The 451,291-nt window shown below is 60.2% G+C and carries 436 protein-coding genes, 3 tRNA genes, 1 other RNA gene, 3 pseudogenes and 1 other annotated feature (1 of these 444 cut by a window edge); of the genes and pseudogenes, 216 read left to right on the plus strand and 227 right to left on the minus strand.

The genetic code is table 11. The features are described from left to right. Nucleotides 1-91: 91 nt before the first annotated feature. Nucleotides 92-1,531, minus strand: coding sequence for a serralysin family metalloprotease (locus ACMGF9_RS11800; protein ID WP_021504590.1), 1,440 nt, complete (start codon nucleotides 1,529-1,531; stop codon nucleotides 92-94). 948 nt (nucleotides 1,532-2,479) lie between these two features. Between ACMGF9_RS11800 and ACMGF9_RS11805 the strand changes: the two genes are divergently transcribed. The 7 genes from ACMGF9_RS11805 (at nucleotide 2,480) to ACMGF9_RS11835 (ending at nucleotide 11,857) form a co-directional block, all read left to right on the plus strand. Continuing rightward, entirely contained in the window at nucleotides 2,480-4,585 is a 2,106-nt protein-coding gene (locus ACMGF9_RS11805; RefSeq protein WP_414160250.1) for a putative bifunctional diguanylate cyclase/phosphodiesterase, read from the plus strand. Nucleotides 4,586-4,888: 303 nt separating this feature from the next. After that, nucleotides 4,889-6,238 (plus strand): glycosyltransferase, encoded by a 1,350-nt coding sequence (locus tag ACMGF9_RS11810; protein ID WP_226882959.1) that lies wholly within the window; start codon nucleotides 4,889-4,891, stop codon nucleotides 6,236-6,238. A 76-nt stretch (nucleotides 6,239-6,314) separates the two neighbouring features. After that, nucleotides 6,315-7,592: a glycosyltransferase family 2 protein gene (locus tag ACMGF9_RS11815; RefSeq protein ID WP_031299974.1), complete on the plus strand. Its 1,278-nt coding sequence runs from the start codon at nucleotides 6,315-6,317 to the stop codon at nucleotides 7,590-7,592. Further along, on the plus strand, nucleotides 7,592-9,040 hold the full coding sequence (locus ACMGF9_RS11820) for a radical SAM protein (RefSeq protein WP_044031246.1): 1,449 nt from the start codon (nucleotides 7,592-7,594) through the stop codon (nucleotides 9,038-9,040). The genes ACMGF9_RS11815 and ACMGF9_RS11820 overlap by 1 nt, the downstream gene beginning before the upstream one ends. Before the next feature lie 3 nt (nucleotides 9,041-9,043). Further along, nucleotides 9,044-9,853: a hypothetical protein gene (locus ACMGF9_RS11825; protein ID WP_049188829.1), complete on the plus strand. Its 810-nt coding sequence runs from the start codon at nucleotides 9,044-9,046 to the stop codon at nucleotides 9,851-9,853. Further along, nucleotides 9,850-11,022: an MFS transporter gene (locus tag ACMGF9_RS11830; protein ID WP_414160251.1), complete on the plus strand. Its 1,173-nt coding sequence runs from the start codon at nucleotides 9,850-9,852 to the stop codon at nucleotides 11,020-11,022. The genes ACMGF9_RS11825 and ACMGF9_RS11830 overlap by 4 nt, the downstream gene beginning before the upstream one ends. A gap of 22 nt (nucleotides 11,023-11,044) precedes the next feature. Next, nucleotides 11,045-11,857: a hypothetical protein gene (locus tag ACMGF9_RS11835; protein ID WP_069100349.1), complete on the plus strand. Its 813-nt coding sequence runs from the start codon at nucleotides 11,045-11,047 to the stop codon at nucleotides 11,855-11,857. Between the two features lie 30 nt (nucleotides 11,858-11,887). Here the strand turns inward: ACMGF9_RS11835 and ACMGF9_RS11840 are convergent, their stop codons facing one another. Further along, nucleotides 11,888-13,081, minus strand: coding sequence for an MFS transporter (locus ACMGF9_RS11840; protein ID WP_118892048.1), 1,194 nt, complete (start codon nucleotides 13,079-13,081; stop codon nucleotides 11,888-11,890). A gap of 149 nt (nucleotides 13,082-13,230) precedes the next feature. On the opposite strand from ACMGF9_RS11840, the gene ACMGF9_RS11845 reads away from it, so the two are divergent. Next, a complete protein-coding gene (locus tag ACMGF9_RS11845) occupies nucleotides 13,231-14,148 on the plus strand; it encodes an ABC transporter substrate-binding protein (protein ID WP_021504584.1) in 918 nt (305 codons plus the stop codon). A gap of 53 nt (nucleotides 14,149-14,201) precedes the next feature. Here the strand turns inward: ACMGF9_RS11845 and ACMGF9_RS11850 are convergent, their stop codons facing one another. Then, complete coding sequence (locus ACMGF9_RS11850) at nucleotides 14,202-15,977, minus strand: sigma-54-dependent Fis family transcriptional regulator (RefSeq protein WP_414160252.1); 1,776 nt, start codon at nucleotides 15,975-15,977, stop codon at nucleotides 14,202-14,204. Between the two features lie 276 nt (nucleotides 15,978-16,253). Here ACMGF9_RS11850 and ACMGF9_RS11855 point away from each other — a divergent pair, with 276 nt between their 5' ends. After that, nucleotides 16,254-17,774 (plus strand): aldehyde dehydrogenase family protein, encoded by a 1,521-nt coding sequence (locus ACMGF9_RS11855; protein WP_015377854.1) that lies wholly within the window; start codon nucleotides 16,254-16,256, stop codon nucleotides 17,772-17,774. Nucleotides 17,775-17,829: 55 nt separating this feature from the next. Here ACMGF9_RS11855 and adhP read toward each other — a convergent pair whose 3' ends face one another. From adhP to ACMGF9_RS11870, 3 genes are all read right to left on the minus strand, one after another. Next, nucleotides 17,830-18,846, minus strand: a complete 1,017-nt coding sequence (gene adhP / locus ACMGF9_RS11860) for an alcohol dehydrogenase AdhP (protein ID WP_118892049.1) — start codon at nucleotides 18,844-18,846, stop codon at nucleotides 17,830-17,832. Nucleotides 18,847-19,043: 197 nt separating this feature from the next. Next, nucleotides 19,044-20,333, minus strand: a complete 1,290-nt coding sequence (blh, locus tag ACMGF9_RS11865) for a bifunctional sulfur transferase/dioxygenase Blh (protein WP_414160253.1) — start codon at nucleotides 20,331-20,333, stop codon at nucleotides 19,044-19,046. A gap of 16 nt (nucleotides 20,334-20,349) precedes the next feature. After that, the gene (locus tag ACMGF9_RS11870; protein ID WP_075685354.1) at nucleotides 20,350-21,135 is read right to left on the minus strand and encodes a sulfite exporter TauE/SafE family protein; all 786 of its coding nucleotides are present in this window, start codon (nucleotides 21,133-21,135) and stop codon (nucleotides 20,350-20,352) included. A gap of 191 nt (nucleotides 21,136-21,326) precedes the next feature. Here ACMGF9_RS11870 and ACMGF9_RS11875 point away from each other — a divergent pair, with 191 nt between their 5' ends. Next, complete coding sequence (locus ACMGF9_RS11875; protein ID WP_351006947.1) at nucleotides 21,327-22,565, plus strand: FAD/NAD(P)-binding oxidoreductase; 1,239 nt, start codon at nucleotides 21,327-21,329, stop codon at nucleotides 22,563-22,565. A gap of 127 nt (nucleotides 22,566-22,692) precedes the next feature. Further along, nucleotides 22,693-22,986: a SelT/SelW/SelH family protein gene (locus ACMGF9_RS11880; protein ID WP_004928553.1), complete on the plus strand. Its 294-nt coding sequence runs from the start codon at nucleotides 22,693-22,695 to the stop codon at nucleotides 22,984-22,986. 6 nt (nucleotides 22,987-22,992) lie between these two features. On the opposite strand, the gene ACMGF9_RS11885 is transcribed toward ACMGF9_RS11880, so the two are convergent. Next, nucleotides 22,993-23,934, minus strand: a complete 942-nt coding sequence (locus ACMGF9_RS11885) for a LysR family transcriptional regulator (protein WP_015377850.1) — start codon at nucleotides 23,932-23,934, stop codon at nucleotides 22,993-22,995. A 97-nt stretch (nucleotides 23,935-24,031) separates the two neighbouring features. Between ACMGF9_RS11885 and ACMGF9_RS11890 the strand changes: the two genes are divergently transcribed. The 7 genes from ACMGF9_RS11890 (at nucleotide 24,032) to ACMGF9_RS11920 (ending at nucleotide 28,644) form a co-directional block, all read left to right on the plus strand. After that, nucleotides 24,032-25,231 carry an MFS transporter gene (locus tag ACMGF9_RS11890; protein ID WP_414160254.1) on the plus strand — a complete coding sequence of 400 codons (1,200 nt, stop codon included), beginning with the start codon at nucleotides 24,032-24,034 and terminating at the stop codon, nucleotides 25,229-25,231. A gap of 94 nt (nucleotides 25,232-25,325) precedes the next feature. After that, nucleotides 25,326-25,820 carry a TIGR00645 family protein gene (locus ACMGF9_RS11895; protein WP_004928561.1) on the plus strand — a complete coding sequence of 165 codons (495 nt, stop codon included), beginning with the start codon at nucleotides 25,326-25,328 and terminating at the stop codon, nucleotides 25,818-25,820. A gap of 188 nt (nucleotides 25,821-26,008) precedes the next feature. After that, complete coding sequence (gene fabZ, locus ACMGF9_RS11900) at nucleotides 26,009-26,464, plus strand: 3-hydroxyacyl-ACP dehydratase FabZ (RefSeq protein ID WP_004928563.1); 456 nt, start codon at nucleotides 26,009-26,011, stop codon at nucleotides 26,462-26,464. Nucleotides 26,465-26,494: 30 nt separating this feature from the next. Next, on the plus strand, nucleotides 26,495-27,283 hold the full coding sequence (locus ACMGF9_RS11905) for a spermidine synthase (RefSeq protein WP_004928565.1): 789 nt from the start codon (nucleotides 26,495-26,497) through the stop codon (nucleotides 27,281-27,283). 80 nt (nucleotides 27,284-27,363) lie between these two features. After that, on the plus strand, nucleotides 27,364-27,558 hold the full coding sequence (locus ACMGF9_RS11910) for a ribbon-helix-helix protein, CopG family (RefSeq protein ID WP_004928567.1): 195 nt from the start codon (nucleotides 27,364-27,366) through the stop codon (nucleotides 27,556-27,558). Between the two features lie 145 nt (nucleotides 27,559-27,703). Further along, the gene (locus ACMGF9_RS11915; protein WP_015377846.1) at nucleotides 27,704-28,105 is read left to right on the plus strand and encodes a VOC family protein; all 402 of its coding nucleotides are present in this window, start codon (nucleotides 27,704-27,706) and stop codon (nucleotides 28,103-28,105) included. Next, a complete protein-coding gene (locus ACMGF9_RS11920; RefSeq protein ID WP_021504579.1) occupies nucleotides 28,105-28,644 on the plus strand; it encodes a dihydrofolate reductase family protein in 540 nt (179 codons plus the stop codon). The genes ACMGF9_RS11915 and ACMGF9_RS11920 overlap by 1 nt, the downstream gene beginning before the upstream one ends. Here the strand turns inward: ACMGF9_RS11920 and ACMGF9_RS11925 are convergent. The 3 genes from ACMGF9_RS11925 to ACMGF9_RS11935 form a co-directional block, all read right to left on the minus strand. Next, a complete protein-coding gene (locus ACMGF9_RS11925) occupies nucleotides 28,629-30,023 on the minus strand; it encodes an MFS transporter (protein ID WP_414160255.1) in 1,395 nt (464 codons plus the stop codon). The genes ACMGF9_RS11920 and ACMGF9_RS11925 overlap by 16 nt on opposite strands. Nucleotides 30,024-30,136: 113 nt before the next feature. Next, nucleotides 30,137-31,204, minus strand: coding sequence for an oxidoreductase (locus tag ACMGF9_RS11930; RefSeq protein WP_414160256.1), 1,068 nt, complete (start codon nucleotides 31,202-31,204; stop codon nucleotides 30,137-30,139). 12 nt (nucleotides 31,205-31,216) lie between these two features. Beyond that, nucleotides 31,217-31,966, minus strand: a complete 750-nt coding sequence (locus ACMGF9_RS11935; RefSeq protein WP_171403618.1) for a DeoR/GlpR family DNA-binding transcription regulator — start codon at nucleotides 31,964-31,966, stop codon at nucleotides 31,217-31,219. A gap of 142 nt (nucleotides 31,967-32,108) precedes the next feature. Here ACMGF9_RS11935 and ACMGF9_RS11940 point away from each other — a divergent pair, with 142 nt between their 5' ends. Continuing rightward, complete coding sequence (locus tag ACMGF9_RS11940) at nucleotides 32,109-32,984, plus strand: alpha/beta hydrolase (RefSeq protein ID WP_015377841.1); 876 nt, start codon at nucleotides 32,109-32,111, stop codon at nucleotides 32,982-32,984. Here the strand turns inward: ACMGF9_RS11940 and ACMGF9_RS11945 are convergent. Together ACMGF9_RS11945 and ACMGF9_RS11950 are read right to left on the minus strand one after the other, a co-directional pair. Beyond that, the gene (locus ACMGF9_RS11945) at nucleotides 32,911-34,128 is read right to left on the minus strand and encodes an MFS transporter (RefSeq protein ID WP_414160257.1); all 1,218 of its coding nucleotides are present in this window, start codon (nucleotides 34,126-34,128) and stop codon (nucleotides 32,911-32,913) included. The two genes, ACMGF9_RS11940 and ACMGF9_RS11945, sit on opposite strands and share 74 nt — an antisense overlap. Next, a complete protein-coding gene (locus ACMGF9_RS11950) occupies nucleotides 34,119-35,285 on the minus strand; it encodes a serine hydrolase domain-containing protein (protein WP_414160258.1) in 1,167 nt (388 codons plus the stop codon). The genes ACMGF9_RS11945 and ACMGF9_RS11950 overlap by 10 nt, the downstream gene beginning before the upstream one ends. 121 nt (nucleotides 35,286-35,406) lie before the next feature. On the opposite strand from ACMGF9_RS11950, the gene ACMGF9_RS11955 reads away from it, so the two are divergent. The 6 genes from ACMGF9_RS11955 to ACMGF9_RS11980 all read left to right on the plus strand — a co-directional run bounded on the left by ACMGF9_RS11955 (nucleotide 35,407) and on the right by ACMGF9_RS11980 (nucleotide 41,784). Further along, a complete protein-coding gene (locus ACMGF9_RS11955) occupies nucleotides 35,407-36,294 on the plus strand; it encodes a LysR family transcriptional regulator (RefSeq protein ID WP_021504572.1) in 888 nt (295 codons plus the stop codon). A 236-nt stretch (nucleotides 36,295-36,530) separates the two neighbouring features. After that, nucleotides 36,531-37,835: an MmgE/PrpD family protein gene (locus ACMGF9_RS11960; RefSeq protein WP_076740228.1), complete on the plus strand. Its 1,305-nt coding sequence runs from the start codon at nucleotides 36,531-36,533 to the stop codon at nucleotides 37,833-37,835. Between the two features lie 19 nt (nucleotides 37,836-37,854). Then, complete coding sequence (locus ACMGF9_RS11965; RefSeq protein ID WP_021504570.1) at nucleotides 37,855-39,192, plus strand: LLM class flavin-dependent oxidoreductase; 1,338 nt, start codon at nucleotides 37,855-37,857, stop codon at nucleotides 39,190-39,192. A 17-nt stretch (nucleotides 39,193-39,209) separates the two neighbouring features. Further along, nucleotides 39,210-40,124 carry an ABC transporter substrate-binding protein gene (locus ACMGF9_RS11970; protein WP_414160638.1) on the plus strand — a complete coding sequence of 305 codons (915 nt, stop codon included), beginning with the start codon at nucleotides 39,210-39,212 and terminating at the stop codon, nucleotides 40,122-40,124. Continuing rightward, nucleotides 40,121-41,026 carry an amino acid ABC transporter permease gene (locus tag ACMGF9_RS11975; protein WP_414160259.1) on the plus strand — a complete coding sequence of 302 codons (906 nt, stop codon included), beginning with the start codon at nucleotides 40,121-40,123 and terminating at the stop codon, nucleotides 41,024-41,026. Before ACMGF9_RS11970 ends, ACMGF9_RS11975 begins: the two co-directional genes overlap by 4 nt. Continuing rightward, nucleotides 41,023-41,784, plus strand: coding sequence for an amino acid ABC transporter ATP-binding protein (locus ACMGF9_RS11980; protein ID WP_004940693.1), 762 nt, complete (start codon nucleotides 41,023-41,025; stop codon nucleotides 41,782-41,784). The genes ACMGF9_RS11975 and ACMGF9_RS11980 overlap by 4 nt, the downstream gene beginning before the upstream one ends. Nucleotides 41,785-41,823: 39 nt before the next feature. Here the strand turns inward: ACMGF9_RS11980 and ACMGF9_RS11985 are convergent, their stop codons facing one another. The 3 genes from ACMGF9_RS11985 to ACMGF9_RS11995 all read right to left on the minus strand — a co-directional run bounded on the left by ACMGF9_RS11985 (nucleotide 41,824) and on the right by ACMGF9_RS11995 (nucleotide 43,152). Next, nucleotides 41,824-41,961, minus strand: coding sequence for an AcrZ family multidrug efflux pump-associated protein (locus tag ACMGF9_RS11985; protein WP_004940695.1), 138 nt, complete (start codon nucleotides 41,959-41,961; stop codon nucleotides 41,824-41,826). Nucleotides 41,962-42,154: 193 nt separating this feature from the next. Continuing rightward, nucleotides 42,155-42,625, minus strand: a complete 471-nt coding sequence (locus tag ACMGF9_RS11990; RefSeq protein ID WP_004940698.1) for an Rrf2 family transcriptional regulator — start codon at nucleotides 42,623-42,625, stop codon at nucleotides 42,155-42,157. 131 nt (nucleotides 42,626-42,756) lie between these two features. Continuing rightward, nucleotides 42,757-43,152, minus strand: a complete 396-nt coding sequence (locus ACMGF9_RS11995; protein ID WP_049241054.1) for a DUF427 domain-containing protein — start codon at nucleotides 43,150-43,152, stop codon at nucleotides 42,757-42,759. A 230-nt stretch (nucleotides 43,153-43,382) separates the two neighbouring features. Here ACMGF9_RS11995 and osmB point away from each other — a divergent pair, with 230 nt between their 5' ends. Then, a complete protein-coding gene (gene osmB / locus ACMGF9_RS12000; RefSeq protein WP_004940700.1) occupies nucleotides 43,383-43,595 on the plus strand; it encodes an osmotically-inducible lipoprotein OsmB in 213 nt (70 codons plus the stop codon). Nucleotides 43,596-43,748: 153 nt separating this feature from the next. Here the strand turns inward: osmB and ACMGF9_RS12005 are convergent, their stop codons facing one another. Then, a complete protein-coding gene (locus ACMGF9_RS12005) occupies nucleotides 43,749-45,296 on the minus strand; it encodes a methyl-accepting chemotaxis protein (RefSeq protein ID WP_172575154.1) in 1,548 nt (515 codons plus the stop codon). A gap of 413 nt (nucleotides 45,297-45,709) precedes the next feature. Here ACMGF9_RS12005 and ACMGF9_RS12010 point away from each other — a divergent pair, with 413 nt between their 5' ends. Both ACMGF9_RS12010 and ACMGF9_RS12015 read left to right on the plus strand, forming a co-directional pair. Beyond that, nucleotides 45,710-46,948 carry a hypothetical protein gene (locus ACMGF9_RS12010; RefSeq protein WP_160125455.1) on the plus strand — a complete coding sequence of 413 codons (1,239 nt, stop codon included), beginning with the start codon at nucleotides 45,710-45,712 and terminating at the stop codon, nucleotides 46,946-46,948. A gap of 46 nt (nucleotides 46,949-46,994) precedes the next feature. Further along, nucleotides 46,995-47,393 (plus strand): hypothetical protein, encoded by a 399-nt coding sequence (locus tag ACMGF9_RS12015; protein ID WP_015377830.1) that lies wholly within the window; start codon nucleotides 46,995-46,997, stop codon nucleotides 47,391-47,393. Nucleotides 47,394-47,399: 6 nt separating this feature from the next. Here ACMGF9_RS12015 and ACMGF9_RS12020 read toward each other — a convergent pair whose 3' ends face one another. Continuing rightward, nucleotides 47,400-49,118, minus strand: a complete 1,719-nt coding sequence (locus tag ACMGF9_RS12020) for a penicillin-binding transpeptidase domain-containing protein (RefSeq protein ID WP_021504563.1) — start codon at nucleotides 49,116-49,118, stop codon at nucleotides 47,400-47,402. A 107-nt stretch (nucleotides 49,119-49,225) separates the two neighbouring features. Beyond that, nucleotides 49,226-51,151: a penicillin-binding protein 2 gene (gene mrdA, locus ACMGF9_RS12025; protein WP_131164221.1), complete on the minus strand. Its 1,926-nt coding sequence runs from the start codon at nucleotides 51,149-51,151 to the stop codon at nucleotides 49,226-49,228. 294 nt (nucleotides 51,152-51,445) lie between these two features. Between mrdA and ACMGF9_RS12030 the strand changes: the two genes are divergently transcribed. Then, nucleotides 51,446-51,727, plus strand: coding sequence for a YjcB family protein (locus ACMGF9_RS12030; protein WP_004940713.1), 282 nt, complete (start codon nucleotides 51,446-51,448; stop codon nucleotides 51,725-51,727). A gap of 37 nt (nucleotides 51,728-51,764) precedes the next feature. Here the strand turns inward: ACMGF9_RS12030 and ACMGF9_RS12035 are convergent, their stop codons facing one another. From ACMGF9_RS12035 to ACMGF9_RS12045, 3 genes are all read right to left on the minus strand, one after another. Beyond that, nucleotides 51,765-52,214, minus strand: coding sequence for a MarR family winged helix-turn-helix transcriptional regulator (locus ACMGF9_RS12035; RefSeq protein ID WP_015377827.1), 450 nt, complete (start codon nucleotides 52,212-52,214; stop codon nucleotides 51,765-51,767). Nucleotides 52,215-52,306: 92 nt separating this feature from the next. Beyond that, a complete protein-coding gene (locus tag ACMGF9_RS12040) occupies nucleotides 52,307-53,323 on the minus strand; it encodes an FUSC family protein (protein ID WP_021504561.1) in 1,017 nt (338 codons plus the stop codon). Next, the gene (locus ACMGF9_RS12045) at nucleotides 53,320-53,892 is read right to left on the minus strand and encodes an isochorismatase family cysteine hydrolase (RefSeq protein ID WP_033633093.1); all 573 of its coding nucleotides are present in this window, start codon (nucleotides 53,890-53,892) and stop codon (nucleotides 53,320-53,322) included. Before ACMGF9_RS12045 ends, ACMGF9_RS12040 begins: the two co-directional genes overlap by 4 nt. A gap of 255 nt (nucleotides 53,893-54,147) precedes the next feature. Between ACMGF9_RS12045 and ACMGF9_RS12050 the strand changes: the two genes are divergently transcribed. Continuing rightward, nucleotides 54,148-55,347 (plus strand): multidrug efflux MFS transporter, encoded by a 1,200-nt coding sequence (locus tag ACMGF9_RS12050; protein ID WP_021504559.1) that lies wholly within the window; start codon nucleotides 54,148-54,150, stop codon nucleotides 55,345-55,347. Nucleotides 55,348-55,518: 171 nt separating this feature from the next. Here ACMGF9_RS12050 and ACMGF9_RS12055 read toward each other — a convergent pair whose 3' ends face one another. The 4 genes from ACMGF9_RS12055 to ACMGF9_RS12070 form a co-directional block, all read right to left on the minus strand. Then, nucleotides 55,519-56,010, minus strand: coding sequence for an ester cyclase (locus ACMGF9_RS12055; RefSeq protein WP_021504558.1), 492 nt, complete (start codon nucleotides 56,008-56,010; stop codon nucleotides 55,519-55,521). A 9-nt stretch (nucleotides 56,011-56,019) separates the two neighbouring features. After that, on the minus strand, nucleotides 56,020-56,472 hold the full coding sequence (locus ACMGF9_RS12060) for a MoaF-related domain-containing protein (protein WP_015377823.1): 453 nt from the start codon (nucleotides 56,470-56,472) through the stop codon (nucleotides 56,020-56,022). A gap of 311 nt (nucleotides 56,473-56,783) precedes the next feature. After that, on the minus strand, nucleotides 56,784-57,218 hold the full coding sequence (locus ACMGF9_RS12065) for a glyoxalase/bleomycin resistance/dioxygenase family protein (protein WP_021504557.1): 435 nt from the start codon (nucleotides 57,216-57,218) through the stop codon (nucleotides 56,784-56,786). Between the two features lie 18 nt (nucleotides 57,219-57,236). Further along, complete coding sequence (locus tag ACMGF9_RS12070) at nucleotides 57,237-58,106, minus strand: helix-turn-helix domain-containing protein (protein ID WP_242141703.1); 870 nt, start codon at nucleotides 58,104-58,106, stop codon at nucleotides 57,237-57,239. Nucleotides 58,107-58,284: 178 nt separating this feature from the next. Between ACMGF9_RS12070 and ACMGF9_RS12075 the strand changes: the two genes are divergently transcribed. Next, nucleotides 58,285-59,202 carry a DMT family transporter gene (locus ACMGF9_RS12075; RefSeq protein WP_414160260.1) on the plus strand — a complete coding sequence of 306 codons (918 nt, stop codon included), beginning with the start codon at nucleotides 58,285-58,287 and terminating at the stop codon, nucleotides 59,200-59,202. Between the two features lie 54 nt (nucleotides 59,203-59,256). Beyond that, entirely contained in the window at nucleotides 59,257-60,153 is an 897-nt protein-coding gene (locus tag ACMGF9_RS12080) for a PhzF family phenazine biosynthesis protein (protein ID WP_261438260.1), read from the plus strand. A 157-nt stretch (nucleotides 60,154-60,310) separates the two neighbouring features. Here the strand turns inward: ACMGF9_RS12080 and ACMGF9_RS12085 are convergent, their stop codons facing one another. The 8 genes and pseudogenes from ACMGF9_RS12085 to ACMGF9_RS12120 all read right to left on the minus strand — a co-directional run bounded on the left by ACMGF9_RS12085 (nucleotide 60,311) and on the right by ACMGF9_RS12120 (nucleotide 68,239). Further along, nucleotides 60,311-60,643 (minus strand): hypothetical protein, encoded by a 333-nt coding sequence (locus ACMGF9_RS12085; RefSeq protein ID WP_033633098.1) that lies wholly within the window; start codon nucleotides 60,641-60,643, stop codon nucleotides 60,311-60,313. Continuing rightward, the gene (locus ACMGF9_RS12090; protein WP_118892062.1) at nucleotides 60,630-60,968 is read right to left on the minus strand and encodes a hypothetical protein; all 339 of its coding nucleotides are present in this window, start codon (nucleotides 60,966-60,968) and stop codon (nucleotides 60,630-60,632) included. The genes ACMGF9_RS12085 and ACMGF9_RS12090 overlap by 14 nt, the downstream gene beginning before the upstream one ends. Before the next feature lie 52 nt (nucleotides 60,969-61,020). Beyond that, complete coding sequence (locus tag ACMGF9_RS12095; protein ID WP_118892691.1) at nucleotides 61,021-61,455, minus strand: hypothetical protein; 435 nt, start codon at nucleotides 61,453-61,455, stop codon at nucleotides 61,021-61,023. Nucleotides 61,456-61,717: 262 nt separating this feature from the next. Next, nucleotides 61,718-62,017: a hypothetical protein gene (locus tag ACMGF9_RS12100; RefSeq protein WP_033633099.1), complete on the minus strand. Its 300-nt coding sequence runs from the start codon at nucleotides 62,015-62,017 to the stop codon at nucleotides 61,718-61,720. Between the two features lie 333 nt (nucleotides 62,018-62,350). After that, nucleotides 62,351-62,858 (minus strand): annotated as a pseudogene (locus tag ACMGF9_RS12105) (RHS repeat-associated core domain-containing protein); the annotation flags it as partial. 116 nt (nucleotides 62,859-62,974) lie between these two features. Then, a complete protein-coding gene (locus ACMGF9_RS12110) occupies nucleotides 62,975-63,520 on the minus strand; it encodes an SMI1/KNR4 family protein (protein ID WP_082997665.1) in 546 nt (181 codons plus the stop codon). Next, entirely contained in the window at nucleotides 63,514-67,776 is a 4,263-nt protein-coding gene (locus tag ACMGF9_RS12115) for an RHS repeat-associated core domain-containing protein (protein WP_414160261.1), read from the minus strand. The genes ACMGF9_RS12110 and ACMGF9_RS12115 overlap by 7 nt, the downstream gene beginning before the upstream one ends. A gap of 31 nt (nucleotides 67,777-67,807) precedes the next feature. Further along, on the minus strand, nucleotides 67,808-68,239 hold the full coding sequence (locus ACMGF9_RS12120; protein WP_049207056.1) for a DcrB-related protein: 432 nt from the start codon (nucleotides 68,237-68,239) through the stop codon (nucleotides 67,808-67,810). Nucleotides 68,240-68,473: 234 nt separating this feature from the next. Between ACMGF9_RS12120 and ACMGF9_RS12125 the strand changes: the two genes are divergently transcribed. Beyond that, a complete protein-coding gene (locus ACMGF9_RS12125; protein WP_004940744.1) occupies nucleotides 68,474-69,478 on the plus strand; it encodes an alpha/beta fold hydrolase in 1,005 nt (334 codons plus the stop codon). Nucleotides 69,479-69,547: 69 nt separating this feature from the next. Next, nucleotides 69,548-70,198, plus strand: coding sequence for a dihydrofolate reductase family protein (locus tag ACMGF9_RS12130; RefSeq protein ID WP_004940746.1), 651 nt, complete (start codon nucleotides 69,548-69,550; stop codon nucleotides 70,196-70,198). Nucleotides 70,199-70,240: 42 nt separating this feature from the next. On the opposite strand, the gene ACMGF9_RS12135 is transcribed toward ACMGF9_RS12130, so the two are convergent. Next, on the minus strand, nucleotides 70,241-71,857 hold the full coding sequence (locus ACMGF9_RS12135; protein ID WP_015377813.1) for a serralysin family metalloprotease: 1,617 nt from the start codon (nucleotides 71,855-71,857) through the stop codon (nucleotides 70,241-70,243). A 411-nt stretch (nucleotides 71,858-72,268) separates the two neighbouring features. Here ACMGF9_RS12135 and ACMGF9_RS12140 point away from each other — a divergent pair, with 411 nt between their 5' ends. Continuing rightward, nucleotides 72,269-72,622, plus strand: a complete 354-nt coding sequence (locus ACMGF9_RS12140; protein ID WP_004940750.1) for an AprI/Inh family metalloprotease inhibitor — start codon at nucleotides 72,269-72,271, stop codon at nucleotides 72,620-72,622. 4 nt (nucleotides 72,623-72,626) lie between these two features. Here ACMGF9_RS12140 and ACMGF9_RS12145 read toward each other — a convergent pair whose 3' ends face one another. Together ACMGF9_RS12145 and ACMGF9_RS12150 are read right to left on the minus strand one after the other, a co-directional pair. Further along, nucleotides 72,627-73,148: a chromate transporter gene (locus ACMGF9_RS12145; protein ID WP_041922337.1), complete on the minus strand. Its 522-nt coding sequence runs from the start codon at nucleotides 73,146-73,148 to the stop codon at nucleotides 72,627-72,629. After that, the gene (locus ACMGF9_RS12150; protein WP_015377810.1) at nucleotides 73,145-73,711 is read right to left on the minus strand and encodes a chromate transporter; all 567 of its coding nucleotides are present in this window, start codon (nucleotides 73,709-73,711) and stop codon (nucleotides 73,145-73,147) included. Before ACMGF9_RS12150 ends, ACMGF9_RS12145 begins: the two co-directional genes overlap by 4 nt. A gap of 103 nt (nucleotides 73,712-73,814) precedes the next feature. On the opposite strand from ACMGF9_RS12150, the gene ACMGF9_RS12155 reads away from it, so the two are divergent. Together ACMGF9_RS12155 and ACMGF9_RS12160 are read left to right on the plus strand one after the other, a co-directional pair. After that, a complete protein-coding gene (locus ACMGF9_RS12155; RefSeq protein WP_021504542.1) occupies nucleotides 73,815-74,726 on the plus strand; it encodes a LysR family transcriptional regulator in 912 nt (303 codons plus the stop codon). Nucleotides 74,727-75,017: 291 nt separating this feature from the next. After that, complete coding sequence (locus ACMGF9_RS12160) at nucleotides 75,018-76,187, plus strand: cupin domain-containing protein (protein WP_063919420.1); 1,170 nt, start codon at nucleotides 75,018-75,020, stop codon at nucleotides 76,185-76,187. Between the two features lie 42 nt (nucleotides 76,188-76,229). Here the strand turns inward: ACMGF9_RS12160 and ACMGF9_RS12165 are convergent, their stop codons facing one another. Continuing rightward, nucleotides 76,230-77,150 (minus strand): alpha/beta hydrolase, encoded by a 921-nt coding sequence (locus ACMGF9_RS12165; RefSeq protein WP_004940758.1) that lies wholly within the window; start codon nucleotides 77,148-77,150, stop codon nucleotides 76,230-76,232. Between the two features lie 150 nt (nucleotides 77,151-77,300). Here ACMGF9_RS12165 and ACMGF9_RS12170 point away from each other — a divergent pair, with 150 nt between their 5' ends. Then, on the plus strand, nucleotides 77,301-78,212 hold the full coding sequence (locus ACMGF9_RS12170) for a LysR family transcriptional regulator (RefSeq protein WP_004940760.1): 912 nt from the start codon (nucleotides 77,301-77,303) through the stop codon (nucleotides 78,210-78,212). Between the two features lie 21 nt (nucleotides 78,213-78,233). On the opposite strand, the gene ACMGF9_RS12175 is transcribed toward ACMGF9_RS12170, so the two are convergent. From ACMGF9_RS12175 to ACMGF9_RS12215, 9 genes and pseudogenes are all read right to left on the minus strand, one after another. Continuing rightward, nucleotides 78,234-79,538 (minus strand): c-type cytochrome, encoded by a 1,305-nt coding sequence (locus ACMGF9_RS12175; RefSeq protein WP_414160262.1) that lies wholly within the window; start codon nucleotides 79,536-79,538, stop codon nucleotides 78,234-78,236. Nucleotides 79,539-79,549: 11 nt separating this feature from the next. After that, nucleotides 79,550-80,008 (minus strand): (2Fe-2S)-binding protein, encoded by a 459-nt coding sequence (locus tag ACMGF9_RS12180; protein ID WP_015377806.1) that lies wholly within the window; start codon nucleotides 80,006-80,008, stop codon nucleotides 79,550-79,552. Continuing rightward, nucleotides 80,008-82,230, minus strand: coding sequence for a xanthine dehydrogenase family protein molybdopterin-binding subunit (locus tag ACMGF9_RS12185; protein WP_015377805.1), 2,223 nt, complete (start codon nucleotides 82,228-82,230; stop codon nucleotides 80,008-80,010). The genes ACMGF9_RS12180 and ACMGF9_RS12185 overlap by 1 nt, the downstream gene beginning before the upstream one ends. Before the next feature lie 201 nt (nucleotides 82,231-82,431). Next, entirely contained in the window at nucleotides 82,432-83,256 is an 825-nt protein-coding gene (locus ACMGF9_RS12190) for a M55 family metallopeptidase (RefSeq protein ID WP_015377804.1), read from the minus strand. 16 nt (nucleotides 83,257-83,272) lie between these two features. Further along, nucleotides 83,273-84,328: a P1 family peptidase gene (locus tag ACMGF9_RS12195; protein ID WP_021504539.1), complete on the minus strand. Its 1,056-nt coding sequence runs from the start codon at nucleotides 84,326-84,328 to the stop codon at nucleotides 83,273-83,275. Nucleotides 84,329-84,497: 169 nt separating this feature from the next. Further along, complete coding sequence (locus tag ACMGF9_RS12200) at nucleotides 84,498-86,597, minus strand: peptidase domain-containing ABC transporter (protein ID WP_118892067.1); 2,100 nt, start codon at nucleotides 86,595-86,597, stop codon at nucleotides 84,498-84,500. Beyond that, nucleotides 86,590-87,864 (minus strand): annotated as a pseudogene (locus ACMGF9_RS12205) (HlyD family secretion protein). The gene ACMGF9_RS12200 and the pseudogene ACMGF9_RS12205 overlap by 8 nt, the downstream one beginning before the upstream one ends. Nucleotides 87,865-88,125: 261 nt before the next feature. Continuing rightward, entirely contained in the window at nucleotides 88,126-88,449 is a 324-nt protein-coding gene (locus tag ACMGF9_RS12210; protein WP_099981881.1) for a hypothetical protein, read from the minus strand. Between the two features lie 269 nt (nucleotides 88,450-88,718). Beyond that, entirely contained in the window at nucleotides 88,719-89,462 is a 744-nt protein-coding gene (locus ACMGF9_RS12215) for a sulfite exporter TauE/SafE family protein (RefSeq protein ID WP_118892069.1), read from the minus strand. Between the two features lie 107 nt (nucleotides 89,463-89,569). Between ACMGF9_RS12215 and ACMGF9_RS12220 the strand changes: the two genes are divergently transcribed. Continuing rightward, nucleotides 89,570-90,451, plus strand: coding sequence for a LysR substrate-binding domain-containing protein (locus tag ACMGF9_RS12220; protein WP_004940783.1), 882 nt, complete (start codon nucleotides 89,570-89,572; stop codon nucleotides 90,449-90,451). Nucleotides 90,452-90,457: 6 nt separating this feature from the next. On the opposite strand, the gene ACMGF9_RS12225 is transcribed toward ACMGF9_RS12220, so the two are convergent. The 4 genes from ACMGF9_RS12225 to ACMGF9_RS12240 form a co-directional block, all read right to left on the minus strand. Beyond that, on the minus strand, nucleotides 90,458-94,030 hold the full coding sequence (locus ACMGF9_RS12225; protein ID WP_414160263.1) for a molybdopterin cofactor-binding domain-containing protein: 3,573 nt from the start codon (nucleotides 94,028-94,030) through the stop codon (nucleotides 90,458-90,460). Then, the gene (locus tag ACMGF9_RS12230) at nucleotides 94,023-94,565 is read right to left on the minus strand and encodes a (2Fe-2S)-binding protein (RefSeq protein ID WP_004938615.1); all 543 of its coding nucleotides are present in this window, start codon (nucleotides 94,563-94,565) and stop codon (nucleotides 94,023-94,025) included. The genes ACMGF9_RS12225 and ACMGF9_RS12230 overlap by 8 nt, the downstream gene beginning before the upstream one ends. A gap of 85 nt (nucleotides 94,566-94,650) precedes the next feature. Then, the gene (locus ACMGF9_RS12235) at nucleotides 94,651-95,124 is read right to left on the minus strand and encodes a MarR family winged helix-turn-helix transcriptional regulator (RefSeq protein ID WP_004938613.1); all 474 of its coding nucleotides are present in this window, start codon (nucleotides 95,122-95,124) and stop codon (nucleotides 94,651-94,653) included. Nucleotides 95,125-95,190: 66 nt separating this feature from the next. Continuing rightward, a complete protein-coding gene (locus ACMGF9_RS12240; RefSeq protein ID WP_015377796.1) occupies nucleotides 95,191-96,249 on the minus strand; it encodes a 2,5-dihydroxypyridine 5,6-dioxygenase in 1,059 nt (352 codons plus the stop codon). 326 nt (nucleotides 96,250-96,575) lie between these two features. Between ACMGF9_RS12240 and ACMGF9_RS12245 the strand changes: the two genes are divergently transcribed. From ACMGF9_RS12245 to ACMGF9_RS12265, 5 genes are all read left to right on the plus strand, one after another. Further along, entirely contained in the window at nucleotides 96,576-97,727 is a 1,152-nt protein-coding gene (locus ACMGF9_RS12245) for an FAD-dependent monooxygenase (protein ID WP_033634195.1), read from the plus strand. Next, the gene (locus tag ACMGF9_RS12250; RefSeq protein WP_021505248.1) at nucleotides 97,724-98,518 is read left to right on the plus strand and encodes an alpha/beta hydrolase; all 795 of its coding nucleotides are present in this window, start codon (nucleotides 97,724-97,726) and stop codon (nucleotides 98,516-98,518) included. Before ACMGF9_RS12245 ends, ACMGF9_RS12250 begins: the two co-directional genes overlap by 4 nt. 15 nt (nucleotides 98,519-98,533) lie before the next feature. After that, entirely contained in the window at nucleotides 98,534-99,286 is a 753-nt protein-coding gene (locus ACMGF9_RS12255) for a maleate cis-trans isomerase (RefSeq protein ID WP_015377793.1), read from the plus strand. A gap of 9 nt (nucleotides 99,287-99,295) precedes the next feature. Continuing rightward, entirely contained in the window at nucleotides 99,296-99,925 is a 630-nt protein-coding gene (locus ACMGF9_RS12260; RefSeq protein ID WP_015377792.1) for an N-carbamoylsarcosine amidohydrolase, read from the plus strand. Nucleotides 99,926-100,067: 142 nt separating this feature from the next. Further along, a complete protein-coding gene (locus ACMGF9_RS12265; RefSeq protein ID WP_004938595.1) occupies nucleotides 100,068-101,378 on the plus strand; it encodes an MFS transporter in 1,311 nt (436 codons plus the stop codon). A gap of 71 nt (nucleotides 101,379-101,449) precedes the next feature. Here ACMGF9_RS12265 and dcp read toward each other — a convergent pair whose 3' ends face one another. The 3 genes from dcp to guaD all read right to left on the minus strand — a co-directional run bounded on the left by dcp (nucleotide 101,450) and on the right by guaD (nucleotide 106,054). Continuing rightward, nucleotides 101,450-103,651, minus strand: coding sequence for a peptidyl-dipeptidase Dcp (gene dcp / locus ACMGF9_RS12270; protein WP_049188144.1), 2,202 nt, complete (start codon nucleotides 103,649-103,651; stop codon nucleotides 101,450-101,452). Between the two features lie 166 nt (nucleotides 103,652-103,817). Continuing rightward, the gene (locus ACMGF9_RS12275) at nucleotides 103,818-104,546 is read right to left on the minus strand and encodes a hypothetical protein (protein WP_126181037.1); all 729 of its coding nucleotides are present in this window, start codon (nucleotides 104,544-104,546) and stop codon (nucleotides 103,818-103,820) included. A 191-nt stretch (nucleotides 104,547-104,737) separates the two neighbouring features. Further along, a complete protein-coding gene (gene guaD, locus ACMGF9_RS12280) occupies nucleotides 104,738-106,054 on the minus strand; it encodes a guanine deaminase (protein WP_015377789.1) in 1,317 nt (438 codons plus the stop codon). A 426-nt stretch (nucleotides 106,055-106,480) separates the two neighbouring features. Between guaD and fecI the strand changes: the two genes are divergently transcribed. From fecI to ydfG, 5 genes are all read left to right on the plus strand, one after another. Continuing rightward, entirely contained in the window at nucleotides 106,481-107,005 is a 525-nt protein-coding gene (gene fecI / locus ACMGF9_RS12285) for a ferric citrate uptake sigma factor FecI (RefSeq protein WP_015377788.1), read from the plus strand. After that, entirely contained in the window at nucleotides 107,002-107,958 is a 957-nt protein-coding gene (gene fecR, locus ACMGF9_RS12290; protein WP_118892071.1) for a ferric citrate uptake sigma factor regulator FecR, read from the plus strand. The genes fecI and fecR overlap by 4 nt, the downstream gene beginning before the upstream one ends. A gap of 113 nt (nucleotides 107,959-108,071) precedes the next feature. Continuing rightward, complete coding sequence (gene fecA, locus ACMGF9_RS12295) at nucleotides 108,072-110,423, plus strand: TonB-dependent Fe(3+) dicitrate receptor FecA (protein ID WP_414160264.1); 2,352 nt, start codon at nucleotides 108,072-108,074, stop codon at nucleotides 110,421-110,423. Between the two features lie 201 nt (nucleotides 110,424-110,624). Beyond that, complete coding sequence (locus ACMGF9_RS12300) at nucleotides 110,625-111,146, plus strand: GNAT family N-acetyltransferase (protein ID WP_049240126.1); 522 nt, start codon at nucleotides 110,625-110,627, stop codon at nucleotides 111,144-111,146. 125 nt (nucleotides 111,147-111,271) lie between these two features. After that, on the plus strand, nucleotides 111,272-112,021 hold the full coding sequence (ydfG, locus tag ACMGF9_RS12305; protein ID WP_004938567.1) for a bifunctional NADP-dependent 3-hydroxy acid dehydrogenase/3-hydroxypropionate dehydrogenase YdfG: 750 nt from the start codon (nucleotides 111,272-111,274) through the stop codon (nucleotides 112,019-112,021). 36 nt (nucleotides 112,022-112,057) lie between these two features. Here ydfG and ACMGF9_RS12310 read toward each other — a convergent pair whose 3' ends face one another. Continuing rightward, nucleotides 112,058-112,384 carry a YnfA family protein gene (locus tag ACMGF9_RS12310; RefSeq protein WP_004938563.1) on the minus strand — a complete coding sequence of 109 codons (327 nt, stop codon included), beginning with the start codon at nucleotides 112,382-112,384 and terminating at the stop codon, nucleotides 112,058-112,060. A 148-nt stretch (nucleotides 112,385-112,532) separates the two neighbouring features. On the opposite strand from ACMGF9_RS12310, the gene ACMGF9_RS12315 reads away from it, so the two are divergent. Both ACMGF9_RS12315 and ACMGF9_RS12320 read left to right on the plus strand, forming a co-directional pair. After that, nucleotides 112,533-112,901, plus strand: coding sequence for a DUF1283 family protein (locus ACMGF9_RS12315; protein WP_004938560.1), 369 nt, complete (start codon nucleotides 112,533-112,535; stop codon nucleotides 112,899-112,901). Between the two features lie 89 nt (nucleotides 112,902-112,990). Continuing rightward, on the plus strand, nucleotides 112,991-113,290 hold the full coding sequence (locus tag ACMGF9_RS12320; protein WP_004938557.1) for a DUF1161 domain-containing protein: 300 nt from the start codon (nucleotides 112,991-112,993) through the stop codon (nucleotides 113,288-113,290). A gap of 50 nt (nucleotides 113,291-113,340) precedes the next feature. On the opposite strand, the gene ACMGF9_RS12325 is transcribed toward ACMGF9_RS12320, so the two are convergent. After that, complete coding sequence (locus ACMGF9_RS12325; RefSeq protein WP_015377784.1) at nucleotides 113,341-114,828, minus strand: MDR family MFS transporter; 1,488 nt, start codon at nucleotides 114,826-114,828, stop codon at nucleotides 113,341-113,343. Nucleotides 114,829-115,337: 509 nt separating this feature from the next. Between ACMGF9_RS12325 and ACMGF9_RS12330 the strand changes: the two genes are divergently transcribed. From ACMGF9_RS12330 to clcB, 5 genes are all read left to right on the plus strand, one after another. Further along, nucleotides 115,338-116,054: an ABC transporter permease gene (locus ACMGF9_RS12330; RefSeq protein WP_004938551.1), complete on the plus strand. Its 717-nt coding sequence runs from the start codon at nucleotides 115,338-115,340 to the stop codon at nucleotides 116,052-116,054. 64 nt (nucleotides 116,055-116,118) lie between these two features. Then, nucleotides 116,119-116,976, plus strand: coding sequence for a glycine betaine ABC transporter substrate-binding protein (locus ACMGF9_RS12335; RefSeq protein WP_226883020.1), 858 nt, complete (start codon nucleotides 116,119-116,121; stop codon nucleotides 116,974-116,976). A gap of 8 nt (nucleotides 116,977-116,984) precedes the next feature. Next, the gene (osmW, locus tag ACMGF9_RS12340; RefSeq protein ID WP_015377782.1) at nucleotides 116,985-117,635 is read left to right on the plus strand and encodes an osmoprotectant ABC transporter permease OsmW; all 651 of its coding nucleotides are present in this window, start codon (nucleotides 116,985-116,987) and stop codon (nucleotides 117,633-117,635) included. Beyond that, a complete protein-coding gene (osmV, locus tag ACMGF9_RS12345; protein WP_015377781.1) occupies nucleotides 117,632-118,771 on the plus strand; it encodes an osmoprotectant ABC transporter ATP-binding protein OsmV in 1,140 nt (379 codons plus the stop codon). Before osmW ends, osmV begins: the two co-directional genes overlap by 4 nt. 125 nt (nucleotides 118,772-118,896) lie before the next feature. Beyond that, nucleotides 118,897-120,198 carry a voltage-gated ClC-type chloride channel ClcB gene (gene clcB / locus ACMGF9_RS12350; RefSeq protein WP_033633138.1) on the plus strand — a complete coding sequence of 434 codons (1,302 nt, stop codon included), beginning with the start codon at nucleotides 118,897-118,899 and terminating at the stop codon, nucleotides 120,196-120,198. On the opposite strand, the gene ACMGF9_RS12355 is transcribed toward clcB, so the two are convergent. Then, nucleotides 120,195-120,587 (minus strand): helix-turn-helix domain-containing protein, encoded by a 393-nt coding sequence (locus tag ACMGF9_RS12355; RefSeq protein WP_015377779.1) that lies wholly within the window; start codon nucleotides 120,585-120,587, stop codon nucleotides 120,195-120,197. The genes clcB and ACMGF9_RS12355 overlap by 4 nt on opposite strands. A gap of 70 nt (nucleotides 120,588-120,657) precedes the next feature. On the opposite strand from ACMGF9_RS12355, the gene ACMGF9_RS12360 reads away from it, so the two are divergent. Beyond that, nucleotides 120,658-121,152, plus strand: coding sequence for a DUF2938 domain-containing protein (locus ACMGF9_RS12360; protein ID WP_015377778.1), 495 nt, complete (start codon nucleotides 120,658-120,660; stop codon nucleotides 121,150-121,152). 5 nt (nucleotides 121,153-121,157) lie between these two features. Here the strand turns inward: ACMGF9_RS12360 and bioD are convergent, their stop codons facing one another. From bioD to ACMGF9_RS12375, 3 genes are all read right to left on the minus strand, one after another. Next, complete coding sequence (gene bioD / locus ACMGF9_RS12365; protein WP_004938529.1) at nucleotides 121,158-121,826, minus strand: dethiobiotin synthase; 669 nt, start codon at nucleotides 121,824-121,826, stop codon at nucleotides 121,158-121,160. Nucleotides 121,827-121,970: 144 nt separating this feature from the next. Further along, nucleotides 121,971-123,188, minus strand: coding sequence for an ROK family transcriptional regulator (locus ACMGF9_RS12370; RefSeq protein WP_004938526.1), 1,218 nt, complete (start codon nucleotides 123,186-123,188; stop codon nucleotides 121,971-121,973). Nucleotides 123,189-123,347: 159 nt separating this feature from the next. After that, entirely contained in the window at nucleotides 123,348-124,238 is an 891-nt protein-coding gene (locus tag ACMGF9_RS12375) for a LysR family transcriptional regulator (RefSeq protein ID WP_044031312.1), read from the minus strand. Nucleotides 124,239-124,385: 147 nt separating this feature from the next. Between ACMGF9_RS12375 and ACMGF9_RS12380 the strand changes: the two genes are divergently transcribed. After that, entirely contained in the window at nucleotides 124,386-125,654 is a 1,269-nt protein-coding gene (locus ACMGF9_RS12380) for an MFS transporter (RefSeq protein ID WP_031300458.1), read from the plus strand. A 51-nt stretch (nucleotides 125,655-125,705) separates the two neighbouring features. On the opposite strand, the gene ACMGF9_RS12385 is transcribed toward ACMGF9_RS12380, so the two are convergent. After that, nucleotides 125,706-126,992 carry a glycoside hydrolase family 10 protein gene (locus ACMGF9_RS12385; RefSeq protein ID WP_370531164.1) on the minus strand — a complete coding sequence of 429 codons (1,287 nt, stop codon included), beginning with the start codon at nucleotides 126,990-126,992 and terminating at the stop codon, nucleotides 125,706-125,708. Nucleotides 126,993-127,118: 126 nt separating this feature from the next. After that, nucleotides 127,119-128,915, minus strand: a complete 1,797-nt coding sequence (locus ACMGF9_RS12390) for a glycoside hydrolase family 3 protein (protein WP_118892073.1) — start codon at nucleotides 128,913-128,915, stop codon at nucleotides 127,119-127,121. Between the two features lie 330 nt (nucleotides 128,916-129,245). Between ACMGF9_RS12390 and tus the strand changes: the two genes are divergently transcribed. Beyond that, nucleotides 129,246-130,184 (plus strand): DNA replication terminus site-binding protein, encoded by a 939-nt coding sequence (gene tus / locus ACMGF9_RS12395; RefSeq protein WP_015377774.1) that lies wholly within the window; start codon nucleotides 129,246-129,248, stop codon nucleotides 130,182-130,184. Here the strand turns inward: tus and ACMGF9_RS12400 are convergent. The 3 genes from ACMGF9_RS12400 to ACMGF9_RS12410 form a co-directional block, all read right to left on the minus strand. Continuing rightward, entirely contained in the window at nucleotides 130,174-130,542 is a 369-nt protein-coding gene (locus ACMGF9_RS12400; RefSeq protein WP_004938508.1) for a VOC family protein, read from the minus strand. The genes tus and ACMGF9_RS12400 overlap by 11 nt on opposite strands. Before the next feature lie 90 nt (nucleotides 130,543-130,632). Beyond that, entirely contained in the window at nucleotides 130,633-131,322 is a 690-nt protein-coding gene (locus ACMGF9_RS12405) for a helix-turn-helix transcriptional regulator (protein WP_015377773.1), read from the minus strand. 1 nt (nucleotide 131,323) lies between these two features. After that, nucleotides 131,324-132,214, minus strand: coding sequence for a LysR family transcriptional regulator (locus ACMGF9_RS12410; RefSeq protein ID WP_015377772.1), 891 nt, complete (start codon nucleotides 132,212-132,214; stop codon nucleotides 131,324-131,326). A 103-nt stretch (nucleotides 132,215-132,317) separates the two neighbouring features. Here ACMGF9_RS12410 and ACMGF9_RS12415 point away from each other — a divergent pair, with 103 nt between their 5' ends. Then, nucleotides 132,318-132,983 (plus strand): peroxiredoxin-like family protein, encoded by a 666-nt coding sequence (locus ACMGF9_RS12415; protein WP_076740259.1) that lies wholly within the window; start codon nucleotides 132,318-132,320, stop codon nucleotides 132,981-132,983. Nucleotides 132,984-133,024: 41 nt separating this feature from the next. Here ACMGF9_RS12415 and fumC read toward each other — a convergent pair whose 3' ends face one another. Further along, nucleotides 133,025-134,422 carry a class II fumarate hydratase gene (gene fumC, locus ACMGF9_RS12420; RefSeq protein WP_004938497.1) on the minus strand — a complete coding sequence of 466 codons (1,398 nt, stop codon included), beginning with the start codon at nucleotides 134,420-134,422 and terminating at the stop codon, nucleotides 133,025-133,027. A 232-nt stretch (nucleotides 134,423-134,654) separates the two neighbouring features. Further along, nucleotides 134,655-134,987 carry a hypothetical protein gene (locus ACMGF9_RS12425; protein WP_118892074.1) on the minus strand — a complete coding sequence of 111 codons (333 nt, stop codon included), beginning with the start codon at nucleotides 134,985-134,987 and terminating at the stop codon, nucleotides 134,655-134,657. A gap of 478 nt (nucleotides 134,988-135,465) precedes the next feature. On the opposite strand from ACMGF9_RS12425, the gene manA reads away from it, so the two are divergent. Beyond that, nucleotides 135,466-136,644: a mannose-6-phosphate isomerase gene (manA, locus tag ACMGF9_RS12430; RefSeq protein WP_015377769.1), complete on the plus strand. Its 1,179-nt coding sequence runs from the start codon at nucleotides 135,466-135,468 to the stop codon at nucleotides 136,642-136,644. Nucleotides 136,645-136,785: 141 nt separating this feature from the next. Beyond that, nucleotides 136,786-138,318, plus strand: coding sequence for a YdgA family protein (locus ACMGF9_RS12435; protein ID WP_118911589.1), 1,533 nt, complete (start codon nucleotides 136,786-136,788; stop codon nucleotides 138,316-138,318). 44 nt (nucleotides 138,319-138,362) lie between these two features. Here ACMGF9_RS12435 and ACMGF9_RS12440 read toward each other — a convergent pair whose 3' ends face one another. Next, on the minus strand, nucleotides 138,363-139,517 hold the full coding sequence (locus ACMGF9_RS12440) for a serine hydrolase domain-containing protein (protein WP_118892076.1): 1,155 nt from the start codon (nucleotides 139,515-139,517) through the stop codon (nucleotides 138,363-138,365). A 102-nt stretch (nucleotides 139,518-139,619) separates the two neighbouring features. On the opposite strand from ACMGF9_RS12440, the gene ACMGF9_RS12445 reads away from it, so the two are divergent. Beyond that, a complete protein-coding gene (locus tag ACMGF9_RS12445; protein ID WP_021505436.1) occupies nucleotides 139,620-140,528 on the plus strand; it encodes a LysR family transcriptional regulator in 909 nt (302 codons plus the stop codon). A gap of 26 nt (nucleotides 140,529-140,554) precedes the next feature. Here ACMGF9_RS12445 and blaSRT read toward each other — a convergent pair whose 3' ends face one another. Continuing rightward, nucleotides 140,555-141,691, minus strand: coding sequence for an SRT/SST family class C beta-lactamase (gene blaSRT, locus ACMGF9_RS12450; protein ID WP_118892693.1), 1,137 nt, complete (start codon nucleotides 141,689-141,691; stop codon nucleotides 140,555-140,557). 206 nt (nucleotides 141,692-141,897) lie between these two features. On the opposite strand from blaSRT, the gene ACMGF9_RS12455 reads away from it, so the two are divergent. Next, nucleotides 141,898-142,779, plus strand: a complete 882-nt coding sequence (locus ACMGF9_RS12455) for a LysR family transcriptional regulator (RefSeq protein ID WP_021505437.1) — start codon at nucleotides 141,898-141,900, stop codon at nucleotides 142,777-142,779. Here ACMGF9_RS12455 and ACMGF9_RS12460 read toward each other — a convergent pair. Continuing rightward, nucleotides 142,776-143,807, minus strand: coding sequence for a Mal regulon transcriptional regulator MalI (locus tag ACMGF9_RS12460; protein WP_015377763.1), 1,032 nt, complete (start codon nucleotides 143,805-143,807; stop codon nucleotides 142,776-142,778). The two genes, ACMGF9_RS12455 and ACMGF9_RS12460, sit on opposite strands and share 4 nt — an antisense overlap. A gap of 223 nt (nucleotides 143,808-144,030) precedes the next feature. Here ACMGF9_RS12460 and malX point away from each other — a divergent pair, with 223 nt between their 5' ends. Together malX and ACMGF9_RS12470 are read left to right on the plus strand one after the other, a co-directional pair. After that, nucleotides 144,031-145,650, plus strand: coding sequence for a maltose/glucose-specific PTS transporter subunit IIBC (gene malX, locus ACMGF9_RS12465; RefSeq protein WP_021505438.1), 1,620 nt, complete (start codon nucleotides 144,031-144,033; stop codon nucleotides 145,648-145,650). Continuing rightward, a complete protein-coding gene (locus ACMGF9_RS12470) occupies nucleotides 145,643-146,824 on the plus strand; it encodes a MalY/PatB family protein (protein ID WP_015377761.1) in 1,182 nt (393 codons plus the stop codon). The genes malX and ACMGF9_RS12470 overlap by 8 nt, the downstream gene beginning before the upstream one ends. Before the next feature lie 32 nt (nucleotides 146,825-146,856). Here ACMGF9_RS12470 and ACMGF9_RS12475 read toward each other — a convergent pair whose 3' ends face one another. Together ACMGF9_RS12475 and ACMGF9_RS12480 are read right to left on the minus strand one after the other, a co-directional pair. Continuing rightward, nucleotides 146,857-147,225, minus strand: coding sequence for a hypothetical protein (locus tag ACMGF9_RS12475; protein ID WP_015377760.1), 369 nt, complete (start codon nucleotides 147,223-147,225; stop codon nucleotides 146,857-146,859). After that, nucleotides 147,222-147,818, minus strand: coding sequence for an NUDIX domain-containing protein (locus ACMGF9_RS12480; RefSeq protein WP_076740264.1), 597 nt, complete (start codon nucleotides 147,816-147,818; stop codon nucleotides 147,222-147,224). The genes ACMGF9_RS12475 and ACMGF9_RS12480 overlap by 4 nt, the downstream gene beginning before the upstream one ends. A 97-nt stretch (nucleotides 147,819-147,915) precedes the next feature. Here ACMGF9_RS12480 and ACMGF9_RS12485 point away from each other — a divergent pair, with 97 nt between their 5' ends. The 3 genes from ACMGF9_RS12485 to ACMGF9_RS12495 all read left to right on the plus strand — a co-directional run bounded on the left by ACMGF9_RS12485 (nucleotide 147,916) and on the right by ACMGF9_RS12495 (nucleotide 150,461). After that, complete coding sequence (locus ACMGF9_RS12485) at nucleotides 147,916-148,671, plus strand: DeoR/GlpR family DNA-binding transcription regulator (protein WP_049241210.1); 756 nt, start codon at nucleotides 147,916-147,918, stop codon at nucleotides 148,669-148,671. A 136-nt stretch (nucleotides 148,672-148,807) separates the two neighbouring features. Next, the gene (gene add / locus ACMGF9_RS12490) at nucleotides 148,808-149,806 is read left to right on the plus strand and encodes an adenosine deaminase (RefSeq protein ID WP_118892078.1); all 999 of its coding nucleotides are present in this window, start codon (nucleotides 148,808-148,810) and stop codon (nucleotides 149,804-149,806) included. Between the two features lie 109 nt (nucleotides 149,807-149,915). Beyond that, nucleotides 149,916-150,461 carry an AAA family ATPase gene (locus tag ACMGF9_RS12495; protein ID WP_021505442.1) on the plus strand — a complete coding sequence of 182 codons (546 nt, stop codon included), beginning with the start codon at nucleotides 149,916-149,918 and terminating at the stop codon, nucleotides 150,459-150,461. Between the two features lie 11 nt (nucleotides 150,462-150,472). Here the strand turns inward: ACMGF9_RS12495 and ACMGF9_RS12500 are convergent, their stop codons facing one another. Continuing rightward, nucleotides 150,473-151,477 carry a bile acid:sodium symporter family protein gene (locus ACMGF9_RS12500; RefSeq protein ID WP_004938453.1) on the minus strand — a complete coding sequence of 335 codons (1,005 nt, stop codon included), beginning with the start codon at nucleotides 151,475-151,477 and terminating at the stop codon, nucleotides 150,473-150,475. A 72-nt stretch (nucleotides 151,478-151,549) separates the two neighbouring features. After that, nucleotides 151,550-152,590: an oxidoreductase gene (locus tag ACMGF9_RS12505; RefSeq protein ID WP_118892079.1), complete on the minus strand. Its 1,041-nt coding sequence runs from the start codon at nucleotides 152,588-152,590 to the stop codon at nucleotides 151,550-151,552. 224 nt (nucleotides 152,591-152,814) lie between these two features. Between ACMGF9_RS12505 and ACMGF9_RS12510 the strand changes: the two genes are divergently transcribed. The 4 genes from ACMGF9_RS12510 (at nucleotide 152,815) to rsxC (ending at nucleotide 156,852) form a co-directional block, all read left to right on the plus strand. Then, the gene (locus tag ACMGF9_RS12510) at nucleotides 152,815-153,255 is read left to right on the plus strand and encodes a DUF2569 domain-containing protein (protein WP_004938446.1); all 441 of its coding nucleotides are present in this window, start codon (nucleotides 152,815-152,817) and stop codon (nucleotides 153,253-153,255) included. A 135-nt stretch (nucleotides 153,256-153,390) separates the two neighbouring features. Further along, nucleotides 153,391-153,972 carry an electron transport complex subunit RsxA gene (gene rsxA / locus ACMGF9_RS12515; RefSeq protein ID WP_004938443.1) on the plus strand — a complete coding sequence of 194 codons (582 nt, stop codon included), beginning with the start codon at nucleotides 153,391-153,393 and terminating at the stop codon, nucleotides 153,970-153,972. Next, complete coding sequence (rsxB, locus tag ACMGF9_RS12520; protein ID WP_004938428.1) at nucleotides 153,972-154,544, plus strand: electron transport complex subunit RsxB; 573 nt, start codon at nucleotides 153,972-153,974, stop codon at nucleotides 154,542-154,544. Before rsxA ends, rsxB begins: the two co-directional genes overlap by 1 nt. Then, entirely contained in the window at nucleotides 154,537-156,852 is a 2,316-nt protein-coding gene (rsxC, locus tag ACMGF9_RS12525; protein ID WP_118911588.1) for an electron transport complex subunit RsxC, read from the plus strand. Before rsxB ends, rsxC begins: the two co-directional genes overlap by 8 nt. A gap of 33 nt (nucleotides 156,853-156,885) precedes the next feature. Here rsxC and ACMGF9_RS12530 read toward each other — a convergent pair whose 3' ends face one another. Continuing rightward, complete coding sequence (locus ACMGF9_RS12530) at nucleotides 156,886-157,779, minus strand: helix-turn-helix domain-containing protein (protein ID WP_004938420.1); 894 nt, start codon at nucleotides 157,777-157,779, stop codon at nucleotides 156,886-156,888. A gap of 365 nt (nucleotides 157,780-158,144) precedes the next feature. Here ACMGF9_RS12530 and rsxD point away from each other — a divergent pair, with 365 nt between their 5' ends. The 5 genes from rsxD (at nucleotide 158,145) to dtpA (ending at nucleotide 163,324) form a co-directional block, all read left to right on the plus strand. Then, nucleotides 158,145-159,230, plus strand: coding sequence for an electron transport complex subunit RsxD (rsxD, locus tag ACMGF9_RS12535; RefSeq protein WP_414160266.1), 1,086 nt, complete (start codon nucleotides 158,145-158,147; stop codon nucleotides 159,228-159,230). A 9-nt stretch (nucleotides 159,231-159,239) separates the two neighbouring features. Continuing rightward, a complete protein-coding gene (rsxG, locus tag ACMGF9_RS12540; RefSeq protein ID WP_015377750.1) occupies nucleotides 159,240-159,869 on the plus strand; it encodes an electron transport complex subunit RsxG in 630 nt (209 codons plus the stop codon). After that, nucleotides 159,866-160,564: an electron transport complex subunit E gene (locus ACMGF9_RS12545; protein ID WP_004938409.1), complete on the plus strand. Its 699-nt coding sequence runs from the start codon at nucleotides 159,866-159,868 to the stop codon at nucleotides 160,562-160,564. The genes rsxG and ACMGF9_RS12545 overlap by 4 nt, the downstream gene beginning before the upstream one ends. Beyond that, nucleotides 160,564-161,205, plus strand: coding sequence for an endonuclease III (gene nth / locus ACMGF9_RS12550; protein WP_004938407.1), 642 nt, complete (start codon nucleotides 160,564-160,566; stop codon nucleotides 161,203-161,205). Before ACMGF9_RS12545 ends, nth begins: the two co-directional genes overlap by 1 nt. Before the next feature lie 604 nt (nucleotides 161,206-161,809). After that, complete coding sequence (gene dtpA / locus ACMGF9_RS12555) at nucleotides 161,810-163,324, plus strand: dipeptide/tripeptide permease DtpA (protein ID WP_021505447.1); 1,515 nt, start codon at nucleotides 161,810-161,812, stop codon at nucleotides 163,322-163,324. Nucleotides 163,325-163,399: 75 nt separating this feature from the next. Here dtpA and ACMGF9_RS12560 read toward each other — a convergent pair whose 3' ends face one another. Beyond that, nucleotides 163,400-165,493 (minus strand): prolyl oligopeptidase family serine peptidase, encoded by a 2,094-nt coding sequence (locus ACMGF9_RS12560; protein ID WP_088381534.1) that lies wholly within the window; start codon nucleotides 165,491-165,493, stop codon nucleotides 163,400-163,402. Nucleotides 165,494-165,687: 194 nt separating this feature from the next. Further along, a complete protein-coding gene (locus tag ACMGF9_RS12565; RefSeq protein WP_015377747.1) occupies nucleotides 165,688-166,251 on the minus strand; it encodes a helix-turn-helix domain-containing protein in 564 nt (187 codons plus the stop codon). Nucleotides 166,252-166,366: 115 nt separating this feature from the next. Between ACMGF9_RS12565 and ACMGF9_RS12570 the strand changes: the two genes are divergently transcribed. Together ACMGF9_RS12570 and ACMGF9_RS12575 are read left to right on the plus strand one after the other, a co-directional pair. Next, the gene (locus ACMGF9_RS12570; RefSeq protein WP_118911586.1) at nucleotides 166,367-167,554 is read left to right on the plus strand and encodes a benzoate/H(+) symporter BenE family transporter; all 1,188 of its coding nucleotides are present in this window, start codon (nucleotides 166,367-166,369) and stop codon (nucleotides 167,552-167,554) included. A 100-nt stretch (nucleotides 167,555-167,654) separates the two neighbouring features. Beyond that, on the plus strand, nucleotides 167,655-168,158 hold the full coding sequence (locus ACMGF9_RS12575; RefSeq protein WP_004938395.1) for a cupin domain-containing protein: 504 nt from the start codon (nucleotides 167,655-167,657) through the stop codon (nucleotides 168,156-168,158). Here the strand turns inward: ACMGF9_RS12575 and ACMGF9_RS12580 are convergent. After that, the gene (locus tag ACMGF9_RS12580) at nucleotides 168,123-168,968 is read right to left on the minus strand and encodes an aminoglycoside phosphotransferase family protein (RefSeq protein WP_370456260.1); all 846 of its coding nucleotides are present in this window, start codon (nucleotides 168,966-168,968) and stop codon (nucleotides 168,123-168,125) included. The genes ACMGF9_RS12575 and ACMGF9_RS12580 overlap by 36 nt on opposite strands. A 190-nt stretch (nucleotides 168,969-169,158) precedes the next feature. Here ACMGF9_RS12580 and ACMGF9_RS12585 point away from each other — a divergent pair, with 190 nt between their 5' ends. Further along, the gene (locus ACMGF9_RS12585) at nucleotides 169,159-169,539 is read left to right on the plus strand and encodes a RidA family protein (RefSeq protein ID WP_015377745.1); all 381 of its coding nucleotides are present in this window, start codon (nucleotides 169,159-169,161) and stop codon (nucleotides 169,537-169,539) included. 7 nt (nucleotides 169,540-169,546) lie between these two features. Here the strand turns inward: ACMGF9_RS12585 and ACMGF9_RS12590 are convergent, their stop codons facing one another. Continuing rightward, a complete protein-coding gene (locus ACMGF9_RS12590; RefSeq protein WP_015377744.1) occupies nucleotides 169,547-169,927 on the minus strand; it encodes a nuclear transport factor 2 family protein in 381 nt (126 codons plus the stop codon). Between the two features lie 276 nt (nucleotides 169,928-170,203). On the opposite strand from ACMGF9_RS12590, the gene ACMGF9_RS12595 reads away from it, so the two are divergent. Beyond that, complete coding sequence (locus tag ACMGF9_RS12595) at nucleotides 170,204-170,473, plus strand: hypothetical protein (RefSeq protein ID WP_004938382.1); 270 nt, start codon at nucleotides 170,204-170,206, stop codon at nucleotides 170,471-170,473. On the opposite strand, the gene ACMGF9_RS12600 is transcribed toward ACMGF9_RS12595, so the two are convergent. Continuing rightward, on the minus strand, nucleotides 170,470-170,862 hold the full coding sequence (locus ACMGF9_RS12600) for a nuclear transport factor 2 family protein (protein ID WP_004938379.1): 393 nt from the start codon (nucleotides 170,860-170,862) through the stop codon (nucleotides 170,470-170,472). The two genes, ACMGF9_RS12595 and ACMGF9_RS12600, sit on opposite strands and share 4 nt — an antisense overlap. Nucleotides 170,863-171,063: 201 nt before the next feature. On the opposite strand from ACMGF9_RS12600, the gene ACMGF9_RS12605 reads away from it, so the two are divergent. From ACMGF9_RS12605 to gstA, 4 genes are all read left to right on the plus strand, one after another. Further along, on the plus strand, nucleotides 171,064-171,759 hold the full coding sequence (locus tag ACMGF9_RS12605) for an HD domain-containing protein (RefSeq protein ID WP_021505451.1): 696 nt from the start codon (nucleotides 171,064-171,066) through the stop codon (nucleotides 171,757-171,759). 95 nt (nucleotides 171,760-171,854) lie between these two features. Continuing rightward, nucleotides 171,855-172,118 (plus strand): DUF3811 domain-containing protein, encoded by a 264-nt coding sequence (locus ACMGF9_RS12610; protein ID WP_004938373.1) that lies wholly within the window; start codon nucleotides 171,855-171,857, stop codon nucleotides 172,116-172,118. Nucleotides 172,119-172,474: 356 nt separating this feature from the next. After that, nucleotides 172,475-173,359: a 4-hydroxy-tetrahydrodipicolinate synthase gene (gene dapA / locus ACMGF9_RS12615; RefSeq protein ID WP_021505452.1), complete on the plus strand. Its 885-nt coding sequence runs from the start codon at nucleotides 172,475-172,477 to the stop codon at nucleotides 173,357-173,359. 92 nt (nucleotides 173,360-173,451) lie between these two features. Next, entirely contained in the window at nucleotides 173,452-174,057 is a 606-nt protein-coding gene (gene gstA, locus ACMGF9_RS12620; protein ID WP_004938367.1) for a glutathione transferase GstA, read from the plus strand. Nucleotides 174,058-174,096: 39 nt separating this feature from the next. Here the strand turns inward: gstA and pdxY are convergent, their stop codons facing one another. The 5 genes from pdxY to anmK all read right to left on the minus strand — a co-directional run bounded on the left by pdxY (nucleotide 174,097) and on the right by anmK (nucleotide 178,667). Further along, complete coding sequence (gene pdxY, locus ACMGF9_RS12625; RefSeq protein ID WP_021505453.1) at nucleotides 174,097-174,957, minus strand: pyridoxal kinase PdxY; 861 nt, start codon at nucleotides 174,955-174,957, stop codon at nucleotides 174,097-174,099. A gap of 84 nt (nucleotides 174,958-175,041) precedes the next feature. After that, the gene (gene tyrS, locus ACMGF9_RS12630; protein ID WP_021505454.1) at nucleotides 175,042-176,316 is read right to left on the minus strand and encodes a tyrosine--tRNA ligase; all 1,275 of its coding nucleotides are present in this window, start codon (nucleotides 176,314-176,316) and stop codon (nucleotides 175,042-175,044) included. Nucleotides 176,317-176,455: 139 nt separating this feature from the next. Next, complete coding sequence (pdxH, locus tag ACMGF9_RS12635) at nucleotides 176,456-177,109, minus strand: pyridoxamine 5'-phosphate oxidase (RefSeq protein ID WP_021505455.1); 654 nt, start codon at nucleotides 177,107-177,109, stop codon at nucleotides 176,456-176,458. Between the two features lie 88 nt (nucleotides 177,110-177,197). After that, entirely contained in the window at nucleotides 177,198-177,500 is a 303-nt protein-coding gene (locus tag ACMGF9_RS12640) for an MliC family protein (RefSeq protein WP_004931294.1), read from the minus strand. A 45-nt stretch (nucleotides 177,501-177,545) separates the two neighbouring features. Next, nucleotides 177,546-178,667, minus strand: a complete 1,122-nt coding sequence (gene anmK / locus ACMGF9_RS12645) for an anhydro-N-acetylmuramic acid kinase (RefSeq protein ID WP_021505456.1) — start codon at nucleotides 178,665-178,667, stop codon at nucleotides 177,546-177,548. Between the two features lie 351 nt (nucleotides 178,668-179,018). Here anmK and ACMGF9_RS12650 point away from each other — a divergent pair, with 351 nt between their 5' ends. Continuing rightward, nucleotides 179,019-179,483: a glycine zipper 2TM domain-containing protein gene (locus tag ACMGF9_RS12650; RefSeq protein ID WP_025159710.1), complete on the plus strand. Its 465-nt coding sequence runs from the start codon at nucleotides 179,019-179,021 to the stop codon at nucleotides 179,481-179,483. A gap of 93 nt (nucleotides 179,484-179,576) precedes the next feature. Here ACMGF9_RS12650 and slyA read toward each other — a convergent pair whose 3' ends face one another. Then, a complete protein-coding gene (slyA, locus tag ACMGF9_RS12655) occupies nucleotides 179,577-180,008 on the minus strand; it encodes a transcriptional regulator SlyA (protein WP_004931301.1) in 432 nt (143 codons plus the stop codon). A gap of 180 nt (nucleotides 180,009-180,188) precedes the next feature. Here slyA and ACMGF9_RS12660 point away from each other — a divergent pair, with 180 nt between their 5' ends. Genes ACMGF9_RS12660 through ACMGF9_RS12670 form a run of 3 tightly spaced genes read left to right on the plus strand, consistent with a single transcriptional unit; the run spans nucleotide 180,189 to nucleotide 183,326 of the window. After that, nucleotides 180,189-180,425, plus strand: coding sequence for a DUF1656 domain-containing protein (locus ACMGF9_RS12660; RefSeq protein ID WP_004931303.1), 237 nt, complete (start codon nucleotides 180,189-180,191; stop codon nucleotides 180,423-180,425). 3 nt (nucleotides 180,426-180,428) lie between these two features. Next, nucleotides 180,429-181,292 carry an HlyD family secretion protein gene (locus ACMGF9_RS12665; RefSeq protein WP_015377735.1) on the plus strand — a complete coding sequence of 288 codons (864 nt, stop codon included), beginning with the start codon at nucleotides 180,429-180,431 and terminating at the stop codon, nucleotides 181,290-181,292. A 3-nt stretch (nucleotides 181,293-181,295) separates the two neighbouring features. Continuing rightward, a complete protein-coding gene (locus ACMGF9_RS12670; RefSeq protein WP_021505458.1) occupies nucleotides 181,296-183,326 on the plus strand; it encodes an FUSC family protein in 2,031 nt (676 codons plus the stop codon). Here the strand turns inward: ACMGF9_RS12670 and sodC are convergent, their stop codons facing one another. Then, nucleotides 183,327-183,848, minus strand: coding sequence for a superoxide dismutase family protein (sodC, locus tag ACMGF9_RS12675; RefSeq protein WP_015377733.1), 522 nt, complete (start codon nucleotides 183,846-183,848; stop codon nucleotides 183,327-183,329). A 241-nt stretch (nucleotides 183,849-184,089) separates the two neighbouring features. On the opposite strand from sodC, the gene ACMGF9_RS12680 reads away from it, so the two are divergent. Beyond that, nucleotides 184,090-185,934: a polyurethanase gene (locus ACMGF9_RS12680; RefSeq protein ID WP_103085603.1), complete on the plus strand. Its 1,845-nt coding sequence runs from the start codon at nucleotides 184,090-184,092 to the stop codon at nucleotides 185,932-185,934. Nucleotides 185,935-185,993: 59 nt separating this feature from the next. Here the strand turns inward: ACMGF9_RS12680 and ACMGF9_RS12685 are convergent, their stop codons facing one another. From ACMGF9_RS12685 to ACMGF9_RS12695, 3 genes are all read right to left on the minus strand, one after another. Further along, the gene (locus tag ACMGF9_RS12685) at nucleotides 185,994-186,890 is read right to left on the minus strand and encodes an aldo/keto reductase (protein ID WP_004931312.1); all 897 of its coding nucleotides are present in this window, start codon (nucleotides 186,888-186,890) and stop codon (nucleotides 185,994-185,996) included. A 99-nt stretch (nucleotides 186,891-186,989) separates the two neighbouring features. Then, nucleotides 186,990-187,229, minus strand: a complete 240-nt coding sequence (locus tag ACMGF9_RS12690) for a DUF1289 domain-containing protein (protein ID WP_015377731.1) — start codon at nucleotides 187,227-187,229, stop codon at nucleotides 186,990-186,992. 23 nt (nucleotides 187,230-187,252) lie between these two features. Continuing rightward, nucleotides 187,253-188,182: a LysR substrate-binding domain-containing protein gene (locus ACMGF9_RS12695; RefSeq protein WP_193152098.1), complete on the minus strand. Its 930-nt coding sequence runs from the start codon at nucleotides 188,180-188,182 to the stop codon at nucleotides 187,253-187,255. Nucleotides 188,183-188,321: 139 nt separating this feature from the next. On the opposite strand from ACMGF9_RS12695, the gene ACMGF9_RS12700 reads away from it, so the two are divergent. The 6 genes from ACMGF9_RS12700 (at nucleotide 188,322) to rnt (ending at nucleotide 194,169) form a co-directional block, all read left to right on the plus strand. Further along, nucleotides 188,322-188,963: an NAD(P)-dependent oxidoreductase gene (locus ACMGF9_RS12700; protein ID WP_004931317.1), complete on the plus strand. Its 642-nt coding sequence runs from the start codon at nucleotides 188,322-188,324 to the stop codon at nucleotides 188,961-188,963. A 138-nt stretch (nucleotides 188,964-189,101) separates the two neighbouring features. Further along, the gene (gene eptA / locus ACMGF9_RS12705) at nucleotides 189,102-190,739 is read left to right on the plus strand and encodes a phosphoethanolamine transferase EptA (RefSeq protein WP_049240185.1); all 1,638 of its coding nucleotides are present in this window, start codon (nucleotides 189,102-189,104) and stop codon (nucleotides 190,737-190,739) included. Nucleotides 190,740-190,841: 102 nt separating this feature from the next. Continuing rightward, complete coding sequence (locus ACMGF9_RS12710; protein ID WP_021505463.1) at nucleotides 190,842-191,462, plus strand: TetR/AcrR family transcriptional regulator; 621 nt, start codon at nucleotides 190,842-190,844, stop codon at nucleotides 191,460-191,462. A 91-nt stretch (nucleotides 191,463-191,553) separates the two neighbouring features. Next, complete coding sequence (locus ACMGF9_RS12715) at nucleotides 191,554-192,657, plus strand: alkene reductase (protein WP_118892084.1); 1,104 nt, start codon at nucleotides 191,554-191,556, stop codon at nucleotides 192,655-192,657. Between the two features lie 341 nt (nucleotides 192,658-192,998). Continuing rightward, complete coding sequence (gloA, locus tag ACMGF9_RS12720; RefSeq protein WP_004931325.1) at nucleotides 192,999-193,406, plus strand: lactoylglutathione lyase; 408 nt, start codon at nucleotides 192,999-193,001, stop codon at nucleotides 193,404-193,406. A gap of 79 nt (nucleotides 193,407-193,485) precedes the next feature. Then, nucleotides 193,486-194,169, plus strand: coding sequence for a ribonuclease T (gene rnt, locus ACMGF9_RS12725; protein ID WP_016927925.1), 684 nt, complete (start codon nucleotides 193,486-193,488; stop codon nucleotides 194,167-194,169). 67 nt (nucleotides 194,170-194,236) lie between these two features. Here rnt and ACMGF9_RS12730 read toward each other — a convergent pair whose 3' ends face one another. Then, on the minus strand, nucleotides 194,237-194,584 hold the full coding sequence (locus tag ACMGF9_RS12730) for a Grx4 family monothiol glutaredoxin (protein WP_004931329.1): 348 nt from the start codon (nucleotides 194,582-194,584) through the stop codon (nucleotides 194,237-194,239). Between the two features lie 416 nt (nucleotides 194,585-195,000). Here ACMGF9_RS12730 and ACMGF9_RS12735 point away from each other — a divergent pair, with 416 nt between their 5' ends. Together ACMGF9_RS12735 and sodB are read left to right on the plus strand one after the other, a co-directional pair. After that, nucleotides 195,001-195,819, plus strand: coding sequence for a C40 family peptidase (locus tag ACMGF9_RS12735; RefSeq protein WP_004931330.1), 819 nt, complete (start codon nucleotides 195,001-195,003; stop codon nucleotides 195,817-195,819). Nucleotides 195,820-196,018: 199 nt separating this feature from the next. Continuing rightward, a complete protein-coding gene (gene sodB, locus ACMGF9_RS12740) occupies nucleotides 196,019-196,597 on the plus strand; it encodes a superoxide dismutase [Fe] (RefSeq protein ID WP_021505464.1) in 579 nt (192 codons plus the stop codon). Nucleotides 196,598-196,661: 64 nt separating this feature from the next. Here sodB and ACMGF9_RS12745 read toward each other — a convergent pair whose 3' ends face one another. After that, on the minus strand, nucleotides 196,662-196,751 hold the full coding sequence (locus tag ACMGF9_RS12745) for a YnhF family membrane protein (protein WP_004931335.1): 90 nt from the start codon (nucleotides 196,749-196,751) through the stop codon (nucleotides 196,662-196,664). A 324-nt stretch (nucleotides 196,752-197,075) separates the two neighbouring features. On the opposite strand from ACMGF9_RS12745, the gene purR reads away from it, so the two are divergent. Beyond that, the gene (gene purR, locus ACMGF9_RS12750; protein WP_004931336.1) at nucleotides 197,076-198,101 is read left to right on the plus strand and encodes an HTH-type transcriptional repressor PurR; all 1,026 of its coding nucleotides are present in this window, start codon (nucleotides 197,076-197,078) and stop codon (nucleotides 198,099-198,101) included. Here purR and punR read toward each other — a convergent pair. Continuing rightward, a complete protein-coding gene (gene punR / locus ACMGF9_RS12755; protein ID WP_004931338.1) occupies nucleotides 198,098-199,042 on the minus strand; it encodes a DNA-binding transcriptional activator PunR in 945 nt (314 codons plus the stop codon). The genes purR and punR overlap by 4 nt on opposite strands. Before the next feature lie 123 nt (nucleotides 199,043-199,165). On the opposite strand from punR, the gene punC reads away from it, so the two are divergent. Further along, nucleotides 199,166-200,377, plus strand: a complete 1,212-nt coding sequence (punC, locus tag ACMGF9_RS12760; protein WP_015377723.1) for a purine nucleoside transporter PunC — start codon at nucleotides 199,166-199,168, stop codon at nucleotides 200,375-200,377. Between the two features lie 344 nt (nucleotides 200,378-200,721). Then, nucleotides 200,722-201,873, plus strand: coding sequence for a cyclopropane fatty acyl phospholipid synthase (cfa, locus tag ACMGF9_RS12765; RefSeq protein WP_004931341.1), 1,152 nt, complete (start codon nucleotides 200,722-200,724; stop codon nucleotides 201,871-201,873). Nucleotides 201,874-201,946: 73 nt separating this feature from the next. On the opposite strand, the gene ACMGF9_RS12770 is transcribed toward cfa, so the two are convergent. Next, entirely contained in the window at nucleotides 201,947-202,240 is a 294-nt protein-coding gene (locus ACMGF9_RS12770; protein ID WP_004931344.1) for an I78 family peptidase inhibitor, read from the minus strand. Between the two features lie 54 nt (nucleotides 202,241-202,294). Beyond that, nucleotides 202,295-202,945 carry a riboflavin synthase gene (locus ACMGF9_RS12775; protein WP_004931347.1) on the minus strand — a complete coding sequence of 217 codons (651 nt, stop codon included), beginning with the start codon at nucleotides 202,943-202,945 and terminating at the stop codon, nucleotides 202,295-202,297. A 239-nt stretch (nucleotides 202,946-203,184) separates the two neighbouring features. Between ACMGF9_RS12775 and ACMGF9_RS12780 the strand changes: the two genes are divergently transcribed. The 7 genes from ACMGF9_RS12780 (at nucleotide 203,185) to ACMGF9_RS12810 (ending at nucleotide 207,791) form a co-directional block, all read left to right on the plus strand. Continuing rightward, complete coding sequence (locus tag ACMGF9_RS12780) at nucleotides 203,185-204,561, plus strand: MATE family efflux transporter (RefSeq protein WP_015377722.1); 1,377 nt, start codon at nucleotides 203,185-203,187, stop codon at nucleotides 204,559-204,561. A 182-nt stretch (nucleotides 204,562-204,743) separates the two neighbouring features. Next, nucleotides 204,744-204,820 (plus strand) — tRNA-Val (locus tag ACMGF9_RS12785). A 20-nt stretch (nucleotides 204,821-204,840) separates the two neighbouring features. Then, nucleotides 204,841-204,917 (plus strand) — tRNA-Val (locus tag ACMGF9_RS12790). Between the two features lie 20 nt (nucleotides 204,918-204,937). Further along, nucleotides 204,938-205,014, plus strand: a tRNA-Val gene (locus ACMGF9_RS12795). Nucleotides 205,015-205,133: 119 nt separating this feature from the next. Further along, nucleotides 205,134-205,439, plus strand: coding sequence for a cupin (locus tag ACMGF9_RS12800; protein WP_075684723.1), 306 nt, complete (start codon nucleotides 205,134-205,136; stop codon nucleotides 205,437-205,439). Between the two features lie 394 nt (nucleotides 205,440-205,833). Then, the gene (pykF, locus tag ACMGF9_RS12805) at nucleotides 205,834-207,246 is read left to right on the plus strand and encodes a pyruvate kinase PykF (RefSeq protein WP_004931353.1); all 1,413 of its coding nucleotides are present in this window, start codon (nucleotides 205,834-205,836) and stop codon (nucleotides 207,244-207,246) included. Nucleotides 207,247-207,554: 308 nt separating this feature from the next. After that, the gene (locus tag ACMGF9_RS12810) at nucleotides 207,555-207,791 is read left to right on the plus strand and encodes a major outer membrane lipoprotein (RefSeq protein ID WP_004931354.1); all 237 of its coding nucleotides are present in this window, start codon (nucleotides 207,555-207,557) and stop codon (nucleotides 207,789-207,791) included. A 141-nt stretch (nucleotides 207,792-207,932) separates the two neighbouring features. On the opposite strand, the gene ACMGF9_RS12815 is transcribed toward ACMGF9_RS12810, so the two are convergent. From ACMGF9_RS12815 to sufA, 7 genes are all read right to left on the minus strand, one after another. Beyond that, complete coding sequence (locus ACMGF9_RS12815; RefSeq protein ID WP_004931356.1) at nucleotides 207,933-208,946, minus strand: L,D-transpeptidase family protein; 1,014 nt, start codon at nucleotides 208,944-208,946, stop codon at nucleotides 207,933-207,935. Nucleotides 208,947-209,242: 296 nt separating this feature from the next. Next, entirely contained in the window at nucleotides 209,243-209,659 is a 417-nt protein-coding gene (gene sufE / locus ACMGF9_RS12820; protein ID WP_015377720.1) for a cysteine desulfuration protein SufE, read from the minus strand. A gap of 36 nt (nucleotides 209,660-209,695) precedes the next feature. Then, the gene (sufS, locus tag ACMGF9_RS12825; RefSeq protein ID WP_015377719.1) at nucleotides 209,696-210,922 is read right to left on the minus strand and encodes a cysteine desulfurase SufS; all 1,227 of its coding nucleotides are present in this window, start codon (nucleotides 210,920-210,922) and stop codon (nucleotides 209,696-209,698) included. Further along, complete coding sequence (sufD, locus tag ACMGF9_RS12830) at nucleotides 210,919-212,205, minus strand: Fe-S cluster assembly protein SufD (RefSeq protein WP_414160268.1); 1,287 nt, start codon at nucleotides 212,203-212,205, stop codon at nucleotides 210,919-210,921. Before sufD ends, sufS begins: the two co-directional genes overlap by 4 nt. Further along, nucleotides 212,180-212,926 carry a Fe-S cluster assembly ATPase SufC gene (sufC, locus tag ACMGF9_RS12835; RefSeq protein WP_016927936.1) on the minus strand — a complete coding sequence of 249 codons (747 nt, stop codon included), beginning with the start codon at nucleotides 212,924-212,926 and terminating at the stop codon, nucleotides 212,180-212,182. The genes sufD and sufC overlap by 26 nt, the downstream gene beginning before the upstream one ends. Before the next feature lie 43 nt (nucleotides 212,927-212,969). Further along, entirely contained in the window at nucleotides 212,970-214,466 is a 1,497-nt protein-coding gene (sufB, locus tag ACMGF9_RS12840; RefSeq protein WP_004931367.1) for a Fe-S cluster assembly protein SufB, read from the minus strand. A gap of 14 nt (nucleotides 214,467-214,480) precedes the next feature. After that, nucleotides 214,481-214,852: a Fe-S cluster assembly scaffold SufA gene (gene sufA, locus ACMGF9_RS12845; protein ID WP_004931368.1), complete on the minus strand. Its 372-nt coding sequence runs from the start codon at nucleotides 214,850-214,852 to the stop codon at nucleotides 214,481-214,483. A 526-nt stretch (nucleotides 214,853-215,378) separates the two neighbouring features. Here sufA and ACMGF9_RS12850 point away from each other — a divergent pair. Next, nucleotides 215,379-215,783 (plus strand): hypothetical protein, encoded by a 405-nt coding sequence (locus ACMGF9_RS12850; RefSeq protein ID WP_004931369.1) that lies wholly within the window; start codon nucleotides 215,379-215,381, stop codon nucleotides 215,781-215,783. Between the two features lie 45 nt (nucleotides 215,784-215,828). On the opposite strand, the gene menI is transcribed toward ACMGF9_RS12850, so the two are convergent. Together menI and ACMGF9_RS12860 are read right to left on the minus strand one after the other, a co-directional pair. Continuing rightward, entirely contained in the window at nucleotides 215,829-216,245 is a 417-nt protein-coding gene (gene menI / locus ACMGF9_RS12855) for a 1,4-dihydroxy-2-naphthoyl-CoA hydrolase (protein ID WP_004931370.1), read from the minus strand. Next, nucleotides 216,242-219,298, minus strand: a complete 3,057-nt coding sequence (locus ACMGF9_RS12860; RefSeq protein WP_164123383.1) for an FAD-binding and (Fe-S)-binding domain-containing protein — start codon at nucleotides 219,296-219,298, stop codon at nucleotides 216,242-216,244. Before ACMGF9_RS12860 ends, menI begins: the two co-directional genes overlap by 4 nt. 245 nt (nucleotides 219,299-219,543) lie before the next feature. On the opposite strand from ACMGF9_RS12860, the gene ydiK reads away from it, so the two are divergent. After that, the gene (ydiK, locus tag ACMGF9_RS12865) at nucleotides 219,544-220,644 is read left to right on the plus strand and encodes an AI-2E family transporter YdiK (RefSeq protein WP_004931374.1); all 1,101 of its coding nucleotides are present in this window, start codon (nucleotides 219,544-219,546) and stop codon (nucleotides 220,642-220,644) included. Between the two features lie 255 nt (nucleotides 220,645-220,899). Beyond that, nucleotides 220,900-221,011, plus strand: an RNA gene (gene rprA, locus ACMGF9_RS12870) — antisense sRNA RprA. 109 nt (nucleotides 221,012-221,120) lie between these two features. Here the strand turns inward: rprA and ppsA are convergent. Beyond that, entirely contained in the window at nucleotides 221,121-223,499 is a 2,379-nt protein-coding gene (gene ppsA / locus ACMGF9_RS12875; RefSeq protein WP_031300475.1) for a phosphoenolpyruvate synthase, read from the minus strand. 459 nt (nucleotides 223,500-223,958) lie between these two features. Here ppsA and ACMGF9_RS12880 point away from each other — a divergent pair, with 459 nt between their 5' ends. From ACMGF9_RS12880 to ACMGF9_RS12920, 9 genes are all read left to right on the plus strand, one after another. Beyond that, nucleotides 223,959-224,819, plus strand: coding sequence for a pyruvate, water dikinase regulatory protein (locus ACMGF9_RS12880; protein ID WP_049239973.1), 861 nt, complete (start codon nucleotides 223,959-223,961; stop codon nucleotides 224,817-224,819). Nucleotides 224,820-225,016: 197 nt separating this feature from the next. Beyond that, a complete protein-coding gene (locus ACMGF9_RS12885; RefSeq protein ID WP_015377715.1) occupies nucleotides 225,017-226,063 on the plus strand; it encodes a 3-deoxy-7-phosphoheptulonate synthase in 1,047 nt (348 codons plus the stop codon). A gap of 105 nt (nucleotides 226,064-226,168) precedes the next feature. Beyond that, a complete protein-coding gene (locus ACMGF9_RS12890) occupies nucleotides 226,169-226,654 on the plus strand; it encodes a glutathione peroxidase (protein WP_015377714.1) in 486 nt (161 codons plus the stop codon). A 171-nt stretch (nucleotides 226,655-226,825) separates the two neighbouring features. Then, on the plus strand, nucleotides 226,826-227,008 hold the full coding sequence (hemP, locus tag ACMGF9_RS12895; RefSeq protein WP_016927944.1) for a hemin uptake protein HemP: 183 nt from the start codon (nucleotides 226,826-226,828) through the stop codon (nucleotides 227,006-227,008). A gap of 94 nt (nucleotides 227,009-227,102) precedes the next feature. Continuing rightward, nucleotides 227,103-229,175, plus strand: coding sequence for a TonB-dependent hemoglobin/transferrin/lactoferrin family receptor (locus ACMGF9_RS12900; protein WP_015377712.1), 2,073 nt, complete (start codon nucleotides 227,103-227,105; stop codon nucleotides 229,173-229,175). A 66-nt stretch (nucleotides 229,176-229,241) separates the two neighbouring features. Continuing rightward, the gene (locus tag ACMGF9_RS12905) at nucleotides 229,242-230,279 is read left to right on the plus strand and encodes a hemin-degrading factor (protein WP_015377711.1); all 1,038 of its coding nucleotides are present in this window, start codon (nucleotides 229,242-229,244) and stop codon (nucleotides 230,277-230,279) included. Beyond that, nucleotides 230,276-231,106, plus strand: a complete 831-nt coding sequence (locus ACMGF9_RS12910; RefSeq protein ID WP_015377710.1) for a heme/hemin ABC transporter substrate-binding protein — start codon at nucleotides 230,276-230,278, stop codon at nucleotides 231,104-231,106. Before ACMGF9_RS12905 ends, ACMGF9_RS12910 begins: the two co-directional genes overlap by 4 nt. Continuing rightward, nucleotides 231,106-232,110 carry a FecCD family ABC transporter permease gene (locus ACMGF9_RS12915; protein ID WP_016927948.1) on the plus strand — a complete coding sequence of 335 codons (1,005 nt, stop codon included), beginning with the start codon at nucleotides 231,106-231,108 and terminating at the stop codon, nucleotides 232,108-232,110. Before ACMGF9_RS12910 ends, ACMGF9_RS12915 begins: the two co-directional genes overlap by 1 nt. Further along, complete coding sequence (locus ACMGF9_RS12920) at nucleotides 232,103-232,888, plus strand: heme ABC transporter ATP-binding protein (protein ID WP_099982168.1); 786 nt, start codon at nucleotides 232,103-232,105, stop codon at nucleotides 232,886-232,888. Before ACMGF9_RS12915 ends, ACMGF9_RS12920 begins: the two co-directional genes overlap by 8 nt. A gap of 33 nt (nucleotides 232,889-232,921) precedes the next feature. Here ACMGF9_RS12920 and ACMGF9_RS12925 read toward each other — a convergent pair whose 3' ends face one another. The 15 genes from ACMGF9_RS12925 to ACMGF9_RS12995 all read right to left on the minus strand — a co-directional run bounded on the left by ACMGF9_RS12925 (nucleotide 232,922) and on the right by ACMGF9_RS12995 (nucleotide 248,319). Then, nucleotides 232,922-234,364 carry a protein adenylyltransferase SelO gene (locus ACMGF9_RS12925; RefSeq protein WP_099982167.1) on the minus strand — a complete coding sequence of 481 codons (1,443 nt, stop codon included), beginning with the start codon at nucleotides 234,362-234,364 and terminating at the stop codon, nucleotides 232,922-232,924. A 245-nt stretch (nucleotides 234,365-234,609) separates the two neighbouring features. After that, entirely contained in the window at nucleotides 234,610-235,341 is a 732-nt protein-coding gene (locus ACMGF9_RS12930; protein WP_075684728.1) for an EAL domain-containing protein, read from the minus strand. Nucleotides 235,342-235,851: 510 nt separating this feature from the next. Continuing rightward, nucleotides 235,852-236,865 (minus strand): lipoate--protein ligase A, encoded by a 1,014-nt coding sequence (locus tag ACMGF9_RS12935; protein ID WP_088381525.1) that lies wholly within the window; start codon nucleotides 236,863-236,865, stop codon nucleotides 235,852-235,854. A gap of 59 nt (nucleotides 236,866-236,924) precedes the next feature. Then, nucleotides 236,925-237,389, minus strand: coding sequence for an NlpC/P60 family protein (locus tag ACMGF9_RS12940; RefSeq protein ID WP_016927954.1), 465 nt, complete (start codon nucleotides 237,387-237,389; stop codon nucleotides 236,925-236,927). A gap of 176 nt (nucleotides 237,390-237,565) precedes the next feature. Further along, nucleotides 237,566-237,958, minus strand: a complete 393-nt coding sequence (gene arnF, locus ACMGF9_RS12945; protein WP_044031356.1) for a 4-amino-4-deoxy-L-arabinose-phosphoundecaprenol flippase subunit ArnF — start codon at nucleotides 237,956-237,958, stop codon at nucleotides 237,566-237,568. Beyond that, nucleotides 237,955-238,299, minus strand: coding sequence for a 4-amino-4-deoxy-L-arabinose-phosphoundecaprenol flippase subunit ArnE (arnE, locus tag ACMGF9_RS12950; RefSeq protein WP_004931404.1), 345 nt, complete (start codon nucleotides 238,297-238,299; stop codon nucleotides 237,955-237,957). Before arnE ends, arnF begins: the two co-directional genes overlap by 4 nt. Beyond that, nucleotides 238,296-239,960 carry a lipid IV(A) 4-amino-4-deoxy-L-arabinosyltransferase gene (gene arnT, locus ACMGF9_RS12955; protein WP_021505478.1) on the minus strand — a complete coding sequence of 555 codons (1,665 nt, stop codon included), beginning with the start codon at nucleotides 239,958-239,960 and terminating at the stop codon, nucleotides 238,296-238,298. Before arnT ends, arnE begins: the two co-directional genes overlap by 4 nt. Then, on the minus strand, nucleotides 239,957-240,862 hold the full coding sequence (arnD, locus tag ACMGF9_RS12960) for a 4-deoxy-4-formamido-L-arabinose-phosphoundecaprenol deformylase (protein ID WP_004931406.1): 906 nt from the start codon (nucleotides 240,860-240,862) through the stop codon (nucleotides 239,957-239,959). Before arnD ends, arnT begins: the two co-directional genes overlap by 4 nt. Further along, complete coding sequence (gene arnA / locus ACMGF9_RS12965) at nucleotides 240,859-242,841, minus strand: bifunctional UDP-4-amino-4-deoxy-L-arabinose formyltransferase/UDP-glucuronic acid oxidase ArnA (protein WP_031300477.1); 1,983 nt, start codon at nucleotides 242,839-242,841, stop codon at nucleotides 240,859-240,861. Before arnA ends, arnD begins: the two co-directional genes overlap by 4 nt. Beyond that, complete coding sequence (arnC, locus tag ACMGF9_RS12970; protein ID WP_015377702.1) at nucleotides 242,841-243,821, minus strand: undecaprenyl-phosphate 4-deoxy-4-formamido-L-arabinose transferase; 981 nt, start codon at nucleotides 243,819-243,821, stop codon at nucleotides 242,841-242,843. The genes arnA and arnC overlap by 1 nt, the downstream gene beginning before the upstream one ends. After that, a complete protein-coding gene (gene arnB / locus ACMGF9_RS12975; protein WP_021505481.1) occupies nucleotides 243,808-244,962 on the minus strand; it encodes a UDP-4-amino-4-deoxy-L-arabinose aminotransferase in 1,155 nt (384 codons plus the stop codon). The genes arnC and arnB overlap by 14 nt, the downstream gene beginning before the upstream one ends. 396 nt (nucleotides 244,963-245,358) lie before the next feature. Continuing rightward, nucleotides 245,359-246,114 carry a vitamin B12 ABC transporter ATP-binding protein BtuD gene (gene btuD, locus ACMGF9_RS12980; protein ID WP_414160270.1) on the minus strand — a complete coding sequence of 252 codons (756 nt, stop codon included), beginning with the start codon at nucleotides 246,112-246,114 and terminating at the stop codon, nucleotides 245,359-245,361. A gap of 5 nt (nucleotides 246,115-246,119) precedes the next feature. Continuing rightward, entirely contained in the window at nucleotides 246,120-246,671 is a 552-nt protein-coding gene (locus ACMGF9_RS12985; RefSeq protein ID WP_004931411.1) for a glutathione peroxidase, read from the minus strand. Nucleotides 246,672-246,716: 45 nt separating this feature from the next. Further along, nucleotides 246,717-247,724, minus strand: coding sequence for a vitamin B12 ABC transporter permease BtuC (gene btuC, locus ACMGF9_RS12990; protein ID WP_033633209.1), 1,008 nt, complete (start codon nucleotides 247,722-247,724; stop codon nucleotides 246,717-246,719). 178 nt (nucleotides 247,725-247,902) lie between these two features. Beyond that, complete coding sequence (locus ACMGF9_RS12995; protein WP_015377699.1) at nucleotides 247,903-248,319, minus strand: DUF2502 domain-containing protein; 417 nt, start codon at nucleotides 248,317-248,319, stop codon at nucleotides 247,903-247,905. Nucleotides 248,320-248,550: 231 nt separating this feature from the next. Here ACMGF9_RS12995 and ACMGF9_RS13000 point away from each other — a divergent pair, with 231 nt between their 5' ends. Further along, nucleotides 248,551-248,682, plus strand: a complete 132-nt coding sequence (locus tag ACMGF9_RS13000; protein WP_015377698.1) for a hypothetical protein — start codon at nucleotides 248,551-248,553, stop codon at nucleotides 248,680-248,682. A 189-nt stretch (nucleotides 248,683-248,871) separates the two neighbouring features. Here the strand turns inward: ACMGF9_RS13000 and ihfA are convergent, their stop codons facing one another. The 9 genes from ihfA to ACMGF9_RS13045 all read right to left on the minus strand — a co-directional run bounded on the left by ihfA (nucleotide 248,872) and on the right by ACMGF9_RS13045 (nucleotide 257,002). Next, nucleotides 248,872-249,168, minus strand: coding sequence for an integration host factor subunit alpha (gene ihfA, locus ACMGF9_RS13005; RefSeq protein WP_004931414.1), 297 nt, complete (start codon nucleotides 249,166-249,168; stop codon nucleotides 248,872-248,874). 4 nt (nucleotides 249,169-249,172) lie between these two features. After that, complete coding sequence (gene pheT, locus ACMGF9_RS13010; protein ID WP_015377697.1) at nucleotides 249,173-251,560, minus strand: phenylalanine--tRNA ligase subunit beta; 2,388 nt, start codon at nucleotides 251,558-251,560, stop codon at nucleotides 249,173-249,175. A gap of 14 nt (nucleotides 251,561-251,574) precedes the next feature. Continuing rightward, the gene (gene pheS, locus ACMGF9_RS13015; protein WP_004931416.1) at nucleotides 251,575-252,558 is read right to left on the minus strand and encodes a phenylalanine--tRNA ligase subunit alpha; all 984 of its coding nucleotides are present in this window, start codon (nucleotides 252,556-252,558) and stop codon (nucleotides 251,575-251,577) included. Nucleotides 252,559-252,744: 186 nt separating this feature from the next. Beyond that, nucleotides 252,745-252,867 (minus strand) — a sequence feature (Phe leader region). Next, nucleotides 252,819-252,863 (minus strand): pheST operon leader peptide PheM, encoded by a 45-nt coding sequence (gene pheM / locus ACMGF9_RS13020; RefSeq protein ID WP_139074214.1) that lies wholly within the window; start codon nucleotides 252,861-252,863, stop codon nucleotides 252,819-252,821. (Overlaps the previous feature by 45 nt.) A 113-nt stretch (nucleotides 252,868-252,980) precedes the next feature. Next, nucleotides 252,981-253,337, minus strand: coding sequence for a 50S ribosomal protein L20 (gene rplT / locus ACMGF9_RS13025; protein ID WP_004931417.1), 357 nt, complete (start codon nucleotides 253,335-253,337; stop codon nucleotides 252,981-252,983). 43 nt (nucleotides 253,338-253,380) lie between these two features. Beyond that, complete coding sequence (gene rpmI / locus ACMGF9_RS13030) at nucleotides 253,381-253,578, minus strand: 50S ribosomal protein L35 (protein ID WP_004931418.1); 198 nt, start codon at nucleotides 253,576-253,578, stop codon at nucleotides 253,381-253,383. Nucleotides 253,579-253,676: 98 nt separating this feature from the next. After that, entirely contained in the window at nucleotides 253,677-254,228 is a 552-nt protein-coding gene (gene infC / locus ACMGF9_RS13035; RefSeq protein ID WP_048233542.1) for a translation initiation factor IF-3, read from the minus strand. A 3-nt stretch (nucleotides 254,229-254,231) separates the two neighbouring features. Further along, complete coding sequence (thrS, locus tag ACMGF9_RS13040; protein WP_414160271.1) at nucleotides 254,232-256,160, minus strand: threonine--tRNA ligase; 1,929 nt, start codon at nucleotides 256,158-256,160, stop codon at nucleotides 254,232-254,234. 218 nt (nucleotides 256,161-256,378) lie between these two features. Next, nucleotides 256,379-257,002 (minus strand): hypothetical protein, encoded by a 624-nt coding sequence (locus ACMGF9_RS13045; RefSeq protein WP_021505486.1) that lies wholly within the window; start codon nucleotides 257,000-257,002, stop codon nucleotides 256,379-256,381. Between the two features lie 442 nt (nucleotides 257,003-257,444). On the opposite strand from ACMGF9_RS13045, the gene ACMGF9_RS13050 reads away from it, so the two are divergent. Next, nucleotides 257,445-258,131: a MarC family NAAT transporter gene (locus ACMGF9_RS13050; RefSeq protein ID WP_004931428.1), complete on the plus strand. Its 687-nt coding sequence runs from the start codon at nucleotides 257,445-257,447 to the stop codon at nucleotides 258,129-258,131. A gap of 37 nt (nucleotides 258,132-258,168) precedes the next feature. Here the strand turns inward: ACMGF9_RS13050 and ACMGF9_RS13055 are convergent, their stop codons facing one another. From ACMGF9_RS13055 to ACMGF9_RS13080, 6 genes are all read right to left on the minus strand, one after another. After that, nucleotides 258,169-259,302: an ABC transporter substrate-binding protein gene (locus ACMGF9_RS13055; protein ID WP_118892093.1), complete on the minus strand. Its 1,134-nt coding sequence runs from the start codon at nucleotides 259,300-259,302 to the stop codon at nucleotides 258,169-258,171. A 150-nt stretch (nucleotides 259,303-259,452) separates the two neighbouring features. Next, nucleotides 259,453-260,736 (minus strand): serine transporter, encoded by a 1,284-nt coding sequence (locus ACMGF9_RS13060; protein WP_004931430.1) that lies wholly within the window; start codon nucleotides 260,734-260,736, stop codon nucleotides 259,453-259,455. A 257-nt stretch (nucleotides 260,737-260,993) separates the two neighbouring features. Then, nucleotides 260,994-262,331, minus strand: coding sequence for a c-type cytochrome (locus ACMGF9_RS13065; protein WP_004931431.1), 1,338 nt, complete (start codon nucleotides 262,329-262,331; stop codon nucleotides 260,994-260,996). Nucleotides 262,332-262,343: 12 nt separating this feature from the next. Continuing rightward, nucleotides 262,344-264,125 (minus strand): GMC family oxidoreductase, encoded by a 1,782-nt coding sequence (locus ACMGF9_RS13070; protein WP_004931432.1) that lies wholly within the window; start codon nucleotides 264,123-264,125, stop codon nucleotides 262,344-262,346. A 2-nt stretch (nucleotides 264,126-264,127) separates the two neighbouring features. Then, a complete protein-coding gene (locus tag ACMGF9_RS13075; RefSeq protein WP_015377689.1) occupies nucleotides 264,128-264,853 on the minus strand; it encodes a gluconate 2-dehydrogenase subunit 3 family protein in 726 nt (241 codons plus the stop codon). 307 nt (nucleotides 264,854-265,160) lie between these two features. Further along, nucleotides 265,161-265,826 carry a transglycosylase SLT domain-containing protein gene (locus tag ACMGF9_RS13080; RefSeq protein ID WP_004931439.1) on the minus strand — a complete coding sequence of 222 codons (666 nt, stop codon included), beginning with the start codon at nucleotides 265,824-265,826 and terminating at the stop codon, nucleotides 265,161-265,163. Between the two features lie 109 nt (nucleotides 265,827-265,935). Between ACMGF9_RS13080 and ghoS the strand changes: the two genes are divergently transcribed. The 6 genes from ghoS to ACMGF9_RS13110 all read left to right on the plus strand — a co-directional run bounded on the left by ghoS (nucleotide 265,936) and on the right by ACMGF9_RS13110 (nucleotide 271,021). Then, nucleotides 265,936-266,235, plus strand: coding sequence for a type V toxin-antitoxin system endoribonuclease antitoxin GhoS (gene ghoS, locus ACMGF9_RS13085; protein ID WP_015377688.1), 300 nt, complete (start codon nucleotides 265,936-265,938; stop codon nucleotides 266,233-266,235). 131 nt (nucleotides 266,236-266,366) lie between these two features. Beyond that, on the plus strand, nucleotides 266,367-267,311 hold the full coding sequence (locus tag ACMGF9_RS13090; protein WP_031300483.1) for a metal ABC transporter substrate-binding protein: 945 nt from the start codon (nucleotides 266,367-266,369) through the stop codon (nucleotides 267,309-267,311). Continuing rightward, nucleotides 267,308-268,198 carry a manganese/iron ABC transporter ATP-binding protein gene (locus tag ACMGF9_RS13095; RefSeq protein ID WP_076740286.1) on the plus strand — a complete coding sequence of 297 codons (891 nt, stop codon included), beginning with the start codon at nucleotides 267,308-267,310 and terminating at the stop codon, nucleotides 268,196-268,198. Before ACMGF9_RS13090 ends, ACMGF9_RS13095 begins: the two co-directional genes overlap by 4 nt. Continuing rightward, complete coding sequence (gene yfeC, locus ACMGF9_RS13100; protein WP_015377686.1) at nucleotides 268,198-269,058, plus strand: iron/manganese ABC transporter permease subunit YfeC; 861 nt, start codon at nucleotides 268,198-268,200, stop codon at nucleotides 269,056-269,058. Before ACMGF9_RS13095 ends, yfeC begins: the two co-directional genes overlap by 1 nt. After that, on the plus strand, nucleotides 269,058-269,912 hold the full coding sequence (locus ACMGF9_RS13105; RefSeq protein WP_118892094.1) for a metal ABC transporter permease: 855 nt from the start codon (nucleotides 269,058-269,060) through the stop codon (nucleotides 269,910-269,912). Before yfeC ends, ACMGF9_RS13105 begins: the two co-directional genes overlap by 1 nt. Before the next feature lie 239 nt (nucleotides 269,913-270,151). Beyond that, nucleotides 270,152-271,021 carry a fructosamine kinase family protein gene (locus ACMGF9_RS13110; protein ID WP_004931452.1) on the plus strand — a complete coding sequence of 290 codons (870 nt, stop codon included), beginning with the start codon at nucleotides 270,152-270,154 and terminating at the stop codon, nucleotides 271,019-271,021. A 35-nt stretch (nucleotides 271,022-271,056) separates the two neighbouring features. On the opposite strand, the gene ACMGF9_RS13115 is transcribed toward ACMGF9_RS13110, so the two are convergent. Continuing rightward, entirely contained in the window at nucleotides 271,057-271,617 is a 561-nt protein-coding gene (locus ACMGF9_RS13115; RefSeq protein WP_004931453.1) for a YniB family protein, read from the minus strand. A 185-nt stretch (nucleotides 271,618-271,802) separates the two neighbouring features. On the opposite strand from ACMGF9_RS13115, the gene ACMGF9_RS13120 reads away from it, so the two are divergent. From ACMGF9_RS13120 to ACMGF9_RS13135, 4 genes are all read left to right on the plus strand, one after another. Beyond that, complete coding sequence (locus ACMGF9_RS13120; protein WP_099981813.1) at nucleotides 271,803-273,083, plus strand: HdeD family acid-resistance protein; 1,281 nt, start codon at nucleotides 271,803-271,805, stop codon at nucleotides 273,081-273,083. A gap of 64 nt (nucleotides 273,084-273,147) precedes the next feature. Further along, nucleotides 273,148-273,813 carry a hexitol phosphatase HxpB gene (hxpB, locus tag ACMGF9_RS13125; protein ID WP_004931455.1) on the plus strand — a complete coding sequence of 222 codons (666 nt, stop codon included), beginning with the start codon at nucleotides 273,148-273,150 and terminating at the stop codon, nucleotides 273,811-273,813. Between the two features lie 408 nt (nucleotides 273,814-274,221). After that, a complete protein-coding gene (locus ACMGF9_RS13130) occupies nucleotides 274,222-274,770 on the plus strand; it encodes a metal-dependent hydrolase (RefSeq protein ID WP_004931456.1) in 549 nt (182 codons plus the stop codon). 181 nt (nucleotides 274,771-274,951) lie between these two features. Next, the gene (locus ACMGF9_RS13135; protein ID WP_162895227.1) at nucleotides 274,952-276,343 is read left to right on the plus strand and encodes an L-cystine transporter; all 1,392 of its coding nucleotides are present in this window, start codon (nucleotides 274,952-274,954) and stop codon (nucleotides 276,341-276,343) included. 63 nt (nucleotides 276,344-276,406) lie between these two features. On the opposite strand, the gene phnX is transcribed toward ACMGF9_RS13135, so the two are convergent. Both phnX and phnW read right to left on the minus strand, forming a co-directional pair. Continuing rightward, complete coding sequence (phnX, locus tag ACMGF9_RS13140) at nucleotides 276,407-277,216, minus strand: phosphonoacetaldehyde hydrolase (RefSeq protein WP_021505494.1); 810 nt, start codon at nucleotides 277,214-277,216, stop codon at nucleotides 276,407-276,409. A 9-nt stretch (nucleotides 277,217-277,225) separates the two neighbouring features. Beyond that, a complete protein-coding gene (gene phnW / locus ACMGF9_RS13145) occupies nucleotides 277,226-278,329 on the minus strand; it encodes a 2-aminoethylphosphonate--pyruvate transaminase (protein ID WP_015377681.1) in 1,104 nt (367 codons plus the stop codon). A gap of 154 nt (nucleotides 278,330-278,483) precedes the next feature. On the opposite strand from phnW, the gene phnR reads away from it, so the two are divergent. The 5 genes from phnR (at nucleotide 278,484) to ACMGF9_RS13170 (ending at nucleotide 283,195) form a co-directional block, all read left to right on the plus strand. Further along, nucleotides 278,484-279,203 carry a phosphonate utilization transcriptional regulator PhnR gene (gene phnR / locus ACMGF9_RS13150; protein ID WP_004931465.1) on the plus strand — a complete coding sequence of 240 codons (720 nt, stop codon included), beginning with the start codon at nucleotides 278,484-278,486 and terminating at the stop codon, nucleotides 279,201-279,203. A 177-nt stretch (nucleotides 279,204-279,380) separates the two neighbouring features. Further along, the gene (locus ACMGF9_RS13155; RefSeq protein ID WP_004931467.1) at nucleotides 279,381-280,391 is read left to right on the plus strand and encodes a 2-aminoethylphosphonate ABC transporter substrate-binding protein; all 1,011 of its coding nucleotides are present in this window, start codon (nucleotides 279,381-279,383) and stop codon (nucleotides 280,389-280,391) included. 2 nt (nucleotides 280,392-280,393) lie between these two features. After that, the gene (gene phnT / locus ACMGF9_RS13160) at nucleotides 280,394-281,524 is read left to right on the plus strand and encodes a 2-aminoethylphosphonate ABC transport system ATP-binding subunit PhnT (RefSeq protein WP_041922334.1); all 1,131 of its coding nucleotides are present in this window, start codon (nucleotides 280,394-280,396) and stop codon (nucleotides 281,522-281,524) included. A gap of 1 nt (nucleotide 281,525) precedes the next feature. Further along, nucleotides 281,526-282,389: a 2-aminoethylphosphonate ABC transporter permease subunit gene (gene phnU / locus ACMGF9_RS13165; RefSeq protein WP_021505496.1), complete on the plus strand. Its 864-nt coding sequence runs from the start codon at nucleotides 281,526-281,528 to the stop codon at nucleotides 282,387-282,389. A gap of 2 nt (nucleotides 282,390-282,391) precedes the next feature. Further along, nucleotides 282,392-283,195, plus strand: a complete 804-nt coding sequence (locus ACMGF9_RS13170) for an ABC transporter permease (RefSeq protein WP_118892097.1) — start codon at nucleotides 282,392-282,394, stop codon at nucleotides 283,193-283,195. Between the two features lie 45 nt (nucleotides 283,196-283,240). On the opposite strand, the gene kdgR is transcribed toward ACMGF9_RS13170, so the two are convergent. After that, nucleotides 283,241-284,032, minus strand: coding sequence for a DNA-binding transcriptional regulator KdgR (gene kdgR / locus ACMGF9_RS13175; protein WP_015377677.1), 792 nt, complete (start codon nucleotides 284,030-284,032; stop codon nucleotides 283,241-283,243). Between the two features lie 230 nt (nucleotides 284,033-284,262). Between kdgR and ACMGF9_RS13180 the strand changes: the two genes are divergently transcribed. Further along, nucleotides 284,263-285,657: an MFS transporter gene (locus ACMGF9_RS13180; RefSeq protein WP_118892098.1), complete on the plus strand. Its 1,395-nt coding sequence runs from the start codon at nucleotides 284,263-284,265 to the stop codon at nucleotides 285,655-285,657. A 79-nt stretch (nucleotides 285,658-285,736) separates the two neighbouring features. Here the strand turns inward: ACMGF9_RS13180 and ACMGF9_RS13185 are convergent, their stop codons facing one another. After that, nucleotides 285,737-286,444, minus strand: coding sequence for a hypothetical protein (locus tag ACMGF9_RS13185; protein ID WP_118892099.1), 708 nt, complete (start codon nucleotides 286,442-286,444; stop codon nucleotides 285,737-285,739). 283 nt (nucleotides 286,445-286,727) lie between these two features. Continuing rightward, on the minus strand, nucleotides 286,728-287,612 hold the full coding sequence (gene htpX, locus ACMGF9_RS13190) for a protease HtpX (RefSeq protein WP_004931482.1): 885 nt from the start codon (nucleotides 287,610-287,612) through the stop codon (nucleotides 286,728-286,730). A 368-nt stretch (nucleotides 287,613-287,980) separates the two neighbouring features. Here htpX and ACMGF9_RS13195 point away from each other — a divergent pair, with 368 nt between their 5' ends. From ACMGF9_RS13195 to ACMGF9_RS13220, 6 genes are read left to right on the plus strand one after another with little or no spacing between them, the layout of a single operon-like run. Continuing rightward, nucleotides 287,981-289,072: an ABC transporter substrate-binding protein gene (locus tag ACMGF9_RS13195; RefSeq protein WP_118892100.1), complete on the plus strand. Its 1,092-nt coding sequence runs from the start codon at nucleotides 287,981-287,983 to the stop codon at nucleotides 289,070-289,072. 2 nt (nucleotides 289,073-289,074) lie between these two features. Then, nucleotides 289,075-290,115: a FecCD family ABC transporter permease gene (locus ACMGF9_RS13200; RefSeq protein ID WP_046898534.1), complete on the plus strand. Its 1,041-nt coding sequence runs from the start codon at nucleotides 289,075-289,077 to the stop codon at nucleotides 290,113-290,115. After that, the gene (locus ACMGF9_RS13205; RefSeq protein ID WP_015377673.1) at nucleotides 290,112-290,897 is read left to right on the plus strand and encodes an ABC transporter ATP-binding protein; all 786 of its coding nucleotides are present in this window, start codon (nucleotides 290,112-290,114) and stop codon (nucleotides 290,895-290,897) included. The genes ACMGF9_RS13200 and ACMGF9_RS13205 overlap by 4 nt, the downstream gene beginning before the upstream one ends. Further along, nucleotides 290,885-291,682 carry a nicotianamine synthase family protein gene (locus tag ACMGF9_RS13210; RefSeq protein WP_004931490.1) on the plus strand — a complete coding sequence of 266 codons (798 nt, stop codon included), beginning with the start codon at nucleotides 290,885-290,887 and terminating at the stop codon, nucleotides 291,680-291,682. Before ACMGF9_RS13205 ends, ACMGF9_RS13210 begins: the two co-directional genes overlap by 13 nt. Then, nucleotides 291,675-292,982, plus strand: coding sequence for an opine metallophore biosynthesis dehydrogenase (locus tag ACMGF9_RS13215; protein WP_118892101.1), 1,308 nt, complete (start codon nucleotides 291,675-291,677; stop codon nucleotides 292,980-292,982). Before ACMGF9_RS13210 ends, ACMGF9_RS13215 begins: the two co-directional genes overlap by 8 nt. Beyond that, nucleotides 292,979-293,824: a DMT family transporter gene (locus ACMGF9_RS13220; protein WP_004931494.1), complete on the plus strand. Its 846-nt coding sequence runs from the start codon at nucleotides 292,979-292,981 to the stop codon at nucleotides 293,822-293,824. Before ACMGF9_RS13215 ends, ACMGF9_RS13220 begins: the two co-directional genes overlap by 4 nt. A gap of 67 nt (nucleotides 293,825-293,891) precedes the next feature. On the opposite strand, the gene prc is transcribed toward ACMGF9_RS13220, so the two are convergent. From prc to ACMGF9_RS13235, 3 genes are all read right to left on the minus strand, one after another. Continuing rightward, entirely contained in the window at nucleotides 293,892-295,940 is a 2,049-nt protein-coding gene (gene prc / locus ACMGF9_RS13225) for a carboxy terminal-processing peptidase (RefSeq protein ID WP_021505504.1), read from the minus strand. Nucleotides 295,941-295,959: 19 nt separating this feature from the next. Beyond that, nucleotides 295,960-296,670 carry an RNA chaperone ProQ gene (proQ, locus tag ACMGF9_RS13230; protein ID WP_004931497.1) on the minus strand — a complete coding sequence of 237 codons (711 nt, stop codon included), beginning with the start codon at nucleotides 296,668-296,670 and terminating at the stop codon, nucleotides 295,960-295,962. A gap of 96 nt (nucleotides 296,671-296,766) precedes the next feature. Beyond that, nucleotides 296,767-297,264 (minus strand): GAF domain-containing protein, encoded by a 498-nt coding sequence (locus ACMGF9_RS13235; protein ID WP_015377669.1) that lies wholly within the window; start codon nucleotides 297,262-297,264, stop codon nucleotides 296,767-296,769. 255 nt (nucleotides 297,265-297,519) lie between these two features. Here ACMGF9_RS13235 and yebS point away from each other — a divergent pair, with 255 nt between their 5' ends. The 10 genes from yebS (at nucleotide 297,520) to ACMGF9_RS13285 (ending at nucleotide 309,384) form a co-directional block, all read left to right on the plus strand. Further along, the gene (yebS, locus tag ACMGF9_RS13240; RefSeq protein ID WP_031300492.1) at nucleotides 297,520-298,767 is read left to right on the plus strand and encodes a membrane integrity lipid transport subunit YebS; all 1,248 of its coding nucleotides are present in this window, start codon (nucleotides 297,520-297,522) and stop codon (nucleotides 298,765-298,767) included. After that, nucleotides 298,736-301,366: a PqiB family protein gene (locus ACMGF9_RS13245; protein WP_118892694.1), complete on the plus strand. Its 2,631-nt coding sequence runs from the start codon at nucleotides 298,736-298,738 to the stop codon at nucleotides 301,364-301,366. Before yebS ends, ACMGF9_RS13245 begins: the two co-directional genes overlap by 32 nt. A 102-nt stretch (nucleotides 301,367-301,468) precedes the next feature. Next, nucleotides 301,469-302,905, plus strand: a complete 1,437-nt coding sequence (gene rsmF / locus ACMGF9_RS13250) for a 16S rRNA (cytosine(1407)-C(5))-methyltransferase RsmF (RefSeq protein WP_080497488.1) — start codon at nucleotides 301,469-301,471, stop codon at nucleotides 302,903-302,905. Nucleotides 302,906-303,179: 274 nt separating this feature from the next. After that, nucleotides 303,180-303,719 (plus strand): spore coat U domain-containing protein, encoded by a 540-nt coding sequence (locus ACMGF9_RS13255; protein ID WP_015377665.1) that lies wholly within the window; start codon nucleotides 303,180-303,182, stop codon nucleotides 303,717-303,719. A gap of 2 nt (nucleotides 303,720-303,721) precedes the next feature. Beyond that, entirely contained in the window at nucleotides 303,722-304,225 is a 504-nt protein-coding gene (locus ACMGF9_RS13260) for a spore coat U domain-containing protein (RefSeq protein WP_048323104.1), read from the plus strand. Continuing rightward, nucleotides 304,225-304,779 carry a spore coat U domain-containing protein gene (locus ACMGF9_RS13265; protein ID WP_131164292.1) on the plus strand — a complete coding sequence of 185 codons (555 nt, stop codon included), beginning with the start codon at nucleotides 304,225-304,227 and terminating at the stop codon, nucleotides 304,777-304,779. Before ACMGF9_RS13260 ends, ACMGF9_RS13265 begins: the two co-directional genes overlap by 1 nt. A gap of 24 nt (nucleotides 304,780-304,803) precedes the next feature. Then, complete coding sequence (locus ACMGF9_RS13270; protein ID WP_031300493.1) at nucleotides 304,804-305,568, plus strand: molecular chaperone; 765 nt, start codon at nucleotides 304,804-304,806, stop codon at nucleotides 305,566-305,568. A 67-nt stretch (nucleotides 305,569-305,635) separates the two neighbouring features. Next, a complete protein-coding gene (locus ACMGF9_RS13275) occupies nucleotides 305,636-308,056 on the plus strand; it encodes a fimbria/pilus outer membrane usher protein (protein WP_021505509.1) in 2,421 nt (806 codons plus the stop codon). A gap of 20 nt (nucleotides 308,057-308,076) precedes the next feature. Continuing rightward, nucleotides 308,077-309,009, plus strand: a complete 933-nt coding sequence (locus ACMGF9_RS13280) for a spore coat protein U domain-containing protein (RefSeq protein WP_004931514.1) — start codon at nucleotides 308,077-308,079, stop codon at nucleotides 309,007-309,009. A gap of 135 nt (nucleotides 309,010-309,144) precedes the next feature. Next, nucleotides 309,145-309,384 (plus strand): DUF1480 family protein, encoded by a 240-nt coding sequence (locus ACMGF9_RS13285; RefSeq protein ID WP_004931517.1) that lies wholly within the window; start codon nucleotides 309,145-309,147, stop codon nucleotides 309,382-309,384. A gap of 55 nt (nucleotides 309,385-309,439) precedes the next feature. Here ACMGF9_RS13285 and ACMGF9_RS13290 read toward each other — a convergent pair whose 3' ends face one another. Beyond that, nucleotides 309,440-310,039 carry a C39 family peptidase gene (locus ACMGF9_RS13290; protein WP_021505511.1) on the minus strand — a complete coding sequence of 200 codons (600 nt, stop codon included), beginning with the start codon at nucleotides 310,037-310,039 and terminating at the stop codon, nucleotides 309,440-309,442. 4 nt (nucleotides 310,040-310,043) lie between these two features. Continuing rightward, the gene (locus ACMGF9_RS13295) at nucleotides 310,044-310,436 is read right to left on the minus strand and encodes an ASCH domain-containing protein (protein WP_044031382.1); all 393 of its coding nucleotides are present in this window, start codon (nucleotides 310,434-310,436) and stop codon (nucleotides 310,044-310,046) included. Nucleotides 310,437-310,775: 339 nt separating this feature from the next. On the opposite strand from ACMGF9_RS13295, the gene yniD reads away from it, so the two are divergent. Next, a complete protein-coding gene (gene yniD / locus ACMGF9_RS13300) occupies nucleotides 310,776-310,868 on the plus strand; it encodes a small membrane protein YniD (protein WP_021505513.1) in 93 nt (30 codons plus the stop codon). 36 nt (nucleotides 310,869-310,904) lie between these two features. Here the strand turns inward: yniD and ACMGF9_RS13305 are convergent, their stop codons facing one another. Continuing rightward, nucleotides 310,905-311,057 (minus strand): hypothetical protein, encoded by a 153-nt coding sequence (locus ACMGF9_RS13305; RefSeq protein WP_004931524.1) that lies wholly within the window; start codon nucleotides 311,055-311,057, stop codon nucleotides 310,905-310,907. Nucleotides 311,058-311,214: 157 nt separating this feature from the next. On the opposite strand from ACMGF9_RS13305, the gene ACMGF9_RS13310 reads away from it, so the two are divergent. Next, entirely contained in the window at nucleotides 311,215-311,424 is a 210-nt protein-coding gene (locus ACMGF9_RS13310; protein ID WP_004931526.1) for a hypothetical protein, read from the plus strand. A 147-nt stretch (nucleotides 311,425-311,571) separates the two neighbouring features. Here the strand turns inward: ACMGF9_RS13310 and ACMGF9_RS13315 are convergent, their stop codons facing one another. Further along, the gene (locus ACMGF9_RS13315) at nucleotides 311,572-312,990 is read right to left on the minus strand and encodes a serralysin family metalloprotease (protein ID WP_118911582.1); all 1,419 of its coding nucleotides are present in this window, start codon (nucleotides 312,988-312,990) and stop codon (nucleotides 311,572-311,574) included. Nucleotides 312,991-313,323: 333 nt separating this feature from the next. Beyond that, nucleotides 313,324-314,667: a 2-hydroxycarboxylate transporter family protein gene (locus ACMGF9_RS13320; RefSeq protein ID WP_015377657.1), complete on the minus strand. Its 1,344-nt coding sequence runs from the start codon at nucleotides 314,665-314,667 to the stop codon at nucleotides 313,324-313,326. 432 nt (nucleotides 314,668-315,099) lie between these two features. On the opposite strand from ACMGF9_RS13320, the gene pckA reads away from it, so the two are divergent. Continuing rightward, complete coding sequence (gene pckA, locus ACMGF9_RS13325) at nucleotides 315,100-316,719, plus strand: phosphoenolpyruvate carboxykinase (ATP) (protein ID WP_015377656.1); 1,620 nt, start codon at nucleotides 315,100-315,102, stop codon at nucleotides 316,717-316,719. A gap of 64 nt (nucleotides 316,720-316,783) precedes the next feature. Here pckA and ACMGF9_RS13330 read toward each other — a convergent pair whose 3' ends face one another. Further along, nucleotides 316,784-317,806: an alcohol dehydrogenase catalytic domain-containing protein gene (locus tag ACMGF9_RS13330; RefSeq protein WP_414160274.1), complete on the minus strand. Its 1,023-nt coding sequence runs from the start codon at nucleotides 317,804-317,806 to the stop codon at nucleotides 316,784-316,786. 167 nt (nucleotides 317,807-317,973) lie between these two features. Further along, on the minus strand, nucleotides 317,974-318,885 hold the full coding sequence (locus tag ACMGF9_RS13335) for a LysR family transcriptional regulator (protein WP_004941330.1): 912 nt from the start codon (nucleotides 318,883-318,885) through the stop codon (nucleotides 317,974-317,976). Between the two features lie 222 nt (nucleotides 318,886-319,107). Between ACMGF9_RS13335 and ACMGF9_RS13340 the strand changes: the two genes are divergently transcribed. After that, nucleotides 319,108-320,412 carry an MFS transporter gene (locus ACMGF9_RS13340; RefSeq protein WP_275095792.1) on the plus strand — a complete coding sequence of 435 codons (1,305 nt, stop codon included), beginning with the start codon at nucleotides 319,108-319,110 and terminating at the stop codon, nucleotides 320,410-320,412. A gap of 29 nt (nucleotides 320,413-320,441) precedes the next feature. Here the strand turns inward: ACMGF9_RS13340 and ACMGF9_RS13345 are convergent, their stop codons facing one another. Continuing rightward, nucleotides 320,442-321,653, minus strand: a complete 1,212-nt coding sequence (locus ACMGF9_RS13345; protein ID WP_076740299.1) for an MFS transporter — start codon at nucleotides 321,651-321,653, stop codon at nucleotides 320,442-320,444. Nucleotides 321,654-321,760: 107 nt separating this feature from the next. Between ACMGF9_RS13345 and ACMGF9_RS13350 the strand changes: the two genes are divergently transcribed. From ACMGF9_RS13350 to ACMGF9_RS13360, 3 genes are all read left to right on the plus strand, one after another. Then, on the plus strand, nucleotides 321,761-322,702 hold the full coding sequence (locus tag ACMGF9_RS13350; RefSeq protein WP_075684873.1) for a LysR family transcriptional regulator: 942 nt from the start codon (nucleotides 321,761-321,763) through the stop codon (nucleotides 322,700-322,702). Nucleotides 322,703-322,863: 161 nt separating this feature from the next. Beyond that, a complete protein-coding gene (locus ACMGF9_RS13355; protein ID WP_414160275.1) occupies nucleotides 322,864-324,123 on the plus strand; it encodes an MFS transporter in 1,260 nt (419 codons plus the stop codon). Further along, nucleotides 324,120-325,562: a glycoside hydrolase family 32 protein gene (locus tag ACMGF9_RS13360; RefSeq protein ID WP_414160276.1), complete on the plus strand. Its 1,443-nt coding sequence runs from the start codon at nucleotides 324,120-324,122 to the stop codon at nucleotides 325,560-325,562. Before ACMGF9_RS13355 ends, ACMGF9_RS13360 begins: the two co-directional genes overlap by 4 nt. Nucleotides 325,563-325,603: 41 nt before the next feature. Here ACMGF9_RS13360 and ACMGF9_RS13365 read toward each other — a convergent pair whose 3' ends face one another. The 3 genes from ACMGF9_RS13365 to ACMGF9_RS13375 form a co-directional block, all read right to left on the minus strand. Next, nucleotides 325,604-326,605 (minus strand): LacI family DNA-binding transcriptional regulator, encoded by a 1,002-nt coding sequence (locus ACMGF9_RS13365; protein ID WP_414160277.1) that lies wholly within the window; start codon nucleotides 326,603-326,605, stop codon nucleotides 325,604-325,606. A 69-nt stretch (nucleotides 326,606-326,674) separates the two neighbouring features. After that, complete coding sequence (locus tag ACMGF9_RS13370) at nucleotides 326,675-327,238, minus strand: HutD family protein (protein ID WP_156865560.1); 564 nt, start codon at nucleotides 327,236-327,238, stop codon at nucleotides 326,675-326,677. Further along, nucleotides 327,238-328,608, minus strand: coding sequence for a formimidoylglutamate deiminase (locus ACMGF9_RS13375; RefSeq protein ID WP_411749122.1), 1,371 nt, complete (start codon nucleotides 328,606-328,608; stop codon nucleotides 327,238-327,240). The genes ACMGF9_RS13370 and ACMGF9_RS13375 overlap by 1 nt, the downstream gene beginning before the upstream one ends. Nucleotides 328,609-328,789: 181 nt before the next feature. Between ACMGF9_RS13375 and hutC the strand changes: the two genes are divergently transcribed. The 4 genes from hutC (at nucleotide 328,790) to ACMGF9_RS13395 (ending at nucleotide 333,499) form a co-directional block, all read left to right on the plus strand. Further along, entirely contained in the window at nucleotides 328,790-329,545 is a 756-nt protein-coding gene (gene hutC / locus ACMGF9_RS13380; RefSeq protein WP_015377644.1) for a histidine utilization repressor, read from the plus strand. Between the two features lie 157 nt (nucleotides 329,546-329,702). Continuing rightward, nucleotides 329,703-330,926 carry an imidazolonepropionase gene (gene hutI / locus ACMGF9_RS13385; protein ID WP_004941304.1) on the plus strand — a complete coding sequence of 408 codons (1,224 nt, stop codon included), beginning with the start codon at nucleotides 329,703-329,705 and terminating at the stop codon, nucleotides 330,924-330,926. Beyond that, nucleotides 330,923-331,726: an N-formylglutamate deformylase gene (hutG, locus tag ACMGF9_RS13390; RefSeq protein WP_004941302.1), complete on the plus strand. Its 804-nt coding sequence runs from the start codon at nucleotides 330,923-330,925 to the stop codon at nucleotides 331,724-331,726. The genes hutI and hutG overlap by 4 nt, the downstream gene beginning before the upstream one ends. 237 nt (nucleotides 331,727-331,963) lie before the next feature. After that, nucleotides 331,964-333,499, plus strand: coding sequence for a serine hydrolase domain-containing protein (locus ACMGF9_RS13395; protein WP_099982221.1), 1,536 nt, complete (start codon nucleotides 331,964-331,966; stop codon nucleotides 333,497-333,499). Nucleotides 333,500-333,502: 3 nt separating this feature from the next. On the opposite strand, the gene ACMGF9_RS13400 is transcribed toward ACMGF9_RS13395, so the two are convergent. After that, nucleotides 333,503-334,033 carry a chorismate mutase gene (locus ACMGF9_RS13400; RefSeq protein ID WP_031300507.1) on the minus strand — a complete coding sequence of 177 codons (531 nt, stop codon included), beginning with the start codon at nucleotides 334,031-334,033 and terminating at the stop codon, nucleotides 333,503-333,505. A 114-nt stretch (nucleotides 334,034-334,147) separates the two neighbouring features. Then, nucleotides 334,148-334,651 carry an anti-virulence regulator CigR family protein gene (locus ACMGF9_RS13405; RefSeq protein ID WP_004941297.1) on the minus strand — a complete coding sequence of 168 codons (504 nt, stop codon included), beginning with the start codon at nucleotides 334,649-334,651 and terminating at the stop codon, nucleotides 334,148-334,150. 442 nt (nucleotides 334,652-335,093) lie between these two features. Between ACMGF9_RS13405 and ACMGF9_RS13410 the strand changes: the two genes are divergently transcribed. Then, the gene (locus ACMGF9_RS13410; RefSeq protein ID WP_031300509.1) at nucleotides 335,094-335,273 is read left to right on the plus strand and encodes a hypothetical protein; all 180 of its coding nucleotides are present in this window, start codon (nucleotides 335,094-335,096) and stop codon (nucleotides 335,271-335,273) included. A gap of 55 nt (nucleotides 335,274-335,328) precedes the next feature. Here the strand turns inward: ACMGF9_RS13410 and ACMGF9_RS13415 are convergent, their stop codons facing one another. The 5 genes from ACMGF9_RS13415 to ACMGF9_RS13435 all read right to left on the minus strand — a co-directional run bounded on the left by ACMGF9_RS13415 (nucleotide 335,329) and on the right by ACMGF9_RS13435 (nucleotide 340,998). Continuing rightward, nucleotides 335,329-336,207 (minus strand): nucleoside-specific channel-forming protein Tsx, encoded by an 879-nt coding sequence (locus ACMGF9_RS13415; protein ID WP_031300510.1) that lies wholly within the window; start codon nucleotides 336,205-336,207, stop codon nucleotides 335,329-335,331. Nucleotides 336,208-336,569: 362 nt separating this feature from the next. Further along, nucleotides 336,570-336,842 carry a hypothetical protein gene (locus ACMGF9_RS13420; RefSeq protein ID WP_004941292.1) on the minus strand — a complete coding sequence of 91 codons (273 nt, stop codon included), beginning with the start codon at nucleotides 336,840-336,842 and terminating at the stop codon, nucleotides 336,570-336,572. Nucleotides 336,843-336,915: 73 nt separating this feature from the next. Next, nucleotides 336,916-337,809: an aromatic amino acid DMT transporter YddG gene (gene yddG, locus ACMGF9_RS13425; protein WP_048323071.1), complete on the minus strand. Its 894-nt coding sequence runs from the start codon at nucleotides 337,807-337,809 to the stop codon at nucleotides 336,916-336,918. Between the two features lie 91 nt (nucleotides 337,810-337,900). Further along, entirely contained in the window at nucleotides 337,901-339,271 is a 1,371-nt protein-coding gene (locus ACMGF9_RS13430) for an APC family permease (protein WP_015377638.1), read from the minus strand. A gap of 308 nt (nucleotides 339,272-339,579) precedes the next feature. Beyond that, the gene (locus ACMGF9_RS13435) at nucleotides 339,580-340,998 is read right to left on the minus strand and encodes a glutamine synthetase family protein (RefSeq protein WP_015377637.1); all 1,419 of its coding nucleotides are present in this window, start codon (nucleotides 340,996-340,998) and stop codon (nucleotides 339,580-339,582) included. Between the two features lie 219 nt (nucleotides 340,999-341,217). On the opposite strand from ACMGF9_RS13435, the gene puuD reads away from it, so the two are divergent. Genes puuD through ACMGF9_RS13455 form a run of 4 tightly spaced genes read left to right on the plus strand, consistent with a single transcriptional unit; the run spans nucleotide 341,218 to nucleotide 345,337 of the window. After that, nucleotides 341,218-341,979 carry a gamma-glutamyl-gamma-aminobutyrate hydrolase gene (gene puuD / locus ACMGF9_RS13440; protein WP_004941285.1) on the plus strand — a complete coding sequence of 254 codons (762 nt, stop codon included), beginning with the start codon at nucleotides 341,218-341,220 and terminating at the stop codon, nucleotides 341,977-341,979. Beyond that, nucleotides 341,976-342,533 carry an HTH-type transcriptional regulator PuuR gene (gene puuR / locus ACMGF9_RS13445; RefSeq protein ID WP_414160279.1) on the plus strand — a complete coding sequence of 186 codons (558 nt, stop codon included), beginning with the start codon at nucleotides 341,976-341,978 and terminating at the stop codon, nucleotides 342,531-342,533. The genes puuD and puuR overlap by 4 nt, the downstream gene beginning before the upstream one ends. Nucleotides 342,534-342,548: 15 nt before the next feature. Beyond that, a complete protein-coding gene (puuC, locus tag ACMGF9_RS13450) occupies nucleotides 342,549-344,045 on the plus strand; it encodes an aldehyde dehydrogenase PuuC (RefSeq protein ID WP_015377635.1) in 1,497 nt (498 codons plus the stop codon). Between the two features lie 11 nt (nucleotides 344,046-344,056). Continuing rightward, nucleotides 344,057-345,337 (plus strand): NAD(P)/FAD-dependent oxidoreductase, encoded by a 1,281-nt coding sequence (locus ACMGF9_RS13455; RefSeq protein ID WP_004941279.1) that lies wholly within the window; start codon nucleotides 344,057-344,059, stop codon nucleotides 345,335-345,337. Nucleotides 345,338-345,380: 43 nt separating this feature from the next. Here ACMGF9_RS13455 and ACMGF9_RS13460 read toward each other — a convergent pair whose 3' ends face one another. Together ACMGF9_RS13460 and ACMGF9_RS13465 are read right to left on the minus strand one after the other, a co-directional pair. Further along, complete coding sequence (locus ACMGF9_RS13460) at nucleotides 345,381-346,136, minus strand: SDR family NAD(P)-dependent oxidoreductase (protein WP_015377633.1); 756 nt, start codon at nucleotides 346,134-346,136, stop codon at nucleotides 345,381-345,383. 315 nt (nucleotides 346,137-346,451) lie between these two features. Further along, nucleotides 346,452-346,880 carry a universal stress protein gene (locus ACMGF9_RS13465; protein WP_033633267.1) on the minus strand — a complete coding sequence of 143 codons (429 nt, stop codon included), beginning with the start codon at nucleotides 346,878-346,880 and terminating at the stop codon, nucleotides 346,452-346,454. A 279-nt stretch (nucleotides 346,881-347,159) separates the two neighbouring features. Between ACMGF9_RS13465 and ACMGF9_RS13470 the strand changes: the two genes are divergently transcribed. Further along, nucleotides 347,160-347,777, plus strand: coding sequence for a LysE family translocator (locus ACMGF9_RS13470; protein ID WP_015377631.1), 618 nt, complete (start codon nucleotides 347,160-347,162; stop codon nucleotides 347,775-347,777). Here the strand turns inward: ACMGF9_RS13470 and ACMGF9_RS13475 are convergent. The 3 genes from ACMGF9_RS13475 to ACMGF9_RS13485 all read right to left on the minus strand — a co-directional run bounded on the left by ACMGF9_RS13475 (nucleotide 347,767) and on the right by ACMGF9_RS13485 (nucleotide 349,922). Continuing rightward, nucleotides 347,767-348,411 (minus strand): Qnr family pentapeptide repeat protein, encoded by a 645-nt coding sequence (locus ACMGF9_RS13475; protein ID WP_015377630.1) that lies wholly within the window; start codon nucleotides 348,409-348,411, stop codon nucleotides 347,767-347,769. The two genes, ACMGF9_RS13470 and ACMGF9_RS13475, sit on opposite strands and share 11 nt — an antisense overlap. 26 nt (nucleotides 348,412-348,437) lie before the next feature. Further along, complete coding sequence (locus tag ACMGF9_RS13480; RefSeq protein WP_414160280.1) at nucleotides 348,438-349,559, minus strand: SMP-30/gluconolactonase/LRE family protein; 1,122 nt, start codon at nucleotides 349,557-349,559, stop codon at nucleotides 348,438-348,440. 153 nt (nucleotides 349,560-349,712) lie between these two features. Beyond that, on the minus strand, nucleotides 349,713-349,922 hold the full coding sequence (locus ACMGF9_RS13485; protein WP_004941260.1) for a hypothetical protein: 210 nt from the start codon (nucleotides 349,920-349,922) through the stop codon (nucleotides 349,713-349,715). 141 nt (nucleotides 349,923-350,063) lie between these two features. Here ACMGF9_RS13485 and ACMGF9_RS13490 point away from each other — a divergent pair, with 141 nt between their 5' ends. Next, nucleotides 350,064-350,384: a GFA family protein gene (locus ACMGF9_RS13490; protein WP_414160281.1), complete on the plus strand. Its 321-nt coding sequence runs from the start codon at nucleotides 350,064-350,066 to the stop codon at nucleotides 350,382-350,384. A gap of 65 nt (nucleotides 350,385-350,449) precedes the next feature. Here the strand turns inward: ACMGF9_RS13490 and ACMGF9_RS13495 are convergent, their stop codons facing one another. From ACMGF9_RS13495 to ACMGF9_RS13515, 5 genes are all read right to left on the minus strand, one after another. Continuing rightward, entirely contained in the window at nucleotides 350,450-351,622 is a 1,173-nt protein-coding gene (locus tag ACMGF9_RS13495; RefSeq protein ID WP_414160283.1) for a Gfo/Idh/MocA family protein, read from the minus strand. 14 nt (nucleotides 351,623-351,636) lie between these two features. Continuing rightward, nucleotides 351,637-352,560 (minus strand): TIM barrel protein, encoded by a 924-nt coding sequence (locus ACMGF9_RS13500; protein ID WP_021505535.1) that lies wholly within the window; start codon nucleotides 352,558-352,560, stop codon nucleotides 351,637-351,639. A gap of 180 nt (nucleotides 352,561-352,740) precedes the next feature. Next, on the minus strand, nucleotides 352,741-353,772 hold the full coding sequence (locus tag ACMGF9_RS13505; protein ID WP_015377625.1) for a LacI family DNA-binding transcriptional regulator: 1,032 nt from the start codon (nucleotides 353,770-353,772) through the stop codon (nucleotides 352,741-352,743). Between the two features lie 72 nt (nucleotides 353,773-353,844). Further along, on the minus strand, nucleotides 353,845-354,261 hold the full coding sequence (locus ACMGF9_RS13510; RefSeq protein WP_004941246.1) for a DUF2000 domain-containing protein: 417 nt from the start codon (nucleotides 354,259-354,261) through the stop codon (nucleotides 353,845-353,847). A 98-nt stretch (nucleotides 354,262-354,359) separates the two neighbouring features. Next, a complete protein-coding gene (locus ACMGF9_RS13515) occupies nucleotides 354,360-354,818 on the minus strand; it encodes a hypothetical protein (RefSeq protein ID WP_414160284.1) in 459 nt (152 codons plus the stop codon). Nucleotides 354,819-355,046: 228 nt separating this feature from the next. On the opposite strand from ACMGF9_RS13515, the gene ACMGF9_RS13520 reads away from it, so the two are divergent. Then, nucleotides 355,047-356,255, plus strand: a complete 1,209-nt coding sequence (locus ACMGF9_RS13520) for a CynX/NimT family MFS transporter (RefSeq protein ID WP_350981527.1) — start codon at nucleotides 355,047-355,049, stop codon at nucleotides 356,253-356,255. Here ACMGF9_RS13520 and ACMGF9_RS13525 read toward each other — a convergent pair. Further along, on the minus strand, nucleotides 356,230-357,132 hold the full coding sequence (locus tag ACMGF9_RS13525; RefSeq protein WP_015377622.1) for a LysR family transcriptional regulator: 903 nt from the start codon (nucleotides 357,130-357,132) through the stop codon (nucleotides 356,230-356,232). The two genes, ACMGF9_RS13520 and ACMGF9_RS13525, sit on opposite strands and share 26 nt — an antisense overlap. A gap of 122 nt (nucleotides 357,133-357,254) precedes the next feature. Here ACMGF9_RS13525 and ACMGF9_RS13530 point away from each other — a divergent pair, with 122 nt between their 5' ends. Both ACMGF9_RS13530 and ACMGF9_RS13535 read left to right on the plus strand, forming a co-directional pair. Further along, nucleotides 357,255-357,995, plus strand: coding sequence for an SDR family NAD(P)-dependent oxidoreductase (locus ACMGF9_RS13530; RefSeq protein ID WP_015377621.1), 741 nt, complete (start codon nucleotides 357,255-357,257; stop codon nucleotides 357,993-357,995). Between the two features lie 17 nt (nucleotides 357,996-358,012). After that, on the plus strand, nucleotides 358,013-358,222 hold the full coding sequence (locus ACMGF9_RS13535) for a tautomerase family protein (protein ID WP_015377620.1): 210 nt from the start codon (nucleotides 358,013-358,015) through the stop codon (nucleotides 358,220-358,222). 84 nt (nucleotides 358,223-358,306) lie between these two features. On the opposite strand, the gene ACMGF9_RS13540 is transcribed toward ACMGF9_RS13535, so the two are convergent. Next, nucleotides 358,307-358,444: a hypothetical protein gene (locus ACMGF9_RS13540; RefSeq protein WP_004941229.1), complete on the minus strand. Its 138-nt coding sequence runs from the start codon at nucleotides 358,442-358,444 to the stop codon at nucleotides 358,307-358,309. 294 nt (nucleotides 358,445-358,738) lie between these two features. Here ACMGF9_RS13540 and ACMGF9_RS13545 point away from each other — a divergent pair, with 294 nt between their 5' ends. Together ACMGF9_RS13545 and ACMGF9_RS13550 are read left to right on the plus strand one after the other, a co-directional pair. Further along, nucleotides 358,739-359,854: an AI-2E family transporter gene (locus ACMGF9_RS13545; protein WP_015377619.1), complete on the plus strand. Its 1,116-nt coding sequence runs from the start codon at nucleotides 358,739-358,741 to the stop codon at nucleotides 359,852-359,854. Between the two features lie 92 nt (nucleotides 359,855-359,946). Continuing rightward, nucleotides 359,947-360,159 carry a hypothetical protein gene (locus ACMGF9_RS13550; RefSeq protein ID WP_075684882.1) on the plus strand — a complete coding sequence of 71 codons (213 nt, stop codon included), beginning with the start codon at nucleotides 359,947-359,949 and terminating at the stop codon, nucleotides 360,157-360,159. Here the strand turns inward: ACMGF9_RS13550 and ACMGF9_RS13555 are convergent. After that, nucleotides 360,156-360,575, minus strand: a complete 420-nt coding sequence (locus ACMGF9_RS13555) for a GNAT family N-acetyltransferase (RefSeq protein ID WP_099981932.1) — start codon at nucleotides 360,573-360,575, stop codon at nucleotides 360,156-360,158. The genes ACMGF9_RS13550 and ACMGF9_RS13555 overlap by 4 nt on opposite strands. Before the next feature lie 146 nt (nucleotides 360,576-360,721). On the opposite strand from ACMGF9_RS13555, the gene ACMGF9_RS13560 reads away from it, so the two are divergent. After that, the gene (locus ACMGF9_RS13560; RefSeq protein ID WP_414160285.1) at nucleotides 360,722-361,012 is read left to right on the plus strand and encodes a hypothetical protein; all 291 of its coding nucleotides are present in this window, start codon (nucleotides 360,722-360,724) and stop codon (nucleotides 361,010-361,012) included. 30 nt (nucleotides 361,013-361,042) lie between these two features. On the opposite strand, the gene ACMGF9_RS13565 is transcribed toward ACMGF9_RS13560, so the two are convergent. The 3 genes from ACMGF9_RS13565 to ACMGF9_RS13575 form a co-directional block, all read right to left on the minus strand. Then, a complete protein-coding gene (locus tag ACMGF9_RS13565) occupies nucleotides 361,043-361,945 on the minus strand; it encodes an HNH endonuclease (protein ID WP_015377615.1) in 903 nt (300 codons plus the stop codon). 148 nt (nucleotides 361,946-362,093) lie between these two features. Beyond that, nucleotides 362,094-362,483, minus strand: a complete 390-nt coding sequence (tolA, locus tag ACMGF9_RS13570; protein ID WP_226988551.1) for a cell envelope integrity protein TolA — start codon at nucleotides 362,481-362,483, stop codon at nucleotides 362,094-362,096. Nucleotides 362,484-362,805: 322 nt separating this feature from the next. Beyond that, a complete protein-coding gene (locus ACMGF9_RS13575) occupies nucleotides 362,806-363,405 on the minus strand; it encodes a hypothetical protein (protein ID WP_015377613.1) in 600 nt (199 codons plus the stop codon). A gap of 828 nt (nucleotides 363,406-364,233) precedes the next feature. Here ACMGF9_RS13575 and uspF point away from each other — a divergent pair. Beyond that, nucleotides 364,234-364,689, plus strand: a complete 456-nt coding sequence (gene uspF / locus ACMGF9_RS13580; RefSeq protein WP_118892114.1) for a universal stress protein UspF — start codon at nucleotides 364,234-364,236, stop codon at nucleotides 364,687-364,689. 85 nt (nucleotides 364,690-364,774) lie between these two features. On the opposite strand, the gene icd is transcribed toward uspF, so the two are convergent. Continuing rightward, entirely contained in the window at nucleotides 364,775-366,028 is a 1,254-nt protein-coding gene (gene icd / locus ACMGF9_RS13585) for an NADP-dependent isocitrate dehydrogenase (RefSeq protein ID WP_015377612.1), read from the minus strand. A 131-nt stretch (nucleotides 366,029-366,159) separates the two neighbouring features. Here icd and rluE point away from each other — a divergent pair, with 131 nt between their 5' ends. The 4 genes from rluE (at nucleotide 366,160) to mnmA (ending at nucleotide 368,810) form a co-directional block, all read left to right on the plus strand. Next, entirely contained in the window at nucleotides 366,160-366,786 is a 627-nt protein-coding gene (rluE, locus tag ACMGF9_RS13590; protein WP_021505540.1) for a 23S rRNA pseudouridine(2457) synthase RluE, read from the plus strand. A gap of 22 nt (nucleotides 366,787-366,808) precedes the next feature. Then, entirely contained in the window at nucleotides 366,809-367,147 is a 339-nt protein-coding gene (locus ACMGF9_RS13595; protein ID WP_015377610.1) for a lysozyme inhibitor LprI family protein, read from the plus strand. Nucleotides 367,148-367,156: 9 nt separating this feature from the next. Beyond that, a complete protein-coding gene (locus tag ACMGF9_RS13600) occupies nucleotides 367,157-367,603 on the plus strand; it encodes an NUDIX hydrolase (protein ID WP_015377609.1) in 447 nt (148 codons plus the stop codon). Nucleotides 367,604-367,709: 106 nt separating this feature from the next. Next, complete coding sequence (mnmA, locus tag ACMGF9_RS13605; protein WP_015377608.1) at nucleotides 367,710-368,810, plus strand: tRNA 2-thiouridine(34) synthase MnmA; 1,101 nt, start codon at nucleotides 367,710-367,712, stop codon at nucleotides 368,808-368,810. Nucleotides 368,811-368,857: 47 nt separating this feature from the next. Here the strand turns inward: mnmA and kup are convergent, their stop codons facing one another. Further along, a complete protein-coding gene (gene kup, locus ACMGF9_RS13610) occupies nucleotides 368,858-370,726 on the minus strand; it encodes a low affinity potassium transporter Kup (RefSeq protein WP_015377607.1) in 1,869 nt (622 codons plus the stop codon). A gap of 338 nt (nucleotides 370,727-371,064) precedes the next feature. On the opposite strand from kup, the gene hflD reads away from it, so the two are divergent. Both hflD and purB read left to right on the plus strand, forming a co-directional pair. Further along, the gene (hflD, locus tag ACMGF9_RS13615) at nucleotides 371,065-371,691 is read left to right on the plus strand and encodes a high frequency lysogenization protein HflD (protein WP_004941196.1); all 627 of its coding nucleotides are present in this window, start codon (nucleotides 371,065-371,067) and stop codon (nucleotides 371,689-371,691) included. 22 nt (nucleotides 371,692-371,713) lie between these two features. Then, the gene (gene purB / locus ACMGF9_RS13620) at nucleotides 371,714-373,084 is read left to right on the plus strand and encodes an adenylosuccinate lyase (protein WP_004941193.1); all 1,371 of its coding nucleotides are present in this window, start codon (nucleotides 371,714-371,716) and stop codon (nucleotides 373,082-373,084) included. A gap of 51 nt (nucleotides 373,085-373,135) precedes the next feature. Here purB and ACMGF9_RS13625 read toward each other — a convergent pair whose 3' ends face one another. From ACMGF9_RS13625 to ACMGF9_RS13635, 3 genes are all read right to left on the minus strand, one after another. Beyond that, nucleotides 373,136-373,840 carry a GNAT family N-acetyltransferase gene (locus ACMGF9_RS13625; protein ID WP_015377606.1) on the minus strand — a complete coding sequence of 235 codons (705 nt, stop codon included), beginning with the start codon at nucleotides 373,838-373,840 and terminating at the stop codon, nucleotides 373,136-373,138. Between the two features lie 15 nt (nucleotides 373,841-373,855). Further along, nucleotides 373,856-374,308 carry a GNAT family N-acetyltransferase gene (locus ACMGF9_RS13630; RefSeq protein ID WP_015377605.1) on the minus strand — a complete coding sequence of 151 codons (453 nt, stop codon included), beginning with the start codon at nucleotides 374,306-374,308 and terminating at the stop codon, nucleotides 373,856-373,858. 116 nt (nucleotides 374,309-374,424) lie between these two features. Continuing rightward, nucleotides 374,425-375,939 (minus strand): PLP-dependent aminotransferase family protein, encoded by a 1,515-nt coding sequence (locus ACMGF9_RS13635; protein ID WP_021505542.1) that lies wholly within the window; start codon nucleotides 375,937-375,939, stop codon nucleotides 374,425-374,427. A 139-nt stretch (nucleotides 375,940-376,078) separates the two neighbouring features. On the opposite strand from ACMGF9_RS13635, the gene ACMGF9_RS13640 reads away from it, so the two are divergent. Further along, nucleotides 376,079-376,843 (plus strand): GntR family transcriptional regulator, encoded by a 765-nt coding sequence (locus ACMGF9_RS13640; protein ID WP_021505543.1) that lies wholly within the window; start codon nucleotides 376,079-376,081, stop codon nucleotides 376,841-376,843. A gap of 4 nt (nucleotides 376,844-376,847) precedes the next feature. Here the strand turns inward: ACMGF9_RS13640 and ACMGF9_RS13645 are convergent, their stop codons facing one another. Further along, a complete protein-coding gene (locus ACMGF9_RS13645; protein WP_076740310.1) occupies nucleotides 376,848-377,867 on the minus strand; it encodes an ADP-ribosylglycohydrolase family protein in 1,020 nt (339 codons plus the stop codon). 379 nt (nucleotides 377,868-378,246) lie between these two features. On the opposite strand from ACMGF9_RS13645, the gene phoP reads away from it, so the two are divergent. The 3 genes from phoP to ACMGF9_RS13660 all read left to right on the plus strand — a co-directional run bounded on the left by phoP (nucleotide 378,247) and on the right by ACMGF9_RS13660 (nucleotide 381,587). After that, nucleotides 378,247-378,918, plus strand: a complete 672-nt coding sequence (gene phoP / locus ACMGF9_RS13650) for a two-component system response regulator PhoP (RefSeq protein ID WP_004941169.1) — start codon at nucleotides 378,247-378,249, stop codon at nucleotides 378,916-378,918. A gap of 5 nt (nucleotides 378,919-378,923) precedes the next feature. Beyond that, entirely contained in the window at nucleotides 378,924-380,381 is a 1,458-nt protein-coding gene (phoQ, locus tag ACMGF9_RS13655) for a two-component system sensor histidine kinase PhoQ (RefSeq protein WP_004941164.1), read from the plus strand. An 84-nt stretch (nucleotides 380,382-380,465) separates the two neighbouring features. Beyond that, on the plus strand, nucleotides 380,466-381,587 hold the full coding sequence (locus tag ACMGF9_RS13660; RefSeq protein ID WP_004941161.1) for a cupin domain-containing protein: 1,122 nt from the start codon (nucleotides 380,466-380,468) through the stop codon (nucleotides 381,585-381,587). Between the two features lie 41 nt (nucleotides 381,588-381,628). Here ACMGF9_RS13660 and ACMGF9_RS13665 read toward each other — a convergent pair whose 3' ends face one another. The 15 genes and pseudogenes from ACMGF9_RS13665 to pepT form a co-directional block, all read right to left on the minus strand. Further along, the gene (locus ACMGF9_RS13665) at nucleotides 381,629-382,717 is read right to left on the minus strand and encodes a malate/lactate/ureidoglycolate dehydrogenase (RefSeq protein WP_414160639.1); all 1,089 of its coding nucleotides are present in this window, start codon (nucleotides 382,715-382,717) and stop codon (nucleotides 381,629-381,631) included. A gap of 263 nt (nucleotides 382,718-382,980) precedes the next feature. Next, a complete protein-coding gene (locus tag ACMGF9_RS13670) occupies nucleotides 382,981-383,253 on the minus strand; it encodes a hypothetical protein (protein WP_015377598.1) in 273 nt (90 codons plus the stop codon). Next, nucleotides 383,250-383,804 carry an S-type pyocin domain-containing protein gene (locus ACMGF9_RS13675; protein ID WP_015377597.1) on the minus strand — a complete coding sequence of 185 codons (555 nt, stop codon included), beginning with the start codon at nucleotides 383,802-383,804 and terminating at the stop codon, nucleotides 383,250-383,252. The genes ACMGF9_RS13670 and ACMGF9_RS13675 overlap by 4 nt, the downstream gene beginning before the upstream one ends. 235 nt (nucleotides 383,805-384,039) lie before the next feature. Continuing rightward, nucleotides 384,040-384,297: a colicin immunity domain-containing protein gene (locus ACMGF9_RS13680; protein ID WP_226882954.1), complete on the minus strand. Its 258-nt coding sequence runs from the start codon at nucleotides 384,295-384,297 to the stop codon at nucleotides 384,040-384,042. 5 nt (nucleotides 384,298-384,302) lie between these two features. Further along, entirely contained in the window at nucleotides 384,303-384,776 is a 474-nt protein-coding gene (locus tag ACMGF9_RS13685; RefSeq protein WP_076740313.1) for a colicin D domain-containing protein, read from the minus strand. A gap of 138 nt (nucleotides 384,777-384,914) precedes the next feature. Further along, complete coding sequence (locus ACMGF9_RS13690; RefSeq protein WP_021505415.1) at nucleotides 384,915-385,181, minus strand: colicin immunity domain-containing protein; 267 nt, start codon at nucleotides 385,179-385,181, stop codon at nucleotides 384,915-384,917. 122 nt (nucleotides 385,182-385,303) lie between these two features. Next, nucleotides 385,304-385,579: a colicin immunity domain-containing protein gene (locus ACMGF9_RS13695; RefSeq protein ID WP_230199829.1), complete on the minus strand. Its 276-nt coding sequence runs from the start codon at nucleotides 385,577-385,579 to the stop codon at nucleotides 385,304-385,306. Then, on the minus strand, nucleotides 385,576-386,100 hold the full coding sequence (locus ACMGF9_RS13700; protein WP_021505413.1) for a colicin D domain-containing protein: 525 nt from the start codon (nucleotides 386,098-386,100) through the stop codon (nucleotides 385,576-385,578). The genes ACMGF9_RS13695 and ACMGF9_RS13700 overlap by 4 nt, the downstream gene beginning before the upstream one ends. Before the next feature lie 144 nt (nucleotides 386,101-386,244). Next, nucleotides 386,245-386,502, minus strand: coding sequence for a bacteriocin immunity protein (locus ACMGF9_RS13705; RefSeq protein WP_021505412.1), 258 nt, complete (start codon nucleotides 386,500-386,502; stop codon nucleotides 386,245-386,247). A gap of 1 nt (nucleotide 386,503) precedes the next feature. Continuing rightward, a pseudogene (locus tag ACMGF9_RS13710) lies at nucleotides 386,504-386,799 on the minus strand (HNH endonuclease signature motif containing protein). Beyond that, nucleotides 386,709-387,017 carry an S-type pyocin domain-containing protein gene (locus tag ACMGF9_RS13715; protein ID WP_370456264.1) on the minus strand — a complete coding sequence of 103 codons (309 nt, stop codon included), beginning with the start codon at nucleotides 387,015-387,017 and terminating at the stop codon, nucleotides 386,709-386,711. The pseudogene ACMGF9_RS13710 and the gene ACMGF9_RS13715 overlap by 91 nt, the downstream one beginning before the upstream one ends. A 128-nt stretch (nucleotides 387,018-387,145) precedes the next feature. Beyond that, a complete protein-coding gene (locus ACMGF9_RS13720) occupies nucleotides 387,146-387,403 on the minus strand; it encodes a hypothetical protein (protein WP_015377593.1) in 258 nt (85 codons plus the stop codon). Then, a complete protein-coding gene (locus ACMGF9_RS13725) occupies nucleotides 387,403-389,526 on the minus strand; it encodes an S-type pyocin domain-containing protein (protein ID WP_414160286.1) in 2,124 nt (707 codons plus the stop codon). The genes ACMGF9_RS13720 and ACMGF9_RS13725 overlap by 1 nt, the downstream gene beginning before the upstream one ends. 206 nt (nucleotides 389,527-389,732) lie before the next feature. After that, nucleotides 389,733-390,863 carry a tail fiber domain-containing protein gene (locus ACMGF9_RS13730; protein WP_044031421.1) on the minus strand — a complete coding sequence of 377 codons (1,131 nt, stop codon included), beginning with the start codon at nucleotides 390,861-390,863 and terminating at the stop codon, nucleotides 389,733-389,735. A 317-nt stretch (nucleotides 390,864-391,180) separates the two neighbouring features. Next, nucleotides 391,181-392,410 (minus strand): peptidase T, encoded by a 1,230-nt coding sequence (pepT, locus tag ACMGF9_RS13735; protein WP_004941154.1) that lies wholly within the window; start codon nucleotides 392,408-392,410, stop codon nucleotides 391,181-391,183. A gap of 57 nt (nucleotides 392,411-392,467) precedes the next feature. Here pepT and ACMGF9_RS13740 point away from each other — a divergent pair, with 57 nt between their 5' ends. The 6 genes from ACMGF9_RS13740 to ACMGF9_RS13765 all read left to right on the plus strand — a co-directional run bounded on the left by ACMGF9_RS13740 (nucleotide 392,468) and on the right by ACMGF9_RS13765 (nucleotide 398,693). Then, nucleotides 392,468-392,740: a hypothetical protein gene (locus ACMGF9_RS13740; protein WP_126180994.1), complete on the plus strand. Its 273-nt coding sequence runs from the start codon at nucleotides 392,468-392,470 to the stop codon at nucleotides 392,738-392,740. A 25-nt stretch (nucleotides 392,741-392,765) separates the two neighbouring features. After that, nucleotides 392,766-393,881, plus strand: coding sequence for a spermidine/putrescine ABC transporter ATP-binding protein PotA (potA, locus tag ACMGF9_RS13745; protein ID WP_004941151.1), 1,116 nt, complete (start codon nucleotides 392,766-392,768; stop codon nucleotides 393,879-393,881). Then, nucleotides 393,865-394,725 (plus strand): spermidine/putrescine ABC transporter permease PotB, encoded by an 861-nt coding sequence (gene potB, locus ACMGF9_RS13750; RefSeq protein WP_004941149.1) that lies wholly within the window; start codon nucleotides 393,865-393,867, stop codon nucleotides 394,723-394,725. Before potA ends, potB begins: the two co-directional genes overlap by 17 nt. After that, nucleotides 394,722-395,504: a spermidine/putrescine ABC transporter permease PotC gene (gene potC, locus ACMGF9_RS13755; protein WP_021504822.1), complete on the plus strand. Its 783-nt coding sequence runs from the start codon at nucleotides 394,722-394,724 to the stop codon at nucleotides 395,502-395,504. The genes potB and potC overlap by 4 nt, the downstream gene beginning before the upstream one ends. 219 nt (nucleotides 395,505-395,723) lie before the next feature. Next, nucleotides 395,724-397,283, plus strand: coding sequence for a PTS transporter subunit EIIC (locus ACMGF9_RS13760; protein WP_099981849.1), 1,560 nt, complete (start codon nucleotides 395,724-395,726; stop codon nucleotides 397,281-397,283). Between the two features lie 24 nt (nucleotides 397,284-397,307). Then, nucleotides 397,308-398,693: a glycoside hydrolase gene (locus tag ACMGF9_RS13765; protein ID WP_118892117.1), complete on the plus strand. Its 1,386-nt coding sequence runs from the start codon at nucleotides 397,308-397,310 to the stop codon at nucleotides 398,691-398,693. A 12-nt stretch (nucleotides 398,694-398,705) separates the two neighbouring features. Here the strand turns inward: ACMGF9_RS13765 and ACMGF9_RS13770 are convergent, their stop codons facing one another. Continuing rightward, entirely contained in the window at nucleotides 398,706-399,416 is a 711-nt protein-coding gene (locus ACMGF9_RS13770; RefSeq protein ID WP_044031424.1) for a MurR/RpiR family transcriptional regulator, read from the minus strand. A gap of 236 nt (nucleotides 399,417-399,652) precedes the next feature. On the opposite strand from ACMGF9_RS13770, the gene potD reads away from it, so the two are divergent. Beyond that, complete coding sequence (potD, locus tag ACMGF9_RS13775) at nucleotides 399,653-400,696, plus strand: spermidine/putrescine ABC transporter substrate-binding protein PotD (protein WP_015377584.1); 1,044 nt, start codon at nucleotides 399,653-399,655, stop codon at nucleotides 400,694-400,696. Nucleotides 400,697-400,741: 45 nt separating this feature from the next. Here potD and cobB read toward each other — a convergent pair whose 3' ends face one another. The 5 genes from cobB to lolC are packed head-to-tail and all read right to left on the minus strand — an operon-like array spanning nucleotide 400,742 to nucleotide 405,710. Then, nucleotides 400,742-401,578: a Sir2 family NAD+-dependent deacetylase gene (cobB, locus tag ACMGF9_RS13780; protein WP_015377583.1), complete on the minus strand. Its 837-nt coding sequence runs from the start codon at nucleotides 401,576-401,578 to the stop codon at nucleotides 400,742-400,744. A gap of 11 nt (nucleotides 401,579-401,589) precedes the next feature. Next, entirely contained in the window at nucleotides 401,590-402,510 is a 921-nt protein-coding gene (nagK, locus tag ACMGF9_RS13785; protein ID WP_015377582.1) for an N-acetylglucosamine kinase, read from the minus strand. A 53-nt stretch (nucleotides 402,511-402,563) separates the two neighbouring features. Next, on the minus strand, nucleotides 402,564-403,811 hold the full coding sequence (gene lolE, locus ACMGF9_RS13790) for a lipoprotein-releasing ABC transporter permease subunit LolE (protein WP_118892118.1): 1,248 nt from the start codon (nucleotides 403,809-403,811) through the stop codon (nucleotides 402,564-402,566). Continuing rightward, nucleotides 403,811-404,515 carry a lipoprotein-releasing ABC transporter ATP-binding protein LolD gene (gene lolD / locus ACMGF9_RS13795; protein WP_004941120.1) on the minus strand — a complete coding sequence of 235 codons (705 nt, stop codon included), beginning with the start codon at nucleotides 404,513-404,515 and terminating at the stop codon, nucleotides 403,811-403,813. Before lolD ends, lolE begins: the two co-directional genes overlap by 1 nt. Next, nucleotides 404,508-405,710: a lipoprotein-releasing ABC transporter permease subunit LolC gene (lolC, locus tag ACMGF9_RS13800; protein ID WP_004941116.1), complete on the minus strand. Its 1,203-nt coding sequence runs from the start codon at nucleotides 405,708-405,710 to the stop codon at nucleotides 404,508-404,510. The genes lolD and lolC overlap by 8 nt, the downstream gene beginning before the upstream one ends. 309 nt (nucleotides 405,711-406,019) lie before the next feature. Between lolC and mfd the strand changes: the two genes are divergently transcribed. Then, nucleotides 406,020-409,493: a transcription-repair coupling factor gene (gene mfd / locus ACMGF9_RS13805; RefSeq protein WP_021504825.1), complete on the plus strand. Its 3,474-nt coding sequence runs from the start codon at nucleotides 406,020-406,022 to the stop codon at nucleotides 409,491-409,493. Between the two features lie 32 nt (nucleotides 409,494-409,525). On the opposite strand, the gene ACMGF9_RS13810 is transcribed toward mfd, so the two are convergent. Further along, nucleotides 409,526-410,626, minus strand: a complete 1,101-nt coding sequence (locus tag ACMGF9_RS13810; RefSeq protein ID WP_015377579.1) for a GGDEF domain-containing protein — start codon at nucleotides 410,624-410,626, stop codon at nucleotides 409,526-409,528. 200 nt (nucleotides 410,627-410,826) lie between these two features. Between ACMGF9_RS13810 and ACMGF9_RS13815 the strand changes: the two genes are divergently transcribed. Together ACMGF9_RS13815 and dauA are read left to right on the plus strand one after the other, a co-directional pair. Next, nucleotides 410,827-411,312 (plus strand): heme-degrading domain-containing protein, encoded by a 486-nt coding sequence (locus ACMGF9_RS13815; protein WP_004941092.1) that lies wholly within the window; start codon nucleotides 410,827-410,829, stop codon nucleotides 411,310-411,312. A gap of 232 nt (nucleotides 411,313-411,544) precedes the next feature. Next, on the plus strand, nucleotides 411,545-413,233 hold the full coding sequence (dauA, locus tag ACMGF9_RS13820; protein WP_015377577.1) for a C4-dicarboxylic acid transporter DauA: 1,689 nt from the start codon (nucleotides 411,545-411,547) through the stop codon (nucleotides 413,231-413,233). A 46-nt stretch (nucleotides 413,234-413,279) separates the two neighbouring features. Here dauA and kdsA read toward each other — a convergent pair whose 3' ends face one another. The 6 genes from kdsA to hemA are packed head-to-tail and all read right to left on the minus strand — an operon-like array spanning nucleotide 413,280 to nucleotide 418,653. Continuing rightward, nucleotides 413,280-414,134: a 3-deoxy-8-phosphooctulonate synthase gene (gene kdsA, locus ACMGF9_RS13825; RefSeq protein WP_004941087.1), complete on the minus strand. Its 855-nt coding sequence runs from the start codon at nucleotides 414,132-414,134 to the stop codon at nucleotides 413,280-413,282. A gap of 58 nt (nucleotides 414,135-414,192) precedes the next feature. Continuing rightward, nucleotides 414,193-415,002, minus strand: coding sequence for an invasion regulator SirB1 (gene sirB1, locus ACMGF9_RS13830; protein ID WP_015377575.1), 810 nt, complete (start codon nucleotides 415,000-415,002; stop codon nucleotides 414,193-414,195). Next, the gene (locus tag ACMGF9_RS13835; protein ID WP_171455054.1) at nucleotides 414,999-415,400 is read right to left on the minus strand and encodes a SirB2 family protein; all 402 of its coding nucleotides are present in this window, start codon (nucleotides 415,398-415,400) and stop codon (nucleotides 414,999-415,001) included. Before ACMGF9_RS13835 ends, sirB1 begins: the two co-directional genes overlap by 4 nt. Before the next feature lie 40 nt (nucleotides 415,401-415,440). After that, nucleotides 415,441-416,274, minus strand: a complete 834-nt coding sequence (prmC, locus tag ACMGF9_RS13840) for a peptide chain release factor N(5)-glutamine methyltransferase (protein ID WP_414160287.1) — start codon at nucleotides 416,272-416,274, stop codon at nucleotides 415,441-415,443. Further along, nucleotides 416,274-417,359, minus strand: coding sequence for a peptide chain release factor 1 (prfA, locus tag ACMGF9_RS13845; RefSeq protein ID WP_015377573.1), 1,086 nt, complete (start codon nucleotides 417,357-417,359; stop codon nucleotides 416,274-416,276). Before prfA ends, prmC begins: the two co-directional genes overlap by 1 nt. A 31-nt stretch (nucleotides 417,360-417,390) precedes the next feature. Continuing rightward, on the minus strand, nucleotides 417,391-418,653 hold the full coding sequence (gene hemA / locus ACMGF9_RS13850; protein WP_019454778.1) for a glutamyl-tRNA reductase: 1,263 nt from the start codon (nucleotides 418,651-418,653) through the stop codon (nucleotides 417,391-417,393). Between the two features lie 467 nt (nucleotides 418,654-419,120). On the opposite strand from hemA, the gene lolB reads away from it, so the two are divergent. The 3 genes from lolB (at nucleotide 419,121) to prs (ending at nucleotide 421,729) form a co-directional block, all read left to right on the plus strand. Then, nucleotides 419,121-419,744, plus strand: a complete 624-nt coding sequence (lolB, locus tag ACMGF9_RS13855; RefSeq protein ID WP_004941069.1) for a lipoprotein insertase outer membrane protein LolB — start codon at nucleotides 419,121-419,123, stop codon at nucleotides 419,742-419,744. Beyond that, complete coding sequence (ispE, locus tag ACMGF9_RS13860) at nucleotides 419,741-420,607, plus strand: 4-(cytidine 5'-diphospho)-2-C-methyl-D-erythritol kinase (protein WP_015377571.1); 867 nt, start codon at nucleotides 419,741-419,743, stop codon at nucleotides 420,605-420,607. The genes lolB and ispE overlap by 4 nt, the downstream gene beginning before the upstream one ends. 174 nt (nucleotides 420,608-420,781) lie before the next feature. Then, nucleotides 420,782-421,729, plus strand: coding sequence for a ribose-phosphate diphosphokinase (gene prs, locus ACMGF9_RS13865; RefSeq protein ID WP_004941061.1), 948 nt, complete (start codon nucleotides 420,782-420,784; stop codon nucleotides 421,727-421,729). Nucleotides 421,730-421,914: 185 nt separating this feature from the next. Here the strand turns inward: prs and ychH are convergent, their stop codons facing one another. Continuing rightward, on the minus strand, nucleotides 421,915-422,193 hold the full coding sequence (gene ychH / locus ACMGF9_RS13870; protein ID WP_004941056.1) for a stress-induced protein YchH: 279 nt from the start codon (nucleotides 422,191-422,193) through the stop codon (nucleotides 421,915-421,917). Nucleotides 422,194-422,494: 301 nt separating this feature from the next. On the opposite strand from ychH, the gene pth reads away from it, so the two are divergent. Beyond that, nucleotides 422,495-423,085 carry an aminoacyl-tRNA hydrolase gene (pth, locus tag ACMGF9_RS13875; RefSeq protein WP_021504829.1) on the plus strand — a complete coding sequence of 197 codons (591 nt, stop codon included), beginning with the start codon at nucleotides 422,495-422,497 and terminating at the stop codon, nucleotides 423,083-423,085. Nucleotides 423,086-423,122: 37 nt separating this feature from the next. Here the strand turns inward: pth and ACMGF9_RS13880 are convergent, their stop codons facing one another. Next, entirely contained in the window at nucleotides 423,123-424,652 is a 1,530-nt protein-coding gene (locus ACMGF9_RS13880; RefSeq protein WP_118892121.1) for a SulP family inorganic anion transporter, read from the minus strand. Nucleotides 424,653-424,986: 334 nt separating this feature from the next. On the opposite strand from ACMGF9_RS13880, the gene ychF reads away from it, so the two are divergent. Both ychF and ACMGF9_RS13890 read left to right on the plus strand, forming a co-directional pair. Continuing rightward, nucleotides 424,987-426,078: a redox-regulated ATPase YchF gene (ychF, locus tag ACMGF9_RS13885; protein ID WP_004941048.1), complete on the plus strand. Its 1,092-nt coding sequence runs from the start codon at nucleotides 424,987-424,989 to the stop codon at nucleotides 426,076-426,078. Nucleotides 426,079-426,360: 282 nt separating this feature from the next. Then, the gene (locus tag ACMGF9_RS13890; RefSeq protein ID WP_015377568.1) at nucleotides 426,361-426,891 is read left to right on the plus strand and encodes a hypothetical protein; all 531 of its coding nucleotides are present in this window, start codon (nucleotides 426,361-426,363) and stop codon (nucleotides 426,889-426,891) included. An 84-nt stretch (nucleotides 426,892-426,975) separates the two neighbouring features. Here the strand turns inward: ACMGF9_RS13890 and ACMGF9_RS13895 are convergent, their stop codons facing one another. Continuing rightward, nucleotides 426,976-427,197 (minus strand): hypothetical protein, encoded by a 222-nt coding sequence (locus tag ACMGF9_RS13895; protein ID WP_015377567.1) that lies wholly within the window; start codon nucleotides 427,195-427,197, stop codon nucleotides 426,976-426,978. Between the two features lie 135 nt (nucleotides 427,198-427,332). Further along, nucleotides 427,333-427,779, minus strand: a complete 447-nt coding sequence (locus ACMGF9_RS13900; protein WP_021504831.1) for a tautomerase family protein — start codon at nucleotides 427,777-427,779, stop codon at nucleotides 427,333-427,335. A gap of 155 nt (nucleotides 427,780-427,934) precedes the next feature. Between ACMGF9_RS13900 and ACMGF9_RS13905 the strand changes: the two genes are divergently transcribed. Next, nucleotides 427,935-428,429: a winged helix-turn-helix transcriptional regulator gene (locus ACMGF9_RS13905; RefSeq protein ID WP_414160289.1), complete on the plus strand. Its 495-nt coding sequence runs from the start codon at nucleotides 427,935-427,937 to the stop codon at nucleotides 428,427-428,429. Nucleotides 428,430-428,436: 7 nt separating this feature from the next. On the opposite strand, the gene ACMGF9_RS13910 is transcribed toward ACMGF9_RS13905, so the two are convergent. Continuing rightward, nucleotides 428,437-429,012 carry a helix-turn-helix transcriptional regulator gene (locus tag ACMGF9_RS13910; RefSeq protein ID WP_031300100.1) on the minus strand — a complete coding sequence of 192 codons (576 nt, stop codon included), beginning with the start codon at nucleotides 429,010-429,012 and terminating at the stop codon, nucleotides 428,437-428,439. A 480-nt stretch (nucleotides 429,013-429,492) separates the two neighbouring features. Between ACMGF9_RS13910 and ACMGF9_RS13915 the strand changes: the two genes are divergently transcribed. The 6 genes from ACMGF9_RS13915 (at nucleotide 429,493) to ACMGF9_RS13940 (ending at nucleotide 436,416) form a co-directional block, all read left to right on the plus strand. Further along, complete coding sequence (locus ACMGF9_RS13915) at nucleotides 429,493-430,026, plus strand: fimbrial protein (RefSeq protein WP_118892123.1); 534 nt, start codon at nucleotides 429,493-429,495, stop codon at nucleotides 430,024-430,026. An 88-nt stretch (nucleotides 430,027-430,114) separates the two neighbouring features. Continuing rightward, a complete protein-coding gene (locus tag ACMGF9_RS13920; protein ID WP_118892124.1) occupies nucleotides 430,115-430,837 on the plus strand; it encodes a molecular chaperone in 723 nt (240 codons plus the stop codon). A gap of 20 nt (nucleotides 430,838-430,857) precedes the next feature. Then, a complete protein-coding gene (locus tag ACMGF9_RS13925; RefSeq protein WP_118892125.1) occupies nucleotides 430,858-433,389 on the plus strand; it encodes a fimbria/pilus outer membrane usher protein in 2,532 nt (843 codons plus the stop codon). 27 nt (nucleotides 433,390-433,416) lie between these two features. After that, complete coding sequence (locus tag ACMGF9_RS13930; RefSeq protein ID WP_015377559.1) at nucleotides 433,417-434,757, plus strand: fimbrial protein; 1,341 nt, start codon at nucleotides 433,417-433,419, stop codon at nucleotides 434,755-434,757. Beyond that, nucleotides 434,754-435,506 (plus strand): molecular chaperone, encoded by a 753-nt coding sequence (locus tag ACMGF9_RS13935; RefSeq protein ID WP_240644377.1) that lies wholly within the window; start codon nucleotides 434,754-434,756, stop codon nucleotides 435,504-435,506. Before ACMGF9_RS13930 ends, ACMGF9_RS13935 begins: the two co-directional genes overlap by 4 nt. A gap of 43 nt (nucleotides 435,507-435,549) precedes the next feature. Then, nucleotides 435,550-436,416, plus strand: a complete 867-nt coding sequence (locus ACMGF9_RS13940; RefSeq protein WP_015377557.1) for a hypothetical protein — start codon at nucleotides 435,550-435,552, stop codon at nucleotides 436,414-436,416. 5 nt (nucleotides 436,417-436,421) lie between these two features. On the opposite strand, the gene ACMGF9_RS13945 is transcribed toward ACMGF9_RS13940, so the two are convergent. The 7 genes from ACMGF9_RS13945 to ebgR all read right to left on the minus strand — a co-directional run bounded on the left by ACMGF9_RS13945 (nucleotide 436,422) and on the right by ebgR (nucleotide 444,051). Next, nucleotides 436,422-437,015 carry an ATP-dependent Clp protease proteolytic subunit gene (locus ACMGF9_RS13945; protein WP_015377556.1) on the minus strand — a complete coding sequence of 198 codons (594 nt, stop codon included), beginning with the start codon at nucleotides 437,013-437,015 and terminating at the stop codon, nucleotides 436,422-436,424. 45 nt (nucleotides 437,016-437,060) lie between these two features. Then, complete coding sequence (locus ACMGF9_RS13950; protein ID WP_021504837.1) at nucleotides 437,061-437,390, minus strand: SRPBCC family protein; 330 nt, start codon at nucleotides 437,388-437,390, stop codon at nucleotides 437,061-437,063. Continuing rightward, the gene (locus tag ACMGF9_RS13955) at nucleotides 437,387-437,701 is read right to left on the minus strand and encodes an ArsR/SmtB family transcription factor (protein WP_004941008.1); all 315 of its coding nucleotides are present in this window, start codon (nucleotides 437,699-437,701) and stop codon (nucleotides 437,387-437,389) included. Before ACMGF9_RS13955 ends, ACMGF9_RS13950 begins: the two co-directional genes overlap by 4 nt. 102 nt (nucleotides 437,702-437,803) lie before the next feature. After that, complete coding sequence (locus ACMGF9_RS13960) at nucleotides 437,804-439,306, minus strand: amino acid permease (RefSeq protein ID WP_004941005.1); 1,503 nt, start codon at nucleotides 439,304-439,306, stop codon at nucleotides 437,804-437,806. Between the two features lie 58 nt (nucleotides 439,307-439,364). After that, nucleotides 439,365-439,817 carry a beta-galactosidase subunit beta gene (locus tag ACMGF9_RS13965; protein ID WP_414160290.1) on the minus strand — a complete coding sequence of 151 codons (453 nt, stop codon included), beginning with the start codon at nucleotides 439,815-439,817 and terminating at the stop codon, nucleotides 439,365-439,367. Beyond that, on the minus strand, nucleotides 439,814-442,903 hold the full coding sequence (gene ebgA, locus ACMGF9_RS13970; protein ID WP_118892127.1) for a beta-galactosidase subunit alpha: 3,090 nt from the start codon (nucleotides 442,901-442,903) through the stop codon (nucleotides 439,814-439,816). The genes ACMGF9_RS13965 and ebgA overlap by 4 nt, the downstream gene beginning before the upstream one ends. Nucleotides 442,904-443,070: 167 nt before the next feature. Further along, nucleotides 443,071-444,051 (minus strand): transcriptional regulator EbgR, encoded by a 981-nt coding sequence (gene ebgR / locus ACMGF9_RS13975; RefSeq protein ID WP_118911577.1) that lies wholly within the window; start codon nucleotides 444,049-444,051, stop codon nucleotides 443,071-443,073. A gap of 336 nt (nucleotides 444,052-444,387) precedes the next feature. Between ebgR and ygjJ the strand changes: the two genes are divergently transcribed. Both ygjJ and ygjK read left to right on the plus strand, forming a co-directional pair. Further along, entirely contained in the window at nucleotides 444,388-445,458 is a 1,071-nt protein-coding gene (ygjJ, locus tag ACMGF9_RS13980; RefSeq protein WP_021504841.1) for a protein YgjJ, read from the plus strand. A gap of 17 nt (nucleotides 445,459-445,475) precedes the next feature. Further along, complete coding sequence (gene ygjK, locus ACMGF9_RS13985) at nucleotides 445,476-447,845, plus strand: alpha-glucosidase (RefSeq protein ID WP_118892129.1); 2,370 nt, start codon at nucleotides 445,476-445,478, stop codon at nucleotides 447,843-447,845. Nucleotides 447,846-447,888: 43 nt separating this feature from the next. Here the strand turns inward: ygjK and ACMGF9_RS13990 are convergent, their stop codons facing one another. Further along, on the minus strand, nucleotides 447,889-448,314 hold the full coding sequence (locus ACMGF9_RS13990) for a universal stress protein (protein ID WP_015377548.1): 426 nt from the start codon (nucleotides 448,312-448,314) through the stop codon (nucleotides 447,889-447,891). Between the two features lie 148 nt (nucleotides 448,315-448,462). Next, complete coding sequence (locus ACMGF9_RS13995; protein ID WP_004940990.1) at nucleotides 448,463-448,981, minus strand: hypothetical protein; 519 nt, start codon at nucleotides 448,979-448,981, stop codon at nucleotides 448,463-448,465. 236 nt (nucleotides 448,982-449,217) lie between these two features. On the opposite strand from ACMGF9_RS13995, the gene metQ reads away from it, so the two are divergent. Further along, nucleotides 449,218-450,033: a methionine ABC transporter substrate-binding lipoprotein MetQ gene (gene metQ, locus ACMGF9_RS14000; protein WP_015377546.1), complete on the plus strand. Its 816-nt coding sequence runs from the start codon at nucleotides 449,218-449,220 to the stop codon at nucleotides 450,031-450,033. 46 nt (nucleotides 450,034-450,079) lie between these two features. Here the strand turns inward: metQ and ACMGF9_RS14005 are convergent, their stop codons facing one another. Both ACMGF9_RS14005 and ACMGF9_RS14010 read right to left on the minus strand, forming a co-directional pair. Next, on the minus strand, nucleotides 450,080-450,844 hold the full coding sequence (locus tag ACMGF9_RS14005) for an SDR family oxidoreductase (protein ID WP_004940984.1): 765 nt from the start codon (nucleotides 450,842-450,844) through the stop codon (nucleotides 450,080-450,082). 138 nt (nucleotides 450,845-450,982) lie between these two features. Further along, nucleotides 450,983-451,291: the final stretch of a sugar ABC transporter substrate-binding protein gene (locus ACMGF9_RS14010; RefSeq protein ID WP_004940980.1), read on the minus strand. The gene runs 612 nt beyond the window's last position; 309 of the gene's 921 nt are visible here — the last part of the coding sequence; its start codon lies off the right edge, out of view; it ends in the stop codon at nucleotides 450,983-450,985.

A 451,291-nucleotide genomic window follows, 5' to 3' on the forward strand; every position in this document is an offset into this window, starting at 1 on the left:
CCTGAAAACAAGAATATTATTCCGACAAGAATAAATTTATACATAGGTGGCCCATGTGAAACGGTGGGCATCATCGCCCACCGTTGCCATTTTAAACGATAAAATCAACAGCGACGTCAGCCTGTCCAACGATGTGCACCAGGAAGTCTGGATTTGCACCGCCCTGGATGTTGAAGGCCAGTTCACTCAGATTGTTCTGGCTATCATAGGACAATAGCGCCTCACCGGCCTGCCCGCTGAAATGATCGACGAACTGAATGAAATCACTGCCTTTATCGCCTTGGTTGAAGAAGGACAGATCGATCTTGTCCTTGCCTGACTCAAAGTCCCAAATTGTATCAGGTGCCTGAACAGGCGAGTCATTAAGATCAGAGAAGACAAAAATGTCATTACCGTCTCCTCCCCATAATTGATCCTGACCAGCCCCGCCGTAAATAACATCATTGCCGGCGCCGCCTTTGAGCGTATTGTCTGCGTGATTCCCAACGATGATGTCATTACCTGAGCCCCCTATCGCGTTTTCGATGGTGACACCGGCAGCGATGGAAACATTCCCTTTTAATCCCCCGACGTCGGAGAAAGCGCCTTCGTTCAAGTTGATACGTTGATTTTGGCTATACCCCGAGAAATCAAGGGTATCATTACCACCTGCATCCCAGACAGACATCACCAGCTTGTCGTGGCTGCCCTTGAGTGTATAGAAGTCTCGGTCTGTATTTGAATTAAACCCGTAAACGGTGTCGCCGGTTCGGGTGGTCATGTTGGCACCGTAAAGATGTTGGATGGCCGCGATATCATCAACCAGCGGTGCAGCGGCATAGTAGTGGCCATGATCCGCATCGGTAATGGATTCATTCCAGTAACTCATTACGCTAAACTGCCGGGTATCTTCGGCGTAAACTGCCTTGGTATAATTTGGGCTTCCTTGCCCCGCATTATACGTTCCCGGATGATCTAACCCGAGAGTATGGCCAACTTCGTGGGTAATGGTTAAACGGCCGTAATTACCCAGCTCAGGATGCAAGTTTTCAGAATGGTTCTTAATATTATACCAACTTTGCCCATCAGAATTGTATCCTCTGTAGTCATTGCCATTATATGAGAATGGTTTCAAGGCATACGCTTGCCCTTTCCCCTCATAATTCCCAAAAGTAATATTGGAAGGTTGATCCGATGCCACTTCGACAAACTTTAGGTTGGCAACATCGGCCCAGGATTGCAAAGATAACTTCGCCTGTTCTTGTTGATGTTGCGTGAACGCACTTAGCCCCGTATCGCGTTCTGAGGAGCGGTGGCCCAGGTTCAGTTCGTTATATTCCCAATCCGGGAAGGAATAGGTCACCGTCGCATCTTTGCCCGTGACGTGAACGCCATTCCAGGTTTTATCGCTGCGCGCTATCTGCAACCCCGCATCATTTATGTCATAGGACGGTTTATTATTGATCGTCAAACCATTCCCGCGCTCATGGTAGTGAATAAGATCGTTAACACTGTCCCAACCTGTTTTGTTTCCATTCATGGTATTACCCATAGCTTTCTCCACAAAGAAGCTAGTATTAATATGACATCCGAAATGTCTCTTGGGGTTAATCAAAGTCCTGAGAATAGCGGTAACCCGATACGCCCCATTCTTTTTGCCAATTCCTTTACACCCAGAGAGTAAATTTAATTTTAACCGCCCGAGGCCTCCTTACCCATGATTGAGAACGTATGCAACTCCGTGAGATCGCGATATATCCGCGAAAAATGCGTGGAAATAATAGACCGCCTTGATCCGGCCATGGCTTAATACTGAGATCTGCTGGTTGAGGCTAAGTGAAGATGCCGCCCAAGAGGCCTGATGACAACTGCCGTTCGATACATTGTCTCGTTGCCAGAGACCACAGCAGACGTGGTCTCGTGTGATGAACGTTGCCTATCATCCGAACCGCTACCTGGGGATCATTACGTGAATGCATTTGCGACACCATCCAGTTTTGCTAATGATTATCATTCGCGAGGCTATCTCACACGTCAGCAAAGTGTCAACAGATGAAACAAAACATTTCTTGATTTATATCATCACTTTTCTCGTCATCGCCCGGGAACCGTGCTTTGGCGCCTGTTGAAACGTGCATAAAATGGTGAGCATCACCGCCATAAGCGAGGATTTCTTCAGTATTGGTGCATAGCGCAAGCAAAATGCCGAGCGCAACAACAGCATGGCAGCTAAACATTTCGCCACATTGAAACATCAATATTGATTACTTTTTCAGACAGTAAAACATCGTGGTCGGAGCACTTATTTTTCGATGCAATATAAGAGGGGCTTATAAATAACAGGAGTATTCCTAATGCGTTCTTGCGTAATCTATTTCATGCTACCAGGCTGGTTCTTAGCCGCGCCCGCTGGCTATTCCCATTTTCATTGGCAATGACTATATTGAAAGAGGCTCTGCTATAGAGCAAGAATATGGGTAATTTTCCGAGGAAATACCGCATGACCCTGTTGCCCAAGCAGAGTAATAACAAAAATCCGATTGATCTCTATAGCGAAATCGTAGACGACTTGCCGGGTCTGATTTGCTTCGGCAACCGCCTTGGCGGTTACTTCAATAAGCAGTGGCGCGACTATACCGGCGCCATCGCCGGTGAGCACGCCGCCGCAGACTGGCTCGATGCACTGCATCCCGACGATCGCGATCGCCTGGCCGCGCAATGGCGCCAGGCGATCGTTGCCCTCTCCTCGTTCGCCGGCGAAGCCCGTCTGCGCGAGCGCAGCGGCGCCTACCGGTGGTTTATGCTGGCGTTTAACGCCCGTCAGGACGGCATGGCGCAGGAGCCCAGCTGGTACCTCACCGCCACCGACATCCATCCGCAAATGCTGCAACGCCAGCAAAACGTTCAGGCGCTCTCTATCCAGCAAGACATGCTGGACGCCAGCGTCGACTGCATCAAAGTGATCAATCACGACGGCACGCTGCGCCACATGAATCGCTCCGGCAGCCTGGCGCTCGGTCTTGATCCGGCGCAAAAAGAGTTTGGCATGCCCTGGCTGGGGCTGCTGTCCCCCGAGATCCGTCGCCGCGGCAGCAAGGCGCTGCGCAACGTCAGAGCCGGAAAAAATGCGCGCTTCACCGGATTGAGCGTGACGCCGCAGGGTAAAAAACAGCACTGGGACAACATTCTCACACCGGTCAGCGATGAACACGGCGCCGTGGCCGAGATCTTGTGCGTCTCGCGCGACGTGACGTCGCAACGCGTGATGGAACAACGTCTGTTGCTCGCCAGCGAATATGACGAATTGACCGGCCTGCCCAACCGGCGCTTATTCAAGAAAAAGCTGAAGCAAGAGATGAAGCGCGCCCTGCACGGCAAAAAGTCGCTTGGGCTGATGCTGCTGGATCTTGACCACTTCAAGCTGGTGAACGACACGCTGGGCCACGCGGCGGGCGACCATCTGCTGCGGATCTTGGGTAAAAGGCTCAGCGCCTGCATGAATGCGCATTCGTTCGTCTCCCGCCTCGGCGGCGACGAGTTCGCCGTGGTGATCAGCGATGTCGAAAACGAGCAGGATATTTTCCGCATCGCCAACAAGTTTCTGCTGCAGTTGGAGACGCCGATCACCCACGGCGGCAAGACGCTGCATTGCGGCATGAGCATCGGCGGCGCCATCTATCCCAAAGACGCTCGCGACGCTTCGGAGCTGATGAAATGCGCCGATACCGCGTTGTATGAACTGAAAGACGGCGGCCGCGGCGGCGTCTACATGTTCGATCGCAAGATGATGGACAAAGCGCGCGCCCGCGCCAGCCAGCTCAACTACGCGCGCCAGATCGTACGCGACAACTGCATCCGCCCCAGCTACCAACCGAAAGTCTGCCTGATCGACGGCAGCATCGTCGGCTTTGAAGCGCTGCTGCGCTGGCACTGCCCGCAAAACGGCGTACAGCTGCCGGCGACGGTAAGCGAGGCGTTCAACGACTACGAATTGGCAACCAAGATCAGCGAAGCCATGCAGCTGAAAGTCTTCGCCGATATCGCCCGTTGGCGCGCGGCCGGCGTGGCGGTGCGGCCTATTTCGCTGAATGTGTCGCCGATCGAGTTTTTACGCGACAACTACGCCGAAACCTTCCTGCAACGTCTGCTGAAGTTCCGCATTCCCCATCACCTGATCGAACTGGAAGTGACCGAACACGCGTTCAACAAGCACGGTTCGAAATACGTACTGCGCGCGCTGCAAATGCTCAAAGAGATGGGTATCCGCATCGCGCTGGACGACTTTGGCACCGGCCACTCCTCATTCAGCCATATCATGGATTACCCGCTGGACTGCATTAAGCTGGACTGCGACTTTATTCAACGCATGAACACCGAACCGGCGATCCTGGCGATCGTGGAAAGCATCGGCATTCTCGGTCAAAAACTGTCGATCGATATCATCGCCGAAGGCGTGGAAACCGAGCAGCAGCGCCAAACGCTGTGCGAAGCCGGTTTCCATATCGGCCAGGGTTTTCTGTTCAGCCGGGCGGTGGAGTCCCAGCAGGTGCCCGAGTTGCTGCAGGCGATACTTCAGCCTGCCGAAGGCGGCATGGCGAATCGTTAAATCGGCATCGCATGCCCCACATTCGGGGGGTTGATCCCCCCTCTTTTCCTCTGCTTGTTTCACGCCTCCCGCACCGGAATATTTGTGAGAGCCCTCACAAAGCATAAACGTATCTTTACATTTTTGAACGGTTAAGCTTCCGTTCTGTCAGATTTGAGTGTATTCCAGAGCGTCAAAACGATTCTTTTTCCACTCAATTGGGAACGTTACCGGAGACTTGTTAAGAAATAGTTAATTTAAATCAATGCACTACAAATAATAGCAGGAGGTACTGCGATGCACGAAAGGCAAGAGAAGAATGCAATGTTCATTTCGTTCGATGCCGTCTCGGTCTCGGGGATCACGGTGGAAGCAATGAAGATTGCCAAACGACTGCAAGCCTGTGGATTTCGCTCTTATCTTGATCTGGGATACGACATCAAGATTGATAAGGGAAACTTTAATAAACCCTATCAGCATGAGCATGACATCTACCGCGATGTCTTTACGCTGGTCCGCCTGGACGACATCACGTCGATTCCAGATTACCACCCCGCCTTTCTCGACTACGCACACGCGGCGTTGATCGGCCAGAAAACGCCCATTGACGAGCAAGAAAAAGCCGCTTTGTTGCATACCATCGCGTTGACGGCGCGGCAGCTGGCGGATCGCCTCGTCGCCCAATGGGAAGCGCTCGCAGTCAGCCATGTGGTGGTGGAAAACGGCACGCTGCCGGAAAACATCATCTATACCAAAGCGCTGTATCTGGCGATCGAAGATTATGGCCGACGTTATCGACTGACGCGTTTCGTCATCTGGCGCGATCATGACCTGATGTGGAACAGCGAAAAAAAGGTGCTCAAATACGGCCCGCCACCTTATTCTCACGCCATCAAACCTATCCCTTCAAAATACATTACCTATGTCACGCTCAATCACGATCTGAAGCAAAAGCTGGAGGCCTGGTGCAATCATGATGTCCATGTCGAGGTAAAGAAAAATACCTATGACTTCTCGGACAGTCACGAAATAACGAATGTCAGAAAGCAGATGAATATTCGCGATAATGATCTTCTCATTGCCAGAACCACCCGCATCATCCCTCAGAAAAGATTGGACCGCGATATTATGCTGATCAGCCGGCTTAATGATTTATTTATCCGCGACCACAACACTCGACGCGCCTATTTGGCGATCGCCGGCAATGAATATGAAAACCCGTCATGTTATCTGCAACTCGCCAAATTGGCGCAGGAACTGAATGTTCTCCCCTATGTCAAATTCGTCGGCATGCTTCCCCATGTCGATATGCGCTCGGAAAACGACGCGTTTTGCATAGAGGACCTCTATCACTCTTGCGACCTGGTCTCTTTTCTCACCTCGTATGATTATGATAGCTATGGCAATCCTATCGGTGAAGCGATCAGTTGCCGCCGTTGCTATATCACCACTCGCTACGAATATTATCACGAAGTCTACGGCCGGCATGGGTTTGAAGCGCCCGTCATGCCGATCTCCGAGTTACAGGATGGGCCGCCGAACGACGAATTCATCCAGGAAGTCTACCGATTCATTAATAACAAGGAGCAGATGAAGCGCGTGGCGGAAAAGAATTACGCGCTGGGCAAGCGAATTTTATCCAACAACGTCATGGAGTTCTTAAATATCAGCTAATCATCGAATAACGTGACATTTCATTTTCAGACAAGCCATTTCTAACTGTGGACTTTCATTAGCCCTTGGAGGATCTATGCGTGATACTGTTTTTGTGTCTGTCGTACTGCCCGTTTATAATGAAAGCGACCGTATTGAGGCGGTTTTACTTTCGCTGTTCAATCAGCACACCAAGAATGAATTAATCACCCACGACACTTACGAACTGATTGTCGTTGATAACAACTCCACCGATGATTCCGTCGCTAAAATAAACGCGTTTAGTGAAAGGCATCCGGCTATGGCCATTCATGTTATCGCCGAAACGGTGCAGGGTGTCTCCTCGGCCAGAAAACGCGGCATGGACTATGCGTCGCTGCGTTCTAAAGCCCGCGACAGCCGGCTGGGAAATAAACGCAAGCACTATATCGTTTCCGCCGATGCCGATTGCACCGTGGATGCATTTTGGCTTTACGAGCTGGTGAATACCATGATCGAGCAACAAGGCGACCTGGGCACCTGCAACTATTACTACCCTCCCGCAGAGTTTGAGCACCGCCCCAACCTGTTCCGCGAGATCCAAAAAACGCTGCGTCTGCGCGAATTTTCGTTCTCCCTGTTCGGCGGCTTCCCCGACGGCAAAGGGTTCGGGGTGGAGCGCAGCCTGTATGACGCGGTAGGCGGCATCGAAATCTTCTACCAGCTCAACCATGGCCGCTTTGTCGAACACCTGTCCGACGACTGGGACTTCGGCATTAAGGTCATCGCCTACGGCGGCAAGCCGGTTTACGCTCGCCATGCTTACGTTGAGATCAACAGCCGCCGGGTGGACACCATTCTCGATGAGGTGATCAACGGCATCGCCTACGGTAAGGACGGCATCATTATCATGAAGGACGTCCGGCCGGACGTTGAGCGGCAGAAAACCGCGCTGGCGGACGCCACGCCGGCGGAGGCGAAACTGGCCTGGGACTACTCGGTCAAGGACTACACGCCAAAGAATATCTTACTGCCGGTGCTGCTCAATCCGTATCTGCTGTTGGAAAACAGCGAAGTGCGCGATTTCTTCTCCGGTTCGCTGGCCGACAGCCTCTACCGCCGCATTCACGAGCTGAAACACGAGATGCGCATCATCGATTTCAAACCGATCCATGCCTACAAAACCCCCGCCTATCGGCTCTACCTCGAATTTCGCGATGCGCTGTTTGCCGCCATGCGGCGCGCCGTCGGTGACGATATCGGCTTCCCGCCCGCATTGCCGGCCTGCTTCGATACGATCAAAGACGAGGATTTCACCCGCTTTGTTTATTACTTCTGTGAAGACCGCGAGTCCGGCGAAGCCCACAACTATTTCGGCAACGGAGGGGTATTCTGATGAACGACGAAGCCTTGCACTCATTGCTGGATATCGATGAAAACTATCCCACGCCGCGGGTGAACGCGTTCCTGGCGCAACCGGAAAACCGGGCCTTTCTGGAGTACGTCCATAAGGATCCGTTCGGCTGTCACGTGTTCCCCGGCGATCTCGTCGACTACCCGCTGGCCGCGTTTTTTGCCGATATGGAGGCCGACATTCGCCAGGCGGGCAAAATCCACCTCTGGGCCTATATCCCGACCTGCCGCTATCGCTGCCATTTTTGTCAGTACCCCACGGTGATCCTCAATCCCAAGGCGCCCGCCTCTCAGGCGGTATTTCGCGATTTGGTCGATTTCAACATCAAGGAGGCGCAAATGTGGCTGGCGCGCGTGCCCAGCCTGGCCGAAGTGGAGATCGGCGAATTCAACGTCTTTGGCGGCACGCCGTCCTTGCTGCCGGAGCCGGAGCTGCGCCGCATGATGGCCTTCTACTTCAGCCACTTTAACTTCACCAACGCCACCCTGCGCTTCGAAGGGGAGCCCGGCACCCTGAACAAAGCCTATCTGGCGCTGCTGAAAGAGCTCGGCTTCAGCAAAATCAGTTTCGGCACCCAATCCTTCAATGACGACATCATCACCGCCTGCGGGCGCATGCACTCGGCCGAAGAGTGCGTGGAGACCATTCATCACGCGCGCGCGCTCGGCATTGATTGGGTCAGCGTGGATCTCATTTACGGCATGCTGGGCCAAAGCGTGGACGACGTGAAATACGACATGGAAAAAACCCTCGAGCTGAATCTGTCGCACGTCGTCTGCACCAAGCTGCACATGGATGAGTTTATTAAAAATCGCACCGGCGTCTCGGGCGAGCGCGAAAGCCTGTGGCAGAAAAAGGGGCTGCTCAGCATCAACAACCTGCGCTTCCCTGGGCTGGGCAAACAGTACCAAATGCGCGAGCTGGTCGAGAACTACCTGAATGGCGGCTATACCGAACACCCCACCATGTATTTTCACCGCAATGATCAACAGCCGGAAAAGTGGAAAGCGCTCATCACCGATCTCGACAAGCAGTATCCGGAAGTGGCGATCGGTTTGGGCGGCAGCTCCAAATCGACGCGATCCGAAGCCATCAACATCACCGGTTACAAGAAGTACAAGGAAGCGCTCAACCAAGACCGCCTGCCCATCGAGGAAAGCCGCGGTTTCTCCCCGATCCAGCGTGAAGTGAACGCCTTCAAAATGGCGCTCTCCACCTTGCTGCCGGTGGACGATCGGGTGTTTAAACGGCGCTTTGACGGCAACAGCCTGTTTGCCAACCCGGTCATCCGCCGCACGTTGAAAATCCTGGTAGATAAAGCGCTGGTCACCGTCGATGGCCCGTGCGTGACGCTCACGCCCATCGGCGTCACGCTGGTCGAAGCCATTATCAATACCCAATTTTCCGCCGCATTCGCCAATCAGGAGTGAAAGATGACGACGATAGTCTCCGATCCCAAACCGGTATTCAGCTTCTATTACATCGGCATCGATACCGAAGCCGGCGTCACGCCACAACAGTTTGAAACCTTCGTGCGCGAACAAGGCGTACATATCCCCTGTTATCCCGGCTGGCGCTGGACGTTGCTGCGCGGCCTGCGCGGCGAACGCGTCGGGCAATACCTGATGCTGTACGAGATTGACAGCGCCGAGCAGCGCGATCGTTACGTCACCGCCACCGGGCAGAGAACGGCGCACGCGCACGAATTCTGGCGGCGGCATGCCGCCGCGCAGGAAATCCTCGCCGAGTGGCGAAAACTGGGCACCTACAGCCTGCTACCGACGCTGTTCAGCGATTATCGCCTGCTGGCTGAGAACAGAAAAAGCGACGTGCCGCCCGGCCCGCGCTACCGGGAACGGCCGGGCGAACCGCCTGAGGCGCGCATTATCGGCATCCACAATCTGGCGCTGCGCGAAGGCGTGACCCCGGCGCAATTCGAACGCTTTATCGCCGAAAATCACCATCGCATTGAGGATTATCCGGGCTGGAAGTTTCACTTGCTGAAGGGAGAGCGCGGCAATCGGCTCGACCAGTACGCGGTGATGATGGAAATCGTCAGCCTGGCGGCGCTGGACGTGTTCTATCCGGAGCCCGATATCGCCACCGCCGAAGCGGCAACCTTCGCCAAAGCGCATCGCGACACCAAGCAAATGTATGAAGAGTGGAAGCAACTGGCGTCATTTTCCGGTTCACCGCAGATTTATACCGATTATCTGTCCGTCGCACAGAGCCGATCGTCATGATGCTGCCTTGGCTAACCGGCGAGGCCGCAGAGAATCATCGCCGGCAAATCGCCACCCGAGCGATCTTCTTCCTCGCCGGGTTGGGCATGGCTGCCTGGGCGCCGTTGATCCCTTTCGTGAAAGCGCGATTGGGCATCGATGACGGCGCGCTCGGTTTGCTGCTGTTTTGCCTCGCCGCCGGCTCCATGGCGATCATGCCCTTCGCCGGTTATCTGATCGCCAAACTGGGGTGCCGTGCCGTGTTGCTGGGCGCAGGCGCCTTGCTGTGCATCGACTTGCCGCTGTTGGCGTTACTCGATGCTCCGCTGTTGATGGGGGCGGCATTGGGGGTATTTGGCGCCGTCAACGGCATCATGGATGTGGCGATGAACTCACAGGCGATAATCGTCGAGCGGGAGAGCGGCCAGGCGAAAATGTCCGGTTTTCATGGCTTCTACAGCCTTGGCGGCATTGCCGGCGCCGGCGGCGTCAGTCTGTTGCTGCTGGCGGGCCTCGCCCCGGCCCAGGCCATCGGCCTGATCGCCCTCCTCATCGCGATCCTGCTGCTGATCGTCGCCGGCGATTTACTGGCGCACGGCAGCATCGGCGAGCGGCGACGGGGCGGCGCGCGGTGGGCGCTGGCCCACGGCAAGATCCTGTTTATCGCCCTGCTCTGTTTCTTCGTGTTCCTGACCGAGGGGGCGATGCTCGACTGGTCGGCATTATTCCTGCATGCCGAGCGCGGCGTGGCCAAATCGCAGGCGGGGATCGGGTTCACGCTGTACGCCGTCGCCGTGGCCTGCGGGCGGCTGTATGGCGACAGGCTGATCGGCGCCGTCGGGCGCTTCCGCACTCTGCTGCTCGGCAGCCTGTGCGCTGCGGCAGGCGTGCTGTTGACCGTCACCGTCCCTCTGGCATCGGCCGCCTTTGGCGGGTTGATGCTCGCCGGCCTGGGCATCGCCAACATCGTTCCCATTCTGTTCAACGCCGTCGGCAATCAAAAACAGGTGCCGCCTGGCCAAGCGTTTCCGGCCGTGACGCTGGTCGGCTATCTCGGCTTATTAACCGGCCCGGCGCTGATCGGTTTTATCGCCAATTACACCAGCCTGGCCCTGGCGTTCGGCTGCACGCTGCTGTGCCTGTTGCTGGTCAGCATCAGCGCCAAAGCCGTGACGAACACATCTCACTAACTTAACTTGCGAGGATCGTTTAATGCATGCATCAACCACGCCAGTTTTCTCCCTGCACTACGTGGGAATCAACCTGAAACGGGGCGTCGCCTCGGATCGTTTCGAAGCGTTCGTTCGCCGTAAAGGCGTCGCCATCCCGGCCTATCCCGGCTGGCGATGGACGCTGCTGCGCGGCCTGCGCGGCGAGCGTGAAAATCAGTACCTGATGGTTTATCAGGCTAAAGACGCCGCCACCTACGCGCGCTATATCGACGGCAACGGCGAGCTGACCGACGAGGCGCACGCCTTTTGGCGGCAGCGTCCGGAGGCCGCCGCGCTGATTGAGGAGTGGAAAACCTTCGCGACCTTCGCCGAACTGCCGACCCTTTACACCTGTTACCGTCTGGTGGCCGAGAATAGCCGCAGTTCATTGCCGCCCGGCCCCAATTACCGCAGCGAACCGGGGAAGGAAAGTATTCAGCGTGTCATCGGCATTCATAACCTGGCGCTTAAAGCAGGGGTCTCGCCCGAGCGGTTTGAACGGTTCATTACCGACAACATCCACCGCGTGGAAGACTACCCGGGCTGGAAGTTTCACCTGCTGAAGGGCCAGAGCGGCAACCGGCTGGACCAATACGCGGTGATGCTGATCATTGAAAGTCTGGCGTCGCTCAACGCGTTCCATCCGGAGCTCGATGTTTCAACCGAGCAAGCGCTCAGGTTCGTGGCCGAGCATCAGGACACCGAACGCATGTACGACGAGTGGAAAACACTGGCGTCGTTCTCCGGCGCGCCGCAAATCTACACGGATTACCTGGCGATTGGCGGCAACGAGAATGACGCCCATCCGGCGTAAACCGCGCGGCGGCGTTGAGCGCCGCCGCTTTCACGGCCGCCGTTCGCCGAACGGCGCCAGCTTCATGCCGATAAGCGTCACCACGCAGATGAGCGCCCCGGCGTAGAAGGTGGAGGCGGAACCGAACAGCTCCCACAGGGCTCCGGCCCCGAGACTCGCCAGCAGCAATGCCACGCCACCGATCAGATTGAACATGCCGAACGCGGTGCCGCGCAGGTGCGCCGGCGCAGTGTGCGCCACCATCGCCGCCAACAGTCCCTGCGTCATGCCCATGTGCACGCCCCACAGCGCCACGCCAAACAGCACCCCGCCCCAATGATCGCTCAGCGCCAATACCAGATCGGCGGCGATCAGCACCAGCAGCCCGGCTTTCAGCAATCCTTCATGGCTCATGCGGTCGGACAATTTACCGAACGGATAGGCCGAACAGGCGTAGACCAGATTCATGGCGACCATCACCAGCGGGATCAGCGCCAGCGGCGTGCCGCCCTGCTGCGCCTTCAACACCAGGAACGCTTCACTGAAGCGCGCCAGCGTAAAGATCGCGCCGATGCTCACCACCCACCAATAGCTGCGCCCCAGCAGCCGCAGGTTGGCGCGGGTGATCGGGTTGGTGCGCTTGTGGATTATCGCGGTGGCCGGCTCTTTCAGGCCGAAAAACAGCAGCGCAATCGCCAGCGCCGCCGGGATCGCCGCCACCCAGAAGATGGCGCGAAAATCGTTGTGCCACAGCAGCATCAGGCCGACGGCCAGCAGCGGCCCTAAAAAGGCACCGACGGTATCCAGCGACTGGCGTAGCCCGAAAGCCGCGCCGCGGATCTCCGGCGGCGTCACGTCGGCCACCAGGGCATCGCGCGGCGCCCCGCGGATGCCTTTGCCCACGCGATCCAGCAGGCGCGCGCTCATCACCATGCCGGACGACGACGCGATGGCGAAAAACGGTTTGCTGATGGCGCCCAGCCCGTAGCCCAGCAGCGCCAGCCCCTTGCGTTTGCCGAGGTAATCGCTGAGCACGCCGGAGAACACCTTGACGATCAACGCCGTCGCCTCCGCCAGCCCTTCGATCAACCCGATGACGATCACGCTGGCACCGAGCGTCGTCGCCATAAACAGCGGCAACAGGCTATGGATCATCTCCGAGGAAACGTCCATCAGCAGGCTCACGCCACCCAATACCCACACGCCGCGCGGTATGCGGCCCAACGTAGCGAAACGCGACGACATGGTGCATCCTCGATCGATTCAGCGCCGCCAGAGGCGCCTCATGATTTTTCCAAGATTGGTTAGTTGATTTTGTTCGTTCACAGATCTGCCGCCTTTAGAGATAGTGCAACGACCGTGTGACACCCATAATAATGAAGGTAATTAACATAATGATATATAGCAAAAAGATGATAGTGATTGCGGCGCTGCTGAGTTTTTCCGCCGCCGCCGCACCAGGCGTGGATCTCGTCGCCAACGAAACGCCGATCCACACGGTGAAGAGCGCCGAAGCCGTGGCCAAAATCCCCGCCGGCTTCCGGTTCGTGGAACCCGGCACGCTGACGGTCGCCATTTCTCTGCTGGGCAGCGGCCCGCCGTTCGGCCTGTACGCCCGCGACAATAAAACGGTGATTGGCAGCGAGGCGGACATTGCGCGCCTGGTGGCCGACGGTTTGGGGTTAAAACTCAAGCTGGTGCCCACCTCGTGGGAAGACTGGCCGCTGGGGGTGGCCTCCGGCAAATATGACGCCGCGGTTTACAACATCACCGTGACCAACGAACGCAAGACCAAATTCGATTTCGCCACCTATCGGCAGGATACGCTGGGTTTCTACGTCAAATCCGACAGTAAAATCACCCAGATCAAAACCGCGCCGGATATCGCCGGTAAAAAGATCATCGTCGACTCCGGCACCAATCAGGAAGCGGTGCTGCTGGCCTGGGACAAAGAGAACCGCGCCAAGGGGCTGGCGCCGCTGCAGCCGGTGTATGTCACCGACAAGGCCGCCTCCACGCTGGCTATTCAGTCCGGCCGCGCCGACGCCACCTTCGGGCCCAACGTTTCCGGCGCTTATCAGGCGCGGCTGACCGGCAAAACCCGGCTGGTGGGCATCGTGCCCGGCGGCTGGCCGAAGACCGCCAACATCGCCGTCACGCTGAAGAAAGGCAACGGCCTGGTGGACGCGGTGCAGGCTTCGCTCAACAGCGCCATCGCCAACGGCAGCTATCTGCAGGTGCTGGATCGCTGGGCGGAGAGCGACGAGAAGATTGCCCATTCCGAGATTAACCCGCCGGGGCTGGGGGATTGAGAGAGCAACAGGCCCCGCGCAGCGGGGCCTTATCGCCGCTCAATCGCGCCGCCTTATTCCGCCGCCGTTTTCTGCCTCCCCAGCTTGCGGTACAGCGTGCTGCGTGAAACGCCGAGCGCCTTCGCCGCCCGGCTGAGATTGCCGCCCGCCCTGTCGATCGCCGCCTGCAGCGCCCCCAGATCGGTATCGGCGTTCTCTTGCCGTGGCGCCAGCACCGCGATGGACTGAGGAAGATCGTCCAGGGTAAGCACCGCATGATCGTCCGCCAGCGCCAGCAGCACCTTGAGCGTGCTCAACAGTTGCCGCACGTTGCCGGGCCACGGATAGCGCGCCAGCATCGCCAGCGCCTCCGGCAACAGACGAATGTCGCGCCGCTCGCCGCCCAGCTCTCGCCACAGCTGCAAAATGAAGGCTTCCAGCTGCGCCCGCTCTCTGAGCGGCGGAATGCGCAGGCTGTATTCCTGTATGCGGTACAGCAAATCCTCGCGAAACGCCCCCGCTTCCACCTGCCGATGCAGATCGTGGTGCGTGGCGCAGACCAGCACGAATTCGACCGGATAAGCGCTGCGGCTGCCGAGCGGGGTGACCGTTTTTTCCTGTAACACCCGCAGCAGGCGCGTTTGCAGACCCGCCGGCATGTCACCGATTTCATCGAGAAACAGCACGCCGCCGTCCGCCTCGCGGATCTTGCCGATGTAGCCTTTCGGATTGGCGCCGGTAAACGCCCCCGGCGCATAGCCAAACAGTTCGGATTCGATCAGCGGCTCAGGCAGCGCCGCGCAGTTGATCGCCACGAAGTTGCCGTTGCGCCAGCGGCTCTCTTGAAACAGGCGGCGGCTGAAATGCTCTTTACCGCAGCCGGTTTCGCCGGTCACGCACAGCGAAAGGCCGGCGTTGAGAATGCGCAGCGCTTTCTGATGCTGCTCGTCGTGCCGTTCCGCCGGCGGCGCAGAACGCAGAGCGCTGACGCGTCGCTGCGGCGCCTCAAGCAACGAATAATAGTGCTGTTGATTGCCGGCCAGCGTCTGGCGCGGTGCCCCGGAAGGCTGTCGCAACAGGTCGGGAAACAGCTGGGTGAACTCAACGGAGCCGAATGAGGCCGACGAGAGCTGGAACTCCATCATCGCCAGTCGATTGGCGGCGATCAGCACTTCGTCGTGAAACACCAGCAGCAGCTCTTGCGCGCTGCCCAGGCAGCGGGCATCGGTGTGCAGACGCAGCGTCCAGTGGCGGTCGGCGATCGCGCTTCTGACCCAGCGGTGTTCGATATGCCGCACCGCCTGCATGATCAGGCGCTGTGCATCGCGGTACGGGCGCTGCGCGGGTGCGGAGAGATCCAGTATGCCGGCAATGCGGCCATCCGGCCGATAGATCGGTGCGGCGGTGCAGTTCAATCCGGCATTTTGGTTGAGAAAATGCTGGTCGCCGCGCACTTCGCAGAACGCGCCCAGCGCCAGCGCGGTGCCGATGGCGTTGGTGCCCCGCTCCGCTTCTCCCCACTGGTTGCCCGGCGCCAGCGCAAAGCGCGACGCCTTATGCAGAAAGTCGGTATTGCCGCGGGTTTCCAGCACCAACCCGTCGGCGTCGGCGATCACCACAATGGCGGGCTGGCGCGTAATTTGCGCGCCCAGCTGCTCGATCAGCGGCTGTACCCGCTGCGGCACCCAATCGTTGCGGCTGCGCAGCTCTTCGAGCAATCCGGCTTTGATAAACGGGATATGTTGATCGGTGCGCGTCAAGCCATAACCCTGGCTGCGTTGCCAGGATTCCGCCAACGGCTGGGTCAGCAAGCTGGCGCCCTCTGCGGGCAAGCGGTCGTCAGACAACATGCGTTTCTCCCCCGTTCGCGAGTGTTGCAAATGTGTATCATAAATGTGTATCAGGCGTTGCGACACGGGACACAAAAAATCATCGGCGACGGCGGCGCCACCCGAAGTTCTCAGCCCTCTCAATGCTTAATGTTTTAATAACTCGTTCTTTTTTTTACGGATGCTACCTCTGTCGCTAATCTGGCACGCGCCGTGCTTCTCTTTGCTGCGGCGACATGCCGCATTCACAGGCGCAGCCCAATAGCGCCGCTTTTCATCTGCAGAGAGGTGCTTAACATGAAATATGTCCACCCCGGTTTGCCTGGCTCGCTGGTTTCGTTCCGCAAACGCTATGGCAACTACATTGGCGGCAAATTCGTCGAACCGGTATCCGGCAACTACTTCACCAACACCTCGCCGGTGACCGGCCAGCCGATCGCCGAATTCCCGCGTTCCGACGCCAAAGACATCGAGCTGGCGCTTGACGCGGCGCATGCGGCGGCGGACGCCTGGGGTAAAACCAGCGTGCAGGAGCGTTCCAACGTGCTGCTGGCGATCGCCGATCGCATCGAATCGCGGCTGGAGATGCTGGCGCTGACCGAAACCTGGGACAACGGCAAACCGATCCGCGAAACCCTGAATGCCGATCTGCCGTTGGCGGTCGACCATTTCCGTTACTTTGCCGGTTGCCTGCGCGCGCAGGAAGGCACCGCGGCGGAGATCGACCAGAACACCGTGGCCTACCATATCTATGAACCGCTGGGCGTGGTCGGCCAGATCATTCCGTGGAACTTCCCGCTGCTGATGGCCGCCTGGAAACTGGCGCCGGCGCTGGCGGGCGGTAACTGCGTGGTGCTGAAACCGGCGGAACAAACGCCGCTCGGCATCAGCGTGCTGATGGAAGAGATCGGCGATCTGCTGCCGCCGGGCGTGCTCAACGTGGTACAAGGTTTCGGCGCCGAGGCCGGCGAAGCGCTGGCGCGCAGCAAACGCATCGAAAAAATCGCCTTCACCGGCTCCACGCCGGTCGGCCGCCACATCCTCGCCTGTGCGGCGGAGAACATCATCCCCAGCACCGTCGAGCTGGGCGGAAAATCGCCGAACATTTATTTTGAAGACATCATGCAGGCGGAACCGGAGTTTATCGACAAAGCGGTTGAGGGGCTGGTGCTGGGCTTCTTCAACCAGGGGGAGGTGTGCACCTGCCCTTCACGCGCGCTGATCCAGGAATCCATCTACCCGCAGTTTATGGAGAAAGTGCTGGCGCGTATCGCCACCATCCGCCAGGGCGATCCCTTCGACACCGAGACCATGATCGGCGCCCAGGCGTCAAAACAGCAGTACGACAAGATCCTGTCCTATATCGAGATCGCTAAAAACGAGGGAGGCAAAATCGTTGCGGGCGGCGAGCCCGCTCAGCGCGGCGACGAAGTGCAAAACGGTTTCTACCTGCAGCCGACGCTGATTACCGGCAACAACAGCATGCGTTTCTTCCGCGAGGAGATCTTCGGGCCGGTGATTGGCGTCACCACCTTCAAGGATGAGGCCGAAGCCCTGGCGCTGGCCAACGACACCGAGTTTGGGCTGGGCGCCGGGCTGTGGACCCGCGACATCAACCGCGCTTACCGCATGGGCCGCGCGATCAAGGCCGGGCGCGTGTGGACCAACTGCTACCACCTGTACCCGGCGCACGCCGCGTTCGGCGGCTACAAGAACTCCGGCATCGGACGCGAAACCCACAAGGCGGCGCTGTCGCACTATCAACAGGTGAAAAACCTGCTGGTCAGCTACGACGCCAAGCCGCTGGGCCTGTTCTGAATCCGGCGTAATGACAAGAAGGCCACCCGCAGGTGGCCTTCTTTTTTCGCGTGGCCTACTTCGTCATGCCGAGATCGATCACCATGCGACCGCGAATGGTGCCCGCCTTCATCTCGTCGAAGATGGCGTTGATATCCCCCAGCGGCCGCTTGGTCACTTTCGGCGTCACCTTGCCTTCGGCGGCGAACTGGAACGCCTCCTTCAGATCTTCGCGTGTGCCCACCAGCGAACCCACCACCTGAATGCCGTCCAGCACCAGGCGCGGAATGCTCAGATCCATGCTCTCCGGCGGCAGCCCCACGGCCACCACTTTACCGCCGGCGCGCACCGCATTCACCGCCGAGTTGAAGGCGGCTTTCGCCACCGCCGTCACCACCGCCGCGTGAGCGCCGCCGGTTTGCTGCTGAATGATCTCCTCCGCGTTTTGCGTTTTGGAGTTGATGGTCAGATCGGCGCCGATCTGTTTGGCGAACTCCAACTGACCGTCGTTGACGTCGATGGCGATCACTTTGGCGTTAAACACGTTCTTGGCATACTGCAGCGCCAGGTTGCCCAGCCCGCCCAAGCCGTAGATGGCGATCCACTGCCCCGGTTTGATATCGGAAATCTTCACCGCCTTGTAGGTGGTGACGCCGGCGCAGGTGATGCTGCTGGCGGCGAAAGAATCGAGCCCATCCGGCACTTTCACCGCGTAGTCCGCCACCACGATGCACTCTTCCGCCATGCCGCCGTCAACGCTATAGCCGGCGTTTTTCACCGAGCGGCACAGGGTCTCGTTGCCGCTGACGCAGTATTCGCAATGGCCGCACCCCTGGTAAAACCAGGCGACGCTGGCGCGGTCACCCACTTTTAACGAGGTGACGCCCTCACCGACGGCGGAGACCACGCCGATGCCCTCATGCCCCAACGTAATGCCCGGCACCTCACCGAAATCGCCATTTTTCACGTGCAAATCGGTGTGGCACACCCCGCAACACTCCATTTTCAACGCCGCTTCGCCGTGCTTCAGCGGGCGCAGCACTTTATCCTGAATGTCTACGGTATGGTTTTTCGTCACTACGGCAGCTTTCATGGTGTTTTCCTTAGCAGAGTGGGAAGTACAGTTGTTAATGTAGTGACTGTATTCGGTGAGGGCAAGCGCCGCGTGTTTTGTGTAAAAACAAATAATTAAATATGAATCAGTCTGCTTATTTCATAAAAAACCATTAACAGACGGCGCGATCGCCTCGAGGTTGGCAGCCGTGAACGATCGCGCCTCCACGGCTTGATTTATCCCTTGAAGCGATTAACTGGGATTTTGAGGTAGTGCCGCCCATTATCTTCGCAATCTGGCAGAACGCCGCCGCGAATATTGACCTGCAGCGCCATCAGCATCAATTCCGGATGCGGCAACGTGGCGTCTCGCTGCTTTCTTTGCGCGATAAATTGGGCTTTATCCATGTTGGCCACCCAGGGGTTGTTCTCGCGCTGCTCTCGCACGGTGCTTTCCCAGCGGGCCTCACGCCCCGCCGGGCGATAATCATGGCCGGTAAACAGGCGGGTATCCGCTGGCAGGCTCAAGATCCGCTGCAACGAATCCCACAGGGCTTCCGCATTCCCGCCGGGGAAATCGGCCCTTGCGGTGCCGCTGTCCGGCATGAAAAACGTATCGTGAATAAACGCCGCATCGGCGATGTGATAAGTGACGGACGCCAGGGTGTGGCCAGGAGACAGCAAGACTTCAGCACGCAGGTTGCCGATAAAAAAGACGTCCCCATCCGCAAACAGCGCATCCCACAGGGTCTCGGCGGGAGGCAGTTCCTTCAAATTATAGATGTCTTGCCACAGCCCCTGCACAGCGGTAATTTTTTCGCCTATGCCGGTGAGGGCGCCGGTTTTCTGCGCCAGCCAGGTGGCGGCAGAAAAATGGTCGGCATGCGGGTGCGTATCCAGCACCCAGGCCACTCCCCATCCTTGCTGCTGGATAAAGCTTAAAATGGTGCGGGCCTGCTGATGCGAGACCGTGCCCGATCGGCGATCAAAATCCAGCACCGGGTCGATGATGGCGCAGCGACGCGCTGCGGGATCGGCGACGACATACTGCAGGCTGCCGCTTTCCGGCTCATAAAACGCGTGCACTTGCGCGTGAGGCTGAACGGCCTGATGCCGGCCATACCAGCTGAGCGCCTTATCGGCATCGGCGCCATACTCTGCGCACTGGCTGCGAAATTGCGCTTCGTCTATCTGGCCTTCGCGCAGCGCATACAGCAGGGAAAGGCAGGCAGAACGCGCTCCGCTCCTGCAATGCGCCAGGGTCTTCTCACCCCGCCGCAACAGGTAATGGAAGGTATAAACGGTCTCCCAGCTCAGCGTGTCGAATGTGTAAGGCAGATAGACGTAGCCCATTCCCCATTGCTCAGCCAACGCTTTTTCTTGTTGATGGTTAAGGTACTCGCCCGGCTCTTCATCTGGCCGATTGTTGACGATAAACCGATAGCCTTGTTGATGCAGGATGGCGAAATCATTCGCTGCGGGCGCCCCCGAAAAGGAGAGCTGATGATGGTAAGTACGGATGTGCATATTTTTTCCTTTTGTTTTATAGGCTTTTAAAAAGCATATAAAGAGCCAGCGCCAACAACATGCCGGCATAGAGCACACGGATAATGTCCTCGCGTTTTTTCAGGCGCTCGGTGAGCGCCACCCCCACGACGCCCCCCAGAACGCCGCCGACGATGAGCCAGCAGGTAATGACCAGCGACACCTTGCCGGACATGGCATAGCTTGCGCTTGTCGATAATCCCATGGCGGAAACCACGACCAGTGAGGTCGCCACCGCTTCAACCAGCGAAAAGCGGAAGAACCAGAGCAGCGCCGGCACCACCAAAAATCCGCCGCCGATGCCCAAAAAACCGGCCACCGCGCCCAGCGCCAGTACGCTGGGCCACACGATGGCGGGATGAAATGTCGGATGGGAGGACGGTAATCCGTTGCCTGCCCGATGATTTTTTTTCAGCGTCAATCCGGCGACAACCAGCATCAGCAGAGAGAATGGCAGGGTTAAATGGTGCCCGTCCGTCATTTTTCCCACCTGAGAGCCCGCCAGCGTTCCCACCACCGCCACCAGCGAAACGGTAACGCCGGTCCGCCACCGGACGTTTCCTTTGGCGGCATGAACAAAAAGATTGATCAGCGCGCTAATGGCAACGGACATGGCACTGGTGCCTATAACCAAGTGCGTATCCGGGATTTTCACCATATACAGCAGCAAGGGCACGCAGACGATGGATCCGCCTCCCCCGGTCAGAGCCAGGAGAAATCCGACTATTCCCCCGGTTATCACCAACAGCGTCAGGGTATAAAAAGTAAAATGGAAAAAATCCAATGCATTAATTCCCTTTCGATATTTATGGCATTTATTAACGATCAGCTTGCGTTGATTGTCAAATAACTTATTACATTTAGCTATTACATATAGCTAAATAGAATATGAAATTTTTAATATAACCATAAGTTCTATAAATTATCTTTAAATCTGAGCCGCAACCCCCTACTTTCTTATGAAAGGAGACCTGCATGAAACCAGAAAAAATAAACACCCTGAAGAAAGTTGTTGTTATTGGCGGTGGTTCATCTGGCATCGGCGTCATCGCAAGCATAAGGAAGCGAGTTAAAGATGCGGATATAACTGTCGTTGAACCCAATGACTGTCATTATTACCAGCCGGCATGGACCCTGGTGGGCGGCGGGCTCTTTGATATCAATAAAACGCAGCGCGCCATGCGCGATGTTATTCCTTCTGGCGTCTCATGGCTCCAGGACAGCGTTGTCAGGGTTGATCCCAATGAAAAATATATCGAGACCCGTCAGGGTAAACGCGTAAGCTATGATTTCCTTATTGTTGCCTGCGGCCTTGTTTTACGTTGGGATAAAATAGAAGGCCTTGAAGAGACGTTAGGATTTAACGGCGTCACCTCTAATTATCGTTTTGATCTTGCAGAATACACCTGGCAACTGGTCCGGGAGATGCAAGGCGGCAAGGCGATATTTTCCCAACCCACGCTTCCCATAAAATGCGCCGGCGCGCCGCAAAAAGCCTTATATCTTTCATGCGACCATTGGCGGCGGCAAGGCGTTCTGAATAATATTAACGTCAATTTCTGCCTTGCGGGCACGGCGGTTTTCGGCATTCCGCAATTTGTCCCCCCGCTGAGCGGCTATTTGGAAAAATACCGTGCACAGGTCAACTTCAATCATAATTTAATCCGTATAGATGGCGAAAATCGGCAAGCGATATTTGCCGTGGAGACAAATGAAGAGGAAAAACGCGAGTTAACCCTGCCCTTCGATATGCTTCACGTGGTGCCGCCTCAATCAGCCCCGGCGTTTATTTCGCAAAGCGGACTCGCGGATGGCGCCGGCTGGTGCGATGTGGATAAATTGACGCTGCAACATAAGCATTGGCCGGATATTTTTGCGGTAGGCGACTGTTGCTCAACGCCAAACGCCAAAACCCTGGCGGCAGCGCGAAAGCAGGTGGTAGTGGTGGCGGAAAACGTCGCGGCACGTATTCATGGCACGCCTCTCACAGCCCATTATGATGGTTATGGTTCCTGTCCATTGACGGTCGAGAAAGGCAAAGTTGTGCTGGCGGAGTTTGGCTATGACGGTAAATTGCTGCCCACGTTTCCACTGCTCGACGCAACCCAGCCCAGCCGTATGGCCTGGTGGCTGAAAGCCTGGTTTTTACCCCGGTTTTACTGGGCGGGCATGCTGCGCGGGGTTGAATGGTTTGCCGGAAGCAAGCGGCCGTGATGCACACTCGGCTCCCCTTGTCGCTCTGGCCGCAGCAGGCGCTTGACTATTTGGCGATACACAGCCACCATCGCTTGCGAGCCCGCAGGCTGATTGCAAGCCGTCACCACTAACCGGTCGATCAACGATGAAAAACGCACCCGCCGTTACGATTCACTACTGTTCACAATGCAACTGGCTGCTGCGCGCCGGCTGGATGGCGCAAGAGCTGCTGAACACCTTCGGCGACGATCTCGCCTCCGTCACCCTGATGCCGGGCACCGGCGGGGTCTACCAAATCAGCGTCGATGGCGTGATGATTTGGGATCGCAAGATTGACGGCGGCTTCCCCGATGCGGCGCAGTTAAAGCAGCGGCTGCGCGATCACAGCTTCCCCGATCGTTCTCTCGGCCACAGCGACGGTAAAAAAGCCAGACACTGAAGGCCGTCAGCGCCCCGTCGGCGGCTGCGCGCCGAGAATGCGCGGCATCGTTTCTTTCATCATTTCCATGAATTTGCGTAAACGCGCGGGATAATAGCTGGCGTAGGGATACAACAGGTAAATAGGCAGTGGCTCAGCTCGCCACAGGGGTAACAGCGTCTGCAGAGCACCTTGCGCCAATTCTTCTTTCACCACCCAAGACGACACGATCGCGACGCCCAGCCCTTCCAGCGCCGCCTTGCGCGCCGCATAAAGGCTGTCGGTGCTCAACCTCGGCGCGATGTCGAAACGCCGCTGTTCACCGCTGGTCGCGTGGGTCAAGACGACCTCATTACGATAAAAACTGTTTACCGCCAGCCACGGCAATGAGGCCAAATCGTCGAGATCGACGATCGCCGGTCGTTCAGCCAACAGCGCCGGTGACGCCACCGTGCTGCGCGGCACCTCCGCCAGCAACACCGCCACGACCGACGGATCGGTCACCGCACCGACGTGAATGGCGCAATCCACCCCCTCGGGAATAAAGTCCGGAGAATGATCGTTCAGCGTCCACTCAACGTAAGTTTGCGGGTAGCGCCGCAAATACTCGCCCAACGGACCGATCAGCTGATCCTGGCCGAATGCGTGCGGCGCCCGCACGCGCAACACGCCGACCGGTTCGTCGCGCGCGCCGCCAAGCCCTTCTTCCAGGCTTTGCCATTGTTCAATCAGCCCCCGCGCCTGGCGGTAACAGCGCTCGCCGTCGTCGGTCAGTTTGAGGGCGTGGGTGGTCCGCTGGATCAGTTTGGCGCCCAGCAGCTGTTCCAATGCCTGCAGACGCCGGCTGATCGTCGGCTGCGAAGTGCCCAGCTGCTGCGCCGCCGCCGACAGGCTGCCGCTTTCGACGATGCGCACCAGCGTATGCAGCAAAGTTATGCGGTCGCCGTTAGGTAAGTTAATTTTATTCATACGTTGAGTGTATAACAGTTTTACCTGCGAGGGGGCTACAGCGGCATGAAGCAAGCGGTAAAAATGACCGCACATTCACCTTACAGGAATTTTTGCCATGAGCACCGCCACCATCCACGGCGCACCGTCCGCCAACGTCGTATTTCTGCTGGCCGCCGGCGCCGGCCTCAGCGTCGCGTCAATCTATTACAGCCAGCCCATGCTTGGCATGATGGGCGCCGATTTCCACGCCGGCGTCGCCGATGCCGGCATGGTGCCGACGCTGACCCAGTTAGGCTATGCGCTGGGCATTTTACTGTTGGCGCCGCTCGGCGACCGGTACGATCGCCGGCGGATCATTCTGGTAAAAGGCGCGCTGCTGACGCTGACGCTGTTACTCTGCGCTTTTGCTGCCTCGTTCCCGCTGTTGTTGCTCAGCAGCCTGGCGATAGGCCTGACCGCCACCGTCGCGCAGGACATTATCCCCGCCGCCGCCACGCTGGCGCCGGAGGCCAGCCGCGGCAAAACCGTCGGCGCGGTGATGACCGGGCTATTGGCCGGCATTTTGCTGTCGCGGGTGTTCAGCGGCGCACTCGCCGAGTACGCCGGCTGGCGCAGCGTCTACGCGCTCGCGGCGCTGGGCGTTTTGTCGATCACGCTGGCGATCTGGCGCATATTACCGCGTCTTCGCCCTCATAACGCGCTGAGTTACCCCGCGCTGCTGCGCTCGCTGGGACATCTGTGGGCCGAGTATCCCGCGCTGCGGCGCGCAACGCTGGCGCAAGGCTTTCTGTCATTGGGCTTCAGCGCTTTCTGGTCAACGCTGGCGTTGATGCTGGCGGAGCGCTACCAGATCGGCAGCGCGGCCGCCGGCGCGTTTGGCCTGGCGGGGGCGGCGGGTGCGCTGGCGGCGCCGTTGGCGGGCAGTCTGGCCGATCGGCACGGCCCTGACGTCGTGACCCGTATCGGCGCGGGACTGGTTCTGGCCTCCTTCGCCTTGATGTTTCTGCTGCCGCTGTTGCCGCTCCCGGCGCAACTGGCGCTCATTGCGCTGAGCGCCGTCGGATTCGACCTGGGCATCCAGGCTACGCTGATCGCGCACCAAACCATCGTTTACGGTCTCGATCAGGCAGCCCGCAGCCGATTGAACGCCCTCTTGTTCACCGGCGTGTTCATCGGTATGGCGACCGGCGCCGCCCTCGGCAGCCGCATTCTGGCAAGCGCGGGCTGGCCGGGCGTCGTGGCGCTGGCGACGGCGGCGGGGGCCGTGGCGCTGTGGATCCGCAGCGGGCGCAAAACGGCGCGCGTAGTGGCCTGATAGCGCCCTCTGCTGGCGCAAGCGGTTGATTTCACCCAGGCCTCTTGCGCTATACTGAGCGCCCTTTTTGCTACGCATTTAAAACAATTTTATGATGGAACGCTTGCTAGAAAACGCGATGTACGCCTCCCGCTGGCTGCTCGCGCCGGTTTATTTCGGCCTTTCGCTCACTCTGGTCGCCCTGTCGATCAAGTTTTTTCAGGAAATTCTCCACGTCCTGCCAAATATTTTTGCCGTTACCGAAGCCGATCTGGTGTTGACCTTGCTGTCGCTGATCGACATGGCGCTGGTCGGCGGCCTGTTGGTAATGGTGATGTTCTCCGGCTATGAAAACTTCGTCTCGCAATTGGATATCACCGAAGGGAAAGAGAAACTGAGCTGGCTGGGCAAAATGGACGCCACCTCGCTGAAAAACAAGGTCGCCGCATCTATCGTCGCCATCTCCTCCATTCACCTGCTGCGGGTGTTTATGGACGCCAAGAACGTGCCCGACAACAAGCTGATGTGGTATGTGATCATCCACCTCACCTTCGTGCTCTCCGCCTTCGTGATGGGTTATTTGGACAAGGTGACCCGCTCCAAGCACTAAACGCGCCACCACGCCCGATCGTCAGGATCGGGTGTCTTCCCCTCCTTCGCTGTTCCCCAACCGTCGCCGCCGTCATGTCTTTCATCTGGCACATCTGATGATAATTTTATTATAATGTCATTACACTCATTATGGACCGAACGCCGGCCACCACACCGGATTCGCCGCAGACAGGATCACGCACTTCCATGCCATTAAACGGTCACCCCCTGCAATTCAACGATATTCAGGCGATTCTGCCTCATCGTTATCCCTGCCTGTTGGTCGATCGCGTGCTGCCCGCCGGCACCTGCATTGCCGAAGGCCGGCTGAGCGCCATCAAGAACATCACCGCCAATGAGCCGACGTTCTGGAACGGCCATGCGCACTTCGCCGGTTTTCCCGGCGTGCTGTTGGTGGAAGCGCTGGCGCAAAGCACCGGGCTGCTGGCGCATTATTATCTCGGGGCGTTGAATGAAGGAGAACATTACTACTTCGCTTCCATTCAGCGGGCGCGGTTTTATCGCGCCGCCCGTCCCGGCGACCAGGTGTTGATGGAGGTCGCCTTTGTACGCCGGCGAGGCGCGATCGCCCGCTTCACCGGCCGCGCCAGCATCGATGGCCGGCGCATTTGCACCGCCGATTTCATGTGCGCCCGTAAATAGGCCGCTTGCCAAAGGAAACCTGCGAATACCATGTCTCTGGTTGACAGCTTACTCAGAACCCTCGATTTCTCCCCGCGCGGCCAGGTGATCGCTCGCGAAACCGACGCCTGGGGCGAAATCATCGTTTCCGATCACAAGGACTACCGCACGCTGCGGTTTGACGGCATCTGCGAGCAAAGCAAGATGAGCCTCAGCAACCCCGCGCAGCCGATCCACAACTACATCAAAGCGATGCTGATGGCGGTGGCCTGGCAGCCGCCGACCTCGGCGCTGATCTTGGGGTTAGGCGGCGGCAGCTTGCTGCGTGCGCTGCACGCGCTCGATCCGGCCATGCGTCTGGACGTGGTTGAACTGCGCGCCGCGGTGATCGCCGTCGCGCGCCGCTATTTTACGCTGCCGGCCACCGACACCATCAGCCTGCGTACCGCCGACGCCATGGACTTTGTGCGCCCGCCCGCCGAGACGCGTTACGACCTGATTTTCTCCGATCTCTATTCGGCGTTCGCCATGGATCCGCAGCAAGGCACCCAGACATTCCTGGAAAACTGCGCCGCGCGGCTGAACGACGGGGGCTGGCTGGTGCTCAATTACCACGATCTGCCCGATGAAAACAGCCTGCTGTACCACAGCCTGCACCGGATATTCGGCACCGTATTATTTTGCGTCGCCCCCAGCGGCAACGTGATCATTTACGCCACGCCGGCGCAGGTGACGTTGCCGCTCAGCACGCTGCGCACGCTGGCCGCCGGCAGCGGCGAGCTGTTCAACTGCGAACTCGGCTACCTGTCACGCAAAATAGAACGGCTGCATTTCCGCTAAGAACGAGCGGCGACGCGGTCTGGCTGGCCGCTTCGTCCACATGGTATTATCATTCAGTCATCATTCTCTGGAGGATCCTGATGGAAAAGAAAACGGCGCGGCTAACGGTGCTGATTGACCCGGACAAGAAGAAAGCCCTGGAAGAGCTGTGCCTGCAGCAGGACGTCACCCCTTCTCAGGTGGTGCGTCAGCTGATCCGCGATTATCTGCACAAGCATCAGGTGGATTATCCCAGCCAGCCGACCCACGCCAATCCGCGCGTCGAGAGCAATTGAACGGCGGCCTGCCCCGCGAACCGTGAAGCGCGCTACACCTGCGCGCGTCCCTAATCCGAATCCTCCACGGCGGTCTGTCCATCCTGCGATATCGCTGCTACTGTTTTAGGCGTTCATTATTCTCTCTTGGGGAAGGAAACGCGCCATGTTCAGCCATATTACCGTCGGCGTCAGCGATCTGGATGCCGCCGCCGCGTTCTACGACGCCATTCTGTTGCCATTGGGCTTACAACGGCGGGAAGTGACGCCGGACGGCGGCCCCGCCGCCCGCTGCTGGGTGATGCCAGGCCAAACGCTGCCGCGTTTTTACGCCTACCAACCCTTCGACAGACAGCCCGCCAGCGCCGGCAACGGCAGCATGCTGGCCTTCCTCGCCGCCGACGAGCTGGCGGTTAAACGCGCCTACGCCGCCGGTCTGCTGGCGGGCGGCAGCAGTGAAGGCGAGCCCGGCGAGCGCGCGCACTACGGCAAAGGCTATTTCGGCGCTTACCTGCGCGATCCCGACGGCAACAAGGTGCATGTGGTTTATCGGGGAGATCTCGCCTGATGAAATGCTCGGTTTACATCGCCACCAGCGTAGACGGATTCATTGCCGGCCCGGACGGCGACATCGACTGGCTGCTGCGGCCCGAATATGCGGTTTCGCTGCTCAATGGGTTGAGTTTTGAAGCGTTTGTCGCCGACATCGACGCGCTGGTGATGGGCCGCCATACCTATGATAAAGTCCGCGCCTTTCCCGAGTGGCCCTATGGCGCACTGCCGGTGGTGGTGCTGTCGACGCAGCCGCCCGCGCCGCACGCAACGGGCCACGTTCGCTGGATGAATGGCGAACCGGCGGCCATCGTGGCGCAGTTGGCCGAGCAAGGCTGCCGTCACCTGTATATCGACGGCGGCCAGACCGTGCAGCGCTTCCTGCAGGCCGGCTTGATCGACGAACTGACGATTACGCGCGTGCCGCTGCTGTTGGGCGGCGGTATCCCCTTATTCGGCGCCGATGGCCAGGAGCAGCGCCTGCGCCTGCTTGCCGTCACTTCATCGGACAACGGTTTCGTGCAAGAACGCTACGCGGTTCAGCGCGCGCCGTAACGCAGCATCAGGCGGCGACCGCCGAAGGCGATGAGCAACGCCGCCAATGCCAACAGCGCCGCCACGCCGTAGCTCACCCGCATGCCGTAAGTCGCGGCGGCCGCAGTGCCCGCAACCTGCTGCGAAGCCAGATAAAACAGCGCCCCCATCGCCGACGCGCCGGTGATCGCCCCCAGATTGCGCGACAGGTTCACCATGCCGGCGATCAGCCCGCGCCGTTCAGGAAACAGATCCTTCATCAGCATGGTGTTGTTGGCCACCTGAAACAGCGCATAGCCGGCGGTCAACAGCGCGATGGGGGCGATATAGCCGAGCACGCCCCAACGGTTAAACAGTGACAGCAACGCCGCGCCTGCGGCCACCGCCGTCAGCCCAAACTGGGCGATGCGCTGCGATCCGAAGCGATCCACCAGATAGCCGGCCGGTATGCCGGTCAGGATCGCCACCGCCGGCCCCGCCGACATCACCAGCCCGACCTGCGCGGCGCTTAAGCCCAGCGCCCGCGACAGATAGAACGGCCCGAGCACCAGCGTGGCGGTCATCACCGTCATCACCAGCGCACTGGCCGCCAGCCCCGCCGTCAGGGCCGGATGGCGGAACATCGACGGCGCAAGCAGCGGCGATGCGGCGCGGCGTTCCACGCGGATAAACAGTGCCCCCGCCAACAGCGCCCCCAACATCAACGCCAGGTTAAGCGCGCCGAAGTCGCCGCGCCCGAGGGTCATCGCCAGCGAATAGCAGAGCAATGCGCCGCCCAGCAGCAACGTGCCGGCGCGATCGAACGGTTCCGCGCGCGTTGCCGCGCGCGGCCCATTCGGTAAGTATCGCCAGGCAAGCCACAGCGCCAGCAGCCCCAGCGGCAGGTTGATCAGGAACATCGCCCGCCAGCCGAAACCGGCGATCAGCGCGCCGCCCAACGACGGCCCCAGCGCGGTGCCCACGGCTGACATAGTGCCGAGCAGCCCCATCGCGCGGCCGATTTTTTCCTTCCCCAGAACCTCGCCCGCCAGCGCCATGGCGATCGACATCATGACTGCGCCCCCCAGCCCCTGCGCCAGGCGCGCCGCCAGCAACAGCCACAGTTGCGGAGCCAGCGCGCAAGCCAGCGAAGCGGCGGTAAACAGCGCAATGCCCGCCAGCAGCAGGCGGCGACGATTGAGGCTATCCCCCAAACGGCCGATGCCGATAATGCAAGTGGTGACGGCCAGCAAATAGCAGAGCAACACCCACTGCACCGCCTGGAACGAGGCATGGAACGCAGTGGCGAGCGCCGGCAGCCCGACGTTGGCAATGCTGATGCCAAGCGATGACAGCAGCATGCTCAGAGAAAGAGCGGCCAGTATGCCGCGGACGCCTTGCGGCGAAGGGTGGGATAACATGATGAACACTCCTGACATAGACTGCGAGTAAGCCTATGTCAGGGGTTAGCATGGCGGAAGACGCATGGCATGCACTGTATCCATGCGTCTGACGCCTTATCTGACGCGAGCCGTTACCAGGCGGCGATTTCCGCCTCGGTGAGCGGCAACGGCTGAGTCACACCGGTTTCCGCCGCCAGGGTGGCCGCTTCCAGCACCGCCATCACCGCCAACGCCTGCGCCGCGGTAACCGGGTTGGCGCCTGCGCCGCGCAACGCATCGCGCACCTGGAAGTAATACTGGCGCTGATCGCCATCCGGCGTCGGCAGCGTGCGCACCGGCTCCGTACCGATAAACAGGCTCATCGCGTCGTCGTCTTTGCCCCACTCCGCCGAACCCGGCGTCACGCCGGCCAGCAGCTGGCTCTCCTGCCCGTCGGCGCGCGCTTTGACCACGCTGCCTTTCTCGCCGTGCACGGTAAAGCGTGAGACGCCGCCCGCCACCAGCATGCTGCCGTGCAGGATCACGCGGTGCGTCGGATAGTTCAGCACCACGTGGGCCCAGTCGTTAATCTGCGCGTTGGGGCGCAACGTGGCGATGTTGGCCTGCACGCTGTGCGGCAAACCGAACAGCTGCAGCGCCTGATCGACCATGTGCGGCCCCAGATCGAACCACAGCCCGCTGCCTGGGAGGTTTTGTTCACGCCAGCGCACCCGTACTTCAGGGCGATAGCGGTCGATATGGGACTCAAAGTGCGTCACCTTACCGATCAGCCCCTGCTCGATCACCTGTTTCACCCCCAGGAAATCGCTGTCCCAGCGACGGTTCTGGAACACCGACAGCAGGCGGCCGTGCTTCTCCGCCGCGGCAATCAGCGCGCGCGCCTGCGCCAAATCCAGCGTAAACGGCTTATCCACCACCACGTGCTTGCCCGCCTCCAGCGCGGCCAGCGCCAGCGGCGCATGGGTGGCGTTCGGCGAAGCAATCACCACCAGATCGACCTCCGGCAGGCGGATCGCCTCGAGCGGATCGGCGATCACGCGTGCATGCGGCAGGTCGGCGTGAACTTTGTCGGCGTCGCGCGAAGCCACCACGCTGAGTTCCAGCCCCGGCACGGCGTTGATCAGCGGCGCGTGAAACGCCTTGCCGACAAAGCCGTAGCCAATCAGCGCCACCTGCAACGGTTGAGCGTTATCGTTCATCAGTGTTCTCCTCTAGCGGTCGTCGGCGACGACACAAAGTTCAATCATTGATTGCTCGTCCAGGTTATCCCACGGGCGATCGGTAAACAGGCGTTGGATCTGCGGTAGATCCGCCACGTGATGCGGCTCGCAGCGATCCAGCTTCATATGGTCGGCCACCAGCCAGCGCTCGCCGCTGTTGGCCAGCATGGCGCGTTTGACCTCTGCATCGGCCTCTTCGCCGGCGCTCAGCCCCAGCTGAGCATGCACCGCGCAGGCGCCCAGCAAAGCGATGTCCGCGCGGTAGCGTTCCAGCAACGCCAGCGTGGCGCTGCCGGCGAACAGCCGCTGGCGCGCATCCCACTGGCCGCCGAGCAAGATCAGGTTGATCTCCGGCCTGTCGCTCAGGCACTGCGCGATATCCAGCGAAGCGGTGATCACCGTCGCCGGGCCGCGCAACGCCTGTGCCACCGCCAACAGCGTACTGCCCGCATCCAGCATCAGGGTGCTGCCGGGCGGGATCTGCGCGGCCACCGCGCGGCCAAGCCGCTGCTTGACCTGCGGCAACAGCGCAGCGCGCGCCTGGCGCGGCATGCCGGACGGTTCGAGCGCTATCGCCCCGCCGTGATGTTTCTGCGCCAACCCCTGCCGCTCGAGATCGGCCAAGTCGCGGCGCACGGTATCGACCGAAACACCGATGGCGCTGGCCAATTCCGCCACCGCCGCCTGCCCGCGTTCGCTGAGCAAATCCAGTAAATGGCGCTGTCGTGCCGCTTTGTGCATGAGTTTATTCCGCAGTAGAACGCATAAAACAGCAATATACCGCAAAAAGAAGCAAAAAAGAACGCCCGTCGGCGACGCATTCCGCATCAAACATTAAAAAAGCATTAGGTGGATAATCGAGCGTCACCAACAAGGAGAAGTTATGAAAATCGACCTGATGTTCGACGATACCGCCGCCAGAGCGGTGCAATACAACGCCCGCGCTTCGGTGGAAGATTTTGACGCCTGCATGGCGGAATACGCCGCGCTGGCCCAGCGCGCCAAGGCACAGACGCCCGGCATTTACGATCTGCGTTACGGCATGAGCGCCGCCGAGCGCCTCGATCTGTTCCCGGCTTGCACGCAGCCCGCCCCGCTGCTGATCTTTATTCATGGCGGCTACTGGCATTCGCAGCGCAAAGAGGAAGCCTGTTCGATGGCCGCCGCGTTTGCCCAGCGCGGCGTGGCCGTCGCCACGCTGGAATACACACTGGCGCCAGAAGCGACGCTGGCGGAGATCGTGCACGAGGTGCGCAGCGCCGTCGCCTGGCTTTATCATCACGGGGCGCCGTTCGGCATCGATCCGGCGCGCATTTTCGTCAGCGGCAGTTCGGCCGGCGGCCACCTGTGCGGCATGCTGATCGCCGACGGCTGGCAGCAACGCTATCGCCTGCCGCCCGACGCGATCAAAGGCGCGCTGGCGCTGAGTGGCCTCTACGATCTGCGCCCGCTGTGCGATATCTACATCAACGACTGGCTGCACCTGACGCCCGAACAGGCGCAAACGCTCAGCCCGCTGTTTTTGCTGCCAGCGAAAGAGCATGCGCCGCAGATCCTGCTCGACGTCGGCCAGCGGGAAACGCAAGGCTTCAAAAACCAGACGCAGGCCTATTATGACGCCTGTCTGGCGCGCGGCCTCGACGTTCAGTTGCTGGCCGACCGCCACTGCAATCACTTTACGCTGGTCAACGAGCTGGCCGATGCGGAAAGCGCGATGTTCCGGCAGGTGATGGCGATGATCGACGCAACGCAGCGGTAGTCTGCCGCTGCAACCGCAGCCTGGCGGCGATCGTAATCACCGCCAGCGCGGCGAACAAGGCTCCGCACAGCAGGCTGCCCTGTAGCCCCCACGCGGCGATGAACCAGCCGCCCGCCAGTGAGCCCAGCGCCACGCCCAAATTGATAAAGGCGATATACAGCCCGGTGGCGAACGCCGGCGCCTCGGGGGCTTCGGATGTCAGCCAGATCTGCGTCACGATCAAACCGCTGGTGTGCGCCGCTCCCCAATACAGACAAAGCGCCGTCATCGAACCGATATTCGCGCTGCCGTAGTGATACAGCAGCGCATAAGCCGCAATCAAGGCTAGCGGGTGCAGCAGCACCGTCAGCGCTCGATGGCGGCTCAACCCCTTGCCGGCCAACAGGTTGCCCGCGACACCGCCCACGCCGAACGCCACCAGAAGAAAGCCGATGGCGGCGGCGCCAATGCCGGCTTCACTGCTGAGGTACTCGGCCGCATAAGCGTAGACGGCGAACATGGCGGCAAAGATCAGCACGCAGGTGATGATATTCAGCCACAGCGTCCCGCTGCGCAGGATCGTCAGCTGTTTGCCATAGCTGAGGCGCTGAACGGCGACGTCGGGCAACCGCATCAGCAATCCCGCCGCTGCCAGGAGATTGACCCAGGCACAGAACCGGAACGAGGCTTCATAGCTGAACTGCCCGGCGATCCATTGCGTCAACGGTATCCCCAACACCATGCCCATGCTGGTGCCGATGAACGCATAGGCGGTTGCTTTGGTGGCCTGATGCGGCGGATAAAGCGCCGCGGCCGCCACCATGGCCAGCGAAAAATAGATCGGATGAAACAACGCCGGCACAATGCGCAGCAACATGAGCATGGCGAAACTGTCCATCTGAGCGGACAGCGCGCTGGCCGCCGCGAACACGGTCAACGCGATCAACAACATGCGTTTGCGATTGAATCGCGACGCCAGCAGCACCAACAGCGGCCCGAGCAGCGCGATGGTCAGGGCGAAGATCCCGACCAGCCAGCCGGCCTGCGCCGTAGAGATGCCATACCGCGCGATGATCTGCGGCAAAATACCCACCACGCCAAACTCGATGCAGTAGACGCCGAACAACCCCAGCGCGATAAAGAAAATCGGTGGCATCAGGCGCATTGTATCGCTCCCGTCGCGGCATAGACCGCCTGACAAATCTCGCCGACAAAAGCGCCGGACATGCCCTCCAGCGCCGTGTTGGTAAACGCGACGACGCTGAGCTGCCGGACAGGATCGACGAACCACGAGTGGCCATAGGTGCCGCCCATTCGCCAGCTGCCAACGGACTCCGGCGTTTGCGCGGCGACGGGATCTTTCAGTACGGTAATGCCGAGGCCGAAACCGCGCCCCGGCCAAAACGGCATCGGCAAATCGCCGATTTGGTTGGTGGTCAGCGCCGTCACCCATTCGGCCGGCAGCACCTGCCCGCCCCCCTGGCGCAACGTTTCCAGCAGGCGCAGGAAATCCTCCGCCGAGCCGACCATGCCGGCGCCGCCTGAGGCGTACGCCTGCGGATCCAGCGCACGCGCCGGCGACAGATGAAAACCGGCGCTGCCATCAATGAACGGTAAACGATCCGGTTGGCGCAAACGGCGCGGCTCGCCGGGATGATCGGCGTAAGCGGCCGCCAAACGTGCGGGATCCACCGCCAGGAAATCGGTATCCGTCATCGCCAGCGGCCCGGTCACCCATTTTTTTACTGCCTGCGTCAGCGGCAGGCCGCTCGCCTGTTCGATCGCCGCGCCCAGGACATCGGTGGCGATGGAATAGCGCCACGCCGCGCCGGGCGGAGCCAGCAAAGGGGCGCAGGCAATACGCCGCACGTTCTCCTGCAGGCTGACAGACGCTTCATCCATGCCGTCGGAGACACCCAGCCGGGCATAGAATCCCCCTTCCGGCTGGAAAAAGCGGTAGCTTAGTCCGGCGGTGTGGGTCATGAGATGCCGTAGCGTCATCAACGGAGTGGTGCCGTCCGCCAGCCGCGGGCGAAAATTCGGCAGCCAACGGGTGATCGGATCGTCTAACCGCATGGCGCCTTGCGCCATCAATGCCAGCGCCGCCGTGGACACGATCGGTTTGGATACCGAGGCCAGACGAAACAGCGTATTGAGCGCCATCGGCTTGCCCGCTTCGCGATCTGCCATGCCCGCCGCGCGGTGATAAACGATCTCACCGCCCTGCGCCACCAAAACGACCGCGCCAACCAATCGTTTTTCACGCAAGGCTTGCTCTATCGCGCCGTCAATCGCGTTGGCAGAGGATCCGTATTCATTCATTTTTATTACCCCAGGTAGTCAGCCCATGCTGTCGCCACCGAGCATAGAGCGTGGTGATTAACGAAAAAACAGGCTAGATTTCCTTTCATAGCGGACACTCAAGTCCGCAATGGGGCAAGCAATGGATAATCTGTCTGGGGTGAACGTCTTTGTGCAGGCCGCAGAGACGCTGAGTTTCGTAGAGGCCGGGCGCGTGCTCGGCATTTCCGCTTCCGCGGTGGGGAAAAGCATCGCCCGCCTGGAAAATCGGCTGGGCGCGCGTCTGTTCCACCGCAGCACGCGCAGCATGACGCTGACCGCCGAAGGCCGGCTGTTTCTGCACCGCTGCCAGCGCATTCTCGGGGAATTGGCGGCGGCGGAACGGGAAATCAGCGATACGCACAGCGCGCCGCGCGGCAAGCTGCGTGTCAGTTTGCCGCTGGTGGGCGGCCTGCTGAATCCGGTGCTGGCGGAATTTGTCCGGCGTTACCCGGAGATTGAGCTGGAAACCGATTTTTCCGACCGGCGGGTCGCGGTGATCGAAGAAGGGTTCGATGCGGTGATCCGCGTGGGCGATACCGAGGACTCTCGCTTAATGAGCCGCCAACTGGGCACGTTTCACCTACAGCTGGTGGCGGCGCCAGAGTATCTGCGCCGAGCGGGAATACCCCGCCAGCCGGCAGAACTGCGCGATCACGCCTGCCTGTTATACAGATTCCCCACCACCGGCAAAGTCGAGACCTGGCCGGTGGCGGGCGGAGATAAACTGCTCGACGAAGGCCTGGGCAAGCGCACGGTATGCAACACCGTCGACACGCTGATTTACCTGGCGGAACAGGGCCTGGGCATCGCCTGCTTGCCCGATTTCGCGGTGCGAGAGGCGCTGGAGCGACGGCGGCTCCAACCGGTGCTTGGCGACCACTGCCGACACAGTGGCAGTCTCAAAATTCTCTGGCCTTCAAGCAAACATCTTACACCGCGTCTCAGGGCATTTATCGACATCATGAGCGTTCGCCTTTTCTCGGCCTGAGTCCTCTATCGTGCTAGAGCAAATACAGCTTTGCTTTGCACAAAAATAGCTAAGGCGCAGCCTGCCAGCAGCTGGCAGCTGCTGCCAGCTGCTCTGACGGCGGCGCAGTGCCGTCGTTATATTCCATTCAGAGATATGGAAGCGCCGTTCGTTCTTTCGGGACAACGAAAATCGCCACACAATACCTTTCACCCCGCACTCGTGCATAACCGTATATAAATTCAGGTGTTAACGCCTTGTCATTACCGATAACCGCCCAATTCGCCCATCTGATATTGAACAGCCAGCCGGATGAAAACGCCCTGTCAGCCGCTCGCCGCGGCGTGAAAGATTACTTCGCCTGCGCGCTGCCGATTGCCCGCGGGGCGTTGAGCGATGCAGGTCTGGCAGCGATCGGTAAGACGTTTCCGCCGAACGGCAGCGAGAACCGCGCACTGCGCTATGGCTATGTCAGCCACGCGTTGGACTTCGATGATTACCATCCTGCGCTGCGTGGCCATCCGAGCACCGTAGTGCTCTCAGCCCTGCTGGCGCTGAACGGTGAGAGTGACGATGTCACTGAGCTGTTAACCGCCTATGTCATCGGCGTAGAGGCCGCTGGCCGGCTGGGATTGGCCGCTGGCACGCAACATTACGTGCTGGGTTTTCACAGCACCGCCACCCTGGGCGCGGTCGCCGCCTGCGCCGCCGTGGCGCGTTATCTGCAGCTTGACCAGCGGCAGACGCAGATTGCTCTGGGCCTGGCGGCCACGCAGGCAGCGGGCCTGCGCAGCCAGTTCGGTTCGGCGGCCAAACCGCTGCATGCCGGGTTGGCGGCACGCAACGCGGTCAACGCCGCTCTGCTGGCTCAGGCCGGTTTCATCGGCCAACCGGAGGGCGTGCTGGACAGCCTGCTGACTTCCCACGGCGGCGGCCGGCAAAAACCGGAATGCCTGACCGCCGGCTGGGGCACGCCCTGGCGCATCCTGCAGCCGGGGCTGGAATTCAAGCGGTACCCGACTTGCGGTGGCACTCACAGCGCGGCCGAGGCGGCGCTCGCCCTGCGCGCGCGGCTGCTGGCACAAGGCGACGTCCTTGCGGAGATCGCACAGGTTGAGGTCAGTTTTCCGCCCGGCGCAGATACTGCGCCCTTTATTCGCCAACCGGCCACCGGTGTGGAAGCGCGCTTTAGCCTCGAATACGTCATCGCCGATGCGCTATACCACGGCGAGGTCCCGCTGACGCATTACGGCGAACAGCCTGTCGATGCGGCTATCGCCGCCCTGGCGGCAAAAGTTGTGCGCCATGTCGATCCCGCAGCCCCGCCGGACGCGCTCGATCCGGAGATGCGCTTCCATCGTCTGACCCTGACGCTGCAGGACGGGAGGCGAATAAGTGACATAGTCACAAGAAAGCAAACCGCCGCCCGGCCGACAGACCTCGACGCCAAGCTGCGCGCCATTCTGCAGCTGCTTCCGGGCCTCGAAGGCGAGAGCGTTATCCGCGACTGCGCGCTTATGTCCCCTGGCGCGCTGCCGCGACTGATTGCATTGTTAAATTAATAATAAAACAGGAATAATTATGAGTACTTCACCTTCAACACCATCGCGCCAACTCCGTCTCGGCCTGTTCGTTCAGGCTCTGGGGCACCACATCGGGGGATGGCGCGCAGAAGGCGCCAGCGGTTCACCGACCGATATCGACTGGTTCACCTGGATCGCAAAAAAAGCCGAAGAAGGCACTTTCGATATGTTCTTCGTCGGCGACGCGTTGGCAACCAGCGTGCACCGCCTGCCCTCGACGATGTCACGCCTGGAGCCGCTGACGCTGCTCGCGGCGCTGGCGGTCAACACCCGCCATATCGGGCTGGCGGCGACCGCCTCCACCACGTTCGATCAACCCTTCCACCTGGCACGCGCCATGGCCTCCATCGACCATATCAGCCACGGCCGCGCCGCCTGGAACGTAGTGACCTCTTTCTCCAGCGATGCGGCGCGCAACTTCAGCCGTGAAGATCTGCCGTCGCACGCCGAACGCTATGAAGTGGCGCGGGAATTCCTCGAGGCCAGCTACAAACTGTGGGACGGCTGGGAAAAAGACGCCATCGTGCGCGACAAGCAAAATGGCGTGTACGCCATCGACGAGAAAATCCACGCCGCCAACCATAAGGGCAAGCATTTCTCGGTGCAGGGCCCGCTGAACATTTCCCGCTCGCCGCAAGGACGGCCGGTGATCATTGAGGCCGGCTCTTCCCCGGCCGGCCAGCAGCTGGCGGCGGAAACCGCCGAAGTGGTGTTCACCGCCGCCGCCAGCCTGGAAGAAGGACAAGCTTTCTACCGCAGTCAGAAAAAATACGTGGCCGACGCCGGCCGCAACCCGGACCACCTGCTGATCCTGCCAGGTGTGATGCCGATTGTCGGGCGTACCAAAGAAGAAGCGCAGGAAACCTGGTATCAGCTGAATCAACTGGTGGATATCGATAACGGCATTGAGCAGCTGTCGGCGCGCTTTGGTTTCGATTTGAGCGATTATCCGCTGGACGGCCCGGTGCCGAACGTGGGCGCCACCGAAGGCGGCCAAAGCCGCGTGAAACTGCTGACCGATCTGGCCGCGCGGGAAAACCTGACGCTGCGTGAGCTGGCGGCCGTCGCGGCCGGTTCGCGCGGCCACCGCGTGGTGGTAGGCACCGCCGAAGAGATCGCCGACGACTTCCAGCTGTGGCTGGAACAGCAAGGCGCAGACGGCTTCAACATCATGCCGGCGGTATTGCCCAACCAGCTGGAACTGTTCGTCGAGCAGGTGATCCCGGAGCTGCGTCGCCGTGGCCTGTTCCGTGAAGAGTATCAGCATGCAACCCTGCGTGAAAACCTGGGTCTGCCGGAACCGGCAATCAACTTCGCTAACGTAAAATCGGCTTAATCCGCAGGGAAATCATGATGAAAACCACATTCAAACGCACCGTACTGTCCCTGCTGTTGGCTTCCTCCACGCTGGCGCCGTTGGCAGCCGGTCATGCCGCTGAAGGCGATGTTCCCTTCAAGTCGGCGCTGAAAGCTGCCGCCGATCCGGCGCTGCACGACAGCCTGCCTGAAGCGATCAAAAAGGCCGGCTACATCGTTGCCGGCACCAACCCGAACACCCCGCCGACCACCTTTTACCAGGCGGACAACAAAACGCTGGCCGGGCGTGAAATCGACGTGATGAGCGCGATTGCCGATCGCCTGGGCGTGGCGATCCACTGGAAGGACACCGGCGGCTTCGACAACATCATCCCCGGCCTGAAGTCCGGCCGTTATGACGTCGCGCTGGCCAACATTGACGCCAACAAAAAGCGCTTCCAACAGGTGGACTTCGTCGGCTATTACCACGCTTCCAAGCTGGCCTTGATCGCCCGCAAAGACGCTGCGCTAGGCCCTTACACCGAGCTGGCGCAGCTGTGCGGCCAGACCGTCGGCGCCGGCGCAGGCACCTCGCAGATCACCCGCCTGCAGCAGGCCAGCGATCAATGCGTCGCCGCCGGCAAGCCGGCCATCACCATGCCGATCTTCCCGGACCGCCCGGCCGGGGTGCAAGCGGTGATCAGCGGCCGCGTACCGATGTTTTTCGGCCCGTATGAAGGGTTGCGCTACCAGGCCACCCACGTTAAACCGCTGACGCTGGCCGGTGATATCAACATTGACGGCACCACGGTGGCCATTGCCCTGCCGAAAGGCTCCGAACTGGTGAAACCGGTGCAGGCAGCGCTGAATTCTCTGATCGCCGACGGCAGTTACCAGAAAATCCTCGACGGCTGGGATATCGGTTTTGGTGCAGTGAAAACCGCCGGCATCAATGAAGAGATCGCCAAATGAGTGGGCAACACCCTGTCGACGACGCGGAACTGAGCATCGTCGGCCATCGGCATTACGGGCGCTGGCTCAGCGCCCTGGTTGTGCTGTTGATCGTCGGCGTTATCATCAATTCCATGCTGCACAACCCGCGCTTTGAATGGGCGGTGGTGGCGGAAAACCTGACCGAGGCTTCCATCCTCAACGGCGTGCTCATGACGCTAAAGCTGACGGTGATTTCGGTGGTGTTCGGCTTCGCCGGTGGCGTGCTGCTGGCGCTGATGCGCCTGTCGGCCAATCCGGTATTGGTTGCGGTAAGCTGGTTCTACACCTGGTTCTTCCGTGCGGTGCCGATGCTGGTGCAGCTGTTCCTTTGGTACAACATCGCCGCGCTTTATCCGCGCATCAGCCTGTGGATCCCGTTTCTTGGCGAAGTCGCCAGCGCGCCGACCAATACCCTTATCAGCACCTTCAGCGCGGCGGTGATCGCGCTGGTGATGCATCAGTCGGCCTATGCGGCGGAGATCGTGCGCGCAGGCATCCAAAGCGTCGGCAGCGGCCAGCTGGAAGCCGCCAAAGCGCTGGGATACCGTCGTGGGCAAATCCTGTGGCGCGTGGTATTGCCGCAGGCGATGCGCCCCATCCTGCCGCCGGCGGGCAATGAGGTGATCGGGCAGTTGAAAACCACCGCGGTGGTGTCGGTGATTGCCCTGCAGGACGTGCTGTATTCGGCGCAGATCATTTACCAACGCACCTACGAGGTCATCCCGCTGCTGCTGGTCGCCACCCTGTGGTATCTGGCCATGACTTCGATTCTGTCGATTGGCCAATACTACGTGGAGCGCTATTTTGGCCGCGGCACGCAGGCAACGCGCCGCGGCGGGTTCTTCCTCAACCGCAAAGCCCCTCAGGGAGGTGAACAATGAGCGCATCCATCCACATCAACCGGGTGCGGAAATCCTTTTCCGGCACCGACGTGTTGAAAAACATCAGCCTGACCATCCCGGCAGGCTCGGTGACGGTGATCCTCGGCCCTTCCGGCTCCGGCAAATCCACCCTGTTGCGCTGCATCAACCACCTGGAAAAGCTGGACGGCGGCACCATTCGCGTTGGCGAACAGCTGATCGGCTATCGTCAAAAAGGCCGGCATCTGTACGAGCTGAAAGAAGCCGAGGTGGCCGAACAGCGTAAAAGCATCGGCATGGTATTTCAGCAGTTCAACTTGTTTGCGCACCGCACCGTGTTGCAAAACGTCAGCGACGCGCCGCTGCGGGTGAAAAAGGAAAAAAAAGCCGAGGTGCAGGAACGGGCGAAGCAGCTGCTGGCCCGCGTCGGGCTGGAACATCGCATCAACGCCTGGCCGCGAGAACTGTCCGGCGGCCAGCAACAACGCGTCGCCATCGCCCGCGCGCTGGCGATGAACCCGCAGGTGTTACTGTTTGATGAACCGACCTCCGCCCTCGATCCTGAATTGGTTGGCGAAGTGCTGCAGGTGATGAAAGACCTGGCGCATTCGGGCATGACCATGGTGGTGGTCACGCACGAAATCGGCTTCGCCCGCGAAGTGGCCGACCAGATTGTCTTTATGGATCAGGGAAAGGTGGTTGAAACGGGCAGCGTGCAGCAGGTTCTGGATGCGCCGGGACATGAGAGGACGCGCAACTTCCTGGCGACGGTATTGTAGTCCTGCGTCAGGGGGCGTTGCGTCCCCTGACGTTCAAATTCAGCCGTTATTTTTGCGGCCGATAGCGGAAAAGACGTTGAACACTTCACCCAAGCCGTAAATCGCGCCGAGCAAGACGGCCACCATTACCGGCACCAGGACCACCACGGTGGCCAAGCTTTCAAGCATTTCTAACATCGTTCTCTCCTGGTTTATAAGCACAGCGAATCTGCGCCGGAAGAAAAGGTTTCCGGCCAATCGATCGATTATCGTGGGGAGGCAGTCTAAAACGTGAGCCACATCACACTTGATGCGAGCTAATGTAACTTACACAATTACATTAACGCAATGCAAAAAATGCTCTGCGGGAAGACGGAATTGGCGTGGGTTTTTATTGCGTATCCGCTTGATATTGCGCTGAACAAGGGACGAAAGGATAGCCGGCTTGCCGCTCGACCTGCCCGGCCATTTCGGCGATGCTGGTTTGCGCCAGGCTGGCCTCCAGCGCGTGACCAACGCGCGCAAACTCTTGCTCCAGCACCGGGGTAATCGCGTGGCCGATATAACACGCATCGTTAGGCCGGGCGCGGTGCAGCATGAAATAGGGTTGATCCTCCACCGCGCGATACACGTCCAGCAGCGAGATCGCTTCTGCCGGCCGCGCCAGCAGCGCCCCGCCGCCTTGCCCCATCTGCGAATAGGTCAGCCCGGCCTCCGCCAGCGCGCCGAGGATCCGCCGCACCACCGTCGGGTTGGTGTTGACGCTGCGCGCGATATCTTCGGAACGCACCGTCTGGCCACGACACAGCGTGATGTTGGTCAGGATATGGATGGCAACGGCAAATCGCGTAGAGGTAGACACCTTGGCACCTGCTCAGAGTTTCGTTTATGTCGGATTAAAACATAAGGAAAGCGTATCAGTTTCCAGTAATACACATAATGAGTAGGGATAAGCGGAATGTCAACCTGCCCCCGCCCGGCGGCGGCGGCAGGTCAGGCTTCAGTACTGATTTCTGTCACTTTGTCGGGATAAAATGCCAGATAATCCTTGATCGCCACCACGGCGTTGTAAGGCATTTCATAGCTCCAGGCCGTATTGGCCCCCTGTGCGCCGTTCAGCGCGAAGGTGAAATAACTGCAGTCGCCCTTATACGGGCAGTAGCTGACGTGCCCGTTTTTCTGCAATAGCGCCATATTCACGTCCTCACGCGGAAAGTAAAACACCGGCGGATAGGTGGCCTCCTGCAGGATGAGCGCATTGCGACTGTCGGCCAGGGTTTTCCCGGCAGCACGCACCACGACCCGCGTCGGATGACGAGTCAAGGTGATCGGGTGATCCGGGCCGGGGATTTTCACCGGTTTGCCGGACGCGGAAACGAGATCGGACATGGCGGCCTCCAGAGTGTGTGCCCCGCCCCCGCGAGGCGTCTTCCCAGTATAGACCAGCGGTTTTATCGGTGGCCGCACATTCGGCGAGCAATCGCTTTTCACCGCCGCAAAATTAAGAATTTTTACCTGTTCGATTTTCTTTCGGAGGAATACATTCATCCCAACTTCTACCGGTGGGTTAATCGGATTATTTTTAATCCATTAATCAGCCAATTTACCAGGAACTCATTATGAATATTAAACGTGCCGCAGGTGTGTTGGTGGTGGTGATGGCGACGCTTTCCGTTACCGCATGTGGGCATATGTCCAATCGCGATCGCAACACGGCGATCGGCGCGGGCGTCGGCGCGGTCGGCGGCGCAGTGCTGACCGACGGCAGCACGCTGGGCACCCTCGGCGGCGCAGCGCTGGGCGGTATTATCGGCCACCAGACCAGCCGTTAATCCTCCCGTTAAAATAATCTCTGCAGGCCGGCGCTTTTTTAATCCATAAGCGCCGGCCTGTTTTTATTTATCGAAATAACGTCCCTCAGCACAGGGAAATAATGAATAACATTAAGCGCAGCTTTATTATTCATTAACCTGCATCGGAAGTATTTATTGCGCCGGCAGCCTGAAGCGCGCCATCGCTTTTTCTAACCGTTCCGACTCGCCCTGCAACAGCTGCGAAGCCTCGGTCACCGCGCTCACCACGGCGCCGGTTTGCTGCGCCACCTGATTCAGCGCGGTGATGCGCGCCGTCACGTCCTGGATGCTCTCCCCTTGATTGAATGACGCCAGCGAGATTTCCCCCATCAGCGCACTGCATTTGTTCACCAGATCGATAATTTTGCGCAGGTTGCCCGTCAGCCGTTCGACCGCCTGCGAACCTTGATCGATTTGCTGCAATGAGCGGCCGATCAACTGCTGAATATCGCGCGTCGAATGGCTGCTCTTTTGCGCCAGCAAGCCCACTTCTTTAGCCACGATGGCGAAACCGCGGCCGTGAACGCCGGCGTGCGCGGCCTCGATCGCCGCATTCAACGCCAGAATATGGGTCTGAAACGCCACGCTGTCGATCAGCGCGACAATGCCGCGCATCTCGGCCGATTGGTTGACGATCCCGTGCATCGAAACATTGACGGTTTGCATCATCTGCTCACCGGCGCCGGCGCACTGCCGGGCCTGTTCGGTTCGTTGGCTGGCCTGCAGCGCGTATTGGCCGTTTTCTTCCACCCGCGCCGCCAACTGCTGCACGTGCTCGGTCGCCAACTGCAGTTCCCCGTCCTGCTTCGCCGACTGTGCCGTCAACTGTCGATTGCCGTCCGCCAGCCGCTCGACGCCGTTCAGTATCCCGCTCGCCGCATCGCGCACCTCGCTTACCAGGCGCTGCAGACCGCCCTGCATGTGGCCAATGCTGGTTTGCAGCTGACGCATCTCGCGGTTCAACGCCCGCTCAGGCGGCAGCGGCCGCGAAAGATCGCCGGCGGCCAGCACGTTGAGGTGGACAATTGCCCGCTGCAGCGGTGCTATCACCCAGCGGGCGACGCCGAACCACACCCCCACGGCGATCAGCGCCAGCGCGGCCAATGCGCCAAGCGCAAAGGTATTGGCCTGCTCCAGCGCCGCCAATTGCCGCACGTTGACGTCATTGCCATGCTGTTCGTTCAGCGCCTGATAAGCGAGGTACTTTTCGTTGAAATCCGCCTGAAACGCCTGGATCGGCACGGCGAAAAACGCATCGATGCTGGCGCTGCTTTGCAACCCTTGCGCCTGTTCCTTCAGGCCGTCATAGAACAGGCGATAACTGTCTTTCAGGGCGCCCGCCGCTTCGGGCGCAGCCGCGCTCAAGCGCTCGAACCGGGCAAAGGCCTGCTTTGAAGCCTCCAACGCCGCCAACGATTCATCCAGCAGGCTATGCCAACTGCCGTCGGAGCCGGTGACTTTGTCCTGCAGATAATAGATGCCCGCACGGTTCAGGGTGTCGCTGGCCGTCAGCAGCGACAGTCTGGCGCGATCCATCGTCGCCTGCTGGCGATGCAACCCGTCTCCCGTCACCAGGTTAACCTTGGCGTCGTGCAGAATAGTGGAAATAAATACGGTGGAAAACAATTGCAGCAGAGAAAATAGCGCAATAACGCAAATTACGCCGCCTAATAAGCCCATGCACTTGCCGATGCCAAACGCGTGCGGCAGCGCTGCCGCAGGTTTTACCCGGCGGCCAAGTGTCAGTTTTATGTTCATGATTTTTAGTCAGTAATGCCAGAATGCCGCGAGTCTAACGCGCATTTATGACACGACTATTTCAGCCTGCTTTGTGTCGCCCCCGCAAACCAGGGCGACTCAATAATCGGAATTTCTCGTCAACGCTCATTTTTATTTCTTGACTTGTTAAATACCGGATTTATAGTTTTCCCATTAAACAAGAAACAAAGTTTCATATATTAACCGGAAATGAATTTAATATATGAAACGCACAATGAAACGTCTCAAATATAAAACAAACGAGCAACAGCGCCTTATTCACAGGTAAACCCCGCTCGTCTTAATAAAAACCAAACATTCACCAGGGGCCAGGCATGCGCAAGATCACTCTTTGTTTTTTTCTTGTTTCACCAGTGAGTTACGCGACTACCGTCACATTGCCCAGCGACGCTGCTGCCACCGTGGCGCCGGTAAAAAAAAACCGCCCGGCCTTTCCGCATATTCATTGGCAAAACGAGGATAATAAAAAGAATATTGATATCGGCGGCGCGCTGCGCGCCAATTATCGCTATGAAGACTGGCACAGCAGCAATTATCGGCATCCGCCGCATTTACGCTTTGACGCCTTTCGCATCGATGCCGCCGGCCAGATAAACGACGCGTTTTTCGATAGCGGATTCTGGTTTCAGGATCGGCGCAAATACGCCATCGACCGCGCCTATGTCGGCTACCACCTGTCTGAGCGCTCCACCGTGCAGCTGGGCGCGCCGTTCAAACCGTTCGGCCTGATGCCCTATCCGCAGTTCGGCTGGTCGTACGGCATTCCGTTTTACCTCGGCTTTGGCGTCAACACCGGGCTCGGCGCCAAATACCAATACCAACGGGGCGATTGGGCCTTTGACGCCGCCTACTACCCGCGCATGATGCCGACCGGCGTGCGTTACGCCCCCGACGTCGCCAGCTACGACGATCTGAAGAACACCAACTTTGCCTCACAGCATCTGCAGCGCAACGAAAAACGCGATCAGGTAAACCTGCGGCTGACGCGGGCTTTCCACCAGGGCGGTTGGGACAATGAGCTCGGCGGTTCGCTGGCGGCCTCGCGGCTCTACAACCAGGCGACCGGCGATAACGGCAGCTTCTGGGCGGCGGGCCTGCATACGCTGGTGAATCGGGATGCCTGGCATCTGTCCGGCCAGGTGATCCGCTACGGTTACGACGCCAAAGGCCCGGCCGGCGCCAGCAATTCGGTGATCCTGATGGGCGGCAACGGCCTGACGCCGGCCTATCTGATCCCGTCGCAGGCCACCACTGCCGCCATCAACCTGGCGCGCGACGTCGAGGTGCCCTGGGGACCGGTGAAAAAGCTGCGCTTCTACAACGACTACAGCGTGCTCTGGAAGGACAGGCACGGCGGCTCCGACTCCAAAATGAATACGCTCGGGGTGCAGGTGTTCGCCATGCCGGTGATGCTGTGGGTGGATCTGACCTGGGCGCAGAACGCCAATCCGTGGGGCGGCGTGGAAAACGCCACCGGCTGGACCGGCACCCAGTCCTCCGGCAGCAATAAATGGTATTTTCGCACCAACGTAAACATCGGTTACTACTTCTGAGCGCGGCGGGATCTACACTGAAGTATCGCCGTCAACCGGAGAAATCATGATGCTGAGCGCGCAAACGCTGCATGTCGCCATCAACCGCCCCTGTGACGAGGTGTACGCCTTTCTCAGCCGCCCGGAAAACTTCCCGTTGTGGGCCAAAGGATTAGCCAATAGCTTACGGCGGGAAGGTGAAGATTGGATGGCGGAGACCCCGCAGGGGCGGATCCGCATTCGATTTAGCGCGCCCAATGCCTTCGGCGTACTGGATCATTGGGTGACGCTGCCGGACGGCGGCGTAGTCTACGTGCCGCTGCGCGCGCTCGCCAACCGACAAGGCACCGAGGTGATCTTCACCCTGTTCCGCCAGCCGGACATGGACGACGCGCTGTTCGCCCGCGACGTCGGGCTGGTGAACGCCGATCTGCAGGCGCTGAAGCGCCTGCTGGAATCGCGCTAATCCCCCTTACCCCTTGACCGACGACACCACGTTAAGCGGCTGGGCATCCGGCAGAATATTCATGTGCTCCAGCACCTGGGCCATGATCTTGCCGAACACCGGCCCGGCCACCGAACCGCCGAAGTGCTTGCCGGCTTTCGGGTTGTTGACCATCACCACCAGCGCCACCTGCGGATCGCTGGCCGGCGCCACGCCGGCGGTGTAGTTGATGTAGCCGCCGTCGTATTTGCCGCTCGGGCCCATTTTCTCGGCGGTACCGGTTTTGATCGCCAGCCGGTAGCCCGGCACTGCGGCGCTCACCCCGCTGCCGCCCGGCAAGGCGTCGCTCTCCATCATATGCACCACGGCCCGAACCGTATCCGCCGGCAGAATACGTTGCCCCATCACCGGCGGCGTCACCTTGGTGATCGACAGCGGCCGATAAATGCCGAAGGAACCGATCGCGGCATACTCGCGCGCCATCTGCAGCGGCGTCACGCGCAGCCCATAGCCGAAGGAGAAGGTAGCGCGTTCGATATCGGCCCAGCGTTCGCGATGCTGCGGCAAGTAGCCGCTGCTCTCGTTGCCGATGCCGAGCTCGGTCGGTCGCCCCAGGCCAAAGCTGCGGTAGACCGCCGGCAGCACCGTCGCCGGCAGCGCCAGCGCAATGTGCGATACCGCGATGTCGCTCGATTTTTGCAGCACGCCGGTGATGGTCAGTTTCGACCAATGGCCGACGTCTTTGATCAGGTGACCGTTCACCCGATACGGCGTGGTGTCCAGCACCGTATCCGGCCGGATCAGCTTATGCTCCAGCCCCACCATTACCACCACCGGTTTCACCGTCGAGCCCGGTTCGAAGCTGTCGCTGCTGCACACGTTGCGAATATCCTTCGCCGGGGTGCTGCCATAGTTGTTCGGGTTGAACGACGGGTAGCTGGCCATGCCGAGGACCTCGCCGGTGTCGATCTTGACCAGCACCGCACAGCCGGAGTCGGCCTGGTTAGCCACCACGCCGTCGCGGATCTGCGCATAGAGCACGTACTGAATAAATTTATCAATGCTGAGCGTCACGTTCGGCGGCGGCACCGGATCCACGCTTTTAAGCACGCCGATCACCGCGCCGCTGCCGTCCTTCTGATAGACCCGCAGGCCGTTTTTGCCCTGCAACAGCGGGTTGAAACCCAGCTCAATGCCCTCCAGCCCCTGATTGTCCTGGCCGACGATGCCGATCAGCCCGGCGGCGTCCTGGCCCATCGGATAAAAGCGGCTGAAATCCTGCTCGGTGCTGACGCCGGTCAGATGCAGTTTGCTGATGTAGGCGGCGTTATCGTCCTCCACCTTGCGCGCCAGATAAACGAAGCGTTTGCGCGCGTTGCTCTGGATCAGGTGCTGGATGTCCGCCAGCGGGATCTTCAGCACGTTGGCCATGCTCTGCCAGCGTTCGTTGCCGGTATCGGTCTGGGTATCGAGAATATGCTTCGGATCCAGCACGATGTCTTTGGACGACACGCTGACCGCCAGCGCCTCATCGTTGCGATCGGTGATCATGGCGCGGTTGGTCGGCACCACCTGGGTGCGGATCGAACGTTGGTCAGCCTGATTGGCCAACTGCTGGTGTTCCAGCAGTTGCAGGTAGCCGACCCTGAACGCCAACAGAAAAAAACAGACCAGCATGCCGGCGCAAATCCAGCCGAAACGAACTGTGGAATAGGTTTTACCGCTCTTTTTGGTCGATGGCGCCACTGTTGTGTTAACCCTACGTTTTTATTCAGTTTATGGTGTTATTTCAGTCTACCTTGCCGGAAATGGTCAGGAGATTGCAGTTTGTAAGAAAGTAAAAACAAACCGCATCACCGTTGCACATCCGCGCTGTCGTTTAACTGCGGTTTACTTTGCGGCGTATCGCCGGGCTGCGGCGCGTTGGCCGGGTCAAAAATGTGGTCGAGGATCGCGCGCGCGGTCGGCCCCGCCACCACGCCGTCGCCACCGCCGTTTTCCAGGATCAGCGCCATCGCCACCCGGGGATTTTTGTAGGGCGCAAACAGCGTATAAAAGATGTGATCGCGCAGCCGCACCGGGATCATTTTGGCGTTGTAAGTCTGGTTTTGCTTCAGGCTGAACACTTGCGAGGTGCCGGATTTGGCGGCGATCTGATACGGCGCGGTGTGGAACAGCTTGTAACCGGTGCCGTTCGGCAAGTTGGCCATGCCGTACATACCGTTGCGCACGATGCCCCAGTAAGGCGAGTTGGGATCGCCGATCTGCGCCGTTTGCGCCGGCGGCTGGTAGCGCGTCACCCGGTTGCCCTGCTGCAGCGAATATAACAGATGCGGCGTTTTCACCCGGCCGTTGTTGAGCAGCGTGCTCAAGGCTTTCACCATCTGGATCGGCGTCGCCACCCAATACCCCTGGCCGATGCCCACCGAGACCGTATCCCCCTGATACCAGCCCTTTTTGTGCACCTTCAGTTTCCAGTCGCGGCTCGGCAGCACGCCGCGGTACTCTTCGTTCAGATCGATGCCGGTCGACTGGCCATAACCGAACTGGCTCAGCCAGTGGTGAATGCGATCGATGCCCATCTCATAGGCCACCTGATAAAAGAAGGTATCGGCGGACTCTTCAATCGCTTTGGTGACGTTGAGCATGCCGTGGCCGGTTTTCAGCCAGTCGCGGTAGCGCCGCTCGGTGCCGGGCAGCGTCCAGGTCGGCGCGCCGAAAAAGGTGGTGGTGGGCGTGATCACCCCGGCGAACAGCGCCGAAACGGCCATGTAGGGCTTCACCGTGGAAGCCGGCGGGTACAACCCCTGGGTAACGCGGTTGATGAGCGGCAGATCCGGGTTGCCCAGCAGCGCCTTATAGGCCTGATAGCCGATGCCTTTGACGAAGGGATTAGGATCGTAACTGGGGCTGGAGACCATCGCCAGAATGCCGCCGTCGCGCGGATCTTCCACCACCACCGCGGCGCGTTGCCCCTTCAGCACCGATTCGATGTACTGCTGCAGCGGCAGATCCAGCGTCAGGTAAATGTTTTTGCCGGCCTTCGGCGGCTGCTCCTTCAGCAAGCGGATCACCCGCCCATGGTTATCCACCTCCACCTCCTGATAGCCGGTGGTGCCGTGCAGTTCTGACTCATAATAGGCTTCGATGCCCTGTTTGCCGATGTTGCGGTCGGCGGCATAGTTTTCGCTCAGGCCGGCCTTGTCCAGGCGTTTGAGATCGCTGTCGTTGATCTTCGACACATAGCCCAGCACGTGCGCCAGCTGGGCGCCGTAAGGATATTCACGCTGCTGATAGGTATCGATGGTCACCCCGTCGAAACGGTATTGATTGACGGCAAAGCGCGCCACCTCAGTGTCACTCAGCCCGGTTTTTAGCGTCACCGGCTTGTAGCGGCTGTTGTGGTGCATATCGTCGCGAAACGCGCTGATGTCTTCCGGCGTCAGATCGACGATCGGCGTCAGCGCCTGCAGCAGCGCCGCCATGTCGGTGATTTTGCTGGGCGTGATTTCGACACGATACAGTGTCACGTTTCGCACCAGCGGAGTGCCATTGCGATCGAAGATTAACCCGCGGCTGGGCGCGAGCGGCAGCATTTTGATGTCGTTCTGGTTGGAACGCGTCTGGTAAAAGCCGTGCTGGCGGATTTGCAGCCGGTAGAGGTTAACGATCAGCGCGCCGAAACAGACCACCACCAGCGTCAGCGCTACGCCTGCCCGGCGGATAAACAGCCTCTCTTCCGCAGAGTGGTCGCGAATTTTTTCTTTTAACAGGGCCATGCGGTGCCGATACCTTTTGCGTCACATTTCCCCGTAAAATCAGGGAACTGAAAAGCCGGCAAGCATAGCGTTATCGAGCGCGCCGCCCCATGAAAAGGTTGCTAATGAAATGGCATAACTGTTTCAGCATATTGGAATGTTACCGTCGGCGATTTTTTCACCGCGCGCCCCATTGAGCCGCCGTTCGCCCCAATGCTACAATGTGATCTGAATCACATTATTCCCGTTATTCCCCCGCATTTCCCTGTCGGCGCCCTGCCGGATGCGGCTTTTTGTTACATAGGATCGAGTTCGATGAGTACCATTGCCACCGGTTTAGTCATGATGCGCTGGGAGTTGCTGAGCGCCGTGATGATGTTCTTCGCCAGCCAGTTAAACGTCGTTTGCCGTAAAACCAGCCGCAACGGCATGGCGTTCATGTTCAGCAGCCTGGGCCTGTTTACCGCCTGCTGGTTCGTGATGGGCCTGATGGGCATCCACCTCACCCTGGAAGCCTTCACCCAATTCTGGTCATCGGCCTGGGATCGCTACGTGGACGTCGTCAGCACCATGCCGGCCGATTGGCCGATGCCGTAACCTCGCTGCACGGGCGGCGCATCTGCCGCCCCGCCGATTATTCCGCGTCCGTTGACGGCGCCGCCGCCAGCCGCGCCATCAACGCCCCCGCTTCGATCAGCTGCGCCTGTTCTTGCTCCGTTAAACAGCTTTCCATCGCCGCCAGCAGCCACGCCTCGCGCCGGGTGCGGCTTTGCTGCAGCAGCCCCAGCCCGGCGGGCGTCAGGCGCACCCGCACCCGGCGTTTGTCTTCAGCATCCGGCGTGCGCACCAGCAGCCCATCGGCCTCCAGCTCCCGTAAGGCGGCCGCCAGGTTAGAGGAACGCATGCGCTCCGACTCCGCCAGCAGCGACGGCGTCGCCTCGCCGCCGTGACGATCGATAGCTCCCAGCAGCATCAGCTGGGCCCAGGATTTTTCGTCGCTGCGCGACTCGCGCCGCAAACGGCGCACCAGCGACATTAATTGCGTGCGCAGCAGCGTCACGTCTTCAGGATGATCTTTTTTCATTGGCATCAATAGATAACGATAGATTTGTCCGTACTTTCACACCGAGACCGGAAACGGTCAACCGAAATTGGCGGACGAAATATGCCAGCTCGCTATTGGCGGGTGCCGGCGTTGAGCGGCAACACCGCATGCACCGCCAAAGCGAACAGCAGACCGATGCCACCGCCCAGCAACACATTGACCACCCTTTCTGCGGCGATCGACGGCGCTTTTCCTGCAATCACCAACGCGCAGGCGATGCAGGCGCAACGGGCGCCAAACCCCAAGGTATAACGATGAAAAGACACCAGGGTGAGCATAGTCACCACGCTCAGCAGTTCATAACCCACATTGCCATGCGGCATGAGGCTACCCAGCAAAATACCGACGGGCACGCCCAGCAATGCGCCTGACGCACGCTGACGGAGTTTGTTGCGCGTAGCGGCCATATCGCCGCTGATCACGCTGACGGCCGACCAGATCACCCATTGCCCGTAATCGAGGTGTTGCCACTCAACGATCGCCGCCGACAGTGCAACGGCACAACTTACGGCGAGCAAAGCCTCGCCGCAGGCCACGCGAGCGCCAAGCTCATCGCTGCGGCGCAGTTGGAGATAATGATGCAGGCTGTCACTCGTCGACAGCCGCGCTAGCCGCCGATGCTCTGCCAGTGCAAGCATCAGCACCGGCAAGACGGCTGCCCCCAGAAAAGGGAGCTGCGCCCAGCCGCATTGGGCTAATGGCGCGCCGGCGCCACCTTCAGCGGTTTCACACGCCAGATAAAGAGCCGGAATAAAAATAAAATTCCCCAGGGATCGCAGCTTGCCGCCGAACGCGGAGATCCCAACCGCCGCCGCCGCTGCCAACACGCACGCCAAAATGAAGATTACCGGCGTGTGCATGGCGCACAGCAGCGCCATAAAGAGCAGCAGCAATGCCGCCGCATGCAGCGCCACGCCGAGCGGCGCCAGTTCAAGGCGCTCACAAACGACAAACAGCGATATGGTGACCACCGAAGCCTTCAGCCAGTTGGCATTGCCTGTCGCCAGGCTCAGGGCCAGCAACGGCGCCAACACCCATGCTCCCCGTCGCAGCTGACGCCAGGCGATTTCTTCACGCAGCAGCTTCACAATGCGCTCAGCTGTTCCAGCGTGACGATATCGGCAATAGTGGCAAGCGTTTCCATCGAGATCCGGTGCTCTTCCGCCGTGGCCGCCGCGCAAGCCTCTTCCAGTATCAGCACCTGATAATCGCGATCATGCGCGTCGCGCGCCGTCGCCTGTACCGCCCAGGTGCTGCTGACTCCACAGATCACCAACCGTTCAATGCGGCGGGCGCGCAGCGTCGCATCCAGATTGGTGCCATAAAACGCGCTGACGCGCGGTTTTACGATGGTTAACTCCCCCAAATCAGACGCTAAATCAGGATGAAAATCCGTGCCCGGCTGGCCCAGTGCGATAGCGCCAAATTGATGCGCCTGCCCAAACATCCGCGAGTATTTGGGTTGATCGACATAGCCGGCCGCGAAACCGACTTTAACCAATATGCGCAGCCAATCCTTGCGCTGCGCGAGAGACAATGCGCTATTTGCCCGCGCGATAGCATCGCGCTCAATGACCTGCTGCGCCGAGCGCGCAATTTTTCCTTCCGGGTGGGAGATATCCACGATGTAATCCAGAGCGATCAGTGCGGTATTCATAGAAAGCGTCTCCTTGCCGCCGACACGGCGAAATGGGTAGAGAGAGTGTGGCGCCGCCGAATTGTTGAGCGGCTTGGTGGAGTAGCTTAAAATAAATACCTATGATAATATAGCTATTAATTTATAGCGAAATGTAACAACGCCGCCGACGGGCTTTACGTTTTCTCACGCATTTCCCCCGCGCCGGCCAGTTCGCGGTGTTATTATTATCTTGCTTAACAAATCCCTCCAAATTCAAAGTGGTACGACAAGTCGATGGAAGCGTGGAAAGTCAATCTGATCTCGGTCTGGCTCGGGTGTTTCTTCACCGGGCTGGCGATGAGCCAAATCCTCCCTTTTCTGCCGCTGTACGTCGAACAGCTCGGCGTCAGCGATCATCAATCCCTCAGCCTGTGGTCCGGGCTGGTGTTCAGCGGCACCTTTTTGGTCTCGGCGGTGGTGTCGCCGCTGTGGGGCAGCCTCGCCGACCGCAAAGGCCGCAAGCTGATGCTGCTGCGCGCCTCGCTGGGCATGGCGATCGTCATCGCCCTGCAGGGGCTGGCCACCAACGTCTGGCAGCTGTTCGCGCTGCGCGCCCTGATGGGGCTGACGTCCGGCTATATTCCCAACGCCATGGCGCTGGTCGCCTCGCAGGCGCCGCGCGATAAAAGCGGCTGGGCGCTGGGCACGCTCTCTACCGGGCAGATCTCCGGCGTGATCGCCGGGCCGCTGCTGGGCGGGCTGATGGCCGACCATCTGGGGCTGCGGGTGGTGTTTTTCGTCACCGCCGGGCTGATGTTCGTCAGCTTCCTGGTGACGCTGTTCCTGATTAAAGAACGGCGCATCACGGTGAAAAAAGCGGATCAGCTAAGCGGCAAGGCGGTATTCCGTTCGCTGCCTTATCCGACGCTGATCGTCACGCTGTTCGTTTGTACCCTGATGATCCAGCTGGCTAACTCCTCCATCAGCCCGATCCTGACGCTGTTCATCCGCGAACTGTCGGGCGACGTCAGCAATATCGCCTTTGTTAGCGGCATGATTGCCGCCGTGCCCGGCATTGCGGCGCTGATCTCGGCGCCACGCCTCGGGCGGCTCGGCGATCGCATCGGCACCGCGCGCATCCTGATCGCCGCGCTGCTGTTCACCACCGGCCTGTTCGCCGTGATGGCCTGGGTGAATACGCCGCTGCAGCTGGGCATTCTGCGCTTCCTGCTGGGGTTCGCCGACGGCGCGCTGATGCCGGCGGTGCAGGCGCTGCTGCTGAAGTATTCCTCCGATCAGGTGACCGGGCGCATCTTCGGCTATAACCAATCCTTTATGTACCTGGGCAACGTGGTTGGCCCGCTGCTGGGATCGGGCATTTCGGCGATGATGGGGTTCCGCTGGGTGTTCGCCGTCACGGCGGTATTGGTGCTTTGCAATGCGCTGCAGCTGCGGCATCAGTTCAAAAAAGTGGAAAGTCAACGCGCGGGATAACGAGGAATGTGGGGAAACGCCTCAAGCAGTGGCGGGACAATGACGCCCATCAACCGTACCACCACTGCCAAAGGCGGCCGTAGCCTACTCGACACGATGAACGTTTGGTATTTATGTAAGTAAATAAAGTGTTGCGGGCGTGTGGAGGGCCGCCGCAGCGGCCCTTTTGGATCAGAACATGGTATTGTCGTTGGCCGATTTTTCCGGCACATCCTGATTGACGTCCCAATGCTCGGTGATTTTACCCTGATCGTTCACCCGATAAATATCCACGCTGGCGGTGCCGCGATCCTGCGGGTTATTTTGGTATTGGACGTGAACGTAGACCAGATCGCCGTTGACCGCGCTGCGGTATATTTTGGCGCTGTACTGCGGATTGTCTTTGAAGGTCTGGCTGAAGAAATCCAGGAACGGCTTGATGCCGTCGCCGACGAACGGGTTATGCTGCTTGTAGTTCTCCACAATCAGCTTTTGCGCCACGCTGATGTCATGACGGTTGAAAAAGCCCGCATACAGATCTTCCACCACCTTCAGCTTCTGCTGGGCATGATGATAACCGCCCTTGCCGGCCGATTTGTAAGACGCCGCCTGATCCGTTGACAGTGCCGGGTAACTCGCCAGCAAACCGCCGACGATCGCACAGGTGATCAATGCCTTTTTCATAACTGCTCCTTAGTTTCCTGAGTGACCTACGATTTTCAGCTGCCCTTTCAGATGGGTGAAGCTGCCGTCCCTGGCGGCGATGTTGGTGTATACCTCGCCGCGCTCAAAGTCCTCGACATGCGTCACGTTGTCGCCGGACTGTGGTTCATGCCAATAAACCATGTAGACCTTCGGCCGAATCTCCACCGCGGTGTACTGCACGGTATCGGTGATGCCCTGCGACGCTTCGCCGATACCGGTGAAGGTCATGGTCTTGTCATCGGTAAAATCCAGCTTGAAGGCGAAATCGCCGAAGGTCACCTGCACCACTTTACCGACCGCAATAAACTGCCCGTGTTTTTCCGTCATCGTCGCCGCCTTACTGTTTGTCAGGGTGGTTTGCGCCGCCAAAGCGGCAGGCAATGCCAGGGGGAAAGTCAGGGCTATCGCCAGCGCGATGCCCGTTCGTTTCACTGTTTTCATCGTTCCTTCTCCTTTCCGTGGTTGAAAACGAGAATCATTATTATTTCTTAACGGTTGGCGGAAATATAAGAATAATCTCTATTCCTATCAGGCACCTGGCGGCGAAAAAAGCGGGCGAAAAATCGCCGTAAAATGGCATGGCAATAGCGCGTTCTGGCCATTGGTTTTTACGCAATGAACGGAATTACTGCTTTCAGGAAGGGAAACCACTCGGGGATTTGATGGGTCTATAGCGCAGATCGCTTTAAGCTAATGCGTATTTATTCTTAAGGCCGCCCGCCGCAGGGAAACGGCGGCGAACGGCGTGGCGTTTAACGCAGCCAGGGCGTATAGGTGACGCCAACCAGCAACCCTTCCGGGCTGAGCAAACGGGTAACGCTTTGCCCCCACGGCTCTTCACGATTGGCGACCAGCAGCCGATAACCGCGATCGACCAGCCCCTGGGTGGCGGCCGCCATGTCGGCCACGTCGAACTCGATCCATGCCTGCGGCACCGCGAGATCCGCCGGCCAGCGATCGTCGCCAAAGCAGGACTGCGCCGCCTGCGCCAGCGGCCATAGGGCGAAGTGCTTCACCCCGTCCAGCGCGCCCTGCTCGGCCAGCAGATAGGTTTCGTTGCCCGGCATCGGCTTGAGCGGCAGCCCCAGCGCCTCGACATAAAACGCCTTGCTCTCGTCGCTCTCACGCGTGATCGGCCCGAATCCGGCGACGAACAACACGCCCAGCCCGGCAAATGGTTGATCCATGCTTGCACTCCCTTCCGGTTAGCGCCCCTGCCGCACCTGCAGCGGAGCAAGTCCATAGGCCGCCTTGAAGCGGTTGCTGAAATGGCTGGCGGAGCTGAAGCCGCACGCCAGCGCGATCTCGGTGATCGGCTGTTGGCTATGCCGCAACAGCTGTTCCGCCCGCTGCAGCCGCGCGCGCATCACAAACTGGTGCGGCGCCAGGCCGGTCGAATGTTTGAACATGCGGGCAAAATGGTATTCGCTCAACCCGGCCTGCGCCGCCAGATCGGCCAACAACAAAGGCCGATCCAGGTGGCTTGCGATATATTCCCGCACCCGCCTGGCTACCGCGGGAGCCAGGCCGCCGCGCGCCGCCGGCAGCTTCCACTGCAGCTGGCTGTAGCGCTGGATCAGGTGCGACATCAGCAGGTTCGAGGCGCTGCTGAGCGCCAGCAGGTTGGCGCTGTCCCGCCAGTCGCAGTTGAGCAAAAACTGACGATACAGCAGCGTGATCTGCGGATCTTCGCCGAAGCTGCGTTGCTCCACGTTGATCGCCGCCGGGCTGCGATCCCAGGTTTGCTCCGCCAGCCGGCGCAGATGCCCGTCGGTGCAATACAGATGCACAAACGACAGATCGCTGCGCACATCCCAGGTGGAAGCGTACTGGCGCGGCATGATGCAGAAGCGATCCGGCCCGCCGCCGTTGCGCCAGCCGCCCGGCACCTGCTGGTAGCACTCATAGCCGTCGGCGACGTACAGGCTCAGGGTATGGTGGTCGGCGCTTTCCTGCGTGACGCGATCGTTGCAGTTGGACCAGGCCGCCAGCTCCACGCCGGTGCCCAGCAGCACGCTGCCGTGCAGCCGCGCCTTGTGCTCACGCAGTGTTTCAAACGCCTGATAGTTGGACATCGCCGGCCCCGTTGTTCGACATGCTGACAGTGTAAAGAGTGGCGCCGCGGCATGCCAGCGGCCGCCCCGCGCTTTTGGCAAAAAAAGCGCAAGAATATGCAACTGGGCGCAAAGCGCTGCAAGCGCCGCCGCGCGACAAAGCGGATACTGCGCTATCGGTTTTTTCGGAGTAAAGAACATGAATGCGCTGTTGTACCTCGCCGTGGTGCTGATTTGGGGCACCACCTGGATAGCGATTACCCTGCAACAGGAAGGCCCGGTGGCCATTCCCGTGTCGATCGCTTACCGTTTCGCCATTTCCGCCGCGGTGATGTTCGCCGCGCTGTTGCTAACGCGCCGCCTGCGCCGCATCGCCCCGCGCGATCATCTGTTCTGCGTGCTGCAGGGCTGCTGCGTGTTCGGTTTCAACTTCTTCTGCTTCTACCATGCGGCGGCTTATATCAGCAGCGGGCTGGAATCGGTGATCTTCTCGATGGCGGTGCTGTTCAACGCCCTCAACAGCCTGCTGTTCTTCCGCCAGCGCCCCAGCCCCAATCTGCTGCCGGCGGCGCTGCTGGGGTTGACCGGCATCGTGGCGCTGTTCTGGCAAGACCTGGCCGCCACCCGCATGGCGCCGGAGCTGCTTAAAGGCATCGGCCTGAGCGCGCTCGGCACCTACGGCTTCTCGCTGGGCAATATGATCAGCGCGCGCCATCAGCGCCGCGGGCTGGATATTTTTTCCACCAATACCTATGCCATGACCTACGGTGCGCTGTTAATGGCGCTGATCGCCCTGGCGCAGGGCGCGTCGTTCCAGATGGAATACAGCAGCCGCTATATCGGATCCCTGTTGTATCTGGCGATCTTCGGATCGGTGATCGCCTTCGCCGCCTACTTCAGCCTGCTCGGCCGCATCGGCGCCGGCGCGGCGGCCTACAGCACCCTGCTGTTCCCGCTGGTGGCGCTGACCATCTCAACGATTTACGAAGGCTACCAGTGGCATTTCAACGCCGTGCTGGGCCTGGGCCTGATCCTGTTGGGCAACCTGGTGATGTTCGCCAAGCCGGGGATGAAGTGGCGACGGGCGGGCATCTCAAAACAAAACTCAACCCTTTGAAGCCATTGGCGAATATCGTTATTATCAGGTTTTGTTGATAACGGATGATGGCAAATGCTCAGAAGTGATGATGTGACACCCCGCGCCTACCAACAGGTGGACGTTTTCACCGCCACGCCACTGCAGGGCAATCCCGTGGCGGTGGTGCTGGAAGCCGAAGGGCTGAACGACGCGCAGATGCTGGCATTGGCCCGTTGGACCAACCTGTCGGAAACCACCTTCGTGCTTAAACCGACGCACCCGGCGGCGGATTATAAGGTGCGCATTTTCACCACCGAAAAAGAGCTGCCCTTCGCCGGCCACCCGACGCTGGGCACCGCCCACGCCTTGCTGAAAGCCGGATTGACGCCTAAACGCCCTGGAACGGTGATGCAGGAATGCGGCGTCGGCCTGGTGGCGGTCAATATCCTGCCGGAAGGCACATTGGCGTTCGCCGCGCCCGAAGTAGAGTTCCGCCCCATGGCGGCCGAGGAAACCGAACGGCTGACGGCCGCTTTACGGCCTGCAGTGATTGCAGCAGGCACCCCGCCGGTGATTGCCGAGATGGGCATTCGCTGGCTGATGGTGCGCCTGCCGGACGCGCAGTCCTGCCTGGCGGTAACGCCGGATCAGGCCACGATTAAACAGCTGCAAACCGCCTGTGATGTGGATGGCGTAGTGATTTATGGCGCCTGCTCCGCAACCGAACCGGCCGATTACGAAATGCGCGCGTTTATGGTGGAATGCGGTGTTTTGATTGAAGATCCGGTAACCGGCAGCGCCAATGCCTGCCTGGCGCGCTTGCTGCAGGCCAGCCGCTTCCCCGACGGCGGCCGGACCGCGCAGGGCTACCAGGTGCGCCAGGGCACCCAACTTAATCGTGATGGCCGCGTGAGCGTGCGCTTTATTGACGGCGAACCCTGGATCGGCGGGCAGTGCCGCACCCTGATTAATGGCACGGTGGGTATTTAGTTTGGGGGGTAACAGGTTGGAGGGAGTGGTTTTATCTGCCCCTTCGGCTTCCCCTAATAGAGAAAGGTTAATCGTAGCATAATGCTGGGAAACCCACTCATTAATTATATTGTCATCAATAAATTTCATAAAGTATTTTCTCAAATGGATTTAAACATCATTCGTCAACGGGTTTCTCCCAATAAATGATTTTCTCCATTTCCCTTTCTATATCATCCATATTATCCATCCCTAACTCATGACTAAACCTTTCAGAAATAACCCCTCTTACTTTTGATAAGCGGCCAGTAACATTATTTTTATCAATAAACTGCGTAGTTTCCTCACAATATGCATTTCTCACCTTCTGACTTACTTCCCCACTTGCATCGGTATAATAATGCCGTGCAATGTTCCGCAATGATATCAAAATAAACTCTATCTCAGATAATATATCTATCGCTTCATGGCCAGATAGAACTATTCTCTCATTCTCTTTATTTAGTTTCATTTGTAAAATCACCCATATTAAAAAACAGACTCTTCCATTGTTCAAGGCACCCCTCAAACTCATCTATACTCGAAACAATCATAGACTCCTCGGTGTACTCATTAAAAATCTCCACACCATTAGGTTTAATAGTTATAGTATGAGAGTTTCCCGTTCCCTCCCAAAATGGCAGATTTCCAGATCTTACAAGTTTGCAAGCCTCAATAAACTCATTGACACCATAAAAACCTCTTTGGATATCATCCTTTATAAAGTCAGTTAGTATCCTATAGTCACTATTAGATTCTATAGACGGATAACCGTCATCACAGATAAAAAACCTCATGACAATCCTCCATATTCTTTATTTCCTCACTCAATTCCTGCACACTCAGCAATCAAACTATCACCATTTCCTCAGGTTTTAGCACATTGACCTTCAGTCGGAATCCAGCACTTGAATCTATAGCAACCGTTGAATCATGTAATATGGTTGCAGAAACGAAGGGGTTGGAGTTTTCCGAGTAAACAACCCAAACTAGTTTTTCTTCGCGATCCAAATAAGCGATAAAACCTTCTGAACCATAGCTCCCCTCACCTAAACATAAGTATCCACCATAACTCAAGTTAATTTTTTTAATTACATCAATAGTAGTAATCTCATCTTTATTTTTTTCATAGAACTCAAAAAAATCGAAACATCCCGATTTAGATACTTTAGGCGTGGGGTAGGATATGATATCGATCAACTCAGCTCTACCATCTGAAAAATACAGAGCATTTTTAATCGGTAATTCACCAGCTTCCCACAGTTCAGTAATTACATTCTTCATTTTTATGGACATATCTTAAACGGAACAACTCACATCGACGTATTCAGCACATACGGATAAAGGTTCAACCCACCGCGCAGCCCTATCGGCTCCAGCGTGGTAAAACACCTAGCCTAGGAACAGGTTAGGTTGTATGCAGGCCACTTGATATTGCCCGACGTAGCGAGCGGTTGCTGATATTTCGCGCCCTGCAGCTTCTTTGCGCCGACTACCACCTGATCCTGTAGTAGTTAGCACTATCCAGTACCAACACTATCAATAATCAGGTTCGAAGAAGAAAAACATCCGCTACTTTTTTGGGACCTTCGTAAATTTCGAATTTATCATGCTGAACCATACGCTCTTTAGGTGCAGATTCCATAAGAAAATCTACAGTTCCCAACGAAAACGTCTTGCCATTTTCAGACTTGGATTCCTCTAGCTCAAAAACAACGCTCCAGGCATTGTTTTGCCACTCCTTGTCCTCAGGAAATCGAGATACTGCATAATACTTTCCTGCTGGAGGGACTGTTTTTCTCCCGCCCATATGTTCAGGAGTCCAATCAACCTTTACGAGATTCATAACACACTCTCCATTAGATACTCAACACCCACGCTTAGCTTTAATTTCTTTGCTCCAAGTAACCTTAGCGTGATTATTCAAATCAACAACTTCAGCATATCTCGCAGGTCCTATTCCATCTAGGTGAGGGTCAATATGCATTTTACTTGCCACGTTGTCGGGCACATCAATTTGTACGACTCTAAAAACATCGCCCCCATGCCCCATTTTGTTACCCCACGTAACTGCATCTTTATAAGACTCAGCGAACCATTTCCCCTCCATCGTTCCTTGGCCTGCTTTCCATCCCTCATTCATCAAACTATTGTACTCATCGAGACTCATGCCTCGATATAGTACTTTCAACCCCAACGGATCCACCCACATCAGCGGGTTCGGCGCATACTGATAAAGGTTCAGCCCGCCGCGCAGCCCTATCGGATCCTGCGTGGTGAAACGCCCCACCTCGGGTTCGTAGTAGCGGAACAGGTTGTAGTGCAGGCCGCTTTCGTCGTCCTGGTATTGCCCGGCGTAGCGCAGCGGCTGCTGGTATTGCGCGCCCTGCCGCTTCGCCGCGCCGGCCACCGTCTGGCCCTGCAGCTTGCCGAAGGTGTCGTATTGCCCGGACCAGCACAGGTTGCCCGCTGCATCGGTCACTTCCAGCGGCGCGCTGTTCAGATCGGTGTGATACCAGGCCGAGCGGCTGTCGCCCGCCTGCTCCAGCGCCGCCAGCAGGCTCCACGGGCTGGCCGGATCATAGCTCCAGCTGCGGCGGCTGCCGTCGTCGCGCGTCGTAATGGTACTGCGCCTCGAACTCGCCCTGCGGGCCGCGGCCGTGCGCCTGCACCAGCCGGTTGTCGGCGATCGGCACCAACGGCAGGTACGCGTTGATGTCGTTCTGTGGGCGTAGGTAAAAACACCCTGAGGACCAGTTTCGTTATTGCTCTTTTAGTTTATTTTTAAAGAGCATAAATATATTCAAAAATCTAAAACGACTTTCTTTACCCCTGATATATCAGGTTCTTCCTTATCAATTTCAAGGCGGGAAATGAAATCTTTCAAATCGTAAGCAGCTAGTGACAACCCTGATATTACTTTATTTTCATCATATAAAGGGTCTGCCTCATGATCCCAGAACCAGATTTGCCCAACCATTTTCCCCGTTAGGCAAAGACATATTTGATTACCACCATCTGATGATGCTATGGGTAACCATTGGTTCCCAAGATCATCCTTATACATTTCAATGAACTCAAAGACATCCCCCTCTCCCTCTGAATTACTTAACCCATAGAAATACTCCAGTGAATCATATCCATCTTTACTTGCCCAAGGAGAGGCTTCAACTCCTTTATAAACGATTAAAGAGTCAAACTCAGCTCCCTGGCTAAAGTTAACCAAAAAATCACAATATTCACTCGGTAAAACACCAGAGTAATTTTCAAGTTTCTTGAATAAAGGGTCATCTACCCCATTCGATAGTTTACTCAGAGCAGCACCAAGTTTTTCTAGCTTTTTCAACATTTTTTTCCATTCCTCATATCTGATGCAGAGCCTATATGTGGTACATTTCCATGCAACCCACGAGGTACCAATATTATCTCTGTATTACTAAGATGGTGTGGAGTTAGTTTATTTTTACGCAATAATTTTTGGGCAGCACTTTGCGTAATGCCCTTCTCTTTAGCTATTGCTTTGTATACTTTAGGGAAATCTTTTTCAGTGCCATCCAGAACACCATTTTCAAAAGTTATGCTTCCTTTTGACCATGGAGAAAAATCTGGCCGCCCATTAGAGAATGGTATTGGCTGATTATTTGTAACGGCATTTACCGCTGTCTTATAAGAATACCAATTACTTTCACCAGGAATGCCATCCCAATGGCCATTTGTCCTCGGAATTCGAGTTCCAGATAACCCCAACGGATCCACCCACATCAGCGGGTTCGGTGCATACTGATACAGGTTCAACCCACCACGCAACCCTATCGGATCCTGCGTGGTAAAACGCCCCACCTCGGGTTCGTAGTAGCGGAACAGGTTGTAGTGCAGGCCGCTTTCGTCGTCCTGGTATTGCCCGGCGTAACGCAGCGGCTGCTGGTATTGCGCGCCCTGCCGCTTCGCCGCGCCGGCCACCGTCTGGCCCTGCAGCTTGCCGAAGGTGTCGTACTGCCCGGACCAGCACAGGTTGCCCGCCGCGTCGGTCACCTCCAGCGGCGCGCTGTTCAGATCCGTGTGATACCAGTAAATATCCGCCGAGCGGCTGTCGCCCGCCTGCTCCAGCGCCGCCAGCGGGCTCCACGGGCTGGCCGGATCGTAGCTCCAACTGCGGCGGCTGCCGTCGTCGCGCTGCTCCTGCAGCAACCGATAACCCTGCCACAGGAAACGGGTCGTCTGTTCGGTTTTGCCCTTGTAGCGCACCGCCTTGCGGCTGCGGCGGCCCAGCGCGTCGTAATGGTACTGCGCCTCGAACTCGCCCTGCGGGCCGCGGCCGTGCGCCTGCACCAGCCGATTGTCGGCGTCGTAGCGGTAGTGCTGTTCGTACAGGCCGTTGCGCCGGCTGATCAGGTTGCCCCAGGCGTCGTAACGGTAAAACAGTTTTTGCCAGTGCCTCAGGCGGTTATCGGCGATCGGCGCCAGCGGCAGGTGCGCGTCGATGTCGCTCTGCGGGCTGCGTTCGCCCAGCAGGTTATCCGCCAGATCGTACACCAGCCGCGCACCCGGTTTGCCCTGATTGGGTTCGCGGTGTTGCAGCAGGCGGCCTTCGGCGTCGTAACCGTAGTGCACTTCGCCGCGCAGCGCGTCGCTCACCCCGGCCAGCTCGCCGCGGCCGGTGTAGCGATAAGCGCGCCACAGCACGCCGTCTTCCGGCCGGGTCAGTTTATCGTGGCCGAAGGCGCTGCTCTGCCAGCTGCGGCGGCCCAGGGCATCGTAACGCCGCTGCTGCTGCAGCGCGCCCTGGCTGCGGCCGGTTTCCCGGTGCAGGCGATCGCGGGTGAATTCGCTCACCACCTGCTGGTTGAATTTGATGGCGCTGGCGTGGCCGGAGCCGTAATACAGCCACTGCAGGCGATCGCCCTGCGGCAGCGTCAGCGCCTGCAGGTTGGCCAGCGCATCCCACTGGTATTGCAGCTCGCCGTTCACGCCCTGTTCGCCGAGCAACCGCCCGGCGGCGTCATAGCGCATCTGCACGCTGTCCGGCTCGATGCCCAGCGCCGCGCCGCTCGCCGTCGGCAGGCGGTTCAGCTCGCGCAGCCGCCCCATGGCGTCGAAGCGGTAATGCCATTCCGCGCTGGCGTTGCCGCGCCAGACCAGCTGCCCGGCCTCGTCGAAGCGGAAGCGCTGTTCGCGCTGCGTCAGCTCACCTGCGCTGCCCGGCAGGCCGACCTCGCGGTGCTCCTCCAGCAGCCCGGCCGCGCCGTAGCGATAATCGTGGCGGGTGTCGTCCGGGCGCTCTTCGGTCAGCACGCGGCCCACCGCATCGTAGCTGAAGCGGTATTCGCCGCCGTTGCCGTTCTCCAGCCGCGTCAGCCAGCCCTGCGGGCTGTAGTGATAGCGCCGGGTGCGGTTGATGCGATCGGTGATGCTGACCGGCAGCCCCAGGGCGTTGTACTGCCAGCGGGTCAGGCTGCCCAGTGCGTCCTGATGCTCGGCCAGCTGGCCGTGCGCATTCCAGTTAAAGCGCTCTTCGCCGCCGTCCGGGTGGATCAGGGTATGCAGGCGGCCGCCGTTATCCCACAAGTAGCGCGTCTGATGGCCTTCGGCATCGGTCTGCGTCGTCAGTTGCCCCAGCGCATCGTAGGTATAAGCCGTCACGCTGCCGGAACAGTCGGTGTAGCGCGTCAGCTGGCCGCGGGCGTCCCACTCCAGCTTCACTTCCCCGCCCAGCGCGTCGATCATACTAGCGGGCAGGCTCTCTTCGTCATCCGGATAACGGTACAGCGTGGCATTGCCCAGCGCATCGACATAGCGCGTCGGGCGCCCCAGCGTGTCCCAATGCTGCGCCTCACTGCTGCCGTCCGGGTAGGCGACGGCGAACAGCCGGCCGCTGTTGCGCGAATATTGATAGCGCGTCACGCGGCCGAGCGGATCGGTCTCCGACAGCAGGCGGCCGTAGGGATCCCATTCGCTCTGGCGCTGCGCGCCGCCGGGCAGCAGCACGCTGCACAGCTCGCCGCGTTGGTAGATAAAACCGTAGCGGCGCTGGTCGAAATCGGTGTACTGCGCCACGTTGTCGTCGTCATCCAGCCGCCACTCCGCCCGTTTGCCGTCGCCGCGCACTGCGCTGCGGCGCCCGCCGGCGAAGTCGTAACCGAACTCAAGGGATTCCCCGGCGCTGTTGCGGTAGGCCGTCACGCGCGGCACGCCGTCGATCTCTTGCCATTGGTATTCGTTCAGCAGCCCGGCGGCGTCCTGGTGGCTGATCATCAGGCCGTCGCGCCAGCCAAAGCGCCGCGTCACCTCACCGGCGCGGTTGCTCACCGTCGTCAGCTGGCCCTGCTCATCGTAACCATAACGCGCCAGCGTTCGTTCACCGTCGGCGGTTTGCAGCGCCACTTCGCGCAGACGGCCCTGTGCATAGCGGCACATCAGGCGCTGCCCGGCGCTGTCCACCAGTTCGCTCAGCAGCCCCTCGTCGTCGTAGAACAGCGAGGTGGCGTTGCCGATGGCGTCGGTGATCATGCTGAGCCGGCTCGGCTGGTCGCCCGCCAGCGGCGGGTAGTGGAAAATCTGTTCGCCGACGTCAAACAGCTGCCAGCTGCCGTCGTCGTTGTGCATCAGCCAGCATTTTTCGGCTTCGCAGTAGGTTTTGTGGCCGCGCGGCACCATAGGGAAAGCGACGAAGTCGCCGGAAGGCGCACGCCACACCAGGCCGTCCTGATACGGCTGCAGGCTGCTCTCCCAAAACAGGTTCCAGCCGCGGCCCAGTACGCTGTCGCCGGGGTTGCCGCTGCGCCAATAGCGCTGCCAGGCGACCGGCAGGCGCGAAGGCAGCACGAAATCGAGATCGTCTTCGCCGTCGAGGAATTTCTGGCCGCTGACGATATCCACCGGCCGGGCGATAATGCCGACCGCGGCGGTGGCGGTCATCAGGGTGCCGGCGCGGCAGGCGATGCGCGCCAGTTTGTTGATGCCGGGCAGCTTGCCCAGCAGTTTGCCGAGCGCCCCCAGCTTGCCGGCGGCGCCGCCCACGCCGCCCACCAGGCCGGCGAACAGCAGCGTCAGGTCAGAGACCTTGTACAGCCAATCCGGCACTTCGGGCTTGATCGGCAAGGTGGTGACGGTGCCGCCGCCGATAAACACGTTGGACGAGCCTTCCATCACCTGCGCGTCGCAGTTGGTTTTGTCCCCCACGCGCGAGGCGGGCTGGCCGTTGATGCTGACCTTGTCGGAGCCCTGCGCCATCTGCATGCTCGGGCCGTCGTCGCTGCAGGCCACCTGGCTGTTGGTGGCGAGCGCGGCGGGTTTGCCGTTGATGAAAACGTTGGGGGAGCCGGTGACGATATTGCCTTTGGGGGTCAGGCTACCGGCACCGGCATCGGCAATGCCGTCGCGCGCCGCGGTGGCCGCCTCCCCGGTGAGATACCCCACCGCCAGGCTGGCGCCGATAAGCAGCACGCCGACGCCGATACAGGAAGCCGCCAGGCCGGCGACGAACAGCGCGCCCGCCGCCACCGCGCCTGCGGCGGCGATCAGGCCGCCGACAAGGGTGCCGGCAATCATGCCGGCCAGGGCATGGGAATGCCCGATGGTATCGCCGACGCGAGCCGCTTCGGTCATCGTAAGGTCCTTTTACGCAAAGAGTTCATCGTTAGGCCGCCCGGTAGCTGCTCAGCACCTGCTGCAGCAGCGCGTCGTCTTGCGGCGTCAGCTTGCGCGCCATCGCCAGAGTGAATACCAGCACCCGCCCCTCCGCCAGCGCGAACACCGCCTGGTTCTGCCAGATGCGTTTGCCGTCGCGCAGGTAGCTGGCGCGCACCCACTCACCGGCGGCCAGCCCATCGCCCAACGTCGCCGGCTCGCGGCTTTTGAACGCCCAGCCTTTCAGCCCCTGCGCCAGCGCATCGAGCTGGCGGGTGACGTACCCTTCCAGGTTCTCCGCCGGCTGCAGCGCATCGCGGGAAATATTGACTGAGGGGGAAACATCATCGCCGGCCAACAGGACGTTGACCGTGCGATCGGCATAGCCTTCCGGCAAAGCGACGCTGCCTTCGCTGAAAGCGCAGCGGGATAAAGCGGACATGCGAGGATCCTTTTGCATAAATAATGCTTAAGCATCGCATAACTTAGCCTTGAAATAAAACCATCAGATACGGCGAATGTTGCGCGGCGTGACCGCGTTCACTGTGCAAAAGAGCGGTGCCGGAATCTGGCCGGGAATCAAACCGTCATATTACAGAATTATCTGAATCCACCGCCGCGCCGCCGCGCCGATTATGGCTATACTCGGCTTTCGTCCGTTTTTCAGGAGATCAGGATGCTGAGATTCACCCGTAGCGCGCTGCTGTGCGCCGCGCTGGCCGCGTTCGCCGCCGGTGCCGCCGAAACGCCGACGTTCGGCCCGGAGCTGCAGGGCTTTCACTACCCCTACCCGTTGCAACAGTTCAGCTTCACCTCGCAGGGGCAGCCGTTAAAAATGGGCTATATGGACGTGCCGCCGGAAGGCACCGCCAACGGCCGCACCGCGCTGTTGCTGCACGGTAAAAACTTCTGCGCCGCCACCTGGCAGGACACCATCAAGGCGCTGAGCAAGGCCGGTTACCGCGTCATCGCGCCCGATCAAATCGGCTTTTGCTCCTCCACCAAGCCGGCGCATTACCAGTACAGCTTCCAGCAGCTGGCGCAAAATACCCACGGCCTGCTGCAGAATCTGAACATCAGCAAGGCCATCGTCATCGGCCACTCCACCGGCGGCATGCTGGCCACGCGCTACAGCCTGATGTATCCGCAGGCGGTGGAACGGCTGGTGATGGTCAACCCGATCGGCCTTGAGGACTGGAAGGCGAAAGGCGTGCCGTGGCGCAGCATCGATCAGTGGTTCGCGCGCGAGCTGAACACCTCCGCTGAGAGCATCCGCAATTATGAGCAGCACACTTACTACGGCGGCCGCTGGAAGCCGGAGTACGATCGCTGGGTGGATATGCTGGCCGGGTTGAACAACGGGCCGGGCCATCGCCTGGTGGCGTGGAACTCGGCGCTGATCTACGACATGATCTTCACCCAGCCGGTGTATTACGAGTTCAAGGATCTGCAAACGCCCACCACGCTGATGATCGGCACCGCCGACACCACCGCCATCGGCAGCGATATCGCCCCGCCGGCAGTCAAGGCCAAAATCGGGCATTATGATGTGTTAGGCAAACAGGCGGCGAAACTGATCCCGCACGCCACGCTGATCGAGTTCGCCGGGCTCGGCCACGCGCCGCAAATGGAGGAGCCGGAGCGCTTCCATCAGGCGCTGCTCAAGGCGCTGCAACCCTGAGCGGCCGGTTGGCGCGGCCGCTGCACGGCGGCTAAACTTTCAGCTGGCACTCAATTGCAGGAGACAGCCATGCGACAGATTATTGCCAGCGCCTTCATCAGCCTCGACGGCGTGATGCAGGCGCCCGGCGGGCAGGACGAAGACCGCAGCGGCGGCTTTCGCTTCGGCGGCTGGACCGCCCCCTACTGGGATGACGCCGTCGCGGAAACGATGAGCGATCTTTTCTCTGCGCCTTTCGATCTGCTGCTCGGGCGGCGCACCTACGATATCTTCGCCGGCTACTGGCCACATATCACCGACGAGGCCGACCCGTTTTCGGCCGATATCGCCCGCACGTTCAATCAGGCGGTCAAATACGTCGCCACCCACCACGGCGAGACGCTGGCGTGGGAGAACAGCCAGTGGCTGGGGCGGGACATCATCGCCCGGCTGCGCGAGCTGAAGCGCGCTCAGGGGCCGGTGCTGCTGGTGCAGGGCAGCAGCACGCTGATGCAACAGCTGCTGGCCAACGATCTGGTGGACGAACTGCGCCTGCTTACCTACCCGGTGCTGCTCGGCGCAGGCAAGCGGCTGTTCGATGACAACGCCGCGCCGGCGGCCTTTACGCTGACCCAATCGGTGGTCTCGCCCGGCGGCGTGATCGTGGCCCACTACCGCCGCGCCGGCGAGGTGGCCACCGGCGACTTCACGGTGGAAAGCGCGGCGGCGGCCCAGTCGTAAAAAAAGGGCCGTTCGGCCCTTTTCTCTTTTCCTTCCTCGCCCTCAGGCAAACAGAATATCGCTCTGCTCCACCTGCCCGACCACGTGGATCTTGAAGTCGGCGGCGTAGCTGTTGCTCTGGGTGTTCATCAACAGATCGGTGGTGCCGTTGAAGGCGTCGAAGTTGAGTTGGATCTCGCCTTTCTGGCCGCTGAAGGCGCTGCCGCTGTCGATAAAGCGCAGCTCGCTCAGGCTGTTGTTGAAGCGCAGGCCTGAGAGATCGATCTTGTCGATGCCGTGCTCGAAGTCTTCAATCACGTCGAACGCCGCCACCGTCGACTCTTTGGCGTTGAGATAGACGAAATAGTCGGTGAAGTTATTAGCGTCTTTGCCGCCCCACAGATGATCCGCCCCCAGACCGCCGTACAGGATATCGGAGCCGGCGTTGCCCGCCAGCAGGTTGTCCTGATCGTTGCCGATGATCACATCGCGCCCGCTGCCGCCGATGGCGTTCTCGATGATCGCCCCGCGCGCGATGGCGACGTTCTGCGTGCCGCCGCCGACGCTGGAGAACGCGCCGTCGTTCAGGTTGATCATCTGCTGCTGGCTGTAGCCGGAGAAGTCCAGCGTGTCGTTGCCGCCGGCGTCCCACACCGCGAAGTTGACCGGTTTGCCGTTGTCCGCCGTGGCGGTCAGGAAATCGCGCCCGGTGTTGGAGTTGAAGCCGTACACCGTGTCGCCGGTGCGGGTGCTCATGTTGGCGCCGTACAATTTTTGGATCGCGGCGATGTCATCCACCATCGGGCCATAGCCGTACACCCCTTTGGTGTCGGCGCCGGTGTAACCGGCGTTGAAATAGCTCATGATCGAGTATTGCAACGAATCCTGATAATAAGCCGCGTCGTTCTGGTAACTCGGGTTGCCCAGCGACGCGTCATAAGATCCCGGGTGCGCCAGCCCCAGAGCATGCCCCAGCTCGTGGGTGAAGGTCTGGCTGCTGAAGTCGCCGCTAACCGGCGCCTTATGGGTGGCGAAGTTTTTGTTGAACCACACCGTGCCGGCGAAGGCGTTATCGCTGCCCGCTTTGGAGCTCGGCGGATAATAGGCGTACGCGTTGATGGCATTCGGGCCGCTGCCGGCGGCGGTGCTGCCGTCGGCGCGCTGGGTGAAGTACGCGAAGGTGATGTCCGCACGGTGGTTGATATCGGTGGACGCCGCCTCGGTAAAGGTCACGTTCGCCACGTCGGCCCAGGCCTGCATCGATTTCAGCGCCTGAGCCTGCGCCGCCAGGGTCAGCGGCTGCAGCCCCTTGTCGCCGTCGCCGGTCTGGCCGATGCGGTTCAGCGCGCTCTGCGTCAGGAAGGAATAGGTCAGCGCCACCGGCTGGTGATACACCTGATCGCCGTTGTGCGTCAGGCCCGGCCGCGTCAGCTGATCGGCGGCGCGATCGAAGCTGAAGTTATCGCGGATTTTACCCAGGTTGTTGATGGCTGCCCCGCCGCGCTGGTTGCTGTACAGGTTAGCGTTGTCCAGCGTGAACAGCGCGCCGTAGCCCAATCCGTCATAGGGGCTGCCGGGCTGGTGATAGTAAAACTGATAGTTGTGATCGTTGGGGGATGTGGCGGCCAGGCTGGTGAACTCATCGTCATCTTGCAAAATGTCGTTGTGGCGACTGCTCATTGCATTCTCCTTTTACACAGTAGGAATCCACTCGCTTTGTAAGACTATTCATCAGTCGTTCTAATCTAAGCCAAGGCTTAGGATTGACCAGTATAGTAATTAGCCCCGACGGCGCGAGCCCACGCCGCCGCGCATCACCGCTCCGGGCGTTAAGGCGGAAATAATCATAACGATTTGTATTAGCGCAGTATTAATGAGAAAGATAAGCGTATCGGCGGGCTAATGACTCGTCTTTTTGGGCATGTTATCGCCGGTTAGATCAGAATTATCGAGGATTAAAAAACCTAATCCTTGCCTCATCATCCTGCCGGGAACGTGCTAAGGTGTGAACGGACAGCCGAAAGGAGTGACCCGATGCCAACCCATTTCCTTATGCGCGCCTTGCGCCGCGCCAGCCTGACAGGAGTCATTATGAGCGTATTGTGCAGCAGTGCCCTGGGCAGTTCACTGCCGTTGCTGGAACCCGCCGCGCTGAAGGGCGACTGGCAGCTCGCCGCCATCGGCGACGGTAAAACCGTCTGCGAGGTGCAGCTGAGCGACGAAGCGGTAGCCAACACCAACGCCTTCCGCTTCAGCGCCTCAGCCGAATGCCTGCAGCCGCTGGCGCTGCACGCGCTGCCGGTCGCCTGGCGGCCAACGCCGGACGGCATGACGCTGACCGACGCCGAAGGGAGCATGGTGGCGTTTCTGGCCCTGACCGCGCCGAAGCGCTATGAGCTGATCGACCGCAACGGCCCTTCGCGCTTTGTGCTGATCCCGCGCTAATCCTTCAGGCGAACAGCAAGCCAAGCAGCGCGCCACCGGCCAGCACCCACAGCGGATGGAGGCGCTTGCTCATGCTCAAGCCCGTCGCCAGCGCCACGATCGCCGCCAGCCGCCAATTGGGCGCGGAAGCCTCGGCGATCAAAAGGCCGCTGGCCACCACCAGCCCCACGGTCAGCGGCACCAGCCCGGCCTGCACGATGCGGCGCCACGGGCGATCCTTAAAGCGCCGCCAGGCGCCCATCACCAATAGCGTAACGATGGAAGACGGCCCGAACTTGGCGACCGAAGACACCAGCAGCCCCGCCCAACCGGCGACGTGCCAACCGACCAGCGGCACGATCATCATGTTCGGCCCCGGCGCGGCCTGCGCCATGGCGAACAGCGCGCTGAACTCCTGGGCGCTCATCCACTGATGCACCTCCACCACCTGCCGCTGCATCTCCGGCAGAATGGTCATGCCGCCGCCGAACGCCAGCAGAGACAGCTCGGTGAAAATCAACGCCAACGCCATCAACACCCCGCTCATGACGGCCACCGCCACATCAGCAGAATGCTCAGCGGCGCCAGCACCAGCATGGTCGGCAGCAGCGGCAGGCGCAGCCAGGCAATGGCGATCAGCGCCAGCGCCACAATCGCCAGCGCCGCCCACTTGCCGCGCAGCGGCAGCAGCATCTTAATCCCGGTCGAGAGCAGCAACCCGGCGGCGGCGGCGGCCAGACCGGCGAACACATGCTGCACATGAGGATCGTTTTGGAAGCGGGCGTACACCACGCCCAGCCCCACCACAATCGCCGTCGGCGCGCTGATGAGGCCCAACAAGGCGCACAGCGCGCCGCGCAGCCCGCGAAACTCCATGCCCACCGCCACCGACAGGTTGATCACGTTGCCGCCGGGCAGAAACTGGCACAGCCCGAGCAGCTCGGTGAATTGTTCGCCGCTCAGCCAGCGCCGGCGCTCCACCAACATGCTGCGCGCCATCGGCAGTACGCCGCCGAAGCCGATCAACCCCAGCCACAGAAAGCCCAAAAACAGCGCCGCGTTGCCCGGCGCTGCCGCCGGGTGCGGTTTTATCGTATTGATATCTGACATGACATTGCCGTTCCACATCGCTTGTTTTGATGTCTGGTATCATGCGCGCCGCCGTGCCATGATGTCTAATGCATTCCGGAACAATGAAAGATACCTTTGAGGTATGGTTATGATTGAACTGCGTCGCCTGCGGGCGTTCGTCACCGTGGTGGAAGAAGGCAACATCACCCGCGCCGCCGAGCGGCTGTTTATCCAGCAGCCGCCGCTGACCCGCCTGTTGCAGGGGCTGGAAGATGAATTGGGCGTGAAATTGTTGCAGCGATTGCCGCGCGGCGTGCGCGTCACCGAAGCGGGCGGTGTGCTGTTCGAAGAAGCCCGCGCCCTGCTGGCGCGCGCCGAACGCCTGCGCGAAGCGGTGCAGCGCGCCGCCCGTGGCGAGCAGGGTCATATCGCTATCGGTTTCACCAGTTCCGCCGCGCTGCACCCGTTCGTGCCCAACCTGCTGCGCCGCTACCGCGACATCCTGCCGGGCATCACCACTCAACTGGAAGAAGCCGGCAGCGGCGAACTGATGGAGGCGTTGCTGGAACAGCGCCTCGACGCCGCCTTCGTGCGCTCGCCGGCCAACGGCATTCCCGGCCTGAGCGTCGAGCCGGTGCTCAGCGAGCCGATGATCGTCGCTCTGCCGCTGGGCCATCGGCTGGCGCATGAGACGCAGCAGCCGCTGCCGTTGGCCGAACTGGCCCACGAGGCGTTTATTCTCTATCGCCGCCCGGCCGGCCAGGGGCTGTACGACGCCATTCTGGCCGCCTGCCACCGTGCCGGCTTCAGCCCGCGCATCGTGCAGGAAGCGCCGCGCCTGCCGGCCACCCTCAGCCTGGTCGGCGCCGGATTGGGGGTGTCCATCGTGCCCGGTTCCATGCGGCGGCTGGGCGGCGACGGCATCGTCTACCGCACTCTCGCCGAAGAAGCGCAGCTGAGCGCCCCGCTTTACCTGGCGCTACGGCGCAGTCCGACCTCGCCGATCGTCGAGCGCTTTCGGCAACTGGTGCTGGAGACCGTGGGGCAGTCATAAAAATAGCCCGAACGGCCAATAAAAAATGACGTTCGTTTATTATTTATTTAAATTAGCCGGCGACTAAAATTAATCCCACCCAATGACTATTCAACTTCCGTTTAATTAATTAAACCTGCACTCACTTAGTAACAAACGCAAACAAATAAGCGCCTACGCAATACCTTCCAGCCGCTAGGATTTAAGGGTCACAGCCTATTCCCGCCGATGACAAGAATCATTTCAATGGCGATCGCGCCTTCCCTGTCGCCTGCTTCTGCAGGCGCACGGCTTTATATTGGAGAAAATGCTATGCTATCGCGTCGTGATATATTGAAAGTCTCCGCCGTCAGCGCGGCCGCCGCCGGCATGATTGGCGGCATCGCCAAAAATGCCGCTGCCGACGACCATCGCAATATCGTGCCCCCCAGCAGCTATCAGCCGCCTGCCGATGCGCAGCATCTCTATAAATACAAATTCACCGACAGCAAAAAGCGCAGCCTGCCCAGCGGCTGGGCGCGCGAAGCCACCGTCGAGCAATTCCCGATCTCCGAGGGCGTGGCCGGCGTCGACATGACGCTGGAGCCGGGCGGCGTGCGCGAACTGCACTGGCACGCCATCGCCGCCGAATGGGCGTTTATGCTGGAGGGCCATGCGCGCATCACCATTCTCGATCCCGAGGGCAAATGCGAAGTGGCGGATTTCGGGCCCGGCGACGTCTGGTATTTCCCAAAAGGCTACGGCCATTCCATTCAGGCCTTGGCAGACGGCGCGCATTTTATTCTGGCGTTCGATAACGGGCACTTCTCCGAATTCGGCACCTTCAGCATCACCGATTGGGTGGCGCATATGCCGAAAGAGGTATTGGAAAAAAGCGTCGACATGCCGGCGGCGGTATTTTCCAAGGCCAAACAGGGCGAGGCTTATATTGTCGGCGGCGCCGTTCCGCCCGCCTTGCCATTACCGAAAAACGACGGCGGATTAAATAACGCCCCGCTGACCCACCGCTATGAATTAATGAAGCAAAAGCCGTTCTTTGAAAATGACGCCGGCAGCGTGCATTTGGTGTCGTCGAAAGAATTCCCCATCTCCACCACCATGACCGGCATCATCGAGATCGTGAAACCCGGCGCGATCCGGGAATTGCACTGGCACCCCAATGCCAACGAATGGCAATACTATATTTCCGGCAAAGGCCGCATGACGGTGTTCAGCTCGCACGGCCACGCGCAGACGGAAGAGTACGCACCTTCAGACGTCGGCTACGTGCCGCAGGGCTTCGGCCATTACATCGAGAACATCGGCGATGAGGATTTGAAGGTACTGATCGTGATGGACAACGGTATCTATCAGGACATTTCGTTGTCCGACTGGCTGGCGAAAACCCCGGCCTACCTGCTGGCGGATAACTTCAACAATCAGGTTGAGGACTGGCAGGATCGGCCGAAAGACAAACGGGTGATGTCGCGCCGCAGCCGCTGACGCCACGGCGAGGGAGAAACTCCCTCGCCTCCGGCCCGCCGCTTACAGCGTCGCTTTAAAGAACGGTACCAGCTTCTCCAGCGCCTGAGCTACCGGCTCCGGTTTGTCGTAGAGATCGTAATGTGACCAGCCTTCTACCACCACCAGCTCTTTGTGCTGCGACTTGGCGCGGCGCACAATCTCATAGCCGTCGCGCAGCGCGCCGAACAGGCCGGGTTTGCTGCCGACAATCACCAACAGCGGCTGGGTCAGCAGCACTTCCGCCAGGTGGAACGCGTCCCAGCCCACGGCTACCGCATTATGGGAATACAGCGTTTTGTTTACGCCGTTCGGCTTCTCGCCGCGCGCCGTACGGTAGTATTCCGTCGCCTCGCGCAGATCGATATCGGCACCGTCTTGTTGCGCCGCCTCAACGCTCGGGTACAGGCCCACATCCACACGCAACGCCGCGCCGCGCGCCTCTGCGGTGCGCTGCCGAGCAATATCCTCCAGGAAAGCCACAGGATCGCCATTGGCCAACACGCCCTCGCGCATCACCCGGCCATAGTTGGCACCGGTAATGGTCGCCACCGCTTTGATGCGCCGCTCGGTCATCGAAGCATTGATGGCGTAACCGCCGCCGCCGCAGATGCCGAGCACGCCGATACGCTGGTCGTCAACGTAGTCCAGCGTCACCAGATAATCGGTCACGACGCGAAAATCTTCCACGCGCTGAGCGGGATCTTCGATAAAGCGCGGTTCGCCGCCGCTCTCGCCCTGGAAGCTGGCGTCGAACGCGATGACCACAAAGCCGGCTTTCGCCAGCGCCGCCCCATAGACAGTGCCCGAGGTCTGCTCTTTACAGCTGCCAATTGGATGGGCGCTGATGATCGCCGGGTACTTTTTCCGCTCGTCGAAATCCGGCGGGAAGTGGATATCCGCCGCGATGTCCCAATACTGACGTTTGATTTTGACCGTTTTCATCATGAGTTCCTCACAGGGTTGCTGGCTCGGGAAACGCGCTCGGCATCGCTTCCGCTGGGATAACGCTCACTTTATACGCCGTATTGTTCTTTGATAAGCCCAGAGAATGGACTACAGTGTTAAGCTGTAATTTACAATGCGGGCATCTCGATGGATCCTTCCCTGCTTCCTTCACTGGCGTGGTTCGCGCATATCGCGCAGCACCGCAGCTTTACCAAAGCGGCGGCCCAAATGGGCGTTTCCCGCGCCGCGCTGTCGCAAAACCTGAAGGCGTTGGAAAAACAGCTGAACGTCAAGCTGCTCTACCGCACCACCCGCGATATGTCGCTCACCGAGGAAGGGCAACGCCTGCTGGAAGCCCTGACGCCCGCCCTCAGCACGATCGAGCACGCCGTCGGCACGTTGGAAGAGAGCCGCCATGAACCGGCGGGGCTGCTGCGGATAAACACTTCGCGCACGGCCGCCAAGCACTTTATCGAACCGCATATCGGCGAATTCCTGATGCGCTACCCCAGGCTGAAGCTTGAACTGGTGATGGACGACGGCATGGCCAGCATCATTTCCGAAGGTTACGACGCCGGCATTCGGCTGGGTGAAAGCCTCGCCGAGCATATGGTGGCGATCCCCATCACGCCACAGGTGGCGCTGGCGGCGGTGGCCACGCCGCAGTACCTCAGCCGTTACGGCACGCCCGCCACGCCGGCGGATCTGGTCAACCACAACTGCATCGCTTTTCGCCACGCAACCAGCGGCGCCATTTATCAATGGGAGTTTTCCACCGTCGAGCGGCACGCGCGCCATACCTTTTCCGTCGAACCGAAAGGCAGCGTGATCACCAACGACGACGACGGCATGATCCGCGCCGCATTACAGCACGTCGGCATTATTCAGCACTTTGATTTCGCCGTGAAAGCGATGGTGGAACGCGGTGAGTTAGTGCGGATACTGCAGGCCTGGTCGCAGCCCTTCCCCGGCTTCTATCTGTACATTCCCTCCCGTGAGCACATGTCTTCCAAGGTCAGGGCGCTGCTGGACTTTCTGGTCGAGAAGCGCGCAGGCTAATCCGGCCCGCGCGCCTTTTCGCTACTGCTTGCGCTGCTCCGCTACCTGCTTGGCGGTGACTTTGCCCTGCTTATCGCCGAAGTGGCCGACCACGAAGTTGGCGACCGCCGCCACTTCCTCGTCGGAATAGGCGCTGCCGAACGCCGGCATCATTTCATGCCGCTCGCCAACGCTGATGCTCGTCCCCTTCAGGATAGCCTGCACCACGCTGCGCCCCTGCGGATCGTTCACCGCCGTGCTGCCCACCAGCGAAGCGTACTCGCTCTGGCGGCCCGGCCCGTTCCACTGGTGGCAGCCGCTGCAGTCGTTGGCGAACAGCCGCCGCCCGAGCGAACTGTCTTGCCCGCCCGGCAGGATCGGGGTGGATGCCGCCGCGCCCTTCGGCTGCAGGTTCACCGCGGCGGCAGCGTCGCCGGCGATCGGCTCGATGTCGCGCAGGTATTTCACCAACGCCAGATTGTCTTCTTGCGTCAGGAACTGCAGGCTGTTTTCCACCGCTTCCGCCATCGGGCCTGCGGCGCTGCTGCGCCCCGGCGCATGGCCGGTAGCCAGATATTGCGACAGCTGCTGGTCGCTCCAACCGCCGATGCCGGTCTGTTTGTCCGGCGTGATGTTGGCAGCGAACCAGCCCTGCACCACTTCACCGCTCAGGTGCTTGCTCTGGTTAAGACCAAACCCCAGATTGCGCGGCGTGTGGCACTCGCCGCAGTGGCCCAGCGCCGTCGCCAGATAGGCGCCACGATTCCACTGTTCGTCCTTGTTGAGATCCGGCGTAAAACGCTGCTCGTTAAAGAACGCCAGGTTCCAGAATTTCATGCCCCAACGCTGGTTGAACGGGAACGACAGCTCGTTTTGCGGGTTGGCCTGTTTCACCGGCGGCAGGCTGAACAGATAATCCTTGATCGCCAGCACGTCGTCGCGGCTCAGCCCGGTGTACGAGGTATAAGGCATCGCCGGATACAGGTTGCCCTGCGGGCCGATGCCCTCACGCACCGCACGCACAAACTGATCGTCGCTCCAGTTGCCGATGCCGGTCTCCTTGTCGGCGGTAATATTGGTGCCGTAAATGGTGCCGAACGGCAATTTGAAGGCGAAGCCACCCGCATAAGGCGCGCCGCCCGGCGCGGTGTGGCACGCCACGCAGTCGGCGGCGCGCGCCAGGTACTCGCCGCGCGCCAGTTTGTCGGTCATGCCGGCCGTCGCCCCGGCGATCGGCGCCGCGGGTTCCGCGCCGGTGGGCCGCAGCAGGGTATACAGCGCGTACCCTCCCGCCAACACCACCACGGCGATAATCAGCCATAACAGCCCTTTCAAGGCATTGCTCATCGCATCTCTCCCTAACCCAACGCCTTGGCGGCCTGGTGGATGGCGGCGCGAATGCGCACATAGGTGGCGCAGCGGCAGACGTTGCCGCCCATCGCCGCGTCAATGTCCGCATCGCTCGGATCCTTGCTTTGCGCCAACAGCGCGCTGGCGCTCATGATCTGGCCGGACTGGCAGTAACCGCACTGCACCACGTCCAGATCAAGCCAGGCTTCCTGCACCGCCTTGCCTTCCGGCGTGGCGCCCACGGCTTCGATGGTGGTGATTTTCTTGCCGACGGCGGCGGAGACCGGCGTCATGCACGAACGCACCGGCACGCCGTCCAGATGCACGGTACAGGCGCCGCACATGGCGATGCCGCAGCCGAACTTAGTGCCGGTCAGGCCGGCTTCGTCACGCAGAAACCACAGCAGCGGCATGTGCGGATCGCCCTCAAAGGCCAGCGGCTGATCGTTTACGGTTAAATGAATCATCAGGTTCTCTCCTTGTCAGACGCCGGATTCGCAGTGGGATTATGCAGCGGCAGGCTCAGCGAGGTGCGCGGCCGCCCGAGCAGCGCCAGCGCATTGCCGACCGCCGGGGCGATGGTCGGCACCCCCAGCTCGCCCACGCCGGTCGGTTTCTCGGTCGAGGGCACGATGATCACCTCGATCTCCGGCATCTCATCGATGCGCAGCGGGCGGAAGTTATTGAAATTGGACTGTTCGACCACGCCGTCTTTCAGCGTGATATTGCCGTATAGCGCCATGCTGAGGCCGTAACCAATGCCGCCCTCGATCTGCGCGCGGATCACGTCGGGGTTCACCGCCACGCCGCAATCCACCGCACACCACACTTTATGCACTTTCGGGATGCCGCCTTCGCCGATCGACACCTCGGCCACCTGCGCCACATAGGTATCGAACGCCTTGGCGACGCCCACGCCGCGCGCGCGCCCGTCCACCACCTTGGCGCCCTGCCAGTCGGCGGCTTTAGCCACCGCCCGCAGCACGCCCGCCGCGCGCGGCGCATCGCCCATCAGCGCCAGCCGCCCTTCGACCGGATCCTGCCCGGTTTCCTGCAACAGCTGATCGATAAAGCTCTCCACCGCGTGGCCGGTGTGGGTGCTGGCGACCGACCGCAGCGAGGTGGTCGGCACCTTGCCGGGCACGATGTGCGCATCGCAGCGGAAGGCTTCGAAGGTGTATGACACCTCGCTGGCGCCCTCGACCATCATTTGATCGAGCCCGTTGACCACCAGCGCATCCATCGCGCTGTGGCGCGTCCAGGAGTGGCCGACCACGGTATCGGTCCAGCCCACCACCTTGCCGCCGCGAATGGCGCCGCGCAGGCGGTGCAGGATCATCGGGCGATACCAGCCGTTGCGGATGTCGTCCTCGCGCGTCCATACCACCTTCACGCCGTGACCGGGGCCGATGCCCTTGGCCGCCGCCGCCATGTCGGCCGCCAGATCCGGCCCCAGCGTCGGGTTGCCTAAATCGATGCGCCGGCCGAAGCTGCCGCCCGCCAGAATGGTTTCAATCTGCACCTTCTCCGGCGGCAGCTCGAACAGATCGCACAGCTGCTTATGGTCAAGCGTCTGGATTTGGCAGCCGTAGCGCGCCTTAACGCTCTCGCCGTCCCAGAACAGATAGCCGTCCAGCGGCTCCATCGGCGCGTGGGCGACGTACGGGAAGGTGTATTCAGCCTCGATCACCTTGTCGGCCTTATCGAACACCTCGTCCGGCTTGCCGTGGCTCTTCGCCACCACGCCGGTTTTCTGCGCCACCTGGCGGAACTCGGCGTAGATCTCCTCGGTGTTGCGCCGTTCGGCCTGCGCATCGTCCCAGGTGACCCTCAGCCGTTCCCGCCCCTGGATCGCCGCCCAGGTGTTTTTGGCGTAAACCGCTACGCCGGTGGCAACCTGTTTCACCGCCACCACGCCCGGCACCGCCAGCGCCCGCTCGGCGTCGAAGGTCGCCACTTTGCCGCCGAAACGCGGCGGTTTCTTGATGGTGACGGTCAGCATGTCCGGCTCGTGGATATCCTGCGAGAACTGCGCGCTGCCGTTGGTTTTCGCCAGCGAATCGACGCGGTGCAAACCGCGCGTTTTGCCGATCAGGATGAAATTGGCCGGGTCCTTCAGCGTCAGGCTGGCGGGGTCGGGCGGCGGCAACGTGGCGGCCAGCGCGGCGAACTCGCCAAAGCCCGCTTCTCGCCCGCTGGCGGCATGGCGGATCTTGCCCGCCTGCACGGTGATTTCCTGCGCCGAGGTTTTCCAGCTCTGCGCGGCGGCCTGCACCAGCAGCGCGCGCGCCATGGCGCCCATGCGCCGCATTTGCTCATAGGCATTGGCCACCGAACTGGAACCGCCGGTGCCCTGGAATCCGAACGCCAGGTTCTTGTAGATATTGGTGTCCACCGGCGCGGCCACGACCCGCACCTGCGCCCAGTCGGCGTCGAGCTCTTCGGCGACCAGCGTCGCCATGCCGGTATAGACCCCCTGGCCCACTTCGGTGTGTTTACTGATGACGGTGACGACGCCGTCGGCGCCAATCTGAACGAAGGCGTTGGCGTCTAACGCCGCCGTGCCGGAGGCGGCCGGGGCGTTCGAGCGCGCCAGCGCGCCGGTGGACGGCAGATAGGCGCCGATCACCAACGCCCCGGCGCCGACGATAAACCGCCGCCGCGAAAGCGGAACTTGGGATATGCTCATTGCTCATGACTCCAAAAAAACCGAAGGCGTCACTGCCTTCGGCGAAACAACTCTTGTTATGGGAATGGCTTGCCGCGCCGGTCAGGTGACATAGCGCAACAGAGCAATAATTAGCGTAGCCTATTATTCAGCAGGCCTAATCTTGATAAGGGATTTTCTGTTGGAGAATCGTGCGGTGCGGGCGGGAACCCGCACCGGGAGTCAGCTCTGCGTCGTCGCCAGAGAGGAGAAGACGCTGAGCAGGCGGATTTGCGCCGCCATGTTGTCGCTGTCGAAGGCCACGGTGAGCGCGTCCTGGCGCTGCACGCCGGGCACCAGGCTGAACAGATCCGCCAGCACCGGTTTGGCCGCCATCAGCGTCAACCGGTAAGGTGGCATGAAGCGGCGCTCCACCGGCAGTCTGGCGCCCTGGCGCACCTGCTGCATCGCCCGCTCGCGGATCTCCGCCCGCGCCCGCTGAGGGCTGAGCGATTCGGCGGCGGTTTGCGAGATGGCGCGTTTCACGCAAACATAGCCAGATTGCGGATAACGTTCAGCGATCCAGCGTTGCAGCTCGTCGTCACCGCTCACCAGCCACAGCGGGACGTTCAACTCGGCCGCCGCCGCCGCATACAGATCGCTTTCGCCTACCACCTCGCCGTTCAGGCTGACGCGGTAAAAGGCCCGGCCATTGATGGTATGCGCCAGCACGCCGCGTTCGCCGGCGGCGCTGTGATAACCGATACACATCAGGCCGTCGTAACGTTGATGCTGCAGCCCTTCCACCATCGATAGCCCGCGCGGTTTGCCCTGCACCAGGCGCGCCCGCGCATCGATGCGATCGGCGCGCAGGTTCTGCATCATGGCGTGGCTGTCGGCCACCGTCACCTCGGTGGCGCCGCCGGCAAAAGCGCCGTCGATGGCGGCGTTGACCTCCTGCTCCATCAGCTCGCGCGCCGCAGCATAGTCAGCATGGGCCGGGTTGCACTGCTCCGGCCGCATCACGCCGGCAATACCCTCAATATCCGCAGAGATAAAGACTTTCACATCACACTCCCGTTATTTAATTTGCCGCCAGCCGATCGAGCAGCGGGCCCAACGCCATACGATCGTGCTGCTGGAAACCGCTGACGCCTTCCGCGCTCAGCAAGGCATCCAACACCGCGTATTCGGTGGCGTCCGCGGCGGCCGCAAACAGCGGCTCCAGCCGCTCGTCCGGCAACGTCGCCCCCAGCAACCGGGTGGAAAACGCCAGCGCGATATCGCCGGAGCCGTGCCCCCAATGGCTGCCCACCCGCCCCAAACCGGCGCCCGCGCGGCGGGCGATGCGGTTCAGCTGGCGGCTGTCCAGCGCCCGATCGCAGGCGATGATGATAATGACCGAACCGGCGTCCACCTGCGGCGGCGGATCCGCCAACAGCTTGCCCAGCGCCTGGCCAACGCGCACGCCGCTCAGCGTCAGCGAGTCGAGGGTGCCGAAGTTGGCCAACACCAGCACGCCGAGCGTGGTGCCGAGCCCAGGACAATAGCGCGAGGCGGTGCCGATGCCCCCTTTCAAGCCGAAGCTGCTCATGCCGCGCCCGGCGCCAACGCTGCCGCGCGCAAAGCGGGTGGAATGGTTATCCAGCGCGCTGAAGACGTGCTCCTCACGCACCGCCATCGCCTGAATATCGTTGAGGTAGCCGTCGTTGCACTCCAGCACCAGCGGGTTAATGGTGGCGCTGCCGCGGCCGATCTGCGGGTAACGCAGACAGCTGCGCCGCACCATGGCGTTGAACAGCGTGCCGACGGCGAAGGTGTTGCTCAGCAGAATAGGCGTTTGCAGCACCCCCAGCTCGTTCAGCTGCACCAGCCCCAGCGGCTTGGCGAAGCCGTTGAGCACCGCGCTACCACACGGCAGCGGCTGGTTAAACAGATCGCCCGGCGGCACGATGGCGGTAACGCCGGTCTGGCATTCGCCGTCGGCCAGCGTGTGATGCCCGACGCTGACGCCCGGCACGTCACACAGGGTGTCGGTCGGGCCGGCCGGATAGCGCGCGCCCGGCAGGCGGCGATGGCGCCGCCAATAGCTCAGCAGATTGTCGAGGCTTTGTTGTTCAAACGCCTGGCTGTCTGTCATGGTTCCCTCATCCGCCGTCAGCCCATCAGAAAACCAGAATATCGCGCAATGCGCCGCGCCGTAAATTGAAAGCCGAAGCGAGCAGCAAAAATAGCCTTGCCCCATCGCCATTTATTGGGTTTTTAGGGGAGAACAGTGAAAATGGCCGGTGCCGCGGGTGATACCCCCCTTATCCCAAATGTATAACCCGATCTGCCGACGCAATGGTCGTTTCACGGTGGGCAATGATCAGCTTAGTGATATTGAGTCTCTTGATGGCCTGATTCACCACAGCTTCGCTCTCCTTATCCAGCGCGCTGGTGGCCTCATCCAGAAACAAAATAGCCGGTTTTTTGTAGATTGCCCGGGCTATGAATAGCCGTTGTTTTTGCCCGCCGGACAATCCTTCCCCCAACTCGCCAATCAGTGTTTCATATCCCATAGGCATGCGTAAAATCACGTCATGCAGATAGCTGGCACGGGCACAGGTTTGCATCCAGGCATCGTCCACCTCGTCCGCAAACCCGCAAATATTTTCCCGGATCGAGCCGGAGAACAGTTTGTCGTCCTGCATCACGCAGGCAATCATTTTGTGGTAGTTGTTGATGCCGAGCTGGCGGATATCGACACCGTTCACCTCAACCCGCCCTGAATCCGGGGTCAACAGTCCGCACAACACCTTCATCAACGTGGTTTTGCCGGCGCCGGACGGGCCCACAATGGCCACGCTTTCGCCCGGCGCAACGCTGATGTCCAGGCCATCAAAGATAGCCGGTGACTGGCTGTCGTAACGATAGCTCAGGGCATGGGTCGTCAATCCCAAAGGTTGCAGGCCCGCCGTGTAAGGGTGATCGGGTTTACGCGCCTCCCGCGGATGCAGAGCGATATCGGCAATGCGCTCGTTATGCAGGCTCATCATGCGCAGTTGCAGCAAAAACTCCGTCAGCGACCCGATACGGTCGGAGAACTGCCCCCGAAAGGCGCCGAACGCCACGAACATGCCGAGGGTCATCTGGTTATCGATCACCAGGCTGGTTCCCAACCACAGAATGACGATCTGGTCGCACGCCGCTATGAAGGTGTTGATCCCGCCAAACAGCATGTCCATTCGGGTGACGCGGATACCCGTGTTGATGGTGTCGATTTCAAGGTTTAGCCAGTGAGCGATGCGGCGTTCTGCCATACCCTGCATCTTGACGGTAGCGATACCGTACAGCGTTTCCATAAAATACGAGCCTGCCCGCGCCTCTCTCACCAGCGCCTCCTCGGACAGCTGGCGATAATAGCCGTAGGTCAGCAGTCGCATCAGCACATAGAGCGCGGTGAACGCGATCACCACCCCACTCAGCCAGCCGCCATACAGCACCATCATCACCAGCACGCCAATCACCATGATGCCGTCCATGATGGCGCCGACGATGCTGGTGGTGAAAGTGCTGCGCAGCGTATCCAGTGAACCGAAGCGTGACTGAATGTCACCCAGCTTACGCCGTTCAAAGTAACCGAGCGGCAGTCGCAGCAGATGGGTGAACAACCCGGACTGCCACTGCACGTTGATAAGCGTCGCCATGACCAATCCTGACCATGCCCGCACCATGCCGATGGCAGCCCGCAACAAGATAAACAGCATCAATCCGGCGCAGATGAGCGACAGTAACCCGCGATCTCCGGCAGGAATGGCGTGATCCATCACCAGCTGCGTGCCGATGGGCATCACCAGGTTGATGGTTTCGAATACCAGAGACAGGCAAAAGATTTTGCCGAGCGCCCCCTTGAGCCCGTGTACGCTGCCAATCAGCGTGCGCAGGTGAATGCGGTGGCGAACGCTGTCGGCGGTAAAGGTGCTGCCGGGCCAGGCCTCAAGCGCTACGCCGGTGAAACTGTGCGACAGCTCCGCCAGGCTGACCGCCCGCCGCCCGCGCGCCGGATCGTGCAGCACTGCGCGGCGGCCTTTGACGCTGACCAGCACCACAAAATGGTTGAATTCCCAGTGCAGAATGCAGGGCAGTTTTAGCGCGCCAAGTTCGTCCAGCTCCAGTGACAAGGGGCGAGTGCTCAACCCCAGCTGTTCGGCGATACCGGTCAGCCCAACCAATGTGGCACCGCGGGATGACAGATTGAACTGCCGGCGCAGCGCAATCAGGTCGATGTTTTTGCCGTAGTAGCCGCAAATCATCGCCAGACAGGCCAGCCCGCATTCTGACGACTCGGTCTGGTGTACCATCGGAACCCGGTGGCGCAGCCGCAGATCCAGCTGGCTGACCCGTTGTTTGAATGTGGTCCTACTCATTGACCGGCCCCGTCGCGCTGTGTTTCATGTCGTAGAACGGCGACAGCATCCATTGATAAATCTTCCTTTTTTCCAGAAACAGGGTGCTTTGCGCTTTCATGCCGTTTTCCAGGCTCAGACGTTTACCGTCATAGGCAATGGCCTGTTTCTCCGGCATGACGATCACTTTGTAGTAAGGCACGGCGGCGGTCAGCGCCGCTTTGGGCGCCCCCTGGTAGGTCAGCATTTCCTGCGGTGAGGCCGGGGCTTTGGAGATAATGGACACTGTACCGGCGAACTGGCCGAACTTCTCCGCCGGAAAGGCGTCATAGCGCACATTGACCTTATCGCCGGCGGCAATGTAGGGGATGGCGTCGTTGGGCACCCACAGTACCAGGGCATAGCGATCGATGTTTTGCGGAATAATCTGCAGCAGACTGTCGCCGACGTTGACCATTTGGCCAACCGTGACGCTCAGCGAGTCGATGCGGCCGCCGGCCAGCGCGCGAACGATAATATCGCCAGTGGCATCGATGTTTTGCCGCTCCTTTTGCAGCTCGTAGCGCTGCAGCTCCATCTGGTAGATCTGGTTATCAAATTCGGCGGCCTGGATATGGATCTGGCTTTCCAGCGCGGTGATCTGCAGCGCATTCTGTTCATTCTGGCCGGACAGGCCCAGCAGGTTGTTCTGCTGCTGGTAATACAGCGCCACCTGGTTGGTGAGCTGATCCTTGTTGATCAGCCCCTGGGTCTGATAGTGCCGGTAGTTCTCCATGTTCTCCTTCATGATGCGTATCCCTTCCTGGGCGCGTTTGAGGATGTCGGTGGAGCGGGTGAACGCAGCGGTATATTGTGTCTTCTATTTCTCCAGCATGGTAAGCGTGGCCTGCTTGCTGCTTTCCAGTCGGTTAATGATTTGCGCAATGCGTGCCAGCTGGTCATCGATATCCCGCTGCTGGTTATCGCTGACCACTCCGCTGCGGGTGCTTTTACTGACGTCAATCTGGTAAATGGGGGCACCGGCGGCAATCACCTGCCCTTCGGTGACAAATTGTTTGACCACTATCCCCTGAACCGTGGAGTAAACGTTCGCGGCGCGGGGATAGGTGCTGATCTCACCGGTCACGTTGACCCGCCGGGTATAGGTGCCGGCGATCGCGAAGGTGAGAAAGGCGATGAAGAAAAACAGGCAGAGCCCTGTCGTGCCCCAAACGGGAATACCGGGTAGCAGGAGCGCCCTGCCACGCCATTTCATTTTCTGATTCTCGATCGCTTCCTGGCGAAACATGAGCAGCGTCCCTTAGTGATAGCTAACATTCAAATTCACAGGCTACTGTATTGACAATAAAATAAGCAGAAGGTCAGTTAATTTTGGTGAGAGGATATGAAACCATTAGAATAAACACCTTTAAATCTTCTGAGTGATCCTAGCGCCAATAAATTTTTATGAACGTATATTTCACCCAATGGTAGTATCATATCCAGAGAAAAATCAGAGAGATCCAGTTCGACAAGCCTTTTTATTTTTTAAATCCTACAGTATCTACTTCTAACTCATTTTCATCGTGGTAAAATAGACTATCGTCATAACAATAACAAAAATAGAACAGAACAATAAATCACTTGAAAAATTTCTCAATGAATCCAAATAATCATTGCTGTTCTTATTTAATTTTTTAATGGCATCGCTTTCGTTATCAGCCTCTACTTCGATATGATGCTTTCTGAACCCCTTCTGCTTCATGTCTTTAATTATTTCTCGTGTAACCACTTCCTTTCTTAGCACTTTTGATTCATCACTCTTTATAAAAACAACATATCTATTCATCATATACCCCATCTCCGTTATCAGACGCTCTTTTTCCACTCCCATCGCGATCCTGCCATCCACCTGACACCGCATCGAATTGGCTGCTTAAAATTTCCTTCATCAAGGTTCCCCTATACATTCACTGGGGTTATCCCATTTTAAAAGGGTTATAGTTGAAAAAGTAAAACACACTAATAACAATCCATAACCATCCTGTATTTCATGAAAAAACCAATAAGAAAAGTGTGTTCTAAACATTGCAAGCCATCATATTAAAATAAAACCCATAATAATATACCGAACCTGATTACACGTAGGTACTATCGATTCAATTAATTGAATCGCCAAACAATCTCAACGCCCAAGATTAATAACCCAATAAAGAAAAGGCGGCGAAACAGCTGCGGGCGACAATGACGGCGCACGATCCCGCCCAGCCACATGCCGGCCAACGCCGGCAACAGCGACAGCAAGGAAACGCCGAGCAGCGTGCCGGGCAGCGCCTGATGCCAGGCTAATCCGGCGCCCAGCGCCAGCGTCGAGACGGTGAACGACAGCCCCAGCGCCTGCACCAGCTCATCGCGCGCCAGGCCCAACGCATTCAGGTAAGGCACCGCCGGAATGACGAATACCCCGGTGGCGCCGGTCAGCGTACCGGTCACCAGGCCGCACAGCGGCCCCAGCCAAGGCTCTGCCACGGCGGAAATGCGCCAATCAAAACGGGTGAATCCCAGCAGCGCATAGCCGATCAGACACATGCCCAGCGCCAGCGGCGCCAGGCGGCCGTCGCCGGCAGTGAGCGCCCCCGCGCTCAACAATGTGCCCAGCGTGACGCACAGCATCATCGGCCAGAGCCGCCGCCACAGCGCCCACAGCGTCGGCCCGCACAGCAGTTGCCACAGGTTGGTGATCAGCGAGGGCAACAGCAGCAGCGCGGCGGCCTGCCCCGGCGGCATCATCAGGCTGAGCAACCCCATCGACACCGTCGGCAACCCCAGACCGATCGCCCCTTTGACCGTGCCGGCCAGTGTAAAAATGCCCGTCAGGGCGACAATTTCGAGTAACGTCAGCGACATGCGTCTATCCTTATGGCGAATCAACGGCTCGATTGTGGCCAGCGCCGCGCCGCGGCACAATGCGGCAATGACAGAGCCTGCCTGCGGCAAAGACAGAGGGAAAACGCATGCATTTTGACTTTATCGATCTGCGGCTGTTGGCGGCGGTGCTCGAGACCGGCAGCATCACCGCCGGCGCCGAGCGCGTCGGGCTGTCGCTGGCCGCCGCCAGCGCCCGCATGCGCGGGCTGGAGCAACAGGCCGGCGTAGCGCTGCTGACGCGCAATCCGCGCGGCGTCCAGGCGACGCCCGCCGGTGAGCGCCTGTTGCATCACGCGCGAGTGCTATTGCAGCAGCGCGACCGGCTGCGCGGTGATATGGCCGAGTTCGCGCCGGGCCAGCGCAGCCAGCTGCGCATCGTCGCCAATACCGTCGCCGCCGACGCCTTTTTGCCGGAGCTGTTGGCGGATTTTCTGATGCTGCACCCGCACACCGATATCGCGCTGGAAGAGCTGCCCAGCCCGGCCATCGCGCAGGCAATCGCCGAACGAGCGGCGGATATCGGCATCGTCGCGGATCACGCCGATCTGCGCGGGCTGACAAGTTACCCTTTTCGCCAGGATCGTCTGGTGCTGGCGCTGCCGCCAGGGCATGCGCTCAGCGGCCGCCGGCAGGTCAGCTTTGCGGACGCCCTGCCTTTTGATTTCATCGGCCTGCCGGAAGAGAGCGCGCTGCAACAGCATCTTGAGCAATTGGCGATACGCAGCGGCGGCCCGATGCGGCTGCGGGCGCGTGCCGCTCATTTCGACGCCATCTGCCGCATGGTGCTGCGCGGCGCCGGGCTGGCGGTGGTGCCGGAAGAGAGCGCACAACGCCAGCCGGAAATTCGGCACAGCGCACTGCCGCTGACGGACGATTGGGCGACCCGGCGCCTGTCGATCGCGGTGCGTGACCCTGCGCAGTTGCCGCTGCCGGCGCAGCGGCTGGTGGCGTTCCTGCGCCATGCCTGAGGCGGCTCAGTGCGTGCCCGGCTCTGCGCGCAGCCGCGCAACCTGCGCCTCCACGTCGCGCCAGGCCGGTTTGTCGCCGGCATAGCGTTGGCGTAAATAATTCACCAGCGCCGTTACCTGCCGATCGGAAAAACTGTCCTTAAAGCCCGGCATAAAGCCCAATTCGGCGGTGGCCGGTTTGGGGATCCCTTGCAGGATCACCTTGATCAGGTTATCAGGGCGATCGCTGAAGATGTTGGTGTTATTGGCCAGATCCGGGCTGACGCCGAACAGCTGCGGCCCGCCGGCGGCGGCGCTGTGGCAGGCCTGGCAAGCGCCCTGAAACAACCGCTCACCGGCAAGTTGCCCCACCGCCGGCAATGCGCGAGCCGCCAACTGCGCCTGCGGTTCCACGTTCAGCGTCGACTTGGCGCTCAGCGACATCACATAATTGGCCATCGCCCGCAGATCGCTCTGCGGCAACGTCGCCAGCTCGCTCACCACCGGCCCCATCGGCCCGGCCGCCACGCCGTGCTCGGCGGAATGCCCGCTGCGGAAATACTGAAACAGCTGTTCCTCGGTCCAGGGTTTTTCCGCATTGGCCAATTGATTCAGCGCCGGCGCTTCCCACCCGTCCACCATCCCCCCCGCCAGGAAAGCCGCGCCGCCCTTTTCCGCCCCCAGCAGGTTGCGCGGCGAATGGCAGGCGGCGCAATGGCCAAGCCCGTTGACCAGATAAGCGCCGCGGTTCCATTGCGCGCTTTGTTGCGGATCGGGTTGATATTCCCCCTGGCGCAGGAACAGCGCGTTCCAGCCGGCCATCAGCGGCCGCAGGTTAAACGGGAAACGCATCTGATTGGCCGGGTTGCTCTGGCGCACCGCCGGTTGCGACATCAGATAAGCGTACAGCGCCTGCATGTCGCCGTCGGTCATTTTGCTGAAGGCGGTGTAAGGAAATGCCGGATAGAGGTGGCGGCCGTCGCGGGCGATACCCTGGCGCATCGCCCGATCGAACGCGGTAAACGACCAGTTGCCGATGCCGGTTGCCACGTCCGGGGTAATATTGGTGCTGTAGAGCGTGCCGAACGGCGTCGCCATCGCCAGCCCGCCGGCGTTGGTCGCCCCTTCCGATGCGGTATGGCAAACCGCGCAGTCTCCGGCGGCGGCCAGCTGACGGCCGCGCTCCAGCGTGGCGGCCGACCAGGTGCCGGCGCCGGGCGTCGCCACCGGCGCGATCTCCGCCCGCCACGGCAAGGCGCTGCCGGCGATGCCCAGCACGGCGCCGAACAGCCCCGCCGCGCCGCCGAACCACCATTTGCCGCGCTTCTTTTTCTTGGGCGGCGCGGCCTGCCGTTCGGCATCCGGCCCATTCAGCGCCTCACGCAGCTTGTCCGAGGTGATCGGCAGCTCGCGAAAACGAATGCCGGTGGCGTCGAACACCGCGTTGGCGATGGCCGCCGCGCTGGGCACCGACGCCGACTCCCCGGCGCCCAGCGGCGGATCGTAAGGGCGCGGCATCATCACCACGTCCACCTCCGGCACCTCCGGGAAGGTCAGGATCGGGTAGGCTCCCCATTCTTTGGCGGAGACCGTCGATTCCTCAAAGGTCACGCGCTCTTTCAATACCCGGCTGGTCGATTGCAATACATTGCCGTGAATTTGGTGGCGCACGCCGTCCGGGTTAACCATCATGCCCGCGTCGTGGCCGACCACGATGCGCGTCACCGCCACTTCGCCGCTGGCTTTGTCGATCGCCACGTCGGCCACCCAGGCAGCCCAGGCCGCGCCAAAGCCGGGAAACTTGCTGTGGATGTAACGGGCATAGGCAAAGCCGCGCCCGCGCAGCACGCCGTCTTCCGCCGGGGTCTGCATCGGTTCGGTATGCGGCGTCCAGCCGGCGCGTTCTGCGGTGCTGCGCATCAGTTCACTGGCGCGTTCATCATTGATGTAGCGCAGCCGATACTCCAGCGGATCGACGCCGGCGGCGTGGGCCAGCTCATCGATATAAGACTCGTGGGCGAAGGTGTTGGGCAAGGCGGAAACGCCGCGCATCCAGGAGGCACGCACGATCGGCGCCATGTCCTCGATGCTGACGCGCAGCGACGGATACTCATAAGGCGGCACCGAAGTGCGGTCGCCCATTTCATAGGCCACCGGCAGCGGCTCGACCCGGCCGGTCAGCAGCAGCGCCAGCGTCGGCGCGCCGTTGGAAGGATAATAGGTGCGAAAGTCGTAGGCGACCGGGTGCCCGGCGGAGTTCAGCCCGCCGTCCACCTCCATCAGTTGCGCCGTGCCCTTCGGTTCCCACACATGCTCTTGTTCGCGGGTCAGCTGCACCCGCACCGGCCTGCCCACCGCGCGCGACAGCAGCGCCGCGTCGGCGCAGACGTCATCGGCGCAATTGCGGCCATAGCAGCCGGCCGCTTCCATGCGAACGATCTCGATCTGCGCTTCCGGGTACTCCAGCAGCCAAGCCAGATCGGCGCGCAGCAGGTGCGGGTTCTGGCTGCCTGACCAGACCTGCAGACGCTCCGGCCGGTAGTCCGCCAGCGCGCAGGAAGGGCCAATCGAGGCATGAAGCTGATACGGCCACAGATAGCTGCGGGTGAAACGCCTGTCGGCCGCCGCCAGCGCCGCGTCGACATCGCCGGTATCGTGCACCACTCGGGTCGAATGCGGGTTGTCGCGCAGCGCCTGCGCCACGTCGGTCATCTGCGGCAAATTGCGCCGCCAGTCTTTCCAGCTGACCTGCAGCGCCTGCGCCGCCTTGACCGCCTGCTCTTCGCGCTCGGCGACAATGCCGATGAAATCGCCGATCACCACCAGTTTGACGATGCCGGGAATATGCGCGATCGAGGTTTCGTCCACCGCCAGCAGGCTGGTGCCGACAAATTCGCCGCTGTCGTAACCGGCATAGGGCGGCCGCACTACCCGGCCGTGCAGCATATTCGGCAACCGCATATCGTGTACGTAAGTGGTTTCGCCGGTCGCCTTGGCCGGAATATCGACGCGCGCGGCGCTGGTGCCCACCAGACGGTATTCCGCCTGCGGTTTCAGCGGCGCGTCGCCGGAAATCGACAGCTCGACATGACCGCCGGCCACCAGCTCGGCGTAGCTCAGCGCCTGCCCCTGCGGGCTGCGGATCACGCCCTCCTCCAGCGTCAGCTGTTCCACCGGCGCATCGAAGCGCTGCGCCGCCTGGCGCAACAGCCAACGGCGCGCTTCGGCGGCGGCGTTACGCAGCGGCACGGCGGCGATCTGCAGCGTGGCGCTGGCGATGGTGGCGCCCTGATTCGGCGCGCGCTCGGTATCGCCCAACACCATTTGCACCTGATCCATGCGCAGGTACAGCTCTTCGGCGACGATCTGGCCGAGCGCGGTGCGCACGCCGGTGCCGAGATCGACATGGCCGTTAAAGGCATAGATTTCACCGCTGCCGCACAGGGCGATAAACAGCCCTTGCTCCTTGGGCTTCAGCACCGGCGTTTGCCCCTTGGGCACCAGCCCCGGCGGCGGTTGCACGCTGTCGACGATCAACAGAACGCCGTCGCGCTGCAGCAATTCGGCCTGGCTCGGCGATGGGGTACGGGAATCAGTCATGATCGTGGGCGTCCTCATCGCGGCAGAGAATGATGGCGCGCTGAACCGCACGCAAGATTTCAAGATGGGTGCCGCAGCGGCACAGATTGCCGGACAGCGCCTGACGGATCTCCGCCTCACTCGGGGCGGGATTGCGATCCAACAGGGCTTTGGTGGTCATGATCATGCCATTGAGACAGTAGCCGCATTGCGCCGCCTGCTCTTCGATAAAGGCGCGCTGCACCGGATGCGGGCGCTGGCGAGTGCCGAGACCTTCCAGGGTCACGATCGCCCGGCCGGACACGCCGAGGGCCGGGATCACGCAGGAGCGCGCCGCCACGCCGTCGATCAGCACGGTGCACGCGCCGCATTCGCCCAGGCCGCAGCCGTATTTTGGGCCGTTGAGCGCCAGATCGTTGCGCAGTACCAGCAAGAGCGGCGTATCCGCCATCACCTGCGCATGAAGCTGTTCGCCGTTCACCGACAGCATCAGCGGATGCTCCGTCAGCGTAGTTTTCGCGCCTTCCCTGGGCGATTGCACTTCAGATATCGCCATTGTTTGCGTCTCCGCCTGCACTTGATGGTCTTATGGGCTGGCCTCTCGCCACCGACCACCAGGCAACCGACGTTGCGCGGGCGAATCAGCCGGTGGCAGGGTCTTCCAGCATTTTATTCAGCAGGAATATCAGCGCTATCCGTTCGGCCGGGTTCAGCGTGCCGAACGTCAATTCTGTGATTTTGGCCGCCTGCGGCACCGTTTCCGCCAGCAGCGCGCCGCCGGCGTCGGTCAGGCCGACCACCACCTTGCGCCGATCCACCGGATCCGGCGTCACCGTGATCAGATCGCGCGCCTTCAGCCGCTCGACGATGCCGCGGATGGTGGCTTGATCCACCGCCGTCACCTGCACCAGCTCGGTCAGCGAGCTCGGCCCCATATCGCGCACCGCGCACAGGGTGATGAACTGCACCGCCGTCAGCTGCGAATCGCCGACGTTTTGTTGGAAAATCGCCACGTGGCGCTGATAAACCTTGCGCAGCAGGTGCCCGACTTGCTCGGTAAAATGATAATTTTCGGGTTGGCCGCTCACGGCTGACGGGTATTCGGGGGGCGTCATTGCGTTACTCTCACCATCTATGGAATCCACGAGAATAGTACAAACCCCCGCCGTTGGCAGCAACGATTACGCCCGGCGCACGCGCGACGCCTCCGGCGCCACCACTTCCCCGTCCGCCACCACCGTTTGCCCATCGAGACGAATGTCGCAGCGGCGCAGCGCGATGTCCATATGGCAAGGCGTTTTGCGCGTGCCGCCTACTTCGGTATTCGGCCCGGTGGAGAACAGGAAGTTGCCGTAGAACGCGCGTGCGTCCATGCACATGCCGTCGTTCTTGTCGTGCAGGCCCATCGCCGTCCACTGGGCGCGAGGCTGCAAACCCCAGCCGATGTGCGAGATACCGTACACTTCCGGATCGTCGAAGTATTTCATGTATTCGCGCAGGTATTCCGCCTCAAAACCGCCGTGAATGCGGGTGACGAACCCTTGTTCGATCTCCAGCGTGATGCGTTCGCGCGCATAGCTTTTGAACGGCAGCAAGATATCGCCAACCTCCAGCACCAACACGCCCTCCGCCTGCTCCTCATTCGGCCAGGTGAACAGGAAACCGCTCGGCCAGTGATCCCAGCGCCCCGGCTCATCGGCATAGCCGTACTCGGTCACCGTCGGATATTGCCCGAGCGGCGCGCGGAAATCGCTGCCGGCGGCGGAGGTCACCTGCATCAGCTTCGCCTGCTCCAGCACGGCGGCGGCGGCCAGCACCCGCGCTTTGTCCTCCGCGTTGGGCAACATGCGCGCCAGCACCTCCGGCGGCTCCACCGCCAGCAGGATGCGGGTGCCGGTTTTCAGGATCTGTTCCTGCTCCGGCGAATGCAGCAGCATCATGGTATCGACGATCAGGTCGGCGGCCTCCAGCGCACGCTGCGCCGCCAGGTTGCCGGTCAGCGCGGTATCACCGCAATAGGCGGTCATGTCGTTGCCCATCGCCCGCGGATGGTTGAACGCCGGCAGTTCGACGGCATACACCCTGGCGCCCAGCCGCAGCGCCGCGTCGGTCGCGGCGCGCACCGTGCGCGCATCGGAATAATGGCTTTTCAAAATCGCCACGCTCTGCGAAGCATCGACCTTCGACAGCGTAAGCACCTGCTCGAACAGCTGTACCAACTGGGTTTCATTGACCGCCATGGCCTGTCTCCTGTCACGTCAAGGGTATCCGACGCCCGCAAGGCGGCGGTTATTTTTCAAACAATTTAAAGTGAACACACTCATTTTATCTAAGTCAAAAAAGGAAGAGAAAGCAAGCCACAGATGGCCATCATAAGAAAGTCCTATTTCATGCCTTATCAATCCTGTGATTAACATGAGTTTAACAGTAATGCGCTGTCAATTAGCGTGAGCAAGATCTGATTTAACACTTTTGCAACTTTGCGTTATCTAGTGCATACACTATAAATCAATCGTCCAACCACGCGTTGGGCCTACGCTGAAAAAAGCCAACAGACAGGGGAAACATGATGAGCAAACAACCACGCATCGCCGTCGTCGGCGCCGGGCTGGGGGGCGCCGCCGCCGCCGGGCTGCTGCAAAAAGCCGGCTTTACCGTCGATCTGTATGAGCAGAGCCCGGCATTCTCGCGCCTCGGCGCCGGCATTCACATGGGGCCGAACGTGCTGAAGATTTTCCGCCGTCTCGGTATTGAGCAACGGTTGGAGCAGATGGCGTCTCATCCCGATTTCTGGTTCAGCCGCGACGCCGAAAGCGGCGACTACCTGTCGCGCATCGAGCTGGGCGCCTTCGCCCGCCGGGAGTACGGCGCCGCCTATGTAACGGTGCACCGCGGCGATTTGCAGGCGTTGCAGCTCTCCGCGCTGCAGCCCGGCACCCTGCACTTCGGCAAATGCCTGAGCAAGATTGAAGATCGCGGTGACGAGGTGGTGCTGAACTTCGTCGATGGCACCTCGGCCCACGCTGATATCGTGATCGGCGCCGACGGCATCAACTCGCGCATCCGCGAGCATCTGCTGGGCGCCGAAGCGCCGACCTACAGCGGCTGGGTGGCCCACCGCGCGCTGATCCGCGGCGAGAAGCTGGCGAAATACAACCTGACGTTCGAAGACTGCGTGAAGTGGTGGTCGGCGGATCGCCATCTGATGGTCTACTACACCACCCAACGGCGCGACGAATATTACTACGTCAGCGGCGTGCCGCACCCGGCCTGGGATTTCCAGGGCAGCTTCATCGACAGCAGCCGCGAAGAGATGTTCGAGACCTTCGCCGGCTACCATCCGATCGTGCAGGCGCTGATCGAATCCAGCGAACAGGTCACCAAATGGCCATTGCTGAACCGCAAACCGCTGCCGTTGTGGAGCGAAGGCCGTCTGGTGCTGCTCGGCGATGCCTGCCACCCGATGAAACCGCACATGGCGCAGGGCGCGGCGATGGCGATCGAAGACGCCGCCATGCTGACCCGCTGCCTGCAGGAAACCGGCCTCAGCGACTACCGCACCGCCTTCCAGCTGTATGAAGCCAACCGCAAGGAGCGCGCCTCCAGGGTGCAGGCGGTGTCCAACGCCAACACCTTCCTGCGCACCCAGGAAGATCCGGCCTGGGTTTACGGCTATGACCTGTACGCGCAAGCGCTGAAATCGGAGAACGCCGCATGAGCACCTTCCTCTACGGCGCCCACGTTCACGCCAACGACATTCGCCAGCACTATCTGCGCTACGGCGGCCACGGCCCGGCGCTGCTCCTGGTGCCCGGCATCACCAGCCCGGCGATCACCTGGGGCTTCGTCGCCGAGCGGCTGGGGGAAAAATACGACGTCTACGTGCTCGACGTGCGCGGCCGCGGTTTGTCGTCCAGCGGCCCGGAACTGGCTTATGACGCAGAGACCTGCGCACAGGACGTCAGCGCCTTCGCCGCCGCGCTGAACCTGGACAGTTACGCCCTGCTCGGCCATTCGATGGGCGCCCGCTTCGCCCTGCGCGCCGCCGTTTTGCGGCCCGCCGGCGTGCGGCGGCTGGTGCTGGTCGATCCGCCGGTTTCCGGCCCCGGCCGCCGCGCCTATCCCGGCCAATGGCCATGGTACGCCGACTCCATCCGGCAGTCGCAGCCGGGCATGAGCGCCGAGCAGATGCGCGCCTTTTGCCCAACCTGGAGCGAAGAACAGCGCCAGCTGCGCGCCGAGTGGCTGCATACCTGCTACGAGCCGGCGATCCAACGCGCCTACGACGATTTTCATCAGGTGGACAGCCACCGCGACTACCCGCAGCTGACCATGCCGACGCTGCTGATGGCCGCGGGCAAAGGCGGCGTCATTCAGCCCGAAGACCGGGCGGAGATCCGCGCGCTGCAGCCGGAGATCGCCATCGTCGAGGTCGAGAACGCCGGACACATGATCCCGTGGGACGATTTCGACGGCTTCTTCCGCGCCCTGGGCGATTTTCTGGATTAACTGAGGAACACCGACATGAGCAACCACTACCGCATCGGCCAGATCGTGCCCAGCTCCAACACCACGATGGAAACCGAGATCCCGGCGATGCTGGGCGCGCGCCAGTTGATACGCCCGGAGCGTTTCACCTTTCACTCCAGCCGCATGCGCATGAAACACGTCAATAAAGAAGAATTGGCGGCGATGGACGCCGAGTCCGACCGCTGTGCGCTGGAGCTGTCCGACGCGCGGGTCGACGTGCTCGGCTACGCCTGCCTGGTGGCCATCATGGCGATGGGGCTGGGCTACCACCGCGAATCGCAGGCCCGGCTGGCGCAGGTGACGAAAGACAATCAGGCCGCCGCGCCGGTTATCAGCAGCGCCGGCGCGCTGGTCAACGGCCTGAAGGTGATCGGCGCCAAACGCATCGCGCTGGTGGCGCCCTACATGAAACCGCTGACCCAGCTGGTGGTGGACTACATCCAGCACGAAGGCATCGAGGTCAAGGTATGGCGCGCGCTGGAGATCCCGGACAACCTCGAAGTCGGCAGGCACGATCCGGCCAGGCTGCCGGGGATCGTCGCCGAGATGGACTTACGCGAGGTCGATGCTATCGTGCTGTCCGCCTGCGTGCAGATGCCTTCGCTGCCGGCCGTCCCGACGGTGGAGGCCCAAACCGGCAAACCGGTGATCACCGCCGCCATCGCCACCACTTACGCGATGCTGACCGCGCTGGAGCTGGAGCCGATCGTCCCCGGCGCCGGCGCCCTGCTGTCCGGCGCCTATTGAGGAGGCAGAATGAACGACACCCTCAGCGACAACTATCGCGGCGTCTGGGGCCAGCGCATCGGCTTCGGCCGGCGCCCGGCGCTGCTGGCGATCGACTTTATGCAGGCCTACACCACCGAAGGCGCGCCGCTGTTCGCGCCGGGCGTAGTAAGCGCAGTCGAGGAAAGCCGCGAGCTGCTGGCCTGTGCGCGCCGAACGGGAATTCCGGTGATCCACACCCATATCCGCTATCATGCAGGCCATTTTGCCGATGGCGGCCTGTGGGTCAAGAAAGCGCCGGTGATGAAGGACATGGTGGAAGGCAACCCGCTGGCGGCGTTCTGCCCGCCGGTGGCGCCGCTGGGCGATGAGGTGGTGCTGAGCAAGCAATACGCCAGCGCCTTCTTCGGCACCGCGCTGGCGCCGCTGCTGGTGGCGCAAGGGATCGACACGCTGCTGATGATCGGCTGCTCCACCAGCGGCTGCATCCGCGCCAGCGCGGTGGACGCGGTGCAGCACGGCTTTCGCGCCATGGTGGTGCGCGAGTGCGTCGGCGATCGTCACCCCGGCCCGCACGAAGCCAACCTGTTCGACATCGACAGCAAATACGGCGACGTGGTGCACAAACGGGAGGCGCTCGACTATCTGAACCGGTTATGAATCAACGATTCACCTGCAACGACAATAACGAAGGCGCAGACAGCGCCTCAGGCGACCGCCCGAAACAGGGCGGCGTCCATGCAACGCAAACACAACAGGCGCCTCCTGCGGAGGCCAACACGCACCACCTGGAGACAACATCATGGCCATTGTCGACACCCCGCTGGCGGGGAAAGCGGACGCAGAATCGCTGCTGCTGTACCGCAAAATCACCTGGAAACTGATCCCGTTTCTTTGCCTGTGTTATCTGGCGGCCTACCTCGATCGCATCAACGTCGGGCTGGCCAAGCTGCAGATGGCCGACGCGCTGCAGCTGAGCGAAGCGGCCTTCGGCCTGGGTGCCGGGCTGTTCTTCGTCGGCTATATTCTGTTCGAGGTGCCGAGCAACCTGATCCTGCAGCGCGTCGGCGCCAAGATGTGGATCGCCCGCATCATGATCACCTGGGGGCTGCTGTCCACCGCCACCATGTTCGTCACCACGCCGACGCAGTTCTACGTCATTCGCTTCCTGCTCGGCGTGGCGGAGGCCGGTTTCCTGCCCGGCGTGCTCTTTTATCTGACGCTGTGGTTCCCGACCTATCGCCGCGGCCGCATCATCGCGTTGTTCATGATCGGCCTGCCGCTCTCCAGCGTGATCGGCGGGCCGCTCTCCGGCTGGATCATGGGCCATTTCGACATGCGCCACGGGCTGCACGGCTGGCAGTGGCTGTTTTTGCTGGAGGGCATTCCCAGCGTGCTGTTGGGCGTGCTGACCTTCTGGCTGTTGCCTAACACTTATCAGCAGGCCAAGTGGCTGACGCCCGAGGAAAAACAGCGCATTGCCGACGATCTGGCGCGCGACGACGCCGAAGCCGATCACGGCAAGCACAGCTTCCGCGACGGCTTCTTCAACCTGAAGGTGTGGATGCTCGGCGGCATCGACTTCGCCATTCTGCTCAGCGCCTACGCCATGGGCTTTTGGATGCCGACCTTCATCAAAACCGCCGGCGTCACCGACATCACCACCATCGGCTACCTGACGGCGATCCCCAGCGTCGCCGCCCTGCTCGGCATGCTGCTGATCGGCAGCAGTTCGGACCGGCTGCGCGAACGGCGCTGGCACATCATCGTGCCGTTTATCGTCGGCGCGTTGGCGATGGCCGGCAGCACCTTCTTCACCCACAATGCGCTGGCCACGGTGCTGCTGTTCTCCATCGCCCAGGCGGCAATCATCGGCGCGGTGCCGGTGTTCTTCAGTCTGCCGGCCACCTTCCTGCGCGGCACGGCGGCGGCGACCGGCTTCGCGCTGGCCTGCTCGCTGGCCAACATCGCCGGGCTGGTAAGCAATTCGCTGATGGGGCTGGCGCTGGATCTGACCGGCAAGAGCGGCGGCGCGCTCTGGGCCTTCGCCGGCTGCCTGCTGCTCAGCTCGCTGCTGGTGGTGGCCCTGCCGGCCAAGGTGGTGAACCGCTGACTGTCGGCCAAGCCAAAAAGACGAAGGGCGCATAACGCGCCCTTTTGTTTGCTTACCGGGAATGGCCGAACTTACTCGTCCTTCAGCCCGCGGTTGATCAGCATCGGCTCGATGCTCGGCTCTTTGCCGCGCCAGTCGATGTACAGCTTCTCCAGATCCTGGCTGTTGCCGCGCGACAGGATCATGTCGCGGAAGCGCTGGCCGTTTTCGGCGGTCAGGCCCCCGTGTTCGGTGAACCACTGGAAGGCGTCGTCCGCCAGCATTTCCGTCCACAGATAGGCGTAGTAGCCCGCGGCGTAGCCGTTGCCCCAGATATGCTGGAAGTAGCTGGAGCGGTAGCGCGGCGGCACATAGCTGAGATCCACCTTGTCTTTTTGCAGCGACTCGGCCTCGAACTTGTCCACGTCCTGCTGCGGCTGATCGGCGGTCAGCATATGCCAGTGCATATCCAGCAGCGCGGCGGACAGCAACTCGGTCATGCTGTAGCCCTTGTTGAACTTGTCGGCCTTCTTGATCTTGTCGACCAGTTCCTGCGGCATCGCCTCGCCGGTCTGGTAGTGCTTGGCGAAATGGCTGAACACTTTCGGATCGCTGACCCAGTGCTCGTTGAACTGCGACGGGAATTCGACGAAGTCGCGCGCGGTGTTGGTGCCCGACAGGCTCGGGTACTCCTGATCGGCGAACATGCCGTGCAGCGCATGGCCGAACTCGTGGAACATGGTGATCACGTCGTCATACGACAGCAGCGCCGGCTGCCCCGGCGCCGGTTTGGTGAAGTTGGCGACGTTGTAGATCACCGGCCTGGTGCCGTTGAGCTTCGACTGATCGACGAAGTTGCTCATCCAGGCGCCGCCGCCCTTGTTGTCGCGCTTGAAGTAATCGGTATAGAACAGCGCCAGCGATTTACCGTCCTTGTCGAACACTTCATACACCTTGACGTCCGGCTGATAGACCGGGATGTCCTTGCGCTCTTTGAAGCTGATGCCGTACAGCAGGTTGGCGGCGTAGAACACGCCGTTGTTCAGCACATTGTTCAGCTCGAAGTAAGGTTTGATCTGCGATTCGTCCAGATCGTACTTGGCCTTGCGCACCTGTTCGGCGTAGAACTGCCAGTCCCAGGCCTGCACCTTGAAGTCGCCTTTCTGCTGATCGATCACCGCCTGTATGTCTTTGGCTTCACGCTCGGCGCGCGCGGTGGCCGCCGGCACGATGTTGCGCATAAAGCTCAGCGCAGCATCCGGCGTCTTGGCCATCTGGTTCTGCAGCTTCCAGGCGGCGTAGTTCGGGTAGCCCAGCAGTTTGGCCTGCTCGGCGCGTACCTTGGCCAGACGGGAAATGGTCTGACGGGTATCGTTGCCGTCGCCCTTCTCCGCACGCGTCCAGGAGGCGTCGAACAGCGCTTTGCGGGTGTCGCGATCTTTCAGGCTCTGCAGCAACGGCTGTTGCGTGGTGTTCTGCAGCACCAGCAGCCACTGTTTCTCCAGCTTGCGTTCGGCGGCCGCCTGCGCTGCCGCGGCCAGTTCGCCTTCGGACAGACCGTCCAGCTTCGCCGGGTCGGTTATCGCCAGCGCGCCGTTTTTGCTCGCCGCCAGCAGTTTGTTGGTGAACTGGGTGCTCAGCGTCGCCGCTTCCTGGTTCAGCGCTTTCAGCTTGGCCTTGTCGGCGTCCGACAGGTTGGCGCCCGCCAGCTCGAAGTTCTTGTAGGTCACTTCCACCAGCCGGCGCGATTCCGGATCCAGCTTCAGCGCATCGCGATCCTGATAAATGGCCTTGATGCGCGCGAATAATTTGCCGTTGAGCATGATGTCGTCGTTCAGCGCCGCCAGCTTCGGCGAGGTCTCTTCATCCAGCTTCTGCAGCGCGTCGCTGGTGTTGGCCGAGGTCATGGCGCCGAACACGTTCATCACCCGCGTCAGCAGCGAGCCGGCCTGCTCCAGCGCCACGAAGGTATTTTTAAAGTTGGGCTTGGCCGGGTTGTTGGCGATCTTCTCCACCTCTTCCCGCTTTTGCTTGATGCCCGCTGCGATCGCCGGCGCGTAGTCGCTCTCTTTGATCAGGTTGAACGGCGGCGCCTGGAACGGCAGACGGCTTTGATAGAAGAACGGGTTTTGGGTCTTTTGCTTGTCGTGCTGATTGGCTTCACCGGTCACGGTAGCCTCCTTCGCCTGGCCGCTGGGCAGCGCGCTATGGTCGGCGTGAGGTTGGGTTTCTGCTGCCTGTGCCTGCGAGCCCAGCGCCATGCCGATCGCCAGCACCAATGTGGATAAACGCATCAAATCGAAACTCCTCCATGTTCACGGAATAAGGTCTCGGGGAATGGCTCCCTCTGAGTCATCACCTAGCTTAGGCGCAGTTGGCAGTTTGAGCAAAAACAAGTGATTAGAATATTCCTCCCATGATGATTCGCTCCCTGTGGCGTATAGCGGTGCGTTAACTCGATTAGATATAACCTATAAACGCTTGAATGCGCCGACCGGGCACCGGACGATCGTATGACCTGATTCTTTTCCCCACTGCAGCCTCGAAGGTTGCCGAAGTATATAATCCGCTACGGGTTTCAAGCGAAATCTGCCACAGAAACAACTCCCTCATATTACTGATACGTGTCACATCAAGCCGTGCGAAAACAAAGGGATCTTTTGAGCTATGTTGATATTTTTCCATCCAAGCCGTGAGCCTTGAGTTACTCGGTGAATGCGTAAGCAAATCATGCCGGTGAGAGATATTATTCTCCTTTGGATAGTCCTCAGATACGCTGGTATGTATAAGAATCTGTACGATATTGTATGCATAACCATTAAGCCTGTTGCTGGGGTGCTTGCGCCAAACAGAAGGTTGCTCTTCAACTTTCCACTCCTTCTCGATCACGCGAGCAAGATAAATCAGCTTGTCGGCAGCTTGCAGATCCAACTTACGTCCGCCAGAGATGAGCCAAGACCTTAGCTCATAAGTGGCGCGAGGATAAACATGCCCCACCGATTGCAAAAACTCTCTTGACGACTCTGGCGATATGGTTGGCAGTGGTGATGTCCAACAACTCCGCCAAAGAACAGCATCAAATGCTAGCGGTTCTAGTTTATCGCGAGCACAGATCCTTTCAGCTACAGCGCGCAGATGCTGAGCGCTGCAGACGGCTAACAAGTGATAACGGGGGTCAGATACGAGCATGAGCAATAAATCCTTTATATAGTGTTTAATTAAAAATACGCGCAGTGTCATTCCTGATAAATAAATAGTATCCGCTCAACAGTGTTAACCCTGTACCAATGACTTCACGTCTCTCCCGCCTTTTCCCGCACAATAACCAGAGAAAGACAGCGACGTTGGACGCTTCAATACCAGGAATGAATGCGGCTGTGTCAGCGCGCCGCCTGATAAACCACCTTACCGTCCACATAGGTGCGATAAATGTTGCGATCGTCCCCCAGGGTCATCAGCACAAACCCTTGCTCCATCAGCGTGGCGCTGTTGGCATGACGCAACTGCTGCAGCGGCGTGACCGCCGGATCGAGCACCACGAAATCCGCCTCTTTACCGACGTTGAAGTTGCCGATTTTGTCGTCCAGCGCCAGCGCGCGGGCGCCGCCCAGGGTGGCATGATAGAACGCTTCTACGGCGGAGAGCCGGTAATGCTGCAGCTGGCCGACCTTGTACGCCTCGCCTAACGTGCGCAGCATATTGAAGGTGGTGCCGGCCCCCACGTCGGTGCCGATGCCGAGCTTCACCCGCTTGCGCCAGGCCTGCTGCAGGTCAAACAGCCCGCTGCCGAGAAACAGGTTGGAGGTGGGGCAAAAGGCGATCGCCGAGCGGGTATCGCACAGGCAGTCCCACTCCTGCTCCTCCAGGTGCAGGCAGTGAGCGAACACGCTTTTATCGCCGGTCATGCCATAACGGTGGTAAACATCCAGATAGCTGCGGTGCTGCGGAAACAGCGCTTTTACCCAGGCCACTTCCTGCGGGTTCTCGCTCAGGTGCGTCTGCAGCCAAACGTCGGGATACTCTTCGCGCAGCCGCTGCACCTGCGCCAGCAGCGCCGGCGTACTGGTGGGCGCAAAGCGCGGCGTAATGGCGTAACCGAGGCGGCCTTTGCCGTGCCAGCGTTCAATCAGCTCACGCGTCTGGCGGTAACTCTGCGCCGGCGTTTCCAGCAGCGCCTCCGGCGCATGGCGATCCATCATCACCTTGCCGGCGATCAGGCGCATGTTCAGCGCTGCCGCCTGGCTGAACAGCGCATCGACCGACTGTGGATGCACGGTGCCGAACACCAGCGCGGTGGTGGTGCCGTTACTCAGCAACTGCTGCAAAAAGAAGGCCGACATCGCATCGGCGTGCTGCTCACAGTCATAACGGCTTTCGGTCGGGAAGGTGTAATTGTTTAACCAGTCCAGCAGTTGGTCGCCATAGGCGCCAATCATTTCGGTTTGCGGGTAGTGGATGTGGGTATCGATAAATCCCGGCACGATCAGCTTGTCGTGATATTCCGTGACCGTGAAGCCCGGCGGCAGCAGCGCCTCGCCCTGCTGCCAGCTGCCGAACCAGACGATGACGCCGTCGTTCAGCAGCAGCAAACCGTCGGGAACATGCCGCAGGCGTTCCTCGAGCTGTTGCGGCGCCTCCACACAGGCTGCGATATCAAAAAAATTGCCCCGAATAGCCGTGGTGAATTGCAGTGCCATTATTTTCTTCCTTGTGACGACCGGCCAAGCTCACCCGCGAAATAACCTGCGCCGATGAAACAAGGCTTTTTTGCCCAAACGTAAAGACCGGCTTAAGCATAGCAAGCCGCATGCCAACAGGCGGCGATAAAATATATTTTTAAATAAAAACAATTGATTGGTAATTAACCTGAAAGCATAGGCCGGCGAAAGAGAATAAGACCCACGCTCAGTCTTCGACGGCGGATAAATAGCAACCGTTTGCCTGCCAAAATAACATCGCGTCGCTGCACCTTGAATGAGCAAGCGAATATCTTCACGGCGCACGGCTTATTTCAACACCACGCCTGGGGGTTGAATCTCGGCCTAAGGACAACGGTCAAACTTGAAACGATAACCATTCTCAATTATCATCCGCGCATCTTTTTGACCAGCAATGCGAAAACCATGTCCGCCACCGCCTCTGCCCCGCACGCCGCGCTGTCGCGCCTTTACGCCACCCACCACGCCTGGTTGCAGGGATGGTTGCGTCGGCGGCTGGGCTGCGCGTTCGATGCGGACGATGTGGCGCAGGACACCTTTATGCGCCTGCTGAGAAGCGACGCCGCGGCAACCCTGCGCGAACCGAAAGACTTTTTGGTCACCGTCGCCAAACGGGTGATGGTCGATCTGTTCCGCCGCAGAACGCTGGAGCGCGCCTATCTGGAGATGCTGGCGCTGATCCCGGAAGGCTATGCCCCGTCGCCGGAGCAGCGCCAGAGCCTGCTGGACAGCCTGCAGCAGATCGACGCCATGCTCGACGGCCTCGGGCCCAAGGTGAAGCAGGCCTTTCTGTTGTCGCAGCTCGAAGGCCTGGGCTATGCGGACATCGCCGCGCGCCTCGGCGTGTCGGTCAGCTCGGTTAAAAAATACATGGCCAAAGCCACCGAGCATTGCCTGCTGTTCAGCCTGGAAAACGACGTTTATTCATGAGCAACGCCATCACCCCCGAGCAGCGCCAGGCGCTGAAAATGGCCGCACACTGGTATGCGCTGCTGTGCGGCGAGCACGTCACCGAGCGCCAGCGCCAACAGTGGCAAGCCTGGCATCAGCAGCATGACGATCACCGCTGGGCCTGGCAGCGCGTCGAAGCGCTGCAGAGCCAGCTGCAGGGCGTGCCGGGCAAGTTCAGCTACCGTGCGCTCGACCGCGCCGGCCGCCAGGCGGCGATCGATCGCCGCACCCTGCTGAAAAGCCTGCTGCTGTTGCTCGGCGTGGGCGGCGGCGGCTTCCTTTACCAGTCGCCGTTCGGCCGGGAGCTACGCGCCGACTACCGCACCGCCACCGGCGAGATCAAACCCATTGTGTTAAGCGACGGCACCCAGCTGGTGCTGAACACCGCCAGCGCGGTGGACGTACATTACGACGATCGTCAACGGCTGATCCGCCTGCACGCCGGGGAAATCAGCCTGATTACCGGACGCGACCCCCGGCCGCTGTGGGTGCAAAGCCCGCAGGGGGCGATGCGCGCGCTCGGCACCCGCTTTTTGGTGCGTGAGAGCGCTGGCGAGACGCGCCTGACGGTGCTGGAGCATGCGGTTGAAGCGCAGCTGGCGCAGGACGCGCGGCAAACGCGCCGGGTGAACGCCGGCGAACAGATTAGCTTCAGCGCCACGGCCTTCGGCGACAAGCAATCGGCTGCGGCGGAGGACGGCTGGCTGCGCGGCGTGCTGAGCGTCAGCCAGTGGCGGCTGGACCGGGTGATCGCCGAACTGGCGCGCTACCGGCGCGGCCACCTGAGCTGCGATCCGGCCGTCGCCGGCCTGCGCGTCAGCGGCAGTTTCCCGCTCAACGATACCGATCGCGCCCTCGCCCTGCTCAGCCAGACCCTGCCGATACGTCTGCAGAGCTTTACCCGCTATTGGCTGCAAATCGTCCCCGCCTGAATCTTTTAAATGAAAATGATAAAAAATCGCATTTTTGATTGTCCCTTTTGCCTTGCTCATCCGACTCCCAGGAAAACACTGCAGCAATAAATAAAAATGATTCAGGAGAAGGTATGAACAACGCTTGGGGAAAGGTCGCTCCGGCTTCGCTTTGGGGAAAACGGGCCAAACCGCTGGCCGTGGCTATTGGCCTGGCATTCGCCGCACCGCTGATGGCGAGCGCCGCCAGCGCCGCGGCAACCTATCACATTCCAGCCGGTGAGCTGGACGGCGCGCTGAACGCTTTCGCCGCTCGCGCCGGCATCGCACTCTCGGTAGACGGCGCGTTAACCGCAGGTAAACGTTCGCCGGGCCTGAACGGCAGCTACGGTGTCGACGACGGCCTGAACGCCCTGCTGGCGGGCAGCGGCCTGCAGGCTAAAGCGCTCGGCAACAACGGTTACACGCTGGCCACACTGCCGCAGCCGCACAAGGAAGAGGACATCACGGTAGTCGGTGACTGGCTGGCGGAAGGCCGCCAGATCGACGTGTTCGAACACCCCGGCGCGCGCGACGTGGTGCGCCGCGAAGACTTCGCCAAAACCGGCACCACCACCGTGCGCGAAGCGTTGAACCGCGTGCCGGGCGTGGTGGCGCCGGAGAACAATGGCACCGGCAGCCATGATATGGCGCTGAACTTCGGCATACGCGGCCTCAACCCGCGCCTCGCCAGCCGCTCCACCGTGCTGATGGACGGCATCCCGGTGCCCTTCGCCCCTTACGGCCAGCCGCAGCTGTCGCTGGCGCCGGTCTCGCTCGGCAATATGGACGCGATTGACGTGGTGCGCGGCGGCGGCGCCGTGCGCTATGGGCCGCAGAGCGTCGGCGGCGTGGTCAACTTCGTCACCCGTGCCATCCCGAAAACCTTCGGCATGACGGCTGGCATGCAGGGGCAGCTCAGCCCGACCTCGCGCCAGGATCACCCGAAAGGCACCGGCAACCTGATGATCGGCGGCACCGCCGATAACGGCTTCGGCGCGGCGCTGCTCTACTCCGGCACCCGCGGCAGCGACTGGCGCGAGCACAGCGCGACCAAAATCGACGACGTGATGCTAAAAAGCCGTTACGCGCCGAACGAGGTGCACACCTTCAACAGCCTGCTGCAATACTACGAAGGCGAAGCTGAAATGCCGGGCGGCCTGAGCCGGGCGGACTACAACGCCAACCCGTTCCAGTCGACGCGCCCGTACGACAAGTTCTGGGGCCGCCGCCAGTTGGCGAACTTCGGCTACCAGTATCAGCCGGATCGGCAGCACAAGTTCGACGTGCAGAGTTTCTACACCTACACCCTGCGCAGCGGCTATCTGGATCAGGGTAAAAACCTGACGCTGTCGCCGCGCGAATACTGGGTGCGCGGCGTGGAACCGCGCTACAGCCAGAGCTTCCGCTGGGGCGACTCGGCGCATGAGGTCGGCGTCGGCTACCGCTACGTCAGCGAATCCACCCACGAACTGCGCTACACCAGCAAAGCCAGCACCGGCAGGCTGCCGTCCACCGCCAGCCCGTACGATCGCGACACCCAGTCCGGCACCGAGGCGCACGCCTTCTATCTCGACGATCGCATCGACATCGGCGACTGGACCCTCACGCCGGGCATGCGTTACGAATACATCAAGTCGTACCAGAACAACTACATCAAGAATAACCGCCTCGACGTCAGCTATAACGCGCCGCTGCCGGCGTTGAACGTGATGTATCACCTGAACGAATACTGGAACCTGTACGCCAACACCGAAGGCTCCTTCGGCACCGTGCAGTACAGCCAGATGGGCAAAGCGGTCGACAGCGGCAAAATTGAACCGGAGAAGGCGCGCACCTGGGAGCTGGGCACCCGCTACGCCGGCGATGCGCTGACCGGCGAGATCGGGCTGTTCCTGATCAACTTCAACAACCAGTACGACTCCAACCAGGTGACCGACAGCGTGACCGCGCGCGGCAAAACCCGCCACGCCGGGCTGGAAGGCAGCCTGCGTTACGATCTGTCGCAGCTGACACCGAAACTGGACGACCTGACCGCCTACGCCAGCTACGCCTACGTCAACGCCACCATCCGCGAAGACGGCGGCTACAAGGGCAACCAGGTGCCGTTCTCGCCGAAGCATAAAGGCACGCTGGGGCTGGACTACACGCCGGGCAACTGGGCGTTTAACCTTAACGGCGAGTTCCAGTCCAGCCAGTTCGCCGACAACGCCAACACCGTGGCGGAAAGCGCCGACGGCAGCACCGGCCGCATCCCTGGCTACATGCTGTGGGGTGTGCGCGCCGCCTATGATTTCGGCCCGGAAATGGCCGGCCTGAATCTGGGCGTCGGCGTGAAAAACCTGTTCAACCACGAGTATTTCACCCGCGCCTATGACGACAACAACAAGGGTCTGTACATCGGCCAGCCGCGCACGATTTATCTGCAAGGTTCGGTGAAGTTCTGATCCGCAGCGGCGGGCGCGGTTAACCGTGCTCGCCGTCTTTCTCATCAACGTGACGCCGTCACATAAAGCCGTTCCTCCGCGCCGCCGCAGCGGCGAAAAATAAGTCGCTTCTGACGCCAATGCGCGTAGTATCGACGATCCGCCCCGACTTATGGGCGCGGATTTTTTTTGCCATTCTGGCCTGAAAAGCGAGGGAATAAGATGAATCATAATGACCTTTCTCAGTGCCGCGTTGACACCGACCGTTTGTTGATTGCCCCCTTTACCGCAGCAGACGCCGACGATGTTTACCAGGCGATCACCCCCACTCTGACGCGCTTTATGACCTTTGAGCCGGAGGCATCGCCGGAAGACTTCGCCAACGTCTGGCAAAGCTGGCTGCCGCTGATGCGCGAAGGCGAAGAAGTGATCTTCGTCGCCCGTCGGCGCGAAGACCGGCAGTTCGTCGGCGTCGGCGGCGCGCACAACCTACGCAGCCACACCCCGGAGCTGGGCATCTGGGTGAAAGAGAGCCTGCATGGCCAGGGCTACGGCCGTGAAATCGTACAGGGCATCGCGCGCTGGGCCAGCGAGCGCTTTCAGCCGCCGCACTTTCTCTACCCGGTGGCCGAGCAGAATACCGCCAGCCGCCGCCTCGTCGAGTCGCTGGGCGGTGTGCTGGCCGGCCGTTGCGAGCGCATCAAGTATGACGCAGTGGTGTATCACCTGCCGCCTCAGCGCTAGTCAGCATCGGGCCGCCGGCCCGGTGTCATCTTTTTTGCTTTCCGCCGTGATAACCCCTGCCACTGCCTGCGGGTTTGTGCTAATGATAGAGGCATGTAGGGTAAAAACAGTTGAGGAACAGCAACATGATTATTTTTGTTACCGGCGCCACCTCCGGTTTCGGCGAGGCCATTGCGCGCCGTTTTATCCGTGAAGGCCATCGGGTGATTGCCGCCGGGCGCCGCCTTGAGCGTCTTGAAGAGCTGCAGGAAGAACTCGGCCAAGCGCTGCACATCGTGCGGCTCGACGTGCGCAACCGCGCCGCCATTCAACAGGCGATCGAAGCACTGCCGGCCGAGCTGCGCCAGATCGACGTGCTGGTGAACAACGCCGGGCTGGCGCTGGGGCTGGAGCCGGCGCACAAGGCCAACGCCGATGACTGGGAAACCATGATCGACACCAACGCCAAAGGGCTGGTGAACATGACCCGCGCACTGCTGCCCGCCATGGTCGAGCGCAACGTCGGCCATGTGATCAACATCGGCTCCACCGCCGCCAACTGGCCTTACGCCGGCGGCAACGTGTACGGCGCCACCAAGGCGTTCGTCAAACAGTTCAGCCTGGGTCTGCGCGCCGATCTGCACGGCACGCGCATCCGCGTGACCGATATCGAGCCGGGCCTGGTGGGCGGCACCGAGTTCTCCAACGTGCGCTTCAAGGGCGATGACGGCAAGGTCAACAAAACCTACGAAGGCGCCGATGCGCTGACGCCGGAAGACATCGCCGAGTCGGTGTTCTGGGTCGCGACGTTGCCGGCGCGCGTCAACATCAACACGCTGGAAATGATGCCGGTCAGCCAGTCCTTCGCCGGGCTGAACATCCACCGCGGCGCCTGAGCCGCGACGGCGGGAGGCAACTCCCGCCGCGTTTCCTCAGGCCGCGCGCCAGCCGGAAACGATAATCAGCATGCCCGCCAGCGCCACGCCGGCGCCGACCCAATCCAGCGCAGACAGCTTCACCCCATCAACCACCCGCAGCCACAGCAGCGCCGTCGCCACATACACACCGCCGTAGGCCGCATAGACCCGCCCGCTGGCCGCCGGATGCAGCGTCAACAGCCAGACAAACAGCATCAGGCTTAATGCCGCCGGCAGCAGCAGCCAGGCGCTGCCCTGCTTCTTCAGCCACAGGTAAGGCAGGAAACAGCCGATAATTTCAGCCAGGGCGGTGGCGAAAAACAACAGCGTGGTTTTTAACATCGGTCGCAGTTTTCTCTCGGTAAAGTAAACGAATCGGCGCTTGGCTGGTGAATTCCAGGAGCGCGGTGGTATATTTATCACCACGCCTGCGGGCGAGGTAACGCCAGTGTCGCCATCATCAGGCGCACTCACTCATAAGGATGAAACGATGAAAACATTTTCGACCCAACGACTGCTGCGCGGGATGCTGCCGGTCGCCATGCTGGCCGTTATGGGCGCCTGGCAGGCGCCGGCGCTGGCCGCTACCTGCACGCAGGGCAGCACCTGCGTCACCGTCGATGGCAAAGGCAGCGGCGCGATGAGCACCGAAGAAGCGCGCCAAAGCAAAGAGCAGTGGAATGATACCAAATCCCTGCGCCACAAGGTCAACACTCGCGTCGAGAAAGAGTTCGACAAGGCCGATCGCGCGGCGGATGACGAAGACCGCTGCAACGACAGCAACAACGTCAACGCGTACTGGGAACCGGACACCCGTAAATGTCTGGATCGCCAGACCGGGCGTCGGATTAATCCTTAATCCGCCTGCGGCGGGCGGGCAAGCGTGAAACCCGGCCGCCGTTGCTGCTATCCTGTTACAGGAAGTTCATTGTCTAAAAGGATGACGTGATGAAGAAAACGCTGATATTAACCGCTGTTTTGCTGGCCGGCGCCCCATTGGCGGCTCTGGCCTCCTGTGAAAGCGTGAAAGCGGACATTTCGCAAAAAATCGTCAATAACGGCGTTCCGGAGTCCGGCTTCAAACTGGAGATCGTGCCTAACGATCAGGCCGATCAAGCGGGCGGCCAGGTGGTCGGCCACTGCGAAAACGACACCCAGAAGATCGTTTATACCCGCCTGAACAACGGCGACGATAGTGGTGACGCGGCGCAGACCGGCACCAGCCAGGACACCTCCAACGCGCAGTAAGCCGCATCGGCTACCCAGGGCGCGCAACAGCCGCGCCCTTTCCTTTTCCTTTACGCCTGCTCCGCCTCTTCCTCTTCGCCTTGCGGCCGACAACGCGCCGGGATCAGCATCGCCGCCGCCAGCGCCAGCAACGACACCAACGCCGATACCAGGAACACCCAATGCAGCGAAGCCGCCACCTGCTGGATAAGCTGCGCCAGCGCTTCGCTCCCCATGCTGTGCCGCACCGCCGGCTCCATCAGCCGCTGCACCGGATCGTCAATCTCCGGCAAACGCCACTGCAGGTTGAGGTTCAGCGTGGCGCCCAAAATCGCGGTGCCGATGGCCGAGCCCACCATACGGGTAAACACCGTACAGGCGGTGGCGATGCCGCGAATGCTGTAATGCGCCGCGTTCTGCACCGACACTAAAAACGTCGTGTTGCACAATCCCATGCCGGCGCCGACCATAAACGCCGCCACCCGGCCCCACAGCAGACCGCCGTCCGGCTGCAACATCAGCAGGATCAGGCCGCCCGCCACCAGCAGCAGCGCGCCCAACAGCGCCGTGGCGCGATACGAAGTCATCAGCATCAAACGGCCGCTCAGCGTGCTGGCCAGCGGCCAACCAATCGACATCAGCGCCAGCGTGGTGCCCGCCTCCAGCGGTGAGCCCCCCATCACGCCCTGAATGAAGGTGGGCAGAAAGGCGCTGATACCCATCATCGCCGCGCCGATCACCAGCCCGCCGATGTTACCGGCGACGATCACCCGGCTTTGCCACAGCGCCAGCGGGAACAGCGGCTCAACCGCGCGCCGCTCCTGGCGGATCAGCAGCGCCAGCGACGCCGCCGCCAGCGCCAGCAACGGCGCCACCCACCATCCGAGACTTTCCATCTGCAACAGCGCCAGCAGCAGCGCCGAAACGAACAGCGTCAACCAGGCGGTGCCCGCCAGATCCAGCGCGTGCCGCCGCAGTTGCTGATGCGCCGGCAGATAGCGCCAGAGGAAGAGCATCGCCAACAGGCCGATCGGCAGGTTGACCCAGAACACCAGCGCCCACGGCAGGTGTTGCACGATAAACGCGCCCAGCAGCGGGCCGATGATCGCCGATACGCCCCACACGCTCGACAGGTAACCCATCACCTTCGGCCGCTCGGTGGCGCTGTAGATGTCGCCGATGATGGTGGACGCGATCGGCATGATGGCGCCGGCGCCCAATCCCTGCAATAAGCGGAAGCCGATCAGCCAATACATGTCGGGGGCGAAGCCGCACAGCACCGATCCCAGCAGGAACAGCGTCGCGCCGAAGAAAAACACCCGCTTGCGGCCGTAGAGATCCGCCAGCCGGCCGTAGATGGGAATGGTGATCGCCTGCGCCAGCAAATAGACCGCGAACACCCAGCCCAGCAGCGAGAAACCGCCGAGATCGCCGATGATGGTCGGCATGGCGGTGGCGACGATGGTGGCTTCGATCGCCGACATGAACATCGCCAGCATGCAGGCGATCAGGATCAGCGGGCGGTGGGCAATGGGTGCGGGTGAAACGTTATTTGTCATGGCGTTATGCAGGTTTCCTAGCGTTTTTATTTTCCCTGAGTATATCAGCAAGCGCCAGCGCCAAGTCTATCCGCCCTCACATCCTGCCTTTGCCGGCGGCGAATCGCACCATTTGGACTAACTGTTACGGCGTAACGTTTTGCCGTGGATTTTTTTCACTTTACCCGCATCCCAGCGCTGACGCGGGCTGCGGCGCCAATACGGGCAAACTCAATCAGCTGATTTTGTTCATAAAACTTGGCACGGTCAACGACAGGGTGCTATACCTTCCCTAGCCGGCGCCTTTGGGCTTCGTGCTTTCTCGGGTTTAAATATCAGTAACTTATGCTGATTAACTCACGTATTGAGCCTACGTTCAGCACGCTGTGCCGAACGCACCCTTCGCTCAATGTCGCTAACCTCATGCGAAACGCCCGTTTTGTACCGCCACGCCCGCCGGGCCGTGGGTAACAATCAGAGCGGAATGCGCCGTCTCGTCGGCCGCTCCGCGCAACGGAGGACGCAACATCATGCACAAGTCAGCGCCATACCGGCGCCTGCTCCTCGGGAGCCTGCTGTTTATCGCCGTCATCGCGCTGCTGGTTTACGGCATCGGTTGGGAAACCCTCAAGTCGCGCCGGGAAGATTTGATTTACCTCGGTCAGCAGCACATGTTCCTGGTGGTGTGTTCGATGCTGCTGTCGCTGCTGGTCGGCATTCCCAGCGGTATCCTGCTGAGCCGCCCTTTCGCCCGCCGCTGGGCGGAGCACGTGATGCAGATCTTTAACGTCGGCAACACCCTGCCGCCGCTGGCGGTGTTGGCATTGGCGATGGTGATCATCGGCATCGGCGACCGGCCAGCGGTGGTGGCGTTGTTCCTCGCCTCGCTGCTGCCTATCGTGCGCAATACCTATGCCGGCCTGCGTTCGGTGCCGCCGGCGCTGGTCGAGGCCGCCAACGGTATTGGCATGACCGCCGGGCAGCGGCTGCGCCAGGTCGAACTGCCCAATGCCCTGCCGGTGATCTTCGCCGGGGTGCGCATCGCGATGGCGATTAACGTCGGCACCGCGCCGCTGGCGTTTTTGATCGGCGCCAGCAGCTATGGCGAGCTGATCTTCCCCGGCATCTACCTGAACGACTTCCCGACGCTGATCCTCGGCGCCGCCGCCACCGCGCTGATCGCCCTGCTGCTCGATCTGGCGCTGGCCGGTCTCGGCCGCCGGCTCAGCCCGCACACCGCATCCTGATGGGAGAAACGCGATGACTCGATGGTTACAACGACTCCGCCACGCGCTGCTGTTCTCCTTGCTGATGACCGGCGCGGCCGCCTGGGCCGCCCCGCTGACGCTGGCGAGCAAGAACTTTACCGAACAGCGCATTCTGTCGGCGATCACCGTGCAATACCTGCGGGCCAAGGGTTTTCAGGTCGAACCCAAGACCAATCTGGCTACGGTGATCACCCGCAACGCGATGATCAACAAGCAGATCGACATGACCTGGGAATACACCGGCACCTCGCTGATCATCTTTAACCACATCAATAAGCGCATGTCGCCGCAGGAAACCTACGACACGGTGAAAAAGCTCGACGCCAAACTCGGCCTGGTGTGGCTGCAGCCGGCGGACATGAACAACACCTATGCCTTCGCCATGCAGCGCCGGCGCGCGGAAAAAGAGCAGATCCGCACGATGTCGCAGCTGGTGGCCAAAGTGGAACAGGTGCGTAAAACCGACCCGAAACACAACTGGCTGCTGGGGCTGGATCTGGAATTTGCCGGCCGCTCGGACGGCCTGAAGCCGATGCAGGCGCTGTACGACATGCCGCTGGATCGCCCGCAAATCCGCCAGATGGATCCCGGCCTGGTCTACAACGCCATCCGCGACGGCTTCGTCGACGCCGGGCTGGTATACACCACCGATGGCCGGGTGAAAGGCTTCGATCTGCAGGTGCTGGAAGACGACAAAGGCTATTTCCCGAGCTATGCAGTCACGCCGGTGGTGCGCGCCGACGTGTTGCAAAACACGCCGGGGCTGGAAGCGGCGCTGAACACGCTGTCGAAACAGTTCACCAATCAGGTGATCACCGAGCTTAACGCCAGAGTGGATATCGACTACCAGACGCCGCAACAGGTCGCCGACGCGTTCCTCAAGCAGCGCGGCCTGATTTAGGAGGCATGATGAATACCTTACTTTACGCCTGGCAAAACTGGGCCTATATCGCCGGGTTGACGCTGGAACACCTGCTGCTGGTCGGCGTCGCCGTGGGTCTGGCGATCCTGATCGGCGTGCCGCTTGGCGTGCTGATCGTCCGCCACAAATGGCTGGCGACGCCGGTGCTGAGCCTGGCCACGCTGGTGCTGACCGTGCCCTCCATCGCCCTGTTCGGGCTGATGATCCCGCTGTTTTCATTGATTGGCCACGGCATCGGCTACGTGCCGGCGATCACCGCGGTGTTCCTCTACTCGCTGCTGCCGATCGTGCGCAATACCCACACCGCGCTCGACAACCTGCCCGGCGGGCTGCGCGAAGCCGGCCGCGGCATTGGCATGACCTTCTGGCAACGCCTGCGCTGGGTGGAGATCCCGGTAGCGCTGCCGGTGATTTTCGGCGGCATCCGCACCGCCGTGGTGATGAATATCGGCGTGATGGCGATCGCCGCCGTGATCGGCGCCGGCGGCCTCGGCCTGCTGCTGCTCAACGGCATCAGCAGCAGCGACATCCGCCAGTTGATTACCGGCGCCGTGATGATCAGCCTGCTGGCGATCGTCCTCGATTGGTTATTGCACCGCTTGCAAATTGCGCTCACGCCCAAGGGGATCCGCTCATGATTAAATTGGAAAATCTGACCAAACAGTTCATGCAAAAGAACGGCACGCCGTTCAACGCCGTCGACAACATCAATCTGGACGTGCCGGAAGGCGAAATCTGCGTGCTGCTCGGCCCATCCGGCTGCGGCAAAACCACCACGCTGAAGATGATCAACCGCCTGATCGAACCCACCGGCGGCACCATTCTGATCAACGGCGAAGACACCAGCGCGCTGGATACCGTCAGCCTGCGCCGCAAAATCGGCTACGTCATCCAGCAGATCGGCCTGTTCCCCAACATGACCATCGAGGAGAACATCACCGTGGTGCCGCGCATGCTGGGCTGGGACAAAAAACGCTGCCACGATCGCGCCGAGGAGCTGATGAGCATGGTGGCGCTGGATCCCAAGCGCTTTTTGCACCGCTACCCGAAAGAGATGTCCGGCGGGCAGCAGCAGCGCATCGGCGTGATCCGCGCGCTGGCGGCCGATCCGCCGGTGCTGCTGATGGATGAACCCTTCGGCGCGGTGGATCCGATCAACCGCGAAACCATCCAGAACGAGTTTCTCGACATGCAGCGTCAGCTGAAGAAGACCGTGATGCTGGTCAGCCACGACATCGACGAAGCGCTGAAGCTCGGCGATCGCATCGCGGTGTTCCGCCAGGGCAAGATCGTGCAGAACGCCAGCGCCGATGAGCTGCTGGCGCGCCCGGCGAACGACTTCGTCGCCTCCTTTGTCGGCCAGGATCGCACGCTGAAGCGCCTGCTGCTGGTGCAGGCCGGCGACGTGGCAGACCAACAAGAGACGGTGACGGTACGCCGGGAAACGCCGCTGACAGAGGCATTCGGGTTGATGGACGATATCGACGCCCGTTCGGTGACGGTAGTGGACGCCGACGGCAAACCGCTGGGTTACGTCAAACGCCGCGAGGCGCGCGGTGCGCCGGGGGTATGCGCCGACAGCCTGCACCACTTTCGCGTCACCGCCCGCGCGGAAGAGAACCTGCGCGTGGTGCTGTCGAAGCTGTATGAGCACAATACGTCCTGGATGCCGATCGTCGATGAAGACGGCCGCTACAGCGGCGAAATCTCGCAGGATTATATCGCTGACTACCTTAGCTCCGGCCGCACGCGCCGGGTGCTGACGCCGCAATAACCCCCGCCGGGGCGCCGACCGCCCCGCCCATGCCGCAGTTTGATAAAGATTCACTGGTCATCGGCCGGAGCGCCAAGCACAATGCGCTGATGACCCTTTGATTTTTCTCACGACGCCGCCCACGCATGAAAAGATTGGTCCACCTGCACCACTATCGCGCCCTGCTGCGCAGCCTGTTTATCGCCGTGTTCATCGGCGTCGCCGCCGCCCTGGCGGTGTGGCTGTTCCACCGTTCGATGATTGGCCTCGAGTGGCTGTTGCTCGGCAATGCCGACGGCAGTCTGGTGGCCGCCGCCGCCGCGCTGCCCGGCTGGCGGCGCGCCCTGACGCCTGCGTTGGGCGGGCTGGCGGCGGGCCTGCTGCTGTATGTTCACCAGCGCTACCGCCACCAGCGCCCGGCGGCGCCCACCGACTATATGGAAGCGATCGAGACCGGCAACGGCAAGCTGGACACCGGCGCCAGCCTGGTGAAGTGTCTGGCGTCGCTGCTGGTGGTGTCGAGCGGCAGCGCCATCGGCCGTGAAGGCGCGATGATCCTGCTGGCAGCGCTGGTGGGCTCGCTGTTTGCCCAGCGCTTTACGCACGAGAAAGAATGGAAACTGTGGGTGGCCTGCGCCGCCGCCGCCGGGATGGCCAGCGCCTATCATGCGCCGCTGGCGGGCAGCCTGTTTATCGCCGAGATCCTGTTCGGCACCCTGATGCTGGCCTCGCTCGGCCCGGTGGTGATCGCCGCGGTCAGCGCCCTGCTGATGACCAACCTGCTCAACGGCGGCCAGGCGCCGCTCTACCTGGTGACGCCGCTCGCCGCCCCCTTGCCGACGCAATACCTGCTGATGGCGCTGGTCGGCGTGGTGGCCGGCGCCGGCGGGCCGCTGTTTTTATGGTTGATGACCGCCACCGGCCGCGCGTTCCGATCGCTTCGCCTGAAGCCGCCGCTGCAGCTGGCGCTGGGCGGCCTGATCGTTGGGCTGCTTTCGCTGTTGTTCCCGCAGGTATGGGGCAATGGCTACAGCGTGGTGCAGGCGCTGCTGATCGCGCCGCCGGGGGTGTTGCTGCTGGGGGCGATCCTGGTATGCAAGCTGTTGGCGATCCTCGCCAGCAGCGGGTCGGGCGCGCCCGGCGGGGTCTTCACCCCGACGCTGTTCGTCGGCGCCGCGCTCGGTTCGATGATCGGCCAGCTGTTCGGCCTGTGGCCGGGGATGGATGCGGCGGTGCCGCTGCTGCTGGCGCTGACCGGCATGGCTACCCTGCTGGCCGCCACCACCCATGCGCCGATCATGGCGGCGCTGATGGTGTTTGAAATGACCGGCGAATACGCGCTGCTGCCCGGCATTCTGCTGGCCTGCGTGATCGCCACCACCGTGTCGCGCGGCCTGCGGCCGGTATCGGTCTACCACACCGCGCCGCCGCCCAAACGCGAGGCTTAAAACTCGCCCTGCTGCAGCAGCTTCCTGAACTGCGGGCACTGCAGGTGCTCCGGTTCAGGGCAATCGACCATGTGCTGCAAACCGGCGCGCACCTGCCCCAGACGCCGCAGGGTGCGATCCAGTTCTTCAATCCGCGCCGCCAGCAGCCGGCGATCGAGGGCGATGCGCCCTCGATCGTCAAACAGCGAGGCGATCTCATCCAGCGTAAATCCCGCCAGCCGCCCAAGGGCGATCAGCTTCAGTTGATCCAGCACGCCGGCGGCGTATTGGCGACGTAAACCGTTGCGGCCTATCGAGGCGATCAGCCCCTTTTTCTCGTAATGCCGCAGCGCCGAGGGCGCGATGCCGCTCAAACGCGCCACCTCGCCAATATCCAGTTCTTTTTCCATTGACTTGAAGTCGACTTTAAGTTGCACACTGTGCGCACATTACACCATGAGTGACTTTAAGGACACGAAAATGACGACAGAAATTTTACTGATGATTCTGCTGACCGGGGTGGGCGCCACGCTGTGCACCGATCTGTGGGCCATCGTGCAAAAGCGCGTGCTGGGCATCCCGCCCCTTAACTACGCGCTGGTCGGCCGCTGGTTTATCGGCCTGTTCGACGGCCGGTTTTATCACGCTCCGATCATGGCTGCGCCGGTGCGGCGGGGAGAAAAAGCGATGGGATGGCTGCTGCACTACGCGATCGGCGTCGCCTTCGCCTTTATCCCGCTCGGCTTGGCGGGCATCGCGTGGTACGCCGCGCCGACGCCGCTGGTCGCGCTGTTGAGCGGCTGGCTGAGCCTGGCGGCGCCCTTCTTCGTGATGCAGCCGGCGTTGGGCTTTGGCGTGGCGGCGGCGAACACCCCCAATCCGACGCGTAGCCGCATCATCAGCCTGCTGGTGCATACGGTGTACGGCCTGGGGCTGTTTGTCTCCGCCCGTTTGTTGGCCCCTTTCCTGGCCTGAGCGCGCTAGCGCAGCAGCGTGGAGATGTCGAGGTAGTGCGCCAGTTCGCGCTGCTCCGCGCGCGGCAGGTACGGAATTTCACCCAGCAGCGGCGCAGAAATGCGCTGCTGCAGCGCCGCGATGGTTTCGGCATAGTGCGCCAACCCCGGGTTGATGCGGTTGGCGACCCAGCCCAGCAACGGCAGGCCGTCGTTGATAATCGACTGTGCGGTCAGCAACGCGTGGCTGACGCAGCCCAGCTTGATGCCCACCACCAGCACCACCGGCAGCTGTTCCTGCACCACCCACTCGGCGTAAGGCCGCAGATCGTTCATCAGCACCCGCCAACCGCCGCTGCCTTCCACCACCACCGTATCGGCTTTGGCCGACAGATCCCGCAGACCGCTGCTCATCACGCCATAGTTGATGTCCTCGGTCGCATGCGCATGAAACACCTCATCCAGGCAGGTGATGGGATTGATCTCCTCGTAGGACAGCGGCAGGGTTGAAGATGCCTGCAATACCAAAGCGTCTTTATTGCGGATGCCCTCGCTGGTTTCCTGGCAGCGCGCGGCGATCGGCTTGTAGCCGGCCACCGAACGGCCTTCGGCGGCCAGCGCCTGCATCAACCCGCGGGAAACCACGGTTTTACCGACGTCGGTATCCGTGCCTGTCACAAATAAACGCTTCAACATGAATAAAATGCCCCAGAATGCCCCGTTAACAATGTATCGCCGCACCGGCGGCGAAGAAGTATTTCGGAAAAATTCTAGGGGATGCTGCCGCTTAGGGGCTTGAGGTAGCTCAATCTTTTGCGGAATTAATAAGAGGTTCTGATGTTAGCCTTGCAGCAGTTGCACCAGCAATGAACCGTTATACAGCGCCTCTTTCACCAGCGCCGCGCCGGGCATGGTGCCCTGATTGAAGAACTGCGTGGATTCGACCTTGACCTGCTCGCTGTAGGCCGGCAGCGCCTGCTGGCGAATGCAGGAGGCGATGGCCGGGTGCAGGATCTCCGCCGCGCGGTTGAGCGGCGAGCCCACCAGGATCTTCTCGGGATTGAACAGGTTGACCATGATAGCCAGAATGCGCCCCACGCTGTGGCCGACGCCGAGAATGATGTCCCGCGCCAGCTGATCGCCCGCCAGCGCGGCGTCGCACAGCGATTCGACGGTCAGCGGCGCGCCGTGCAGGCTGGAGCTCATCGAGCCGCTCAGCCGCTGCTGGGCGATCTCCAGCATGTTCTCAATGCTGGCCACGGTTTCGAGACAGCCGTGGTTGCCGCAGTAACAGCGTTTGCCGTAGGGATCGACCTGGGTGTGGCCGATCTCCACCACGCTGTGGCTGCCGGCGTGCAACACATGGCCGCCGGTGATCACCCCGGCGCCGACGTTGTGGTCGATCACCACCTGAATCACGTTCTGGCTGCCGCGCGAGGCGCCGTACAGCGCCTCGGCCATGGTCCAGGCGCTGATGTCGTGCTGCAGGTAAACCGGCAGGCCGGTGCGGGTTTCCAGCGCCGGGCCGAGCGGCATCTCCAGCACGTCGTAAAACGGCATGCGGTGCACCACGCCGGACTGGACATCGATCATGCCCGGCAGCGTGATGGCGATCGCCGTCAGCCGTTCCAGCTTGCTTTGGTGGCGGATAAAGAACTGATCGACTTCGGTCAGGATGCGCTTCAGCAGCGGTTCGGGATGTTCGGCCGCCAGCGGCAGCTGTTCCTCCACCACCAGCTTGCTGCTGAGATCGCGCAGCGCCAGCGTGATGCTGCCGCGGCTGATGCGGGCGGACAGGTAGTGCCAGGCTTCGGTGTCCAGCACCAGCCCTACCGCCGGGCGGCCCCGGCTGCCGATCTCCTGGTACTCGGTTTCCTTGACCAGATGGGCTTCCAGCAGCTCGCGCACGATCTTGGTGATGCTGGCGGGCGCCAGCTGCGCGCGTTTTGACAGTTCGATGCGCGAAATCGGACCCAGTTGATCGATTAGCCGATAAACCGCCCCCGCATTGGTCTGTTTGATTTGATCGATATGCCCAGGCTGCCCAACCGCAATCACAAACCGGCTCCTACTATTTTTCGCGCTTCTAAATAAAGACTAGGGGTTATGGTGGGGCTTTTGTCATACAGCGTCAACTATTTGATTCGTTATGTGATTTGCTGCACAAATTCCTCGCAATTTCAGCGTGAATTGATTTTTATTTGCCCAAGCTCAACGTCATTTCAGCATCAACGCCATCAGCGACTGCGCCGCCGCGGTCAACGGCCGCCGGCGGTGGTGCACCAGCCACACTTCGGTGGTGGCGTCCGGCTCCGCCAGCGGCAAATAGCGCACGCCGTCCACCCGCACCCGGGCGAAAGACGCCGGCAGAATCGAAACTCCCAACCCGGCGGAGACCAGCCCGATGATAGTCATCGCTTCCCCCACTTCCTGGGTGATATACGGGGTGATGCCGGCCTTGCCGAGCAGCAGCAGAATTTCGTCGTACAGCGCGGTGCCCACTTCGCGCGAGAAGAACACGAACGGCTCCTGCGCCAGATGTTGAAAACGCAGCGCGCCGCCGGGCGTTTCCGCCAGCGGATGCCCCTCCGGCACCACCGCCACCAGCGGTTCGCGCAGCAGCAGCTGGTAGTGCAGCGCTTCCGGCAGCCGCGTGTTGCGCATCACCCCCAGATCCAGCTCACCGTTCAGCAGCGGTTCGATCTGCTGTTTGGTGTTGATTTCGCGCATCTTGATGTGCACCTGCGGGGACTGCTGGCGAAAGGCGCGCAGGCTGCGCGCCACCACGCCGATAAAGGGCGCGGAGGAGGTAAACCCGATGGTCATTTCCCCCAGTTCGCCGCGATCCAGACGCGCCGCCTTTTCCGCCGCGCGCCCGACCTGATCGAGCACCTGATAGGCTTCTTTAAGAAACATCTCCCCGGCCTGGGTCAAACTGACGTTGCGGTTGTTGCGCGCCAGCAGCCGCGCGCCGACCATCTCTTCCAGCGCCTGAATTTGCTGGCTGAGCGGCGGTTGGGAGATGCGCAACCGCTCGGCGGCGCGGCCAAAATGCAGCTCTTCGGCCACGGCGATAAAGTAACGCAGGTGTCTCAACTCGATATTCATATTTAAAAAGTCTTAATTGTAATTATTAATATATTAGACAAAAAAATCGCCGCTCCCTATCATTTTGTTATCTGCAAAGTGTCTGTTTATCTCCCCGAAGTTCGGTAAGGAAACGCTGTGACAACCCCTGTGCGTTCTGCGGCCGTGATGCCGTCGACGCTGGCCGCCAATGATGACGCGGCCGCTGCGCCAAAAGTAAAACGCTCCACCCTCAACAATAAACTCCCCTATATCGAACGCGGCACGCCGCAGTTTATGCGCGTCACGCTGGCGCTGTTTTCCGCCGGGCTGGCGACCTTCGCGTTGCTTTACTGCGTGCAGCCGATCCTGCCGGTGCTGTCGCAAGACTTCGGCGTCTCGCCGGCGGAAAGCAGCCTGTCGCTCTCGGTCTCCACCGGCCTGCTGGCGATCGGCCTGATGTTTACCGGGCCGCTGTCCGACGCCATCGGCCGCAAGTCGGTGATGGTGGTGGCGCTGCTGCTGGCGGCGGTTTGCACGTTGATTTGCGCCTTTATGACCAGCTGGCACGGCATTTTACTGATGCGCGCATTGATCGGCCTGTCGCTGAGCGGCGTCGCCGCGGTCGGCATGACCTACCTCAGCGAAGAGATCCACCCCAGCTTCGTCGCCTTCTCGATGGGGTTGTACATCAGCGGCAACTCGATCGGCGGCATGAGCGGCCGTCTGGTGACCGGGGTGCTGACCGACTTCTTCTCCTGGCGCGTCTCGCTCGGGGTCATCGGTCTGTTCGCCCTCGCCGCCGCCTGCATGTTCTGGCGCATCCTGCCCGCCTCGCGGCATTTTCGCGCCAGCTCGCTGCGCCCGCGCACCCTGCTGATCAACTTCAAACTGCATTGGCACGATAAGGGCCTGCCACTGCTGTTCGCGGAAGGTTTCCTGCTGATGGGCAGCTTCGTCACCCTGTTCAACTACATCGGTTATCGCCTGCTGGCGGATCCTTATCACCTGAGCCAGGCGATCGTCGGCCTGCTGTCGGTGGTGTACCTCACCGGCTCCTACAGTTCGCCCAAGGCCGGCGCGCTCACCTCGCGCTTCGGGCGCGGCCCGGTGCTGCTGGCGTCGATCGTGATTATGCTGATCGGGATCCTGATTACCGCGCTGCCGCAGGTGCCGGCGATCTTTATCGGCATGATGCTGTTCACCGCCGGTTTCTTCGCCGCCCACTCGGTGGCCAGCAGCTGGATCGGCCGCCGTGCGCGCCGCGCCAAAGGCCAGGCGTCGTCGCTGTATCTGTTCTGCTATTACGTCGGCTCCAGCGTGGCCGGCACCCTGGGCGGCGTGTTCTGGCACAGCTTCGGCTGGAATGGCGTGGCGGCGTTTATCAGCCTGATGCTATTGCTGGCGCTGCTGGTGGTGCATTACCTGAAACGGCTGCCGGAAGCGGCGCGCCTGTGAATGGAAAAAGCCGCGGTGGTTAGCCGCGGCTCGTTATGCCAGAGCCCGTGATTATTGACCGGGTTTCCAGCGAGTTTGCAGGTACTCCACCGCCTTGTCCGTTTGCGGCTCGGTCAGATAACGTTGCCGGAACAGGATGGTTCCCCCCATCCCCGGCAGGCTCTCGTTGAGATCCAACTGCCTTTTCAGCTCGGGGACGCCGCCGTCGACGGTCCAGGCCGGCTCGCTGGCCGATGGCGTGCCCACTTTATACAGCGCCACCCCGGCATAGAGCCGAACCGGCGTGTCTTTCACCACCTCGGCCCACCAGTTGGCCAGCACGTCGTAGCGAACAATTTCACGATCGAAAGGCCAATACAGCTGCGGTGCGATATAGTCGAGCAGCCCCAGTTTGACCCACTGGCGCGTATCGGCATAGGCCGTATCGTACGACGGCGCGCCGGCCCGCGTCGCCGAACCGGCAGGATCGTCCGCTTTGTTTCGCCATACGCCCGCCGGGCTGACGCCAAACGCGACCGCGGGCTTCAGTGCTTTGACGGTGGCGGAAACCTGTTTTATCAATTGCAGCGTGTTGTCTCTTCGCCAGTCGGCCTTGTCTGCAAACCCTTTGCCGTATGCGCGATACGTCTTTTCATCATCCAGCGGCGATTGCGGCGTTTCGTAATAGAAATAATCGTCAAACTGAATGCCGTCGACATCGTAGTTTTTGACGACTTCAGCCACCACGCCGGTGATCCAGTTGCGCACCTCGGGCAGGCCGGGGTCGAGCACGAAGCGATCGCTGGCGGTGCGTATCCAGTCGGGATGTAGCGCATAGACGCTGGCCGGCGGCGACTGCAGCGTATGATTGAGTGCATCAATCGTTTGCTGTCGGGTATTCATGGAAACCCGATAAGGGTTCAGCCAGGCATGCACTTTGATGCCGCGTCGGTGCGCTTCTGTCAGCATAAAGGCCAGCGGATCATAACCGGGGTCCTGGCCCACGGTGCCGGTCAATACCTCCGACCAGGACAAGATGTCAGAACGCCACAGGGCCGTGCCGTCCGGTTTAACCTGAAAATACACCGTGTTAATCCCGGTTTTCACCATGTCGTCCAGCGCGTCCGTCAGCCCCTGCTTCTGCAGACGCACCCGCTCTTGCGTGGATTCCGCTTTCAGCGAGGCCGCCGGCGGCCAGTCCAAGCCAATGACCGTGGCCAGCCAGATGCCCCGCATCGGCGTTGCCGGCGGTACAGGCTGCGGAGGCTTTTCCGGCTCAGGGGGTTTGGCGCATCCGCTCACGCCCAGCATGGCGGCCATCAACAGCCATCCGCCTAGTTTTGTTGCGCCTGTCGGCATAAATGTTCTCCTTCCGTGAGTGACGGTTATCCCATGTCGCGGCGTGCGGAGCAAGAAACCGCCCGCTTTATCAACGCCATCCAGCGACCGGCGCCGCCCTTTCTGGCGACGCCTCTCCTTATCCCATCACCAGCTCAGCCCCGTCCCGCGAGGGAACGCCACCTTGCCGGTATTGGTTTGCTCATCGTAGTCATGCCAGGTATTAACCGGCAGTTTTCCGTGCGGTCTGATTTTCCCCGTCAGCACCTGTGCCAGCGATATCATCGAAGGGCCACGCCATACGCCGCTGTCATACCCGTAGTAAGAATAGGTGGCGACAGCCGCATCCACGTCAGCGGCATAGTTCACGATATCGTAAGGCGCGCGCAATGAGAGGTGAACGCATTTTTTCCCCTGCTCGGCGGCGTATTTCAGCCAGCCCGGATAAGGACTGGTATCATTAGCCGCCCCGGTTGCGGCGGTCACGACCCCATCCTGCTCGGCAGGCGTAAAGCGGGTTGAGAGGGTTCCAAGCAAGAACACGTCGCAGCCGGCAATATGTTCCCTGACCTGGGCGTCGCTCAGTTCCGTTTCCTTCGCGGCCACGACGTTCTGGTAGCCTTCCTGCGCCATCACGTTCGCAATGCCTTTGGCCTGCTCGCCCCACGGAGTCAGAATAAAGTAGCGCAGCGCTTTGTCCTTTAACGGCAGCAGACATTGACGGTTGATAACCACGGTAATGGAACGATCGGCAATCCGTTTCTCTAGCTGATGCGCGGAGGACGAAACGTCGTGGGAACAGGGTTTATCGCTATGGCCCATCAGGTGATGGCGCAATTTGAGGCGCAAAATGCGCTCGACAGAGGCATCAATATCGGCCTCGCTGAGATGCCCGGTTTTCACCCGATCCGCAAGGTAACGAATCAGGTCCGGCAGCAGGCTCGCCTGCGCCGGCGAGGCGATGCTGACAGGCATCAGGGCGATATCCACTCCGGCGGTAAAGACGTTTTCAGCCGCCGCTTGCTGGCTGAAATGCTCGGCAATCGCGCCCATATCCAGCGCGTCTGAAATCGTTACGCCGGCATAACCCAGCTCATTGCGCAGGATCTGGGTCTGGATTTCGCGCGACATGGTGGCCGGCACCGTGATTTTTTCACCGTTGCGGGTGTCGATCTGGCTGTTATCCAGTGCGGGGTACTGAATATGCGCAGTCATCACCATATCCGGCGCCGCGCAGCGATCGATGGCCTGTTTATAAGGGGCGATATCAATGGCAAAAGCTTCTTCCCGCGTACGATCGACGCGCGGCAAACCGGTATGCGAGTCGGTGGAGGTGCTGCCATGGCCGGGGAAGTGTTTGTACGCGGTGATCAGCCCCTGCTGTTTCATGCCCGCCACCATGTTTTCCGCCAGGCGGGCAACGGTGTTCTTATCATCGCTGAAGGCGCGAACGTTAATCACCGGGTTGAACGGGTTGGTGTTGACGTCCACGACCGGGGCAAAGTTGGTATTGATATGCAACGCGCGCATATCCTGGGCCATCAGTTTGCCCTGTTCAACGGCGAGCTGTTTATCCGCACCGCCCTCGATCGCCGCCGCCAGCGCCATATTGCCGGGGAATGAGGCGTAGTCGCCACGCGGCAGCCGGAAAACGTTACCGCCTTCGTTATCCGTGCCAATAAACAAACGAACGCCCGCGTGGGTTTTCAGCGCGGCATACCAGGCCGTCAACGTTTTGATCTGCTGCTTGTCTTTCAGATTATTGGCAAACAGGATCACCCCACCGATGTGGTTATCGGTGATCAGCTTGCCAATGGCTGCATCGGGAACGGTCATATCCTGATTGCCGCTACCGTTCTGATCCCAGTAGCGAAAATCCAGCATGATTTTTTGCCCGATCTTCTCTTCCAGCGTCATGTTTTTGACTTTCTGTTTAATATCCACAGTAAACCTCCGTTTAAAGCACCCGTTAATGACAGAAGAAAAGATAACCCGAGGGGCTCATAGCGTCCTGCCATTCTGTTTGTTCCAGCAATTGGACAACGGCAAACGGAAAATGGATCAAACAAAATATCAACCAACAGAAAAAATCCATCAATGAATCAAACCCATACCAATGCAAAGTCTATTTCGCGCCCTGCTGTAGAAGTCCCTCTGGCGTATTTTTCGCTGACAAGCCGGGTGGCCAGTGAAGCCGCTTCCTCTTCGTTTGCCGATGTTGCCCCCAGTTGGCCACTCTTCTATAGTATGTTGTAACTAATATGGGGGTGTGCGATGAGCAGATACGATGTGATTGGCCGAATGAACGCCTGCTTTAACGAGCTGGAGCAGGCGCTCGGCGCGTTGCAGCAGCAGATCGCCCCGCTGCGGTTGCTGGCGGCGCGGGTGTTCAGCCTGCCGGAGGTTGAAAAAGGCCAGGAACATCAGGCCATTTCGCATATCGCGGTCGAGCAGCATGTGGGGCAAGCGGCGCGCGATCTGGCGCTGGAGCATTATCAGCGGCTGTTCATTCACCACAACCGGGAGAATGTCAGCAGCAAGGCCGCCGTGCGCCTGCCCGGCGTCATCTGTCTGGCGGTGGAGCAACCGGAGTATCAGGCGCTGCAAACGCAGCTGGCGCTGATCAACCGCCTGAAGGGCGAACTGGAGCAGATTATCACCGTCGATTCCGGCCTGGCGCCGGAGCAGCGTTTCGAGTTCGTGCACACCCATCTGCACGGGCTGATTACCCTCAGCGCCTATCGCACCCTCACCGCCCTGACCAATCCCGACTCCGTGCGCTTCGGCTGGGCCAACAAGCACATCATCAAAAACGTCAAGCGGGACGACATTCTGGCGCAGCTGGAGAAAAGCCTGAAAGCCGGCCGCGCGGTGCCGCCGCACAGCCGTGAACAGTGGGCCGCTCTGGTCAGCCGTGAGATCGACGACGTCAGCCGGCTGCCGCAGCAGGCGACGCTGAAGATCAAACGGCCGGTAAAAGTGCAGCCGATCGCCCGGGTGTGGTATCAGCAGCAGCAAAAACAGGTGCAGCACCCCTGCCCGCTACCGCTGATCGCCCTGTGTCAGGTTGAAAGCGGCGCCGCGGTGCCGAAGATCGGCGAACTGCTCAACTACGACGCCGAGGCGGTGAAACACCGTTACAAACCCGACGCCAGGCCGCTGCGGCTGCTGGTGCCGCGTCTGCACCTGTATACCGACGACGCTACTCGCTGAGGGCATACACCCGCAGGCGATGGCCGTCCGGATCTCGCGCCACGAAGGTGTAACCGAACTCCATCTCGGTCGGCGTTTGCTCGATAGTCAGCCCAAGTTCGCGCCACTGGTTATAGCGCGCCTCCACTTCTTGCGGATCCTGGCATAAAAAGCCCAGTTCACCGCCGCCCCCGGTCAGCGTGGCGGCGGGTTTTACCCCCTGTTTGGCCCACATCCCCAGCTTGAAGCCGTTGTTGAGCACGAACAGGGCAAAGCCGGGCGAAAGCTCCACCGGCGCCTGCCCCAGCAGGCGTTGATAAAAGGCGGCGCTGTTGAGCGGGTTGTCGACGTAAAGCAGGGTCATGCTGGGAAGGGTCATCGGTCTGTCCTTTGGGTGATGGGAACCGGCCGGTTCCCGATAGGCACAGACTAAGGCGCGCGACTGACAGTTTATGGCAGCAGCGTGCCGCTATTGCTCCGCAATGCCCTCGCTGAGGCGCCACTCTTTCAGCAGCCGCCGCCGGCCACGCGGATAGCGCTGTGCAAGCGGCGTGGCGGCCTGAATGCGATCGAGACGAAAATGGCGAAAGGCCTGACGCAGCTCGCACCAGGCGACCAACATCTGAAACTGATCGAAAAAACCCAGCGCAAAGGGCCACAGCAGGCGTTCGCTGCGCTGCCCCGCCAGATCGAGGTAGTCGATATGCAGTTTGCGCTCGCAGCGGATGGTGTCTCGGATCAGCACCCGCATCTCATCCGCCACCGGCGGCGCCTGAACCGGCGCGATAAGCAGCGTATTGGCCTCCAGCTCCTCCCGCAGCGCCGGCGGCAGCACCGCGGCGATCTTGGCCAGCGCCTGACCCGCCGCGCTCGCCAGTTGGCTGTCACCGCGGCGGCTGACCCAGCGCATCCCCAGCACCAGCGCTTCTGTCTCCGCCGGCGAGAACATCAGCGGCGGCAGCATAAAGCCGGGGCGCAGCACATAGCCGACGCCCGCCTCACCGGCGATTTCCGCCCCCTGCTGCTGCAGCGTGGCGATATCGCGGTACAGGGTGCGCATGCTGATGCCCAGCGTCTGCGCCAGCGCATGGCCCGCCACCGGATAACGGTGGTTGCGCAGCAGCTGCATCAGATCGAGTAAACGTTGTGCGCGCGACATATCACGGCTCCCTGCATAGCGCGGTTTGGACAAAATCAGCAAAGGCTCGCGCCTTGGCCGAGACGAAATGGCCACCGGGGAACACCGCCCACAGCGCCAGCGGCGGCAGTTGCCAGTCCGCTAAAGCCGCAATCGCCGCCCCGCTTTGCAGCTCGCTGCGAAACAGGCCTTCGCTGGCGACGGTGGCGCCAAAGCCCGCCAGCACCAACTCGCGCACGCACTCCGCCGCGTTAACCCGCATGCGCCCCGGCAACCGCAGCGCGCGCTGCTCTTCTCCGCGGCTGAAGCGCCACTGCTCGCCGCCGCCACGGCGATGGTAAATCACCATCTCGTGCTGCAACAGATCTTCCGGCCGCTGCGGCATACCGGCAGCGGCAAAATAGCCGGGCGTGCCGATCACGCATTGCTTTACCTCACCCAGCTTGCGGGCGGTAAAACCGGAATCCTCCAACTCGCCAACACACAGGGCAATATCGATGCCTTCTTCAATCAGCGACAGATTGCCGTCATCCAGCAGCAAATCAACGTGCAACCGTGGATTGGCGCGCATAAACGCCGTCAAATCAGGCAAGGGAACGATGCGGGCGAACACCGCCGCCGAAGCGACCCGCAACCGGCCGCTCAGGGTCTCGCCGGCGCTCTGCACCAGCGCTTCCGTCTCCGCCAGCTCGTTCAGGATACGCCGGGTGCGTTGATACAGCTGCTGTCCCGCATCCGTCGGCTGCAGGCCGTGGGTCGAGCGCAGCATCAGGCGCGTGCCGAGCTGCTGTTCCAGCCGCGCCACCGCTTTTGAGACCGCCGGCTGCCCCACGTGCAGCCGCCGCGCCGCCGCGGTAAAGGAGCCGCTCTCGTAAACGCAGGCATAGGTTTCGTAATCGGCAAATTTACCCATGGCATTCCTTGTTGGAATAACTGTTAGCATTTATTGCAGTCTACACGCGCCATTTTGGAATGGGCAAGATAAGCGCTCCCCCTCATTCCCGTCAGGAGAACGCATGACACTGCAAGACAAACTCGATGCCTTCAAAGCGGCATTCGAGGCCGACCAACTGCCGTTCAAACTCGCGGTGCAAGATCACGCGCTGATGCGTGAGGCGATCCAGGCGCAGATCGCGTCGGGCGTGGCCGAACGCGCCCTGAAGGTCGGCGACGCCGCGCCCGGCTTTACACTGTCGGACAGCGAAAACCGACCATGCTCTTCCACGGCGCTGTTGGCAAAAGGGCCGCTGGTCGTCAGTTTCTATCGCGGGATCTGGTGCCCTTACTGTACGCTCGATCTGCAGGCGCTGCAGGCCGCATTGCCCGCCATCACGCAGTACGGCGCGCAGTTGTTGGCCGTTTCGCCGCAGAGCGCGGTGCATAACCGCCAGGCCGCGCGCGATCACGATCTCACTTTTCCGTTGCTCAGCGATACAGGCAACCGTCTGGCGGCCCAGTTCGGCCTGCGTTACCGCCTGCCGGACGCGCTGATCGCCCTGTATCAACAGCGGCTCGGCCTCGATCTGGCGCAGTTCAACCAGGATGACAGCTGGACGCTGCCGCTGCCGGCGCGATTCGTCATCGCCCGCGATGGCCGTATTGTCTACGCCGAAGCGCACGCCGATTACACCCAGCGGCCGGAGCCGCAGGCGCTGTTATCGGTGCTAGAGATGTTGGCTTGAAAAGACGGGGCGCAACCGCGCCCCATTTAGGCATGACGCCATTATTTCTGCATGCTGCCGACCATCGCTTCCGGCCGTACCCACTCGTCGAACTGCGCTTCGGTCAGGTAGCCGAGCTTCAGCGCCGCGGCTTTCAGCGTCAGCCCTTCCTTGTGCGCTTTCTTGGCGATTTCCGCCGCCTTGTCATAACCGATATGGGTATTGAGCGCCGTCACCAGCATCAGCGATTCGTTCAGCAATTGGGAGATGCGATCGCGGTTCGGTTCGATGCCCACCGCGCAGTGCTCGTTAAAGCCCTGCATGCCGTCGGCCAGCAGGCGAATCGACTGCAGGTAGTTGTGGATCACCATCGGGCGGAACACGTTCAACTCGAAGTTGCCGGAAGCGCCGCCAATGTTCACCGCCACGTCGTTACCCAGCACCTGAGCGCACAGCATGGTCATCGCTTCGCACTGGGTCGGGTTGACCTTGCCCGGCATGATGGAGCTGCCCGGCTCGTTCTCCGGGATCGAAATCTCACCAATGCCGCAGCGCGGGCCGGACGCCAGCCAACGCACGTCGTTGGCGATCTTCATCAGCGAAGCCGCCAGCCCTTTCAGCGCGCCATGCCCTTGCACCAGCGCATCGCAGGTCGCCAGCGCTTCGAACTTGTTCGGCGCGGTGACGAACGGCTGATGGGTCAATTCCGCCAGCGCTTTAGCGACGCGCACCGCGTACTCTGGATGGGTGTTCAGGCCGGTGCCGACCGCCGTGCCGCCCAGCGCCAGCTCGGCAATGTGCGGGATACTGTCCTCGATGTGTTTCAGATTGTGCGCCAGCATCGCCGCCCAACCGGATATCTCTTGCCCCAGGGTCAGCGGCGTGGCGTCCTGCAGATGGGTGCGGCCGATTTTGACGATATCGCGGTAGGCTTCGGCCTTGTCGCTCAGCGTCTTGTGCAGCACTTTCAGCTCAGGGATCAGGTGTTCGCGCAGCGCAATCACCGCCGCCACGTGCATCGCGGTGGGAAACACATCGTTGGAGCTCTGGCTTTTATTGACGTCGTCGTTCGGGTGCACCTTGCGCTCTTCACCGCGCACGCCGCCCAGCAGCTCGCTGGCGCGGTTGGCCAACACTTCGTTCATGTTCATGTTGGTCTGGGTGCCGGAGCCGGTTTGCCAGATTGATAACGGGAACTGGTCGGCATGGCTGTCCGCCAGCACTTCGTCGGCGGCGTTGATAATGGCGGCGCCCCGTTCGGCCGGCAGCAGCCCCAGATCCACGTTCACCTGCGCGGCGGCGCGCTTGGTCAACGCCAGCGCGTGGATCAGCGCGGTCGGCATCTTTTCGGAGGAAATACGGAAATGCGCCAACGAACGCTGGGTTTGCGCGCCCCACAGCTTGTCGGCCGGTACTTCGATGGGGCCCATAGAGTCTTTTTCGATACGAACGCCTGCCATCACGATCTCCTTAGCATAATTCCTAAAATTGTAGGGTTAGGCCGACGCGCTCCCCCCCACGTCGGCATGCACTCCCAGTATAGTGACATAATAACTATTCGCATTAAGAGAGTTATCTCACAGCACGTTTCATCTCTTTTACCCATTAACGACGCGGTTATTTTCCGCCGGTTAACCCGCGGTGAAATAAACGGCCGGGAATGAGCCTGGAGAATAAAAATCTGGATAACCATTAACGCGGATGACGCGCATTAAAATTATAGATGCGCTGCGCCTGTAAATGATTGAGTTCATCGATCCGTTGCTGCTGCAGATGATTGATCTCGTCGTAGGCGTCCTGCCGTTCATGATGCCGATACGCCCCGGTCGCCGCCGCACCGGCGGTGAGTGCCAGCGGATACGCCACAGGCGCGATCGCGGCGGGAACCGTGACCGGGGCGGGTGTGACGACGATCGGCGCCGGCGCGATCACCACGGCGCGCGGCGCCGCGTAGGGATAGGCGACAATCACCGCCGCCTGGGCTGCGCCGGTGCAAAACCCCAACAGCAACAACAGTGTTTTCATGCAACAGACCTCTTGTTTCGTTAAATCGACGTGTTAGCCGTTACGGTAAAGGGGTCTGACGCCCAGGTTTAAGCTCAGCGTGTGATAGCCCGGTGCAGCGCGAGAATAATAATAAGGGAATGGCTCAGACGGTAAAAAATAAATTCAGCCGACATAGTTTGACATGCTGAAAAAATAAATAATGACGTTGAATGACCAGGCTAACGGCAATAATCCCCGTTGGGCCAAATAATAATCGATCGGCGGGTTTTCCGGGTCGCCTTGGGACCTGCGCGCCAATTGAGACGCCGATCGTTATCACGTTATACTATGGCCCCATTGCCGGGCGCGACGTTATCCGGCGTTTTTTTGATCGCGCCCATGATTTTTCCTGCCGACGCGGGCGTAGGATAGTCGTCGGCACAGATTTAGTTAACCGTATAAAATCAGTAGGTTATTGTCATCCAGTGCGACAATGACGTTAAGGACGTTTATCGACATGCAAAAAATGACCAACGCGGTACAGAATTACGCCTGGGGCAGCCACGATGCGCTGACCCGTCTTTACGGCATCGCCAACCCGGATAATCAGCCGATGGCCGAACTGTGGATGGGCGCCCATCCCAAGAGCCCTTCCCGCGTGCCGGGCGCCGACGGCGAACTGCGTTCGCTGCGCTTTCTTATCGATGAAGACCAGCCAAAACAGCTGGGCGCCGACGTCGCCAGCCGTTTTGGCGAGTTGCCGTTCCTGTTTAAAGTGCTGTGCGCCGATCAGCCGCTGTCGATCCAGGTTCACCCGAGTAAAGCGGCGGCCGAGATCGGCTTCGCGAAAGAGAATGCCGCCGGCATCCCGCTGAGCGCCGCCGAACGCAACTATAAAGATCCCAACCACAAGCCCGAGCTGGTGTTCGCCCTGACGCCGTTCCTGGCGATGAACGGCTTTCGCGAACTGGCCGATATCGTTTCCCTGCTGCAACCGATCGCGGGCGCGCACCACGACATCGCCGCCTTCCTGCAACAGCCGGACACCGCGCACCTCGCGACCCTGTTCGCCAGCCTGTTGACGATGAGTGGCGAACAAAAATCGCTGGCGCTCGGCGTGCTGAAAGCCGCGCTCAACAACCAGCAGGGGGAACCCTGGGATACCGTGCGCTTTATCGCCGGCTTCTATCCGGACGACAGCGGTCTGTTCTCACCGCTGCTGCTGAACGTGGTGCAGCTCGCGCCGGGCGAGGCGATGTTCCTGTATGCCGAAACGCCGCACGCCTACCTGAAAGGCGTGGCGCTGGAGGTGATGGCCAACTCGGATAACGTGCTGCGCGCGGGCCTGACGCCGAAATTCATCGACGTGCCCGAGCTGCTGGCCAACCTGCAGTTCCGCCCGCAACCGGCTTCCGGCCTGCTGACCCAACCGGAGCAACGCGGCAACGAGCTGTTCTTCCCGATCCCGGTGGAGGATTTCGCCTTCTCACTGCACGATTTGACCGCCGCACCACAGGCGCTGGCACAGCGAAGCGCCGCCATCGTGTTCTGCGTCGCCGGCGAAGCGACGCTGGAGAAATCCGGGCAACGCCTGACGCTCAAACCGGGCGAATCCTGCTTTATCGGGGCGTTCGAATCTCCGGTCAACGTCAGCGGCAGCGGCCGCATCGCCCGGGTTTATAACCAGCTGGCCTAACCGTTGATAAATTTCAGCAAATTGCTTGCTGAAAGCGAGAGCTACCCCCACAATTAAACGCCTGCGGGCGTTTTTTGTCGGCCCCTATTTGCCCCTCCCATGCAACGGAGGGTGATAAGAAAAAAAGGATGAAACAGAGCTATGAAAAAATCGTTAGTCGCTGTCAGCGTCATTGTCGTTCTTGGCGCAGCATGGACCGGGGCATCCTGGTACACCGGGAAACAGATCGAGCAGCACATGGGCGAAGTCGTCGACAACGCCAACGGCCAACTGAAAGCCTACCTGCCGAAAGCCGGCGTCAAGCTGAGCTATGAAAATTACCAGCGCGGCCTGTTCAGCAGTAAAGTGCGTTATGTGCTGCGTTCCGACGGCACGGATACCAGTGAAAATGCGGCGCTGAAAGCCGGTGAAGAAGTGGCGTTCCTGGAAACCATCGATCACGGTCCGTTCCCGTTCGCGCAGCTGAAAAAATTCAACCTGCTGCCGAGCATGGCGTCGGTGCATACCGAGCTGGAAAACACCCCGGCGGTGAAAGGCCTGTTTGAAACCACCAAAGGCAAATCGCTGTTTACCGCCGATTCGCGCATCTCGTACAGCGGCGATACCGCGTCCACCATCGACTTTATCCCACTGGACTACCAGAAGGATAAATCTTCGCTGAAATTCAGCGGCGCCACCATTGACGCCGATGTGTCCCGCGATCTGAAAAAATTCGCGCTGGACGCCAATAGCGACACTATCGTGTTCGCCAGCCCGAACGAATTCGGCCAAAACGAGCAGATCACCTTCCAGGGCTTCAACCTGAAAGGCAACAGCAACGAAAGCAAGTTCGGCGTGAAGGTCGGCGATCAGACGATGACGCTGAAGCAGTTCAAATTGACGATCGACGGTAAAGATACCGTGGCGTTGGACGGTTTCAATCTGGTGAGCAAGTTTGGCGAGCAAGGCAGCAGCAATATCGGCGGCCAGATCGACTACACCATGGACGCGCTCAAGGTGCAGGGCAACGACTTCGGTGCCGGTAAACTGACGCTGAAAATCGACAACGTCGACGGCAAGGCGCTGAAAGACTTCTCCGACAGCTACAACCGCCAAACCATGGCGCTGCTGCAGCAGGGCGAGAACCTGGATCCGGACGTCTACGAACAGCAGACCTCCGAGATGCTGCAAAAGAACCTGCCGCTGCTGCTGAAAGGCAACCCGAGCCTCAGCATCGCCCCGCTGAGCTGGAAAAACAGCAAGGGTGAGAGCGTCTTCACGCTGGATCTGGCGATGACCGATCCGAGCAAGGCCGCCTCCCCGGCACAATCGCCGGATCAGTTGATCGCGCAGGCGGTTAAAAAGCTGGATCTCAGCCTGACCATTCCGGAAGCGATGGCTACCGAAGTGACCGCGAAGACCGCCTTGTTGCAGGGCTATAATGCGGAAGACGCGCAGAAACTGGCGCAGCAGCAAGTGCAGGGCCTGGCGGCCATGGGTCAGATGTTCAAGCTGACCACCCAGAAAGACGGCGTGATCGCGAGCAAGTTCCACTACGCTGACAATCAGGTTGACCTGAACGGCAACAAGATGTCGCTGCAAGAGTTCATCGGCCAGTTCGCCATGCTGGGCGCCCCGGCGGAAGACGCTGAACCGGCTCAGGAAGCGGAACCCGCTCCGGCACCGGCGCAGTAATCGCCTGAAAACCTAACAAGGGCCCCCTGCGGGGCCCTTTTTATTTACGCCGCATAAACCGCATCGCGGATCTGCTGCGGGTAGCGGCCGCACATGCCCTCAAATGCGGTATTGGTCAAGACAACCACGCTCAGCTGCGCCTGTGGATCAAAGAACCAGCTGTGGCCGTAAACGCCGCCCCAGGTCAGCGTGCCGGCATGCTGCGGCGTCTGCGCGGCGTCTGGATCCACCAGCAGCGCGCCGCCAAAGCCGAAGCCCCAGCCCGGCCCTTGCGTTTGCGCCTCGGCGCCGACGTGCGGACTGCGCAGCAACGCCACCGTATCCGGCTGCAAAATGCCCTGCCCGCCGCTGCGCAGCGCCTCCACCAGCCGCAGCACGTCGTCGGCATCACCGACCATGCCCGCGCCGCCGGAGGGATAAGCCCCGGCGTTAAGCGCGCGCTCGGGTGAAAACAGCACCTCGCCCCCCGCCATCTCCTCCGGCAGCGCCACCCGCAGGCCTTCATACATGCGCAGTGGCCCTTGCGGGGTGTTGTAATACGGCGTCGCCAGGTTCGCGGCGTCCGTCGCATGGAATGCGGTGTTGCCAAGCCCCAGCGGCTGCGCCACCCATTCGACAAACAGTTGCGGCAGCGACATGCCCGTCACCCGCTCCAGCACCGCGCCAAGCACATCGATCGCCAGCGAATAATTGAAGCGCTCCCCCGGCGCCGACAGCAACGGCGCCTGCGCCAACAGCCGCAGGTTTTGCTCCAGCGTCAGCGTCGACAGCTCCACGCCGTCCTGGATCCCCAACTGATGGTAAACGCCCGCCGGCGGTTGGTTCAGCCGATAGTCCAGCCCGGCGGTATGGCTCAGCAAATGACGGATCTTGATCGTCGGGCGCCGGCCGTCCGCCAGCGCCGGGGTAAACCACGGCAGCCAGTCGCTGACCGCATCGTCCAAGCTCAGCTTGCCTTGCTCAATCAAACGCAACGCCGCCAGCGTGGTATAGGGTTTGGAAACCGACGACAGCCGAAACTGCGTTTCCCGCCGCATCGGTTGCCGCGCTTCGCGATCGGCATAGCCGGCCGCCCCGGCGTAGCAAATTTCGCCCCGCCGCGCCACCAGCACCACGCTGCCGACGATGCGCCCTTCGGCCATCGCCTGTTGATCGATCGCCGCGATCCGTTCTGTTAACGCCTGTTGTATTGCCGACATGATTTTAATCTCTCTGAGGGAAAGTAAAACCAGTCTAAAACGTTCTTCATAAATTAAAATAAGGCATAATTTAATGAATCATTAAGCACAGGTTATTGATAGATGAGTTCACTCCTGCAACTGCTGCCCTATTTCGAAGCCGTGGCACGCCTGGGCAACTTTACCCGCGCGGCCAGCCAACTGGGCGTCACGCCGCCGGCGGTGTCGCAAAACATTCAGGCGCTGGAGAATCAGCTGGGAGTGCGGTTATTTCACCGCACCAGCCGCTCAGTGCGCCTCAGCGACGAAGGCCGGTTGTTCTATCAGAAGGTGTCGCCGGCCATGGGCCAGATCGATGTGGCAGCGGACGATGTGCGCGCCCTGGGCGCACAGCCGGCAGGCCTGCTGCGCATTACGCTGCCGCAGCTGGCCGCTTCGCTGCTGGTAATGCCGCATCTGGCGGCGTTTCAGCGGCGCTATCCCGAGGTGCAGCTGGAGCTGTTTACCGAAGACCGCTTTTCCGATCTGGTGCTGGGCAGTTTCGATGCCGGCATTCGCATGCACGCCATGCTGCAAAAGGACATGATCGCCGTGCCGATCGATAACGGCCAGCGCCGGGTGCTGGTCGCTTCGCCTGACTATCTGGCGCGCTGCGGCGCACCGGCCACGCCGGACGATCTGCTCGCGCACCATTGCCTGCGCTACCGTTTTCCCGGCAGCGGCAAACTGGAACCCTGGTATTTCAGCCTGGGCGACGATGAACGCGCGCTGGACGTCAGCGGCAGTTTGATTTTTAACGAAGACAGGCTGATCAAGGATGCGGCATTGGCGGGGCTGGGTATCGCACAGCGTTTTCAGGGCACGGTGTTGCAGGAGCTGGCACAGGGGCAACTGGTGGAAGTGCTGCCGGGTTACGCCAGCGAAGCATCGGGATTTTTCATCTACTTCCCCGCCGGCAGACATCTGCCGCTCAAACTGCGCGCCTTTATCGATTTCATGCGCGAGCAACGTGAACGGCAGCATCGGTGGTAGGGGCGCCCCGCCGGCGCCCCTGATTGTCAGCGCTTCTCCAGCGCCTGGATGATGCGATAAGTCGCCTCGACCCGATCGTCGTTCGGGAACCATTTGTTGGCCAGCATCACCACGGCGATATTCTTCGCCGGGATGAACACCGCGTAGGTGGAGAAACCGCCGGTAGAGCCGGTTTTGTTATACCAGCCGGCGCGCAATTCCGGCTGCGGCGGCATGATGGCGGTAGCCGGCGTGCCATTCATGATCATCCCGGCGTTGTTGCCCTCGATCAAACGCGACAGTTTCACCGGATACGGGTAGTTCTCCCACATCAGATCCTGCGTGAACGCGCCCGCCTTATAATAGCCGACGTGCGTCCCGGCCAGCGCGTCGCGCCACGGCTGTGCGACCTTCACCTGCTGCAGGTTGGCGTCCAGATAGCGAATCAGATCGCGAGCGTTGGACTTGATGCCGTAAGACTCGGCGTCCAGCGGGCCGGGATTGACCCGCACCGGCTTATCGTCCTTGTTGTAACCCTGCGCATAGTTGGCCATCTGCGCCGCCGGCACCTGAACGTAGGTGTGGCTCATGCCCAGCGCCGGCAACATCCCCTGTTCCATCGCCTGGATAAACGGCTGGTCGAGGCTTTTGGCGGCGATCATGCCCAGCATGCCGATACCGAGATTGGAATAGACGCGGTAGCTGCCCGCCGGGTGTTTCGGCTGCCAGGCCCGGTAGTAGGCCATCAGTTGGGCGTTGTCGGTCACGTCGTCCGGCACGAACAGCGGCAGGCCGGAGGTATGCGTCGCCAGATTCAGCAGGCTGACGCCGTCGAAGGCGCTGCCGCGCAGCTCGGGCAGATAGCGGCTGGCCGGATCGTTGAACGACAGCTTACCCTGCTGCTGCGCATAGACCGCCAGCGTCGCGGTGAAGGTTTTGCTCAGCGAGCCCACTTCGAACAGCGTCTGCTCGGTGATCGGTTTGCCGGTCTGCTTCGAGGCCACGCCATACGGGTAAATCTGCTGTTTGCCGTCAACCGACACGGCGATCGCCATGCCCGGCACGCCATATTTTTTCATCAGCGGCTGAATAACGGCGTCGATATCCTGCTGCTGCGCGGCCTGTGCGGTCGGCAGGATCAGCGCGGCGATCAACGCGGCCGCCAGGCGGTTCATTTTCGTCATGATAGAAGCTCTCAGGTTGCAGGGCATCGGCCGCGGCCAAAAGTTTTTATTGGCGTTATGCACGGCGCTTTCCCTGGTTGATGGTGTCATTCCTTTACGGCTGCCGCGACGCTCTCAGCAGCCGCGCCAAATATCGGATTTTGCCGCCGGGTTGACAAGCGATAATAATTTCAGCCAGCATAAAGAAAAACTTATGGCTATCGACGATGCGCAATCGACTTCCCCTCAATGCCCTGCGGGCGTTCGAATCCTCCGCCCGCCACCTGAACTTCACCCGCGCCGGCCTGGAGCTGCGCGTCACCCAGGCCGCCGTCAGCCAGCAGGTGCGCATGCTGGAAGAACAGCTGGGCATTCAGCTGTTCCGCCGCCTGCCGCGCGGCCTGGATCTGACCGAAGAAGGCCAGGCGCTGCTGCCGGTGTTGAACGACGCCTTCGACCGCATCGAGGCGGTGCTGCAACAGTTCGAAGGCGGGCATTTCCACGAGGTGCTGACGGTGGCGGTGGTCGGCACCTTCGCCGTCGGCTGGCTGATGCCGAGGCTGGCGGCGTTCCGCACGGCGCACCCGTTTATCGATCTACGGGTGCTGACCCACAACAACCTGGTCAATCTGTCGGCCGACGGCATGGATTTCGCCATCCGCTTCGGCGAAGGCCTCTGGCCCGCCACCTGCAATATCAAGCTGTTCGACGCGCCGCTGACGGTGCTCTGCCCGCCGGCGGTCGCCGCGCGCCTGCGCACGCCGCAGGATCTGCAGCACGAGCAGCTGATGCGCACCTACCGCAAGGATGAATGGGAGCGCTGGTTCACGGCTGCGCAGGTGACGCCGTGGCGGATCAACGGCCCGGTGTTCGACTCGTCAAGACTGATGGTGGAAGGCGCGATCCAGTGCGACGGTGTGGCGCTGGCGCCGGTCAGCATGTTCCGCCGCGAACTGGCCGCCGGCGTGCTGCAGCGGCCGTTCGCCGCCGAGGCCGCGCTTGGCGCCTATTGGCTGACCCATTTGAAGTCGCGGGACCTGACGCCGGCGATGAAAACCTTTATCGGCTGGATCCGCCGGGAGGCGGAAGAGGAACTGCGGCGGGATTAGGCGGAGCCGCGCCGGATCAGCGTCGGCGGCAGAATGACGTTCTGCGCCGGCAGGTCGGCGTCACCGATGCGCTGCAGCAGGCGCGCGGCGGCGCTGCGCCCCACTTCCCGCGCCGAGCTGGAGACGAAGGTCAGCGGCGGCTCGGTCAGCTCGGCCTCCGGCACGTCGCCGAAGCCGATCAGCGCCACCTGCCGCCCGTAGTAAGCGTCAACCCCATCCGAGCCGATGCTGCGGCCGCTGCGCGTCAGGCCAAAATAGGCGCCAAGCGCCACCGAAGCCTTGTGGCAAACGACAGCGGTAATGTTCGGATAGTGGCGCAGCAGCTGTTCCGCCGCTTGCGCCGCCTCACGCTGCCGGCAATCGCACTCGACGATCCATTCGCTGCGAAACGGCAGGCCGTACTGCACCAGCGTGGCGCAAAAGCCGCCCAACCGCTCGGCACGCGTCAATGAGTCGCTCTGGCCGCCAAGGTAGGCGATTTGGCTGTGGCCGCGTTTGATCAAAAATTCGGTGGCCAGTTTGGCGGCCTGCATGTTGTCCGGCCGCACCACGTCCACCCCATCGAGACCGCTGGAGCGCGCCACGCAGACCAGCGGTACGCCCTGCTCGGCCGCCTTCTCCTTCAACCCAGCCGCCGCGCGAATGCCGCCGGCCAGCACGATACCGTCGACGCCCTGCGCCAGCAGCGCGTCAAACGCCCGCTGCAAGCCCTGGCCGTCGCGCCCGCTCTGGGTTAAAAACAGCAGTTTGTCGTGCGCCTCCAGCGCTTCGCTCAGTCCGGCGGTCATTTCGGCATAGAAGGGTTCGCAAATGTCGCGCAGAACGAGGCCGATCACCCCAGATTCACCGCCGCGCAGCGTCGCCGCCTGACGATTGCGCACGTAGCCCAGCTGCTCTATCGCCTGATTGACCTTCTCGACGGTGGTCGGCGAAATCCGCCCCTTACCGCTCAACACCAGGGAAACCGTGGTGACCGACACGCCCGCCTGCTGCGCCACATCGGTGATGGTGATTTTTTTGATGCTCATAGTCTCTGCGAACCCGTTCCTGGGCAACCCGCGCCGTAATGATCAAGGGTATACCGAATCCGTTAACTCAGTAAAACGTTTTACTGCCAGCCGCATTGTCGCCAAAAACCGGGCGGCAGATTTGTGATTGGTGGCGCATTTTTGCTAGGTAAAACGTTTTATCTTCTTTTTACCTAATCAGCAGTCCCCTTTTTGCTCGTCTTTTCGCCAGGAGAAGTCGGTTATGTCAGCAGCCAACAAACCCAAAATCACCCTCTGGGAGTTCTTCCAGAGCCTGGGCAAAACGTTCATGTTGCCCGTCGCCTTGCTCTCTTTCTGCGGCATCATGCTGGGGATCGGCAGCTCGCTGAGCAGCCGCGACGTGATCACCCTGATGCCGTTTATCGGCCACCCGATCTTCCAGCTGATCTTCACCTGGATGAGCAAGGTAGGCTCCTTCGCCTTCAGCTTCCTGCCGGTGATGTTCGCCATCGCCATTCCGCTGGGCATGGCGCGCGAAAACAAAGGCGTCGCCGCGTTCTCCGGTTTCGTCGGCTTCGCCGTGCTGAATCTGGGCACCAACTTCTACCTGACCGCCGCCGGCGTGCTGCCCACCAGCGATCCGCTGGTGCTGAAAGCCAACAATATCCAGAACATCCTCGGCATTCAGTCGATCGATACCGGCATCCTCGGCGCGGTGATCGTCGGCATCATCGTCTATCGCCTGCATGAACGCTTCCACACCATCCGCCTGCCGGACGCGCTGGCGTTTTTCGGCGGCACGCGCTTCGTGCCAATCGTCACCACCGTGGTGCTGGGCCTGTGCGGCCTGGTGATCCCACTGATCTGGCCGTGGTTCGCCGCCGGCATCACCGGGCTGGGCTGGGTGATCAACAGCGCCGGCGCCTTTGGCCCGATGCTGTTCGGCACCGGCGAACGCTTGCTGCTGCCGTTCGGCCTGCAGCACATTCTGGTGGCGCTGATCCGTTTTACCGAGGCGGGCGGTACGATGGAGGTGTGCGGCCACAGCGTCAGCGGCGCCCTGACCATCTTCCAGGCGCAGCTCTCCTGCCCGACCACCACCGGCTTCGCCGAGAGCGCCACCCGCTTCCTGTCACAGGGTAAAATGCCGGCGTTCCTCGGCGGCCTGCCGGGCGCGGCGCTGGCGATGTACCACTGCGCCAAGCCTGAGAATCGTCACAAAATCAAAGGGCTGTTGATTTCCGGCGTGGTGGCCTGCGTGGTCGGCGGCACCACCGAACCGATCGAATTTTTGTTCCTGTTCGTCGCGCCGTTCCTGTATCTGATCCACGCGCTGCTCACCGGGTTGGGCTTTACCGTGATGGCGCTGCTGGGCGTGACCATCGGCAACACCGACGGCAACATCATCGACTTCGTGGTGTTCGGCATTCTGCACGGCACCGCCACCAAGTGGTATCTGGTGCCGGTGGTGGCCGCCGTCTGGTTCGTCGGCTATTACGTCATTTTCCGCTTCGCCATCCAGCGCTTTAACATCAAAACGCCGGGCCGTGAGAGCGACAGCGCCGTCAGCCAAAGCGCGCCGAGCGGCGCGGTGGGCAAATCCGGCTACAACGTGCCGGCGATTCTGGCGGCCCTCGGCGGCCCGGGCAACGTTATCACGCTGGACAACTGCATCACCCGCCTGCGCCTGTCGGTCAACGACATGAGCCGGGTGGACGACGCGGCGCTGAAGGCCAACCGCGCCATCGGCGTAGTGCATCTCAACGACCATAATCTGCAGGTGGTGATCGGCCCGCAGGTGCAATCGGTGAAAGATGAATTAGACTCACTGATAGCCACGGCGCAACCTGCCGCGGCGCTGCAGGGAGCCACCCATGTTTGATTTCTCCACCCCGATCGACCGCCACGGCACCTGGTGCACCCAGTGGGACTATATCGCCGATCGTTTCGGCAGCGACGACCTGCTGCCGTTCACCATCTCCGATATGGATTTCGCCACCGCGCCGTGCATTCTCGAGGCGTTGCAGCAACGCCTGCAGCACGGCGTGCTGGGCTACAGCCGCTGGCAGCACGAAGATTTTCTCGGCGCGCTGCGCCACTGGTATCAGCAACGTTTCAACGTCGCCATCGACACCGCAACGGCGGTGTACGGCCCCTCCGTTATCTACATGGCGGCGCAGCTGATCCGCCAATGGTCCGTGCCGGGCGACTACGTGGTGACCCATACCCCGGCCTACGACGCCTTCTACAAGGTGATCCTCGCCAACCAACGCCAGCTGTTGGCCTGCCCGCTGCACAAAGCCGGCGACGACTGGCGCTGCGACATGGCGCACCTTGAGGCGTTGCTGGCGCGGCCGCAAACCAAGATCCTGCTGCTGTGCAGCCCGCATAATCCCACCGGCAAAGTGTGGCGCCGCGACGAGTTGCAGCAGATGGCCGAACTGTGCGAGCGCCACGACGTGCGCGTCATCAGCGACGAAATCCACATGGATATGGCATGGGGGGAACACCGCCATACGCCGTGGAGCCAGGTGGCGACCGGCGCCTGGGCCTTGCTGACCTCCGGCTCCAAGAGTTTCAATATCCCGGCGCTGACCGGCGCCTACGGCTTTATCAGCGATGACGCCAGCCGCGAAGCCTACTTCCAGCAGCTCAAATCCCGCGACGGCCTCTCCTCGCCGGCGGTGCTGGCGGTGGCGGCGCACGTGGCTGCCTATCGCCACGGCGAACCCTGGCTGGACGCCCTGCGCGACTATCTGCAGGATAATCTGAGCTACGTCGCCGAACGGCTGGAGCAGGCGTTTCCCGCGCTGGGCTGGCGCCCGCCGCAGGCCACCTACCTGGCCTGGATCGATCTGCGGCCGCTGTCCGTAGACGATCGGGCGCTGCAGCAGGCGCTGATCGAGCGCGAAAAGGTGGCGATCATGCCGGGCTTTACCTACGGCGAGGAAGGCCGCGGGTTCCTGCGTCTCAACGTCGGCTGCCCGCGCGGCAAGCTGGAGGCCGGAATGGACAAGCTGATCGCCGGGTTGAGGATGGTGCTGGGCGAGCAATAACGCGAGGGGGCGAGCCTCTGCCCGCCCCTCGGTTACGCCTGAACAGACGGAATTTCCTCCAGATGACGATAGACCGTCAATCCCCATTCGTTAGCCAACCGCACGTCGTTATCGGCTCCCGCAGATGCCCCTTCGATGCGATACACCGCCTGACACTGCGCAATCAGCCGATGGGCCACCGGGTAAAGAAACGCCTCGCTCACCGCATCGCCAACCTGAGTGGAGCCTGCCGCCGCCGCCAAAGGCAGCGCCAGCCATTCGCCGATCACCGGCACGTGTCCCCGCAGGTAAACCGCCAGCGCCGCCTGTTCCAGGCGCGCCAGATTGGCGGCGATACGCTGCGGATCGCCATCGGTGCCGCTGCGATAGGGGCCGGCGATCAGGATTTGTTGTGCTTTCATCGTTCTTCCTCCAACGTCCGGTTCAAGGCGACAAACTGCAGCAGCATGATGGTCTTGGCGTCAACGATCGCGCCCTGACGAATCGCCTGCAGGGCCTGCGCCAGCGGCAGCTCGATCACCTCCAGATCCTCGCCCTCCGCCGCCACTCCGCCGCCCTCGTTGACGCGATCGCCCGCCTGATATTCACCGATGAAAAAGTGCAGCTTCTCGGTGACCGAACCTGGGCTCATGTACGCCTCGAACACTTTCTCCACGTTCTGCACGAAATAGCCGGTTTCCTCTTCCGCTTCGGCTCTGATGCGCGCCTCCGGCGACGCGTTGTCCAGCAGCCCGGCGGCGGCCTCAATCAGCATGCCGTCATGACCGTTGACGAACACCGGAAAGCGGAACTGGCGCGTCAGGATCACCGTCTGCGCCTGCCGGTTGAATAGCAAAATCACCGCGCCGTCACCGCGATCGTAAGTCTCACGGCTTTGCCGCTGCCAGACGCCGTCGCGCCGCAGAAAATCAAAGGTGGTTTTTTTCAGCAGGTACCAGTCATCGGACAACACCCGGGTTTCGACAATGCGAACCCTGTCTTTGGTGGCTATCATCGGTTTACTCCGCCAGAGGAAGGAAATTGATACTATCGTGCAATTTCGTGTATGATAAAGATATTTCGTGCAAAACAAATTTGAGGGAAAAATGGCCATGTTGACCAGCCAGCGCAAGAAAATCATCCTGGAGAAACTGGCTCAGGACGGCCAGGTGTTGGCCAAGCAGCTCAGCGAGCTGTTCGGGCTGTCGGAAGACACTGTCCGGCGCGATCTGCGCGAACTGGACGCCGAGGGGTTGCTGCAGCGGGTGCACGGCGGCGCCCTGCCGGTTTCATCCGCCATCGCCAGCTTCGCCGAACGCAATCAGTTGGAATCCGGCGCCAAACGCGCGATCGCCAAAGCGGCGGCGGCGCTGATCGCCCCCGGCCAGGTGGTGATCATCGACGGCGGCACCACCTCCGCCGAGCTGGTCAGGCAGCTGCCGCTCAGCCTGAACGCCACCATCGTCACCCACAGCCCCAGCGTCGCCGTGGGCCTGGCCGATCATCCCACGGTGGAGGTGATCCTGATCGGCGGCCGGTTGTACAAGCATTCGATCGTCAGCGTCGGCGCCGCCGCGGTGGAAGCGATGTCGCATATTCGCGCCGATATCTATTTTATGGGCGTGACCGGCGTGCACCCCACTGCGGGGCTGAGCACCGGCGATCTGGAAGAGGCCTACATCAAGCGCGCGCTGGCGGCCCGCGCGGCGGAAACCGTGGTGCTGGCTTCCGCCGCCAAGCTTAACGCCGCCTCGCAGTATGCGATCGGTGACATTACGCTGGCGCATACCATCATCGTTGAACGCGCCACCGACGACGCATTGATCGCGCCGTTGCAGCAGGCGGGCGTCAGCGTGTTGAAAGCCTGATTCACGACGATAATGCGATACACCTCGCATTATTTGTGATTCAAGTCACTTTTTTTATGCAACGAGATGGCAATTTTCATTCATTTGTTTTTATACTGTTCTGCACTTTACCTACGATAATTAGCGAGTGCCCAGCATGATCGATCCCCGCCTACCGCTTACCGACATTCACCGCCATCTCGACGGCAACATCCGCGCGCAGACCATTCTCGACCTCGGTCGCCAGTTCAACCTCACCCTGCCGGCCAACGATTTGGAGAGCCTGCGCCCGCACGTGCAGATCACCCACGCCGAACCGGATCTGGTCAGCTTCCTGCAGAAACTGGACTGGGGCGTAGCGGTGCTGGGCGATCTGGACGCCTGCCGCCGGGTGGCCTACGAAAACGTCGAGGACGCCGCCAACGCCGGCCTGCACTACGCCGAGCTGCGTTTTTCCCCTTACTACATGGCGATGAAGCATCAGCTGCCGGTCGCCGGCGTGGTGGAAGCGGTGATCGACGGGATCCGCTCGGGCTGCCGCGATCGCGACATCGACATTCGCCTGATCGGCATCATGAGCCGCACCTTTGGCGAGGCCGCCTGTTTGCAGGAGCTGGAAGGGTTGCTGGCGCACCGCGACGGCATTACCGCACTGGATTTGGCGGGCGATGAGCTGGGCTTCCCCGGCAGCCTGTTCCTCAGTCACTTCAACCGTGCGCGCGACGCCGGCCTGCGCATCACCGTGCACGCGGGCGAAGCCGCCGGCCCGGAAAGCATCTGGCAGGCGATCCGCGAGCTGGGCGCCGAACGTATCGGCCACGGGGTGAAAGCGGTCAAAGATCCGGCGCTGATGGACTTCCTGGCGGAACACGGCATCGGCATCGAGTCCTGCCTGACCTCCAACATCCAAACCAGCACCGTGCCGTCGCTGGCGCAGCATCCGCTGGCCACCTTCCTGCGCCACGGCGTGCTGGCGTCGATCAACACCGACGATCCGGCGGTTCAGGGCATCGAGATCGAGCATGAATACCGCGTCGCCGCGCCGCAGGCCGGGCTGACGCCGGAAGAAATCCGCACCGCGCAGGAAAACGGCCTGAAGCTGGCCTTCCTCAGCGAGCAGGAAAAACAGGCGCTACGCGCCAAAGTTCAGGGCTAATCTCCCCAGGCGCCAAACGGCGCCTTCTTCTCATCCCCCGTCTTCTTCCGCCTGCTCGTCTTTATCGCTGTTTTCACCCCATCACTCTGTTGCAAGAGAGGAGATCCGCATGTCTGACAAACTACGCCGTATCGTGCTGACCGGCGGCCCGGGTTCGGGCAAAAGCACGCTCATCGACGTTCTTCATCGCCGCGGTTACCCGCATTCGCAGGAGGCGGGCCGGGCGATTATTCAGGATCAGGTGAGTATTGGCGGCAATGCGCTGCCGTGGGGCGATCGCCAGGCTTTCGCCGAGCGGATGCTCGATTGGGAACTGCGTTCATGGCGCGAAGCGACGGGCGCAACATGCTGGTTCTTCGATCGCGGCCTGCCGGATATCGCCGGTTACCTGACGCTGTGCGGATTATCGATCCCCGCCCCCTTAACAGCGGCGATCGACGCCTTTCGCTATGCCGATACGGTGTTCATCGCCCCGCCGTGGCGAGCGATTTATGCGCAGGACAGCGAGAGAAAACAGTCTTTCGCCGAAGCCGAGCAAACCTATCGGGCGATGGTGGCCATCTATCGCCGTTATGGCTATCGGCTGCAAGAGCTGCCGCGCGCCTCACCCGATGAGCGCGCCGACTTTCTGCTCGACGCGCTGGGCCACCGTTAGCGGCCTGCGGCCTATTTGGCCGCCAGCGCCTCCGCCTCGGCCCGCTGTTTGGCGGTTTTACGCGCATAGCGCTGCGCCAGCACCGCGCACACCATCAGTTGCACCTGGTGGAAAATCATCAGCGGCAGCACCATGGCGCCCACCGCCGCGGCCGGGAACAGCACGTTGGCCATCGGGATGCCGTTCGCCAGGCTCTTTTTCGAGCCGCAGAAGACGATGGTGATTTCATCGGCGGTGTTGAAGCCCAGCCAGCGCGCCGCGTAGGTGTTGATCACCAGCACCACCGTCAGCAGCACCAGCGACATCACCAGGATGGTCAGCAGCGACCAGCCGTCGATACGGTGCCAAATCCCTTCCACCACCGCCGCACTGAACGCGGTATACACCACCAGCAGGATCGACGAACGGTCGGTCAGGTTAATCAGTTTGCGATGGCGGTCGATCCACTTGCCGATCAGCGGCCGCGCCAGATGGCCGATCACGAACGGCACCATCAGTTGCAGAATGATTGAGCCAATGGCGTGCAGCACGTCGGTATTGCCGCCCTGGGTATGCATCAACGCCCCCACCAGCAGCGGCGACAGGAACACGCCAAGAATGCTGGACGCTGAGGCGCTGCAGATCGCCGCCGCCACGTTGCCGCCCGCCGCCGAGGTAAAAGCGATGGCCGACTGCACCGTGGCCGGCAGCGCGCACAGATAGAGGAAGCCGAGATAGACCGTCGGCGTCATGATGCCCGGCACCAGCAGGTTCATCGCCAGCCCGAGCAGCGGGAACAGCGCAAAGGTGCTGAGGAACACCAGCAGATGCAGCTTCCAGTGGCTCATGCCGGCGACGATCGCCTCGCGCGACAGCTTGGCGCCGTGCATAAAGAACAGCAGCGCGATGGCGGCGGTGGTCAGGTGTTCAAAGAAGGTTTTCCAGATGCCTTCGCAGGGGAACAGCGAGGCGACGATCACCACCAAAATCAGAACCAGCAAAAATTTATCAATGCGCAAACGCTGCAACCAGGACATGAAACGAATTTCCTTGCACGTAAAGTCGTAAAAAGGCCCGACGTTGCGCCGGGCACAGAGAAATGGGCGGTATCAAACCACCGGCAGCGCCTGCTGCAGCCGGGCCGATTCCAGCCCCAGTTCGATCAACGCCATCACCGCGATGGCGTCGGCGGCCGGCACCGGGTTTTCGCCTATGCCAGTGATCGCGTCGCGCACCGCCGCGTAATAAGCCGGATAATTGCCGGGAATGTTGAGCAGCGGCTGTTCCGCCAGCAGATCGTCACGTGACAGCGTCACCACGCCGTCGCGCATGTCATAGCCCCAATCGGCCTGCGGCAAGCGCTCGCCGGCCTTCAACCGGTCCTCCTGCGGATCCAGGCCATATTTGACGTAGCTGCCGCGGGTGCCGTGCACCACGTAGCGCGGGCTCTCCGCCGCCGCCAGCATGCTGGCGTGCAGCACCACGCGTCGATCGCCATAGTTCAGCAACGCGTGGAAATAGTCCACCGCCTGCGCCCCCGGCCGCAGCTCACCCAGATCGACGAACAGCCGCTCGGGTTTGCCGAAGAGTTGCAGCGCCTGATCGAGCAGATGCGGCCCCAAATCGAACCAGATGCCGCTGCCGGCGCCGCCCTGTTCGCGCCAGCGCTGGCGCACCTGTGGCCGGTAGCGATCGAAATGCGACTCGAAGTACACCACCTCGCCCAACGAACCGTCGTTCAGCAGCGCCTTAAGGGTAAGGAAATCGCTGTCCCAGCGACGGTTGTGGAACACCGACAGCAGTAAACCGCTCTGCTGCGCCTGCTGTTGCAGCGCCCGAGCTTGTGACAGCGTCACGGTGAAGGGTTTATCCACCACCACGTGCTTGCCGGCGGCCAGCGCCTGTTGCGCCAGCGGGAAATGAGTGTCATTAGGGGTGGGAATCACGATCAGATCGAGGGTCGGATCGGCGAACAGCGCTTGCGCATCGCCCACCACCGTCATCGACGGCCAGTCGGCGTGCACTTTGCCGGCATCGCTGCTGGAAACGGCGGCCAGTTCCAGCCCCGGCGTACCGGCGATTAGCGGCGCATGAAAGGTTTTACCGGCGTAGCCGTAACCGACCAGCCCGACACGAATTTTTTCAGCCATGGGATTTCCTCTTGCAGGCTCACGACAGACCCTTTCGATTTGACACCATGCGGCCGGATGGAACAAGAAGTAAATGAGATGTTAATTCAAAGCGAGGCCGGAGTAGCCAAACGTGCGGCCCGGCGTCGCGATGCCGAGCTATCCGCTTGATAGAGATGACGAAGCCTATATTACCCGCTAAGCTATGCCGCCTGTGATCCCCGATTCAATCAGGAAGCCGTTTTATGTCTCAAGCTGAATACTCTCGTATCGGCGGTTGGTTGCTGGCCCCGCTGGCCTATCTGATCGTTACCCTGCTCAGCGCCAGCCTGATGCTGCTCCTGTACGCCATGGCGATCTTCATGCCCGAGTCGCGCGACTATCTGTTGACCAACGCCCAGGCGTTTACCCTGCAATGGTACTTTTCGGTGCTGACCACGCTCTTGATGTGGGGCTTTACCCTGTGGCTGGTGTTTCTGTTCTGCCAGCGGTCGCAGCGCTTCCCTAAACTGTTCTTGTTATGGCTGCTGATCACGGTGATCCTGGCGGTGAAAGCCTTCGCCTTCGCGCCGGTGCCGGATGAAGTGGCGGTGCGCAGCCTCGGCTGGCCGCTGCTGATGGCGGCGCTGCTGGTGCCTTATATCAAGCGCTCGCAGCGGGTCAAAGGCACCTTTACCGAACGTTAAAGGCGGTTGCAGCACGTTTTATCGGGTGTTTTGTGTAAATTTTCGCCAAAAAAGGCAATACCCCTGCGATTCATATGTTGTCGTCCGGCCGCCGATTCCCGATAATAGGCGGCTTTTATTTTTTTAGGCATCGCAATGACCGAATACCTGCTCCTGTTTGTCGGCACCGTACTGGTGAACAACTTCGTTCTGGTGAAGTTTCTTGGCCTGTGCCCGTTCCTCGGCGTTTCCAAGAAGCTGGAAAGCGCCATCGGCATGGGAATGGCCACCACCTTCGTCATGACGCTGGCCTCCGTCAGCGCCTGGGTGATCAACACCTTTATTCTGGTTCCGCTGGATCTGGTGTACCTGCGCACGCTCTCCTTCATTCTGGTGATCGCCGTCGTCGTGCAGTTCACCGAGATGGTAGTGCGCAAAACCAGCCCGGCGCTCTACCGCCTGCTGGGCATCTTCCTGCCGCTGATCACCACCAACTGCGCGGTGCTTGGCGTGGCGTTGCTTAACGTCAACCTCGGCTACAACTTCCTGCAGTCCGCCGTTTACGGCTTTAGCGCCGCCGCCGGTTTCTCGCTGGTGATGGTGCTGTTCGCCGCCATTCGCGAACGTCTGGCGGTGGCCGACGTGCCGGCGCCGTTCCGCGGCTCCTCGATCGCGCTGATCACCGCCGGGCTGATGTCGCTGGCCTTTATGGGCTTTACCGGGCTGGTGAAATTCTAATGACTGCGTTGTGGATAGCTATCGCGGCTCTAAGCGCGCTCGGGCTGCTGTTCGGACTGGTGCTGGGCTACGCCGCGCGCCGTTTTGAGGTGGAAGAGGATCCGGTCGCCGAGCAGGTCGATGCGATCCTGCCGCAGAGCCAGTGCGGCCAGTGCGGCTACCCCGGCTGTCGCCCCTATGCCGAGGCGGTGGCCAACGGCGAGATGATCAACAAATGCGCGCCGGGCGGCGAACAGGTGATGCTGAAACTGGCGGAGCTGCTCAACGTCGAGCCGCAGCCGCTGGGCAGCGAAGCCGCCGCCGAGCCGGAGCGTAAAGTGGCCTATATCGACGAGGCCAACTGCATCGGCTGCACCAAGTGCATTCAGGCCTGCCCGGTGGACGCCATCGTCGGCGCCACCCGCGCCATGCATACCGTCATTACCGACCTCTGTACCGGCTGCGATCTGTGCGTCGCCCCTTGCCCTACCGACTGTATTGAAATGAGACCGGTCGCTACCACCACCGCCAACTGGAAGTGGGACATGAAGACGATCCCGGTGCAAGTGATCCACGTGGAGCAACATGCTTAATCTGTTCGCCGCCTTTAAAAAAGACCGGATCTGGGATTTCGACGGCGGGATCCATCCACCGGAAATGAAAACGCAGTCCAGCGGTGCGCCGCTGCGTGTCGCGCCCCTGCCCAAGACCTTTATCATTCCGCTGCAACAGCATCTGGGGCCGGAAGGCGAGCTGTGCGTCAGCGCCGGCGCTCGGGTGTTGAAAGGCCAGCCGCTGACCGTCGGCCGCGGCCGCACCGTGCCGGTGCACGCCCCGACCTCGGGCACCGTCAGCGCCATTACGCCGCACATCACCGCGCACCCGTCCGGGCTGACGGAGCTGTGCGTGATTATCGAGGCAGACGGGGAAGACCGCTGGTGCGAGCGCGATCCGGTGGCGGATTATCGCCAATCGCCCGCCGCGGAACTGATTCAACGTATTCATCAGGCCGGCATCGCCGGCCTGGGCGGCGCAGGTTTCCCGACCGCCAGCAAACTGCAAGGCGGCATGAGCGGCGTGGAAACGCTGATCCTCAACGCCGCCGAGTGCGAGCCTTACATTACCGCCGACGACCGTCTGATGCAGGAACATGCCGCTCAGATCATTGAAGGCACGCAGATCCTGCAACACATTCTGCAACCCAAGCTCACGTTGATCGGCATCGAAGACAATAAACCGGAGGCAATCGCGGCGCTGAAACAGGCGTTGCGCGGCCAGCCCGGCATTGCGCTGCGCGTCATCCCGACCAAATACCCGTCCGGCGGCGCCAAGCAGCTGACCAAAATTTTGACCGGCAAGGAAGTGCCGCACGGTAAGCACTCCTCCGCTATCGGCGTATTGATGCAAAACGTCGGCACCGCCTTCGCCATCAAGCGAGCGATCGTCGACGGCGAACCGCTGATTGAGCGCGTAGTGACCCTGACCGGCGAGGCGATCGAGCGCCCCGGCAATCTGTGGGCTCGCATCGGCACGCCGGTGCAGCACCTGCTCGACTTCGTCGGTTTCCGCCCGCAGGCGCAGCAGATGGTGGTCATGGGCGGCCCGCTGATGGGCTTCACCCTGCCCGCGCTGAACGTGCCGATCGTCAAGATCAGCAACTGCATTCTGGCACCGACGGTGGATGAAATGACGCCGCAGGAACCGGAGCAGTCCTGCATCCGCTGCGGCCTGTGCGTAGACGCTTGCCCTGCCGGGCTGCTGCCGCAACAGCTGTACTGGTTCAGCCGCGGGCAGGAGCACGACAAGGCGCGCAACCATAACCTGTTCGACTGCATCGAATGCGGTGCCTGCGCGTTCGTCTGCCCCAGCAATATCCCGCTGGTACAGTACTACCGGCAGGAAAAGGCCGAAATCAAGGCTATCGATCTGGAAGCGGCGCGCACCGCCGAGGCCAAGGCGCGTTACGAGGCTAAGCTGGCGCGTCTGGAGCGTGAAAAACTGGCGCGTGAAGAGCGACATAAAAAGGCCGCCGTCAAACTGACCGACGACGATCAGGGCGCAGTGCAGGCCGCGCTGGCGCGCGTGCGCAGCAAGAATGCCGAAGCGGCGGTTACGCCGGTCAACGGTCAGCAGCCGGATAACAGCGAGGTGATCGCTGCCCGCGAAGCACGTAAAGCGCAGGCGCGCGAACGTCGTGCCCAGCTGGCTGCCGAGGTGGAAACGGAAGCGCCACCGGCGACCGCCGGCGACGACGCGCGTAAAGCCGCCGTGGCCGCGGCGCTGGCCCGCGTGAAAGCGCGCAAAGAGGCGCCGGCGGCAAACAACTCCGCCCCGGCGGCAACAGAGGACGATCCGCGCAAAGCGGCGGTCGCGGCGGCACTGGCGCGCGTAAAAGCCAAGAAAGCGGCGCAGCAAGCGGATGCCCCTGCACCGACGGAACCGGCGCCGGCTGCAGCCGAAGAAGATCCGCGCAAGGCGGCAGTCGCGGCGGCACTGGCGCGCGTAAAAGCCAAGAAAGCGGCGCAACAGGCGGATGCCCCTGCATCGGCGGAACCGGCGCCGGCTGTAGCCGAAGAAGATCCGCGCAAAGCGGCGGTCGCGGCGGCACTGGCGCGCGTAAAAGCCAAGAAAGCGGCGCAGCAAGCGGATGCCCCTGCACCGACGGAACCGGCGCCGGCTGCCGCCGAAGAAGATCCGCGCAAGGCGGCGGTCGCGGCGGCTATCGCCCGCGCCAAGGCCAAGAAAGCGGCGCAGCAGGCGGATGCTCCTGCATCGGCGGAACCGGCGCCGGCTGTAGCCGAAGAAGATCCGCGCAAGGCGGCGGTCGCGGCGGCTATCGCCCGTGCCAAAGCCAAAAAAGCCGCCAGAGAATCGCTGGCGGCGGAAACGGAAGACAAATAATGATAGCGGCGCCTGGCTGACGCCAGGCGCCATTTAATCGATAGAAATCAGGTAGGTGTAATCCACTTCAATCTGACGCAGTTTGGATTCAGGATTCCACTCTTTGGTTTGAATGATCTCCATTTCCATACTGCCGCGCACTTTATCCTTCAACCCCGGCATCACATGCGACATCAGATAGCCGAAAAACTGCAAACACTCTTTCGCCGACCCCTTATGGTTGATAGAGATAAACTCGCGGCTCGGCAAATGGAAGGTGTCTATCTGATGGTTGGAAAGAATATCCTTTCTGTGTTCAGGATCAACCGCCATCACCAGCGTGGATGAGAGCTCGTCGCCCTCCCCGGCATGAGGGGAGTAGATGCTGTAAATCCGCCGACAGTCGACGTGCAGCCCCTTGAAGAAGTCGTTGAAAATCTCGTCCTTCATCGCCATGCAGGAAGAGTACTCCAGCTCCTGTTCGGAGGCGAAATCCAGCCGGCGCGTGAAGCCGACCAGCTGCATGTCGGGCAGCGTCAGCCGCTTCACTTCCGGGTAATAACCGGCGCCGTAGCTGGCTTCGAAGTTAAAGCGCGGCATCAGGTTTTTCACGTCCCAGTGCTCCATCGAGCGGTAGCGATTGGGGGTGGTGCCGAAGCGCTGCTTGAACATGCGGGTAAAGGTCTGCTGAGAGTCGAAGCCCAGCTCATCGGAGATGTCGATGATGGAGCGACGAGTAATGCGCAACGCCACCGCGGCGCGCGTCAGGATGCGCGAACGGATATAGGTGGCGAGTTGAATGCCGGTAATACGCTTGAATTTACGCTGCAGGTGCCACTTGGAATAGCCCGAAATACGCGCGACTTCATCCAGGTTTGGCCGTTTCTCCAGATGTATCTCCACCCACTCAATTAGCTCTTCAATAAAAAAAATGTCTTCATTTGTCATTATTATGGATTCACTGACTCAATAATGTTCGCGATAGTAACCTACACGGATTATGTGAAAGTTGTTATTTTGTGCGGAAATCTGGAGAAAAATGATATCTCATTCAGACGTTTACCCCATTTTCCGCGGTCGATGGCGGCACAAGTTCCACTGACAATTCCTCACGTTAGCCCATTTCCCGGCCAAAAAAAAATCAAATCGCGCCACCCCGATCGCCAGATGTGCGGAAAGCCGAATACCCCTATCATTAAGGCGTATTACCCTCGCATCGAATCAGGTAGAATGCTCGGCTATCATTTTTGCCGCGCCCGCAGTATGGCGCATCGAAACTGCCGCAGGCGCGGCGCAGAAGGTATCGTTACTCTATGAAGTTCAGGCCGGTATCACCCACATCCGCCAAAGGCTTACACATCGCCAGCTCGCCTTTCACCCACAACCAGCAAAGCACCAGCCGCATTATGCTATGGGTCATGTTGGCGTGCATTCCCGGCATTGCGGCGCAGATTTGGTTTTTCGGCTACGGCGTGCTGATTCAGGTGGCGCTGGCGGCGATCGTCGCGCTGGCTGCAGAAGGCGCGATCCTCAAGCTGCGCAAGCTGCCGGTGCGCAGCCGGCTGGCGGATAACTCCGCCCTGCTGACCGCGCTGCTGCTCGGCATCAGCCTGCCGCCGCTGGCGCCGTGGTGGATGATCGTCATCGGCACCTTCTTCGCCATCGTTATCGCCAAACAGCTGTATGGCGGCCTCGGGCAGAACCCGTTCAACCCGGCGATGGTCGGTTACGTAGTGCTGCTCATCTCCTTCCCGGTGCAGATGACCAGTTGGCTGCCGCCGGATGAACTGCGCGCCGCCGCGCTTTCGCTCCACGACACGCTGCTGGCGATTTTCAGCGGCCATACCGCACAGGGCGCGACGCTGCACGAACTGCAGATGGGCGTGGACGGCATCAGCCAGGCCACGCCGCTCGACGGCTTCAAAACCGGCCTGCGCAGCGGCCACAGCGTGGAACAGGTGTTGCAGCAGCCGCTGTTCGGCGGCGCGCTGGCCGGTATCGGCTGGCAGTGGGTCAACTTCGGTTTCCTGGCCGGCGGCCTGTTTATGCTGGCGCGCCGCCTGATCCATTGGCAAATCCCTTTCAGCATGTTGGCCGCCATCGCCTTCTGTTCCGGTCTGGCCTGGTGGATCGATCCGGCGCATCAGGCTTCACCGATGATCCACCTGTTCTCCGGCGCCAGCATGCTGGGTGCGTTCTTTATCGCCACCGATCCGGTCAGCGCCTCCACCACGCCGAAGGGCCGCTTAATCTACGGCGCGCTGATCGGCGTGCTGGTCTGGCTGATCCGCGTCTATGGCGGCTACCCTGATGGTGTGGCCTTCGCCGTGCTGCTCGCCAACATCACCGTCCCGTTAATCGACCACTACACGCAGCCGCGCGTGTACGGCCATCGCTAAGGAGCCGCCATGCTGAATTCCATGAGAAAGCACGGCACCACGCTGGCGGTGTTTGCGGCGGTCACCACCGGCCTGACCGCCGTAGTTTACGCCCTGACGAAAACCACCATCGCCCATCAGGCGGCGCTGCAGCAAAAAGCGCTGCTCGATCAGGTGGTACCGCCGGAAAACTACGACAACATCATGCAGAACGAATGCCTGCTGGTCAGCGATCCGGCGCTGGGCGACGGCGCGCCGCACCGCTTGTACCTGGCGCGCAAAAACGGGCAGCCGACGGCCGCCGCGCTGGAAACCACCGCGCCGGACGGCTACTCAGGCGCCATCAAGCTGCTGGTCGGCGCCGATTTCAACGGCACGGTGCTCGGCACCCGGGTGATTGAACACCACGAAACGCCTGGGCTGGGTGACAAAATTGAACTGCGCATTTCCGACTGGATTTCCTTCTTCAGCGGCAAGAAAATCGACGGCCCGGACGACAAACGCTGGGCGGTGAAGAAAGACGGCGGCATGTTCGACCAGTTCACCGGCGCGACCATCACCCCGCGGGCGGTGGTCAATGCGGTGCGCCGCACGGCGTTGTATATGGAAACGCTGCCGCCTAAACTTGAAAGCTTACCTGCGTGTGGAGCCGCCGAATGAGTGAAGCCAAAGAATTGATCGTTCAGGGGTTGTGGAAAAACAACTCCGCCCTGGTGCAGTTGCTGGGCATGTGTCCGTTGCTGGCGGTGACCTCCACCGTCACCAACGCGCTGGGCCTGGGGCTGGCCACCACGCTGGTGCTGACGCTGACCAACGCCTCCATCTCCGCGGTGCGCCGCTGGGTGCCAAGCGAAGTGCGTATTCCGATCTACGTGATGATCATCGCCGCGGTGGTGAGCATCGTGCAGATGCTGATCAACGCCTATGCCTTCGGCCTGTATCAGTCGCTCGGCATCTTTATTCCATTGATCGTGACCAACTGCATCGTGGTCGGCCGCGCCGAAGCGGTGGCCGCCAAGAAGCCGGTCGGCCTCTCGGCGCTGGACGGCATGGCCATCGGCCTTGGCGCCACCGGCGTGATGGTGACGCTGGGCTCGATGCGCGAACTGTTGGGCAACGGTACGCTGTTCGACGGCGCCGACCAACTGCTGGGCGGCTGGGCCAAGTCGCTGCGCATCGAAGTGGTGCATTTCGACAGCCCATTCCTGCTGGCGATGCTGCCGCCGGGCGCCTTTATCGGCCTGGGGCTGCTGCTGGCGGTCAAGTATCTGATCGACGAAAAAATGAAGGCGCGCAAAGCCCGCGCCGTGGCGGCGGAACCGCTGCTGGAACAAGGACGTGCTGAGAAGGCCTGATGAACAAGCAGAAGCGACTGGAAATTCTGACCCGGCTGCGCGACAACAACCCGCACCCGACCACCGAGCTGGTGTACACCACGCCGTTTGAACTGCTGATTGCCGTGCTGCTGTCTGCGCAGGCCACCGACGTGAGCGTCAACAAGGCGACCGCCAGACTTTACCCGGTCGCCAACACCCCCGCCGCCATGCTGGCGCTGGGGGTTGATGGCGTCAAGGAGTACATCAAGACCATCGGCCTGTTCAACAGCAAGGCCGAAAACGTGATCAAAACCTGCCGTATGCTGCTGGAGCTGCACGGCGGCGAAGTGCCGGAAGATCGCGCCGCGCTGGAAGCGCTGCCGGGAGTCGGCCGCAAGACCGCCAACGTGGTGCTCAATACCGCCTTCGGCTGGGCGACCATCGCCGTGGACACCCACATCTTCCGGGTGTGCAACCGCACCCACTTCGCGCCTGGCAAGAACGTCGATCAGGTGGAAGAGAAGCTGTTGAAGGTGGTGCCCGCCGAATTCAAGGTCGATTGCCACCACTGGCTGATCCTGCACGGGCGCTACACCTGCATCGCGCGCAAACCGCGCTGCGGCTCCTGCATCATCGAAGATCTGTGCGAGTATAAAGAGAAGGTTTATCCGGAATCCTGAGTCTGACGGGTGCGGCAAACCGCACCCGTCGCCGCCACTCCCCCCGCCAGCGCCTCTTTTTTATCGGAAATGTGATATCGCGCAGCAGTAACCCCGGCGTTATCGCGGTTTTCAGTGAAAAACTCAGTGCCGCGTTATTTTCAAGCGAAAAATTAGTCAAAAATTGCGGTGAACGTCACGCTTTCAGGATCACAAGGCGTTCACAAATGCCAGTCCCGTTTTCCTAAATTTCTATAATTTTACAAAACGCTGCATATGCACAACATTCCAATGGATTAACAACCACACATACACTGATGCGCTAAAAAATAGCAATTCAGCAGAATATATCCCTGTTTAAAATCCGTATAGCTTTTAATCAAAACAAAAAATCGGCAAACCATTAAAACCCGAAAGTTAATACTGCATAACATTTGCAACATCGCAGCATAATCCTGCGAGCGTTAAATGTAACCGAATATGACAAACTGCTTGCCACGTTGACAAAGATAGTGAACATTAACCGCCGTCCCCATCCTATAACAACGCAAAAGGATGCCGTTCCGCATCAACTTTTGTACTTTCCCGTCCTCCAAAGACGGGCTGCGAAAAAACAGAGGTACCAGTGTCAACAGCAAACAACCAACACCCGGAGAGCGTTAGCCTTAACGCGTTCAAACAACCGAAAGCGTTCTACCTGATCTTCTCGATCGAACTGTGGGAGCGTTTCGGCTATTACGGCCTGCAGGGCATCATGGCGGTTTATCTGGTCAAGATGCTCGGCATGAGCGAAGCCGATTCCATCACCCTGTTCTCTTCTTTCAGCGCCCTGGTATACGGCTTCGTCGCCATCGGCGGCTGGCTGGGCGACAAGGTGCTGGGCGCCAAACGCGTGATCGTGCTCGGCGCACTGGTGCTGGCCGCCGGTTACGCCATGGTGGCCTACTCCGGCCACGACATCTTCTGGGTTTACATGGGCATGGCGACCATCGCCGTGGGCAGCGGCCTGTTCAAGGCTAACCCGTCCTCCCTGCTGTCCACCTGCTATGAGAAAGATGACCCGCGCATCGACGGCGCTTTCACCATGTACTACATGTCGGTGAACATCGGTTCCTTCTTCTCCATGCTGGCCACCCCGTGGCTGGCGGCGAAATACGGCTGGAGCGTGGCGTTCTCCCTGAGCGTGGTCGGCATGCTGATCACCCTGGTCAACTTTATGATGTGCCACAAGTGGGTGAAGGAAAACGGCTCCAGACCTGACTTCAAGCCGCTGCATCTGCCGAAGCTGCTGATGGTGCTGGTCGGCATCGTGGCGTTGATCGCCGTGTCCAGCTGGCTGCTGCACAACCAGGTGATCGCGCGCTGGGCGTTGGCCCTCGTTTCCGCCGGTATCGTTCTGGTGTTCGCCAAGGAAACCTTCGCCCTGCACGGCGCCGCACGCCGCAAGATGATCGTCGCCTTCCTGCTGATGCTGGAAGCGGTGGTGTTCTTCGTGCTGTACAGCCAGATGCCAACCTCGCTGAACTTCTTCGCCATCCATAACGTGGAACACAGCATCTTCGGCGTCGCCTTCGAGCCGGAGCAGTATCAGGCGCTGAACCCGTTCTGGATCATGCTCGCCAGCCCGATTCTGGCCGCGCTGTATAACAAAATGGGCGATCGCCTGCCGATGCCGCACAAGTTCGCTTTCGGCATGATCCTCTGCTCCTGCGCCTTCCTGGTGCTGCCATGGGGCGCCAGCTTCGCCAACGAACAGGGCATCGTGTCGGTCAACTGGCTGATCCTTAGCTACGCGCTGCAGAGCATCGGCGAGCTGATGATTTCCGGCCTGGGTCTGGCGATGGTGGCACAGCTGGTGCCACAGCGTCTGATGGGCTTCATCATGGGCTCCTGGTTCCTGACTACCGCCGCCGCCGCGCTGATCGCCGGTAAGGTTGCCGGTCTGACCGCCGTGCCAAGCGACATCAACGACGCGCACGCTTCGCTGGCCATCTACAGCCATGTGTTTATGCAGATCGGCATCGTCACCGCCGTCATCGCTATCCTGATGATGCTGACCGCGCCGAAGCTGTACCGCATGACGCTGGACACCACCGAAGACGCCAATCGGCAAGCGCAGGAAGCCACTGCGGCTCGCTGACCGCCGGCGGATTGAGCGTAAATAAAAACACCGGGGTTAACGCCCCGGTGTTTTTTTATGCCGCAAGAAAAAGGCTTACGCTGACTTGGGTTTGCCGCTCAGGTTGGCCCACATGAATTCGCTTACCAGTGCGCTGTGGAACGCCGCCTGCTGCTTGTCGGCGGCGGCGCTGTGCCCGCCTTCGGTATTTTCATAGAAATAGGCCTGCTGATACCCCATCGCCTGCATGCGCGCCGCCATTTTGCGGGCGTGGGCCGGGTTGACCCGATCATCGCTGGTCGCGGTATAGAACAGCACCGGCGGGTAGGCCGTCTGCGCCTGAATGTTGTGGTATGGCGAGAAGGTCTTGATGTAGGTCCACTCCTCCGGCTTGCTCGGATCGCCGTATTCGGCGATCCACGACGCGCCGGCGGAAAGCTGGGTATAGCGCTGCATGTCCAGCAGCGGCACTTCGCAGACGATGCAGCCGAACAGCTGCGGATACAGCGTCAGCATATTGCCCACCAGCAGGCCGCCGTTGCTGCCGCCGCGTGCGCCGAGATGCGGCGCCGAGGTCACCTTGCGTGCGATGAGATCTTCGGCCACGGCGGCGAAATCCTCATAGGCGCGATGGCGGTTCTGCTTGAGCGCCGCCTGATGCCAGGCCGGGCCGTATTCGCCGCCGCCGCGGATGTTGGCCACCACGTACACCCCGCCGCGCTCCAGCCAGGCCGGCGCCTTGCCGCCGAGATAGCCCGGCAACAGCGGCACTTCAAACCCGCCGTAGCCATACAGCAGCGTCGGCGTGCTGCCGTCCAGCTTGAGATCTTTGGCGGCGATCTGGAAATACGGCACGCGGGTGCCGTCCTTGGAGCGCGCGAAATGCTGGCTGACCTGATAGCCGGCGGCGTCAAAGTCCTGCGGCGCCTGTTTCAGCAGCGTCGCCTCACCGCCGTCGAGATTGCCCATATACAGCGAGGTCGGCTGCAGGAACCCGCTGACGGTCAGGAAATAGGCGTTGCTCTCTTCGTCGATGCCGCCGGCGGAAAGGGTGCTGATGGCGCCGGGGTTGCCCAGCGGACGACGCTGCCAGCTGCCGCCCTGCGGCGTCAGCACCTCCAGCCGGTTGACCACGTTATCCATGATGCTGAGGATCAGGTGATCGCGGGTGCCGCTGTAGCCGCTCAGCGCCTGCTCCGCCGTCGGGGTAAACAGCAGCTGCAGCTCGCGCTTGCCCGCCAGATAGTCATCGAAGTTGGCCGCCAGCAGCGCGCCGGACGGATAACGCTTGCCGCCCACTTCCCAGTCGCTGCTCGGTTTGATCAGCAGCCATTCCCGATGTGTGTCCAGCTCGGCGTCGGCCGGGATGTCGATTTTTTTCTGCCGACCATCCTGAGCCAGCAAGAAATAGTCACGGCGATAGAAGTCCAGGCTGCGGCCGACGAAATCGCGCTCAAAGCCCGGCGTGCGGTCGTGATAGGCGAAGACCGCCATGTCTTCGGGCTGCGCTTCGTACAGCGTTTCGGCGGCGCTCAGCGGCGTGCCGCGCCGCCAGCGTTTGGCGATGCGCGCGTAGCCGGACTGGGTCATCGAGCCGGGGCCGAAATCGGTGGCGATGAACAGCGTGTCCCGATCGACCCAGGAAACCCGGCTTTTCGCCACCGGCACGTTGAAACCGTCTTTGACGAAACGTTTGGCAACCAGATCGAATTCGCGGATTTCGGTGGCGTCACCGCCGTCCGGCGACAGCTGCATCAGGCAATAACGGTATTCCGGCGCCAGCGGTTGCGAGCCCTGATAAACCCAATCCTTGCCCTCGGCTTTGCCCAACGCATCGATATCCAGCACCGTCTCCCAGGCCGGTTTGGCCTTGCGGTACTCGTCCAGCGTGGTGCGCCGCAGCAGGCCACGCGGGTTGGCCTGATCCTGCCAGAAGTTGTAATAGTACTTGCCGCGTTTGCTCACCCACGGGATCTGGGTGTCTTTATTGAGGATATCCAGGACTTCGCGCTCAATGCGCTGAAAGTCTTCGCCCTGACCGAAACGTGCCACGGTGCGCTGATTTTCCTGCTGCACCCATTGCAGCGCTTTTTTACCCTGCAGCTCTTCCAGCCACAGGAATTCATCGCCGGCGGCCGCGCCGCCCTCCGCCGCCATCGCCAGGCGGATACTGTTGGGTAATGAAGTCATCGCGAATACGGCTCCTGCGGTTTGCGCACTGAGTTTAATGAACTGACGTCGATTGGTGACCGGCAAAATCAAGCTCCTTTTGAGTCGGCTGCAACGCCGCCCCGTCATGGGCGACAGCCTGTGAAATAAGAGTCATTTTCAACAAGGTAGGCGTTTGGCGGCGCGGAGTCAAAGCCCATGGCCGCCGCGTTGAATCAGGATTGAGGATAGTGGATCAGATCGTGGATGCGCACCGTTTGCGAACCGGCGTTGCGGTAAGCGTGCGGCCGATCGGCCTGAAAGCGCATCGCCTCGCCGGCCGCCAGGCTGTGCCAAGCGCCGTCTATCGCCAATTCTAATCGGCCGCTGATCACGATCACATGCTCGATCACGCCCGGCTCATGCGGCGACGATTCGCTGAGCGCACCCGGCGCGAGATCGATGACGAACATATCGAAACCCAGCTGGCGATCGTAGGGAAACAGCGGCACCACGCGCATGTCGGCGTTGTCCTGATCGTATACCGGCAGATCGCCATAGCGGTGCAACGTCGCCTGCTGCTGGGCGGGTGAGGCCTCAAGAAAGGCGGAAAACGCCACGTTGAAACCGGTGGCGATCTTCCACAGCGTCGCCACCGTCGGGCTGGACTCGCCGCGTTCAATCTGCCCGAGCATCGCCTTGCTGACGCCGGTGTATTCCGCCGCCTGCGTCAGGCTCCAGCCGCGCTGTGCGCGCAGCGTGCGAAGGGTGTGCGCCAAATGGCCGGCCAGTTCCTGCATCCTGTTCTCCTCTGCGTATCGTGCCCGATTATACCCGCTTGTGCGCTATAGCGCACGGTGCTATGCTGATTTCTTGCCGTGCGTTATAACGCACAACCACCGATTGGAGCTGCTCATGCGCCCTGCCGTCACCCTGCGTCATCTGACCCTGCCCGCCATCATGGCCGGCTTTGTCGCCGTTCTGGTCGGTTACACCAGCTCTGCCGCCATCATTTTCCAGGCCGCCGCCGCCGCGGGCGCTACGCCGGCGCAGATCGGCGGCTGGCTGAGCACACTTGGGATCGCAATGGGCGTCACTTCCCTCGGGCTGTCGCTTTACTATCGCACCCCGATCCTCACCGCCTGGTCGACGCCCGGCGCGGCGCTGCTGGTCACCAGCCTGCCCGGCACGCCGATCAACGAGGCGATCGGGGTGTTTATCTTCGCATCGGGACTGATCCTGCTGTGCGGCGTCACCGGGCTGTTCGCTCGCCTGATGGATTATATTCCGCAGGCGATTTCCGCCGCGATGCTGGCGGGGATCCTGCTGCGTTTCGGGCTGGACGCCTTCGCTTCGCTGCAGCTCAATTTCCTCCTCAGCGCCGGTATGGGGCTGGCCTATCTGCTCAGCCGCCGTTACCTGCCGCGCTACGCCATCGTATTGACGCTGGCGATTGGGCTGGCGATCGCCGCGCTGCAGGGCGATATCCAGCTGACGCAACAGACGCCGGCGTTCGCCGTGCCGGAATTTATCGCGCCGCATTTCAGCTGGCCGACGCTGCTCGGCATCGGCGTGCCCTTCTTCGTGGTGACCATGGCTTCACAAAACGCTCCCGGGATCGCTACGCTGCAGGCGGCGGGTTACCGTGTCCCCACCTCACCGCTGATCGCCTGGACGGCGCTGACCGCGCTGCTGCTGGCGCCATTCGGCGGTTTCTCGGTGTGCATCGCCGCCATTACCGCCGCCATTTGCATGGGGCCGGACGTGCATCCCGATCCGCAGCGGCGCTATATGGGCGCGGTGGCCGCCGGCGGTTTCTACCTGCTGGCCGGGCTGTTCGGCGGCGCCATCGGCCTGCTGTTCAGCGCGTTGCCGGTCGCCCTGATCCACACCATCGCCGGGCTGGCGTTGCTCGGCACCATCGGCGGCAGCCTGCAACGCGCGCTGCATGATGAAAAACAGCGCGACGCGGCGCTGATCGCCTTCCTCATCACCGCTTCCGGCGTCACGCTGCTCGGCATCGGTTCGGCCTTCTGGGGCATTGTCGGCGGCGCCATCGCCCATCTGCTGCTGTCGCTGCCGCGGCGAACCTCCGAGGCGTAACGGGCGGTCTACATTGACAAGCGACGCCGTGGCTCCTTCACTTTCTCTGTCGTCTAACTGTCAATTCACCTAATAAGTGACACCGTCACCAAGGAAGCTTATGACTGAGAAAGCCGCGCTGTTGGCTCAGCGCCTGATACGCAATGTCGAACAGGTAGAGATGAAACATGACCGGCGGCCGCCGTTGTATGACAGCGTCGGCGCCCGTCTCGGCACCGGCACCGCCGCCGACAAGCTGGGCGCCTCTTTCGATTGTGTGGCGCCGGGCATGCGTTCCTGCCCCTACCATTTTCACTACGCTCAGGAGGAAATGTTCATCATTCTGGAGGGCAGCGGTACGCTGCGAGTGGCCGGAGAAATGCTGCCGATCGTCAGCGGGGATGTCATTTTCATTCCGCCGGGCCCGGAATACCCGCACCAGATCATCAACACTTCCGATGCGCCGCTGAAGTACCTGTCCGTCAGCACGCGCGAACAGCCGGAGCTGGTGATGTACCCGGATTCCGGCAAATACCAGGCGATGGCGCGCAGCGCAGACGGCGAGCAGGTGCGCTACCTGCAGCGCCCTTCAACCTCGCTCGATTACTGGCAGGATGAACCCTGAATCGCCGTCCGGCAACGGGATATCCAACGCGCGCGCCGCCAGTTCGGCCACGCGAAAGTCAATGTCAGCCGCCTGCCCGTCTTCCATGAACCAGGCGGCGGAGAGCCCCGACCAGGCCAGGATCCATTGCAGCAAGCGCCGGCGATCTAACCCGGCCAACCGGCACACCTGTTCCACGCGGCGCTGGAAAATGGCCGGATCGGTGGCGATACCGTAGTTGGGATTGCAGAAGATATTGGCGTAATCGAAGCCCCGTTCACCGTACAAACGCTTGGGGTCGATCGCCAGCCAGCCGCGTTCGCCGAAGTCGAGCACATTGTCATGGTGGATATCGCCGTGCAGCACGCTTTCTTCTCGCGGGCTGCTCAGCAATTCCGCCGCCGTTGTGGCGCTGAGGCGCAGCATGCCGCCGTGCGCCTGCGCCGCCGGCCACAGCGAGCTGAACCACTCCTGCAGCGGGATCAATTCGGGCAGCGGTGCCTCTCGCGGCGCATGCAAGGCGGCGATCGCCCGGCACAGGATCTGCGTGGCCTGTTCATCGTCGCCATCACGCACCAACTGCGCCAACGAACCTTCGCCCTGCGCGCGCTCCAGCAGAATGCCGTCGTCGTGCCACGCCAGCACCAGCGCGGCGCCTTCCCCGCGCCACCAGCACATCAGCCGGCCACCGAAGCGCTCCTCCTGCTCGCGGGCGATCTTCAGCATGGCGGCCTCGCCCCGGTAACGCACCGGCATCAGCAGACTGCTGTGGGTTTCGAAGGCTTTGCCATCCTGTTCCAGTTGCCAGCGTTGCAGGTAGGGAGTAAAAATCGGGTTCATCGTCTCATGCGTCCTTGTGGCCGAGCTGCGCCGCACTGTCACATTCGGGTGAAGACGACGTATAAAATAAAGAGGGATGATACTCTCAAATATCATCGGTGCGCGGCGCCTGGCCGCCGTTTCTTCAGTATCCTAACCAAGTTTGTCGATTTTATTAACCGGTCTTGCGCGGGGTTTGACCATGACATCATTAAAACGCACGAATTATCCGCAGTTGCCGACGCCGGGCGGCCCCTATGTGCATGCGGTGCGCCACGGCGATCGCTTATACGTTTCCGGCTTGACGGCCTACGCCACCGACGCTCAGGGATTGAGCGCGCCGGAGCAAACGCAGGAGATCCTCGAACAGCTGGCCACCATTGCCGCCAGCGAAGGCGTCAACCTCAAGGCATTGATTAAAATCAGCGTGTTCCTGACCGACATCGCCGATCTGGCGGGCGTGCGCCCGGTGCTGTTTGACTATTTCGATGGCGCGCTGCCGGCCTGTTCACTGATGGCGGTCAGCGCGTTGTTCTCACCCGCGGTGTGTGTGGAAATAGAGGCGGTGATGGCGTTGCAGTAATGCGCGGCTAGAGCGCGCCCTCATCCGGCACGCAGGGGCCGATCTTGAACCAGGCTTTGGCGATCCTCCCCTGTTCCACTTCATAGATGGCGATGACATCCATTTTGCCGCGCCCCTGCGGGAAATTGCGCGTCACCACTTCCTGATCGACCACCATATTGCCTACCGCCATGCGTTTTATCCGTTCGCCATACAGACTCGGCTCCTGGAAACGCACCAGATGCCGTTCACGGATCGCCGCCTTGCCGCTGGCCAGCAGCGTGTCTGGATGCTCGTAATACTGGGCGTCGTCCGCCCAGCAGGCCATAAAGGCCTCGATGTCGCGGGCGTTATAGGCGTCAAGCTGTTGTTGAACCACATCCTGCGGGCGTGCCGTTTTATCGTTCATCACATCCTCCTGCCGAAGTTAACCGCCGCATGCGTCGAACCCATCACGTTAACCGCCCAGTGCTACAGCTTGATGACACGGCGAATTATGAATAAAAACCCAAAAATAACGAATAAATAACCTATCATGCCCAATGAACAATTCAAGCGCCCACGCATAAATTTTCTGCACCGCGCCAGGGGCGGTGAAAACCGCATGACGCCGCGCGTTAATCTTTGCGACGGTGAGGGAAATTCTGCTAATTTAGCGTGAACAGCCTGACGATAACGAAACGCTATGCAGCAAAAACCGGTGTTGGACGAAGCCAGACAGCTAAAACGACTCAACGCCGCCACGCGGCGCCAATCCCATATGTACAAATGGATCGCGCTGATTGCGGCGCTGGATGCGCTGTTGGTGTTTTGGTATGACCGGGATATGCGCAACGTCACCTTCTCGGGAGCGGTTGCGCTGGTGTGCGGCTATTTGTGGATCCGCGATCGCAACAAGGCCCGGGGTTACCGGCGCGAGTTTGACCGCAAATTCGGCAAGCGCAGCGGCGATTAAGGCTGCATCGCCTCCAGCACTTTAGCACTGTCGACGATCTGCACGAACTTCACGATTTTGCCGGCGCGCAGCGTATAAATATGCGCAAAAGAGGCGCTGAAGGATTTGCCGGTGGCCCGGTAGGTGCCGTGATAAAAACCCTGAGCGATCACGTTGTCGCCGGCGTCGTAAAAGTGATCGACGTCGGCGCGGTAACCTTGCCATTCGCTGCCCAGGCGCTGATGCACGTTCTTGATGATGTTCTCCGGGCCGATATAGGTACCGGCGTAAGGGAAACCGGCGGCTTCGGTCCACTCGGCATCGGGGGCCAGCGCCGCCAGCAGATTGCGGCCGTTTTCTTCGGAGCTGCCTTCATAGGTTGCGCGCACTATTTCAAGAGGGGTTGGCATGTCTCTTCTCCCATGGCTGATGAGGATATTCCGGCCATCCCCGCGGACACAGGCTCTCACCAAGCGGAGACGGCGGAATTCGGCTATTCTAGGTTGCTTGTTTCGCTGCAAAAACCGCAGTTATGACAATAGTGGGTTGCACTTTAGTAAACAATAGCCGTTTTACTGTCATCCTCCCGGCATCCGGCACGGCTATGCTGATTGACCGATTTCCCCCAACAGGAGCTGAACGTGTCTTTACCCTCGCTGACGCAAGAGCTGTTACAACCGTTTTCCCCCTACCAGGCGCTGGCACAAACGTTGCTGCCGCTCACCCTCGAGTCGGACGACGGTTCGCATGACGTCGCGCACCTGCACCGGGTCTGGAAGAACTGCCGTCGGATCAGCAAGCAGGAAGGCGGCGACCGGCGCATTCTCTGCGCGGCGGTGCTGCTGCACGACGCCGTCGCGGTGGAAAAGAATTCGCCGCAGCGCCATCTGGCCTCGCGCATGGCGGCAGAGCAAGCCACGCTGACGCTGGCCCGGCTGGAATGGGCGCCGGCGGACATCGCGGCGGTGGCTCACGCCATTGAAGCGCACAGTTTTTCCGCCGGCATCCCGCCGCAAACGCTGGAGGCGAAGATCCTGCAGGATGCTGATCGCCTCGACGCTATCGGCCTTATCGGCGTGGCGCGCTGCTTCTATATCGGCGGCCGCATGCGCAGCGCGCTGTATGACGCCGCCGATCCGCGGGCCGAACATCGTCAATACGACGACAAGCGTTTCTGCCTCGACCACTTCGAAACCAAACTGTTCAAGCTGCAAGACGGCTTCCAGACCGCCGCCGGGCGGCAGATGGCCGAACAGCGCACCGAACGCATGCGGCGCTTTGTCGACGATCTGCTGGAGGAGGTGTAATGCCGGCCTACGGGGCATTTTCGTTATGCCCATAACATTTTCGGTCATATAACGCCGCTAAACTGTAAGTCAACTTCACCGAACGGGCGGCACAGATGAAAAAGTTGACGTTGAAAGAGATGACGGAAAGCGAACAGCGGGAAGTGAAAACCGAATTGGACAAGGCGCGTAAAAGCCATGGCAGGCCGCTGACCAACGCCGAACAGCACAAGGTCAAGGATGAAGTGGTGGCGCGCATCATGGCCGCCAGAGCGAAGCTCGCCAAGGCGGAGCGTGCAGAACGCAAAGCCAACCGCTACCGGCCAAGTGGCGACACTTTCAGTTGGTCTGCCACCATCGGCTCCCGCCCGCCGCGCTGAGCCAACCCTCCCCGCCGCGGCGGGGATTTTTATTTATTAGCCAAACTCATCCTCACCGGCGAATCATGAATAACAATGTTATCAATCTGTTGTAAATTGACAGCCTGATGAAGAATATTCATTATCACCCCACTTCCCCTTTTCGCGAGACTGCCATGGCCTACCCACGCAACGCTGATATTCTGATGACGCCTGCGTTGCCCCTTGGCAGTTTGGCGGCGGTTACATCAAAGAAACAGACGCTCATTTGACCGGGGCGCGCTGTCCCGTCAGATGAGCTGACTGGATGGCACGCAACGCCCCGCCTTCAATTTTCTCATCTGGCTTCTCTGTCGGTCACACAGAAGGAATATTTTATGGCCTCATTTTCGGGTATTTGGGTGGCGATGGTTACCCCTTTCAATCACGACGCCGTCGACCTGCCGGCGGTGCAACGCCTGGCGCGGCACCTGCTCGACGCCGGCATCGATGGTCTGGTGGTCTGCGGCTCCACCGGTGAAGCCGCCGCGCTGAGCAAAGAAGAACAGCTGGCGGTGCTCGACGCCGTATTGGAAGTGGCGCCTGCACGCCAGGTGGTGATGGGCCTTTCCGGCAATAACATGGCCGCCACGCTGCAAATGCAGCAGGCCATTCAGCTGCGCGACATCGCCGGCGTGCTGATCCCGGCGCCTTACTACATCCGCCCTTCGCAATGCGGCCTGATCGACTATTTTACCCAGTTGGCCGACGCCTCCACCGTGCCGGTGATCCTGTACAACATTCCGCAGCGCACCGGCATCGCCATGGAGCTGGCCACGCTGCGCCGGCTCGCACGCCATCCGCGCATCACCGCCATCAAGGACTGCGGCGGCAACCCTGACACCACCATGGCGCTGATCGCCGATGGCGAAATCGATGTGATGACCGGGGAAGACAATCTGATCCTCACCACGCTGTGCCTCGGTGGCACCGGCGCCATCTCCGCCGCCGCGCATGTTCACCCGGAACGTTTCGTCCAGTTGGTGCAGCAGGTCACCGCCGGCGATCTGGCTGCGGCGCGCAGCAACTTCTATGAGCTGCTGCCGATGATCCACCAGATGTTCAGCTTCCCGAATCCGGCGCCGGTCAAGACGGTGCTGGCCCAGCAGGGGCTGATCGCCAACGAGTTGCGTTCGCCGATGCAGGTGGCGCCGCCGGCGCTGCAGCAGCAGATCGCCGCGACGCTGGCGCAGCTGCAGCCCGCCGAGGCGATCGTCGGTTAAATTTGTTAGCTAAGCCGCTGTAATTTTGGTGCTATGGGACTACGATGAGAGGTTAAGCATGCCCGTCATTCGTCATCAACAAGGAGCTTCCGATGAAACTGTTCTATAAAGCCGGCGCCTGTTCGCTGTCCCCGCATATCGTGCTGCGTGAGGCAGGGCTGGATTTTACGGCGGAGAAGGTCGATCTGGCGCAGAAGAAAACCGAGAGCGGCGCCGATTACCTCGCCATCAACCCCAAGGGACAGGTCCCGGCGCTGCTGCTGGATGACGGCAGCCTGCTGACCGAAGGCGTGGCGATCGTGCAATATCTGGCGGACCGTGTGCCGGATCGCAACCTAATCCCGGCGGCGGGCACCCTGTCGCGCTACCACGCGATCGAATGGCTGAACTACATTGCCACCGAGCTGCACAAAGGATTCAGCCCGCTGTTCAACCCGAAAACGCCCGAGGAATACAAAACCATCGCGCGCGCCAGGCTGGAGCAACAGTTCAGCTATCTGGATTCGGTGCTGGCGAAGCAGCACTTCCTGTTGGGAAACCGTTTCAGCGTGGCCGACGCCTATCTGTTCACCGTGTTGCGTTGGGCGTTCGCCCTGCAGTTCGACGTGCGCAAACACGCCCATCTGGCGGCCTGGTTCGATCGCGTTGCGGCGCGCCCGGCGGTGGATGCGGCGCTGAACGCCGAAGGATTGAAGTAAACATTCGGCCCCGGTGGCTATCGCCGGGGCCCGTTGCACTTACAGTTTTACCGCTTTGAACTCGCTGCGCGGTTGCACGATCCGATCCTGCGCCGCCACTACCTGCAGTTCGTACTCGCCCATCGCCTGCGTGGTCAGCATCACCTCATACACGGCGGCGGTCACGTGCTCCAGTGCTTTATCCAGCGCCTCACCCTTCAGCAGATCCACCAGCAGCAGACCACTGGTCAAATCGCCGACGCCGACCGGTTGACGCGCGCCGAAGTCCACCAGCGGCCGGCTGATGTGCCAAGCCTCGTCCGCCGTCACCAGCAGCATTTCAAAACAGTCGGCGTGATAGCCGGCCCGGGCCAGATGCTTGACCAGCACCAGCCGCGGCCCTTTGGCGATCAGCGCGCGGGCGGCCTGCACCGCATCGGCCACGTTGGCGACGGCCATCTGGCTCAGCATCTCCAACTCCAGCAGGTTCGGCGCCATCATGTCGCTGCACGGCAGCGCCTGGCAGCAGTGAAACTCGGCCACGCCCGGCGCCACGATGCAGCCTTTTTCCGGATGTCCCATCACCGGATCGCAGAAATACCAGGCATTCGGGTTCGCCTGCTTAACCTGGCGCACGATCTCCAGAATATGGTCGCCCTGCTCCGGCGAACCGATATAGCCACTCAACACCGCATCACAGCGCTTCAGTTGATCGATATTGGCGATGCCCTGCGCGATCTCGGTCAGGTGATTGGCCGGCATGACGCAGCCGGTCCACTGGCCGTATTGCGTATGGTTGGAGAACTGTACCGTGTTCAGCGGCCAGACGTTGACGCCCATGCGGCGCATCGGAAATTCAGCCGCACTGTTGCCGGCGTGACCAAACACCACGTGCGACTGGATAGAAAGAATGTTTTTCATCGACAGAACTCGTTCGGAATACGGCAGCCGGGCGGCTGCGCAAAAATAAAGGGGCCGCCAGGGCCCCTTACCGTTATTATTCGCTTACTGCCAATCCACCAGGCAGTAATGCTTTTTGCCGCGGCGCAGCAGCGTGTAGCGGCCGAACAGACGGTCTGAATCGCTGAAGCGGTATTCGGCATCGGACTGCTTCTCGCCGTTGATGGTTACCGCGTTGGAGCCGATCATGGTGCGTGCCTGGCCGCGTGACGGTACCAGCTCGGCATTCACCAGCGCCTGCTGCAGATCGGCGTCGCGGTCCAGTTTGATGGTCGGCATGCCGTCCTGCGCCAGCTGGGCGAAGTCCGCTTCGGTCATGTCGTGCAGCGCACCGGAGAACAGACTCTGGGTGATGCGCTTGGCGGCCGCCAGGCCTTCCGCACCGTGCACCATGCCGGTCACTTCTTCCGCCAGCACGTACTGGGCGCGCGGCGCCTTGCCGCTGTTTTTGTCTTCTTCTTCCAGCGCGTTGATGTCTTCCAGGCTCATAAAGGTGAAGAATTTCAGGAAGCGGTAAACGTCGGCGTCGGCGGTGTTGATCCAGAACTGGTAGAACTTGTACGGGCTGGTTTTTTCCGGCGCCAGCCAGACCGCGCCGCCCTCGGTTTTACCGAACTTGGTGCCGTCGGCTTTGGTGATCAACGGCACGGTCAGGCCGAACACCTGCTTCTGATGCTGACGACGCGTCAGATCGATACCCGAGGTGATGTTGCCCCACTGATCGGAACCGCCGATCTGCAGCTCCACCTGGTGGCGGTTGTACAGTTCGGAGAAATCGAAGCCCTGCAGCAGGTTGTAGGAGAACTCGGTGAAGGAGATGCCGGAGTCGTCACGATTCAGACGCTGCTTGACCGCTTCCTTGTTGATCATCTGGTTGACGGAGAAGTGCTTGCCGATATCACGCAGGAAGGTCAGCACGTTCATGCCGCCGAACCAGTCGTAGTTGTTGGCCGCGATAGCGCTGTTGCTGCCGCAGTCGAAATCGAGGAACGGGGAAACCTGTTTGCGGATCTTCTCGACCCACTCGTTCACCGTATCGGTGGTGTTCAACTTGCGCTCCGCCGCTTTGAAGCTCGGATCGCCGATGAGGCCGGTGGCGCCGCCCACCAACGCTACCGGCTTGTGGCCGGCCAGCTGGAAGCGCTTCAGGCACAACAGAGGAACCAGATGGCCCAAATGCAAGCTGTCAGCGGTCGGATCGAAACCGCAATACAGTGCAATTGGCCCTTGCGCCAGTCGCTCCGCTAACGCTTCCTCATCCGTAACCTGGGCAACGAGGCCCCGCTCTTGCAGTTGTTTAATCAAGTTGCTGCTTGCCATCAATGACTCCATGTATAAACGAATGCACCTTTGCCGGTACACGGCCTTTCGCCCAGTGGCGAAATAAAAATTCAGGGTAGCGCATAGAATAAAGCGCCGGCGGCGTCAGCACCAGCGCTTAGAGGGGGATTTTACGTCTTCAAGGTGCCAGTCGGTCAATTTTCCAGTCATTCCCGTCCCGCTGATACAGGAAACGGTCATGCAGGCGGTGGGCGCCACCCTGCCAGAACTCGACGGAGTCGAATTTCACGCGGAATCCGCCCCAGAAACTCGGCAACGGCACCTCGCCCTGCTGGAACTTTTGCTTCAACTCGAGGAATTTGCTTTCCAGCACGCCACGCGCGGAAATGCGTGACGACTGCTGCGACACCCAGGCGCCGATTTGGCTGTCCTTCGGCCGGCTATGGAAATACTTCAGCACGTCGAGGGTCGACAGGCGCTCCGCCTGACCGAGGAAAATCACCTGGCGATCGAGCATGTGCCAGGGGAACAGCAGGCTGATATGCGGGTTGTGCGCCAGCTGCTGCGCCTTGCGGCTGCCGAGGTTGGTGTAAAACACCAACCCCTGCTCATCGAAATGCTTCAGCAGCACGATGCGCTGATACGGCTGGCCGCGTTCGTCGACGGTGGCGACGCACATGGCGGTCGGATCGGCCAGGCGCGCGTCGCAGGCCTGTTTCAGCCAACGCTCGAACAGCTCGAGCGGATTGGCGGTCAGATCGTTGCGGCGCAGGCCGCCTCGGGTATATTCACGGCGCAGGTCCGCAACATCAAACTCATTCTTTTCAATCATCTGGGTTATCGACCAACTGAAAAATCCGTCGTTACATTCTGCGCCTGCGGCGCCAGGAACTCAATCGCTCCGACGCCGCCGCTGACCGTCACTCCGTCAACACGCAGTCGCTCATGACTACCTTGCCGTTGCGCTCAAGATAGGCATTGCGGTCTTTCGACCAAAAAGTGTATTTGCCGTCGCTGTATTTGGCGCCGGTCAGCGCCAGCACCTGCTTGAGATGCAGCTGCTCGCCATCCATCAGCAGGCTGACTTCGCTCGCCTTGCCGTCGAGCGCCACCGTCAGCGGCGTAGTGCCGCACTGGTAGTGCATCGTCTGGCTGCTCTGCGGCAGGATGTAGCTGCAGCCGGACAGCGCCAGCGCGCCGGCGACGAAAATGACTTTTTTCATGCTGTTGCTCCTTAGAAAAATCCTTCACAGGCTATCCTAACAGAGCTAACGGCCCCCCAATGGCAAAACCGGATAAATCCCACCCAGCACCGTTTCACGGCTGGCGCCGGTTACCGAAGGCAGGTTGCCGGCCTGGCCGGACAGCGTACGGAAGGCCAGCCAGGCAAAGGCCAACGCCTCCATGTCGTCACCGCTGACGCCGAAATCGTCGGTCAGCCCGACCTCAGTGCCCGGCAGCAGCGCCGACAAACGCGCCATCAGCAGCGTGTTGCGTGCCCCGCCGCCGCACACCAACAGACGCTCGCCCCCGCCGGCCAGCTGCACCTGTTCGCTAATGCTGACGGCGGTCAGCTCCGTCAGCGTGGCCTGCACGTCGACCGGCGCAATCGCCGGTAGTCCGGCCAGCTGCCGCTCCAGCCAAGCGATATTGAAATACTCGCGGCCGGTGCTTTTCGGCGCCGGTTGCGCGAAGTACGGATCCGCCAGCATCTGCTGCAACAACGGCAAGCAGACTCGCCCCTGCATCGCCCAGCCGCCGTCCTGATCATAAGGCTGCGCGCGGTGGCGCCACACCCAGGCGTCCATCAGCATGTTGCCCGGCCCGGTATCGAAACCGCGCACCGCCGTACCGGGCAACAGCAGAGAGAGGTTGGCGATGCCGCCGACGTTTAGCACCATGCGCCGCTCGACGGGATGCCCCAGCAGCGCCTGATGAAACGCCGGCACCAGCGGGGCACCCTGCCCGCCGTACGCCATGTCGCGCCGGCGGAAATCGCCGACGGTGGTGATATTGGTCAGCGCGGCGATGCGGTTGTTATCGCCGAGCTGCATCGAGAAACGCGCGTCACCTTCCGGTTCGTGCCATACCGTCTGGCCGTGGCAGCCGATAGCGGTGATATGATCCGCGTCAATGCCGGTTTGCTTCAGCAGGCCGAGCACCGCCTCGCCAAACAGCGTGCCCAGCTGTGCGTCCAGCCGGCCGACGGCGGCCAGCGTGGTTTGCTGCCCCTGGCACATCCCCAGGATCTCTTTTTTCAGCGCGATCGGCATCGGATGGCTATAGCTGGCCTGCTGCGCCACCATGCGATCGTCAATCGCGGCCAATACCACATCGATTCCGTCCAGACTGGTGCCGGACATGACGCCTATATAGCGGCCTGACTTCATAGCAACATCCTCTAACCCGCACGGTAAGCAAATTTTATCCTGACAAATAAACCAGAATTGACGAATTAACGCCATGAATTATGATGCTTTTTTTACGCGCCGTGAGCCAGATGCGTCTCTGTGGCACATTTTATGTGTTAAACCGTGCGTTAACCGGCAACGGAATGTCGGTGAGGCTGTCATAAAGGTAAACCGCGGTTTATTATTGGTTGAACAGAGAAAAGTTAAGCTGCGTGCAGCGATGAGGCATGGCGCTGTATCAACTTTCAGCCATACTTTGTCTATCATTTTCACTGAATCTTGCCTGGTGAGCATTGCCAGGTTATGGACTACTACCATCAGGAGTTTTATATGATCAAGCGTCTTCTCGTCGTTGCCGTCGCCGCCGTTACGTTGGCTGGGTGTGCCAATGAATCCATGTCCGGCGATGTCTACTCGTCCTCGCAGGCCAAGCAGGTGCAGAACGTCACTTACGGGACGCTGGTTTCCGTGCGTCCGGTTAAAATTCAGGGCGGCGAAGGCTCCAACGCCTTGGGGATGATCGGCGGCGCGGTAATTGGTGGGTTGTTGGGCAACACCGTTGGCGGCGGCACCGGCCGTACGTTGGCTACCGCGGCGGGCGCTATCGCCGGCGGCGCGGCGGGCAACAGCATCGGTGAAGTGGCCGGTCGTACCTCAGGCTACGAGCTGGAAATCAAAACCGACCAGAAAGAGAACATCGTGGTGGTGCAGAAAGCAGGCGACACCAAGTTCAGCCCGGGTCAGCGCGTGCGCATGGCGCGCATGGGCGACACCATCACCGTCTCTCCGCTGTAAGTCAGCAGGCGGCACACGGCAAACCGGAGGCAATCGCCTCCGGTTTTATTTCTGATGCTGTGAAACTGTAATCGTAGAAAAATAAGAATATTATTATTTGTTCTGCAGTTCGGTGATATTTTGTTCTAACTTGCCAATCAGCCCTACCAACAGATGCACTTCGTCGGCGGTAATGCCGCTTAAAATCTCACTGCGTGTAGACGTGATCACACTGTCCACTTCCCTGATGATCGGATCGGCCGCTTCGGTCAGCTTGATGCGCTTCGCGCGGCGATCGTTGGCACAGGTGTGACGCGTGATCAGCCCCTTCTCCTCCAATTGGTCCAGCGTGCGAACCAGTGACGGTTGCTCGATACCGATCGCCTTGGCCAATTGGATTTGCGACTGCTCCGGCGGCAAACGATTGATATTGTGCAAAGTGACCCAGTGCGTTTGGGTCAGCTCCAACGGCTTGAGCCGATGATCGATGAGCGCGCGCCAAACACGAACTAATCGTGCTAAATCTGAACCTAATGTTGACTCCACTTCCCCCTCCTTATAATTAGCATGCTAACATTACCTCCCAGAGTTTAGACTATTTTGGGTAACTCACATTAAAAACACAAATGTATATAATGTATATTGTGGAAATAGCCACTATTTTCGGCCGTTATCGTTTAATCGTTATGCAAATATTCAACATATTCACCCTTAGGGATTGTTAATGTGAATACATCATGGTTACACACCTCATCCCCCTTACCCGATTTGGTCCTGGGGGCATCGCTTTATTTTCCACCTATATTTAAAGCTTTTTTACTAGGACTGGTCTTATGGCTGCTGATTCATCAACTGCTGAGAGACTGGATGTATTCCGGTGAAATCTGGCATCCCATGTTGATGGACCTGTCCATTTTCGTTCTGACCGTCAGCGGTTCCTTATGGATTTTAGCGAGTTGGTAACCCATGCAGCATAAAACATTAAAATACTTCTCTACGGTGATCGTCTGCGCCATTGCCGTCTGCGCCGGTTGGTGGCTCTGGAATTATTATATGCAATCCCCATGGACCCGTGATGGAAAAGTGCGCGCCGAACTCGTCAATATCACCCCTGAAGTCTCTGGAAGATTAGAGAAAATAAGCGCGAATGACAATCAGTTCGTACCTGCGGGAAGTCTGATTTTTACCCTCGACCCGGTGCCCTACCAGATCGCGCTGGACAATGCCGAGGCCGCGGTGGCAAAAGCGCAATCGGATCTGGCCAAGGCAGACCACGAAGCCGCCCGACGCCGCGGGTTGCCGCGCAACGTTATTTCCGCTGAAGATTTGGACGAGTCCAATTTAGCCGCTCAGGCAATGAAGGCCGCCTATAAAGCCGCCCTGGCCAACCTGGAACAGGCCAAATGGAATTTGAGCAAAACTAAAATTTACGCGCCGACCGACGGTTATATCACCAATCTGCAGGCGCGGGTCGGGAACTACGCCAACGCCGGCACGCCTTTGGTCGCGTTGGTGGATGTCCATTCGTTTTATGTACTCGGTTATTTCGAAGAAACCAAGCTGAAACATATAAAAGAAGGCAATAAAGCCGATATTGTCTTATATAACGGCAACACCCCGCTGCAGGGAGAAGTAGAGAGTATCGGCCGCGCCATTTACGATCAGAGCGTTGACAGCAACAACGATCTATTAATGGATGTTAAGCCCAATGTTCCCTGGGTGCGTTTGGCTCAGCGCGTGCCGGTGCGGATAAAATTGCTCAACGTGCCCGCCGATTTGACGCTGGTTGCCGGCACCACCTGCACCATTTCGATTCATCAGCGGAACTAAAGTGTGAACCTGCCCTTTCTGGAGTGGAGCCGTACCCCCTGGGGTAGGGCGACCGGCGGCCAATGGCGCTATGCGCTGCGCAACTCGCTGGCGATGTGTCTGGCGCTGTGGGTCGCGTTCGTGCTCGAACTCGACGAACCCTATTGGGCGCTTACCTCCGCCGCGGTGGTGAGCTTCCCCACCATCGGCGGCGTGATCAGCAAAAGCATCGGCCGCATCTTCGGCAGCCTGGTGGGCGCCGCCGCCTCGGTGGCGATCGCCGGCCACTGCCTGAACGATCCCTGGCTGTTTACGCTGTTCATCGCCGCCTGGATCGGGTTGTGCACCTACGTCTCCAACCATTACCAAAACAACGTCTCTTATGCCTTCGCGCTGGCGGGCTATACCGCCGCCATCATCGCCTTCGGCACGGTCAACGTCACCGATACCCAGCAGATCTTCGACATCGCCCAGGCGCGAGTTTGCGAAGTGATCACCGGCATTCTGTGCGGCGGGTTGATGATGATGATCCTGCCCAGCACCTCCGACGGCGAAGCCCTGATGACCTCGCTGCGGCGCATGCAACTGCGCCTGCTGGAGCACGCCGCCATGCTGTGGCAGCCGGAGGTCACCGCGCAGATGCGCACCTCGCACGAAGGGGTCATCGGCCAGATCCTGACCATGAACCTGCTGCGCATTCAGGCATTCTGGAGCCACTACCGGCTGCGGCGGCAAAATAACCTGCTCAACTATCTGCTGCACCAGCAGCTGCGCATTACCAGCGTCATCTCCAGCCTGCGCCGCATGCTGCTGAACTGGCCGGATCGCCCCGTCAATCTGATGCCGGTGCTGACGCAACTGCTGGACGAGCTGCGCGATCCCGCCACCGATAAATATCGCTTGGCGCGCCTGCTCCAGCAGATCGCGCCGCACGATCCCGCGGACTATCGCCATCGCGCCTTCTGGCTGCGGTTGCGCGATTTCTGTTGGCTTTACCTGCGCTGCAGCCGCTGGCTGCGGCGGTTGGAAAGCGCCACGGCGGTCAGCGATCTCCAACCGCCGCGCGCCACTTCGCTGGCGCGCCATACCGACAGCTATGAAGCCGCCTACAATGGCCTGCGCACCTTTTTGTGCATCGTGATCGGCTGCGCCTACTGGATCAACACGCAATGGGACGCCGGCAGCGCGGCGCTGACGCTCACCGCCATCAGCTGCGTGCTCTACTCCTCCACGCCTTCGCCGATCAACAGCGTCAGCACCTTGCTCAAGGCGGTGCTGCTGCTCTCGGTCGCCTGCTTCGTGGTGAAATTCGGTTTGATGATCCAGATTGACGATTTCTGGGTGTTCTGCGCCTTCCTGTTCCCGATCCTGGTGACCATGCAGATGCTCAAGCTGCAGAACCCGCCTTATGCCGCGCTTTGGGGGCAGCTGATCGTCTTTATGGGCTCGTTTCTGACCGTCAGCAATCCGCCGAGCTATGACTACCAGTCCTTTATCAATGACAACATCGCTAAAGTCGTCGGCGTGCTGCTGGCCGGGCTGGCGTTTCAGATCCTGCGCCCCAGCTCGGACAAACGCAAAAGCCGCCGCATTATCCGCGCGCTGCGGCGCGACTTTATCGATCAGTTGAGCAAACGGCCGCAGCAGAGCGAAAGCCAGTTTGAATCGCTGATCTACCATCGCATCAGCCAGCTCAATCAAAGTCAGGATCAGGAGGCGCGCACCTGGTTACTGCGCTGGGGCGTGGTGCTGCTCAACTGCAGCCATATCGTCTGGCAACTGCGCGACTGGCAAACCCGATCAGATCCGCTGTCGGCGGTGCGCAACGTCTGTATCCACTGCCTGCGCGGCATCATGACGGAGAAAGGCGTGCAGCACAGTTCGCTGGACGCCACGCTGCAGGAATTGCTGCGCATGAGCAACGCGCTGGCGCACCACCCGGAACAGGCGGCGCGCGATCTGGCCGGCCTGATTTGGCGGCTCTACTGCTCGCTGCAGCAGTTGCAACAGGCGATGGGCCAGCCCGCCGCCGCACCGGCCGTTAGCGGCGGGTGATCACTTGATCACGCCGCAGGCGAAGCGCGCACCGCCGCCGCCGAGCGGCTGTGGATGATCCGAGTGGTTATCGCCGCCGGCGTGCACCATCAGCGCCTTGCCCTCAATTTCGCTGATTTTTTTCAGCCGCGGCGCCAACACCGGATCGTTCGCCATGCCGTCGGCGGTCACATAGATGGCCGGCAAATCGCCCAGATGCCCGTCGGCATAGGGTCCGAGGTGTTTCCCGGTTTTTTGCGGATCAAAATGCCCGCCAGCCGCCAGCGCCGCCACCGCCTTGCCGTCCTTCATGCCCGGCTCGCAGCTGCCTTTCTCATGCACATGGAAACCGTGCACCCCGGCCGGCAAGGCTTTCAGGCTCGGCGTGAACAGTAAGCCGTAAGGCGTTTCGCTGATGGCCACTTTGCCGATATCCTGACCGATACCCTGCCCGGTCACCAAATTCATCTCAACGTCGACCGTCGCCGCCTGAGCGGCCCCGCAGGCCATCAGGCCAAGCGCCGCATACCAATAACGTTTCATCAATCAGTCTCCTTAATGACTATATCGAGTTATCAGTATAGGAGAGCCAACGCCAGCACTGTTAACCAACGCACAATCTCGCCAATTTGATTCGCGGGCCTAATATTTAGCACCAATAATAATTCTACCGATGTTGGTCCTCTGACCAGCTGTCGTTCGGCTAACGTTGTTTCCCTGTTTCCACCGCCGACGCGCGAGAGTTCACTTCCCGGCCAGGCGGCATACTTCATAAGGAACTGATATGGGCATCTTTAGCTATAAGGATCTGGACGAAAACGCGTCAAAGGCGCTGTTTTCCGACGCCTTGGCCATCTCTACCTACGCTTACCACAATATCGATAACGGCTTCGATGAAGGCTATCACCAGACCGGTTTCGGGCTCGGTCTGCCGCTGACGCTGATCACGGCGCTCATCGGCAGCACCCAGTCGCAGGGCGGCCTGCCCGGCCTTCCCTGGAACCCCGACTCCGAACAGGCCGCGCAGGAAGCGGTGAACAATGCCGGCTGGTCGGTGATCAGCGCCACGCAGTTGGGTTACGCCGGCAAAACCGATGCGCGCGGCACCTACTACGGCGAGACCGCCGGTTACACCACCGCGCAGGCCGAGGTGCTGGGAAAATATGACAGCGAAGGCAATCTCACCGCCATTGGCATCTCATTTCGCGGCACCAGCGGCCCGCGCGAGTCGTTGATCGGCGATACCATCGGCGATGTGATTAACGATCTGCTGGCCGGGTTCGGGCCGAAAGGCTACGCCGACGGCTACACGCTGAAGGCGTTCGGCAACTTGCTGGGCGACGTGGCGAAATTCGCGCAGGCCCACGGGCTGAGCGGCGAGGACGTGGTGGTCAGCGGCCACAGCCTCGGCGGGCTGGCGGTCAACAGCATGGCGGCGCAGAGCGACGCCAACTGGGGCGGCTTCTACGCGCAGTCCAACTATGTCGCCTTCGCCTCGCCGACCCAGTACGAAGCCGGCGGCAAGGTGATCAACATCGGCTATGAGAACGATCCGGTGTTTCGCGCGCTCGACGGCACCTCGCTGACCCTGCCGTCATTGGGCGTTCACGATGCGCCGCATACCTCCGCCACCAACAATATCGTCAACTTCAACGATCACTACGCGTCGGACGCCTGGAATCTGTTGCCGTTCTCCATTCTCAACATTCCGACCTGGCTATCCCACCTGCCGTTCTTCTATCAGGACGGCCTGATACGGGTGCTGAACTCCGAGTTTTATTCGCTGACCGACAAAGACTCGACCATCATCGTCTCCAACCTGTCGAACGTCACGCGCGGCAGTACCTGGGTGGAAGACCTGAACCGCAACGCGGAAACGCACAGCGGGCCGACGTTTATCATCGGCAGCGACGGCAATGATTTGATCAAGGGCGGCAAAGGCAACGATTATCTCGAGGGCCGCGACGGCGACGATATCTTCCGCGACGCCGGCGGCTATAACCTGATCGCCGGCGGCAAAGGCCACAATATCTTCGATACCCAGCAGGCGTTGAAGAATACCGAGGTCGCCTACGACGGCAACACGCTTTACCTGCGCGACGCCAAGGGCGGCATTACGCTGGCGGACGACATCAGCACCCTGCGCAGCAAAGAAACCTCCTGGCTTATCTTCAACAAAGAAGTGGATCATCAGGTAACCGCCGCCGGATTGAAATCGGACTCAGGCCTCAAAGCCTATGCCGCCGCCGCCACCGGCGGCGACGGCGATGACGTGCTGCAGGCTCGCAGCCACGACGCCTGGCTGTTCGGCAACGCCGGCAACGACACGCTGATCGGCCACGCCGGCGGCAACCTGACCTTCGTCGGCGGCAGCGGCGATGACATCCTGAAGGGCGTCGGCAACGGCAACACCTTCCTGTTCAGCGGCGATTTCGGCCGCGACCAGCTGTATGGCTTCAACGCCAGCGATAAACTGGTATTTATCGGCACCGAAGGCGCCAGCGGCAATATCCGCGACTACGCCACGCAGCAAAACGACGATCTGGTGCTGGCCTTCGGCCACAGCCAGGTCACGCTGATCGGCGTCTCGCTCGATCACATCAGCACCGATCAGGTGGTGTTGGCCTAAAGATCGGCATAAAAAAAGCCGGGCGCTTTCGCCGCCCGGCTTTCCTCTTTCTGCCCGCCTTAAGGCACGTCATACCCCAGCGCCGCCTTGCGAATGCGGAACCACTGCTGGCGGCTCAGCACCAGTTTCTGCGCCTTCAGCGCCGAACGCACCCGCTCAATCTTGCCGGAGCCGATGATTGGCAACGGCGACGACGGCAGGCGCATCACCCAGGCGTACACCACCTGCTCGATGGTCTCCGCGCCGATCTCTTGCGCCACCCGCTGCAACTCGTCGCGCAGCGGCTGAAACTCGGCGTCGTTGAACAGGCGCCCGCCGCCCAGGCAGGACCAGGCCATCGGTTTGATGCGCAGCTGCTGGCACTGGTCGAGCGTGCCGTCGAGAATGGCCGGTTGGTGAATCGGCGAGATCTCCACCTGGTTGGTCGCCAGCGTGAACGGCAGACGCGACTGCAGCAGTTGGAACTGCGCGGGCGTAAAGTTGGATACGCCGAAATGGCGCACCTTGCCGCTTTTGTGCAACGCAACGAAGGCTTCGGCTACGTCGTCAGCGTCCATCAACGGATCCGGGCGGTGGATCAGCAGCAGATCGAGGTAATCGGTATGCAGATGGCGCAGTGACTGTTCCGCACTCTGCACGATATGATCGCGGTCGGTGATGTAATGCCCAATCGGGTTACCGGGCTTGGCGGTGGTGGCGATGCCGCACTTGGTCACCAATTCCAGCGACTGGCGTAGCGCCGGCTTCAGACGCAGCGCGTCGCCGAACGCCTGTTCGCAGGCATAGCCACCGTAGATATCGGCGTGATCGGCGGTGGTGACGCCCAGTTCGACATGCTGTTCGATGAACGTCAGCAGCTGCTGCGGTGACATGCCCCACTCCATCAACCGCCAGTAACCGCAAATCATGCGGGAAAATTCAGGCCCCTGCGGCGCGAGACGAATACGTTCTACCATTGCGAAAACCTCATGACATTAGTTGTCAGCCAGCATACACAAGCCGGTGATGCACAGGGAAGCGGTAAGCCACACGAACGTGCGGCAGATCAGGAAAGGTTAAAACAACGACGGCTGCTCCGGCAGCGGCTCGTCAGGCGCTTTATTGGCGCGCTGCAGCCGCAGGAAGCGTTGACGGCACAGGCGCAACACCTCGCGCTTTTGCGCATCACTCATGTTCATCCAGCCGAAACGCTCCTCGCGGCTGCGCAGGCAGCCACGGCAGAATCCACGATCGTCGGCCTGACAAATGCCGCGACACGGGCTGGGGATGTCGAAAAACTCAAGCTGCTGCGCCACGGGGCTCCTCCTGCGTTCTCTTGCTAATTGAAGACGCCATCGCCGCCGCTGGCAAGTCCCTTTTCTCCATTGCGGCGAAAATAGTCACGCAAATAGCGCAGCGCCTGGCGGCTTTTCTCCGGCATAGTGCGTTCCAGCGTCAGCGCGTGCAGCCGCAGCGGCGCCGGCCGCCACTCCGGCAACAGCAGCAACAGCTCGCCGCGCTGCAGTTCGTCGCCAATTTCATACAGCGGCTGAACGGAAATGCCCAGACCGGCGCGGGTAAAGGCGCGCATCACGTTCATGCTCTCGCTGACGATCTGTCCTTCCGCCAGCCGCAGCTTGACCTGCTGGCCGGACTGGTGCTGCAAATCCAGATGCGCCCCGCTGTAGCCGCTGGAGATCCAGCGGTGCTGTACCAAATCCTGCGGTTTTTCCGGCACCCCATGCTGGCTGAGGTAACGCGGTGCGGCGCACAGCACCATCGGCCACGCCGTCAGCGGATGCGCAATCATATTGGCGTCCGCCAGCTGCCGGTTGGCCCGCAGCGCAATGTCGACCCGCTGTTCTATCATATCGACGATGCGATCGTCCGCCAGCACTCGCAGCGTCAGCTTGGGATGCGCCTGCAACAGCGGCGACAACGCCTCCGCAAGCGATCGGCCGCCGATGCCGACCGGGGTGGCGATGCGCAGCTCCCCCACCAGCGTATCCCGCAGCTCCGCCAACCGCTGCTCCGCCTGCAGCGCCTGTTGCAGCATCGCCTCGCAGCCGGGATAGAACGCCGCTCCTGCCTCGGTCAGCGCCAGACGGCGGGTGGAACGATGCAGCAACGGCACCCCAAGCGCCTTCTCCAGCGAGCGCATGTGCTGGCTGACCGCCGACGGCGTCATGCCCAGCCGCCGTGCCGCACCGGCCAGCGAGCCCTCCGCCACCACGGTGGCGAATACCGCCATTCGATTGAGTTTATCCACGATTATGAAGTTTTACTTAATCAAGAAAGCATGAATATGGCACTAATCACGGCTATTGTTAAGGACTAGAGTAGAAACCACGCGGCAGGCACCTCGGCCTGCCTCACGATACTGAACCTATCCCCGAAGGAGCATACAGATGAAAGTAGCCATTATTGGAGCAACCGGTTTTGTTGGCCGCCGCGTGGTGGATGAAGCGCTGGCTCGCGGTATTCAGGTGACGGCAATCGCGCGCCAGAAAAAAGAGTTGCCGGAGCACGCCAATCTGACCGTCGCACTGGGCGACGTCGCCGATACGGCTTGGCTGGCGGGACAATTGCGCGGCCAGGACGCGGTGATCAGCGCCTACAACCCCGGCTGGGGCGAAGACAACCTGTATGAGAAAACCACCCGCGGCGCCCAGCAGATCCTCACCGCGGTCGAGCAGGCCGGCGTCAAACGCCTGTTGGTGGTCGGCGGAGCCGGCAGCCTGGAAGTGGCGCCGGGCGTTGAACTGGTGGATACGCCGCAGTTCCCGGAAAATATCCGCCCCGGCGCGCAGGCGGTGCGCGATCTGCGCAACAAACTGCGTAACGAGTCGGCACTCGACTGGACCTATCTTTCGCCGGCCGCCCTGCTGGAGCCGGGCAAACGCACCGGCCAGTTCCGCCTCGGCACCACGCAACTGCTGATGAACGGCGAAGCGCCGGCCAGCATTTCGGTGGAAGACCTGGCGGTCGCTATCGTTGATGAGATTGAAAAGCCTCAGTTTATTCGCGCGCAATTCACCGCCGCCTACTAAACCGCCCCGCCGCCAGGCCGCTCGGCCTGGCGTTTTCCGCGTATTCTCCGCCGCCAGTAATCTGAGTTTCTAAGGTTTTCTTAAGTTTCATCCGGTAGATTTCAAGGCATTATCTACTTTCAGGATCCCGATTTGGCAATGTGGTTACGTCAACGCTTACGGTGCAACAGCCTCGGTTTTACCCTCGCCGCCGCCCTGTTCTTCACTTTATTTCAGAACGCCTTATTCCTGCAGCGCGCCTGGTCGTATATCACCTTCGATAGCGCCCACAGCGTGATTTTCGCCGCCAGCATGCCGGTGGTGATCTTCTGTGCGTTGAATATCATCTTCAGCGTGTTGACCGTGCCCTACCTGCGCAAGCCGCTGATCATCTTTTTCTTGCTCGGCAGCGCCGCAGCCAACTATTTCATGTTCAGCTATGGTGTGGTGATCGACGGCAACATGATGCAAAACGCCTTCGAAACCAACCCTCAGGAGGCGACCGCGCTGCTGACGCCGCGCATGGGATTGTGGCTGACGCTGCTCGGCATTCTGCCGGCGGTGGCGGTCTGCTTCACCCAAATTCGCCAGACTCGCCCCTGGTGGTACATGGTCGGACTGCGCGCCGCCAACGTCATGCTGTCGTTGGTGGTGATCCTGATCGTCGCCGCGCTGTTCTACAAAGACTACGCTTCGCTGATCCGCAACAATAAAAGCGTGGTGAAGATGTTGACGCCGTCCAACTTCGTGGCCGGCACCATCAAGTTTACCGAACAGCGTTACTTCACCCGCAATCTGCCGCTGGTCAAGATCGGCGAAGATGCGCGTAAAGGGCCGCTGATCGCCAGGCAGGCCAAGAAAACGCTGGTGATCCTGGTCGTGGGCGAAACCGCCCGCGCCGAAAACTTCTCCCTCGGCGGCTATGAACGCGAAACCAACCCGCGCCTGAAGCAGGACAACGTGGTCTACTTCAAAAACGCCAGCTCCTGCGGCACCGAAACGGCGATCTCCGTGCCCTGCATGTTCTCCAACATGCCACGCAAGGAGTACGACGCGACTCAGGCGACGCACCAGGAAGGCATGCTCGACGTGCTGGCGCATGCCGGCGTCAATGTGCTGTGGCGCGATAACGACGGCGGCTGCAAAGGCGCCTGCGACCGGGTGCCGCACATCGACATGACCAAGCTGAAACCGCCGCAGGACTGCGACGGCGAGGTTTGCATGGACAACGTGCTGTTGTACAAGCTGAACGACTACATCAATAGCCTGAAAGACGACGGCGTGATCGTGCTGCACCAGATGGGCAGCCACGGCCCGGCTTACTACCGCCGCAGCACGCCAGAATTCCAGGCGTTTTCGCCGACCTGCAACAGTAATCAGATCCAGGATTGCAGCCATGAACAATTGGTGAACACCTACGACAACTCAATCCTGTATACCGACGCGATGCTCGATGCCACCATCAAGCTGCTGCGGCAGTATGACGACCGTTTCAATACCGCGCTGGTCTATTTGTCCGATCATGGCGAATCGCTGGGGGAAAACGGCATGTATCTGCACGGTACGCCTTATGTCTTCGCGCCGAGCCAGCAAACGCACGTGCCTTTCCTGATGTGGATGTCGGCCGACTATCAGCGCAATTTCGGCATCGATCGCCAGTGTCTGAATACGCTGGCGGAAAAGGACGAGGTTTCGCAGGACAACCTGTTCCACACCCTGTTGGGCATGCTGAACGTACAAACCCGCGAATATCAATCCCAGTTGGATATCCTGCAACGCTGCCGCAACGCGGCGTAGCGCTTAACTTCCGCGTGCCGCTGGGGCACAATAGTTTGCAGACAACCGGCGTTTTGTGCGCCGGTTTTTTTATTCCCATTGACCTAGACCAATCGGTCTATTATGCTCGGCACCATGATGACCAAATCAACGCATTGCAACGTGGATACACGTGAACATCTGCTCGCCACCGGCGAAACCCTCAGCCTGCGCCTGGGCTTTACCGGCATGGGGCTGAGCGAACTGCTGGCCACCGCGGGCGTGCCGAAAGGCTCGTTCTACCACTATTTTCGCTCGAAGGAAGCCTTCGGCGAAGCGATGCTGCAGCGCTATTTCGCGCATTATGATGCAGAAATGCAGGCGCTGTTTGCCGACAGACGCGGTGATGCCCGCCACCAGCTGCTCGGCTATTACGCCCAGGCTATCAGCTACCACTGCCGCAGCGAATGCCACAACGCCTGCCTGGCGGTGAAGCTTTCCGCCGAGGTGAGCGATCTGTCAGAACCGATGCGCCATGCGCTGGAAACGGGCACCGCTCGCGTGATCGGCCATCTTCAGGAGGCCATCGAGCGCGGTATCGCCGAGGGCTCGCTGTCGGTAGCCATGAGCCCGGCGGCAACCGCAGAAACGCTGTATTCACTGTGGCTCGGCGCCACGCTGCGCGCCAAAATCCGTCACTCGCTGGCGCCGTTGACCAGCGCGCTGGAAAGTATCGAGTTGCTGCTGCGCCCGCCGCAACCGTAACGGTAACAACTTATTTTTATTGAAAAAATGCAGTTCATGGTTTTTTATCGCCCATTACTAGACGACCGGTCTATTAAATACAGGATGCACTATGAAGACTGAAAAATTGCTCTCTCCGCTGAAGGTTGGCGCCATCACCCTGCCCAACCGCGTGTTTATGGCTCCGCTGACGCGTTTGCGCAGCATCGAGCCGGGCGATATTCCTACGCCGCTGATGGCGGAATATTACGCACAGCGCGCCAGCGCCGGCCTGATCGTGACCGAAGCGACCCAGGTTTCCTTCCAGGCGAAAGGCTACGCCGGCGCGCCCGGTTTGCATACGCCGGAGCAGATCGCCGCATGGAAAAACATCACGCAGGCAGTGCATGACAACAACGGCCACATCGCCGTGCAGCTGTGGCACGTAGGCCGCATTTCCCACGCCAGCCTGCAGCCAGGCGGGCAAGCGCCGGTCGCACCTTCGGCCATCAACGCCGAAACCCGCACCACCGTGCGTGATGAAACCGGCGCCTGGGTGCGCGTGCCGACCTCCACGCCGCGCGCGCTGGAAACCAGCGAGATCCCGGGCATCATCAACGATTTCCGCCAAGCAACCGCCAACGCGCGCGAAGCCGGTTTCGACTTCATCGAACTGCATGCTGCCCACGGCTATCTGCTGCACCAGTTCATGTCACCGGCTTCCAACCAACGTACCGATCAATACGGTGGCAACATTGAGAATCGCACCCGCCTGACGCTGGAAGTGGTCGACGCCACCATCGCCGAATGGGGTGCCGAACACATCGGTATCCGTATCTCGCCGCTGGGGCCGTTCAACGGGCTGGACAACGGCGAAGATCAGGAAGAAGCAGCGCTGTATCTGGTGGAAGAGCTGAATAAGCGCAATATCGCTTACCTGCACATCTCCGAACCTGACTGGGCCGGCGGCAAACCGTATTCCGACGCCTTCCGCGACTCGGTGCGCGCCCACTTTAAAGGGGTGATCGTCGGTGCCGGCGCCTACACCGCCGAAAAAGCCGAAGCATTGATCGAAAAAGGTTTCATCGACGCGGTGGCCTTCGGCCGCAGCTACATCGCCAACCCGGATCTGGTAGAGCGTTTCCGCCAGCACGCCCCGCTGAACGAACCTAAGCCGGAAACCTTCTACGGCGGCGGCGCCGAAGGCTATACCGACTATCCGTTTCTGGCGAAGTAATCTGTCCTGACCCCAACGGCCACGCAATCGCATGGCCGTTTTTTATGCGTCGCGCGCAAAGCAAAAAGGCCCGCACGAGGCGGGCCGCTGTTCCCTGGTGTTGATCTTTATTGCCGTTCGATTTTTACACGATCGCCGCTGGAATAGATAATTGATTGTGCAGATCAATTACTCTGTATCGATCGGTACACTCGATCAATATTTAGACACCCTCGACGCGAGACCACAAAGTGACATTGTCACCAGTTCGTCACGTTGAATTCCCTTGCGGGACAAGGCTATACTCGCTTGTGCTTCAATCCACCCGCCGTCTGCCACGGCACAGTCAATTCAGAGGAATTATGCGCTTACTCCATACCATGATCCGCGTCGGTGACCTGCAACGCGCCATCGACTTCTACACCAAGGTATTAGGCATGCGCCTGCTGCGCACCAGCGAAAACCCGGAGTACAAATACTCCCTGGCTTTCGTCGGCTATACGGAAGAGAGCGAAGGCGCAGTTATCGAACTGACCTATAACTGGGGCACCGACAGCTACGATATGGGCACCGCCTTCGGCCACCTGGCGCTGGGCGTGGATGACGTTGCCGCCACCTGCGACAGCATCCGTCGCGCCGGCGGCAAAGTCACCCGCGAAGCCGGCCCGGTGAAAGGCGGTACCACGGTTATCGCCTTCGTCGAAGATCCGGACGGCTACAAAATCGAGCTGATCGAAAACAAACACGCCGGTCAGGGCCTCGGCCACTAAGCCTCCCCTTCAGGGCGCGTTGGCGCCCTGCTGATTCTCCGCGCGATAGCGCCTGCAACCGGGCGCAAAATTTGCCATAATGCGCGCTGCATTCGATGAAGATAAGAAACTGATGGCCGAGAAAAGTGATCTTAACGCCCTGAGTGGTCGTTTTCGTGGGTTTTATCCCGTAGTAATAGATGTTGAAACCGCCGGCTTCAACGCCAATACCGATGCGTTGCTGGAGATCGCCGCCGTCACGCTGAAAATGGATGAGGACGGCTGGCTGCAGCGGGACGAAACCCTGCACTTCCACGTGGAGCCTTTCGAGGGCGCCAACCTGCAGCCGGAAGCGCTGGCGTTTAACGGCATCGATCCGCACAATCCGCTGCGCGGCGCGGTCAGCGAATATGACGCGCTGCACGCCATTTTCAAAGCGGTGCGCAAAGGGCTCAAGGATCGCGGTTGCAATCGCGCCATTATCGTGGCGCACAACGCCAACTTCGATCACAGCTTTTTGATGGCCGCGGCCGAACGCGCCGGCCTGAAGCGCAACCCGTTCCATCCGTTCGCCACCTTCGACACCGCCGCGCTGAGCGGCCTGGTGCTGGGGCAAACGGTGCTGGCCAAAGCCTGCATCGCCGCCGGCATGCCGTTCGACAGCAGCCAGGCGCACTCCGCGCTGTACGACACCGAGCAAACCGCCCTGCTGTTTTGCGAGCTGGTTAACCGCTGGAAACGTCTCGGCGGCTGGCCGCTGCCCGCCGGCGATCTCGCCGAATAAAACCAACAAAAAAGGCGGCCCAGTTACACTGGCGCCGCCCGTTACGCGATCATCGCAAGCCCGTCGATTAAGACTGCTGGTCTTCCTGCGCTTTATACTTTTCTGCCGTTTCTTTGATCAGTTGCTGCAGTTCGCCGCGCTGATACATCTCGATGATGATATCGCAACCGCCGACCAGCTCACCATCTACCCACAGCTGCGGGAACGTCGGCCAGTTGGCGTATTTTGGCAGCTCGGCGCGGATATCCGGGTTCTGCAAAATGTCCACATAGGCGAAACGCTCGCCGCAGGCGGACAGCGCTTGCACAGCCTGCGCGGAAAAGCCGCAGCTCGGCAGCTTTGGCGAACCTTTCATGTAAAGCAGAATCGGGTTTTCAGCGATCTGGTGCTGAATTTTTTCAAGTGTCGTCGTCATTTATTGCTTCCTCAAGCCACATTTCATGGCTACAACATGCATCACGCGGGCTATTGTAGCGGCTGGAACAGTCGCAAGAAAACGCCATCTTTTGCAAGGATATTCGCCCGCCGCCGATCGCGTTTCACCGGCCACGTCATTCCGGTCAAAACATACGTTGAGAATAACATTTTTAATCCGACCATTTCACTAATATATTGCGCCGCGATGCCGGCGCGGCTTAATTATATCCGCCACCGTCGCCTGGCGCTTTTTTATACATCAACAGGCTGATTTTAAACCAAAAAAAATGTCATTAACGTTTTCTCACAATATGGATTATTATTTATGAGTTCTTCGCTGTTTTATATGGTGAAGTTCGGGAATACTGTAACTCTTTCGATATCCGTTTCGGGGCCAAGGTTGGTGACGTCGACATGCGTTTAATTCTTACGCTCTTTGCGCTGCTGTTTACGCAGCTCTTCTTCAATTTGGCGCACGCTGCGCCACAGGCGCGCGTTGCCGCCGAGCAGCGTAAAAGCCATGCTAATGAAGCGCGGCCCGATGACCGCAGAAAAAAGAAAGCGGATAAAGCCGCCAAAAAAGCCAAAGTGACGGCCCCCGAGAAAAAAACCAAGACCGCCAAGGCCAAAAGCGAGAAAAGCGCGAAAAAGATCGTCAGCGCCAAACCCAAGGCCAAAGCGCAGAAAACCGCCAAGATTAAAGTCACCCCGCCGAAAAAGGGCTATAAAAAAGGCTATGGCCGCCACCGCGACGCCGGTATGGCCACCGCCAAACTGGCGCGTGAAGAAAAGCCGTTAAAACTCAGCCCGGCGCACAAAAAACGTTACCAGCATGCCAAACAGACCGCGATGGCCAAGCTGATGGATCAGATGGGCAAGCCTTACCGCTGGGGCGGCAGCTCGCCGCGCACCGGCTTCGACTGCAGCGGCCTTATCTATTACGCCTATAAGGACGTGGTGAAAATCAAGATGCCGCGCACCGCCAACGAAATGTATCACCTTCGCGACGCGGCGCCGATCAAGAAAAGCGAACTGGAAAGCGGCGATTTGGTGTTCTTCCGCATCAACAACCGCGGCGTGGCGGACCATGTCGGCGTCTATCTCGGCAACGGCAAATTCATCCAGTCGCCGCGCACCGGCGAAGAGATCCGCATCAGCCAGCTCGACAACGACTATTGGCAAAACCATTACATCGGCGCACGCCGCGTAGTGACGCCGAAAACCATCCGTTAATTCCCTGTTCTGCGCGGTTGCGGCCCCGGTCGCAACCGCCTGCTCAAGCTATCGCCCATCGCACTCCCCCACGCGCATTTCTCGCTTTTCCTCCTGTTTTTTATGATGAAAATTGTTAAGATTGAATGACCACAATAAAAAACGGCCCATCTGGCTCCCGCCTGGGCGGGAAGAAAGTGGCGCTGTAAAGGAGGAAGCAATGTCGTTTGAATTACCTGCATTACCGTATGAGAAAAACGCGCTCGAGCCGCACATCTCCGCCGAGACCCTGGAATACCACTACGGCAAACACCACAATACCTACGTGGTTAACCTGAACAACCTGGTGAAAGGCAGCGAGTTCGAGGGCAAATCGCTCGAAGAGATCATCAAGACCTCCAACGGCGGCGTGTTCAACAACGCCGCGCAGGTGTGGAACCACACCTTCTACTGGCACTGCCTGTCGCCACAGGGCGGCGGTGAACCGCAGGGCGAACTGGCGGCGGCGATCGTCAAATCCTTCGGCTCTTTCGCTGCGTTCAAAGAGCAGTTCACCGATGCCGCCGTGAAAAACTTCGGCGCCGGCTGGACCTGGCTGGTGAAAAAACCGGACGGCGCGCTGGCGATCGTCAACACCTCCAACGCGGCAACTCCGCTGACCGGTGAAGATAAACCGCTGCTGACCGTTGACGTGTGGGAACACGCGTATTACATCGATTACCGCAATGCGCGTCCAAAATACCTGGAAAACTTCTGGGCGTTGGTCAACTGGAAATTTGCGGCGGAAAACCTGGCGTAAACGCAGGCCTTGCCGAAGTGACGAGGCGCAGCCAGGCTGCGCCTTTTTTAAAACCGGCGGGAGATCAGTTCAACGCGGCGACAAAGCTGAAAGCGATGATCATCGCCAACGCGCCGACGGTAGTGAACAGAGACATCTTCAGATCGGTATCCATGACAACTCCTTTAAAATGGGCTTTCCTAAGGATAAAAGGCGCACAATTAGTACGTCAAATCATTTTCCCACAGTTCGCCGATAAAATCTTGTTATCATTTCCCGGTTTATAATCTCGATTACCTCTTCCACTTTTGTTCAATATGCGACAAAATTCGCAGTTCACAACTGCGTACCGGCATCCATGCCCCTCCTGATTAAGCGCTGAAGACTTCAACACACTAAAAACTCAGTTTTCGCTTCTCTGGAGAAGGATCTACGTAGGCAAACGATTAACATCACACTTACATGCTGTAAACATGTGAGTTCAGGAGTCATTCCTTACATGGCAACGATTAAAGATGTGGCCAAACGCGCGGGCGTTTCCACCACCACCGTTTCGCACGTCATCAATAAGACTCGTTTCGTCGCCGAAGAGACCAAAGCGGCCGTGTGGGCCGCGATCAAAGAGCTGCACTACTCGCCGAGCGCCGTGGCGCGCAGCCTGAAAGTCAATCACACCAAGTCTATCGGTCTGCTGGCCACCTCGAGCGAAGCGCCCTATTTTGCCGAAGTGATCGAGGCGGTGGAAAACAGCTGCTACAGCAAAGGTTACACCCTGATCCTGTGCAACTCGCACAACAATCTGGACAAGCAGCGCGCCTACCTGGCGATGCTGGCGCAAAAGCGCGTCGACGGCCTGCTGGTCATGTGTTCCGAATACCCGGATCAACTGCTGGGAATGCTGGAGGACTACCGTAATATCCCGATGGTGGTGATGGACTGGGGCGCTGCGCGCGGCGACTTCACCGACACCATCATCGATAACGCGTTCGAAGGCGGCTATCTGGCCGGCCGTTACCTGATCGAGCGCGGTCACCGCGATATCGGCGCCATCCCGGGCCAGCTGTCGCGCAACACCGGCGGCGGCCGTCATCAGGGCTTTATGAAGGCGCTGCAGGAAGCGCATATCGACATTCGCGAAGAGTGGATCGTCCAGGGTGACTTCGAGCCGGAGTCCGGCTACAAGGCGATGCACCAAATCCTGTCGCAAAAACAGCGGCCGACCGCGGTATTTTGCGGCGGCGACATCATGGCGATGGGCGCCATCTGCGCCGCTGATGAGCTGGGGCTGCGAGTGCCGCAGGATATTTCCGTGATCGGCTATGACAACGTGCGCAACGCCCGCTACTTCACTCCGGCGCTGACCACCATTCACCAGCCTAAAGAGCGCCTGGGAGAAATGGCCTTCACCATGCTGCTGGATCGCATCATCAGCAAGCGCGAAGAATCGCAGGTGATCGAAGTGCATCCGAAGCTGGTGGAACGCCGTTCGGTCGCCGACGGTCCGTTCATCGACTACCGCCGCTAATCCCCTGAGCCGGAAGCCTGCACGGCTTCCGGCGCCGCCTCGCTCAGCCACTCCTGATTCAGCGTCTCGCCATCGCCCAGATACGCCAGCAGCCAACTCATCGCCGGCGACGGTTTATCCTGCTGCCAGGTCAGGCAGCAAGGGCTGGCGGGAAACGGCTGCTGCAGCTGCAACGCCTTCAGCTCACCGCGCTGCACCAGCGGCAGCGCCCGATGCGCCGGCATCATGCCGACGCACAGCCCGGCGCACAGACAGTCGAGTGCCGATGTCCAGTCCGGCACCACCAGCCGCCGCTGGTTATCCAGCGTCCAGGTGACGCGCTTGGGCAGATTGCGCGAGGTGTCTTCCAGACAAAGCGCAGGGTACGGCCTCAACCGATCGTCATTTAACGGCCCTGCCAGCTGCGCCAGCGGATGCTGTGGGCTGACTACGCACAGCCAGTTCATGTAGCCCATATCGCGGAAGGCAAAGCCGCCGCCGACCGGCACCGCGCGCGTGGCGCCGATCGCCATGTCCACCCTGCCGTCCACCAACGCATCCCAAACGCCGTTGAACACTTCGGGTTGCAGCATCAGTTCAACATCGGGGAAATGGCGGTAGAAATCCAGCACCAGCTGGCGGCTGCGCTGGGGTTTGACGATGATGTCGACTGCGATATTCAGCTGGCCGCGCCACCCGTTGGCCACCTGCTGACAGTGGCGACGGGTGTCGAGCATTTTTTTGATAACAACTCTCGCATCCTTGATAAACAGCGCGCCGGCCGGCGTCAACTCCACATCACGGTGACGCCGCTCAAACAGCGGCACCGCAAGCCATTGTTCCAGTTGCCGCACGGTATAGCTCACCGCCGACGGCACCCGGTGCAGCTCCTGCGCCGCCGCGCTGAAACTGCCGGTGCGCGCGACCGCGTCAACAACTTCAAGAGAATATTCAGACCACATCGCTTTGCCTTCAATTTTTTTAACAGCACTTTGCAAATATTACCGTTTCACAAGCAGAGATCCAGCCGGATACACTGGCCGGCGCTAAAAACCTGCGACACTAAAATATTAACGAGAAATACCATGCGAAATTCTTTTGGCTTTATGTTCTACCTCGCCGGCCTGAGCATGCTGGGTTATCTGGCGACCGATATGTACCTGCCCGCCTTCGGCGCCATGCGGGAGGAACTGCAAATTTCCGCCGGCGCGGTCAGCGCCAGCCTGAGCATCTTTCTGGCCGGCTTCGCCTTCGCGCAACTGCTGTGGGGGCCCCTCTCCGACCGACTGGGCCGCAAACCGGTATTATTGATTGGCCTGACGCTGTTCGCGCTCGGCTGCCTGGGCATGCTGTGGGTAGAAAATGCCGTGCAGCTCTGGATACTGCGCTTTATTCAGGCCGTCGGCGTCTGTTCCGCCACCGCCATCTGGCAAGCGCTGGTGGTCGACCGCTATCGCGAAGGCCAGGCCAACCGCGTGTTCGCCACCATCATGCCGCTGGTGGCGCTGTCACCAGCGCTGGCGCCGCTGCTTGGCGCCTGGCTGCTGAACCACGCCAGCTGGCGTGCGATCTTCGCCGCGCTGTTGGTGATCACCGCACTGCTGCTGCTGCCGACGCTGCTGCTCAAAGAGCGCGCCAAAACGCCCCCCGCCGCCGACGCGCCGAAAAACGGCGTCAGCTTCTGGCAACTGTTGAAATCTCCGGTGTTCAGCGGCAACGTCGCTATGTACGCCGCCTGCTCGGCCGGTTTCTTCGCCTGGCTGACCGGTTCGCCGTTCATCCTCGGCGATATGGGCTATAGCCCGAGCGACATCGGTCTGAGCTATGTGCCGCAAACGCTGGCCTTCCTGCTGGGCGGCTACGGCTGCCGCGCCGCGCTTAAGCGCATCAATGGCAAAACTCTGCTGCCGTGGCTGCTGGTAGCTTATGGTGTCAGCATGGTGGCGCTGTATCTGGTGGCGACCCTGACCAATCCGACGCTCACCACTCTGCTGATCCCGTTCTGCGTGATGGCGCTGGTCAACGGCGCCGGCTACCCGATCATGGTGGCGAATGCGCTGATGCCGTTCCCGGAAAGCAGCGGCAAAGCCGCCGCGCTGCAAAATACGCTGCAATTGGGGCTGTGTTTTGTGGCAAGCATGCTGGTGTCGGCGTTTATTGCCCAGCCGCTGTTGGCGACGGTGACGGTGATGGTATCTACGGTAGTCCTGGCCGCGCTGGGTTATTTCCTGCAGCGGGGAAAAGCGGCCGATGCGCAGCAAAAGGCACAGCGGGAACATGCTAACTCAGCGTCATAATTGCCAAGATTAATAATCACTTAAAGAATATGTGTGCCGAGTGCGATTTACAGTTGAGTCAACGCCTCGGCACGCCTATACTCAAAAACAACCTTGTAAAGTAACATCTTATAATCTCTATATCTCAATCAGCTATTGTGTACGCGCCTTGCGTCACACTCTTTTTTTAAAGGGGCGTTTATCCTGCGCCGTTTGCGTCGGGCCGTTTCTTTAAATTTCCTCTGTTCATAGTCGGATATCAGACGCCGCGGGCTTATTTCCCGTTGGTATAGGTATGCACCCGCAGAAATTGTCTAAGCTGTTTCCTAACGGGTCATCAGTCAGAAGAAGGTGATGGAGAAGCTATGAGTTCATCGTGTATAGAAGATCTGAGCATCCAGGATAACCAGTGGTACCGTATCGCGCACGAAATGCTCGGTCTGGCCGGTATCGAAATCAACGGATCGCGCCCTTTCGATATTCAGGTTAAAAATCCCGAATTCTTTAAACGCGTTTTGCAGCAAGGATCCCTGGGCCTGGGCGAAAGCTATATGGACGGTTGGTGGGAGTGCGAGCGGCTGGATATGTTCTTCCAGCGCGTGGTCAGCGCCGGGCTGGAGAAGAAACTCCCCCACCACCTGAAAGATACCCTGCGTATCGCCGCCGCGCGCCTGACCAATCTGCAATCGAAAAAGCGCGCCTGGATCGTCGGCAAAGAACATTACGATCTCGGCAACGATCTGTTTACCCTGATGCTCGATCCTTACATGCAGTATTCCTGCGGCTACTGGAAAGACGCCACCACGCTGGAGGAAGCGCAGGAAGCCAAGCTGCGGATGATCTGCGAGAAACTGCAGCTGCAGCCGGGCATGCGTTTGCTGGACATCGGCTGCGGCTGGGGCGGCCTTTCCGCCTATGCGGCGAAAAATTACGGCGTGTCGGTGGTCGGCGTGACCATTTCCGCCGAACAGCAGAAGCTGGCTCAGGCGCGCTGCGCCGGGCTGGATGTGCAGATCCTGTTGCAGGATTACCGCGATCTGCACCAGCAGTTCGATCGCATTGTCTCGGTCGGCATGTTCGAGCACGTCGGGCCGAAAAACTACCGCACCTATTTCGACGTGGTGGAGCGCAATCTGGCGCCGCACGGCCTGTTCCTGCTGCACACCATCGGCTCCAACAAGACCGACATGAACGTCGATCCCTGGATCAACAAATATATCTTCCCGAACGGTTGCCTGCCCTCCGTGAGGCATATCGCCGAGGCCAGCGAAGGCCATTTCGTGATGGAAGACTGGCACAACATCGGCGCCGACTACGATCGCACGCTGATGGCCTGGTTCGAGCGCTTCAAACAGGCGTGGCCGCAGCTCGCCGAGCGCTATTCCGAACGCTTCGAACGGATGTTCAGCTATTACCTGAACGCCTGCGCCGGCGCGTTCCGGGCGCGCGATCTGCAGTTATGGCAGGTGGTGTTCAGCCCGAAAGGCGTTGAAGGCGGCATTCGCGTCGCCCGCTGAACGCTTTCCCGATAAAAAAGCCCCGGCAACATCTTCGCCGGGGCTTTTTTTTTGCTCTTTCGAACCCTGCGGGTTAACCGCAATAAACGCGAATAATTTTATCGTCGCTGTCGCCAAGGAAGTTCAGACGGCGCAGGTTGAAATCCATGGTGACGGCAGAGTTGTACGGAATGGCTCGCACCTTGCCGTCGATCCGCACGCCTTCCAGCGAGGTCATCGGTTTGCCGACAAAATTTTGATACTGCGAAGCGCCGCAGGTATCGTCCGCATCGGCCATTTGCGCGCCCGCGCCCTGCTCAGGCGAACTGCTGCAAGCGCTCAGCGCCAGCAACGCGGTTAACAACAACGTTTTCCCATAAAACTTCACGCGTTTCTCCTCTCTGCTTATGATTCGATGCCGGCGGTCACGCCAGAATCGCTGTCAGTCTTTGTGCGCCGGCGCCATCGCCGCGGCCAACGTCGCTTCCCGATTGGCCAGCACGCGCTCGACGGTGTCCACCACCGCCTGCGTTTGCGGATCGATCTCGATGTTCACCTTGTCGCCGAGGCGTTTTTTACCCAGCGTGGTGCGATCCAGCGTTTCCGGGATCAGGTGCACGCAGAAACGGTTATTCACCACTTCGCCGATGGTCAGGCTAATGCCGTCGATGCCGATGAAACCTTTGTGCAGCACATATTTCATCAATTCCGCATCCGGCATGCGCAGCCATACCTGGCGGTTATTTTCCGAGGTATAAATCTTGGCCACTTCCGCCGTGCAGATAATATGGCCGGACATCAAATGGCCGCCAATTTCGTCATTGAACTTCGCCGCGCGCTCGATATTGACGATGTCGCCCAGCGCCAGATCGCCGAGGTTGGTCAGGCGCAACGTTTCTTTGATCAAATCGAAGCTGACGCGGTTGCCTTCCACCGCGGTGACGGTCAGGCAGCAGCCGTTGTGGGCCACCGACGCGCCCAGCTCCAGCCCCGGCAGCAGCTCGGCAGGCATTTCGATCACGTGGGTGCGGAAATTGGGTTTCTCATCAATGGCGACCAGCGGCGCGGTGCCTTGTACGATACCGGTGAACATATGTGCCTCTTCTTGCTAAATAGGTTAAAACGCTACCGGCAGTTTGCCCCAGTTGGCGCTGAAAACCAAATCCGCGACGGCAAAAAAAGAATGGCTGCGCATTTAATAACTATTTATCTGCGGCGTTTGCTTAACGACGCCGAGCAGGTACAATCTTTTTGACAAAATTCCGCTATTTTAATTGTTGTCCTCTCGCGGCAGCCCTCCCTCCCACATATATAAATAGAAAAGGTGTATGCGTGCAGAAGTACTTAATTGAAGCGCGTAGTTTATTGGCTCTCGCTATCCCGGTCATCATCGCGCAAATATCACAAACCGCCATGGGCGTGGTGGATACCATCATGGCCGGCGCTTACAGCGCCACCGACATGGCGGCGGTGGCGGTCGGCACCTCGATCTGGTTGCCGGCCATTTTGTTCGGCCACGGCCTGCTGCTGGCGCTGACCCCGGTTATCGCCCAGCTCAACGGCGCCGGCCGTCGCGATCGCATCGCCCATCAGGTGCGTCAGGGCTTCTGGCTGGCCTTCGGCGTCTCTGTGTTGCTGATCGTCGTGCTGTATAACTGCAAGTTCGTCATCGACATGATGCACAACATCGATCCGCAGTTGGCGGATAAAGCCGTCGGCTATCTGCACGCCATCATGTGGGGGGCGCCGGGTTACCTGTTCTTCCAGGTGATGCGCAACCAGTGCGAGGGGCTGTCCAAAACCAAACCCGGCATGGTGATCGGCTTCCTCGGCCTGCTGGTGAATATCCCGATCAACTACATCTTTATCTACGGCAAGTTCGGCATGCCGGAGTTGGGCGGCGTCGGCTGCGGCGTCGCCACCGGCAGCGTCTACTGGATCATGTTCCTGATGATGCGCTGGTACGTGAAGCGCGCGCCGTCGCAGCGCGACATCAAACGCCAGGCCGGCGATCTCGGCGGCCCTGACTGGGCGGCGCTAAGGCGCCTGATCGGCATCGGCATGCCGGTGGCGCTGGCACTGTTCTTCGAAGTCACGCTGTTCGCGGTGGTGGCGCTGCTGGTTTCACCGCTGGGGATCGTCGCGGTCGCCGGCCACCAGATCGCACTTAACTTCAGCGCGCTGATGTTCGTGCTGCCGCTGTCGCTGGGCGTCGGCGCCACCATCCGCGTCGGTTATCGTCTGGGGGAAGGTTCGGTCGAAGGCGCGCGCGTCGCCGCTTACTCCGCCATCGGCGTCGGCATCACCATGGCCGTCTGCACCGCGCTGTTTACCGCCACCTTCCGCGAACCGATCGCCCTGCTGTACAACGACAGCCCGGCGGTGGTGGCGATGGCCTCGCAGTTGATGCTGCTGGCGGCGCTGTACCAGATCTCGGATTCGGTCCAGGTGATCGGCAGCGGCGTGCTGCGCGGTTATAAAGATACCCGCGCGATCTTCTTCATCACCTTTATCGCTTATTGGGTTTTGGGCCTGCCGAGCGGCTATCTGCTGGCGTTAACCGATGCGCTGGTGCCGGCGATGGGGCCAAGCGGTTTCTGGATCGGCTTTATCATCGGACTGACCTTCGCCGCCATCATGATGGCGCTGCGCATGCGCTGGCTGCAGAAACAGCCGACCACCGTCATCCTGCAGCGATCCACACGCTGAACCCGCAGCCCGGCCGGTTTCCTCCCCGGCCGGGCTGCGGTTTGCGGAAAAAAACGCCGGACTGCGCACAACCTCAGCAATCGCGTGAAATACCGAATAAAATTGCGCTTTTCCCCTTGCCAGCGCGCGGGTAGCTCGTTAATATTCGTCCCCGCTGTCAGCCATGACAGACAGGAAAAGATGCGTCCGTAGCTCAGTTGGTTAGAGCACCACCTTGACATGGTGGGGGTCGGTGGTTCGAGTCCACTCGGACGCACCAAATTCCTGAAGCAGTACAGTGCGTCCGTAGCTCAGTTGGTTAGAGCACCACCTTGACATGGTGGGGGTCGGTGGTTCGAGTCCACTCGGACGCACCAAATTTCAGAAGCAGCGCAGTGCGTCCGTAGCTCAGTTGGTTAGAGCACCACCTTGACATGGTGGGGGTCGGTGGTTCGAGTCCACTCGGACGCACCATATTGCTGATTCATCTCTCCCTGTCACGTTATACTTCCCGTTGTATCGTCTCTGCCCGACCGTTCGATTTTTCATGTCGATTGCGCCGAACTACTGCCATCAGCCATCAGGAACGCCACATGACCACCTTCACCGCCAAAACCGCCTTTTTGCCGCTCGACAATGGCCTTGCCCGCCGTGAAGGCGTGATGAGCGACGGTTCGCCGGCGGCGGAAATGCGTTTCGAGGCCGGCGCCTTCGGCCAGCTGCAAAAGCCCGCGCACGCGCTGCAAACCCGGGTGATATCCGGCGAATTCGAGTTCACCCTCGGCGGCGACACCCGGATAGTACGTGCCGGTGAGAGCCTTACCCTGCCGGCCAACGTCGCCAGCGGCTGCTTCTGCCTGAGCGCCGGCACGCTGCTGGAAATTCCCCAAACGCGTTAAACCTGCATTTACAGCAAGGTTATTTGCGCAACAAGCGGCCCGCAACGCGTTGCATTTGCGCCACATTTAGCCCCGTTTTGCTCTATCCGCCGCACCGCCGCGGTTTTTTATTTTGTTTCCCGCCGCTTAGCCTTTATAATGCGCAACGTCTATCAGTTGAATGGTTTCAGCCCTTGATCTGCGAAAACGCAATAACAACACGATGTGATCTTACCCCGTTGCGCAGCATCCCCGCGCCCCCGCGCGGGCTGAATTTTTCCGCCCCACTTCAACTGTCGTCACCTATCCTTAACTATGTTTTTCACCACCAGGCACGGCCCAAATTCCCTACCGGCGTAAACCGCGCCGGTCAAATTCGTTTTTTTATCCATCACAACTTGTAGAAAACTCCGCCATGAAAAAGACCAAAATTGTTTGTACCATCGGTCCAAAAACCGAATCGGAAGAAATGCTGACCAACCTGCTCAATGCGGGCATGAACGTGATGCGTCTCAACTTCTCTCACGGCGACTATGAAGAGCACGGCAACCGCATCAAGAACATGCGCGCCGTGATGGCGAAAACCGGTATCAACGCCGGCATCCTGCTGGATACCAAAGGCCCGGAAATTCGCACCATGAAACTGGAAGGCGGCAAAGACGCCTCGCTGGTCGCCGGCCAAACCTTCACCTTCACCACTGACCAGAGCGTGATCGGCAACAGCGAGCGCGTGGCGGTCACCTACGCCGGCTTCGCCGCCGACCTGAAGATCGGCAACACCGTGCTGGTTGACGACGGCCTGATCGGCATGGAAGTCACCAACGTGACCGAGAACGAAGTCATCTGTAAGGTGCTGAACAACGGCGACCTGGGCGAGAACAAAGGCGTTAACCTGCCGGGCGTGTCCATCCAGCTGCCTGCGCTGGCCGAGAAAGACAAACGCGACCTGATCTTCGGCTGCGAGCAAGGCGTCGACTTCGTGGCAGCGTCCTTCATCCGTAAACGCTCCGACGTGCTGGAGATCCGCGAGCACCTGAAAGCCCACGGCGGCGAGCAGATCCAGATCATCTCCAAGATTGAAAACCAGGAAGGCCTGAACAACTTCGACGAAATCCTCGAAGCGTCCGACGGCATCATGGTTGCCCGTGGCGATCTGGGCGTTGAAATCCCGGTAGAAGAAGTGATCTTCGCCCAGAAGATGATGATCGAGAAATGTAACCGTGCGCGTAAAGTGGTCATCACCGCCACCCAGATGCTCGATTCCATGATCAAAAACCCGCGCCCTACCCGCGCGGAAGCCGGCGACGTTGCCAACGCCATCCTGGACGGCACCGATGCCGTCATGCTGTCCGGCGAGAGCGCAAAGGGCAAATACCCGCTGGAAGCGGTCAACATCATGGCGACCATCTGCGAGCGTACCGATCGCGTGATGCCAAGCCGTATCGACACCCTGAACGATCGTCGCAAGCTGCGCATCACCGAAGCGGTGTGCCGCGGCGCGGTTGAAACCGCCGAGAAACTGGACGCGCCGCTGATCGTGGTCGCCACCAGCGGCGGCAAGTCGGCAAAATCCGTGCGTAAATACTTCCCGAACGCGGTGATCCTGGCGCTGACCACCAATGAGACTACCGCGCATCAGCTGGTGCTGAGCAAGGGCGTCATCCCGCAGATGGTCAAGGAAATCGCCTCCACCGACGACTTCTACCGCATCGGTAAAGAAGCCGCCCTGGCCAGCGGCCTGGCGCAGAAAGGCGACGTCGTGGTGATGGTCTCTGGCGCGCTGGTGCCGAGCGGCACCACCAACACGGCCTCGGTACACGTGCTGTAATATAAAACGTGACATAATTGTCTTGATCAAAACGCCGCTTTGCGGCGTTTTTTTTATCAGCAGTAAACTATTTTTCTCAAAACGCAACCGCGATCCGCTCATTATTTAGCTAATAAAGAATCGGAGTAGTCCCATGGAAGCCGGCTGTTTTCCCTCGTTTTTTTAACTAATTTGTAAAACCAGATGCAAGTTTGAGCGAACGATCAAAATAAAGCACCTCAACACTAAAAAATTATTCTCTTTCGAAAAAAGTTTGTGTAATACTTGTAACGCTACATGGAGATTAACTCAATCTAGAGGGTGTTATAATGAATCGTACTAAACTGGTACTGGGCGCGGTAATCCTGGGTTCCACTCTGCTGGCTGGCTGCTCTAGCAACGCTAAAATCGATCAACTGTCTTCTGACGTTCAGACTCTGAACGCTAAAGTTGATCAGCTGAGCAACGACGTGAACGCAATGCGTTCTGACGTTCAAGCTGCTAAAGACGACGCAGCACGCGCTAACCAGCGTCTGGACAACCAAGCTCACGCTTACAAAAAGTAAGATAGCTTTGGTTATTGAAAACGGCGCACATTGTGCGCCGTTTTTTTTTGTCTGTTCGCCAGCCAGGGGGGTTCCTGCACGGCAGGCAAAAAAAGAGGTTCAGCACGCTGAACCCCTCTTCGACCGCTCAATCCTGCAAACTTAGTTCACCGAACTGATTGGCGCTGCCTTGAATGGGCTCTTATTCGCCGCAGGAGCCGCTGCAGGTGTCAAACTCACCGCAGACGGACTCTCCCCTACGTTGACCAGCACCGGCATGCCAGAACGGCGTACAACCGCGCTATCGAATACGGCGCGATCGGTCTGACCATCGGCCGCAAAGGCTTTCTCCGCTTTAGACAACGCGATCGGCATGGTCTGCGGATCGTCGCTTTCCACCCGCGACAGCGGTTGGTGCACTTCCACATAGCGTTTGCCGTCCGGCTCAACGGAAATCTTCACCGGATCGTTGATCACTTGCACCCGCGTACCGCGCGGCACCATGTTGAACAGCGCCTCGATATCCGTCGGACGCAGGCGAATGCAGCCGGAGCTGACGCGCATGCCGATACCGAAGTTGGCGTTGGTGCCGTGGATCAGGTATTCACCGCGCCCCATCGCCAGACGCAGGGCGAACAGCCCCATCGGGTTCTCAGGGCCGGCCGGCACCACCGCAGGCAGCGTCACGCCCTGGGATTGATAGCGCTTGCGGATGTTGGCGGTGGGCGTCCAGGTCGGGTTAGGGATCTTCTGGCTGATGGAGGTCACCTCCAGCGGCGTGTGCATCCCGGTCTGGCCGATGCCGATCGGATAGACGATCACTTTGTTCTCGCCTTTCGGGTAGTAATAAAGGCGCAGCTCGGCCAGGTTGACGATGATCCCTTCACGCTTGGTGTCAGGCAGCAGCATTTGGGTCGGAATGGTCAGCACCGTACCCGGCTTGGGCAGGAACGGATCCGTGCCGGGGTTGGCTTCCAGCATGCCCAGCAGGCCGATCTTGTAGTCAGCGGCGATGGCTTCCAGCGGGCGGCCGTCGTTTGGCACGGTATAAGTGGTGTTTTCGCCGATCAGACGGCTGTCCGGCGGCGGCAGCGGGTACTCGGTCGCACTGGCGGCCTGCGTGCCGGCCAATACGGTGGCGAAGACCATGCCCATTAAACTCAACGCACGTTTCATTATCATCCCTATATTTTTTATGACGGTTCGCCCACAAGGCTAACGAGCGCCAGGTGGTGGGTAAATCAGACAATACCTGATTAATACTAGCAACGCTGGTATCAAAGGCAATAAGTCCTCTAAAAATCAACACGTTATAACGTAATCGCCGTCATTGATTGTCAACGAAACGTCAACAGTTAAGCTGCTGAAATATCACTGAATTGGGCGCGTTGCCCGGAGGAAAATTGTGAATTGTAAAGACTCATTGACAAAGCAAAGGTATCAATGAGTCTTGAGGATGAAGGCGTTATGGATCAGGCCAGCTGCGCCGCTTTACTGCGAATGGCGCGGATCATCGCCTCCAGCCCCTGCGAGCGCGAAGGCGTCAGATGTTGGCTGAGCGCCAGCTCGGTGAAAAACGGCCGCACATCGAGATCGACGATCTGCTGCGGCGTCAATTGGCGATAAAGAATGAACACCACCGCCAGCAACCCTTTGACGATCGCCGCGTCGCTGTCGCCGTGAAACTCGACCTGCCCCTGCTCATCGCGGCGCATCACGATCCACACCTGGCTCTGACAGCCGGAGATCAGGTTGGCGGCCTGCCGCTCCGCCTCGTCCAGCGGCGGCAATTTAGCGCCGAGTTCAATCACGTACAGGTATTTCTCCTCCCAGTTCAGACAGCGGGAGAAATTACGCACCAATTTATCTTTGTCCGGCAAATTCGCCATGGGGATCCTTTTGTACCGCCGGGGACACGCCCCAGCCTAACCTAATAACTGATGAATGCGTTGCAGCCCGGCCACCAGCCGGTCCACCTCTTCGCGGGTATTATATAACGCCAGCGAAGCACGGCACATGCTCGGCACCTGATAAAACGCCATCAGCGGCATCGCGCAGTGATGGCCGGTGCGAATGGCGATACCGTACTGATCGAGGAAGCTGCCGACGTCATAGGCGTGGTGCTCTCCCAGATTGAAGGCGATCACCCCGGCGCGATGCGCCGGACCATAGATTTTCAGCGTCGGCACCTGCTTGAGCGCCTCGAGCGCGTAATGCATCAGCGACTGTTCATAATCGTGGATCGCATTCAGGCTCAAGGCTTCGACGTAATCAAACGCCGCGCCCAGCCCCATGATGCCGGCGGTGTTCGGCGAACCGGCCTCGAAGCGCCACGGCGGATCGGCGAAGGTGGTGCCCGCCGTCAGGCTGACCTGCCGGATCATCGAGCCGCCCCCTTCCCACGGCGGCATCTGCTGCAACAACGCCTGGCGGCCATACAGCATGCCGATGCCGGAAGGGCCATACAGCTTATGGCCGGAAAACACGTAGAAATCGCAGTCCAGCGCCTGGACATCGACGCGCTGGTGCATCACCGCCTGCGCGCCGTCCACCAGCACCGTCAGATCCGGTGACAGGGTTCTGGCACGGGCGATGATCTCGCGCACCGGGTTGACGGTGCCCAGCACGTTGGAGACCTCGGTCAGCGCCAGCAGTTTACAGGACGCGTCGACCAGTTCCGGCAACCGAGCCAGATCCAGCGTGCCGTCCGGCTGCAGCGGCCACACCCGCAGCTGCAACCCGCGCTCCTGCGCCAGCATCTGCCACGGCACGATGTTGGCGTGGTGCTCCATCTCGGTGATGAGAATCGCATCGCCCGGCTGCAGCAGGTGGCGGCCAAAGCTGTTGGCCACCAGATTGATGCCTTCGGTGGTGCCCTTGACGAACACCATCTCTTCCGCCGAGGCAGCATTGATAAAGCGCGCCGCCTGTTCCCGCACCGCTTCCATCTGCTGAGTCGCCTCGGCGCTCAGGGTGTGGATACCGCGATGCACCGCCGCATACCCGTGGCGGTAGAACTCCAGCTCGCGGTCGATCACCGCCTGCGGTTTCTGCGCGCTGGCGGCGCTGTCGAGATAGGCCAGCGGTTGGCCGTTCACCTCACGCGCCAACAGCGGGAAATCGCCGCGTACGCGTTCAATCGGATAACTCATGCAGCCTCCCCCGGCAGGCGCTGGGCGATGCGCGCCAGCACCCGTTCCCGGATGGTGTCGTTGGCGATGCCTTCGGTCAGCTCGGCGGCGAAGGCGAAGATGATCATCTGCTGCGCCGCGTGCTTGTCGATGCCGCGCGACTGCAGATAGAACAGCTGCTCTTCATCGATGCGCCCCACGGTAGCACCGTGGCTGCACTTGACGTCATCGGCGTAGATCTCCAGCTGCGGCTTGGTATCCACTTCCGCCACCTTACCCAACAGCAGGTTATGGTTGGTCATCTGGCCGTCGGTTTTGATCGCGTGCTTGGCCACTTTGATCATGCCGTTGAACACCGCCTTGCCGCGATCGCTGACCACGGTTTTATGCAGCTGGCGGCTTTCGCAATAGCCCTTGTTGTGCTCCAGATAGGTGCGGGTGTCGCAAATCTCTTTGCCCACCGGCAGCACCAGGCTGTTGATCACCAGATTCGCGCCTTCGCCGTTCAACTGCGCGCTGGTGTTGTGCCGCGTCAGGCCGGCGCCCAGCAGGAAGCTGTCGCTTTTCACCCGCGCGTCGCGGCCGATAACCAGATCGTTGTGAGCAAAGTGGTAGCTTGGCTGGCTCTCAAACGCCAGCTTGCAGTGCAACAGCCCGGCGTTGTCCGCCACATTGGCGGTCAGGCGCGCGCCGGTGAAATGTGCGGCCTCGCCCAGGCTGACGTAGTGCTCGATCACTTCCGCCTCAGCCCCGCGCCCGATCTCCAGATGATGGCGGTGATGCACGGTGTTCACTTCCCCGGCGGCGCCGCGTCCGCTGCTGATGTGCAGCAGATACAGCGGGCGTGCAGGGATCTTGCCGGCCGGCAGGCGGATCAGGCTGGTTTCCTGCGCCAGGCTTTCGGTCAGGTGCAGAAAAATCTCCGGCTGGATCGGCTCCGGCAACGCCTGAGGCATGCCATAGGCGGTCAACTCGAACTGGTAGTCGCCCAGGTCGCCATCGCTCAGCGCGGCGCTGTAGCGGCCGTCGATAAACACCAGCCGACAGGCATCGATGCCGAGCGCCAGCGCATCGAGCTGCTCTGCGCTCACCGGGGCGGGCTGCGGCTCGAGGAATTGCTGCTCCAGCAGGCTCTCCAGCGGCGTGTATTTCCAGTTTTCATGCTTGCGCGTCGGCCAGCCGAGGCGCAGCGCCTGCTGCCAGTGCGCCAGCGCATGCGGCGAACGCTCGCCGCCGCGGCCTTCGAACAGGCGATACAGTTGCTGCAGCGCGTTTGAATTACTGTTGGTCGGTAAGCCAGCCATAGCCCTGCTCCTCCAACTGTTTCACCAGCGAGAAATCGCCGGATTTGACGATGCGCCCCTGGGACAGCACGTGTACGTAATCCGGCTGGATGTAGTCCAGAATGCGCTGATAGTGGGTGACGATGATAAAGGCGCGCTTGCCGTCCCGCAGCGAGTTGACGCCGTTGGCGACGATTTTGAGCGCATCGATGTCCAGGCCCGAATCGGTTTCATCGAGAATGCACAGATCCGGCTCCAGCGCCGCCATCTGCAGAATGTCGTTGCGTTTTTTCTCGCCGCCGGAGAAGCCGACGTTGACCGAACGGGTCAGCAGATCGGCCGGCATGTCCAGCAGCGCGATTTTCTCTTCGATGAAATCGGCGAAGTCAAAGCGATCCAGCGGCTCCTGCTCGCGGTATTTGCGCACCGCGTTGACCGACGTCTGCAGGAAGAAGTGGTTGCTGACGCCGGGGATCTCCACCGGGTACTGGAAGGCCAGGAACACGCCCTCGCCCGCGCGATCTTCCGGATCCAGCTCCAGCAGATCCTTGCCCTTGAAGGTGACTTCCCCTTCGGTCACTTCGTACTCTTCACGCCCGGCCAGCGTGGCGGACAGCGTGCTCTTGCCCGAGCCGTTCGGCCCCATGATGGCGTGCACTTCGCCCGGTTTGATCTCCAGATCCAATCCCTTGAGGATCTCGTTACCTTCCACGCTGACTTTCAAATTCTTGATGCTTAACATGCTGTGTCCTCAGATAGCGCCGACGGCGCTAAAAATGCGGCGATTAACCCACGCTGTGTTCCAGGCTGATGGCCAGGAGTTTTTGCGCCTCGACGGCGAACTCCAGCGGCAGCTCGGAGAAAACGTCCTTGCAGAAACCGTTGACGATCATCGAAATGGCGTCATCCTCGCTGATGCCGCGCTGCAGGCAGTAGAACAGCTGGTCATCGCCGATCTTCGAGGTAGTGGCTTCGTGCTCCAGCTGAGCGCTGTTGTTGCGCGCTTCAACGTAAGGGAACGTGTGGGCACCGCTGTCCGGCCCGATCAGCATCGAGTCGCACTGGGTAAAATTACGGGCGTTTTCCGCCCCCGGCAGGATTTTCACCAGGCCGCGATAGGTGTTCTCGCTGTGGCCGGCGGAGATGCCTTTGGCGATGATGGTCGACCTGGTGTTTTTGCCGATGTGGATCATCTTGGTGCCGGTATCTGCCTGCTGATGGCCGCTGGTCAGCGCCACCGAGAAGAATTCGCCGATCGAGTTGTCGCCCTGCAAAATCACGCTCGGGTATTTCCAGGTGATGGCCGAGCCGGTTTCCGACTGGGTCCAGGACATTTTCGAACCGGCGCCTTCGCACAGCGCGCGCTTGGTGACGAAGTTGAGGATACCGCCCTTGCTCTCGCCGCCGGAGAACCAGTTCTGCACCGTCGAGTATTTCACTTCGGCGTCTTTATGCAGGATCACTTCCACCACCGCCGCGTGCAGCTGGTAGCTGTCGCGCACCGGGGCGGAACAGCCTTCGATATAGCTGACGTAGCTGCCTTCGTCGGCGATCAGGATGGTGCGCTCGAACTGGCCGGTTTTGGCGGCGTTGATGCGGAAGTAGGTCGACAGCTCCATCGGGCAGCGCACCCCTTTCGGCACATAGACGAAGGTGCCGTCGGAGGCCACCGCGGCGTTCAGCGCAGCGAAGAAGTTATCGTTGGACGGCACCACGCGCCCCAGGTATTGACGCACCAGATCCGGGTATTCCTGGATCGCTTCGCCGAACGAACAGAAGATCACCCCGCTCTCCGCCAGTTTTTCACGGTAGGTGGTGGCGACCGAGACCGAGTCGAAGATGGCGTCCACCGCCACCTCGCTGCCCTCGCGCACCGGCACGCCGAGCTGGTTGAACGCCAGCTCCACTTCGCTGGTCAGGTAATCTTTTTCCGTCGCCGCGCCCGGTTGCTGCTCGGCGCCGGGTTGCGAACCGCATGCATCGTCGCAGCTGCCGCAGGACGGCGCCGAATAGTAACTGTAGTCCTGGTAGTTCAGGCGTTCGTAATTGGCCTTCAGCCAGTGCGGCTCTTCCATCTGCAGCCAGGCGCGATAAGCCTCAAGGCGGAATTCCAGCATCCACTCGGGTTCGTTGCGCTTGGCCGAGATGGCGCGCACCACCTCTTCGTTGATGCCCTTGGCCAACTCATCGGTTGCCAGCTGGGTGAAGAAACCTTCTTTGTAGCGACCTTCGCTGACCCAAGCCTGCACTTCATTAGGCATTTCTACATTGCTTCGTGTCATGTTGATTGCATCGCTCAAACGCCAAAGCTCTCGCCGCACCCGCAGGCATGCTGAGCTTTAGGGTTGTTGAATTTGAATATCTGATTCAGCCCTTCGCGGACGTAATCTACCGTGGTGCCATCGATGAACGGCATGGCCTTCAGCGGCACATAGAGTTTGGCGCCGTCGCGCTCAAACAGCAGATCGTCATCGGCGGGTTCGCGGGTCAGATCCAGCACATAGGCAAAGCCGGCGCAGCCGGATTGTTTCACCCCTAGCTGCAGCCCTTTCACCTGCGGATCCTGCTGCATCAGTTTGGTTATTTGTCGTACGGCGCTGTCGCTGAGCGAAATGCCTTGCCAGACATTTTCATCCAGAGAAAAAGTGCCGACATTTTCCGTTTGCATAGGGTCTACCTCACACTCGTGTTTGGCCACAGCCAATCTGGGTTGCTTATATGTTAGTGATAACGATTATCACTTCAACCGTTTGTTTTGCGGGGGTATCCGCCGCAAGCGCGGTTTTTCGCTGCGGCGTGCGGCAAGCCAGCGGGACATCCGTGGCGGCTTGCGGCGTCTGGCGGCAAGGTGTGCATGCTATCCCTATGAATTTATTCTTTATCCTGCATCACCGTACCGCACTCCCCGGTGGCCCGTCAGCGTTACAGCGCCGCGGTACGTTGCCGATCTAAACATTCATAGAAAATACCTATTTCTGCATTCTGTCTGTCGTAAATGTGCGTTTATCGGCATTTCGTGGCGCAGCGCAAGCGCGCGCCCTCAGGTTAAAGTTTAGTCGCTCAGCATCAAGTTGGGTCGTCGGCGACCTTTTACACCCCGCGCAATGAAAAAACGCCACGCCGGGGATTGATCGGCAGCGCGGCAGTTTATATGATAATGATTATCATTCAATTTAAATTTGAGCGCGAAGCCAATGACTCTTTCGATCAACGCATGGTTGCTGGGCAAGATTGATGACTACAAATTCAGCGTGCGCGACGCCACGGTGGACTTTTACATGGCCGAAGCGGCGCTACGGCGCCCGGAATGCAATATCGACCACCTGAAGCGGTACAACAGCGTCAGCCTGACCATGGCCAATTTGTGTCTGGAGAACGGCGACGACGACAGCTACCTGCACGCGCTCAGCAAGCTGCACAACCGGCTGATCGTCGAGATCAACAACCCACAGCGTTGCCAGCTGTTTCGGGTGCAAAGCTACCACTTCGCCCGCCATACGCTGACGCTGATCTGCCAAAAATATGCAATGGAAGGCACCTGGGAGAAGGCGAACGCGTTTCAGAAGGACTTCGTCAAACGCGTGCCGTTTCAGCTGTAAAGCGAAAGACTCCGCAGGCCGAGCGCCTGCGGAAAGCGGCGGGGATCAGTCGATGACCGCCGTGGTCAGACGCGAGGTGCAGCACAACCGATCGCGCGCGTCGAAGATCTCGATTTGCCACACCTGATGGCGACGGCCGACGTGCAGTGCGCGGCACACCCCGCGCACCTGGCCATCGAACACCGCGCGCAGGTGGTTGGCGTTGATCTCCAGCCCCACCACTTTCTGCTCGCCCTCACTGCACAGGTAGCCGGCCATCGATCCCATCGATTCCGCCAGCACCACCGACGCCCCGCCGTGCAACAGCCCGAACGGCTGCCGGGTACGGCTATCGACCGGCATGGTGGCCTCGAGGAAATCCTCGCCCAGTTGGGTAAACTCGATGCCCACATGGCTGACCATGCAGCCGTCACCGGCGCGGTTCAGCTGCTCCAGCGATGTTTCACGTTTCCACAATTTCACTCAATCATCTCCAGAAGTGCCTGTAATGGGTGGCGCACGCCATTGCCCTCGATGCGTTTCACCTGGCTGCGGCACGAATAGCCGGTCGCCAGGCAGCGCTGCCGCGGCAAACGCTGTAGCGTCGGATGCCATGATAGCTCATAAATGCCGAGCGAGTTTTGCAGGTTCCTGGCTTCATGGCCGTAAGTGCCCGCCATGCCGCAGCAGCCGACGCTGACGTTCTCCAGTTTGGCGCCGAAACGGGCGAAGATCGCCGCCCACTGTTGGCCGCTGGCCGGCAGCGCGGTGGTTTCGGTGCAGTGGCCGAACAGATACCACGGCTCGCCGGTCGCCGGCTGTTCGGCGCGATCCGCGATCCGCTGCTGCAGCCATTCATGCACCAGCTGCACCTGGAAATCGCCGCGCTCGGCGCCGAGGATCTCGCGGTATTCGTCGCGGTAGCACAGCACCAGCGCCGGATCGACGCCCACCAGCGGCATGCCTAGCTGCGCCACACGGTTGAGGAAATCGGCGGTTTTGCGCGCGGTGCGGGCGAACCGCGTCAGGAAGCCCTTCACATGCTGCGCCTTGCCGTTCGGCGAGAACGGCAGCAGCACCGGTTTATAGCCGAGCTTCTCCACCAGCCGGACAAAGTCCGCCACCACTTTGGCGTCGTAATAGCTGGTGAACGGATCCTGGACGATCAACACGTGTTCTGCGCGCTGCTCGGCGCTCAGCCCTTCCAACTGCTCCAGCGTCAGCGTGATCGCGCGGTGGCCGGACAGCTGCTGGCGCAGCGTCGGGCTGGACAACAGCGGCAGATCGACCATGCCGATGGCGTTGCGGCTCATCTCCCGCAGCCACGGCTGGCGGAAGAAGAAGTTGAACACCTTCGGCGCGCGGGCCATCAACGGGGTATAGCTCTCCACGCCGGCGACCATGTAGTCGCTTACCGGGCGCAGGTAGCGGGTATGGTAAAGCTGCAGGAAGCGCGAACGGAATCCCGGCACGTCAATCTTGATCGGGCACTGGGTGGAGCAGGCCTTACAGGCCAGGCAGCCGGACATCGCCTCTTTCACTTCGTGCGAGAAGTCATACTCGCCCTTGCCGGCGTGCCAGCTGTTGCGGGTTTTCTCGATCAGGCCGCGCAAGCTGAGGCGCTGCTGCGGCAGCTGTTTCTCCAGCGCCAGCGGATCGACCCCCTGCTCGGCCAACAGACGCAGCCACTCGCGCACCAGCGTCGCCCGCCCTTTCGGCGAATGAATGCGGTTGCCGCTGATCTTCATCGACGGGCACATCGGGCTGCGTACGTCGAAGTTGAAGCACAGGCCGTTGCCGTTACACTCCAGCGCGCCGCGGAACGAGGTGCGCACCTCGACCGGGATCTGGCGATCGAAGGTGCCGCGTTTGACCGCATCCACCTGCATCATCGGCGCATCCACCGCCAGCGGCGAACAGATCTTGCCTGGGTTCAGGCGGTTATCCGGATCGAACGCCGCCTTGATGCGGCGCAGCTCTTCATACAGCGTTTCTCCGAAGAATTCAGGGCTGTATTCCGCGCGGAACCCCTTGCCGTGCTCCCCCCACAGCAGGCCGCCGTATTTGGCGGTCAGCGCCACCACCCGATCGGAGATCTGCTTCATCAGCACTTCCTGCTGCGGGTCGCACATGTCGAGCGCCGGGCGCACGTGCAGCACCCCGGCGTCGACGTGGCCAAACATGCCATAGCTCAGATTGTGGTCATCGAGCAGTTGCCGAAATTCGACGATATAGTCCGCCAGATGTTGCGGCGGCACACAGGTGTCCTCGGCGAACGGAATCGGCTTGGCGCGCCCTTTGGCGTTGCCCAGCAGCCCGACCGCCTTTTTGCGCATGTTGTAAATGCGCTCGATGCCAGCCAGATCGCCGCAGATCTGGTACCCGATCACGCCGCCCTGCCGCTGCGCGATCAATTCGTCCAGCCGCTGGCACAGGGCTTCCATCTGGCCGTCGATCAGCGCCCGATCGTCGCCGGCGAACTCGACGATGTTCAGCCCGAGCATCTCTTTATCCGGCACGTCGGCGATCAGTTCGTTCACCGAGTGCCAAACGATGTCTTCACGCGCCAGGTTCAACACCTTGGAATCGATGGTTTCCACCGACAGCGCCTTGGCCTCGACCATAAAGGGCGCATTGCGCAGCGCCGAGTCGAAGGAATCGTACTTCACGTTGACCAGGCGGCGCACTTTCGGCAGCGGCGTGATGTCCAGCCGCGCCTCGGTGATAAACGCCAGCGTGCCCTCGGCGCCGGTCAGAATACGCGTCAAATCGAAGGTTTGCAGATCGTCGCTCAGCACGTGGCGCAGATCGTAACCGGTGAGGAAGCGGTTGAGCTTGGGGAATTTCTCCAGGATCAGCGCGCGCTGCTCGCGGCAGCGGTTGAGCACCGTGCGGTAGATGCGCCCTTCGGCGGTCTCTTCCAGAGCAATCGTTTCCGCCAGCGCCGTCGGCATGGCGCGGGTATCGATCATCTCGCCGCCCAGCAGCACCGCCCGCAGCCCCAACACGTGATCGGAGGTTTTGCCGTACACCAGCGAGCCCTGGCCGGAGGCATCGGTGTTGATCATTCCCCCCAGCGTGGCGCGGTTGCTGGTGGACAGTTCCGGCGAGAAGAAGTAGCCGAACGGCCGCAGGTATTGATTCAACTGATCCTTGATCACCCCGGCTTCGACTTTCACCCAGCCCTGTTCGACGTTGATCTCCAGAATGCGGTTCATATGGCGCGACATATCGACCACGATGCCGGTATTGAGCGACTGGCCGTTGGTGCCGGTGCCGCCGCCGCGCGGGCTGAAGGTCAGCGTATTGAAGCGCTCTTCTCCGGCCAGACGGGCGATCAGCGCCACGTCGGCGGTGGAACGGGGGAACACCACCGCATCGGGCAGCAGCTGATAGATACTGTTGTCGGTGGCCATCGTCAGCCGGTCGGCATAGCTGGTGGCGGTATCGCCGTTGAATCCGTTTTGCTTCAGTGCTTCCAAAAAGTCGAGCACCCGTTGAACCAGGCCGGGCGCCTGAGAAATCTGTGGGATCATTCGCTTTTTTGACCCTGTCCGTCTATTTTTTATGCGCTGATGTACGCTGAATCGGGCCTTTAATTCAGACCCACCCTATTTTTTAGTGACACTAAAAACTAACATACTCGTTTAGTGAAGGCATTCACATTATTACCGCCCTGCGAGCGCCGCCACAGGCGGCCGCCCGGCGGTGAGAAACCGACCGACAGGCACCCCGATTCGCCGGTGCCAGGGATTTAATTGACCAGGATGAGAACCCACTGATGCCACTCCCGCAATCGCGTTACGACTTACCGCGAATTATTTTCGGCGTGCTGTTTATCGCCATCATGATCGTCGCCTGTTTTTGGGTGATCCAACCGTTTATTCTCGGCTTCGCCTGGGCGGGCATGGTGGTGATCGCCACCTGGCCGCTGCTGCTCAAACTGCAAAAGCTGCTGTGGGGCCGCCGTTCGCTGGCGGTGTTGGTCATGACCCTGCTGCTGATCCTGCTGTTCATTCTGCCTATCTCACTGCTGATCAGCAGCGTGGTGGATAACAGCGCGCCGCTGATCGCCTGGGCCAGTTCGCCGGGCAAACTGCATATTCCCGATCTCGCCTGGCTGCAGTCCGTGCCGATGATCGGCGACAAACTCTATACCAGCTACCACACGCTGGTTAACGCCGGCGGCGCCGCGCTGCTGGCGAAGGTGCAGCCGTACTTTGGCCAAACCGCCACCTGGTTCGTGGCGCAGGCGGCGCATATCGGCCGTCTGCTGCTGCACTGCGCACTGATGCTGCTGTTCAGCGCCTTGTTGTACGCGCGCGGCGAACAGGTGGCGCTGGGTATCCGCCACTTTGCGGTGCGCCTCGGTTCCGCGCGCGGCGATGCGGCGGTGCTGCTGGGCGGCCAGGCAATTCGCGCCGTCGCGCTGGGCGTGGTGGTGACGGCGTTGGTGCAGTCGGTGCTGGGCGGCATCGGTCTGGCGGTAAGCGGCATTCCTGCCGCCACTCTGCTGACGATGCTGATCTTCATCTGCTGTGTGGCGCAATTGGGGCCGCTGTTGGTGCTGGTGCCGGCCATCATCTGGCTGTACTGGCACGGCGACACCACCTGGGGCACCGTGCTGCTGGTCTGGAGCTGCGTGGTGGCCACGCTGGATAACGTGCTGCGCCCGGTGCTGATCCGCATGGGCGCCGATCTGCCGCTGCTGCTGATCCTGTCCGGCGTTATCGGCGGTTTGCTGGCCTTCGGCATGATTGGCCTGTTCATCGGCCCGGTGGTGTTGGCGGTGTCTTATCGCCTGCTGACCGCCTGGATGGATGAAGCGCCGGAGCCGACCTCCGCGCCGGAGCAAGTCATCGACGAGCTGGAAAAACGCTAATTCCCCCTTCCGCCCGCACCGTCGGGCGGAACTTTTCGCGCCCGTCATTATTCCTACCTCATTCGAGTAATATCTCCGCCCAATATAATGCCGCCCTATATTGATTACGGTACGGCGAATGAAAGGTGCAATGTAAATCCCTGTTTGTTGCAAACGGAAAAAAGAGATAACTCCCGCAAATAAAATGTGATGCCGCTATCGATTAGGATGATTCTTAATGACTAGTCGCGTTCAAAAATCTAGTATTATGGCCATCTATTGCTTCAAATCACTGATTTTAAAGCAACCTTTCTGAACAATGTAATGCCATACATGTGAATTGCTGTGTGTAGTCTTTGCCCATCTCCTACGGTGGGCTTTTTTTTATTCTTTTTTCGTCGAATTGATTATTTTACGCGCCGTTATTTACATTCGGAAATAAAAAGGCCGCAGCGTTAACTGCGGCCCGACGTTAATGCCTCAGTGAGGCCGAGACATTATTTCTTTTTCGACAAATTGATCCAGGTCTGCACCACAGTGTCCGGGTTAAGCGACAGGCTGTCGATGCCCTGCTCCATCAGCCACTCGGCGAAGTCTTCATGGTCAGACGGGCCCTGGCCGCAAATGCCGACGTATTTGCCGTGGCGCTTGGCCGCCTGAATCGCCATCGACAGCAGCGCTTTCACCGCCTCGTTGCGCTCGTCGAACAGTTCCGACACTACGCCGGAATCGCGATCCAGCCCCAGCGCCAGCTGAGTCATGTCGTTGGAGCCGATGGAGAAGCCGTCGAAGTGCTCGAGGAACTGATCCGCCAACAGCGCATTGGACGGGATTTCGCACATCATGATCACTTTCAACCCGTTTTCGCCGCGTTTCAGCCCCTGACGCGCCAACTCGGCCACCACCGCTTCCGCCTGCGCCACGGTGCGCACGAACGGCACCATGATTTCGACGTTGGTCAGCCCCATATCGTTACGCACGCGTTTCACCGCCTCGCACTCCAGCGCGAAGCAATCGCGGAAACTGTCGGCCACGTAACGGCCGGCGCCGCGGAAGCCCAACATCGGGTTCTCTTCGTGCGGTTCATACTTGTCGCCGCCCACCAGGTTGGCGTACTCGTTGGATTTGAAGTCGGACAGACGCACGATCACGCGCTTCGGCCAGAAGGCGGCGCCCAACGTCGCGATGCCTTCGGTCAGGCGACCGACGTAGAACTCGACCGGGTGATCGTAACCCTGCATCAGCGCGCGAATTTCATTTTGCAGCGCCGGCGTCTGCTGGTCGAACTCCAGCAGCGCGCGCGGGTGCACGCCGATCATGCGGTTGATGATAAATTCCAGCCGAGCCAGGCCCACGCCTTCGTTCGGCAAACGCGCGAAGTCGAAAGCGCGATCCGGGTTGCCGACGTTCATCATGATCTTCAGCGGCAGATCCGGCAGCTCGGTCACTTCGGAGCTCTGCACGCTGAAGTCCAGCATGTCGCTGTAAACGAAGCCGGTGTCGCCTTCCGCGCAGGAGACGGTGACTTTCTGGCCGTCTTTCAGCACGTCGGTGGCGTGGCCACAGCCCACCACCGCCGGAATGCCCAGCTCACGCGCGATGATCGCCGCGTGACAGGTGCGCCCGCCGCGGTTGGTGACGATCGCGGCGGCCTTCTTCATGATCGGCTCCCAGTCCGGGTCGGTCATGTCGGTCACCAGCACGTCGCCCGGCTGGATGCGATCCATTTCGCTGATGTCGTGGATCACTTTCACCGGACCGGCGCCGATGCGGTGGCCGATGGCGCGGCCTTCCACCAGCACCGGACTGGTGCCGTTCAGCTGGTAGCGTTCCATGGTCTGCTCGTTGGAGCGTACGGTCTCCGGGCGCGCCTGCACGATCAGCAGCTTGCCGGTATGGCCGTCTTTCGCCCACTCGATATCCATCGGGCGGCCGTAATGTTTTTCGATCAGGAGCGCCTGCTGCGCCAGCGCCTGCACTTCTTCATCCGTCAGCGAGAAACGGCTGCGCTGCGCTTCCGGCACGTCTTCGATGCGCACCTGCTTGCCGTGATCCTGCGACGGCGCGTATACCATGCGGATCTTTTTCGAACCCAGGTTACGGCGCACGATCGCCGGCTTGCCGTTTTGCAGCGTCGGTTTGTGCACGTAGAACTCATCCGGGTTCACCGCGCCCTGCACCACCATTTCACCCAAGCCGAAAGCGGAGGTGATGAAGACCACCTGATCAAAGCCGGACTCGGTGTCGATGGTGAACATCACGCCCGAGGAGGCCAGATCCGAACGCACCATGCGCTGTACGCCGGCCGACAACGCCACGCCGCGGTGATCGTAGCCCTGGTGCACGCGATAAGAGATGGCGCGATCGTTGAACAGCGACGCGAACACGTGCTTGATCGCCACCATTACGGCGTCGATGCCCTGCACGTTGAGGAAGGTTTCCTGCTGACCGGCAAAGGAGGCGTCCGGCATGTCTTCCGCCGTGGCCGAGGAGCGCACCGCAAAGGAAGCTTCCGGTTCGCCGTCGGCGAGCTGTTGGTAAGCCTGATGAATTTCACGCTCGAACTCGGCGTGGAACGGCGTGTCGATCACCCATTGGCGGATCTGGGCGCCGGCCTTGGCCAGTTGGGCAACGTCGTCAACGTCAGTCTGATCCAGTAACTGATAGATGCGCTGGTTAACACCGCTTTGTTCGAGAAAATCGTTAAACGCCTGTGCGGTGGTGGCAAAACCGTTAGGCACGGCCACGCCCAAATCGGAAAGATTGGTGATCATTTCACCGAGGGAGGCATTTTTGCCGCCGACACGGTCAACGTCGTGCATGCCAAGCTGGTTGTACCAAAGCACATTACGCAAGTCTGGGCCATTGTTGGACATCGAGACAATCCTTATTGCTATCAGTAGGGTAAAGACGGATTTAATTCGCTTGCTTTACGGCACCGCTAACACGGAGCCGAATCAGACTAGCACACTGATCCGGGGAAAATGGAAAGGTGAATCGATCAACCCACTGAAGAAAGTGGTTTTTAAGAGAATGTCCTAACCGGCTGATTTGCCTGGGAACCGTTCCCAATCGCACGAAAAGCTTAGTTCTCAACAAATTACGCTCTTTTTAAAATTCTGTTTTAATGACCACGCAAACGCTATCGTTTTTGGTGAAAATAGCGGCAAATTTACGTTTCGGCTCGAACAGGGTCGCTGCGCCGCGATTTCTGCCGCCGCCAAAGCGCGCTTTTCTTCGCGCGCCGCCGCAAGGCGGTTTACCGCCCCGCCGTCACAATTTTTTCCCTCGCCCCTTTACCGGCGGATCGTCTGCGGCTCATGATATTGGCAGTGATGACAGCAGGAACACCGTTTTCAGGTAAGGAGCCTCGGGTGGAAAGAAGCGTTTTTTATATTTCGGATGGTACGGCGATCACCGCCGAAGTGCTGGGGCACGCGGTGCTGTCGCAGTTCCCGGTCACGGCGACCACGTACACCTTGCCGTTTGTCGAAACCGAGGCGCGCGCACGCGCAGTTCGCCAACAAATCGATGATATCTATAATGAAACCGGTGTACGGCCGCTGGTGTTTTACTCCATCATCTCGCCGGAAGTGCGCGACGTGATCGTTCAGAGCCAAGGCTTCTGTCAGGATATCGTGCAGGCGCTGGTCGGCCCGCTGCAGGGTGAGCTGGAGGTGGAGCCGACGCCGGTGCCGAACCGCACCCACGGCCTGACCGCCAGCAACCTCGGCAAGTACGACGCGCGCATTGCCGCCATCGACTATACCCTGGCGCATGACGACGGCATTTCGCTGCGCAACCTCGATCAGGCGCAGGTGATCCTGCTCGGCGTGTCGCGCTGCGGCAAAACCCCCACCAGCCTTTATCTGGCGATGCAGTTCGGCATCCGCGCCGCCAACTACCCGTTTATCGCCGACGATATGGACAATTTGCACCTGCCGGCCTCGCTGAAACCGTTTCAGCATAAATTATTCGGCCTGACCATCGATCCGGAGCGCCTGGCGGCGATCCGCGAAGAACGGCGTGAAAACAGCCGCTACGCTTCATTGCGTCAGTGCCGCATGGAGATCGCCGAGGTCGAAGCGCTGTTCCGCAAAAACCAGATCCGCTACCTCAATACCACCAACTATTCGGTCGAAGAGATCTCCACCAAAATCCTCGACATCCTTGGCATGAGCCGCCGCATGTTCTGATCTTTTCCTCGCGGGGCCGCCGCGCCCCGCCGCCTGCCGTTTATTTCAGCAGCAGCTGATTTTTTTGTGCTTTTTTTCGCGGCTTTGATCAACAGAACGCAATCTCTACGGTTGAATTCAGCGCTTTTTGCGTTATTGTGATCGCCATCACTTCCCGGCACTCCTGCCGCAGAGAAGAACAGTTTCCAGGGAACAACATGCACAAAACAGATGAACTGCGGACCGCGCGCATCGACAGCCTCGTCACGCCGCAAGCGTTGGCGGACAAGCTGCCGATCTCGGCGGCCATCGCCGATAACGTGACAGCGTCACGTAAACGCATTGAAAAAATCCTCACCGGTGAAGACCGCCGCCTGCTGGTGGTGATCGGCCCCTGCTCGATTCACGATCTCGACGCCGCCGTCGATTACGCCGGCCGGCTGAACGCCCTGCGCGAGCGCTACCAGGATCGCCTGGAGATCGTAATGCGCACCTATTTCGAAAAACCGCGCACCGTCGTCGGCTGGAAAGGCCTGATCTCCGATCCGGCGCTGGACGGCACCTTCCAGGTCAACCGCGGCATCGAAATGGCACGCCGCCTGCTGCTGGAAGTGAACCAGCTCGGCCTGCCGACCGCCACCGAATTCCTGGACATGGTCGTCGGCCAATACATCGCCGATCTGATCAGCTGGGGCGCCATCGGCGCACGCACCACCGAAAGCCAGATCCACCGTGAAATGGCCTCGGCGCTCTCCTGCCCGGTCGGCTTCAAAAACGGCACCGACGGCAACACCCGCATCGCCATCGACGCCATTCGCGCGGCGCGCGCCGGGCACATGTTCCTGTCGCCGGACAAACATGGCCAGATGACCATCTATCAGACCAGCGGCAACCCGTACGGCCACATCATCATGCGCGGCGGCAAAACGCCGAACTACCACGCCAGCGATATCGCCGCCGCCTGTGACAGCCTGCGCGAGTTCGATCTGCCGGAGCACCTGGTGATCGACTTCAGCCACGGCAACTGCCAGAAAATGCACCGCCGCCAGTTGGAAGTGGCCGACAACGTCTGCCAGCAGATCCGCGCCGGCTCTGCCGCCATCACCGGCGTGATGGCGGAAAGCTTCCTGGTGGAAGGCACGCAGAAGATCGTCGCCGGCCAACCGTTGACCTATGGTCAGTCGATCACCGATCCTTGCCTGAGCTGGTCCGACAGCGAACAGTTGCTGGCGATGCTGGCGGATGCGGTCGATAGCCGTTTCTGACGCAACATAGACCGGGGCCTCGCCCCGGCTTTCTCCCTTCTGTCCCGCTCATCTATACTGATTGCAACGCTTTAGCACCCGCCGAAACGCACTGGGAGCCCCGGCATGATTCACTCTCTGTTATCCATTCCCTGCGTCACGCTGCAGGGCGAGCAAAAAACGCTGGGCGATTTCCCGGCGCGCGCTTACCTGGTGGTCAACACCGCCAGCAAGTGCGGCTTCACCCCGCAATACCGCGGGCTGGAAAATTTGTGGCGATACTATCGCGAGCGCGGCCTGATGGTGCTCGGCTTCCCCTGCAACCAGTTTGGTTCTCAGGAGCCGGGCAGTCCGCTGGAGATCGCCAATTTTTGCAGCCTCAACTACGGCGTCAGTTTCCCGCTGTTCAGCAAGATCGACGTTAACGGCCCCGGCGCCCACCCGCTGTTCAATGAGCTGAAACGCCTGGCGCCCGGCATTCTCGGCAGCCGCCGCATCAAATGGAACTTCACCAAATTCCTGCTCACCGCCGACGGCCAGCGCGTGACGCGCTTTGCGCCGATCACCAAGCCCGAACGCCTGTTTGACCGCATCGAAACCCTGCTGAAATAACGCCCCTTTTTTACGGGCCGAGTGCGCTCGGCCCGCCGCCGGATGTCCGTTCGACAAAAAGGTTCCATCGGTAAGAAAATTTTCCTTGATGTAACCTTTCCTTCACATGATAATGATTCTCAGTTTGATATTAATTACCATTTAATAACCTGTTTTATAAGCACAATGATGATGGATACTGCCAACACGCCAACCCCCGCCGCCGCGGCCCCGACCGAGCACAGCGCAAACGCGCCGCCCAGCTACGACAGCGCACAGCTGCTCGGCGCCGACGGCATCGCGTTCATTACCCATCAGGGCCAGCGCTATCAGCTGCGGCAGACCAAAGCCGGGAAATTGATCCTGACCAAATAACCACAGAACCCTCAAACGCCAGCCACCCCGATCGTTTGATCCAGGCAGCCAGCAAATCTATTGATATGTTTTATTACATACGGAGAGTTGCACCATGCCTCTGACATTTTCCACCCGGCTGCGTTTTTCCGCGTTGAGTCTGGCGATTGCCTGCGCTCTGCCTACGGTGGCCTTGGCACAAAACACCAGCACAACAACTTCTTCCAACGCGGCAGCGGCCAAAAACGCCGACGAGACCATGACCGTGGTCGCCACCGGCAACCAACGCAGCAGCTTTGAAGCGCCGATGATGGTCACGGTCATCGAAGGCAACTCGCCGGAAAGTCAAACTGCAGGCACCGCCGCCGATATGCTGCGGCGCGTGCCGGGCATTACCGTCACGGGTTCCGGGCGCAGCAATGGGCAGGATCTCATGATGCGCGGTTACGACCGACGTGGCGTGCTGACGTTAGTTGACGGCATCCGCCAGGGGACCGATACCGGCCATATTAACGGCACTTTTTTGGATCCTGCGTTAGTGAAACGCATTGAAATCGTGCGCGGCCCCTCCGCGTTGCTGTACGGCAGCGGCGCGTTGGGTGGCGTAGTGTCTTATGAGACCGTCGATGCCGCCGATCTGCTGCTGCCGGGCCAGGATAGTGGGTTCCGCGTCTACGGCACCGCCGGCACCGGCGACCACAGCCTGGGCATGGGCGCCAGCGCCTACGGCAAGACCGATAACCTCGACGGCCTGCTGTCGTTCGGCACCCGCGACGTCGGCGATCTTCGTCAGGGCAACGGCTTCGATGCGCCTAACGACGAAACCATCAGCAACGTGCTGGCTAAAGGCACCTGGAAGATCGACAATAGCCAGTCGCTAAGCGGCAACCTGCGCTACTACAACAACAGCGCCCAGGAGCCGAAAAACCCGCAAACACCAGCCAGCTCCAGTGGAAACTTAATGACCGATCGTTCGACGATTCAACGCGACGCGGCATTGAGTTACAAACTGAAGCCGATCGGCCAGGATTGGCTGGATGCGGAAGCGAAAGTGTATTATTCAGACGTGAAAATTAACGCTCACGCCAATGGCAGCGAGGATGAAGCGCGTAAACAAACCACGAAAGGCGTCAAACTCGAAAACCGCACGCGCCTGTTTGCGGATACTTTCGCTTCACATCTGCTGACCTACGGCACCGAGGCCTACAAACAGGAGCAAACGCCGGGCGGCGCTACCGAAAGTTTCCCGCACGCAAAAATCAATTTCGCTTCAGGCTGGCTGCAGGACGAAATCACGCTGCGCGATCTGCCCGTCACCCTGCTCGCCGGCACCCGCTATGACAATTACAAGGGCTCAAGCGACGGCTATGCCGATGTGGATGCGAACAAATGGTCCTCACGCGGCGCAGTCAGCATTACGCCTACCGACTGGCTGATGCTGTTCGGCTCCTATTCTCAGGCGTTCCGCGCGCCAACGATGGGTGAGATGTACAACGACTCCAAGCACTTCTCAATTCCAATGGGGCCAACCACCATCACCAACTATTGGGTGCCTAACCCGAATTTGAAGCCGGAAACCAACGAGACCCAAGAGTACGGGTTTGGTCTGCGTTTCGATGATTTGATGCTGGCCGATGATAGCCTGCAGTTCAAAGCCAGCTATTTCGATACCAAAGCCAAGGACTACATCACCACCGATGTCACGATGGAACTGGGACGCGGTCCGCGCGGCCCTTACTGCATCAGTTGCACCACCTTCTCGACCAATGTCGATCGCGCCAAAATCTGGGGATGGGACGCTACGCTCAGCTATAAAACCCCCTGGTTCGGCTGGGATTTGGCTTACAACCGCACCCGTGGCAAAAATGAAGCGACCGGTGACTGGTTAAGCAGCATCAATCCGGACACCGTCACCAGCTCGCTGGACGTGCCGCTGGGCGAAACCGGTCTGTCTGCCGGCTGGGTCGCCACCTTCGCCGAACGCGCGACGCGCGTGGAGACAGGCACGGCCGAACAAGCCGGTTATGGCGTCAACGACTTCTATCTGAGCTACAAGGGCCGCGACCGTCTGCAGGGCATGACCACCACCGTGGTGTTGGGCAACGCCTTCGACAAAGAATATTACTCGCCGCAGGGCATCCCGCAGGATGGCCGCAACGCCAAACTGCTGGTCAGCTACCAGTGGTAATCATTTGACTATCTGGCGGACAACCCGATTGTCCGCCGTTCGCATTACAGCGCAGGAGAATCCGGCATGAGCAACACCCTATACGAACGCTACCAACAGGCTAAAATCGATCACCCCGGCAAATACGCCCGCGATCTGGCGGCGATCCTTGGCGTCAGCGAAGCGGAGCTGACGCACGCCCGCGTCGGTCACGACGCCCGCCGCCTGCAGGCCGACGCGCGCACCCTGCTGACCGAGCTTGAGCAAGTGGGCGTCACCAAATCCATCACCCGCAACAGCTATGCGGTGCATGAGCAGATGGGCCGCTACCGCAACCAGCACCTTAACGGCCACGCCGGGCTGATCCTCAACCCGCGCGAGCTGGATCTGCGTCTGTTCCTCAACCACTGGACCAGCGTTTTCGCCATGAGCGAAACCAACAAACGCGGCGTGCGCCACAGCATCCAGTTCTTCGACCAACAGGGCGATGCGCTGCACAAGGTCTACACCACCGAGGAAACCGATCTGCCGGCCTGGATGGCACTGGTGGAGCGCCATCTGAGCGAAGAAAACCCGGCGCTGGCCCTGCAGCCCGCCGAGGCGAGCACCTCGGATGAAACGACGCAGGATCATGCCAAAATCGACGCTGAATGGCGCGCGATGACCGACGTTCACCAGTTCTTCCAGCTGCTGAGCCGCAATAAACTCACGCGCCAGCAGGCCTTCCGCGCCGTCGGCGACGATCTGGCCTATCAGGTGGACAACAGCGCGCTGTCGCAGCTGCTGGAAGCGGCGCAGCAGCAGCAAAACGAGATCATGATATTCGTCGGCAACCGCGGCTGCGTGCAGATTTTCACCGGCCAGATCGAACGTTTGATGCCGCAGGAAGGTTGGATCAACGTGTTCAATCGCCGCTTCACGCTGCATCTGATTGAAGGCGCCATCGCCGAAAGCTGGATCACCCGCAAACCGACCAAGGACGGCATCGTCACCAGCCTGGAGCTGTTCGCCGCCGACGGCACGCAGATTGCGCAGCTGTATGGCCAGCGTACCGAAGGTCAGCCGGAACAAACCCAGTGGCGCGAGCAGGTTGCCGCGCTCGCCGCCAAGGACATCGCCGCATGAAATCTTCCTTAATCCGCCGCCTGGCGCTGATGATGACGCTGGCGCTGCCGCTCACCGCCGCGGCGGCACAGCGCATCGTCTCGATCGGCGGCGACGTGACGGAAATCGCCTTTGCGCTCGGCGCCGGCGACGACGTGATCGCCCGCGATAGCACCAGCCTGCACCCGGAAGCGGTGAAAAAGCTGCCGGACGTCGGCTATATGCGCCAGCTGAACGCCGAAGGCATTCTGGCGCTGAAGCCGACGCTGGTGCTGACGACCGAGCTGGCACAGCCGGCGCTGGTGCTCAAACAGCTGGCGGACAGCGGCGTCAAAGTGGTCAGCGTGCCGGGTGACACCACCCTGCAGGCGGTGCCGCAGAAGATCGCCGCGATCGCCGCCGCGTTGCAACGCGTTGAGCAAGGCAAACAGCTGAGCGAGCGCTATCAACAACAGCTGGCGGCGGTCGACACCTCTCCGCTGCCGGTGAAGGTGTTGTTTGTCATGAGCCACGGCGGCATTACACCGATGGCGGCCGGGCAACACACCGCCGCCGACGCGGTGATCGCCGCCGCCGGCCTGAAAAACGCCATGCAGGGCTTTGACCGCTACCGCCCGCTGTCGCAGGAAGGTGTCATCGCCAGCGCGCCGGATCTGTTGCTGGTCACCACCGACGGCGTGCGCACCCTCGGCGGCGAACAGCAGCTGTGGACGCTGCCGGGCCTGGCGCTGACGCCGGCGGGCAAGCAGCGGCGCGTGCTGATCGTCGATGACATGGCGCTGTTAGGCTTCGGCCTGGAAACGCCGGCGGCGCTGGCCAAGCTGCGCCACGCGGCGGAGCAAAAGTAATGCGCTGCCGCACCTCGCCTCAGCTGGCCATCATCGGTCTGCTGGTGCTGCTGACGCTGCTGGCGCTGGTCGCCGCTAATCTCGGCGCGCTGACGCTGTCGTTTCGCACCCTGTGGCGCGAACCTTTCAGCGACGCCGCCTGGCACATCTGGCTGAACATCCGCCTGCCGCGCGTGCTGCTGGCGGTGGTGATCGGCTGCGCGCTGGCGGTGTCCGGCGCCGTGATGCAGGGGCTGTTCCGCAACCCGCTGGCGGATCCTAGCCTGCTGGGCATCAGCAGCGGCGGCGCGCTGTTTGTCGCGCTGTTCATCGTGATGCCGCTGGCGTTGCCGGTGACGATCGCGTTGTATGGCCACATGCTGGCGGCGTTCCTCGGCAGCCTGCTGGTATCGCTGTTGATCTACGGCATCAGCCGCAGCGGGCACGGCAATCTGTCGCGGCTGCTGCTGGCGGGCATCGCGATCAACGCCCTGTGCATGGCGGCCATCGGCGTGCTCTCCTACGTCAGCAGCGATCAACAGCTGCGCCAGTTCTCGCTGTGGATGATGGGCAGCCTCAGCCAGTCGCAGTGGCCGACGCTGGCCGTTTCCGCCTCGCTGATTTTGCCTACGGCGCTGCTGACGCTGCTGCAGGCGCGCCGGCTGAACCTGTTGCAGCTGGGGGATGAAGAGGCCCACTACCTCGGGGTGAACGTCCAGCGCGCCAAGCTGCAGCTGCTGTTGCTGAGCGCCCTGCTGATCGGCGCGGCGGTGGCGATGAGCGGCGTGATCGGCTTCGTCGGTCTGGTGGTGCCCCATCTGGTTCGCATGCGCCTCGGCGGCGATCACCGTTGGCTGCTGCCCTGCTCCGCGCTGGGCGGCGCCTGCCTGTTGCTGGTCAGCGATACGCTGGCGCGCACGCTGGTGGCGCCGGCCGAAATGCCGGTGGGGTTGATGACCAGCCTGATCGGCGGTCCTTACTTCTTGTGGCTGGTGATGCGCCAGCGGGAGCGAACCGGTGGATAACGCCGCCAACCTCACGGCCCGGGAGCTGCGCTACAGCCTCGGTACGCGCCGCCTGATCAACGACGTTTCGCTCAGCCTCGCCGGCGGTGAAATGGTGGCGATTATCGGCCCTAACGGCGCCGGAAAATCGACGCTGCTGCGCTTGCTGACCGGCTATCTGACGCCGGACTGCGGCGAATGCCGGCTGCTTGGCCGCCCGCTGGAACACTGGGCGCCGCAACAGTTGGCCAAAGTCCGGGCCGTGATGCGCCAGTACAGCGATCTGGCATTTCCCTTCAGCGTGGAAGAAGTGGTCAGCATGGGGCGGGCACCGCACGGCAAACGCGACGAGCACCAGGCGATCCAGCAGGTAATGGCGCAAACCGACTGCCTGGCGCTGGCGCAGCGCGACTACCGCCAGCTGTCCGGCGGTGAACAGCAGCGGGTGCAACTGGCGCGGGTGTTGGCGCAGCTGTGGCAGCCGCAGCCGTCCCCCACCTGGCTGTTTCTCGACGAGCCGACCTCGGCGCTGGATCTGTACCACCAGCAGCACACCCTGCGCCTGCTGCGCTCGCTCACGCGCCAACAGCCGTTGGGCGTCTGCTGCGTGCTGCACGATCTTAATCTGGCAGCGCTGTATGCCGATCGGATCCTGCTGTTGCATCAGGGGCGCCTGGTGGCGAGCGGCACGCCGCAGGAGGTGCTGCAGACGGAGATCCTCACCCGCTGGTATCAGGCCGATCTCAGCGTGGTGCATCATCCCGAAGTGCCGCTGCCGCAGGTCTACCTGCGTCAATAACGTCAAGGGCGCCATTAGGCGCCCTTTTTCATCTCAGCTGGAGCAGGAAATCTCCAGATGCTTGCCCCAGTCCGGCGGCAGCGCGGCGAGATCGTCATACTCCGGCGCATCGTCGAACGGCCTCAGCAGAGCCTGATGCAACCGCTGCAAACGGCCGACGTCGTCTTTCTCCGCATCCTCAATCGCCTGCTGGGCCAGGTAGTTGCGCAGGATCAGCCGCGGGTTCACCGCCTTCATCGCCCGTTGCCGCTCCGCATCGCTGACCTGCTCCTGCTGCAGACGCTGACGATATTGCTGATACCAGGCGTCGAAGGCCGTGCGGTCGATAAACTCATCGCGCAGCGGCGACTGCGCCTGTTGCTGTTCGGTTTCGCTCAACAGGCGGAACGTGCGGGAATAGTCCCGCCCTTCCTGGGCCATCAGGCTCAACAGGCCGGTCAGCACGTCGTTATCCTGCGCCGTCGGCGTGAAGAAGCCCAGTTTGGCGCGCATCTGTTCGCCATAGGCGCGCATCAACGCCGGTTCATACGCCGCCAACGCTTGCTGCAGCTGTTCGGCGGTCATCAGCCCCGACAAGGTTTGCGCCAGACGATGCAGGTTCCATAGCGCCACCGCCGGCTGATTATCAAAGGCATAACGCCCTTGATGGTCGGAGTGGTTACAGATATAGCCGGGCTGGTAGTCATCGAGGAAGCCGTAAGGGCCGTAATCGATGGTGATGCCGAGAATCGACATGTTGTCGGTGTTCATCACGCCGTGGGCGAATCCGACGGTTTGCCAATGGGCGATCAGGCGCGCCGTGCGTTCGACCACGTCGGTAAACCACAACAGGTAACGATCGGCCTGATCCTGCAACTGCGGCCAGTGACGGGCGATGACGAAATCCGCCAGTTGCCGCACCTGCTCCGGCTGTTTGCGGTAGTAAAAGTGTTCGAAGTGACCGAAGCGCACATGGCTTTCCGCCACCCGCAGCAGCATCGCGCCGCGTTCCGGCTGCTCGCGGTATACCGGTTGTTGACTGGTGACAATAGTTAACGCACGCGTGGTGGGGATCCCCAGATGGTGCAACGCCTCAGAGGCCAGAAACTCGCGGACAACCGAACGCAGCACCGCGCGGCCATCCCCCATGCGTGAATATGGCGTCAGCCCGGCGCCCTTCAGGTGCCAGTCGCGGTGACTGCCGTCCGCCATGACCTGTTCGCCCAACAAAATGCCGCGGCCATCGCCCAGTTGCCCGGCCCACACGCCGAACTGGTGGCCACTGTACACCTGCGCCAGCGGCTGCATGCCCGGCAGCAGCGTTTCTCCCGCCCAAATCGGGGTTTTATCCTGAGTAAACCAGCTTTCATCCAGCCCCAGCTCGCGCGCCAGCGGCTCGCTATGGTACAGCAGGCGCGTATCCTTGAGCGGCGTCGGGTTCAGGGCGGTGTAAAAACCGGGTAGTTGTTGGTAGTAAGCGTTATCGAACTGCGGCATAGGCCCTCCGTTTCAGCGTAGTGTAGAGCCTGAACGGGAGGATTAACACCGAAGGAATGCAGGGAGAACGCATCCGCCTGTCGCCAGAACGGATGCGGGAGGTTTCGCGTGAGGAAACGCGCTGAACGTCGGCTGACAAACGCGGTTATCAGCAAAAACGTGGGGGAATAACGGCGACTGAATCACGCTAAACATCACCCCGTCGCTTATTTACCTCATTGTGTGTAGTTTTTTTGTATCACTTCTTAATTATTGAACTCGCTGGGCATCGTCAGCAAAGCTTGCAGATTATCCACACCAACGCTGGGCCATAAAAAACCTTGCAGGCCTAAAACACCGGCGTATCTGAGTTTATTAAAGTACTCTTTTTTCTCTATTCCTCCGACGATCACGCCTTTACACAACAGGTTGATATTCTTTAACAACGAGTCGATGACCACGTCATACCCCTGATGGGTAAACAGCTGCCAGTAAAAACGTTTGTCTATCTTTACGTAGTCAAACAAACCATCGTACAACGCGGTCAACGTGGCCTTACCGGAACCGAAATCATCGAGCCACAGCGTAAACATTTCGCTTAATCGCCGCACGCTCGGGTTGTTCTTACCGGCCGAAAGATTCGGAAAACTCTCACTCATTTCAAATGCAATAAAAGGATATTGCCCGATCCTTTGGCACAACGCCGAATCGGAAAGAATAAGCTCAACGATGGTTTCTTCGATATTGATGGTCAACTGTACGTTGTTATCGGTAAACCAAGCCGCATGCTGCTCCGCAAGTTTCAGTTGCTCATTAAATAACTCAATCCTTTGTTCAGGCGCCAATAAATTAATCCCAATTTCGGCCGGCATGGCTAAATCACCGTCGGGACTGTTGAAACGGCTCAACATTTCCACCGCCAACAGCCCGCCCTCCATTGAGTAAACAGGTTGAAAAACATAGCTACTAATAAAGTCAGCTTCGAGTTGGATGTTCATTTTAATGCCACAGGATGAATGGCTAGCGTATCATCGTATATCAATACATTTTATCGATCAATCCCTCTGGGATTAATCGGAAATATCAATGTAAATACCCATGAAATATCATTTAATTGATAGATTAAAGCTATACGACAATCGTAAAAGGCGCAAAGAAAAGCAGCCGGACTTATGCCAAGGTAGCCGCCAAACGCGTTATGCGAAAAGGTATTTGACTTAAGTTGAATGGATTTATGACTAAATTTGACTTATCTCCTTTGTTTTATTTAAGAAAAATCCTAAATAAAGTAAAATAATCTTTCCTTCTTAACGCCAATTTTCCCTGCCGTTAACGACGACTGATTAAATTTAATAACGCATCAATTCCGCCCGTTATTCGCGGCATTGAAAACGTAAAAAAATGCCCACCTTGATTTTCAGAAAATCTGCGCTACCACCATGCAAAACGTCGATTTCAGCGATAAAAAAAGGGATGAGCACGCTCATCCCTTCATCATCAGGCCTGCGCTAGCGGATCGTTTCGCTCAGCCATTGCCGCAGCTCGGTTAATTCGGCCGCCTGCTGAGGATAGTCCGCCATCAGCCGGTCACAGCAAGCGGCAACGGACTCGCTTCGATACGCGCAGCCTACCAGCATCTCCGCCAACCGCTGCAGCGGGGCGGGATTCAGGCTGTCGGTGAATACCTGCGCGCGAACAATCGCCCCCTTCTCCACATCGAAGAACAGGTCTACGCCGCCCCAGACAAAACGCTCGTTGAGCAAGTGGCTGAACGCCGGCGCCTTGCCAAAATTCCATTCCCAACTGCTCTGTTTGGCGAACTGCGCGGCAAAATCGGGCAGATCGGGGAATACATCCGGCGAAATGATCTCCGGCTCGGCCGTTTCGCCATAGTGGGCGAAGAAGGCCTGCACGATAGCGTCGCATACCTGCTCATGGCTGATGCCCGGCAAAAACTCCGCCAGGTTGGCGACGCGCGAACGCACCGAAGTGATACCCTTGGCCTGCAGCTTTTTGGGATCCGGGTTCAGGTAGTCCGCCAGCCGTTCCAGATCGGCATTCAGCAGCAGCGTGCCATGGTGGAAACCGCGATCCTGAGTTTCTCGATAGGCCGAGCCGGATATTTTGCGTGGCCCGTCGGCGGTTTCCATCACCAGATCGTTGCGCCCCGACGCGCCGGCTGTGACGCCCAACTGCCGCAGCGCTTGCAGAATGATGTCGGTCGAGACGCTCTTGTCGTAGCCCGGTTTGCCGGCCATAAAGGTGAAGCAGGTATTGCCCAGATCGTGAAATACCGCCCCGCCGCCGCTGCTGCGCCGCGCCAACCGAATGCCGTCCTGCTCCATACGCCGGGTATTGCACTCTTTCCAGGGGTTCTGCGACTGGCCAATCACCACCGTTTCGGCATTGCGCCACAGGAAGAGAATTTTTTGCGTGGTCATTTCGCGGAAGATGCACTCTTCCACCGCCAGGTTGAACCAGGGGTCGTAGGAGTCGGAGATCAGTAAACGCAGGCTGTTCATGGCAGGCACCGTTCAAAACACGAGATGCCGCCATGATACACCAAATCAACGGGTTAAGGCTAAATGCGTCGCGCCTGCCAGTACACCCGCTTCCAGTAGACGTTATCGAGCGAGGAGCGGATCACCCCGCGGCTGGTCGACGCATGGATAAATTGGTCGTTGGTATCGTAAATGCCGACGTGCAGGCCGTTCTCACCGCCGCCGGTTTTGAAAAACACCAGATCGCCCGGCATCAGCTCATCGCGTGAAACCTTGGTGCCCAGTGAGGTTTGTTCTTCGGTCGAACGCGGCAGTTGCATGTCGAAGCGATCGCGGAACGTGCGGTAAACAAACCCGGAGCAATCCACGCCGCCGCGATCCAGGCCGCCGTAACGGTATGGCGTGCCGTACCACTGGCGCAGTTGTTCATTGAGCTGGGCTACCACCACGATAGAATCCGCCAGGCGGCCGCTGGGCGGCGGCGCATGGCTGCTACACCCGGCGAGGATTAAACTGGCTAATAAAAACCACACACGCATCCGCATAATATCCCTTCATTGAACACGTTGCCGCATTATGCCATTCGGTACACCACTACACTGCCTGCGAGGCAAAGCCGGCACCACGTAAGGAGAGCGCTATTTCGCGTTAATTTATCTCCCGCACGGGGAAAAAGGCAAGCGCCATGAGGGAGATAATAGCAGGATCGCCGGTTTTGGCCCTATTGCGGCGATTTGGTCTCGGATTTGCTGTTAATCAGCCAGACGCCGAACAGAATAAACAGCGTGCCCAACGTTTTCAGCAGCGTAGCGGATTCGTTAAACCACGGCAGGATCACCGCCGCCAGGTAAACCAACGCATAGCTGACGCTCAGCAGAGGATAAGCGCGGTTTAACGGCAGATGGCGCAGCGCAAAGAACCAACACAGCATCGACAGCGCATAACCGAAGATGCCACCGCCCACCGCCAGCAGCGGCAGCCAGTAGTCGCCGATCAGCGCCAACGAGACGTCGGCGAACGACATCAGCGGGATTTGCACCATGCCCCACTTCATCAGCAACTGCGCCAGCGTCACCAGCAACACGCTGGCGGCGCCCCAGGCATAGCCCCTCATGAATGCACGCTCATCAGCAGGATCCCCAGCATAATCGACGCCACGCCGCACCAGTGGCGAACGGTTGTCGGCTCATGAAACAGCCAGCGCGCCGCCAGCGTCACCATTACGAAGTTCAGGCTGAGCATCGGGTAAGCCAGGCTGAGCGGCAGGCGTTGCAACACATTGAGCCACACCGCCATGCCCAGCCCCAACAGCAACACCGCCAGCGCCAACCAGCGCAGCGTCTGTTTCAGCCGCGCCTCGTCTGCCCGTTCCCAGCAGTGCGCCGCCTGTTTCTGGCACAGCTGCCCACCACAGGTGAGCAGGCTGACCACTATCACCAACAAAAAACCGATCATGGTTGCTGTTTATACCACATCAGCACCAAGCGGTTCATACGATCCACCTTGTCTGCGGCCGGCAGCTCCTGCGGCAGCGCTTCATCACGGGACAGCTGCAACACCAGCGACACATTTCCCTGCTTGCGCGCCTGCGCCAGCCACTGCGGGAAGTCGGCATCGCTGATCAGGTGCCCCTTGGCGTCCGGATACTCCAGACCATAGGCCACCTCGCCTTTCTGGCTGTACATCAGCACGTCGCTGCGCTTCAGTTCCCAGGCCAGGCCGGCCGCCAATCCGACGCTGTCGCTCAACACATAGCGGCTGTCGCTCAGTTCGGCCATCGTGGCGCGGGCGAAGTTTTGCGGCAGTTTGGAATCGGTCACCTGTTGCGGAATGGCGTAACCGATCACCAGGCACAGCAGCACCGGGCAAGCCGCCGCCCAGCGCCATTGGCGGCCGTTATCGCGCGCAGAAACCAGTGCGAACAGCAGCCAGCCGCCGAAGGCGATCAGGCCGAGCACCACTTTCGGCCACTCCTGGGGAGTAAACAGATGCGCTTTCGGCAGCAGACCGGAGCTCAACACCACCAGCGCCACGATGCCAATCAGCCCGAACAGGCCGTTCAACCAGGCGTTGGCCTTGAACAGCCTGGCGCGCAGCGTGGCGGCATAGTCTTCCGCATAGGCGGTCATCAGCAGCGCCAGCGGCGCCATGCACGGCAGAATGTAGGTCGGCAGCTTGCCTTTGGCGATGCTGAAGAAGATCAGCGGCATCAGCGCCCAGCTCAGCAGGAAGAACAGCTCCGGACGCTGTACGCGCTCGCGCCAACCTTTGAGCAGCGCGCCGGGCAGCAGCGCCAGCCAAGGCAGCACCGCCGCCAGCAGAACCGGCAGGTAATACCAGAACGGCGCCTTGTGCTGGGCGTTATCTTCGGCGAAGCGCTGAATGTGCTCGACCCAGAAGAAGTAATTCCAGAAATCGGGCTCACGTTGCGCGATCGCCAGCGCCCACGGCAGGCTGAGCAACGTGGCGGTAACGATCGCCACCGGGCCGTAGCACAGCAGATCCTTGATGCGACGTTGCTGAATGACAATCGGGATCACCGCGATCACCGGCACCGCCAGCGCCAGGAAGCCCTTGGTCATAAAGCCCATGCCGCAGGCCAGGCCCAGCAAGGCGTAAGCGCCCAGCTTGCCCTTGACCGAGGAAGCCTTCAGCGTCAGGTAATAGCTGACCATCGCCGCCGCCAGCCACAGCGAAATCATCGGATCCAACACGCTGTAAGTGCCGATGCTGAACACCAGCACCATCGACAGGAACATCAGCGCCGCCAGGCTGGCGCGCCGCGCATTGCGCCACATCAGCATCGCCAGCGCGAACACCAGCAGCGCGGTCATGCCGGTGCTGAACACCGAGCCGAAGCGCACCGCAAAGTTGTTTTCGCCGAACAGCCATTGGCTGATGTTATTGAACCAGTAACCCGCTACCGGCTTCTCGAAATAGCGCAGCCCCAGCAGATGCGGCACCACCCAATCGCCGCGCTGCAGCATTTCACGGCTGATCTCGGCATAACGCGTCTCGTCCGGCTGCCACAGCAGGCGGCCATTAAGCGGGATCAGGTAAACCAGAGCAAAAAAAACGGCCAGCAGAATGGCCCAGGATCCTTTTAGCGCCTTCATGTAACGTCCTTCACATCGGTTTGACAGCCCAGCCAACCTTCGCGGCCGGGGAAAGGAGCGCGCTTGATGCGGCCCAACGGCAGTGACGCCAAATCTTGCGGTAACAGCGCGCTCAGCGGACAGAATTCGATGCCCTGCCGCTGTGCGCGTTGCAATAACTGTTCGAACATCGCCGTCTGCGACATGCCTTCCACTTCGGTGTGAATGGTGTACACCGGTACGCCGCGATCGTTCTCGATGGCGCGCAGAATATAGTCGTTGAAGTCGGCCATACTGACTTCGCTGCCAATCACTTCATCGAAGGTCGGCAACGTCACCGGGATCTGCACCGTACCGTGACGCCCGTCGCTCAGCACCGGACGAAACGGATGGGTGCCGCGGCAATCGCTGTTGTAATGGAAGCCGAAGCGCTGCTTGACCTCCAGCACGCGCGTATCGGCGCGCCAGCCCGCCACGGCGGAGCATTTCACCGGCTGGCCGGTGCAGGCGCTCAGGGCGTCGACGCCCAATTGCACCTGCTCGGTCAATTGCGCCTCGCTCCACTTGCCGACCTTGGCCTGCCAGCCCTGGTGATCCCAGGCGTGCAGCCCGACTTCATGGCCGGCTTCGGCGGTGCGCTTCATCAGCGGCCCCAACGCGCGCGAAATATTGCGCCCCGGCCAGGCGGTGCCGGCCAGCAGAATATCCAGGCCGTACAGCGAGGCGGCGTTCGAACGCAGCATTTTCCACAGAAATTTCGGACGCAAAAGGCGCCAAAGATGGCGCCCCATGTTGTCCGGTCCCACGCTGAAGAAGAAGCTGGCCTGAATGTCGTACTTTTCGAACAGGTCCAGCAACTGCGGCACCCCTTCACGGGTGCCGCTGAAGGTATCTACATCAACCCGCAGACCGACTTTCTTCATGCACCGTTCCCTTCCTGAACGGTTGTGCGCAGGAAGTAGTCCAGCGTATCGGCGACGGTTTGCTTCATCTCGATGGTCGGCTGCCAACCCAGCAGGCGGTGAGCGTTTTTGATGCTCGGCGTGCGGTGCTCGACGTCCTGGTAACCTTTGCCGTAGTAGCTGCTGCTCTCTACGTCCTTGAAGCCGGCAAACGGCGGGAAGCGATCGCGCAACGGGTGGTTGTTGAAGCTTTCCAGCAGCATTTCCGCCAGCTCGCGAATGCTCGCTTCGTTGGTCGGGTTGCCGATGTTGACGATCTGGCCGTCGCACAGGCCGTCGCGGTTCTCAATGATGCGGAACAGCGCTTCGATGCCGTCGTTGATGTCGGTGAAGCAACGTTTCTGCGCGCCGCCGTCCATCAGTTTGATCGGCGAACCTTCCACCAGGTTGAGGATCAGCTGGGTGATGGCGCGGGAAGAGCCGATGCGCGCAGCGTCCAGGTTATCCAGGCGCGGCCCCATCCAGTTGAACGGACGGAACAGCGTGAACTTCAGGCCTTCTTTGGCGCCGTAAGCCCAGATCACCCGATCCAGCAGCTGTTTAGAGACCGAGTAGATCCAGCGTTGTTTGTTGATTGGCCCGACGATAAGACGCGAATGGTCTTCGTCGAACTCTTTATCGTCGCACATGCCGTACACTTCAGATGTGGACGGGAAGATGATGCGCTTGTTGTATTTCACGCAGTCGCGAACGATCTTCAGGTTCTCTTCGAAGTCCAGCTCGAACACGCGCAGCGGGTTACGGGTGTATTCGATCGGCGTCGCGATCGCCACCAGCGGCAGCACCACGTCGCATTTCTTGATGTGATACTCGATCCACTCGGAGTGGATGCTGATGTCGCCTTCCACAAAGTGGAAACGCGGGTTGTCGAGGAAGCGGCTGATGGCGTCGGAACCGATATCCAGACCGTAGATGTCGTAGCGGTCATCGCGCAGCAGGCGCTCGGTCAGGTGGTTGCCGATGAAGCCGTTGACCCCGAGGATCAGCACGCGGGTGCGGCGTTTCATTACGGCATTCGGCTTGGCGGCCAAACGCACGTCGGTGACGATACCCATTTCCTGCGCCAGGCGGCTGCCCTGCACATACAGACCGCTGTCGTTCTGACCGGCAACGATCTCCAGCGCACCTTCGCCACAGGCGATGACCAGCGGCGAGGTGCTCAGCACGGTGCCCGGCTGTTTATCGTGTTGGGTGTCCAGCACGCGAGAGCGCCAGACGATCAGCTTGCGCTGACCGAGGTGGCTGAAGGCACCCGGGTACGGCTCGGTGACGGCGCGCACCAGGTTGTTGATCTCTTTGGCGGATTTGTGCCACAGGATCTCACCGTCCGCCGGGGTGCGGCGACCGAAGTAGCTGGCCTGAGACTCATCCTGCCGGGTGAAAGTGGCGGTGCCGTTCTTCAGTTTCGGCAGCTGCTCTTTCAACACGATCTGCGCGGCTTCCAGCACTTTTTTGTGCAGCGTCAGCGCGGTGTCGCTGTCGGCAATGGTCACTTTCTGCTGACCGACGATGTCACCGGCGTCCGGGCGTTTCACCATTTTGTGCAGCGTGGCGCCGGTTTCGGTTTCGCCATTCACCAGCGCCCAGTTCACCGGCGCGCGGCCGCGGTAACGCGGCAGCAACGAGCCGTGCAGATTGAAACCGCCCTGCGGCGCCAGCGACAAGATCTCGTCGCTCAGCATGTGGCGGTAATAGAACGAGAAGATCACGTCCGGCTGCAGTGCGCGAATGCGGTCAACCCACAGCGGGTGATTTACGTCTTCCGGCGCATAGACCGGCAGATCCAATTCGGCGCCCAAACGGGCCACAGAGGAGAAGAAGTTGTTCTCACCAGGGTCGTCGGTGTGCGTGAACACGGCCTGCACGTCATAACCCGCCTCAGTCAGCGCTTTCAGACCTGCGCAGCCAATATCATGGTAAGCAAATACAATAGCTTTCATCATTCTTCTTCCTGAGTATTGTGGTCATGCTGTGCACCGACCACTTTCTGAACAAAATAGCGAGGACGCGCACGCACGTCGGTATAGATACGGCCGATGTATTCACCCAACAGCCCCATGCCGACAAACTGGGCGCCGATAAAGGTGAACAGGACGGCGAAAAGGGTGAACACGCCGCCGGCGGCCCATTCAGGGCCGAGCAGCAGACGCAGTGCAATCAGCACCAGCGCCAGCACAAACCCGGACAGCGCCACGATGCTGCCGACCACGCTGAGCAAACGCAGCGGCGTGGTGGTCAGGCAGGTGATCAGGTCATACATCAGGTTGATCAGCTTCATCAGGCTGTACTTGGAGTCGCCAAACTCGCGTTCGGCATGGCGTACGTCGATCTCGGTCGTGCGACGGGCGAAGGTGTTCGCCAGAATCGGGATAAAGGTGCTGCGCTCATGACAGTGCAGCATCGCCTCAACGATATGACGACGGTAGGCGCGCAGCATGCAGCCGTAGTCCCCCATCGACTTGCCGGTGGCGCGTTGAATCATCATGTTGATCACGCGCGAGGCACTTTTGCGGAACCAGGAGTCCTGACGGTTGGCGCGCACGGTGCCCACCACGTCATAGCCCTCTTCCGCCACGCTGACCAAACGAGGGATCTCCTCCGGCGGGTTCTGCAGATCGGCGTCCAGCGTAATCACCAGATCGCCGGTCACCTGGTTGAAACCGGCCATGATCGCCGAGTGCTGGCCGTAGTTGCGGTTCAGCAAAACGGCGATCACGTGGCTGTCCGGCTTTTCCGCCGCCGCGGTCAGCATGTCAGCGGAGTTGTCGCTGCTGCCATCGTCGACGAGGATGATTTCATAAGGTTGAGATAACTGCTTACAGGCGGCAGTAGTACGCTCCAGCAACGCCGGCAGGCTTTCCTGCTCGTTGTATACCGGAATGACTACCGACACTTTTTTAATCGGTTCAACGCGAGACACGTAAAGACTCCACAACAGAAGACAAGGCATTGACCACGCGATCCACGTCGGCGTCGGTCATATCAGGGAATAGCGGTAAGGTGCACAGCCGCGCCGAGTTCCATTCGGTATTCGGCAACGACAGCTGCGGATAGCGCTCACGGTAGAATTTCTGGGTGTGCGCGGCGCGGAAATGCAGCCCGGTGCCGATGCCAACCTCTTTCAGGCGCTCCATCAGCTGGTCGCGATCGATACCGCAACGCGCTGGATCGACGCGCACCATAAACAGGTGCCAGGCGTGGTCATGCGGATAATCCGGCACGCCCAACGGCTGGAACGGCGAGCCTTCCAGCGCGCTCAGGTAGCGCTGCGCCAGCGCCTTACGGCGCGCGTTCAGCTCGGCGAAGCGCGACAGTTGCACCACGGCGATCGCCGCGTGAATGTCGGACAGGTTGTATTTGTACCCCGGCTCCACCACTTCGGCCTGCGGTTTGCGGCCCAGCTGCTGGCGATCGAAGGCATCGACGGCCAGGCCGTGGAACTTCAGGCAACGCAGGCGATCCGCCAGCGCATCGTCGTCGGTGGCGATCAGGCCGCCTTCGGCGCAGGTCACGTTCTTAATCGCGTGGAACGAGAAAATCGCCGTGCCGCGCGCGCCGACCCATTCGCCGTTGTAACGCGTGCCGACCGCATGGGCGGCGTCTTCGATTAACGGCAGACGATGGCGTTCGGCCACGGCGCGCAAAGCGTCCATCTGCAGGGGGGCGCCGGCATAATGCACTGGAACAATCGCTTTGGTTTTCGGGGTGATGGCAGCCTCGACATCGGCGGCGCTGACCATCAAGGTCTCACGGTCAACGTCGATCATTACCGGCGTAGCGCCCAGCAGTTCGATCATGTTGAGGGTGGAAACCCAGGTTTGCGAAGGGGTGATGACTTCGTCGCCGGGCCCGATGCCCAGCGCCATCAGCGTGATGTGCATGCCGGCGGTGGCGGAACTGACGGCGATGGCGTGCTTACAGCCGAAAGTGGAACAGAAGTCATTTTCCAGTTGCTGGTTTTGCGGCCCGGTGGTGATCCAGCCGGAACGCAACACTTTCTCTACCGCGGCGATTTCTTCGTCGCCAATGGCCGGACGAGAGAAAGGCAAAAATTGATCCATAGTTAACCCCAAACGTATCGAACTGCTTTTGATGACACTGTAAATCCCTTTCGTTTAACGAATATTAAACGCCAGAGAAGAATCGTTTCCGTGGATTAACTGCCAATGTAAGGCCGCAAGCTTAACTAAACCTTAAGACGAGACTTGTCATCAGTGGGAGAACTGATAGGAAGGCGCCGTCATCATTAATTTAATTTTATTATGTAAATCAATTTCTTATATTTTTTAATAATTACTTACGTATTTTATTTTTGCCGAATCAAGCGTAGCACGTCATTGGCGTTTTTCAAGAAAACTCACGAGAAAATGAGAGGCAGCACAATAATAGCCGATGATTACCCGGCTATTTATATTCACTACGTTTAGTTTTCGTTTATATTTATACCCCAGGGCGAATTAAGCCGTGCGGGTCATGATCCAACGCTGGTTCCCCACCCATTGCAGGTGGAAATCCACTTCATAGATCTGCGACAACAGTGCGGGCGCCATCACCTCACGGGTGATGCCCTGCGCGACCAACTGCCCAGCGTGCAACAACCAAACCCGATCGGCCTGCTGCAGGGTATGATTCAGATCGTGTGCGCACACCAGCGCGCTGCGCCCACTTTGGCAGAATTCGCGCAGCAGGCGATCCAGCGCGACCTTTTGCGCCACATCCAGGCTATTGGTTGGTTCATCCAGCAACAACAATCGGCTCTGCGGGTTAACGCTGGGCCACACCTGCAGCAATACCGCCGCCAGCCGCACCCGTTGCCATTCTCCACCTGAAAGCTGTGTCAGCATGCGTGACAGTTTATCCACCAGCTTCAACCGCTGGCACAGATAGAGGATGGTGTGTTCCACCTCGGTTTGCGCCGCGCCGGCAGGCCGGTGCAACGCCAAATACTGAAACACCGGCATCAGCGACACCGGCGGCTGTTGCTGGCTGAGATAACCGCGTCGGCGCGCCAGCTCGCTCCCCGGATAATCGGAGAGCGCGCGTCCGTCCAGGCAGACTTCGCCCCGCCCCGGCAGCATGCCCGCCACCCGCGCCAGCAGAGTACTCTTCCCTGCGCCATTTGGGCCGATCAGGTGAACCTGCAACCCGCCGTCAATCTGTGCCGAAAAAGGCGCCAGGCGCCCCGCCACCCCAACCTCAACGAGTTGCAGCATCCGTATTACCCTGCCAGCGCTTGTTTCACCGCCGCCACCAGCGCCGGATCCTCAGGTGTGGTGTCCGGCGAGAAGCGCTGGATCACCGTGCCGTCGCGCGCGATAAGGAATTTCTCGAAGTTCCACAGAATATCGCCGGGATGCTTCGGCGCACGCCCTTTGCTGGTCATCCGCGCCAGGAACTCGCTGCCTTCCGGCGCGACGGCCTCCGGCTGTGCGGCAATCAACGCTTGGTACAGCGGATGACGGTGTTCGCCGTTCACCTCAATCTTGGCAAACATTGGGAATTGCACGCCGAAGGTGCCGCGGCAAAACGCCAGGATCTCTTCGTTGCTGCCCGGCTCCTGGCCCAGGAATTCATTGGACGGGAATCCCAGCACTTCCAGCCCCCGCTCGCGATAGGTTTCGTACAGCGCTTCCAGCCCTTCGTACTGCTTGGTCAGGCCGCACTCCGAGGCCACGTTGACCACCAGCAGCACTTTGCCCTGATAGGCACCCAGCGTGGTCGTTTGATTTTCGATGGTTTGTAACGGCAGGTTGTCGATTGGCTTGCTCATCGGTTGTCATCCTTTGGTTTTTTAATGGCAGGTGAATGAAGAAAACTACCTTACGCCTTTTGTCCGGGTCAGTAACCAGATAAATAGCGGCGCCCCCAGCGTGGCTGTCACCACGCCGATCGGCAGCTCGGCCGCCAGCAGCGCAACGCGGGCGATCACATCGGCCACCAGCAACACCCCGGCCCCCGCCAGCGCGCAGGCCGGCAGCAGATAGCGCTGGTCTGTCAGGCCGGTGAGCCGCAAAATATGCGGGATCACCAGCCCAACGAAGCCGATCACCCCGGCGAGCGCCACGCTGACGCCAACCAGCCAGCCGATCGCCAGCACCAGCAGGTTACGCCACACATGCAGCGACAGCCCGAGCTGGCGCGCCTGCACCTCGCCCAGCGCCATCAGGTTGAGCGCTCGGCCCTGGCCACACAGCCACAGCAACACCGGCAGCAGCGCCAGCACCAGCCACTTTTGGCGCCAGTCGACGCCGCCGAAACCGCCCATCATCCAGTACATCAGCTGCCGCAGATCGAGGCTGGTGCTGAAATAGACCGCCCAGGTCATCAGCGCGCTGCACACGATGCCCAGCGCCACGCCGACCAGCAACAGCCGTGCATTGGTCAGACGTCGCCGGCGAGCGAAGCCCAGCAGCAAGAAGGTCATCGCCAGCGCACCGGCTATCGCGGCGGCGCTCATCAGCGCCACCGGCAACAAACCGTGCCCCAACAACACCGTCAGCACCAGCGCTACGCCGGCGCCGTTAGCTACGCCCAGCAGACCGGGCTCCGCCAGAGGATTTTCAAACAGCGCCTGCATCACCGCACCCGCCACCGCCAGGGCGGCGCCGACCAGCATCACCGCCAGCGCGCGCGGCAAACGCAGTTGCCAAACAAACAGTTGCGCTCGATCGCTGAACCACTCTGACGGCCATATCCATTGGTCGCCGGCGCAAAGGCTGACCAGCAACGCCACCGCCACGCCCAGCGCCAACAGACTGAGCTGGCGTTTATCGCGGTAGCGTTGATGTTGCAACAGTAAGGTGAAGGTACGGCTGGTTGGCATGCGCGGCGGTTCCCTGCCGGCCGCTGTCGTGGCCGGATAATTGACGTTTGAGTCGAATATTAGGGGGTTAACGCCGCAAGGGGAAGTCTTGCGTAGATAGTGGCTCAGGAAAGCAGCAGCTGGCCTTGCCCGTCATCGCAACAATGATGGCAAAACCAGCCGCCGATAAACTCAGGGATTAACGATGCGGGCCGGCGTTGCCCGGTGGATAAGGTTGGCCGCGGCCGCCATCGCGGCGGTCATGGTCACCGCGATCGTCATGACGGCGGTCGTGGTCGCCACTATCGCGATCGCCGTGGAATGGATTGCCGCTGCGTTCCGGCCCACGATGCTCATAGCCACGCGGCGGCGAAGGTTGCCAGCGTCCGCCATCCCAGTACATACCGCGCGCATTGCGCTCACCCAGGCCGCGGCCCTGGTGCGCATGCCACCACTGCGGTGGACGCCAGTCGTAGCCATCCCAGTAGTAGCCGCGACGGTCCTGATCCCCCAGATGCAGAGAAACGCCCGGCACGTTGATATCGACGGAGACATCGGCCTTCGCCGCCAGCGGCAGCAACAGCGGGAAACACACCAGCAACAGGATCTTTTTCATTTCACCTTCTCACTCTATTTTCTTGCTGCAGTGGTTATATCAGCGTGCTTATTTAACGACTATCTCACCGATGCCTATTTTCAGATTGTTTTCGACGGCCTTACACAATCCCTACACTGTTTGCCGCCGCCTTTAATTATCATAACCACTGACAAGATTTAACGAATAACTGACGTCTCTCAAGCGGCGCGGCAATTATAGTTAAATGGATTTCCACCGGAGGATTATAAGATGATTAAACGTATCGGTATGCTGCTGACCGTTGTAGCCCTGGCCTCAACCCTGAGCGCCTGCTGCTGGGGCCCGCACGGGGGCGGTGGCCACCGCGGCGACGGCCCTGGCCATTATTACGGCCGTTATTGAAACAATAAATATCGCTGCTCACCACACAAAATAAGATATAAGAATAGTCCGTAATTGAGATTAAATAAATTTTCGCCGAGGTGATTTAATGAATAATCTTAATTCATGCATTGCCCATTAGGAATGGGCTGAATTTTGTCTCAGAAAAGAAAAAGGCCGCGCAAGCGGCCTTTTTTGATGTCACGTCACTCACCCTTTCGGGCTGGCGTTTTCTACCCGGCTTTTCAGCTTCTGCCCCGGACGGAAGGTCACCACACGGCGCGCCGTAATCGGAATGTCTTCGCCGGTCTTCGGGTTACGCCCCGGACGTTGGTTCTTGTCACGCAGATCAAAGTTGCCAAAACCCGACAGTTTTACCTGTTCGCCATTCTCAAGAGCCCGACGGACCTCTTCAAAGAACAGTTCCACCAGGTCTTTGGCGTCCCGTTTGCTAAGCCCAAGCTTCTCAAACAGGTGTTCTGACATTTCAGCTTTAGTAAGCGCCATAGGTTCAATCCCTCAAGGATGCTTGGAATCGCTGTTTTAGAGCCTCTACGCATTTTGCAACGGTAGCGGCTATCTCCTCTTCTTCCAGTGTACGAGCGGTATCCTGCAATACCAGACTGATAGCCAGGCTCTTGTCACCTTCTGCCACGCCCTTGCCACGGTACACGTCAAACAAGTTTACGCCAACTACCTGATTTGCGCCAACTTTCTTACACTCGGCCAAAATATCTTCTGCGGGGACGTTTTCAGCCACCACAATGGCGATATCACGGCGGTTTGCCGGGAAGCGCGAAATCTCCCGCGCCTGAGGCACGGCGCGGCTCGCAAGCTTGTTCCACTCCAGTTCAAACACCACGGTGCGGCCGTTAAGATCCAGTTTACGTTCAAGTTCCGGGTGAACCACACCGATGAAACCTACGCGTTCGCCGTGCAAATAAATCGCCGCACTTTGCCCTGGATGCAGGGCCGGATTGGCTTCCGCCCGGAACTGAATTTCGGATAATTTACCGGTCAGCTCGAGGACGGACTCCAGATCCCCTTTTAAATCATAGAAGTCGACGGGCTTGCGCGCCAGATCCCAATGTTCATCGTGCGTATGGCCGGCGATCACGCCCGCCAGCATGACATCCTGACGGATACCCAGATCTGCCGCACTATCAGGCACAAAGCGCAGGCCGCTTTCGAACAGGCGCAGACGCGTCTGCTGGCGGTTCTGGTTATACACCACCGCAGACAGCAGGCCGGTCCACAGCGACAGGCGCATCGCCGACATTTCTACCGAAATCGGGCTTGGCAGGATCAGCGCTTCTTCATTCGGGTGCAGCAGCGCCTGCACCTTCGGATCGACGAAGCTGTAGGTGATCGCTTCCTGATAACCGTGATCGACCAGCATGGTCTTCACGCGCTTCAGCGTCAGATCGGCTTCGCGATGCTGGGTCATCACCAGATCGGCGCGCACCGGCACATCCGGGATGTTGTCGTAGCCGTAAACGCGCGCCACTTCTTCCACCAGATCCTCTTCGATCTCCATATCGAAACGCCAGCTTGGCGCGACCGCTTGCCAGCTGTCGCCCTGCTCGGTCACCTGGCAACCCAGGCGGCGCAGAATGTCACTGACCTGCTCGCTTGGCACCACGTGGCCGATCAGGCGATCCAGTTTCTCGCGGCGCAGCGTGATGGTGGCGCGCTTCGGCAGTTCGTTCTCGTGGGTCACGTCGATAATCGGGCCGGCCTGACCGCCGCAAATATCGAGCAGCAGGCGCGTGGCGCGTTCCATCGCTTTGTACTGCAGCGCCGGATCGACACCGCGCTCATAGCGGTGAGAAGCGTCGGTGTGCAGGCCGTGACGACGCGCGCGGCCGGTGATCGACAGCGGGCTGAAGAAGGCGCATTCCAGCAGCACGTCCTGAGTTTCCCCGTTGACGCCGGAATGCTCGCCACCGAAGATGCCACCCATCGCCAACGCTTTTTGATGATCGGCGATCACTAAGGTGTCGGCGTTCAGTTTGGCTTCACTGCCGTCCAGCAGCCTCAGCGTTTCGCCTTCTTCCGCCATGCGCACCACGATGCCGCCGTCGATGCGGCTCAGATCGAAAGCGTGCATCGGCTGGCCAAGCTCCAGCAGCACATAGTTGGTGACGTCAACCACCGCATCGATGGAGCGGATGCCACAGCGACGCAGCTTTTCACGCATCCACAGCGGGCTTGGCGCCTTGACGTCGATGCCTTTCACCACGCGGCCCAGATAGCGCGGGCACGCCTGCGGCGCGTCAACGCGGATCGGCAGCGTGGCGTCAATCGCAGCGGCCACCGGGCTCATGTCTGGCTCGGTCAGCGCCACCTGGTTCAGTACGCCCACGTCGCGCGCGACGCCGATGATACCCAGGCAGTCGGCGCGGTTCGGGGTAACGCTGATCTCGATGGTGTTGTCGTTCAGTTTCAGGTAGTCACGGATGTCGGTGCCGATCGGCGCATCCAGCGGCAACTCGATGATGCCGTCATGATCGTCGGAAATGCCCAGCTCGGAGAACGAGCACAGCATGCCTTCCGAAGGCTCGCCGCGCAGCTTGGCGGCTTTGATTTTGAAATCGCCCGGCAGCACCGCGCCCACGGTGGCGACCGCCACTTTCAGGCCGGTACGGCAGTTCGGCGCGCCGCAAACGATGTCGAGCAAGCGGTCGCCGCCAACGTTGACCTTGGTGACGCGCAGTTTGTCGGCGTTCGGGTGCTGACCGCACTCGACCACTTCACCCACCACAACGCCGTTAAACGCGCCGGCAACCGGATCCACGCCGTCCACTTCCAGGCCGGCCATGGTGATTTGATCGGATAATGCTTCGCTGCTGATGGCCGGGTTTACCCACTCGCGCAACCAGAGTTCACTGAATTTCATGTGATATTCCCGCCTTACTTAAACTGTTTGAGGAAACGCAGATCGTTTTCGAAGAATGCGCGCAGGTCGGTGACGCCGTAACGCAGCATCGTCAGGCGCTCCATGCCCATGCCGAAGGCGAAGCCGGAGTAAACTTCCGGATCGATGCCGACGTTGCGCAGCACGTTCGGATGTACCATGCCGCAGCCCAGCACTTCCAGCCACTTGCCGTTCTTGCCCATCACGTCCACTTCAGCGGACGGCTCGGTGAATGGGAAGTAGGACGGACGGAAACGAACCTGCAGGTCTTCTTCAAAGAAGTTGTTCAGGAAATCGTGCAGCGTGCCCTTCAGGTTGGTGAAGCTGATGTCTTTATCGACGATCAGCCCTTCCATCTGGTGGAACATCGGGGTGTGAGTCTGATCGTAGTCGTTACGGTAAACGCGGCCCGGCGCAATGATACGGATCGGCGGCTGTTGGTTCTTCATGGTGCGGATCTGCACGCCGGAAGTCTGGGTGCGCAGCAGGCGTGTGGCGTCGAACCAGAAGGTATCGTGATCGGCGCGCGCCGGGTGGTGCCCTGGAATGTTCAGCGCGTCGAAGTTATGGTAATCGTCTTCAATCTCCGGGCCGGTGGCAACGGAAAAGCCCAACTCGCCGAAGAAGGTTTCGATACGGTCGATGGTGCGGGTCACCGGATGCAGGCCGCCGTTCTCCATGCGACGGCCCGGCAGGGAAACATCGATGGTTTCAGCCGCCAGGCGCGCGTTCAGCGCGGCGCTTTCCAGCGCGTTCTTACGCGCGTTCAGGGCGTCCTGTACTTCTTGCTTGGCCTGGTTGATCACCGCTCCGGCCGCCGGACGGTCTTCCGCCGGTACGTCGCGCAGAGACTGCATCTGCAAGGTGAAATGACCTTTCTTGCCAAAATATTCGACGCGCACCAAATCTAACGCGGCAACATCCTGGGCATCTTCTACGGCTGCCTTGGCATTGGCAACCAGCTCTGCGAGATGTGGCATTGCTTTCCTCTTCCTCTGGCCGGAATGGCCCTAAGTAATTGTTATCTATATTCGAACACGCCTTTGACCATTATTCAAAGACTTTTCAATACGTTGCCGGCCGGCCGGCTCGCCTGCGCGGCGCATGGCCCGCGTTGCGTCTGCCGCCCTCACCGCAACGCCTGGCAAGGCGAGACGATGGCCAAAAACAAAAAAGCCTCCACGAGGGAGGCTTAGGCGCTACTTTTCGTTTCTTTTCTTACGCGCAAAGCCTCCTGAAATCAGGCGCTAAAGTAAAAAAAGAAACGAAAAAGAGCTGCGTGCATGATTGCGGTACCTTGTCGATGATTGTCCACCAGTGATATAGCGGCGGCCAATGAAAGTCAATATTTGTCGCTGAAAACAAAGATTAAAAGAGGGAGCAAGCTCCCTCTTCTACTGACTTACGCCAGAGCTGCTTTCGCTTTCTCAACCAGTGCGCCGAAGGCCACTTTGTCGAAGACTGCGATGTCAGCCAGGATCTTACGGTCAATTTCGATCGAGGCTTTTTTCAAGCCGTTGATGAACTTGCTGTAAGACAGACCGTTCTGACGAGCAGCTGCGTTGATACGTGCAATCCACAGCTGACGGAACTGACGCTTACGTTGACGACGGTCACGGTAAGCATACTGACCTGCTTTGATTACTGCCTGGAAGGCAACACGATATACGCGCGAACGGGCACCGTAGTAACCTTTCGCCTGCTTCATGATTTTCTTGTGACGTGCGCGTGCAATTACACCACGTTTTACGCGAGCCATATGCTCTCTCCTAAAGTCTTATTCTAAATTCAAAAAAAATGGCTTATGCGTACGGCAGGCACGCGGTAACCAGGACCAGATCGTTTTTAGACACCATGCCTTTCGGACGCAGGTGACGTTTACGCTTGGTTGCTTTTTTGGTCAGAATATGACGCAGGTTGGCATGTTTACGCTTAAAACCACCGCTGCCGGTTTTTTTGAAGCGCTTGGCTGCACCACGTACAGTTTTAATCTTTGGCATTTTAATTAAATCCACTTCGCATTGTTAAACAACGAATCAGTTGGGCGAATAAAACCCACACAGCGCAAGCGCCGCGCGGGTTCCATTACTTGTAAGCCTTACTGTTTCTTCTTAGGAGCGAGCACCATAATCATCTGGCGGCCTTCGATCTTCGTAGGGAAGGATTCGACCACTGCCAGATCCATATCTTCACACAGGTCTTTACGGACGCGGTTAAGCACTTCCATACCGATCTGCTGGTGCGCCATCTCACGCCCACGGAAACGCAGGGTGATTTTGGCTTTATCGCCATCTTCCAGAAAGCGAATCAGGTTGCGTAGTTTGACCTGATAGTCGCCATCATCGGTGCCAGGGCGGAATTTGATTTCCTTGACCTGAATAACTTTTTGCTTCTTCTTCTGTTCTTTCGTCGACTTGCTCTTCTCGTAGAGGAATTTGCCGTAATCCATGATTCGGCAAACTGGCGGTTCGGCATTTGGGCTGATTTCTACTAAATCAACGCCCGCTTCCTCAGCTTTTTCAAGAGCTTCATTCAGACTGACAATACCAATCTGCTCGCCATCGACGCCGGTTAGGCGAACTTCTTGCGCGCGAATTTCTCTGTTAATGCGATTAGGACGCGCCGGTTGAACTCGTTTTCCGCCTTTAATACTTTATTCCTCCAGTTGATGAAGACTACGGCTGCGAATCTCTTTCAGCAGCTTGTCTACGACTTCTTTTACGTCCAGGCTTCCCAGGTCTTTGCCACGGCGGGTACGAACGGCAACTTTGCCGGCTTCGACCTCTTTGTCGCCGCACACCAACATGTAAGGGACTCGACGTAAAGTATGTTCGCGAATTTTAAAGCCAATCTTCTCATTTCTCAAGTCCGCTTTCACGCGAATACCTGCATCCTGCAGTTTTTTGGTCAATTGCTGGACGTAATCAGACTGGCTGTCGGTGATATTCATCACCACCACCTGCACCGGAGCGATCCAGGTCGGGTAGAACCCGGCGTATTCTTCGGTAAGGATACCGATGAAGCGTTCCATGGAGCCCAAAATGGCGCGGTGAATCATTACCGGCACGACGCGATCGTTGTTTTCGCCAACGTACGAGGCGCCCAAACGGCCCGGCAAGAAGAAATCGAGCTGCACGGTACCACATTGCCATGCGCGATCCAAACAATCATGCAGGGTAAATTCAATTTTCGGTCCGTAGAAGGCGCCCTCGCCCGGCTGGTACTCGAACGGAATGCCGTTCTCGGTCAGCGCGGCGGCCAGGTCTTCTTCCGCACGGGTCCACATGTCGTCGGTACCAATGCGTTTTTCCGGGCGAGTCGACAGCTTGACGGCGATCTTGTCGAAGCCGAAGGTGCCGTAAACGTCATAAACCATGCGAATGCATTCGTTCACTTCGGCGCGCACCTGCTCTTCGGTACAGAAGATGTGGGCGTCATCCTGCGTGAAGCCGCGCACGCGCATCAGGCCGTGCAGGGAACCCGAAGGCTCGTTGCGGTGGCAGCTGCCAAATTCGCCCATGCGCAGCGGCAAATCGCGGTACGACTTCAGGCCCTGGTTGAAGATCTGCACGTGACCCGGGCAGTTCATCGGCTTGATGCAGTATTCGCGGTTTTCCGACGCGGTGGTGAACATGGCGTCTTTGTAGTTTTCCCAGTGGCCGGTTTTTTCCCACAGCACGCGGTCCATCATAAACGGACCTTTCACTTCCTGGTACTGGTACTCTTTGAGCTTCATGCGCACGAAGGCTTCCAGCTCGCGGAAGATAGTCCAACCGTCGTTGTGCCAGAACACCATGCCCGGCGCTTCTTCCTGCATGTGATACAGATCGAGCTGTTTGCCGATCTTACGGTGATCGCGCTTGGCCGCCTCTTCCAGGCGTTGCAGGTAGGCGTTCAGCTGCTTCTTGTCTGCCCAGGCGGTGCCGTAGATACGCTGCAGCATTTTGTTTTTGCTGTCACCGCGCCAGTAAGCGCCGGAGGTTTTCTGCAGCTTGAAATGGTGGCAGAAACGCATGTTCGGCACGTGCGGGCCGCGGCACATGTCGATGTATTCTTCGTGGTGATACAGGCCAGGACGATCGTCATGGCTGATGTTCTCATCCAGGATCGCCACTTTATAGATTTCGCCGCGCTCAGCGAAGGTGTCGCGGGCTTCTTGCCAGCTGACCTTCTTCTTGATGACGTCGTAATCCTTATCGGCCAACTCGTGCATCCGCTTTTCCAGCAGATCCAGGTCTTCCTGCGTCAGGGTGCGGTCGATATCCACGTCATAATAGAAACCGTTGTCGATAACAGGACCGATCGCCATTTTGGTATCCGGCCACAGCTGCTTGATCGCATGACCCAGCAGGTGCGCGCAGGAGTGGCGCATGATTTCCAGACCGTCTTCGTCTTTGATGGTGATGATGGCCAGCTGCGCATCCGATTCGATCAGATCGCTGGCATCAATCAGTTCGCCATTGACGCGACCGGCGATACAGGCTTTCGCCAGGCCAGGGCCGATATCGCGCGCGACATCCATCGGGGAAACGGGGTGGTCGAAATGACGCTGACTACCGTCAGGAAGAGTAATAACAGGCATTAATAATTCCTTATCTACAGTGGTGACCCACACGACAGATCACATGCAGTACGAAAATTGGATTTTGGGTTTGGTCAGCCAGGTTTCAGATCTCGCCCACAATTGCCAGATTGAAACCTCACTGGGTATACAGAATGGAACGCATACCTTCTCAGCCGAATTCGGCTAAGCGAATAGTATCACTAAAATTGTTCCGGATAAATAAAGCGCCGTCGCCCTCACACTTTCGCTTCATTCGACGCAAAAACGGTCTTCATGTAGCTGAGGGTGGCCAGCAGACACAGGCCGTAGCCCAGCAGTTCGCAACCCTCTTCCACCATGTTTTTCACCACCCGGTTGTAACCGTCCAGCATGAGCGTTTGCCACAGCGCGCTCATGCCGAACAGGCGTGAAAACACCAGAATGCACAGCAGGCCCGCGCACATCATGCCGTAGCCGGGATGCGTCGCGAAATAGGCCAGGCCGCGCACCGTCGCCGCAATGTGCCTGGCGGCATGGCACAGACAGACCAAGGCGACCGCCAGCGCGAACCACACCCAGGCGCCGTGCCACAACGCATCGAAGGCGAAGTCCATCTCGCGGATCAGCATGCAGAGAAAGAAGCCGCCGACCAGCATCCAGGCGGAGCGGCGTTCCGCCTGCCGCCAGGCCGCGGCGAAAAAACCGCCGGCGATGGCGAGCAGCAACAGTTCCTGCGCCGCTTCGGTCAGCGAGGTTTCATGCACGAAGTTATGCAACCAGTGCACATCGATAAACACCAGGCCGACCAATGCCGCCATGAAGGCGGCGGAAAGCGCGAATGCGCTGATTTTCCCCAGTAAAAGTTTCAACTCGTCTTGCATAATCAATCTCATTATCGTTTTAAAGCGCGCCTATGGTAGGCAGCTGAGCCTGCGGGGTGTAGCAATTGGTGCTGAACGTCGGCCTTTACCGGCCAATTGCGGCGAAAAAGGCCATAAAACACAAAAATTGTGCATTTTTTCTGAGCGCCGCTCGTTTTTCAGCCTGCGCTCATCATGGGTGCGCGGTATTAACGACGTTATAGGGGCTGATGCATTTTGGTGCGCGTTCGGCGCCGCGGGCGATTGCGGTCAACGACGCCCCGTTGGGATGTGAGGATGAACCTGAGCTCGCCGGCGAGTGCAACGGCAATGATGAAACGCCGGCCGACGGTTAATTAACGTTACGAGCTATCCCCATTGCCGCCAGGCACGCGGCAGGCTAGGCTGTTTAGCTCGTAGGCCGCCGCTTGGCGGCCCGAACGTTGCACAGGGAGTCTACTTTATGACGGGTATTTTGCAGTTATTCCAGGCCATCGGACTGGGTTTGGTGCTGCTGTTGCCGCTGGCCAACCCGCTGACCACGGTGGCGTTGCTGCTCGGTTTGTCCGGTAATATGACGCGCGAAGAGCGCAATCAGCAGTCGCTGATGGCCTCGGTTTATGTGTTCTGCATCATGACGGTGGCGTTTTACGCCGGGCAGGTGGTGATGAACACTTTCGGTATTTCGATCCCCGGCCTGCGCATCGCCGGCGGCCTGATCGTCGCCTTCATCGGTTTCCGCATGCTGTTCCCGCAACAAAGCGCCGATGAGGCGCCGGAGGTGGAGAGCAAGTCGCACGAGCTGCGCCACAAGACATCGGCCAACATCGCCTTCGTGCCGTTGGCCATGCCGAGCACCGCCGGGCCGGGCACCATCGCGATGATCATCAGCTCGGCGTCGAGCGTCAAAGCGAACACGCTGGGTTTTGAACCCTGGGTGCTGGCCGTGGCGCCGGTCGCCATCTTCCTGACGGTCGCGGTGATCCTGTGGGGCTGCCTGCTCAGCTCCGGCGCCATCATGCGCCTGGTAGGGAAAAGCGGCATCGAGGCGATCTCGCGCCTGATGGGCTTCCTGCTGGTGTGCATGGGGGTACAGTTCATTATCAACGGCGTGCTGGAGATCATCTCCACCTATACGCCGGCCGCCTGATCACACAAAACGGGCGCGATCGTCGCGCCCGTTGCCGTTATTTCCCCATCGGCGCCTGCGCGCCCAAAATGCCCTTGCCTTCCGGCACTTCGGTAAAGCGGCTGAGGATCTCGCTGTAGGTCTTGGCCGGATCCAGATCCGGGAACTGCGCCGGGTAGATAAACTTCGCCAGATACTCCAGCCCCACGATGTTGTACGGATGGTTGTAGAAATTATGGTAGATGCCGTAGAACCGCCCCTCTTTCACCGCCGACACCTGCGCGAAGCCCGGGCGCTGTTTCATGCGGTTGAAAGCCTCATCCACCTGTTGCTGCGTCACGCCATAGCCGAACGGCACCGCGGCGTTGGTCTTGCTGGCCCACTGTGAGCCGGAAACGATGTAGGCGTCCGGTTTCATGGCGATCACTTTTTCCAGCGCCACGTCGCCGGTCGCGCCCGGCAACAGCGCAGAGCCGATGTTGCGCGCGCCGACCGCCTCGACCAGCGCCCCCCAGCCGACGTGCGCATGGGTGAAGCAGCAGGACTCCAGCCCATTCAGGCCAGCCTTGGCTTCGAAAAACACCCGCGGTTTGGGTGCCACCGCCTGCGTTTTGGCCAGAATGGCCTGATAATGCTGCTGATAATAATCGGTATATTGCTTGGCTTCGCTTTCGCGGTTGAGGGTTTCCCCCAGCAGCGTCACGCTTTTCGGCGTGTTTTCCACCGGCTTGAGCATGGTATCGATGAACAGCACCGGCACGTTCAGCGCCTTCAGCTTATCCAGCACGCCGGTTTGGCTCAGCGAAGGCTGGGAGCGCAGCTGGGCGATCATCAGATCGGGCCGCTTGGCGATCACGCTCTCCAGGTTCACTTCACCCTTATCGCTGAATCCCATATCGATGATGTTTTTCGCCCCCGGCCATTTGCTCTGCAAGATATCCCAGGTCGCCGCATCGCTTTTCTTCAGCAGGTTATTCCAGGCCACCAGCCGGCCAAACGGATTGGCGCGATCGAGCAGCGCCAGCGTGAGAATGTCGCGCCCGTCCTGCACCACGATGCGTTTCGGCTCTTGCTGGAGGGTGATCGTCTGGCCGGACGTGTCGGTCAGCGTCAGCGGATAAGTGGTGGCCATCGCCGGAGAGGCGAGCAAGGCGGCGCAAACCAGCGCCGGCAAAATGATTCGACGGTGCACGAAAAACTCCTTAGTCATGAATACATTCAGAAAATACTAATGAGAATGGCTTGCATTATCAAAGATAACGCCCGGCATGTCGGCGATTAATTGCAAAGGGATGTGTAAAGGAAGGGTAAGAGGCGCGCCGGAAGCGGCGCGCCCAGGGGATCACATCAGGCCGTAGATCAGCGCCGACAGCGCAATCAGGCCCATCACCAGCACGAATACGTTGCTCGCCGCGCGGTACTGGCGCATGGCCGGCACCGCACGCACGGCGTACATCGGCAGAATGAACAGGATGGCGGCAATCAGCGGGCCGCTGATGGTTTCGATGATGTGCAGCGCGCTGGGGTTCCACACCGTCGCCGCCCAGGTGAGCAGGAACAGCGCCACCGCCGAGATGCGGTGCGTCATGCGCGAGCTGAGCGGCTTGCCGACCGCGCGCGTGACGCCGTCGATCAGGCTGGTCGCCCCTTCCGTCACCCCCAGCGAAGTGCCGAGATAGGATTTGGCCATCGCCAGCATCGCCATCACCGGGCCAAGGTAGGCGATCAGCGGGTTGGAGAACTTGTTGGCCAGCGTAGTCAGCACCGTGATGTTCTGCTCTTTCGCCTGCAGCATGTCTTCATGAGACAGGCTCAGCACGCAGCTGAACACGAAGAACAGCACGGTAACGCAGATCAGCACATAGCTATAGCGCATGATGCGCGCGCAGCGGCGTTCCGCCTTGTCGCCGTACAGGCTCTTCTGGGTCGAGGCGAAGGAAGAGATGATCGGCGCATGGCTGAAGGAGAACACCATCACCGGCACCGCCAGCCACAGCGAATGCCACAACCCCGGCGTGTCGAAGCGGGTGGCGGCCAGGCCGTGCACGAAGTTGGCGGTATTCCAGCTCGGCATCAGATAGAGCGAAATGCCCATCAGGAACACCAGCAGTGGGAACACCAGCATGCCCATCGCCGCCACGATGCTGTCTTTGCCGCGCAGCAGCACCAGATTGAGCACCACCACCACCGCCAGGCTCAGCCAGATGCGCGGCAGCGGGGCCACGTGGAACTGATGGATCAGGAAGCTGTCCAGCGCGTTGGTGATCGAAATGCTGTACACCAGCACGATCGGGAAGAACGCCATCAGATACAGCATCATGATGATTTTGCCGGCCAGCACGCCGAAGTGTTCCACCACCACATCGTGAATGTTGCCGTCGCGGCTGGAGCCGGAAAGCACGAAGCGGCTGAGCGCGCGGTGCGGCAAATAGGTCAGCGGGAAAGCGAACAGCGCCATCAACAGCAACACCAGCGGGCCGTTCAGGCCGGCGTTGATCGGCAAGAACAACGTACCGGCGCCCACCGCAGTCGCATAGAGACCGAACATCCAAACGGTGTCGGTTTTGTTCCATTTGGCAGGCTGAGCGGCCGTCAGCGTGCCTGAATCGGGAGAAATCGTACTCATGAGACAGTCTACCTTAATCTGCGGCGACAACGATTGCGCCTAACGGGATATCCTTCTCCGCGAATTTTTTAATAATAATCAGTGAATTAAAGCGATATTTCATACTTACGCCTGATGAAAGGACGGCAAAGGATAATGAAAAATCCGCTGCGGGTCTATGTTTTATCGGCCGAATGAACGATTTGCGAACACAATGTGCTGAAAAAAACGGCGCACTCAGTAAAAACTAAGGGCCCCTTGCGGAGCCCTTAAGCGGTTTATTTCTTCGCGTCCGGATGGTCCGGCACCTCGGCGCTGCCCATCTCCTTCTCGTCGCGGATCATCGAGCGGTCTTTACGCACGTCGGCCACGTCGGAAGCGCTCACCGGTTTGGCGCTGTTGCCCCAGCTCGAGCGGATGAAGTTCACCACGTCCGCCACCTGCTGATCGTTCAGACGCCAGCCAAACGGCGGCATGGTGATGTTGGATACCGCCCCCTGCACCGCCGGCGTAGTGTTGCCGGTCAGCACGATGTGGATCAGCGAAGTCGCGTCCTCGGTCTGCACCACCGGATTGCCCTTCAGCGACGGGAAGGCGCGCTTGTAGCCCACGCCGTCGGTGCGGTGGCAGGCCGCGCAGTTATCGACATACAGCGCCGCGCCGGGCTTGCTGTCGTCGCCGCGCCACAGATCCTTGGCCACGCTGTCTTCGACCGGCGCCGCCTGCTGCTTGCCGTCTTTCGGCGGCAGCGATTTCAGGTAGCGCGCGATGGCGGTCAGATCGTCGTCGCTCAGGTATTGCAGGCTGTGCTCCACCACGTCGCTCATGCCGCCGAACACGATCGCCTTGTCGTTACGGCCGGTTTTCAGGAACTCGGTCAGCTCGGCTTCGCTCCAGCTGCCCAGGCCATCCTTGCGGTCGCCGCGCAGGCTGGAAGCCACCCACCCGTCGATCGGCGCGTTGCTGCCGGACAGGTAGTCGTCGCTTTCGCTGTTGCTCAACGCTTTTTCCTGCATGGTGATGCTGCGCGGGGTATGGCAAGCGCCGCAGTGGCCCAGGCCTTCCACCAGGTAGCGTCCGCGTTCAATCACCGGATCGGCCTTGGCGTCGGCAACGAAGTCCGCCGGCGACGGCGCAAACATGCCACGCCAGATGCTCAGCGGCCAGCGCATCGACAGCGGCCACGGGATGTCGGAGTCCTTGTTGGCCTGTTCCACCGGCTGCACGCCGTGCATGAAATAGGCATACATGGCGCGCATATCGTCCTCTTTCACCAGCGCGAACGACGGGTACGGCATCGCCGGGTACAGGGTGCTGCCGTTTTTGGCTACGCCCTTACGCACCGCGTTGTCGAAATCCTCGAAGCTGTAATCGCCGATGCCGGTTTTCTTGTCCGGCGTGATGTTGGTCGAGTAGATGGTGCCGATCGGCGTCTCCATCGCCAGGCCGCCGGCGAAGGTTTTGCCGTTCTTGCCATCGGTATGGCAGGCCACGCAGTCACCGGCGCGCGCCAGGTACTCACCGCGCTTGATCAGCTCGCTGCTGACGGTGGCGTCCTGCGCCCAAACGGAAAAACTCACTGCACTGAGAACCAGTGCCGGTACAAATGCTTTCATCGTTCGCCGTCCTTATGCCTGCACCAATGGGCCTGGGTTTTTCAGATACTGCTCGCGAATGGCGCGGGCAGACCAGTAAGCCAGCGCCGCCACGGTGCCGGTCGGGTTGTAGCCCAGCCCTTGCGGGAAGGCCGATGCGCCGATCGAGAACACGTTGTGCACGTCCCAGCTCTGCAGATAGCGGTTGACCGCGCTGGTCTTCGGATCTTCCCCCATCACCGCACCGCCGTTCATGTGGGTAGTCTGGTAGCTGGTGGTGTCGAAGTGGCTGTTGGCGTTTTTCGGGCTGCCGGCGATCAGTTTCGGGTTCATCGCCTTGGCGATCGGCGCCATCTTGTCGTACATGAACTGCGCCATCTTGATGTCGTTTTCCTGCCAGTCGAACGTCATGCGCAGCAGCGGCTGGCCAAAGACGTTCTTGTAGTTGGGATCGAGATCCAGATAGTTATTGCGGTACGACTGGTGCGCGCCGTGGGCGTCCATCGACACGTGATGGGTGTAGGCATCCGCCACCGCCGCTTTCCACTTGCTGCCCCAGGCCGGGGTGCCCGGTGGGGTCGGCAGGCCGGAGATCGGCTTGGTGCCCGCCTGGTTGACCCAGAATGGCGAACCGCCGACGAAGCCTTCTTTGGCGTGATCGAAGTTGTCGGCGTTGAAGTCGTCCACGCCCACGCCGTTGCCGCCGGCGCCGATGAACGGGTTGGTGAACACGTCTTTATCGAAGAACGCCTTGATGGTGGTCATGTTCTGGTAGGCGAAGTTGCGCCCGACCACCCCTTCGCCGGTTACCGGATCGTAAGGCTTGCCGATGCCGGACAGCAGCATCAGGTGCACATTGTGGAACTGGAACGCGCCCAGGATCACCAGATCGGCCGGCTGTTCAATCTCGCGGCCCTGCGCATCGACGTAGTTCACGCCGGTGGCGCGGGATTTGTCGTCGGTCAGGTTGACCTTCAGCACGTTGGCGTTGGTGCGCAGCTCGAAGCGTTTCTCCATGCGCAGCGCCGGCAAGATGTTGACGTTCGGCGAGGCCTTGGAATACATGTAGCAGGCGTAGCCGCTGCAGAAACCGCAAAAGTTGCACGGGCCCATCTGCGCGCCGTACGGGTTGGTGTAAGAATCCGAGGTGTTGGCGGACGGCAGGTTGTAAGGGTGGTAACCCACCTCCAGCGCCGCTTTCTCGAACAGCTGAGCGGAGTAGGTATTTTTCTGCGCCGGCAGCGGGAAGTCGTCGGAGCGATCCGGCGCAAAGCGGTTACCGCCCTTCTGCGCCACTTTCTGCCCTTTGATGGTCCAGGCGGTGCCGGAGGTGCCGAACACTTTCTCCGCCTTGTCGAAGAACGGCTCCAGCTCGTCGTAAGTCACGCCGAAGTCCTGGATGGTCATGTCCTTCGGAATGAAGTTTTTGCCGTAACGCTCTTCATAATGGCTGCGCATGCGCAGTTCGATCGGATCGACGCGGAAATGCACGCCCGACCAGTGCAGGCCGGCGCCGCCGACGCCGGTGCCCGGCAGGAACGCCGCCAGCTGGCGGTAAGGCACCGCGGTCTGGCTGCTGTTATGGCGAATGGTGACGGTGCTTTTCGACAGATCCTGGAACAGCTTGCGCCGAATGTTATAGGTCAGCTCGTCGATCACCTGCGGGTAAGAACCGTCCGGATAGGTGTCGCGCATCGGGCCGCGCTCCAGCGCCACCACGTTGAGGCCGGCCTCGGTCAGCTCTTTGGCCATGATCGCGCCCACCCAGCCGAAGCCGACGATCACCGCGTCTACTTTTTTCATTACCGTTGCCATGGTTAGCCCCTCTCCCCACGAATCGAGACCGGTGGGAAGGGATAACGCTCCCCTCGCTCAACCCAGTCCATAAAATCGGCGCGCGCGCCCGGAAAATTAATCAGCTTCCAACCCACCATGTCTTTGTTGCCGCCATGGATAGGATCGCTGAAGAAACCTTCGCGGGTGTTTTGCAGCAGATAGGAGAAGAACAGTTTCGACGGCAGTTGCTGGAACTCCGCCTCGCCGGACTCGAACTTTTGCAGCATGGCGTCCTGCTGCGCGCCATCCAGTTCGGCGAAAGGCTTGCCGGCGGTTTTCTTGCTGTAGGCGTCGGCGTCTGCGATGCCGAGGTTATAGATCTGCTTGGGCACCAGCGGCAGCTGATAGCCCATCTCCTTCGGCACATCGGGGTTGAACGGCCCCTGCATGTACCAGATGGAGCCGGTGGCGTACGGGGTATTCATCTGGCGATCGATAAACTCCGGCACGCCGGCTTCCAGCGCGCCGGGGCCGCGATCGTCGGCCGGGATCAGGCGCGCGACGGCGGCCTTGATGAAGGCCCACTCTTCCGGGGTGAAAAAGGTCGGTTGGTAATCGTTCTGCGTTGAGGTGTTCGAGGCTGCGACCGCCGGTGTCGGGGCCGTCAGCGCGCCAACGCCGCTGCCACCAATTACCGCCGCAGGAATTAAGGTCATCGATTTCAACAAGAAATCGCGCCGCGAATTGTTGGTTTTATGATTCGACATGTCACATTCCATCCAAAGATAGTCACAACTATTTAACCGCAACCTTGCGATCGATACGGGTTTTTAAAATAATTTGTTACTTATTTGTATATTTATTGAAGGTCAGAATGCGTACAAAAGCAAAAATGTTACCGGTAACTTATTGAATGAACGTAAAGATTTATCTGCTAACGTAAATTTAACTTTTTGTGCGGTTTTTCCGATAAGCGGTGAGGAAATAACGAAAAATGAGAGGTGGGTCGCGCGCTGGAACGGTGCCGAAAACAAAATCGGCCGCGTTCAGCGGCCGATTCGACAAAAGAGAGGATTACTGCGACATCGCCTGATAGGCGGTGGTCACCTTCCACAAATAGCGCGGCGCCTGCGGTGCCGGGTGCTTTTTCTGGATGTGCTGATAAAACTCATCCGGGCTCATCTGATTGATGCGATTGACCGCCACGCGCTTGTCCGAAGAGAAGGTGCGCAACATGGCGCCCGCCCCGTTCACGTACGAAACGATGGTGGCGTAACGCAAAGTCTGTGGATTGTTGATTCCGGCTAGCTGCTGGCTTTGAAGAATATTGATATAGGCCGTTCCCAGATCAATATTGACCGCCGGATCCTTCAGCTCACGCGAGCTGGGTTGCCCGCTTCGTCCCTTCATGCGATAGGCGTCGCGGCCGGCGGTAGAAGCCTTAAGCTGCATCAATCCCACTGCGTTCGAGGTGCTGACCACGTTCGGGTTAAACCCGGACTCCACCTGAATAATCGCTTTAATCAGCGTTTCGTCAACGCCATAGTTGCTGGCCGCCTGACGAATGTAATCGTTATAAGCAACCGGGGTGCCCGTGCGGTTTACCGGTGCCTGCGGAGGGGGTTTTAACCAACCGCCGCGCGTTGTGCCACTGCCTGAAATATTGCTTGCCGTTTGCGGGTCTTTGGCGCACCCCGACAAAAGTAAAATTGCCGTAAGGCAACCTATTTTTGTTTTCACAGAATCCCTCACTCCTTTCAATGAGTTGCGTAGCATATACAACTTGTAAGGACACCTGCAGTAATTTTTTGGGCTAATCTCAAGCTATCCATATACCAAGAGGTGATTTATGAGTCAATCTGCAACAAGCTGCTTTGTGGTGACTTTTCGCTATCAGGAAGAGGGATTAACCGACCTGGCGAAGCTGACCGGGCAATTGACGCGCGAGGGTTTTGTCACGTCGGTGACAGACGAAAATGGCGTTCACCACGAACTCGGCAGCAACAGTTTTGCGTTCATAACCGTGCTGGATCAAGAGGATGTACTGCGCCTGGCGCAGGGGTTCGGGCAGTTGGCATTGGGAAAACAGCCGGAGGTGGCGATATGCAGCTGTGAGGACTACCTTCAGCGGTTACATACTGATACATAAAATGCTATAACTCCCCGGACGGTATTATTTTTTCAGTTGGAGAAATACCCCGCCGGCGGTGGGCAAGTGGCGCTTGACTTCGCTTCAATTGATATTGATAATCATTTTCATTTGAACCAGGAGACGTCATCATGCCATTGATAAGTTGCGCTTTTCGTCGCAGTCGCCCTTCCCGCTCTGCCGCATTGTTACGCCCTTTCATGCTCGCCTGCCTGCTGCTCGGCGCCGCCTTGGTCAGCCAAAACGCGCTGGCGGAAAAAAAGCTGCGCGTGGTGACCACCTTCACCATCATTCAGGATATCGCCCAGAACGTGGCCGGTGACGCCGCCGTGGTGGAATCCATCACCAAGCCGGGCGCCGAGATCCACGACTATCAACCGACCCCGCGCGACATCGTCAAGGCACAGCACGCCGACCTGATCCTGTGGAACGGCATGAACCTGGAGCGCTGGTTCCAGCGTTTCTTCGAAAACATCAAACAGGTGCCGGCGGCGGTAGTCACCGAAGGCATTACCCCGCTGCCGATCCGCGAAGGGCCCTATAACGGCAACCCGAACCCGCATGCCTGGATGTCGCCAAGCAACGCGCTGGTGTATATCGAGAATATCCGCAAGGCGCTGGTGGAGCACGATCCGGCCAATGCGGAAACCTATAACCGCAATGCCAAGGCCTACGCAGAGAAAATCGGCGCGCTGGACGCCCCGCTGCGCGAACGCCTGGCGCGCATTCCGGCCGCACAGCGCTGGCTGGTGACCAGTGAAGGTGCCTTCAGCTACCTGGCGCAGGACTATCAGTTGAAAGAGGTTTATCTGTGGCCGATCAACGCCGATGAGCAAGGCTCGCCGCAGCAGGTGCGCCGGGTGATCGACGCCGTGCGCGCCCACCATATTCCGGTGGTGTTCAGCGAGAGCACCATTTCCGACAAGCCGGCCAGGCAGGTGGCGAAAGAAACCGGCGCCAAATACGGCGGCGTGCTGTACGTGGACTCGCTGTCCACCCGCGATGGCCCGGTGCCGACGTACATCGACCTGCTTAACACCACCGTGCAAACCATCGCCAAAGGATTCGATCAATGACCCATGAACCGTTTGTCCGCCCTGAATTGAACGTGGACGACGTCACCGTAACCTACAACAACGGGCACACCGCCATTCACAACGCCAGCTTCACCCTGAACGGCGGTTCGATCTGCGCATTGGTCGGCGTCAACGGCAGCGGCAAATCGACGCTGTTCAAAAGCATCATGGGCCTGGTCAGGCCCACCGCCGGCCAGGTGTCGCTGAGCGACAAGCCGGTGGCGGACGCGCTGAAAAAGAACCTGATCGCCTACGTGCCGCAGACCGAAGACGTCGACTGGAACTTCCCGGTGCTGGTGGAAGACGTGGTGATGATGGGCCGCTACGGCAAGATGAACTTCCTGCGCATTCCGTCACGTGAGGACAGGTTGCGGGTCGACAAGGCGCTGGAGCGCGTCGGCCTGAGCGAGCTGCGCGGCCGGCAGATCGGCGAGCTGTCCGGCGGCCAGAAGAAGCGCGTATTTCTGGCGCGCGCGCTGGCGCAACAGGGCACGGTGTTGCTGCTGGATGAGCCTTTCACCGGCGTGGATGTGAAAACCGAGAATGCGATTATCGAGCTGCTGCGCGCGCTGCGCGACGAGGGCCATCTCATTTTGGTCTCCACCCACAACCTCGGCAGCGTGCCGGAGTTTTGCGATCGGGTGATCCTCATCAACCGCACGGTGCTGGCCGCCGGCCCGACCGAAACCACCTTCACCCAGAGCAACCTGGAGCAGGCGTTCGGCGGCGTGCTGCGCCATATCAACCTTTCCGGCCCGGATCTGCACGACGACAACGATCCGCGCACCGTCACGGTGTTAACCGACGATGAACGCCCGGCGGTGTTCTACGGCCACACCAAAAGCGATCCGCCGGCCAACAGCCAGGCCAGGGAGAAACAATCCTGATGCTGGACCTTCTGCTGCAACCTTTCAGTTACAACTACATGGTGAAGGCCATCTGGGTCAGCGCCATCGTCGGCGCCGCCTGCGCGTTCCTGTCCGCCTACCTGATGCTGAAAGGGTGGTCGCTGATGGGCGATGCGCTGTCGCACTCGGTGGTGCCCGGCGTGGCCGGCGCCTACGCCCTCGGCCTGCCCTACGCCGCCGGCGCCTTCTTCACCGGCATGCTGGCGGCGCTGGCGATGACGCTGGTGCGCCACATCACCCGGCTGCGCGAAGACGCCATCATCGGCTTTATCTTCTCCACCTTCTTCGCCGTCGGCCTGCTGATCGTGTCGCTCAACCCCACCTCGGTCAACGTACAGTCGATCATCTTCGGCAATATCCTCGGCATCGCCGACGAAGACGTGCTGCAGGTGGAAATCATCATCGGCGTTTCGCTGCTGATCCTGTGCCTGGTGTGGAAAGATCTGCTGGCGGTGTTCTTCGACGAAAGCCACGCGGTGTCGATCGGCCTGTCGCCGCTGAAGCTGAAGATCCTGTTCTTCACCCTGCTCAGCGCCTGCACCGTCGCCGCGCTGCAAACCGTCGGCGCCATTCTGGTGATCGCCATGGTGATCACCCCGGGCGCTACCGCCTACCTGCTGACCGACCGCTTCAGCCGGCTGGTGATTATCGCCATCATCATCGGCGCATTGACCAGCGGCATCGGCGCCTACCTGAGTTTCTTCCTCGACGGCGCCACCGGCGGGGTGATCGTCACCCTGCAAACGCTGGTATTCCTGGCGGCGTTCTTCTTCGCGCCAAAACACGGCCTGCTGGCATCCCGGCGCCGCGTGGCACATTCGCAAACCGGAGGCCGCTGATGGACACCCTGTATCAACTGCTCAGCGAACCCTTCGCCTACCCGTTCATGCAGCGGGCGATCGTCGCCGCCATCGTTACCGGCGTGGTGTGCGCCGTGCTCTCCTGCTATCTGGTGCTCAAGGGCTGGTCGCTGATGGGCGACGCCATCTCGCACGCCGTCTTGCCCGGCATCGTAGTGGCGTTCGTGGTCGGCATCCCGCTGGCGATCGGCGCCTTCCTTTCCGGCATCTTTTGCGCGGTAGCCACCGGCTACCTGAAAGAGAACAGCCGGGTGAAAGAGGACACGGTGATGGGCATCGTCTTTTCCGGCATGTTCGCCTTCGGCCTGGTGCTGTTCTCGCGCATCGATACCGACCAGCACCTGAGCCACATTCTGTTCGGCAACATGCTGGGCATTACCGACGGCGAACTGAAGCAAACCTTGCTGATCGCCGGCATCACCCTGGCGGTGGTGCTGCTCAAGCGCAAAGACTTCATGCTGTACTGCTTCGATCCGCACCATGCGCGGGTGATTGGCCTGCCGATCAAGCTGCTGCACTACGGATTGCTGTGCCTGCTGGCGATGACCATCGTCGCCTCGCTGCAGGCCGTGGGGGTGATCCTGGTGATCGCCATGCTGATCGCCCCCGGCATCATCGCCTTTATGCTGTGCCGCCGCTTCGACCGCATGCTGATGGTGGCGACGGTGGTGTCGGTGTTCTCCTGCGTGCTCGGCACCCTGATCAGCTTCCACATCGACGGCGCCACCGGGCCCTGCATCGTCATCGTGCAGGCCGTGCTGTTCGTGATCGCCTTGTTGTACAGTAAATTACGCCCGTTACAGCGTAACCAAAGCGCGCTCACCGGCGGTTAATTCCCCCGATGCGGCGAAGCCTTCTACTCGCCGCATCACATTCCCCCCGCTCATTCCGTCGTTGTCATCAAGTTGCAACCGGTATTGCGCTTAAATTAATCAATAGGGTATATACTTTGAGCTGGCGAGGCGCTGAAAAAATCGCCGCCTTTGACGCCGGCTGTGCGCCGCGTCGTGTTTTCACCACGGGAAAGACGCTAACCTAATGAATTATCAGGCAGCACAGAGGGGGACATACCATGTGGCAAGCCGTTAGCCGTCTGTTAAGTGAACATCTTGGCAGCGCAGAGATACGCGAAAGGATTGAACTGCCCGGGGGCGACATTCACCCGGCGTGGCGCGTGAGTTACGGTGACAACGAGGTGTTCGTGAAATGCGACGCCCGTGAACAACTGCCGATATTCACCGCCGAGGCCGATCAGCTGGCGTTGCTGGCGCGCAGCAAAAGCGTGCGGGTGCCGGAAGTGTACGGCGTCGGCAGCGATCGCGATTACAGCTTCCTGCTGCTGGAGTATCAGCAGCTGAAACCCCTCGATGCTCACGGCGCCTACTGCCTGGGGCAACAACTGGCGCATTTGCACCAGTGGAGCGAGCAACCGCAGTTCGGTCTCGACTTCGACAGCGATCTGACCACCACCCCGCAACCCAACGCCTGGCAACGCCGCTGGTCGGAATTCTTCGCCGAGCAGCGCATCGGTTGGCAGCTGCAGCTGGCGGCGGAAAAAGGCATGACCTTCGGCGACATCGACGACATCGTCGATCGGGTGTATCTGCGCTTGCAGCACCACCAGCCGCAGCCTTCCCTGCTGCACGGCAACCTGTGGCCGGGCAACTGCGCGATGACCGCCCACGGGCCGATACTGTTCGATCCGGCCAGCTACTGGGGCGACAGAGAGTGCGATTTGGCGATGCTGCCGCTGTATCCGGAGCTGCCGCCGCAGATCTACGACGGCTATCAGAGCGTGTGGCCGCTGGGGGCCGGATTTATCGAGCGCCAGCCGCTGTATCAGCTGTACTACCTGCTCAACCGCAGCAACCTGTTCGGCGGCCAGCATTTGGTGGCTGCGCAACGTGCGGTGGAGGCGCTGTTGCAGCCGGAAGCGTCATAACGTTCCGGGGCGCCGCTCGGCGCCCCGTTCATGGTTCAGGCCGCGCCGGCCAACTGCCCCAACAGGCGGATCACGAACCAGGCGATCACCGCAATCACGATCGGCAGGATGTACAGCGGAAAGTACTGCAGGAAAATGGTGTGGTGCGGCAGCGTGATGCGTTCCTCCAGTTGCTGACGCGTGTGCCCTTCGCTGCCCTTGGCCTGCTCCAGGATCATCTGATCTTCCAGTCCTTCGCGAATGAACTTGACCTGACGCGACATGCGCGCGCCGGAAGCCTGCAATGCCAGCCCGACGAAGATCAATATATAGATGATGATGAACATCAAATTGGCGCCGCTGAACAGGCTTTTATCCACGTCCGGCACCGGCGAGTTGTACCAGAAAAGGTTCAGGAACGGCGTATTGAAACGCACCATGTCCACCATCACGTGGACAAAATCCAGCATCACTGCGTTGATGCCCTTGGTTTTTTCACTGTGCTGATAGATAAAGCCCAGCACGGAAATCAGCGTCGACAGCAACGCCGGGATAAAAACCACCCATCCGAGAATGCGTTTCAAAATGGCGATACGCCCGGCCTGTTGATACGTCATGTGTTCCCCTTGTTAGCGACGTAACCGAATCGGCTAAGTCTACCTGCAGTTGGCGAAACTCGCCCACCGTTTTCTTCATTCCCGCTGTGCTACAAGCTTAGCCGAATTCGCCGAAATCAACTGCTTAACGACATCCGGGCACTATCATTGAAGAGATAACGTTATCCGTTTAGCCAGAGGCCGCCATGATTCGACTGATTATCTTATTGCTGGGCGCGCAGGCGCTGCACGGCCAGCGCCGCCTGCTGGTGCTGTTCGGTTGGCTGTGGATAGCCGCAGGGGCGCTGATGCTGTTCGACATACTGCAGGATGGCCGGTCGGTGCTGGCGCTGGATGCGCTGGCGGTCATCCTGGCGCTGGAGGGGCTGGTGGCGGTATCCGCCGCGCTGGTGATCGGCTCTTCGGCCAGCAGGCCGGTGCTGCTGAAGGGGCTGGGCTTCGTGTTTATGGCTTTTTTAACGTTGGACGTGCCCGCAGACGATAACATCGTCGCCACCGTGGTGTTTGGCAGCGCGCTGCTGCTTGACGGCGCCGTGCGCATCGCCTCCTCCACGGTGATTCAGCACAATCGATGGAAAGCCGTAGCGCTGGCGGGCGGCGGCGAGATCCTGCTTTCGTTGATGATTTTTGTCGGCTGGCCGGCGCCGCATCGGATGACGGTGCCCTTTTGCCTCGGCGTGATGATGGTGCTTTCCGGCTGGGCTTTATTGCGTATCGCCCGCAGACTGACAAACTTCTCTCTGAATCAGCACCCCGCGCGGCAGCCACCGCACCCGGAGGATGAGACTGCGCCGCTCACGGTGTATGTCTGGACACCGATTGGCGCGGCTAAAGATCCGCGCCGGCGTTACATCGTCGACCGATACATCGCGGCGGTCGACGGCGGCGGCAATATCTCCACCGGTCACGCCGCCCTGGCGCTCGCGCCGGATGTGTATATCAGCCACTACCCACTCAACGACATCAGCCATTCCGTTCAGGATTTCCGTCAGTTGCTGCACGCCGGCGAACAGAACAACGTCGACGGACGTTTCCTGCCCGACCTGGCGGGCGAGATCGCCGCCTGGTGCCCACCGGACAAGAAAATTCAATTCTACCGCTATAACCCGGCGGCGCTGCGCGCATTCTGGCTGCGTTATCGGCAGGACGCCACCTACAATCTGACCCGGCGCAACTGCTCCACCACGGTCATCGGCGCGCTCGACAGCGCGTTGGAAGGCGTGCTGGGCGATAAACATCTGTGGCGCCGTTTTCTGCTGCTGGTGCTGGATCCCAACCTGTGGATGCTGGCGGTACTGCGCAGCCGCGGAGAAAGCATGACCTGGACGCCGGGGTTGGTGCTGGATTATGCGCGCATGTTGCAACAGGTCACCGAGCGTCAACACCAGCGCTGGTGGCTAAAATTGCGCGAGGTGTGGAATATCCTGCGTTTTGGCAAAAGCCACACGCGCAGGCAAAGGTTTTAGTCTCGTCACCGGCGATGATAAAGTGTCGGGCACATTCACCCGCGCCGGCAGGAGTTAACCGCTAATGGCTTATTCGCAACGCATTGAAACCGCAATTTTTGATATGGACGGCTTGTTGATCGACTCGGAACCGCTGTGGCTGCAGGCCGAGCTGGATATCTTCGGCGCGCTGGGCTTGGATCTGTCCGACCGTCACAAGCTGCCGGACACGCTGGGGCTGCGCATCGATCTGGTGGTGAAAATGTGGTACCAGGCGATGCCGTGGCAAGGGGTTACGCTTGAAGAGGTGTCGGCGCGGATTATCGAGCGCGCCATCGAGCTGGTGCACGAGACGCGCCCGCTGCTGCCTGGCGTCCGGCAGGCGCTGGAGCTGTGCCGCAGCCAGGGACTGAACATCGGTCTCGCCTCCGCCTCGCCGCTGCACATGCAACGGCAGGTGCTGAAGATGTTCGATCTTGAAGGCTACTTCGATCAATTGGTTTCCGCCGAATACCTGCCGTACAGCAAACCGCATCCGGAGGTCTACCTGATCGCCGCCGAACGCCTGGGCAGCGATCCGCTGCGCTGCATCACGCTGGAAGACTCCTTTAACGGCATGATCGCCACCAAGGCCGCGCGCATGCGTTCCATCGTGATCCCGGCCGCCGAATACCGCCACGACCCGCGCTGGGCGCTGGCGGATCACCAGTTGGAGACCCTCGAACAGCTCACCCCTGCCCACTTTGCCTGATTCTGCGGCGCCGGGCACCGGCGCCCTGCGGCATAAAAGGGATCCGAACCGCAAAATAAACGAAACACCGTTTCATTTTATTGAATTGGCGTGACGTTCTCATTATGCTGCATGGCAGGGAAAGCGACGGCCCGCAGCGCGTTGTCACTGCCACGCAGCGCGCTTCAAGGCCGCCGCTTCCTCCCGCCGCACACCGTAAAACCGCGCTCGTTGCTTTCCGTTTCACTCCCCCATTGCCCGCTTTTTGTTCTCGACCGTCAAAATCGATGATTTGTTACCCATTGCCGTAACAAGCCGTTGTAAAACAGGGGAAAATAAACAATTGGTTACAGGGTAACTGCTTCCACTACTGGGAATTTTCCCATATACTGGATAAATTAACAGTTTACCAGCCGGAATCGCAACAGCATGACCGCGGAAGGACACCTTATATTCTCTGTCGCTTGCGCGATCTTCGCCAAGAAGGCGGAAGTGACGCCAGAGCTGGCTACCGGCGACTGGTGGCACATCATACCCGCCGCGCTGCTGACCTCGCTGCTGCCGGACATCGATCACCCCAAGTCGGTGCTGGGCCAGCGCCTGCGCTGGATTGCCCTGCCCATCGCCCGCGCCTTCGGCCACCGTGGTTTCACCCACAGCCTGCTGGCGATCGCCGGCGGCATGGCGCTGTTTCAGCTTGATGTGCCGCGCAGCTGGCCGATCCCGGCCGATGCGCTGCACGCCATGATCATCGGCTACTTCAGCCATCTGTTGGCCGATATGCTCACCCCCGCCGGCGTGCCGCTGTTGTGGCCATGCCGCTGGCGTTTTCGCCTGCCGCTGCTCAACTCGCAAAAAGGCAACCAGCTGGAGCGGGTGCTGTGTCTGTGCCTGGTGGCGTTTGCCATCTGCTGGCAAGGTGATTTCACCCTGCCGGTGCAATCCTATGTCGAGCAAATCAGAAATATCAGACTCTGATCACAAAAAACCGCCTAACCCATCACCTTGAAGTATATAAAACGAACAAAAACACACAAAAAGCTATATCAAATTCCATTTGGATATAAGTAGGCCACTCAGCAAACTGTTACGATATTTACATCGCGACATACGTGATGCGTAGTCGTTTTTATAAGAAAGATTATTGGAGACATTGGGGATGAATCTTCCGCTCGTGATTAACGTGCTGATGTTTGTCGCGCTCCTTTTGCTGCTGGCGCAAACCCGCCACAAGCAATGGAGCCTGGCGAAAAAAGTGCTGGTCGGCCTGGTGGTCGGCGTGGTGTTCGGTCTGGGCCTGCAGCTGGTGTACGGCTCCGATAACCCGGTACTGAAAGAATCCATCAGCTGGTTCAACATCGTCGGTAACGGCTATGTGCAACTGCTGCAAATGATCGTCATGCCGCTGGTGTTCGCCTCGATCCTGAGCGCGGTGGCCAAGCTGCATAACGCCTCTTCGCTGGGCAAAATCAGCGTCCTCACTATCGGCACGCTGCTGTTCACCACGCTGATCTCGGCGCTGGTGGGCGTGCTGGTCACCAACCTGTTCGGCCTGACCGCCGAAGGCCTGGTGCAGGGCGCGCAGGAAAGCGCGCGCCTGACGGCGATCCAGACCAACTACGTGGGTAAACTGGCCGATCTGACGGTGCCGCAGATGGTGCTGTCGTTCATCCCGAAAAACCCGTTCGCCGATCTGACCGGCGCCAGCCCGACCTCGATCATCAGCGTGGTGATTTTCGCCACCTTCCTCGGCGTGGCGGCGCTGCAGCTGCTGAAAGACGACAAGCCGAAAGGCGAGCGCGTGCTGGTGGCTATCGACACCCTGCAGGCCTGGGTGATGAAGCTGGTGCGTCTGGTCATGAAGCTGACGCCGTACGGCGTGCTGGCGCTGATGACCAAAGTGGTCGCCGGTTCCAACATTCACGATATCGTCAAGCTCGGCAGCTTCGTGGTGGCTTCGTACATCGGCCTGGCCATCATGTTTGTGGTTCACGCTGTCCTGCTGGCCTTCACCGGCGTTAACCCGATGAAGTTCTTCCGCAAGGTGTGGCCGGTGATCACCTTCGCGTTCACCAGCCGCTCCAGCGCCGCCAGCATTCCGCTGAACGTGGAAGCGCAGACCCGTCGCCTGGGCGTGCCGGAATCCATCGCCAGCTTCTCGGCATCGTTCGGCGCCACCATCGGCCAGAACGGCTGTGCGGGCCTCTACCCGGCGATGCTGGCGGTGATGGTGGCGCCGACCGTCGGCATCAACCCGCTGGATCCGGTGTGGATCGCCACCCTGGTCGGCATCGTCACCATCAGCTCCGCCGGCGTGGCGGGCGTGGGCGGTGGCGCCACCTTCGCTGCGCTGATCGTGCTGCCGGCGATGGGCCTGCCGGTGACGCTGGTCGCGCTGCTGATCTCGGTCGAACCGCTGATCGACATGGGCCGTACCGCGCTGAACGTCAACGGTTCCATGGCGGCGGGCACCATCACCAGCCAGCTGATGAAGCAAACCGACAAAGCCGTGATGGACAGCGAAGACGAAGTCGAATTGGCGCATCGCTAACGCCGTCTCAGAACGAAAAAACCGGGGATAATCCCCGGTTTTTTTATGCCCCGCGTTCGGTCGTTACGGCCGCTCGCCGTTCGCCAACCGCCGGTTGATGTCGGCAATCGCTGCCGGCAATTGCGCCAGCGTGTCTATCACATAGTGCGCGCCCGCCGCGTACAGCTTATCGGCGGCCGCCGCGCGGCGGCGCTCTATCTCGCCTGCCGTCATCCGGCGATACTCCTGCCAGGTGGCGCCAAACTCGTTGCCGGACAGCGCCAGCCCGACGCTCCACATCCCGGCGTTCAGCCCTTCGGCAATGCCCGGCACCGCGTCATCCACCTTCACGCAATGCGCCACCGCATCGATGCCCAGCGCGATCGCGTTCTGCAACGCCATCCACGGCCCCGGTCGCCCGCCGGCTGCAAGATCGTCGGTGGCGACCCAGTAATCCGGCGCGTAGCCGCGCTGCGCGGCGGCGGGCACCAGCACTTCCATCACCGCGCGCGGATAGCCGGAGCAGGAACCGATTTTAATGCCCTGTTCGCGCAGAGCGGCGATCGCCTGCGGCACGCCCTCGATGGGATCGGCAAAGTCGATCACTTTAGCGATTTGCAGCGGCATAAACGCCTGATACAGCGCGTCAATGTCCTGATGGCTCATCGAGCGTCCCAGCTTCTGCCGCCAGCGCGCGTCGACCGCCGGCAGCTTGCCCAGCGCCTCGATGTGCTGCCATTTGCCCAGCCCCATCGGAATGCGCGCCTCCGCCAGGCTGATGTCGATATCGAAGGTTTGCTTGAACGCCTCGACGAAAATCTGCGTTGGCGCAAAGGAGCCGAAGTCCACCGTGGTGCCCGCCCAGTCGAGGATTACTGCGTTGATCTGTTTCATGGTCAATCCTTATTGATTCCAGTACATCGCCTGCCCGACGGCCGCCAGCAAACGTTCGATATCTTGCGGATAGATTTCACCGATGTTGCCGATACGGAAGCAGTCGCTCTGCGACACTTTACCGGGATAAATCACGAAGCCTTGTTGCTTGAGACGCTGATAAAACTCGGCGAAGCGGTATGTATCAGCCTTTGGCGAATAGAACGCGGTGATGATCGGCGAGTGCAGCGCATCGTCCAGCAGGGTCTCAAAACCCAGCTCGCGCATACCCGCCACCAGCCGCCGCTGATTGGCCTGATAGCGGTGGTGGCGCGCGGCAATGCCGCCCTCTTGTTCCAGCTCTTTCAGCGCCTGCGCGAAGGCCAGCACGGTGTGGGTCGGCGACGTAAAGCGCCATTTGCCGGCCTGATCCTCCATACAGCGCCACTGAGCATACAGATCCAGCGACAGCGAGCGTGAACGGCCGGCGCATTTCTCCAGCTCGCTGCGGCGGGCGATGACGAACGCGAAGCCCGGCACGCCCTGAATGCATTTGTTGGCGGAGCTGATCAGAAAATCGATGCCCAGCGCGTCCACATCCAACGGGATGCCGCCAAAGCTGCTCATGGCGTCGACGATAAAGGTCTTGCCATTGCGCGCCGCCAGACCAGCGACCTTCTGCAGCGGATTGAGCATGCCGGTGGTGGTTTCACAGTGCACCATGGCGATATGGCTGATGCGCGCATCGCTTTTCAGCACCGCCTCCATCGCCGCCACGTCCGGTTCATTCACCTCACCGCAGTCGAAAGCGTGGTGGTCGATATCCATCAGCCGCGCCATTTCGATCATCCGCGCCCCGTAGGCGCCGTTGTTGACGATCAGCAGCTTGTCGTGCGGGCCGATGACCGTGCCCAGCACGCCCTCTACCGCGAAGCTGCCGCTGCCTTGCAGCAGCACCGAGGTATAACCGGCAGACGGCGTCGCCAGCGCCACCAACCGTTGACGAATGCGCTGCACCACGCCGAGGTTGTAATCTTCATCCCAGGTGCAGCTGTCATACAGCATCGCCTCTTTCACCGTTTTCGACGTGGTCAACGGGCCGGGGGTCAACAGCAGGTAGTTACGATCGGACATGTTATTCACCTATTGGTCTATACCAGATTGCGATCATTGTGGCGGCAAATTCCTGCCCCGGTCAAACGACAAAGCGCGGTGAAACAAAAAATTCATCTGGCTATGTATAATAAGCGCGTGCCGGAATGTCGGGCCGATGCCATAGCGAGATGAAATGAAAGAACATCAGGGCGATATGCCTCACTACCTGCAGATCAAGGATCAGCTCCAGGCGCGCATTACCCGCGGCGCGCTGCAGGCCGGCGATAAGCTGCCTTCGGAGCGCGAGCTGTGCGCCATCTTCTCCACCACCCGCGTCACCATTCGCGAAAGCCTGGCGCAATTGGAAGCCACCGGCGCCATCTACCGCGCCGATCGCCGCGGCTGGTTCGTCACGCCGGAACGGCTGTGGCTGGATCCGACGCAGAACACCAACTTCCACCGTCTCTGTCAGGAGCAAGGGCGCACGCCGCGCACCGCTCTGCTGTCCGGCGAAAAAACCACTGTGCCGCTCGACGTCATGCAGCCGCTGGCGCTCGAACCGTTCGATCAGGTGTATCTGCTGCGCCGCGTGCGCTATGCCGACGGCCGCGCCATCTGCTATTGCGAGAACCACTGCCTGCCGCAGCGGGTGCCGGAACTGCTCAGTCACGATCTCAACGGCAGCCTGACCGAGGTTTATCAACAGCATTACGATTTGATTTACAGCAACATGCACCTGTCGTTCTACCCGACCGCCCTGCCTTACCGCGCCGCCAACGCGCTCGGCGCCATGGTCGGCCTGCCCGCGTTGCTGCTGCGTCGACTGAATTACGATCAGCACGGCCGCATCCTCGATTTCGATATTGAATACTGGCGCCACGACAGCCTGCGCATCGAAGTCGATACGCTCTAACCTCGATTATCACGGGGCCGGCGCCCGCCGCCCCGCCTTCCTCACCCACGCTCGATCCCCCTTTTAAGGCAAATATATTTTGCCGCTTTCATTTGTTTGTCATATTTGCCGATTAGCTTGGCCGCATATCTGGTGTATACCAGTTTCGCATTAACCCGCAACAGTGAGGCTGAAGCTATGAAATTTTCTCGTCTGGTCGTGATGACCGCCATCGCACTCGGCGCCGCGCCGGCCTGGGCCGCCGATGCGGTGGTGACCGTCTACTCCGCCGATGGTCTGCACGACGGCGATCACAGCTGGTATCAAACCCAGTTCGACGCCTTCACCCAGGCGACCGGCGTCAAGGTGCAGTACGTCGAAGGCGGCTCCGGCGCCATCGTGGAGCGCCTGTCGAAGGAGCGCAGCAACCCGCAGGCCGACGTGCTGGTGACGCTGCCGCCGTTCATCCAGCGCGCCGCCGCGGAAAAACTGCTGCAGGATTTCACCCCGCAGGATGCGGCGCAGATCGCCGACGCCCAGCCGCAGTTCGTGCCACTGGTGAACAACTACCTGAGCTTCATCTATAACGCCAAACTGCTGCCGCAGGCGCCTGCCAGCTATCAACAGCTGCTGGACGCGCAGTTCCGCAATAAGCTGCAGTACTCCACGCCGGGCCAGGCGGGTGACGGCACCGCAGTGATGCTGCAGGCGTTTCACAGCTTCGGCAGCAAAGATGCCGGTTTCGACTACCTCGGCAAGCTGCAAAGCAACAACGTCGGCCCTTCGGCCTCCACCGGCAAGCTGACCGCGCTGGTCAATAAGGGGGAGCTGCTGGTGGCCAACGGCGATCTGCAGATGAACCTGGCGCAGATGCGCAGCAACCCGAACGTCAAGGTGTTCTGGCCGGCCGGGCCGGACGGCAAACGCAGCACGCTGGTGCTGCCTTACTACATCGGCCTGGTGCAAGGCGCGCCGCAAAGCGCCAACGGCAAAAAACTGATCGATTTCCTGCTGAGCAAAGAAGCCCAGAGCAGCGTCAGCGCCATTTCCTACGGCATGCCGGTGCGTAAGGATGTCACCCCGACCGACGATAACTTCAGGCAGTCGCAGGCCGCGCTGCAGGGTGTAGAGATCTGGGCGCCGGACTGGAACCAGGTGGTGAGCAGCCTGTCCGCCGATATCTCCCGCTGGCACAAGGTGACAGAATGACGCTGACCATGCCTTCTACCCTCACTTCCCGCGCCGAGGCGCGGGATAGCAGCCGGGACATCGCCGGGCCGTCGGGCATTCAGCTCGACCGCGTCAGCGTGTCGTATCGCGGCACCGAGGTGCTGAAACCCCTGACGCTCACCATCGCCCCCGGCGAAGTGCTGGCGCTGATCGGCCCCTCCGGCTCGGGTAAAACCACCGTGCTGCGAGCGATCGCCGGCTTCGTGCAGCCCTCCGCCGGGCGTATTGCCATCGGTGACGTCGATGTCACCGACGTGCCGCCCTATGAGCGCGGCCTGGGCATGGTGGTACAGAACTACGCGCTGTTTCCGCATATGCGCGTCGAGGACAATGTGGCGTTCGGCCTGCGCGCGCAGGGCAAGCCGCGCGGCCTGACCGCCGAGCGCGTCGAAGAGGCGTTGGCCATCGTCGGCATGTCCGCCTACGCCAAGCGCTATCCCAACCAGCTCTCCGGCGGCCAGCAACAGCGGGTGGCGATCGCCCGCGCCATCGCGGTGCGCCCCAAAGTATTGCTGCTGGATGAGCCGCTGTCGGCGCTGGACGCGCAAATCCGCCACAGCATGGTGGAAGAGATCGCCCGCCTGCACCGCGAGCTGCCGGATCTGACCATCCTGTACGTCACCCACGATCAGGGCGAAGCGCTGACGCTGGCGGACAAGATTGGCATCATGCGCGACGGCCATCTCATCGCCCACGGCGAAACCCGCGCGCTGTACCATCATCCGACGAACCGCTTCGCGGCCGAGTTCCTCGGCCGCGCTAACCTGCTGCCGGCTACCGCCCTGGAAACTACCGCGCAGCAAGGCATGACCACCGTCAGCTGCGCCGGCAAAGTGATCGGCTGTTTCACTTACGGCGCACAACGCGGCTTCGACAAGCTGCTGTGCATCAGGCCACAGCACATTGCGCTCGATGCCGATGCCCAGCGCAGCAACTGCATCATCGGCACGCTGCATGATATTCATTGGCAGGGAGAGTTGACGCACCTGCAGTTCGACGCGGAAGGCCATCCGCTGCGCGTGGTCACCACTCATCGCAGCCGGATGCCGCAGATCGGCGAGCGCGTGCCGCTCTACTTCGCCCCCGACGATGCGGTACTGATCGAGGACTGACATGACCGACTCTACGCTTATTCGCCCGGCCCTGCGGCTGCGTTTGCCGCGCCGCCTGTGGATCCTGTTGCCGCTGCTGGTGCTGGCGACACTGTTTTTCTACCCGCTGGCGCTGATCGTCAAACAGGCGTTTACCGACGATCAGGGGCTATTCAGCGCCGCCGCGCTGCAACAGGTGTTCGAATCCCGCCGCTTTGTCGGCGCTCTGCTCAACACGCTGCAGATTGCGCTGCTGGCGACGCTGGGCTGCCTGGTGCTCGGCACCCTGCTGTCGCTGCTGCTGGTATTCACGCCGTTCCCCGGCAGCCGACTGATCGCCCGGGTGATCGATACCTTTATCGCCATGCCGACCTTCCTCATCACGCTGGCCTTCACCTTTATCTACGGCTCCGCCGGCCTGCTGAACGGCACGCTGATGGCGACCTTTGGTTTCACCCTGCCGCCGGTGGACTTTCTTTACTCCATCTGGGGCGTGATCCTGGCCGAAATCACCGTGTTTACGCCGCTGGTGATGCGCCCGCTGATGGCGGCGCTGGCGCAGATCGACCGCAGCCAGCTCGAGGCCGCCAGCATCCTCGGCGCCCGACCGGGGCGCGTGGTGCGCCAAGTGATTTTACCGGCCGCGCTGCCGGCCTTGCTGGCCGGCGGCAGCCTGTGCCTGCTGTTGACCACCAATGAGTTCGGCATCGTGCTGTTTATCGGCGCCAAGGGCGTCACCACGCTGCCGATGATGGTCTACGCCAAAGCGATTCTGGAGGCGGATTACGCCGTCGCCTGCACCATCGCCGTAGTGAATATCGCGCTGTCGCTCGGGCTGTTCTCCCTTTACCGCTACGCCGCGGCGCGCGCCGGGCTGAGGAACTGACGATGTTGATTTGGTCTCGCACCGGCCGCACCCTGACCTGCACGCTGGCGGTCACGCTGTTCGCCCTGTTCTTCTGCCTGCCGCTGGCGGTGATCCTGATGTCCAGCCTCAGTGAACAGTGGAACGGCGTGCTGCCGAGCGGCTTCACCCTCAACCACTTCCGCCAGGCGTTCAGCGGCGCCTCCTGGGACGCACTGGTCGCCAGTCTGGCTATCGGTTTCAGCGCCAGTCTGTTCGCGCTGCTGTGCGGCACCTGGGCGGCGCTGGCGCTGCGCCACCATCAGGGGCGCGGCCAGCGGCTGCTGGGCACGCTGTTTTTCATTCCCAGCGCGGTGCCTTCGGTCTCTATCGGTTTGGGAATGCTGGTGGCGTTCAGCCAGGGGCCGCTGCAGATGAACGGCACCTTCCTGATCGTGCCCGCCGCCCACTTCGTACTGATTTCCGCCTTTACCTTCGGCAACGTGATGGCCGGGCTGACCCGGCTGCCTGGCGACTACGAGAACGTCGCCGCCAGCCTGGGCGCGTCGCCGCTGTTCCGCCTGCGTCACGTCACCCTGCCGATGATCGCTCCCTACATGATCTCCGCCTTCGCACTCAGCCTGTCGCTGTCGATGGGGGAGCTGGGCGCGACCATGATGATCTACCCGCCGAGCTGGGCGACGCTGCCGGTCACGATCTTCAGCCTGACCGATCGCGGCAGCATCGCCAACGGCGCGACGCTGACCATGATCCTGGTGGCGGCCACGCTGTTGCTGATGCTGGTGCTGGAGCGGATTTCTCAGCGGCTGACGCCCGGCACGAAATAACAACAAGGCGCTGCCATGGCAGCGCCTCGCTCATCGAAACGACGGTCAGAACGGGTAGTCGTGATAGCCCTGCTGCTCGGAGATGCGCCGGGCGGCGACGTGCAGCAACGCCACATACTCCTCCCGCGCCGCGTCGGAAAAGCGCAGCGTCGGGAAAGAGATGCTCAGCCCGGCGATCGCCACCCCGAACCTGTCAAAGACCGGCACCGCGATGCAGCGGATCCCCGCCTCCTGCTCTTCGACATCTTCGCCGAATCCCTGCTCACGCACCCGATCCAGCACCGGCAACAGTTCGGCGGCGCTGGTCAGGGTATGCTCGGTGCTGCGGGTAAATTCAATCTGCGACAGGATCTGCGCCACCTCCTCCCGATCGCGCCAGGCCAGCAGCACTTTACCGATGGCGGTGCTGTGCAGCGGGTTGCGACGACCGATGCGCGAATACATGCGCAGGTTGTACATCGCGTCGATCTTGTGGATATAGACAATGCCGTCCTCATCCAGGGCGCCGAGGTGGATGGTTTCGCGGGTGCGGTTCGACAGTTCACGCATCTGCACGTCGGCGCTGCGGATCAGATCGACGTTCTGCAACGATTTGGCGCCCAGTTCGAACAGCTTGAGCGTCAGCGCATACTTTTCCGTCTCGCCTTCCTGCGATACGTAGCCCAACGCTTTCATGGTTTGCAGAAAACGGTAGACGGTGCTTTTGGACATCATCACCCGCTGGGACAGCTCGGTAATGCCAATCTCGCGCTCATCGCCAAGCGCCTGCAAAATGCCGAACACTTTCATCACGGATGAGACGGCATCCGGTTGCTTGTCTGAATCTGCGTTAGCCATGGTGAATGCCCTACTTAACGGTTTTGTTTCAGGAAATTTAAACAAGGGTTTCAGTATAATCGGAACAGATCGCGACGCGCAACGCACATGGGCGCTAAGCGATTGAAGCCAAATGGATAACCCCGGCCCGCTCACCGCTATTTACAATTAAGCGGGCAACGGGCATGCAATCGCAGGTGATTATGATTAGCATGATAATACTCCCCTGAATAAACACCGCTGAGACCAACATGCGTTCTTGTTCCGACGGCCTCCCCGTCCCGCAACGCTATGGGGCGATCCTCGCCATCGCCCTCGGCATTACCGTATCGGTGCTCGACGGCGCGATAGCCAACGTGGCGCTGCCCACCATCGCGCGCGATCTTAACGCCAGCCCGGCCAGCTCCATTTGGGTGGTCAACGCCTATCAGTTGGCGATCACCGTCTCTCTGCTGTCGCTGGCCTCGCTCGGCGATCTGGTCGGCTATCGCCGCATCTATCAGGCCGGGTTGCTGGTGTTCAGCATCACCTCGCTGTTTTGCGCCCTGTCCGACTCGCTGCTCACGCTGACCATCGCCCGCGTATTGCAAGGCTTTGGCGCCGCCGCCATTATGAGTGTCAACACCGCGCTGATCCGCATCATCTACCCGCAGCGTTTTCTCGGCCGCGGCATGGGCATCAACTCGCTGATCGTCGCCTGCTCCTCGGCGGCCGGGCCGACGGTGGCGGCCGCTATCCTGTCGGTCGCGTCCTGGCAGTGGCTGTTCGCCATCAACCTGCCGATCGGTATCGTCGCGCTGCTGCTGGGGATGAAATTCCTGCCGGCTAACGGCCAAAAAAGCGATAGCCGCCGTTTCGATCCTACCAGCGCGGTGCTGAACGCGCTGACCTTCGGCCTGCTGATCACCGCCATCAGCGGCTTCGCCCAGGGCCAGAGCCTGACGCTGATCTTCAGCGAGATTGCCGCGCTGCTGGCGATTGGCGCGGTGTTCGTGCGCCGCCAGCTGCGCCAGGAATTTCCGTTGCTGCCGGTCGATCTGCTGCGCATCCCGATCTTCGCCCTGTCGATGGGCACCTCAATCTGCTCGTTCGCCGCGCAAATGCTGGCGATGGTGTCGCTGCCGTTCTTCCTGCAAAGCGCGTTGGGCCGCGACGAAGTGGCGACCGGGCTGCTGCTGACGCCGTGGCCGCTGGCGATCGTGGTGATGGCGCCGATCGCCGGCCGGCTGGTGGAGCGCGTGCACGCCGGCCTGCTGGGCTGCATTGGACTGGCGGTGTTCGCGGTCGGGCTGTTCTCGCTGGCGCTGCTGCCGGCGGCGCCGTCGAATATGGACATCATCTGGCGCATGGTGCTGTGCGGCGCCGGTTTCGGCCTGTTCCAGTCGCCCAACAACCACACCATCATCTCCGCCGCGCCGCGCAACCGCAGCGGCGGCGCCAGCGGCATGCTGGGCACCGCTCGCCTGCTGGGGCAAACCTCGGGAGCCGCGCTGGTGGCGCTGATGTTCAACCTGTTCCCGGCCTCCGGCACCCACGCTTCACTGATCCTGGCTGGGGTGTTCGCCACCCTGGCTGCGGCGGTCAGCAGCCTGCGCATCACTCAACCGACGACGCAAACGGCGCAGCCCAGCCGCGAGGTGAAATAGAGGGCATAGAAAGAGCCGCGCCCCAATCCGATGTGGCCTGCCTGAGCCGGGCCACGTCGAGCGCGATGCAGGCCTGGCGTCAGTCGCCGCTCCTCAAAGGGCTGCGGCCCTGTCGTAGACACGCTAAATAGGCGTCGTCATCCGGATACCAGCCAACAATGCGTTGGCCGTCGTTACCCACCCCCTCGAAGCCCTTCAGTAAGCCAGGGGCGAACATGCGCTTGATCAGATCTTCGGCCTGAGCGCTGTCGATGCGGCAATCGCAGCGCGTGTTTCCGTCAACCTGAACGAAGTTCTGCAACGAAGCGAGACACCGCGCATCGAGATCGCCATAGACATGGATAAACTCCCCCGTCTCTACCAGGGTGAGCGCGGTCAGATCTCCCCCCACCACGAACGCACCGTCGTTTCCTGAGCTGCAATAGGCATGGCGCATGCGGACATCATCACGCACGACCAGTCCGCCCCAGCAAATCAGCGTATCCGCCTGCAGCCGCCCCAGCACAACAATGCCGCCGTCCTCGCGCTGCGGCGATACCGCCAGGCATCCTTCCACGATCATATCGCCGTCCACGATCAGGTAATCGTAATCGTGGCTGTCGTGCTCGTCGGGGAAAAATGCCGGGAGGTGAAGATCGCCTGAATGCCAGCGAATAGCTGGCCGTTCATCATCGTCATCATGCCGGTTGAACAGTTCCGCAACCGCATCGGCGATACCGCCTGTCAATTCCGCCAGGCGCGCCGGTAGCTCATCACCGTTGAGCAAGGGAAGGTGGTTGATTTTCATAGGGCCTCAGGGACAAATGTCATTGCGCCAAAGCATATAACATGCGCTTCCAAAGCCAAACAGCCGGTCATCACTCAGCCAGGATGCGGCTTACCCTCTTTCATGGTCGTCTCGCTCCGCGGCGGTAAACGCACAGAGAGGCCGACAGGCGTTATTCGAAGGCGGGCTTTATGGACTCGGGGGGTTCTTGCACCGCGTTAACCCCCGTCGACGCTGAAAAAGCGGTTCAGGCATGCCATAAAAAAACCCCGGCAAGCCGGGGTTTTTCATTTCATTCAGCCGATTACTTCAGGTACTGGCCGGTACGCAGCGCTTCGATACGCTTGTCGAGCGGCGGGTGCGACATGAACAGCTCGCTGAACGACTTGGATTTACCGTTGATGCAGAACGCCATCATGCTGCCCGCTTCCTGCGGTTCATAGCTGGTTTTCAGACGCTGCAAGGCGGCGATCATCTTCTCGCGGCCCACCAGTTTGGCGGAGCCGGCGTCGGCATAGAACTCGCGGTGACGCGAGAACCACATGGTGATGATGCTCGCCAGGATGCCGAACACCAGTTCCAGCACCATCGACACGGCGAAGTAAATCATCGGGTTGCCGTTGCCTTCCCCTTCGCCATCACCGTCGCGGTTGCCGAGGAAACCGGCAGCGACCTGCGCAATGAGGCGCGAAATGAAGATCACGAAGGTGTTCACGATGCCCTGAATCAGGGTCATGGTCACCATATCGCCATTGGCGACGTGGCTGATTTCGTGCGCGATGACCGCTTCCGCTTCGTCACGGCTCATGCTCTGCAGCAGGCCAGTGCTGACGGCGACCAGCGAGGCGTCGCGGCGTGCGCCGGTGGCGAAGGCGTTGATGTCCGGCGCGTGGTAGATAGCGACCTGCGGCATGGCGATGCCCGCCTGCTGCGACTGACGGCGCACCGTTTCCAGCAGCCAGTTTTCGGTTTCGTTACGCGGCTGTTCAATCACTTCCCCGCCCACGGAGCGCAGCGCCATCCACTTGGACATCAGCAACGACACGAAAGCGCCGCCGAAGCCGAACAGACCGGCCATGATCATCAGGCCCTGAACGCTACTGGATTGGATTCCTGTCAGGCTGAGCACCAGCCCGAAAACCAACATCACCGCCAGGTTGGTGAGCAGGAACAGAGCTATACGCATCATAAAATGTTTACTTCCTCATAAATGTTAACAAAACACTGTCCAGATACCCTGGATCGTATGGGCATTCGTCACAGTTTCAAGAGTTGCGCGCCATTAACCTACTAAAAATACGAAACTTTACAAAAACGACGCGCGACCGGGATTTGGCAAATTGTAAACGATTGTTGCGCAAGGCGGAGGGATTTTGCAGAAAAATTTCTTTGCCCGCACGCCATGACAACGAGAACCGTTATCCTCACGCTTTATAGGTCAATATTCGCTCCGCACGTTTCATCATGCCCCGCCTGATTCAGCGGCGACGAAAGTTTGAATCCCGCGATTAATTGTTACATTATAACATCACAACTAATCGTAAAGGGATGTCAATCATGTTATCGCGTATCGTCTGGATGCTGGCGACGTGGCTGCTTTTCTGCCAGGTCGCGCACGCGGAAATTCACCTCACCGACGTTGAAGGTCGCCAGGTTACCCTGGCCGCCCCCGCACAGCGCGCCTATATCGGCTTTTACTACGAAGATTTTCTGGCGGTGAACGGCCCGGAGAGTTATCAACAGGTCGTCGCCTTCTCCAAAAGCGACTGGGCGTTGCGCGCCAGCCAATGGGCGCGCTATCAGGCGGCGCTGCCACGGCTCGCTCAGCTGGTCGATGTCGGTTCGCTCTATAACCAGAGCTTCGATTTTGAACGCCTGCTGACCACGCGACCAGACCTGCTGATCCTGGCGAAGTGGCAGCTCGACGGCTTCGCCAACTACCTGCCGGTGCTGCAACAGCTCAACATTCCTTACATCGTCGTCGACTTCAATCAGGGCGTTGAAGTCAAGCTCGCCAGCATCCGGTTAATGGGCCAGGCGATGGGCCACGCCGAGCGAGCGGAACGGCTGGCCGACGAATATCGCCAAAGCCTCGAGGATACCCGTCGGCGCATCCGCCAGGCGCAGCTGCCGCCGCCGGTCACCTACATTGAGCTGGGGGACAAGGGCCCCGGCGAGTACGGCAGCAGCTATGGCGCATCGATCTGGGGGCCGCTGCTGCAGCTGGCCGGCGCCGACAATATCGCCGCCGGCGTCGTCGGCAGCCCTTCCCCCTTGCGCGCCGACTATGTCCTGACCCAACGGCCCGAGGTGATTTTTCTCGCCGGTGGCGACTGGGAAAACATGCCGAACGCCGTGCCGATGGGCTACGGCACGCAGGCAGCCCCCCTCCAGACGCGCCTGACGCAATACGCCCGGCGGGCGGGATGGCCGCAGCTGCCGGCGGTAAAAAATCAGCGTCTTTATGCGCTGTACCATGGCGGCGCGCGCACGATATACGATTTTATCTTTGTCCAGTATCTGGCGAAAGCGCTCTATCCCGCCGCGTTTGCCGATGTTGATCCCGCGCGCAATCTGGCGCAGTTCTACCATCAATATTTGCCGATAGAGGCGGACGGCGTCTTCTTGCAACGCTGGCAAGGAGAATAACCGTGGCCCACACAGGACGTGCGTTTTTGCGACGGCGCAGGCTGCGCCGCGGGCTACTGACGCTGGCGCTGCTCGGCGCGCTGCTGGCGGCGACCGCCATCGATCTCACCGTCGGCGCCGCGCAACTTGGCCTCACGGATATCATGCGGATGCTTTGGCCCGGCTCTGCGCCTGGCAACGCACTGCATCAGGCGGTTTTCTGGTCGATTCGCTTGCCGATGACGCTCACCGCCCTGGTGGTCGGCGCCAGCCTGGCGCTGGCGGGCCTGCTGATGCAGACCGTGCTGGCCAATCCCCTCGCCAGCCCCTATACGCTGGGGATCTCTGCCGCGGCGGGGTTCGGCGCGGCGCTGGCGATCCTCACCGGCTTCAGCCTGGGCGGCGCGTTGGCGCTGGGCACGCCGCTGCTGGCTTCGCTGATGGCGTTGCTCGCCTGCGTGCCTGTCTATCTGCTGGGACAACGCCGCGGCATGACGCCGCAAATATTGGTGTTGAGCGGCATCGTGGTGCTGTTTTTCTTTCAGTCGCTGCAATCGCTGCTGCTGTTTCTGGCCTCGCCGGAAGCCATGCAGCAAATTGTCTTTTGGCTGTTTGGCAGCCTGCTCAAAGCCAATATGCACGGCGTGGCGATCACCGGCGTCGTGTTGCTGTGCGCACTGTTCGTCAGTCTGCGGCTCGCCTGGCGGCTGACGGCGCTGTCCGCCGGCGAAGAGCAGGCCCAGGGGCTGGGCATCAATGTCAGCGCCTTGCGCAAGCTGGCCTTTCTGCTGGCGACCTTGCTGACGGCCGCCTCGGTCTCGTTTGTCGGCACCATCGGGTTCGTCGGGCTGATCGCCCCGCATTTCGCCCGCTTTCTGGTGGGTGAGGATCAGCGCTACCTGATCTGCATTTCCGCCCTCTGCGGCAGCCTGCTGCTGCTGTGCGCCTCGATCGTCGCCAAGCTGGTGATGCCGAACGGCGTGGTGCCCATCGGCATCGTTATCGCCCTGATCGGCGTGCCGGTGCTGTTTTACTTCGTCACTCGACAGGTTAAACGCCCATGACTCAACTGACCCTCACCCGCGTCGGCGTCTCGCTGCATCGCCGCTCGCTGTTGACAGACGTTTCATTGAGCTGGCCGGAGGCGCAGCTCGGCGGCATCATCGGCCCCAACGGCGCCGGCAAATCGACGCTGCTCAAAGCGATTAACCGCATGGTGCCATCCAGCGGCGAGATCGCTTACCGCGAACGCCCTCTCGATCCGAAAACCAGCCGTATCGCCTATGTGCCGCAGCTTAATCGCTGCGATTCGGCATTGACCGCTTTTGACATGGTGCTGCTGGGCAAGGTACGGCAGTTGAGCTGGCGCGTCAGCGCCGCCCAGGCCGATGCGGTCGAACAGGCGCTGGCGGAATGCGGCATTTCCGCGCTCGCCGATCGCCCCTTCAACCGTCTCAGCGGCGGCCAGCGACAGTTGGTGATGCTGGCTCAGGCCTTCGTCTCTCAGCCGCAGATCATTTTGCTCGACGAACCCACCAGCGCACTGGATATCCACCACCAGCTGCGCGTGCTCAATCAGATCGCCGACTATGGCCGGCGCCACCGCTGCATCACGCTGCTGGTGATCCACGATCTGGGATTGGCGCTGCGCTATTGCCACTCACTCACGCTGCTCGCGCACGGACGCGTCGTTTGCCACGGCGATACCCATCAGATGATGGGACATCCGATGGTGTCTCGCGTATTTGGCGTCGGCATCGAAAACGGCGTCAGCCCGCAGGGCTACCCCTATCTGCTGCCGACACAGCTGTTACACGCACACGGAGAATCCCCATGTACACTCTGACCAAGGCGGACATGCTGGCGCAACTCGCCGGCTTGCAACAGGAAATTCACCAGCTACACCGCTCCGCCCGGCAAGATCGGCGCCATTTTTCCCTGCTGGAACGCCGCTTCAGCCGCCTGCAAGCCTTTAACGACGAACCACAGCTGCAGGCCTACCGTCGAAAACTGGAAAACGACCGTTTGATCACGGCGCAGATCGCCCAACTGCGGGCGACAGCCAACGCCGCGTTGTGCGACTACGAGAAACATCGCGTCTCGGCGCTGTGCCGGGAACCGGCGCAAACCAACGCCTACCTGAACAGTTTCGACCGCGCGCTGCAGTTGGAGATCGCGGCCGCCGACATTAAACCCGGCGAACGGGTGCTGCTGGTGGGCAGCGGCGCATTGCCCACCACGGCGCTGGCGCTGGTCGCCAGGCTCTCCGCCACCGTCATTTGCTACGATTGCGATCCGGCGGCCCAGCGTTTTGCCCGCCGGCTCACGCGCCACCTGGGGCTGGTGCAGCAGATGCCCTGCATCGACAAGCTGAACGGCCTGACGCGCAACGATATCGATCACATCATCATCGCCTCTTTGGTGGCGGACAAGCAGGGTTTGCTGAAGGCGCTGCGGCCTTTGCTGCCCCAGTGCGGCAAATTGCTGGTGCGCTATGGCAACGGCCTCAAGTCGATCTTCAACTGCCCTTACCACCACCAGGCCGCCGGCTCGCCCTGGCGCGTCAGCGGTAAACCGCTCGCCACCCCGCTGTACGATCTGTTGATTTTGGAGCCCCACCGCCATGAATAATGCCTTTCCCACCCTGATCCTCGGCGCCGGCCCGGCGGCGATCCAACTGGCTGCGGACATCAAGGCCGCGGCCAATGCGCGCATCGGCCTGTACAACCGCCCCAGCGAAAAAGGGCGCCGCCTGAAGCAACATCTGGCGCACACGCCCAGCCTGTGGCTGACGGGCGCCGGTAAGGCGCAGCACACCCAAGACGATGCGCAGGTGACGATTGATCGCTATTACGATGATCTGTCACTGGTCGGCGGCGACTGGCACCGACTGATCCTTGCCGTCCCCGCCGATCAATACCATGACGTGCTGCAACAGGTGCCATGGGCGGCGTTGCCCCAACTGCGCTCACTGATCCTGCTCTCTCCCTCCATCGGCTCCGGCCTGATGGCGCAAAGCCTGCTGCAGGACGCCGGGCAATCCCACGTCGAGGTCATCAGCCTGTCGAGCTACTACGCCGACACCAAGTACCAGAACGCCGAACAGCCTTACCGCGCCTACACCAAGGCGTTCAAGCAGCGGATTTATCTGGCCGGCGCAGGCGCAAGGTCAGACTGCGCCGAACTCGACTGGCTTTGCTCGCTGCTGGCGCGTCACGGCATTGACGCCCAACGCTGCAACAGCCTGCTCGCCGCCGAGCGCTTCAGCATCACCAATTATGTTCATCCTCCGCTGGCGCTGGCCGAAACCACGCTGCAGGCGATATTCCAGCCGCAGGCGCCGATCCAGTACCTGTATAAAACCCACCCCGAGGGCCCCATCTGTCCCGAGGCGATCGCCGACATGCTGGCGCTCTCGCAGGATTACCAGCAGTTGCTCAACCGGCTCGGCATCGAGGCCATTAACCTGCTGCGCTTTTTGAATGACGACAACTACCCGGTTCCGCCCCGTATGGTGAGCCGCCGCTGGATTGACCAATTCCCGCAGCTCACGCCGACGGAGCAATGCTATGCGCTGTTTACGCGTTATACCGCGCTGCTGGTCGACCCCTATTCCGAGCCGGACGCGCAGGGCCGCTACTATGATTTTTCCGCCGTCAGGGTCGCCCGCGTCTTCCAGGATGCCCAGGGGCGCTGGCGCCTGCCGCGCGTGCCGCAAGAGGACGTGCGCAAACTGCGCGTCCTGGTCTTGCTGGCGCAGCGGCTTGACGTCGAGATGCCCGCCGCCCAGCGTCTGTTGGCGCGCTTTCAGCAGGCGCTGCAGCGCTTCGTCACCCGGAACGGCGCCGAGCATTGCCATCGTTCGTTGCTGGACGATACCTGCGACGAGCAGGCGGACATCATTTACCGACAATGGCGGAGGCAAGCATGAATCAGGGTGCGTTACTGGCCATTTTTGCCTCGTTGATTTTCAGCGTCATGAACGCGCTGGTTAAAACCATCTCCGACGCTATTCCCACCGGTGAAATCGTGTTTTTTCGCAGCAGCATCGGCTGTCTGCTGGTTCTGCTGCTGATGTACCGCCACCGCATCGCCTTCAGCCGCGTAGACCGGCCGCTGCTGGTGTTGCGCGGCACCATGGGCGGGCTGTATCTCATTTGTTATTTTTACAGCATCGCCCATCTGACGCTGGCCGACGCCAGCATGCTGGCCTATCTGTCGCCGTTTTTCTCCATTTTGCTCTCCTTGCTGGTGCTGCGTGAACGGGTCAACGCCAATACCGCGTTTTGGCTGGCGATGGTCATCATCGGCGCCGTGCTGCTGGTGCGGCCGTGGCACTTCTCGGCCTATACCCTGGCGTCGCTGGTCGGCGTGATGAGCGCGGTGTTCGCCTCGATCGCCTATCTGTCGGTCAACAAACTCAGCAAGCGCCACCACAACTACGAGATCGTGTTCTACTTCCTGTTCATCGCAACGCTGATCTCGCTGCCGCTGATGTGGAACGCGTTCGTTTGGCCCAACGCCTATCAGTTCGCCATTCTGCTCGCCATCGCCCTGGTGTCGCTGTTGGGGCAGGTCGTCTTAACCCAGGCCTTCTCTTCCGATAACCTGATCGTGGTCTCGGTGGTGCGCTATATCGGCATCGTGTTCAACATCGCCTGGGGTTGGCTGTTCTGGCATGAGATCCCGCTGCTGCTGTCGCTGTTCGGCTGTCTGCTGGTGGTGGTTTCCTGCATTCAGCTCGGGCTGCGTCACCGCAAGAAACCGGCTTAAGCCGGGCTTGCCGCAACCATAAAAAAACGCACCCGAGGGTGCGTTTTTCACAGGCAAAGCCGTGGCCTTACTTAGCCGGCGTTGGCTGCTGAGCAGGCTGATCCTTTTCCAGATGAGCCAGGTCCAGCGCGATATGCACGGTTTCATCCAGGTACGGATCCGGCTCCTGGTAATCCTTCGGCAGATCGTCGAGCGATTTCAGCGGCTTCTTACCCGCGCGCTCCAGACGCTCGTTGATGCGTTTCAGACGGGTCGCATCGTCATCGTGGTTCTCTTTCTCGCGCACCGCCAGATTGAGGGACACGATATTGCGTTTATCCTTCAGCGCCTTGTAATGCGCGATATCCTGCGCGATGTACTGGAACTCCGGATTCTGCGCGATGCGCTGCTGGTGATCTTTCAGCAGTTCCGGCTCGAACGGCGTCATATCGCCGGTCTTGCTGTAGGTCGCCGCATTGATGCTGTCCCACGGCATGGCGTTGTCTTCAAACGCTTCGCCGGTTTCCGCCGGATCGACGCCGGTCGGCATCAGAATATCCGGCGTCACGCCCTTGCGCTGGGTGCTGCCGCCGTTGACGCGGTAGAACTTCTGAATGGTGTACTGCACCGAACCGAGCGCCGGCCACTCAGGGCGCAGCATCTGGTCGTAGATGCGGTTCAGCGAACGGTACTGCTGCACGGTGCCTTTACCGAAGGTCGGTTCGCCGACGATCAGCGCGCGGCCGTAATCCTGCATCGCCGCCGCGAAAATTTCGGAGGCGGAGGCGCTGAAGCGATCGACCAGCACCACCAGCGGACCTTTGTAGTAGGTCACGCCGTCGGTGTCGGCGTCTTCACGCACTTTGCCGTTGTTGTCGCGCACCTGCACCACCGGGCCGCTCGGAATGAACAGGCCGGACAGCGACACCGCTTCAGTCAGCGCGCCGCCGCCGTTGGTGCGCAGATCGATGATCACGCTCTTGACGTTCTGCTTGGCCATCTTCTGCAGCTGCACTTTCACGTCATCGGTCAAGCCGACGTAGAAGCCAGGGATGTCGAACACCGCCACCTTCTCTTTGCCGACGGTCTTGATGGTCATTTTCACCGCGCGGTCTTCCAGGCGGATGCGCTCGCGGGTCAAGGTGACCACGCGGGTTTTGGTGCCCTTGCCGGCCGGCAGGATCTCCAGGCGCACCTTGCTGCCCTTCGGCCCTTTGATCAGCGACACCACGTCGTCCAGACGCCAGCCGATCACGTCCACCATCGGTTTGCCGGCCTGGCCGACGCCGACGATGCGATCGCCTACGGTGATCGCCTTGCTCTTCGCCGCCGGGCCGCCCGGCACCATCGAGTTGATCAGGGTGTAGTCATCATCCATCTGCAGCACCGCGCCGATCCCTTCCAGCGACAGGCTCATCTCGGTGTTGAACTGCTCGGTATTGCGCGGAGACAGATAGTTGGTATGCGGATCGATTTCATGCGCAAAGGCATTCATCGCCAGCTGGAAGACGTCTTCGCTGTTGCTTTGCGTCAGGCGCTTGATGGCGAACTGATAGCGTTTGGTCAGCGTGTCGTGGATTTCTTTGTCGGTCTTGCCGGTCAACTTGAGGTTCAGCTCGTCATAGGTGACTTTCGCATCCCACAGGCTATCCAGCTCGGCCTTGTCTTTCGGCCACGGCGCTTTGCTGCGGTCGAGATCGATAGTGCCGTTGCCGGTGAAGTTCATCGGCTTGTCCAGCAACGACAACGCATAGGTATAACGCTCGAAACGGCGTTTCTGCGCCAGATTGAACAGCGCGTAGAAGGTGTCCAGCTTGCCGGTTTTCAGCTCTTCGCCAACCTGATTGCGTTTGCCGGCGAACTGCGCCACGTCGGAGGCCAGCAACACGTTATGGTTGTAGTCCAGCATGTTCAGGTAGCGATCGAAGATCTTGCCTGAAAATTCCGCATCGAGGGCGAACTGGCGGTAATGAGAGCGAGTGAAGCGCGAGGTAACGCGCTCACTCACCGTAGCGTGCTGGGGTTCCTGTTGCAGTTGGGGCAGTTGGCCGATGCGGATGTTGGCTGTTTCCGCGCCGTAACTGACACCCGCCCACAGCAGCCCTGCAATCGCTGTTAATCTGACGAATTTGTTCATGCCTGGGTTGGCCTCCGTATCAGAACTGCAAGTGTTCTGCGCGCACAATCATCGCCAGACCGGAAGAGAGCTGCACACGTACGCCATCTTTAGCGATTTCGAGTACGGTAGCATCCATCGCGCTCTTGCCTGCTCTGACTTTGATTTCCTGGCCAATTTGCAGTTTAGAGATATCCGTGACTGGCGCATAACGCGGCTGGCTTTCCTCTTTGGCTGCACGAGGTTGGCGAGCGGGCTGTGGGCGAGTTTGTGGGCGCGGCTTGCGGTTTTCCGGCGCGGCTCCGCCTTCGCGACGTGCAGCGGGCTTTTTACCGGCTGGACGCGGACGGCGCGGAGCGGCATCGGCGGATTCACCGGCGGCTTCACGTTTTTTGGCGTTTTGTTCGGCACGCTGTGCCTGAACGCGCGCTTTGGCTTCTTCAAGCTGCTGGCGAGCATGATCGACATGCTGCTGTTCCAGTTCACCGCACGGATTGCCGTCCAGATCGACGCGCTGCGCGCCGACTTTAACGCCGTACAGATAACGCCAGCTTGAGGTGTACAGGCGCAGGGCAGAACGCAATTGCGTTTTGCTGAGATTCTCTTCCCCCTGCACGCGCTCTACCAAATCCTGAAAAATACCGATTTTCAGCGGACGAGCTTCGCCTTCGGCGCTAAAGCAGAGCGGAAAACGCTCGGCAAGAAAAGCAATGACTTCTTTACTAGAGTTCAACTTAGGTTGATTTTCCATGAAATTTCCTGATTACAACGGTATTGCCAACAAGCCACAGGCATGAACAGGCGTCATTATAATGACGCCATCGGTAATTGCCACGTTAACCGTCGATCAACTTGCCGCCACAGTCACATATTTCGCACTGTCACACTGTTCCAGTTGCTCACAAAGCCCCGCCACCACTGCTTTCAGGCCCGCTTCGTCCTGTTCGTCGAAGCGTTGATAAACCGTGCTATCGATATCCAAAACGCCGATCGCTCGGCCGCCAACCGCCAGCGGCAGCACGATTTCCGCGTTGCTGGCCGCATCGCAGGCGATATGGCCCGGAAACGCATGCACGTCGCCGACGCGCTGCACGCGATTTTCCGCCACCGCCGTGCCGCACACGCCCTTGCCCACCGGAATGCGCACGCAGGCGATCTTGCCCTGGAACGGTCCCAGCACCAGTTGGTCGCCATCCATCAGATAGAAACCGACCCAGTTCACGTCATCCAGACGCTCGTTGAGCAACGCGCTGGCGTTGGACAGCGCCGCGATAAAGTTGGTTTCCCCGCCGAGCAACGCGCTCAGGTCACGTTTTAATTCCGCGTAGAATTGTTCTTTTGTCATGTGTTAACCATTGAAACAGTGAAGATGGCCAGAAGCCCAAAGCTTAGGCCCTATAAAATAAGCATTAAATGCGTATAGCCACAAGGTTAATCATCTGTTGCTTCACAAAACCCCGTCGCTCGGGGTATGTTTGCCGCTCAGAATCCCGGTTTACCTCGTTTTACCGTCCGGCGCCCGATCGCCGGTGACGCGGCCGGTTTATTTTTCAGCTACGCTGACAGTTCCGGCGGGCTCAAGGGCAGCTACTTGTCAAAAATGAAAATACACGCGATCACCGCCCCCCTTTCCAAAGCGCGCCACCAACGCTGCTGCGAGTGCGATCTGCTGTTCATGCTGCCGCCGCTCAGCGGCAATCAGGCCGCTTATTGCCCGCGCTGTAACGCCAAGGTGGTGCACGGCCGCGACTGGTCGATGACGCGTCTGACCGCCATGGCGATCACCATGCTGCTGCTGATGCCGTTCGCCTTCACCGAACCGCTGATCAGCATCCGCCTGCTCGGCACGCGCATCGACGCCAGTTTGCTGGAGGGCATCTGGCAGATGAGCCGCCAGGGCGATCCGCTCACCGCCAGCATGGTGGCGTTTTGCACCATCGGCGCCCCGCTGACGCTGGCGCTGTCGCTGCTGTACCTGCGCTTCGGCCACGCGCTCGGCATGAACCTGCGCCCGGTGCTGCTGATGCTGGAGCGGCTCAAAGAGTGGGTGATGCTGGACATTTATCTGATCGGCATGGCGGTGGCGGCGATCAAGGTGCAGGATTACGCCGACATCCAGGCGGGCAGCGCGCTGATCGCCTACCTGTCGCTCACGGTGCTCAGCATCCTGACGCTGATCCACGCTAACCTGGAGCAGCTGTGGGAGCGTTACTATCCGCAGGAACAGCCGGAAGGCCCGCCGGCGGCGCTGCATATTTGCCTGTCCTGCCACTATACCGGCTACCCTGACGCGCGCGGCCGCTGCCCGCGCTGCCATGTGCCAATGTGCCACCGCCAGCCCTACAGCCTGCAGAAAACCTGGGCGGCGCTGATCGCGGCGATGATCCTGCTGATACCGGCCAATCTGCTGCCGATTTCCATCATTTACGCCAACGGCGTGCGGATGGAAGACACCATCTTCTCCGGCGTGGTCTCACTGGCCACCTCCGGCAACGTACCGATCGCCGCCATCGTGTTCATCGCCAGCGTGCTGGTGCCTTTTACCAAGGTGATTGTGCTGATCACGCTGTTGCTGAGCATCCACTTCAAAACTTCGCACAGCCTGAAGACGCGCATTCGTCTGCTACGTCTGGTCACCTGGATCGGCCGCTGGTCGATGCTCGATCTGTTCGTTATCGCCTTGATGATGTCGCTGGTAAACCGCGACCAGCTGTTATCTTTTACTATGGGACCGGCCGCGTTTTACTTTGGCTCGGCGGTCATTTTGACTATTCTTGCCGTTGAGTGGCTCGATAGCCGATTGATTTGGGATGCACATGCAACAGGAAACGCCGACTACACCGACTGAAGCGCGGGTCAAGAACAAACGCCGCATTTCACCGTTCTGGTTACTGCCGTTCATCGCCCTGCTGATCGCCGGGTGGCTGGTCTATAACAATGTCCAGGAACGCGGCACCACCGTCACCATCGATTTCCAATCGGCGGCGGGCATCGTCGCCGGCCGCACGCCGGTGCGCTACCAGGGCGTTGAGGTCGGCACGGTGCAAAAAATCAGTCTGAGCAAAGATCTGCGCAGCATCGTGGTGGAGGCCAGTATCAAAAGCGATCTGGAAGACTCGCTGCGCGAAGGTACCCAGTTCTGGCTGGTGACGCCCAAGGCCTCGCTGGCCGGGGTATCCGGGCTCGATGCGCTGGTCGGCGGCAACTATATCGGCATGATGCCCGGCAGCGGCAAGGAGCAAACCCACTTCACCGCGCTCGATACCCAGCCGAAGTACCGCCTGAATACCGGCGAGCTGATGATTCACCTGCACGCCGACGATCTCGGCTCGCTCAACAGCGGCTCGCTGGTCTATTACCGTAAAATCCCGGTCGGCAAGGTGTATGACTACACCATCAGCGAAGGCAACAAGGGCGTGACCATCGACGTGCTGATCGACCGCCGCTTCGCCAACCTGGTGAAGAGCAACAGCCGCTTCTGGAACGTTTCCGGCTTCAAGGGCGATTTCAGCCTGTCCGGTGCCACGGTGCAGATGGAGAGCCTGGCGGCGCTGGTCAACGGTGCCATTGCCTTCGATTCTCCGGCCGATGGCCAGCAGGCCAAGGGCGATCAGAGCTATATCCTGTATCCTGATCTGGCCCACAGCCAGCGCGGCGTCAATATCCTGCTGGATCTGCCGAGCGGCAACAGCCTGAGCGAAAACCGCACGCCGCTGATGTACCAGGGGCTGCAGGTCGGCACCCTGACCAAGCTGACGTTGCAACAGGACAGCAAAGTGGTCGGTGAACTGACCATCGATCCTTCGGTGGTCGATCTGATGCGCAGCGGCACCCGCATCGTGATGCGCAGCCCGCGCATCAGCCTCAACGACGCCAAGCTTAGCCAGTTGCTGACCGGCACCACGCTGGAGCTGGTACCGGGCGAAGGCGAGCCGCAGCAGCGCTTCAACGTGCTGGACAGCAGCGAAACGCTGTTGCAACAGCCTGGCGTGCTGACCGTTACGCTGAATGCGCCGCAAAGCTACGGCATCGACGTCGGGCAGCCGCTGGTGGTGCACGGCGTGAAAGTCGGCCAAATCCTGAGCCGCACGCTGACCGCCGGCGGCGTGGTATTCACCGCCGCCATCGACGCGCAGTACCGCGGCCTGCTGCACAAAGACAGCAAATTCGTGGTCAACAGCCGCCTCGACGTCAAGCTGGGCATCGACGGCATGGAAGTGCTCGGTGCCAGCGCGCAGGAGTGGGTAGACGGCGGCGTGCGCATTATTCCCGGCAGCAAGGGGGAACCTGGCGGCCAATACCCGCTGTACGCCAACAGCGAAAAAGCCGAGGAAGGCATCGTCGGCAACGCCCCCGCCACCACCCTGACCCTCAGCGCCACCAGCCTGCCGGACGTGCAGGCCGGCTCGGTAGTGCTGTATCGCAAATTCCAGGTGGGCGAGATCGTCAACGTTCGGCCGAAGGCCAACGAGTTTGAGGTGGACGTCTACATCAGCCCGGAATACCGCAAGCTGCTGACGCGCGAAAGCATCTTCTGGGCCGAAGGCGGCGCCAAGGTGCAGCTCAACGGCAGCGGCCTGACGGTGCAGGCTTCGCCGCTCAACCGCGCGCTGAAAGGTGCCATCAGCTTCGATAATCTACAGGGCGTGACGCTGAACAAGGGCGCCAACCGCGTGCTGTACGCCAGCGAAACCGCCGCCCGCGCGGTGGGCAGCCAAATCACGCTGAAAACCTACGACGCCAGCAAGCTGTCGGCGGGTATGCCGCTGCGCTACCTCGGCATCGACGTCGGCCAGGTGGAGTCGCTGCAGCTGGCGCCGGAGCGCAACGAAGTGTTGGCCAAGGCGGTGCTGTATCCGGAATACGTGCAGACCTTCGCGCGCCTCGGCAGCCGCTTCTCGATCGTCTCGCCGGAGATCTCCGCCGCCGGCGTCAGCAACCTCGATACCCTGCTCCAGCCTTATATCAACGTGGAGCCGGGGCGCGGCCGCGAGCTGCGCACCTTCGAGCTGCAGCAGGCCAGCATCACCGACTCGCGCTATCTGGACGGCCTGAGCGTGGTGCTCGACGCCGCCGAAACCGGCTCGCTGCAGATCGGCACGCCGGTGCTGTTCCGCGGCGTGGAGGTCGGCACCATCACCGGTTTCTACCTTGGCGCCATGTCCGACCGGGTGCACGTCGCGCTGCGCATCAGCAAGAAGTATCAGCATCTGGTGCGCAACAACAGCGTGTTCTGGCTGGCGTCGGGTTACAACCTGCAGTTCGGCCTGACCGGCGGCGTGATCAAGAGCGGCACCTTCCAGCAGTTCATCCGCGGCGGTATCGCCTTCGCCACCCCGCCGACTATTCCGCTGGCGCCGAAAGCGACGCCGAACAAGCACTTCCTGCTGAATCCGGAAGAGCCGAAGGACTGGAAAACCTGGGGCACCGCCATTCCGCGCGATTAACTTTCGCGTTTCCCTCAGGGCCCGGCAATGCCGGGCCCTGTTTTTTTCCGCTTTGTGATAAACTCTCGCCCTTGTCTTTATTGCACCCTGAGAGTTCGCCCCGTGGCCAAATCCACCGCCGTTTTTCTGCCCCCCGCTTTCCTTGACGCCACCCGCGCCATCATGCCCGCCGAGCTGGCGATGGAAGATTTTATCGCCGCCTGTCAGCGCCCGCTGCGCCGCAGTCTGCGCGTCAACACGCTGAAAATCAGCGTCGCCGACTTCCTGGTGCTGGTGCAGGATTACGACTGGCGACTGGAGCCCATTCCCTGGTGCGCGGAAGGGTTCTGGATCGAACGCGACGATGAAGAGCTGCGATTAGGCAGCGCCGCCGAACACCTGAGCGGTCTGTTCTACATTCAGGAGGCCAGTTCGATGTTGCCGGTCAGCGCGCTGTTCGCCGGCGACGCGGCGCCGAATCGCGTGCTGGACGTGGCGGCGGCGCCGGGATCCAAAACCACCCAGATCGCCGCGTTGATGGGCAACCAGGGCGGCATCGTCGCCAACGAATACTCCGCCAGCCGGGTGAAAGTGCTGCACGCCAATATCAGCCGCTGCGGCGTGAAGAACACCGCGCTGACCCACTTCGACGGCCGGGTGTTCGGCGCCGCGCTGCCGGAGAGCTTCGACGCCATTCTGCTCGATGCCCCCTGCTCCGGCGAAGGCGTGGTACGCAAGGATCCGGACGCCATGAGCAACTGGTCGCCGGAAAGCGTGACCGAAATCGCCGCCACCCAACGCGAGCTGATCGACAGCGCGTTCCATGCGCTGGCGCCAGGCGGCGTGATGGTTTACTCCACCTGTACCCTCAATGCGCAGGAAAATCAGCAGGTGGTGCGTTGGTTGCTGGACACCTACGGCGACGCGGTCAGCGTCGAACCGCTGGGCAAGCTGTTTCCCGGCGCTGACAAGGCATTGACCGCCGAAGGTTTTCTGCACGTCTTCCCGCAGATTTACGACAGCGAAGGGTTTTTCGTCGCCCGTCTGCGCAAACAGCACGCCGTGGCACCGTTGCCGAAACCGACCTATAAAATCGGTAAGTTTCCGTTCAGCCCACTGTCCGGCAAAGAGGCGGCGCTGGTCGCCCAAGCCGCCGCCGCATCCGGCTTAACCTGGGGCGATGACAGCCGGCTGTGGGAGCGCGATAAGGAAATCTGGCTGTTCCCGGCCGAGCTGGAGCCGCTGTTCGGCAAGGTGCGCTTCTCGCGCATCGGTCTCAAGCTGGCGGAGCGTTTCCCGAAAGGTTTCCGTTGGCAGCACGAAGCGGCGATCGCCCTCGCGGGCGCCGGCGGCAAACAGCATTTCGAGCTGGACGCCGCGCTGGCCCAGGAGTGGTATCACGGCCGCGATCTCTACCCTGAGCAGCCACCGGCGGGCGACGAGTGCATCGTCACCTATCAGGGGCAACCTCTGGGCATCGCCAAACGCATTGGCAGCCGTATCAAGAATAACCTGCCGCGCGAGCTGGTGCGGGATGGCGCACTGGATTTCCACCTGTAAACAATACCGCGCCGGGGAATGAAACTCCCCGGCGATAAAATAACGCTAATAATATTCCCATCGCCGTTCGTTATTATTCTAATCATTTCACTTTATCGCTATACCTCGCCTGCGAGCCCCGTCAGCCGGGGAATGAGAATAAAAAGTTTCTCGTTTTCATCAAGACAATTCCCGATTCTTATTCTATTAATTAAAGTGCAGCTAAATGAATACGTTCAACCCACCTCTGGGTGGCGTCTTTGCGGGCTTTCTCTCATACGGCAAGGAATATAAGATGAAAAAAACTCTGATGGCATTGACCTCGGTAGCAACCCTGCTGTGCGCCAACGGCGCGGCTAACGCAGCAGGCACCATTCAAGGCACGTTAGGCGTGACGCTGACCATCGGCGCCGGTTGCGTCGTGGGAGGCGGCAACAGCAGTGGTTCCGTCAACGACTTCGGCTCCATCAGCTTCGGCACTTACTCTTCACTGGCCAACATCATCGACGCCAGCGCCACCGGCGCAGGGGGGGCCGGTACGCTGTCATTGACCTGCACCACCGGCACAGACTACACGGTGGCGCTGGACAACGGGCTCCACGTCACTTCAGGCACCCAACGCCGCATGGCCAGCACGGCAGGCGCATTCATCAGTTATAACCTGTACCAGGATGCCGCACGCACCACCGCCTGGGGCAGCGGCGCCAACGCGCGGACCGGCACCGGCACCGGCGCCGCTGTTCCGCTGATCGTCTATGGCCGCGTACCGGCGGCCGGATCTACCCCGGCGGCGGACACCTATAACGACACCGTCACGATGACGGTCACCTGGTAACGGTGCGGCGCGCGCTTTGCTGCTGCGGATTATGGGCGTGCAGCCTGTTGGCGCAGGCCGACAGTAAAACCGCGACCCTCGGCGTCAGCGCGACCTTGCTCAGCGCCTGTGAGGCCGGCAGCAGCTCAGGTGGCAACGTCAGCTTCGGCACGCTGAATTTCGGCACGCTGTATTTTCTCAGCACCGCAACCAGCGTCGCCGGGCAGCAAAACGCCGGCGCCATTCGGGTGAAATGCACCAACGGCACCAGCTACAGCGTTCTGCTTGGCGGCGGGCAAAGCGGCAATACCGCTGCCCGCTACCTGCAAAGCGCGGCAGGCCAACGGGTGAATTACAACCTGTACACCAACGCCGCCCACAGCACCATTTGGGATAATCTGACGGGCGTGTCACAAACCGCCAACGGTACGGACAACTGGCTGCCGGTCTATGGCATGATCCCGGCGCAGGCCACACCCCCGACAGGCAGCTACACCGATACGGTACAGGTCACGATCAATTGGTAATGACGATGCGCGCTTTCATTTGCGGTTTGCTGTTCTGCCTGCCGCTTTCCCCGGCCCAAAGCGATACCGGCGTCAACGACTTGACCAAAAGCCAGCCGTTCACCGTCAATGCAACCGTGGTAAAAGGCTGCGTATTGGGCAGCGGCGTCAGTGACGTGACCACCTTCGGCACACTGAACTTCGGCCAGTTGTCCTCGCTGAGCAACGCAGTCAGCATCGTCTCCAGCAGCGGTGCCGGTTCGGTGCTGTTTCGCTGCAACCCGGGGCTGAGCGTTACGCTGGCCCTCGGCGTCGGCAATCACGTGACCGGATCCATCGCCGGCGGCAGAAAATTACAAAATGCCGTCACGTCGGAAACGCTGCTGTATCAACTTTATCAAGACAGCAACTACGCCACCCTTTGGGGAGATGGCGCCAACGGCGGCGCGGCGCAGACCGTCGCCGCCACTGGCAGCACGCAAGAAATCAAAGTTTACGCCCGTCTGTTTTCGACCAGTACCCTGCCCACCAGTGGCGTTTACAGCGATACGGTCTTGTTGACGGTCACTTATTAAGTTTTTTGCAATAAGGATTGAGTTATGCGCATACCCTTCCGACTGCCGTTAACGGCAGCCTTGCTCCTGGCAAGCCAACAGCACGCCCTGGCCGCGGCTTCCATTCTCATTTGGCCGATCGATCCGGTGATTGAAGATCAACAGCAGGCCACCGCGCTGTGGCTGGAAAATCGCGACAGCAAACCGGTCTATATGCAAATTCGCGTGCTGGGTTGGCAGCAAACCGCCGGCAAAGACGATTACAGCAACCAAAGCGACGTGATCGCCAGCCCGCCGGTGGCGTCGATCGCGCCAGGCAAACGCCAACTGATACGCCTGATCAAACAGTCGGCCCCGGCGGCGGGACAGGAGCGCGCCTACCGCATTTTGGTCGATGAAGTGCCGGTGAAAGAACCCGCGTCGAGCGCCGCTCCCGGCGGCGCGGAGATGGGGCTGAAATTCCAGATGCGCTACTCGGTGCCGCTGTTCGTCAGCGGCAAAGGCATTTGGACCAAACAAGACAGCGAAAAACCGCGCGATTACGCGACCGCCAGCCAACCCCAGCTCAGCTATCGTCTACAGCAGCAAAGCAGCGAACGCTGGCTGGAGGTGCGAAACCAAGGCGCAGTGCATGCTCGTATCTCGAAAGTGACGCTGCAAGGCCGCAGCCTGAATCCCGGCCTGATGGGATACGTGCTGCCCGGTTCACAGATGCGCTTCGCCTTGCCGCCCGCAGGCGCTTTCAGCAGCGGCAAGCTGATGGCCACGGTCAATGACAACAAACAGCCCGTAGCCATTCCGTCTTATTGAGGCCCAGGTGCAGCCGACAGGGAGGCTATCGACGCGGCGCTTCAGCCTTAAGCCGCTGACGTTTGCCATGCTGAGCATGGCGGCCGGCGGCTGGCTGCCGTTTGCGCTCGGCGACGATCTGCCGCCGCCGCCCAGCGCCGTCAGCATGCCGGACACCACGCTGTATCTGGAGCCGGTCGTCAACGGGCGCCAAACCGGCAACGTCGTGCCGGTCAACTACCGCGGCGGCCATTACTACATGACACCCCAACAACTGCTCGACGCCGGGCTGCCGGTAGCGGATAAACAGGCGAAAGAAATCGCCGTCGATCGGCTGGAGAAGGTGGATGTCAGCTACAGCGGCGAGAGCCAGCAGTTGCTGATCAACGTGCCCAACGACTGGTTGCCACAGCAAACCATCGGCGCCCGTTCACCGTTGCAGCGCTTGCCGGCGCAAAGCAGCCTCGGTTTGCTGTTCAACTACGACATCTACGCCAGCCAAAGCAACGGCAATGGCCGGCCGGGCTACCTGTCGGCGTGGAGCGAACAGCGCCTGTTCGACGGGTTCGGCGTCGTCGCCAACACCGGCATCTACCGCAGCGGGTTTAACGGCGGGCCAAACGACGATGGCGGCCGCTATATTCGGTACGACAGCTACTGGCGTTTCAACGATGATCAACGGATGCTGAGTGTGATCGCCGGTGACCTTACCACCGGCTCGCTCCCCTGGAGCAGCGCCGTGCGCATCGGCGGCTTGCAATTGGCGCGCAATTTCGCGGTGCGCCCGGATCTTATCACCTACCCGTTGCCGCAGTTTTCCGGCCAGGCGGCATTGCCCAGCAGCGTCGATTTATACATCAACAGCTATAAAAACAGCACCACCAACATTAATCCCGGCCCGTTTACCCTCAACAGCGTGCCCTACATCAACGGCGCGGGTCAGGCCACCGTCGTCACCACCGACGCCCTCGGCCGCCAGGTCAGCACCACGGTACCGTTCTACGTGGCCAGCAACCTGCTGCAGACCGGCATGAGCGATTTCAGCATTTCCACCGGCTTGCTGCGACGCAACTACGGGTTGAATTCTGCCGATTACGGGCAATGGGTAGGCAGCGCCAGTTTACGTTACGGCGTCACTGATTGGTTAACCCTGGAAGGACGCGCCGAAGGCGCAGCCGAGTTGGCGGTCGGCGGCGGCGGCGCCGACATTCGCGTCGGACAATGGGGGGTTCTCAACGCGTCCTACAGCGTCAGCCAGGCCGGCGACGACGCGTTTAACGGCGGCCGGCCGATACCATCCCCCACCTATTATGACCCGCTGACCGGCAGGCCGTTGCAGCAGCCAGATCCTCAGCCCGTCTATCGCTACACCGGCAACCACGGCGATCAAAGCAGCTTTGGCTACACCTACAGCAACCCACGTTTCAGCCTCAACGCGCAACGCATCCTGCGCAGCGCCGATTTTGGCGACATTTCCGTGTATAAAAGCGACTACCGTCTGAGCCGTCGCACCGATCAGTTGACCGGCAGCGTCAGCCTGGGCCGGCTAGGCAGCCTCGGCGCCGGTTATTTTGACGTTCGCGACGCCATCGCTCAACGGACCCGCCTGGTGAACCTGTCCTACAGTGTGTCGCTTTGGCGCAACAGCAGCCTGTACGCCTCCCTCAACCGGGAAATCGGCAGCAGCGGTTACAGCGCCCAACTGCAGCTCTCCATTCCGTTTGACAGCTGGGGCACGGCCAGCCTCAGCGCCGCGCGCGACAACAATAACCGCTGGAGCGAACGCGTCAGCTACAGCCGCGCCGCGCCGACCGATGGCGGTTTCGGCTGGAATCTGGCCTACGCCAATAACCCGAGCGGCGGCGATTACCGCCAGGCGGATCTGACCTGGCGAACCCGCAGACTCGAAGCCCGAGCGGGCGTATACGGTACCCGCGATGAAACCAACCACTGGGGCGAAATCAGCGGTTCGCTGGTGGCGATGAACGGCGGCGTATACGCCACCAACACCATCAACGATGCCTTTGCGCTGGTGTCCACGCAAGGATACGCCGACATTCCGGTGAGCTATGAGAACCAGCCGATCGGCAAGACCGATGCCCAGGGCTATTTACTGGTGCCGACCGTCACCTCTTACTACCATGCGAAATTCCAGATTGATCCGCTTAGCCTGCCCGCCGACGTTGCGCTGCCGACGGTGGAAAAAACCGTCGCCATTCGCGATCACAGCGGTTTTCTGGTTGAGTTCCCCATCCAACCCATCTCCGCCGCCGACGTCGAACTGGTTGACGAGCAAGGCAAACCGCTGGCCAACGGCAGCCAGGTGGCGGTGGTTGGCGGCAATCAGCAAAGCTATGTCGGTTGGGACGGCATGACCTATATCGACCCGGTGCAACAACACAATCGCCTGAGCGTGATCCCGGCCGACGGCGGCCCGCCGTGTCAGGCGGAATTCAGTCTGGCGAAGCCTCAGGGCATCCAGCGCGTCGGCCCGGTTGTCTGCCGCTAATTCAACGACGGAGAGTCACTATGTTTCGGGGATTGAAAGCCTTATTGCTAACCCTCTCGCTGCTGCTCTGTCAGCGCGCATTCGCCGACTGCGCCACCACCAACGGCACCGTCACCTTACCGGGAAGCAGCTCTTTCGTGGTCTACAACGGGCAGATTAACGCCCAGGGCACTGCCGGCCTCAACTGCACCGGGCTCGGGCTCAGTTTGCTGTCGCAAAACACCGTCACGGTCAAAATCGCCTCCACCACCAACAATATGGCGGTTGCCAACACCGACGGTTCCGGCGATAAAATCGCTTACCTGATCTACCCCGACGCCAACTACCAATATCCTTACAGCATCGGCCAAACCATCGACTACAGCTCGCTCAACCTGCTGTCGCTGATCCTGATTTCCTCCAACGTCAACTTTCCGCTGTATATCAAAACCACCGCCGGCGCCAACGTGCGCGCAGGAACCTATACCGACAGCATCAACCTGATCTGGAATTACCATATTTGCGGTCTGGGCGTGCTCGGCCTGTGCGTTTGGTGGGACGGCGTCGATAAACCCAGCACGGTCAGCGTCAGCGTCACCATCACCAAAGATTGCCTGATCGGCACCGCGCCCAACGTCAACTTCGGCAGCATGGCGTTGGTCGGGCAGTTCAATCCTGTCAATCAGAGCATCACCCTGACCTGCACCAAAACCGAGGGATACAACACCTATTTCACCAACGGCAATAACCCGGTCACCGGTTGGCGGCGCATGAAAAGCGGCACCAGCAACTTCATGCAGTACCAGATTTACTTGCCTAATACGACGACCGTTTGGGATAGCACCAACAAACAGAGCGGCGCCGGCACCGGGCTGGCGCAAAGCATCCCGTATAAGGCGGCGGTCAATGCGGCGCAGACGGAAGTGGCGGTCGGCAGCTATCAAGACAACCTCAGTTTTGTGGTGGAGTACTAGGCGTTGTGTTTTGCCGGCGTGGAAATTGTTTCCAAAATGTAATTTTTATGTGGCATTTTTTGCTCATTTGGCTATGCTCTTACCGATGACTGAACTGGTCTAACCTCCTACCACACCATTGAGCAAGGAGTTCCCATGAGCAAAACCGTCGTAAAAATTGGCAGCTTCGAGGTCGATGACGCGCATCTTCACGCCGGCGCCGACCGTGCCGGCACCCTGAGCATTCCCTGCAAGTCCGATCCGGATCTGTGCATGCAGCTGGACGGCTGGGATGAACATACCAGCATCCCGGCGATCCTCGACGGCAAACAGTCGCTGCTGTACAAGCAACACTACGATCGGCAGGCGGACGCCTGGGTGATGCGGCTGGCATGATAGTGCATCAGAACGGCTGACAACGCGCTGTTTTCATCGGAAACAGCGCGTTTTCTTATGCGATGGCGATGCCGCGGCCGGCAAAGAAAGGGGCGAAGCGGCTGAGCGGCAGGCATACCCGCTCGCGCGTCGCCGGGCTGTCGCCCGAAGGGTTGTGGAAGGTCACGCTTTGCGCATCGGCGGCGGTGATCAGCACCAGATGCCCGCCCCTGTGCGGCGGCGTGCTCTCCGGCCGGCGAATGGCGGGATGCACCGAAGCGATAAAGTAGCGGCATTCGCTAAGCAGCGCCGGCACGTCGGCAGCGTCCAGCCCCACCTTCACCTCCGCTTGCAGCGCGAACTGCTCGCGCACGTACTCGACGAACGGCGCGTAAATCAGGCCCTTTATCCGTTCACCCTCGCGCACATAGGCGCCGTAGGGCAGGCTGCGGCGCGCCAGTTCCAACAGCGGCGGCGTTTCGCCGTCGCGATGGCCCAGCACCATTTTCAGGCAGGCCATGCCGCACACGTGGTTGGCCCACTCGATGTACTCTGCCCGATCGCGGGCGCCGCTGCGCGCCCAATTTTCGTCTTGCGCCAGCGTCGCGCGGCCGGCTATCAGATCGGCGGCCAACTCCGGGCTCGCCCACTGGCACTCGTAGGGAACGGCGCGCATCAGTTTAGAACTTGTCGACAACTTTGAAATTCATCAGCACCAGCGTCATGTCCGGCGAGAACAGATCGTACGCTTCGAAGAAGCGCTGCAGCTCTTTGCGCCAATGCGCCAGCGAGCGATCGCCCTCGCCTTCGGCAAAGGCGTGCGCTTCATCGACCTGATCGTAAGTTTTCATTTCCACCGCGGTCAGCTCGACCGCGCAGACCGGCTCCCCCTTGCCGTCCACCACCAGGAACAGATCGCCGGCCTGCGGGATCCCCTCGCCGTCCAGGTTGGAACAGGTGGCCGTTTTGGTGCCATTGAGGATCAATTGCACCACTTCATCGGCCTGCTGCTCGGTATCGCCGAATGCCCAACGCTCAAGGTGTTCGTATTTCTGTGGAATTGCCGTCGCCATGATTATACCTTTTGGAAAAATGCCTCAATGCAGACAGGATAGTACAACGTATTGCCGGCCGTCTGCATCCGTCGCAGGCGCGACTGCGCGTTCCGCCACCGCCACCTTTACGCGTTTTTACCGTTCTTCGCTGTGCCTGTCGCGCTGCGGGGCGCATACTGTGAACATTATTCACCCAATGGCGTCCGCCAGGCGGTAACATGCGGCAAAATGACATCGATGCTGACGATACGTTCAGCGACTTACTCAACGGCGTCGCGTTAGTGACGCTTTTCCTCATCCTCCTCGCCGGCGGGTGGTATTTCAGCTAAAAGGGAGGGCAGCGTGGCAACAAAACGCATGGGCAACAAGCTCGGTAAAATGGTGGTGGTGCTGCTGCTGATCTGCCTGGCGCTGCTGCTGTTGCGTTGGGCGGCGATCGCCTTCGGTTGATCCCGCGAAATGACGCCGGCAACGCCGGCGCCCTGTTCACCGCCGCCGTGGCGCGGTCGGCTCCAGCAACTCCCGCAAATAGGCCAAACGCGCCTCCCCCTGAAGCAACCAGCGGCGACACAGCCAATGCTGCGTTTCACCCGTGCGGCTTAGGCGGTAGTACTCCGCCAAGGTTTCGACCCAGTTCATGATGTTTTCTCCTGCTTTTCGACACCGCAAGTATTGAGCGTAAAAACCAGAAGAAATACTGATGGCTTGTTTTTTATGCTTCCTGTTTTAGGCGGCGGCTAGCGAAGCCGCAGCTCAGCTGCTACATTGGGCAAAAATCAACCAACCGAGGTAAGCCATGACGTTCTCGGAACAGGAGATTAAACCCGTATGGGATGAGGTCGCACGCCTGATCGGCGACGGCGTGATGCAGCTGCGTCATCGCGGCGAAGCGCTGTCGGTGGAAACGCTGGAAAAACATCTGGCGCGGCAGCTGGCGGACAGCAACGATATCGAACGGCGCATCCTGCTCGGCGCCGCCATCAACATGCTGAAAGGCGGAAAATGAATCGCCAACCGAAGAAGGTTGGCGATCCGACAGAAGCCCGAGGTATGCAAGCCCGGCCTTCTGCGCGCTACTATGTCACGCTAATATGACGTAATTAATAGGAATTGTCGGGTTTTTGCCCAAAGTGCCCTATTTTTGTTGCCTCCATCAGGCCAGCACGAAATCACCCGCATCCAGCGGCTGTCCCACCACTTTCACCAGGAAATCGCTGCCGTCAAAGGCGCCGCCCAGGTTGATCGCCACGTCACTGACGTGATTTTGCGCATCGTAGCTCAGCGTCGCCTCGCCCGCCTTGCCGCTGAACTGATCGACGAAGCGGATGCCGTCGGCGCTGCCGGTGTTGAACAGCGTCAGATCGATCTTGTCCTCGCCGCGCACGAAGTCGCGGATCCAATCCGGCGCCGCCGCCGTTGACTCTTCCGCCGCGAAATAGACGAAGGTGTCCTTGCCGGCGCCTCCCCACAGCTGATCCGCCCCCTTACCGCCGTACAGCACGTCATCGCCCGCGCCGCCCTTGAGCACGTTATCGGCGGCGTTGCCCACCAGCACATCGTTACCCGCCCCGCCGATGGCGTTTTCAATCGTTACGCCGGCAGCGATAGACACGTTGCCTTTCAGGCCGCCGACGTCCGAGAACGCCTTTTCATTCAGGTTGATGCGCTGATTCTGGCCAAAGCCGGAGAAATCGAAGGTGTCGTTGCCGCCGGCGTCCCAGGCGGTGAAGATTATTTTGTCCTGCGCGCCGGTGGCGGTGAGGAAGTCGCGATCGGTGTTGGAATTGAAACCGTAAACCGTATCACCGGTGCGGGTGGTCATGTTGGCGCCGTAGAAATGCTGGATCGCCGTGATGTCATTGAGCAACGGCCCGGAAGAGTACGCGCCTTTAAAGTCCTGCCCGGTGTTGCTTTCGCTGAAATAGCTCATCAGGCTGTGCGCGCGGCTGTCCTCAAAGTAGGTCGCGTCTTTAGCGTAGGTGATGCTGACGCCCGGTGCGGCGTTATAGTCGCCCGGGTGCTGCAGCCCCAACGCATGGCCGATTTCATGGGTGAAGGTCTGGCGACCGTACTCGTTCTCATGGATCTGGTTGTTGACGAAGGTGTGGTTCTTGGCGTTATACCAGGTCTGCCCGGCGACCGAAGGCGAGGTGTCCGGGTTATACGCGAAGGCATAGGAGCCGCGCGAGCTGTAGTCGAACAGGCCGAATTTGATGTTGGCGGCGGCGGTGTTGCTGGTTTCAGTGAAGGTGATGTTAGCCACGTCTGACCATGACTGCAGCGACAGTTTAGCCTGCTCGCGCTGTTCGGGGTTAAAGCTGCTGAAGCCGCTGATGCCCATGCTCGACATGTTGCCCGGCGCCTTTTCCCAGAAGCTGTAGGTCAGAGAGACCGGCGTGTCGGTCACGCCCTTGTCGTGCCAACTGCGATCGCCGCGCACCAGCTCCAGGCCGGCGTTTTCGAACGTTTTCGACGGATGAAGCACGGTAATGGTGTCGTCTTCATCGGGTTTATAAGCGCCCAGCAGGGCTAATACGCCTTCGGCCTTAACGGAAGCATTGCTTGATGACATAACCTTATCTCCATATTCGTCAATTCAATCGGGGGGATGCCCCAACTGGCGGATTGCCTGAACGGCAGCGGCCCGGTGTTGAATCAATACGGGGATATCGGTAATGCGATGGCGCCTTCCCTCGGCACTCTGAATGAGAACGATAATCCCTTAAGAGAAAAGAATAGACACATTTTCACCGATTACAGAATTTTCTTAGATAAAGTACGGCTATGCATTTGCGCCACACGAATGATTTTCAAGGCAATAATCAGCACTATCACGATAAGCGAAAAAAAATGCATAAAAAAACCGGGGCAATCCAACCCCGGTTATCCATAAGATACTCTGGACTCAGACTAACCAACCAAGCAGCAGCGTCGCACCGATGACCGTGGAAGCGCCGCCGATGCGCGTGGCGATTTGGGCGAACGGCATCAGCCCCATGCGGTTCGACGCCGACAGGATCGCCACGTCACCGGTGCCGCCCAGGCCACTGTGACAACAGGTGACAATCGCCGCTTCCACCGGAAACATCTTCAGGTAAGGCGCAATCAGGAAACTGACCAGCCCCATCGACAGCACTACCGAGCCGCAGACCACCACATAACCGACCGAGAACACCGCCACCACGCTTTCCAGCGGCACGTACAGCATGCCCAGACCGATCATCAGCGGCCACACCAGCGCGGTGGAGACGAACTTGTAGAAACTGTGCGCGCCGGTTTCCATCGAAGCCGGGATCACCCGGCAGTACTTGCACAGCACCGCGAACAGGATCATCAGCACCGGGCCGGGAATATGCACGATGTGTTCGAACAGGCCGCCGACGATAAAGAAGGCGCAGATCACCAGCAGCCCGCCGCCCATCAGTTGAAAATCGACGTTGCCGCCTTGCTCCTTGATGGCGAACATCGCGTTCTCCTGCGCCGAACGGATCAGCATGCCGTCGCCGCTCAGCGCCTTGCGCTGCATACCAATGCGCGCCAGCACCCCGGCGGTCACGATGGCGAAGATGTTACCCAGCACCGCCGCCGGCGCCAGCTGCGCGACATAGACGTCCGGCGTTGAGCCCAGGATCGCCGAATAGGCCAGCGACAGCGGTAAAATCCCCTCGCCGATGCCGCCGCCGATGATCGGCACGATGATGAAGAAGAAGGTGTGATAGAAGGTAAAGCCAAACAGCTTGCCCACCAGCAGCCCGGTGATCACCGCCGTGATCGTGCCCACCACCAGCGGCACGAACATGCGAATCATCCCCTGGATCAGGATCACCCGGTTCATGCCGAGAATGCTGCCGACCACCAGACTGGCGATGACGAAATAGAGCAGGTTGGCGTCTTTCATCAGCAGATGGACGGTGCCCATGACGTTAGGCTGGAAGACATTGAAATAGACCAGCACCGACGGCACCATCAAACACAGAATGGCCGGCCCGCCGATATCGCGCAGCACGGGAATACTTTTTCCCAACTGCGCCAGCGCAAAGCCCAGCGTCATTATCACCGCCAGGCCGCCGATCATATTCTTTGGCAGGAAGTTGGCGTAGGCGGAAATCGCCACGATGGCGCAAATCGTGATAAACAAGGCGATCGGTACCGCGCCGATATCCATTTGACGAAGTTGATTAATTAACCCTGAGGATTCGGACGATGCCGTATTTTTATCACAGGCCAGTTCTGCATTTATCTGTTTCATTATTCACCCTGCTGACAAGCGTACAGTACGGTTAGATTCACCTGGCGCAAAAACTCTGCCATAGCCAAGCAAAAACAAATGATTACGAAAAATCCTATTGTGGATTTCGCTTTTTCTAATAAGAAATAAAACAGTAGACAGCCCTGACAATATGATAAAAAATAAAAATGCAAAACTAAATTACGCCGGCGAAATTCAATATTGTGACCCTCCACCAAGGTTGGTTTTAATTAATTATCGTCAGCATTTTGTAATTAAAGTAAGCAGGCTTAAATTCGCTGCTATGCTATAGGAGGGCGAAAAATCCCCCTGTTTTATTAATAAAGAACCGGAAACGCATTAGCTGAATCCGGTCAGCTTGATCCGAATCTCAATCCTGCGCGCGGCACCGCACGGGAAAGAGGCATAATATGACTCATAAGGAAGTAGAATATGTCTTCACGCGCTGTTACCCCACAAACCCTCGCTCGCTACGGCATCCATCAGGCCGCCGACATCGTCTATAACCCCAGTTATGAATTGCTGTTCGCCGAAGAGACCCGCGCCGACCTGCCGCCGCTGGAGCGCGGCACCCTCACCCAACTGGGCGCGGTCAACGTCGCGACCGGTGAATTTACCGGCCGTTCGCCGAAGGACAAATACATCGTGCGCGACGACACCACGCGCGATACCGTCTGGTGGTCGGACAACGGCACCGGCAAGAACGACAACCAGCCGCTCTCGCCGGAAGTCTGGCAGCATCTGAAGACGCTGGTGGGCAATCAGCTCTCCGGCAAGCGTCTGTTCGTGGTGGACGCGTTCTGCGGCGCCAACGCCGACACGCGTCTGAAAGTGCGCTTCATCACCGAGGTGGCCTGGCAGGCGCACTTCGTGAAAAACATGTTTATCCGCCCGAGCGACGAAGAGCTGGCTGACTTCGAGCCGGACTTCGTGGTGATGAACGGCGCCAAATGCACCAACCCGGACTGGCAGCAGCAAGGGCTGCACTCGGAGAACTTCGTCGCCTTCAATCTGAGCGAGCGCATGCAGCTGATCGGCGGCACCTGGTACGGCGGCGAAATGAAGAAAGGCCTGTTCTCGATCATGAACTATCTGCTGCCGCTGCAGGGTATCGCGTCGATGCACTGCTCGGCCAACGTCGGCGAGCAAGGCGACGTGGCGGTATTCTTCGGCCTGTCCGGCACCGGCAAAACCACCCTCTCCACCGATCCTAAGCGTCAGCTGATCGGCGATGACGAGCACGGCTGGGACGACGACGGCGTGTTCAACTTCGAAGGCGGCTGCTACGCCAAAACCATCAAGCTGTCGCCGCAGGCGGAGCCGGAAATCTATCAGGCGATCCGCCGCGATGCGCTGCTCGAAAACGTCACCGTGCTGGCCGACGGCAGCATCGACTTCGACGACGCCAGCAAAACCGAGAACACCCGCGTCTCTTACCCGATTTATCACATCGAGAACATCGTCAAGCCGGTGTCCAAAGCCGGCCACGCGCGCAAAATCATCTTCCTGACCGCCGACGCCTTCGGCGTGCTGCCACCGGTATCGCGCCTGACGCCGGAGCAGACTCAATACCACTTCCTGTCCGGCTTCACCGCCAAGCTGGCCGGCACCGAACGCGGCATCACCGCGCCGACGCCGACCTTCTCCGCCTGCTTCGGCGCCGCGTTCCTGACGCTGCACCCGACGCAGTACGCCGAAGTGCTGGTGAAACGCATGGAGGCCGCCGGCGCCCAGGCTTACCTGGTGAACACCGGCTGGAACGGCAGCGGCAAGCGTATCTCGATCAAAGATACGCGCGGCATCATCGACGCCATCTTGAATGGCGACATTGAGCAGGCCGAGACCTTCACGCTGCCGATCTTCGGGCTGAACGTGCCGACCGCACTGCCGGGCGTCGATCCGTCGATCCTCGATCCGCGCAAAACCTACGCCGACGAATCGCTGTGGCAGGAGAAGGCGCAGGATCTGGCGCAGCGCTTTATCGACAACTTCGCCAAATATACCGTCACCCCGGCGGGCGAAAAGTTGGTGAAGGCCGGGCCTAAGCTGTAAAGCAACCAGGGCGCCGCAGCGCCCTTCATACCTGTCTGCAAGGGCCGAACCCTCGGCCCTTTTCTCACGCCGCCGACGGCACGAAAACGCCGCGAAAACGCATGTTGCCAGAGGCAAGCCGCTCATAAGCCTCCGTGGCTTGATCCAGCGTGAAAGTCTCGACCATCGGCTTCACTTTGCCTTTCGCCGCCAGGTTCAGCACCTCACTCAGGTAGTGCTGCCCACCGTGGGTCGATCCGATCACCCGCTGACGCATCATATGGAACGGCACCCCTTCCGAAGAGATCGCGAACGGTTTACTGAAGTCCAGCCCGCACAGCACCACGCGGCCATCTACCCGCAAGCCGCTCATCGCCTCCTGCGCGGAGTCGAAGTCATTGGTGGTCACCAGCAGAATGTCCGCGCCGCCGTTCTCCCGCAGCGCCTGCCCGGAGGCGACGATGCGATCGGCGCCCAGTTGCTTCGCCAGCGCGTGCTTGTCCGACGAATGGGTGATGGCAACGGTATCGAAACCGCAGGCTTTGGACAACTGCAACGCGACGTGCCCCAGCCCGCCAATGCCTAACACCGCCACCGTCTCATGCGGCAGCGGCGCCGCGTCGCGCAGGCCGCTCCAGGTGGTATACCCCGCACACATCATCGGCGCGGCGTCGATGTAAGACAGCCCGTCCGGCAGCAACACCGTGCCTTCAGCGGCGATGGCGATATACTCGGCGTGGCCGCCCTGGGCGGCAAAACCGGTGGTGCGCGGCGCCGGGCAGTTCATCGCCGTTTGCCCGCTTAGCGGTCGATTTTCACGGCAGTACGGGCAGCGGCCGCAGGCCGATTGCACCCAGGTGGTGCCGACGCGATCGCCAATCTGCCGCGTATGCACGCCGGCCCCCACCTCAACCACTTCCCCCACCACTTCATGGCCGGGCGTTTGCGGATAAATATCGCCGCCATATCCTTGCGTCGCCCATACGTCGGTATAACACATGCCCGAGGCGTGCACTTTGACCAGAACCTGGCCCGGCTCTGTGCGGGGCATCGGCACCTGTCTGATTTCCCAGGGCCGGTTGGCGCCGGTCATAACTACCGCTTTCATCTTCTTATCCATCATCAACTCCTCGCAGCAGGGTGGCGCCCGGCGGTTGCCCGGCGTCTCCTCATGAGCGTAAGGCAGGCTCCACGCCGCAACAATGCAGGCGAACCTCACTGTGGAGATGAAGGCGGCTCACTAATTGGCGTAGCCAAAAGCAGAACGCGAACGCATCAGGACTGCGCCGCGCGCAGATACTCGATCAACGCCTTCAGCGCGCCCGACACGTGGCGATGGCCGGAGTAATAGAGGCACAGCCCCGGATAAGCCGGACACCACGCGTCCAGCGCGCGCTCCAGGCGCCCATCGTGCAGCGCTTCCAGCGCCAAATGTTCAGGAACGAAAGCGATGCCGATACCGTCGATGGCGGCGTCCACCATCAGAGGCTGATCGGTCAGCGTCAGCGAGCCGGTAACGCCGATCGACTCGCTCACGCCATCACGTTCGAATTCCCAGCGGTAAATCGTGCCGCTGTCGAAGCGAAAGCGGATGCAGTTATGACGCAGCAAATCCTGCGGCGTCGCCGGGCGCCCATGGACGGCGAAATAGCCGGGCGCGGCGATGGCGGCGAAACGCACGGGCGGGCTGACGCGCATCGCGATCATGTCCTGCGGTACGGCTTCCGCCAGCCGAATGCCGGCATCAAACCCCTCGGCGACGATATCGCTCAGCTTGCCGTCGCAAACGATGTCCAGGTGGATATGGGGGTACTCGCGCAGGAAATCGGCCAGCAACGGACGCAATACCAGCCTGACTGCCCCTTCGCTGGCGTTGATGCGCACGGTGCCGCTCGGCGTGGCGCGCCATTCATCCACTTCATGCAGCGCCTGCGAAATAGACGACAGCGCCGGGCGCAGCTGCGCCGCCAAACGCTCACCCGCTTCGGTCGGCGCCACGCTGCGCGTGGTGCGGTTGAACAGCCTCACCCCAAGCCGCTGTTCCAGGTTTTTTATCGAGTGGCTGACCGCCGACGGCGTCACCTCCAGCTCCACCGCCGCCGCGTGAAAGCTGCGATGGGTGGCAACGGCAAGAAAAACGGTCAAGGCGAACAGATCGCCCTGTTTGAACGGGTAAGCAGCATTCATGGGGGCATCGCAAAATAGTGACATAAATTGAACAATTAACATGCCACAGATGAACACGGCTCACAATGCGGCGCAATCCGCGTTTTCGCCGATGTGTGCCCCGGATGGTGGCGCATCGAGGGCATGCGCTGAGCGCCTCACAGTTCCCGCTGAAATCAATTGATTGTTTTGTCGTATAAATTTAGAACTGACGAACAATAATTCAAATGTATGGGAACGGGGATGACTCAACAGACTCTAGACGCGCGCCGCTCGCGTCAGGCGTTGCTGGCCGGCTCGGTCGGCAACTTTATCGAATGGTATGAGTTCGGCGTATACGGGTTCCTGGCCACCGTTATCGCCGCCAATTTTTTCACCCTGCAGGGTGAAAATGAAATCACCAGCCTGATCCTCACCTACGCCGCCTTTGCGCTGGCGTTTTTCTGCCGACCGATCGGCGCGGTGATCTTCGGCCGCATCGGCGATCGCATCGGCCGCCGGCCGACGCTGATTGCGGTTCTGCTGCTGATGACGCTGGCCACCGCGCTGATCGGCGTCATGCCGACCTACGCTTCGATCGGCGTCGCCGCCCCGCTGCTGCTGACGCTGCTGCGCATGTTTCAGGGGTTGTTCGCCGGCGGCGAATTCGGCGGCGCGGTATCGCTGATGACCGAGTTTGCTCCCAAGGGCAAGCGCGGGCTGTTCGGCGCCTGGCAATCGCTGACCGTCGCGCTCGGCCTGCTGGCCGGCGCCGGACTGGTGGCGCTGCTGGCCGCGCTGCTCAGCGCTCAGCAGTTGCATGACTGGGGCTGGCGTATTCCCTTCCTGCTGGCGCTGCCGATGGGCGCCGTGGCGCTGTGGCTGCGGCTCAAGCTCGAGGAAACGCCCACGTTCACCCAGGCGCAGCAACGTGCGGAACACGCCGCCCCACCGCCGGAAGCGAAACTGGGCGGCGTGGTGAAAACCATTCTGATCGGCATCGGCCGCATGATGGGTTGGTCGGCCGCCGGCTATACCTTCCTGGTGGTGATGCCTTCCTATTTGCAAACCTCGCTGCACGCCACCTTCCAACAGGCGCTGGTGGCGACGGTGCTGGCCAACGTCGGTTTCGCCCTGACCATTCTGCCGGCGGGCATCATCAGCGACAGGCTGGGACGAAAAACGGTGATGCTGACGGCGGTGGCGGCGGTGATCCTGTTCACCTTTCCGCTGCTGCACCTGTTGCAGGATGCGCAAAGTTCACTGTGGGTCAAAGGGCTGGCAGTGATGATCGCCGGCGCCGTGGTCGGCCTGCTGGCCGGTCCCGGCCCGGCGATGCTGGCGGAGATGTTCCCGACCCGGGTGCGTTACACCGGTTTGGGGCTGGCTTACTCACTTTCCAATGCGGTGTTTTCCGGCTCTGCCGGATTGATTATCACCGGCCTCATCAAACAGACCGGCAATATCGATATTCCCGCCTACTACGTGGTCGCCACGTCGGTGGTCAGCCTGTTTGCGCTGATGACGCTGCGCCGTGACGATCACCTGCGTTCGCTGAACGAACGTTAATCTCGCTACAGGGGGCGACGCCGCCCCCCTCAGCGCGCCGCGGCGCGGCGTTCGGCGCTGAAGCCGCGCTTTGCACTGCCCCAGGCAATGCTCCACCCCACCAGCAACAGGACAAAAGCCATCCAGGGGATGGCGTTAGCGCCGACGTTTGCCAGCAGAATTCCGCCCAACGCGCCGCTGACGGCAAAAGCCAGATTAAAGAAAGTGACCAGCAGCGACTGGGCGAGATCGGCATGCTCACCCGCTGCATCCGCCAGTGATGTCTGCAACAGCGTTGGCGCACCGCCGAAACTCAATCCCCATGCCGCCATGCCAACGTAAACCGCCCCGGCGGGCAAACCGTTCACGCCAAACGCCAGCGCCACCAACGCGAAGGCCGCCAGGCTGAACAGCACCAGCGCACGCAGCCAGCGATCCACCCATAAGCCGGTCAGCGCAATGCCCGCAACGGCGGCGATGCCGAACGCCAACAGCGCCAAATCCACCCTGGCCGCCAGGCCGCGCGCGGCAAGATAGGGCGCAAGATAGGTATACAGCGTGTAATGAGCCAGGATCCAACACGCCAATACGGCAAGGATAGGCCGCACGCCGGGAAGACAGAAAACCTCACGCAAACGCGCATTGCCTGGCGTTCGGCGACCGTAAAATTCGGGCAGCGTCAGCCGGATCCACACTAGCAGCAACGCGCTCAAGCTCGCCAGCACGGCAAAAATCCAGCGCCAATCCAACAGTTCGCCAAGCCAGGCGCTCATCGGTACGCCCAACGCCAACGCCAGCGGGATCCCCAGCATGGCGATCGCCATCGCCCGCCCTTGCAATGAGACGATGGCCAGGCGGCGCGCGTAACCCGCGAGCAGACTCCACGTCACCCCGGTAGCGATGCCGACCAAAAAGCGCGCCCCCAGCGTCACGCCAAAACAGGGTGACAACGCCGTCACCGCGTTGCAGATCAAAAAGATGCCGATCGCCAACAGCAGCAGTCGGCGACGCGGCCACCCGCCCAGCGCTAACGTCAGCGGGATCGCCGCCGCCCCGGCGCCCAGCGCGCACAACGTCACCATTTGCCCCGCCCACGCCTCGCTGATGCTCATGCCTCGGGCTATCTGCGGCAGCATGCCGGCCGGCACAGTCTCATTAGCGGTCGCGATGAAGCTGCTCATCGTCAGCGCCAGCAATGCTTTCAGCGGCGGCAGCGCGCCATGCGCATTATCGTTATCGGTGGAAACAGAGTGAACATTCATTACTAACAACTCCCATGGTCAATTGCAGAGTCATCAGCGTCTCACCTTGCATACGGATTGATAATTGGCCTACCATTTGAATTATTTTCAAATCCAGATTGATAAAAATGGCAACGGACAGACTGGGCGACATGCGTTTATTTGCCGAAGCGGCGGCATCGGGCAGCCTTTCTGCCGCCGGCCGCAAACTCGGCCTTTCCCCCGCCGCCGCCAGCGCGCGGTTGTTCAAGCTGGAAGCGGCGCTGCACAGTAAACTCTTCGATCGCACCACTCGCCGCCTGCGTCTCACTGAAGAAGGGCGCATTTATCTGCAACACTGCACCCTCGCGTTGCAGGCGATTGCCGACGGCGAGGCGGCTCTGCAGGCCAGCCAAAGCGGCGTGTGCGGTAAACTTCGCCTCTCGGCCTCCGCCGATTTCGGGCGCAACCTTCTCAATCAGTGGATTGAAGAATTTTGCGCCGAACACCCCCGGCTGCAGATCGCGCTGACACTGTCGGACTCCCTATCCAACCTGCTGCAGGACGATCTGGATATCGCCATTCGTTTCGGCGCGCCGCGCGAAGAAACGCTCATCGCGCGGCGCCTGGCCGCCAGCCGACGCGTGCTGTGCGCCTCTCCGGCGTATCTGGCGCAATATGGCGAGCCGCGCACGCCGGCCGATCTCACCGGCCATCGTTTTATCGTACTGGTGACCGCAGCCGGCCCGCTGAATACGTTCCATTTCTCCCTGGACGGCCAGGCCTGGAGTCACACGGTGCCGCTGGAGAGCGCCTGGGAGACCAATGACGGCGCGCTGGCGCGCCAGTGGGCTTTAGCGGGGCACGGCATCGCGCGTAAAACCATCTGGGATGCGGCGGACGATATCCGCAGCGGGCGTCTGAACGTCATTCTTCCCGACTTCACCCCGCATGAAGCCGGGATCTACGCCGTGTTTCGCCGCTCGCCCTATCAGCCGCCGCGCGTGCGCCTGCTGTTGGATTTCTTGATCGCCCGCTTTGCGGCCGCCAGCCAATCACCGCCGTTTCATGTCCCCCCGCAGGATGCGTAACCGCGCTCGTTAATCCGCGTCTCTGCGTGAGAAACATCACAAATCAATAATGTTAACGTTAACTTTTGTGATTAACATCGCATGTGTGATATCGGACAGCTTCATCCCTTCACGAGTTAACGTTAACAATAAAGCTGATTTCACTCACCGGGACCTTATCCATGAACCGCGAAACGAAAAAATATTACATGCTGCTCAGCGGCCTGCTGTTCTTCTTTTTCTTCACCTGGTCTTCCAGCTTTTCACTGATCTCACTCTGGCTGAATCAGAAGATCGGTCTTAAAGGCGCCGAGACCGGCCTGATCTTCTCCGCTATCTCGCTGGTGGCGCTGTGCGCACAGCCGCTGTACGGGTTTATTCAGGACAAACTTGGGCTGCGCAAGCACCTGCTGCAGTTTCTCGGCGTGATGCTGCTGCTGACCGGCCCGTTCTTTATCTACGTTTACGCCCCGCTGCTGGCGAGCAGCCTGCCGCTGGGTGCGTTGGTCGGCGGACTGTTCATCGGTGCCACTTTCTTCGCCGGCATCGGCGCGCTGGAATCTTATACCGAGCGCGTCAGCCGCATCAGCGGTTTCGAATTCGGCCGCGCCCGCATGTGGGGCTCGCTCGGCTGGGCCAGCGCCACCTTTCTGGCCGGTTTTATCTTCAATATCGATCCGAACATCAATTTCTGGCTGGCCTCCGCCGCCGCCGTGGTGTTTCTTTTGCTGCTCAGCCAGGTGCGCGAGCTGAAGCCGAACGCCATGGCCGGCCTGGCGTTTGGCAAACCGGAGAACCTGCGGCTGCAGGACGCGCTGGCGCTGCTGCGCATGCCGGGCTTCTGGGCGTTGGTGGTGTTTGTGCTCGGCATCAGCGTATACAACATTTTCGATCAGCAATTTTCGGTCTACTTCGCCTCACAGTTCGCGTCACGCGAACAGGGCAACGAGATGTACGGTTTTCTCAACTCGCTGCAGGTCTTCCTCGAAGCCGGCGGTATGTTTCTGGCTCCGCTGCTGGTGAACCGCATCGGCGCCAAGCGGGGGCTGTTGCTGGCGGGCAGCGTGATGGCGCTGCGCATGTTCGGCTCCGGCTTGGTCAGCGGCGCCTTGATGATCTCCGCCATGAAACTGCTGCACGCCGTAGAGCTGCCGATCCTGCTGATCGCTATCTTCAAATACATCGCCAGCCGCTTCGACAGCCGCCTCTCCTCCACGCTGTACCTGGTGGGCTTTCAGTTCATCACCCAGGTGATGGCCAGCTTCCTGTCGCCGCTGGCGGGCTACGGTTATGACCGCATCGGCTTTGCCGACACCTATCTGCTGATGGGCTGCGCGGTCGCCGCCACCACGCTTGTTTCCTGTTTCCTGCTGCGCGGCGAACGTTCCGCCACGGCAGCGCCCTTTCCATCCGCCATTAAATCAAGTGAGTCTGTCCAATGAACACTGCCTTAGCTCAAGCCGACCATGCGGTCGAGGCCCTGCGCGCAGAGCGCCGAGATGATTACTACCCGCAGTTTCATCTCGCGCCGCCCGCCGGCTGGATCAACGATCCCAACGGTCTGATCTGTATTGACGGCGTCTATCATGCCTTCTTCCAGCATCACCCCTACAGCGAACACTGGGGGCCCATGCACTGGGGGCACGCGACCAGCCGCGATCTGATCCGCTGGCAGCACCAGCCCATCGCCCTGGCACCCGATGCGTCCTATGACCAAGACGGTTGCTTTTCCGGCTGCGCCGTGGATGACAACGGCGTGCTGACGCTGATTTACACCGGCCACGTGTGGCTGGGCGAGCCAGGCGACGACAGCCAGGTGCGGGAAGTGCAATGTCTGGCCACCAGCGAAGACGGCATACGCTTCGTCAAGCACGGGCCGGTGCTGGCCCCGCCGGACGGCATTCAGCATTTCCGCGATCCGAAAGTCTGGCGCGAGAACGGCGAATGGTGGCTGGTGGTCGGCGCTAAAGAAAACGGCCTGGGCCAGGTACGCCTGTACCGTTCTGCAGACCTGCGCGCCTGGCGCTTCGATCGGGTGCTGGCCGGCGCGCAAACGGCGCATCAAGGGTATATGTGGGAATGCCCGGATTTCTTCCCGCTGGGGGAACAGCACCTGCTGCTGTTCTCGCCGCAGGGCCTGGCGGCGCAGGGCTACCGCTACCGCAATCGCTTCCAGAGCGGCTATCTGCTCGGCCATTGGCGGCCGGACGGCGACTTCAGGGTGACCCAGCCCTTCTGCGAGCTGGATGCCGGCCACGATTTCTATGCGCCGCAGACCTTCACCGCCGCCGACGGCCGTCGGCTGCTGTTTGCCTGGATGGATATGTGGGAATCACCGATGCCCAGCAAAGCGCACCGTTGGGCCGGCGCCCTCACCCTGCCGCGCGAGCTGACGCTGGCCGCCGACGGCAGCGTCCGCATGAACCCGGCGCGTGAACTGGCGGCGCTGCGCCGAGCGTCGCACTCGTTTTTGGCGCAGACGCTGACCAATCAGCATTTGCCGCTGGCGAACGATGTGCAGGAACTCACTCTGACATTGAGACCGGCCGACAACGACGCCGAGCGTTACGGGCTGGCCATCGGGAGTGCAGCGCGGCTGTTCGTCGATAATCAGGCGCACCGACTGGTACTGGAACGTTTTCATGAAAACCCCGCCCTGAGCACCTGCCGCAGCGTGCCGCTGCCGGAGGGTGACATCCTGTCGCTGCGGATCTTTATCGACCGTTCATCGCTGGAGATTTTCGTTAATCAGGGATTGGCCTGCCTGACCAGCCGCATTTATCCGACGGAGGGAGATCGCCGCCTCAGCCTGTTTGCCGAGGGCGGACGGGCAGAGTTCGAGCCCATCACAGGATGGCAGTTGGCTAGCATCTGGGGATAGTGGGAATGAGCACCGGGCGCGCAGCGACGCACCCGGTGCGGTTACAGCGAACCACGCGCCAACAGCGGGCAAGGCACTTTCACCGTATCACGCTGTTCCCGCTGCTCGATCACATGCAGCGCCGCAAGGCGGCCCAGCTCGTAGTGCGGCAATTGCACCGTCGTCAACGCCGGCAGGAACAGCTCGCCGATGCCAACCATGTTGTCGTAGCCCAGCACCGCCACCTGTTGCGGTATCCGCCATCCTTGCGCCAGCAATACCTGATAAACCAGAAAGGCTATCCGATCGTTCCCGCATACCACGACATCGCAATCGCGCCGGCCGGCAGAGAAATGCCGCGCCAGCAGCGCGACGCAGTCGCGATAGCCTTGATCGCCGCCGCTCAGATCGAGATGATACTGCCGCAGCTGTTCAACATCGCGCCCTGCATCGCGCCAGGCGCGCTCCAGACCGCGGCGGCGCAGCCCCGCCGCCAGCGTATCCGCCGGTAAATGTATGCACAGCGGCGAACGATAGCCTTTGGCGATCAGCGTGCGCGTGGCGTCATACTGCCCTTGCTCGTCATCAGGAATGTAGCTGGCGATCGAATGCGCCGGGCTGACGCAGTTGGCCAACACCAGCTTTTTGTCCAACAGTTTGGCCGGCACATCCACCTGACGCAGCCCCATGGTGGTGAAGATCACGCCGTCCGGGCGATGCGCCAGCAGCAGATCGACGGTCTGTTCGGCGTTGTCGTCGGCAAACAGATTGACGACGAAGCTGTTCCAGCCGCGCTCGCGCGCGGTTTTTTCAATCGACAGGATCATATCCACCGAGAACGGCGTCGTGGCGGTGTCCAGCGCCAGCACGCCGAGCGTCTGTACGCGATTTCCGTCACCACGAATACGCCGCGCCGACAGATCCGGCACATAGTCCAACTGGTTGATAGCCTGTTTGACGCGCCGATAGGTTTCCGGCCGCAGCTTGCCGGGCTCATTGATGGCGCGGGACACCGTCATCAACGAGACTCCGGCAAGTTTTGCGACGTCTTTCAGCGAAGCCATGCGCCCTTCTTTATGATTAATGAGGAAAAGTGAATAATCCCATAACCAGGCGCAGGACTCTACTCCGCGTTAGCAGGCTGTGATGTCCGCCCACAGAATAGCGCCGTCGGCCGTCAGCGGCTTCACCTCGTCGCTCACCGCCTGCGCCGCCCACCAGACGCCTTCGCGCGCCCGCAGCTCGCCGCCCCCCGGCAGCGACCAGACCCCGCTCAGCACATACAGCACGCCCGCCCGGTTGGGTAGCAGGGTGACGGGCGCCGTGCTGCGCCGCACCTCGGCCGCCTGCCGGCCGCGGCGCGTCATGATGTTGAAATCCTGACTGGCGCCGCCCAGCAGCGTCGCTTCCAGCGCCACGTCGCCGGAAAACGCGAACGGCTCCCCGACGCGCGCCAACTGATGGTCGATATGCCCAGCGCTGAACAGCCGCACGCCGTCGCCTTCCAGCAGGGTGATCGAACGATCGATGCCCGCAAAGGCGGAAAACGGCCCGTCCTGCGCGATGGTGGCGATGCTGGCGCGCCAGTCAAAATCCTGCGCGCCCGGCGGCCAGCTGACGATTTCACGGGTTTCCCCACCGCCGTTGCGCCACGGGCTGACCGGCAGCGCGGCAAAGTTAAAACGGGTCAGGCCCATTACGCCTCCTGCTGAAAGGTTTTCAGCACCTGCAGGAACTCGGCGCTGCTCTGCTGCTGCAGCGCGTGCCGTCCCTGCTCGATCACCTGCTGGCCGCCGACGAATACGTCGCGAATTTGCTCTTTGCCGCCGGCGAACAGCCAGCGGTTAAGGATCGAGGCGTCCGGCGCCGCCGCCAGATACGGATCGTCCCCGTCCAGCACCAGCCAGTCGGCGCGATAGCCGCTCTGCAGCCGACCGATCGGCGCGCCGCATGCCTGCGCGCCGCCCTGCAGCGCCTGCGAGTACAGCACATCGCCCACCGCCGACTGTTCCGGCGTCGTCAGGCGATTGCGACGCTGATCGCGCAGCCGCTGGCCGTATTCAAACCAGCGCAGCTCTTCCACCACGTTGAGCGAAACGTGGCTGTCGGAACCGATGCCCCAGCGCCCCTGCTGCTGCAGGTACGCGTCGCCGGGGAAAATACCGTCGCCGAGGTTGGCTTCGGTGGTCAGACACAGGCCGGCCACCGCTCGGCTGCGCGCCAGCGCTTCCAGCTCGTCGCGATCCAGATGGGTGGCGTGCACCAGACACCAGCGCTGATCCACCGGCAGATGGTCATACAGCCAGGCCACCGGGCGCTGCCCGCTCCACGCCAGGCAATCGTTCACCTCTTTTTGCTGCTCGGCGATATGAATATGCACCGGCAAGGTGCGATCCGACGCGGCCAAAATCTGCTGCATCTGCCCCAGCTCCACCGCACGCAGCGAGTGGAAACACAACCCCTGATTCTGCAACGGACGATCCGCCAGCTGGCGAGCAATCACCTGCTGCTGTTGCAGATAGCCTTCGGCATCCTGGATAAACCGTTTCTGCCCCGGTTGGGCCGGCTGGGCGCCAAAACCGGCGTAGCTGTACAGCACCGGCAGCATCGTCATGCCGATGCCGGCCTGATGCGCGGCCTCGCTGAGGCGGCCGGTCATCTCACCGCGATCGGCGTAAGGCTTGCCGTCGGCGTCGTGATGCAGGTAGTGGAATTCGGCCACCTGGGTATATCCGCCCTTGAGCATTTCGATATACAGTTGACGGGCGACCACCTCCACCTGCTCCGGCGTCAGGCGCTGCACCAGCCGATACATCAGATCGCGCCAGGTCCAGAAGCTGTCCTGCGGGTTGCCCGCCACTTCCGCCAGCCCCGCCATCGCGCGCTGGAAAGCGTGGGAGTGCAGGTTCGGCATGCCCGGCACCGCATCGCCGTGCAGCCGGGTGCAGCCTTGCGGTTCAGCGTCGGCGGTAACTTGAGTCAGGTAACCTTGCGCATCGACGTCCAGCCGGACGTTATGCGCCCAGCCCTCAGGGAGCAAAGCGCGTGGGGCAAAATAAGCAGGCATGGCAGTATTCCACGGTTGATGTAACGGTGAATGAGGCGCGGCGATGGCGCGCATTCAGGAATTTTTTGGCGGCCGCCGGCAAGTTTCTGGCGCGACGGCCACTAGTTGTATATACATATACATACGCCGACATCAACAGTAAACTGGTGTTATTATTTTTTTATTTGACGAGGTTAACGTCGTGGCTGAACAACAGACCGTGTTACAACTGGCGGCTGCAATGAGCGATGCCCCCGCCCCGATCTACCAACGGGTCAAACAGGCGATCGTGAATCAAATCCGTGCGGGGCATTGGCAACCGCACCAGCGCGTGCCCTCCGAAAGTGAACTGGTGGCGGAACTGGGCGTCAGCCGCATGACCATCAACCGCGCGCTGCGCGAGCTGACCAGCGAAGGTTTTTTGATCCGCATGCAGGGCGTCGGCACCTTCGTCGCCGAAGCCAAGGCGCATACCGCACTGCTGGAAGTGCACAACATCGCCGATGAGATCGCCGCGCGCGGCCATCGCCACAGCAGTAAAATCCTCGAGCTGAAGGCCCGCCCGGCCAGCGAGGAAGAAGCGACGGCGCTGGGCATTCAGCCCGGCCAACGGCTGTTCTACTCCCAGATCGTGCATTACGAAAACGACGTGCCGGTGCAGGTGGAAGACCGCTGCGTCAACCCGCTGGTGGCGCCGGATTACCTGAAGCAGGATTTCGACCGCGTCACCCCTTACACCTACCTGACGCAGGCCGCGCCGCTGACCGCCGGCGAACACATCGTCGAAGCGGTGATCCCCACCCGGCGGGAGCGCGAGCTGCTGCAGCTGGAGGATCACGAACCCGGCCTGCTGATCCATCGCCGCACCTGGTCCGGCAAAACCGTGGTGACCTCGGCGCGGTTGCTGTACCCCGGCAGCCGCTATCAGCTGTTCGGCCGCTTCACCAGCGAAGTCTGAACCCCGGCGGGCGCGCCCTGCGCCCGCATCTCCGCTGTCGATCACATCCTGATAACAAAATCTCGCCCGCCTCTTGTGACATCCCGGTGAATGCGTTAGGTTATTTTTAATTGTATATACAACCATGTGGGAGCTGCGGCTCCGGCGGAGGAAAGCAATGACGTCTGAGATCCACTGTGACAGCCTGTGGCACGGCGCCGATATCGTCACCATGCGCGACGGTAAATATCACACCCTGACCGACGGCGCGATCGCCGTACGCGACGGCAAGATTGTCTGGATTGGCGAACATGCGGCGCTGCCGCCCGATCTTATCGCGGACGAAACGGTGAAATTCGACGGCGGCATCATCACCCCCGGCTTTGTTGACTGCCACACGCACCTGGTGTTCGGCGGCAATCGCAGCGGCGAGTTCGAACAGCGGCTGAACGGCGTAAGCTACGCCGACATCGCCGCGCAGGGCGGCGGCATCATCTCCACCGTGAAAGCCACCCGCGAGGCCGACGAAGCGTTGCTGCTGGAGCAGGCGCTGTTCCGCCTGCGGCCGCTGCTGGCGGAAGGCGTCACCTGCGTGGAGATCAAATCCGGCTATGGCCTCAGCCCGGAGAGCGAACTGAAAATGCTGCGGGTGGCGCGCAAGTTGGGCGAGCTGCTGCCGGTCGAGGTGAAAACCACCTGTCTGGCGGCCCATGCGCTGCCGCCGGAATACGCCAACCGCGCCGACGACTACATCAATCTGGTCTGCGACACCATCATCCCGCAGGCGGCGGCCGCCGGTCTGGCGGATGCGGTCGACGCCTTCTGCGAGCATCTGGCGTTCTCACCGGCGCAGGTGGAGCGCGTCTTCGCCGCCGCCGAAGCCGCCGGTCTGCCGGTCAAACTGCACGCCGAACAGCTCTCCGCCCTCGGCGGCAGCACGCTGGCGGCGCGCCATCACGCGCTCTCCGCCGACCATCTCGAATACGCTACCGAGCAAGACGCCCGCGCCATGGGCGACGCCGGCACCGTGGCGGTGCTGCTGCCGGGCGCTTACTACCTGCTGCGTGAAACCCAATGCCCGCCGGTAGAGCTGTTCCGCAAACACCACGTGGCGATGGCGATCGCCAGCGACGCCAACCCCGGCACGTCGCCGGCACTGTCGCTGCGCCTGATGATCAACATGGCCTGCACGCTGTTCCGCCTGACGCCGGAAGAGGCGCTCGCGGGCGTCACCACCCACGCCGCCAAAGCGCTGGGGCTGCAGCACAGCCACGGCACGCTGGAAACCGGCAAGGTGGCGGACTTCGTTCACTGGCCGCTGTCGCGGCCGGCGGAACTGGCTTATTGGTTGGGCGGCCAGCTGCCCTGTACGGTGATTTTCCGAGGAGAAGTACGTCAATGACCATTCGCGATCCTTTTAGCTTCCAGACCGGCAGCCTGCCGCTGCTGATCAGCATCCCGCACGCCGGCACACAACTGACGCCGGCGGTCGAAGCCGGGCTGACCGACGACGCTCGCCCGCTGCCCGATACCGACTGGCACATTCCGCAGCTGTACGACTTCGCCCGGGCGATGGGCGCCAGCGTACTGGTCGGCAACTACTCGCGCTTCGTCATCGATTTGAACCGCCCGGCGGACGACAAGCCGCTGTACACCACCGCCACCACCGGCCTGTATCCCGACGTGCTGTTCGACGGTCGCCCAAGCTTCCTGCCGGGCAAAGCGCCTACGGACGAAGAACGCGCCCTCTACCTGCAGCAAATTTGGCAACCTTATCATCAGCAGCTGCAGAACGAACTGGCGCGCCTCAAAGCGCGCCACGGCTATGCGCTGCTGTTCGACGCGCACTCGATCGCCTCGGTGATCCCACGGCTGTTCGACGGCCAGCTGCCGGATCTCAATCTCGGCACCAACGGCGGTGAAAGCTGCGCCCAGGCGCTGAGCGATCGGCTGGTCGCCTGCTGCGAGCAGCAACAGCAGTACACCCACGTGCTGAATGGCCGCTTCAAGGGCGGTTATATCACCCGCGCCTATGGTCAACCGCAGCAGCAACAGCATGCGATCCAGCTCGAACTGGCGCAGGTCAACTACATGTCCGAACAGTATCCTTTTGCGTTCGAGCCCCAGCGCGCCGCCTCGCTGCAGCGCCTGCTCAAGCAGATGATTGAAAGCCTGTTGGACGGTGCCGCCAGACTGAATTGATCCCCCTTTACAGGCGCCGCCGGGCGCCTGTTTTTCTCCTGCCTCTAACCGCAACGCCAGCAGCAATCTGCGCGCTATATCAAAGTTTCGCGTGATTCCCCGCTAGCTGGTCTAAACAGCGCACAAAACGGCGGCCGACGAAAAACGCACTGCGCCACAATCAGCCCAAAAGCCCGCGCTCAGCGCCGGGCGGCGTGTGGCCGAGCTGGCCCGTTTCGAATACTCTCTGGAGGCCCTATGTCTGTAACACCGTTAAACTGGCGCGCTGCCGGCGCCTTGGCCGAACAACTGCTGGCCGGCTGGCAACGGCATGGCGAACCCGGCGGCGCCATCACCCTGTTTGACGCCCAACAACGCCGCGCCACCGCCTGCGCCGGCCTGGCCGATCTGGCGCAGAACACCCCCTTCACCGCCGACAGCGTGGTGCGTTATGCCTCAGTGACCAAGCATATCTTCGCCGCGCTGGCGCTGAACGCCACCGAGCGCGCCATTCGGCTGGAGCAACGCCTGGGTGAACTGCTCCCCGCCCTGCAGCCCGCGTTGGCGAACGTTACCGTCGGCCAGGCGCTGGACATGACCGGCGGCCTGCCCGACGTGCGCGAGACGCTCGGCCTGCTGGGCATCTCGCTGCACGCCGTCAGCGAGGCGCAGCCGGTGATGCAGTTCGTCGAGGGGCTGGAGAAATTGAACTACGAAGCCGGCAGCGAGATCGCCTACAGCAATACCGGCTATCGGCTGCTGGAGGCCGCGCTGCGCAGCAAAGGGTATGATTTCGACCAACTGGTGCAACAGCACATCGCCCGGCCGCTGCAGGTGCAGATGCGGGCGCCGGAAAGCTGGTTCGACGTAGTGCCGGGGTTGGTGCCGGGTTACTGGCGTGCGCCGCAGGGCTGGCAACACGCCAGCGCCGGCCTACACCTTTCCGCCTCCGGCAGCCTGACCGGCAGCCTCAACGCCCTCACCCGCTGGTTGCAGACGCTGCTGGCCGACGAGGGCCCCGGCCAAGGCGTGCTGGCGCAACTCGGCGCACCGCGCCGCCTTAATCAGGGCCAGCTCAGCGCCTATGGCCTGGGTCTGGCGCAAACCCCGCTGGGCCGCCGCCGCTTACTCGGCCACGGCGGTTCCCACGCCGGTTACAAAACCTATTTCCTGCTGGCGCCCGACCGTCAGGCCGGCGTCGCGCTGGTGGCCAACCGCGAAGACTGCGACAGCTTCGGCATGGTCTTACAGGTGATGGCGACGCTGCTGGGCGAACCGTTGCCGCAGCGCAGCGCGGCGATCCCCGATGGCCTCTATGCCACCCTGGCCGAGCCGCACTGGCTGGAGGTCAAAGACGGCAATCTGGCCTATCTGGGCAGCGGTGAGCCGCTGTATCAGGGCGAGGATGGGTACGCGGTGTCGCTGTCCGCCCATATGCCGATCAAATTGAAATGGACCGGTGAAGCGATCGAGGGCGAAGTCGGGCATGTGGCGCGCCGTTTCCTGCCGGTCACGGCCAACGGCGACTGCCTGAAGCATGTGCAGGGGCTGTGGTATCACCCGCACTATCGCACCGCCTTTGAAATTCGCGGCAATCGGGTGCATATCGGCGTCGGCCCGGCGGCGCAGACCGGCACGCTCAGCCCGCTCGGCCAGGGCCGCATGCTGGTGGAGTGCCAGGACGGCCCGTGGTTAAAACGCTTTTGCCTCTATTTTCGCGGTTACAACGTGGATCTCATCGCCAACCGCAGCCGGATGCTGACCTTCCGCCGCAGCACCGTCGGCCGCGACTGACGCTCAGCGTGCGCTGCCGGTTTTGACCGCCAGCAGCGCATCCGCCAGCCGCCGTTTGTCGGCGTCGCTGAGATTCACCTGATCCACCGACGCCATAAACGCCGCCCGATCCGCCTCGCCGAGCGGGCCGGCACGCAGCCGCTCCGCCAACCGTTGCAATATCTGGCTGCTCAGTTGCGCGATCTGCGGGCGCACCTGCGCCAACGGGCGCGGCTCCCAGCCGGATCCCGGGTTCGCCAACCAGTCGGCGCGATAGCGGTACTGAATCGCCTTGGCGGCGTCCATCTGCGCGGTGATAAAAGGCCGTACCGACGCCGGCTCCAGCCCCAAACGCCCCGCCTCCGCCTGCGCGCTGGCCAACACCTTCGCCTCCTGCGCCAGATCTTCGATCGGTAAATGCTGCTGCGCCTTGTAACCGGCAACGTCTTTCATCAACGACAGCCGTTGGTTCACCAGCTCGCCGATGGCGGCGGCGCCGCCCGCCAACGCGGGAAAACTGGTCAAACAGCAGGCTATCAATAACGCCCTGAACATGGCGCCTCCCTTATGATGCAGTGAAAACGTAAGGCCCAAAGTTCACCACGTCCGCCCCGCGCTGGCAAATAAAAAGGCCCCGCCGCAGCGAGGCCCGATAACGCTCGACAAACGTTAGTCGAAAACGCCATTGATCACGGAGGCCACAATCGCGGTGCTGAGTGCGACCAGCACCAGATCGTCGCCGGCGATACGCCACTCATAACCCGGGTACTGCGGCAACTCACGCAGCATCGAGTAAGGCACCACTTTTTTGGCGATACCCGGCGGCAGCGGTTTACCGCGCGCCAGATTTTTGGCGATGCCCGGTGGCAGCGAGCTGTAGCCGGTCAGGCCATAGTTGTGCGCCAGCGAACGGGCGCGGTCGCGCGAGAGGCTGACGGATACCAGATTATCGTCGTTCCTATAGCCGCCTTTATCTTTATTGCCTTTGTTGCCGTGATTGCCGTTGTTACCGTTGTTGCCATGGTTACCGTTATTGCCGTGATTGCCGCTGTTGCCATGGCCGTTTCCGTTGCCGTTACCATTGCCGCCTTTGTCGGCCAAGGCCGGGGCGGATGACAACCCCAGCGATGCAATCAGCGCCAACACCGTGAGAGTCGTACGACGTTTGTTCATGTTGTGTATTCCTGCGTGGGTGACTCTGTTGACTATAGCTGGCCTTTTCCAGACAAAGTATAAGGAAAACTCCGAGATGACAGTGCGGTTTTACGGCATTCGCGCCACTCTCTTGTTTTAACGCAAAATGCCTCGAAAATGCCGATGCTTGTCTCAGATTTTTCTTGAAGAAAAATAAGCCTTACGCTAGCGTGGGAAGGTAACAAAAAAGAGTTAGCGTGCTCTTTTTCGTCGCACCTCAAATCTTATTCTTATCATCCGTAATGATAATAGCGAACATTTCCCGCCTCTCCGTGCGGGATTCTTTTTCCCGCCGCTGTCGCCCCAATCTGGTGCTTTATGTTGAGATTTCGTTGCCGATAATTTACATTCGCTGTCTGAGAAACCTCAACCTCCCGCGGTGGCCAGGCTGGCAACGGGTGGGCGTTCAGGAGCAAAAGACGTGCAAATGACCCTCATGGAATACATCACTCGGCACTTTAACGGCGATCTTCATCAGTACGCGCAGTCGGAAGGCGTCAGCCGTGAACAAATCATTAGTTGGATAAATAATGAATGTCACGTGATCAAAGGCAGACTGTTTATGCCGGTGAAGCATCTCCCGGTTGAACAAGCCCAGTGATGACGAAAAAAAAACCCCGCCAGGCGGGGTTTTCTGTTTCTGATAGCACGGAAAATCAGAAGTTATAGCCGACCACGAGGTAATAACCCCAACCGGTAGACTTGATCGGGCCCTGCGGGGTGCCGATATCCGCGCCATCCTGCCACTGACCGCCGTTATGGAAATAACGCGCCACGAAAGAATAGTGCCAGTGATCGTAGTTCAGCGCCAAAATATGGCTGGAGGCGATAGAGTTGCCGGTGCGCACCTGTTTGCCGTTGATCGCGTTACCACTGTCCTTGCCCAGATCGGAACCGAAGTCGAAGTTGGTGAAGCCGATGTAGCTCAGGTTGCCGCCCCACACCTGGGTCAGCGGTACGAAGTATTTCACCTTGAAGCGGTAACCGTCCCAGCTGTTCTCGTTGGCAGCCTGGTAGTTTTCCCACTGGTATTTGGCATAGATGTTCATCGACAGGCTCATCGGCAGGCCGGTGTCGATATCGGTGCCCAGACCCATGTACCAGGTGTTTTGACGGCCGTCGGCGTTGTGGCCCAGATCATAGATGTAGTTGTTGGCGAAGTACCACTCTTTGAACGGACCGAAGCTCAGATCGGTGCCGGTCAGTTTGTCGATGGAGAAACGTGGTTCAATCTCCATAAACAGTGGGGAGCCTTTGTCCCAGATACCGCGATCCGGGGTGTTGCCTACGCCGAAGAACTTCGGCACGTCAACGTAACCGTAGAAATCGAACCAGTCTTTCTTGGCGAAGGCTTCGTATTCGAGATACACATCGTTATTCAGCTGCGGCCCGAAACGGGTGTGGTAGCTGCCCACCACGTTAACGCTCTGGTGCCACCAGTCGGAGACATATTGACTGTCTTTGCTATCAGCCATTGATGATGCACTGTAAGACGCTGCGAGCAGTACACCTGCTGCGAGAGCTATTTTTTTCATTTTATTACCACATGCTTAAAGGGCCATTTCCTGCCCGTTTAGAAAAGATGACAATGAGTCTGCCGACACCTGGCGTTGTCTTCACACAGAAACTCGGATGACGCGCGCATTATAGAAACCACTGACTGTAAGAATCTGTGATCCAGTTACGCATTTCGCGAATAGGTAATCGATTGCGTTCACATTTGTCAAATTATGTTTCATGCAAATTCACATTCGCTGTGATTTTTGTCATGCACCGCGTTTTTTAGCGCAGTTTTTGAGCCAAATGACATCAGGGCGTCATCACGAGGTGGAAAAGAAAAAGCCGACGCGCCAGCGCCGGCCTTCATCAGCATCAGGAGAAAGTACGGAACGTGAAATCAGTTCACCGCCGGCACCGCTTTGGCGATGTTTTCCTGGCGGAACGCCACCTCTTCACCGTTTTTCACCTCCCAACTGGCGACCGGAATATCGGTCTTGGGCGCCGCCGCGACGACCGAGCCGTAAATCAGCTTGTCGTCGCGACGCAAAATATAAACGTCGAGCTGATATTCATGTCGCAAATTCGCCGTGGTCAGGCGAACGGTATCGCCGCGCTCATAGTGATGCACGTCGATTTCAGGCTGTTGAATAAATTGAATGTCGCTTCTCATCGTCGTCGTTCCTTCAGGCAACATGGCTAGTTAAATTCTAGTTCAACATTGCGACGACAGCGGATAATTTCCGTTAATTTCCGCGAGTTGCCCGCCAACAGATCAGCGAACCGAGAGTGACCATCGCCACGCCCTGCCAGAAATTGACGGTCAGCGAGGTGTGCAACACCAACGCGGCGAACACCGCCGACAGCACCGGGGTAAAATAGGAGACGGTGGCCAGCAGCGTCATGTTGCCGTGCAAGATGCCGACGTTCCAGGCGGCATACCCCGCCCCCATCGCCACCCCGGCGCACAGCAGCGTTACGGTCACGCCGAGGCTGAACTGCATGCCGCTTTCCGCGCTGAAGGCATACTTCAGCCACAGCGCCAGCGCGGTCAGCACGATGAACAGCACCACGCCGTTGCTGCCCTGGGCGATCTTCTTGGTCAGGTTGCAATACAGCGCCCAGATCACCGCGCCGCTGAAGGCCAGCGCGTAGCTGAGCGGGTTGCTGCGCACGTTGGCCAGCATCTGCGCCGGCGACCAGCCGCCCTCACCACTCATGATCCAACCGATGCCGAACAGCGACAGCAGCAGCCCCGGCAGCAGCCACCATTTCGCTCTTTGGCCGTTAAGCGCCAACGCCATCAGCACGGTGAAACAGGGCCACAGGTAGTTGATCATGCCCACTTCTATCGCCTGCAGGCGGGTATTGGCGTAGCCGAGCGACAGCGACAGGCAGATCTCGTAACTGACGAACAGCAGGCTGCCGACGATGAGATAAGGCCGCGGAAAGCTGCGCCATTTCGGCACGCCGAGCGCCACCAGCAAAAACACCGCGCTGACGCTGTAGATCATCGCCGCGCCGCCGATCGGCCCCAGCCCTTCGCTGACGCTGCGGATCAGGCCGACGACGCTGCTCCACAGCACGATGGCCAACAAACCGAGCAGCGTGGCGCGGGTACGCAAGGGCAAAGCGGGCATAAGGCAGGTCCAATAGGTTATTTTTTATCAGTTTTTTCACTCTACTGCCGCACGCGCCAAAAAGAAAGGCGGGAAACTCCCGCCTGTGAATTTATTGCTGCGGTTGCCGCTCCAACTGCGGCGGCGGCTGACGAAAACGTCGGGTCAGCCAGGCCAAATAGCCGAAACCCAGCGTCGCCCAGATAAGCCCCATGGTCAGCGAGCTCTTCTCCAGGTTCAGCCACAGCACCCCCACCGTCAACGCACCCACCAGCGGCAGGAACAGGAAGTTGAAGCGATCCTTCCAGCTTTTGTTGCGCCCTTCGCGAATAAAGAAGTGGCTGATCACCGACAGGTTAACGAAGGTAAAGGCCACCAGCGCGCCAAAGTTGATCAGCGCCGTAGCGGTCACCAGATCGAACGACAGCGCCGACAACGCCACCAGCCCGACCATCAGTACGTTCAGCGCCGGCGTGCGCCATTTGGGGTGGATATAGCCGAAGAATTTCTCCGGGAACACGTTGTCACGCCCCATCACATACAGCAGGCGCGACACGCTGGCGTGCGACGCCAGGCCGGAAGCCAACGTGTTGATAAAGGTCACGCACAGGAAGATCGACTGGAACAGCTTGCCGCCGACGTACAGCGCGATCTCCGGCAGCGCGGCGTCGGGTTGGTGAAAGCGTTGAATGGTCGGGAAAAACAGCTGGATAAAGAACGAAACGCTAATAAAGATCACCCCGCCGTACAGCGCAGTCAGGAAGATGGCGCGCGGAATAACCTTGGCGGCGTCGGGCGTCTCCTCGCACAGCGTGGTGACCGCGTCAAAACCGAGGAACGAGAAGCACAGGATAGTCGCGCCGGTAATGATCGGCAGCAGGTGGGCATTCTCGCTGAGGAACGGCCGCAGGCTCCACACCGTGCCCATCCCCTCGCCGTTGTGCAGGCCGCGCACCACCAGGTAGATAAATACCAGAATGATCGCCACCTGCGCCAGCACGAACAGGGTATTGAAGTTGGCCACCAGATTGACGCTTTTCAGGTTGATGGCGGTGATCAGGATAACGAAGCCCACCACCCACACCCAGGGCGGCACTTCCGGGAACAGCGCGGTCAGGTAAATCTTCGCCAGCAGCGTGTTGATCATCGGCAGGAACAGATAATCCAGCAGCGACGACCACCCCACCAGAAAACCGACGTGCGGGTTGATCGCCTTCTGCGCATAGGTGTAGGCAGAGCCGGCGGTAGGAAACTGGCGCACCAGTTTGCCGTAGCTGATGGCGGTGAACAACACGCCGGCCAGCGCCAGCAAATAGGAGGTCGGCACATGGCCGTCGGTGAGGCCGGAGACAATGCCGAAGGTGTCGAACACTGTCATCGGGGTCAGATAGGCCAGGCCCATCATCACCACCTGCCACAGCTTGAGGGATTTGCGCAGCTGCGGTTTGCCCGCCGGGCCGCTGTCGATGGCTTTAGTCGTCATGGCAGTTCCCCTTTTGGTCCTCTGCTGTCAACCGTGCAACGTCATTCAGAGAGGCCGCGGGGAAACTGCTGTTCAGGCGGCGGGAAAAACGGTTTGGGGTCACTGTCGGACGGCCGGCGACCGGCCCGTAGGCACTGCGGCACAGGCAGACGCCTGCGCATGGGGATGACTGAGTCATGGTTATTTCCTCGTCGGCGTCCTGTACGCCGTGATAGAAGAAATTCTGTACCGCAGCGCGCAGCCTCACCGGCCACAGGAGAGCCGATGAAATGCGCCGGACGCGCGCGGTAGTCGTTAGGTGAGCGGGATCAGGCGTTTTTCAGCATCCACTCGATTTCGGTTTCGGTGATCAGGCGCTCGAACTGCACCAGCTCGTCGGTTTTGCAGGCCAGGTAGACATGGCTGAAGCGTTCGCCCAGCAATGCATTGAGCACCGGCTGATGCTCAAACTCGTACAGCGCGTCGCTCTGGCGGATTGGGAACGGCAGCCCGTCCTGCTCCAGCCCGTTGCCGGTCACCGGCTCAGGCAGCGGCAATGCGGTTTCCAGGCCGTAGACGATGCCGGCCAGAATGGTCGCCATCACCAGATAAGGGTTGGCGTCGGCGCCCGCCACGCGATACTCCACGCGGTGGTTGTCGCGATCGCCGCAGGGAATGCGCAGCGCCACGGTGCGGTTGTTATGCCCCCAGGAAGCCTGGGTCGGCACATACATGCCGGGCTGGAAACGGCGATAGGCGTTGACATTCGGCGCCAGCAGCGCCATCGAGGACGGCATCAGGGCGATCATGCCCGCCAACGCCTGTTTCAGCAGCGCCGAATCTTCGCCGTCGTCGTCGGCGAACACATTGTCGCCTTGCGCATTCAGCATGCTGATGTGCACGTGCATGCCGCTGCCGGCGTGCTCTTCATACGGTTTGGCCATAAAGGTGGCTTGCATGTTGTGGTTCTCGGCCACCATGCGCACCAACCGTTTCAGCGCCAGCGCATGGTCGCAGGCCTGCAGCACATCATCGGTATGGTGCAGGTTGACTTCGAACTGCCCCGGCGACGCCTCCGCCACCGCGCCGTCCGCCGGAATGCCCTGCAAACGGGCCAGCTCGTCGATTTCGCTCAGCACATCGGCGAAATGGTTCAGGTTATCGACGGAGTACACCTGGCTTTGGGTGTTGCGCTCCTGGGTTCCCGGCGCGCAAGGCGGCTGCAGATAGCCCTCCGCATCGCGTTGACGATCGATGAGATAGAACTCCAACTCTACCGCTACCACGGGGGAAAGCCCGCGCTGACGCAAACGCTGCCACACTCGGTTCAGCACATTGCGCGGTTCAACGTCAAAGGGAGTGCCATCTTCATCCAGCATGGTGAGCAGCACCTGCGCGATATATTGCGGGTCCGCCGCCGACGGCGTCAGCGTGCCCGGCACCGGCACGCACACGTGATCCGGCTCGCCCAACTCCTGCCCCAGCCCGGCCTCTTCTACGACGTTGCCGAGAATATCCATCGCAAATACCGACGCCGGGAAGTAACAGCCTTTTTCCAGCTTATTCAGACCGCCGACCGGGATGCGTTTACCGCGGAAGCTGCCGTTCAGATCGGTCAACAGGACGTCGACATGTTGGGTTAACGGATAACGTTCCAGGTACTTCTTCACTTCGCGCTGGAACGCGCTACTTCGTCTCTCTTCACTGTGCTGAACAAAGTTTTCCACTTCTACGATGTTGGTCTGCATGGTTCACCCGCCGTTTGTGTTTTGCTGTCGTCGATGTTTATTGACCGTCTTGTTCAATATAATGCCCACAAATGAAACGTAGATGAAACAAATTTGTTTTGCAAGTGTTACTTCTGGTTTGAATATTGCCCAATCGACTGCTAGATTTATAGAATATTGAACGAAATCGGCGGTGGAGAAGCTTATCGTTCATAATTTCGAACGTACCAAGGGGATAGTATGGACAATATATTTAACAGACCAGTCATCGGCGTCGTCATGTGCAGGTATAGGTTAAACGGGCACCTCACACAGACCTTGCAAGAAAAGTACCTGAATGCCGTTATCACCGCCGGCGGCTTGCCGATCGCCCTGCCGCACGCGCTGGCGGAGCCGGAAATGCTGGCGGAACTGTTGCCGCGCCTCGACGGCATTTTGCTGCCGGGCAGCCCCAGTAATGTGCAGCCGCACCTTTATGGTGAAAACGGCGATGAGCCTGACGCCGATCCTGGCCGAGACGCGTTGAGCCTGGCGCTGCTCCGCCAGGCGTTCGACAGGCGCATTCCCCTTTTCGCCATTTGCCGCGGCATGCAGGAGATGGTGGTCGCCACCCAAGGCACCCTGCATCGCCGCCTGTACGAACTGCCCGAGCTGCTGGAGCATCGTGAAGATCACGACCTGCCGCTGGAACAGCAATACGCCCCCGCCCATGAAGTCATCGTTCAGGAAGGGGGGCTACTTTCGCAACTGATACCGGATTGCAACAGATTCTGGGTGAACTCGCTGCACGGCCAGGGCGCCAAAACCCTGGGCGCGAGCGTTCGCATCGAGGCGCACGCCGCCGACGGACTGGTGGAGGCGATCAGCGTGCGCGATCAGCCCTTCGCGCTCGGCGTGCAGTGGCACCCGGAGTGGAACAGTGACGAGTACGCCCTGTCGCGCCTGTTGTTTGATGGTTTCATCACCGCCTGTCGGAACTATCAAAAGGAAAAACGCCCATGAGCGACGTCAGCTTGGCACCGGGAAAACGTCTGTCGCAGATCCGTCAACAATTGGGGTTGTCGCAGCGCCGGGTCGCCGAACTGTCTGGGTTAACCCACAGCGCCATCAGTACTATCGAGCAAGATAAGGTCAGCCCGGCCATCAGCACGCTGCAAAAGCTGCTGACGGTATACGGTCTGTCGCTGTCGGCGTTTTTCGCCGAGCCGGAAAAACCGGCGCAGCCGCAGATCGTGATAGGCAGTGACGATCTGATCGAAATCGGCAGCCAGGGCGTTTCGATGAAGCTGATCCACAACGGCGATCCGAACCGCACGCTGGCAATGATGATCGAGACCTACGAACCGGGCACCACCACCGGCGAGCGCATCAAACACCAAGGGGAAGAGATCGGCACGCTGCTGGAGGGCGAAGTGGTGCTGCAGGTCAACGGCCAGAACTATCACCTGCTGGCCGGGCAGAGCTACGCCATCAATACCGGCATTCCCCACAGCTTCAGCAACACGTCGGCGCGCATTTGCCGGATTATCAGCGCCCATACGCCGACGACATTCTGATCAACGGAGCCAAGCATGAACTTTCACCATTTGCAGTATTGGCAACAACGGGCGCAGGCCCTGAAGATTGAGCACCAGCTGTTTATCGACGGCCGCTACCAACCGGCCGCCGCGGGGAAGCGTTTCGCCGTGGAAGATCCCGCCGGCCGCCGTGAGCTGGCGCAGGTCGCGCGCGGTGAAGCCGCCGACATCGATCGGGCGGTCAGCGCGGCGCGCGCCGCCTTTGAACGCGGCGACTGGGCGCAGGCCGCGCCGGCGCAACGCAAAGCCACGCTGCTGCGCTTCGCCGATCTGATGGAGCAGCATCACGAAGAGCTGGCGCTGCTGGAAACGCTGGACACCGGCAAACCGATTCGCCACAGCCTGCGCGACGACGTGCCGGGCGCTATCCGCTGCATCCGCTGGTACGCCGAAGCGATCGATAAGGTGTACGGCGAAATCGCCCCCACCGGCCGCGATGCGCTGGCGCTGATCGAGCGCGAACCGATCGGCGTGGTCGGCGCCATCGTGCCCTGGAACTTCCCGCTGCTGCTGGCCTGCTGGAAGCTCGGCCCGGCGCTGGCCGCCGGCAACAGTGTGGTGCTCAAACCCTCCGAAAAATCGCCGCTGAGCGCCATCCTGCTCGGCAAACTGGCGCAACAGGCCGGGTTGCCGGACGGCGTGCTGAACGTGGTGCCCGGCTATGGCCACGACGCCGGCAAGGCGCTGGCGCTGCACCGCGACGTCGATGTCCTCACCTTTACCGGCTCTACGCTGGTGGCGAAACAGCTGATGATTTACGCCGGCGAATCGAACATGAAGCGCGTCTGGCTGGAGGCCGGCGGCAAAAGCGCCAACATCGTCTTTGCCGACTGCCCGGATCTGGATCAGGCCGCCCGCAGCGCCGCCGCCGGCATCTTCTATAATCAGGGGCAGGTGTGCATCGCCGGCACTCGCCTGCTGGTCGAAGCGAGCATTGAGCAAGCGTTCCTGCAGGCGCTGCGCAAACATGCGGCGGCCTTCATCCCCGGCGACCCGCTCGATCCCGCCACGGTGATGGGCACGCTGATCGACAGCGGCCACTGCGAGAAAGTGGCCGGCTATATCGAGCGGGGGCTGAGCCAGGGCGCCGCACTGTTCCTCGACGGGCGCGACCATCCACAGGGCGACCACGCCGGCTATCTGGGGCCGACCATCCTCACCCAGGTGGACAATGCCATGAGCGTGGCGCGCGATGAAATCTTCGGCCCGGTGTTGGCGGTGACCGCCTTCGACGACGAGCAACAGGCGCTGCAGCTGGCCAACGACAGCGACTACGGCCTCGGCGCCGCGGTCTGGACCCGCGATCTGGCGCGCGCGCACCGCATGGCGCGCCAGCTGAAAGCCGGCACGGTGTTCGTCAACAACTACAATGACGGTGACATGACCGTGCCGTTCGGCGGCTATAAGCAGAGCGGCAACGGCCGCGACAAATCGCTGCACGCGCTGGACAAATTCACCGAATTGAAAACCACCTGGATCTCGCTGGAATAAGGGCTTCTCTCATGACTGAACACGTAAAAAGCTACTATGCGGCCACGGCCAACGCTCATCAGCCCTATCCGCAATTGAATGAATCTCTCGAGTGCGACGTCTGCGTGATCGGCGGCGGCTATACCGGCCTCTCCTCCGCGCTGTTCCTGGTGGAAGCCGGTTACGACGTGGTGGTGCTGGAAGCGGCGCGCATCGGTTTCGGCGCCAGCGGCCGCAACGGCGGCCAGTTGGTCAACTCTTACAGCCGCGACATCGATGTGATCGAGGAGCGCTACGGCGCGGAAAGCGCCCGCCTGCTCGGCAGCATGATGTTTGAAGGCGCGGAGATCATTCGCAGCCGCATCAGCCGCTACGCCATCGACTGCGACTACCGCCCCGGCGGCATCTTCGCCGCCCTGAACAACAAGCAGTTCCATGCGCTGATCGAGCAAAAGCGCAACTGGGAGCGCTACGGCAATACCCAGCTCGAGCTGCTCGATGCGGACCGGGTGCGCCAGGAGGTCGCCAGCGATCGCTATGTCGGCGCGCTGCTCGATCACAGCGGCGGCCACATCCATCCGCTCAATCTGGCGCTGGGCGAGGCCGAGGCGATTCGCCTGCAGGGCGGGCGCATCTTCGAGCAATCGGCGGTGACGAACATCCGCCACGGCGAACCGGCGCTCATCAGCACCGCCAACGGCCAGGTGAAGGCGCGCTTCGTCATCGTCGCCGGCAACGCCTACCTGGGCGACAAGCTGGAGCCGCGGCTGGCCAAACGCAGCATGCCGTGCGGCACTCAGGTGGTGACCACCGAACCGTTGGCGCCGGAGATCGCGCAGGCGCTGATCCCGCAGAATTACTGCGTGGAAGACTGTAACTACCTGCTGGATTACTACCGCATCACCGCCGATCATCGCCTGCTGTACGGCGGCGGCGTGGTGTACGGCGCGCGCGATCCGGACGACATCGACAACCTGATCCGGCCAAAGCTGCTGAAGACCTTCCCGCAGCTGAAAGGGGTGCGTATCGACTATCGTTGGACCGGCAACTTCCTGCTGACGCTGTCGCGCATGCCGCAGTTCGGCCGGCTGGAGAATAACGTGTACTACATGCAGGGCTACAGCGGCCACGGCGTGACCTGCACCCATCTGGCGGGCAAGCTGATCGCCGAGCTGATGCGCGGCGACGCCGAACGCTTCGACGCCTTCGCCAAACTGCCGCACCTGCCGTTCTTCGGCGGGCGCAATCTGCAGATCCCGTTCACCGCCATCGGCGCGGCCTACTACACGCTGCGCGACCGCATCGGCGTCTAAAACAGCAGGCCCGGTCATCATGGCCGGGCCTGTGCGTTAACGCTTAGACGATCTTCGGTTGGCCGTCCGAGGCGGTCGCCCCGCCATCGACCGGAATGTTGGCGCCATTGATAAAGCTGGCGTCGTCGCTGGCCAGGAACGCCATCACCGCCGCCACTTCTTCCGGCTCCGCCGCACGCCCCAGCGCGATGCGCTCATTGAACTTGTCGCGGATCTCCTGCGGCCAGCCGTTGGTCATGTTGGTTTTGACCAGGCTCGGGCAGACCGAGTTGATGCGCACGCCGTCACCGCCGTGATCGAGCGCCATGGCGCGCGTCAGATTGACCACCGCGCCTTTCGCCGCGCAGTAATAGGCCGCGCCCCAGTCACCGCCCAGGCCGGACACCGACGCGGTATTGACGATGCAGCCCTTGGTCTTCAGCAGGTGCGGCAAGGCGAATTTGGAGCAGAACACCACGCCGTCGATATCGACCCCGGCGATGCGACGCCAGTCGTCGATGCTGGTTTCCAGCACGCTGCCCGCCACGTGTACGCCGGCGTTGTTCAGCAGGACGTCGATGCGGCCCAGTTTTTCCGCCACCTCGTTCATCATTTTTTCAACCGCGACGTGATCGGACACATCGATATGCACCGCCATCGCCCGGCCCTGCGGCAGCGAAGCGGCGACCTTGTCCACCGCTTCCTTGGCCCAGTCGGCCAGCACCACGATCGCGCCCTCGGCGGAGAAACGCCGCGCCGCCGCTTCCCCCATGCCATTGCCCGCACCGGTGATAACCACGACTTTATTGTCAAAACGCATGAGACCTCCTCCATGTGAACGTATTTATATAAGTCATACAAATCTCATTACCCCGAGGATAAGACGCCTCTTCGCGGAGAGCCAGTCAAAACGTGCGGTTTATTAACCAAAAGGAGGTATGACAGTGATTTCAATGCGCTGGATTAACCTTTATCGGATTTTGGCCAACATATTGATGGAAAAAATAAAATTCCAGGCAGTCACTATTTTTCGGGCGGATTGTCAGCAAGCGGAATTATTGCAGGTATGCGGTTATCTTCACCCAGAGATAAGCGATGCGAATGGAAAACGGCAGCCGCCCGTCGGCGGCCGCGACTATTTTTTCTCGATGGGAACAACCAGCAGATCAACGTTCAGCTCGTTGATCGCCTGACGCGCCGAAGAGACCAGTCGGCTCCAGACATCATGATGGTGGCCGAAGATCACCAGATCGAACCCTTTTTCCTTCGCCACCCGGTTCAGCTCTTCCGTCAACGCGCCGCGGCTGACGATCACCTCTTCCACCGGATACGACGACTGCCCTTTGATCGCATTGAGCATATTCTTCACCCGCTCCGAAAAGGTGCGATCGGTGTAGTTGTAATCGCCCACGCCCAGATCGACGTAATAGCCGGCGCGGTGGATGTCGATATAGATCAGGGAAAGTTTGGCATTGAGCGCGGCGGCCAGTCTGGCGCCCTTGCCCAGCAGGAACTCGGCGTCTTCGCTGAGATCCGTGGCGACAACGATATGCCGGTAAGCCATGATGGCGGCCCTCCTCGTCAGATCCGTAAACAGGATGGCGCTCCTTGCCGCATGTTTCTTATGCATCTTAAGTTTAGCCCAGCGCCGGTTCCCTCGCCTGCCCCCTCGGCAAACGGTCGACGAGCGCCATCGCCTCGGTGCCCCAGGCATTCACCGGAATGTGCCGCATGCGTAACTCTTCCCGGCCGTCATCGGAGCGGCGGCGCGATCGGTCGGGTGGATTCTGTGCGGGATTCGTTATAAAACTAACGGTACTCTTGTTGTAGCAGGCAATCTTCCATGATCGATATGTCCGCCGTACTCGCCGTTTTCACCGTGTATATTGTCGGCGTGGTGATCCCCGGCCCCAATTTCGTCGCTGTCGCTCACAAAGCCGTTTCAGCACGCCGGACAGAGGCGTTTGCCTTGGTGGCCGGCATCGTGCTGGTCAATCTGTTCTGGGCGAGCAGCGCCCTTCTTGGCATCGGCGTGGTTTTCGCCCTGTTCCCCTGGTTGGCTATGGCGATTAAAGTCGCCGGCGCTGGCTATTTAATGTGGTTCGGCTATCGGCTTATCGCCCAGGCGGCGCCCTCTTCCGGCACCCCAGCGGCCACCGGAAAAAGCGGTTTTCGCGCCGCCTTTCTACAGGGTATCGCCACCAACATCGCCAACCCCAAATCCATTGCGTTTTACGCCGCCGTCTTCTCATCAGCGGCGCCCAGCCATGTTTCTACACCGACTTTTCTCGCCATGCTGCTGGAGGTCGCGGTGATAGCCAGCTTGTGGTACGGGCTGGTGGCGCTGGTCTTGTCGCACGCGCCTGTCGCCGGCGCCTACCGCCGCAGCAAGGCTTGGATCGATCGCGCCTGCGGCACCTTGATCATCGCACTGGGACTGCGGCAGTTACTCAGCCGATGATCGCGATCCCCAGCCGCTCCAGCAGTTGAGCGGCCTGGTGACTGTCCATTTTAACGCCCTGCAGATCGGTGGTGCGTAAATCCAACTCGCCCAGTTCCGCGTTGCTCAAATCACATTGGGTGACATCGGCGGCGCGCCAGTCGAAACCGGAGAATTCGCCGCCGGACAGATCGGAGCCGCTGAAGCTGGCGCCGAGCACCTGCGCCCCGTGCCAGCGGTTTTCCCACAGCTCGCATTTCTCCAGCACCACCTTGGCGAAGTTGGCATAGCTCAGGTTGCTTTTGGTGATATAGGCGCTGCAAAACCAGGTGCGGCTGGTGATCATGTTCATAAAGCTGGCGCCGCGAAAATCGGCGCCCTGCGCGCGGCATTCGCGGATCTCCACCCCCAGCGCGCTGGCATGGCGGAAATCGGCCATCGACAAATCGCAGCTTCTGAAGCTGGCGTCTTTCAGGATCGCGCGGCTGAAATTACCGCCCTGTCGGCTGTCGCGATCGTAAAACTGGCAGCCGATAAACTCGGTGCCGGTCAAATCGGCGCCCGAAAAATCGCACAGCATAAAGCTGCCGTTTTCAATTTTTTCGCCGGTAAAGCGGTTACGGTCAATCTTTTCACCCTTCAACATCAGACTCATCGCAGCGCACCTGTTTATTTATACAGTCAGTGCGCATTTAATCCTATTCCGGCCGGGTTGGCAATCGCCGCCGATCGGCGGCCATCCGCTGCGGCCGGTTCGAACGTCACCTTGACGATACTGAACGTCTTGGTACTTTCCGCCTGAGCGACGTCGGCAAACAGCCGGGGGTAACGGGAGTTGACGACCCACACCTCGCCATCGCGCAGCGCGGCGCCGGTCGGCCCATCCAATCCCGGCGGTGCGGCGACCGCGGCGATACGCGCACTCGCCCAGCCGTCGGTCGAGGAGAGCAGCGTCACGTCACCGGACATGCTCCCCTTTTCACCCGGAAAAGACTGTACGATCACCAATTCATGGGCGTTTTTGAGCCGCAACCCGTCCGGCCCTTTTAAGCGTTGCGGCAACCTGATTGCACTTACCGCTGGCGCGTTATCCAGCGTCACCTTCCACAGCAGCCCGCGGGTGTAGTCCGCCGCAATCAGGAAGCCGTCCGGGTGATACACGACGCCATTGAGATAGGGCTGCGTGCCCTGCGCAGCGGCGGGTGCGACGGCCGGCATCAAGCGCGCTGAGCGCACCAGAATCGATACCTGGTGCGTTGCCCGGTCGATCTTGTAAATCTGCGGCTGGAAGCTGTCGGTGACGTAGATATTGCCCTGCGCGTCGAGCGTCAGATCGTTGGCCAGCGTCGGCCCATGGCTTAGCGATGAAAGGTCGTACGTCTGCTGCAGCACGCCGGTATCGAGATTGAACTCCAGCACCTGCGCCACGCGATTGCGCGTGCCGGCGGCAGAGTTGCGGGACACGCCCACGTCTTCGTTGCACACCAGCACCCGGTTGCGCTCGGCGTCCACCAGCATGCCGGAGGTGGTGATAAGCCCCGTGCCGGTGGAAAACCGCCGATAGCGGCCATCCGGGTAGACCAGGCCAAGCTGCCCGCCGCGCAGGGAGGAGATAAGGAACGCACCGGCGCGTGCATTCCAGGCAATGCCCTCAGGGTAGGCGCCGGCGGGGTCCGGTGAAAACTCGATGCGTTGCGTGGCCTGCGCCTGCATAACGCCGCAGAGCAACAGCGCAGCGCCGGCCAACTGGGTGACGCATCGGCGGCACGGCAATAAGAAAGAAAAGAAGCTGAAGCGGAACATGAGCATGACCCTGATGAGGACTCGGATCGCTAGAGTAGGATCGCGCCGCTCATGGCACCAGCCGGGAAAAAGGCAATGCGCCACTAAAAAAATCGCAGTAATCGGCGCAAAAAAAAACCGCCCGATACGGGCGGTTGACGTGACGGCGAACCGTTACTTCAGGGCTTCCTGAATGGCGTCGGCCATCGGACCGATGTGCTTCTCCGCCGCCTTCAGCTGGAAGTCCACGCCGTTGCCGTCGTTGGTATCCGACAGCGTGGCCTTGATCAGTTCCAGCGCCGCCTGCACCGCCACCAGCCGTTTGTGCTGTTCGTCCGTGACCGGTTCGGCGCCCATATTGGCCGGATAGTAATGTTCTAACATCGCGATCTCCTTTTGATGACGTTAACCTCTAACCTACCAGAAAACCGTGCATTTACTAAGGAAACCAGACCGGGTGCGGCCGAGTGACGATAAATTGCACTATACTGGGCAAACACCCTCCCCTGTTACAGGATCATCGTCATGTCATTCCAGGGAAGCTGCCACTGCGGCGCCGTCACCTTCTCCGTAGACGCCGAACTGCCGACCGAAGCCCTCAGCTGCAACTGCTCGATCTGCCGCCGCAAAGGCCTGCTGCTGTCTTTCTTTCCCATCAGCGCGTTCACGCTCAGCAGCGGCCAAGACCAGCTCAGCACCTACACCTTCAATCAGCACAAGATCCGCCATCAGTTCTGCCGAGTCTGCGGCGCCCAGCCCTTTGCCTACGGCACCGCGCCGGACGGCGCCGCGATGTGCGCCGGACGGCGCCGCGATGTGCGCCGTCAACCTGCGCTGCGTGCCTGACGTCGCGCTCGATGCGTTACAGATCCACAGCTACGACGGGGCCAACGTCTGAGCGAATCGCGCGCTCAGTCGAAGGCGACCCAGCCGGCGTCGGTTTCGGCGGATTGCACGCAGCGCGCCACCCACTTCACGCCCAGCGCGCCGGCCTGCACGTCCGGGTACCAGAAGTCGGCCAGGAAGGCCGCGTCGCGCCGATCGGTGGCGTCCATCGCCAGCGCGAAGCGGCGGTAGAGATTCGACCAGGCTTCAAACAGCCCCTCCGCATGGCCGCCGCCGATGCGATCGTCCGCCAGCGCCGACGCGGCGAGATACGGCATGCCGCGCTCCAGGATCCGCACCGGTTCGCCCTGCACTTCGAAGCGCAGCTGATTGGGTTGTTCATCCCACCACTCCAGGCTGGCCTTTTCACCGACAATTCGCACCTTTTGGCCGTGCATCGAACCGCAGTTGACCGCCGAAGCCCACACGGAGCCGATGGCGCCGTTGTGATACTCCATCAGCACATAGGCGTTGTCCTCCAACGGCGCGCGCGACGGCACAAAGCTTTGTCGGCTGCAGATCAGCCGCCGGATCTTCAGCTGCGGCGCCATGGTTTCCGCCAGGAACAGCGTGTGGGTCGCCAGATCGCCCAGCACATAGCTGGGGCCGACAAAGCGCGGATCGACCCGCCAGCGAGTGCTGGGATTATCCTGCTCCACCGGCGCGGCGTGAAAGCCGTGGGCGAACTGCATATTCACCAGCCGAATTTCCCCCAGCCGGCCATCGGCAATCATCTGCCGCGCCTGCAAAATCATCTGGTGCCCGGCATAGCCGTAGGTCACGCCGATGACTTTGCGCTGCCGCTCGCACAGCGCCGCCAGCGCCTGTGCCTCTTCGTCGCTGAAACACAGCGGCTTCTCGCACACCACGTGCAATCCCGCCTCCAGCGCCGCCCGGCAAATGGCGTAATGGGTGTTGTTCGGCGTGGCGATCGAGACCGCTTCGATGCCGTCCGCCCGCGCGGCTTCGGCGCGGAACATCTCGGCATAATCCGCATAACAGCGCTCCGCCGCCACGCCCAGACTCCGGCCAAAATCACGCCCGCGTTCAGCGTCAATGTCGAACGCGCCGGCCAACAGAGTAAACGCGCCGTCGCGCAAGGCCGCCGAACGGTGGATGTAACCAATCTGGCTGGTGCCGCCGCCGCCGACCATGCCCCAGCGCAACGATCTCGCCAAAGGTTTGCTGCCGTTGATCATCGTGTTTCTCCTGATTAAAAGCCGAGGCCGCGCAAGTAGCGCAAGCTGGCGGTGACGTCCTGCAGGCTGCCCTGCACATTGCGCGGATCGCGCTCCTGCTCGATAGTGATCCAGCCCCGGTATCCGCGCTCGGCCAACAGCGCACGCAGCTGCGGATAATCGATCGCCCCGCTGCCCAACGGGCACATGACGCCCTCGGCGCAGGCGGTGAAGAAATCGACGCCGCGCGCCAGCACCTCGCGGAACACCTGCGGATCGACGTCTTTGAAGTGCAGATAATCGAGGCGATCAAAGTGCTTGATCAGCCAGGCAGCCGGGTCCAGCCCGGCGTAATACAGATGGCCGGTATCCAGGCACAATCCGGCGGTGTGATGCGGAATGTCCGCCGCCAACCGGTCGATTTCGTCGGCGAACTCGATACAGCCGCCGGCGTGCGGATGCACCACCGGCCGCACGCCGTATTCCCGCCAGGCCAGTTCGCTGATGCGCGTAATGTGCCCGATCATCCTCTGCCACTCCGCCTGCGACAAACGCGGTGCTAAATCTGAACGCCCGGCGAATCTGGCGCGTTGCGGATTGCCGAAATCGATAATTACCAGGAACGGCGGCGCGGCGCGATCGCCCTCGCTCGGCTCCGCCCTGGGCGCCCGCGAGAGGTTGCGGCAAATCCGATGCGTCAGATCCAGCAGGCGCTCAATGTTCGCCTCGCTGACCAGATCGTCAAAAATCGTGCCGGCCACCAGCGACAGACGATGCTGCTCCAGCGCGGCGCACAGCGCCTCGCTCTGCGTCGGCAGATAGCCCCACGGCCCCAGCTCGATGCTGCGGTAGCCGGCCGCCGACGCTTCTTGCAGAACCGTGGCGTAGGGCGGCAAATGGGGGTTGTTCGGATCATCTACGCCCCAACTGCAGGGCGCATTGGCGATAGGCAAAGTCATGGCGACGGCTCCTTTTTTGCAGGGAATGCCGGCAGTATCAAACAAAAATTCCAAAACCATCAATAATGAAAATTTTATTTTTTGATAGAGATCGCGCTATTTTTGATAAAATATTTGATGGTTTTTAATCAAATATAGGCGGCGCCTGGCTGCGCCCAGCAGAATACGGCTCAGCGGCCGTCAGAGGTTTTCTTTGGTGATCACATCGAAGCGATTAATGATGTGGCGTAATCCCGGTTGTTCATCGGCGGCGAGCAACGTCTCGACGATCGTGGCGGCCAATTCGGGAATGCGGTGGCACAGCAGCAGATCCACCGTGCCGTCGAGCAGCGCCATTTCACCGCCCTGCACCGGGCCGTGGCACACCAGCGTGATGTCGCGCTGCCGGCCGCTCTCTCGCAACGCCTGAATAATGCCCTCCACACCGCCGCTCGGCGCGTACAGCGCCGCCAGCTCCGGGTGGCTCGCCAGCAGTTCACGCGTGACCCGGCGCGCCGTTTCCGCGTCCTCATGGCTGCGCACCGGTTCCAGCACGCGCTGGCCGCTCATCTGCTCACGCAGATAAGAGCGGAAACCGATCTCGCAGGCCTCCTGACACGTAAAACGGTTGTCGCCGATGATCACGCCGACGTCGCCCTGCCGCCGGCACAGACGATCCACCGCCCAGCCGGCGGTGCGGCCCGCTTTTTGATTATCCAGACCGATGTAGCCGGCGCGGCTGGGCACCGATAAATCCGACAGCAGCGCGAAAACGTTGATGCCCGCCTGGGCGGCTTCTTCTACGGCATAGTGGATCAGGGGGTGATCCAGCGCCAGCACGCCGATCGCTTCCACCTGGCGGCTCAATTGGCTAATGGCGGCGGCGGTGTCGCCGATGGCATTGAGAGAGTGAAAGATAAACTGCGGCGGCTGACCCGGCTCATGATACGGCGCCGCTTGCGCCATCAGCTCATCGGCCAGTTGCGCATAGAAAGAGTGTTCGCGCCGCAGCAGGATGAACCCCATTCTCAGGCGGCGTTCCGGCCTGCCCAGCACCGCCGACAGGCAGTGGGACTTCTCCAACGCGAACCCCAACTTTTTCGCCGCCTCAATCACCCGGCGCTGGGTGACGGGCCGCACCGACGCGCGTTGGTTGATCACCCGATCGACGGTGGCGATGCCGACCCGCGCCTCTCTGGCGATGGCCGCCATGGTGGTTTTCTTGCCGCTCATGTTCATCTCCATCAACGATTTGATGGAAAAATATCATAGCCGTTGCCGCCCCTGATGTGATGCCGTTCGCGATTAACGGTAGACGGAGAACTTCTTGGTGAGCGGCTTAAGCTGTTCAGTGTCGCCGTAGAGCGCCACCGCCACGAAATCCAACTGCTCGTAAGGCGTGTTGGCGGTGTCGGCGATCTGCTGCTCGGCGGAGTGCGACAGCATGGTGGTGGTGAAGAAGTTGGACAGCACGCCCTCCTCCTTGCATTTGAGGATCAGGTTGCTGAGCTGGCTGCTGTTTTTAGCCTGCAGGATGACGATCGGGTAGTGGCTCATATTGGCGCTGACGCCGTCGAGGCTGCTCGGATAGTGGTGAAACTCGCGCTGCTCGATCAGATCGGTGATGCCCGCCGTCAGATGGCAGGAGGCGTTAAACAGCGTGGCCGGTTCGTGATTGCGGTTGAGGATGATATAAAACTTTTTCTCGTTGTCGCTGTACATACTCTTCTCCTTGAATAGACAGCCAGTTTTACCCAACCGGCGCACGGTTTCAAGGCACGATAAGGGGCCGCGTCCGGCCCCGTGGTAGCACTGCCGGCTCAGACCGCGCCTTCGCCAGGCCCCAGCGGCTGGGCCACCTGATGCAGCACGGTGATGTTCTGCAAAATAGTGCCGCCGTCGATCGGTTTCATCTGGCCGTCGCGATCTTTATAGTGCGTCGGTTTGGCCCCGTGGAAGAACAGCCCGGCGTTGACCTGCACCCCCAGATAACCGGCGCTGGCCGGCAGGCGCTGCACGTCGGTCCAGGGGTGGGAAACCGGCACATACTGGAAGCCTGCGCTGGTCTTGGCATACAGCGGGCGCAGCAGCGTGACAAAGGCCATCATCGGCGACAGCGCCTCTGTAAAGATCTGCACCGGCCGATCGACCGTCATCAAGAAACCCTGCGGCTGTTCCTCTACCGTGTCGAGGCTCAGGCTGCTGCTGATATCATCGCCCCGGCCGCCATAGCTCCATTCAATGGCCGACGCCCTACTCTCGTTCATCATCTCTGACATACACTGCTCCTTATAAAGTGAATTCAACACGCCTGCTGCGTGCCGGAACAGTAAACCGCTGAACGGGCACCCGCGTCCACGCCGGGCGGCACGCTGGCGCACCAAACAACGAGGCGCGCAAAATAAAGCTCGAAATGAATAATTTCCCCACGTGACAGCGCAGCATTTGAACGACTTCTGTCGTAGCGCAGAGGCATAGTGAGGGCGTTACCGCCACTGGAGAGTGTTATGACCGCGATTAAACCGGACGCCATCGACCGCATTTCCCCCGCCGCCACGCCCTGGCTGGCCGTCATCAACGTGCTGTTCGCCGGCATCGCCGCGGCGCTGCACGTGGGTAAGGCCACCATCGCGCTGCCGGCGCTGCAGGCCGAGTTCGGCCGTTCACTGGAGACGCTCAGCTGGGTCATTTCGGCCTTTCCCTTCGTTGGAGTGTTCGGCGGCATCGCCGCCGGGCTGCTGGTGCGCCGCTGGGGCGACCGGCGCCTGCTGGCGTTCGGGCTGTTGATCATCAGCGCCGCCAGCTTCGCCGGCGCCACGCTGCACGACTTCAGCGGGCTGATCGTCAGCCGCTTTGTCGAAGGCCTCGGCTTCGTGATCGTGGTGGTTGCCTCGCCGGCGGTGCTGAACCGCATCGTCGCCCCGGCGCAGCGCAACCTGGTTTTTGGCATCTGGAGCACCTTCATGCCGGCGGGCATCGCCATTTCGCTGTTTTTCGGCCCGCATCTGGCCGACTGGCAGCAGAGCTGGCAGGCCGGTGCGGCGCTGACGCTGCTGGCCGCCCTGCTGCTGCCGCTGACCACGTCCCGCCGCGCCGCCAAGGCGCACGCTCCGCCGTTGCCGCTGCGACAAGCGCTGGGCGCGATGCTGCGGGCGCGTCAGCCGCTGTTGCTGGCGCTGATGTTCACCACATACAACCTGCAGTTTTTCTCGGTGATGACCTTTCTGCCGATCTTTCTGATGCAGCGCATCGGTCTGTCACTGGCGGCCGCCGGCGGCATCAGCGCGGCGGCGGTGGCGGCCAACATCGTCGGCAACCTCGCCGCCGGCGTGCTGCTGTCGCGCGGGCTACCCGCCAGAACGCTGCTCGCCGCCACCAGCCTGTTGATCGGGGTCTTCGGCGTCGGCATTTTCCTGCCGATGACGCCCAACGGCCTGCTGATCCCGCTGTGTTTCCTGTTCTGCGCCATCGCCGGCATACTGCCCGCCACCATTTTGGCCGCCACGCCGGCGGCGACGCCGGAACCGACGCTGCTGCCGCTGAGCCTCGGGCTGGTGATGCAGGGAAACTACCTCGGCCAGGTGATCGGCCCGGTCGCGCTGAGCGCCATCGTGGCCGCAGCCGGCTGGGCTGCCCCGGCGTGGCTGGTGCTGGCGGCGGCGGCGTCTGGAGCGGTATTGGCGCTGGCGGCTACGCTTGCGTCAGGAAATCGATGAATTTCCGCACCTTCAGCGGGACAAAGCGCGCATAGGGGTAAAGCAGGATGAAGGGACGCGAGGCGCCGGCGTAATCTTTCAATACCTCGACCAGCGCCCCGCTGCTCAACTCTTGTTCGACGGTAAAGCGATACACCTGCATCAGTCCGGCGCCGCTTTTCACCAGCGTCAGCGTGGCGAGGTAATCTTCCTGGCAAAGCCAGCGCCCGGCAGTATCCACTTTGCTGTTTTCGCCCTGAACCTTAAACGTCCAGGCGGTTTTTCTGCCGGTGCTGGGCAACGCATACTGAATGCAATCGTGCCGGGCCAGATCCGCCGGCGTGAGCGGCGCAGGGTGGCGTTGCAAATAGCCCGGCGTCGCCACCACGATCAGTTCAGCCTCCTCCAGACGCCGCGCCGCCAGGCCGGAGTCGTTCAGCTCGCTGCCGCGAATGGCGACGTCGAATTTATCTTCGGAGAAATCGATATTCTGATTGCTGACGTGCAGATTCAGCTTGAGATCGGGATAGCGTTGCGCAAACTCGGGCAAACGCGGCAACAGCCTAAAATGCGCGTACAGCGTCGGCGCGCTGATGCTGAGCGTGCCCACCGGTTTGTCCCGTTCGCCGGAAATGCTCGCCTCGGCCTCCATCAGCTGGCTCAGCGCCCGGCGACATTCCAGGTAATAACGCTGGCCGGCATCCGTGACGCGCATCTGGCGTGTGGTGCGGATAAACAGCTTCGCCTGCAATCGCGTCTCCAGACGCGCGACCGAGCGGCTGACCGCCGCAGGGGTTATCCCGGCGGCATTGGCCGCTGCGGTGAAGCTGCCGGTTTCTACCGTCAGGCAAAACAGCTCGATGCTGCCCACCTGAACGTCGTCAAAATGGCGTTGCATGTCTCTCCCTGCTAATTCATTACATAAGGTATAAATTAAAGTTCTTTCCCCCTCATTTTTCAATCATCAGGTATGGATTACCGTTCACGTACGATCAATCCCTATCCTGTCGAGGAGAGAAAATGAGCAAAGTAAAAACGGTCATCGTCACGGGCGCATCGAGCGGCTTGGGCTTCGCCATCGCGCAAGCCTACCTGGCGCGCGGCTATCAGGTTGTCGCAAACGCCCGTTCGCTTGAACGGCTGCAGGCGGCGGCGGACAAACTCGGCCGCCCGGCCAATCTGCTGCTGGCGCCGGGAGACATCGCGCTGCCGGAAACCGCCGAACGGTTGTTCAGCCTGGCGATACAGGCTTTTGGTCAGGTAGATATTCTCATCAATAACGCCGGCATATTTATCGCCAAGCCGATCGCCGACTATACGCCGGAGGAGGTCGACGCGATGGTGGCAACCAATCTGAAAGGCTTCTTCTACCCGGCGCAGGCCGCCGCCCGGCATATGCAGCAACGCGGTGCCGGCCACATCGTCGCCATCACCGCGTCGATCGCCATGCAGCCCAACAGCAAAGTGCCCGCTTTGCTGCCGGTGCTGATTAAAGGCGGCCTTAACCACGCCGTGCGCGAGCTGGCATTGGAGTTAGCGCCGCACAACGTGATGGTCAACGCCGTGGCGCCCGGCATCATCGCCACGCCGATGCATCAAAATGATGAACAGAGTCTGGCGCAGATGCGGCAACTGGCGCCAACCGGCCGCGTCGGCCAGCCGCAGGACATCGTCGATGCGGTGCTGTATCTGACCGACGCCAATTTCGTTACCGGCGCGGCGCTCGCGGTTGACGGCGGCGCCACCGCCGGCGTCTGGTGAAACCGGGGAGAAACGCCATGCCATACGTCAACATTAAAGTGACCGACGAAGGGGTCAGCGCCGCGCAAAAGCGCATGCTGATCGAGGGAACCACCGCGCTGCTGGAGCAGGTGCTGAATAAGCCACGCCACACCACTTTCGTGGTGATTGACGAGGTAGCCACCGACAACTGGGGCGTCGGCGGAGAGAGCGTCACCGCCCTGCGCGCCAAAGAACGAGGCGAATGACGGGCGATTTATTCTGGGATCCAGTGTTGTAGGGTACAGCTGCTAGTTATCGTTATCGGGTCTGCGTGGTGAGATCAATCACGCTCAGCGCGAAGGATAAGGCCAGTGATGGTCCAGACCCGATAATGACAAGGCGCCGGTCGCGGCAAGATAAACCAGCACACCGGCGAAAGCGATCAGCAGCACCTTTTCGATAACGGCAAGTCGTTTGTGTTCAGTCATTTGCATACTCCTTCGTGGTATCGGGCGAACGGCCGCCCTCCTAAAAACTAGGAAAGCCTGGCGCAGGCGGCAAGCGCGGCTCACAAAATGAAACACAATCGATAAATTTTGTTAATTATTTAGCCCTCTTTCTTTTCTCACGCCGCCGCCTGTTCACCGTGCGGCGCCCGCCTTGCCCTTAATAACCCTATGGAATACGCCACTAAAAATCCCCTACCGGTTAAGCAAAGGTGATGATAGTGTTGTTTTCATTCAGTTCATCTATGCTGAAAATTCATCTTTTGAGGGACGACTATGATGTCTAAAGGCATTTCCAAGGGATTCTTTATTCTGATCCTGTTCATCGTTACCGCCGCCTTTCTCGACGTGCTGGGGCCTTATTACTCCTCGGTGCTGTGGGCGGTTATTCTGGCGGTGATTTTCCATCCGGTGAAAAAGAAGTTGAAGCAGTACGTCGGCGAACGCAACGGCGTGGTGTCGCTGCTGACGGTGGCGCTGATTTGCCTGATCGTGTTCACGCCGTTGGCGATCATCGCCTCGTCGCTGGCGATGGAATTCAACGTGATCTACACCAAGCTGCAGACCAACAACAGCCAATTGCCGACCATGCTGGCGGACTTTATGCGCCACCTGCCCAGCTGGGCGCAGCGCTTCCTGGCGGAGCATAACCTCAACAGCGCCGCCGAGATCCAAAAGCAGCTTTCCGAGGTGGCGCTCAAGGGCGGGCAATATCTGGCGGGCAGCGTGTTCCTGATCGGCAAGGGCACCTTCAACTTCGTCGTCGGCTTCGGCGTGATGCTCTATCTGCTGTTCTTCCTGCTGAAAGACGGCCCCTATCTGGTGAACCTGGCGCTCGAAGCGCTGCCGCTCTCCCAGCACGTGAAACACCATCTGTTCGTGAAGTTCGCCGCCGTCTCCCGCGCCACCGTCAAGGGCACGGTGGTGGTCGCCGTGGTGCAAGGTGCGCTCGGCGGGCTGGCGTTTTACTTTACCGGCATCGACGGCAGCCTGCTGTGGGGCGCGCTGATGGCGTTCCTGTCGATCATCCCGGCCGTGGGTTCCGCCATCATCTGGGTGCCGGCGGTGATCTACTTCTTCGCCACCGGCATGCTGTGGAAAGCCATTTTCCTGGTAGTGTTCTTCGTGGTGGTGATCGGCCTGGTGGACAACATCCTGCGCCCGCTGCTGGTGGGCAAAGACACCAAAATGCCGGACTACCTGATCCTGATCTCCACCCTGGGTGGCATGGAGATCTACGGCATCAACGGCTTCGTCATCGGCCCCTTGATCGCCGCGCTGTTCATCGCCTGCTGGAACATCCTGTCCGGCCGCGACAGCGAGGAGAATATCGAAGAGATCGACGAAGAATTTATCGAGGAAGGCAAAAACCATCCCGACGCGGTGGAGTAAACCTCCCGCAGCGAATCACGCAGGGGCCCGTTTGGGCCCCTTTTTTGTCTGTGGTATCCTTGCCAGGCTCACAAGGAAGAACGGGTTTCGTTATGCTTATTTTCTACGCCACGCTGGCCATCGCCTTCACCCTGCTGTGCCTGCTGGCCTTTATCTCTTGCGCTTACCAGCTTTCGAAGCACGGCGACGTCAAATTTTTGGCCTCGCTTTCGGTGCTGCTCTTCGCGCTGCTGGCCTTCTATGCCGCTTATGGCTACGTCAGCACCTGGCTGCAACAGCAGGCGGTCGATGTCCGACTGTATTAGCGCAGCGGGATAAAAAAGACCTGCTCCGGATCGCCGTCATCGAGATTGTCAATCTGGCCGCTGGCGACAAATCCGGCGTTCAGCAGCAGCCGCTGCATCGGCAGGTTGGAACGATTGGTGGAAGTGAACAGCTTCGGGTGTCGGCAATGGGACTTCAATGCCGTAATCAACGCCTGCCCGACGCCCCGGCGGCGATAGCGCTCGCCGACCCTCAGCATCTCGATAAAACCGCAGCCGAAGAAGTGATAGTGCAGTACGCCATAGCCCATCACCACGTCCTGTTCCTCGGCAAGATAGCAATCCCCCTGCCCGCACCAGGCCCGGATCTGCGCCGCGCGCTGCGGTTCGTGTTCGGCGACGCTGTCGAGGGCGATCAGGGCTGCGACATCGGTTTCAGTGGCAAGACGAACAAACATGTTTATCCCTTCATTCTGATGGGGGGCGGCGACACCGCTTCAACGAAACGGCAACCGAAGCGGGATAATTTTTACATCCCCGCCGAATTTTGTAATCCTATTATAGAGTTACTAAAACACACGCCAAGGAAGGAAAGCTTTTCCCGATGAGCATACCGCAAATACCCGCCGCCCTGCTGTTTGCCCTGCTGCTGGCGGGCTGCCAGTTCCACAAAACCGTGTTCCCGCCGCCGTATATCGGCACCCCGCAAGAGATCAGCACCTACGAAGTGAAAGGCCTGACGTTTGTCACCACCGTCACCTTCAGCGACCTGTTCGCCGAAGATCTGGTGCGCGAATACGCACAGAAACATCACTATCGCTACTATGTGGTCACGATGCGCAGCAACGGTTTTAAAGACCGAAGCGAGCGCGTGAGCGCGATGATGTATCGGTAAGAGCCCCGGTCCTGATTTGGCAAACCTGCATCAGGGCTCTACTTCAAAACCCCATCTCGCTCGATGCCGCCGCAGGTAAGCTCTGTTCTTTTCAGACAACCCGCTAATGTTCGCATCCAGCGGGATCTTTAACTCATCTAACAAGCTGCTCTTCGTCTGCGGATACAGCAAACGTCCGTCATCGGCAAAACTGATCGTGCCGCGATCGAACAGCTTGTCCAGATTGGGGATTAACGGCAGACCATTGTGCGGATCCACTTTCTCTTCTGGGGTCGCAATCGACCAGGCAACGATGTGAGAGGCAATGAGAATGGACGGCTCAGCAATCCCCGTGACCGCACACCGATTTCCCCACCGCTTAAACATTTTATCGCGATAGGGACCATGCCCAATCCGCGCCTGAATCACCCTTTCTTGCTCACCACCGACCTCTCTGGTGATTTCGACGGTATCCGCATGGAGGTTGATAGAGAGATTTTCCGAGATAAAACCGGCGATCAACGCGGCTGCCGGCGCGGGGATCTCGCACATATAGTTTTCGGTGCATCCGCCTTTCTTATTAAAAACGCGCGGAAGGCAAGCCTGGTTGTGCATGCGTATGAACGCCTGATTAAAAAGGGAAACATCAATAGGTAGTTCAAGACGCGTCAGTTCCAAATCGACTTGGGTACCCGCAATATGCGGCGGTCCCGCGACCCGATGCTCAGGCCGCGGTGCAGAGTAAGCATCGCGTACCGCTGTCGCCACGCCGATAATCTTCCTACCCTTGTGGCAAAAAATCAGGTCACCCTCTTTGACTTTTTTGACCGTTTCCCACCCGGCAGGTTTAAACATGTTCCCAGTCTTATTTATTCCATATTGCGGCGCCCACAAGAATTCGCCCTTCAAAACTTCCGCGACGCTGCCACCGATGTTGACCCAGAAAAAACGCATGGCCACTCTTTTATAATCAGGAGTTTTAAGGGTTATCGTCACCATTCATCAAAGGCTTTAGTGATTTTCACCCATTAACGCAGGGTGACGGCAATAAAAAATCCCGGCCTTGACCGGGATAGCGTTGCACGGAAACAGCATTGTTTATTCACTGCGGGCGAAATTCCAACGTGCTGTTTTTGACCGCTTCGTAAACCGCGGCCGTTGGCGGCTTAGGCAGACGCGCATTGGCGATTGCTTTGATCGCGGCCTGGCAAAGTTCCGGTTCCCCTTGTTCAGCCTGAATGCTGATCAGCATACCGTCCGGCGCCAGCTTGATGCTCAATGTGCAACGCTTGCCTGAGTAGGCTTCGGCATCTTTCAAATGGCTTTGAATCGCGGCCTGCAACTGGGCGATATAGTGTTCTTTCTCTTTTCCCGGTGCCGGCGTCTTTGGGTCGCCAAGGTTGGTGAAAAGATCGTCAACCTCTTTATTTACCGGATCGGTTTGGCTGGGGGCCGTGCTCTTGGCACACCCCGTTAATGCCAGCGCGGTCATCGCCGCCAATACTGTAGCAACGCCGGTTTTATAGCCTGAATGCGTTATTTTCATATCCCTGTCCTTATGGATGTTGTCAGTTGAAAAACAATAACAATAGCAGCTCAATATTCACAATCGAAAAGTGATGTAAGACTCATAAAAAGCAGCCGTCAGCGTAGAAGACGAGAGTTTCGATGAAACAGCCCTCTCCCTTAAGGTTAAACGCATATTTTCTTCACATGTCAAATACACTCTCAATTTAAAAAAATGAAAAAAATGTATATAGCGATAAGACACATCAATCCCCATTAACAATCAATATACTGAAATTATTAATAATTTACACCTTTTCTTTGTTGCGCTTTCGTTTTCGGTCATTAAGAAAAACAATCACATCATGATAATATGCAACAAAAGCCAATATAAATACAGACACGACTATCAAAGCCAGGTAATTACTCTCCCTAAGCCCTTGGATTATTTCTCCAATTGATAGATAACCATGAAGGAAACTGAAGAAAATAAGCATAAATGAAATCAAATTCAGCGCAGATGCTTTGATACAATAACGCTCAAGCTCGCTGGCGATATTGTTCAGACTGGTTAACTTTTTGTCCATATCTTTATCTTCGGATATAAATAAGTCGTCTATTATTGCATTCGCATTTTTTAATTCAGCATTAGACGCATGGAATCCATGGAACACGGCACCAATCAATGTAATAAATATCACGATCCCCCATGAAGAAAACACATCCCAGTCAAAGTCAACATGAATACTGGCGTTTAAGTCACCCTTATTGAATGAAAGATCAACAATTTTAAAAACGAATACACATAACGCCATCCAAATAGTCATTATTGCAATTGATAATTGTACTGTTTTTCTGCCTCTATCCAGAGCAGTATTATATCTGTAAAGTATCAAACTAAAATTCATTATGCACCTCTTGATCGTCATTAAAAATTTATGTTAAAGGCAACTATTATCTATAACACTAAACCATCAAATTATTCCAAACAAAACAGTTCAATTAGGTATTATTAGAAAATGTAAAAACATGGTGGGTTAAGTTCCTACATAATCATCTATACCTATATCAAAAAAAAGCCATAGAAACCATATCGGCAAGCCATAACCCATAGAAGATCGATAGTCTATTTTGACCTAAAAATAGATTCCTCAATACTAATAAAAATCATAAAAACGTTAAAATAATACAACCGAAAAATGCCTATATTCAGGTACATTATTTTTCCGAATCATTAACAAGTCACCTTACGGAATTATGTCAATGATTATTACATATGCATCAAGACGAACACGCTGAGATTTGTCTTCCATTAAAACACCGAACGTATTAAATATGCCTAAAGGTAGCACCACGAAGCTCTGAACATTTCAGCAAATTAGCACCTTCTATGCCTCTAACGTCCAGGTAAACCTCACCCCCAGGTAGTAGAGTGTTAGACTAATCGTCCAGTAGCAAGCTTTCGATTAGTATTGCTAATTTAGCAAAACTGTTTTTGTATTGACTATCCAGGCGCACTCATAACCCATTGAATAAAAATAATTATTTAGTTTTTCTTGCTGTTTATCCCTTAGTTCATCTGATATTCTCTGTTTATACTCTATAACCAAGGTAGCGATTATCTCCGATTGTTGGCGGCCAATTTCTTTAGTTCTGCCACCTGGATCTCCCCTTTCCCTGCGTTAAGCAGCTATAATCCAAAAAGTGGAGTTTTTTGAAAACGATAAGGAGGGAGTATGTACAAAACTATTTTGGTTCCCGTGGATATTACCGAACCGGAATTAACACAGCAGGTCATCCCGCATGTCAACGCGCTCGCCAGGCTCGAAGACTCCCACGTCCATTTCCTGGCGGTGATCCCGTCGCGCGCCACCTATGCCGCTTTCGGCTTTGCCGCCACGGCGGCGATAGAAACCAAAGACGAAATCATTACGGTAGCAACCGAGGGGCTGGCAAAAGCGGCCAAAGAATTCAGCGTGCCTGAAGATAGAGTGACCACGCACGTTGCCGTCGGCGATCCTAAAGATCAGATCCTGGAGCTCGCCGATGCGCTCAACGCGGAGATTATCGTGATGGGTTCCAACCGCCCTTCTGCGATCACTTATCTCCTCGGCTCCAATGCCACCGCCGTCGTCCGCCACGCCAATTGCCCGGTGCTGGTGGTGCGTGAATCGGCTAACGCCACTCAGTGAGCCTGTCCGACACCTCACACATATTTGAACCGTAAAAAAAACGGGAGCCCTTAGGCTCCCGCTCTCATTCAAGCGCTGAACACACTTACATGTGTTTAACGATAGCGTCGCCAAACTCTGAACATTTCAGCAATTTAGCGCCTTCCATCAGGCGTTCGAAGTCATAGGTCACGGTCTTGGCGGCGATGGCGCCTTCCATGCCTTTAACGATCAGGTCAGCCGCTTCGAACCAGCCCATGTGGCGCAACATCATCTCTGCAGACAGGATGATGGAGCCTGGGTTCACTTTGTCCTGGCCGGCGTACTTCGGCGCGGTGCCGTGAGTCGCTTCGAACAGGGCGCAGTCGGAGCCGATGTTGGCGCCCGGCGCAATACCGATGCCGCCTACCTGGGCCGCCAGGGCGTCGGAGATGTAGTCGCCGTTCAGGTTCATACAGGCGATCACGTCGTATTCCGCCGGGCGCAGCAGGATCTGCTGCAGGAAGGCGTCGGCGATCACGTCTTTAACCACGATCTCTTTGCCGGTGTTCGGGTTCTTGATCTTCAGCCATGGGCCGCCGTCGATCAGCTCGCCGCCGAACTCTTCGCGCGCCAGCTCATAGCCCCAATCCTTGAAGGCACCTTCGGTGAACTTCATGATGTTGCCTTTGTGAACCAGGGTCACGGAGTCACGGTCGTTGGTGATGGCGTATTCGATCGCCGCACGCACCAGACGCTTGGTCCCTTCTTCGGAGCATGGCTTCACACCGATACCGCACTGCTCCGGGAAGCGGATTTTCTTCACGCCCATTTCGTCGCGCAGGAATTTGATCACTTTGTCCGCTTCGGCGGAGCCGGCTTTCCACTCGATGCCAGCGTAGATGTCTTCGGCGTTTTCGCGGAAGATCACCATGTCGGTCAGCTCAGGCTGTTTGACCGGGCTTGGGGTGCCCTGGTAGTAACGCACCGGGCGCAGGCACACGTACAGGTCCAGCTGCTGGCGCAGGGCCACGTTCAGAGAACGGATGCCGCCGCCGACCGGGGTGGTCAGAGGGCCTTTGATGGCGACGCGGTAGTCGCGGATCAGGTCCAGAGTTTCGTCCGGCAGCCACACGTCTTTACCGTAAACGTGGGTAGATTTTTCGCCGGTGTAGATTTCCATCCAGGAGATTTTACGTTCGCCGTGGTAAGCCTTTTTAACGGCCGCATCAACCACGTGGATCATGGCAGGAGTCACGTCAACGCCGATGCCGTCGCCTTCGATGAACGGAATGATCGGGTTATGAGGAACAACCAGTTTACCCTGGGCGTCAACCGTGATTTTTTTACCTTCTGCCGGAACAACTACTTTGCTTTCCATCAACCTCTCCTTCAAGCGCAATTTTGTTAATGCTTTGTAAGATGCGTGTAGATACTACTTGAATATTCGGTCCGCGCCAATCCGAAACGGATTCGGTTATAATGCGCTTATCATCCGTAATCTCAACCGTTATGAAAAAATTCTCTGTTAGAAATCACAACGTTAAACGATTCAGCAAGCCGAATGCCGCCAAACCCGCCGCGCCGAAGGGGCCGCGCCGCATTGTGTTATTCAACAAGCCCTTCGACGTATTGCCGCAGTTCACCGACGAAGCCGGCCGCGCCACGCTGAAAGAGTACATCCCCTTCCCCGACGTTTACGCCGCCGGGCGCCTGGATCGCGACAGCGAGGGGCTGCTGGTGCTGACCAACGACGGCCAGCTGCAGGCGCAGCTCACCCAGCCGGGCAAGCGCACCGGCAAAATCTACTATGTGCAGGTCGAGGGCGCGCCGCAGGAGAGCGATTTGGCGCCGCTGCGCAGCGGCGTCACGCTGAAAGACGGCCCGACGCTGCCCGCCGGGGTGGAGTTGGTCGCCGAGCCGCAGTGGCTGTGGCCGCGCAACCCACCGATCCGCGAACGCAAATCCATCCCCACCAGCTGGTTGAAAATCACCCTGTTCGAAGGGCGAAACCGCCAGGTGCGTCGCATGACGGCGCATATCGGGTTCCCTACCCTGCGCCTGATTCGCTACAGTATGGGTAATCTTTCGCTGGGTTCACTGCAGCCCGGTGAATGGAAAATCATCGATTCCCTGTAGACCGATAACTGATGGAGGCGCCATGAAATCTACCCCGATCGCGCTGCTGCTCGCCGCTCTGGCGGCCCCGTTCGCCGCCCCTGCCGCCAGCTTCGACTGCGCCAAGGCGGCAGGCAGCGATGAACGCGCCATCTGCGCCGACCGCACGCTGAACGATCTGGACGTGCAAATGGCCACCAAATATCAATTCCTGCGCGGCCTGTTCGCCATGGGCGCGCGCGGCGCGATGCAGGACAGCCAGCAGGCCTGGCTGACCAAGCGCCAGCGGTGCGGCGGTGACACCGCCTGTCTGCTCAAAAGCTACCGCACCCGCATCGCCGAGCTGGACGACATCTACCGGCGCATCGATAAACCGCTGTAAGGAGACCGCATGTTCAAACCGCACGTCACCGTCGCCTGCGTGGTGCACGCCGCCGGCAAATTTTTGGTCGTCGAAGAGACCATCAACGGCAAAGCGCTGTGGAATCAGCCGGCCGGCCATCTGGAGGCCGACGAGACGCTGGTGCAGGCCGCCGAGCGCGAGCTGTGGGAAGAGACCGGCATCCGCGCCACGCCGCAGGCGTTCCTGCGCCTGCACCAGTGGATCGCGCCGGATCGCACACCGTTTCTGCGCTTCTGCTTCGTCATCGAGCTGGAACAGCCGCTGCCGACCGAGCCGCACGACAGCGACATCGATCGCTGCCTGTGGCTGAGCGCCGACGAGATTTTGCAGGCGCCCAACCTGCGTTCCGCGCTGGTGGCGGAGAGCATTCGCAGCTATCAGCAGCCGGAGCGCTACCCGCTGTCGCTGGTCGGCAGCTTCGCCTGGCCGCATTAAGGGCGCCGGGCAGCACAAGATGAACAGTGCGCCGGCTCGGCCAACGTGGTAAAATCCTGCGCTTGTTTTTATCAGCACGGTTCGTGTTCAAGTTCGTGAGATCCCCATGTCAGACAACAGCCAGAAAAAAGTAATCGTCGGTATGTCCGGCGGCGTCGACTCTTCCGTTACCGCCTATCTGTTACAGCAACAGGGCTATCAGGTCGCTGGGCTGTTCATGAAGAACTGGGAAGAAGACGACGACGAAGAGTACTGCTCCGCCGCGACCGATCTGGCCGATGCGCAAGCGGTCTGCGACAAGCTGGGCATCGAACTGCACACGGTGAACTTTGCGGCGGAATACTGGGACAACGTGTTTGAGCTGTTCCTGGAAGAGTACAAGGCCGGCCGCACGCCGAACCCGGACATCCTGTGCAATAAAGAGATCAAATTCAAAGCCTTCCTGGAGTTCGCCGCCGAAGATCTGGGGGCCGATTTCATCGCCACCGGCCACTACGTGCGCCGCCAGGATGTGGACGGCAAGAGCCGCCTGCTGCGCGGCGTCGACGGCAACAAAGATCAGAGCTACTTCCTCTACACCCTGAGCCACGAGCAGGTGGCGCAAAGCCTGTTCCCGGTCGGGGAGCTGGAGAAGCCGGAGGTGCGCCGCATCGCCGAGCAGCTGGAGCTGGTCACCGCCAAGAAGAAAGACTCTACCGGCATCTGCTTTATCGGCGAGCGCAAATTCCGCGACTTCCTCGGCCGCTACCTGCCGGCGCAGCCGGGCCCGATCGTCAGCGTTGACGGCCAGACCGTCGGCGAACACCAGGGCCTGATGTATCACACCCTGGGCCAGCGCAAAGGGCTGGGCATCGGCGGCCTGAAAGACAGCAGCGAAGATCCGTGGTACGTGGTGGATAAAGACGTGGCCAACAACGTGCTGGTCGTCGCGCAGGGGCACGATCATCCGCGCCTGATGTCCGTAGGCCTTATCGCGCAGCAGCTGCACTGGGTAGATCGTCTGCCGCTGAGCGGCCCGTTCCGCTGCACGGTGAAGACCCGCTATCGCCAGCAGGATATCCCTTGCACCGTGACCCCGCTCGACGATGAACGCATCGAAGTGCGTTTCGACGAGCCGGTCTCCGCCGTCACCCCCGGTCAGTCGGCGGTATTCTACCAGGGCGAAATCTGCCTCGGCGGTGGCATCATCGAACAGCGCCTGGCGTAACTGCCCGGCAAAAGAAAAACGCTGCATTTACCGCAGCGTTTTTTTATTCAGAATTCCACCTGCGCCCCCAGCTCGATCACCCGGTTCGGCGGGATTTCGAACAGGTCCGGCGCCCGCAGCGCGTTGCGCTGCAACAGCTGGAACACCTTGCCGCGCACGCGCAGATACCAGGGCCGTTTGCCCAGCACCAGCGTATCGCGCGACATGAAGAACGAGGTCTCGTTCATGGTGAAGCTCATCCCCTCCAGCCCGCAGCGGTAAAGAATGTCCGTCACGTTGGGCGTCTCGCGCCAGCCGTAGCTCGCCACCACCCGCCAGAAACTCGCCGACAGCTGTTCGATCGCCACCCGCTGCACGTTGTGCACGTACGGCATGTCGGTGGTGACGATGGTCAGCAGCACCACGCGCTCGTGCAGCACCTTGTTGTGCTTCAGGTTATGCAACAGCACCAGCGGCACCGCATGCGGCGTGCGCTCCATAAACACCGCGGTGCCCGGCACCCGCTTCGGCGGCGCCTTCTCCAGCGACTCGATCAGCGCGCTCAGCCCTTCCTGATTGTCGCGCAATCGGCGGATCAGGCGCGAACGCTCGGTCTTCCAGGTCAGCATGATCAGCAGAATGATTAGCCCGAGCGCCACCGGCAGCCAGCCGCCGGTCGCCAGCTTGATCAGGTTGGCGCCGAACAGCGGCACGTCGATGCACAGCATGACCAGCAGCATCAGCCCGCCCAGATAGCGCGGCCAACCCCAGTTTTTCACCGCCACGATGCTCAGCAGAATCGACGACAGCAGCATGGTGCCGGTTACCACGATGCCGTAGGCCGAGGCCAGGTTGCTGGAGTGTTTGAAGCTGACGATCACGATCAGCACCGCCGCGAACAGCAGCCAGTTCACCACCGGAATGTAGATCTGCCCGGACTCCTGATCGGAGGTATAGATGATGCGCATCGGCGGCAGGTAACCCAGCCGCACCGCCTGCCGCGTCAGCGAGAACACGCCGGAGATAACCGCCTGCGAGGCGATCACCGTCGCCAGCGTAGCGATCACCAGCAGCGGGATCAGCGCCCAGGTCGGCGCCAGCAGGAAGAACGGGTTATTGATCGCCGCCGGGTTGGCCAACAGCAGCGCCCCCTGGCCGAAGTAGTTCAGCACCAGCGCCGGCGCCACCAGCGTAAACCACGCCAGGCGGATCGGTTTTTTACCGAAGTGGCCCATATCGGCGTACAGCGCTTCAGCGCCGGTGACCGACAGCACCACCATGCCCAGCGCAAAGAACGACACGGCCTTGTATTCGAGGAAGAAATTCACCGCCCAGTAAGGGTTCAGCGCCCGCAGCACGCCGGGGTGATGCAAAATGCCGCCGAGGCCCAGCAGCGCCAGCGTCAGGAACCAGATAACCATCGCCGGGGCGAACAGTTTGCCGACGCTGCCGGTGCCGCGTTTTTGGATCGCGAACAATGCGGTCAGCACCAGCAGCGACAGCGGTACGATAAAGCTGTCCAGCTCGGGGGCGATAATCTGCAGCCCCTCGATGGCCGAGAGCACCGAAATGGCCGGGGTGATCACCCCATCGCCGTAAAAGAAGCTGCCGCCCACCAGCCCGATCAGCACCGCCGCCGGCACCCAGCGCGCATCCAGCTTGCGGATCGCCAGCGACATCAGCGTCAGAATGCCTCCCTCGCCGTCGTTGTCGGCGCGCATCACGAAACAAATGTATTTAATCGACACCACCAGCGTCAGCAGCCAGAAAATCAGCGATAAAAAGCCGTAAATCGAGGCCGGCGTCAGGGTGATGCCCTCCTCCGCCGTCAGGCATTCGCGCAGGGTATACAGCGGGCTGGTGCCGATATCGCCGTACACCACGCCGATGGCCGCCAGCGTCACCGCCGGCAGTGGCTGCTTGTTTTTTACGTGCATATAAAGGTCTTTATTTGAGGGTTCACGTTGGCAGTATAGATGCAGCCGCCGCACTTTATTTGCCATTTGCCGCAGCAACAATAAGTTCGCGCCGCCGCGCCGGCGATTTTCGTCGCCTATTTGCGCAGTTCTGCGCCGCACGGCACCTCCGCCTCACCGCAGACGTATTAGACGCTGGGTTTACCCTCGATTTTGTGGCATGATCCGCGGCATTCGTTGTCATCGTTGTTACAGCCACGCCCGATCGTTACCGTTCGCGGCCGCCGCCGTTACCCCTGCGATACACACAACCTTATGCAGTAAGCCATGTACCGTTCACCGCGTTTACAGGAGTCATCGTGGCGAAGAATTATTATGACATCACGCTGGCCATGGCGGGCATCAGCCAGTCGGCGCGTTTGGTTCAGCAGTTGGCCCATGAAGGGCAATGCAACCGCGAAGCGTTTCAGACCTCGCTGAAAAGCCTGCTGCAAATGGATCCGCCCTCCACGCTGGCGGTGTTCGGCGGCGAAGAACGCAATTTGATGGTCGGCCTCGAAACCCTGATGGGCGTGCTGAATGCCAACAACAAAGGGCCGGGCGCGGAACTGACCCGCTACACCATCAGCCTGATGGTGCTGGAGCGCAAGCTCAACGCCAACAAACAGGCGATGAACACGCTCGGCGAACGCCTCGGCCAGCTCGAGCGCCAGCTGGCGCACTTCGATCTTGAATCGGACACCATCATCAGCGCGCTGGCCGGCATTTACGTCGACGTGGTCAGCCCGCTCGGGCCGCGCATCCAGGTGACCGGCTCGCCGGCCATCCTGCAGAACCCACAGGTGCAGGCCAAGGTTCGCGCCACGCTGCTGGCCGGCATTCGCGCCGCCGTGCTGTGGCAACAGGTCGGCGGCAGCCGCCTGCAGTTAATGTTTTCCCGTAATCGTCTGTTCAAGCAGGCGCAAAATATCGTTGCTCATTGTTAATCGATCCCAGGAGTTGCTACCGATGGAATTATCCTCACTGACCGCCGTTTCCCCCGTTGATGGACGCTACGGTGATAAAGTCAGCGCACTGCGCCCCATTTTCAGCGAATACGGTCTGCTGAAATTCCGCGTACAGGTTGAAGTACGTTGGCTGCAAAAACTGGCCGCCTGCGCAGAAATCAAGGAAGTTCCCGCTTTTGACGCCGACGCAAACGCTTTCCTCGACAAAATCGTCGCGGAATTCAATGAAGAAGACGCACAGCGCATCAAAACCATCGAGCGCACCACCAACCACGACGTGAAAGCGGTCGAGTATTTCCTGAAGGAAAAAGTGGCGGCGGTGCCTGCGCTGCACGCGGTGTCCGAGTTCATCCACTTCGCCTGCACCTCCGAAGACATCAACAACCTGTCGCACGCGCTGATGCTGCAAAGCGCCCGTCAGGACGTGGTGCTGCCTTACTGGCGCAAGATCATCGACGCGCTGAAAGGGCTGGCGCAGGAATACCGCGATATCCCGCTGCTGTCGCGCACCCACGGCCAGCCGGCGACCCCGTCAACCGTCGGTAAAGAGTTCGCCAACGTGGCTTACCGCATGGAGCGCCAGTACCGCCAACTGGAGCGCGTGGAGATCATGGGTAAAATCAACGGTGCGGTCGGCAACTACAACGCCCACATCGTCGCCTACCCGGAAGTGGACTGGCATCAGTTCAGCGAAGCGTTCGTCACCTCGCTCGGCATCACCTGGAACCCGTACACCACCCAGATCGAACCGCATGACTACATCGCCGAACTGTTCGACTGCGTAGCGCGTTTCAACACCATTCTGATCGACTTCGACCGCGACATCTGGGGCTACATCGCCCTGAACCACTTCAAGCAGAAGACCATCGCCGGCGAAATCGGTTCTTCCACCATGCCGCACAAGGTCAACCCGATCGACTTCGAAAACTCCGAAGGCAACCTGGGGCTGGCCAACGCCGTGCTGGGCCACCTGGCGGGCAAACTGCCGGTTTCCCGCTGGCAGCGCGACCTGACCGACTCCACCGTGCTGCGTAACCTGGGCGTGGGCCTGGGTTACGCGCTGATCGCCTATCAGGCCACCCTGAAGGGCATCAGCAAGCTGGAAGTCAACCAGGCGCACCTGCTGGACGAACTGGATCACAACTGGGAAGTGCTGGCCGAGCCGATCCAGACCGTGATGCGCCGCTACGGCATCGAAAAGCCTTACGAGAAATTGAAAGAGCTGACCCGCGGCAAGCGCGTGGACGCCGCCGGCATGCAGGCGTTCATCGATGGCCTGGCGCTGCCGGAAGAAGAGAAAACCCGTCTGAAGGCGATGACCCCGGCCAACTATATCGGCCGCGCCACCACCATGGTCGACGAGCTGAAGTAAGCGCGTTAGACCCACAACCACAAGGCGGCCCACGGGCCGCCTTTTTGCTTATTATTCGCCGCGCAACACCTGCAGCCGGGCTATCTGCCGCCCCTGCGCATCGAAGTTGTCCGCACTCAGCCAACGCGCCAACGCCTGCCGCACCGCCGGCCAACGGTCAATGGTGATGGCGAACCAGTCGGTATCCCGGCTGCGCCCCTTGACGATCACCGCAAAGCGGAAGTTGCCCTCGTAACGGAAGCCGAAGCGCAGCGCGGCCTGGCGCGATGGCGCGTTATGGCTGTCGCACTTCCACTCGCAGCGGCGATAGCCCAGCGTGTCGAAGGCATAACGCAGCAGCAGCGCAATGGCTTCGGTGGCGCTGGAGCGCTGTTTCATCAACGGCGACCAGCTGACGTGGCCGATCTCCAGCACGCCGTTGGCCTCGTCGATGCGCATCAGCGCCACCGTCCCCACCGGCGCGTCGCTGGCGGCGTCGAACACCGTCAGATTGACCAGCGTCGGGTTGGCCTGCAGCGTCTCCAGGTGCTGCAACATCGCCGCCGGCGTGTCGGGCCGTTCGATAGACAGATAGGTCCAGTCGCGGCCGTCCGGCGCCAGCTGGAAAGCGTCATACAGCGCGGCGTAATCCCGCTGCGGATCGAGCGGCGCCAGTGAACAGAAACGCCCGCCGAGCGTCACGCCGCCCGGGCGGCGAGCCGGCTGCCAATCCGGCATCGGTTCGCCAATCGGCTGACCATAACGATTCATTGCCATACGCGCCTCCTGCGGTTAACGGGTATACACGATAAACGAGCTTCTTCTGCCGATTTTGTCGTACAGCGAACGCGCCGGCGCGTTGTACTCCTGGGTCATCCAATAGACCCGATCGCTGCCGCGCGCCTCCGCCAGCCGATACGCCTGTTCGAACAGTTTTTCCGACACTTTATGGCCGCGTGCCTGCGGCGACACATAGAGATCTTCGATATAACAATAGCCCACCGCGCTCCAGGTGGACGGATGGAATACCAGGTTCATCAGCCCCAGCAGCCGGCCGTCGGCATCCTCCGCCACCAGCCCGTACACCTGTTCATCCTGCCCCAAGCGTTCGAAGGTGCGATCGGTCACCTGCGGCGCCACCTCGGCGCGGTAAAAGTCGAGATAGCCCTGCCACAACGCCAGCCATTGCGCTCTGTCGTCGCCATTGATTCTGCGGATGGTCACTTCACGATTTGATGGGTTCATAGCGCCTCACGGGGTTAAGATATTATTTCCATTAGGGAAATAACCGAATAGCGGCAGAATACACCGCGCAGCGACGGCGTAATACGGACCAATTCAAAACGCCGGGCAGACCAATTTTAACCGCCGTTTTCCCGCGGCAGCGCGTTGAACACCTGCGCCAGCGTGGCGATAAAACGCACGATCTCGTCCGGCGTATAGGCCGAGAAACCGAGCACCAGCGCCCCGCGCTGCGGCGCGCCGGTGTAGAAGTCCGCCAGGCCGTACAGCCGGATGCCCCGTTCCGCCGCCGCCGCCACCAGCCGCCGCTCCGTCGCCGCATCCGCCAACGGGCAAACCAGCTGCAGCCCGCCCTGCGGCAGCGCCGGGCGCGTCCAGGGCGCGAGATGGCGTTGCACCGCGTCGTACAGCACATCCAGCCGCGCCTTGTAAAGCGTGCGCATATTGCGCAGATGCTCGGCGTAGCCGCCCTCGTGCAGGCAGTGGAACAGCGTCATCTGCGCCAGCGCCGAGGTGTAGCCGTCCTGAAACTGCCTGGCGGCGACCAATGGCCGCACCAGCTGCGGCGGCGCAATCATGAAGCCGATGCGCAGCCCCGGAAACAGCGTCTTGCTGAAGGTGCCGATGTACAGCGTGCGCCCGCCGCTGTCCAGCCCTTGCAGCGCCGCCTTGGTTTGTCGATCGTAGTTGAACTCGGCGTCATAATCGTCTTCGATGATCCAGGCCCGCCGACGCTGGGCCCACTGCAACAGCGCCAGACGCCGCTCGAGGCTCAGCGAGTACCCCAGCGGGTAGTGATGGGACGGCGTGATGTAAACGCCCCGCCCGCCGCCCGCAGCCTGCATCAGCTGCCCGACGTCCAGCCCCTGCTCATCAATGCCGATCGGCCGCGCCTGCAGCCCCGCCGACTGCACCAGCTTTTTCGCCCCCTGGTAACCCGGCTCTTCGACGAATACCGCATCGCCGGGATCGAACAGCACCTGCGTGCACAGCGCCAGCGCCTGCTGAGAGCTGGTGACCACGATCACCTGCTCCGCCGTCGCCTTGACGCCCCGCTCCCGCTGCAAATAGTGCGCGATCTCCGCACGCAGCTCCGGCAAGCCCTGCGGATCGGCATACCCCAACAGCCGCTCGCCGTGCCGCCGCAGCGCCTGCTTTTCCCACTGCAGCCATGAATCGATGGGAAACGCCCGCAGATCCGCCAGCGAGGGCGTCAACGAGGCCTGGCGGCTGGTGTGCGGCGTATGGCTGACCGCCAGCAACGCCCGGCCGCGATCGCTTAACTCGCGTTCCGCCAGCCGCGCCTCCTGGCCTGCCTGCGTCGCCAGCAGTTCACGGCCGAGCAGCGTATCGCAGCGATAACGCACAAAGCTGCCGCGCCCCACCGTTCGGCTGATGAACCCCTCCGCCTCCAGCCGCGCGTAGGTCTGTTCCACCGTGTCACGCGCCACCGCCAGCCGGGCCGCCAACGCGCGGCTCGGCGGCAGCTTCGCCCGCCACGGCAGTTCCCCGGCGGTGATGAGCCGCAACAGGGCCTGGTGCAGCGCCGAACGTCGGGTCAGCCCCTGCTGACGCTGCTGGGTGAAGGCTGCCAGGATTGCCGCGTCGTCCGCGTGTCGTGGGGTGTCACTCATGGGCAGTCTGTTTCTCCGAGCCTGGGGCGATTGCACACTACTCTACCTCATTTTCTCCCAGCGGCGGCGGCGGTTGCGCTGCCCGGCGAAATCCCCTTAAATAAGCCATCGCATTGCGGCTACAGGACTTCCGTCAGCTATGAGCAAGGAGATCAACCAGCGTCTGCTGGAAAAACTGCTGCAGGATCTGGCCAGCGCGGGCGCGATGCCGCTGTATCTGCGCTTTAACGCCTCGGTGCGCCAGGCTATCGAGCAAGGATTGCTGAGCGCGGGGGATTTCCTGCCCAGCGAGCGCCTGTTCACCGAACGGCTCGGCATCTCGCGCATCACGGTGCGCAAAGCGCTGGCCTGCCTTGAGCAAGACGGCATCATCGGCCGTTCACGCGGCTACGGCACCTTCATCCAGCCGCAACGGCCCGCGCCGAAGCTGCGCTATTCCTTAGCGGACATCAAAGGGTTCTCGCGCGAGGCGGCGCAACAGGGGCGTCAGCCGGACACGCAATGGATCAGCCGCGAGCGGGTGCCGGCCAGCGCCGCACTGGCGGAAAGGCTCCAGCTGGCGGTTGGAGCGCCGATCTACCAACTCAAGCGCATTCACTTTATCGATCGGCGGCCGATGTCGGTGGCGGTGTCCTACGTGGTGGCGGCGGCGATTGCCAACATCGACGAGATTGGCATCTCGCTCTACGATTACTTCCGGCGCAATAATGTGGAGATGGGCTCGCTGCGCAGCCAGGTCAGCGCGGCGATGGCCGACGACGATATCCGCCAGGCGCTGCAGCTATCAGAACCGATGCCGCTGCTGATCGTGCGCCAGACGTTGTTCGACCACCGCAAGAAGCCTGTCGAATACAGCGAAAGCTTCTGCCGCAGCGACATGTACGAGTTTACCAGCGAAAGCTGATCCGTTACGCCTCGCCCTGTCGGCGGCGGCGAAAACGCACGAACGCCTGGGCATACGCCTCAACGTCCAGCGGATTCACCCGTTTTAACTCCGCCAGCAATCCGGGTTCGATCGCTTCTGCACCGTGCAGCGCACCGCAGACAGCGGTGGCCATCGCGCCGATGGTGTCAGTATCGCCGCCCAGGTTGGCGCACAGCACCGCGCAACGGGTAGGATCGGTTTGCGCCAGCTGCACCATCGCCAGCGCCGCCGGCACCGACTCGATGGTGCTCACCCCGGCGCCGATCAGTTGATATATCCGCTCAGAGGTCTGCTCGGGATCGGCGGCCTCATCCACCACCTGAAACGCCAACTCGATGCGCGCCGCCAGCGAGGGGCTGAACGTCGTCTCCTGCCGGCGCTGGGCATACTCCGCCACGCCCGGCAGCGCCAGACGAATCGAGACCCAGTCCGCGCCCTCCACCGCTCGCGCGACGGCCCAGGCGATCGCCACCGCACCGGCGACGGCGATGTCGGATTTGTGCGTCGGGCTGGAGGCCAGCCACACCTGCTGGCAGAAATCCTCCAGCGGCGCGGACGGCAGCACGCAGCCCAAAGGCGAAATGCGCATCGCCGCGCCATTGGTGATGCCGTTGTTTTCCAACTCGGCGATCGGCGTGCCCGCCTTCTGCTCGCTCAACGCCAGTTTGGAACTGGGGCCGAGAATGTTCTTGTTGAAGGCGTCAAAACTGTCCACCCAGCGGATCACGTTGCGGGCGATCAGTTCCGGCACCACCTCGCCTTCCGCTTCCCGCAGCGCATCGGCCAGCGCTAACGCCATCGCGGTATCGTCGGTATATTGCCCGGCCTTGAAGTAACAGGCGGCGGTGTTCTCCGCCGGCCCATCGAGAAAACCGTCTATCCAGCCGAAATGGCGCTTAACCCGCTCGCGCGGCCACAGCTCGGAAGGCATGCCGAGCGCGTCGCCCAGCATCTGTCCGTAAAGTGCGCCCGCTATGCGTTCTGCCTGGGTTAACTGCTTCATCCGTCGCTCCTGAGAAAATGTACCGTTGCCTCAATAATACCTTATTAGTACCTTTAAAGCTTATCAAGCGCCCCGGCTCACACTTCCCTTTCGCGGGCAATGCCCGGGGCGTTTAAGTTGCGTTTAATGTTGCCCCACCGCTGTTTATCCGACGTTTATCAGAGCTTGTCGATAATGTCGGCGAACAAATTGATAACGCTTATTTTAATACATTGCTTCGGCTCTCTTGCGAGCCGGGCGGGTTATACCTACCATAGCCTCAGCACTTTTTGTCAAAATGGTTCAGGTGGCCGCGTTATTCCCTGACACGCCGCAGAGCGTGTTCCCTTTTATCGCGTGGGTGACAGGACGTTCACCCGCATAGTCACAGGAGTTCGCCATGCGAGTACTGGTTGTTGAAGATAATGGTTTGCTGCGTCACCACCTTTCCGTTCAGATGCGCGAGATGGGCCATCAGGTCGACGCGGCCGAAGACGCCAAGGAAGCCGATTATTTCCTGCAGGAACACGCGCCGGATATCGCCATCGTCGATCTCGGCCTGCCGGGTGAAGACGGCCTGAGCCTGATCCGCCGCTGGCGCGCCCATCAGACCAAGCTGCCGATCCTGGTGCTGACCGCCCGCGAAAGCTGGCAGGACAAAGTGGCGGTGCTGGAAGCCGGCGCCGACGACTATGTCACCAAGCCGTTCCACCTGGAAGAAGTGATCGCCCGCATGCAGGCGCTGATGCGCCGCAACAGCGGCCTGGCTTCGCAAGTGATCGTGCTGCCGCCGTTCCAGATCGATCTGTCGCGCCGCGAACTGAGCGTCAACGATCAACAGATCAAGCTGACCGCCTTTGAATACACCATCATCGAGACCCTGATCCGCAACGCCGGCAAGGTGGTGAGCAAGGATTCGTTGATGCTGCAGCTCTACCCGGACGCCGAACTGCGTGAAAGCCACACCATCGACGTGCTGATGGGCCGCTTGCGCAAGAAAGTGCAGGCGGAATACCCGCATGAAGTGATCACCACGGTACGTGGCCAGGGCTATCGTTTTGACGCGAAGTGAACATGATGTTCAACAAGAATAAAAAACCGTTTTCGCTGCGTGCCCGCTTCCTGATGGCGACCGCCGGGGTGATCCTGGCGCTGTCGCTCTCTTACGGTTTGGTGGCGGTCGTCGGCTATATCGTCAGCTTCGACAAAACCGCCTTCCGTCTGCTGCGCGGCGAGAGCAACCTGTTCTTCAGCCTGGCGCAGTGGAAAGACAACAAGCTCACCATCGCCATTCCCCCCGATCTCGATCTCAACTTCCCGACGCTGGTATTTATCTACGACGATAAAGGCAACCTGCTGTGGAGCCAGCGCAAGGTGCCGGAGCTCGAGAAGCTGATCAACAAGGAATGGCTGGAGGAGTCCGGCTTCTACGAAATCGACACCGACACCCGCGTCAGTAGCGAAGTGCTGGGGGACAACCCCAAAGCGCAGGATCAGCTGAAGAATTACGACGATACCGATCAGAACGCGCTGACCCACTCGGTGGCGGTCAACACCTATGCCGCCACGCCTCGCCTGCCGGCGCTGACCATCGTGGTGGTCGACAGCATTCCGCAGGAGCTGCAGCGCTCCGACGTGGTGTGGGAGTGGTTCAGCTACGTGCTGTTGGCCAACCTGCTGCTGGTGGTGCCGCTGCTGTGGCTGGCGGCCTACTGGAGCCTGCGGCCGATCAAGGCGCTGGTCAATCAGGTGGGCGAGCTGGAGAACGGCGAGCGCGATCAGCTCGACGAAAATCCACCCAGCGAGCTGCGCGGGCTGGTGCGCAATCTGAACATTCTGGTGCGCAACGAGCGCCAGCGCTACACCAAATATCGCACCACCCTGTCGGATCTGACCCACAGCCTGAAAACGCCGCTGGCGGTGCTGCAAAGCACCCTACGCTCGCTGCGCAGCGGCAAGCAAACCACCATCGAAGAAGCCGAGCCGATCATGCTGGATCAGATCGGGCGCATCTCGCAGCAGATCGGTTACTACCTGCACCGGGCCAGCATCAACTCCGGCCAGACGGTGTTGACGCGCGAGATCCACTCGGTGCCGGCGCTGCTCGACAGCCTGGTGGTGGCGCTGAACAAGGTTTACCAGCGCAAAGGGGTGGTGATCACGCTGGACATCTCGCCGGAAGTGACCTTTATGGGCGAGAAGAACGATTTTATGGAAGTGATGGGCAACGTGTTGGAAAACGCCTGCAAATACTGCCTGGAGTTCGTGGAGATCACCTCGCTGCACTCCGAGAAAAACCTCACCATCGTTATCGACGACGACGGCCCGGGCATCCCGGAAAGCAAGCGCCAGCTGATTTTCCAGCGCGGCCAGCGGGTGGATACCCTGCGCCCCGGCCAGGGCCTTGGCCTGTCGGTGGCGGCGGAGATCATCGAGCAATACGACGGCGAAATCGTCATCAGCGACAGCCCGCTCGGCGGCGCGCGCATGCAGGTCACCTTCGCCCGCCAGCACGACACCCACCACAACGAGTAAATTATGCCGCTGCGGCCCCGATCCACGGGGCCAAACTTCCGTTATAATCGCACTCAGGCTCACTCCCCTATCCTGGAATAGAACATGGATTATCAATTAGATCTGGACTGGAACGATTTTTTGCAACGTTATTGGCAAAAGCGTCCGGTGATTCTGAAGCGCGGCTTCAAAAACTTTATCGATCCGATCTCCCCGGATGAGCTGGCCGGGCTGGCGATGGAAAACGAAGTGGACAGCCGCCTGGTCAGCCACCAGGACGGCCGTTGGCAGGTTGCGCACGGCCCCTTCGAGAGCTTCGACCACCTGAGCGAAAACAACTGGTCGCTGCTGGTGCAGGCAGTGGACCACTGGCATGAGCCTTCCGCCGCGCTGATGCGCCCGTTCCGCCAACTGCCGGACTGGCGGATGGATGACCTGATGATCTCCTTCTCGGTGCCGGGCGGCGGCGTCGGCCCGCACCTCGATCAGTACGACGTGTTCATCATTCAGGGCACTGGCCGCCGCCGCTGGCGCGTCGGGGAAAAAACGCCGCTGAAACAGCACTGCCCGCACCCGGATCTGCTGCAGGTCGAACCGTTCGACGCCATCATCGACGAAGAGATGGAGCCGGGCGACATTCTCTATATTCCGCCGGGCTTCCCGCATGAAGGCTACGCGCTGGAAAACGCGCTCAACTACTCGGTGGGCTTCCGCGCGCCGAACGGCCGCGAGCTGGTGAGCGGCTTCGCCGACTACGTGCTGGCGCGCGAGCTCGGCAGCAAGCGCTACGGCGATCCGGACGTTAAACTGCGCGAACACCCGGCGGAGATCCTGCCGCAGGAAGTGGACGCCTTACGGCAGATGATGCTGGATCTGGTGCAACAGCCGGAACACTTCCAGCACTGGTTCGGCGAGTTTATCTCCCAATCGCGCCACGAGCTGGATCTGGCGCCGCCGGAGCCGCCGTATCAGGCCGGGGAAATCTACGAACTGCTGCAACAGGGTGAAGCGCTGCAGCGCCTGGGCGGGTTGCGCGTGCTGCGCGTCGGCGATCGCTGCTTCGTCAACGGTGAACTGATCGACACCGACCAGCTGCAGGCCGCAGACGCCCTGTGCCAGCACTTCAGCGTCGATGCCGCCCTGCTCGGCGACGCGGTGGACGATCCGTCGTTCCTGGCGCTGCTGACCGCGCTGGTCAACAGCGGCTATTGGTACTTTAACGACTGATTGCGAGTACGCGAACAAGCCACCCTATCGGGTGGCTTTTTTTATGCTTGCCGCGCCTGCGCGCGAAAACCGGCCAGCGCTTCATTCGCCATGCCCGCCTGCTCCGCCGCCGCGCAAATCTGCCGCCAGGTATTGGCGTCTATCGGTATGCCCTGCTCCAGCCGCGCCGCGCGGTTGGCCTCTTCCCATTCTCCCGGCACCGCGATCGGCTGTTCGCCGCTCGGCGGCGACGCCTTCACCCAGCCGATAAACGCTTCGGCCTCGGCCTGCATTTGCGGGGCGTCGAAGGCCTGAGGATCGAGGATCAGGGTCGTCATGCAGTTGAAGATGGCGTCGCTGTCGGCTTTCAGCGTGGCGTCGTGGGTGGTGCGGCCGCCGGAGAGCGCGCCGCCGAGGATCTCGCTCATCGCCGCCAGCGCATAGCCTTTGTGCAAACCGAACGGCAACAATGACCCGAACGGCGCTTCATGCATCACCTTCGGTTCGGTGGTGGGTTGCCCGTGTTCGTCGATCAGATAGCCCGCCGCCACCGACAAGCCTTTGTTATAGGCCACCCGAGTCTTGCCGAAGGCGATGCCGCTGGTGGCGAAATCCAACAGCAGCGGCGTGCGGCCCGGCCGCGGGAAAATGGCGCAGAACGGATTGGTGCCGAAGCGGCGATCGCTGCCGCCGAACGGCGCCACCATCGGATCGCCCACCACGTTGACGAAGTGAATCGAGATAAAACCGGCGCGGGCGCACTGCTCCGCCCAATGGCCGATGCGGCCGATATGGTGCGCGTTGTGCAGCGCCACCGCCGCCAGGCCCAGCTTGCCGGCGCGTTCAATGCCCAGCGCCATCGCTTCGCTGGCCACCACCTGGCCGAAGCCGCGCGCGCCGTCGAGCGTCAGCACCGCGCCGGCGTCGCGCACCACCTCGGCATGCTGATTGAGCTGCAATTGCCCCTGCGCCAACGACGCCATGTAGCTGGGGATCATGCCGACGCCGTGCGAGTCGTGCCCGGCCAGATTGGCCTGCACCAGATGCTCGGCCACCAGCTCGGCTTCACGCGCCGTGCTGCCGGCCTGGCGCCAAATCGCCTGAACGAACTGCGCCAAATGCGGGCTGGCGATGCGATATTCGGTGCTCATCATGCGGTCCTTATGCGTGGGGAATAGGCTTCAACACTATGAGCAACGCCTTGTTGCGGCAAGCGATTATGCCGATCGCAAGCGTCCCGTTTTAACTATGGTATCCGCACGTTAGCCCAGGCGACGAAAAGAGCGGGCGCCGCTACTTTAGCCACCCGGCACAAGGCTCAGGTTATGGCGCCCCCACCAGCCAAAAAAGAAAACCCCCAACAAAATTTCGTTTGCTGGGGGTTAAAGATGCACTAATCAGACCATAACTATGGCTATTCGATACCGTATTTTTTCTCGGTTACAAATTTCGGCTCTTTCCAATTGGGGCCTTTTTTAACAAGCATTTTGTCACCCCATTCAATAACGCCATTCTGACGTAACTGTTCGAACACCCGTCTGAATTCACCATTCCCAATTACTGTAAAATTATGGCGACTAAAGAATCGATCCATTTGGGGATAACCAAACCCATCCTCATTTCTCACCAAAAAGGCAATGACGTCAGAAATTTTTTCTTCTTTTGCCAAGCGTTCTAAATCAATCATTTTAGCATCCTCAACTCTTGTTGTTCAGCAGCGTCTAAAGCCTCCTGCGTATAGAGCAAAGCCTCGCTGTTGCCTAATTGATAATCTTCCAACGTCGCAGTATGCGTATTATTCCACACTTCCCCTTGATTATCTGGCACCGATCCATCTCTAATACCCAAATTGCGATAACGCTCCAATTCCCTGATCTCATGTGTATAAAATCGCCTGTCAGTATCGGTGGGAGGCAGTTCTCCCTTCAAGATTTTTTCCAGGCGGCCGATCATCACTTTGTTAGCGTCTGACTCTGTAAAACGCCCAGTATGCAGCTTCACCTTATCCACGCCGGCACGGTCGATGCTGGCCCCTTTCCAATCCAGATTCTGGATGGGGCCCCCAGCTTTATTGGTGTTGTATTCACGACCGCTGTATTTGCCCCTGGCGTTGGTTTCACCATAGGGCTTGTTCACCATCACATAGATGGCCTCTACACCAAACTCCGTCGCATCCGGCTGCCACAGGATAAAGTCTTGCAGATCCTGCACCACATCCGCCGGGAAGGTGGTGACCACGATACTGTCCGCCAGCCTGATGCTGGACCTTGCTGGGCAACCGAGCAACCGGCATTAAATTAGCTCTTCACTTCCTTATCACCGTGAAAAAAAGAAAATGCCCAATAGACTCTCGTCTATTGGGCGTAAGGGTCACTTTTGTTAACTATTCTGTCACTATGTAGGCGGTTCTTTCTACCGTCCCTAATACTCAGATAAGTTCAAATCTACGAGAGCACCCATTCTAATAATGTGTTCAGATAAAATTGAATTTTTCCAGTGCCGTTATAACTGCGGCACGCAATCCGGCATCATCAAGTTCATAATCAGCACGTTCTGAATCAGGATTGTAAACTTCAGCTATCATAAATAGCTCTTCCCCACAATTCATAACGTCTCTATCCTGATCCTTAACTCCATAGAGCATACGTCTTTCTACACATATTTTTTCGGAGAACTCCAATGCCCCGACCTCTTTACTTAGAAAACTCTTAGCCAGATCAATAATTGCCATCCGATTCATAAATCCCCCGTATCTAAATATATCCTACCGTTATCTGCGTCTGGATTTATCTTCCACCCTGATAAGAAATCGCCGTTTTCTTTTAAAACAACAACGTTCATTGTGTTAGGATTGAAAAACACCTTAGATCCTTTTTCTCGTCTATAAGTCCCTTTCTCTACCGTATCCTTATCCTTCAAATGGGCCTCGAGCGCATCGCGATATTGAGTCAGAGTCTCTCTGTTCTTTCTGGTGTCCGCAACACCAAAATCACTCGCGTGCTTGTACTTTTTATCCAGTTGCTGACGCGTAAAACGCCCCGAGTCCAGCGGATCACTGACCATCACATAGACAGCTTCAACCCCGGTTTCCAGCGCATCCGGCTGCCACAGGATAAAGTCTTGCAGATCCTGCACCACATCCGCCGGGAAGGTGGTGACCACGATGCTGTCCGCCTGCCTGATGCCGGACCTTGCTGGGCAACCGAGCAACCGGCATTAAATTAGCTCTTCACTTCCTTATCACCGTGAAAAAAAGAAAATGCCCAATAGACTCTCATCTATTGAGCATATACTTTGTTTTCACTAAAAAATTCTGATAGCTCTTTTTACTACTCGTTAAATCCATGTTCAGATAAAATTAAATTTCTTAAGAACAGTAATTACTTCTTTCTTCAATTCAACTTCGTCCAGTTCAGATTCCGCTCGATCAGACGCAGGATTATAGCAGTCAGCAAGAATGAAAAGCTCTCCACTGCATTTATCAACCTGCTTATCTATTTCTTCATAACCATATAATTTGCGTCGTTCTTTCACAATGCTCTCAGAAAAACCCTCCGCGCTTATTTTATTCTCTACGAATTCTTTTCCAAGCTCAACAAGTCTCATTCCACTCATAACCCCCCCGTATCCAAATATATCTTTCCATTTTCTTCTGTTGGATCCATCTTCCATTCGGAGATTAAAACACCATCGATAAAAAACTGCTTAGCGTATATCGCTAATCTTAGAATTAAAAATCAAAGAAGGTGGAAACGCTCCAAAGTATCCTTCACTTCCTTTTTTAATCCATCAGCGTCTAGCTCACTTTCTCTACGATTCGGCTGAGATGTATAACAGTCAGCAAGAATAAAAAGCTCTGACGCGCATTCGCCAACACGCTGGCTATCCTTCGCTAGCTGTCCTGAGTTGCTTTCCTCTTTCCATATTGTGAAGAATTGCGACTCAAAATCATCGGCAGTTAACTTTGAGCTTACAAGCTCCCTTGCTATTTCTATTAATTTCATACTCATCATAAGACTCCTGTATTTATATAGCCATTATACTGTGGGGTTCCTGGCGTTAAATGCCATCCTGATATAAACACCCCATTTTTATCAAGCACAACGACATTATTTGTTCTTGAGTTGAAAAACACCTTAGCCCCTTTCTCTCTTCTATAAGTCCCTTTCTCTACCGTATCCTTATCCTTCAAATGGGCCTCGAGCGCATCGCGATATTGAGTCAGAGTCTCTCTGTTTTTTCTGGTGTCCGCAACACCAAAGTCACTCGCGTGCTTGTACTTTTTATCCAGTTGCTGACGCGTAAAACGCCCCGAGTCCAGCGGATCACTGACCATCACATAAACAGCTTCAACCCCGGTTTCCAGCGCATCCGGCTGCCACAGGATAAAGTCTTGCAGATCCTGCACCACATCCGCCGGGAAGGTGGTGACCACGATGCTGTCCGCCTGCCTGATGCTGGTACCGGTATGCACTGGCGATTTGGCTAGGAGCCAGCCAGGTTTATTCAACCAGCCGTCCCCACTTGTTGTCATGGAGTTTAACTCGAGTTTCGTAACACCTTCTGATAGCTAGGTTAGTTGATTGAAATACCAAAAAAAAGCCCAACAAACGCTAGTTTGCTGGGCGCTTCTGAAGTGCTCATTACCGTTTGATCATCATAAGACGATTAGACACGGTTACCCTTGTTTGAAGCCTGGTTTCCCGCTCTTGAAACGCCACTCTTTGACTTCTTTTACGACACCTTCAGGGCTATCCTCCCTGTTTTCATCTGGGTAATAGATAAGATCGGATCCTGAAGGATGCTCACACAGCCGTTTAAACTCGAGAATATTCCTTATATCCTCCTCTTCCGTCGTATTTTGCACATCAAAAATTTTTTTCACGAAGTTTAAAAACTCCGCTTCCGTATAATCAGATATTGTTTTCTTTTCCATCTCATTGACTCCCTCTATGAATTTCAATGTGGCGCTTTGGAGTAGTTATGCTGATATTATCAACATCATAAGCCTCACCGTTATCTTTGATCGGTTTTACGTGGTGCAATTCATATTTAACACGTCCCCCACCTGCTCCGTTTCTCTAGGCGCAGGTGCTTTACCTGTTTGGATATCGCCGAAGTTCCCCGACTTGAATTGTTTGCTCAGCTCAGGATCTTTCCCCACCTCAGTCCAAAACGCCTTACGAAACGCGTCAAAGCTCGCAAACTCTCGCCCATGCAGTTTATCCGCAATCTGGCTGGGAACTGCCCCGCTGTATTCAACCAGCCGTCTCCCACTTGCTGTCCTTTGCCGCTCACTTTACCCGGAGTATATCTCGGACTGCGCACCATCACATAGGTGGCCTCTACACCAATCTCCGTCGCATCCGGCTGCCACAGGATAAAATCTTGCAGATCCTGCACCACATCCGCCGGGAAGGTGGTGACCACGATGCTGTCCGGCTGCCTAATACCGGTGCCGACCCGATCGGTACTAGGTTTATTAGTTTCGTTCTGCCCGGTACATCACCAAAAGAAAACCCCCAACAAAATTTCGTTTGCTGGGGGTTAAAAATGCACTAATCAGAGCATAACTATAGCTATTCGATACCGTATTTTTTCTCGGTTACAAATTTCGGCTCTTTCCAATTGGGGCCTTTCACTACTTTTCCATTTTGATCTTGAAGCACCCCTTTTTGGAATAATGCATCGTAAGTAGAAGAGAGCTCCCCGCTGGAAATTGCATCAAAGCGATTATAGGTATATAGCCGATCCAATTTACGGTAATCAGAGGTCGGCCCCAAAAAAGTTAGCACATCTTCTACACTTTCATTTTTAACGATATCTTTTAAAGGCATTATTTCTTCCCTCCCATAGCATCTTTCAGTTCCTGTTCATATGCGGCTTGTAGGGCCCCATCTGTATAAAGCGCCTGTTCCTTTTCATTTATTCTATAGTCTTCAAGCGTAGCAGTATGAGTATTATTCCATACGGCCTTCTGTTCTTGAACACTGTGCGGAACCTCACCATCTTTTATACCAAGATTCCTGTACCTTTCCAACTCTCTGATTTCATGAGTATAAAATCGCCTATCAGTGTCAGTAGGTTGTAGATCCCCCTTCAAAATTTTATCCAAACGGTCAATCATCACTTGGTTTTCCGGGGTCTGTTCAAAACGCCCAGTATGCAGCTTCACCTTATCCACGCCGGCACGGTCGATGCTGGCCCCTTTCCAATCCAGATTCTGAATGGGGCCTCCAGCTTTATTGGTGTTGTATTCACGACCGCTGTATTTGCCCCTGGCATTGGTTTCACCATAGGGCTTGCTCACCATCACATAGATGGCCTCTACACCAAACTCCGTCGCATCCGGCTGCCACAGGATAAAGTCTTGCAGATCCTGCACCACATCCGCCGGGAAGGTGGTGACCACGATGCTGTCCGCCTGCCTGATGCCGGTGCCGGTATGCACTGGCGATTTAGGTCCCGGTGAGCCGTTGCCGGTATGCGCCGGCGCGGCCGGCCCGGTCGGCACCGGGTTGATCAGTATCGTCCTCGCCGGTACCCCCGCCATTGCGGGCAGCGTGATTTTGTCCAGCCCCGTCAGCTCATCGCGAACGGGTCTGAATACCGGCACACTCGGCGATACGCCGCCAACCCCCGTCCTGACAAAGTTGACGCTCTGTCTCCCGTCGTCGTCGGTGGTGATAAACCCGCGCACCGGCAAATCGACCGAGGTCATGCCGGGCTGGATGGTCGCCCGGCCCGCTGCCGCCAGGCTCGCCTGGAGGGCAAACAAATTGACATCCCGCCCGGGTACCCGGTCGCTCCCTGCACCGACCTCCGACGGGTAGAAACCAAGGGCAAAAGTCCCCAGCACCGATCCGGCGGCGACCACAGTGCCGGCGCGTATACTGCCAATTTCGTAGGCTGCCCGCCACGACGCGCTCGCTGCCCAGCCGGCCAGTTCGCTCGTGGTCGTCATCACGCCTTGCCCGATTACCGACGTCTGCAGCATCGCGGGCGCACGGTTGAGCACCATGGCACCTGCTGCCGCCAACGCCGCATTGGCCGCTTTTAGCTTTTCCGGCGTATACGCCGGAGCGTCCATAATACCCGCTTTGGCGAACAACGCTTTTCTGGCTGCTTCTACCTTGCGTGCATCTTCCGCCTTTCGGGCTTCCTCGGCTTTGCGAGCCTCCTCAGCTTTACGAGCTTCTTCGGCTCTGCGAGCCTCTTCCGCCTTTCGGGCCTCTTCGGCCACTTCTCGTTCTACCTGCTTAAATTGTTGATAGGCCGATGTCAAAGAAGGCACTTCGGCGTTACGTTGCCGGTAACCTGTGCGATCGCTCCCTTTGCCGCCGCCGTTGATTTCATATTGCTCCGTAATTTCAGTCATCACCCTATTATTATCAAGCCAGAAACCCGGTGGGATTTTTCCATTAAGCACCTCGGAATAGGTGGCTAATGACGCCTTATCCTCTGCGGCAGAATTGTTGCCGTTATTGTTGCCGTTGGGTATGTTCTGATAATTACCGATTCTATGATGGGTATCGATATTACCGGCGAACACGATCCCGCCTTGAGCAGGCAACCCCACGCCAAGTACATTTTTAACTTGTGAGACAGAGGTAATAGCCTTGCTGACGGCGGCTTCATCGGTTGTACGAATTTCACCAACCTGCACCTGTATTTTTCCGTCAGCCTCAACACTTTTCAAAGCTACCTTTGCATAAGTTGTAACCGCACGTACCTTTTTTTGTAAATCTTTCAGTATATTATTAACTTTAGGGTCATTTTTGATAGCGTTAACCTGCCGCCGTATCGCTGCCCCCTGGGAATCTCCACTGCTGCTACTGTCCCTGCCGCCATTACCGTTCCCTTTACCATCATCCCAGTTGGTACTGTTATCTTTACCGGGATTTAAACCATGTACTCCATCGATATGCACATCCCCCATGCCAGGAATATTTATATCCATAGATCCACCGTGCCCTACATTGGGTCCCTGGTCTGAAGCCCCCCCTTTAATTTCACCCGTTGGGCCACGGCTGTCTTTTCCATCTCCGCCACTCATATGCCAGTCCTTTTATTTCGTTGATGTGGCAGCAGAGTAAATTCTTAAGTGCTTATCGCCAGCAGCACTATCGGTTAATACTCTGCGCTACCCACAAAAATTGTTATTACTCAGGCGCACGTAATCGCTTTTTCCAACGCTGCCAACCGCGATTCCAGCGTTTCTCGGGCCGCTCGCTCTTCCTTAAGCGCTTCAACCAGCAACGCCACCACGCCGTTGATATTGATGCCCCGCGCATCTTTCAGCACGCTGCCGTCATTAAGTTTCAATTCGGTTTGGGTCACCGACTGCGGCAATACGCTCTCCACTTCCTGAGCGATCACCCCGGCCTCCGGCACGCCCTGTTTGAGGTAGGTGTAGCCGCCAATATTGGCCAGCTTGTCCAATGCACCGGCAATCTGGGTGATGTCCGTTTTCATGCGGGCATCGGAGCTGCTGTGCCAGGCGCCGTTGGTGTAGGCGTTACCATCATTACGGAATTCGTACCAGCCTTGCCCACCACCGTTGGCGACATTCAGCACCAGCGAATGGTGAGAGCCGACAAATTCATGATGATAAAGGTTGGCATACAGGTCGTATCGCCCCTGCAAATGCAATCCATTGGTAATACGTCCCTTATCATTGTCAACACTACGGTTCCCAGCAGCCCAAATCCATCCATCGGGGTTGCGTTTAGTCAATTGCCCTACAGAAAGCTCGGCGTTGGGCCTTACCTGCAGTTCGTTCCAGTTACCCTGCCAGTCTCGATAAGAGAGCAATCCATAATTTTCTTTACCAGCGACAATCCGCGAGCCCATTAACATCACCGTAGTGACGTTGCCGCTGGTAAAATTAGTATGCATGGCAGCCGCATCATAAACCTGACCATTGATAAGCGGAGTCGGGCCGGTGGTCGAAGTGGAGATACCCGCGTTGTGCGACACCACCGCACCGCCGGAAATATCCACTCCATTGCGCATCGCAACCCGGCCAGACGCCAAATTGAATGAGAACGGGCGCAAGGTGTTCCACTGCCCGTTAAGCGCTTGGCCGCCCGGCGTCGCCAGCGCGTAAAAATCGCGGCCATCATTACGCAGCATCACGCCGGTATTGCCATTTGCCAGCCGAAAACCATTGGCCGATTTGGAGACGATTTCACCGTCGCTGACCACGCGCTGGCGCAGCGTAGACAGCGATTTCAGTTCGGTAATATCGTCGTTAACGCCGTTAATCACCTGAGCATTTTTCTTTTCTTCTGCCATGATTGTTACCCTCTTACGTCCTGTTTGATGGCGGTTAACAGCGCTCATTCCCCCAGCATCCCCTGGCGACTGGGCTCACCGCACCGAAGCTGTAAAACCGGTTAAGCACACAGCCACACTGTATGCATAAACAGCACTTTATCTCGAAGGATAATGGGATTCCCTCACCGCGGGTTGTGTAGTGAACGAAACAACCATGAGACTGGGAACCATAAAGAGAACAGAAGAAGAAGATAACGGCGGGCGCGCTGGGCCCCGCCGGGCGGCTCAGAAAAGCATAGTCGGGCCGGCGCTAGCCGGCCGGGGAACGAAGGTGTTTACCGCGCCCGCTCGGCGGCCAGCGCCGCGATGCGCATGATCACCGCCACCGCTTGCTCCATGCCTTCCAGCGTCACGAACTCGTGCTTGCCGTGGTAGTTGTAGCCGCCGGTGAACAGGTTCGGGCACGGCAGGCCGCGGAACGACAGCTGCGCGCCGTCGGTGCCGCCGCGGATCGGCTTCATCACCGGTTCGATGTCGCAATCGCGCATCGCCTGCTGCGCCAGCGCGATCACGTGCGGGTGCTCCGCCACCTGTTCGCGCATGTTGTAATAGCTGTCTTCGATGCTGACTTCGATATAGCAATCGCGCGGCAGGCCTTTGCCGACCTCGCGAGCGATGTCCACCATCTTGCGCTTGCGCGCCTCGAACCCTTCGCGCTCGAAGTCGCGCAGAATGTAGTGCATTTCGGCGCGCTCCACGCTGCCCTTGATGCTGCTGAGATGATAAAAGCCCTGGTAGCCTTCGGTGGTCTCCGGCGCTTCGTCCGCCGGCAGCGCCTGATGAATGCGGGTCGCCAGCGACAGCGCGTTGACCATCACCCCCTTGGCGCTGCCGGGGTGTACGCTGTTGCCGAGGATTTTGATCGTCACCGAGGCGGCGTTGAAGTTTTCGCACTCCAGCTCCCCGACGCCGCCGCCGTCCACCGTGTAGGCCCATTCCGCATTGAAGGCCGCCACGTCGAACAGCTGCGCCCCCTTGCCCACCTCCTCGTCCGGAGTGAAGGCCACGCGGATGTCGCCGTGCGGGATCTTGCGCGCGCGCAGGCGCACCATGGCGGTGAGGATCTCGGCGATGCCCGCCTTGTCGTCGGCGCCCAGCAGCGTTTTGCCGTCGGTGGTGATCAGCGTCTGCCCCAGCATCTGGTGCAGGATCGGGAACATCACCGGCGACAGCACTTCATCACCGATGCCGAGCGCAATGTCGCCGCCGCGATAGTTCTCGACGATCTGCGGATTGACGTGTTTACCGCTGAAATCCGGCGAAGTATCCAGATGGGCGATGAAACCGACCGCCGGCACCGGCCAGGCGACGTTACCCGGCCAGGTGCCCATCACGCAGCCGTGTTCGCTGAGCGACACCCGCTCGAAGCCGAGCGCGATCATTTCCTGCTGCAATGCACGCGCCAGCTTCAACTGCCCGTCGGTGCTCGGCACATGCTTTACGTTCGCTTTGGACTGGGTGTCGAAAGAGACGTAGTTGAAAAAGCGGTCAAGTAATTTGTCCATGGTAGCGGCCCCTCAGAATATCGCGTTTCATTATGCGGAACCGATCAGGATCAAATATTGCGTCAGGTCATTTTTAACCAGAATTCGCCAATATCATTAATCTTTGTGATGATTTCTGAGGGGAATAATGCTGTCATCACAGGGTCATTTGTCGCTATCATGATGAAAAACGCGGCATCTGGGCCGGATCGGCTTTCAATTCCGGCATTCAGCGTCTATCATGCGCGCTCGAAAAATTTCCATTGGCGTAACTGGTTTGAGCTTCATTTGATCAGCGGGTATCCCGCAAGCTCCGGCAGTCTTTTCCAGTTGCGGTTCTATCTGCATTAGCCCCCGGGATAGAGTAATACGATAAATGACTGAGACATCCTCTCCGACTCCCCTTGTTGAACTGCATGCCCTGAGCAAAGCGTTCGATGGCAAAACCATCATTGCCGATCTGGATCTGACGATTAACCACGGCGAATTCCTCACCATTCTCGGCCCCTCCGGCTGTGGCAAAACCACGGTGCTGCGCCTGATCGCCGGTCTGGAAGACGCCGATGTGGGCCGCATCGTGCTCGACGGCCAGGACATCACCGCCATTCCGGCCGAACATCGCCACGTCAACACCGTGTTTCAAAGCTACGCTCTGTTTCCGCACATGTCGGTGTTCGACAACGTCGCCTTCGGCCTGCGCATGCAAAAGGTGCCGGCGGCGGAACTGACGCCGCGCGTCGAAGAGGCGCTGCGCATGGTGCAGCTGGACGACTTTGCCAAGCGGCGGCCGGGCCAGCTCTCCGGCGGCCAACAGCAGCGCGTGGCCATCGCCCGCGCGGTGGTCAACAAGCCGAAGGTGCTGCTGCTGGACGAATCGCTGTCGGCGCTGGACTACAAGCTGCGCAAGCAGATGCAGAACGAACTGAAAGCGCTGCAGCGCAAACTGGGCATCACCTTCGTGTTCGTCACCCACGATCAGGAAGAAGCGCTCACCATGTCGGATCGCATCGTGGTGATGCGCGAAGGCCGCATTGAGCAGGACGGCACGCCGCGTGAGATCTACGAAGAGCCGAAGAACCTGTTCGTCGCCAGCTTCATCGGCGAGATCAACATCTTCGACGCGGTGGTCCTGCAACGCCTCGATCCGCAGCGGGTGCGCGCCAACGTGGAAGGCCGCGAGTGCGACATCTACGCCGATCTACCGGTAGAGCCGGGCCAAAAGCTGAAGGTGCTGCTGCGTCCGGAGGATCTGCGGGTGGAAGAAGTGAACGACAGCGCGCAGCACGACGGGCTGATCGGCTACGTGCGCGAGCGCAACTACAAAGGCATGACGCTGGAATCGGTGGTCGAGCTGGAGAGCGGCAAAACGGTGATGGTCAGCGAGTTCTTCAACGAAGACGATCCGGACGTCGATCACTCGCTCAATCAGAAGATGGCGGTAACCTGGGTTGAAAGCTGGGAGGTGGTGCTGGCCGATGAAGAAATCGCGTAAAGTCTTCCAGAATGTGGTGATCGTCGGCGTCGTCGCCTGGCTGTTGCTGTTCGTGTTCATGCCGAACCTGATGATCATCGGCGCCAGCTTCCTGACCCGCGACGACGCCAACCTGGTGCAGATGGTGTTCACGCTGGACAACTACCGGCGCTTGTTCGATCCGTTGTACGCCCAAGTGCTGCTGCACTCGCTGAACATGGCGCTGATCGCCACCCTGTGCTGCCTGGCGATCGGCTATCCGTTCGCCTTTATCCTGGCGCGGTTGCCGCAGAAAGTGCGGCCGCTGCTGCTGTTTCTGCTGATCGTGCCCTTCTGGACCAACTCGCTGATCCGCATCTACGGCCTGAAGCTGTTTCTCAGCACCCGCGGCTATCTCAACGACGCGCTGCTGTGGATCGGCGTCATCGACAAGCCGCTGCGCATCATGTACACCTCGGAAGCGGTCGTCCTCGGCCTGGTGTATATCCTGTTGCCGTTTATGGTGATGCCGCTCTACTCCAGCATCGAAAAGCTCGATAAGTCCTGCCTGGAGGCGGCGCGCGATCTCGGTGCCAGCAAGCTGCAAACCTTTATCCGCATCATCGTGCCGCTGACCATGCCGGGCATTATCGCCGGCTGCCTGCTGGTGGTGCTGCCGGCGATGGGGCTGTTCTTCGTCGCCGATCTGATGGGCGGCGCCAAAAACCTGCTGATCGGCAACGTGATTAAAAGCCAGTTCCTCAATATCCGCGACTGGCCGTTCGGCGCGGCCACCAGCATCTGCCTGACGCTGGTGATGGGGCTGTTGCTGCTGGTTTATTACCGGGCCGCACGCCTGCTGAACAAGAAGGAGGATCTGGCATGATCGGACGTCTGCTGCGCGGCGGCTTTATGACGCTGGTATACGCCTATCTGTATATCCCGATCGTCATCCTGATCGTCAACTCCTTCAACGCCTCGCGCTTCGGCATCAATTGGCAAGGGTTTACCACCAAGTGGTACAGCACCCTGCTGAATAACGACAGCCTGCTGCAGGCCGCGGGCCACTCGCTGACCATGGCGGTGCTCTCCGCCACCTTCGCCACGCTGATCGGCTCGCTGACCGCGGTGGCGCTGTACCGCTACCGCTTCCGCGGCAAACCGTTTGTCGGCGGCATGCTGTTCGTGGTGATGATGTCGCCGGACATCGTGATGGCCATCTCGCTGCTGGTGCTGTTCATGCTGCTGGGCATTTCGCTCGGCTTCTGGTCGCTGCTGTTCTCGCACATCACCTTCTGCCTGCCGTTCGTGGTGGTGACCGTCTACGCGCGCCTGAAAGGCTTCGACGTGAAGATGCTGGAGGCCGCGCGCGATCTCGGCGCAAGCGAGTTCACCATTCTGCGCAAGATCATCCTGCCGTTGGCATTGCCGGCGGTAGCGGCCGGCTGGTTGCTGAGCTTCACCCTGTCGATGGACGACGTGGTGGTCTCCTCCTTCGTCACCGGGCCGAGCTACGAGATCTTGCCGCTGAAGATCTACTCGATGGTGAAAGTCGGCGTCTCACCGGAGGTCAACGCGCTGGCCACCATTTTGCTGCTGCTGTCGCTGGTGCTGGTGATCGCCAGCCAGTGGGTGATGCGCGATCGCTCGCCCAAGGCCGAGTAACCCATCCCGCCGGGCGCTGCGGCGCCCGGTTGTGATCCCCTTCACAACCGGCACCGGTTGTCACTCCCTGACCATCGGTGCCTATTTCCGCCCCGCCGATTGCAGCGGCGAAAACTTCCCCCTATAACTGAACTCAGGCAAGGTGCCTTATTTTTTTCTCGCTTCCAGGGAGTTTATTCAGCAACGTCGTCATCCATTAAAATATAAAAAGGAACTGCCATGAAAGGTATTATCGATAATATCTTAAGCAAGCTGCAGCTTTTCTCCAAAGCCATGATGGGGCCGATATTTTTCCTGCCGGTAATCGGTCTGATCCTGGCGCTCAGTTCTATTCTCACCAATGCCACATTAATCAATGAACATTCCGCCGTCTTCTCTATCGGTAAAATGATCGGCGATACCTTCTGGCCATTATTCGGCAACCTCGGGCTGATTTTCTGCATCGGCATTACCTACGGTCTGGCCAAAGACAAGAAAAGCGAAGCGGCGCTGGTCGCCGTGATGTGCTTTATCATGTTCCTCGGCGCCAACGCCTCTTATCTGCAATTCAGCGGCCATGTCGCGGCCAAGATCAACGGCGAATATTACGGCACCGGGCAGACGGAGTTGCTGGGTTTTACCGTGGTGGATATGGGCATTTTCCTCGGTCTTATCCTCGGCGTCACCATCGCCTGGGTGCATAACCGCCTGTGCAACGTCGAACTCAACGGCGTGTTCTCGGTCTACGGCGGCGCCAAGCTGGTGCTGATTGCCATGACGCCGATCATCATGCTGTACGCCGTCGCCTTCAGCTACCTGTGGCCAGCGATCTCACAGGGCCTGATCGCGCTGACCGGCTTTATGAAAAGCGCCGGCTCGCTCGGGGTATTCGTCTACGGCTTCTTTGAGAAATTCCTGATCCCCACCGGGCTGCACCACTTTATCTGGTCGCCGTTCCAGCTTACCAGCATCGGCGGTTCGATCGTGCAGGACGGCCAGACCGTCTCCGGCTCGCAGGCGATTTTCCTGGCCTATATGCGCGACCCGAGCATCTCGCCGCTGATGAACGAAGCGCTGCGCTTCTCGCAGCAAGGGATGGTGACCATCTTCGGCCTGTCGGGCGCGGCATTGGCTTTCTATCACACCGCCAAGCCGGAAAAGAAAATGCTGGCCAAGGCGATTCTAATCCCGGCCATCACCACCTCGATCCTGGTCGGCATCACCGAGCCGATAGAGTTCACCTTCCTGTTTATCTCTCCGCTGCTGTGGGTGATCCACGCCGTGTTGACCGCGCTGTCGCAGGTGGTCTGCAACCTGTTCCAGGTGCGCCCCTGGGGCGCCAGCGGGCTGGTCGAGTTCCTGGCCTATAACCTGCCGCTGCCGGTTTCCCTCACCCGCTGGCCGCTGTACGTGGTCATCGGCCTGGTGCAGTTTGCGGTGTATTACCTGGTGTTCAAAACGCTGGTGCTGAAGCTCAATCTGAAGACGCCGGGCCGTGAAGATGATCAGGACGTCAGACTCTATTCCAAACAGGATTACCGGAACCGCAAAAATACCCCGGACGAGCCGAGCGGCATCATTATTCGCGCGCTGGGCGGCAAGGAAAACATTATTTCCGTCGATAACTGTTTTACCCGACTGCGGGTGGAATTAAAGGATATGACGCGGGTGGATGAAGCCGCGTTAAAAAGCACCGGCGCCAAAGGCGTAGTGAAGAATCGCCGTGAAGTGCAGGTAATTTACGGTGTCACGGTCGGCAAGGTCAAAAATCAGGTAGAAAAATATTTAGCGTCACTCTAACGCTTTATTAATGGGAGATATCGAATGAAATTAACCGTTCTCGGCGGCGGCGGCGTGCGTTCCCCGTTCCTCGCCAAATCCATCGCCTATAACGCCCATCGCATCGGCATTACCGAAGTGGTGTTTATGGATACCGATGAGCGCCATCTGGCGATCTATGGCGCCCTCGCGCAGGGCGTATTCCAGCGCATTCGCGGCGACATTGCTTTCAGCCTCAGCAGCGATCCACGCCAGGCGCTGCAAGGCGCCGACTACATCATCACTACCCTGCGCATCGGCGGCGAGGAAGGCCGCATCCATGACGAACGCATCGCGCTCAATCACCAGTTGCTCGGGCAAGAAACCACCGGCGCCGGCGGCTTCGCCATGGCGATGCGTTCGATTCCGGCGATCCTCGACTATTGCCGCCTGATCGAACAGGTTTCCTCACCGGACGCGGTCCTGTTCAACTTCACCAATCCTTCCGGCATGGTGACCGAGGCGATCATCAAATCCGGCTTCCAGCGCCGGGTCTACGGCATCTGCGACGCCCCCAGCGAGTTTATCCGCGAACTGGCCGAGCTGCTGGGCTGCCGCGAAGACCAACTGAGCGTCGACTGCTTCGGCCTCAACCATCTTTCCTGGTTCCGCAATGCGCGCGTCAACGGCGAACCGGTCACGGAGCGGTTGCTGGCGGATCCGCGCCTGTATCGTGATACCTGCATGAAATACTTCTCGCCGGAGTTGGTGGCGCTGTCGGACAATTTGATGCTCAACGAGTATCTCTATTATTACTACTATCGTGAGCAGGCGATCGCCGCCATCGTCGCGGGCGGCGAGACCCGCGGCGAACAAATCGCGGCGATCAACCGCCAAATGCTGTCAGAGTTAGGCGTGCTGGACATCCCCCACCAGTTGGAACACGCCTTCTCTGTCTATTTCAGCCATTATCTGCAGCGCGAAAACTCCTACATGCAGCGCGAGTCCAACCAGGGCAAGGTGAAAACGCGCGAGATGCTGACGCTGCAACAGTTTATCGAGCAGCCGGACAGCGGCGGCTATGCCGGGGTGGCGATCGACATTCTGGAGGCGGTCAACAGCGGCCGGCAAAAACGCGTGGTGGTGTCGATGCAAAACCGCGACACGCTCGATTTTCTGCACCCGGAAGACGTGATCGAAATCAGCTGCGAATTGAGCAGCGCCGGCATTCAGCCGGTCAAAATGCGCGATATTCCCGACACCCAGAAAAACCTGATTTCGCAGGTGAAAGAGTACGAACGGCTGGCGGTGGCGGCGATCCTGACCGGCAACCGCCAACTGGCCATCAAGGCGCTGATGGTGCACCCGCTGGTCAACTCCTACTCGCTGGCGAAAACGCTGGTAGAGGAGTACCTGCAGGCCCACCGCGCGTATGCCGGGCACTGGCGCTAAACGGTGCGGCCGTCAGCGGCCGCGTCGTTCAAACCAGGCGGTGATCACATTCTCGAATCCCAACAGACAGTGGCCGAAAAACGGGTTGGGATAGTAGATATCGTGATCGTATTTTTGCCGATCCTCAAACAGAAAGGTCATGTCGGCCTGCTGCGCCAGCGGGCTGTCGCCGTCGCCGCAGAAGGCCGCCAGCAGGATGCGGTTACGCTTCACCGCCTCGCTCCAGCTCAGCGCCGAGCCGCTGTTGCCCGACTTTGAAATCACGATCACCATGTCGAAGCGAAAGCGCGTCTCACGGTCAAGAATGTCGAAATCCGGCCACAGCGACAGATAACTGTCTACACCCAGCGTCATAAACTTGTTGTACATATATTGAGCCACCAGCTGCGAAAAACCGCTGCCGTGGATCAGGATCTTGCCGTTGTCGAGCAGATCGAGAAACTGCGCCTGCTGGGCCGGCGGTGCCGCCGACGTAGCGCGTTCCGCCTGGTAAGCCGGCGCCATCGTCAGGTTGAATTTGATGAAATAGACCAGTTCGAGATAGCCGCGAAAGCCCAGCTTTTTAGCCAGCCGCACCAGCGTCGAGGGGGAACTGTAGCAGCGTGCGGACACCGCACGGATGCCGTCGTCGATGCAGGCGTCCGGGTTGTCGAGAATGCAGTGCAAAATCGTCAGATCCGTCTTGCTGAGCTCAGCCTGGCTGAAGACCTGTTTGAAATTCATCGCTGCCCTCGTTTATTCGACAAAATTATTGTTTCGCACGCGCTTCACCGCCTGTCCAGCGCGAGACACACAAATTGTGATGCGCTTTAAGGCGCAGAACCCCTTGATTTGCCAGCGGGATAACCGCCTTTACCCACCCCGCCCCGGCCCCTATAATGGCCCCTTTCTGGGGTATGGCGCGGCCGAAAACGGCGGCTCATACGGGTTCGGCTCACTACTGCTGAAGGATACGCTGCATGAAAAAGTGGTCACATCTGCTCGCAGCCGGGATGATGGCGCTGAGTTTCTGCTCTGCAAACGCCTCTGACGGCAAAACGCTGTATTTCTATAACTGGACTGAATACGTCCCGCCGGGGCTGCTGGAGCAGTTCACCAAAGAAACCGGCATCAAGGTGATCTATTCCACCTATGAATCCAACGAAAGCATGTACGCCAAGCTGAAGACCTACAAAGACGGCGCGTACGATCTGGTGGTGCCTTCCACCTACTTCATCGCCAAGATGAGCAAGGAAGGCATGCTGCAAAAAATCGACAAGAGCAAGCTCAGCCACTTCAAGGATCTTGATCCTACCCTGCTGAACAAGCCGTTCGATCCCAACAACGACTACTCCATTCCTTATATCTGGGGCGCTACCGCCATCGGCGTCAACAGCGACGCGCAGGATCCGTCCACCGTCACCTCCTGGGCCGATCTGTGGCAACCGCAGTACAAAGGCCGCCTGCTGCTGACCGACGACGCGCGTGAAGTGTTCCAGATGGCGCTGCTCAAGCTGGGCTATTCCGGCAACACCACTGACCCGAAAGAGATCGAAGCCGCCTATCACGAACTGCAGAAATTGATGCCGAACGTGCTGGCCTTCAACTCCGACAACCCGGGCAACCCGTTTATGGAAGGGGAAGTCAACGTCGGCATGGTGTGGAACGGCTCGGCCTTTGTGGCGCGCCAGGCCGGCACGCCGCTGGAGATCGTCTGGCCGAAGGAAGGCGGGATCTTCTGGATGGACAGCCTGGCCATTCCGGCCAACGCGCGCAACGTCGAAGGGGCGCTGAAGCTGATCGACTTCCTGCTGCGGCCGGAAATCGCGGTGCAGGTGGCGGAGACCATCGGTTACCCGACGCCGAACCTGGCGGCGAAGAAGCTGCTGTCGCCGGAGATCGCCAACGACAAGTCGCTCTACCCGGATAAGGCGGTGATTGAGCACGGCGAGTGGCAAAACGACGTCGGCGACGCCAGCACGCTGTACGAAAGCTACTTCCAAAAGCTGAAAGCCGGGCGCTAATACGCCCGCCATCCCATCAGGGCGCATTGCGCCCTGATGCCTTTCTCAGGGGCGGTCGGCCCGCGCCACCTTGCCCACCAGGAACTTGTGCACAAAACGCGGCACCACTTCGCTGGCCAGACCGTAGTGTTTCTCATCGAACTGGCTCTCTACCTGGCTCGGTTCCAGGTTCAGCTCCATGGCGTAAGCGCCGCCCAGCCGCGCCTCATGCACGAAGCCGGCCGCCGGATAGACATGGCCGGAGGTGCCGATGGCGACGAAGAAATCGGCCTTGCTCAGCGCCTGGTAGATGTCGTCCATACCCAGCGGCATCTCGCCGAACCACACCACGTGCGGCCGCAGCGGCGCCGGGAACTGGCAGCAATGGCAACGATCGTCAACGCTGAGATCGCCGGGCCATTCGAACACCTGCCCCGACTGGGTGCAACGCACCTTCAGCAGTTCGCCGTGCATGTGCAGCACCCGCTTGCTGCCGGCGCGCTCATGCAGGTTATCAATGTTTTGCGTGACCAGCAGGAAGTTGTCCCCCAACCACTCTTCCAAATCCGCCAACGCGCGGTGCGCGGCGTTCGGGGCGATCTCCTCCGTCTGCAGCTGGCGGCGGCGTTCATTGTAAAACGCCTGCACCAGCGCCGGATCGCGCTGGAAACCTTCCGGCGTGGCGACGTCCTCCACCCGGTGCTCTTCCCACAGCCCATCCGCGGCGCGGAAGGTGCGAATGCCCGACTCGGCCGAAATGCCGGCCCCGGTCAACACCACCACAAACGGCTTTTTCAGCTCGGCCGCCGCCATGGTGTCACGGTGAAAAATGCGTGAACGAAAGCGCTGATGCAGCACATGCTTACTCTTGCGAAACTGACACAGCCGATGGCGAGTGTGCATTAACTCTCTCCTTACTTTTCCCTGTTTACCAAATTGAGGAACGCTGCGCCGCGCACGCCGCCGGCGTCGCCATAGCGCGCCTTCTCGATGCGCGGCAGCCGAGCCACCCGCAGCAAGTGCGCCGGCAGCCGCTGCGGCAACGCCTGGTAAATGGCGTCGAAATTCGACAGCCCGCCGCCGATCACCACCAGATGCGGATCCAGCACCGTCAGCAGGTTACCCAGGCAGATCGCCAGCACGTCCATAAAGCGGTCGACGTGAGCCACCGCCTGCGGCTCGCCCGCCTGATAATGCGCAATGATCTCGGTGGCAGGCAAGCGCCGGCCATAGAAATGGGCGTACATCCATTCGAAACCGCGGCCCGATATGTAATTTTCAATGCAACCCTGATGGCCGCACCCGCAGGCAACGCGAGGCACATCACGCCCCAGCACCTCGAGCGCGTCCACCGGCAGGCGCAAATGGCCGAACTCGCCGGCGATATAGTTGCGCCCAGGCACCGTCTTGCCATCGACGATCAGGCCGCCGCCCACGCCGGTGCCGAGGATGATGCCCAGCACCGTCGGGTAGCGGCGGAACTCGTCGTCCCAGGCTTCCGACAGCGCAAAGCAGTTGGCGTCGTTATCGACGCGCACCTCGCGCCCGATCAGCGCCGCCAGATCGCGCGGCAGCGGCCGCCCCATCGCCGCCGGCACGTTGGCGGTAAACAACGTGCCGTCATCGTCGTTGGGCAGGCCCGGTATGCCGATGCCGACGCTGCCGCGCCGGCCGCAAAACGCATCCGCCTCAAGGGTCAGATCGCACAGCGTGGCCAGCAGTTGCCGGTAGTCTTCACGCGGCGTCGGCACCCGCTTTTGCCAAATGCGCTGCAGGTTGCCGTCGAACACCCCCAGCTCAATCTTGGTGCCGCCCATATCGAAACCGTAGTACATAACCCATCCCCAGGCTAAAAAAACGGGGCGGCATCGCTGCCTCCCCGTCGGTGTTATTGTCCGCTCAGCACCCGCGCCGGATCGATGCGGCTGGCGCGCCTCGCCGGATACCAACTGGCCAACAGGCTCAGCACGATGGCGGTCGCCAGCACGATCAGCACGTCCAGCCAGTGCAGCTCGGAAGGCAGGAAGTCAATGAAGTAGATATCGCCCGACAGGAAGGAATGACCGACCAGTTTCTCGATGCCCCGGATGATGTTGGTCAGCTGCAGCGAAGCGATCACCCCAATCACCACGCCACTCAGGCTGCCCAGCAGCCCGGCCAACAGCCCGTACCAGATGAAGATGGCGCGAATAAAGCCGTCTTTAGCGCCCAGGGTGCGCAGCACCGCGATGTCGGCGCTTTTATCTTTCACCGCCATCACCAGCGTGGAGACGATGTTGAAGCAGGCCACGCCGATCACCAGCACCATCGCCAGATACATGATGGCGCGGATCATCTGGATGTCGCGGTACATGTAACCGTACTTGCCGATCCAGCTCTTGATGTAGATGTAAGCGTTGGTCACTTCGCCGGCGTCGCGCACCAGCTTGTTGGCGGCGAACACGTCGTTCATCTTGAGAGCGATGCCCGTGACGCTGTCACCCATGTCGAGATACTGCTGCGCGTCGGCCAGCGGCACCAGCGCCAGGCTGTGATCGAGCTGGCCGCTGAGCTGCAAAATGCCGGTCACGTGCAGGCGAATGCGCTTCGGCTGCAGCAGCTTCATTTCCGGGTCGCTGTTGGGGATCATCACCGTGACATAGGCGCCCTGCTTGACGCCCAGCGCGTCGGCCACGCCCTTGCCGAGGATCACCTGCTGCTCGCCGGGCTTGAAGTTGGCCCAGGCTTCGCCCTGCACATACTGCGGCAGCGCGCTCAGCCGGCTCTCCTGCTGCGGATCAACGCCTTTGACTTCCACCGCGCGCAGCTGCGCGCCGTTTTCCATCAGGCCGGTAAAGTTAATGTACGGCGCGGCGGCCAAGATGCCCGGCACCTTTTCCACCCGCTGCAGAATCGACGGCCAGCCGCTGAACGGCTGATTGACCGGCTCAAGCTCGCCGTGCGGCACCACCGCCAGAATGCGGTTCTTCAGCTCACGCTCAAAGCCGTTCATCGCGCTCAGCCCGACGATCAGCACCGCCACCCCCAGCGCAATGCCGATGGTGGAGATGACCGAGATCAGCGACACCATGCCGCCGCGTTTACGGCCGCGGCTGAAACGCAGGGCCGTCAGGAAGGACAGTGAGGCTCCCGCCATTACTCGGCCCCCATCAGGGTCAGCTGCGCCTGCAGGTGGCCGTCGGCCATTTCCAGCTGGCGGCTCAGGCGCTTGGCCAGCTGCAGATCGTGCGTCACCACCAGGAAAGCGGTGCCCTGGCGCACGTTCAGCTCGCCCAGCAGATCGAAGATGCTGTCCGCGGTGCGTTTATCCAGGTTACCGGTCGGTTCGTCCGCCAGCACCAACGCCGGGTTGTTGACCAACGCGCGCGCGATCGCCACGCGCTGACGTTCGCCGCCGGAGAGCTCGGACGGGCGGTGCTTGCTGCGTTTTTCCAGCCCGACCGCCGCCAGCATCTCCCGCGCCTTCTCCTGCGCCTGAGCCGGCTTGGCGCCGCCGATCAAGAGCGGCATGGCGGCGTTTTCCAGCGCGGTGAAGTCCGGCAACAGATGGTGGAACTGATAGATGAAGCCCAGCTGGCGGTTGCGCAGCTCGGCCTTGGCCGCCGAAGACATGGCGTTCAGCGATTCGCCCTTGAAGATCACCTCGCCGGAGGTCGGCGAGTCCAGCCCGCCCAGCAGGTGCAATAGGGTGCTCTTGCCGGAACCCGAGCTGCCGACGATCGCCATCATCTCGCCCTGCTGCATGGCAAAGCTGACGTTGCGCAGCACGTCGGTGTGCAGGTTGCCTTCCTGATAGGTCTTGCACAGGTTGTCACACTGCAGCAAAAGATGGTTACTCATAACGTAAAGCCTCAGCGGGTTGTACGGCGGCAGCGCGCCATGAAGGATAGAGCGTGGACAACAGGGAAACCGCCATCGCCACCACGGCGATGATCGTCACCTGCAGCGGATCGACCGCCACCGGCAGCGAAGCGCCGTCGATCAAGGCGCCGAGGATCGGCATCAGATTGTTCAGATTGGTAGCCAGCAGCACGCCGAGCAGCGTGCCGAGCAGCGAACCGATGATGCCGGCGCTGGCGCCCTGCACCATAAATACCGACATGATCTGGCGGCGAGTCAGCCCCTGAGTCTGCAGAATGGCGACCTCGCCCTGCTTCTCCATCACCAGCAGGCCGAGCGAGGTAATGATGTTAAACGCCGCCACCGCCACGATCAGGCTGAGCAGCAGCCCCATCATGTTCTTCTCCATACGCACCGCCTGGAACAGCTCGCCCTTGCGATCGCGCCAGTCTTTCCAGACGGTGCCCGCCGGCAGCGCCTGCTGGCTGAGGGTATCGACCGTCAGCGGCTGTTGCAGGAACAGACGCCAGCCGGTGATGTTGCCGGCCGGGTAGCGCATCAGGCGCGAAGCATCCTGTTGGTTGACCAGCAGCTGATAGCCGTCCACCTCGCTGTTGGCGTGGAAGGTGCCGATGAGAGTGAACAAACGCTGGCTGGGAATGCGGCCCATCGGCGTGAACTGGCTGGCGCTCGGCACCATCACGCGCAGCGAATCGCCGCGCTTGACGCCAAGTTGCCCCGCCAGCTGTTCGCCGATGATGATGTTGTATTGGCCCGGCTGCAGCTGTTGCTGCTTGACGTTGACCAGATACGGGGTCAGCGGGTCGGCCTCGTCGGGATTCACGCCGAGCATCACCCCTACCGCCACGCTGCGGGCGCTTTGCAGCACCACGTCACCGGTGGTCAGCGGCGCAACGCGCGTGACGCCCTGCAGCTTCTGCACCTCGGAGGCCGGCAGCTGCTGCGGGTTGACCGATCCTTGCGGACTGGTGACCAGCGCCTGCGGCATCAGGCCGAGGATGTTGTTCTCCAGATCCTTTTCGAAACCGTTCATCACCGACAGCACGGTGACCAACGCCATCACCCCCAGCGTAATGCCGATGGTGGAAAGCCAGGATACAAACCGCCCAAAGCGGTCTGAGGCTCGCCCGCGCATGTAGCGCAGGCCAATGAATAACGCGACAGGTTGATACATGAAATCCGTTTGATAGCCGTGGCTTAAGCAAAGTGATCATGGATAATAAAGGCTCTCCCTCGTTTAGGGAACACCCGACGGCCTTTTATTGCGTGGCGCAGACGAGAGCGGTGGCGGCAGATTAGCGCAAGATTTACCCGTCGCTGCAAAAAATCGACGGCGTTAACCGGTTAAATAACCGGCAAAAAAGCGATGGACAGCGCTTTTTGCTGTGTCAGTTTGCCGGCCGCTGGGCTACTATAAACAGCATAAAAGCGCTGGGTTATCCGTGCCGGGACGCCCTCTAACACATTGATTAAAGATACCTGAATGAGCACTTCCGATAGCCGTAACCGTTCTTCATCCCCTCGTTATTCTCTTCCCGATCGCGCGGGCGATCTGCGCCAGCTGGGGCAACTGACCGGCGCGGCCTGCGCCGTGGAGTGCGCCGAGATCGTCGAGCGCCACCCTGGCCCGGTGATGCTGATCGCGCCGGATATGCAAAACGCCCTGCGGCTGCGCGACGAGATCCAGCAGTTCACCGATCAGATGGTGACCACGCTGTCCGACTGGGAAACCCTGCCGTACGACAGCTTCTCGCCGCATCAGGAAATCATCTCGGATCGTTTGTCGAGCCTGTATCACCTGCCTACCATGGCGCGCGGCGTGATCATTCTGCCGGTCAACACCCTGATGCAGCGCGTCTGCCCGCACGAATTCCTGCATGGCCACGCGCTGGTGATGAAGAAAGGCCAGCGCCTGTCGCGCGATAAGCTGCGCGCGCAGCTGGAACAGGCCGGTTACCGCAGCGTCGATCAGGTGATGGAGCACGGCGAATTCGCCACCCGCGGCGCATTGCTCGATCTTTACCCGATGGGCAGCGATGAGCCTTACCGCATCGACTTCTTCGATGACGAAATCGACAGCCTGCGCATCTTCGACGTCGATACCCAGCGCACGCTGAGCGAAGTCGAGGCCATCAATCTGTTGCCGGCCCACGAGTTCCCCACCGACAAGAACGCCATCGAGCTGTTCCGCAGCCAGTGGCGCGAGCAGTTTGAGGTGCGTCGCGACGCCGAGCACATCTATCAGCAGGTCAGCAAAAGCGCCTGGCCCGCCGGTATCGAATACTGGCAGCCGCTGTTCTTCAGCCAGCCGCTGCCGTCGCTGTTCAGCTACCTGCCGGCCAATACGCTGATCGTCAATACCGGCGATCTGGAGGGCGCCGCCGAGCGCTTCTGGCAGGACGTCAACCAGCGTTACGAAAGCCGCCGCGTCGATCCGATGCGCCCGCTGCTGGCGCCGGATACGCTGTGGCTGCGCGTTGACGCGCTGTTCGGCGAGCTGAAAGCCTGGCCGCGCATCGCGCTGAAAACCGATGAGCTGCCGGCCAAGGCCGGCAATACCAATCTGGATTACCATGCCCTGCCCGATCTGGCGGTACAGGCGCAGCATAAATCCCCGCTGGATAATCTGCGGCGCTTTATCGAAGGCTTCGTCGGCAGCGTGATTTTCTCCGTCGAGAGCGAGGGGCGGCGTGAAACGCTGCAGGATCTGCTCGGCCGCATCAAGCTGGCGCCAGCGCTGATCCAGCGTCTCGATCAGGCGGAAACCGCGGGCCGTTACATGATGGTCGGCGCCGCCGAACACGGCTTCCTCGACGGCCTGCGCCAGCGTGCACTGATCTGCGAAAGCGATCTGCTCGGCGAGCGCGTCAGCCGCCGCCGGCAGGACAACCGGCGCACCATCAACACCGATACCCTGATCCGCAACCTGGCGGAGCTGCATCCCGGCCAGCCGGTGGTGCACCTGGAGCACGGCGTTGGCCGCTATGTCGGCCTGACCACGCTGGAAGCCGGCGGCATCAAGGCTGAATACCTGATCCTCTCCTACGCCGGTGAGGACAAGCTGTACGTACCGGTGTCTTCGCTGCATCTGATCAGCCGCTACGCCGGCGGCGCGGATGAAAACGCTCCGTTGCACAAACTGGGCGGCGACGCCTGGACACGCGCGCGGCAAAAAGCGGCCGAACGGGTGCGCGACGTCGCGGCGGAGCTGCTGGATATTTACGCCCAGCGCGCCGCCAAGGCCGGTTTCGCCTTCAAGCATAACCGCGAACAATACCAGCTGTTCTGCCAGACCTTCCCGTTCGAAACCACGCCGGATCAGGAACAGGCGATCAACGCGGTGCTGAGCGACATGTGCCAGCCGCTGGCGATGGACCGCCTGGTGTGCGGCGACGTCGGCTTCGGCAAAACCGAAGTGGCGATGCGCGCCGCCTTCCTGGCGGTGGAAAACGGCAAGCAGGTGGCGGTGCTGGTGCCGACCACCCTGCTGGCGCAGCAGCACTTCGACAACTTCCGCGATCGCTTCGCCACCTGGCCGATCCGCATCGAGATGATGTCGCGCTTCCGCAGCGCCAAAGAGCAGCAGCAGGTGCTGGACGACGCGGCCGATGGCAAAGTGGACATCATCATCGGCACCCACAAACTGCTGCAGAGCGATCTGCGCTGGAAGGATTTGGGGCTGCTGATCGTCGATGAAGAACACCGCTTTGGCGTGCGCCACAAGGAGCGCATCAAAGCGATGCGCGCCGACGTCGATATCCTGACGCTGACCGCCACGCCGATCCCGCGTACGCTGAACATGGCGATGAGCGGCATGCGCGATCTGTCGATCATCGCCACTCCGCCGGCGCGCCGGCTGGCGGTGAAGACCTTCGTGCGCGAATACGACAGTCTGGTGGTGCGCGAGGCGATCCTGCGCGAAGTGCTGCGCGGCGGCCAGGTTTACTACCTCTACAACGACGTGGAAAACATCGAGAAAGCGGCGCAACGCCTGGCTGAGCTGGTGCCGGAGGCGCGCATCGCCATCGGTCACGGTCAGATGCGCGAACGCGATCTGGAACGGGTGATGAACGATTTCCACCACCAGCGCTTCAACGTGCTGGTGTGCACGACCATCATCGAAACCGGCATCGATATCCCCAGCGCCAACACCATCATCATCGAGCGGGCCGATCGCTTCGGCCTGGCGCAGCTGCACCAACTGCGCGGCCGCGTCGGGCGTTCCCACCATCAGGCTTACGCCTATCTGTTGACGCCAAACCCGAAAGCCATGGGCACCGACGCTCATAAACGGCTCGAGGCCATCGCGTCGCTGGAAGATCTCGGTGCCGGTTTCGCGCTGGCGACTCACGATCTGGAGATCCGCGGCGCCGGCGAACTGCTGGGCGAAGACCAGAGCGGCCAGATGACCACCGTCGGCTTCTCGCTCTATATGGAGCTGCTGGAAAGCGCCGTCGACGCGTTGAAAAACGGCCGCGAACCGTCGCTGGAAGATCTCACCAGCAACCAGACCGAGGTAGAGTTGCGCATGCCGGCGCTGCTGCCGGAAGATTTCATTCCCGACGTCAATACCCGCCTGTCACTGTATAAGCGCATCGCCAGCGCGAAGAACGACGGTGAGCTTGACGAGCTGAAGGTCGAGCTGATCGACCGCTTCGGCCAGTTGCCGGATGCGGCGCGCAACCTGTTGCAGTGCGCGGCGCTGCGCCTGCATGCGCAGAAGCTGGGGATCAAACGCATCGAGAGCAACGAGCGCGGCGGCTTTATCGAGTTCGGCGACAATAACCGCGTCGATCCCGGCTATCTGATCGGTCTGCTGCAGGGCAATCCGCAGGTTTACCGCCTGGACGGCCCGAGCAAGCTGAAGTTCACGCTCGATCTGGCCGATCGTCAGAAGCGCCTGACGTTCACCGAAGAGTTGCTGAACGCCTTCCGCGAACACACGCTGGCGGTCTGAGCCAATGCCCCCGCCGTGGCGGCGGGGGCGGCTTATTCGCGCGGGAATCCGGCGCCCAGCGGCGCCAGCTGCATCACGCGGCTGGTCACCACCCGGTTTTTGCCGCTGCGCTTCGCCTCATACAAGGCCTCGTCGGTCATGGCGATCGCCTTGTCCAGCCTCATGCCCGGCAGATACAGCGACACGCCGATCGACAGCGTGATGTGCGCTTCGTCGTGCGCATTCAGCAAGAACGTCGAGCTTTCAACCGCGCTGCGAATGCGCTCCGCCACCCCGCCGATGACCTGCGGATCGTAGCTGGCGGTGATCACCATAAACTCCTCGCCACCGTAGCGCCCGACGAAGTCCTCATTGCGCACGCTGTTTTGCAGCAGCCGGCCGACGCTGGCCAGCAGCACGTCACCGGCCGGATGGCCGTAGGTATCGTTGATGCTTTTGAAGTTATCCAAATCGAGGATCATCAGCCCGCACGGGCGGCGCTCGGCACGCTGCAGCATCAGCTGATAATCGACGCTGGCGCGGTTGTTGATGTGGGTCAGGCTGTCGGTGGTGGCGCGCGCGCGCATCGCGAAATAGGCGTAGATATGGCGCTCTTTGAAATTCAGCGCATGATAGCAAATCGCCAGACAGAGCGCGGAAACCGCCTGGTACAGCAACACATCCGGCCACAGCCCGCTCATGTCCACCAGCAGCCACACCACCGCGATGCGATACAGCGCGATGATGCCGATCGTCAGGTAAAACGTCCGGTGGGATTTTTTCAGCCACACGCGCGACAACAGCAGCGGCGCGACGATCGAGGCGATGAACAGGTTATCGACGGTGAAACCGCCGGTCAGCGTCATGGCGAACAGAAAACTCACCAGCCCGCTGACGCCGCCGCCGAAGAAAGTCACCAATATCATCGGGATCATCGCAAAGCTGTAATGCACCTTATCGGTCAGCTCCAGCCGATCCTGGCTCAAATACAGCACCGCCACCCCGGCCAGCAGGCCGAAAACAACCCGCTTCCACAGTGCGGATTGATAAGAAAAAGGGGCATTCTTGCTGAGAAGGAAATAGCTTATCGACAGCGTGGCGTAGGTGATGCAGGCGTCGCTGTAAAGGGTAGAAATGGACGCAATGTAAGTCATAAATAGTCAGCGCGCTCCTCGGGATCGCCAGGGGGTAATGTGCAGACGTTGAATAACGCATCCCTGTCGTCTCCGCTTCGGCGGCGGCCATTTTACACAGTCTATTAATAGAGTAGCAGTTCTATCTTATCGCCAAGCCGTCTATCTCACGACGCCCGCTTCAGGCTACTCTGTGCGTTGTGTTATCGGGGGAGAACCGCATGAATATCGACGATGAACTGCAAGCGCTCAGCGAACAGGAAGCGACGCTGGCCTTTACCCATTTTGACGCCGCCACCGCCTGGGAACTGGGCGCGGCGCTGAAAACCGCCGCCGAGCGGCGCGGCCTGAGCATCGCCATCGAGATCCAACTGGCCGGGCAGACGCTGTTTTATTACGCCATGCCGGGGGCAACGCCGGACATTGCCGACTGGGTGCGGCGCAAGCGCAATCTGGTGAACCATTTTCACAAAAGCTCTTACGCCATCGGCCTGCGCCTGCAGCAGCGGCAAACGTCGCTGGAGGAGCGTTACGGGCTGAGCGTGCGTGACTATTCGGTGCACGGCGGCGCCTTCCCGCTCACCCTGACCGGCCTCGGCTGCGTCGGCAGCATCAGCATTTCCGGCGCGCCGCAGAAGGAAGATCATCAGCTGCTGGTGAGCACTTTAGCCCATTTTCTCGGCTTATCCCTGCCCGCCCTGCAATAACCGTTAAAACCTTGACTGTCACCTTTCTTTTCAGCCGCAGAATCTGCGGCTGACTTCTCTATTATCGAAATTTAGCGCCGAACAAAAGGGCGACTCTCTGATTTCCTGCGCCAAATTGATACAGGTCTGGTAATCCGCTGAACAAAAGGCGTATGGTATCTGTCACGTGACAAGACGGACCTCATCGGGCCCGCCATTCCTTTCACTTTTGAAGATTTGGTACGCACCGTAGATGAAAACGCATGAAATAAACAAAATTCGCCCCTTCAGCGCGCTGATAGACGCCTGCTGGCGGGAACCTTATAACCTGGCGCGGTTGCTGAAAGACGCTATCGCCGGGGTGACGGTCGGTATTATCGCCATTCCGCTGGCGATGGCGTTGGCGATCGCCAGCGGCGTGCCGCCGCAGTATGGTCTGTATACCGCCGCCATCGCCGGCATCGTCATCGCCGTCAGCGGCGGTTCGCGCTACAGCGTCTCCGGCCCCACCGCCGCCTTCGTGGTGATCCTCTATCCGGTCTCGCAGCAGTTCGGCCTGGCCGGCCTGCTGGTCGCCACGCTGATCTCCGGGGTATTTCTGCTGCTGATGGGGCTCGCGCGCTTTGGCAGGCTGATCGAGTACATTCCGCTGCCGGTGACGCTCGGCTTTACCTCCGGCATCGCCATCACCATCGCCACCATGCAGATCAAGGACTTCTTCGGCCTGCAGCTGACGCACACGCCGGAAAATTACGTCGGCAAGCTGTATGCCCTGCTGCAGGCGCTGCCGACGCTGGATATCGGCGATACCCTGATCGGCGCCGTGACGCTGCTGATTTTGATCTTCTGGCCCAAACTCGGCCTGCGGGTGCCCGGGCACCTGCCGGCGCTGCTGGCGGGCACCGCGTTGATGGGGCTGCTGACGCTGTTTGACCACCCGGTGGCGACCATCGGCTCCCGCTTCAGCTACCTGCTGGCCGATGGCAGCAGCGGCCAGGGCATTCCGCCGATCCTGCCGCAGCTGTTGCTGCCCTGGGATCTGCCGGGCGGCGGCGGGCAACCGTTCACTCTGAGTTGGCAAACCGTTTCCGCCCTGTTGCCGGCGGCGTTTTCGATGGCGATGCTCGGGGCGATCGAATCGCTGCTGTGCGCGGTGGTGCTCGACGGCATGACCGGCAAGAAGCATAACTCGAACAGCGAATTAATCGGCCAGGGTGCGGGCAACATCATCGCGCCGTTCTTCGGCGGCATCACCGCGACCGCTGCGATTGCCCGATCGGCCGCCAACGTGCGCGCCGGCGCCACCTCGCCGGTTTCCGCCATCATCCACGCGCTGCTGGTGCTGTTGGCGCTGCTGGTTCTGGCGCCGTGGCTCTCTTATCTGCCGCTGGCGGCGATGGCGGCGCTGCTGTTGATGGTCGCCTGGAACATGAGCGAGGCGCACAAAGTGATTTACCTGCTGCGCCGGGCGCCGAAGGACGACATTCTGGTGCTGCTGCTGTGCATGTCGCTGACGGTGCTGTTCGACATGGTGATCGCCATTACCGTGGGCATCGTGTTGGCGTCGCTGCTGTTTATGCGTCGCATCGCCCGCATGACGCGGCTGAGCGAGCTGAGCGCCGACGATGGCCGCCTGGTGCTGCGAGTGAATGGCCCGCTGTTCTTCGCCGCCGCCGAGCGCATCTTTAGCGAACTGCTGGCGCGCAGCGAGGATTACCGGACGATCGTGCTGCAGTGGGATGCGGTGCCGGTGCTCGACGCCGGCGGCCTGAGCGCCCTGCGGCGCTTTATCGACGCGCTGCCGGCGGATAAAAAGCTGGTGATCACCGACGTGCCGTTCCAGCCGCTGAAAACCCTGGCGCGCGCGCGGGTGCAGCCGATCGAGGGCCGCTTGCAGTTCTACCCGACGCTGCCGGAAGCGCTGGCGGCCACCGGCGCCTAAACGTAAAAAAGCCCGACGCGTCGGGCTTTTTTTTGGCGATGAGCGCTTAGTTGCTGGTATCCAGCTCCGGGAAGCTCTTCACCAGGTCGTCGATGGCTTTCATCTGCGCCAGGAACGGTTCCAGCTTGTCCAACGGCAGCGCAGACGGCCCGTCGCACTTGGCGTTGTTCGGATCCGGGTGCGCCTCGAGGAACAGCCCTGCCAGGCCAACCGCCATGCCGGCACGCGCCAGCTCGGCCACCTGAGCGCGACGGCCGCCGGACGCGGCGCCGAACGGATCGCGGGTCTGCAGCGCGTGGGTCACATCGAAGATCACCGGATGGCCGCCGGTCACGTTCTTCATCACGTTGATGCCCAGCATGTCGACCACCAGGTTGTCATAGCCAAAGTTGCTGCCGCGATCGCACAGGATCACCTGGTCGTTGCCGCCCTCTTTGAACTTGTCGACGATATTGCCCATCTGCCCCGGGCTGACGAACTGCGGCTTCTTGACGTTGATCACCGCGCCGGTTTTCGCCATCGCTTCCACCAGATCGGTCTGACGCGCCAGGAAGGCCGGCAGCTGGATCACGTCAACCACTTCGGAAACCGGCTGCGCCTGCGCCGCTTCGTGAACGTCGGTGATGATTTTCACGCCGAAGGTTTTCTTCAGCTCTTCGAAGATCTTCATCCCTTCTTCCAGGCCCGGACCGCGGTACGAGTGGATGGAAGAACGGTTGGCTTTGTCGAAAGAGGCTTTGAAAACGTAAGGGATGCCCAGTTTTTGCGTCACGGTGACGTAGTGCTCGCAGATGCTCATCGCCAGATCGCGCGATTCCAGCACGTTCATACCGCCAAACAGCACAAACGGCAGGTCGTTTGCTACGTCGATGTCGCCAATGCTAACCACTTTCTGTTTCATGCTTTCGCCTTTGTTAAGGTTGTAACCGTCGCCTTGCAAACTGCACGGAGTCATTAAATTAATGCAGCGTCACCTGTTTCGGCTCAATCGAATGGATCTGCACTTTGATCACTTCGCTGACCGGGTCTTCAGGGCACTGCTCGACAAAATAGTTGAGATCGGAAATCGCGATATGGTTGCACTCCAGCTGGGCGTAAATCAGCCCGCGGTCGCGGATCTCGTACGGATCTTCCGGATCGAAGCACAACACCGTTTCACTGGTGCGCAGCGCCATTTCCAGCTGCTTTTCTTCCATCAGAGCGGCCTTCAGCGTATCCAGCATCTTGCGCACCACCATGATGTTCTCGGATTCGTCGAGATCGTCGTCTTCCAGCTCGGCGCCCAAGCCCAGGTTGCCCTTGATCCACACTTCCAGCTGGTGTTCGCTCAGGGTTTCGCCGTTCAGCGGGTTGATCAGCCACAGCTCTTCATCCAGCCAATCGGCGCGCAGGATCAGCTGAGTGGGGAAAATCACCGGCAGCAGCGGCAGATCCAGCGCGTTGGCGATGTGCAGGAAGATGGTGCCGAGTGAAACCGGCGTACCCTGCCGCCCCTCCAGCACCTTGTCCAGCCAGATGGCGTCCGACAGGCGGTACACGCCGCTGGCGCCGCCGAATCCCCAGGTCTTGTAGAACAGTTCAATGAGCGCATCCAGTTGCTGCTCCTGAGTGATATCGGCCGGCACCACCGCGCGCGCTTCGTCCACCAGTTGTTGCAGCTTGCGCTCCACGTCGGCAGCCGGGAAATCGCGCCGCACCGACTGCGACACCAGGATCACCCCTTCGCTCAGCGGCGAGGTGTTAAATTCAAAATCAGCAATGCTACTCATAGGTATCCCATCAGAAACGGTATTTTCGTCGTGGCAAGTTTAATTATCAGGTACAGGCAGCCCAACGCCAGCACGAACGCCACGGTTCGCAGCCGCTGACTTTTGGTCTTCTTGCCCAATGCGACGTAGCCAAGCAGGATATAGATAATAACGCCAAACAGCTTCTCGGTCAGCCATGAGTCCATACCCAGCAGCGGATAAAACCCGAACGTCACCACCAGCGCGATGCCGCTGACGAACAGCAGCGTGTCATTCAGGTGCGGCGCTATCTTGACCCAGCGGCGGCCCATGATCGGCGAACGGCGCCACTGCCAAAAGAAACGCAGCACAAACAAGGTAATACTGATGGCGACCGTCAGCAAATGGAAATGTTTCAACGCGGTGTATGCAGTCATGATGCTCCCTTAAATGGCCCGGGCGTCGTTATTATGAGGGCGCTTATCCCGGCCATTGGCCGAGCGTCACGCGGTCGTTGTCGCCGTAATCACGGTGGGTGGCGACAGCGGAAAATCCGGCGGCCTGCAGCAACGCGCGCACGCTCTCACCCTGCTGCCAGCCATGTTCCAACAGCAGCCAGCCCTGCGGCTGCAGATAGTGCGGCGCCTGGCGCACGATGGCGGCCAGATCCGCCAACCCGTGCTCGGCGGCGACCAGCGCGCTACCGGGCTCGAAGCGCACGTCGCCCTGTGACAAATGCGGATCGGCGGCGTCGATATAGGGCGGATTGCTGGCGATCAGCGCGAAACGTTGCCCCGCGACGGGCGCAAACCAGCTGCCCTGTAAAAATCGGACGTTGTCGATCTTCAGCTTGTGCGCATTGTGCTGCGCCAGCGCAACCGCCTCCGGCTGCACATCGACGCCGATAGCCGAACAATCCGGGCGCTCGCTGGCCAGCGCCAGCGCGATGGCGCCGGTGCCGGTGCCGAGATCGAGGAAGTGGCAGGGTTGCGGCGGCAGGCGCGCCAGCGCCAGTTCCACCAGGCATTCGGTATCCGGGCGCGGGATCAGCGTTGCGGGCGAGACCGACAGCGACAGCGACCAAAACTCGCGCTCACCCACCAGATAGGCCACCGGCTCACCGCGTTCGCGGCGCGCCAGCAGCGTCTCCAGCTGCTGTTGCTGCGGCGGCGTCAGCAGGTTTTCCCCGAACGCCATCAGGAAGGTTCTGGCCTTGCCGGTCACGAAACCCAACAGGATTTCCGCGTCACGCCGGGCGCTGTCGCTGTGGGTCAAACGCGCGGCGGCGGCTTTCAGCCAGTGTTGATAATCCATCACTCTTGCTCGGCGGACAGCGCAGCCAGCTGATCGGCCTGATACTCCTGCACGATCGGCTGGATCAGCATGTCCAGTTTGCCTTCCATCACTTCATCCAGGCGGTAAAGCGTCAGGTTGATGCGGTGGTCGGTCACCCGCCCCTGCGGGAAGTTGTAGGTACGGTTGCGATCGGAACGATCGCCGCTACCCAGCAGGTTGCGGCGAGTGGACGCCTCGGCCTGCTGGCGCTTGGCCATCTCGGCGGCGCGAATGCGCGCGCCCAGCACCGACATCGCCTTGGCTTTGTTTTTGTGCTGTGAACGTTCGTCCTGGCACTCCACCACGATGCCGGTCGGCAGGTGGGTGATACGGATCGCCGAATCGGTGGTGTTAACGTGCTGGCCGCCGGCGCCGGAGGAGCGGAAGGTGTCGATTTTCAGATCGCCCGGGTTGATGTCCGGCAATTCGGCCTCCGGCACTTCCGGCATCACCGCCACGGTGCAGGCGGAGGTGTGGATGCGCCCCTGGGATTCGGTTTCCGGCACGCGCTGCACGCGGTGGCCGCCGGATTCAAACTTCAGCTGGCCGTACACGCCGTCGCCGGAAACTTTGGCGATCACTTCTTTGAAGCCGCCGTGCTCGCCTTCGTTGGCGCTCATCACCTCGACGCGCCACCGGCGGCCTTCGGCGTAACGGCTGTACATGCGGAACAGATCGCCGGCGAAGATCGCCGCCTCATCGCCGCCGGTGCCGGCGCGCACTTCGAGGAAACAGCTGCGCTCATCATCCGGATCTTTCGGCAGCAGCAACACCTGCAGCTGCTGTTCCAGCGCTTCGCTGCTCGCCCGCGCTTGTTTCAGCTCTTCCTGCGCCATCTCGCGCATTTCCGGATCGTCCAGCATCATTTCCGCCGTCTCCAGATCCTCCTGCACCTGACGCCATTCCAGGAAGCAGCGGCTGACGTCGGTCAGCTGCGCGTATTCTCGCGACAGCGCGCGGAACCGGTCTTGGTCGGCGATAACGCCGGCATCGCCGAGCAGCGCCTGCACTTCTTCATGGCGCTCTTGTAACGCTTCCAGTTTGGCAACAATAGAAGGCTTCATGCGTGGTAATAAACCCTGTTAATAGAGAAAACTAATGCTGATCCAGCCCGAGGCTGTCGCGTAATAACTGCAACCGCTCCACGTCACCGTCGCCGGCGGCCTGCTGGAGGGATTTGGTAGGGGCATGAATAAGACGGTTGGTCAGTTTATGGGCCAGCTCGTGAATAACCTGCTCCACGTTGGCGCCCTGCGCGATGGCGGCCAGCGCTTTGGCCTCCATCTCTGCGCGGATCTGGTCGGCCTGCGAACGGTAGTCGCGGATGGTTTCCACCGCGCCCTGCGAACGCAGCCAGGCCATAAAGTTGGTGCTTTCCTGCTGCACGATCGATTCCGCCTGCACCGCCGCCGCTTTGCGCTGCGCCAGGTTGCTTTGAATGATGGCGTGCAGATCGTCCACGCTGTACAGATAAGCGTTGGCCAGCTTGCCGACCTCCGGCTCGATATCGCGCGGTACGGCGATATCCACCAGCAGCATCGGCTGGTTGCGGCGCGCTTTCAGCGCCCGCTCCACCATCCCCTTGCCGATGATCGGCAGCGGGCTGGCGGTGGAACTGATGATGATGTCGGCGTCCGCCAGGCGTTCGTCGATTTCCGGCAGGGTGATCACTTCCGCGCCGACTTCGTCCGCCAGCAGCTGCGCGCGCTCGCGGGTGCGGTTGGCGATGATCATGTGCCGCACTTTGTGTTCGCGCAGGTGGCGCGCCACCAGCTCGATGGTTTCACCGGCGCCCACCAGCAAGACGTTGAGATCGGCCAGCGATTCGAAGATCTGCCGCGCCAGCGTACAGGCGGCGAACGCCACGGAGACCGCGCTGGCGCCGATTTCGGTTTCGGTGCGCACGCGCTTGGCGACGGAGAAGGATTTCTGGAACAGACGCTCCAGCTCGCCGGACAGCGACTGGCCGCGTTGTGACTCGGCGAAGGCCTTTTTCACCTGGCCGAGGATTTGCGGTTCGCCCAGCACCAGCGAATCCAACCCGCTGGCCACCCGCATCAGATGGCTGACCGCGTCATTGCCTTGATGCCAGTAGAGGCTTTTCTTCACCTCTTCCGGACGCAGATTGTGGTAGGCGCACAGCCAGGCGACCAGCTGCTCGTGCATGTGTTCCTGCTGCTCCACGCTGAGGTACAGCTCGGTGCGGTTGCAGGTGGACAACACGACGCCGCCCTGCACCAACGGTTGTTGGAGCAAGCTGGTCAGCGCCTCATCGATGGACTCTGGCGAGAAGGTCACCCTTTCACGCAGAGAAACCGGAGCGGTTTTGTGATTTATACCTAACGCCAGCAGGGTCATTGCTTCGAGTAATACTTCTGTTGGTACGGGTTCTCGTTGAGCGGCATTCTACTTGATGCGCGGGATCAATAAAAGTAACAACCGCATCTTCCGTTCAATCGCTGTCATAGACGACATCAATTAATGAATAAGTAATAAATACAGCGGGATAAATAGTCAAAGGGTAGGTTGATGGTTTAAATTTTAGCGCAGTTTGCGAAGACGCGCACGCTATTCGGCGCACATAACGTTGGCGTTTGCGCAACTCTGCACCGCTTATCGGGAGCGCCTCCCCCGCCTTCAGGCGATTGTGTTACGCTTAATGGCAACCCCGACGCGCGCGCCGCGTTGGCACTACGCCGATAAACGCGGCAAGATTCAACGCGATGCAGCAAAAAATTGACGCGCCGCCGCCGCCCCGTTAGCGTGAGCGCTGAATCCGGGTTTCGTCGCGCATGCCCGCAAGGACAAAAGGACAAGAAAAAGTTATGCCAATACGCAAAGTTAGTTTGCTCCGTCTGATCCCGCTGGCCAGCCTGGTGCTGGCCGCCTGTACCACCACCAAGCCAACCGGCCCGGCCACCAGCCCGACCTCACCGCAGTGGCGCGCCCATGAGCAGGCGGTGCAGCAGCTTAGCACCTATCAGACCCGCGGCTCCTTCGCCTACTTGTCTGATCAGAAAAAAGTCTATGCCCGCTTCTTCTGGCAGCAGTTTTCGCCGGAGCGCTACCGCCTGCTGCTGACTAACCCGCTGGGCAGCACGGAAATGGATCTCAACGTACAGAAAAACGTGGTGCAGCTGACCGACAACCAGGGCAAACGCTACGTCAGCGACAACCCGGAAGAGATGATCCGCAAGCTGACCGGGATGGCGATCCCGCTGAACAACCTGCGCCAGTGGATGGTCGGCCTGCCGGGCGAAGCCAGCGATTTTGCGCTGGATGACCAATATCGCCTGAGCAAACTGACCTACCAGCAAGGCGGTCAAACCTGGAAGGTGGATTACCAGAGCTACAGCACCGAGGTGCAGCCGACGCTGCCGAACCGTCTGGAGCTGCAGCAGGGCGACCAACGCATCAAACTGAAAATGGATAACTGGACGCTCAAATGATCCGCCAGTGGCCCTCCCCCGCGAAGCTCAACCTGTTTCTGTACATCACCGGCCGTCGTGAAGACGGCTATCACCTGCTGCAGACGCTGTTCCAGTTTTTGGACTACGGCGACACCCTGACCATTGACCCGCGCCAGGACGATCGCATTAACCTGCTGACGCCGGTCGACGGCGTGCCGGACGAGCAGAACCTGATCGTGCGCGCCGCCCGCCTGCTGCAGCGCTATTGTGATGAACAGGGTCTGCAGACCGCACCGCGCGGCGCCGACATCAGCATCGACAAGCGCCTGCCGATGGGCGGCGGTTTGGGCGGTGGCTCCTCCAACGCCGCCACCGTGCTGGTGGCGCTGAACGAACTGTGGCGCTGCGGCCTTGACGACGACCAACTGGCAGAGCTGGGGCTCAGCCTCGGCGCCGACGTGCCGGTGTTCGTGCGCGGCCACGCCGCCTTCGCCGAAGGCATCGGCGAGCGCCTGCAGCCGGCCGAGCCGCAGGAAAAATGGTATCTGGTGGCGCATCCCGGCGTCGGCATCCCGACGCCGGTTATCTTCGGCGACGCCGAATTGAAAAGGGACACCCCGGTTCGCTCCTTAAGTGAGCTGTTGCAGGCGCCGTACGCAAATGATTGCGAACCGATCGCAAGAAAACGTTTTCGCGAGGTTGAACAGCTTCTTTCATGGCTGTTAGAATACGCCCCGTCACGCCTGACTGGCACAGGTGCTTGTGTGTTTGCTGAATTCGACACAGAAATCGCCGCCCGTCAGGTGTTAAATCAAGCCCCGGAGTGGTTGTGTGGTTTTGTAGCGCGCGGCGTTAACGTCTCCCCACTACATCGCATTCGTTCCGGGCGGTTTGAGTCGTAGCTCAACGTTTCGCTGCGCAGGGTCATGCACACCTGGCCCTGTTATCCCTGCGCTGCCTGCGGTCTCAATTTTAGTTTTACATACCCGTATGTATATTGCGCCGGCGTCGCCGACTGCCCCTTGGCGATGTCGTATGACAATATCTTCTCTGGACGCAAGCCTGAGGTTCTTCTCGTGCCTGATATGAAGCTTTTTGCTGGTAACGCCACCCCGGAACTAGCACAACGTATTGCCAACCGTTTGTACACCAGCCTTGGTGACGCCGCTGTAGGTCGTTTTAGCGACGGCGAAGTGAGCGTGCAAATCAACGAAAATGTACGCGGCGGTGATATTTTCATCATCCAGTCCACCTGTGCCCCGACCAACGACAACCTGATGGAACTGGTTGTGATGGTCGACGCCCTGCGTCGCGCCTCCGCAGGTCGTATTACCGCCGTTATCCCTTACTTCGGCTATGCCCGCCAGGATCGCCGCGTGCGTTCCGCGCGTGTGCCAATCACCGCCAAGGTGGTTGCCGATTTCCTCTCCAGCGTAGGGGTTGACCGCGTTCTGACGGTGGATCTGCATGCTGAGCAGATTCAAGGCTTCTTCGACGTACCGGTAGACAACGTGTTCGGCAGCCCGATCCTGCTGGAAGACATGCTGCAGCAGAACCTGGAAAACCCGATCGTGGTTTCCCCGGACATCGGCGGCGTCGTGCGCGCCCGCGCCATCGCCAAACTGCTGAACGACACCGACATGGCCATCATCGACAAACGCCGCCCGCGCGCGAACGTTTCTCAGGTGATGCACATCATCGGTGACGTGGCAGGCCGCGACTGCGTGCTGGTCGACGACATGATCGACACCGGCGGCACCTTGTGTAAAGCGGCTGAAGCGTTGAAAGAACGCGGTGCCAAGCGCGTATTCGCCTACGCGACGCACCCGATCTTCTCCGGCAACGCCGTGGACAACATCAAGAACTCGGTGATTGATGAAGTGATCGTCTGCGACACCATTCCGCTGTCGCCGGAAATCAAGGCACTGAAAAACGTTCGCACTCTGACCCTGTCCGGCATGCTGGCTGAAGCCATCCGCCGCATCAGCAACGAAGAGTCGATCTCTGCGATGTTCGAGCATTAATTTCGTCGTCTTTCCGGTGCGGCGCCCACTGCGCCGGAAAGATAGCGAGCCCGACAGCAGAAAAGAAAAACCCGTTGGTGCGCGAGCAACAACGGGTTTTCTACTTGTAGTCCGACATGACCTCAAACCTTAATGCACGGCAGATGTTCCCTTGCCCCGCTCTTGCTTCCCTTCTGCTTTTTTAATCAATGCGACGAACGATGTTGATCGTTGCGGCACCGTTTATCAAAGTGTTTTACCCACCAGTAGCGATCCGCCACCTGTTCGCGGCCGCCGATACGTGCGCCCACCAGCCACAACAGCGCGCCGACGAAGATGCTCATGATGGCGCCGTGGGCGAAAAATTGCGGCAGATTGAACTGGGATACTTCAGCAATAATTGAGTATCCGACGCCGCCGATCATCACGACCAGCCCCAGCCCCATAAAAAAGTTGCCCACTCTATCCGCGCTTCTACGTTTCATATGCCACCTCCATGATTGCCATGTGCCAACCGGGATAACGCTGCAACTTGTTAACCCACTTTGATAAGTTAAGTATAGTCCCTGTTGCGGCAAGGGGATTGCGGAGGCGATCACAAATGGTAAAGAATTATTGACACTTCTTAACACGGCGCTGAAAATTAGCGGACAAATTGAATTATTCAGCTAATGAATCATTCGTCTTTCTTACCCAGGGTGACGGCAGAGATCGGGTTTTGTCATTCATCGCCCCGACAGGTAGACTAAGGCCCTTTCCATTACCCTGATCATAGCGAATCTCCCAGTGAGCAGTATTAAATTGATAGTCGGTCTCGCCAACCCGGGCGCGGAATACGCCCAGACACGCCACAACGCCGGCGCCTGGTACGTCGATCTGCTGGCCCAGCGCCACAATCAGCAGTTAAAAGAAGAGAGCAAGTTCTTCGGCTACACCGCCCGTTTGAACCTGGCGGGCAACGACGTGCGCCTGCTGGTGCCGACCACCTTCATGAACCTGAGCGGCAAAGCGGTGCTGGCGATGGCCAACTTCTACCGCATCGAACCCAGCGAGATCCTGGTGGCGCACGACGAGCTGGATCTGCCGCCCGGCGTGGCCAAAATCAAGCTCGGCGGCGGCAACGGTGGCCACAACGGCCTGAAAGACATCCAAAACAAGTTCGGCAACAACCCGAACTTCTATCGCCTGCGCATCGGCATCGGCCATCCGGGCGACAAGAACAAGGTGGTGGGCTTCGTGCTCGGCAAGCCGCCGGCCAGCGAACAGAAGATGATTGACGAAGCGATCGACGAGTCGCTGCGCTGCACCGAAATGCTGATGAAGGACGGGCTGGAAAAAACCGTTCAGCGCCTGCACAGCTTCAAGGCGCAGGCCTGATCCTTGCCGCAGCGGGCGCCCTGCCCGCTGCTTGCTTTTAGCCGCGCGGGTTGAAGGTTTCCTCGCCCACCCGGCGCTCATCGGAGGTGAAGCCCTCTTCCGCCACGTAATACTGCGGATCGTCCAGCTCATGGCTGCAGAACGGCCCGGCGCGTTTGAGCAGGCGCACGCAGTCAGCGCTCAGGTGGCGCAGACGAATGCTTTTCCCCGCCGCCAGATAACGCGCCGTCAGCTTATCGATCGCCTCCACGCCGCTGGAATCCATCACCCGGGTGCCGGCAAAATCCAGCACCACATTCTGCGCATCGCTCTGCGGATCGAACAGCTCGGCGAAAGCCGCGGCGGAGCCGAAGAACAGCGGGCCATCCAGTTGATACACCGCCACGTCGCCCGTTACCTGCCGCTGGCGCACGCGGATGCGCGCCTGCTGCCAGGCGAACACCAGCGCCGAGATAATCACCCCGCTGATCACCGCCACCGCCAGATCGGTAAAGATGGTGATCAGCGTGACGACGATCATTACCAGCGCGTCGGCTTTCGGCATGCGGCGCAAGCGGCGCAGCGAGCTCCACTCGAAGGTGTTGTAACACACCACCAGCATCACCCCGGCCAGCGCCGCCACCGGCAGCAGGCCGATATAGCGCGACAGGCTGACCACGAACAGAATCAGCAGGATGGCGCCCACCGTGCCGGAGATGCGCCCGCGCCCGCCCGAGGTGAAGTTGATGATCGACTGGCCGATCATCGCGCAGCCGGCGAAGCAGCCGAACAGGCCGCATACCGCGTTACCGGCGCCCTGCGCGATACTCTCGCGATTGCCGTTGCCCTTCTTGCCGCCCATTTCATCCAGCACCGTCATGGTCAGCAGCGATTCAATCAAACCGACCAGGGCGATCACCACCGCATAGGGCAGCACCACCCGCACCATCTCCAGGGTAAACGGCGCCGTCGGCAGACTAAAGTGCGGCAGCGCGCCGGAAATGTCCGCCAGATCGCCCACCCGTAGCGTGTGCAGGTTGAGGCCGATCGCCAACGCCGAGACCACCAGCAGCGCCGCCAGCGAAGACGGAATGGCTTTGGTCAGGCGCGGGAACAGCACCACCACCGCAATCGCCAGCGCCACCAGGCCGTACATCAGCGGCCCCTGCCCGGCGATCATCTTCAGCTGCGCCAGCATGATGACGATCGCCAGGCCGTTGACGAAGCCGTGGATCGCCGGCAGCGGCACCAGACGAATGAACTTGCCCAGCCGGAAGGCGCCGATCAGGATTTGAATCGCCCCGGCAAACAGCGTGGCCCACAGCACGTAACCCATGCCGTACTGCGCCGCCAGGCTCATCAGCACCACCACAATGGAGCCGGCGGCGCCGGAAACCATGCCCGGTTTGCCGCCGAACAGCGCCGTGACCAGGCCGATAATAAACGCGGTATGCAAGCCGACAATTGGCGAAAGACCGGCGACCAGCGAAAAGCCGACCGCCTCGGGGATCATCGAAACCGCCACCACAAAGCCCGCCAGGACTTCATTTTTAACGTCCGCGATCCTGACGTTACTCAGATTAAACATGCATTATTCACTTATGACAGATGACATCATCTCCCCGCGTAGCGGGTATGGGGAGCCGCAAGGGGCGGCAGAGTGCAGGCGGGCACAGCTCAGGGTGGCGTAGGCAAGAAATACATCCGGCGCGTTTCCTGTCGGTTAATCGGAATGGCCAGTATGGGTAAATGTGATCCAAATCTCAAATAAAAACCGGCCGTCCGCGCTGCGTTCGCCCCGGCCAAGCAAGTCTGATCGAGATAAACGCCCATTACGTGTATAATGGCGGCATTATTTTGCCCTTTATGCAGTCGGTTAAATCTAACCAGCTGATAGTTAAGATATTTAAGGTGATTACAACATGGGATTCAAATGCGGTATCGTCGGCCTGCCTAACGTAGGCAAATCCACCCTGTTCAACGCGTTGACCAAAGCGGGCATTGAAGCAGCCAACTTCCCGTTCTGCACCATTGAACCGAACACCGGTGTGGTGCCGATGCCCGATCCGCGTCTGGATAAGCTGGCCGAGATCGTCAAGCCGCAGCGCATTCTGCCAACCACCATGGAATTCGTCGACATCGCCGGCCTGGTGAAAGGCGCGTCTAAAGGTGAAGGCCTGGGCAACCAGTTCCTGACCAACATCCGCGAAACCGAAGCCATCGGCCACGTGGTGCGCTGCTTCGAGAACGACAACATCATTCACGTCAACAACAAGGTCGATCCGGCCGAAGATATCGACGTCATCAACACCGAGTTGGCGCTGTCTGACCTGGACACCTGCGAACGCGCTATCCACCGCGTGCAGAAAAAAGCCAAAGGCGGCGACAAAGACGCCAAGGCCGAGCTGGCGGCGCTGGAGAAATGCCTGCCGCACCTGGAAAACGCCGGCATGCTGCGCGCGCTGGATCTGACTGCGGAAGACAAAGCGGCGATCAAATACCTGAGCTTCCTGACGCTGAAGCCGACCATGTACATCGCCAACGTCAACGAAGACGGCTTCGAGAACAACCCGTACCTGGACACCGTGCGTAAAATCGCCGATGCCGAAGGCTCCGTGGTAGTTGCCGTGTGCGCCGCTGTGGAATCCGATATCGCCGAGCTGGAAGACGAAGAGCGCGACGAGTTCATGGCCGAGCTGGGCCTGGAAGAGCCGGGCCTGAACCGCGTGATCCGCGCCGGTTACGAGCTGCTGAACCTGCAAACCTACTTCACCGCCGGCGTGAAAGAAGTGCGCGCCTGGACCATCCCGGTCGGCGCCACCGCCCCGCAGGCGGCCGGCAAGATCCACACCGACTTCGAGAAAGGCTTTATCCGCGCGCAAACCATCGCCTTTGACGACTTCATCACCTACAAGGGTGAGCAAGGCGCCAAAGAAGCCGGCAAAATGCGTTCCGAAGGTAAAGACTACATCGTCAAAGACGGCGACGTGATGAACTTCTTGTTCAACGTCTAACCCCTTCCCCGCAGCGTTTCTCTCCGCTGCCGGAAACGGAAAAATCCACGCTTCGGCGTGGATTTTTTTGTCTCTCGGTTCTGCGTTTTGGCTTATCGGAGTAAAGATTGGGATCTATTGGGATCTAATGCTGGAGGCGAAACGTACTTAACATTGCGATGCGCAACGGAAAGTTTACCCATCTATCCGGCATGATTGAATTTTATGCTACTTAATACTTCCGCATCTGCAGTAAGATAGTTCCCCCATTGGATATGAGTAAGCTAGACAGGGATGATAGCGATGCCTCTACCTGACCGAATGAGACCCACAAAAGTCAGTAGCAAAAAGATCAATGAGCTGGCAAACAAAGCTAAGCAGATACTTTCAAGAATTGACGAAGGTTTTGACGAACAAGATTCCGTTTTAGAAGCAATGATAGTCAAATGGAACAGCCAGGTTGCATGCCCCTATACGTTTTCAGATTTCAGAGATTTCTCCTCCTGGGCCAGTGCCGAGGAGTTTACCCGCATGGCTTTCAATCTGGAAAAATTCTATATGGATTTTACCTGGGATGAATTAGTTCAGACAATTCGCTGTGTGTCTGATGCCAAAAGCAAGGAATCCGAACAAAATTTCGCTCTTGCACTGCTTGAGAAAAATTTTGATGGCAATCCGTCAGACCTCATTTTTTGGCCGGATGAATGGTTCCAGGATCCTGATATGTTCCATGTTGAACTGACAACTGAAGAGATTGCCGGCTATTTAATGGCCCGCTCTGGCAGACATTTAGCTGATGCACCTGAAATAGAGTTAAAGTATCCGATCCCATGATCAATGCTTAAAGAACGGTACTGGCCTCTTTTCCAATCTGAACGCTCAATATTAGATGTTTGTGCGGCTTAAAGCGGCCTAATCCTAAAGGCTTTCCATATAGTTGAATGCGTTCATCAGCTCTTCTTCAGTTAACGGTGATTCCAGATTTGAGCCTGACTCTTTCTCAACTTTTATTAGAAGCTCACTGCGAGTCATTCCCAACCGGTTCGCCACATGGTTAGCACAACTGCGCGCGTGAGACGCTCTGTGTGCCAGCGGCATTGCTGTATTCAACACTTTTTTCCTCGCTGATGAATGAGACATGGCTTCTCCCTGCAAGCGACATTTTTATCCATTCTAACACTTCCGAAAAACAGCCTCCTGGAGGCTGCCTTTCAATTTTTTTCGGCAGATACAGTACGCATTATTTCATAGTCCACAAGCGGTTACCGTTGCTCATTATGTCCATTTCTCGCGGTTATCCCCCTCCCACACCGAAGGCCGATTCTCGCTGCGCCACCTCTCCCCCGCCGCCGTCCCCGGCGCCGGCGGTTTCAATCCGTCAATGGTCCACAGCGAGAACGGCGTTTCGTCCACGTGCAGCTCCCAGCGCAGCCCGCGTGCGGCGATGTAGGGTTGCAGGATGCGGGTGCAGGCCGCCAGAAATTGCTGCTGCTCCGCGTCGTTGTCCATGGCGCGCGCGATATGGTCGATGGTCACGCGCACGAAGTCATCGGCCGGTTCGCCGCCAAGATAGGCCGAACCTGTCGGCAACGCATGGAAGAAGACGTTGACGTAGAAACGCGGCAAAAAGTCCTGGTACAGGGCGGTGACCTTCTGCGCAATCGCGCGTTTATCGGCGGCGCTGAAGGCCGGTTCGGGGTGGTAGATCTGCCACAGTGGCATCGCGTTGTCTCCTAGGTTTTCCGGCCGGCGTTCAGGCCATCAGCCGTTGTTAAACGAAAACTCCAATAATAAGAGTAATAACTCCAATTATTGAAGTCATCAAGCCGAGGCGATAACATTCTCGGCAATCAGGCGGCAAGCGGAGGTAAGGCAACGTGAAAGCAAAAGGGTTTGAAGGTATGACGTGCTCGGTGGCGCACGTGCTGTCGGCACTGGGCGATCGCTGGGGCGCGATTCTCATGCGCGATCTATTGCTGGGGCTCTCGCGCTATGACGATTTGCGCCAATCGACCGGCATCACCAACAATACGCTGACCGATCGCCTCAAGGCCCTGGAAAGCCACGGCCTTATCGAAAAGCGGCAATACCAGACGCGTCCCGATCGCTACGAGTATCTGCCGACGGAGAAGGGAAAAGATCTCGGGCTGCTGGTGATGGCGATGATTCAGATTGGCGACAAATGGAATCTGTCCGAGCTGGCCGGGCCGCCGCTGCGCGTGGTTGACCGCGTAACCGGCCACCCCGCCACCCTGCGCGTGGTAGATGCCGTGACCGGCGAATCTCTGCCGCCGCAAAGCCTGGCGCTGGCGGCCGGGCTGGGCGCCGATGAGATCACGCGATGGCGGCTGGCCGTAGGCCAGGCCCGTTAACGGCGCGCTACAGCAGCGCAATCATCTTCAGCAGTTCCACCCGATTACGGATGCCGAACTTCTTGCCGGCATTGTTGAGGTGCGAATAAACGGTTTTCGGGTGCAAATTCAGCCGCCGCGCGGTCAGGCGGATATCTTCCGTACGGGCCGTTTCACACAACACCGCAGCCTCGCCAGGCGTGATCGCCGCCGCCCGCCGGCTCACCACGCGCCGTTCGCCCGCCTCTTCACGGCGGACTAGCGCCGCGCAGGTTTCCCACACCACCCGCAGCGCTTCCCGTTTGTGCAAAATCGCATCCGGCTGCGCCGCCGCGATAAATGCCAGGATCAGCGGCGAAGTCTTATCGACGAAGAACAGTATCCGGACGCCTTCATATTCAGCACGTGAGGCGTGAATAAATCGCAAATACGCTTCGAACCGGTAAATTTCATGGGGAAAATCCATGATAATTAAATCAGGCGCAGGGCTTATATTTTTAATGATATTAATATTGGGCGAGGATAAGGTTATCATTCCTTCTCCCAATAATGTTTTCATCCCCAAACGGCATAGCGGCGAACCGTCGATATAAATCACTCTCACTTTAATTCTCCTTATCAGCGTGAAAGTATGCTTCCATACCTCAGGCGGCTTGTCGCTGCTCTTTTTTGGGGTAATTCGCCTGCAAAGCACACCGATATAAAACAACTTGATAACATGTTTTTCAAATAATCACGCAACAGCCAGCACTTTGATTAATACGCAAAAAAGGCATGAATGTTTCAAATTATTTCATAAACAAAAACCGACGATCCAATAAAAACGCAACGCAATGATATAGATCTATTTTCCATTTTGTATGATATAAGCAAAAATGAAAATAAATGTAACAACCCGCACCACCAACTTATTACCATGCGGAAAACACCTATAGGGAAAATTCTTAGTTTGTTAGGATGAAAATCCATGTTTGCCGACGCGTTTAAAAAACAATTGCGCAACATGATTAATCAACAAACGCACGTCAGTAATTTATTACTGTCAGGAAAGCTTTTCTCTAAAGTTAATTAAAGGGTATTTCACATGAATGTTAAATTAGTCGCATTATCCATGCTGGCTCTCTCCGGCGCCTGTGCGGCCGCCTCGTCCAATACCGTGCAATTCAAAGGCGAAGTCAGCACGCAAACCTGTTCGGTGAATATTAACGGCAACCAATCCAACCCGGTCGTGTTGCTGCCAACCGTCGCCGCCAGCAAACTCGCCACCAAAGGCGCCACCGCCGGCGACACCACCTTTACCGTTAACGTCACGGGTTGTGCGGCGGCGACCAGCGATACGGCGATCAAAACCGTGTTGGCGGGCAACAACCCGACCACCAACGGCAACCTGGGCAACGCGGGCGATGCGGCCAAGGTGTCCATTCAACTGCTGGACAGCGACGCCACCACGCCGCTGTCGTTCGCCAGCGGTTCGACCGTCACCACGTCGGCGATGACGCTGGCGAAAGACGCCACCTCCACCTCGCAGAACCTGGTGGCCCGCTACTACGCGGAAGACGCCGGCGTGGCGGCCGGTTCGGTGATCGCCACCGCCCAGTTCGCCATTAGCTACAAATAAGCCGGCGTCAGGCGCCATACCTGTTGATGCCAGCGCCGTTCCTTAGCGGACGGCGCTGAATGACTCGCTTCTTTATCGGTTCACGTTTATGCCGCAGATATCCCGTTCCGCCCGCCGATGGGCCGCCCTGTCGCTTTGCCTGATGAGTTTTGCCGCCACCCACGCCTTGGCCAGCGTCACGCTGCTCGGCAATCGCGTGATCTACCCCGCCGAGGCGCGGGAAAAAACGCTGCAGTTCACCAACGATGACGGCGCCCCGGCGCTGATGCAGATCTGGCTCGACATCAACAACCCGCAGTCCACGCCGGAAAACGCCGATGCGCCCTTTGTCGCCTCGCCGCAAATCTTCCGCATGGATCCGCACAGCGGGCAAATGGTGCGGCTGTCGTTCGTCGGCCAGCCGCTGGCGCGCGATCGCGAATCGCTGTTCTACCTCAACTTCCTGCAGGTCCCCGCCGTGCGTCAGACGGACAGCGACAAGAACAAACTGCTGCTGGTGGTCACCAACCGGCTGAAAGTGTTCTATCGCCCGTCCGGGCTGGCCGGCGACGCCAACCACGTCATCGATCGCCTTAGCCTGCGTCAGGTTGGCAACGCGCTGCGCGTCGACAACCCGACCGGCTACTACGCCAACGTCAGCCAGGCGGTAATTCTGAGCGGCGCGAAGCGCAGCGCCATTCCGCAGGCGGATCTGATCCCGCCGTTTTCACAGGCCAATTGGCCGGTGAACGGGGAAGTGCGGCAGGTCGCGCTGCGCGTCATCAATGACTACGGGGTGGAAATCACGCGCACCCTGAACGTCGCGCGCTGAAACCAGACAGGGAGGTTTTCATGTTCGATGTCCGCAAGGCGACGCCGTTGCCCGCACGCTGGTGCTGCGCGCTGCTGGCGTTGCCGTTGGGCTGCGCCGCCGCCGACGGCTACACCTTCGATCCCGCGCTGCTGCGCGGCAGCGTGCTGAGCAACAGCGCCCTGAGCCAGTTCAACCAGCAGGACGCCGTCGCCCCCGGCAGCTATCAGATCGATCTGTACCTCAACGGCCAGTTTCTCGAGCGCGATCAAATTCGCTTCGTGCGCGCAGGCCAGCAGGTACTGCCCTGTTTCGATCGGCCGCAGCTGACGCGCTTCGGGCTGAAGAATCCGCCGGCGGCCGAGGCGGAATGCCTGCTGCCCGGCCGGGATCTGAAGGACATCATGGTGAACGCCGATATCTCGCGGCTGCGGCTGGATCTCAGCATTCCGCAGGCGCTGTTGAACGGCCGGCCGCGCGGCAGCGTCAATCCCGCCAGCCTGGACAGCGGCGAATCAATGGCCTTCGTCAATTACAACCTCAACCAGTACCACGTCAGCTACCGGCAGGGGCAAACCCGCGATCTCGATTCGACCTACGCCAACCTGAACGGCGGGTTCAACCTCGGGCTCTGGCGCTACCGCCAGCAGTCCAGCTACCGCTACGATCGGGAGTTCGGCGGTCACCTGGACACCAGCCGCCGCTACGTGCAGCGCGCAATCCTGCCCTGGCGCAGCGAAATGCTGTTGGGCGAAGGCTTTACCGACGGGCACTTCTTCTCCGGCCTGGGCTTTCGCGGCATTCAGCTCAGCTCGGACGATCGCATGCTGCCGGATTCACAGCGCGGCTATGCGCCGGTGGTGCGCGGCGTGGCGAAAAGCAACGCGCGCGTGACGGTGCTGCAGGGTAAAAGCACGCTGTACGAAACCACCGTGGCGCCGGGGCCGTTCGCCATCAACGATCTGTACGCCACCAACTACGCCGGCGATCTGACCGTGGTGGTGACCGAAGCCGACGGCAGCGTCAGCACCTTCACCGTGCCGTTCGCCGCGGTGCCGGAATCCATTCGCCCCGGCCAGTCGCGCTACTCCGCCATCGTCGGCCGTTCCCGCTACGTCGGCGACAACGATCTGTTCAGCGAAGTGACCTGGCAGCACGGCCTGACCAACGCCCTGACCTTCAACCTCGGCAATCAGCTGGCGGACGGCTATCAGGCGATGATTCTGGGCGGCGTGTACAGCAGCTGGCTGGGCGCCTTCGGCATGGATACCACCTATTCCCACGCCAGCCTGCCGGACGGCGGCGCCTCCGGCTGGATGCTGCACCTCTCTTACAGCCGAACCTTCAGCCCGACGGACACCACGCTATCCATCGCCGGCTACCGCTACTCTACCGAAGGCTTTCGCGATCTCAGCGACGTGCTCGGCGTGCGGCGCGCCGCCGTTACCGGCCAAAACTGGCAGTCCGACTCCTACCGCCAGCGTTCGCGTTTCGAGGTGGCCGTCAATCAGGGCATGGGCGCGTTCGGCAGCCTGACGATGTCCGGCTCGACTCAGGACTACCGCGATCAGCGCGGCCGCGACAATCAGCTCCAGCTGGGCTGGGGGAAAACCTTCGGCAACGGCGTGGCGCTTAACCTCTCCGTCACCCGCACCCGCAGCCTGGGCTACAGCAACGGCGACTACCGCGGCTACGGGCCGCTGGATAACGTCTACAGCGCGCCGCTGGCGCAGAACGCGCAGACCGTCACCGCCCTGTCGCTGAGCTTCCCGCTCGGGCGTTCATCATCCGCCCCCAGCGTCTCGCTGCTGGCCAACCACAGCCAGGGTCAGGGCGGCAACTATCAGGCTGCGCTGTCGGGCAGCGTCGGCGACGAACAGCCGGTCAGTTACGGCCTGAACTTCACCACCGACGACGATCGCCAACAAAGCGTCTGGGGCGGCAACCTGCAAACCCGCCTGCCTTACGCCAACGTCACCGGCTCGTTCTCCACCGCGCGCCAGTACCGACAAGGCTCCCTGTCGCTGCAGGGCGCGGTGGTGGCGCACCGCGGCGGCGTGACATTAGGGCCGTATGTCGGCGACACCTTCGCCCTGATCGAAGCGCCCGGCGCCAGCGGCGCACGGGTGATGGACGGCCAGGGCGCGCGCGTCGATCGCTTCGGCTATGCGCTGGCTCCGTCGCTGGTGCCCTATCACTACAACACCGTCGCGCTGAACCCCGAGGGCATGAACGACAAAGCGGAACTGGAAGACGGCCAGCGGCGCGTGGCTCCTTATGCCGGTGCCACGGTGCGCCTGCGCTTCAACACCGTGCGCGGCCAGGCGCTGCTGATCACCGCACAGCGGCCCGATAACGCACCGATCCCGATGGGCGCCAACGTCCTTGACGCGGCAGGCAACAGCGTGGGCATGGTCGGCCAGGCCAACCAGGTGTACCTACGCAGCGATCGGAGCGCCGGCGAACTGACGCTGAACTGGGGCGACGCGCCCGGCCAGCAGTGCACGCTGCATTATCGCCTGCCCGCCCCGGAAGACAGCCCGATTCAGCGGCTCAGCGCCCCATGCCGCTAGCCCGTTTAACTGATCTCAGGAGAGACGATGAAACACATTTCTTATCTGGTCGCCGCCCCGGCGCTGTTCGCCCTGTCGCTGTTCGGCGCCCCCGCGGCGCTGGCGCAATGCACGCGGGTCGCCCCCTGGATCGACTCCGGCTGCGATCCTTGCGGGGTAGGCACGGCGCTGGGCCGGGTCAACCTGACCAGCACCTATCTGCAGCCCGTCGGCACGCCGCTCGGCACCAGCGTGTTCGATCTGACCTCCGGCACCCGCTATCCCGACCCAAACAAGGTGCTGTATGAATGCGATGCCGGCGATGTCGGGCAAATTTATGAAGTCTTCGCCACCAACGGCGACGATCGCGTCGGCGGCTATTTCGATCTGGGCGCCAGGGACGGCAACCCCAACTATTACGCCACCTACTTCCCTTACGTCGGCATCCGTTTGACCCACCTGGATTCCGGCAAGGTTTTTACCCGTTACTGGCAGTCGGCGCCGATTACCCGCTACGCCACCGTCGGCAACAAAATCCAGATCCGGGTGAAAGACTTCAGCGCCATCCGCGCCGATCTGATCCGCATCAGCTCGCTGCCGGGCGCGGGCGCCAGCAACTACTGCGGCTACAGCGCCGGCAACCCGCTGGTGGGCATGGCGTCGACCACCGGCAATTCGAACTATACCTGCACGCAGCCGAACGGCTATGTTACCTTTCAGGGGCCCGGCATCGCTTCGGATCCTATCGGCAGCGATTCCGCCACCAACTACGCCACCTGGGGCACCGGGCGCTGGAACGCGATGGGCATGGGCACCGCACCGATCTCCTCATTGACCTATACCGCCACCTGCGTGGCGCGCAACGTCACGCCGCTGGTGATCCTGCCGACCATTTCCGTCAGCCAGTTGACCGCCGGGCAAACCTCACAGGCGCAGTTCACTATCAATATCGAATGCGACAACGCCGCCGTGTCCGGCGTCAGCAGCAACAATACCGCCCTCGGCCTGCAGGTACCGTATGAAAGCTATGTCGCGGCGCAGCAGCTCGGGCTGGTCAGCGCCAACGGCGGCGTGAGCTACCTGCTCTCCAGCGGCTACGGCACCGACAGCAGCATCGCCACCGGCGTGGGCATCGCACTCGCCAACGCCGGCAACGGCGCGCCGATGAACTTTGTCGGCTGGGCGCGTTGCAGCGCCGGGCAATGCCCGCAGGGCAACGACGCCGGCTGGTACCCGGTGCTCAACGGCGCCAGCGGCGGCGGCAGCACCGCGGCGGGGTTTACCCACTACACCACCCAGCTCACCGCCACGCTCGCCCGGCTGCCCGGCCAAACCGTCACCGCCGGCAAGGTGGACGCCAGGGCCTACGTCTGGGTTAAGGTGCAATGATGAGAAAGAAATATCTGACGATGGGATGCGCCCTGCTGCTGGCGCTGGCTTCCATCGGCGCGCAAGCGGGCATCATCGCCTCCGCCACGCGGGTGATCTTTCATGAGGGCGAGACGGAAAAAACCCTGATGCTGCTCAACACCAACGGCTACCCGATCGTGGCGCAAACCTGGGTCGATAACGGTGACGTCAACGCCGCCCCCGAACTGTCCCGCGCGCCGTTTGTCACCCTGCCCAGCGTTTTCGCCCTGCCGCCTTCTGCGCTGAAAGGGCTGCGCATCCTGTTTGCCGGCGCTAACCTGCCCGCCGACCGGGAGTCGGTATTCTGGCTCAACCTGTATGAGATCCCGCCTAACCCGCCGACCACGCCGCCGCTGGCGTCGCGCGTGACGCTGGCGATGAACACCCAGATGAAGATCTTCTACCGGCCCAGAACGCTGCAGGGGAAAGCCGAAAACGCGACCGAGGCCGTCTCATTCACGCTGCAAAAATCGCCGGACGGTTATCTGCTGCGCTGTCAAAACCGATCGGCGTTTTATCTCTCGTTCGCGCGCATCGCCGTGCACGCCGACAGGCGCGATTACCCGGTGCGGCAAGAAAGCGACATGATGACCGCGCCGTTCAGCACGCGAGATTATCACCTGGACGGCGTTGCAGCGCCGACACTCCCTTCTCAGGTCACCGTTCAGGCCACTCTCATCAACGACCAGGGCCAACAGATCGTCAAGCCATACACAGCAAACCCATAACGATAAAAAGCAGCACATTTTTTAAGTACAGGAAATAGGGAAAATGAGTCTAAGCAGATTCCAGCTACAGTTTCACCTGGAGAAACAGGCCAACATCATCAGGCAGTCACCGGCGTTCCACGCCGCCATCGTCAAACACGGGGAATTATTGAGGGAGACCTACAAGAAGCATCCGCTGTTTTACAAAATCATTTTCAGGAACAGCCGGTTCATCATCTGCTCCACCATCCTGTCCATTTATTACCACCAGCACGCCGCCGCGCTGAAAGACATCAAAGCCTTTTTCAAAGGGAAGAATATGATCAGCGAGAATTCCCTGGATTCCTTTCTGTTCTTTTTACGGGTCGGGCGCCGGCTGGAGGTCAAACCCTGCGAGCATGACAAACGCCAGTTACGCTATAAGCCTACGCCGCACGCGCTGGCGGAAACCCAGGCGCTGATCGCCTCAATGGCGCGCCCTTATCAGGCGCTGGCGCCACAGATGCCCATCGCGGCGCTGCTGGCGGCGCCCGACTTTCTGTCCACCTTTTTCGCCGCCTACGGGCAACTGATGCTCAAGGAGGTCTACCTGATCGACCTGGTGCCGCAATCCGCGCTGTTTATCAGCAAAGATGCCGGCCACATGGTGCTGTTGATGTTGTTTATCGAAAGCATCCGACAGGACTCCCCCTTTCTGCTGCTCTCCTCGGCGAAAATCGCCAAGTCCTGCTCCGTCTCACGCGCGCACGTGAACCGCATTCTGCAGGCGGCGGAAAAATCCGGCCTGCTGACCACCACCAATAATGTGGTGATCGAACTCAACAGTTCGTTCTTCATCATGGCGGAGCGCTATTTTAGTCTCTATTTCGCGATGGTCGAATTCGGACTTGAACGGGTTTGGCAAACGCTACAATCCGCCACGCACTCCTGAGCCCTTTAGCGCGCCCGCAGCACCCGATCGATCAGCCCCCAGGCCGCCGCTTCGTCGGCGGTCATAAAGCGATCGCGATCCAACACCCGCTCCACCTCTTCATAACTTAGGCCGCAATGTTGGGCATACAACCGAATCACCGTGTCTTTGGTGCGCTTCATCTCTTCGGCGTGGATCAAGATGTCGGAGGCCTGCCCCTGAAAGCCGCCCAGCGGCTGGTGCACGTGCAGGCTGGCATTAGGCAGCGCCATGCGGTGCCCCGATTCGCCGGCCATCAGCAGGAACGAGCCCATCGAGCGCGCGGTGCCCATGCACAGCGTATGCACCGGGGCGCGGATATACTGCATGGTGTCGTAAATCGCCAACCCGCTGGTGATCACTCCGCCCGGCGAGTTGATATAAAGATGGATGGGTTTTTCCGGGTTTTCCGCCTCCAGAAACAGCAGCTGGGCGCACAGCATTTCGGCCACGTCGTCGTTGACTTCGCCGTTAAGGAACACGATCCGATCGCGCAGCAGACGCGAATAAATATCAAAGGAACGTTCTCCCCGGCTGGTCTGTTCCACCACCATCGGGACGAGCATCATCTTCTCACGCATCGGTGAACTCCTGGGTTGGCAACAAAGGGAAATGTGTTTAACGCGTCAGGCGGCGCGCATCACCGTCGGCGGGCCATCGTTGGCGGCATCGAGCTGGTGGATAATCCGCAGCAGGCTGCCGCCACCGGGGTCCGGCACGATCTGCAGGGTGACGACGCTTTCGAGAAACGGCGGTTGGTCGTCGCGCAAGCGATAGCTCACCGCCTCGCCCGGCGTGGCGGCCAGCGGCTCGGCCTGCGCCAGATCCCCCGTCGGCAGCCACTGCTCACGCAATTCGGGAACGCTGAGCGCCCGCCACACTTTTTCCGGCGGCGCCTCGAGCGAATATTCCAACACCAGCCGGTCGCGCGGCGGCCGCTCAGCCTGTTTGTTCATTGATCCATGTCCTTCAGCAAAGTTTGCAGCGCGTCGATGCGCGCCGGCCAGTAGGCGCGGTACTTCGCCAGCCACTGGGCGATCTGCGCCAGCCCTTCCGGGTCGACCTGGTAATTGACGCAGCGCCCCTGCCTCGTCTCGCGTACCAGTCCGGCGTTACGCAGCACCGCCAGGTGTTGCGACATCGCCGACTGGCTGATGGGCAGCCCTTCACGCAACGCACTGGCGTTCATGCTGGCGACAGCGAGTTTGTCGAAGATGCTGCGGCGGGTCGGATCGGCCAACGCCTTGAAGATGTCATTTTCGTTCATACAAACACATTAGTATTCACTTATGTATTATGCAAACGCAGAGGCGGATTTTTTTCGCAAGGCGAGACTCCGCGCCGAGGCGCGGAGTCGAGAGGTGAGCAATTACAGCGGTTTATTGCATGCGGGCGTGGTCAGCGCCGGTTGACCGGCAGGCGCCCCCTCCTGCGCTTCCAGCGCGAGACGCGCCAGCGGCATGTCTTCGTGGTAGCGCGCCTCGGCATTCAGAGTCTTTGAGTAGCGGTTGTACTTCCACCAGGCGTAGCCGAGGAACACCACCAGCCCGCCGACGTTATAGAACACGATGGTCATGATGCTGGCGCCGGTCGGGAACGTCGAGGCGAAGAAGCCGATGGTGAAGATGGCGATCAGCACGCTGACGATGGCGATGCCCTGCAGGCGCGAGCCCATTTTGAAATCGCGCGCCACCCGATCGTACTTCAGACGCAGATTCAGGTAGGCCAGCATGATGAACAGCGGCGGCAGCATCGAGGCGGCGGCGGTCATGTTGATCAGCGTGTTCATCAAATCCTGCACGCTGCTGGAGCCCAGCGTCGGGATCAGCATCAGCGGGATAACGATGAAGAACTGGATCCAGGCGGCGCGCGTCGGCACGCCGTGCCGGTTCAGGCGGATGGTTTTCTCGCCGAAAATGCCCTTCGGGATCTCGGTGAAGAAAATTTTCACCGGCGCCGCCGTCCACATCAGCAGCGAACCGAACATGGCGGTGAAGGAAACGATGCCGACAAAGCGGTTCATCAGCACCGTCGGCAGGCCAAAGTGCGCCGACAAGCCTTCGAACACCTGTACCGTACCGCCGGTAAAATGCAGGTCGGTGCGGTGCACGAATACGTTAATCAGCAGCGATGACACCGAATACAGCACGCCGATGAACAGCCCGGAAACGATGATCACCTTCACGAAGGCGCGGCTGCCGCCTTTCACATCATTCACGTACACCGCCACGGATTCCGCCCCGCCCGCCGCCTGGAAGATCCAGGCGGTAATGCCGAGGAACGCCCAGTTGAAGTTCGGCGTCATCGCCTGCACGTTGATCGGATCGGCCGGCTCGATGCCGCCCAGCACCGCCGCGCCCGCCAGGATGATGTAGGAAAACGTCAGCAACAGCATCAGCGACGAGGTGACGGAGGTCATCGGCCCCAGCAGTTTTGCGCCGCTGTTGGAGATGTAGGTCGAGAAGGCGAACAGGAAGATACTGATGATCGCCGTGGTCAGCGGGGTAAACACATAGTCATAGCCCAGGAACGCGTACGAGGCGTAGGCGATGACGCGCGGCAGCAGCGCGGTGAAGAAAAACAGATTCACGAACCAGTAGGTGTAGGCGGTGATAAACGCCCAGCGCCCGCCGAGCGCGCTTTTGACCCAGGCATAGACGCCGGCCTCGGAGTTGCGGTTGAGCGAGACGAACTCGGCGATGATCAGGCAAAAGGGAATGAAGTAAATGATCGTCGCCACCAGGAATACCGGCGACGAGGCGATGCCGAGCTGAATATTGTTGTTGATCACGTTGTTGAAACTGAACACTGCCGCAAACGTCATCGACAGCAGGCCAAACTTGCCGATGGTGTTTCTGTTCGACGCAGCCATAGAGATTCTCCGAATGGTGTAGGGGACTTCGGTTTGTTGTTATCGATCGGCGGTCGCGCTATTTGTTGATGAAATAGCTGTCTTCCACCGTCACTTTTAAAATGACTTTTTTTACCTTGCCGCTTTCTTTGAAGCGGTGAGCCTGGTGGTTTTCGAAGATCACCACGTTGCCTTTGCCAACCCGGCGCCTCTCGCCTTCGCCGCTGAAAAACTCGCGGTCGGTTTCGTCCTGATAGGGCGCCACCGTCGTCAGCGTCCGTTTGTCGGCGACTTCGACGATCTCTTCTCCCTCGAGGTAGTAGTGCACGTCGAAGTAGCGGCGGTTGCCTTCCAGCCAGCCGTGCTGCCGGCCGGCGCCGACGCTCAGCCGATAGGTCAGCGAGTCGCCGATCGAATGGCACACGTTCGGGCTGATGCGATCGACATTGGCGATCGCCTCCATGCAGCGCAGCCATTTCTTGCCGCTGTGATAAATGCGCTGAAACTCCGTCAGGGATTCGAGAATGATCATGCGTTTTCCTCCGCAGACTGCGGGTGATGAGGGGCCGGCGCGAAGTCATAACCGGCGAGCGCGGCGCCGTCCGTTTGCCGGCCGTCGAACGGCACCAGCGTGAAGCCGTAGCTGAACGGCGCCAGATAGACCCGGTGGGTGTCCAGCACCTCGGAACCCCAGGAGTTGGAGCCGAGGCCGAGCACCTGATCGTCCAGGTTCAGCGTCAGGCAATCGTCAGGCTCCAGCTCGTTGATGTGCTGGGCCTGATGCAGCATCTCGGCGCTGTACGGCCACAGGCTGAAGTTGATCGGCCGCCGCGGTTGGATGAAGATCCCCTTGCCCGCCGCGTCCTGCAGGCTCAGCCAGCGCACGTCCTGCCGATTGCCGTTGTCCTGCGGGAACGGATAGTGTTCGAACAGCGCATCGGCGCGCTGCCGGTAGCGGCCGATAAGGTTGGCCCGGCAGCTGTCGCGGTAGTTCTCACCCGGCCCGCGGCCGTAGTATTCCACCTGCTCGAAGCGGCGGCTGATGCCGAAATCGAGACCGATTTTCGGGATCACCTGCCGGAAATCGCCGTAAGGCTCCCCGGCCAGATCCAGGCTGACACAGCCCTGCGGAGAGATGCGCCAGCGATAGGTGCAGCGCATGCCGAAGTCGAACACCGGCGGCGCGATCAGGCTGCGCACCTCGATCAGCAGATCGTCCCCCTGCCATTGCCGGCTAAGGCGGCGGAAATGCTGTTGCATGATGGGGAAGTGATACGGCAACCAAATCCCCTCATATTCCTGTTTATGGTTATCGATCACCGGTTTGAAGAAGGTGATGCGCGGCGCGCGTCCCACTATTTCTTCATCGTCTACCCGCCACGACAGCAGTTCGCCGCTCAGCAGCGAGAACACCAGCTGGAACCGGCCGCCGCTGACGAGCAGCTGATGATTTTCCTCGCGGCATTGCAGCGCCGGCGCATCGACCACCGGTGGAGCCGGTAGCCGCGTCGTCGCCTGGCGCAGATGCTGGTAATGCCCCAGCCGCTGGCCGCTCTCGCTGTAGCGGGTGGCGCTGTCTTTATGCACCGCCACGTCGATCAGCGTTTCCCCCTGCCCCAGCGCCAGCACCGGCAGGTGCATGTCTTCACTCTCGCCCGGCTGCAGATGCGGCAGCTTGAATTCGTAACTCGCCACCTGGCGGCCGTCGGTCTTGACGCTGACCTTCAGCGTGATGTCCGCCAGCGAGCTGAACCAGTAGCGGTTTTTCACCCGCAGCACGTCGCCTGCGCCTTCTTCCGCCGTCACTTCCACCGGGCATAGCACCTGCTGATATTCACGCAGGCCGGGGCCGGGGCGCTGGTCCGGGTAGATCAGGCCGTCCATGCAGAAGTTGTAGTTGTTCGGGTAGTCGCCGTAATCGCCGCCATACTGGTAGCGCTCGCGCCCCTGCTCGTCGTGGCTCAGCAGACCGTGATCGCACCATTCCCAGATATAGTGCCCCTGCAAACTGGCGTGACGGTTGAACACCGACTGGTATTCGAACAGCCCGCCGGGGCCGTTGCCCATGGCGTGGGCGTATTCACACAGAATGCGCGGTTTGGGGTGTGGGTATTCACCGAAGGCGTTCATCATCGCCACGCGGGAATACATGGTGCTGATCACGTCGGTCACTTCGGCGTCGCGATCTTCTTCGTAGTGGATAAGGCGGGTCGGATCGAGCGCCTTGCAGCGCCGGGCCATGGCGCGAATGTTGCACCCGTAGCCGGATTCGTTGCCGAGCGACCAGATGATGATCGACGGGTGGTTTTTCTGCGCCGCCACGTGGCGCTCGATGCGCTCGACGTAAGCCTGCTCCCAGCGCGGATCGTCGGTAATGCGGCTCAAATCGCCAACGTTGGCAAAGCCGTGGCTCTCCAGATCGGTCTCCGCCATCACAAACAGGCCATAGAGATCGCACAGCTCGTAAAAACGCGGATCGTTGGGATAATGGGCGGTGCGCACCGAGTTGATGTTGTGCTGTTTCATCAGCACGATGTCGCGCTCCATCCGCGCCATATCGACGGCGCGCCCTTTTCGGTGATCGTGATCGTGGCGGTTAACGCCGTGCAGTTTGAGGTAACGCCCGTTGACGTACATCAGCCCGTCGCGCACCGCGATCTCGCGGAAGCCCACCCGCTGCGGCACCACGCCCAGCAGGTTGCCGGCGCCGTCATACAGGCTGAGCAACAGCTGATACAGATAGGGATTTTCCGCATTCCACTGCTGCGGGTGGCTGACCGGCAGCTCGAAACGGCAGATCAGCGCCCGCTCGATGCGCAGATCGTCGCGCCACTGCTCCGCCACGCAGCGATCACCGTCGAACAGCTGCGCCTGCAGGCGGCAGCCCTCGGCGGCCGGCGATCCGAGATGGCGCAGCTCGGCGTCGATCGCCAACTGCGCGTCGCAATAGCGTTCATCGAAGGTGGTGACCAGCGTCAGATCGTGAAGATGAGTGGCGTTCTGGCCGATCAGATAAACGTCGCGGAAGATGCCGGCCATCCACCACATGTCCTGATCTTCGATGTAGGTGGAGTCGGCCCACTGCATCACCCGCACCGACAGCAGGTTCTCGCCCTGCCGCACATAGGGGCTGATGTCGAATTCGGCGCACAGTCGGCTGCCCTTGCTGAAGCCGACATAATGGCCGTTGACGTACACCTCAAAGTAGGTTTCCACGCCGTCGAATTTGATCAGCACTTGCTGATCCCACCAGCCGGCGTCGAGCGTAAAGTGGCGCTGATAGGCGCCGGTCGGGTTGTTGGTCGGCACGTAAGGCACGTCGATCGGGAACGGGAAGCCCTCATCGGTATACTGCAGGTGGCCGTGCCCTTCCAGCTGCCACATGCCCGGCACCGCCATATCGCCCCAGTCGCTCATCGGCTCACGGTAAAACGCCGCCGGCACCTGCGCCGGGTGCTCGAAGAACCGAAAGCGCCAGCGGCCGCTCAGCAGCTGGAAACGCCGGCTGGCGTTGCGATCGAAGCTCAGCGCCTGCCCGGCGTCCGCGTAGCTGAAGAAGCTCGCGCGTGGCGCCAACCGGTGCTCCGACTGTTTTTCAATGTTTTCCCAATTATTCACGTCACGTCTCCCGACACCTGTGCAATGCGGAAACGATAGTAAATATTTAGTAAAAACTACAGTTGATATTTACCAAATGACGACAGGATCACAATAAATCTCAAATGCCTTTTTTTATCATGACGTTAATTTTGAGCGCCAACGCCCCCCGCCGAGGCGGGGGCCGGTCAGGCGACGGTGGTGTCGCGCAGCTGCAGCGAGCTGGGAACGAAGATCGACAGCGGGACCGCGCGCTCATCGCGCAGCCGCTCCGCCAGCAGGTTGACGGCCTGTGCGCCCATGGTTTCCGAAGGGATGCGCACCGTGGACAAGGCGGGGAAAATAAAACGGGCGGTGGGAATGTCGTTGACGCTGATTAACGCGATCTGCCCCGGCACCTGAATGCCGTGTTCATGCAGCGCGCGCAGCACGCCGATGGCGATCGAATCGGTCGCCACCAGCAGCGCCGGCGGATAGCCATTCTTGCTCTGCAACATCGCTTTGGCGCACTGGTAGCCCGACTGGCTGCTGAAATCGCCGTGGTAAATATCCTGCGGCCGCACCACGTTTTGCTGCCGGCCATACTCGACGAACGCCTGCTCGCGCTGGTCGATGCCGGCCGGATGGTCGCGCCCGCCGATAAAGCCGATGCGCTGATAGCCGCGGCCGATGAAGTAATCGATCACCTTGCGGCTGATCTTGTACAGGTCGACATTGACGCAGTCGAAACGCTCATCGTCCACCACGCCGTCGATAAACACCACCGGCGTTTCCTGCTGCCTGAGCTGCTCATACAGCGCAGGCTGTGGCCGGCCGATCACCAGCAGGCCGTCGGCCGCCGGCAGCGCCTTGTCGCCGGTAAAGTCGTAACCGGCGCTCAGCATCACGCCCAGTTTTTCGCACTGCGTTTCGATGCCGTAGCGCATCGCCAGGTAATAGGGATCGTTGATCTCCACACCCTGCGTATAAGTGAACAGCGCGGCGAAATGCAGGCGATGTCCGCTTTGCCGTTTGGAAGGCGCCACCTTGTATTCGAGGCGCTCCGCCGCTTCCAGGATCTTCTGGCGGGTTTGCGCCTTCACGCTCAGGGTGGGGTCGTCATTCAACACGCGCGAAACGGTGGCGACGGACACATTAGCGGCTTCAGCAATTTCCTTCAGTGTGGCCATAGAGTCCCAATGCACAGACGAAAAACGGTAGCTTAATCGGATAGCGGCGCAACGTACAGTGCCGCCCGCCCCTCTCTTCCCAGACCGGGCCAGCGCTCGCTCATACAGACCGCTGCCGGGCGCCTGCAGCGAAAGATACCCATTTCACCCGTTGTGATCAAGTTAACGATTTACTGATTAAAGCGTATTTTTTACTAAATATTTTACTAATATACCTGCCGTTTACCGCCCGCGACCGGGCGGACTTTATCTCTTCTCCCAAGGAGCCGGGAGCGACCTTGCGTGAGCCGCCGTTCGACTGACGCACCGATCCATCCAACACCAGGCACATGCCCCATGACATCAATAAATCATCACGCCCTGTTGCCCTTGTTACTGATACTCAGCGCGCCGGTCTGGGCGGCGCAGGAACCCGTTACCCCGGCGGAGCGCAATCAGCTGCCGCCGCCGCCGTTGCCCGAAACCGCCGCGACCGCCCTGCGCTTTTACGGCGAGCTCGGCATCGGCGGCAGCGTCTATTTGAACGGCGAACATCAACATAAATACAGCGACGGCACCTACATCGAAGGCGGCCTCGAGATCAAACAGGGCCATTGGTTCGGCCTGATTTACGGCGAGGGCTGGACCGTGCAGGCGGACAGTCAAGGCCACGCCTGGACGCCCGGACACGGCTGGGGCGGCTTCGAGGGGGGCCTGAACCGTTTCTACGGCGGTTACCGCACCGATGACGGCACCGAGATGATGCTCAGCGTACGCAACGACTCGTCGCTCGACGATCTGCAATGGTGGGGCGACTTCACGCCGGAGTACGGCTACGTGATCCCCAATACCCGCGATCTCAGCTACGCCGCCAAGCTGCAAAACCTGACCGGGCGCTTTCGCTACAGCGTGACGGCGGCGCCGGAAAGCCGCATCGACGAGAGCAAGGCGCTGCTGCACTTCGGCAAATACGACCGCTACTCCGACAAATACACCTACCGGGCGATGATCAACGGCTACACCCAGTACGATCTGCAAGACGGTCTGACGCTGCTGAACGGCCTGGAGGTGACCGACGGCCTGGGGCAGCTGTTTCTGCTGGGGCTGCGCGGCAAACACCTGGCCGGCCGCGTCTGGCACCACACCGGCAAAGGCGACAGCGGCGGCCATCCCGGCAGCGAATCGGGCCTGATGCTCAGCGCGATGACGGAAACCGCCAAAGGGCTGTACCTCTCCACCGCCTACAGCTACGCCCGCCACCGGTTTGATAACGCGGCGGATACCGCCACCTCCTACGCCCAGTTCGGCGTCTGGTACGAATATGCCGGCGGTAAGCTGGCCACCGCGCTGGACAGCAAATTCTTTATGCGCAATGACAGCACCGGCGCCAGCAACTCGGTGTTTCTGATGCAATATTTCTATTGGTAACCGTTGAGGCCCCTACGATGAACATGACTCCCCTGACGCCGCTGGCCACCGCCCTCACCCTCGCGCTGACGCTGGCGGGCTGCGCGCCGAAAACGCCCACTGCCCCACTGGCCGAACGCTACCCAAACGTTATCGATCGCCACGGCGCGCCGCATTTTATGCTCGATTATGACTTCGACGATCATCAACGCTTCAACCCGTTCTTCGATCTCGGCGCCTGGCACGGCCACCTGTTGCCGAGCGGCCCGGAAGGCATGGGCGGCTTCCCCGGCCCGGCACTGCTGACCGAAGAATACATCAACTTTATGGCCAACAATTTCGATCGGCTCAGCGTGTATCGCAACGGCAAGCCGGTGTCTTTCACCATGACGGCCTACAGCCTGCCCGGCGCCCTGGTGCAACGGCTCAGCGCGCCGGGGGTGACCGTCAACCTGACGCTGCGCTTCGCCAGTGCGCGCACCTCGCTGCTGGAGACGCAAATTATCACCGATGCGCCGCTGGAGCTGGTGTGGGATGGCGAATTGCTGGAGCGCTACGCGGCCAAAGAGCAAAAACCGCAGCCGCCGGCGACCCTCGAACAGGCGTTTCCGGACTACACGCGCCGCATTGTGCCGACGGCGGACGGCCTGCGCGTCACCTTCGGCAAGGTGCGTGCGCCGTCGCAGCTGATGACCTCCGGCCAGTCCGAGTATCAGATCCATAAATCGCTGCCGCAGCGCACCACGGTCGACGGCCACCGCTTCCGCGCCACGGCGCGCATCGCCGGCACCACCACGCTGTACACCACCTATTCGCACCTGCTCACCGCCGACGAGGCGCAGCGCGAACAGCGCGCTATCGCCGACATCCTCGCTCACCCGCAGCGCTATATGGCCGCATCGGCCCAGCGTTGGGAACGCTATCTCGCCGCCGGGCTCCGCAACCCGCACGCCACGGCGGAACAAACGCGTGTGGCGGTCAAAGCGATAGAAACGCTGAACGGCAACTGGCGCGGCGCCGCCGGGGCGATGAAGTTCGACTCGGTCACCCCGTCGGTCACCGGGCGCTGGTTCTCCGGCAACCAGACCTGGCCGTGGGACACCTGGAAACAGGCCTACGCCATGGCGCACTTCAACCCGGACGTGGCCAAGGACAACATTCGCGCGGTGTTCGCCTACCAGATCCGGCCGGGCGACGCTTTGCGGCCGTGGGACGCCGGTTTCCTGCCCGACCTTATCGCCTACAACCCCAGCCCGGAGCGCGGCGGCGACGGCGGCAACTGGAACGAACGCAACACCAAGCCGAGCCTGGCGGCCTGGGCGGTGATGGAGGTCTATCGCGTCACCGGCGATAAGGGCTGGCTGGCGGAGATGTACCCGAAGCTGGTGGCTTACCATGACTGGTGGCTGCGCAACCGCGATCACAACGGCAACGGCGTGCCGGAGTACGGCGCCACCCGTGACAAAGCGCACAATACTCCCGACGGGCGCATGCTGTTTACCGTCAAACGCGGGCAACGCGAGCAAACGCTGGCCGGCCTCGACAACTACGATCGCATCGTGCGCGAGGGGCATTACGACAGCATCGCGATCCCGGCGCAGACCGCCGCCTCCTGGGAGTCGGGCCGTGACGATGCGGCGGTATTCGGCTTTATCGATCCGGATCAATTGGCGCGCTACGTGGCGCAGGGCGGCAAACGCGAAGACTGGCAGGTGAAATTCGCCGAAAACCGCGCGCCGGACGGCACGCTGCTCGGCTACTCGCTGCTGCAGGAGTCGGTGGATCAGGCCAGCTATATGTACAGCGATAACCGCTACCTGGCGGAGATGGCCGATATTCTGGGCCGCGGCGCGGAAGCCGCCGCCTTCCGCGCCAAAGCCGACCGGCTGGCGGCCTACATCAACACCTGCATGTTCGACAAGCAGAGCGGTTTCTTCTACGACATCCGCATCGAAAGCTGGCCGTTGGCCAACGGCTGCGCCGGCAAACCGATCGTCGAACGCGGCAAAGGGCCGGAAGGCTGGTCGCCGCTGTTCAACGGCGCCGCCAGCCAGACGCACGCCGATGCGGTGGTCAGGGTGATGAAGGATCCGCGCGAGTTCAATACCTACGTGCCGCTCGGCACCGCGGCGCTGACCAACCCGGCGTTCGGCGCGGACATCTACTGGCGCGGCCGCGTGTGGGTCGATCAGTTGTATTTCGGCCTCAAGGGCATGGAACGCTACGGCTATCGCGACGACGCGGTAGCGATGGCGCAGGCCTTCTTCCGCCACGCCGACGGCCTGGTCGCCGACGGGCCGATCCGCGAGAACTACAACCCGCTCACCGGCAAACAGCAAGGCGCGCCGAACTTCTCCTGGAGCGCGGCGCATCTGTACATGTTGTATAACGACTTCTTCACGCAATAAGCCGCGGCGGCCACCGCCATCGTTGCCCGGCGGTGGCCCGCGTTTATGATCGGATCGGGATCACCAGCACGTCGATATTCAGCTGGTTGATGGCGTTGCGGGTAGAAGAAAACAGGTTGCTCCACAGATCGTGGTGATGGCCGAACACCAGAAGATCGATGTTCTTGTCCACGACCGCCGTGCGCAGTTCGTCAACGAAGCCGCCGCGCCCGATAATCACTTCCGCGATCGGATAATTGACGTTTTGCGTGGTGGGTTCCAGCTCTTTGCGGATCTTCTCTTCGAACGGCACGCCGTCATAACTGCGCTCCGAAAAGCCGATCGCCGCGTGGTAGGTGTCGTAGTGGACGTCCACATAGATCAGCGAGAGTTTGGCCTGCAGCGCCTCCGCCAGCAACGCCCCTTTTTCGACCAGCCGTTTGCCGTCATCGCTCAGATCGGTGGCGATGACAATATGGTGGTAACACATAGCGCCTCCTGTCATGGACTCGGTTGAGCCGAGGCTCCGATATCACGCTGGGGTCATATCGTTATGATTAATTTTAGTTCAGAAATGGCGCTCGTGGCGGGAGGTGATGCAGTGGGAAAGCCCCGTCGCCGGGGCTGAAGGCAAAAAATTATTTCTCGCGCTGCGCCTCAAACCAGACGTTGCACAGCGACAGGATCAGCGTATTGGCGTCTTTCACCAGCACGTTATCGCCGGGCACCCCATCGGTGCCCTGATCGGTGATACCTTTGATGACGGTATCCGCGTGCTGAATGGCCACGCGCTCGACCGACGGCGTGCTGATGCCCAGCATCGGGAAATCGATGTAGGAGCTGCTGCCGGCGTTGTCCTCGACGAACTCCTGCGCTTCTACGGTGCTGACGGTGGCCCCTTCGCTTTTCAGCGCCGTGCCGTTCCAGCTGAAGGCGTCCGCTTTATAACTGATTTTGCCGCCGATCAGGCTCTGCGCCTGCTGCTGATCCCAGCAGCCGGTGGTTTGGGTCGGCACGATCTTGCTGACGCGCCAGTTGCCCAGCAGCTGTTTGGGGATCGGCCCGGTATCGCTCTCCGCCGCCCGAACCTGAGTCGCCGAGACGCAGGCCAACACCACCAGCGGCAGCAGCGCCTTGCTCCAAGTGTTCAATCGCATTGTCTATTCCTTCGTTTCAGTACCCAGTCTGCCCTCGCGGGCCAACGGCTATCATAATAAGCCCGCCGATTCGCCGTCAAAACAATCCGCACCGCGCGGAGCGGCGGCCGCTCATAGCTAATCGCTATGAGTCATAGTGAATCAGTATTTTGTTTTAGCCCAGCGATTACCTACAGTCACTGCCACTATTCTGCCCGCCAAAATTAGCAGGCAATGTTGACAAGGACCCTGGGAAAATGACATTTACGCTGAAAAACCTCACCCTGGCGCTGGCCGCCGCCGGCACGCTGCTGCTGACCGCCTGCGGCCCGACCGCACAGGACGATCACCACATCAAGGTCGGCATCAGCGCCGGTATCGATCAGTCGCTGTGGGCGGTGGTGCAAAAGGTCGCCAAGCAGAAATACGATCTGGACGTGGAGGTGGTGACCTTCAACGACTACGTGCTGCCGAACGAAGCGCTGAACAACGGCGATCTGGACGTCAACGCCTTCCAGCACAAACCGTATCTGGACAAGCAGATGCAGGAGCGCGGCTACAAGCTGGCGGCGGTGGGCAACACCTTCGTCTACCCGATCGCCGGCTATTCGAAGAAGATAACCGCACTCAGCCAGCTGCCGGACGGCGCGCAGGTGGCGGTGCCGAACGATCCCACCAACCTGGGCCGCTCGCTGTTGCTGTTGCAAAAACAGGGGCTGATTACCCTGAAAGACGGCGTCGGCCTGCTGCCGACCGCGCTGGATATCGTCAGCAACCCGAAAAAGCTGAAGATCGTCGAGATTGAAGCGCCGCAGCTGCCGCGCGCGCTGGACGACCAACAGGTGACGCTGGCGATCATCAACACCAACTATTCCAGCCAGATTGGCCTGTCGCCGGCCAAGGACGGGCTGTTTGTCGAAGACAAAAACTCGCCTTACGTCAACATTTTCGCCAGCCGCATCGACAACAAAGACAGCGAGAAAGTGAAGGATCTGGTCAAGGCCTATCAGACCGACGAAGTGGCGGCCAGCGCCGCCGAAATCTACAAGGGCGACGCCGTCAAAGGCTGGTAACGCTCTCCCGTATGCCCGTGGCGCCAGGCCACGGGCCATGCCAACCTCAGCCGCGCTGAATGGACACGCCGCCGTCCACCAGCATCGCGGTGCCGGTGACAAATGAGGAAGCGTCAGACGCCAAATACAGCGCCGCCTGCGCGATCTCCTCCGGCATCGCCAGCCGCTTCAGCGCGTGCAGGTCGGCCACCTGCGCCAAGGCTTCCGGGGTATTGCTCATCTGCCGCCCCATCGCCGTATCGGTGCCTCCCGGCAGCAGCGCGTTCACCCGAATGCCGCGCCCGCCAAACTCCACCGCCAGCGCCTGCGTCAGGCCGATCAGCCCCGATTTGCCGGCCGCATAGGCCGCCGTGCCGGGAAACGCCGCGGTGTGGCCGACGAACGTGGAGGTGAAGATCACCGAGCCCGCGCCGCGCGCCAGCATGGCGGGAATTTGATGCCTGGCGCCGTAATAGGCGCTGGACAGGTTAGTTTCCAGCACCTCGCGCCATTCTGACGCGCTGAGCGCCAGCGACGGCCCCAGCGGCCCCAACGTGCCGGCGTTGTTGAAGGCGATATCCAGGCCGCCGAATTCGTCGACCGCCGTCGCCGTCAGCCGTTCGGCGAAGGCTTCATCGCGCACGTCACCCGCCACCGCCAATGCCCGGCCGCCCTCGCGCCGAATGTCCTCCACCAGCTCGGCCAACAGCGGCGCGCGCCGGGCGCCCAACACCAGCGCCGCCCCCTGCCGGGCGAACAGCAGCGCCGCCGCTTTGCCGATCCCTGAACTGGCGCCGCCGATCACCGCCACCTTGCCGTTTAATGCGTTCATCGCTCATCCTCACGCTGTTTAAAGATCCTCAGTGTGAGGCAAGGTTCGACGCCGCGCTGGCCGCAAGCGGACATGCAATTGGCGCAATAAAAAAGGCGCTGCAAGCAGCGCCCCGGCAACGCGGATCCGACGGCGAACTCACGGTTTGGCCGCGTATTTCTCCTGATTGGCCGGCGTCACCAGCTCGAACGGGATCCAGTAATACGGTTCAAGCTTTTCGCCGTTGATCATGCGCTGCGCCACCTCGACCGAGGCCTTGCCCTGGCCGATCGCGTCCTGGAACACCGTGACCTGCATCTTGCCGGAGGCCAGCGCCTTGAGGCCGTCCGGCGTGGCGTCAATGCCGCCGATCAGCACTTTCTTGTCCGCCTTGCCCGCCTGCTGCAGCGCCATGATCGCGCCGATCGCCATCTCGTCGTTGTTGGCGGCGACGATGTCGATCGCTTC

It is taken from the genome of Serratia sp. BNK-23 (genome assembly GCF_047456145.1).
Taxonomy (GTDB): domain Bacteria; phylum Pseudomonadota; class Gammaproteobacteria; order Enterobacterales; family Enterobacteriaceae; genus Serratia; species Serratia nematodiphila.

Coding starts and splice junctions, on each gene's coding strand:
- ACMGF9_RS11800 (WP_021504590.1), bottom strand. CDS start 1,531: ATGGGTAATACCATGAATGGAAACAAAACAGGTTGGGACAGTGTTAAC.
- ACMGF9_RS11805 (WP_414160250.1), top strand. CDS start 2,480: ATGACCCTGTTGCCCAAGCAGAGTAATAACAAAAATCCGATTGATCTC.
- ACMGF9_RS11810 (WP_226882959.1), top strand. CDS start 4,889: ATGTTCATTTCGTTCGATGCCGTCTCGGTCTCGGGGATCACGGTGGAA.
- ACMGF9_RS11815 (WP_031299974.1), top strand. CDS start 6,315: ATGCGTGATACTGTTTTTGTGTCTGTCGTACTGCCCGTTTATAATGAA.
- ACMGF9_RS11820 (WP_044031246.1), top strand. CDS start 7,592: ATGAACGACGAAGCCTTGCACTCATTGCTGGATATCGATGAAAACTAT.
- ACMGF9_RS11825 (WP_049188829.1), top strand. CDS start 9,044: ATGACGACGATAGTCTCCGATCCCAAACCGGTATTCAGCTTCTATTAC.
- ACMGF9_RS11830 (WP_414160251.1), top strand. CDS start 9,850: ATGATGCTGCCTTGGCTAACCGGCGAGGCCGCAGAGAATCATCGCCGG.
- ACMGF9_RS11835 (WP_069100349.1), top strand. CDS start 11,045: ATGCATGCATCAACCACGCCAGTTTTCTCCCTGCACTACGTGGGAATC.
- ACMGF9_RS11840 (WP_118892048.1), bottom strand. CDS start 13,081: ATGTCGTCGCGTTTCGCTACGTTGGGCCGCATACCGCGCGGCGTGTGG.
- ACMGF9_RS11845 (WP_021504584.1), top strand. CDS start 13,231: ATGATATATAGCAAAAAGATGATAGTGATTGCGGCGCTGCTGAGTTTT.
- ACMGF9_RS11850 (WP_414160252.1), bottom strand. CDS start 15,977: ATGTTGTCTGACGACCGCTTGCCCGCAGAGGGCGCCAGCTTGCTGACC.
- ACMGF9_RS11855 (WP_015377854.1), top strand. CDS start 16,254: ATGAAATATGTCCACCCCGGTTTGCCTGGCTCGCTGGTTTCGTTCCGC.
- adhP (WP_118892049.1), bottom strand. CDS start 18,846: ATGAAAGCTGCCGTAGTGACGAAAAACCATACCGTAGACATTCAGGAT.
- blh (WP_414160253.1), bottom strand. CDS start 20,333: ATGCACATCCGTACTTACCATCATCAGCTCTCCTTTTCGGGGGCGCCC.
- ACMGF9_RS11875 (WP_351006947.1), top strand. CDS start 21,327: ATGAAACCAGAAAAAATAAACACCCTGAAGAAAGTTGTTGTTATTGGC.
- ACMGF9_RS11880 (WP_004928553.1), top strand. CDS start 22,693: ATGAAAAACGCACCCGCCGTTACGATTCACTACTGTTCACAATGCAAC.
- ACMGF9_RS11885 (WP_015377850.1), bottom strand. CDS start 23,934: ATGAATAAAATTAACTTACCTAACGGCGACCGCATAACTTTGCTGCAT.
- ACMGF9_RS11890 (WP_414160254.1), top strand. CDS start 24,032: ATGAGCACCGCCACCATCCACGGCGCACCGTCCGCCAACGTCGTATTT.
- ACMGF9_RS11895 (WP_004928561.1), top strand. CDS start 25,326: ATGGAACGCTTGCTAGAAAACGCGATGTACGCCTCCCGCTGGCTGCTC.
- fabZ (WP_004928563.1), top strand. CDS start 26,009: ATGCCATTAAACGGTCACCCCCTGCAATTCAACGATATTCAGGCGATT.
- ACMGF9_RS11905 (WP_004928565.1), top strand. CDS start 26,495: ATGTCTCTGGTTGACAGCTTACTCAGAACCCTCGATTTCTCCCCGCGC.
- ACMGF9_RS11910 (WP_004928567.1), top strand. CDS start 27,364: ATGGAAAAGAAAACGGCGCGGCTAACGGTGCTGATTGACCCGGACAAG.
- ACMGF9_RS11915 (WP_015377846.1), top strand. CDS start 27,704: ATGTTCAGCCATATTACCGTCGGCGTCAGCGATCTGGATGCCGCCGCC.
- ACMGF9_RS11920 (WP_021504579.1), top strand. CDS start 28,105: ATGAAATGCTCGGTTTACATCGCCACCAGCGTAGACGGATTCATTGCC.
- ACMGF9_RS11925 (WP_414160255.1), bottom strand. CDS start 30,023: ATGTTATCCCACCCTTCGCCGCAAGGCGTCCGCGGCATACTGGCCGCT.
- ACMGF9_RS11930 (WP_414160256.1), bottom strand. CDS start 31,204: ATGAACGATAACGCTCAACCGTTGCAGGTGGCGCTGATTGGCTACGGC.
- ACMGF9_RS11935 (WP_171403618.1), bottom strand. CDS start 31,966: ATGCACAAAGCGGCACGACAGCGCCATTTACTGGATTTGCTCAGCGAA.
- ACMGF9_RS11940 (WP_015377841.1), top strand. CDS start 32,109: ATGAAAATCGACCTGATGTTCGACGATACCGCCGCCAGAGCGGTGCAA.
- ACMGF9_RS11945 (WP_414160257.1), bottom strand. CDS start 34,128: ATGCGCCTGATGCCACCGATTTTCTTTATCGCGCTGGGGTTGTTCGGC.
- ACMGF9_RS11950 (WP_414160258.1), bottom strand. CDS start 35,285: ATGAATGAATACGGATCCTCTGCCAACGCGATTGACGGCGCGATAGAG.
- ACMGF9_RS11955 (WP_021504572.1), top strand. CDS start 35,407: ATGGATAATCTGTCTGGGGTGAACGTCTTTGTGCAGGCCGCAGAGACG.
- ACMGF9_RS11965 (WP_021504570.1), top strand. CDS start 37,855: ATGAGTACTTCACCTTCAACACCATCGCGCCAACTCCGTCTCGGCCTG.
- ACMGF9_RS11970 (WP_414160638.1), top strand. CDS start 39,210: ATGAAAACCACATTCAAACGCACCGTACTGTCCCTGCTGTTGGCTTCC.
- ACMGF9_RS11975 (WP_414160259.1), top strand. CDS start 40,121: ATGAGTGGGCAACACCCTGTCGACGACGCGGAACTGAGCATCGTCGGC.
- ACMGF9_RS11980 (WP_004940693.1), top strand. CDS start 41,023: ATGAGCGCATCCATCCACATCAACCGGGTGCGGAAATCCTTTTCCGGC.
- ACMGF9_RS11985 (WP_004940695.1), bottom strand. CDS start 41,961: ATGTTAGAAATGCTTGAAAGCTTGGCCACCGTGGTGGTCCTGGTGCCG.
- ACMGF9_RS11995 (WP_049241054.1), bottom strand. CDS start 43,152: ATGTCCGATCTCGTTTCCGCGTCCGGCAAACCGGTGAAAATCCCCGGC.
- osmB (WP_004940700.1), top strand. CDS start 43,383: ATGAATATTAAACGTGCCGCAGGTGTGTTGGTGGTGGTGATGGCGACG.
- ACMGF9_RS12005 (WP_172575154.1), bottom strand. CDS start 45,296: ATGGGCTTATTAGGCGGCGTAATTTGCGTTATTGCGCTATTTTCTCTG.
- ACMGF9_RS12010 (WP_160125455.1), top strand. CDS start 45,710: ATGCGCAAGATCACTCTTTGTTTTTTTCTTGTTTCACCAGTGAGTTAC.
- ACMGF9_RS12015 (WP_015377830.1), top strand. CDS start 46,995: ATGATGCTGAGCGCGCAAACGCTGCATGTCGCCATCAACCGCCCCTGT.
- mrdA (WP_131164221.1), bottom strand. CDS start 51,151: ATGGCCCTGTTAAAAGAAAAAATTCGCGACCACTCTGCGGAAGAGAGG.
- ACMGF9_RS12030 (WP_004940713.1), top strand. CDS start 51,446: ATGAGTACCATTGCCACCGGTTTAGTCATGATGCGCTGGGAGTTGCTG.
- ACMGF9_RS12035 (WP_015377827.1), bottom strand. CDS start 52,214: ATGAAAAAAGATCATCCTGAAGACGTGACGCTGCTGCGCACGCAATTA.
- ACMGF9_RS12045 (WP_033633093.1), bottom strand. CDS start 53,892: ATGAATACCGCACTGATCGCTCTGGATTACATCGTGGATATCTCCCAC.
- ACMGF9_RS12050 (WP_021504559.1), top strand. CDS start 54,148: ATGGAAGCGTGGAAAGTCAATCTGATCTCGGTCTGGCTCGGGTGTTTC.
- ACMGF9_RS12055 (WP_021504558.1), bottom strand. CDS start 56,010: ATGAAAAAGGCATTGATCACCTGTGCGATCGTCGGCGGTTTGCTGGCG.
- ACMGF9_RS12060 (WP_015377823.1), bottom strand. CDS start 56,472: ATGAAAACAGTGAAACGAACGGGCATCGCGCTGGCGATAGCCCTGACT.
- ACMGF9_RS12065 (WP_021504557.1), bottom strand. CDS start 57,218: ATGGATCAACCATTTGCCGGGCTGGGCGTGTTGTTCGTCGCCGGATTC.
- ACMGF9_RS12070 (WP_242141703.1), bottom strand. CDS start 58,106: ATGTCCAACTATCAGGCGTTTGAAACACTGCGTGAGCACAAGGCGCGG.
- ACMGF9_RS12075 (WP_414160260.1), top strand. CDS start 58,285: ATGAATGCGCTGTTGTACCTCGCCGTGGTGCTGATTTGGGGCACCACC.
- ACMGF9_RS12080 (WP_261438260.1), top strand. CDS start 59,257: ATGCTCAGAAGTGATGATGTGACACCCCGCGCCTACCAACAGGTGGAC.
- ACMGF9_RS12085 (WP_033633098.1), bottom strand. CDS start 60,643: ATGAAACTAAATAAAGAGAATGAGAGAATAGTTCTATCTGGCCATGAA.
- ACMGF9_RS12090 (WP_118892062.1), bottom strand. CDS start 60,968: ATGAGGTTTTTTATCTGTGATGACGGTTATCCGTCTATAGAATCTAAT.
- ACMGF9_RS12095 (WP_118892691.1), bottom strand. CDS start 61,455: ATGAAGAATGTAATTACTGAACTGTGGGAAGCTGGTGAATTACCGATT.
- ACMGF9_RS12100 (WP_033633099.1), bottom strand. CDS start 62,017: ATGAATCTCGTAAAGGTTGATTGGACTCCTGAACATATGGGCGGGAGA.
- ACMGF9_RS12110 (WP_082997665.1), bottom strand. CDS start 63,520: ATGTTGAAAAAGCTAGAAAAACTTGGTGCTGCTCTGAGTAAACTATCG.
- ACMGF9_RS12115 (WP_414160261.1), bottom strand. CDS start 67,776: ATGACCGAAGCGGCTCGCGTCGGCGATACCATCGGGCATTCCCATGCC.
- ACMGF9_RS12120 (WP_049207056.1), bottom strand. CDS start 68,239: ATGTCCGCTTTATCCCGCTGCGCTTTCAGCGAAGGCAGCGTCGCTTTG.
- ACMGF9_RS12125 (WP_004940744.1), top strand. CDS start 68,474: ATGCTGAGATTCACCCGTAGCGCGCTGCTGTGCGCCGCGCTGGCCGCG.
- ACMGF9_RS12130 (WP_004940746.1), top strand. CDS start 69,548: ATGCGACAGATTATTGCCAGCGCCTTCATCAGCCTCGACGGCGTGATG.
- ACMGF9_RS12135 (WP_015377813.1), bottom strand. CDS start 71,857: ATGAGCAGTCGCCACAACGACATTTTGCAAGATGACGATGAGTTCACC.
- ACMGF9_RS12140 (WP_004940750.1), top strand. CDS start 72,269: ATGAGCGTATTGTGCAGCAGTGCCCTGGGCAGTTCACTGCCGTTGCTG.
- ACMGF9_RS12145 (WP_041922337.1), bottom strand. CDS start 73,148: ATGAGCGGGGTGTTGATGGCGTTGGCGTTGATTTTCACCGAGCTGTCT.
- ACMGF9_RS12150 (WP_015377810.1), bottom strand. CDS start 73,711: ATGTCAGATATCAATACGATAAAACCGCACCCGGCGGCAGCGCCGGGC.
- ACMGF9_RS12155 (WP_021504542.1), top strand. CDS start 73,815: ATGGTTATGATTGAACTGCGTCGCCTGCGGGCGTTCGTCACCGTGGTG.
- ACMGF9_RS12160 (WP_063919420.1), top strand. CDS start 75,018: ATGCTATCGCGTCGTGATATATTGAAAGTCTCCGCCGTCAGCGCGGCC.
- ACMGF9_RS12165 (WP_004940758.1), bottom strand. CDS start 77,150: ATGAAAACGGTCAAAATCAAACGTCAGTATTGGGACATCGCGGCGGAT.
- ACMGF9_RS12170 (WP_004940760.1), top strand. CDS start 77,301: ATGGATCCTTCCCTGCTTCCTTCACTGGCGTGGTTCGCGCATATCGCG.
- ACMGF9_RS12175 (WP_414160262.1), bottom strand. CDS start 79,538: ATGAGCAATGCCTTGAAAGGGCTGTTATGGCTGATTATCGCCGTGGTG.
- ACMGF9_RS12180 (WP_015377806.1), bottom strand. CDS start 80,008: ATGATTCATTTAACCGTAAACGATCAGCCGCTGGCCTTTGAGGGCGAT.
- ACMGF9_RS12185 (WP_015377805.1), bottom strand. CDS start 82,230: ATGAGCATATCCCAAGTTCCGCTTTCGCGGCGGCGGTTTATCGTCGGC.
- ACMGF9_RS12195 (WP_021504539.1), bottom strand. CDS start 84,328: ATGACAGACAGCCAGGCGTTTGAACAACAAAGCCTCGACAATCTGCTG.
- ACMGF9_RS12200 (WP_118892067.1), bottom strand. CDS start 86,597: ATGAGTAGGACCACATTCAAACAACGGGTCAGCCAGCTGGATCTGCGG.
- ACMGF9_RS12210 (WP_099981881.1), bottom strand. CDS start 88,449: ATGGGAGTGGAAAAAGAGCGTCTGATAACGGAGATGGGGTATATGATG.
- ACMGF9_RS12215 (WP_118892069.1), bottom strand. CDS start 89,462: ATGTCGCTGACGTTACTCGAAATTGTCGCCCTGACGGGCATTTTTACA.
- ACMGF9_RS12220 (WP_004940783.1), top strand. CDS start 89,570: ATGCATTTTGACTTTATCGATCTGCGGCTGTTGGCGGCGGTGCTCGAG.
- ACMGF9_RS12225 (WP_414160263.1), bottom strand. CDS start 94,030: ATGACTGATTCCCGTACCCCATCGCCGAGCCAGGCCGAATTGCTGCAG.
- ACMGF9_RS12230 (WP_004938615.1), bottom strand. CDS start 94,565: ATGGCGATATCTGAAGTGCAATCGCCCAGGGAAGGCGCGAAAACTACG.
- ACMGF9_RS12235 (WP_004938613.1), bottom strand. CDS start 95,124: ATGACGCCCCCCGAATACCCGTCAGCCGTGAGCGGCCAACCCGAAAAT.
- ACMGF9_RS12240 (WP_015377796.1), bottom strand. CDS start 96,249: ATGGCGGTCAATGAAACCCAGTTGGTACAGCTGTTCGAGCAGGTGCTT.
- ACMGF9_RS12245 (WP_033634195.1), top strand. CDS start 96,576: ATGATGAGCAAACAACCACGCATCGCCGTCGTCGGCGCCGGGCTGGGG.
- ACMGF9_RS12250 (WP_021505248.1), top strand. CDS start 97,724: ATGAGCACCTTCCTCTACGGCGCCCACGTTCACGCCAACGACATTCGC.
- ACMGF9_RS12255 (WP_015377793.1), top strand. CDS start 98,534: ATGAGCAACCACTACCGCATCGGCCAGATCGTGCCCAGCTCCAACACC.
- ACMGF9_RS12260 (WP_015377792.1), top strand. CDS start 99,296: ATGAACGACACCCTCAGCGACAACTATCGCGGCGTCTGGGGCCAGCGC.
- ACMGF9_RS12265 (WP_004938595.1), top strand. CDS start 100,068: ATGGCCATTGTCGACACCCCGCTGGCGGGGAAAGCGGACGCAGAATCG.
- dcp (WP_049188144.1), bottom strand. CDS start 103,651: ATGCGTTTATCCACATTGGTGCTGGCGATCGGCATGGCGCTGGGCTCG.
- ACMGF9_RS12275 (WP_126181037.1), bottom strand. CDS start 104,546: ATGCTCGTATCTGACCCCCGTTATCACTTGTTAGCCGTCTGCAGCGCT.
- guaD (WP_015377789.1), bottom strand. CDS start 106,054: ATGGCACTGCAATTCACCACGGCTATTCGGGGCAATTTTTTTGATATC.
- fecI (WP_015377788.1), top strand. CDS start 106,481: ATGTCCGCCACCGCCTCTGCCCCGCACGCCGCGCTGTCGCGCCTTTAC.
- fecR (WP_118892071.1), top strand. CDS start 107,002: ATGAGCAACGCCATCACCCCCGAGCAGCGCCAGGCGCTGAAAATGGCC.
- fecA (WP_414160264.1), top strand. CDS start 108,072: ATGAACAACGCTTGGGGAAAGGTCGCTCCGGCTTCGCTTTGGGGAAAA.
- ACMGF9_RS12300 (WP_049240126.1), top strand. CDS start 110,625: ATGAATCATAATGACCTTTCTCAGTGCCGCGTTGACACCGACCGTTTG.
- ydfG (WP_004938567.1), top strand. CDS start 111,272: ATGATTATTTTTGTTACCGGCGCCACCTCCGGTTTCGGCGAGGCCATT.
- ACMGF9_RS12310 (WP_004938563.1), bottom strand. CDS start 112,384: ATGTTAAAAACCACGCTGTTGTTTTTCGCCACCGCCCTGGCTGAAATT.
- ACMGF9_RS12315 (WP_004938560.1), top strand. CDS start 112,533: ATGAAAACATTTTCGACCCAACGACTGCTGCGCGGGATGCTGCCGGTC.
- ACMGF9_RS12320 (WP_004938557.1), top strand. CDS start 112,991: ATGAAGAAAACGCTGATATTAACCGCTGTTTTGCTGGCCGGCGCCCCA.
- ACMGF9_RS12325 (WP_015377784.1), bottom strand. CDS start 114,828: ATGACAAATAACGTTTCACCCGCACCCATTGCCCACCGCCCGCTGATC.
- ACMGF9_RS12330 (WP_004938551.1), top strand. CDS start 115,338: ATGCACAAGTCAGCGCCATACCGGCGCCTGCTCCTCGGGAGCCTGCTG.
- ACMGF9_RS12335 (WP_226883020.1), top strand. CDS start 116,119: ATGACCGGCGCGGCCGCCTGGGCCGCCCCGCTGACGCTGGCGAGCAAG.
- osmW (WP_015377782.1), top strand. CDS start 116,985: ATGAATACCTTACTTTACGCCTGGCAAAACTGGGCCTATATCGCCGGG.
- osmV (WP_015377781.1), top strand. CDS start 117,632: ATGATTAAATTGGAAAATCTGACCAAACAGTTCATGCAAAAGAACGGC.
- clcB (WP_033633138.1), top strand. CDS start 118,897: ATGAAAAGATTGGTCCACCTGCACCACTATCGCGCCCTGCTGCGCAGC.
- ACMGF9_RS12355 (WP_015377779.1), bottom strand. CDS start 120,587: ATGGAAAAAGAACTGGATATTGGCGAGGTGGCGCGTTTGAGCGGCATC.
- ACMGF9_RS12360 (WP_015377778.1), top strand. CDS start 120,658: ATGACGACAGAAATTTTACTGATGATTCTGCTGACCGGGGTGGGCGCC.
- bioD (WP_004938529.1), bottom strand. CDS start 121,826: ATGTTGAAGCGTTTATTTGTGACAGGCACGGATACCGACGTCGGTAAA.
- ACMGF9_RS12375 (WP_044031312.1), bottom strand. CDS start 124,238: ATGAATATCGAGTTGAGACACCTGCGTTACTTTATCGCCGTGGCCGAA.
- ACMGF9_RS12380 (WP_031300458.1), top strand. CDS start 124,386: ATGCCGTCGACGCTGGCCGCCAATGATGACGCGGCCGCTGCGCCAAAA.
- ACMGF9_RS12385 (WP_370531164.1), bottom strand. CDS start 126,992: ATGCCGACAGGCGCAACAAAACTAGGCGGATGGCTGTTGATGGCCGCC.
- tus (WP_015377774.1), top strand. CDS start 129,246: ATGAGCAGATACGATGTGATTGGCCGAATGAACGCCTGCTTTAACGAG.
- ACMGF9_RS12400 (WP_004938508.1), bottom strand. CDS start 130,542: ATGACCCTTCCCAGCATGACCCTGCTTTACGTCGACAACCCGCTCAAC.
- ACMGF9_RS12405 (WP_015377773.1), bottom strand. CDS start 131,322: ATGTCGCGCGCACAACGTTTACTCGATCTGATGCAGCTGCTGCGCAAC.
- ACMGF9_RS12410 (WP_015377772.1), bottom strand. CDS start 132,214: ATGGGTAAATTTGCCGATTACGAAACCTATGCCTGCGTTTACGAGAGC.
- ACMGF9_RS12415 (WP_076740259.1), top strand. CDS start 132,318: ATGACACTGCAAGACAAACTCGATGCCTTCAAAGCGGCATTCGAGGCC.
- fumC (WP_004938497.1), bottom strand. CDS start 134,422: ATGGCAGGCGTTCGTATCGAAAAAGACTCTATGGGCCCCATCGAAGTA.
- ACMGF9_RS12425 (WP_118892074.1), bottom strand. CDS start 134,987: ATGAAAACACTGTTGTTGCTGTTGGGGTTTTGCACCGGCGCAGCCCAG.
- manA (WP_015377769.1), top strand. CDS start 135,466: ATGCAAAAAATGACCAACGCGGTACAGAATTACGCCTGGGGCAGCCAC.
- ACMGF9_RS12435 (WP_118911589.1), top strand. CDS start 136,786: ATGAAAAAATCGTTAGTCGCTGTCAGCGTCATTGTCGTTCTTGGCGCA.
- ACMGF9_RS12440 (WP_118892076.1), bottom strand. CDS start 139,517: ATGTCGGCAATACAACAGGCGTTAACAGAACGGATCGCGGCGATCGAT.
- ACMGF9_RS12445 (WP_021505436.1), top strand. CDS start 139,620: ATGAGTTCACTCCTGCAACTGCTGCCCTATTTCGAAGCCGTGGCACGC.
- blaSRT (WP_118892693.1), bottom strand. CDS start 141,691: ATGACGAAAATGAACCGCCTGGCGGCCGCGTTGATCGCCGCGCTGATC.
- ACMGF9_RS12455 (WP_021505437.1), top strand. CDS start 141,898: ATGCGCAATCGACTTCCCCTCAATGCCCTGCGGGCGTTCGAATCCTCC.
- ACMGF9_RS12460 (WP_015377763.1), bottom strand. CDS start 143,807: ATGAGCATCAAAAAAATCACCATCACCGATGTGGCGCAGCAGGCGGGC.
- malX (WP_021505438.1), top strand. CDS start 144,031: ATGTCAGCAGCCAACAAACCCAAAATCACCCTCTGGGAGTTCTTCCAG.
- ACMGF9_RS12470 (WP_015377761.1), top strand. CDS start 145,643: ATGTTTGATTTCTCCACCCCGATCGACCGCCACGGCACCTGGTGCACC.
- ACMGF9_RS12475 (WP_015377760.1), bottom strand. CDS start 147,225: ATGAAAGCACAACAAATCCTGATCGCCGGCCCCTATCGCAGCGGCACC.
- ACMGF9_RS12480 (WP_076740264.1), bottom strand. CDS start 147,818: ATGATAGCCACCAAAGACAGGGTTCGCATTGTCGAAACCCGGGTGTTG.
- ACMGF9_RS12485 (WP_049241210.1), top strand. CDS start 147,916: ATGTTGACCAGCCAGCGCAAGAAAATCATCCTGGAGAAACTGGCTCAG.
- add (WP_118892078.1), top strand. CDS start 148,808: ATGATCGATCCCCGCCTACCGCTTACCGACATTCACCGCCATCTCGAC.
- ACMGF9_RS12495 (WP_021505442.1), top strand. CDS start 149,916: ATGTCTGACAAACTACGCCGTATCGTGCTGACCGGCGGCCCGGGTTCG.
- ACMGF9_RS12500 (WP_004938453.1), bottom strand. CDS start 151,477: ATGTCCTGGTTGCAGCGTTTGCGCATTGATAAATTTTTGCTGGTTCTG.
- ACMGF9_RS12505 (WP_118892079.1), bottom strand. CDS start 152,590: ATGGCTGAAAAAATTCGTGTCGGGCTGGTCGGTTACGGCTACGCCGGT.
- ACMGF9_RS12510 (WP_004938446.1), top strand. CDS start 152,815: ATGTCTCAAGCTGAATACTCTCGTATCGGCGGTTGGTTGCTGGCCCCG.
- rsxA (WP_004938443.1), top strand. CDS start 153,391: ATGACCGAATACCTGCTCCTGTTTGTCGGCACCGTACTGGTGAACAAC.
- rsxB (WP_004938428.1), top strand. CDS start 153,972: ATGACTGCGTTGTGGATAGCTATCGCGGCTCTAAGCGCGCTCGGGCTG.
- rsxC (WP_118911588.1), top strand. CDS start 154,537: ATGCTTAATCTGTTCGCCGCCTTTAAAAAAGACCGGATCTGGGATTTC.
- ACMGF9_RS12530 (WP_004938420.1), bottom strand. CDS start 157,779: ATGACAAATGAAGACATTTTTTTTATTGAAGAGCTAATTGAGTGGGTG.
- rsxD (WP_414160266.1), top strand. CDS start 158,145: ATGAAGTTCAGGCCGGTATCACCCACATCCGCCAAAGGCTTACACATC.
- rsxG (WP_015377750.1), top strand. CDS start 159,240: ATGCTGAATTCCATGAGAAAGCACGGCACCACGCTGGCGGTGTTTGCG.
- ACMGF9_RS12545 (WP_004938409.1), top strand. CDS start 159,866: ATGAGTGAAGCCAAAGAATTGATCGTTCAGGGGTTGTGGAAAAACAAC.
- nth (WP_004938407.1), top strand. CDS start 160,564: ATGAACAAGCAGAAGCGACTGGAAATTCTGACCCGGCTGCGCGACAAC.
- ACMGF9_RS12560 (WP_088381534.1), bottom strand. CDS start 165,493: ATGACTTCATTACCCAACAGTATCCGCCTGGCGATGGCGGCGGAGGGC.
- ACMGF9_RS12565 (WP_015377747.1), bottom strand. CDS start 166,251: ATGCAGGAACTGGCCGGCCATTTGGCGCACACCCTTCGCACGCTGCGC.
- ACMGF9_RS12570 (WP_118911586.1), top strand. CDS start 166,367: ATGCGCCCTGCCGTCACCCTGCGTCATCTGACCCTGCCCGCCATCATG.
- ACMGF9_RS12575 (WP_004938395.1), top strand. CDS start 167,655: ATGACTGAGAAAGCCGCGCTGTTGGCTCAGCGCCTGATACGCAATGTC.
- ACMGF9_RS12585 (WP_015377745.1), top strand. CDS start 169,159: ATGACATCATTAAAACGCACGAATTATCCGCAGTTGCCGACGCCGGGC.
- ACMGF9_RS12590 (WP_015377744.1), bottom strand. CDS start 169,927: ATGAACGATAAAACGGCACGCCCGCAGGATGTGGTTCAACAACAGCTT.
- ACMGF9_RS12595 (WP_004938382.1), top strand. CDS start 170,204: ATGCAGCAAAAACCGGTGTTGGACGAAGCCAGACAGCTAAAACGACTC.
- ACMGF9_RS12600 (WP_004938379.1), bottom strand. CDS start 170,862: ATGCCAACCCCTCTTGAAATAGTGCGCGCAACCTATGAAGGCAGCTCC.
- ACMGF9_RS12610 (WP_004938373.1), top strand. CDS start 171,855: ATGAAAAAGTTGACGTTGAAAGAGATGACGGAAAGCGAACAGCGGGAA.
- dapA (WP_021505452.1), top strand. CDS start 172,475: ATGGCCTCATTTTCGGGTATTTGGGTGGCGATGGTTACCCCTTTCAAT.
- gstA (WP_004938367.1), top strand. CDS start 173,452: ATGAAACTGTTCTATAAAGCCGGCGCCTGTTCGCTGTCCCCGCATATC.
- pdxY (WP_021505453.1), bottom strand. CDS start 174,957: ATGAAAAACATTCTTTCTATCCAGTCGCACGTGGTGTTTGGTCACGCC.
- tyrS (WP_021505454.1), bottom strand. CDS start 176,316: ATGGCAAGCAGCAACTTGATTAAACAACTGCAAGAGCGGGGCCTCGTT.
- pdxH (WP_021505455.1), bottom strand. CDS start 177,109: ATGATTGAAAAGAATGAGTTTGATGTTGCGGACCTGCGCCGTGAATAT.
- ACMGF9_RS12640 (WP_004931294.1), bottom strand. CDS start 177,500: ATGAAAAAAGTCATTTTCGTCGCCGGCGCGCTGGCGCTGTCCGGCTGC.
- anmK (WP_021505456.1), bottom strand. CDS start 178,667: ATGAAGTCAGGCCGCTATATAGGCGTCATGTCCGGCACCAGTCTGGAC.
- ACMGF9_RS12650 (WP_025159710.1), top strand. CDS start 179,019: ATGATCAAGCGTCTTCTCGTCGTTGCCGTCGCCGCCGTTACGTTGGCT.
- ACMGF9_RS12665 (WP_015377735.1), top strand. CDS start 180,429: ATGCAGCATAAAACATTAAAATACTTCTCTACGGTGATCGTCTGCGCC.
- sodC (WP_015377733.1), bottom strand. CDS start 183,848: ATGAAACGTTATTGGTATGCGGCGCTTGGCCTGATGGCCTGCGGGGCC.
- ACMGF9_RS12680 (WP_103085603.1), top strand. CDS start 184,090: ATGGGCATCTTTAGCTATAAGGATCTGGACGAAAACGCGTCAAAGGCG.
- ACMGF9_RS12685 (WP_004931312.1), bottom strand. CDS start 186,890: ATGGTAGAACGTATTCGTCTCGCGCCGCAGGGGCCTGAATTTTCCCGC.
- ACMGF9_RS12700 (WP_004931317.1), top strand. CDS start 188,322: ATGAAAGTAGCCATTATTGGAGCAACCGGTTTTGTTGGCCGCCGCGTG.
- eptA (WP_049240185.1), top strand. CDS start 189,102: ATGTGGTTACGTCAACGCTTACGGTGCAACAGCCTCGGTTTTACCCTC.
- ACMGF9_RS12710 (WP_021505463.1), top strand. CDS start 190,842: ATGCTCGGCACCATGATGACCAAATCAACGCATTGCAACGTGGATACA.
- ACMGF9_RS12715 (WP_118892084.1), top strand. CDS start 191,554: ATGAAGACTGAAAAATTGCTCTCTCCGCTGAAGGTTGGCGCCATCACC.
- gloA (WP_004931325.1), top strand. CDS start 192,999: ATGCGCTTACTCCATACCATGATCCGCGTCGGTGACCTGCAACGCGCC.
- rnt (WP_016927925.1), top strand. CDS start 193,486: ATGCGCGCTGCATTCGATGAAGATAAGAAACTGATGGCCGAGAAAAGT.
- ACMGF9_RS12730 (WP_004931329.1), bottom strand. CDS start 194,584: ATGACGACGACACTTGAAAAAATTCAGCACCAGATCGCTGAAAACCCG.
- ACMGF9_RS12735 (WP_004931330.1), top strand. CDS start 195,001: ATGCGTTTAATTCTTACGCTCTTTGCGCTGCTGTTTACGCAGCTCTTC.
- sodB (WP_021505464.1), top strand. CDS start 196,019: ATGTCGTTTGAATTACCTGCATTACCGTATGAGAAAAACGCGCTCGAG.
- ACMGF9_RS12745 (WP_004931335.1), bottom strand. CDS start 196,751: ATGGATACCGATCTGAAGATGTCTCTGTTCACTACCGTCGGCGCGTTG.
- purR (WP_004931336.1), top strand. CDS start 197,076: ATGGCAACGATTAAAGATGTGGCCAAACGCGCGGGCGTTTCCACCACC.
- punR (WP_004931338.1), bottom strand. CDS start 199,042: ATGTGGTCTGAATATTCTCTTGAAGTTGTTGACGCGGTCGCGCGCACC.
- punC (WP_015377723.1), top strand. CDS start 199,166: ATGCGAAATTCTTTTGGCTTTATGTTCTACCTCGCCGGCCTGAGCATG.
- cfa (WP_004931341.1), top strand. CDS start 200,722: ATGAGTTCATCGTGTATAGAAGATCTGAGCATCCAGGATAACCAGTGG.
- ACMGF9_RS12775 (WP_004931347.1), bottom strand. CDS start 202,945: ATGTTCACCGGTATCGTACAAGGCACCGCGCCGCTGGTCGCCATTGAT.
- ACMGF9_RS12800 (WP_075684723.1), top strand. CDS start 205,134: ATGACCACCTTCACCGCCAAAACCGCCTTTTTGCCGCTCGACAATGGC.
- pykF (WP_004931353.1), top strand. CDS start 205,834: ATGAAAAAGACCAAAATTGTTTGTACCATCGGTCCAAAAACCGAATCG.
- ACMGF9_RS12810 (WP_004931354.1), top strand. CDS start 207,555: ATGAATCGTACTAAACTGGTACTGGGCGCGGTAATCCTGGGTTCCACT.
- ACMGF9_RS12815 (WP_004931356.1), bottom strand. CDS start 208,946: ATGAAACGTGCGTTGAGTTTAATGGGCATGGTCTTCGCCACCGTATTG.
- sufE (WP_015377720.1), bottom strand. CDS start 209,659: ATGGCGAATTTGCCGGACAAAGATAAATTGGTGCGTAATTTCTCCCGC.
- sufS (WP_015377719.1), bottom strand. CDS start 210,922: ATGAGTTATCCGATTGAACGCGTACGCGGCGATTTCCCGCTGTTGGCG.
- sufD (WP_414160268.1), bottom strand. CDS start 212,205: ATGGCTGGCTTACCGACCAACAGTAATTCAAACGCGCTGCAGCAACTG.
- sufC (WP_016927936.1), bottom strand. CDS start 212,926: ATGTTAAGCATCAAGAATTTGAAAGTCAGCGTGGAAGGTAACGAGATC.
- sufB (WP_004931367.1), bottom strand. CDS start 214,466: ATGACACGAAGCAATGTAGAAATGCCTAATGAAGTGCAGGCTTGGGTC.
- sufA (WP_004931368.1), bottom strand. CDS start 214,852: ATGCAAACGGAAAATGTCGGCACTTTTTCTCTGGATGAAAATGTCTGG.
- ACMGF9_RS12850 (WP_004931369.1), top strand. CDS start 215,379: ATGACTCTTTCGATCAACGCATGGTTGCTGGGCAAGATTGATGACTAC.
- ACMGF9_RS12860 (WP_164123383.1), bottom strand. CDS start 219,298: ATGATCCCACAGATTTCTCAGGCGCCCGGCCTGGTTCAACGGGTGCTC.
- ydiK (WP_004931374.1), top strand. CDS start 219,544: ATGCCACTCCCGCAATCGCGTTACGACTTACCGCGAATTATTTTCGGC.
- ppsA (WP_031300475.1), bottom strand. CDS start 223,499: ATGTCCAACAATGGCCCAGACTTGCGTAATGTGCTTTGGTACAACCAG.
- ACMGF9_RS12880 (WP_049239973.1), top strand. CDS start 223,959: ATGACAGCAGGAACACCGTTTTCAGGTAAGGAGCCTCGGGTGGAAAGA.
- ACMGF9_RS12885 (WP_015377715.1), top strand. CDS start 225,017: ATGCACAAAACAGATGAACTGCGGACCGCGCGCATCGACAGCCTCGTC.
- ACMGF9_RS12890 (WP_015377714.1), top strand. CDS start 226,169: ATGATTCACTCTCTGTTATCCATTCCCTGCGTCACGCTGCAGGGCGAG.
- hemP (WP_016927944.1), top strand. CDS start 226,826: ATGGATACTGCCAACACGCCAACCCCCGCCGCCGCGGCCCCGACCGAG.
- ACMGF9_RS12900 (WP_015377712.1), top strand. CDS start 227,103: ATGCCTCTGACATTTTCCACCCGGCTGCGTTTTTCCGCGTTGAGTCTG.
- ACMGF9_RS12905 (WP_015377711.1), top strand. CDS start 229,242: ATGAGCAACACCCTATACGAACGCTACCAACAGGCTAAAATCGATCAC.
- ACMGF9_RS12910 (WP_015377710.1), top strand. CDS start 230,276: ATGAAATCTTCCTTAATCCGCCGCCTGGCGCTGATGATGACGCTGGCG.
- ACMGF9_RS12915 (WP_016927948.1), top strand. CDS start 231,106: ATGCGCTGCCGCACCTCGCCTCAGCTGGCCATCATCGGTCTGCTGGTG.
- ACMGF9_RS12925 (WP_099982167.1), bottom strand. CDS start 234,364: ATGCCGCAGTTCGATAACGCTTACTACCAACAACTACCCGGTTTTTAC.
- ACMGF9_RS12930 (WP_075684728.1), bottom strand. CDS start 235,341: ATGAACATCCAACTCGAAGCTGACTTTATTAGTAGCTATGTTTTTCAA.
- ACMGF9_RS12935 (WP_088381525.1), bottom strand. CDS start 236,865: ATGAACAGCCTGCGTTTACTGATCTCCGACTCCTACGACCCCTGGTTC.
- ACMGF9_RS12940 (WP_016927954.1), bottom strand. CDS start 237,389: ATGCGGATGCGTGTGTGGTTTTTATTAGCCAGTTTAATCCTCGCCGGG.
- arnF (WP_044031356.1), bottom strand. CDS start 237,958: ATGAGGGGCTATGCCTGGGGCGCCGCCAGCGTGTTGCTGGTGACGCTG.
- arnE (WP_004931404.1), bottom strand. CDS start 238,299: ATGATCGGTTTTTTGTTGGTGATAGTGGTCAGCCTGCTCACCTGTGGT.
- arnT (WP_021505478.1), bottom strand. CDS start 239,960: ATGAAGGCGCTAAAAGGATCCTGGGCCATTCTGCTGGCCGTTTTTTTT.
- arnD (WP_004931406.1), bottom strand. CDS start 240,862: ATGAAGAAAGTCGGTCTGCGGGTTGATGTAGATACCTTCAGCGGCACC.
- arnA (WP_031300477.1), bottom strand. CDS start 242,841: ATGAAAGCTATTGTATTTGCTTACCATGATATTGGCTGCGCAGGTCTG.
- arnB (WP_021505481.1), bottom strand. CDS start 244,962: ATGGATCAATTTTTGCCTTTCTCTCGTCCGGCCATTGGCGACGAAGAA.
- btuD (WP_414160270.1), bottom strand. CDS start 246,114: ATGCTGCAACTCGTTGAGGTTGGGGTGGCGGGGCGCCTGGCGCCTTTT.
- ACMGF9_RS12985 (WP_004931411.1), bottom strand. CDS start 246,671: ATGAGCAAGCCAATCGACAACCTGCCGTTACAAACCATCGAAAATCAA.
- btuC (WP_033633209.1), bottom strand. CDS start 247,724: ATGCCAACCAGCCGTACCTTCACCTTACTGTTGCAACATCAACGCTAC.
- ACMGF9_RS12995 (WP_015377699.1), bottom strand. CDS start 248,319: ATGAAAAAGATCCTGTTGCTGGTGTGTTTCCCGCTGTTGCTGCCGCTG.
- ACMGF9_RS13000 (WP_015377698.1), top strand. CDS start 248,551: ATGATTAAACGTATCGGTATGCTGCTGACCGTTGTAGCCCTGGCCTCA.
- ihfA (WP_004931414.1), bottom strand. CDS start 249,168: ATGGCGCTTACTAAAGCTGAAATGTCAGAACACCTGTTTGAGAAGCTT.
- pheT (WP_015377697.1), bottom strand. CDS start 251,560: ATGAAATTCAGTGAACTCTGGTTGCGCGAGTGGGTAAACCCGGCCATC.
- pheS (WP_004931416.1), bottom strand. CDS start 252,558: ATGCCACATCTCGCAGAGCTGGTTGCCAATGCCAAGGCAGCCGTAGAA.
- rplT (WP_004931417.1), bottom strand. CDS start 253,337: ATGGCTCGCGTAAAACGTGGTGTAATTGCACGCGCACGTCACAAGAAA.
- rpmI (WP_004931418.1), bottom strand. CDS start 253,578: ATGCCAAAGATTAAAACTGTACGTGGTGCAGCCAAGCGCTTCAAAAAA.
- thrS (WP_414160271.1), bottom strand. CDS start 256,160: ATGCCTGTTATTACTCTTCCTGACGGTAGTCAGCGTCATTTCGACCAC.
- ACMGF9_RS13045 (WP_021505486.1), bottom strand. CDS start 257,002: ATGCAAGACGAGTTGAAACTTTTACTGGGGAAAATCAGCGCATTCGCG.
- ACMGF9_RS13050 (WP_004931428.1), top strand. CDS start 257,445: ATGACGGGTATTTTGCAGTTATTCCAGGCCATCGGACTGGGTTTGGTG.
- ACMGF9_RS13060 (WP_004931430.1), bottom strand. CDS start 260,736: ATGAGTACGATTTCTCCCGATTCAGGCACGCTGACGGCCGCTCAGCCT.
- ACMGF9_RS13065 (WP_004931431.1), bottom strand. CDS start 262,331: ATGAAAGCATTTGTACCGGCACTGGTTCTCAGTGCAGTGAGTTTTTCC.
- ACMGF9_RS13070 (WP_004931432.1), bottom strand. CDS start 264,125: ATGGCAACGGTAATGAAAAAAGTAGACGCGGTGATCGTCGGCTTCGGC.
- ACMGF9_RS13075 (WP_015377689.1), bottom strand. CDS start 264,853: ATGTCGAATCATAAAACCAACAATTCGCGGCGCGATTTCTTGTTGAAA.
- ghoS (WP_015377688.1), top strand. CDS start 265,936: ATGAGTCAATCTGCAACAAGCTGCTTTGTGGTGACTTTTCGCTATCAG.
- ACMGF9_RS13090 (WP_031300483.1), top strand. CDS start 266,367: ATGCCATTGATAAGTTGCGCTTTTCGTCGCAGTCGCCCTTCCCGCTCT.
- ACMGF9_RS13095 (WP_076740286.1), top strand. CDS start 267,308: ATGACCCATGAACCGTTTGTCCGCCCTGAATTGAACGTGGACGACGTC.
- yfeC (WP_015377686.1), top strand. CDS start 268,198: ATGCTGGACCTTCTGCTGCAACCTTTCAGTTACAACTACATGGTGAAG.
- ACMGF9_RS13105 (WP_118892094.1), top strand. CDS start 269,058: ATGGACACCCTGTATCAACTGCTCAGCGAACCCTTCGCCTACCCGTTC.
- ACMGF9_RS13110 (WP_004931452.1), top strand. CDS start 270,152: ATGTGGCAAGCCGTTAGCCGTCTGTTAAGTGAACATCTTGGCAGCGCA.
- ACMGF9_RS13115 (WP_004931453.1), bottom strand. CDS start 271,617: ATGACGTATCAACAGGCCGGGCGTATCGCCATTTTGAAACGCATTCTC.
- ACMGF9_RS13120 (WP_099981813.1), top strand. CDS start 271,803: ATGATTCGACTGATTATCTTATTGCTGGGCGCGCAGGCGCTGCACGGC.
- hxpB (WP_004931455.1), top strand. CDS start 273,148: ATGGCTTATTCGCAACGCATTGAAACCGCAATTTTTGATATGGACGGC.
- ACMGF9_RS13130 (WP_004931456.1), top strand. CDS start 274,222: ATGACCGCGGAAGGACACCTTATATTCTCTGTCGCTTGCGCGATCTTC.
- ACMGF9_RS13135 (WP_162895227.1), top strand. CDS start 274,952: ATGAATCTTCCGCTCGTGATTAACGTGCTGATGTTTGTCGCGCTCCTT.
- phnX (WP_021505494.1), bottom strand. CDS start 277,216: ATGAAACAGATCAACGCAGTAATCCTCGACTGGGCGGGCACCACGGTG.
- phnW (WP_015377681.1), bottom strand. CDS start 278,329: ATGTCCGATCGTAACTACCTGCTGTTGACCCCCGGCCCGTTGACCACG.
- phnR (WP_004931465.1), top strand. CDS start 278,484: ATGAAAGAACATCAGGGCGATATGCCTCACTACCTGCAGATCAAGGAT.
- ACMGF9_RS13155 (WP_004931467.1), top strand. CDS start 279,381: ATGAAATTTTCTCGTCTGGTCGTGATGACCGCCATCGCACTCGGCGCC.
- phnU (WP_021505496.1), top strand. CDS start 281,526: ATGACCGACTCTACGCTTATTCGCCCGGCCCTGCGGCTGCGTTTGCCG.
- ACMGF9_RS13170 (WP_118892097.1), top strand. CDS start 282,392: ATGTTGATTTGGTCTCGCACCGGCCGCACCCTGACCTGCACGCTGGCG.
- kdgR (WP_015377677.1), bottom strand. CDS start 284,032: ATGGCTAACGCAGATTCAGACAAGCAACCGGATGCCGTCTCATCCGTG.
- ACMGF9_RS13180 (WP_118892098.1), top strand. CDS start 284,263: ATGCGTTCTTGTTCCGACGGCCTCCCCGTCCCGCAACGCTATGGGGCG.
- ACMGF9_RS13185 (WP_118892099.1), bottom strand. CDS start 286,444: ATGAAAATCAACCACCTTCCCTTGCTCAACGGTGATGAGCTACCGGCG.
- htpX (WP_004931482.1), bottom strand. CDS start 287,612: ATGATGCGTATAGCTCTGTTCCTGCTCACCAACCTGGCGGTGATGTTG.
- ACMGF9_RS13195 (WP_118892100.1), top strand. CDS start 287,981: ATGTTATCGCGTATCGTCTGGATGCTGGCGACGTGGCTGCTTTTCTGC.
- ACMGF9_RS13205 (WP_015377673.1), top strand. CDS start 290,112: ATGACTCAACTGACCCTCACCCGCGTCGGCGTCTCGCTGCATCGCCGC.
- ACMGF9_RS13210 (WP_004931490.1), top strand. CDS start 290,885: ATGTACACTCTGACCAAGGCGGACATGCTGGCGCAACTCGCCGGCTTG.
- ACMGF9_RS13215 (WP_118892101.1), top strand. CDS start 291,675: ATGAATAATGCCTTTCCCACCCTGATCCTCGGCGCCGGCCCGGCGGCG.
- ACMGF9_RS13220 (WP_004931494.1), top strand. CDS start 292,979: ATGAATCAGGGTGCGTTACTGGCCATTTTTGCCTCGTTGATTTTCAGC.
- prc (WP_021505504.1), bottom strand. CDS start 295,940: ATGAACAAATTCGTCAGATTAACAGCGATTGCAGGGCTGCTGTGGGCG.
- proQ (WP_004931497.1), bottom strand. CDS start 296,670: ATGGAAAATCAACCTAAGTTGAACTCTAGTAAAGAAGTCATTGCTTTT.
- ACMGF9_RS13235 (WP_015377669.1), bottom strand. CDS start 297,264: ATGACAAAAGAACAATTCTACGCGGAATTAAAACGTGACCTGAGCGCG.
- yebS (WP_031300492.1), top strand. CDS start 297,520: ATGAAAATACACGCGATCACCGCCCCCCTTTCCAAAGCGCGCCACCAA.
- ACMGF9_RS13245 (WP_118892694.1), top strand. CDS start 298,736: ATGCAACAGGAAACGCCGACTACACCGACTGAAGCGCGGGTCAAGAAC.
- ACMGF9_RS13255 (WP_015377665.1), top strand. CDS start 303,180: ATGAAAAAAACTCTGATGGCATTGACCTCGGTAGCAACCCTGCTGTGC.
- ACMGF9_RS13265 (WP_131164292.1), top strand. CDS start 304,225: ATGACGATGCGCGCTTTCATTTGCGGTTTGCTGTTCTGCCTGCCGCTT.
- ACMGF9_RS13270 (WP_031300493.1), top strand. CDS start 304,804: ATGCGCATACCCTTCCGACTGCCGTTAACGGCAGCCTTGCTCCTGGCA.
- ACMGF9_RS13275 (WP_021505509.1), top strand. CDS start 305,636: ATGCTGAGCATGGCGGCCGGCGGCTGGCTGCCGTTTGCGCTCGGCGAC.
- ACMGF9_RS13280 (WP_004931514.1), top strand. CDS start 308,077: ATGTTTCGGGGATTGAAAGCCTTATTGCTAACCCTCTCGCTGCTGCTC.
- ACMGF9_RS13285 (WP_004931517.1), top strand. CDS start 309,145: ATGAGCAAAACCGTCGTAAAAATTGGCAGCTTCGAGGTCGATGACGCG.
- ACMGF9_RS13290 (WP_021505511.1), bottom strand. CDS start 310,039: ATGCGCGCCGTTCCCTACGAGTGCCAGTGGGCGAGCCCGGAGTTGGCC.
- ACMGF9_RS13295 (WP_044031382.1), bottom strand. CDS start 310,436: ATGGCGACGGCAATTCCACAGAAATACGAACACCTTGAGCGTTGGGCA.
- yniD (WP_021505513.1), top strand. CDS start 310,776: ATGGGCAACAAGCTCGGTAAAATGGTGGTGGTGCTGCTGCTGATCTGC.
- ACMGF9_RS13305 (WP_004931524.1), bottom strand. CDS start 311,057: ATGAACTGGGTCGAAACCTTGGCGGAGTACTACCGCCTAAGCCGCACG.
- ACMGF9_RS13310 (WP_004931526.1), top strand. CDS start 311,215: ATGACGTTCTCGGAACAGGAGATTAAACCCGTATGGGATGAGGTCGCA.
- ACMGF9_RS13315 (WP_118911582.1), bottom strand. CDS start 312,990: ATGTCATCAAGCAATGCTTCCGTTAAGGCCGAAGGCGTATTAGCCCTG.
- ACMGF9_RS13320 (WP_015377657.1), bottom strand. CDS start 314,667: ATGAAACAGATAAATGCAGAACTGGCCTGTGATAAAAATACGGCATCG.
- pckA (WP_015377656.1), top strand. CDS start 315,100: ATGTCTTCACGCGCTGTTACCCCACAAACCCTCGCTCGCTACGGCATC.
- ACMGF9_RS13330 (WP_414160274.1), bottom strand. CDS start 317,806: ATGAAAGCGGTAGTTATGACCGGCGCCAACCGGCCCTGGGAAATCAGA.
- ACMGF9_RS13335 (WP_004941330.1), bottom strand. CDS start 318,885: ATGAATGCTGCTTACCCGTTCAAACAGGGCGATCTGTTCGCCTTGACC.
- ACMGF9_RS13340 (WP_275095792.1), top strand. CDS start 319,108: ATGACTCAACAGACTCTAGACGCGCGCCGCTCGCGTCAGGCGTTGCTG.
- ACMGF9_RS13345 (WP_076740299.1), bottom strand. CDS start 321,653: ATGAATGTTCACTCTGTTTCCACCGATAACGATAATGCGCATGGCGCG.
- ACMGF9_RS13350 (WP_075684873.1), top strand. CDS start 321,761: ATGGCAACGGACAGACTGGGCGACATGCGTTTATTTGCCGAAGCGGCG.
- ACMGF9_RS13355 (WP_414160275.1), top strand. CDS start 322,864: ATGAACCGCGAAACGAAAAAATATTACATGCTGCTCAGCGGCCTGCTG.
- ACMGF9_RS13360 (WP_414160276.1), top strand. CDS start 324,120: ATGAACACTGCCTTAGCTCAAGCCGACCATGCGGTCGAGGCCCTGCGC.
- ACMGF9_RS13365 (WP_414160277.1), bottom strand. CDS start 326,605: ATGGCTTCGCTGAAAGACGTCGCAAAACTTGCCGGAGTCTCGTTGATG.
- ACMGF9_RS13370 (WP_156865560.1), bottom strand. CDS start 327,238: ATGGGCCTGACCCGTTTTAACTTTGCCGCGCTGCCGGTCAGCCCGTGG.
- ACMGF9_RS13375 (WP_411749122.1), bottom strand. CDS start 328,608: ATGCCTGCTTATTTTGCCCCACGCGCTTTGCTCCCTGAGGGCTGGGCG.
- hutI (WP_004941304.1), top strand. CDS start 329,703: ATGACGTCTGAGATCCACTGTGACAGCCTGTGGCACGGCGCCGATATC.
- hutG (WP_004941302.1), top strand. CDS start 330,923: ATGACCATTCGCGATCCTTTTAGCTTCCAGACCGGCAGCCTGCCGCTG.
- ACMGF9_RS13395 (WP_099982221.1), top strand. CDS start 331,964: ATGTCTGTAACACCGTTAAACTGGCGCGCTGCCGGCGCCTTGGCCGAA.
- ACMGF9_RS13400 (WP_031300507.1), bottom strand. CDS start 334,033: ATGTTCAGGGCGTTATTGATAGCCTGCTGTTTGACCAGTTTTCCCGCG.
- ACMGF9_RS13405 (WP_004941297.1), bottom strand. CDS start 334,651: ATGAACAAACGTCGTACGACTCTCACGGTGTTGGCGCTGATTGCATCG.
- ACMGF9_RS13415 (WP_031300510.1), bottom strand. CDS start 336,207: ATGAAAAAAATAGCTCTCGCAGCAGGTGTACTGCTCGCAGCGTCTTAC.
- ACMGF9_RS13420 (WP_004941292.1), bottom strand. CDS start 336,842: ATGAGAAGCGACATTCAATTTATTCAACAGCCTGAAATCGACGTGCAT.
- yddG (WP_048323071.1), bottom strand. CDS start 337,809: ATGCCCGCTTTGCCCTTGCGTACCCGCGCCACGCTGCTCGGTTTGTTG.
- ACMGF9_RS13430 (WP_015377638.1), bottom strand. CDS start 339,271: ATGACGACTAAAGCCATCGACAGCGGCCCGGCGGGCAAACCGCAGCTG.
- ACMGF9_RS13435 (WP_015377637.1), bottom strand. CDS start 340,998: ATGCAGACCAACATCGTAGAAGTGGAAAACTTTGTTCAGCACAGTGAA.
- puuD (WP_004941285.1), top strand. CDS start 341,218: ATGGACAATATATTTAACAGACCAGTCATCGGCGTCGTCATGTGCAGG.
- puuR (WP_414160279.1), top strand. CDS start 341,976: ATGAGCGACGTCAGCTTGGCACCGGGAAAACGTCTGTCGCAGATCCGT.
- puuC (WP_015377635.1), top strand. CDS start 342,549: ATGAACTTTCACCATTTGCAGTATTGGCAACAACGGGCGCAGGCCCTG.
- ACMGF9_RS13455 (WP_004941279.1), top strand. CDS start 344,057: ATGACTGAACACGTAAAAAGCTACTATGCGGCCACGGCCAACGCTCAT.
- ACMGF9_RS13460 (WP_015377633.1), bottom strand. CDS start 346,136: ATGCGTTTTGACAATAAAGTCGTGGTTATCACCGGTGCGGGCAATGGC.
- ACMGF9_RS13465 (WP_033633267.1), bottom strand. CDS start 346,880: ATGGCTTACCGGCATATCGTTGTCGCCACGGATCTCAGCGAAGACGCC.
- ACMGF9_RS13470 (WP_015377631.1), top strand. CDS start 347,160: ATGATCGATATGTCCGCCGTACTCGCCGTTTTCACCGTGTATATTGTC.
- ACMGF9_RS13475 (WP_015377630.1), bottom strand. CDS start 348,411: ATGAGTCTGATGTTGAAGGGTGAAAAGATTGACCGTAACCGCTTTACC.
- ACMGF9_RS13480 (WP_414160280.1), bottom strand. CDS start 349,559: ATGTTCCGCTTCAGCTTCTTTTCTTTCTTATTGCCGTGCCGCCGATGC.
- ACMGF9_RS13485 (WP_004941260.1), bottom strand. CDS start 349,922: ATGTTAGAACATTACTATCCGGCCAATATGGGCGCCGAACCGGTCACG.
- ACMGF9_RS13490 (WP_414160281.1), top strand. CDS start 350,064: ATGTCATTCCAGGGAAGCTGCCACTGCGGCGCCGTCACCTTCTCCGTA.
- ACMGF9_RS13495 (WP_414160283.1), bottom strand. CDS start 351,622: ATGATCAACGGCAGCAAACCTTTGGCGAGATCGTTGCGCTGGGGCATG.
- ACMGF9_RS13500 (WP_021505535.1), bottom strand. CDS start 352,560: ATGACTTTGCCTATCGCCAATGCGCCCTGCAGTTGGGGCGTAGATGAT.
- ACMGF9_RS13505 (WP_015377625.1), bottom strand. CDS start 353,772: ATGAGCGGCAAGAAAACCACCATGGCGGCCATCGCCAGAGAGGCGCGG.
- ACMGF9_RS13510 (WP_004941246.1), bottom strand. CDS start 354,261: ATGTACAGCGACAACGAGAAAAAGTTTTATATCATCCTCAACCGCAAT.
- ACMGF9_RS13515 (WP_414160284.1), bottom strand. CDS start 354,818: ATGTCAGAGATGATGAACGAGAGTAGGGCGTCGGCCATTGAATGGAGC.
- ACMGF9_RS13520 (WP_350981527.1), top strand. CDS start 355,047: ATGACCGCGATTAAACCGGACGCCATCGACCGCATTTCCCCCGCCGCC.
- ACMGF9_RS13525 (WP_015377622.1), bottom strand. CDS start 357,132: ATGCAACGCCATTTTGACGACGTTCAGGTGGGCAGCATCGAGCTGTTT.
- ACMGF9_RS13530 (WP_015377621.1), top strand. CDS start 357,255: ATGAGCAAAGTAAAAACGGTCATCGTCACGGGCGCATCGAGCGGCTTG.
- ACMGF9_RS13535 (WP_015377620.1), top strand. CDS start 358,013: ATGCCATACGTCAACATTAAAGTGACCGACGAAGGGGTCAGCGCCGCG.
- ACMGF9_RS13540 (WP_004941229.1), bottom strand. CDS start 358,444: ATGACTGAACACAAACGACTTGCCGTTATCGAAAAGGTGCTGCTGATC.
- ACMGF9_RS13545 (WP_015377619.1), top strand. CDS start 358,739: ATGATGTCTAAAGGCATTTCCAAGGGATTCTTTATTCTGATCCTGTTC.
- ACMGF9_RS13550 (WP_075684882.1), top strand. CDS start 359,947: ATGCTTATTTTCTACGCCACGCTGGCCATCGCCTTCACCCTGCTGTGC.
- ACMGF9_RS13555 (WP_099981932.1), bottom strand. CDS start 360,575: ATGTTTGTTCGTCTTGCCACTGAAACCGATGTCGCAGCCCTGATCGCC.
- ACMGF9_RS13560 (WP_414160285.1), top strand. CDS start 360,722: ATGAGCATACCGCAAATACCCGCCGCCCTGCTGTTTGCCCTGCTGCTG.
- ACMGF9_RS13565 (WP_015377615.1), bottom strand. CDS start 361,945: ATGCGTTTTTTCTGGGTCAACATCGGTGGCAGCGTCGCGGAAGTTTTG.
- tolA (WP_226988551.1), bottom strand. CDS start 362,483: ATGACCGCGCTGGCATTAACGGGGTGTGCCAAGAGCACGGCCCCCAGC.
- ACMGF9_RS13575 (WP_015377613.1), bottom strand. CDS start 363,405: ATGAATTTTAGTTTGATACTTTACAGATATAATACTGCTCTGGATAGA.
- uspF (WP_118892114.1), top strand. CDS start 364,234: ATGTACAAAACTATTTTGGTTCCCGTGGATATTACCGAACCGGAATTA.
- icd (WP_015377612.1), bottom strand. CDS start 366,028: ATGGAAAGCAAAGTAGTTGTTCCGGCAGAAGGTAAAAAAATCACGGTT.
- rluE (WP_021505540.1), top strand. CDS start 366,160: ATGAAAAAATTCTCTGTTAGAAATCACAACGTTAAACGATTCAGCAAG.
- ACMGF9_RS13595 (WP_015377610.1), top strand. CDS start 366,809: ATGAAATCTACCCCGATCGCGCTGCTGCTCGCCGCTCTGGCGGCCCCG.
- ACMGF9_RS13600 (WP_015377609.1), top strand. CDS start 367,157: ATGTTCAAACCGCACGTCACCGTCGCCTGCGTGGTGCACGCCGCCGGC.
- mnmA (WP_015377608.1), top strand. CDS start 367,710: ATGTCAGACAACAGCCAGAAAAAAGTAATCGTCGGTATGTCCGGCGGC.
- kup (WP_015377607.1), bottom strand. CDS start 370,726: ATGCACGTAAAAAACAAGCAGCCACTGCCGGCGGTGACGCTGGCGGCC.
- purB (WP_004941193.1), top strand. CDS start 371,714: ATGGAATTATCCTCACTGACCGCCGTTTCCCCCGTTGATGGACGCTAC.
- ACMGF9_RS13625 (WP_015377606.1), bottom strand. CDS start 373,840: ATGGCAATGAATCGTTATGGTCAGCCGATTGGCGAACCGATGCCGGAT.
- ACMGF9_RS13630 (WP_015377605.1), bottom strand. CDS start 374,308: ATGAACCCATCAAATCGTGAAGTGACCATCCGCAGAATCAATGGCGAC.
- ACMGF9_RS13635 (WP_021505542.1), bottom strand. CDS start 375,939: ATGAGTGACACCCCACGACACGCGGACGACGCGGCAATCCTGGCAGCC.
- ACMGF9_RS13640 (WP_021505543.1), top strand. CDS start 376,079: ATGAGCAAGGAGATCAACCAGCGTCTGCTGGAAAAACTGCTGCAGGAT.
- ACMGF9_RS13645 (WP_076740310.1), bottom strand. CDS start 377,867: ATGAAGCAGTTAACCCAGGCAGAACGCATAGCGGGCGCACTTTACGGA.
- phoP (WP_004941169.1), top strand. CDS start 378,247: ATGCGAGTACTGGTTGTTGAAGATAATGGTTTGCTGCGTCACCACCTT.
- phoQ (WP_004941164.1), top strand. CDS start 378,924: ATGTTCAACAAGAATAAAAAACCGTTTTCGCTGCGTGCCCGCTTCCTG.
- ACMGF9_RS13660 (WP_004941161.1), top strand. CDS start 380,466: ATGGATTATCAATTAGATCTGGACTGGAACGATTTTTTGCAACGTTAT.
- ACMGF9_RS13665 (WP_414160639.1), bottom strand. CDS start 382,717: ATGAGCACCGAATATCGCATCGCCAGCCCGCATTTGGCGCAGTTCGTT.
- ACMGF9_RS13670 (WP_015377598.1), bottom strand. CDS start 383,253: ATGATTGATTTAGAACGCTTGGCAAAAGAAGAAAAAATTTCTGACGTC.
- ACMGF9_RS13680 (WP_226882954.1), bottom strand. CDS start 384,297: ATGGCAATTATTGATCTGGCTAAGAGTTTTCTAAGTAAAGAGGTCGGG.
- ACMGF9_RS13690 (WP_021505415.1), bottom strand. CDS start 385,181: ATGAGTGGAATGAGACTTGTTGAGCTTGGAAAAGAATTCGTAGAGAAT.
- ACMGF9_RS13695 (WP_230199829.1), bottom strand. CDS start 385,579: ATGATGAGTATGAAATTAATAGAAATAGCAAGGGAGCTTGTAAGCTCA.
- ACMGF9_RS13700 (WP_021505413.1), bottom strand. CDS start 386,100: ATGACAACAAGTGGGGACGGCTGGTTGAATAAACCTGGCTGGCTCCTA.
- ACMGF9_RS13705 (WP_021505412.1), bottom strand. CDS start 386,502: ATGGAAAAGAAAACAATATCTGATTATACGGAAGCGGAGTTTTTAAAC.
- ACMGF9_RS13720 (WP_015377593.1), bottom strand. CDS start 387,403: ATGCCTTTAAAAGATATCGTTAAAAATGAAAGTGTAGAAGATGTGCTA.
- ACMGF9_RS13725 (WP_414160286.1), bottom strand. CDS start 389,526: ATGGATATAAATATTCCTGGCATGGGGGATGTGCATATCGATGGAGTA.
- ACMGF9_RS13730 (WP_044031421.1), bottom strand. CDS start 390,863: ATGGCAGAAGAAAAGAAAAATGCTCAGGTGATTAACGGCGTTAACGAC.
- pepT (WP_004941154.1), bottom strand. CDS start 392,410: ATGGACAAATTACTTGACCGCTTTTTCAACTACGTCTCTTTCGACACC.
- potA (WP_004941151.1), top strand. CDS start 392,766: ATGACTGAGACATCCTCTCCGACTCCCCTTGTTGAACTGCATGCCCTG.
- potB (WP_004941149.1), top strand. CDS start 393,865: ATGAAGAAATCGCGTAAAGTCTTCCAGAATGTGGTGATCGTCGGCGTC.
- potC (WP_021504822.1), top strand. CDS start 394,722: ATGATCGGACGTCTGCTGCGCGGCGGCTTTATGACGCTGGTATACGCC.
- ACMGF9_RS13760 (WP_099981849.1), top strand. CDS start 395,724: ATGAAAGGTATTATCGATAATATCTTAAGCAAGCTGCAGCTTTTCTCC.
- ACMGF9_RS13765 (WP_118892117.1), top strand. CDS start 397,308: ATGAAATTAACCGTTCTCGGCGGCGGCGGCGTGCGTTCCCCGTTCCTC.
- ACMGF9_RS13770 (WP_044031424.1), bottom strand. CDS start 399,416: ATGAATTTCAAACAGGTCTTCAGCCAGGCTGAGCTCAGCAAGACGGAT.
- potD (WP_015377584.1), top strand. CDS start 399,653: ATGAAAAAGTGGTCACATCTGCTCGCAGCCGGGATGATGGCGCTGAGT.
- cobB (WP_015377583.1), bottom strand. CDS start 401,578: ATGCACACTCGCCATCGGCTGTGTCAGTTTCGCAAGAGTAAGCATGTG.
- nagK (WP_015377582.1), bottom strand. CDS start 402,510: ATGTACTACGGTTTCGATATGGGCGGCACCAAGATTGAGCTGGGGGTG.
- lolE (WP_118892118.1), bottom strand. CDS start 403,811: ATGGCGGGAGCCTCACTGTCCTTCCTGACGGCCCTGCGTTTCAGCCGC.
- lolD (WP_004941120.1), bottom strand. CDS start 404,515: ATGAGTAACCATCTTTTGCTGCAGTGTGACAACCTGTGCAAGACCTAT.
- lolC (WP_004941116.1), bottom strand. CDS start 405,710: ATGTATCAACCTGTCGCGTTATTCATTGGCCTGCGCTACATGCGCGGG.
- mfd (WP_021504825.1), top strand. CDS start 406,020: ATGAGCACTTCCGATAGCCGTAACCGTTCTTCATCCCCTCGTTATTCT.
- ACMGF9_RS13810 (WP_015377579.1), bottom strand. CDS start 410,626: ATGACTTACATTGCGTCCATTTCTACCCTTTACAGCGACGCCTGCATC.
- ACMGF9_RS13815 (WP_004941092.1), top strand. CDS start 410,827: ATGAATATCGACGATGAACTGCAAGCGCTCAGCGAACAGGAAGCGACG.
- dauA (WP_015377577.1), top strand. CDS start 411,545: ATGAAAACGCATGAAATAAACAAAATTCGCCCCTTCAGCGCGCTGATA.
- kdsA (WP_004941087.1), bottom strand. CDS start 414,134: ATGAAACAGAAAGTGGTTAGCATTGGCGACATCGACGTAGCAAACGAC.
- sirB1 (WP_015377575.1), bottom strand. CDS start 415,002: ATGAGTAGCATTGCTGATTTTGAATTTAACACCTCGCCGCTGAGCGAA.
- prmC (WP_414160287.1), bottom strand. CDS start 416,274: ATGGATTATCAACACTGGCTGAAAGCCGCCGCCGCGCGTTTGACCCAC.
- prfA (WP_015377573.1), bottom strand. CDS start 417,359: ATGAAGCCTTCTATTGTTGCCAAACTGGAAGCGTTACAAGAGCGCCAT.
- hemA (WP_019454778.1), bottom strand. CDS start 418,653: ATGACCCTGCTGGCGTTAGGTATAAATCACAAAACCGCTCCGGTTTCT.
- lolB (WP_004941069.1), top strand. CDS start 419,121: ATGCCAATACGCAAAGTTAGTTTGCTCCGTCTGATCCCGCTGGCCAGC.
- ispE (WP_015377571.1), top strand. CDS start 419,741: ATGATCCGCCAGTGGCCCTCCCCCGCGAAGCTCAACCTGTTTCTGTAC.
- ychH (WP_004941056.1), bottom strand. CDS start 422,193: ATGAAACGTAGAAGCGCGGATAGAGTGGGCAACTTTTTTATGGGGCTG.
- ACMGF9_RS13880 (WP_118892121.1), bottom strand. CDS start 424,652: ATGTTTAATCTGAGTAACGTCAGGATCGCGGACGTTAAAAATGAAGTC.
- ychF (WP_004941048.1), top strand. CDS start 424,987: ATGGGATTCAAATGCGGTATCGTCGGCCTGCCTAACGTAGGCAAATCC.
- ACMGF9_RS13890 (WP_015377568.1), top strand. CDS start 426,361: ATGCCTCTACCTGACCGAATGAGACCCACAAAAGTCAGTAGCAAAAAG.
- ACMGF9_RS13895 (WP_015377567.1), bottom strand. CDS start 427,197: ATGTCTCATTCATCAGCGAGGAAAAAAGTGTTGAATACAGCAATGCCG.
- ACMGF9_RS13900 (WP_021504831.1), bottom strand. CDS start 427,779: ATGCCACTGTGGCAGATCTACCACCCCGAACCGGCCTTCAGCGCCGCC.
- ACMGF9_RS13915 (WP_118892123.1), top strand. CDS start 429,493: ATGAATGTTAAATTAGTCGCATTATCCATGCTGGCTCTCTCCGGCGCC.
- ACMGF9_RS13920 (WP_118892124.1), top strand. CDS start 430,115: ATGCCGCAGATATCCCGTTCCGCCCGCCGATGGGCCGCCCTGTCGCTT.
- ACMGF9_RS13925 (WP_118892125.1), top strand. CDS start 430,858: ATGTTCGATGTCCGCAAGGCGACGCCGTTGCCCGCACGCTGGTGCTGC.
- ACMGF9_RS13930 (WP_015377559.1), top strand. CDS start 433,417: ATGAAACACATTTCTTATCTGGTCGCCGCCCCGGCGCTGTTCGCCCTG.
- ACMGF9_RS13935 (WP_240644377.1), top strand. CDS start 434,754: ATGATGAGAAAGAAATATCTGACGATGGGATGCGCCCTGCTGCTGGCG.
- ACMGF9_RS13940 (WP_015377557.1), top strand. CDS start 435,550: ATGAGTCTAAGCAGATTCCAGCTACAGTTTCACCTGGAGAAACAGGCC.
- ACMGF9_RS13945 (WP_015377556.1), bottom strand. CDS start 437,015: ATGCGTGAGAAGATGATGCTCGTCCCGATGGTGGTGGAACAGACCAGC.
- ACMGF9_RS13950 (WP_021504837.1), bottom strand. CDS start 437,390: ATGAACAAACAGGCTGAGCGGCCGCCGCGCGACCGGCTGGTGTTGGAA.
- ACMGF9_RS13955 (WP_004941008.1), bottom strand. CDS start 437,701: ATGAACGAAAATGACATCTTCAAGGCGTTGGCCGATCCGACCCGCCGC.
- ACMGF9_RS13960 (WP_004941005.1), bottom strand. CDS start 439,306: ATGGCTGCGTCGAACAGAAACACCATCGGCAAGTTTGGCCTGCTGTCG.
- ACMGF9_RS13965 (WP_414160290.1), bottom strand. CDS start 439,817: ATGATCATTCTCGAATCCCTGACGGAGTTTCAGCGCATTTATCACAGC.
- ebgR (WP_118911577.1), bottom strand. CDS start 444,051: ATGGCCACACTGAAGGAAATTGCTGAAGCCGCTAATGTGTCCGTCGCC.
- ygjJ (WP_021504841.1), top strand. CDS start 444,388: ATGACATCAATAAATCATCACGCCCTGTTGCCCTTGTTACTGATACTC.
- ygjK (WP_118892129.1), top strand. CDS start 445,476: ATGAACATGACTCCCCTGACGCCGCTGGCCACCGCCCTCACCCTCGCG.
- ACMGF9_RS13990 (WP_015377548.1), bottom strand. CDS start 448,314: ATGTGTTACCACCATATTGTCATCGCCACCGATCTGAGCGATGACGGC.
- ACMGF9_RS13995 (WP_004940990.1), bottom strand. CDS start 448,981: ATGCGATTGAACACTTGGAGCAAGGCGCTGCTGCCGCTGGTGGTGTTG.
- metQ (WP_015377546.1), top strand. CDS start 449,218: ATGACATTTACGCTGAAAAACCTCACCCTGGCGCTGGCCGCCGCCGGC.
- ACMGF9_RS14005 (WP_004940984.1), bottom strand. CDS start 450,844: ATGAACGCATTAAACGGCAAGGTGGCGGTGATCGGCGGCGCCAGTTCA.